The organism is Maribacter forsetii DSM 18668, assembly GCF_000744105.1.
In the GTDB taxonomy this organism is placed as follows: Bacteria; Bacteroidota; Bacteroidia; order Flavobacteriales; family Flavobacteriaceae; genus Maribacter; species Maribacter forsetii.
In genome coordinates this window covers 57,672-519,044 of sequence record NZ_JQLH01000001.1, presented here as the reverse complement: position 1 = coordinate 519,044, position 461,373 = coordinate 57,672, and the positions used below count along the sequence as shown (strand labels likewise).

The window sequence follows — 461,373 nt, the reverse complement described above, 5'->3', positions numbered from 1 at the left end:
TCCTTGCCGCCGCCTTCTTTACCAAAAGTGACTCTAATAATATCATAATCCTCACCTTTAATAACCGTTTCGCCAATAAGCTCTTTATGAACCGCCTTGTCGTTTAACTTATGTGGCAGTGTTGCAAAATATATAACCGAGTTCAAAGCATTGCTATGTATTGCAATATCCTTTTCAGAGAGGTCTACCACTTTATCATTAATAGTTCTACTAAAAGATCCATTGTTTAAATTGTCTTCAATTCTATTACCAATACTATCCTTGAAATTTACACGATAAGCAGCACCATCCGTATTATTGAACATGTATATTTTATCTCTAAATACAAACTCATAGTTTGCCTTGTCATATTTGGCACCACCGTGAGCTACAATAGCATTTTGAACAATAGCCTCTGCACTTAATTCTTGGGTTTCTACTTCAGAATTTTGTTTTGAACTGGCTTCATCTTTTTTTGGTGTTTCTTTACAACTTACAATGTTTAAAATCACTAAAGCGATTACTATCTTAAAATACTTAATCATTTGTTCAGTATATAAATTAGGGTTGGACTTATCAGTAATTACCTCAACCATTTATTAAAATTAAATAGTCGATTGAAAAAGTAGTTACTAACGTATCAAATTTATTACTTAAATGAATGAATTTATAGTCTCTCTTCACAATAAGTGTTAACAACTAGCTGAAATATAGGAAAAGCAAAAAAAGCGTTACAATTATATTATATCAAGAAAAAACCGAACAACTATCATAAATTAAATAGCAATTCGGTTTCTAATGTCATTGCCAAAACAAAGTAGGCAAGACAAAATATATTTTATGACCTATTGATTAACAATAAATGCATGGATAACTCCAGGTAACCAGGCAAGCAAAGTCAATAGAATACTTATTAAAAGTGTAGTACCAATACCGTGTTTCATAAAAACAGCTAATGGTGGTAATAATATATTTAAAATTATTGTTAGTAAAGACATAGTTTAATTTTTAGGTTCAATCAAAATTACTGGTATTTAGCATTTTAGCTTAACCCTATTAAATTGAATGATGACCTAAAAAATTTAAGAATCTAAAACAACGTTTAATTTTCTCTTTCCTCTAACAACTCCTCAATAATATGCTTTAACCTACCTAAACCAATAGGCTTTACAATATAATCTGAAATAGCGCTAATTTTCTTAGCTCTTTCTATATCAACTGGATCTAAGGAAGATGACACCATGTAAATGGTTATTTTTTTACCAACTCTAGGTTTAATTTTTACGTACTCTTCCATAAATTGAAAGCCGTCCATTACTGGCATGTCAATATCAAGAAAAATTACATCTGGAAATACGGAATCTTGATCTAGGTTGTCTAGCATAAAATCGATTGCTTCTTCTCCATCTGAAAAAACCATAATCTCCATGGGTAATTTAGTAGATTCTAGGGTTTTTACCATGGTAAATTGGTATATGGAGTCATCATCTACGATGCAAGTCTTTAGAATATCGTTCATTATAAGCTTAATTAAAAATTATAGTAAAGGTAGTACCTACATTTACTTCACTATCGGCGGTTATGGTACCTCCCATTGCTTCAATTTGTGTTTTGGTTAGGTACAATCCTACCCCTTTGGCATCTGGATGTCTATGAAAAACCTTATTCAAACCAAAAAGTTTATGTCCGTGTTTATCGAGATCAATACCTAAGCCATTGTCTTTAAAGGTAATGATATTTTTTTCGTTTTTTACTTCGGTTTTAATTTGAATATTAGGTGTTCTACCTTCAGCACTATATTTAATGGCATTCCCTATTAAATTTAAGAAAATGCTTTCCATGTAAATTTTGTTGTAGGAGATACTTGAAAGCTTAGAGAAATCACTACTAATAACAGCATTGGATTTCAAAATAGCTCCGCTTAACATTTGAACTGTATTTTCTAGCACCACATTAAATTCTATATTTTCTTTATGCTCATTGGCATCACCCACTTTTGCTTTTAACGCCTCGATCAAGGTATTGAGGGTAGAAGAAAGATGATCAATAACACTGCTGAATTTATTGAAGATATCTGTTCGTTCTTCTTCATTTTCAGCATAGGAATAGATTTCCAATAAAGAATTAAGGTTGGCTACAGGTGCTCTAAGGTTGTGCGATGTAATATGGGTGAAATCTGCCAATTGTTGATTTTGTAATGACAATTTTCGAGTAAAAATTTCTAATTCATTTTTAGCTTCTAATATTTTTTGTTCAGCTTCTTTTGATTCGGTTATATCTTGGCAAGTACCGATCATTTCTATAATTTCATTCTTTTCATTAGTAAAAACCTTCCCTAAAATGAGAATTATTTTAACCTTGCCAGAAGTTGTAATAATACGATGTGTTAAACTATCCCATCTTTTATTCTTATTTACTTGTTCAAAATGCTTGTCAACAATTCCTATATCTTCCGGATGAACAAACCTATAATAGCTATTGAAATTAAGGTCAGTTATAGCTTCGTCAAGTTCTAGAATTGTATAAAAATTTTCTGACCATTGAACCTTATCGGCAACCGTATCCCATTTCCAATTAGACATCATTGAAATCTGTTCGGCAAAATTCAATAGATCATTCTTCTTTCTCAATTCTTCTTGAGCTTTTATAGACTCTGTAATATCTTGGCAAGCGCCAATAACTTCTGTTACTTCATCCTTACTATTGGTAATGATTTCACCTATTAATTTTATTGTCTTTACAGTTCCGTCATCTAACTGAATTCGATGAATTAAGTTATCAAACCTTTTAATTATTAAAGCATTTTCTACATGTTTGGCAACAAAATCTTTATCTTTTGGATGGACGAAATTAAAATAAGAATCATATTTTAACGACATATCCTCTGCCTTAACACCAAAAATATCATATAAATTAGTAGAACATAATACCTTATCTAAAACAATATCCCACTGCCAATTACCCATCATGGTAATTTGTTCCGCGTAATTTAAAAGTTCATTTTTTCGTCTTAATTCATTCTTTACCTCCTTAATTCTAGAGATATCAGTAGCCACAGCTATAAAACCTTCCTTTTTACTGTAACCATTATTAACTGCTGTTACAGTTGACAATACAGGAAATGTTGAACCATCCTTTCTTTTATAAGTCCATTGTCTTGTATCATTAACATTTTCGTTTCTATAGTTAAAATTTTCATCATTTACACCACCGTTAAACTCGGCAATCATATCATTTCTAAATTGCTCAAGTTCTCCTTTATGAAGATATACTTCTGGTCTTTGTAAACCAATCATTTCAGCAGAATCATATCCTAACAATTTTTCGGCACCTTTATTAAAGCGATTAATTATACCTTCTGAATTTGTGGTTATTACCACTATCGAATCTGAGTTAAAAATAGCTTCTAACTCAGCATGAGCTACATTTAAAAGTTTCTCGGATTTTTTTGATGATGTAATATCTTGCGTTATACCTAATATCTTTGAAGTAACACCATTATTTCGCTCTATTTTCCCAATAACTTTCACCCATCTTTTATTACCTTTTAATGTTGTAAGATACAAGGTTAAATTAATCGGTGTTCCTCTTTTTTGGGCTTCATTAAGTGCTAGTAAAATACTGTTTCGGCTTTCTTCATCCTCAAAAAATGTTAATCCAGAGGCAATAGTTGGCTCATAATCTAAAGGGGCTTCATGAATTTCATATACCATACTACTCCATGACACTTTTTCTTTTAAAAGATCAATTTCCCAAGTACCTATTCTAGCGATGTCACTAGTATCTTTTAATATGGTATTATACTTCTTTTCTTTTAATGCTTTCTCTTTCCTCTCGGTAATATCTTCAGTATGCATTAGGAGTCCGCCAATTTCACCTTCAGCATTATACCATGGTTTAACATTCCATAAAATCCACTGAATAGAATCACCTTTACCATGATAAGTGGTTTCATCGCAAATATCTACAATACCATTTAAACACTTTTCAGTCTTTTTTTTCCAATCATCTCCAATCATAGGAAAAACATCAAAATGACAACGACCGATTACATCTTGCTGATCTAACTTATAATCTTTTAACCAACATTTAGACACTGCCAAATACACCATATTCTTATCTAACATGGCAATGGCAGTTGGGGCCTGTTCTATAAAAATTTGGTAATGCCTTTCTTGAAGTTCTATTTTATTAGGATAATGGCTCAATGTCTTAATTTTAACAAGTATTTATGATAAAAATAGTAATAAAATACTGATTAATAATAAAACAACAATGTAAGTAAAAGATTATACTATTAAATTTAACTCTTTCTCTTTAAACCTGTTAACTATAAATGCCAAATTGTTAGTAATGCAAAGGTTATTTCATTTTTTTTCAATAATTCAATGTAATTATTTTAAATATCACATTTTGTTATAATATAGTTTTTCTTACCTTGTAATGATCCAACCAACCAACATGACCAACAAAAAAACGAATAAAAGTTTGCTCAAAACTTTTATTGAAATTAGCGGGGCAACACCTATAAAAAAAACCGTAGTCTATTTCACCATACTTTTTGCTTTAAGTATAGGTTATGCTCAAGAAACTATTACTGTTAATGGTCAATACTCTGCAACTCCCTTATCATCTGTAATTACCGATATTGAAGAACAAATAGGTTATCAATTTTTCTTTCTAGAAAGTTGGGCACAAGGCATCAACGTAACTGCCAACTTTGACAATGAAAATTTAACCACTGCCTTGCAATCTCTTTTAGAGGACACCTCTTTAAACTATTATATTCTAGAATCACAGAAACGCATCATTCTTTTAGAGAATACCATAGTATATGACGACCTACCCAATGGCTTTTTTGGTCAAGAAGAAGTAGTTGAAGAAAATAACGGCAAACAAACAAAAGCTAACGCACCACCCCCAACATTTTATACCACTAATACTCAGGTTAAACGAAATTACGATGTTGTAAAAGTGGGCAAAAGCGACCCTAATAACTTACAAGAATCCTATAAATTAACCGGTAGAGCCATAAATTCTAAAACAGGTGAGCCTATTCCAGATTTAACCATTCGCGTTAAAGGCTCCAACCAAATTACTGTATCCGACTCGAATGGTAATTACTCTTTAACATTACCTTCGGGCTATAACGTACTAAGTATACGTGCCATGGGTATTGCATCTACAGAACGTGAAGTCATTATGTACAATAATGGTAGTTTAGATTTGTTGATGGAAGAAGGGCTACAACAATTAGATGAAGTAGTAGTAGAGGCAGATGCTTATAAAAATGTAGAGGAAGCTATTACTGGTAGTGAGCAAATAGATTCTGAAGAGTCTAAGAACATTCCCCTAGTTTTAGGGGAACGAGATATTTTGTCAGTCGCCAAGGCATTGCCTGGTATTTCATCTGCGGGCGAAGGTGCAATGGGCTTAAACGTTCGTGGCGGTAAAACAGACCAAAACTTAGTACTGTTAGACGATGCGGTTATATACAACCCACAGCATTTTTTCGGAATCTTTCAAGCCTTGAATCCGTTTACGACCAAGGGCGTAGATATCTATAAAGGTGCTATTCCTGTAGAGTTTGGCGGCCGTCTTTCATCGGTCTTCGATATTAGAACAAAAAATGGTAATGTAGAAAAGTTCTCAGGTGAAGGTTCTATTGGTCCAGTGACCGGAAATTTGGCATTGGAAATTCCGTTGGAAAAAGAAAAATCATCCCTTGTCGTTGGTGGTAGAGGTGCTTATGCGGACTGGATTTTACGGTCTTTAGATGACGAATCGTTAAGCAATAGCAACGCTTCGTTTTTTGACGGCATCGTTAAATATCACAATAAAATAAATGACAAAAATGAAGTGAAAGCGACTGCCTATTATAGCAGAGATGCTTTTAGTATCACCTCAGATTCATTATACAATTATGACAATCGTCTTTTTTCTGTGCGTTGGGACCATAGAATGAGTGATAAAACCCATAGCGCACTTATTGTCGATAATAGTAATTACGGATTCGGAATTGATTTTGACGGTGAATCGAACAGTGATTTTAAGCTTGATTACAGCATTAACGAAACCGAATTAAAATATAAGCTTCGTACAGCTCTAAACGATAAAAACACTTTAGACTATGGTGGTTCAGCCAAATACTATTCCGTTAACCCTGGAAGCATAGAACCAGACGGAAGCGAGTCGGACATCAGTGAATTTGCTATTGATAAAGAACAAGCTGTTGAGGGCGCACTATTTATAGGGGATGAAATTACGGTTAATGAAAAACTATCTGTCAATTTAGGGGTGAGATATGCATTTTTTGCCGCATTGGGCGAGGCTACCCAAAGAACCTATGAAGAAGGGATGCCAAAGAATGAATCTACCGTTCAAGACACCATAGCCTATTCAAGTAATCAAAATATAAAAACCTATGGCGGACCAGAAGCCAGAGTCTCCGCTAGATATTTATTTACACCAGATTTTTCGGTAAAAGCCAGTCTAAACAATTCGTATCAATTTTTACATACCCTTTCAAATAACACCACAGTTTCACCTATTGATACATGGAAACTTTCTGATCTGAATATTGAAGCACAAAAGGGCTACCAAGCCTCTCTTGGCTTCTATAAAAACTTTAAGGAAAACGAATATGAATTAAGTATCGAAGGGTATTACAAGATAATGGAAAATGTGCTTGATTTTAAAACCGGTGCCAACCTCTTCTTAAACGAAAATGTAGAAACACAGATATTACAAGGTGATGGAAAGGCATACGGAGTAGAATTTTTATTAAAAAAGAAAAGCGGTGATTTAAACGGATGGTTGAGTTACACCTACTCTAGATCTTTATACCGTTTTGATAGTGAATTTAGCGAGGAGCGAATTAACAACGGTGAATTTTTTCCCTCTAACTTTGATAAGCCCCATGATGTAAGTGTTATTACCAACTATCGTTTTACAAAGCGATATAGCATATCTGCAAATTTTGTGTACCAAACCGGTAGACCTATTACCTACCCTGTAGGTACATTTAGATTCAATAATGCAGATTTTGTTGCTTTTAGTGATAGGAATGAATTTAGGATTCCAGATTTCTACCGTTTAGACCTAGGTCTTAATATTGAAGGAAACCACAAGAAGAATAAGTTAGCACATAGTTTTGTTACCATATCGGTTTATAATGTATTAGGTAGAAACAATCCGTACTCGGTGTTTTTCGTAACAGATGATGGTGAAGTAAAGGCGTTACAAAGTTCTATTTTCTCCATTCCTATTCCGTCAATCACCTATAATTTTAAGTTTTAAATATTGCCAAAAAAAGAAAAGATGAGAAAGAACTTAAAATGGCTCACTCTACCTTGTTTGTCACTGGCAATATTGAGTTGCGTTGAGGAATTTGAACCTGAAAATATAACCGATGTATTAGATGGGTCATTAGTAGTAGATGCACGTATTACAGATCAAAACATACAACAAACTATTTTTTTAACAAGAACCTTTTCATTTGATGAAATTGATCCACCGCCAGAAATTGGTGCGCAAGTAAGTATCATTGATAATTTAGGCAAAAAAATAGATTTTTTTGAGACACAAGCAGGAAATTATAACACTAACGGTGCTGTAAGTTTATTACAGGAAAGAGAATACACTTTGGAAATATTTACTAAAGATGGTGTACAGTATCGTTCAAATAAAACGACATTGCCTAAACAAGTTGAAGTTTCTGAATTAAAAGCGGAGCGTAGTATCAGTAATTCGAATACAGACGGTATTTCAATACTGGTAGACAATACGGATAATACCTCTTCTGCAAATTACTTCCGTTATGAATATGAAGAGACCTATAAGGTAATTCCTCCAGATTTTAATCCTTTTGATTGGGATGAAGTTGACTATGATTTCTTTTGTGAAGATGATGATGGTTGGGAAGTTACTGTATCACCAAGAGATGAACCAGCTAATATTTGTTTTGCAACAAATAAATCAAATAGTATAATATTGGCTTCAACCGCTAATTTAGCCTCAAATAATTTAGATGATTTTGAGGTAAGATTTATAGGCAGTGATAATTATGCGATATCGCATCGCTATAGTATATTGGTAAAACAATATCACCATGATAACCATGCCGCTTCTTTCTTTGGTTCATTAGAAGATTTCTCAAACTCAGAAAGTCTATTTAGTAACGTTCAGACCGGGCAATTAGAAGGCAATATAACCGTTGAGAACTCAGATATTGCCAATGTAATTGGGTACTTTGAATTGAGTTCATATAGTGAAAAGAGAATGTTCTTTAATTATGAAGATTTTTACCCTAATGAATCATTACCACCTTATATTATTTCATGTAATGTTATTCGAGAACCGGCACTCTATCCTGATGGTTTTCACTCAACCGTAATAGATGGAAAAGTTATTGTTGACCGCGGTTCAAATTCACCTCTGATAGAAGGAATAATTGCAGGTCAAATAGGGTACATTGGCGATAATGAAAACTTTTTTGAACCTGATGCCAATGGAGAACTATCCCGTGCTCCTTTTTTAGTAAAACCATTAGGCTGTATAGATTGTAGAACATTTGGCAGTAATAAAACACCTAATTTTTGGATAGAATAAGATGAGAAAAATTACTTTAATAATATTACCGCTTCTGTTATTCATCAATTGTATTGAAGAAGTTGATTTAGGAATAGAAGCAGATGACGAAGTGCTTAAAATATTGATCGTAGAGGCCACTCTTACCAATGAACTAAAAAACCACACCGTAGCATTGAGCAGAATGGATACGTTGATAGACCTAGGTATTGATTCCGTTTACAACCCTTACACACCCATTAGAGATATTAATAGAGACTTGGTACGTTATGAAACCAATGCTACAGTTTCCATTGAAAACAGTAATGGCATTACATATTCCTTTAATGAATCTAGCCCGGGAATTTATGAATCGGATATTCAGTTTGCCGCAGAAATGGGTAGCTCTTATCTGCTGAACATTGTTACATCAGATGGCAAAAAGTATACCTCTACCGATATGGAAATAGAGGGCTTGGCTAGCATTTCAAATATATATGCCGAAAAAACAACTAGTGAGTCCGGTGCCGAGGGCATTGGCATTTTTGTAGATAATACAATTGAAACAGGTAGTGTACAAAACTTACGCTATACTTATGATGAAACATATAAGATCATAGCCCCAAATTGGTCTCCCAACGAATTTAAATTAACCAATTATGACCCTTGTGCGTTGCCCGAAGTAACCTATGACCTAGAAATTGTTGAACGGGAAGAAGAACAACAGGTTTGCTATGGCAATAACCTTTCTAATTCTATCATACAAGCTCAACAAGGTAACTTAGGTGATAATATTACAAAGTTTATGGTACGTTTTATTGACCAAGAGAACTTTATTATAAGCCATAGATATAGTATTGAAGTAGAACAATTAGTTTCAAGTGCAGCATCTTTTAGTTTCTACGATCAATTGAATAACTTCAGCCAAACCGGTAGCATTTTTTCTCAAATACAACCCGGATTTTTAGAAGGTAACCTTTCTGCAGACGATGGCTCTCAGGGTAATGTAATCGGTTTTTTTGATGTAGTATCCGTTTCTAAAGATCGGCTCTTTTTCAATTATACCGATTTTTATCCGAATGAAGAATTACCCCCATATCCTTTTAATTGCAGTGAATTGACAGCACCAGAATCTCATGTTTCTTTTTGTTTTAGTGGAATGAGAGGTCCAAACCCATGTCCACAATCAGTAATTCAACAAGTAGATCTTGATTTAATAAGTTATGTGAAGCCAAATGTTAATGAGGAAGACTGTGGCGGACCACACATATTTGTACCAAGAGTATGCGGAGATTGTACAGCTTTGGGTAGTAATATTGAACCAGATTTTTGGGTAGAATAATTAGAACTTATGAAGACAACACAAATACTTACTGTAATAATCATTTTAATTACCAATCTCGGTAGCGCCCAATATGTGATCAAAGATGGTAGCGACCTTTTGAGTCTAAAAAAAGTACCTCAGGAAAAAGCATACGTAGACCATAACGGTCCGTTAGTGCTCTCTGGAGAGTATTTATATTATTCTATACACTGTTTTAACGCACAAACCAATAACCCTACTAAAATAAGTACCATTGGATACGTAGCCCTAGTAAATGAAGCAAAGGACTTTGTTTTTGAACATAAAGTAAAATTGAGCAAAGGACATGGCAATGGTGATTTCTTTGTATCTACAGATATACCCTCTGGCAGGTACAAGTTATTAGGCTATACCCAATGGATGAAAAATTCAGGTCTATCTCAAGTTTTTAAAGATGATATTGTAATCATCAATCCTTATTTAGTAGACCAATCTACCCTTCTAGAAAATAAACCCGATGCACTAACATCAGCTTCAACTGATGTCATTTCGGTTTCAGACTCATCAACAATTACAATTAGAACCAATCAATCTACGTATCAACCTCGACAGAAAGTAAGCCTGAATATTAAAAATTACAAAGGAGCTTTAGGTCATGGTTTTTATAGTATTAAAGTGAAAAGGAAAGAAGAAATAGATATGCCATCTACACTAAATTCAGTTATGTATGGAAATGCCTATTTTAATGCCGACAAGGAAATCAAACAAACTATTGGTGATAGCATCTTCTTGCCTGAACAACGAGGAGAACTAGTTTACGGCACCGTAACAAACGCTAACTCAGGATTACCTGCTGAGAACCTTCCCGTTGTTATTTCTATACCCGGTAAGGAATCGTTGTTGAAGTTTTCAAAAACCGACCAAAATGGAAATTTCTATTCTTACATACGCAAAGACCGTAAAAACCCAATGGCAGTTATACAGGTTGAAAACCAAAGCGAAATGTATACCATTGAAAAAGCAACACCCAGTCCTATTGACCTAGCCGATCTATCATTCGCAAATTTCAGATTATCAAAAGAGCAAGCCGATTACATTACCGCCAGGAGTGTATTGAACCAAATAGAAAATCAGTTCTTTAGTGCCAAACCAGATTCTATTTTACAAAGCAATCCTATTGATATATTTAACGGTGGCATACCAGAAGTTATCATTCTTGATGAATACACTCGTTTTCCTACGCTTGAAGAAACTTTGGTAGAAGTAGTGAAATTCGCAGGCTTTAGAAAAGTGAATACCAGTGACGCCTATATAAGAATTGGTCAAGATTTTAAATCTTATGATGAAGATTACAACGATTTTCCTGCCATTGTTTTAATAGACGGGGTATTCATACCTCATCAAGAAAAAATCAGAACCTTTGATGCCCGAAACATTGAAAAGATAAGCTTGACAAGAGATCAATTTCGTTTGGGTCAAAAAGAGTATCAAGGTATTATTTCTATTGAAACTTTCGATGCAGATTTTCTAGACACCTATACTGCTAAAAATAGCCTAGTTGTACCGTTTACCCAACCTGTAACCAAAAAGAACTATTTTGTACAATCTTATCAACCAGAGGATGTTTCTTTTGATAGAATTCCAGATTACAGGAGAATGCTATACTGGAACCCCCTTTTAAATATTACCGATAGTGATTATCAGTTTGAATTTTTCACTTCAGATGTAGAAGGAACCTATGAAGTAATTTTAAACGGATTTACTTCTTATGGTAAACCAATTCATGTCTTTAAAGAAATAGAGGTAGTAGCGAAGCATATGAACTAAAGCTTACTCTATCAAAATAAATTCTGAACGTCTATTCAATTGATGATCTCGATCAGAACAAATGACTCCGTTTGCGCATTTGTTGATTAATACCGTTTCTCCATAACCTTTACCTGAAATACGACTTTCATCTATTCCTGCAGAAATGATATAGGCAACCGTTCTCTTTGCCCTACGATCAGAGAGCCACAGGTTGTAATTATCCTCTTCCCTACTATCTGTATGCGACCCAATTTCTACTTTTACTTCAGGTCTTTTTAACATATAATCGACCACTTTATCCAAATTCTCAAAAGCATCTTCTCTTAAGTAAGAACTGTTTAGATCAAAATAGATGGGTGCCAGTTTCAACACCTTTACCAAATCTGCCCCAATTACCGCGACTTTACTACTCTCTTCCAATACCACACGGGCATTTGTTATATTTTTTTCATCTGGTGTAGTGAACATAAACAAAGAACCCTCTTCGTAACCGTCAAGATTGGCAGTAATTGAATATTGACTCTCTTGACATGGAATTTCTATACTATAATTGCCCTGGGCATCAGTTGTAGCTTCACCTATATTACCTCTTGAAGTGTTCTTACCGTTCACGGTAACAAAAGGCAAAGGTTGTTCCGTATCCTTATCTACTGCGGTACCGGTTATGGTGACCATACAGTCTATAGTTTTCAATGCATAAATATCATCACCACCAACTCCGCCAGAACGATTAGAGGCAAAAAATCCAGAATTGGTTTCTTCATCGAAAATCATTGAAAAATCATCGTTAGGACTATTGATTGGGTTACCCAAATTTTTAACCGCTCCTTGACTCTTTAGATTGATGGAAAAAATATCCAATCCGCCTAAACCAGGGTGACCGTCAGATGCAAAATACAACACACCAGACTCTGATATGAACGGAAAAGTCTCTTTACTTTCGGTATTGATTTTTGACCCTAAATTCTCTGGTGTTCCAAAACTACCATCAGCATTAATAGCTACCTTAAAAATATCTGAAGCCCCTAAAGTTCCTGGCATATCAGATGAAAAATACAAGATCGTACCATCTTCGTTCAAGGCAGGGTGTGCAACGGAATATAGGTCGCTATTAAATGGCAGATCCTCTATATTTCCCCATACACCATCTTTAAAAGTACTTCTATAAATTTTTAATCTGCTAATGCCTTTTTTATCCCTGTTGAACGAACCTTTTTTATAATTATTCCGAGTAAAATACATGGTATTCCCATCTTTTGAAAAAGTGGTAGAAGATTCATTTGCCACAGATTTCAACTCTTCAGGAAATGCAGTTGCCGTACTATATTGTTCTTTCTCTGGACGCGTTGTTTTATAAAGATTTAAATAAGGAGTAGCACTACGATCAGTAGTTTCTAAATCCCTACCGGTTGAAAACACCAAAAACTCGTTATAAAATGATGGTGCAAAATCTGATTCTTTAGAATTTACAGAAACTAAATTTTCAATAGTATATTCGTTAGATGCAGTCATTAACTCATCAAAATAACCTTCATCCTTGTTATAGTTCTGAGCACGTACATCGTTCTTTTTCGCTTTTTTGAACTTCTTCATCCAAACCTCTGAATCCTTATAATTCTTAATCGATTTTAAAGATTGTGCATATCTATACATATAGTCAGGTTCTATCGTTGAACTATGCAACTCTAACAGCTTTGCGTACCAATAACTAGCTTCGTCATACTTTGCCCTTAAATAAGCTTCATTGCCAAGATTTTTACAAATATCCTCATCAGACATTCCCTTTTTACTCAACTCTTCATAAGTTGATGCATTACCCATATATGCATAATGTTCAAAATTATCGGCTACAGATTTTTTGTTCCCTTTCTGCGCAGAGCACAGAGAAGAAACTAAAAGCAGCAATAAAAGAACAATTGATGAGCTAAACTTCATTATTAATTATTTTAAAAGAATCTAGGGGTTAAATCAATTTTATCTTTCTTCAGAAACTCGTACCTAAGAAAAACCTCAAAAGAACCATTATTATATTTTGTTCCGCCCAATTCAGAAATATCACTATCATAGGCTAGACCAAGCATAAACTCATCGGTCATTTGAAATCCGAATAAAGCACTTATAGCGGCATCCCATCTGTAAGCTGCACCCATTGAAAATTTATCGTTCAATAAAAAGTTTGCCGATACATCTGCCTGTAACGGTGCACCAGACGTAGCTTTTAAAAGAAAAGCAGGTTTAAATTTCCATGATTCAGACATCTCAAACACATATCCTGATATTAAATACCATGTTATTCTATCAACAGAAACCAAACTATTGTTACCATCAGCGCTATCAAAATGCTCTGTTTGCAAAAAATTAGGTATGGACAAACCTGCATAAAATTGATCGTTATGGTAGTACAGACCTGCTCCAAAATTTGGAGTAAACTTTTTATAAAGATCACTATCGGTAATGGCAATACCACCTGCACTAAAATTTCTAAGATTGTTAAAATCTAAATTTAATAAGTGCCCGCCAGCCTTTAATCCAAATGACAATTTGTTATTGTCAGAGGTCTTCAATGTATACGAAAAAGCAGCGTCAATATATGTATTTTGATTGGTGTTGTTCCCTATTTCATCATGAACAATAGAAAGACCAAGCCCCACTTTGTCAGAAGAAGGTCCGTGTACACTGAGTGTTTGTGTATTAGGAGCACCATCTCTACCTACCCATTGTGACCTGTGCAATGCAGATATACTTAATACCTCTCTAGATCCTGCATACGCCGGATTCACCGAAAAAGTATTGTACATATATTGGGTGTACTGGGCATCTTGCTGACCGAACATAAGATATTGACCACCTAAAACCATGGTAAATATCAAAAAGATTATTTGATAGATTTTCTTCATCTTTTACCTAATTACGTACAGATAACCGGTTAATATTTTTTGTTCTCCCCTTGCTGTATAGTATACATCATAATAATAGGTACCAGAAGGTAGTTTCTCATTTCTGTTAATGGTGATTCTACCGTCAGACAGACCACTAAAAGCATTGGGACCATTTTCATAACCTTCTACTTCCCATACCAAAACACCATATCTATTATAGATTTTAACCGAATTTTCTGGAAATCTCTCAATATTGATAATCTCAAAGCTACCATTCATAGTATCTCCCGGTTTTACAAGATCTAGTTCTATATAGATGTCACAATTACTTCCAGATGGTGGTGTACCACCTAAAGAATCACAAGGATCTAAAGGATCGGTACCATCCAAGACTTCTTGTCCGTCCATAACTCCGTCGCCATCCGTATCTGGGTTATTTGGGTCTGTACCTAAAGTCAGTTCTTCATCATTTGATAAACCATCGTTATCAGTATCATTATTAAGTGGTTCATTATCAAAAATGATCAAGACCTCACCTTTACCTATATTTCCTGCTATATCTTCTGCAGTAATCAACAAAGTCAATTCGGGATTGACTATTGGGAAAGTTCCATTTTCTGCTTGATCCGTTTCTGTATGAATTTCCCAAATACCATTTATATCAGTATTGATTAAATACTGTAATAACAAGCCTGTATCACCAACCTCAACCGTAATATTCAATATCTCATTCGGACTCCCTAAACCAAGTAAAATGGGGTATGTGTCCATTGTTTCAAAACTATCGACCAAAGGTGGATCTATATCAATGGTATACGGATGTTGTACTGACGATGAACCTGTATTGCCATCTAAAGTTATCGTGGTGACCGTACCTAGAATACTTAAATCATTGTCCTCCACTAAATCCGAACCCGCAACCGAGATATTAAAAAACCCGTTTGCATCTACAGGACCAGTATAATTGGTATTATGAATGGTCAAGGTTACTAGATCACCTTCAGAAAAATCACCTGTAACCCTTCCCGTTACATTAATCTGACCTTGAGATTCATTTTCGTTGACAATGTTATCTGAGGTTATGTCATCTATTGTAATTACCGGAAGCACTATATTTGTTTCTTGACAATCTACTACACCATTACCATTGCTATCGGTTTGATCAAATACCACAGTAACCATACTTGTATCGTTAATAGAGCAAGGCAGTATGGAGGCTACGGTATATGTGTATGTGTTGTTACCATTATCGGTCCACGAACCACCAGTATCAGGAGATCCGCTTAATTGAGCAAATAGTGCTGTATTGGTAATCGTATCGCCTTCACAAATATTCAATGTTCCGTCGATTCCCGCATTTGGTTGTGCCTGCTCGGTTACGGTTACGATGCTTTCATCATCGGTTGTACAAGGAGCAATCGCTGCTACTGTATACGTATGTGTTCCATTGCCATTGTCGACCCATGTTCCGCCTGTGTCTGGAGAACCAGTCAACTGTGCGAATAAATCATCATTATCAAAACTATCTCCGACACAGATATTCAATGTTCCATCACCTCCAGCATTTGGTTGTGCTTGCTCTGTTACCGTTACGATACTTTCATCGTCAACTGAACAAGGCGCGATTGCTGCCACAGTATACGTATGAGTACCATCGCCATTGTCAATCCATGTTCCACCGGTATCGGGTGAACCAGTTAATTGTGCGAACAAGTCTGTATTCGTGAATGTTGCGCCTTCACAAATATTCAATATCCCGTCAACGCCTGCATTTGGTTGTGCTTGCTCCGTTACGGTTACGATACTTTCATCGTCTGTTGTACATGGTGCTGTTGCAGCCACGGTATACGTATGCGTGCCATCGTTATTGTCGACCCATGTTCCGCCCGTATCCGGTGAACCGGTCAGTTGTGCGAACAAGTCTGTATTTGTGAATGTATCTCCTCGACAGATATTTAATGTTCCATCAACGCCTGCATTTGGTTGTACCTGCTCGGTTACGGTTACCATACTTTCATCGTCTGTTGTACATGGTGCTGTTGCAGCCACGGTATACGTATGCGTGCCATCGTTATTGTCGACCCATGTTCCGCCCGTATCCGGTGAACCGGTCAGTTGCGCGAACAAGTCCGCATTCGTGAATGTTTCGCCTTCGCAAATATTCAATGTTCCATCGATTCCTGCATTTGGTTGCGCTTGTTCGGTTACGGTTACGATGCTTTCATCGTCTACCGTACATGGCGATGTTGCTACTACTGTATAGGTGTGAGTGCCGTCGCCATTATCCGACCATGTTCCGCCTGTATCGGGAGAACCGATCAACTGTACGAATAAATCATCATTATCAAAACTATCTCCGATACAGATATTCAATGTTCCATCACCTCCGGCATTTGGTTGTTCCTGCTCGGTTACGGTTACAATACTTTCATCATCTATTGTACAGGGTGATGTTGCTGCCACAGTATAAGTATGGGTACCATCTCCATTATCAACCCAAGTTCCACCTGTATCTGGATTGCCTGTAAGCTGACCAAATAGATCATCATTGTCAAAAGTTGCTCCTTGACAGATATTCAATGTTCCATCGCCTCCTGCATTTGGTTGCGCTTGTTCGGATACGGTTACGATGCTTTCATCATCGGTTGTACAAGGTGATGTTGCTGTCACAGTATACGTATGAGTACCATCGCCATTATCGATCCACGTTCCGCCCGTATCCGGGAAACCGGCCAGTTGCGCGAACAGATCAGCATTCGTGATTGTTTCGCCTTCGCAAATGCTCAATGTTCCATCAATTCCTGCATTTGGTTGTGCTTGTTCTGTTACCGTTACAATACTTTCATCTTCTACCGTACATGGTGAAGTTGCTGCCACCGTGTACGTGTGAGTACCATTTCCATTGTCAGACCATGTTCCACCTGTATCTGGATTACCGGTCAACTGTGCGAATAAATCATCAGTATCAAAACTATCTCCGACACAGATATTCAATGTTCCATCACCTCCGGCATTTGGTTGCGCTTGTTCTGTTACCGTTACGATACTTTCATCATCTACTGTACATGGTGATATTGCAGCTACTGTATACGTATGTGTTCCATTTCCGTTGTCTAACCATGTTCCGCCGGTATCGGGTGAACCGGTCAGTTGCGCGAACAAATCAGCATTGGTGAATGTTTCTCCTTCGCAAATATTCAATGTCCCGTCGATACCTGCATTTGGTTGTGCCTGCTCGGTTACCGTTACGATACTTTCATCATCTACTGTACATGGTGAAGTTGCCGCTACAGTATAAGTATGCGTGCCATCATTATTGTCAGCCCACGTTCCACCTGTGTCCGGTGAACCAGTTAACTGGGTGAACAGATCATCATTATCGAAACTATCTCCTTCGCAAATATTCAATGTTCCATCACCCCCGGCATTTGGTTGTGCTTGCTCTGTTACCGTTACGATGCTTTCATCATCGGTTGTACAAGGAGCAATCGCTGCTACTGTATAGGTATGTGTTCCATTGCCATTGTCTACCCATGTTCCGCCTGTGTCTGGAGAACCAGTCAACTGTCCGAATAAATCATCATTATCAAAACTATCTCCGACACAGATATTCAATGTTCCATCACCCCCGGCATTTGGTTGTGCCTGCTCGGTTACCGTTACGATGCTTTCATCATCTACTGTACAGGGTGATGTTGCTGCTACAGTATAGGTGTGAGTGCCGTCGCCATTGTCCGACCAGTTTCCGCCTGTATCTGGATTACCTGTCAACTGTGCAAAAAGGTCTGCGTTTGTGAACGTATCGCCAACACAAATATTTAAAGTTCCATCAACTCCTGCATTCGGCTGTGCTTGCTCGGTTACGGTTACAATACTTTCATCAACTACTGTACAGGGTGATGTTGCTGCTACTGTGTACGTATGCGTGCCATCGTTATTGTCTACCCATGTTCCACCTGTATCTGGTGAACCTGTTAACTGGGCAAAAAGATCTGCGTTATCAAAACTAGCTCCAGCGCAAATATTCAATGTACCATCACCTCCGGCATTTGGTTGTGCCTGCTCGGTTACCGTTACGATACTTACATCATCTGCTGTACATGGAGCAGTTGCAGCTACTGTGTAAGTGTGCGTTCCGTCGCCATTGTCCGTCCACGTTCCGCCCGTATCCGGTGAACCGGTCAGTTGTGCGAACAAGTCTGTATTTGTGAATGTTTCTCCTTCGCAAATATTCAATGTTCCATCAACGCCTGCATTTGGTTGTTCCTGCTCGGTTACGGTTACAATACTTTCATCATCTATTGTACAGGGTGATGTTGCTGCCACAGTATAAGTATGGGTACCATCGTTATTGTCGACCCATGTTCCACCTGTGTCTGGATTGCCTGTAAGCTGACCAAATAGATCATCATTGTCAAAAGTTGCTCCTCGACAGATATTCAATGTCCCGTCGATACCCGCATTTGGTTGCGCTTGCTCTGTTACGGTTACGATACTTTCATCGTCTGTTGTACATGGTGCTGTTGCAGCTACAGTATAGGTGTGAGTTCCGTCGCCATTGTCCGACCAGTTTCCGCCTGTATCTGGATTACCTGTCAACTGTGCAAAAAGGTCTGCGTTTGTGAACGTATCGCCAACACAAATATTTAAAGTTCCATCAACTCCTGCATTCGGCTGTGCTTGCTCGGTTACGGTTACAGTACTTTCATCATCTACTGTACATGGAGCTGTTGCTGCTACTGTGTACGTATGCGTGCCATCGTTATTGTCTACCCATGTTCCACCTGTATCTGGTGAACCTGTTAACTGGGCAAAAAGATCTGCGTTATCAAAACTAGCTCCAGCGCAAATATTCAATGTACCATCACCTCCGGCATTTGGTTGTGCCTGCTCGGTTACCGTTACGATACTTACATCATCTGCTGTACATGGAGCAGTTGCAGCTACTGTGTAAGTGTGCGTTCCGTCGCCATTGTCCGTCCACGTTCCGCCCGTATCCGGTGAACCGGTCAGTTGTGCGAACAAGTCTGTATTGGTGAATGTTTCGCCTTCGCAAATGCTCAATGTCCCGTCGATACCTGCATTTGGTTGTGCCTGCTCGGTTACGGTTACGATACTTTCATCATCTACTGTACATGGTGAAGTTGCAGCCACGGTATACGTATGCGTGCCATCGTTATTGTCGACCCATGTTCCGCCTGTGTCTGGAGAACCAGTCAACTGTGCGAATAAATCATCATTATCAAAACTATCTCCGACACAGATATTCAATGTTCCATCACCTCCGGCATTTGGTTGTGCTTGTTCGGTTACGGTTACGATGCTTTCGTCATCAACTAAACAAGGCGCGATTGCTGCCACAGTATACGTATGAGTACCATCGCCATTATCGACCCATGTTCCACCTATATCCGGGGAACCGGTCAATTGTGCGAACAGATCTGCGTTGGTGAATGTTTCGCCTTCGCAAATGCTCAATGTTCCGTCGATACCCGCATTTGGTGGAGTTTGTTCTGTTACCGTTACAGTACTTTCATCGTCTACCGTACATGGTGATATTGCAGCTACTGTATAAGTGTGAGTTCCATTTCCGTTGTCTAACCATGTTCCGCCGGTATCGGGTGAACCGGTCAGTTGCGCGAACAAGTCCGCATTGGTGAATGTTTCTCCTTCGCAAATATTCAATGTTCCGTCGATACCTGCATTCGGTTGTGCCTGTTCGGTAACCGTTACGATACTTTCATCATCTATTGTACATGGTGAAGTTGCTGCCACTGTATACGTATGTGTTCCATTGCCATTGTCGGTCCACGTTCCGCCTGTATCCGGGGAACCAGTTAATTGTGCGAACAAGTCTACATTCGTGAATGTTTCGCCTTCGCAAATGCTCAATGTTCCATCAATTCCTGCATTTGGTTGTGCTTGTTCTGTTACCGTTACAATACTTTCATCTTCTACCGTACATGGTGAAGTTACTGCCACCGTGTACGTGTGAGTACCATTTCCATTGTCAGACCATGTTCCACCTGTATCTGGATTACCGGTCAACTGTGCGAATAAATCATCATTATCAAAACTATCTCCGACACAGATATTCAATGTTCCATCACCTCCAGCATTTGGTTGTGCTTGCTCTGTTACCGTTACGATGCTTTCATCATCTACTGTACATGGTGATATTGCTGCCACTGTATACGTATGTGTACCATTGCCTTTGTCGGTCCACGTTCCACCGGTATCAGGTGAACCGGTCAACTGTGCGAACAGATCTGCGTTGGTGAATGTATCGCCTTGGCAAATGTTCAATGTTCCATCGCCTCCGGCATTTGGTGGGTCATGCTCAATTACTGTTACAATACTAGTAGCATTAACCGTACAAGGTGCAACAGCAGTTAAAGTATAGGTAAATGTATCATCAAAATTATTAGTCCAGGTTCCACCTGTATCCGGAGCACCTGTTAAAGACGCAAAAAGATCTGCATTCTCAAAAGAATCCCCTAAACATATATTCAGAATCCCGTCGACACCAGCATTTGGACAAGAATACACTGTAATATTAACTGTTGCGTATTGTGTATAACCCTTTGCATCTGTTATTCCGTAAATAAATGAGTCGGTACCTATAAAGTCCGTACTTGGTGTATAAGAGAAGTAATCATCTTGAGGGTCGGTAGCTGAACCGTTTTCGTTTAAGGAAACACTACCATTGGTGGGGGTACTGACAATAAATATAGCTCCTGAATTAGGACCATTACCTCCAAAATCATCATTATTAGTTACTAAAATATCAACTGAATTATTCTTTTCTACCGTAGCGGTATCATTTAAAGGAACAGGAAAAAAACTATCTGTAGTATCATTAAGTAAATTACCATCTGTATCATCACCATCATCTGAAATGTCATCTGTATCATCTGGACCGTATGGACTATCGGCAAAAACACTTACCTGATTGATTACTCCTCCTTCATTAATTTCATTTGCAGTCAATACATGGGCAGCAGTATATGTCGCAATTTCATTTGGCAAAAGAGTTCCTTCTAAAGAACCCATTGTAGAAGATAAGAAATTTGGCGGGGTACTTAATGCTATACTATCTCCACTAGCATCTTTAAAAGTATCGGTTACATCAACATTCGTAACTTTTACGTTACCTGTGTTTTCTACTTCAATAGTATAATCTACAGCATCACCTGTTTCAACGGGAGAGCTAAAATTATTTACAACGGTCTTTGTTACTTCTATTTCTGGTTCAGCTATAATTAAGTTAGAAAGTACAAACTCCACTTCCTCGTTTAAACCTAAAAGACTACCAGCGAGGTTAACATCCATATTAATGGATTGAACAGCTTCATCCATTTTCATCGTTCCTCCTCCTGTTCCTGTAGTGTTCCCATTACCACATTCACCACCATTACCACTAATTAGCGAACCTGTATCTACATTAAATTGGGTGTTGGTAAATTCAAAAATAGGACCATTGCGACTAACATTTGACCATGTTCCATTAGTTGATGTAAAAACACCCGTACTAGAACCAGAAAGCAAAGGAAAAGGCAAAATACCATAGGTACCCACTCTATCCACATGAAGTAATGGACTTACAATATATACCGGATCACCGGTAGCCGCATCAAAAAAACGGAACTGCAAAGTACCAAAACGTAAAATAGAGTTTAATGAAATTTCTATTGAAGGACTTCCAAATACATCAGGAGTAGGGTCTCCATAAGTAGCATCTGACGTACAACCCATAGTATCTTCACCTAAGATAGATACCCCTAATGAAGGTACTACCTCCACCCTTACCGCACCATCTGAACTAAAAGATTCCCAAGTGACGGATAAGGGTTGCTGGGTCCAAGTAGTTGTCTGCTGCGAGTATAATGGTTGTATCCCCAGTATCAAAAGAAAAAGAACGGCTAATCTTTTCCAAAAAGAATTTAAGTTAGAATATGAAGTAATAGGTTTGGTCATTGGCTAAAATAATCCATCAATATTTTTCAAGTTTGAATAGATATTAGTTCGTACGTAAACTAAAGGTAGCAGTAGCCTAGTGCCCTATAAATAAATTGTTGTCAATAGACCGAAAGTAAAGGTATACCAAGAGATATCTGTGGCTTGCAAATCGCATTCTTTGCTGTTTTTATACTTTATAGGACTTGTAGTAAAAAGATTACAGTTGTTTTAATTTTTAATTTAGCATAAGAAAATTGATCGGTTTAATAGAAAGCCTAAAACCCAATTCCGGTTAAATCCATATGCACATTAAAGTAATACTTAGTTGAAGCAAACCAATTTAATAATCAACTTTTCACTTCAATAGACTTGCAAAATTAAAGGCGGCATTTACAAGGTTGACCTTACTCTGCTCCATGGCTTCATTCAACGTAGAAACCCCTCTTACAATTGAGGCTACATAATCAAGTCCGAATTTTTGTTGTTGTGCCACGGTTATACTTACCGATCCGCAGAGTGCGGCAACTGGTATGTTTTTAAGCTTTGCAGATTTCACGACCCCGTCTATTGTTTTACCGGAAAGTGTTTGTTCGTCTAACTGACCTTCACCGGTAATAATCCAATCTGCACCATTAATGGCACTATCAAAATCTGCCAGTTCTTTTACCAAATTATTTCCTGAAATTAATTCCCCATTTAGAAAAACAAGGGCGCCACCTCCTACTCCACCAGCTGCACCGGCGCCACTTACTTTTTGTAAATCGATTTCATAGCGATTCTTAATAATTTCGGCAAAATTGCACAAACCCTGATTTAAAAATATAATCTCATTTTCAGAAGCACCTTTTTGCGCACCATAAATATAAGCGGCACCTTGTAACCCATAAAAAGGGTTGGTGACATCACATGCCACTTTAACGGTTATCTTGTCAAGTTGCGGGTGTTTATTGGAGTCATCAATTGTTTTAACTTCAGAAAGATTTTTACCGACCGGTGACAATTCTTGTCCTTCCCCATCTAAAAACCGATATCCCAAAGCATTTGCCATGCCCATTCCACCATCATTGGTTGCACTACCGCCAATACCTAGAATAATTTCAACTGCACCTTTTTCCAGTGCATCATAAATCAATTCTCCTGTGCCCGAAGTTGTGGTTTCCATGCAATTGCGCTCATCTTCAGAAAGCAATTTTAATCCTGATGCTTCTGCCATTTCTATGTAGGCGATTTTTGTTTCATCAGAATATAAGTAAGAAGCACTGATAGGTCTAAAAAGCGGGTCATTTACCGTAACTGCAACCTTTTCTCCTTTTATATAATGTTTAGCGACTTCCATTGTACCATCACCACCATCTGCCAACGGTCTTTTCAAAATTTCGGCATCGTTGAACACCATTCGGAGTCCTTCTTCCACGGCATCGCAAAATTCGAAACCGGTTAAAGAGCCTTTAAACTTATCTGGTGCTATTACAAATTTCATCGTTGTAAGATTAATTTAAAATATTAGGTAGTGCAACACTGAACGCAATAATGGCTACAAAATAGGCAATCAATATCATTACCTCTTTTTTACCTGAATAGTATTCTACTTTTAACCCTTCGTTTACCGTTCTTGTAACAGTATAGCTAACCGCAAGTGCCACCAAAACAGTTACCAAACAACCAAGAGCATTCCACCAGAACCAAAAGATCTGTGGTACATACAACCAAAGATAAACATTGAACAAAACACCAGCCACTATACCAATATTTGCTCCAAGCGCATGTGTTTTCTTGGTCAGGATAGCCAAAATAAAAGCTGCCAAAATTGGCCCGTAGAAAACCGAACTTATCTTATTGATAACCTCTATAACCGTACCCTCTATATTACCTGCAAAAAAGGCGAAGAGCAAGCATACAAGCCCCCAAAATATGGACAAGAGCTTAGAATAAGTCATGTATTTTTTATCGGGCATATTTGGATTGAACCTTTTTACAAAGTCTTCCATAGTTACTGCAGAAAGTGAATTTACCGTTGAGCTTAATGTAGACATCGCTGCTGACATAATAGCCACAATCAAAATTCCTATTACCCCGTTAGGTAAATATTTTATTATAAAAACCGGCACCATTAAATCTGCCTTCTTACCCGCTAGAGAGCCAATATTTGCCTGATAAACAGTTTCCATCTGTTCTTGAAAAGTTACATCTTGCAATAACAAAGTACCCAACACAAGCCCCATTATACAATAGGTCAATGTAAACGGAAAACGAAGTAATCCGTTTGCCATCATCAGCTTTTTAAGGTTAGACATGCTACTTGATGATAACAATCGTTGCGATTGGGTTTGATCTGTACCGTAGTAGGAGGCATATAGAAAAAATCCGCCTATGACCATGGGCCAAAAACCAAATTCATCATTTCCGTCCGCATTATTAAAACCCCATTTACTAAAGTCTACCGCTGTAATTCTATCGGTATCCACATGGGTAAGAAAATTATCTACTCCACCAAGTTCACTAAATCCAAAATACAGACAAATGATAATACCTATAAATAGAATACTCATCTGAATTACATCACCCCAAATAACCGCTTTCATTCCGCCTTGAAATGAATATACCATGGTGATAAGACCGATGATTAATATAGAAATCCAAAAATCCAGTCCAATGGTTGCCTGTAGAATTAGAGCCATAGTATACACCATAACCCCTGTTGCTACCGATCTGCTAATTTGAAATACAAAGCTTATTAAAAGACGGGAAGAGGAGTCAAATCTTTTCTCCAGATATTCATATACGCTAACAATACCAGATTTATATAGCGTAGGCAATACTGCAATAAGTAAAAAAGCCATTGCCAGGGGCACGCCAAACTCGTACGTTAGCCACTGCATGCCTCCACCATCTTTAAGACCTACAAATGCAGGTGCGGAAATAAAGCTTATAGCCGATAATTGCGTTGCCATTGCCGAAAGGCTTAGCGGCAGCCATGATGTTTTACGACCACCCAAAAAATAATCGCCACCAGAGTTGTTCTCTTTGAACATAAAGCCCAACCCTAAAAAGCCTGCTAAATAAACAACAATAATGATATAGTCAACGTAGTTCATACCTTAGTTTCTATTTTTTTTGATTAAAAAGCCAACCATAACAATACCGAATAGGTAGAATACAATTAAAAAGTAATCAATATAATTCATAACACATCAGTTTTAATCGGTATTCACCATATCAATATATAAAGCGGCGCTCCAAGAGAAATTATTACCGCCGTATCCGGTAGGGTTCTCACTGCCCGTGTCTTTTCTACAGTCAAAATATTCGTAAAAACCATATCTCTCGATCAGCTCAATACTATCGTTTTTAACTTGCTCTGCCACTTTTGAAAAACCATAGTTTTTAAGTCCAAGAAAAAGTAACCAATTCATGTTGATCCAAACAGGACCTCTCCAATATTTCCTTGGGTTAAATCGATTGTTCGTTGGGTCGAATGACGCACATAGATATCTCTCATCACCTCCAAATTTACCCATCATGGTATTCACAAGCACCTTGGCTCTTTCAGGCGAAGGAATATTTGCGAACAAAGGTGAAAAGGATGAAGACGTAATATGGCGAATAGCTTTTTCATTTCTTAGATCATAATGCACGTAGGCACCCAGTTCAACATCAAATAATTTCTCGTTAAAACTTGCGATACTCTTAGATTGCCATTGTAATAGGGTTTTAATCTTATCTTTATTGCCCCCAATCAATTCATATAATTCTATAAGCGCTTGATTCGATTTAATTAGCATGGCATTGAACAATGGATCTTGTACCAAAAAAGGAGACAATTCCGCTATTTTACCATCGTCATAATTATTCTGTTTAGCAATGTCTATGATATACAGGTAGTGATCATACTCCCTTTTAGAAGGACGTTGAGAAGCATCTACATGGGTGGTATCTTTTCTAACGAAATTATATTCTGGAGGATTCATGGTATCCCAGATATCATCCCAAACAGGTGAGTTGTCAGTACCAGATTCCCAGTTGTGATAGATGTATACCAAACCTTCATCTTTGGGGTCTCTATTCTCATAGAAATACACATGATTGTCAAAAACCTTATCGATTTCTTCTTTGATAAAGCTCAACATATCATCTTTATCTTCTGCAATACGATGCATTTCTTGCAGCACAAAACCAGAAACAGGTGGTTGCGTCATACCCGTAGACCTATATTTTTTAGAGGACAATGGGTGCAATTCAGATTGATGAAAATCTGCTCCGGGGAAATATGAATCGTTATTCGTATGAAAAACGATATGCGGTATAAATCCATTACCCCATTGAGAATCTAACAATGTTCTCATTTCGGTTTTTGCCTTTTCTACATCATAATGGGCAAAACCGATAGCGATAAACCCAGAATCCCACTTCCATTGAAAAGGATACAGCCCTGCGCTTGGTATGGTAAAACCTCCATCTTGAAAATTTGCATCTAATACTGCAATTGCCTTTTTATATAATTCTTGCTTCATATTATCTCATAAATAACCTTGGGACTACCCCACTAGGTTTTGAATTGAAAAATAATTATCACTTCGACTCAAGCGTCGGAGCAATTAAATCTTGATTATCGAGTAAAAAAACACATTGGTAATTCTCCAACCACCAATGTGCTCATCATTTAAACTTAAACTAACAACACAAATTTTTAGAAATTGAAAGTAGCCGTTACGAATAATCTTCTAGGTAAAATTGGTCTACCTACAAAGAATTGAGATTCCGTTTGACCTGCTGAACCTGCTCTTGGGTTCCCTTCTGTAATTCCGTCACTATCAAATAAATTAAAGACCGATACCCCTAAACGAACCGAATTGTTGTTATCCTCTTTAGAGAATGTGTAACCGGCACCTAATCTACCTATGGTAATAGCATCTAATTCTATATTATTGGTATCATCTGTAAACTTTGCACCAGTATAGTTGAATCCGAAGTTTGCATCAAAAGCGGCATTGTCATAATACAATCCTAAGCCGCCCAACAAGTTTGGCTGTCTAGCCAATTCGTTACCTACGTTGGCTTCTGTAGATGTACCGTTCACCAAATCAAAATCGGTATTTTTTGTAATCTCATGATCTTGGTAGGTAACATTACCACGAAGGTTTAAATACTGTGCAAGACTATAATCCCAAGTTGCCTCAATACCTATTGTTCTTGTATTTTGCTCTGCTCTTGTTTCATCTATTAACTGACCACCAACAATGGCTTGTCTAATAGAGATACGATCTTTAAGACCTACATAATACCCAGCAACAGAACCAGAGAATTTTTGATTTCCGAACTTGGCACCGGCTTCAAATTGTATAATATTTTCAGCATCGTACGGACTCTCAGAAATACCAGCTACAGGAGCAAAACCTCTTAATTGTGGAAAGAAATATCCCTTAGAAAAATTTGCATAAAGATTGGTCGTTTCCGTTAATTCATAAAGACCTGCTAAAGAAAGTGCCCAAGCACTTGCATTAACTTCTGTTCTTAAAAATGTACCATCTGCAGTTTGCACATCACTAAGTTCAGTGGTAATATCTGGAGTAGAATAAACTGTTTCGCTCATAATACCACCGCGACTGTTGATACCATCTGTATGTTCCCATCTGAAACCAACATCAAAACGCCATTTATCCAAGATCATCTCATCGGTAACGTATAATGCCAATCTGTTTTGAGAAAGAAAGTTATTAGCAGTTTGTCCTATACGGTTGTATAATCCACCTTGAGAATACACTACATTATCGCCACCAGCATCGGTATAATTTAAGTTTACCAATTGCGGATTGTTATTGAACTCTGTCAACACTCTATATTGATAGTTAACATCTTCTGCCTCTGTACGAGCTATATAAGAACCAACAGTAATGTTATGATTACCACCATTTGCTGTTTCAATAGATTTTGTCAAATTGATTTCGCCAGAGTAATCTGTCATGGGGCGTAAACGATCTACATGAAGGTTATCAATAACCAAATCGTTACCGTTAATTTGTGCACCTGATCCACTTTGGTAAGCAGCAGTATACCCTAAATTACCAGGAGCAATACTTTCTACATAATTATCTAATGTGATAGGATTTCCGTTAGTACCATTACCACCAACATAAAGTGCAAAATTGTGCTTGTAGTTGGCATATTTAATCTTAGAAGTCAATTTAAGATCATCTTCAAATCTATAATTGAAATCACCCATAATGTAACCACCAGAAGTAGCTACACCATCAGCAATAGGACTGTTATATGTTCCGCCAGGAGTATTAAATGAAGTATTAGCTAAATCACCAGATAGCAATTGTTCAACTGGGTTACCGTCATTACCGTTTATACGCTCTCTGCTACCTCCACTTAAAGGAATAGGAAGATAAAACTGAGCCTTATCGTCAATAAACTGTCCGCTTAAAGTAAATGATCCGTTATCGAATTTCTTTTTGATGTTACCTCTAAATTGAACACCTTTTGTTGGCAGCCCTACATCTATAGGACCTCTATCATGACGCACAAAACCGGTAAAAGCATAATAAGTATTAGAATCTTCACCACCTAGTTGACCACCAGAATAGAAATCGGTTTTAATTCTACCTTGGTTGGCTACTTCTATATTAATAATGTTACCCGGGTTGGTATCTCCAGTTTTACTTGTGTAGTTAATAATACCGGCAACAGAACCTGCACCGTATAATACAGCTGCACCACCACGAACAAATTCAACTCCTTTAAATCCTATATCTGGTCTAGCATAAACATCATGCGCAGAAGAATTTAGTCCGAAAGAACTGATCAATGGCATACCATCATATTGTAGCGGATTGAAAACATATTGACCACCAGAAGGAAGCCCCCTAACAAATATATTACTTGCCGTTTCACCACCACCACCTTCTGCAGTAATACCTGGGACACTTCTAAGAATATCTGCCTGACTATTTGCAGAAAGCTTAGTAATTTCTTTCATCTTCACAGAGCTAATAGATAAAGGAGCCTGCTTTTGAGAACGAAAGGTACTAGAAGCTGTTAATACAACTTCATCAAGTTGCTGACCACCTTCTTGCAGCACAACATTAACAGTTTGTGCTGTACCGTTTAAGTCTAATGATTTGTCAACTGATGTAAACCCTATATATGATACACGTAAAACCTGAGTACCTGTTAGGTCTGTTGAAAAAGAAAAATTACCATCAAAATCTGATGTTGTACCCGATGTACTACCTGTAATTAAAATGTTAGCACCGGGAATTGGTTCTCCTAAATTGTCTGTTACGGTTCCTGAAATATCGGTCTGTGCAAAGGAGCCTTCACTGAATAGAAGTACGATTACCGCAAAAATAATTTTCTTCATAATGTTTGAGTTTTTTTAAGTTGAGTCGATTTAAATTATCAAATCGTTGATTATGAAGCCAAATTATATGAATATAGCATTCTATTAACCAAAAATTAACGAAATATCAATGCAAACGTTTGCGAAAACGTTTGCAATTTATTTTGTATTATTGTTATTCCTTCAATAAACATATAATTTACTCATTTTCAACCATGAGCAAAAAAAGAAACACCACTTTAAAAGAGCTTTCTAAAGAACTTAGTTTATCCATTTCAACAGTTTCAAGAGCCCTAAACGACCACCCAGATATCAGTCCTGCAACTAAGGAGAAGGTTAAAAAATTGGCCAAGCAAATGAATTATGTACCCAATTTATTTGCCAGAGGATTTCGCTCTCGTGAAACTCATATTCTTGGGGTAATCGTACCCAACATATCGCACTTATTCACTTCTACCATTATAAAAGGAATTATTGAGGAGGCCGAGTTAAGAGGCTACCGTGTTATTATATCAGAATCTAATAATGACGACACCAAGCAAGTAGAAATGTTGAATACCATGACACAGTTTGGGGTTGATGGCGTATTAATTTCATTGGCAAGAAAAACAAAAGATGTAAAAGAGGTTTTAAAGGTTTTAAATCGTATCCCTATTATTTTGTTCGACAAGGTTTCCAGTAAAATACCTTGTACACAAGTAGTTATCAATGAAGAAGAGGCTGCATTTAATGCTGTAGAACATTTAATAGAACTTGGTAAGAAACGAATAGCTATTATTAAGGAAACCGAAAACTCATACAATTCAGAAAAAAGATTCGCTGGTTATTTAAAAGCGTTAAACAAATATGGCATACCTGTACGTAACAAACTTATTTTAAGTACAGAAGATATTTCATTAGGAAACGGAAGACGATTAACTAATATCCTATTAAGTATGAAGAAACGACCTGATGCCATTTTCGCAATTACGGACAATGCCGCCATAGGAGCTATAAAAGCGCTACATAAATTTAAGGTGAAAATACCTGAAGAAATAGCTGTTGTGGGTTTTAGCAACTCCATTAACTCCACCATTGTTAGCCCTGGATTAACCACTGTAGACCAGCCAGGCGACAAAATAGGACGCACTGCAGTTCGTTTTTTAATTCAAGAACTTGAAAACCCCACAAATGAAGTGATTACCAAAACCGTGGAAATCAAAACCAGTTTAATTGTTAGGGATTCTTCACTAATGGTTTAAAAAGGCAAGAATAGATTATAAAGGAATATTACCATGCTTCTTCTTTGGCAAGGTTACTACTTTATTCTCTAGCATGGTATACGCTTTTATTAATTTCCGCCTTGTATCCTTAGGTCGAATTACCTCATCTATAAATCCTCTTTGCGCGGCACTGTAAGGGTTTGCAAATAGTTTTGCGTATTCCGCCTCTTTTTCTGCCAGTTTCGCTTCTGGATCATCGGCAGCACTTATTTCTTTTCTAAAAATGATCTCACTTGCACCTTTGGCTCCCATTACCGCAATTTCTGCACCTGGCCAAGCATAATTTAAATCGGCACCAATATGTTTAGAATTCATAACATCATACGCACCACCGTATGCTTTTCTGGTAATTACGGTTACCTTAGGCACTGTTGCCTCACTTAAAGCATAGAGTAATTTTGCACCATTAGTAATAATACCGTTCCATTCTTGATCGGTACCAGGCAGGAATCCAGGAACATCTACCAATACCAAGAGTGGAATATTAAAACAATCGCAAAAGCGTGTAAAACGCGCTGCCTTTTTAGAGCTATCAACATCAAGTACACCTGCGAGACTAATTGGCTGATTGGCAACAATACCAATACTTTTTCCTCCTAATCTTGCAAAACCGACAACAATATTATCGGCATAGGCTTCATGTATTTCAAAGAATGAATCTTGATCTATGATTCCGTTGATAACATTGCGCATATCATAAGGCTGATTTGCATTTTCAGGAACAATATCCTCTAGTACATCACGAACTTCATTACCTGGAACAAATGGCATATCGGTTGGTTTATCCTCGCAATTTTGGGGCATATAACTAATCATCTGCTTAATCTGATTGATACATTGAATATCGTTAGCTGCCGTAAGATGCGTTACACCAGATTTAGTTGCATGCGTTAATGCACCGCCAAGTTCTTCTGATGTTACTTCTTCGTTCGTTACCGTCTTCACCACATTTGGACCGGTAACGAACATATAACTAGAATTCTCTACCATTAAGGTAAAATCTGTCATGGCAGGTGAATATACCGCCCCACCGGCACAAGGACCCATTATAGCAGAAATCTGAGGAATCACTCCCGATGCCATTACATTTTTATGGAAAATATCGGCATATCCGCCTAATGAACGTACTCCTTCTTGAATTCGGGCTCCCCCACTATCGTTTAGACCAATCATGGGGACACCAATCTTCATGGCCATATCCATGATTTTACAAATCTTTTCGGCATGGGTTTCAGATAAAGCCCCTCCAAAAACAGTAAAATCCTGTGCAAAAACACAAACTTGCCTACCGTTGATTGTACCATAACCAGTAACTACCCCATCACCGTAAAAGACTTGTTTTTCCATACCAAAATCTTTGGTACGGTGGGTAACTAAAGCACCCATTTCTTCAAATGAGCCTTCATCAAGCAAAAAATGAATACGTTCATAAGCAGTTAACTTTCCTTTAGCGTGCTGTTTGTCAATACGTTCTTGACCACCACCCAATTTTCCCAATGCCAGTTTCTCTGCTAATATCTCTTTATTATCTTTCATTCTAATCGTTCAAAAAATCTTAATTACCTTCTATATTCTACTCTTCTGCCAGTTAGAAGAAACTTCAGACGGAATTTTTAATATTTTATCGTTATCCAAATATAATTTTAGAGCTGTTAAAGCTGCTATTCGTCTTTCTTCTGCATATTGCTTTTCTAAATGCTCTGGAGAATAGTAGTTTTTGACAAAATGTGTATCAAAATTCCCTGATGTAAAAGCTTCGTGCTCACACACAAATTTTCCAAATGACAAGGTTGTGGCAACGCCTTCTACTTTATAATTATCAATAGCTTTAATCATTAATTGTATAGCCTCTTCCCTATTCTTTCCGTAGGTAATCAACTTAGAAATCATGGGATCATAGTAAATGGGCACTTCCATACCTTCTTCAAACCCATCATCCACACGTATACCTTCACCAACAGGTGTTTTGTAGGTTGACAGCTTTCCTATACTCGGCATAAAATTAGATAACGGATCTTCTGCATATACACGAACTTCAAGCGCATGACCTGTTATTGTTAAATCGTCTTGGGTAAATGTTAGTGCTTCGCCACGAGCTACCTTTATTTGCTGCTCTACCAAATCAATACCAGATATCAACTCAGACACCGGATGTTCTACCTGCAACCTCGTATTCATTTCCAAGAAGTAGAAATTCTTGTTTTCATCAAGTAAAAACTCCACCGTACCTGCACCAACGTAGTCACATGCTTTTGCTACTTTGATGGCAGCTTCGCCCATACTCTTTCTAATTTCCGGAGTTAGAACTGCTGAAGGAGCTTCTTCTACTACTTTTTGATGTCTTCTTTGCACACTACATTCCCGTTCAAATAAATGAACGGTATTACCATGCGTATCCGCTAAAATTTGAATTTCTATATGCCTAGGTGAGCCTACGTACTTTTCTATAAAAACAGAACCATCACCAAAAGCAGCTAGTGCTTCGCCGATAGCCCTATCCATTTGTTCTGGAAGATCCTTTAAGTTCTCTACAACGCGCATTCCCTTACCTCCACCACCTGCAGAAGCTTTTATTAAAATAGGAAATCCAATTTGCTTAGCTACTTTTTCAGCTAAAGCAACGTCAGTTATTGCTTCTTCAATACCTGGCACCATGGGGATGTCATAATCGCGAACTGCTTCTTTTGCCGCTAGTTTATTCCCCATCACTTTAATCGCATGAGGCTTAGGACCGATAAATGTGATACCGTTATCTTCAACCATTTGTGCGAAAATGGCATTCTCGCTTAAAAATCCGTAACCAGGGTGAATACCTTCTGCACCTGTCACCTTTGCGGCATCTATAACTTTCTCCATGACCAGATAAGATTCCGATGATGGCGCTGGACCTAATAAAACCGCTTCATCAGCGAATTTTACGTGTGGTGAATGGCGGTCAACTTCTGAATAAACGGCAACTGTTTTGATACCCATTTTCTGGGCAGTCTTCATTATTCTTAAAGCTATTTCACCTCTATTGGCTATTAGTATTTTCTTCATTAAAACTTAATTTACTCGATAATCGAGATTTAACTACGTAACGATTTAGCATCTAAATTTTAAGAGTTACCTCTTATCACAATCGTATTTTTCTACTCCATTTCAATAATCAACTGTCCTTTTTCTACGGTATCGTCTTTTTTAATTTCAATAGATTTTACGATACCCTCACCTTGTGCTAGAATAATATTTTCCATTTTCATTGCCGACAAAACCAATAACGGAGTACCCTCTACAATCTCTTGCCCTACCTCAACCATTACATCTACAATTAAACCTGGCATTGGTGCTTTTACTTCGTTTAATTTCTGAGTGGTAACCGCGAGCAATCCCATTTTCTTGACCTGCTGATCGTATTCATCTTCAATCTTTACGTCGTATCTATTTCCGTTGACCGACAATGACATCGTCTTATTCAAAAAATCTGTATCTAGAATCTCTACCTCAAAAGCAGTATTATCATCTAAAACATGAAGTTTCTGAGTGCTAACAGAAATGCTATCTAAAGAATCAGCATCACTGGTTTTGAATTTTAATTCTTCTTCGTTTACGGTAATTAAATAGTTTGACATATAAGATCGAATAAAACAATATGAGTGTTTCCCAAAGATATTGAAAAAGATTGGCGATGGAATTTAAATAGTTTTGATGAATGACTTATAGCTTTAACAACTTAGTATTCATTTGTATAAAATGCAAAAACCATTCAATTTCTTGAATGGTTTTTAACCCCCTTGTTTCTACTTCTTAATTTTGCCATCCACCACCAAGGGCACGATACAGTTGTATTACTGCCTACAGCTCCTGCTGCTTATAACTTACGCCATCTAATTGAGCAGCCAATAGACTATTCTTTGTAGTAAGTACATCTGTATAGTTTGTTGTTGAAGAATATTCTAAAAGTGCTTCGGTGAACTCTACCGATTTTTCCAATGCTGAAATCTGAGATGCTCTGGAAAGCTGTTTTTCTTTAGCTTTCTTATAGGTAAATAAAGCATCTGAAATTTCATCACCGGCATTTAACCAAGCAACTTTGTAATCGTAAAAAGCTTGTTGCTGAACCGATTTATTAATTTTCAATCGGGCTTTATTCTCTCCATTAGCAAAAATGGGTCTTCGCTAAATTCACATCTTCATAAGCACTTCTAAAAGCCATTTCCGCTTCTTGAATTACTAATTGCAGCTAGTGTATTATGTTCATCTTGCTCATATTGAGAGCATTTAATTTAAATCTCTAACCAACCTTACATAATTATTAATTCTTAAAGAATCTGCAGCGTTAACCGACTCCATTAAATAATCTTCGATATTTCCAGATTTTGGGTCGGAACGTTGTGCACCTGCACCGTGCCAATCATAAAATTCAGTTGCACTACTATTATCTTTACTATAGGCTTTACCGAATGCTATATAACAAGCCGTGTATTTAAAATCGCCTTGTGTAGTACTAGACCAGAACCAACTATCTTCATTGGTACATTCAAAAAAGCTTTCATCTATGGCAGGAAATGTTTCTTTGTCATAATCTACAATACTCTGTAATTCTTTGGTATTAGGCAATCTCCAATCTTCATAACCCGCTATTTTGCTGTTTTTTGCCATTTGTAATGCTTCCACCCAATTATAAGTATTGCCATCGTCTGTTTTTTGCCACATTAAGCCTGTTGCTTTATCGGTAACTGTTCCGTTGTTATTATCCAAAAAATCGTTCACCCCGTAAAGGTTTTCCTTACCACGAACTGCCCGTACGTAATTACCAGGATTTCTTACCCCATCACTACCATCATAGTAAAGTCCCGTTTCATAGGCTTTAATATGTCCGTCGGCAAAATTGAATCCAAAAGCGCCTTCCATTTGTATATTCTGTAATGGCCCTTTTACATATTTTGTACTAGACCAATACTGTCCTGCATACGGCATTCTTTTATCGTATTCAAAATCGAAATAATCCGTATTTAAATAAGGCTGTGATTTTTCCAAATCTTGCGGGTATAATTCGCCATTAGAATTCAGAAGTGAATACAATTCTTTAATGGTTGGAAGTCTCCAATCTGTATACCCACCAATCTCCAAACTAGCTACATAATCAAATGCATCGTAAAAATTATGTTTTTGATAATCTGGTGTTTTTTGCCACATTAAACCAGTATTATTGTCCGTTATAGTGCCATCTCCATTATCTGTATACGAAGATTGAATAGCTGAAAATTGTGCATCCTGACCGTAGAATTCATTTTCTTTGTTTGGCTTATCGATTTGATTTCCTTCATTATCATAAAATTTGTCTTGACCCGTATCTGTCAGCACAAAATGTATGTCATTTTCAGGTAGACTTTCCTTTTTTTTCTCACCATCTTTACAAGACACTATTGTAACTATTGCGAAAAAACTAAACAGATTGATTTTGGAAATTTTCATTTTTCTATTTTTATATATTCCTGTATAATACGCTATTACAGTTACGCAAATTAATGTATATAAATTAACTATTAATCCCATTGGTTTTTATTCGATACAGCATACTTACCTCCTCCGGTAAAAAATAATGTTAGTGCCCCAAAAGTATAAAGCAGAATTAATCCTATTTTCAAGCCACCCATTTTACTAATTGTAAAAATGTTATCTGAATGAGCCAATAGCATTGAGCCTATCATTCCGAAGAAAAATATAACGGAGACTATTCGTGGCAATGTAGGTATTACGGCAAGTCAGTTTCGGAATAGCAGGAAATAAAGGTGAAGACGATAATTATAAGATAGGTTCCCGAATAGTGTACCTTATATTGGATAAAATCTTGGTATTATTAATATTTATAAGACTAGAACGTTTCAGCCTAAAACAGCGAAAAGCACCGTATATATTGACCAAAAACAAAAAATCCAACCTAAATAAATAGATTGGATTTCGCTTTTTGCTCCCCCTCTTGGGCTCGAACCAAGGACCCTCTGATTAACAGTCAGATGCTCTAACCAACTGAGCTAAGGAGGAAAATAACCCGTTTTAGTTTCCTAAAGCGGGTGCAAATATAGTAGTTTTTTGAAACTCGCCAAACAAAGAATTAAGTTTTTTTATTTAAATATCAATTTATAGACATCATTACCGTTTGCGAACAGTAAAAGTGCTATTAAAATAAAGAATCCGGTGATTTGCGCATACTCTAAAAATTTATCACTTGGCTTTCTACCTGTAATTATTTCATAAAGCAAAAACATAACGTGCCCGCCGTCTAATGCTGGAATAGGTAGTATATTCATAAACGCTAAAATAATGGATATAAACGCAGTTGTGCCCCAAAATTGAGGCCAGTTCCAAGTATCTGGGAACATACCACCAATGGCAGCAAAACCACCAACCTCTTTATAAGCGCCAGTATCAGGATTAAAGATTTTCTTCATCCCTTTTATATAGTCTGTAAGAGTCTTAACACCTTTGTTCCATCCCGCTGGGATTGATTCTATGAAAGTGTAATCAGTAGTGTTATATTTCAAAAATCCTTGTTTCTCTGCATCAGCACCAGTCATACCTATCATTAGTCCAAGCTTAGCTTCTTCTGAAATCTTAGCATTTAAGGGCACATCTGTTCCATTACGTTTTACTATCAGATCAACTGTCTTTCCTTTGTTAGATTCTAAAATAGGAAAAACTTGATCCTGATATTTAACTGAAGTACCTGCAATAGTCGTCAAAACATCACCGGCTTGAAAACCTACACTAGCATTTTGGGAATCTTCAGGTACTTGACTAATTACCCATGGTAATCTTGGTTTAATAAATCGAACTTGTTCCTTATTTTCTGAAATTGTTTCTATAAAATTGACAGGAATTTCCTTTTCAATTTTCTTTCCGTCACGTTCAATAGTTATATTCTCTCCATAAACCACTTCTGGCACTATGGTATTCAAAGATTCAATTTCTTTACCATCAACGGCAAGAACCTTATCCCCTGTTTTTATTCCAAGAGCATCGCCCAATGTAGTATCGGTAACCCAAACTCCGTCTTTTAAACTATCATTTGCAATATAGGTTTCACCATATGCATACGCCAAGCCAATAAAAATAACAACGGCCAAAATGAAATTCACCGTTACACCGCCCAACATTATAATTAAACGTTGCCAAGCTGGTTTGCTTCTAAACTCCCACTCCTTTGGTTCTTCCGCCATGGCTTCTTTGTCCATGCTCTCATCTATCATACCGGATATTTTTACATATCCGCCCAAAGGCAACCAACCGATACCGTATTCGGTTTCGCCTATCTTCTTTTTAAAAAGTGAAAACTTTACATCAAAGAATAAATAGAATTTCTCTACTCTTGTTTTAAAATATTTTGCTGGTATAAAATGCCCTAACTCGTGCAGAACGATAAGTATAGAAAGGCTTAAAAAAAATTGTATTGTCTTTATTATAATAGGGCTCATTCTTTTTTCCTGAAAATTAAAATCGCACAAAAGTACATTTTTACAACCGCTAAAAAAAAGAAACCCATTGAGGTAGTGCCATTTTATGAATAATTTATCAAGCGAAGCAGTAAAATTCCTTGAAAACTCGCCACCCCTAGACTATCTTTGTATAAAAAAGTATGCGTACTTTCTTCGCTCGTTACAAACTCTTTGGAATAGTACTTTTATGCCTATCCATAGTTATTATTTATCTTTTTTATAATGCCTTACAACCCGTAAAATTATTACCGGTCTATTCGCCTGCCATGGTAAATGCCGAATTGGTAGCCGAAGAAATTCAACACGTTAGAAAGTACCATACCATTGCCGATTTTTCTTTGACTAACCAAAATGGGGAAACCATAACTCAAGATAATTACAAGGACAAAATCTATGTTGCCGATTTCTTTTTCACCACCTGCCCCACTATTTGCCCTATTATGACCAAGAATATGGTTGACCTACAAAAAGCCCTTGGAAAAGATTCTGATGTTATGCTATTATCACATTCGGTAACTCCCGAAATTGACTCCGTAGCGCAATTAAAGAAATATGCCTTAGAAAAAGGGGTTGATGATAGCAATTGGAATTTAGTTACCGGTGACAAGAAACAGATTTATGAGCTTGCCCGTAAATCATATTTAGCAGTAAAGACCGATGGTGATGGCGGACCGTTCGATATGATCCATACAGAGAACTTCATATTAGTGGATAAGGATAAACGCATACGAGGATTTTACGACGGCACTAAAAAAGAGGATGTGGATAAAATTTTGGCGGATATAGAAATTTTAAAAAATTCTTACGACGAAACAAATGATTAACACAAATGAGGCTTGCCCAAAAAGTGATATTAGTTTTAGATGTATTAATTTACTAATTGGATAATTTCCATTACTTTTGCCTTACTTATAATGAATCTAAATAAAGATTGGAAACTACCGTTGCACATTTAAAGAAAGGCCAAAGGGGAATTATCAAAGAATTCACCGAAGACTTATTGCCGATTAAGCTTCTTGAAATGGGTTGTTTACCAGGTAATGAAGTTGAATTGGTTCAGGTAGCTCCTTTAAAAGACCCTATTTATATTAACGTAAATGGTTCTCATATTGCCATTAGAAGAGAAATGGCGTTTCATATAGCACTTGAAATTATAGAAGACAATGCGGTTATATGAGCAAACAAATCAATGTCGCCCTTATAGGCAATCCTAATACCGGTAAAACATCGGTTTTTAATCAACTTACCGGATTAAATCAAAAAGTAGGAAACTACCCAGGCATCACCGTTGAAAAAAAAGAAGGTATTTGCAAATTACCTAGAGGGGTAAAAGCCCATATTTTAGATTTACCGGGCACCTATAGCTTAAATACCACCTCATTAGATGAAAGTGTAGCGGTTGAGCTATTGCTTAACAAAAATGACAAGGATCACCCAGATGTTGCCATTGTAGTTTCAGATGTAGAGAACCTTAAAAGAAATCTTCTTCTTTTCACTCAAATTAAAGATTTAAAGATTCCAGCCATTTTGGTCATTAACATGGCCGATCGCATGTCAAGAAAAGGCATTACCATTGATATTGAACTGTTAGAACAGAAACTAAATACAAAAATAGCACTGGTTAGTACCAGAAAAGGTACGGGCATTGATAGATTGAGGGAACTAATTGCAGATTACAAAAATCTCAGAACCACTCAAAATGTAGATATTTCGGTAATTTCTCCAGAATATTTTGACCGACTTAAAGAGGCTTTTCCAAAGGAAGATCTTTACAAGTTATGGTTGGTAATTACACAGGATGTCAATTTCATGCCTTTAGAAAAGACATTAAAAAAAGAGACCGCCTCTTTTGCCACCAAGTCAAAATCTGAACTAAAGCGATTACAACAAAAAGAGACCATTCTACGCTATCAGTTTATAAATGGCATTTTAAAAGAAACATACAAAGTAGATACTGCTGCGGCGAAAGGTTTTAGAGCTACACTGGATAAAATATTGACCCACAAGGTCTTTGGTTACGTCATTTTCTTTTTGATCCTTTTGGTTATATTTCAAGCCATTTATGGCTGGAGCGAGTACCCAATGGACCTCATTGATGGTTTTTTTGCCTCTGCGACGGAATGGGTGAAAGACACTTTACCTCCTGGCGTTTTCACTAACTTAATTGCAGAAGGTATTTTAGCCGGTATTGGTGGTATTGTAATATTCATACCTCAAATTGCATTTTTATTCTTGTTTATAGCGCTGTTAGAAGAAACAGGCTACATGAGTAGAGTAGTCTTCTTGATGGACAGGATTATGCGTCCGTTTGGTTTAAGCGGCAAAAGTGTGGTTCCGTTAATTTCCGGTACCGCATGTGCCATTCCTGCAGTAATGGCCACCAGAACTATTGAAAATTGGAAAGAAAGGCTAATTACAATACTTGTTACTCCGTTTACCACATGCTCCGCAAGGCTACCGGTGTACCTAATTATCATTGCCTTGGTAATACCCGAAGGTAGTTTTCTAGGTCTAAGCTACAAGGCCTTAACTTTAATGCTGTTGTATTTAATGGGATTTGGTGCGGCAATATTTTCTGCCATGGTTCTCAATAAAATATTACAAATTAAGAGTAGGTCATTTTTTGTGGTAGAGATGCCCAATTACAAATTACCGCTTATAAAAAATGTAGCTTATACAGTACTTGAAAAAACAAAAAGCTTCGTGTTCGGTGCAGGTAAAATTATTCTTGCCATATCTATTGTGCTTTGGTTTTTAGGTTCTAACGGTTTTTCAGATGAATTTAAAAATGCAGAAACTATTGTTGCACAGCGAATAAAAGAACAAGGTTTCAATGCTAATAGCGAAATTTATTTTGAAAACAAGCAAGATGAACAAGCAAATACGCTAGATAATGTAGTTGAAGACTTGCAACAAAAAGAGCTTGAAGAAAGAGCTTTAAGCCAAGAAATTGCCAGTTATAAATTAGAGCACTCCTATATGGGCTATATGGGAAAAGCTATAGAACCCATTGTAAGACCATTGGGTTATGATTGGAAAATTGGTATTGCGGTACTTACTTCGTTTGCCGCAAGAGAAGTATTTGTAGGTACACTTGCTACTATTTACAGTGTTGGTAACGATGAAGAAGAGACCATAAAAAATAGAATGGCGGCAGAGGTGGATCCAAAAACCAAAAAACCCCTTTTTAATTTAGCTTCCGGTATTTCTTTATTATTATTTTATGCATTCGCCATGCAATGTATGAGTACCTTGGCAGTAGTAAAAAGAGAGACCAATTCTTGGAAATGGCCAGCAGGTCAACTAGTATTTATGAGCCTTTTTGCCTATATTGTAGCTCTAATAGCTTATCAATTATTAAAATAAACATGGACATACTACAACACATATTAGTTTACATTACAGTAGCTATTTCTGCGCTATATTTGATCAATAAATTTTTACTTCCAAAATCTATTTGGGCAGGCAAAAAAGCTAATTCAAAAGCCTGTGGCCAAGATGGTTGTGGTTGCCACTAACCTGAAATTTTCGTTAAAATAAATTTAAAAGACTCCTAACAGTTTCTAAAACTGTAACGTTTCTTGCTTTCATTCGTTTAGATTGCGTAGGAATAATCTAACACTATGAACACTAAACCATTTCTCCTTCTATTTTTTGCCTTTCTCTTTTTCAACTTCTTAAGTCTTAATGCCCAGAATTTAAGTGCCTTTGTCATTGATAGTGTTAGTAAGCAACCCATTCCTTTCGCATCGGTTCAATTAAAAGAAAAATGGGCCATAACAAATGAAGAAGGTAATTTCAATCTCATATTTGATGAAACTGTTACCGCATCTGACTCGCTTACTATCTCTTCAATGGGCTATGAGACTTTAATTAAGCCCATCTCAGAGTTCACAACCACAAAAATTGCCTTGGTGCCCAAAGCCATAGAATTGAGAGAGGTTATCGTTTCTAACAAAAATTATACAGCAGACGAGATTATGGACTTGGTAGAGGATAATCTTGAAAAGAATTATTCTAATGACTTGTCTAAAAAGAGACTTTTTCATCGCACTTCTAATTTTGACCGCTGGACAAAAAGTGATTTTAAGGTCAAAAAATCGTCCATAGACATATTGAATCAGACCTTTTTAGATAGTGTGATAAGAACCGTTCCAAAAGACAACAGTTATTATTCTGAAATTGTTGGCGACCTCTATGGCAATTCTACACAAGAACAGCTAAAATTAGATCTTTTAAAAGCATCTAAATTATTTGATAAAAGCAAAGAACTAGATGCGGAGAAACTAGAAGAGAAGTTTAATGAAATTTTAAAGGAGAACGTAAAAGAAGGTTCTTATTTTAAAATCAAATCTGGCTTATTCGGCACAAAAATAGACGCCGAAGAGGTTAGTGATCTTCTTGAAGAAGAGGCAGATTCTACAGAAATAGCAGCAGCTAATGAAGAGCTAGAAAAAAAGAAAAAAGACAAAGAAGAACAGCAGAAGAACTATGCAAGTTGGAAAAAGAATCAATTAAACGACATTTTTCTTAACATACCCACCAATGAAGATTCTGATTTAAATTTTATACACAAGGCTAGAAAATATGACTTCACCCTTGAAGAATTCACTTATTTAGGTGATGCCGCAGTTTACGTAATTTCATTTAAACCAAGTGGTTCTGCAGATTATGAAGGCACTTTGTATATTAATGCAGATGATTTTGCCCTAATACAAGTAGACTATGTAAACGTAAAACCAACGAGTAAATTTAACCTACTTGGTATTTCCAGCAACAACTACCTATCTAAAGGAAAAATTATCTACAGTAAGGGTGAAAACGGTTACTATGGCGTACGATACTATGAATCTGAAAATGGAATGCGTGTAGGTATTAGAAGACCATTAAAGATTATTGAAAAGAACAGAATCGTTAAAGGAAGAAATAAGCAGAACGAACTATCTGGCGATGTTGACTTTGTGATTATAAGTACAGAAAAAAATGAACTGATTGTATTCGAGTCTGAAAATATCAATCAGGTTACATTCGATGCTTTTACCGAAAACAACACCGTATCGCCTACATACATGCCTAAATACGACCCAACTTTCTGGGAAGGGCATGCCATTATGGAACCAAATACGGCAATTAAAGAATTTACTGCAACTTCAGAAGAACTAGACTAAATCAAATTCTTAATGAAGCTGTAGAACAATAGTGCCCATCCTACTACTAAAAAGAGTCCGCCAAGCGGAGTTAAAGGCCCTAGCAATTTTATCTTATTTCCTTTGGATGCAGATATACACAATCCGTAGATACTAAATGAGAAAAGAAATGTACCTATAATTAGACAGTAAATAATAGTTTTTTCCAAACCCGTTTCTAGGTTGAGGTTAAAACTTAGCATTAAAATCAAAAGTGCATGGTACATTTGATATTTCACACCCGTTTCAAAGCTATTCAGTTGATCGGCAGTAAATGTTTTCTTTAATAAATGAGCTCCAAAAGCGCCAAATATCACTGCTAACAAACCTAATAATGCTCCAACCAATTGCGCTACTAATACCATGAAATAATTTTATTTCAAAGATACATCAACGAATGAAATTCAAGACTTACTGCAAACGAATATTCATCTCCATATTGGTATTAAGCGTAAACACACATTCCTTATATTTTGGCGGACCGAACATCTTCATCTTGCCTTTAGAAAAAGCAATTTGTTCCTTTGGAATACCAAGAATATTTGTATCTAAATTTTCATTACCGTTAGCATCATGAAAAATTGCGATAGCATATTCCCCATCAGGAAGATCGGTAATATCAAAAGCCGTTTGTCCTTTTACCGCTTTCTCTGAACCAGATTTAAAAACTTTATCGAATTTCAAAAAAGAACCCTCATCATTATAAACTGCAAAGCAAATATTACCTTCTTCAGATATAACCCCGTCTATACTTATACTAAGATTGTGTTGTGCAAAAAGTCCTGTAGAGAGTAAACCTAGTACAAATAGAGCTAAAAGATGTTTTTTAATCATGGGTACTGTTCATTTAAACAACCAATGGGCAAACCAAAAGGCATTGAATTAAATATCTTATTTAAATCTCGATTATAGATTCAAAAATAGTTTCAATAGTTATGCCAAAGCAAATTTACACTTTAACCTTAGTTTAAATTCTCTATTGTAGCCTTTAGTTTGGTTCACTTAAAGCTCCTGTTCTTGCACTAAGTTTTTGAAACAATTGAACAGTTTCAACGGAATCTTTTAGGTTAAAGTATACATACGTAGAATCTTTATAGACCAATTTAACCTTGTTCTGATTAATGTTATCTACAAATACATGAACTTTCTTATCGGTTAAAGAATCTTTAAACTTTCTAAACACACCTTTTTCCTTATCCAAGGCAGAAAACCCGTGTAAACGTTCCATTGGAGGTATTCTCTCAACAAAAGCCACACTATCCAATTCATTTAAAGGGATTTCTACATTATAGAACCCTGAGCGTAGACCAAGACTATCATCATCATTAGATACCCAGTTCTTAACATGAAGTATTAAAACGGCTGCACAACAAATAACAGTTATGATCAGTGTTAATGTCCAAATCCAATTTTTCTTAGAAGAATGCATAAAATATTAAAGCATCAAGTTAACAATACTATTGCCTTAAACGCTAAAACCGGTATTAAATTATTTCATCTATAAAACACTTTAATCTTAACCTAGACCAACGTCTAAAGTCATCATAATAATGAAACCACCAATGAAGCCCATAGTGGCAATATCCGTGTATTTATCTTGCTGTGTTTCTGGTATTACCTCCTCTACCACCACAAAGATCATAGCGCCTGCGGCAAAAGAAAGTGCATAAGGTAAAATTGGCTGAAAAGTTAGAACTGCCCATGCACCAAGTACAGCAGCAACAGGCTCCACCAAAGCAGAAGCCTGACCATACATAAAACTTTTTGTTCTACTAAGACCATGTCTTCTTAAAGGCATGGCAACGGCAAAACCTTCTGGAAAATTTTGTAAGCCAATACCAAGCGCCAATGCTACTGCACCACCAATAGATGCCCCGTCAAAACCAGCAGCTACGCCGCCAAAAAGAACACCTACCGCCAAACCTTCCGGTATATTGTGTAATGTAATTGCCAAGGTCAATAATGTAGTTCTACGCCAAGGTGTTTTCACCCCTTCCGCCTCGCTTTCCTTAAAATTGATATGTAAGTGCGGTAATACTTTGTCCAAGCCAAAAATGAACATGGCACCAAGAAAAAATCCCACAGCCGCAGGTATCACCTTTACAAATCCTTCACCAGGACTCATTTCAATACCAGGCGCCAGCAAACTCCAAAAACTTGCCGCGACCATTACACCTCCAGTAAAACCTAACATACCATCAAGAACGGCACGGTTCATAGTTTTAAAAAGAAAAACCAGTGCAGCCCCGGCAGCTGTCAGCCCCCATGTAAACAATGTTGCGTAAAACGCAGCTAAAACTGGGTCTATCGATTCAAAATACGCTATTATTTCATCCATAATTTTAATTCATCGGTTTAAAACCTATTCTTCATCTACAATCTCTAAAAATAAATTTGTTGCAATTTGTTTTGATATACTAATGGATCCAGACCTTGTAGAAATAGTCACGGAACCATCAAACTCTTCAATTTCCAATATTCTAAAAGTATCGCCCAGTGCGATTTTATTCTTGTCTAAAAATTTTAAAAATGCAGCCGATGAATCGTTAACACCAACACATACCCCTTGACTACCAACTGGTAACTCGCTAATTAATTTCTTGACAGATTTAGTGAACACGCCATCCTTATTTGGTATAGGATCACCATGCGGATCCACTTTAGGGTAACCTAAATGGGCATCTAATTTATCTATTAAGGCATCACTCTTTATATGCTCTAATTGCTCTGCCACTACGTGAACCTCATCCCAAGAGAAATTAAGCTTGTCTACCAAAAACACTTCCCATAAGCGATGTTTTCTAATAATAGAAAGCGCAACTAACCTACCTTTCTCTGAAAGCAAAACCCCCTGATACTTTTTATAATTCACTAAAGATTTTTCAGACAGCTTCTTAACCATATCCGTTACAGATGACGGCTTCGTTTTCATCTGCTCAGCAATAGCATTCGTAGCAACAGATTTACTGTTGTACTCACTTAGATGATAAATAGTTTTAATGTAATCTTCTTCTGATAGTGTCATTTAAAAAACAATATTAATACAAAAATACATTTTTATACGTAAAAACAATTTTTTAGTTTTGTCTAAAATTAAATTTAGATGATTAAAATAATATTTTTTGCCTGCTCTATTTTGTCTTTCGGGATTATTAACGCGCAAAATTCGACCATATCTGGAACAATCTCTTCGAATGGGGTTCCAGAAGCTTATGTAAATATTTACCTAAAAGGCACACAAATCGGTGTTGCTTCAGATGAAAACGGCAATTATTCTTTAAAGAATGTCCCGTTGGGAAAACATACCCTTATTGCTTCTAACATCGGTTTTGAAAAATTTTACAAAACATTGACGATTTCTGAAGGTGAGGATAAAAATTTGAACATCAACTTATCACCCTCTACAGAATCTTTAGATGAAATGGTCGTTACCGGAACTTTGAAGCCTGTTAGTAGGTTAGAGAGTCCGGTGCCGGTAGAAGTCTATAAACCTACGTTTTTCAAAAAAAATCCAACGGCGAGTATTTTTGAAGCCTTACAAAACGTAAACGGAGTAAGACCGCAGATCAACTGTAATGTGTGTAATACGGGAGATATTCATATTAACGGATTAGAAGGTCCATATACATTGGTGCTTATTGACGGCATGCCCATTGTAAGTGGTTTGGGAACCGTGTACGGATTATCTGGTATACCCAATTCCCTTATTGAACAGATTGAGGTAGTAAAAGGGCCTGCTTCTACACTCTATGGTAGTGAAGCCGTTGGTGGTCTTATAAATATAATCACTAAAAATAACTTGACAGCTCCTAATTTTTTCGCTGATAGTTTTGTGACCGATTGGGGTGAATTTAATCTTGATGTAGGCACAAAATTCAACGTAGGCAAAAAAGCAAATGTGCTATTAGGAGCTAACTATTTTAGGTATGATAACCCTATTGATAATAATGGTGATAATTTTACAGACCTAACACTACAAGACCGTATTTCTGTTTTTCAGAAATGGAATTTCACCAGAAAAAACTCCCGAATATTTTCCTTGGCAGGACGTTTTTTCTATGAAGACAGATGGGGAGGAGAAATGCAATGGACTCCAGAATTTAGAGGAGGAGATGAAATTTATGGAGAAAGTATATACACTCGTAGATGGGAACTTTTAGGTAAATACCAATTACCGGTAGAAGAAAATATGATGCTTTCTTTTTCATATAACGACCACAAACAAAATTCCGTTTACGGTGATGTTCCCTACCTAGCTGATCAGCGTATAGGTTTTACCCAACTAACCTGGGATAAAACCGTTGGTAAACATAGCCTTTTAGCCGGAACTGCTTTACGCTACAACTATTATGATGATAGCACACCTGCTACGTTAAGCGCTGAAGGTAACGAACCAGATGAAGTTGTAATACCCAGTTTATTCATACAAGATGAAATAGCGTTCAACAAAAAACATTCATTACTTCTAGGAGGTAGATATGATTATGACAGTCGCCATGGAAACATATTTACCCCTAGGGCAGCGTACAGGTTTAAGTTTACCGATAATGATATTATTCGCCTAAATGCCGGCACAGGTTTTAGGGTAGTAAATCTTTTTACCGAAGATCATGCAGCTTTAACGGGATCAAGAGATGTTATTATTGCGGAAGAACTAAAACCGGAGCGTTCGTTTAACGTTAACCTGAATTATTTGAAGAAAATATACGGTGATAACGGCACATTCGTTGGCTTGGATGCCTCTATTTTCTACACCAATTTCCAGAATGTAATTATCCCGGATTATGACACCAATCCTAATCAGATTATATATGATAATTTAAATGGCACTTCAATTTCAAAAGGAATAAGTGCCAATCTAGATGTAGCTTTCTACAACGGATTAAAACTAATGATAGGCGGTACTTTACAAGATGTGAGCAATACTGAAGACGGAGTAAAAGAAAGACAGATACTTACAGAAAGTTATTCTGCAAACTGGAGCATTAGCTATGATATTCGCACTTGGGATCTAACAGTTGATTACACCGGTAATTTATACGGTCCCATGCGATTACCTACCCTAGGCGATAGTGACCCAAGAAGCGATTTTTCACCGGCATGGAGTATTCAAAACATACAATTATCTTATGATGGAATAGAAAATCTTGAATTCTACGGCGGGGTTAAAAACCTATTAGACTGGACTCCTAATAGAGGAAATCCGTTCATAATCGCCCGTGCAAACGATCCATTTGATAAAGAAGTTACATTTGATGATAACGGTAATGCCGTTGCTACACCAAATAATCCAAATGCGCTGACTTTTGACCCTTCCTATGTATATGGGCCAAACCAAGGCATACGATCATTTTTTGGAGTGCGTTATACCTTGAATTAAGCGCAAAAGACAATTGCTATTTCGTATTTTTGAACACCTCAGCAATACAGCAGTCTGGGTATTGTTTAAAAAATATGAACGAATACGATTATATCATTATTGGCGCGGGTGCATCTGGTTTGCTTCTTGCAGATGCTATGCTGAACGATTCGTTTTTTGATCAAAAAAAAATACTTTTACTTGACAAAGATGCAAAAGACGTCAATGATAGAACATGGTGCTTTTGGGAAGAAGGTGACGGTCAGTTTGAAGCTATAGTCCACAAAAAATGGAATTCAATTCACTTTCAAGGAGAAGATATTATTAGAAGAACAGATATAAATCCGTACTCCTACAAAATGATAAGGAGTATTGATTTTTACGATCACTATTTAGGTAGAATAAAAGAATCATCGAACATTACCTTTATTCAAGAGGCTTTAGTAGATTTAAAAGAAACGCATTCTAAAGTTACCGTACAGACGACCAGCAATACTTATTCTGGTAAGTACATCTTTAATAGTCTTTTTGATTATAAAATGGCAACTGAGCAAAATAAATACCCCGTATTACAACAGCATTTTGTGGGTTGGGTCATTAAAATCGATAAACCGGTTTTTAATAGTAATGAAGTCACATACATGGATTTTTCCATCCCCCAAAAAGGGAATACGCGTTTTATGTATGTACTCCCCTATTCTGAAAACACTGCGTTGATAGAATACACCTTGTTTTCAGAGCAGTTATTACCAAAAAAAGAATACGACGAAGCATTAAAGAAATATATAGCAGAGCGATTTAAATGTGATGCCTATGAGATAATAGAAACAGAAGTCGGTAGCATACCCATGACTGCCTATGACTTCAAGGAACACCACACCAATAGGGTTAGCTACATAGGTACCGCAGGCGGATGGGCAAAACCTAGTACAGGGTATACTTTAATGAGTACGGCTAAGAAAATACCTAAACTGGTAGCGCTCATAAAGCAAGATAAATCACTTCAAAAGCTAAAACTAAAAGGGAAATTTTGGTTTTATGATTTGCTTTTTTTAGATGTTCTACACAATGACAATGCAAATGGACATACGATTTTTGAGTCCATTTTCAAATCTTTAAAGCCACAGATGGTATTTAAATTTCTAGATGAAAAAACCAGTTTAAAAGAAGATATCGTTTACATCAATTCCTGCCCCAAAGCTCCATTTATAAAAGCTTTATTTAGAAGGATTTTCTAAACAGTTCTGTTCATAAGGTTTTCACCGAATTCTCTAAGTAAAGTTTTCTTTTCTTCCGCTACATCCATTTCATCAAGTACTTCAAAAGCTTTTGCAGTATAATCAGAAATGGCAACTTTAGTAGCTTTATCCGCCTCGGTTTTTTCAAAAATTGAACGTACGGCTTTTACTTTAGCATCTGCTTCCTTTGGTTGAATAGAATATAAATGCTCTAGTTCTTTTGTCATCATTTCAGAACCAGAGTTAAGCGCTTTTAAGTAAAGATATGTCTTCTTATTCTCAATAATATCACCACCAACCTGTTTACCAAACGTTTCAGGATCACCAAAAACATCTAAATAATCATCTTGCAATTGAAAGGCAATACCAAGGTTTAATCCAAAATTATACATTTGTTCTTGTGCAGTTTCAGAAGCACCTGCAACAATAGCCCCCATTTTTAACGCAGCAGCCACAAGAACCGCTGTTTTATATTCGATCATTTTAAGATACTCAGGCAACATCACATCATCACGAGTTTCAAAATCCACGTCATACTGCTGACCCTCGCAAACCTCTAATGCCGTTTTACTAAAAAGCTTAGCCAAGTCACGAAACACATTGGGCTCATAATTTTCAAAAAGTTGATATGCCATAATCAGCATGGCATCACCAGACAGAATACCCGTATTTACATCCCATTTTTCATGAACGGTAGTTTGCCCTCTTCGAACAGGGGCATCATCCATAATATCATCATGAACCAAAGAAAAATTATGAAACACTTCAATTGCTACCGCAGCATCTAAAGCATTTTTAAAATCTCCCTTAAAAATTTCAGCGGTCATTAATACCAAAACAGGTCTTAAGCGCTTACCACCTAAACCAAGAATATAGGTAATGGGCTCATAAAGGTTTCTAGGTTCCTTTGTAATTTTCTTTGAGTCTAAATACGCAATAAACTCATCTCTATATTCTTCAATAGTGTGCATTACTAGCAATTTTTTTCAAAAATAGAACAAATAAGATTGAAATAAGATGCTTTTGCCACTAGATGAAACAATTCTCTTACCAATTAATCGTCTGTATTATTAGAAGCAATCACCTATACATTTAAAAGACATGAAAAATACTATAAAGAAGCTCTTTTAATTAATTTCGATGGCATGATAATCTGAGTTGTACTTTCATTTTTTATATGCCGTGCCGCCAACTTTGCCATTTCATTAAAATCAGTAGAGATGGTCGTAATACCACCAAAAACGATTTCTTTAGATACATTGTCATTTTGAGATAGAATACCGATGTCTTCTCCTATGGTTAACTTTTTACGCACCGCATCCCGTAAAATATGCCATAATATAGTATCCCCTAAAGCAAAATAAAGATTTCCCTTAGCTGCAGATCCTATAGCGTAATGATTTTTTACCTCACCGTTTACCGAGTAATCTTTTAAAAATCTTTCAAATGCATTTTTAATGGAAATAGGTGAAAAATCGTTCTCTTCATTAAAGTAAAGAACAAGTTTAGTATATTTTTTTATTTCAGGAAGCAATTGTACCAGTGACCTATAGATTACATTTTCAAATTCTTGGGAGATGTAAGAAAATGCCTTCCCTAAATTCAAGTAGCGATCTACCAGTAACAATTTTTTAGGCTCAATATGTTGCAATAACCGAGTAATCTTTTGATTTTGAATCGGGGCAATTACATACATGCCATATTTACCATTGATATTGGTCATAATGGTTTCGAAAACAGTAGAATTATTATGATGAAAAAAAACATCTATCTGAAATCGTTTACCCATTTCTTTTCTGAATGTCTTGTAAAATTCTTCTTGATAACTCTGAAAAGCGAACAGTAACAAGGCCATTCTTTTGGTAATATTCGTAGCCTGACTTATTACAAAATATCCCTTTAATTGTCGGGACTCAATTAAGCCTCTATTTTTGAGTTCTTCGTAAGCTTTAAATATGGTTTTTCTAGCGTAACCAATCTCTTCAACCATAACGTTTATAGAGGGTAATTGATCACCTACAGCTAAATTACCATCTTCAATGGTTTCAATAACCCCTTGAACCAATTGCTCATGTTTTGTAAGGTTATTATTGTGGGTTAAGTTTAAAATATTACTAATAACCGGCATAAATTATAGATAAAATTTGCAACGGTCAATATACAATTTAAAAGAAGATTTTAAAATCTAAGATTTTTAAATGCAAATAACAGCGGCATAAAAATGAAAAGGAAATTTTGAAATTAACAGTAATCAAAACAATTATTATCCTCAAAAAACAAATTAAAATAATAACGACATAATGTATTCAAAATTTGAAAATCAGTTGAAATTATCAGGAAATACAGGCATTTACGAGTTTTGAGCTTTATTCTTAATTATTCGATTTAGTTAGTAATTCGATAATATTTTAAGATCTAAATAACAAATTCAAAAAATAACATAACAAAATTTATTAAATTAACATTTATTTATATATTTGTTTGCAGTAGCATAGTGTATCATAGTCTTTTTATCTCAAAAGCTTCCTAAAGAGATTTTGATACGTGTGTCAACTTAATAACTAACAACTGTAAGAACTAACTTTATGAATTATCAAAAAAACTTTCCTAAGTTTTCCATGATTCGAAATCATGCGAGCTTAACGATGATTTTATTTTTCAGTGGGTTTCTCTTTATGAGTCTCCACGCACAGACAACCGTTTCTGGAACTGTTACATCAGCTTCAGATAACATGCCGTTACCGGGTGTATCAGTCATTGATGCAAACAACCCTACAACGGGAGTACAAGCAGATTTTGACGGTAATTTTACAATTACCGTAGATGATGGCAGTACCAGTTTAAGATTTAGCTATATTGGCTTTAAAGCAGTAGTTATTCCTGTTAACAATCAGAGTACCGTTAATGTTTCTTTAGAAGAAGACGTTGCCAACCTAGACGAAGTTGTTGTCGTTGGTTACGGAACTCAGAAAAAAGCAACCGTTACCGGTGCGGTAACCGCAGTACAAGGTCCTGTTCTTGAAAGTTCACCAGCTATAAGTGTTTCTAACTCACTGGCCGGTAGATTACCTGGGGTTGTCATTGTACAGACCAGTGGAGAGCCTGGTAACGATGAATCTAACATTAGTATTCGTGGTACTAACACCTTGGGTAACAATCAACCCTTAATTGTAATTGACGGTATTCCAGATAGAGATGGTGGTATAGGTCGTATTAATGCGGATGACATTGCCAATATTTCCGTTTTAAAAGATGCCTCTGCGGCAATTTATGGAGCTAGAGCAGCAAATGGTGCTATAATCGTTACCACAAAATCTGGTAAAGCCGGTAAAATGCAAATCAATTACAAAGCAGATTTCGGTATTACAAGACCAACAAGAACTCCAGAAATGGCAAGTGCCGTAGAGTACCAAACTATAATGAACGAATTGGCTATTTACAATAGTAATATTCCATCTTCTCAATGGGGAGCAGCAAATTCGGCTTTTCAAACATCTGGTAGCTATACTATACCAGGCAGCAGTCCTGCAGAAACTGTAAATGCAGCATTCAGTCCTGAAACTATAAATAACCATAGAACAAATGCAGATCCTTGGTTATACCCAAATACAGATTGGTTCGGTGCTACTTTTCAAGATTGGGCAGAACAGCAAAGACACAATCTTTCCATCAGTGGTGGTAGCGAAGATTTAAAATACTATGCATCTGTTGGTTATGCAGATCAAGGAGCTATCTATAAGAATTCGGCTAACAGATACCAACAGTATAATTTTAGAATCAATACCGATGCTAGAATCAACGATTATCTTTCATCCAAGTTAAGTATGGGCTACAGAAAAGAAGATAGAACCTTCCCAACAGAAGGTGCCGGTGCTATTTTTAGAATGTTAATGAGAGGTAGACCTAACGAACCAGCAATATGGCCAAATGGTTTACCAGGACCTGATATTGAAAACGGACAACAACCAGTAGTAGTTACTACCAATGCTACAGGTTATGACAAACAACCAACCGACTACTTGCAGTTTACTGGTTCTGTAGACATTACAAATCCATGGATAGAAGGTTTAAAAATGACCTTATTGGCCGGTGTAGATCAAAGTCAACTACGTAGAAAATTATGGCAAACACCTTGGACACTTTATTCTTTAGACCGTGCAAATTATATTGCTACAGGTGTTCCAGAGCTAAGCGGATCTATCCGTTCTAATTTTACGGATGCAAGATTATTACAATCATCTAACAATGTTTTAAATACGAACCTTACCGGCTTACTGAATTATGATAAAAAAATAGGTGATGATCACACTATAAATTTATTAGCCGGTGTAACCCGTGAAAATTTTCAAGGTGAATTTTTCTCAGCTTTTAGAAGAAACTATCTTTCTACAGCAGTTGACCAACTAGGAGTTGGTGGCGAAATTGCACAAGAAACCGATGGTTTTGGTTACAACAGAACACGTTTAGGTTATTATGGTCGTGCCCAGTACAACTATAAAGAAAAGTATTTAGCTGAATTTATTTGGAGGTATGATGGTTCTTATATCTTCCCAGGAAACGACCGTTTCGGATTCTTCCCAGGTTTATTACTAGGTTGGAATATTAATAATGAAGACTGGTTTAATGTAGATTCTATTAGCTACTTAAAACTTAGAGGTTCTTACGGAGAAATGGGTAATGACCAAGTTTCTTTTGACACAAATGGTGATGGCGAAATCACCGATGATGAATTACAGGAATATGCATACCAATCTATTTATGAATTTGGTCAGTATCCTATTAACGGACAAGTACAGACTACATTATTCGAAAATCTTTTGGCTAACCCTAGTTTTACTTGGGAGCGTGCTAAGAACTATAACATTGGTTTAGATGGTATTGTGCTTAATGGAAAACTAAGTTTTACTTTAGAATACTTCTTGAACAAACGTGATCAAATCCTTATTCAAAAAACAGGTTCTACACCAGGTTCTTCTGGTATTTCTACGCTTCTACCTCCTGTTAACGCAGGTAAAGTAAATAATGAAGGTTTTGAATTTGCATTAAACTATTTTGGTGGAAATGTAGATGGCTTTAAATGGGATGTTGGTGTTAACGGTGGCTATGCGCAAAACAGCGTGGAATTTCTAGATGAAATTCCCGGTGCTCCAGAATACCAATTACAAGAAGGAAAACCAATTGGATCATACTTAGTATATGAGTCTGATGGTGTTTTTATTGACCAAGCTGCTATAGACGCTGATCCATTAGATTATAGTGCAGTTAAACCAACATTAGAACCTGGTGACATGAAGTTTAAAGATGTCAATGGTGATGGTATAATTAACGATTTAGATCAAGTAAGATTAAAAAACAGCATTAACCCTAATTTCAACTTTGGTGTTACATTCAATGCATCTTACAAGAACTTTGATCTTTCTGTATTATTACAAGGTGCAACAGGCGCTAAATTGTTCATCCAAACAGAATCTGGGGATATTGGTAACTTCTTAAAATATAGTTACGATAACAGGTGGAGTCCAGATAACCCAAGTAGTGTACACCCAAGACTTGCAAGTCGTGGGGACACTTATTACACTGGTGGTGATTATGGAAACAATACCTACAATCTTTTTAGCAAAGATTACTTAAGGCTTAAAAATGTTCAATTGGCATATAACTTCCCTTCAGAAATGATTGAGCAATTTGGCTTATCTAAATTTAAAGTATATATGAGTGGTCTAAACTTGGCTACATGGGCGGCTCAAGATATATATGATCCTGAATCTACTAGTAATGATGGACAGTTTTATCCACAGCAGTCTATTATTAACACAGGCTTTAGTTTAACATTTTAAAAAAAAATCATGAAAAAAGGAAAATTAGTACTCTTAGGTATGCTAGCGCTAGCGCTAGTACCTATTTCGTGTAATGAAGATTTCTTAGAAACGCAACCATTGGATTCCATTTCAGCAGATGCTACTTGGGCAGATGGAGCGTTAGCACAAGCTTTTGTATTTAATGTCTACGGATCTCTTGGCTATGGAGGGTTTGAAGAAGAAGGCTTGGCTTCATTAACGGACGAAGCAATGTTTACACACTCCGGTAGAGGAGTAAATGTAATTACAGAAGGTTCACTTTCACCGTCAGGTACGGGAAATGTAAATATCATTCCACAATGGAACGAGTTATATTCAGCTATTCGTAAAGCGAATATAGCCATACAAGAATTACCTAACTCAACATTCGATGATCAATCATTAAAGGATAGGTTGCTTGGTGAATCTCTTTTTTTAAGAGCCTATTACTACCATCAACTTATGCGTTACTATGGTGGCGCTCCATTAATTGACACACCTTATGGTTTAGACGATGATTATACCATTGCTAGAGGCACTTATGCCGAAAACGTAACATTCGTAACCAATGATTTAGATACGGCCATCTCATTGCTAGACGGCAAAGAAGTTACTCCTGGTAGAGCTTCTATGTTAAGTGCAATGGGATTAAAATCTAGAATACTTACCTATGCGGCAAGTGATTTACGCGACGGACCTACTGCCAGCGCTAATTCATCTGTATTAGGTGGTTATTCAAATCTAGAATTAGTTGCCTATACCTCTGGGGACAGAGACGCAAGATGGAGCGCTGCCAAGACCGCTGCCAAAGCTGTATTAGATGCAACATCTGGTTACAAGTTAGATTTAACAGAGCCTGCTTCTGCAGAAGATGCTAAACAAAACTATATCTCCATTGCTATGGGAGGTGGTAGTGCTGTTGGCGATGCCGCTGCTAGATCAGAACTTATATTTGAAAGAACACACTCTCCATTATTTACTCAAGAAAGCAACTGGCCTTTAGGCGGTATTCACCAAGGGATCAACAACGGTCCAAATGGATACCACAACTGGGCAGGAAACACACCTATTCAACAATTGGTAGATGACTATCAAATGATGGACGGCTCTGATTTTGATTGGAGCAATCCTGAACATGCTGCTGCCCCTTATGAAAATAGAGACCCAAGGCTGGCTGCCACCATTCTTTATGATGGGGCCGATTGGAAACCAAGACCAGACGATGTGGCTGCTATTGACCCTTACGATGAAATACAAACGGGAACATATGCAAATGGTAGCGGTGGTATTATTGCAGGTGTGGATATGAGAGACTCGCCAATTGAAAACTGGAACGGAAGTAGAACAGGTTATTATGTTCGTAAATTTATAGATTCAGACCCATCATTGGTAGATAATCAATCTAGTGCACAAGTAGTACCATGGCCATTTATTAGATATACCGAAATCGTATTAAACTACGTAGAAGCTTCTATCGCCTTAGGTGATGAAGGTGAAGCTAGAAACTGGTTGAACAAAATTCGATTTAGAGCAGGTATGCCAGCACTAGAATCTTCTGGCACTGAACTTTTAGAAGATTACATCAATGAAAGAAGAGTTGAATTAGCTTATGAAGAGCATAGATACCATGATGCAAGAAGATGGATGATTGCAGATCAAACACTTGGCAGAGGTATTAAAGTAATGAAAGTTAGTGCAACGCTAAAGGCGGGCGCTACTCCAAGATCTCCATATCAATATGACCCAACAGTGTATGATTACACCTATACAGTTGTTGATAATAATGATAATGAAACCAGAACGTGGGATGACAAAATGTATTTCATGCCTATTAGTAGAGATGAAATCAACAGAAATAACCTATTGATTCAAAATCCAGGTTATTAGTTTAGTTTAAATTGAGTTAAATTAAAGATCTATTCCTTTTTGGAATAGATCTTTTACTTTTAAACAAATGACAAAAAATCCAATCTTCTTTATTCTCATTGTATTCCTACTACAACAAAGCTGTACTGAGAAACCAAAAAAGGACAAAGCACCTACTACAATTAACACGATTGAGGAGCCTTCTCTTTTTACTCTTTTATCTGAAAATAAAACAAACATAGCTTTTCAAAATACTTTAAAAGAGGGATTAAATGCCAACGTATTGGTTTACGAATACTTATATAATGGTGGCGGAGTAGCAACAGGAGATTTCAATAATGACGGATTACAAGATTTATACTTCACTTCTAATATGGGTGAAAATAAATTCTATTTAAATGAAGGTGATTTTACTTTTAAAGATATAACAGCAATTTCTAAAGTCGCCGGTAGACCAGGACCATGGAAAACTGGTATTACTTCCGCAGATGTAAACGGCGATGGCAAACTAGATTTATATCTATGCTATTCAGGAGCATTACCAGATGTAAAACGTAAAAATCAACTATTTATAAATCAGGGTAATGACACCAACAACATTCCTATTTTTAAAGAACAAGCCGAAGAATATGGCTTAGCAAGTGCCGCATTTAGTAACCAAGGGTATTTTTTTGATTATGATAAAGATGGCGATTTAGACATGCTTCTACTAAATCATAATCCAAAATCATTACCTGTTTTAAATGAAGTAAGCACAAAAGAATTTTTAAAAAAAGACGACCCTTTGCAAGGTACTCGTCTCTTTGAGCAAAAGAATAACACCTTTATTGATGTAACTGAAAAAGCAGGTATCAGTGGTTCTGCACTCACCTATGGTTTAGGTATTGGCATTAGTGATATTAATAATGATGGGTGGCAAGATTTCTATATTTCTAATGACTATACGGTCCCAGATTATTTATATATCAATAATAAAAATGGCACATTCACAGACCAACTTGGCAGCCAAATGGGGCATACAAGCCACTTCTCTATGGGCAACAATGTAGCCGATATTAATAATGATGGGCTACAAGATATCTTCACCTTAGACATGTTACCAAAAGATAACAAACGCCAAAAACTATTATTATCTCCTGATAATTATGAAAAGTTCGATTTAAATATAAGAAGCGGTTTTCACCATCAGTACATGCGCAACATGCTACAATTAAATAATGGTGATAATACTTTCAGTGAAATTGGTCAATTATCAGGTATATCAAATACAGATTGGAGCTGGGCTCCCCTATTTGCGGATTTTGATAATGACGGATTTAAAGATCTATTTATTTCTAACGGATATTTCAGGGATTACACCAATTTAGACTTCATAAACTATATGGATAGTTACGTACAGTCTAAAGGAAGGTTGCAACGCCAAGATGTTTTGGAATTGATAAAAGAAATGCCCGCCTCAAACCTTACCAACTTCTACTACAGTAATAAAGACGGCATAAATTTCACTGATAATACAACCCAAGCAGGTATTGACCATCCAGCAAATAGTAATGGATCCATTTATGTTGATCTAGATAATGATGGTGATTTGGACTTAGTGGTCAACAATATCAATAAACCAGCATTTATTTACAGAAATGATACTGGAAAAGATACAAGCAACCAAATCAATATTCAGCTAAAAGGAGCTAACAAAAACACACAAGGCATAGGATCAAAAGTAAGTGTTTTTAGTAATGGAAAAATGCAAGTAGTGGAGCAAATGCCAACGCAAGGTTATCTCTCTACGGTTTCATCTATTTTACATTTTGGACTTGATGACATCAACACCATAGATTCATTGGTAGTACTTTGGAATTCTGGTAAAACTGAAACTTTAAGAGATGTACCCTCCAATCAGTTAATAGTGTTAGAGGAAAGCAATGCTAAAAAAACAGCCCTGTTGAAAGACAAACCAGAGGTACTGTTCTCTAAAGATGAAAGTGTTATTGATTTTCTACATCGATCATCTCAAGTAAATGACTTTAAAAGGCAATCCCTTTTACTTAAACAATTATCGCATGACGGTCCGCCAATAGCTAAGGGCGATATTAATAATGACGGACTAGAAGATATAATCATTGGTGGTGGAATTGGTCAAGCTACATCGGTCTTTATTCAAAATGCATCTAAAGGATTCCATCAAAAATCAAACACAGACTTCGAACTGGACCAACAATATTTTGATACTGACATTGCACTGCTTGATGCCAACAATGACGGTAATTTGGATATTTATATTGCTAGTGGCGGCTATCATAACCTTGCCGCTAACGACCCCTTGTTACAAGACCGATTATATCTAGGTAATGGAAAAGGAGATTTCAAAAAATATGATACTGCTCTACCAAAAATGCTGATGAGCACAGGTTCGATAACTTTTTCTGATATAAATAACGATACGTTTTTAGATGTTTTTGTAGGCGGATATACTAACCCAGGGCGTTTTCCAGAAATTCCACAAAGCTATATTCTTATGAATGATGGTAAAGGTAATTTCGTGGATTATACCGATAAGGTGCAAACCTCCTTAAAATATCCTGGGATGGTTACAGATGCAGTTTGGGTAGATATAGACGGTGATCAACAAGAGGATCTTATTGTGGTTGGCGAATGGATGCCTATGAGTATCTACCTGAATAAAAATGGAAAATTAACCAATGCCACAGATCAATTTTTAAATGAACCATTATCAGGATTATGGACCAGTCTTCAGGTAGCTGATCTGAATAATGACAATAAGCCGGATATTATAGCAGGTAACATAGGTACAAATACTCAGTTTAAATTAGGTAACGACACCCCTGCAGAATTGTACTATTCAGATTTTGACCATAACGGTTCTATAGACCCAATTTTAAATTTTTATATGGATGGCGTTAGCTACCCGTACGTCACCAGAGATGAACTTTTAGGTCAACTTTCAGGTAAGCGGCAACAGTTTAATAGTTATGAAAAGTATGCTAGTGCAACGATAAATGACATATTCAGTAAAGATGATTTAGAAAAGGCTGAAAAATTAACCGCAAACCGCCAAGAAACCACTATACTGTTGAGTACAACAAGTAAAAAGTATAAAAATGTTCCGTTACCGATACAAGCTCAATATGCACCGGTTTCCGAGATTATAACATCAGACTTTAATAATGATGGAAAGGAAGATATATTACTATTGGGCAACAATGACTTTTATAAATTAAGAATTGGAAAGTTTGATGCCAATTATGGAACGGTATTACTAGGAGTCGGAGATGGAAACTTCAATTATTTACCGCAAACCAAATCCGGCTTATCCATTAAAGGAAGTAACACCCATGCCTTATTAATAAATGACAAACTTATTCTTACTAGTTACGGTACAACAACCGAAACCTATAAACTTTTAAAATAGCTTTTAATTAAACCATGACCATTATTAAAAAACCAATATATTTCACAATCATTTTATCGCTTTTCTACTTGCTATTTAACGCATGTTCTCAAAAAGAACAACCAAAGATGAGCGATAAAGACGTAGCACTAGAATGGGCTAATATGACCTTGTTCATTACTAGATACACACCGTCAAACTCCCCCACTTTCGCATCTAGGGCTTTTGGGTATACCGGTCTTACCATGTATGAATCTGTAGTACCAGGCTTCACAGAATACAAAACCATGAACGGTCAGTTACCAGAATTAGAAAATCTTCCTACCGTTGACGGTACAAAAAAGTATAATTGGGTACTGGCATTAAATGCTGGGCAGTCAGAAATTCTAAAGAATATCTACGTTCAAACATCCGAAGAAAATATTCAAAAAATTGATTCCCTTGAACAAGTGATTTTCATTCAATTTCAAGATGGTTTAGATGAAGAAACCGTATCTCGTTCCGTAGAATTTGGCAAATCTGTTGCACATGCTATTTTCGAGTGGTCTAAAACAGATGGTGGGCATAGAGGTTATTTGAATAATTTTGACAAAGAAATGGTACACCCAGATAGACCGGGTGCATGGAAACCTCCCTTGTTCGCACAATCTTTCAGTCACCACCCTTTGCACCCTCATTGGGGTGAAAACAGAACTTTTGCTTCTACAAATAAAGAGTTAGAAGACCCGAAAATGATACCGTATGATACCACTCCCGGTTCTCCATATTACAAACAATTTGAAGACGTTTATCTCAAAGATTTAGAATTGACCCAATTAGAAAAGGAAGCTGCTATTTGGTGGGGAGATGACCCAGATGTAAGTTTTACACCACCAGGTCACTCCTACTATTTTGCTACCCTAGCTGTAGAAGGCCATGACATCTCCCTTATTGAAACTGCACAGGTCTATGCGCAAGTAGGTATGGCCGTTTCAGATGCCTTTGTTAACTGCTGGAAATGGAAATATCAATTCTTTACCGAGCGTCCAAATACGTTTGTACCTAAATATATAGATGAGGAATGGGAATCTTTTTGGCCTGATCCTCCATTTCCCTCTTTTCCATCTGGGCACGCTATACAAGCAGCTGCTGCTGCAACGGTCTTAGAACATAACTTTGGAAAAGAATTTACGTTTACTGACAGAGCCCACGAAGGCAGGGAACGCGATGAATTAAAGGAAACAGACTTTGTAGTAAGGTCATTCGACACTTTTTGGGATGCTGCACAAGAAACGGCAGATTCTAGGTTTTATGGCGGAATTCACACGCAATTAGATAATGAAGTAGGATTGGAAAAAGGGGTAGAAATAGCCAAAAATGTTTACGCTCTAGAATGGAAGAATACAAATGAATAATAATATAGCATCATTTATAAAAATCATAAGCCAACTGCTTTTTTTCTGCGGATGGTTTAGCAATGCTCAACAAACATTTGTTGATGTTACCGAAGATGCCGGCTTAGAACACCAATATGAAGTCTACGAAGGTACTTTTGGTGGCGGAGTTACCGTATTTGATTTTAATAATGACGGATTTGAAGACCTTTATATAACAAGTGGTATAAAATCTGACCGATTATACCTTAACAATGGAAACGGAACATTTAAGGATGTTTTTAAAGGTTCTGGTCTGGAAGTCACCAATGACTATGTTACCCAAGGTGTGGTTAGTGCAGATATCAATAAAGATGGATACAGGGACCTGTTCATCACCACCATTACTACCACCGATGGTAAAAGTGTTATACCAAGAGCAAAAAATCTATTGTTCTTAAATAATGGAGACTCCACATTTAAAGATGTTACCAATGAATACGGATTAGAAGATTTAAATTCCTTCAGCACAGGTCCAAGCTTTGGCGATATTGATGCAGATGGCTACCCTGATTTGTTTGTTGGTAATTATTTTCAAGAATTTACAGGTAAACTAGGTATTATAAAAGATGCTACGATAGTAAGTGCCAACCAAACCGCAAGAAGTTATTTACTAAAAAACGAAGGTGGTAAAAGTTTTGAAAATGTATATGATGAATATGGTTTAGGTCATAAAGGTTTTGGTTTTGGTGGTGTATTCACTGATTATGATAATGACCAAGACCAAGATTTATTGGTAAATCAAGATTTTGGCTATAAAGCAGTACCAAATTTTCTATACCAAAATGAATATCCTGATGACCATTTTGAAGACGTCAGCGAACAAACCGAAATGGATTTAAAAATCAACGCCATGGGCGCTGCGGTGGGTGACTATAACGGTGATGGGTGGATGGATTATTATATTACCAACATCAAGTTCAATATGCTAATGGAAAACCAAGGTACTGGTAACCCATTTGTAGACAAAGCCAAAGAGTTAGGTACTTACAACTTAGCAATTAGTTGGGGGGCAAATTTTGCTGATTTTGACCATGATGAAGATTTAGATTTGTTTGTTGCCAATGGAGATTTAAACCCCAATTGCACGCCTATGGGTAATTTCTTTTTTGAGAACAATGACAACACGTACACTGAAAAAGGCAGGGAACTAGCTATTAACGATTACGGTATTGGTAGAGGTTCTGTCATTTTTGACATGGATAATGATGGCGATATGGACTTGTTGGTCGTAAACCAACAACCAATTTTAAATTACCCAATAGCATCAACTACCCGTCTATTTAGAAATGACATTGCCAACGGCAATTGGTTAAAAGTAGCATTGAATGGTGTTGCTTCAGAAGCTAATGGTATTGGCTCTCGCGTTACCATAGTTACTAATGGTAAAAGAACGATTAGAGAAATAGATGGTGGTGGATCCAGCCATTTATCACAAAATTCTGTCATTGCACACTTTGGCTTAGGAGCCAATAAAAAGGTAGATTCTGTCATTGTGAATTGGACGGGTGGAAATACTCAGGTATTAACCAGTATTGACGCAAATCAGCAATTGGAAATCGTTGAAATTATACAACCTAAAAATGGATTATCCTACGTTTGGTATGCCGTAGGTGCTCTATTTATCATCATTAGTATCTTCTTGCTGATTCGAAAAAATAAATAAACCACTGATTTCTATCCTTTTAATATCCAAAAAGTACTTAGTTTTAAAAAAACTTTCCTAAAAATGCAATAGGTTTCAACTTCTTCGTCTTTATATATGAAGACCAATTGAAAATACTCTTGGATGTCATCCAACAAAAAAGATAACAAGAACCTGAATAGTTTTTTTGAAGAAGAATATAGTTCGATCAAACACTATATTCAATCTAAAATCAAACAAACATCAGAAAGTGATGCAGAAGACATTATACAAGATGTTGCATTACGTATTTTCTCTAGACCTATTGACGCTTTACCTATACATAACGTTGGCGGTTATGTATATAATGCAGTCAAAAATAGGATTACTGATATACTTCGCACTAAAAAATCTCGCTTAGATGACCAAGATCAACTAGAACTACTTTGGACGGATTTCACCAACCTATTCTACGATGAAACTTCCAACGAATATCCCCATCACGTTCGAGAAAAGCTAAAGATTGCAATTAGTGAGCTAAAACCTGTTTATAGGGACATTATCATCGCGGTAGATTTTGAAAATTACAGTTACAGAGAAATTGCCTCTGAAACCGGTATACCACAAGGTACACTTATGTCTAGAAGACATAGGGCATTATCAATATTACTTAAAAATATAGAAAATTAAAAAATAGCATTATGAAATCTAATTTGGAAAAAAACATGGAAAAATCAGTGCAACATTACGTGTACAAGGCGTTTAAAATTCTCTTTTTTGTTTTACTAGGCCTCGCTATAGCCTTTTTAGTGGGCTACATTGTTATGCGCCTATGGAATTGGCTTATGCCAGATATTTTTGGATTACCTCAAATAGATTATTGGAAAGCATTGGGAATACTTCTTTTCTCCAAAATAATCTTTGGCTTTGGAGGTGGAGATGGGTCAGGTAACAAGAAAAAGAACAAGCGCAAAAAGTTTACAAAATTTGACCCGTGTAAACCTGTAAGAAATGATTTTTCTAAATGGAAACATTATGATGAATTCTGGAAAAATGAAGGAGAACAAGCTTACAAAGACTATGTTGCTAGAAATGAATCCATAAACAACGGGTGAACTTTTAAAAATGACATTAATAAATTGTAAAACTTTGGAAACTTTTATAGTTTTTAAAGTTTCCTGCAGTATATTTGCAACCGTTATGAAGGAAAAAATACGGGATACGGCATCACAGCTTTTCTTGGAACGTGGTTTTAAAAGTATTACAATGGACGATATTGCCAATGAAATAGGCATGTCTAAAAAAACCATTTACAGCGAATACAGCAATAAAACTTCATTGGTCGAAGATTGTGTGATGAACAAGTTTTGCCACTTAAGTGATGGTATAGACTTAATTATAGCGATGGAGAAAAACGCTATAGAAGAATTATATGAGATAAAAAGGTATGTAATGTCTCATTTAAATGATGAAAAAAGTTCACCCCAGTATCAACTAATGAAATACTATCCAAAAATTCATAAAAATCTTAAGCTCATGCAGTTTGATAAAATGCATAGCTGCGTATTATTAAATGTAGAACGAGGTTTGGAGCAAGGGTTATTTAGGGACAATATAGATCCTGAATTTGTTGCCAGAATATATTTTACCGGTATGAACAGTATAAAAGATCAGAATGTATTTCCCCTAGATCGTTTTCCAATTTCTAAACTAATGGATTCATTTTTAGAATATCACCTTAGAGGAATAGTCACCCCAAAAGGAAAAGCAATTTTAAACAACATCATCAATTCAAATCAAGAATAAATGCGAAATCAATTAGTAATCTTAATCACAATTCTAAGTATAAGCTTAGGATATTCACAAGAGCAAAACTATTCCTTCACTTTAGACGAGGCGATAGAGTTTGCTTTGGAAAACAACTATACTGCCATTAATGCAAATAGAGATATTATAGATGCCCAAAAGCAAAAATGGGAAACTATAGCAGGTGGATTACCACAAATAAATGGATCTGTCGGGTACTCCAATCAATTAAAACAACCTGTTTCGCTGTTACCAGCAGAATTCGTAGGCGGGGAAGCAGGAGACTTTATACCTATAGTTTTCTCTCAACCACAGTCTATGACTGCAACAGCTACCCTAACTCAACAAATTTTTGACGGCTCGTATATTGTTGGCGTACAGGCTACCAAGGCTTTTTTAAGTTATAGCGACAACAACAAAGAGAAAACCGATTTAGATGTTAGAAAGCAGGTAGTTGAAGCATACGGCAATGTACTTCTAGCTGAAGAGAGCGTAAAAATATTAGAGAAGAATAAAGAAACGCTTGAAAAGACACTTTTTGAAACCTCAAAATTATTTGAAAACGGATTAGGAGATGAAGAAAGTGTTGATCAGTTACAGATCACCTTATCATCTATAGAAAATCAGTTGCAAAATACGCTTAGACTTAAGGAAATTACTTTACAAATGCTAAATGTAAGTATGGGGCTAGATCTTAACGCACCAACTCAACTGCAAGAGAAACTAGAAGATTTAACGATGTCAAAAATGGATTTAGGTATTCTAACTACCGATTTTAATATTGAAGACAACGTAGATTACAAACTAGCGGAGAATTTAAATGAACAACGCTTTTTTGAATGGAAATTAGCCAGAAGTCGTGCACTACCAACGTTAAATGCATACATCAACTACGGTAGTTCTGCCTACTCAGAAAGCTTTGATTTTTTTAGTGGAGATCAAGAGTGGTTTGATTCTTCCATTTTAGGTTTAGACCTCAATATTCCAATTTTTAGTTCTTTAAAAAGAAGCGCCAGTACGCAACGTGCTAAAATTGCTTTAGAAAAAGCAAAAACACAGTTAACAGAGGCAGAACAACAGATTAGATTACAATTAGAAAATGCAAAGAATAACTACACATTAGCTATTGATAATTATGAAACTGCCAAACAAAACCTAATGCTATCTGAACGTATTGAAAATAAAAACCAAATAAAATATAAAGAAGGTTTAGCCACCAGTTTTGAGTTAAGACAGGCTCAAACCCAATTATATACCACCCAACAAGAATTCTTACAATCTATGGTTGAGGTTATAAATAAAAAGACCGAGTTGGAAATCATCATAAATACAAAAGACTAAATAATCAATCATTAAAAATACAATCATGAAGAAAATACTAATTTTATTAACTGCAACCATAGGCATTTACTCGTGCGGTGACGGCGAACAATCGGTAGCGGATATTATATCCCAACAAGATTTAGAGGCCATACGAGTAAAGAAGAATGAAATTACAGCTCAGCAAAAAATTATCGATGCCCAACTTAAATCATTGGATTCCGCTATCGGTATTTTAGGTAATGTGGAAAAATTACCTTTGGTAAATACCTTAACCGCTAAAAAAGAAGTATTTAATCACTTTCTAGAATTACAGGGCGATGTTTCTACCAAACAAAATGTATTGATCTATCCAGAAATGGCAGGTACACTACAAAGGGTTTATGTTAAAGAAGGTGCTAAAGTTTCTAGAGGTCAGGTATTGGCTACTATTGATGATGGTGGTATGTCAAGCCAATTAAGTCAACTGAAATCTCAGGCCGCACTGGCTAAAACTACTTTTGAACGCCAAGAACGTTTATGGAATCAGAATATTGGTTCAGAAATTCAATTCTTACAGGCTAAAACCAATTATGAAGCTGCTGAAAATATGGTATCTCAGGCACAGAGTCAATTAGGAAAATCTACTATTAGAGCTCCATTCTCCGGTATCATTGATAATGTAATAAAAGATCAAGGTACAGTGGTTGCTCCAGGTCCAGGTTCTGAAGTTTTTCGTATTGTAAATCTTTCAGACATGTATATTGAAGTAGAGGTCCCAGAATCTTACATTGGCAATGTAACCAAAGGAAAAGAAGCATTGGTATACTTTCCTGTTTTAGGCGACAGCATTGTTACCAAAATTAGAGAGACAGGTAATTTCATCAATCCTTCTAACCGTTCTTTTGAAGCTGAAATTCCCGTACCTAACAAAGAAGGTAGAATAAAACCTAATTTAACTGCAAAGGTTGCTATAAACGATTATACAAGTGAAGAAGCTATTTTGATACCAACCAGTATAATTTCAGAAAATGCAGACGGTGAGCAGTATGTATTCGTAGCGGAAGAGCCTAATACTGATGGAGAAGCTCTAGTAAAAAGAAGCGTTATCACAACTGGTAAAACCCAAGGTGGCAATATTGAAGTATTATCTGGTTTAGCTGATGGTAACCAAATTATAAAAGAAGGTGCCAGAAGCGTTAAGGATGGTCAAAAAGTAAAAATCAAAAAATAAATATCGATGAGCAAAGTACAAAAGAACGCCGATAAGGAATTCGGTATATCGTCTTGGGCCATTGATAACCCTTCGGTTATTTATGTCATGATAGCCATTTTTCTTTGGTTGGGATTTAGTGCCTATATGGCCATGCCTAGAGAAGATTTTCCAGAAATTATAGAAACCAAGATCTACATTAGTACACCATACCCTGGTAACACCGCTGAAGATATTGAAAAACTGATTACGGATCCTTTAGAAGACAGGTTAAAGAACATTAGTAATGTGGTTGAGATTACCTCAACTTCTCAAGAAGATTATGCCATTTTAACCATAGAATTTGACGAGGACATTACCGTTGAACAAGCTAAGCAAAAGGTAAAAGATGAGGTAGACAGTGAAAAAGCGAGTGAAGACTGGCCAACTTTTAACGGTGCCAAAGTAGAACCAAATGTATTTGACCTTAACTTCTCTGAAGAAGTGCCTATTATGAACATCAACTTTACAGGTGATTATCCTGTAGAGAAATTAAAGGAATTTGCAGAATACCTACAAGATGAAGTAGAAGATCTACAAGAAATTAAACAAGCGGACATTCGTGGAGCACAAGATTTAGAGGTGGAAGTTGGTGTTGACATCTACAAAATGATGGCTGCTAAAATTAGCTTTCAAGATGTTATCAGCGCTATAAGCAATGGGAACATGACAATGTCTGCCGGTAATTTGAAAACTGTTGGACAAAGACGTACCATTCGTATTTTAGGTGAAGTAGAGGATCCTAAAGAACTGAACAACTTTGTGGTTAAATCTGAGAACGGTGCCGTATACTTAAAAGATATTGCGACGATTAACTTTCAGGCAAAAGACAAAACTACTTATGCTCGTGAATTTGGGAATAACGTAGTAATGCTCGATGTTAAGAAGAGAGCGGGTAGAAACTCCATTTCTGCGGCCGATAAAATAAAAGCATTGGTAAAGAAAGAGAAAGCCGATTACTTTCCTCCAGATTTAAATATCTCTATTGCCAATGATTCTTCTACGCGTACATTGAACCAAGTTGATGATTTGGTAAACAATATCATCTTTGGTATTATACTCGTTGTAACCGTTTTAATGTTTTTCTTAGGTTTTAGGAATGCATTATTCGTTGGTTTTGCAATACCGATGTCCATGTTCATGTCATTTGTAATTCTTTCATGGCTAGGTTACACGCTTAATACCATGATTCTCTTCGGAATGATTATGGGGCTTGGTATGTTGGTTGACAATGGTATTGTAGTTGTTGAAAATGTATACCGATTAATGGACGAAGGCATGTCTAGAATAGAGGCCGCTAAAAAAGGTATCGGTGAAATTGCCTACCCAATTATTATATCGACAGCTACAACTGTGGCAGCATTTGTTCCTTTAGGTCTTTGGCCCGGTATATTTGGGCAGTTTATGATCTACTTCCCTATTACATTATCCGTTGTATTGGGATCCTCATTATTTGTGGCCATATTCATGAACTCTATGTTGGTTTCCAAATTCATGAGTACCGATGAAAAAGAACTGACCCTAAAGCAATTGATTAGAATGAGTGCAATTCTAGTTGGTCTAGGAGCGTTAATTTTAATTTTTGGTGGTGCAATGCGCGGCTTAGGTTCTGTATTGATCCTTACTGCGATCATGTTCTGGGCATACAAATATATCATCAAGGGATCTGCTATTAAATTCCAGAAGAATACAATGGCACGTTTTGAAAATTGGTATGAACGTCGATTAAAGCACGCCTTAAGAGGAAGTAATGTATACTGGTATTTTGGTATAACATTCTTAATGCTAATCGGTGTATTCATGTTATTTGGTATGTCTGTTGGTAGCGGTAGAACTAAAATTGAATTCTTCCCAGATAACAAACCAAATGAAATCTATGTGTATGTAGAATATCCTGAGGGAACATCTATTGAGAAGACCAATGAGATTACCAAAGAGGTTGAGAACCAGGTGTACGCAATCATGGATGATGATATGTACAAGAATAAAAAGGGTGAAAACTTTATGATGGCATCTGCTGTATCTGTAGTAGGTGAAGGTGCCGGTAATCCGCTTACCGATGGTGGTTCTTCTGCCGAAATGCCACATAAGGGTAAGGTAACCGTAAACTTTAGCGAGTATAAATTTCGTAATGGTTTAAATACCGAAGATATTCGTGGTCGTGTACAAGCCGCATTACAGGGCATTTATCCTGGTGTTGCCATATCGGTAGAGAAAGATGCTAATGGACCGCCAGCAGGTTTCCCAATTAACATTGAACTTGAGGGTAACGATTATGACGAACTGATCAATACTGCTGAAGACATTAAAAACTTCATCAATACTAAAAATATCGCTGGTATTGAAGAATTGAAAATAGATGTAAACAAGGGCAAACCAGCCATGCAAGTAATTGTAGATCGCCAAAAAGCGGGAGAATTAGGTGTTGCCGTTGGTCAAGTAGGTAATCAACTAAGACGTTCTATTTTTGGTGAAAAAGCAGGTGTTTACAAAGAGGATGGTGAAGATTATGATATCAACATTAGATTTAATGAAGATTTAAGGTACAACAAGAGCGCGCTTTTCAATCAGAATATCATTTTTAGAGACCCTGCTAACGGACAGATAAAGGAGATTCCGATTTCTGCGGTAGCAAAAGAAAAAAATACATCTGGTTATAGTGCTATTAAACACCGTGATGGTAAACGAGTTGTAACTATTTACTCCGGATTAAAACCTGGTTTCACGGATGCCGGAGCTATTGTTGCCGAAATCCAAAATGAAATGGGAAGTTTTGATGGAACTCCCGCTACCGTTAAAATTGATTATACAGGTCAATTAGAAGAGCAAGCGAAGCAACAAGCGTTCTTAGTAGGTGCATTTTTCTCAGGATTAGGATTGATCATGCTTATTCTAATTTTCCAATTTGGTGGTATATCTAAACCATTGATTATTATGATTGCCATTTTCCTAAGCTTTATAGGAGTGTTTGGAGGATTGATGATTACCGGATGGTCATTCGTAATTATGATGACCATGATGGGTATTATATCATTAGCCGGTATTGTAGTAAATAACGGTGTGGTGCTCCTCGATTATACCCAAATTCTAATAGATCGTAAAAAGGTACGTCTGGGTATAGAAGACGGTGATTTGTTAACCATGGATGATGCAACAGATTCCATGATCGTAGGTGGTAAGGCAAGATTACGACCCGTAATATTGACAGCCATAACAACAGTATTAGGATTGATTCCGTTGGCTATTGGTCTAAACATTGATTTCTTTGCCCTGTTCTCAGAGTTTAACCCACATATTTATATAGGTGGTGACAACGTAATTTTCTGGGGGCCATTGGCATGGACCGTAATCTTCGGTTTATTGGTTGCTACCTTCTTAACTCTAATCATTGTGCCTGTACTATTCAATATAGTATATCGCATAAAAGTCAAGATCAGCAGTTTTGGAAACAAGAGCAACGACCAAAACGAACAATTTGAAAGTGTAGCATAATACACTTAAAGTTAATAGCATAAAAAAGCCCGTATCATAATTGATACGGGCTTTTTATTTGAGTTAGTTAGTTTATTTATTACTAACAACAGGATCTTTTGTGTTTGCTTTAGATACACTTGCAATTCTGTTATTATCAAAACTTACTTCGCTTTGTACATCACCCTCCCAGAATAACCACTTACCGGTTCTAATACCGTTCTCATAGTTACCCATAGCAATTTTATCTCCTTTTTCATTGAACATTTTCCATTCACCTTCTAACTTCTCATTTAAAAAGTATCCTTCTTGAGACTTTTCTCCATTTGCGTGAAAGTAAGTAGCTTTTACTTTATCTCCTTCTTTTTCAAAAGTAGGATCAACTTGAGCATATGCTCCTAAAGACAATGCCATTACGGCTATAATTAAGATTTTTTTCATGATATATTTTTTTTTGGGATTATTATTTTACAATACACTAACGAGATAAAGATACAATTATTTTGCAATTAATCAATGTTTTGGTAACTTTTACATAACATTAACTTTACATTAGAGCTATATTAACCTGTTTATTAAGTGTTTAGATTAAAATAGTATCGATTATAACATAAACCGGTCATCCTATAAAACGTGCCTTTCATATAGACCTATAATGAAATAGACTTCTTAAATTTGCCCTTTCATTAAAGCACATGTTATGTATAGAAGCCATTCCTGCGGGGAATTAAGAGAATCACATATTGGCGAAACAGTTACCCTTTCTGGGTGGGTTTCCAAAACAAGAGACAAAGGTTTTGTTGTTTGGGTAGATATACGTGATCGTTATGGTATTACACAACTAGTTCTTGATGAAGACCGTACCAATGCAGAACTTTTAGAGCAAGCTAGAAATCTAGGAAGAGAGTTTGTTATTCAAATTAAAGGTGAGGTTATTGAAAGAGCTTCCAAAAACGCAAACATCCCAACGGGTAATATTGAAGTTTTGGTATCCGAATTAACCATTTTAAACGAATCTAAGACTCCGCCGTTCACTATAGAGAACGAAACTGATGGTGGAGAAGACCTACGTATGAAATATAGGTATTTAGACATCCGTAGAAATCCTGTAAAAAACAACCTTATTTTTAGAAGTAAGGTAACCATGGAAGTTCGTAAATTTTTATCGGGCGAAGGCTTTATAGAAGTAGAGACTCCGTATTTAATAAAATCTACACCAGAAGGTGCTAGAGATTTCGTGGTACCTAGCCGTATGAACGAAGGGCAGTTTTACGCCCTACCACAATCGCCACAAACCTTTAAGCAGTTGCTAATGGTGGGTGGTATGGATAAATACTTTCAGATTGTAAAGTGTTTTAGAGATGAAGATTTACGTGCCGATAGACAGCCAGAGTTTACACAGATAGATTGTGAAATGGCCTTTGTTGAGCAAGAAGATATACTTAACGTATTCGAGAACTTGACCAAGTACCTTTTAAAAGAAGTGAATGGTGTTGAAATCGATTCTTTCCCGAGAATGACGTATGATGATGCTATGGCTAAATACGGTAACGATAAGCCAGATATTCGTTTTGGAATGGAGTTCGCTGAATTAAACGCTATTGCACAGCATAAAGAATTTGGAGTTTTCAATTCATCTGAACTAGTAGTTGGTATTGCCGTACCAGGTGCTGCTTCTTATACTAGAAAAGAGTTAGATGCCTTGGTAAACTGGGTTAAGCGCCCACAAATTGGTGCTAACGGAATGGTTTACGTAAAATGCAATGAAGATGGAAGCTTTAAATCTACCGTAGATAAATTCTACGACCAGGACGATTTAGCAAAATGGGCAGAAGCAACAGGCGCCAAACCAGGTGATCTTATATGTGTACTTTCTGGTGATGCCAATAAAACAAGAACACAGTTAAGTGCCTTACGTATGGAAATGGCAACTAGACTAGGATTAAGAAAACCAAACGAATTTGCACCATTATGGGTAGTAGATTTCCCATTGTTGGAGCTTGATGAAGAAACTGGTCATTACCATGCCATGCACCACCCATTTACATCACCAAAACCAGGTCAGTTAGAATTACTGGATACTGACCCAGGTGCTGTACGTGCAAATGCATACGATTTGGTATTGAACGGAAACGAAATAGGCGGTGGTTCTATTCGTATACATGATAAGGATATGCAAGCAACCATGTTCAAGCACTTAGGCTTTACTCCTGAAGAAGCAAAAGCACAATTCGGTTTCTTAATGGATGCATTCCAATACGGTGCACCACCACATGGCGGACTAGCATTTGGTTTGGATAGACTTGTATCTATTTTAGGCGGACAAGAAACGATTAGGGATTTCATTGCCTTCCCTAAAAATAATAGCGGTAGAGATGTCATGATCGATGCCCCTGCCCCAATTGATAATGAGCAATTGAAAGAATTGAACTTGAAGTTGGATATTCAAGAATAAACCATCTTGACAAAGTGATAATAAAAAATCCCGCCTAGTCCGGGATTTTTTTGTTTGCTCTTCTCTTCAATTGGATACCTTACAAATCAACTACCACACTACGTAAGGTATTTTTTGTTAAATTCACTTTGTGAAAAAATGGGTAAAAGTTGTATTGTATAGTTTATTGGGCATAGTTCTAATCATTGGTGCTGCGGCTGGGTACTTTTACCTTAAGTTTAAAAAGGATTTCGACACTACTGACCAACCATATAAAAACTACATAGGTTACATAGACCCAGAAAAGGCGCTATTGAATAATACATATAGCTTATGCAATAATGGTAAAATTTACCGCACGTACAATGGCGCTGGCTTAGACGCTTATAAAAATACCAAAAGGCAATTTAGAATAAACCTAGCAAACAAGTATTCAGGTGATTCGTTTACCGAATCTGGTTACATAAACTTTCGCTTTTTAGTGAATTGTGATGGAAATCCCGGCTGGTTTGAAATTGTTCAAATGAATTTAGACTTAGAGGAAAAAGAATTGAATTCAGAAATGGTAGATTCCCTTTTAACTTTTACCGCAATGCCAGAAAATTGGAATACTCTAGAATTTAGGGAAGATCCTGGCAATTATTACATGTATATATCTTATCGAATAGAAAATGGAAAAGTGGTCGAAATTATTCCTTAGTGGCTTTACATTCTTGTTATTTATTTCCTGTGGAAAGAGTGACAACGTAAAAGACCCAAGAACCCTAGCCGAAGAAAGGTTTGAAGATGCTGCATTTTATATGCAAGGCTCAGTTGCTTTTCAAAATGGTATAGCTGAAGCTGTAGCTATAGACCCAACATATGAACCTGGGGTTTATGAACTATCAGTAGCCGACCTAAAACGTGGATTACCACACAAATGGCTACCTCAATATAATAAAGCAGCAGCATTAAATCCTGAACAACGAATTCCATGGCGAGGTTATCTCTACTTGTGGTTCTACAGAGATTACGAAAAAGCCATTGCAGATTTTAACGCATCAGATACGCTAACTCCGTATTTAGACTATCCACAAGGACATAGTGTCGATTTTTGGCGTGGCATTGCGTATTTAGGAGCAAAAGATTATGAGAATTCAATTGCATTTTGGGACAAGCACATTACCAAGGAAACTGAAGATTCTGGTGAAGATTGGGTAGAACTTGAAGCATTTCTCTATAGGGGTATAGCCTATTATGAAGCTGATAATAGTAAAAAAGCAAATAAGAATTTTGACAAAGTTATTCAGTACTTTACCAGCTCTGCAGATGCTAAATATTACAAAGCACAGCTACTATTAAATGAAGGAGATAAAAAGACAGCTTTAAACATGATTGATGATGCCATTGTAGATTTCAACAACGGCTATTATAATAACAGAGGTTATGTAGAAACCCTACGCCAAATTTATCTTGAAGATTTAGAAGAGCTTAAATCAAAAATCATAGCCAGTAATTAAATACCTTTGACCCTTACTAATGTTATGGCCAAAACATGCCCATTCAAGCGAACAACCTTTTAAAGCGTATTTATAAGTGGAGATATAAGAACATCTCCCAAAAGACCTTTATATATATTTTAAGTGTAGTTGTAGGGCTTTTAGCCGGCTTGGCATCCGTTACCCTTAAAAACATAACCTACTTCATTGAGGCATCGCTTGAAAAAGGAATTATATTCTCTAGCAATCAACTGTATTTCATCCTCCCTATTATCGGTCTTACATTGGTATATCTTTATGTAAAATACATTCATAAAGAGAAACTTAATCATGCCGTATCCTCTATTCTGTTTTCTTTATCTAAAAACAAAGGCCACATAGATGTAAAGCAAGTATACACCCAACTTATTATTGCTCCGTTAACTGTAGGTTTTGGTGGATCTGTAGGGTTGTTAGGACCTGCTGTTGCAACGGGCGCAGCTATAAGTTCAAATCTAGGACGCCTGTTTCATATCAATTCAAAAACTCGTTCCCTGTTAATTGCTTGCGCTTCGGCAGGCGCTATATCCTCCATATTTCAATCGCCCATTGCGGCCATAATTTTCGCCGTAGAAGTATTTAGTATGGATCTTACCATGATATCCATGTTACCCTTATTACTAGCTTCCATAAGCGGTGTGCTTACTTCCTACTTTTTCATGGGAAATGAGGTTTTATTAAATTTTTCCAATACAGAACCCTTTGAAATTAAAGACACCTTATTCTATATTCTTTTAGGGGTTGGCACTGCGATAGCATCTATCTATTTTACCAAAATGTACTTTAGAATCGTAAACCTCTTTAAACCATTAAAAAGTCCGAAATACCGCCTTTTAGTTGGTGGTTTAGCTATAGGCATTATGCTATATATGATCCCGCCTTTATATGGTGAAGGGTTTTCCTTTATAAACTACTTGCTTATAGGTGACCACATTACTGCTTTAGGCAAAACTCCTTTTGATACCTACACAAACAACATCTGGATTGTAATTGCCCTATTAATAGGTATTACCATTTTTAAGGCTGTTGCCATGACCACTACACTGGCTGCAGGTGGTGCTGGTGGTATTTTTATCCCAACCATGGTAATGGGTAGTGCTTTAGGTAATGTAGTTGCCAAGATTATCAATAATTCTGGACTAGGGTTTTCAGTATCAGAGAGTAACTTTACGTTAATTGGTATGGCCGGTCTTATTGCTGGAGTACAACATGCCCCATTAACCGCTATTTTCTTAATTGCGGAAATCACTGGTGGTTATGCTTTATTTGTTCCTCTGATGATTACGGCATCTATATCATACCTTATCACTAAAAACACGGTAGATTACACTATTTACACGAGAGAGCTAGCTGAAAGTGGCGATTTATTGACCCATGATAAAGACCAAGCTGTTCTTACGCTAATGGACCTAGAATCTGTAATTGAAACTAATTTTAAAATTGTGCATCCAGAGATGACTTTAGGTGAAATGTTACATGATTCCGTTGCAAAATCTACCAGGAACATTTTTCCCGTAGTTGATGAAAATCAGCGGTTTTTGGGCATTATTCTTTTAGATGATATTAGAGAATTTATGTTCGATACCAAATTGTACAACACCACAAAGGTGGAAACCTTTACGCATAAAGCCCCAGATCATATTTATTACGGGTTGGATAGTATGCAGATTGTCATGCAAAAATTTCAAGATAGTGGCGCGTGGAATTTACCCGTTGTTAAAAATGGAAAATACATGGGTTTTGTATCTAAATCAAAATTATTGACCGCTTACAGAAGAGAATTGATACGTTTTACCAAATAAAAAGTAAATTCCTCAAATCTTTTAGAAAAAGAAACAACATGAAATACATCATCACCATTATAGTTTTAATCTCCATAGGACTAATCATTTATGGATTTAGCCTAGATGTTGGCCAAGAAGCATTATCACATAGATTTATTGGTTCAGGTACTTTAGGACTGTTTTTATTGGCAATGCCACTTTTTTTGATAAAAGAAAGCAAGGGTAAAAAATTCAACGATTATATGCTTACAGATGAAAATGTGAGAAAAATGCAAGGAAAAAAGCCTAGAAACACTGATAATCAAGACACTCCTGAAAAATAAACCCTCAATTTCCTACCAATCAACAGGAAAAAATATTAAATTAGAATGTTAATATTAAAATTTCAATACAATGATTGGTACCGTCAAATTTTACAATGAATCTAAAGGTTATGGATTTATAACCAATGAAGAAACTGGAAAAGATATTTTTGTTCATGCCACCGCTTTACACGGCACGGAAATTAGAGAAGGTGATAAAGTGAGCTACGAAGAGGAAGAAGGAAGAAAAGGCACAGTTGCCGGACAAGTACAAGTACTATAAATTCCTTTCATGAAAAACTAGATAACCGCGCTATTGCGTGGTTTTTCATTTATACTAAATCCTATTTTCTTTTTTTTGCAAAAAACTGAAGCAATAAACTTGCAGCTTCATCTTCTAAAACACCACCTAATATTTTGGTTTTAGGATGTAATGTAGTTCCCATAACTCCGCACCCACGCTGTTCATCTGTAGCGCCATAAACGATTTTACCGATCTGGCTCCAATATAACGCTCCTGCACACATTTGGCATGGCTCTAAGGTTACGTAAAGCGTACAGTCCTTTAAATATTTTCCACCTAAAAAATTTGCGGCCGAAGTAATTGCCTGCATTTCTGCATGTGCGGTTACATCGTTCAGTTTTTCGGTAAGGTTATGGGCTCTTGCAATGATTCTATCCTGTACTACGATTACCGCACCTACAGGTACTTCGCCAGCTTCGAGGGCGTACTCTGCCTCTTGTAGCGCCTTTTTCATAAAATAAGTATCATCGTAAGGTAAAACCATAGGTTCAAAAATACGACAGTTTCATTTTTAAAAAAGTATTTTTGTCTTCATTATACCCACAGTTTGAAATCGATACTAGAACATATCAATTCACCCAACGACCTTAAATCTTTAAAAGGAAAAGATTTGGAACAATTGGCTGTTGAACTACGTGAGTTTATAATTGACATTGTTTCGGTTAAAGAGGGTCATTTAGGTGCCAGTTTAGGTGTTGTAGAATTGACCATTGCACTACACTATGTTTTTAACACACCTACAGACAAGCTAATTTGGGATGTTGGACACCAAGCCTACGGTCATAAAATACTGACCGGTAGAAAAAATATTTTTAATACCAATAGACAGTTAGGCGGCATAAGTGGCTTTCCAAAAATGCAAGAAAGCGAATATGATGCTTTTGGCACGGGGCATAGCTCCACTTCTATTTCTGCTCTGTTAGGTATGGCTTTAGCTGCCCAATTACAAGGTAAATTTCAAAGACAACATATTGCCGTTATTGGAGATGCTTCTATAGCCAGCGGTATGGCTTTTGAAGGATTAAACCATGCCGGTGTTACCAATGCGAATATTCTAGTGGTTCTCAATGACAATGCCATGGGAATCGACCCAAGTGTTGGTGCATTAAAAAAATACTTGACCAACGTAAAAATTGGCACTGCAAAAGAAGAGAATATTTTTGAGTGCCTTAATTTCAATTACTCAGGTCCTATAGACGGTCATGACTTGTACGGTTTGGCAAAAGAATTAGAACGTTTAAAGCATATTGAAGGTCCTAAATTGCTACACGTAATCACCACGAAAGGAAAAGGGTTGCAAAAGGCAGAGGAAAATCAGGTTACCTATCATGCGCCCGGTAAATTTAATAAGCAAACGGGTGAACTACAAAAGAAAACAAACGTTGCCCAACCACCCAAGTTTCAAGATGTATTTGGTAAGACATTAGTTGAACTTGCCCTAAAGAATGAAAAAATAGTAGGTATAACTCCCGCAATGCCAACAGGCAGTTCTTTAAAATTTATGATGGAAGCTATACCCGATAGGGCTTTTGACGTTGGCATCGCAGAACAGCACGCGGTAACGTTGGCTGCAGGTATGGCTACTGACGGTTTGGTCGTATTCTGTAATATCTACTCTACATTTTTACAACGTGCCTATGATCAGGTTATACATGATGTAGCTATACAAAATTTACCAGTAATTTTCTGCTTAGATCGTGCAGGATTGGTGGGTGAAGACGGACCAACGCATCACGGTGTTTTTGATATTTCTTATTTAAGATGCATACCAAATCTAATTATATTTTCACCGCTAAATGAAATTGAGCTACGCAATATAATGTATACCGCACAATTAGGTTTAGACCATCCTATAGCCATCAGGTATCCACGTGGCAGAGGTAATTTAATAGATTGGCAAGCACCAATGAAAAAACTAGCTATTGGAAAAGCGAGAGTTTTAAAAGAAGGAACCAAAATTGCCATTTTAAGTACAGGCCCAATAGGAAATATGGCATCAAATTTGCAGTCAGAATTAGATCAACATACAGCAATTGCTCATTATGATTTTCCATTTATTAAACCGCTGGATGCCATTTTATTAAAAGAAATCTTACAGAAATACGAGCATATTATTACGCTTGAAGATGGCTCAGCTGTTGGTGGATTTGGTAGTGCCGTGTTAGAATTTGCAAATAATGTTGGAATCCACAAAATAATTAAGATATTTGGTATTCCTGATGTCTTTATAACACACGGTGCTACCGAAAAACTGTATATAAACGCAGGGATAGATAAGATGTCCGTAAAACAATATGTACAACAATTTCTATGAAAATAATGGTTTCAAAATCGCATAAACTAATACTTCCGTTACTTCTCTTGGTAACCACATTATTTTTTGGTCAAGACACCATACCGGCGCCAATAATTGTAGATAGTGTAACTGTAGACAGCATAGCTATTGACACTATTGTAATTCGTAGAACGGTAGATAAAATCTATACGCCAAAAAAAGATGTCAACCTTCAAATACCGAATATAGATTTTAATAAAACCAAGACCTTACAAAAAGGTTTTAAACGTTTTAGAGTGCCTTCATTCTGGGAAACAGAAAATAGCTTTGGTATTAATATAAGTGAAGTAGCATTTGTAAACTGGAATGCCGGTGGTGACAATGCCATTAGCGGATTAGGATTTCTAAAATTTGCCAGAAAATATAAGTTCAGTAATTTTCAGTGGGAAAATAATTTAGAATTACGCTACGGATTAAATGCGCAAGAAGGGCAAAAACTTAGAAAAACAGAAGATGTCATTCGTTTAACCTCTAACCTTGGCTTTAAAAAAGAAAATACCAGTAGGTGGTTTTATTCTGTGCAGCTAAATTTCAACACACAGTTTTCTAACGGTTACACCTACCCCGACAGAGACACGCCCATTTCAAGATTTATGGCGCCCGGTTATTTATTATTTGGTGCGGGTACCTCTTTTATCACAAAAGATGAAAAATTCAACCTTTACCTATCCCCTTTAACCCAAAAATCTACCTTCGTTTTAGATCAAGATTTAGCAGACAATGGGGCTTTCGGTGTAGAAGAAGCCATTTTAGATGCAGATGGTAATGTAATCACCCCGGGTAAGAATCATTTATTGGAACTTGGTATTCTAATCACCAATAATCTCAATTATAATATTGCAGACAATGTTGAGCTAAAAAGCAGATTGAACCTATATACCGATTATACTAAAAGCTTTGGTAATGTAGATGTTGATTGGGAGCTTACCCTTAATATGAAGGTGAATAAATTCATAAGCACCAATTTAGGAACCCAAATGATCTACGATGACGATATTCTATTTGACGTTGTCAAAAACGATAACGGCACTATTGTGAATGCCGGTGTACCCAAAATTCAGTTCAAACAAGTATTAGGAGTAGGTATTCTATACGGCTTCTAAAGTGTTTTACCTTTAATTTTATTGTGCATATGTACTGCAGCACTATCAGATAGGCTTGCAACATAACAGCATGTATTCAAAACAATTTGATACAATGATACATTCGTATCTTGATAAAATCCGGGCAAGGTTCTTAAAATAAGTTTATGGTAGTTAGAGGCATTGTTGTTTTTCTTACCAATCAAAGCATCTATATATACATCTAGAATATCAGAAATAATGGTATAACCAGCTATCTCTTTTTCAACTACTTCTTGAGATTGATATATTTTCTGAACACTCAAGCTTATGATATCTTCAATTTGAGCTTTAAATTTGCTTTTCTCCAATAGTGAGACTTCAAAAGTACCGTTCAAAATACTTTCTTCGTTCTCGATAAATATAGAAACAGCATCTTGGATCAGTGTGTTTATGGCTAGGGCACGTAAATAACTAAGCCTATCTTCCATGTATTCCAAAGAATTATACTTATTGGTATTTATAGTATCTTTAACCAATTTTATTAAGTATTCAAGAGCATAATCTTCTGATATTAACCCAAGGTTTATACCATCTTCAAAGTCTATAATGGTATAACAGATATCATCTGCTGCCTCAACTAAAAATGTTAGCGGATGCCTACCGTAAGAAATAGTTCCATCGGTACTTCTACTTTGCAGACCTAAATCTTCTGCAACACCTTCAAAAATGTGTTTCTCACTTTGAAAAAACCCAAACTTTTTATCGCAAATATGGTTCGTTGGTTTTTTTGGTAATGACTCCTTAGGGTATTTCATAAAAGCACCTAGTGTAGCGTAGCTTAAACGCAGACCGCCAGAAACTCCTGCCCTATCCTGGGTCAATAATCGAAATCCGTTAGCATTCCCCTCAAAATCTATAATATCTTGGTATTCCTCTTTGGAAAGTAGTTCCTTAAACCTTAATCCGTTCCCGGTTTTAAAATATTCGCCAATTGCTTTTTCACCACTATGACCAAAAGGAGGGTTTCCTATATCATGTGCTAAAGCTGCCGCGGCTACAATACCTCCAAAATCATTGAATTTATACCCGTGAATTTCTTTTAGATAAGGGTGTTTTTCAATTATTTTTTTCCCTGCCAACCTGCCTAAACTTCTTCCTACCACAGAAACTTCAAGACTATGGGTCAGTCTAGTATGTACAAAATCGGTTTTTGAAAGTGGTATTACTTGGGTCTTATCCTGAAGACTTCTAAATGCGGAAGAAAATATAATCCGGTCATAATCAACATCGAACCCTAAACGGGTTTCATCTTGTTCATTTCGTAACCTTTTATTCTTATCTCCCTGTCTTCTTAAAGAAAGTAATTGCTCCCAATTCATGTTTATTATTTTAAAGCCTGCAAGATACGGCATTTACCAATTTTGATTTAATAAGCACCAATTACAGTAAATAATCTGAGAATAAGCCAGCAGCGCTTTAAAATGAAAACTTAAACATATTTCAATAATCCCGTAAAATATTATGCACTAGAATCTTAACCTTTAAAATATATATTAATAATCCTTAGATAACCTTTTCTTAACCTTTAGTTGTTTTCTTTGCGCCAGTTATTTTTAAAATGAAGAAATTATATATTCTATTCGCTTTAATGATTTGTTCTTTGTCTTTTGCACAAGAGACTAGCTCTATTAAAGGTAAAATTTTAGACGGTGAGTTTTTCAATGAGCCATTACTAATGGCTTCAGTAACGTTAGACAACGCTGCTCATTCTACACAAACGAATTTTAGAGGCAATTTTGAATTTAACGACCTAACAGCTGGAACGCATAATATGTTAGTACAATTCGTAGGATATGAACCAATACATTTAGAAATTACGCTTAAAGAAGGTGAGCAAGCTGAAATTTTAGAAACATTAAATGCTAAACGTCCGGTATTACCTTCTACCACTAATGTTAGTTCCACTTCAGAATCTACATTAAGTTCGCTAAAATTAGCTGTTAACAAAACGAGACAATAATGAAACAGCTTTAATTTCTGTCTACCCAATATTCCGTTTAGCTAAGTGATTTTTATATCAAAAGAAAATGGTATTTTCATCAACTTAACTTAGTTTCGTTGCAAGTAAAGCGAATCATTGAAAATTTACGATATTAACTTCATAACCTTATTTTAACCTTAATGATAATTTATAATGTCATTTTTGTTCCTTATTTAATTTTTTGATGGGCGAGAACATATATTTATTCATGATTATTGCATTGGCTGTTTTAGCCATAACAGATTTAATTGTTGGTGTTAGTAATGACGCCGTCAATTTTTTGAATTCAGCAATAGGGTCAAAAGCAATCTCCTTTAAAACCATTATGCTTGTTGCCAGTGTTGGTATAGCCTTTGGTGCTGTATCATCAAGTGGAATGATGGAGGTAGCAAGAAAAGGAATCTTTAATCCATCAGAGTTTGTCTTTGCGGAAATAATGATTGTCTTCATGGCAGTAATGATTACTGATATTCTCTTGTTAGATTTTTTCAATACCCTAGGTATGCCTACATCTACAACGGTTTCTATCGTTTTTGAATTATTAGGTGCAGCGGTCGCCATATCACTAGTGAAAATTTATTCAGGAGACGGTAATTTCACACATCTTTCAAACTACATAAATACAGATAAAGCAACCGAGATTATATTAGGGATTTTATTATCTGTCGTCGTCGCGTTTACCATAGGCGCTATCGTTCAATTTTTTACTAGGGTATTAATATCCTTTAAATTCAACGAGAAACCCAAATGGGTAGGTGCTATTTTTGGCGGTATGGCTATTACGGCAATTATATACTTTATACTTATTAAGGGTCTTAAAGGAACGTCTATCATTAGCCCAGAAGCATCTATGTTCATTGGTGAAAATCCTGAATTATTTTTATTAGGGAATTTCATAATATGGTTTGCACTATCTTGGTTGGCAACGACTTTCATGAAATGGAACATTTATACCGTCATTATTATTTTAGGTACGTTCGCTTTGGCAATGGCTTTTGCAGGTAATGATTTAGTAAACTTTATTGGAGTGCCATTAGCTGCATATGAGTCGTTTTTAAGTTGGTCAGAATCTGGTCAATTAGCTTCTGAATACAACATGAAGGGATTAGCAGTTGCAGTACAGACTCCAACCTATTTACTATTAGCATCAGGGGTTATCATGGTAGTAACATTATGGTTTTCTTCAAAAGCTAAAAATGTTGTAAAAACGAGTGTAGACCTTTCTAGACAAGATGAAGGTGACGAACGCTTTGAGCCAAATTACCTATCTAGACAGATCGTGAAATTTTCCATAAAAGCATCCGAAAATTTAAACAGTATCATACCGGTATCATTACAAAAGAGAATTGATACTCAGTTCATAAAACCAACTTCATATGCTCAAAAAGCAAAGGCAAAAGACCAACCTGCATTTGACCTAATTAGAGCTTCTGTAAACTTAATGGTAGCAAGTGTACTAATTTCATTAGCGACGTCATTAAAACTACCATTATCCACAACATACGTAACTTTTATGGTGGCTATGGGTACATCTTTGGCAGATAGAGCCTGGGGCTCTGAAAGTGCCGTATATAGAGTTGCAGGTGTATTGAATGTAATTGGCGGATGGTTCTTTACTGCAATCGTAGCTTTCGTTGCTGCTGCCATAATAGCTTACATCATTCACCTAGGTGGTATTTATGCAATTAGCGCATTATTGATTTTTGCATTTGTTTTAATTGGCAAGAATTACCTTTCACATACCAAGAAATTAAAAGAGACTAAAGAAGAAGAAATTTTAGAACGTGCAGAAAGCAGTTCTATTCAAGGGGTTATAGAAGAAAGTGCTAAGAACATTGCCAATGTTGTAAAAAGAGCGAATAAGATATACTCTAATTCTATTAACGGATTAGCAAAACAAGACCTCAACTCACTACATAAAAACAAGAAGCAAGGCGCTAAATTGGCAAATGAAATTGAAGATTTAAGAAATCATACCTTCTATTTTATCAAAAATTTAGAAGAAGCTCATATTGGCGCAAGTAATTTCTATATTAATGCCATGGGGCATTTAACCGATATTTCTCAATCATTGGAATATATAGGTAAGGTTAGCCACAAGCATGTTAATAACAATCACAAGAAATTAAAATACAATCAAATTAAAGAGCTTAAGCAAATTGATATAAAACTAGCTGAGATCTTAGACAATACTTACCATGCATTTGAAGAAAGATCATTTGAAAAAATTGGTACTATTTTGAACAATAAGCAAGAGCTATATGATTTGGTCTCTCAAAAAATTAGCCTTCAAGTAGAGCGCACAAGGTCAGAAGAATCTAGTCCTAAAAACACAACATTGTATTTCACCATCTTGCTTGAGACAAAAGATTTAATGACCGCAACAATGGACCTACTAGAATTGTATTATAAGGAACACGATGCCGATGTTGCCCCGGCTACCTTGGATTAAATCAATTTTTCTAATGAACTAAAAAACACATTTATGAAATATTTAGTTTTGATTGCTTTTCTATTTACTGGGATTTTTAATCATGCCCAAGAAATAAGCGGTAACGAATTATTAGAAAAAGCAATAGCATTTCATGACCCAGAAGACAATTGGTCTACCTTCAAAGGTAAAATGCTTATTGAGATGGAAAACCCAAAAAGTAGTATGCGCAGTACTCTAGTTGAGTTAAAATTACCTACGAATTATTTTAAAACAACCGTAACAAAAGACAATTACGTTATTGAATCTGAACTGAATAATGACGAGTGTACGCTAAAATTAAATGGTAGCACCTCTATATTCCCTAAAATAAAAGATAGTTTGAATATTAGCTGTGATCGCGCTAAAATGATGAAAAACTATTACACCTATCTATACGGATTGCCAATGAAATTAAAGGACCCAGGCACCATTATAGATAACAAGGTTATTAAGAAAACCTTTAAAGGCAAAGAATACCTAGTTTTAAAAGCTACATATGAAAAAGAAGTAGGTAAAGATACTTGGTACTTCTACTTTGACCCAAAGACTTACGCTATGGAAGTATATCAATTCTTTCATGATGAAAGTAAAAACGATGGGGAGTACATTCTACTTTCAGAGCTAATTACCGTAAACGGAATCAAGATTCCTAAAGTACGCAAATGGTATTATAACAAAGGTGATGTGTTTCTTGCAACGGATGATCTTCGTAAAGCTAGTAGTTTAGATTAGCGATAAAAATTCATTTCATCTATATATTTCCAAACTTCTGGCGGTAATAACGGTTTTATGTTTTTACCATTTTTATGCTCTTTACGTATAAATGTAGAGGAGATTTCCATGATTGGAGCGTTTACCCTATGAATCTTATCGTGCTCTTTAAATTGATGCTCAATTACCCCTTCAGATATTCTTGGGTAGACATACAAATGATGAAGATCTAAGATAGCCTCATAGTTCTTCCATTTATGAAGCCCTTTTAGATTGTCTTCACCCATAATCAACGAAAAATCATATCCTTCAGGATATTTTTCCTCCAAATGAACCAGTGTATTTATCGTGTAGTTTGGCTGCGGCAGGTTAAATTCTATATTACTAGGTTTTAGCTTATCATACTCCTTCGTTGCTTCATAGACCATTTCAAACCTTTGATGGTTATCCAAAAGCGTTTTCTTGACCTTAAACGGACTTTGAGGTGTTACTACGAACCAAACCTCATCTAAGTCTGAAAACTCAACCATATGGTTCGCTATAACCAAATGACCAATATGAATAGGGTTAAAGGTGCCAAAGTATAATCCTACCTTTTTCATACTCACTTATTCTTTATCATCCGAAACGAAAGATGCCACTAAATCTACTGCTTCCTTCAAGGCTACATCAAGATCATAATTCTTTATTACCTTATCAAATTGTGGTGCGGTTGCCAGTTCTACCGATGCCTTTGCGATACGCATATTTATTTTGTCTTCACTTTCAGTACTTCTCTTTTTAAGTCTGATTTTAAGCTCGTCTACACTTGGCGGCTTCACAAAAACAGCTAACGTCTGATCAGGAAACTTCTTTTTAATTCTTAAGCCACCAACAACGTCAATATCAAATATTACGTTCTTGCCTTCTGCCCAAAGTCGTTCTACCTCACTTTTTAACGTACCGTAAAAATTATCTCGGTATACTTCTTCCCATTCCAAAAAATCATCATTCTTTATGTGATTTTTAAATTCGGAAACCGACATGAAATAATAGTGTTCCTTATTCTTTTCTTTACCTCTTCTAGGGCGTGAAGTTGCAGATACAGAAAAAGCCAAATTCAATTCTGGCTGTGCCAATAAATGGCGTACAATCGTAGTTTTTCCACTTCCTGAGGGCGCAGAAAATATGATTAGTTTTCCACCTTTCATCTATAGTACGTTTAACATTTGTTCTTTAATCTTCTCTAGTTCATCTTTCATTTGCACAACTATTTGCTGCATAGGGGCAAAGTTTGCTTTAGAACCGATCGTATTAATTTCACGACCAATTTCTTGAGAAATAAATCCTAATTTTTTACCGTTACTATCGTCTGACTGTAATGTTTTGCTGAAGTAGTCTAAATGATTTGCCAAACGAACTTTTTCTTCCGTAATATCATACTTCTCTAAATAGTAAATAAGTTCTTGTTCAAATCTATTTGCATCTACATCTGCTTTTATATCTTGAACGGCTTTTTCTAAACGCTCACGAATAGTAGCCTGCCTATCTGGATCAATACTTATAACCTCTTCCAACAATTTCTTTAAGGAAGTTATTCTGTCCAGAAAATCTTTTTCCAAAACACTACCTTCTTCTGACCTGAACTCATTGATCTCTACCAAAGCTCCTTTCAACGCTTCTTTTATAGCCTCATATTCAGATTCGTCGATATCTTCTTTATCCGTCTTCATAGCATCAGGAAAACGCAATGCCATTTCTAACAATCTAAGATCATCACCGTCGGCAATACTTTTCAACTGCCCCATGTATTGTTTCACTGCAATTTCATTGACCTGGGTAGAAGTTTCGTTACCAGTTAGTTCAACGTAAAGATTAAAATCTACCTTACCGCGCAACAAAGAATTAGCCACCAATTTTCTTAGTTCCAATTCTTTTTCACGATAACTAGAAGGCATACGCGCATTTAAATCAATACTCTTGCTGTTAAGTGATTTTATTTCTACCGTAATTTTTTTATTAGGTAGTTGAACTACATGCTTTCCAAAGCCGGTCATGGATTGAATCATAAATATATTTTAAGATTAAGACAAAGGTAAGGTAAATGAAAAATTTATTATGAATCTTCTCACCCTACTTAAATAGTTAAGGAGCAAACAAAAAATGCTCTTGTTTGCTCCTTAAATTATAATTGATAAAATATTAAAGTTCTCTAACCCAAATATTTCTAAAACTAACACGACTATCGTCACCATGATCCTGTAACATTAGAGGACCTTTACCATGTGCCGGGTTCTTGGGCCAACCAACATAAGGCGTAGTTCCTTTAAGCTCCACATGATCTTGAACCAAGATTCCGTTATGGATTACGGTGATATCTCCAGATTTTATCTTGCCACCATCAACATTAAATTCTGGAGCATGATAAATAATATCATACGTATTCCATTCGCCTGTTGGTACAGAAGCCATTGCCAATGGTACATGTTGCTTATAAATAGAACCCACTTGCCCGTTTACATAAGTGGGATTATCATTTTGATCTAGTATCTGCACTTCATATATGCCGTTTAAAAATACACCGCTATTTGCTCTATTCTGATTATCTCTCTGCACCGGCAAAGGAGATTTCCACTCTATATGCAATTGTACATCGCCAAAATTCTGTTTGGTCTGTATGTTTCCGGTTTTGTCATTAACCGTCATACTACCATCTTTATTCAAATGCCATTTAGCTGTAGTACTATCATTGGTACTGATCCAATTATCTAAGTTGGCACCATTAAAAAGAACAATGGCATCACTTGGTGCGTCACTAGCAGTTGCTGGTTTAACCACGGCAACCTTAGGCTCGTAAAATTCTGTTTCTTCGGGTGTTGTTGGTTCTTCACCCATGTATTCTTCATAAACGATTACACTATCCTTAACAGCTTCTAGTCCTCCATCAGTAGCTACCGTTACTTTTTCTTGACAAGATATTACTCCCAAAGAAGCAACTAATAATAGTAATGAATATTTATTTTTCATACGTAAATGCTATTAAAGTTGTTTGATTTTTATATTCCTGAACGCTACAACATTGTGGTGATCTTGTAAACCGATTTTTCCGGTGGTATATTTTCCGAATCCGTCCCAATCCGCAAATTTTGATTTTGCTACCATAGCGTCCCATTCTTCATTTGCTACAGGAAATGTTACCATTTCTGTACCGTTTAAGGTAACACTACCTTTATGCTCTTCGTGATTTACAGTAATCACCATAGTGTTCCATTCCCCTATTGGCTTAGTAACATCTTTTGCTGGAGAAACCATGTCATACAAAGCTCCTGCTTGGTGTGTTGTACCCGCTTTAGCATCTGGGTGCTTATCATTATCCAATATTTGAATTTCTGGTCCTGTTTGATATCCAGTTCCAAATTTTTCGTCCTCACTAACGCCCCAAAACACACCGCTATTACCTGCTTCAGAAATTTTCCAATCTAATGTCATTACAAAATCGGTATACTCTTCTCTAGTAACTAAATCATGGTTTTTATTCGCCTCCCCCTCAGCCGGTGGGGTGTATATCAAAGCATCACCTTCAATTTTCCAGGCATCACTTACTCCGTCGGTTTTAAACTCTTTCCATTGATCTAAAGAACTACCGTCAAACAATACTTCCCAATCATTTTCTACTATGGCAACTTCTTCGACAACGGCTGTTTCAGTTTTCTCCTTTTTTTCTTGCTTACATGCAACGAATGCTAATACACATACTGCACTTACTATATATTTCTTCATCATCTACTTTTAAAGTCCTAACATTTTCTTCAACATTTCTTTATCGATTTCAGCACCTGCAAAATCATCGAAGGTTTTCTCTGTAGCTTCAATAATATGGTCAGAGATAAATTTGGCACCTTCGCGCGCACCTTGTTCTGGGCTTTTAATGCAACATTCCCATTCCATTACCGCCCAAACATCGCAACCGTATTGTGTTAATTTAGAAAATATGGTTTTGAAATCTATTTGACCGTCACCTAATGAACGGTATCTTCCAGCTCTATCTCCCCAGTCATTATAACCGCCAAAAGCACCTTTTTTACCTGTAGGATTAAATTCAGAATCCTTTACATGAAAAGACTTTATAAACTCATGATAGTGATCAATATATGTAATATAATCTAACTGTTGCAATACAAAATGGCTTGGATCATAAAGAATATTTACTCTTTTATGGTTACCCGTAGCTTCTAAAAAACGTTCAAAAGTATCACCATCATGTAAATCTTCACCCGGGTGAATTTCATAACAAACATCAACACCCTCTTTATCAAAATGATTTAAGATTGGTGTCCATCTTTTTGCCAATTCCTCAAAACCCATTTCCACCAAACCCGCTGGTCTTTGCGGCCAAGGGTGCATGGTATGCCATAAAAGCGAACCCGAGAATGTTGCATGAGCATTTAACCCTAATCTTCTACTTGCCGTTGCCGCTTTCTTTACGGTTTCAATTGCCCATTCTGTTCTAGCTTTTGGATTGCCATGAACATTACTAGGTGCAAAAGAATCGAACATTAAGTCATATGCAGGGTTAACAGCAACCAATTGCCCTTGTAAGTGAGTTGAAAGTTCTGTAATTTCTAATCCGTAAGAGTTTACTTTGGCTTTAAGCTCATCGCAGTACGTCTGACTTTCAGCTGCTTTATCCAAATCGATTAAAAAACTTTCCCAAGTAGGAATTTGAATTCCTTTATAACCAAGGTCAGCTGCCCATTTACACATTCCGTCTAAAGAATTAAATGGAGCTTTACTATCTACAAACTGCGCCAAAAAAACGGCAGGTCCTTTAATTGTTTTCATAAAAATATACTATCAGTTGTTGTTTGAATTTGTTGTTGATTTTGAGATATAAAATCTCTCAAAAAATCTTATATTTAAGAATTGTATCAAGTTCTTCTCGATACATTGGAGATTTGCTATAAATATAGGGAATACCATCAGAAAAAGATAAAATTTCAAGCATGAATCAAGATGAAATATTCGACGCAATCGTTGTCGGAACAGGAATAAGTGGCGGCTGGGCTGCTAAGGAATTAACAGAGAAGGGCTTAAAAACACTTGTTTTGGAACGCGGCCCAATGGTAAAGCATATTGAAGATTATCCTACAATGAACGATGATCCTTGGGATTATCCGTTAAAGGGTAAATTATCAAAAGAGGACCAAGAAAAATATCATATACAAAAAAGAGTGATATGGGCACCTACCGAAGATTCTAAACACTTTTTTGTTAACGATCTGGACCACCCTTATGTAGAAACAAAACGTTTTGACTGGATACGTGGTTATCAAGTAGGCGGAAGATCCTTGACCTGGGGAAGACAAAGCTACCGATGGAGCGATATTGATTTTGAAGCGAATAAAAAAGATGGTGTTGGTGTAGACTGGCCTGTAAGATATAAAGATATTGCACCTTGGTATGATAAGGTTGAGGAATATATAGGAGTTAGTGGTGAAGCCTTAGGATTAGAGGTTTTACCAGATGGAAAATTTCAGCCCGCCATGAAATTAAACTGTGTTGAAGAAGATTTTAAGAAAACTACGGCAGACAAGTTTGATGACGGTCGTTTAGTTACCATAGGTAGAACGGCACATATTACAGACCCCAATGCCACTTTTGAAGGTCGTGGCACGTGCCAAAATAGAGACCGTTGCTGGCGCGGATGCCCATTTGGTGGATATTTTAGTAGCAACTCCTCTACATTACCAGCTGCTGAGCGTACCGGAAATATGACCTTGAGACCGAATTCTATAGTGCATGAAATCATATATGACGATACTACTAAAAAAGCAACGGGAGTAAGAGTAATAGATGCAGAGACCAATGAAAAAATAGAATTTAAAGCAAAGGTGATTTTTCTATGCGCATCTGCAATGGCATCGGTGGGTATTTTGTTGCAATCTAAATCTGAACGTTTCCCTAACGGATTAGGAAATGATTCTGATGCTTTAGGAAGAGGTATTATGGACCACCATTATAAATTAGGTGCAACGGCAAAGGTAGATGGGTATTTAGATAAATACTACAAAGGAAGACGTGCAAACGGTTTTTACATACCTCGTTTTGTAAACTTAAATGAAGAAACTAAACGCGAAGGATATTTACGTGGGTTTGGTTATCAAGGTACAGCAAGTAGAGGGGATTGGTCTGCAGAAATAGGTGAATTAGGATATGGAAAAGATTTAAAGGAATCTGTACTAAAACCAGGTAGATGGACTATTGGTGTAACCGGATTTGGAGAGTTTTTACCATACGACGACAACAGGGTAACACTTAGCCCAACTGAAAAAGATAAATGGGGACTGCCTCAATTAGCCTTTGATGTAGAATTCAAAGAGAACGAATACAAAATGCGTGAAGACATTAAAAAAGAAATTGTGAACATGTTTGAAGCTGCAGGCTTTAAAGATGTGGCATCTTACGAAGAGCCTAGCGGACCTGGTTTGGGTATTCATGAAATGGGTGGTGCCAGAATGGGCCACAACGCAAAGACTTCTATAATTAACAAGAATAACCAAGTACATTTAGTACCCAACGTATATGTAACCGATGGTGCTTTTATGTCTTCTTCTAGCTGTGTAAACCCATCATTGACCTATATGGCATTTACCGCGCGGGCAGCAAATCATGCAGCTGAACAATTAAAAGCAGGTAAATTTTCTTAATATTAAAATTAATTACAAAGTATTACGTTTATTACATCCTATAGATTAAAGAAAATATCAGCTTATGGAAAATGCTTCGGCCAGAAATATGTGGGGTAATTATTTGAAAAATCATCTCGAAGATGTCTTTCATGAGACACCAAAAACAATGTTTTTTGGCAATAATGAACACGATGCTAATGAAAGCGTTAGGTTAATACAAAGTGGCGATAAAAAAGCAATCTCACATTCTCTATTAGGTTTACAAAACCGTAATGAACCGTTACCTAAAATAGGAGACTATATTGTGGTAACAGATTGGAATGGCGAGGCACAATGTATTGTTGCAACCACTGCGGTTACACTTAAGCCATATTTTAGTATTGACACTACTTATGCCCAATTAGAAGCTAATGGGGATAAATCATTAGACAGCTGGAAAAAATATCATTGGGATTTTTTCACTAAGGAATTACAAGAATTTAAAAGAGAACCAAGAGAAAGTATGATTGTTGTCTGCCAAAACTTTAAAAAGGTAAATTAATGATCATTATATAAAGTTTTATAAAACAAAAAGAGCCGCAAATTGCGGCTCTTTTTTATAGTTTAAAATGGCAATTTAGTTCTCTAAAGCTACCCAAGTATTTCCGCTTTTATGCGAATCTACGGTTGCTTCAATAAAGTTCATACCACGAACACCGTCTGCCATAGTTGGGAATTCGCCGTCATTATATTTTTCACCTCTAATTGCTCTTGCAACACCTTTATAAATGTTAGCCATAGAATCAAAAATACCTTCTGGGTGACCAGCTGGTAGTTTAGTACCATCTAAAGACAATTCAGAATTATATGCATGACCAGGCTTGTAGATTTGTGTAGGCTCAGTATCACTTAATTTATATAAGAAATTAGGCTTTTCCTGCTCCCATCTAAAAGCACCCTTTTCACCATAGATTGAAATTGCTAATCCGTTTTCTTCTCCCGTAGCTACTTGACTACCTCTAATAACACCTTTTACATGGTCACCCATACGAATTAGCACGGTACCGTCAACATCCATCTGGTTATCTTCATAAAGGTAGTTGAAGTCGCAAAGTAGTTCGTTCACTTTAAGTCCCGTAGTATATTCAACCATATTAAAGGCATGAACACCGATATCGCCCATACAAGAACTAATACCTGCTTTTTTAGGATCTAATCTCCAAACAGAAGATCTTTTCTCTTTGTCATGAATAATGGTATTGATCCACCCTTGATAATAGACTGCATCTACCTTATGAATTTTACCTAAAGCACCAGCTTTAATCATTTCACGCATTTGGCGTACCATTGGGTAACCTGTATATGTGTGGGTTAAAGCGAAAACAGTACCTGCTTTCTCATGAGATTTCTGTAAATCTTTAGCCTCTTCTAAAGTAGTGGTCATCGGCTTTTCACAGATAACGTTAAAACCATTTTCTAACAACTTCTTTGCCATTGGGTAATGCAAGAAGTTAGGCGTAAGAATAGAACAAACTTGAATACGTTCATCTTCTGGTAGTTTTAATTCCTCTTCAATTAAGGTATCAAAATCTTTATATATTCTATTTAACGGCACATCTATTTCTTTGGCGAAAGCTATGCTGGCATCATAATCAGGATTAAAAACAGCTCCTGTAATTTCGTAATTATCATTAATAAACGATGCTACTCTGTGCAACACTCCTATTAATGAATCTCCTCCTCCACCTAATATTCCTAATCGTATTTTCTTTGGCATTTTGTTATTGTTTTTGTTGTTTGTTATTGAAAATAGTATTGTTTAAAATCCCTTCGGATTTATATTTGTTCTGATTTTTGAAAAAATTCACCCCATTTATCTACTAAAGAACAGCTATAGTATTTAACGAGTCACAATTTTCAGGCGTTTAAATTAAAGAATTTATCTAAGACTGATATTCTATTTTCTCTGTTTTAAAGAAAATGGCGAACAATATAAATACGGCCAAGGCAAAACCAGCCGGATACATCCAGATAGTTTCCCAAACATGTTTACCGTCATCTAAAAGGTAAGCCGTTGAAATCTTTCCTGCAACCCAAAACCCTATTAACATACCCACACCATAAGTCGCTAAAGTTATAAGACCTTGTGCCGAGCTTTTAAACTTTTCACCCGCTTTACTATCGGTATATATTTGCCCTGAGACAAAGAAAAAATCATAACATATACCATGCAGTGCTATACCGATGATGAGCATAAACCCAAGTTCGTTAACATCACCAAATGCAAATAATAAGTAACGTACCACCCAAGCAGCCATAGCCACCAGAATAGTCTTTTTAAATCCGAATTTGGTAAAGAAATAAGGAAGTAATAACATAAAGGCAATCTCAGAAATTTGACCTAATGTCATTTTCCCTGTTGGGTTATCCATACCTATTTCTACCAGAAAAGGATTTGCATTCTGATAATAGAACGCTAATGGTATACATATTAAAACCGATGATATAAAGAAGATTAAAAAGTTCCTATCCTTAAATAAGCTTAAAGAATCTAATCCTAAAATCTCTTTAAGACCAAGTTTTTCCGAACTAACCGCTTTAGGCGGAGTTTTAGGCAATGTAAAGCTGAACAATCCTAAAATTAAAGAGGCTATAGCCGTCATTAAAAACGTATTTCTGAGTAAGCCTTGACCAATATTCTCACCTTGATCCCAGTGGAATATATAACTAATGGAAAGACCGGCGATAATCCACCCTAAAGTCCCAAAAACACGAACCATAGAAAATTCTTTAGCCGGATTTTTCATTTGGTTAAAAGAAACTGAATTGACCAAAGCCAAGGTAGGCATGTACAAGATCATGTAGGCTAAAACCATTATATAAAAACTATCGAATGCGGTACTTTGGTACATGAAATACATAAGAGCGGCACCCAAAAGATGCAAAACACCCAAAATTCTCTCTGCATTAAAATACCTATCTGCTATGATTCCAATAACAAAGGGAGCAATAATAGCCCCCCATGATTGTGTAGAAAATGCCAAGGCTATTTCACTATCGGTTGCCTTTAAATTGTTTCCTAAAAAAGTACCTAAGGTTACAAACCAAGCACCCCAAATAAAAAATTCTAAAAACATCATAAAGCACAACTGCGCTCTAACTTTATTTTTCATCTATCTTCAGTAATAAACATAATCTGAGCTTATAGGAGTTTCATCATTATTTCTAAAATCTACGGCAATTTGCCCTCTATGACTTGTAGAATGATTTATGATATGAAAAAGAATATCTTGTAAGGTATTGGTGAACAATCGCCCTTCAGAATTTTCATAATCTATACGCTTGTCAAAATTATCGGCATTAGTTACTATCTCAAACGAACTACGTTGATTTTCATAATGAATATCTGCCCATTTTTTCACGTCATGCTCTTGCCAAACCTTGTATTCACTAGGTTTATTTAAGATTCTTGCATTCCAAATATGGTGCGCATTTAAAATATGACTAAATAAACGAATGGTTTCTGGTGGCACCGTATCAAGGGCCAAACACTGCTCTATTAGCTTCTTGTTACAATGAAAATTATAATCGAATATTTCATTAAAAAAAGTCTCCATAAATTTCGCTGTTGATTATTCTATTTCTTTTGCAGCTTTTAGCAAAAGATCTCTAGTAGCGATGATACCGTCTGCTTCACTTATTTCAGACCCTTCATATTCAACACCAATAAAGCCGGTATAGCCTGCATTGTTTACAATCTTCAGCATTTCTACATAATCAATACCGGTATCATAACCATCTGCATCAAAATTATTAGACTTTGCACTTACCGCTTTTGCATAAGGCATTAATTCTTTTACACCTTTGTATTTATCGTACTCTTTTAAACAGTCCCAGCTATCTGGTTTGCGTTCAATACAAAAATTACCAAAATCAGGCAAACTTCCACAGTTATCCAAGTTCACGGTTTTCATAACCTGGGCATGTAATTCTCCGTTAGAGGACAAGCCACCGTGGTTCTCAACCAATACATTAATACCTTTTGTTTTTGCATAAGTAGCTAATTTTGTAAGACCGTCTACGGAATTCTTGATCCATTGCTCTGGCACATCACTTCCATTAAGGTTTACTCTAATGGCGTGGCACCCCATTGCTGCGGCTGCATCTACCCATTTTTTGTGCTTCTCAACAGTTTCATTTCTTTCGGCTTCATCGTCAACAGCCAAATTACCTTGACCATCGATCATGATCAAAACGTTTTTCATTCCGTGCTTCTCTGCTTCTGCATTAGATTTTGCAACGAAATTTGCCATTGCCTCTTCAGAATAACCAGCATCTTCCAATTCAGGATTATACAGTTGACTTACATACTCTAATCCCGTAAACCCCCAATCCTTTGCTTTTTCGGCAAAAGAATATGGATCTACACCATCTTCCCTGATCATTTTGTGCATGGACCATTGTGCCAAAGACAATTTAAAAAATGGAGCTTTAGTACTTTCTTCCATTACAATTTCTGCATTTTCTACTTTCTCTTTTTTTGTTTCCTTACATGAGTAAGTTCCTAATAACGAGATTCCAATACATACTGCCGTAGCAATTCTAATAAATTTGTTTGTTTTCATTTTTGGTTGTTTGTTGTTGTTTGAATAATAATCTCAATCGTTTGCGTTAAAATCATGACTAAATCTATCACATATGCAAGATGCATATTTTAGCGAATTTCGCAAGAAGAATGGACAATAAATGTATAGAATTAATTTAATATTTAATAAATTTAGAGATTAAACAACTTTTATGAGCAAATTTTATTATAATGAAGAGCAGGAGTCCTATGACGCTATAGTTGTAGGAACCGGAATTAGTGGCGGTTGGGCCGCGAAAGAATTATGCGAGGCTGGTCTTAAAACACTGGTTTTAGAACGTGGTCGTATGGTAAAACATATTGAAGACTACGAGACAGCAAATATGGACCCGTGGGATTTTCCGAATGCAGGGCAACCTACTAAGGAAATTATTGAACAACAACCAAAGCAAAACAGAACTGGTTATACTACCAACCAAGCTAGTAACATGTGGTTTGTAAATGACCTAAAACATCCATACAATGAAACAAAGCGATTTGACTGGATGCGAGGATATCATCTAGGTGGTCGTTCACTACAATGGGGCCGTCAAAGTTACCGTTTAAGCGATATTGATTTTGAAGCAAACAAAAAAGAAGGTATTGCCGTAGATTGGCCTGTTCGTTATAAAGATATTGCACCTTGGTACGATAAGGTTGAAGAGTATATTGGCGTAAGTGGTGAAAACTTAGGTTTAGAGCAATTACCAGATGGTAATTTTTTACCAATGATGGACCTGAACTGTGTAGAGCAGGAATTTAGGGAAAAAGTTGCTGAGAATTTTGATGGTCGTGTAGTAACTGCCGGAAGAACTGCACACATTACAGGAACAAAGCAATTTGACGGAAGAAGCAAATGTCAATTTAGAAATAGATGTATTAGAGGGTGTCCTTTTGGAGCTTACTTTAGTAGCTTATCTTCTACTCTACCTGCAGCAGAAGCTACCGGTAATATGACACTTAGACCAGATTCTATTGTACATGAGGTTATTTACGACCCAAAAACAAAGAAAGCAACAGGTGTAAAGGTTATTGATTCAAATACGAAAGAAACTTTTGAATTTAAGGCAAAGGTTATATTCTTATGTGCATCTGCAATAGCATCTACTTCTATATTAATGCAATCTAAATCTGAAAGTTTCCCTAATGGTATGGGTAACGAGTCTGATCAATTAGGCCGTAACATCATGGACCACCAACTTCAAGTAGGAGCTTCTGGAAAATTTGATGGCTTTGAGGATAAATATTATAAAGGAAGAAAACCTAGTGGTATCTATATTCCAAGGTTTAGAAACTTAGGCGGAGATTCTGACAGGGATTACAAAAGAGGGTTTGGCTATCAAGGTGGAGCCTCTAGAGGTAACTGGGAAGAATCTATTGCAGAACTATCTCACGGTAAAGACTTAAAAGATGCCGTTTTAAAACCAGGTGGATGGACGTTTGGTATGATGGGCTTTGGAGAAGTACTACCTTACGAAAACAATAGATTTACCTTAGATTACGATAAATTAGATGATTGGGGCCTACCAACGGTAACTTTTGATGCCGAGCTTCAAGAAAACGAACTTAAAATGCGTAAAGACATTTTAGAGTCGGCCGTTGATATGTTAGAAAAAGCCGGACTTAGAGATGTTAAAGGGTATGATAACGAAAGTGCTTTAGGTTTAGGTATTCACGAAATGGGAACTGCCCGTATGGGAAGAGATAGAAAAACGTCTGTTTTAAATGGAAACAACCAATTACATGATGTACCAAACGTATATGTAACTGACGGGTCCTTTATGACTTCTGCCAGTTGTGTAAACCCATCATTAACTTATATGGCCTTTACGGCCAGAGCTGCAGATCATGCTGTTAAAGAACTTAAAAAAGGAAACATATAATGGATAGAAGACGCGTTTTAAAAAATATGGGAATGTCACTTGGATATATGGTGGCCACCCCAACCTTGTTATCAATTGTTCAAAGCTGTAAAAGTGAACCGGCCCTAACTTGGACTCCAGAATTCTTGGCTCAAAATGAAGGTGAAGTACTTTCTAAACTAGTAGATATTATTTTACCTAAAACTGACACACCATCTGCTACAGAAGTACAAGTTGATATCTTTATTGACAGGTTTGCAAAAGATGTTATGGAAAAGGAGCAACAAGACTTCTTTAAAATGTCTATGACAAAATTCACTAATAAAGCCTTGGCTGATTCTGGAAAAGAAAAAGCCGAAGATTTAACCACTGAAGATTTAGAGCCTGTTTTGGCAACATCTTTGAAATACACAAAAGATCAGCAAGCAGAAATGTTCAAGACCATTAATAGCTACACAAAAGCTATTGCAGATGGAGGTACTGCCGAGTTAGATGATGAAGTTTCAAGATTTGCATTTGCCAATAACTTAAGAGGTATGACTATTTGGGGCTATAAAGCTTCTGAATATGTAGGCGAAGAAGTATTGGCATATTTACCTGTCCCAGGTGAATATGTTCCTTGCGGAGATATGCAAGAGCTTACAGGTGGTAAGGCATGGTCCTTATAACACAATAACATTTCAATATTCAAAGCCAAGAGCATGATAATTTCATCGTTCTTGGCTTTTTACTTTAAATCAACCACTCATGAAAAGAAGAAGTTTTATTCAAAAATCTGCATTAACATCAGGAACAATTGCTTTAGGCAGTACTCTAACCTATGCAAACACGCTAAACAATAAACCTAAAGCCCATAAATACAATTTAAAATATGCACCACACTTGGGCATGTTTAAACATTTGGCAGGCGAAGACCCTATTGATCAATTGAACTTCATGGCTGATCAAGGCTATACAGCATTTGAAGATAATGAAATGCGTAAACGTCCTATTGAACAACAGGAAAAGATGGCTAAGACCATGAAAGAACGAGGTTTGGAAATGGGCGTGTTCGTAGCACATAAAATACACTGGAAAACCCCTAATTTAGCATCGGGTGACCAAACCAAAAGAGAAGAATTTTTGAATGATATAAAAAGTTCTATTGAAGTTGCCAAACGTGTCAATGCCAAATGGATGACAGTAGTGCCCGGTCATGTGGACCTTAAGCAAAGAATGGGCTACCAGACCGCTAATGTCGTAGAAAGCCTTAAACAAGCATCCGCATTACTAGAACCACACAATATAACCATGGTATTGGAACCTTTGAATTTCAGAAATCACCCAGGATTATTTTTAACAGATTCTCCACAAGCATTTGAAATTTGCAAAGCAGTTAATTCGCCTTCTTGTAAAATTTTGTTCGATATCTATCACCAGCAGATACAAGAAGGAAATCTAATACCTAATATGGAAGCTTCTTGGTCTGAAATTGCATACATTCAAATAGGAGATAACCCTGGAAGAAACGAACCTACTACTGGTGAAATCAATTATCACAATGTATTTAAATGGATTCACGAACAAGGCTTTGATGGAATACTTGGTATGGAGCATGGCAACTCTAGAGATGGTAAAGAAGGAGAACTAGCGGTTATTGATGCATATAAAAAAGTAGATGATTTTTTATAAATCTATGCTACACCCTTTGGTCATTTAAGACCTAAACGAAAGAGCAAAAATTGCATTTCATCGAAAAAGAATCAACTATTCGATGAAATGCATATTCTGATTGTAAGAATTTACCTACTTATTCGTTCTTTTGTATATGTCCCAATACCTACAAGCAGTACTCGTCTATGCCAGTTTACTTCTGGCTTCCAAATTATCTTTTTATATCTATAAAAAGGTAAAGTCCCATTCTTTTGAATTGTTTCAAATGAGATTAAGTTACAAATGGTTTAACCTTAAAAGTGCGATAAGATTAACATATCATAGCCTTTTTAACGACACTATTAAGTTTCCGTAATCCAAAATGGTCTTTGCTGCGTATATAACTTATACTCTAATACTTAAGTTATGGAAAACTACATCACAATATTGATGATATATGCGGCTGCGTTACTTTTCTCAACAGTATTGAAGCCTTATATCAAAAACGATAAATAAAAATCCCCTTACTTAACCTCGGCTTAGCCGTATATAAAAAAGACCCCATAAAGCGGGGTCTTTTTTATTCTTATTTTTTTGGAATTCTTCTTAAATCATAAGTATTTTCTAAATCTACTTTTACTGTCAATATAAACTATAATGTCTATTTAGGTATATTCTAATTTCTAACCAAGGGTCAGTAAAATATATGCATGAAATATCATACTATACAACCCATTTAAGCTATCAAAAAAATTGATGATTTGATGGTAGTAATAAAAATGTACGGTCCCACTAATGCTTCTTTTATGAAAAATGCCCACCAAGTCTAATAAAGGTAGTTCCCCCGAAACCTTTTCTTAGAACGTAATCATACGACGAATCGTAGTTATACTTATTTTGGCGCTCAAACATTAGATATAAGATAACATACACTACCCTATAAAGAACCGTACTAACTTTTAATTTTAAACTTTTATATCTGCATTAAAAGAACCATTGATCAGCAATACTTCTCCTTCTGCATTTTCCAATTGTACCTCTAACTTGCCATCGACTATGTTAGAAAAACTTTCGGTTATTGTAATATCACCAGATTTTATAAAAAAGGGCAATTCACTTACACTACCTAAATCTGCAAAACCATAAACTCCGCTGAAACTATTCATCAGTCGGTTAATACTTTTAATTTTATGTTTTCCAGCCTGTATACCACGTTTACCTTTTGCTTTAGATGCAATAATAAATTCTAACGTTTGCTCCCGTTCATCATTGCAAGTAGTAAAACTTAATAATAATTTATCTGTCCTATGACCTAACTTATCTACCTCAGTTCTACTTTGAAAGGCTGCCGCTCCATCTAAATGAAAGTTTAATTTTCCTTCTACATTAAAACTATAGGAACCATTATCCAATCTAGACTTTTCATAATTTTCTTTTGATCCGCCTGCAAGCAACATAAACGGTATTATACCGAAAAGAAATGTTTTAAATGATTTACCTACAAAGCATAAAAATCTCGGCATGATTTAAAGTTATGGTCTGGTTAAATTCTGTTCTTGAACTTCTAGGACTACAGTTAAATTCTCACTTAAACCTTCTTCTTCCTGCATAAATTGAGATGCAATCAATAAGACCACAATAAATAATGCCAACATAATGCTGCATTTCCTCATATCAATTTCACTTATAACATACTGAAGTTCTGTGATAAAGGTAAATTTATGCTTAAAACCGGTAGACCTATATTGTATAACTTGCTTCTTTTTATGTATAATCGGAAGCCTAAAATCAGAAAAGTTTAAGATAGACTCCGTTTGTAATCTTTTTCCTTCCTTTTACAAGTTTTATCTCAAACTTTTGTCCTTTCATTAAAAATATACCGATTACACTAATATTTCTTCCATTGATACAAATTAGCATAGGAAAACCACACAAGCGCTTAATTTTTCATAACTTTCTAACTTGATATTCGATCTTTTATGTTACAAGCTGTTATCGTTGATGATGAAATTAAAGCCCTTCAAAGCTTAACTTGGGAGCTCACTAACTTCAGTGATGAAATCAATATAGTAGCCTCATTTACAAACCCAACCGAAGCGCTCGCCTATTTAGAAAAACACACGCCAGATTGTTTATTTTTAGACATAGAAATGCCAACTATGGACGGTTTTCAATTTATAAGAAAGCTTACCAATAAAAATTTTCCTGTTGTTATTACAACGGCATATAACCAATATGCCTTAAAAGCAATTAAAAGCCAGGCGTTGGACTACCTTTTAAAACCCATTGATACAGATGATTTAGAAGAGACGATTGTTAAGATTAAAAAATATAACAGTAAAAATTTCTCTGTCGAAAATTTAGAGATGGCACTTATAAATTACAACTCTAGAGCTATACATAAACGTATTACCCTTAACACAGATGGTAAACTTTTATTTTTAGAAAGCGATGAAATATTATATGCCGAGTCCGATGGAAATTACAGCACTATATTTTTAACCGATGGGCAAAAAATTGTCCTTACCAAAAAACTGAAAGAAGTAAATGAATTGTTACCCTCTGATTCCTTTTTTAGAATTCATAATTCATACATTATCAACTTAAATAAAATAAAAGAATTTTTAAAGACAGATGGTTATGTTGTCTTAAAATCCAATCATAAAATACCTGTATCTAGGCAAAAAAAATCAGATTTTTTAGACATGTTATAAATCATTAATTTGATTTATAACATATTACTTAAGCTTTTTCCATAAACGTATAGTGTATAAATTCAAATACAAAATTCTATTTCTTATCTACACTTTAGTGTTAACGCACCTTAGTTACTCTCAAGACATACCTCTTAATTTACAAGACAATATGGACAGTTTGCTAATTGCAACACCCCAAACAAGTCAAGAGATAGATAATTTACTAGGTACTTTTATTAATGACAGTACAGCATTACGTTACATTGAACAACAATCTCTTTCCAAAAAATATAATTCAGGACAGGCTTATGCTTTAATTAACCTAGGTACCATTTACCGTGAACAATCTTTATATAGTAAAGCACTTGACCTTTTTCAAGAGGCTCTAAGAGTTTCTGTAGAAGCCGGTAATATTGAGTTTAGAGTAAATAGCCTTAACATGATCAGTACTGTATATAGGCGTACTGATGCCTTCAAATCCGCATTAGATTATAGTCAAGAAGCATTAGAACTTGCAGAAACCCTAGCAAAACCAAGCATTGGTTTAAAAAGAAGCATTATCGTGTCTTTGAACAGTATTGGTAACATTTATCAAATACTTGAGCAGTATGAACTAGCTATAGAGAAGTATGAAAAGGCGATGACCTTGGAAAAAGAATTGGACGATAAACTAGGTTTGGCCATAAATCACCTCAACTTAGGAGAATGTTACGAATCTCAAGGAGACCTAGAACCTGGTTTAAAAAATTTTAGAAAATCTCTGGTATACTACGAAATCATAAACTCTAGTAGGGGTAAAATAAAATGTAATTACAACATAGCCCATATTTATGTTCACCAAGGCAAGGTAAAAGAAGCTATTCATATTTTAAGATCTAATTTATTAAAAGCCATTTCTCTTAACGATCAAAAAATTATCACCACTATATATATTAATCTTGGTTGGGCACTAATTAGATTAGAAGATTATGATGCTGCAGAAACCAATTTAGAATCTGGTTTAGCACTTGCAGAGAAATATGAGTTCAATATTGAAATAGCAGATGCCAACAAATTTTTGTCTGAACTTTGGATCAAGAAGGATGACTATGAAAAGGGAATGAAATATTTTAAAGAATCTAAGAAGTATGAAGAACGCATAACAAATACACTCAACCTTAGATACGTAAATGACATGATCTTAAGGTATGAATCTCAAATAAGAGCCAACCAATTAGAGCGACTTGCCCAAGAAAACGAATCTGTGCGATTAAGGCTAAAAAAGAATAAGACCATGCTTATCATCATTGGTATTTCTTTGATTTTATTGATTGGTATTCTGTATATCCTGTATCGTCAGAGCCAACTAAACGCAGATAAAAAACTATTGACTTTAGAACAAAGCATGTTGCGGAGTCAGATGAATCCTCATTTTTTATTCAACTCACTAAATTCTATTAAACTATATATTATAAATAATGAAAAGAAGAATGCAGTTCATTATTTAAACAAGTTTTCAAAGTTGGTGAGAAAGATTTTAGAAGCCTCCTCTCAAAGAGAGATATCACTGGCAGAAGAACTTGAAACGGTAGAATTATATATGAACATCGAAAATATTAGATTTTCCAATGAAATCAACTTTGATATTCAAATCAAAGATGAAATTGATCCGCATCATATTAAAATTCCCTCGTTAATATTACAACCTTTTTTAGAAAATGCATTATGGCATGGCCTATCATCAAAAGATGGCATTAAGAATATAGATTTAGAGGTTAAAAAAGGTAAAAATGGATTTATTGAAATAGTTATTACCGACAATGGTGTAGGTAGAGACGCTGCACAAAAGATTAAAGACGGTAAATTGCTAAAAAGAAAATCTGTTGGTATTGATATCACCAAGGAACGTTTAGCTAATTTCTCACGTGATTATGAAAACTATTTTCATGTAGATATCATTGATAAGTTTGATGATGACACCAACCCGATCGGCACACAGATTGTAATTTACATACCTACTATTTAAGATGGTCCTTAGCGACTTCCTCTAATTCTTTATACCACGTTTCACCAAACTTTCTAATTAAAGCTTCTTTTACGAATTTATAAATAGGCACTTTTAACTCATCGCCTAAAGCGCAAGCTGGATCACAAATTTCCCATTTATGGTAGTTAACCGCAGTTAACTCTGTATATTCTCGTACTCTTATAGGGTATAAATGACAAGAGACGGGTTTTTTCCAATCAATTACACCTTGGTTATATGCTTCTTCAATACCACATTTAGCTACCTTTTTATCATCAAAAATAACATAGGCGCATTCACTGCCGTTAACTAGCGGAGTTTCCCATTCACCATCTTCACCTTTAACGAAAGCACCTTGCTCTTCAATTACGGCAATACCTTCTGGCCGTAAAAATGGTTTAACTTTTGCGTAGATATCAACCATGATTTCAGTTTCGGCATCTTCAACAGGTGCACCTGCCTCACCATCAACGCAACAGCCACCTTTACAAGCACTAAGGTTGCATACAAAATCGTTTTCGATTATTTCTTCGGATACTATGGTTTTCCCTAATTGAAACATAACCTAATTTAAAGGGCGCAAGATACATTTTTTATAAAGTATAGGTCTTAGAAAATTTTAACAATAAACATCCAAGTGGATACTTATAAACGTAAATTTGCAAAAAAATTGAAGGATGGAATTTCATTTTAATTTAAGAGAGATTGCTACTGCTAGTATGGTTTTATTTGCCGTAATCGATATTTTAGGTAGTATTCCCATTATTATTGGACTAAGAAAAAAAGTAGGACACATACAGTCTGAAAAAGCTTCTGTTGTAGCTGCCGTAATTATGGTCGCTTTTTTGTTTCTTGGAGATGAAATATTAGGTTTAATAGGTATCGACGTAAATTCCTTTGCGGTAGCAGGTGCTTTCATTATCTTCTTTTTGGCTATTGAAATGATTTTAGGTATTACCCTATACAAAGATGACGAACCCGAAAGTGCTTCAGTAGTACCCATTGCTTTTCCTTTAATTGCTGGTGCAGGTACACTAACGTCATTATTATCTTTACGCGCAGAGTATTACGTAGAGAACATTATCGTAGCTATTGTCATCAACATAATTTTCGTTTTTATAGTTCTTAAATCATCTGTTAAGATTGAAAAGATGTTAGGTAAAAACGGAGTAAACGTTATCAGAAAAGTATTTGGAGTAATTCTTATGGCCATAGCTGTTAAATTATTCGCCGCTAACATTAATGAACTTTTCTAGACCGTTTATAGGTTGTATTTTTATAAAAACTATTTTATGAGCAAGACATTATCCATAATATTCATAGTAATTGCAGTTGCACTTATAGCCTATAATGTAACGCTAGTGAATTTTGCCGACCCTTTTGAGAAAAATAGTACAATAGCATTAATTGGAATAATGGCATCGTTATGTGCCATTGTACTTCTTTTGGTATTCATTACCAGTAGAAAGATTCAAGATAAAATTAATGAAGATTAATTATTGGCTTTGATTTCGCCAGATTCTTCTTGCTGGATTACGCCACCATCTAGCTCCAATACCTTTTGAAGCATAAGGTCTTCGTCTGACTTAATTTTAGCATGTATGTTAGTATTAAATAACTGCTCTGCTATGTTGGCTTTTAAAAATCGTTTGATGCTCTGCTCATAATCGTAGAAATTCATTCTCAGGTTTCTATCTACTGAATACGATACAAATTTCTCAAAAAGTATGTCGTCAACCCTAAAGTCATTCACAAATTCTTCTTGGGAATACTGAGCATATCTTTCGCGACCTTCATCTAAATGTTCAAATACAAAAAAGGACAAAAAACCTAAATTGTCCATACTTTCAACAGCTTCTTTTTCATTGTTGCCTATGGGCACAAATACGTCTGGTATAATACCCCCACCACCGTAAACTACTTTCCCCTTTGGGGTTGTAAATTTTAAGGAATCAGCTACTTTAATACTATCAACAGAAATCATTTCTCCACTATGGAATCTATCTGTAAAACGTTGATAGTAATCTTTGGTACCGTTAGCATACGTTTTTTGAATACTTCTACCTGTAGGAGTATAATATCTAGAAACAGTTAATCTTACCGCTGAGCCATCGCCTAAAGCCATTTCACGTTGTACCAAACCTTTGCCAAAAGAACGGCGACCAACAATAGTACCTATATCATTATCCTGTAAAGCACCTGCTACAATTTCACTAGCAGAGGCAGACCTTTCATTGATCAATACATAAATTGGCTTGTCTTCAAAACTACCGTGATCTGTGGCAAAGCTCTTATTGATTTTCCCTTTTTTGTTCTTGGTAAATAAGATTAGCTTACCGTCTTCAAGAAACTCATCTGCCATTTCTTCTGCCATGCCTAAATAACCACCAGGATTATCACGTAAGTCCAACACTAGTTTATCTGCACCACGCTTCTGTAATTTTATCAAGGCATCCTTAAATTCCTTATAAGTAGATTCTGCAAAACGATTCACCTTAATATACCCAATATCCTTGGTTAGCATGTAAAAGGCGTCAACACTTTTTAAAGGTACTATCCCACGCCTAACCTTGACATTAAATGTTCTATCTTCAGATTTTCTATAAACGGTAAGTTCAATAGATGTACCTTCTTTACCTTTCAGTTTTTCAACAATAACCTCACTAGGAAAATCTTTTCCGTAAAGGGTATCATTATCTGCCATTAGAATACGATCACCTGGCAAAATACCCTTAGAATAACTTGGACCATCTTTTACCGTTTTTATAACGGCAATAGAATCTTTATAAGTATAAAAATTAATGCCGATACCTACAAAATCACCCTTCATGTTTTCGGATACTCCAGACATTTCCTTCTCAGAAATATAAACTGAGTGTGGATCTAATTTTTCTAGAATACTATTCACGGTAACATCGACTATACTATCAGTATTGACATCATCTACATATTCATAATCGATGTAGTCAATTAACCTGTTTAATTTATCTTTTTTAGAATTGGTTGAGAAAAGTCGTTCTGGAGAGTCATTAAAATTCAGTTTTCCTCCAATAAAAAACCCTAATGCAAGAGCAGAAGCGATAATTAAAGGAAATAGAGCACTGTATTTTTTATTCATCATTAGTGTTAACGTTAGTTTGTCACATTTATTTCTGGCATGTGTTGTATTTCAACCCCGGCTTTCTCCAAAAATTTTAAACCAGAATCATCCTTATACCCAACTTGATAGACTACACGTTTAATACCAGACTGGTGTATTAGCTTACTACATTCTCTACAAGGCGATAAAGTAATGTACAATGTAGCCCCTTGACAAGACTGTGTTGAACTTGCCACTTTTAGAATAGCATTGGCTTCGGCATGCAAAACATACCACTTGGTATACCCATCTTCATCTTCACAATAATTTTCAAAACCAGTTGGGGTGCCGTTATACCCGTCAGAAATAATCATTCTATCTTTTACGATTATGGCTCCTACCTGCTTTCTTTTACATGAAGACAATTTCCCCCATTCTTTAGCCATTCTTAAATAAGCCCTATCATATTTTAATTGTTTCTCTTTCTTCATTTCTAATATGCTTTGCTAAAGCACTTTGTCCTAAGGTACCTGCTTTAAATAGTACGGACAATAGCTTAGGCTAAAATTTAACAATCTTAAAACGGAAATGTTTCATAAAGTAAGGGAATAGTGATTATAATGATCAAAATACTGCCCACCTTTACAAATAAACTTTGTTTTACCTTTAATATCGTCTGAACCACGTAAGCCAATAACAACACTAAAAGCACAATAACTACCTGAGATATTTCAATACCGCCAGCAAAACCCAATAAGGGAGCTAATTTATCTTCTTCCCCCATAATCATCATTTTAAAATAATTTGAGAACCCAAAACCATGAACTAGTCCAAAAATACCGGTGACGAGAACATGAAACCAAATAGATTTATCATCATTTTTATCGGTGCTTCCTACTAAATTAAAAAGAGCCGTGCTAACTATGGTAACAGGTATTAAAAATTCGATCCAACTAGCATCTATCACCATTACTTCGTAAACAGAGAATACTAATGCCAAACAGTGTGTAAATGTAAAAACGGTAGCCAAAAGCAATACATTTTTCCAACTCTTAAATGTAAACGGAAGCGCAAGAGCTGCTAAAAACAATATATGGTCATATGCATTTATATCCAATACATGTTGCAAACCTAACTCTATATAAAACCAAAATTCTTGCATTCCACTATATCTAAATAATTAGTATTCTAATTTAATCCACGTTCTTTTTGAATGGTCTCATAAGCCTCTTGTACTTGCTTAAACTTTTCTTCCGCACCTTTCTTTATAGCCTCGTCTTTAGTATTCACTCTATCCGGGTGGTATTTTTTAGCCATCGCTCTATATGCCTTTTTTACTTCGGCATCAGTCGCTGATTTTTGAATGTCTAAAATTTTGTAAGAGTTGTTCGCAGATTTAACGAACATGGCTTTTATACTTTCAAATTCATTTAAAGAAACCCTAAGATATCCTGCTATTTCCCGAATTTTCTGAATTTCAGGATTACTAATATTCCCGTCTGACTGGGCTATCCCGAATAAAAAATGCAGTAATTGCAAACGTACTTCATACCGGGTACGTTGTGCCAAAAAAGTACAAACTTTCTGTGCAGATATCTGTCCTTTCTTATTAATTTCATTAAAACTTCTAAAAATAGCGTTCGCTTTGTCCTTGCCATAGGTGCTCACAAAATACTGACGTACATAATCCATTTCTGACTGACTCACCTGCCCATCTGCCTTAATAACAATAGAGCATAAGGATAGTAAATTCAGTTCAAAATCTGCCGCTGTTACGTTCGGTCTTGTATAATCCTCAAAAACGCTACGTGCGCTGCCTTTATTAGACCCAAAAAAGCTATCTATAATACTCCCGGCAAAAAAGCCCAAAATTGCCCCAGATAAACCTCTAAAAGAAAAACCAATTACGGCTCCTAACCATTTAATCATTTCGTATGCTCAATTTTGCCAAAGATAAAATATTACGAATAGAAAGTTAGGCCAATGAAAAGTTAAGGTCTTAAGCAGTGCTGCGACTAATTGATTATCTTTGTAATAGTTTAATTAAAACATTAAGAATATGTACCCTGCGGAATTAGTAAAACCAATGAGAGATGATCTGGCTTCTGCCGGATTTGAAGAATTATATACAGCAGATGCAGTTGCAAATGCCATCAATAAAGAAGGAACAACTTTAGTTGTTGTAAATTCTGTTTGTGGTTGTGCAGCGGCAAACGCAAGACCTGCTGCCAAAATGAGCTTGCAGAACGATAAAAAACCTGACCATGCAGTTACTGTATTTGCAGGTGTAGATAAAGAAGCTGTTGATGCGGCAAGAAACCTTATGGTTCCTTTTCCTCCTTCTTCTCCTTCTATGGCATTGTTCAAAGATGGTGAATTGGTTCATATGATAGAACGTCACCATATTGAAGGGAGACCAGCTGAAATGATTGCTCAGAATTTAGCACAGGCTTACGACGAGTTCTGCTAAATTTATTGTTTCGATTATTTTCAAACAAAAATAATAGGATTAAAAAACCGCTCTAATTGAGCGGTTTTTTATTTTTGTAGAATGCAGAAATCGCTTTCCTATATATTGTCACCCATTTTTTTCTTAGCATTTGGTCTATGCCTTGGGATATTTCATCCCATTCAATGGCTAGGTTTTAAAATATTTGGTTACAACGGTTTAAAGCCCGCTGTTAGTAAATTAAACTTTTGTCTAATGCGAAGTACCAATATTTTGGGTACTACGTACAACTTCACCAATAATTTTGATTTACCTACAGATAGACCTTTAATTATTGTCACCAATCACCAGAGTATGTATGATATTCCTCCGTTAATCTGGTATATGCGCAAACACCACCCAAAGTTTGTTAGCAAAAAAGAACTGGGCAAAGGCATACCCAGCGTATCTTTTAACCTCGTTCACGGTGGTTCCGTTCTTATAGACAGAAAAGATGGCAAGTCAGCAATTATGCAAATTGGTAAATTGGGCACCTATATTGAGAAGCATAAAAGAAGCGCAGTTATTTTTCCGGAAGGGACCAGAAGTAGAGATGGACACCCAAAACCATTTAAGCCAATGGGACTTAAAATGCTGCTTAAAAAAGCTCCTTCTGCCCTGATTGTTCCTATAAGTATCAATAATTCGTGGAAATTGGTTCGCTTTGGGCAATTTCCAATGGGCTTAGGTGCTAATGTACGTTTAGATATACAACAGCCTATTGAAAACAACGGAAATTTAGACGACCTTATCAAACAAATTGAAGCATCCGTGGTAAGCGGTATAAATTCCTTTAAATGACCAACTCAGAAATAATAGAAGAAACCATAACCTTTGTAAAAGAAACTTTAAAAAATGCAGAGGGAGGTCATGACTGGTTTCACATTCAACGCGTTTTCAACAATACTATGCTCATTGCAAAGGAAGAAGATGTAAATATTCTGGTAGTAAGTTTGGGCGCCCTACTACATGATATTGCTGATGCTAAGTTTAATGATGGCGATGAATCTTTAGGACCGAAAATGGCAGAAGATTTTTTACTGAGTCTTGGTGTACCTAAAAGAACCATCAACCATGTCACTAATATTATCAAATACAGTTCTTTTAAAGCCGGTTTAACAGACGGCAAAATGAAAAAGAAGCTATTTTCTTCTAAAGAATTAAAAGTTGTACAAGATGCCGACCGTTTAGATGCTATTGGCGCTATAGGTATTGCAAGAGCATTCAACTATGGCGGGTTTAAAAATAGAGCACTCTATGACCCAAGTATACCGCCTAACCTAGAGATGACCAAAGAAGAGTACAAAAAATCATCTGCACCAACACTAAATCATTTTTACGAAAAGCTTTTGCTTCTCAAGGATAAAATGAATACCGAAACCGGAAAACGATTGGCAGAAGAGCGACACCAATACATGATTGATTTTCTAGAACAATTTTATCAAGAGTGGAGTCCTTTAAAGAATTTAAGTTAGATTCAACAACTTCAAACCATTAAAAAAGGGTCTCAACATGCATTGAGACCCTTTTTTATTTTATTTCCTTTACAATTATTTCTGCGGCAACTCTCTAGTCAACCAACCGCTTCTACTTGCCGTAGCAATAGCATATGGTGTAATCCAGAATAGACCGAATGTGAACAATACACTGTATGAATATGCCCAAATAGATTCTGATAGCGAGTATCTTTTAGCATAGAACAATACCGGAAAAGTTGACAAGACCAATATACTAACGAAAGTAGAACTTAAGAATAGTAATGGATGCGTGAAAACAAATATTAACATAAATAACACAAATGGGTAACATAATACAATTCTTGAGAATTGGCTAAAGAACAATAATCTAGTACCCGACTTAGGTCCTTTTCTAAAGTTCGTAAATACATACTTAGACATTTGAATGTTCTCACGTACATTACTTCTACCCCATCTAATAAACATCTTGTAAAGACCTTTATATTTTTCAGGGACGTTAGTGTACGCAAATGCATTTCTTTGAAACAATACGTGGAAGCCTTGCTTTAAAATCATGTTCGTCATTGCTCTATCTTCACCTATATCTGAAGCTTGACCCATAAAAGTTTGATTGATCCACTCATCTAAACAACCAAATACCGCAGTAGCTCGGTAAGCCGCTAAAGCACCTGGTGTACATAATACTGAATTCAACGTACTTTCAGAAGAACGAACGAACTCAAAACTAAGTGCAAAACTCACGTCTAACATTTTAGGCAAAATCTCTTTCTTATTATTAAGAACACGAATATTACCTGCTACCGCACCACAGTTCTCATCAACAATAAACGGACTTACTAAATTTCTTAAAGTATCTTTATCAACGATAGAATCACTATCAACCGTTACAAATATCTCACCTGTACCTTCATTAAAACCTCTGTACAATGCGTGACGCTTACCCATGTTTTTAGGTTGTTGACAAATAGAAACTCTGTTACCCAATTCCTTTTTAGCTTCTTGCATCCAAGTCCAAGTATCATCTTTACTACCATCGTCAATAGCCAATAATTGAATTTTATCTTCTGGATAATCACTTTCCGCTAAACTCTTTAAGGTTGCCCACACTTGTTTTCCCTCGTTGTAAGCAGGAACGATAACCGTAACCGTTGGCAACTCTTCATCAGATACAGACGGTATTGCTTTATATTTTAAAAATCTTATGAAGGTGTAAATAAAGAAACTCAATTTAAAGAGAAAAAAAGCAGCAGCAACGACCATGAATATAAATCCGATCATTGAACTTCTTCTCTCTAAATGTAGTTGTGTAAAATCGTTTTGTAAAATATATGCTAGGTAAGCAGATCCAAACATCATTACAAATGTGCTACCCATTACAAAAACACCCCATGCATTGGCATTTTCAATTAAATGTTTCATTCTAGAGAAGAATCCTTTCTTCTCTGTTTTCTCGGTATTATTTTTTAAAGTTTTCATATTTTCTTTGGTAGTGTTCTTGGTTTATATAAATAGTTCTAAATATTTATTTCTTGTGCTATCTACGCTTAGAATTACCTTTTGGATTTTATTTTAACAAAACTTTCTAAAGAAAATTTTTACCCCTTACTATTACACACTTTTTTAATTTGATTAACTAATTCAAAACCACAATTTTTTGACTTATATGCAATATTTAACTAGCTTTCATACAGTTATATTAATAATCGAGGAAATAGAGATACTAAGTCTATTTCAAATAATCTAAATAAAATATCATATGAAAAATCTTTTTCTATTACTTCTTCTTACTATTAACTTAGGTTACTCACAAACTCAGGAAGAAGCTATTATTTCACTTTTAGAGAAAGAATCTTCTAATTGGCGATCAGGAGATATAGAAGCACATGCCTCTTGTTGGTCTATAAAGCCTTACAGTAGAATATTTGTTTCCATGGCAGATGGAAATAGTATTGATGTACCACCAATCATGATGATCAATCCTCCAAAAAACATGGTAGGTAAAGGCGGCACTTCTAAAAATTCTAATTACAAAATGAATATTGCTGAAAACCATGCGTGGGTAAGTCATGACGAAGAATCTACCACTGCAGACGGTATTACCAGCTACACCTATGAAATACGTATTCTAGAAAAAATAGATGGCGATTGGAAATTGGTTGGACAATCTATACACCCACGTAAAACAGATTAACCTTAGAATAGTTTTAGCTGTCCGTCTTTATATGATTCGTGTAGACTGGTATTTAATTTGGGAAAAGATTTATCTTTAAAATATGTTCTCTTCGCCAAACGAACCATATCATGGATTTGAGTAGCAATTTTACCGTCGCCCTTGCTTCTTACACCAAATCTACTGTCGTTTAGATTACCACCATGGCAATTTTTAATTTGGTTCAGAACTTTATCTGCCTTGTCAGGTAATGTTCTATGAATCCAATCAGTAAAAATCTCGCCAATTGCTCCGTTTAATCTAACTACCGTGAATGCCATAGACAAGGCACCATTTTCTGAAACCGCTTTAGCCAATTTCAAAATCTCATGACTATTTATTCCTGGTATAATTGGTGCCAACATAGCATTGACCGGTATACCGTTTTCAGATAAAATACGTATAGCTTCAAGCCGTTTTTTAATTGTAGTAGTTCTAGGTTCTAAAATTCTTCTTGTTTCTTCGGATAAGGAGGTAACAGAAATGTTTACACCTATTAATCCGTATTCATTAAGTTCTTTTAAAATATCCAAATCGCGCAAAATCAATGCGTTTTTTGTTATGATGCCCACCGGATGCCTATATTTTAAGAATACCTCTAAACACTTTCTAGTTAGTTCAAACTGCTTTTCTACAGGTTGATAACAATCTGTATTACCGGACATGACTATGGTACACGCCTTCCAACTTTTACTTCTTAATTTAGCTTCTAACAGCTTAGGCGCATCGTGTTTTATCAGAATTTTTCGTTCAAAATCCAATCCTGCACTATATCCCCAAAATTCATGTGCATTTCTGGCATAACAGTATATACAACCATGCTCACAACCTTGGTACATGTTCATGGAATAACTCATACCAACGTCTGGACTGGTTACTTTATTCACTATCGTTTTTGGAAATATAGGTATGTATTGGGTTTTATTTCTATCAGCAACTTCGCCTTCTACTCGGCAGAATTCGAGAAAATCATCTCTAGTTTCATAACTATATGCAGAAAATTTATTGCTAGTATTTTTCTGGGCACCTCTTCCTTTAACCGAAGAATTGTATTTCATTAAATAGGATTTATTCCAAAATTATGGAATAAATCCTAATATTTTATTTATTTAACACCCACTTGAACCAATTGTTTTTTGGTTCCTCTTTTTGCGTAGAACATTAATTCATCGTTCTGTCTATCAATATAAGGTACAGATACCATCAAAGGCAAACGAGCTTCTGTATCGTCAATAACCTTGTTGTATTTCATATGTCCGTTTTCATCCAATCTAATTAAGAATACATTTCTATTTCTACTTAGTCCTTGCTTGAACATGATACGGTCTTCACTCAACTGCTGCGGATTTTCTGAAGACGTACTAATAAAAAAGTAAGTTGTATTATTTTTTGTGTAAGCACTATAAGAAGCATAAGCACCATCGCCCTGTGTTACCTCTGTCTTGTTGATATTTCTTGCCCAAATTAAATCTCCAGTGGAGCTCAATTTTGCACTGATAATATCATTATGGTGATATCTAGTTACCGCAACGCGTCCGCCACTAGAGTTAGATTGTACACTTTTACTTGTAAAGTACTCTTCAGCATTAAATAGAATATTGCCTTCATTAGTGATATCCATTCCTTTAAACACTAAATCTTTTATAGCCTTGTCATCTTCACGCCCAAACTTATCCATCATAAACTGCTCAGAAAACTGGTTAAATTTTTGAGTCTTCATTTCTAGGGTTTTCGGGTCTAAGTTGAAATAAGATATTCCATTATAACGATTATCTTTTCTATCCGCATAAAAACCGATACAAAGCAATTCATCACCTCTAAAAATAGGTTTTAAAGATTCAGGAAACTTACCCGGAGTATAAAATGACTGAGTGCTTCTATCGCTGTTAGAAATTCGAATCATTTCGTATTGAAACTTACGCTCCGTAGCATTAAAACGTTTCTTTTTAAAATATGCCTTACCTACCAAATACACATTCTGCAAATCATTTGAAAAAGCAATATTTTCAAATGCATAATTCTTTTCTTCTACCTCATCAGAAAAATCATGCTCCATTAACTTGTTTAAGTTGGCATTGAATACATGAATTGTGTGTTGATCAATCTTTCTTTTCTTATAATGTGTAGTTATGGCAAATGCCGATTTATCATCATTGAATAAAATAGAAGTGGTAAAGCCAGATGAGAAGTTTCTATTATAGAAATTTCTATCTAAAGGCTGTTCTACTGGCTCAGAGGCAATAGATAGCAGGGTTTCTTTTGTAAACTGAAATTGAGAGAACGGGCTTCTATGCACTTCATACTGATAACTTCTAGTATTATAGTTGTACTCTAAAAACAACAAATAAACCTGCCCGTTACGAACATAGGCGTCTATGAAATTGGCATTTTTAAGTTTATAATTATATTCAGAGACTAGCTCTAAATCCTTATTATAATGTTCAATAAAATACCCTTTTGGTCTTAATACAATACCTGTATAATATGCACGGACTATAACAGTACCTTCGCTACCATCATCTGCGATGGCAAGCATGTTAGAGTATCTATATTTATCATGAAATTTTTCACCAATAGTATAGGATACAAGTTCTTCTTGAGCAAAGGAGCTTATAACATTAATAAGAAATAAAAATAAAAAAGCGCTACGTTTTAACATAACCAGTTTGGTTTATGTCATGAACCTGGAAACTCTGCTTTTCTTTTCTCTAAAAACGCAGTGGTACCTTCGGTAAAATCATCTGTTCCAAAACAGGCACCAAAAGCTTCAATTTCCTGCTCATAACCATTTACAGTATTCTTAAAACCAGCATTTACTGCTTTTATTGCATGTGAAATGGCTACAGATGAGTTATTGGTTATTCTAGAGATAATTTTATGGCACAATGGCAATAATTCTTCTTGCGTAGTAACATGGTTTACCAAGCCATAAGCGTTTGCCTGTTCTGCAGAAATCATACCTGCGGTCATGATCATTTCCATAGCTCTTCCTTTCCCCACTAATTGCGGTAAACGTTGGGTACCACCGTAACCAGGTATAACACCTAAAGACACCTCTGGCAGTCCCATTTTGGCATTATCACTTGCCACTCTAAAATGACAGGCCATTGCCAGTTCTAATCCGCCACCTAAGGCAAAACCGTTAACTGCTGCAATTACAGGTTTAGATAAGTCTTCTACAAAATCGAATAATTGTTTCTGACCCTTAGCCGCTAATTTTTTTCCTTCTTTTTCACTGAAATCAGAAAATTCTGAAATATCTGCACCGGCAACAAATGCTTTTTCACCACTACCGGTCAAAATAATAGCCTTTACGGTCTCATCTTTTTTCAAATCTTTAAAAGCTTCATGTAGTTCGCCTATGGTTTGCTTATTCAAAGCATTTAATTTAGTAGGGCGATTGATAGTTACAATTGCTGTAGTATCCTCTTTTTTAATTAATAACGTTTCGTATAACATTGTTGTTGATTTGTTGAATTATACATTTTCTCTGGGAAACTTTACACAGAAAACCGTACCCTTCCCTAAATGAGACGTAAAGTTGATAGATCCCTTATAAGTTTCCACAATATTTTTTACCATTCCTAATCCTAGCCCCATACCACTAGTTTTAGTGGTAAACTTAGGTTCAAATATTTTTTCTTCATTATCCTTTTCAATACCATAACCATTATCTGCCACAGATATTTTAACCATATCACCTTCAGATGCCACACTGACCAAAACTCTTGGAGATACCACATCTGGCACTGCTTGAATAGCATTCTTTACCAAATTGGTTACTACACGTATTAACTGTGTGCGATCTAATTTCGCAATTATTTCCTCTTCCTCAGCAATGAAATGAATATAATCTTCATTAAAGATATCTAAAGCCAGTTTTACAATTTTAACCACGTTCAGCGTCTCATTCTGTTGCGCAGGCATCTCGGCAAAATTAGAAAACGCAGATGCTATGCTGCTCATAGTATCTATTTGCTGAATTAAAGTATCTGAGTATTCTCTAAGTTTTTCATGGATCAACGGGTCTTCCGGATCAAATTTACGTTCAAAGCTTTGTACAGTAAGTCGCATTGGTGTTAGCGGATTCTTGATCTCATGTGCCACTTGCTTTGCCATTTCCCGCCAAGCCTGCTCGCGCTCACTACGCGCCAATTTTACGGCACTTTGCCCCAATTCATCTATCATACCATTATAAGCGGCAATCAACTTCTCTATCTCCTCACCAGGGTTATCAATGTAAATCTTTTTATTTTGCTTGCTTAAGTTCGTTCTACCCATCATAGTAGATATGGTCTCTAAAGAACGGGTAATGTATTTAGATATGAAAAATGCGAATGATATCGCCATAAGTAACATCAACAAGTATACACCTAGTAATCGCCATAAAAATTCTTTTAATTCATGGTCGTTGAATGAGTTATCTTCAAAATAAGGTAGGTTTAATATACCTATTGGTTTAAACTTTTGATCAGCGATATATGTGAAAGATGCTTGATATTTATCGCCCGCCAAAGCATTCTCCCGCACATAGCGTTTAATAGGACTCACCTCTAATTTATTCAGCACCTCAGCATCTAAACACATGGAAATAGAGTCGTTAGCAAATTTTGGACGAGAACTCTTTATTAATTCACCTTCTAAGCTATAAATATTAAAATTCATGTTTTGCACTACGGCAATCTCATAAATCTCATTTTTGAATATTAAATCAAGGTTCTCTGTAGTAACAGGGTAAGTTGTTTTTTGAATGGCAAGATCAATACTTTGACGTATCTGCTCCTCTTTACGCTCCATTCTATTTTCATGGTAATCTATATTTATTTCTCTAAACTGATAAACAGTTATTCCAAATATTAAAACAGATGCAATTAAGACCAATAAAATCATTGATACAAATATGCGTGTCCTAAGAGAAAACCTTGTTAACAAAAGTTATGCGTTTCTTCAAAGTTAGCAAATATCGCACCAAAATCAGCTAAACCTAAAGTTCAGACTAAAAAACACTAAATTGAATCATGTTCTAATGCAAAGTTTTATTAAACAAAATAAATCTGAAAGTAATTTCTTACTTTTAATTGCGTTAATACAAAATACTTATGTAAAGGTTAACATGTTATTAAAATACCTCTTCACGTTTATTACCTTTTTAGTAGTCGTCCTCTGTCCGTATTCTGCACAATCTCAGCAGCAAGAATCTCTTAATTTTCAGCACATACAAGATGGCATGTCTCAAAGTAGTGCTACCGTACTTTTGGAAGATAATTTTGGTTTTATTTGGATAGGAACCAGAAATGGGCTGAACAGATATGATGGAAAAGATTTTGAAATTTACACCAAAAGTTTAGATGGCATAACTGGTCTAAAACACGAATATATTGTAGCCTTACATGAAGATGGACAAAATATTATCATCGGTACAAATGAGGGTCTTAGCCTTTATGATCGTAGTTTAAATATTATAACTCCATATCCGTTCATCAACGAAGGTGAAACCATCAAGGACGAAGTTTTTGAGATAATAGTTAAAAAAGACGGTATACTTTGGCTGGGGTCAGAATCTAGCGGTTTTTATAGTTACGAGCTAGAAACTGGTAAAGTAAAACATTTTCCTCCCCCTAATAAACATATAAATATTGGCAATCCTAGACTTAATAAAGTTATTAAAATTGATGTTTTAGATGCTAACCGCGTTCTAGTTGTTTTTACCTATAATACCGTTATCCTTAATTATGAGATGGAGATTATTAGTAAAATATTGCAAACAGAGGCAATGATCACCGGCATAAAATCATCAGATAATAGTTTATTGATAGGTTCCGGAACTGGCTCTCTATTTAAGCTGGACATAACAGACAATTCAATTAATTTCACCAAAGAAAAAGAGGTTAGTCCTGGTTTTGGTATACGATCTTTAGAAAAAAATCTTGATGATGAATTGTGGATAGGCACAGAAAATAACGGTTTATATATTTACAATGACAATCTAGATTTTATAAGACATATTGAGTACAGTGTTACAAGACCCAATTCCATTTCCGGTAATTCTATATGGGCTTTATTATGTACACGAGACGGTACAATGTGGATTGCCCCTTATAAAAGTGGGCTGAACATTTATGATAAAGAATACTATAAATTTAGACATGTAAATTCTGACCCATTCAACCCAAAGAGACTAAGTAATAAATTAGTGAACTGCTTTGCAGAAGACGATAAAGGCAACCTTTGGATTGGCACAGATGGTGGAGGTATTGATTATTGGGACCGTGCATCAGATACATTTGAAAATTATTCGCTAAGAAATAAAACATTTCCCAGTAATGTAGTTCTTTCCATAATACAGACCAAAGATGACGAATTATGGGCGGGAACATGGACAAATGGTATAGCTATACTTAATACAAAAACCAAAAAAACCAGTGTACTAACTTCAGAAAATTCATTTTTAAAATCAAATATAATTATTGATCTTTTAAAAGATAAAAAAGAAAGAATTTGGATAGTAAACTACTTTTCAGGTGTACAAGTGTATGACCCCAAAACAAAAACACATGAAAATATAACGCTTAAATCAGAAATTGACGGCAGTATAATTAACTCCATATACCAGATTTTTGAAGACAACCAAGGTAATATATGGATTGGAACATTGAACACAGGTTTGTTTAAGCTAACAAAAAATGGCAACGAATGGTCAACTGTTCATTATCATACCAAAAATTCTTTAAGCAATAGTTTTATCAATGTTATTATTCAAGATATCGAAGATACCATTTGGGTAGGTACACAAGGTGGACTTAACAAATATAACCCAGAAACAGATTCATTTTTAGTGATTGCCAAGGCTGACGGCTTAAAAAACGACGCTATTAAAGGTATTATAGACGATCAAAACAACCACTTATGGCTTAGCACCGAAGAAGGAATCATTAGATATAACAACAAAACCGGAGAAACAATTAATTACGATGTAGGCGATGGTCTTCAATCTAAAGAATTTATTGCAAGTTCATCTATAACTACTAAAAAAGGGGAATATATATTTGGTGGCATTAATGGCTTTAATATTTTTACTGCAAGTGATGTTGAAAAACGAAAAGACACACTTACGTTATTTGTCTCTGGATTGAAACTTTTTAATCAACCCGTTTTACCAAATGATGACTTTGGAATATTAGAAAAAGATATCAGTCAAGTAGACTCCCTAACCTTTAACTACGATCAATCTGTTATAAATATAGATTTTAAAGCCCTTACTTTTAGACACCCAGAAAGTGTTAATTATGCATTTTACCTTGAAGGTTTTGAAAAAGATTGGAATTATGTTGGCAACCATCCTACAGCAACATATACAAATTTAAATCCCGGAGAATATACATTAAGAATAAAATCTACTAATTCTGATGGTGTTTGGGTTGATAACGAAATAGATCTCCATATTACAGTTACCCCACCTTATTGGCAAACTTGGTGGTTTAAGGCATTAATGATCGCTCTCGTATTATTGATATTCTATATAGCACAACATATTAAACTACAAAATATCAGAAAAAATCAACGAAGTCTAGAATTGAAAGTTGACGAACGTACTAAAGAACTACAATTTCAAAAAAATAAACTTGTAGAAGCCGCAGACAATTTAAAATCAAAAAACGAAGAAATTCAACGTTTTACATACGCAGTATCCCATGATTTAAAGAGTCCGTTAAGCAACATTAAAGGATTGGCCAGTCTAATACCATTAGAAATGGAACTAGAAGACCACCCAGATGTAGCCGAGTACTTGAGTTTAATTGACGTTTCTTGTAATAATATGAACGAATTAATATCTGACATAACTGAAATAGCTAGGTTAGGTAAAATTGAAAATAAAAATGAGCTTTTAAAAACAAATGAAATATTAGCGCTGTCAAGAAATCTTATTAAAAGCCAGCTCAAGAACAAAAATATAGAGCTTACCATAGCTGAAAACCTTCCCAGTATTTTTGGTGACCTTAATAGAATAATACAAGTTTTTGGAAATTTCTTGGACAATGCCATAAAATATATGGGCGATCAACCTAACCCTAAAATAATTGTGGATTTTGAGGAGGATGGTGACAATAATATCTTTTTGGTAAAAGATAATGGTTTAGGTATGGACGAGCAGGCATTAGAAAAATTGTTCACCCCATTTGAAAGATTTCATGATAACGTAAAGGGAACAGGTTTAGGTTTGTATATGGTTAAACAAATTGCCATTTCTCATGGTGGTACCATCATAGCAGAATCGGAAGGTAAGAACAAGGGAGCAACCTTTAAGCTTGTACTACCAAAAGCTAAAATTGCGGCAAAAAAAGCAAAAAACTCCTTGAAGTCTTAATTGAATAAATTAGGCATATCTACATATTAAAAAATATACCCCAACAAGCTTTGTATAACCAATACTTATTCTTTTAAAAACTTAATTAATGGGGTAATAAAGCTTTCAAATTTTTCAATATGTGGTAAATGACCAATATCATCTATTTCCACTAATTGAGCGTTCTGTATGCGCTGCTGTGTTGTTTTACCTAATTGATTATAAAGTCCCATTGTTTTTCTCACCTCATCAGAAACTAATGGCTTACCAAGTGCCGTTCTATCTCTTGTACCAATAATTAATAACGTAGGTGTAGTAATATTTTTAAACTCATACACTACAGGTTGTGTAAAAATCATGTCATAGGTTAGCGCAGCATTCCAGGCAATTCTATCATAATCTGAATTCAATGTCCAACCGGCCAATAAATTTACCCATTGATCATAGTCGCTTTTCCACTTATTATCATAATAATTTTTCAATTGGTAATTTTTAATGCCTTCATAACTTTTCTTAAGTTCATTGGCATACCACCATTCAACAGGTTTGTAAGGCACTTTTAATTTCCAATCTTCAAGTCCGATGGGGTTTTCCAAAACCAACTTCTCTGTTGTTTTAGGGTACATTAGCGCAAATCGAGTAGCCAGCATGCCTCCCATAGAATGCCCTAAAATAGTCGTTTTAGTTATCTTCAAGGTATCAAGCAACTCTTTTGTATTGCGTGCCAATTGTTGAAATGTATAATGAAAATATGCTGGTTTAGAAGATTTACCAAAGCCTATTTGATCCGGTACAATTACGCGATAGCCTTCTTCAGTCAGTGCTTCGATTGTAGTTTTCCAATAGGCTCCATTGAAGTTTTTACCGTGAAAAAGCACAATGCTCTTGCCGTTAAAGTTAGAAGGCTTTACATCCATGTAAGACATTTGCAGATCTTGACCTTGAACTTTTAAATTCAACTCAGAAACATCAAAAGGATATTCATAGTTCGCCAATTCAATATCAAGCCATTTCAGGTTGTTTGACTGTGCAAATGAAAATTGGATAAACACACTAATTAACCCTAACATCATTATATTTCTCATCTTCATACTTTTACGATTATCTAAAATTAACAAAGCTGTAGCAGCCTTTTTAACTGTAAAACACAAAAAAAACAGAAAAGAACAACATTTTTAAGGTTGTTCTTTTCTGTTTAACAATATTAGACCCTATTAATTAACTTTTATCCTTCGTGAGATTGTGTTTGGCCACTAAGATTATGACTTATAGAGTTATCACTAGAAGTAAGCTTATAATCAAATTTTAATTTACTTGCTTTATGATGATCTGCGAGTACGTAATGTTCCAAAAGCGTTTTTGGTCCGTCTTGATTTATCAGGTAAGCAAAAATTCCATAATCCCCACCATTATCCGTAGTTGGGTTATTCGGTATTCTTGTAATGGTATGCACATGGTTATAATCTGCAATAGTGCTGGAGTTGGCACCTGTGGAACCTTCGGTATTAAATTCTGCCCATAAATACGGATTGTAAATTCTATAATAAAATTGCGAAGTTGCAGTGGGTGTAGAATCAGAATCATTTATCCAAACAAAATAGGTATCATCAATGTTTTCCATAATATCCGTCCACCAAACGTCAGCAAAACTATCGGTTAAATTATATACATATTCTTGCATGACCAAAATAAGATTTGCTTGAGCAGTTTCCGACATATCGGAATACTTTAAGCCAGTGGCAAATTCAGAATAGTCATACGTACCAATATAAGGATCTGGGTCACCGTTCATATCTGCAGGACCAACTTCTAATGAATGTGACGTAGATGTTGAAGATGCAGAAGCAAGTTCAGTCGACTCTAAACTATTGTAAAGATTCAAAGCCAAATCTCTTTCGTCAGAAAAAATATCAAAATCTTCTCCGTTCCATGTATCGGCAGCAGGTTCACCCCCTAAAAATGCAGGAACTATGGAAACATTATCGCCATCGACCAAAAAATTTACCGCACAATGGTGACCATCTAATTGAAAACCCCATGAGCCACTTGTTTCCGGGTCACCGAACATATCTATTGAGTAAAAATCTGGATCCCAAACAGTACTTTGAACGTTATTTAACCAGCCTTCTGACAACTCAGTAATCTCATACACTTTTTGATACCCTCCTGAACTTAAAAACAACTGTAAAATATCTTTAAAAGCTATTAATTGGTCATCAGTAAGATCACCATAAGTAATACCATCCCTATTTTCATCATTCGCAGGAGTATTATGCCAAAGGTAAAAACGTTCATCATCTAAACATACAGATGCTTCTTCCAAAAGAGTGGTGGAAAGAGAGTTTCTAAAATCTACAACGGTCTGTCGCATGGTCTCTATTTCAGTATTTACAGACTGTTCGGCATCGTCAGTTGTACATTCTAAGGAAAAGGTGTCTTCTGAGCTGTCCTCATCTGTAGTATCATCTTCGGTAATGTCATCATCTGTTGTTTCATACGTGGTGTCACTCGTTGTAGAATCATCATCTGAACAACTTAATAGCAATAGCGTTACAAGAAATAACAAGGGTAGTCCTGGCAAAATTAAAAATGTTTTTTTCATAATATATATTTCAAATTTTGGATTCAATACTATTTAGGTGCAAGTCAACATTAGAATCAATAAAAGAAACCCTAGCGTTCCATCTCATTAATACCTCTTTTTACTTCCTTTCATGTAACCACAAATATGAATAATGATTTAACGTAAAATGCGCAATTTCAGTGAATGGCATGAGGTTTTCAGTGAATAGAGGACTCTATTAAAAAAACGATTGTATTGAGAAGGACACCCTAAAATTTCGAAGAAAATGAATGGTACAAAATAGCTTTGTTCCTTTACCAAATAAGGAGAAAGTAAACCTGAAAACTGATTAAAACAAAAGCCATCAAAACTGTATAACCTGCATTTTAGTTTTCAATAAGAACTACTTATACTTGTTGCTATTACGTCTTTTAATAGTACACTAAGCTTCGGGATTCTTGTTCCTTATTCTTTTGTATAGTCTTATTCCCAGCATTAAAAGTATTCCTAAAACTATAATACCCACTACCCCAAAAATCCAATTAAAAGAACTCTTCAAAATCACCAAGAAGACAACTGCGAATAAAATTAGCGTGGCACCTTCATTCCATATACGCATGAATTTAGAGGTGTATTGAATATCATCTTGTTGAAACTTCTTGAAAATTTGATGGTTTTTTAGGTGATATAATATCAATAACACTACAAAACCAAGTTTTATGTGCATCCAAGGTTGCGATAACCATCCTGGGTAAATAATAAGCAACCAAATGGCAAAAAATACCGCCAATACAGCCGATGGCCAAGTAATAATATACCACAAGCGTTTGGCCATCAACTTCAATTGTTTGGAAAGAATTTCCTTTTCAGGTGATGCTTTTAGGTGAGCTTCTATATGATAAATGAATAATCTAGGAATATAAAAAAGCCCTGCAAACCACGTTATTACGAAAATGAGATGCAGGGATTTTATATAATTGTAATATTCTGTCATAAGGCTTATAAAAACAAACTCAAGTTCAAGAGGCAAGCTAAAAAGCAAGAAACAAATTCAAATTCAAATTCAAAACTCAAACTCAAACACAAGTGCAAAATTAATTTCTCCCTTCTCTTTTCTATATTCTATTTTCTCTTTTCTCTTTTCTCTTTTCTCAACTTAAACAAGTTCAAAGTTAGTAAAAGCGAATAGAACTTATCTTATAATCTTATAGCACCCACTCCTACATCCCATAACGTTTTATTGTAAGCAGGTATAGCTGTATTGATGAATTGCTTTCCTTTAGCTTTTAAACCAGTCCATTGCGTATCTAATTCAGCCTTACGGTCTTTACTTGCCTTGTTTAATCTTGGAATACTACTATTTGTTTGATTGATCATGAATATATATTCCGCAGAAAACTTATTTGGGAAATTCTCTACATCATCATATGCTTGAGATTTACGCTGTACCATATCGGCATCCCAAGCTTTCATATCCGCAAGTAATTTTTCGCCCGCTGTTTTAACGCTAGGGTCCATAACTTTTTTCAATACTTCGGTCAAGTCTTTTTGAGCCGCATACAACTGATTGATCATATTATGCATTTCTGTCAACTCTGCTTCTGCGGTAGTCATAAACGCATCAAATTCTTCATACTGACCAGGTTTTGTCTCATAGGTAGGCACCTCTTTTATTGTTCCGGTCGTAGCAACTGTTTGCCCGTCTACTATTAATTTAAAAGTATACGTACCAGGGGAAACTTTATGTCCGCTAAATCCTGCTTCAATATATACATCAGGTACTCCTGGCATAATTGGGTGTTTCATATCCCAAACAAAACGATTCAATCCTTTTTTCTTACTTAAAGTTGGTGCAGGTGGCGAACCACCACCATTATGTGGTTTGTATGTAGGATCTTTTTCTGAACTAATGGTTCTAATTACTTTTCCTTTAGCATCTGAAACTTCTAATGCAATTGCCGTACTATCTGCTAATTTTGGGAGCTCATAATACAATACCACCCCGTTAGCTGGATTAATGCCGTTAAATGCATCACTACCCGTAAATTTATCTGAATTACCACTCAACGGACTTCTCCAAGAACCATTATAAGCATCTTTGGGCTTTAAAATTTGAAGTCCCGTTTTAGAAGGTTGGTATTGCCCAAGTGCAATTACATCATCTAGAATCCAGAAAGAGCGACCAGAAGTAGCCACTACCATATCACCTTTATGCATTTTTAAATCGGTAATAGGTGTTTTTGGTAAATTCAATTGAAAAGGTTCCCAAGATTTGCCTCCGTTCCATGATGCATAGATACCTTTCTCCGTACCGGCGTAAAGTAAATCCTTTTTAAACTCATCTTCACGAACTACACGCGTAAAAGCACCATAAGGAATACCGGAGTTTATAGCCGTCCAAGTTTTACCATAGTCTGTTGTTTTATAGAAACCTGGCGTATAGTCATTGAATTTATATCGTGTTGTAGCAATGTAAGCCGTGGCAGGATCATGCGGAGAAACCTCTATCGCATTAATCAAGCATTCTTTTAATCCTTTAGGGGTTACATTTTCCCAAGTTTCACCACCGTTTTTAGTCAAGTGCACCAATCCATCATCACTACCTGTCCAGATAAATCCTTTTTCATGCGGAGATTCTAATATGTAAGCCAGCGTACCATAATTCTCGGCACCTACTGCTTCATTAGTATATGGTCCACCACCATTACCTTGTTTGGCATCTATATTGCGTGTAAGGTCATCAGAAATTTTATCCCAAGTTAGACCCATATCACGGGTTCTAAATACATATTGCGCTCCGTGATAAAAGGTGCCCAATTCATGCGTAGAAGCTATTATCGGAGCATTCCAATTAAACAAATACCTCATATCCCTAGCCTCGCGACCTAAATATTGAATAGGCGCTTGCATGATTTGAGTTGCCGCTTTAGACTCCATATCCATCACCTCTACCGTACCTAAATACTGACCTCCCATAACATATCTTGGGTTGTCTGGATCAAAGGCTAGAAAGGCACTCTCACCACCCGCAGAATCTGTCCAATCTCTAGTTGTAATACTACTGCTACCTGCAGATAAGCTAGATATCTTCACAGACCTATTATCTTGTTGACCTCCATAAATATTATACGGAAACAGATTGTCCACACTAATACGATAAAATTGAGCTGTAGGCATGTTATCTTGAGTGGACCAAGTTTTTGCATAATCAAAAGAAACGGCAGCCCCACCATCATTGGCAATCACCATATTCTTAGAATTATCAGGATTAATCCATAGGTTATGATAATCTCCATGAGTTCCTGAAAGCGTTTCCCATGTTTTTCCACCATCTTCAGAACGAAGCGCAGGTGCACTTAAAACATACACTGTATCTTCATCGTTTGGGTCTATAAAAACCTCAATATAATACCAAGCGCGTTGTACCAATCTATTGTCTCCACTAACCATACTCCAAGAGGCACCGGCATCATTTGAAACAAAAAGTCCGCCTTTATCTGCATCTGAATCACTTTCAATGAGCGCATAAACTTTATTAGAATTTGACGGACTAACCGCTATTGCCATTTTTCCTTTTTCCTCCGGAAGCCCATTATGTATTTTCTGCCAAGTTTCTCCAGCATCCGTAGACTTATAAAGACCACTACCTGCACCACCACTAACAACCATATTCGGTTTACGTTGATGTTCCCACATAGCGGCATACATAATTTCAGGATAATTAGCATCCATAGAAAGCTCAGAAGCACCAGTTAAATTATTAACGAAAAGCGTGTTTTTCCAAGTCTTACCACCATCAACAGATTTATAAACACCACGTTCAGCATTACCCTCAAAAAGAGCACCCTGTGCAGCCACATAAACAATATCAGGATTTGTTGGATGAATAATGATTCTTGAAATATGCTGGGTTTTTTCAAGTCCCATTTTCTTCCAAGTTTTACCCGCATCAGTAGACTTATATACTCCGTCACCATAAGATGTCATTACCCCACGTGGCGCATGTTCGCCCATACCTACATAAACAATGTTTGGGTTTGATGCCGATACAGAAACCGCACCAACAGAGCCCAGTTCAAAATAACCATCAGAAATATTTTCCCAACGTTGCCCGGCAGATTCTGTTTTCCATACTCCGCCACCAGTTGTACCCATATAGTAAGTCATGGGGTCACCAATAACCCCAGTTGCAGTTACCGAACGCCCACCTCTAAACGGACCAATATTTCTGAATTTTAAAGGTTGAAAATAATCGTTGGCATTTTGGGCAAAAGTTATGGTGGTTGCCAGTACCGCTATAAAAAAGAGTAGTTGTTTTTTCATTTTAGGTTGTTTGGTTGTTGTTTTAGGCATTCTAAATTGTCGGTTTGAGCAGTTTTCTTGGAGTTATGCTTAAAGAAAAATTGTATCGAGAAACATTTTGAACACAAAAGTTTCTCGATACTAATTTTTTCATACTTCAAAAACTCACTCGAAATGACCGTTTTCGACTTTACTTACTTTCATCAATAAACAAGTAATTCAAATTAAGCTCGTTAAATCCTTTATTGAATTCTTGAAGTTCAGATGATATTACACTATCAAATATTTGAAGCTCTTTATTAATCTTAGCTGTCAATTCGTTCTTAACAGCAATATCTTGTTCCGTTGGCGGAAAATCATCTATAGAAACCAAACTATTTAAATGACCTAACTTATTGGTCAATTTAATTGGAAAATTTAAGGGGTCTTGACCACTTCTATTTTGAGTTTGGTACAATGCCTTCTCTACCTCACCCAGTTTTTCTTTCATGGCTTTGGCTTTCTCTACCAAATCTTTGGTATGATCATCATCCTTATATTGTTCTGTAAACGAATTCAGTTGCTTCGTAACATTTCTAATTTTCTTAATAGATTGATGTGCATTTTCAATGGTAGTATTAATATCTGTAATAAAATCATATTGTTGCTGCATTTCCGCTACTGAACTTTCTGCTCTTGGGTCTGGCAAAATGGTAAACGTTTCGCTGTTATTAGTCCCGTTCACATTCAAGTGTACTTTGTAATCCCCAGGTACGGCTTTCGCACCATCAAAATTGGCCCACCAGAAAATCATTCCTTCTAATTTGGTAGCACCTTTACCGCGCGTATCCCAAACAAAAGTGTTGCCTCCTTTTTTAAGGTCTAGTTTCTTGTCTTTTTTCTTTGCCGAAGAACTATAATTTGCCAATGTATCACCAGCCATATTAGTATACGTTAATTGCACGGTGTCTTTTTCAGAATAGTTCTTCAAAAGAAAATGGGTAATAACACCGTTCTCCAAATTTTCACCTGAAGTTTTTGATGGCTTCTTACCTGCCCTACCTTTTGTACGATAGGAATCTTTTGGCTTGAACAAAATAGTATTCGCATTCTTCTTGCTTTCATCTAATTGATGCAACACCGTTAAATCATCAATTATCCAAAGGCTACGACCTTGCGTTGCCACAATTAAATTATCGTCTTTAATAGTCAAATCTGTAATTGGCACAATAGGTAAATTCATTTGAAAAGGAGACCAACTAGCTCCGTCATTAAAAGAAACGTACATGCCTGTTTCGGTACCTGCATATAACAATCCCTTCTTTTTTGGGTCTTCACGAACTACTCTTGTAAAATGTTCAGAAGGGATACCGTTCGTTATTTTTGTCCATGTTTTACCGTAATCCGTGGTTTTATAAAGATAAGGCTGAAAATCACCTAATTTATATCTTGTTGCGGCAACGTAACATGTTCCCTCATCAAAGTTTGATGGCTCTATACTGTTTATCATATTCCACTCTGGCATGTTTGAAGGCGTAACATTTTCCCAAGTTGTACCAGAATCTTTAGAAACATGAATTAATCCGTCATCACTACCTACCCAAAGAATACCTTCTTTTAACGGACTTTCATTTGCCGTAAAAATGGTACAGTAGTATTCTACACTGGTATTATCTTGAGTTATTGGCCCTCCACTAGAACCCAATTTCGTTGGGTCGTTTCGTGTTAAGTCACCACTTAAAACTTCCCAGCTCTGACCTTCATTTTCCGATACATGTACGTAATTGGAAAATGTATATAATTTCTTCGGGTTATGTCTACTGAATAAAATAGGGAAATTCCACTGAAAACGATACTTCATAGCTTCCGCACCGGCACCCATTGGGTTGTCTGGCCATACATTAATACCCCTTACTGTTTTGTTTTTGTGATTGACCCTGGTTAAAAATCCGTCATAACTACCACCATAAACAATATCGTTATCTTTTGGGTCCACAGCAATCCAAGCAGATTCGCCACCTGCCGTAGTCTCCCAATTACTATCATCAATAGTTCGCCCATCACTTCTATGATCCATACGTAAGGTTGAATTATCTTGCTGTGCTACATAAATTCTATATGGAAAAGAGTTATCTGTTGTTACACGATAAAATTGTGCCGTAGGCTGATTGTAATATGTACTCCATGTTTCACCTCCATCATAAGAAATTTGTGCACCACCATCGTCGCCAATGATCATACGTTGTGAGTCTTCAGGGGAAATCCATAAATCATGATGATCACCATGGGGCGCATTGAACGTATTAAAAGATTTACCTCCGTCGGTCGACTTGTGGTAATTTACATTCAACACATACACAACATCTTCATCTTGCGTATCGGCATATACTCTTGTGTAATACCAAGCACGTTGTCTTAGCTTTCTTTCGGAATTAACTATTGACCACGTTTTACCTCCATTTTCTGAACGGTACAAACCACCTTTTTCCTTATTCTCTACTATAGCCCAAACCTTTTCTGAATTCTTAGGAGATACGGCTACACCAATAATACCCAAAGTATCCGTAGGGAAACCTTCATTTTTTGAAATCTCTGCCCAAGTTTCTCCACTATCCATACTCTTCCAAAGTGCAGAGCCGTCACCACCACTTATTAAACTGTAAGGGGTACGTTGTGCATGCCATGTAGAAGCATATAAAATTCTTGGGTTGTTGGGGTCAAAGGTCAAGTCTACCGCACCCGCTTGCTCGTTTACAAATAGCACTTGTTTCCAATTTTTACCGCCATCTGTACTTTTATAAATGCCACGGTCTTTAGTCGGCTTATAAATATCTCCTAGAACCGCCGCATATACCGTATTATAATCAGTAGGATGCACGCGTAGTCGTGGTACATGTCTACTTTTTTCCAACCCAGCCGTAGCCCAGGTTTTACCTCCATCCTCGGTTTTCCAAACTCCGTAACCAGATGATACGTTACCTCTTAAGGTTTTTTCTCCACCACCAACATATATAACATTCGGGTCACTTTTTGCAACCTCAACGGCACCGATACTACCGCCGAAATATCCATCGGAAATATTGTCCCAAGTACGACCCCCGTCTAATGTTTTCCATACTCCGCCACCTGCTGCGCCAAAGTAAAACAAATTAGGCTCGCCAGGTACGCCGGTAACAGCAGCCGATCTTCCACCACGAAACGGACCGATCAATCTATAGTCCAAGCTAGAGTATAGCTCTTCAGGATACGTTGGTGCTGTACTTTGAGATTTATTTCTTCTCTGAGATAATAATGATAATGGTAATAGAAAACATGCCAGCATGAATATGCCAGCATTGGTAAGGTGCTTTTTCATTTTGATAGTTTGATGTTAGTCTCCTCTAAAATTAAACATTTTGTTACGCAAATGTTGATTTTAAGATTTTATTAGCATCTCTTAAGAAGCTTAATTATCACATTATGAATTCCGCTGCCCATTACATAAACAATCTTCAATCAAGATTTAAATTTCTAAATATCATTAAATGGACCAATAACTAATCCTAAGAAAAAAAAACAGTAATTCAAGGTTATACAACTAAATCGATAAATAATTAAACTATTCTTATATTTAAGCCAACAAACTAACAATTATGAAATTTAGAACACTTTTGTTTTCGGCATTGTTAATTGCTATTCTATTCAATGGATTGACAATTAATAACGTAAATGCCCAAACCAATGATTTTTTATACGGAGACCAATTGCCCGATGCTCCTGAACTTAGTGCAAGAGGCGAATATAAAGTTGGCGTACAGACCGTAAATCTGGTTAATCCTAATCAAGTAGATATTTTAAATTCGAAAGAAGGTAAAGACCCAACCTATGACAGACCAATTACCATTGAAGTTTGGTATCCTGCCAGCGTAAAAAATGATGCTAAAACCGTTGTTTATGATGAAGTCATGGGAACAAGAGGCGATACGCTTAGACCATTAACACCATTTACCTTTAAAGGAAGAGCTTACAGAGATGCCGATGCATTAAAAGGGAATAAATTTCCTTTGGTGGTAGTATCTCACGGTTATGTTGGCTCTAGATATCTAATGACGTACTTAACAGAAAACCTGGCTTCTAAAGGGTACATCGTTGCTGCTATTGACCATACGGATTCAACTTTTAAAGATGCGAACGCATTTCAAAGTACTTTACTTAATAGACCTAAAGACATACGATTTGTAATTAATGAGATGGAAAAATTAGGCGCTAAAGGTTCTAAGAATAAAATCGAAGGATTAGTAGACGCCAATAACACCGCAATCATAGGATATTCTATGGGCGGATATGGAGTACTAAACGTTGGCGGAGCTGGATATAGTGCCGGTTTAGGACAATTCTTTACTGGAATGACAGGTGGTAGTTCTGCAATCTCCGTAAATCTTGCTGGAAATGCGGAATACGAAAAATTGGCTGATTCTAGAATAAAGGCAATCATAGCATTTGCTCCATGGGGAATGGAACGAGGAGTTTGGGATGCGGAAGGATTAAAAGGATTAAAAACTCCCACATTCTTTATTGCTGGAAGCCAAGATGATATTTCCGGTTACGAAAAAGGGATCAAAGCAATTCATGAAGGTGCGGTAAATGCAGACCGGTACTTATTAACTTACGAAAATGCAAGACATAATGTAGCACCTAACCCACCACCAGCAGAAGCATTAGCCCCAGGCTTACATATAGACGAGTACTATAGATACGCAGAACCATCATGGGATCAACGCAAATTGAATAATGTAAATCAACATTTTGTTACCGCGTTCATAGGCAAGCATCTTAAAAACCAAGACAACACCAAATTTTTAGATGTTCAGGAAAATTCAAATGAAAAAGATTGGACAGGTTTTAAACCAAGATCTTCTACCGGGATGGAGTTGTTACATGCACAACCCGCTAACTAACTTAATTTTTAAATTTAGCTGCTTTAGGAGTCTCTTCCTTTAGCAGCTTCATATATCTATTTTGATTGTTTATCAATTCTTTAAGTTTCCATGCTAATAGAAATATAGCAATGGCAATTAATTGTGATAAAATAAAATTCATATTCGTGTTTTTTAGCGTTTCTAACGCTACTTACGAATGATTTGGACTAGGGTTTGGTTTTACATCAGAAATTAGCCCACCAAAGTTTTATTAATTTCTTTCCTTAAAAAATATCCAGTAACAATAGTTGCAAGCACATCTGCTATGGGGAAGGAAATCCAAACGCCTAATTCCCCTAAAAAGTTAGGTAAGATTAAAATCAAAGGAATAAAGAAAAAACCTTGCCGGCAAAGGGTTAATAATAAAGCAGGCACAGCCTTACCTATAGCCTGAAAATATGCTGCACCTATAAGCTGAAGTGCAATAATGGGAGTAGCAGCAAACACCCATCGCATTGCCGAGGGTGTATTCTCCAAAACAAAGGCATTAGTTGCCAATTCCAACGCGCTCATGTCTGGTTTATGGCTTAAAAAGAGTCCGGCAATTTCTGCGGGAAAAATCATGAGTCCTACGAAAACTATGGTTGCCAAAATTGCGGCATACTTTATTGCGGTATAAATGGACTCCTTTACTCTATCATATTTTTGAGCACCGTAATTAAATCCTGCAATTGGCAAGAAACCTTGTGTAACACCAAATACCGGGAAAAGCGCAAACATCAACATTCTACCGATAATGGCATATACGGCAACCATAGCTTCTCCTCCCAAATCAAAAAGAATGTTATTCATCAACAGGTAAATAACACTCACTACAGCTTGTCTAGAAAGAGTAACTACGCCAAGCGAGCTAATTTCTTTAATTATAGAAAATTTGATACGTAAATACCTAGGACTTAATTTTAATTCTGAATTATCGGACAAGAAAAAATATACGATGTACAAAAAACAGAGAAAGTAACTAATTGTGGTTGCCCATGCAGCACCTTCCATTCCGTAATCCATCACATTAATGAGCAAATAATCTAAGACTAAATTACCAATGGAAGGAATGATCATTGCGATCATGGCAAATTTCGGCTTGCCCTCAGATCGTATGACGTTATTGCCCATCATATTGAGACCTAAAAAAGGTACACCATACAAAACAATGACATAGTAGATTTTAGCCAACCCAAAAATAGAGCCTTTGCCACCGAATGCAGGAATAAGCGTATCAACAAATGTGAGCCCCACGGCAACCATAAAAGTGGTAATTAAAATGGTAAATGAGATCTGATTACCGAATGTCCGTATTGCCTTCTCCTTATTATTAGCTCCTAAAGCACGAGAAATAATACTGGCACCACCGATACCAATAGCCATACCCAAGGCTCCTATAAAAAAGGAAATAGGCAACACCACATTGATTGCAGCAATGGCAATAGAACCGATCCAATTACCAACAAAAATTGAATCTACCAGCACATTGAGCGACATCACCAATATGCCGATACTAGCTGGTAATGCCTGTTTAATAAGCAAACTTGATATTGATTCCGTTCCTAGTTGTTCTGCGGAAACGTTTGCCATGCGCGGTCGTTTATTTGTTGAAAGTGATATTCATTTAAATGTATTTGTTAACCAGAAACATTCGAAGTTTCTTTTATGGACGCTTCTATATGGCTCCATAAATTAATACGTTCTTTCAAAGCTTTTTCTGAACATTCCAATACTTCATACCACTTAGCTTCACTATCACCACATAGTTCTTGTATCATTTTTAAGGAAAGCGGACCGTGTTCATCACCATCCAATTCGATATGCCTTCTTAAATAGTATTCCAATTTAGGGTAAGCATCTTCCCCTGCCTGTTCTACAATTTTCAAGAACATATCCGGTATCAAATCTTCTCTACCAAAAGTAAATGCAGCAGCAATTTTATGAGGCTCTTGTGTTTGTATCGTTTCAAAAGTGAATGTTAGAAATGACTTAACGGCTTCGTTCAAATCAGAATTCCCAATAGTTTGCAACACACTATCCAAATTCCCAATTTCATTCAAGAACTCCGTTATTTTATTAGTATCCGCACCTACTTCAACCATAGCATCCAAATACATTTCGTAATGACTTTTTAAAACGCCTAGTTCATTGACATCAGTTTCTTCTTCCAAAACGATTTCATTAATAAACCGAGCGGTATTTGTATTCTTTACCGGTTTCCACGGTAAGGTGGTACACGTAAGGTTTATTTGCAATGCCTTTAAAAGCGACATAAAATCCCATACGGCATACACATGGTTTTCCATGAATATCTGTATATCAGATACCGATTTCAGCTCCTTATAAAGTGCATGATTTCTTAATTCCTCTCTTAACGGTTGTAATATAATTTCTATTTCTTCGATTTTCATTGCAGTGATTTCTAAGATTTAATAGTGTGTTATGTACTTGGCACTACATCTAATGCATCTGTAGTTTGCCAATCGTTGACCCATTTTGCCATTACTTTGACCCATGCGTCACTGTCGTTCATACAAGGAATATGCTTGTAATCTTCTCCGCCAGCTTCTAAAAATTGTTCTTTGCCTTCCATTGCAATTTCCTCTAGAGTTTCAAGACAATCACTAACAAATGCAGGAGTAATTACAGCCAATTTTTTCTTGCCTTCTTTCGCTAAACGTTCAAACTCATAATCGGTATAAGGTTTTAGCCATGGATCACCCGCCAAACGCGATTGAAATGAAGTGCTCACCTGTTCCTCTTGCAGTCCTAAATACTCCTTCACCATTTTAGTCGTGTCATACACTTGATGTCTATAGCAAGTATTATGTGCCACAGAATTCACATTACAGCACGTACCATCAATTTTACAATGGAAACTGGTTGGATCGTTCTTACGAATATGACGTTCTGGAATACCGTGGTAAGAAAATAAAACATGGTCATAATCAAAGCCTTCTAGCCCGTCCTTAATACTTTCAGAAAGTACTTTTATAAACTCTGGATGTTTATAAAAAGCCGGCAATGTCGTTATTTTCATTCCAGGAAAAGAAGCTTCTTGTTCTTCTAAAACCTTAACCACTACCGTTTCAAAACTAGACATTGCGTAATGTGGGTATAAAGGCACTAAAAGCACATCATCAACACCTTTATCCTTTAACTCTTGCATGGCAGCTTTAATAGTCATGGTACCATAGCGCATACCTAAGGCAACCGGCATTTCGGTTTGCGTTTTTAGTTTATTAGAGAATCGTTCTGATATTACGATTAAAGGAGAACCCTCTTCCCACCATATTTTGGCATATGCCTCCGCAGATTTTTTTGGTCTGGTCTGTAAAATTATTCCTCTTACCAATATTGTTCTTAACCATTTTGGAGCATCTATTACGCGCTCATCCATTAAGAATTCATCTAAATATGGTTTAACATCTTTTGGTGTAGGGCTATCGGGTGAACCTAAATTAACCAATAATACTCCTTTCATAGCGTATGTGTTTGTTATTCAATTGCAAAAATAACACTTGCAAATCGATGATATTTTAATTTTGGGCAATAGTTTTTCTATACTCTCATAAAGCAATCTAATAACTGGTCAATAAATTTTTAGTGCTGTTTAATTTTAGTAAGTTGTAATTCATCAAAAACTATAATACATTTTACATGAATACTTTTTTTGATACCGTACCTAAAAGTGCACTTTACTTCTTTATAGCTTCTACCCTTGGTGTTTTGGTCGCCTATTGGATTATATCATATTTCATAAAAAAATACGGCAAAGACCCCAAGTACCTACTGCCGCACGGAGCATTTAAAAAAATTAGTAGACCTATCTTTTTAATTATTTTCTCCATTTGGCTGAGATCGGAGTCTATACGAACATTACTACAATTAGAAGAACATGACTACTGGTTTAAAAAAGCAAGTACCATTCTTTTCATTGTATCTGTCACCTGGCTATTACTCAATTTATTGAAAATAATAAAAACTGTAATTGTAAGCAATTACGATGTACATGTAGAAAATAATTTGAAAGCACGTAAAATCTACACGCAGTTCAATATTCTAGAACGCATCTTTATTTTCACTATAGTAATCTTGGCTGTTGGTGCCGTACTCATGAGTTTTGAAAGTATTAGAGAATTGGGGGTTAGCATTTTTGCATCTGCCGGTGTAGCAGGAATTATTATTGGTTTCTCCGCTCAGAAGATGATCGGAACCGTTTTAGCGGGTATTCAGATTGCCATTGCGCAACCTATAAAAATTGATGATGTCGTTATTGTTGAAGGAGAATGGGGTCGTATTGAAGAAATAACCCTGACCTATGTGGTGGTTAAAATTTGGGACAAACGAAGATTGATTGTTCCTACGCCTTACTTTATTGACAAGCCTTTTCAAAACTGGACAAAGTCTTCTTCCGATATTCTTGGCACCGTTTTCTTGTATACTGATTACAATGTTTCTTTTGATGCTTTACGCGAAGAATTGACCAAAATTTTAGAAAGTACCGACCTTTGGGATAAAGAAGTTAATGTACTTCAAGTAACGGAAAGCAAACAAAACAGTGTTGAAATTAGGGCGTTAATGAGTGCCAAAGACTCGCCAACTGCTTGGGATCTTCGTGTTCATGTTCGTGAAAAATTAATAACGTTCTTGCAACAAAATTATCCTGAGAGTATTGCTAGAAATAGGGTTTTGTTGGAAAAATCAGCCGATGAGAATAACAATTCATAATTTAGCTTTATGAAACATACACTTCTATTTCTTTTTCTCCTTGGCTGCATTACAATTCATGCCCAACAAATTACCTGCTCGCCAAAAGATAGCACTGCTGTAGAAAGCAAACTAGTTGAAATAGACGGAATGTATCGGGGTGAGTTTGGCACAACTATGGTAAACATTGGTAAGTCGTTTATACAAACTCCGTATGTTGCCAAAACCTTAGAAATTGGCGATACAGAAACTTTAGTAGTAAATCTACAAGGGTTGGACTGTACCACGTTTGTTGAGAACGTGCTTGCTTTTTCCCTCCTGCTCCGTCAGCAAGAAATGTCCTTTGACGCTTATTTAAAAAATCTTGAAATTATACGATATAAAGATGGTGCTTTAAATGGCTACGCATCGCGCTTACATTACTTTTCTGAATGGATTGCAAATAATTCCGAGAAAGGACTTTTAAAAGATATCACAGGTGAAATTGGTGGTGCTGAAATCACCAAAGACATAGATTTTATGAGCACCCATAGAGACCTATATCCGTTTCTGGCGGATGATACTAATTACTCAAAAGTTAAGGCTTCAGAAAACTATCTGAACAATCAGGCTATTTGTGTACTGGCACAAGATAAAATTGCCGAGAACGAACATCTTATTCAATCTGGGGACATCATTGCACTTGCAACTTCTATTAATGGGTTAGACGTTACCCATACAGGAATTGCCACCAGAGAAAAAGATGGTAGAATTCATTTACTACATGCATCGACCGGATCAATGGAAGTTGAAGTTTCAAAAAAACCTTTGGCGGAGTATTTAAAAGGTATAAAAAGTAACACAGGTATTATGGTGGCAAGACCACTGTAAAGTTAGCTGCCTGCCAAAGCCAACAAATATTTCTTAGGTGTGGTATTGTATTTTTTCTTGAATGCCGAAATAAAGTGACTAGAGGTGCTATACCCCACTTTGAGTCCGATTTCATTGACATTATACTGACCGGTTTCTAAAAGTCGCTTCGCATAATCCATCTTATGATCAAATAAAAAACTGTACACAGAATCACCATAAATTTGCTTGAAACCTTCCTTTAAGCGCTTTAAACTTAATCCCACTTCACTAGAAAGTTCAGCTAAAGTTGGTGGCTCAGCCATATTCGCCAAAATAATTTCTTTGGCTTTCTTTATCTTTTTTACATTCTCTTCATCTGCCAAATATGGGCATTGTTCAATATCTGCATTAGGACTTCTATTAAAGTACAAGGCTATCAATTCATAAATCTTACCTTTTACATACAGCGATTTTATAGATGGATGCAGATTATAGTTTACGATCTGACTCAAAATAACAGCAATAGATGGTGAAAAAGGCTCTTGTGCATAATACTTTTTCTCCTTGTTATCTGAACTTAAAAACGGAATGTAATCTGCCTCTGCGGTAAACAAAGAATGAAATTTTCGCAAGGTCATTACCACAGAAACCAATGATGATTTCGGGTTTAAATTTAAATTCAACGGAAGGTCTAACTGCGTGTTATACAACAATAATGAGTTCTCTTCCTTGACATCTAGACTATAATTTCCTTGGTTAAAATTATAAGTACCACTACCTCTTAAGCAGAAGTGAAATTGTATAAATCTTTTGTTGATTTCACGGTGATATTGCATTACCGTATCTTCTTCGTTCTGAAACTTTAGCACGTAAAATCCGTCTTCAATCAGAACTTCTTCGTATGACCCTTGAGCGTTACTTTTTATGTCCATTTTCTTAAATCGATTTTTTATTTATTTAGAAAGCATCTAAATAATATAGTGTCCATTCGCTGAAAGCGCTATAAAATTATGGTTAATAAACTGATATTTGTCATATTTTGTCCAAAAATTCGGCAGACGACATTAATTGTACCGCAAGCGTTGTTTTTATTGAATGGATGCTCATATTTTTGTATCCGCTTTATGAAAGACTATCACATTTCTAAACACGATTCTTTTTATACCATTGGTCTTAACTACAAAAAGGCCGATGCTGAAGCTCGTGGTAAATTTAGTTTAGACGAAGTAGCGGTAAACAAATTACTTATAGAGGCTAAAAACCTAGGCATTGATGGTTTGCTAGCTACCTCTACCTGTAACCGCACAGAGTTACACGGTTTTGCTAAACATCCTTTTCAACTTATAAAATTATTATGTGACCACTCTAACGGAACCGTTGAAGCGTTTCAAGAAGTGGCCTATGTATATAAAAACAAAGAAGCTATCAATCACTTGTTCCGTGTAGGCACAGGCTTGGATAGCCAGATACTGGGTGATTTTGAAATCATCAGTCAACTAAAACAAAGTTTCAAGCGTTCTAAAGAATTGGGTATTGCCAATCCGTTTATAGAACGTCTTTGCAATAGCATTATACAAGCTAGTAAGCGTATTAAGAACGAAACCGAAATTTCATCTGGCGCAACATCTGTAGCATTTGCTTCGGTACAGTACATTATGCGTAATGTAGAAAATGTTTCAGAAAAGAACATTCTCTTATTCGGGACAGGAAAAATTGGTCGTAATACATGCGAAAATTTAATTAAGCATACCAAGAATCCACATATCACTTTAATCAACAGAACAAAAGGCAAAGCCGAGCAAATTGCAGGTAAGTTCAATCTTAAGGTAAAGGATTACGGAGATCTGCAGTCAGAAATAAGAACTTCAGATATTTTGGTAGTTGCTACAGGTGCTCAAAAACCAACGATTACCAAAGAATTAATATACACCAATAAACCGTTATTGATTCTAGATTTATCGGTGCCAAAAAATGTTGATGCCAGCGTTTCGGAAATGGATAATGTTACTGTAATCCATTTAGATCATTTATCGCAAATGACAGATGAAACCCTAGAGCGTAGAAAGCAATTTATTCCAGAGGCGGAAGCAATAAACGAAGAGGTAAAACACGATTTCAACCAATGGTTAGAAACTAGAAAATTTGCCCCGGTAATTAAAGCTTTAAAACAGAAATTGAAGACAATTAAGGATGAAGAGCTAGACTACCAATCTAAAAAAACGGTCGATTTTAATTCGCATCAGGCAGATGTAGTAACCAATCGCATCATTCAGAAAATAACAAAACAATTTGCAAATCATCTTAAGGATGACACGGTAGATTCCAATTCAAGTTTAGAATTTATCCAAAAAGTATTTCAATTAGAATTGGACGAAAAATGAGTAAAGTAATACGATTAGGCACACGCGATAGCGAATTAGCGCTATGGCAGGCAAATACCGTAAAAGATCAACTTCAAGCATTAGGTCATAAAGTAAAATTAGTCCCTGTAAAATCTACGGGAGACCTTATACTAGATAAGCCTTTATATGAATTAGGAATTACGGGAGTGTTTACCAAAACACTAGACGTTGCCATGATCAATGGCGATATTGATATTGCCGTACATTCTATGAAAGATGTACCTACGGCACTGCCAAAAGGCATTGTAAAAGCCGCTGTTTTAAAACGTGGTAATTACATGGACATCATGGCATTCAAGGACAATGAAGAATTTTTAGGCTCTAGAGATGCCGTTATTGCAACCGGAAGTCTTCGTAGACAAGCGCAATGGCTAAATAGATACCCAACACATTCCATTGTAGATTTAAGAGGAAATGTAAATAGCCGATTAGACAAGTTGTACAACAACGAATGGAACGGTGCTATTTTCGCAGCTGCAGGTTTGGAACGTATTGGTTTGGAACCAGAAAATACGATCGGACTAACGTGGATGCTACCAGCCCCTGCACAAGGAGCTATCATGGTAGTTGCCATGGAAGATGATGAAGAAATTCGTGAAGCTTGCGCCCAACTAAATCATGAAGAAACCGACACTTGCGTAAGCTTGGAAAGAGAGTTTCTTAGAGAGTTGGAAGGTGGTTGTAGCGCACCGATCGGAGCATTATCATATATCAACAAAGAAAACATTGTTACCCTAAAAGGGGTTTTACTAAATGTTGATGGAAGCAAGAAGCTAGAAGCTGAATTAACCGCACCACTAGGTAAACACCAAAATTTAGGTATTGACTGTGCGAAGAGCATTTTAGCTAGAGGAGGCAAAAGATTGATGACCGAACTGGCAAATGCCGGTTTAGAAATTAATGTTTTCTCTACTAAGAAACTAACTCCGCAACAACAGTTGTTATTGAATATATCCGTGAATGCAGATTCAGACGATTTTATAAAAATTAATCCGAATCGTATTTCACCCATCATATTGAAAAAGACCCATAAAAATGTTGTCTTTACCAGTAGAAATGCAGTTGAAGCTGTTTTAGCCAGTAGAAGTGCCGCAGAATTAGAATTTGAAAATATTTACTGTGTAGGCAGAAAAACGCGAAGGTTATTAAAAAATGCCTTTGGTAAGATCACGCATTATGAAAATAATGCAAAAGATTTAGCCAACCACTTAGTGGAGTTTATTGATGGCACAGAGGTCACCTATTTTCATGGTAATCTAAGTTTAGAAGAGTTGCCAAGCATCTTAGAGGAAAACAATATTGAAGTAAACGCCATAGAAGCCTACCGAACTAAACTATCTGGGAAAGCCATACCAGAAAGCGCAAAAGGCATCATGTTCTTTAGTCCGTCTAACGTAGAAAGCTATTTAAAAGAGAATTCTACTGACAGAGTTGCCTACTGTATTGGTGAAACTACTGCAAAAGCTGCTAGGGAACATTTCAAGGAAGTAAAAGTTGCCAAAATACCAACGGTAGAAAGTGTTATTGAATTGGTGAATGCGGATTATGAAGATTAGCTAATGGCTGTTGGCTATTGGCTGCTAGCCTTTGGCTGTACAATAAATTATGAGGGACTTTAAAAAGCTTGAAATATGGAAAAATGGAATCACCATAGTTAAGCATGTTTATAGTTTAGTTCAAAAATTACCAAGCGAAGAAAAATTTGGACTTAAAAGTCAACTTTCTAGAGCCGCAGTATCAGTTCCTTCAAATATTGCAGAAGGATGCAGTAGAAATAGTGAAGTTGAATTTAAACGATTTTTAGAAATTGCACTAGGTTCTCTTTTTGAAGTAGAAACTCAATTAATAATATCAGAAGAATTGAAATTTTTAGATAGCGGAGACTTGAAGTCAACTTTTGAATTGATTTCAATAGAATCTAAAATGATCAATAGTCTAATTAGTAAAATAAAAAATAGCTAAAAGCCAAGGGCTAGCAGCTAAAAGCTATTACAAGAATATGAGCTTAAAAAACGACTTATTTCTAAAAGCCTTAAAAGGTGAAACAGTAGAAAGACCACCAGTGTGGATGATGCGTCAGGCAGGTAGATATTTACCTGAATTCATGGCAATCAAAGAAAAATATGACTTCTTTACCAGATGTCAGACTCCAGAATTGGCATCAGAAATTACGGTTCAACCTATTCGCAGATACGGAATGGATGCCGCTATATTATTCAGTGATATTTTGGTAATCCCACAGGCAATGAACATTCATGTGGAGATGAAGCCGAATTTTGGTCCGTATTTACCGAACCCTATTCGCAATCAAAAAGATTTAGATAGCGTTATTGTACCAGATGTTCACGAAACATTAGGTTATGTAATGGAGGCCATTAAAGCGACAAAAGAGAAACTGAACGATGAAGTTCCGTTGATAGGTTTTGCTGGTTCACCTTGGACGATTTTATGCTACTGTGTACAAGGTCAAGGAAGCAAAACGTTTGATAAGGCTAAAGAATTATGCTTTACACAACCGGTTATTGCACATGAATTACTTCAGAAAATTACAGATACCACTATTGCATACTTAAAAGCAAAAGTTGCTGCAGGTGTAAATGCGGTTCAAGTATTTGATTCTTGGGGTGGCATGTTATCGCCTACCGATTATCAAGAGTTCTCTTGGAAATACATTCAGCAAATAATCGATGCATTGAAGGACGAAGCTCCGGTAATTGTTTTCGGAAAAGGATGTTGGTTCGCACTAGGTGATATGGCAAAATCAGGCGCTTCTGCATTAGGGGTTGACTGGACCTGTTCCGCTAGAAATGCCCGTTATTTAAGTGGTGGCAAAATTACCCTTCAAGGTAACTTTGACCCATCTCGTTTGTTGTCTCCTCCTTCTGAAATCAAGAAAATGGTACACCAAATGATCAATGAGTTTGGTAAAGACAGTTACGTGGTAAATTTAGGCCATGGTATTCTACCGAATGTTCCTGTTGAAAATGCCAAGGCGTTTATTGATGCCGTAAAAGAATATAAGCAAGACTAACCTATTGAGGTTCAAAAAGTTTTAAGAAGCCGATATAATAATCGCATAATGAATTCATTTCAATTTCAAGATTTCGAAATAAATCCGATTTCAGAGAGAGATGGATGGCGTTTATGCGATTTTATATCTACCAATGCAGACCATATAAAAAGATACTTTCCTAAAACGGTGGCTGCAAATCTTAATCCCACATTATCCAATATTTTTGTACTTGAGAAAGTTGCCGAATTTCTTTCAGGTAAGGAGTATCTGTTTACCTTAAAAGAACCAGAACACAGAAAAATTATCGGTTTGGTATATCTCAAAGAACTAAAACGAGCCGAAAAAGAAGCAGAAATTGCCTATTGTATTGACTACACACACCAAAATAGAGGTATTACTTCAACCGCTGTTAAAACCATTTCAGATTGGGGCTTTAATCAACAACACTTACTACGACTTAGAATCATTGCTCATAAAACGAACCTTGGCAGTATTAAGGTAGCAGAAAATTGTGGTTATCTTTGGAAAGAGACGCTATTAAAAGAACACACTCCGCCTAACGAAGAACCGTTAGATATGGAACTTTATGTTTTACAGAATGAAAGATAAATTTTACGCTTACATAGAACAACTTCAAGATACCATTACTTCAAAATTAGAAGAAGTAGACGGTTCAGCTACTTTTAAAGAAGATATTTGGGTACGCCCAGAAGGTGGTGGTGGTCGTACAAGAGTTATTGAAAACGGAGCAGTTTTTGAAAAAGGTGGCGTAAACATATCTGGAGTACATGGCGAGCTTCCGGATAGTATGAAAGCATATTTTGGGGTAGAAGATGCTAATTTTTTTGCCTGCGGATTAAGTTTAGTACTGCACCCAAAAAATCCTATGGTACCTACAGTTCATGCCAACTGGCGTTATTTTGAAATGTATGGTAAAGACGGCGAAATTGTAGATCAATGGTTCGGTGGCGGTCAAGACTTGACTCCCTATTACCTGTTTGACGAAGATGCCGTTCATTTCCATGAAGTTTGTAAAACAGCTTGCGACAAACATAATCCTACATTCTACGACACCTATAAAAAACGATGCGATGAATATTTCTGGAATACCCATAGAAACGAAGCTCGCGGACTAGGCGGTCTATTTTTTGACTATTGTAAGGCAACACCAGAAATGGATATGCAAGACTGGTACAACTTCGTAACCGAAGTAGGCAATAGCTTTTTAGATTGTTATGTACCGATTGTTATAAAAAGAAAAGATTTAGAATACACCAAGGAACAAAGGGACTGGCAAGAGATTAGAAGAGGTAGATACGTAGAGTTCAATCTAGTTCATGACAAGGGAACTTTGTTCGGTTTAAAGACAAACGGACGTATTGAAAGTATATTAATGAGCTTGCCGCCACATGTGCAATGGCGCTATGACCATCAACCGGAAAAGGGTAGCGAAGAAGAACGTTTAATTGGTGTGTTGATGAAACCAAAAGAATGGGTGTAAGATTCATTCTATTTTGGAGTATGCTAAGCTTTACTCAACTGAGTATTGCGCAAAATTCACCTTACAAAGAAGCTTTTCCTGATAAGGTAACCGTGAGGTTGTCTTTACAGACCACTTCTAATAGTTTTACGGTTAGGGACAAGATAACACGCAACAAAACAGAGTTCATACCCAACGACAAAAGTTATTTAGGGTTATCTGTTCTATTTCGTTTTCTAGAAGTTGATTTTGGGTATGCTCCTAATTTTTTAGCGGAGAATAAAGACAATGGCGATTCTAAATTGATTACTTTCAATATTCGTACATTTTTTGGTCAGTACATGCAGACCTTGGATATTTATAAGCAAAAAGGATTCTTTGTTCGAACTGCCGATTTAACCTTGCCTATTGATGATTTAAGAACCTTTAAAATCGGTGGTACATCTAGTTATATATTTAATCCTGATTTCTCGTTTCGCGCTATTGGGTTTCAGAATGAATGGCAAAAACAAAGTGTAGGCAGCTTTATTCCAAGCATATCTTACTACTACACTAAGTTTAGGTTAGAAGACCCCATATTGGATAATCAATTGGAGAAATCTTTGAAGGTTGCTATTGGTCCGGGTTACTATTACAATTGGGTTTTTGAAGAAAATTACCTCGTTTCTGCAGGTGCTACCGGCGGTTTAGGTTTCAATTATTCAAGTACCGACGGAAAAAAATCTTTTAATGGTTTGGCGCAACTAATTTTTAGAATGACCGGCGGGTATAATTCAGAGAATTTCTTTAGTGGGGTAAATATCAATACACAACTATTAAGTCACACATCTGATGAGAATTTCATTTTAGACGACTCCATAAGCTTTCTTGAGTTTTATGTAGGCTATCGATTTGATGCACCCAAGAAATGGATTCAAAAAGCTGATGAGATAAGTCGTAAATTCGGACTAGAATAATCAAAGTCAGAGCAATCAATTGATGCAATCGTTTGAGAATAACTGTAACTTTATAGTCAAGACTCGAAGCATTATCATCTAGATTATCGAATAAATCTCAATTACATGAAGCAAAAAATATATCAAATAGACGCCTTCACCTCTAAGTTATTTGGCGGCAATCCGGCTGCAGTTTGTATTCTTGAAAAATGGTTAGAAACCGATTTAATGCAAAAGATAGCTGCTGAAAATAATTTAGCAGAAACGGCATATGCTGTAAAGAAAGATGATCACTACGAGCTACGCTGGTTTACTCCAGAAATAGAAGTGGACTTATGTGGGCATGCAACCCTTGCTACTGCCTTTACACTCTATAATTACTACGGTTACAATGAAAATACCCTACGATTTATTTCACCAAGAAGTGGAGAGTTGTTAGTCCAAAAAAGTGAATCGGGACTGTTAACTATGGATTTCCCTACGGATGATTTAACTCCTGTTTCAGAACAAACTAACATATCAAAAGCAGTTGGCAAGCAACCTGTAGAAACCTATAAAGGCAAAACTGACTACATGCTTATTTATCAATCTCAGGCTGAAATAGAAGCTATTGTTCCTAATTTTCATTTATTAAATGAATTGGATTGTAGAGGGGTGATTATCACGGCGAAAGGTAACGAAGTAGATTTTGTATCTCGTTTTTTTGCTCCACAATGTGGCATTCCAGAAGATCCAGTAACCGGTTCTGCACATACAACACTTACACCATATTGGTCAGAGAAACTGAATAAGAAAACATTATCTGCAAAACAACTATCTGAACGTGGTGGCGATATACAATGCGAATATCTTGGAGACCGCGTAAAAATATCCGGTAATGGAGTTTGTTATTTAGTGGGTGAGATAGAAATTTAGATGCTGTATAACTCTAATTGACCAATACAACCTATTATTTAAGTTCTAGAAAAGTAAAAACCTGTTCGTTTTATGGCAATTACCAATAACGAACAGGTTTATACCTGAACTCTTCTTAACTTTTTCTTTTACCTACGAATTATACATTTTGCACCCTAATTTTGTCATTTTTGAGTTCCGTAGCTATGGCTATGCAAGTAAAAAATGACTTCCTTACGGCACAAAAGCCATAATTCTCGGTTCCAAACAAAAAGTCAAGATGAGTTCACTAACTAAATTGAAAAAATTACTCTTCTACCGTTTCTAGATTATCATCAGAATTACGATCAATCAACTTATTATACGGATCAATACCTGCTTTTAAAGGCTTTTCATCAGTAACAATAGTAAATGTATTATCACCTGCAGAAAGCCACTTTAATTCAAAGTAAAAAGGGTTCTTGATAGTTACCCCATCATCACCGGTGATATCTTCTCCAAAGAGACCTACATCTACCAAGTTCTTCTTATCGTCAATCAGTTTTTCTTTACCCGTATCATCATAATAAATCTTCTTAGAATTTACTGTGAAAGTGGTTTCCCATTTACCATTATCTAGCTTTTTGGTTTTAGCATCCATCACACGATTTTCATAAAGAACTATCTCTTTAAAACCATCATCAACCTTATATTTCAAAGAATCTGGAGTAACATTATAAATTGCTTTATAGAAATCTTCAGAATTGGCATAAACCCCTTTTTCAAAATACTTGTATTCATTCAAGAATTTTTTAAGTCCTGCATTTATAACATCTTCACCAATGACATCTTGCAAATCATACATAATCATAGAACCTTTTTGGTACCAAATGTGCTGACCGGTTTCAACATCCATTAACGAACGTTCTGGTTTAAAACTGAATGACCTTCTAGAGAGGTAGGTATCTAAAGAAGGCTTTAAGAATCCTTTTATACCATTTTCACCATATTCATGCTTTAAAGCCATTAACGAAACATACTCCGCTAAAGTTTCTGAATTAATGTTTGCACCTCTTGTTTTACTTGGCGTAACGATATGACCCCACCATTGGTGTGCAATTTCATGCGCTGTTACCCTGAAAGCATAATTAAAATCACCTTCGTTAGAAAAATCTGCTACAAAGCCAAAATCTTCTGAGTAAGGTATTGTTGTCGCAAAAGATTGTGCAAATGTTGTGTGCGCCGGAAACTCAATTATCCTAATTACAGAATATGGATATTCATAAAAGTTTTTAGAATTATAATCTAACGAAACTTTAACCCCTTTTATAAATGAAGCCAAGTTCTTCTTGTGCTTTGGAGAGTGATACACTTCAATAGTCACTTTCTTTCCACTAGGTGCAATCCAAACATCTTTTTCAATATCATAAGTTGCTGAAACAAAATTGAAGAAGTAATCAGATTTATCTTCCAATTTGTAATTAAAATAGCTTCTATCATCCTTATCCCATGTTTCAACCAATACACCTGGCGCAACAGCAGTTTGCCCTTTTGAAGTACTAATTGTAGCTTCAAAATCCATATAATTGCTATCCTCATTAAATAAGTTCTTTTTCAAAGCAATGCTATCTGTTCTTGGCGGATAAAGAAAGTCTAATTTCTCTAAACCGTATTTTTCACGAGCACCGTTCTCTGTCAAAGCAATATCATAATGAAAACTTGGAAAAATAGCATCATTAAAGAAAGAACCATTATTCAATACAGCAGTTTCCCTATCCATTGAAAACCCATGTGTTCTTACCTTGGTTTCAATAACCAAATTAGCAGTATCTTTTGGCTGTAAAGATTCTGGTAGCTTGTAAATGAACAAACGATACAATGAATCGCTCAAAAACGGTTTTAACTCTTGGTCGTTATAAACCACCTTTGTAATCTTAGTATCATAAGTAGGAAACTTAATTTCCATTAAAACCGTATCTATTGGTTCTTCTGAAGGATTAACAACTGTAAACACCCCCTTTGCATCTACACCACGTGTATCCGTATAGATATCTATATTAGCTTTTAAATCGATTACTTGAATATGGGACTTATCTATATACTTACCATATGCCTTTTCAGCATCTGCAGAAAGCTGCTCACTAGAATCGCTATCAACCATATGGTTCAGAACTTTTATATTGTAAAAGCTATAAGCACCTACAGAAATAAAAGCAAATAAGAAAAATAAGGTATATGCAACCGTTTTACCCTTAAATCTACTTTTAGCCAATTTAAAACGCTCTTTTGCTGAAGAATAAAAACCTCTACTCCAGAATACACTACCAATAGCAGCCAATGTACCTGTTAAAAGAACCCAATATAAGTTCAACCAAAATTGACCGGTTAGGTAATGCCCAAATCCATTTAAATCACTTATAAAACCGGGTGTAGTCTCTCCAAAAGCTAAAAGTGGGTTATCTGTTTTCAACACTAAACTCACCAAAATTGGTATTCCCACATAAATGATAATGACAATAAAATGCCCTAAAAATTTATTGTTTACCAGCACATGAACAAAAAATGCCAACAACAATGTAGCAACATATAAAGGAAAAAGAGACGTGAAATTATAGGTAAGGTACATACCCAATTCATAATCAAAATAGCCATTACCTGTTTGATACATAATACCAACCAATATGTTGATTAAGGTTAGCAATACGGCAACACCAATTAGCGAAATAATCTTTGAAAGATATAGTGTAGTATTACTTACTGGTAGCGCATCATAAAATTCAAAAGTCTTATTACTTCTTGTACGATGAACAGCTTCACCAGAATAAATTATAAGAATAATTGTAGAAAATAAAGCTATACCAGCAGAAACATATGCAACCATAAACCTAGTAAGCGGTAATGACGGGGTACCATTATATTGATTACTTTGATAGGTAATAAATCCAGCCACAATAATTCCTATAATTATCAACACCAGAAATACAGGTTCTTTAACGATAGATAAAAATTCTATTTTACTTAAAGACCATAAATTTTGACGCTGAGCCTTTTTACTAAACTCTTGATCAACATTAATCGTTTCTAAACTACCTATTAAATCATTATCTTCTTTTACATTCTTCTTTTTCTTAGACGATAGAAATCCTTTATATGAAAATTTAAAAAGTGTAAAGACAAATATTAATATTCCTAAAGTCAGCCATAATAGACGATTTAGCATAAACTTACCTGTTAAAGCCAATTGATTGGTATTTAATTCGTCTACAGACCAGTATTTGGTCAAATACCCATAAGCAGATTCCCCAAAAGGATCAACATAGATACTTAGCCATTCGGTATCTAAATTAGATAACAACTGTCCGGATAATATGGAAGCTATTAATATTACAATACCTCCTAAATATAAAATTGGCATTCTCTTAAAAAATGTCATTAAACAAAAGAAAAGACTACCAATAAAAAAAGAATTAAAAACCAATAAGTATAAAAACGGAAAGAAGTACGACCAAAAATTAAAATCGGTATACGTACCATAGTCTGGTCTATCTAACAAGGCACCAAGTACAAAACCGAACATAGCGCCAAACATAGCTGCAATGTTCATTATGGTAACAATTGTAAAACTACCCCAAAAACGACCCATTATGTAATTCTTTTCGGAAACAGGAAAAGTAAAATAGGTCTGTGCAGTTTTATGTTCTTCATCTCTATACACGGGCACACCCATAATAGCGGCATAAAAGAATAACGCTATAGTACTTAAACCACCAAGAACCCCAACAATGGCACTAGGGCTATTGGTGAATTCCGCAGTAGCAGATTCTGAAAACACCCCAAGAAGCAAGGGTATTAAAAACATGATAAAAATGTATATATAAGTGACCGGTCTTCTAAGCCTATACTTTAGCTCAAATAAGAATATTTCTTTCATGACTATACGGTTTGTGGTTGGTTAATACTATAGAAATAAAAGTCTTCTAAGTTATTGGCAACTTTCTCAAATCCTTCACCAGGCATACCTTCTGCATAGACATTTACATATAAATTACCCCCGCGCAAATAGTTGGACAGTACATTATATTCTGATTGGTATAGTTCAATTTCCTCTTTAGATATGTTTTTTCTATATACTTTACCGTTCAAGGTATTTGTAAGCTCCATGGGGTGCCCTTGCACCATTACTCTACCCTCATTAAACACTGCCATGTTTTCACAAAGATTGATAACATCATCTACAATATGGGTAGATAAGATAACCACGGCATCTTCCCCAAGCTCGCTCAATAAATTATGAAAACGGTTGCGTTCTAAAGGATCAAGACCAGCTGTTGGCTCATCTACAATAATCAATTTAGGATTACCGATTAATGCTTGTGCTATACCAAAACGCTGTCTCATACCACCGGAGTAATCGCCTAGATTACGCTTACGGAATTTATAGAGATTTACCTTGTTCAATAAATCGGCAACGTATGCTTTACGATCCGTTTTACTTTGAATACCTTTTATTTTTGCAATATGATTTAGCATCATTTCTGCAGATACCTTTGGGTAAACTCCAAAATCTTGAGGTAAATACCCCAAAACTTTTCTAAGTTCATCTGGTTCACCGAAAACGTCAATATCATTAAATTCAATATGACCACTATCTGCCTGTTGTAATGTGGCAATAGTTCTCATTAAAGAGGACTTGCCTGCACCATTAGGACCAAGTAAGCCGAACATACCGGTACCAATTTCTAGATTAACATTGTTTAAGGCTTTTGTACCGTTTGGGTACGTTTTATTCAAATTTGTAATCGAAAGCATATTCTTTAGAGTTTGATGGTTAGCATTTAGTTTATTTATAAGTATTCAAAATTTTAGAAATGTTACAATTTTTGTAGTTTCTTCCGTAGAGAAAGTGTAATTAACACCTTACAAGTAAGTAAAAGTATTCCATATTTATAAAAACCAGGAAGCCAAAATAAATACAACAACTTAGCTATTAGATAATTAAAAAATATAAACATAGAGCTAGCTTAAAAAGTGAGGTTTAATAATAATTTCTTCTTATTAGTTAAAGCTATTCAGATAATTTATACATCTGAATAGCTTTATTTGATGACTTGTTTAGGAGTTTACAAGCTGTTTAAATACCCAACTACTTCTGTTGCTCCAGAGACTTTGGCATAGTCTAAGGCCGTTGCTCCAATCTTAGATTCTTTTGAGGTACTTGCACCCTCTGCAACTAGTATTTTTACAATATCTAATTGGTTGTAGCGAGCAGCGTACATTAAAGCTGTCATTTCAGCTCCGGTATTAGATACTTGCTCTATATCGGCTCCATAAGCGATAAAACTTTTCACAACCGCTACATCATCTTTAACAATCGCTAATACCATTGGCGATATATGCGAAATTTTTGTTTCGTTGATTTTAGAGATTCTATTTCCTGAGTTCGTATTGGCACTTACGGTGCTAAATACTGTACTAACTAAAATACCGAATGCGATAATTGATTTTTTCATGATTTAAATTTTTAAGGATGAACTATTAATTTTTTTTGATTTAAAAAATGACATCGAACTTCAATTAAAAATGTTAGCTAACAACGATCGTTTAATTTTTAAAGATGAGCGATAATCTTTTCGTAAAGAAAGGGCTGTTTATCTCTTTAAAACAAGTCATACCACCCTAAATTTATAAAAATAGGGTGCTCGAACTAATTTTAATTATCTGATTATCAGATATTTGTTTTAAACGAAGTGATAAAACATGAATTACTATCTACGCTGCATGAAAAATGGCATTTACCCCTCTTTATTGATATTTCTTATAAAAGTAGAAGGTGACAAACCGGTGCTTTGCTTAAAGTATTTGGAAAATGAATCGGCACTTTTATACCCAATTTCTTCTGCAATGGCTTTTACCGAATACGAACGCAATTGCTTATTTGTTTTTAGTTCGTTTATGATATAATCGATTCTAATATCATTCACAAAAGCAGAAAATGTAGTACCTAAATGGGTATTAATAATGGTAGACAGGTAAGACGTATTTGTTTTTAATTTCTTTGCTGTGTTATATAAGGTTGTCTTTTGTTTTAGAAAAAAGCCTTGTACTTGTAATTCTCTTATTTGATTGATTAGTGCTTCAACCTTCTCGTCTTTTATTTCAGTAGTATTGGTGCTAGGTTCAAGTGGTGCACTTAGTGGTGTTTTGTTCTCCGTTCTTTGCATTAATGCATCAAACTTTTTCTTTTCTCTTTTTTGTTTCCATAGCACAAAACCTATGAAGCACATAACTATTGACCCCAAGGCAATCCATAAATAACTTAATGTACTCTTATAATCATTGGCTGCATTGGCGTTCTCTATTTGAATACGCTGCTTGTCTATGTCATAGAGATTATCTAGCGTATTAAATTTAAACGAATTATAAGTTTCTAGTGTTTTATAATATTTTTGTTCATATTCTTTTCTTAAATCTTCCTCACCTCTTTCTTGGTAAATATCTATATACAATTTATAGAAATCTGGAGAAATATATTTTTGCTCCTTTAAAAACATTGGTCCGCTTTTAATCAGATTTAAGTTATTCAATGCGCTATCCACTTCGCCCAAGGCTAAGTGGGCTTTACTTTTATTGATAAGCAAAGGAGAATCATATTCATTAAACCTTTCAACAACCCAATGACTATAAATTCTATAATTATCAATAGCCTCTCTAAACTTGCCATCTTTAAAATCAATATTAGCCTTGTTTTTTAATAATAAAAAATGTTCTCGCCCATCCGCTGTAGATTCATCAATATTGTTTTCATATAGCTCTCTATAAAACAAGGTTGAATCTTTTATTCCCAGTTCATTATATAAATTGGACATATCTAAAAACTGACGATGGTATACAGGATTCCATCTATTTTTTAAAAAATCTCCCTTTGTTTTAACGATCTTGAGTTTTATGTCTAATGCATCCCGGTATTTACCAATTCTCTCATAAAACAATGCCATTTCTATTTCAGATAGAATAGCCAAATACTCATAATTACTATCATTAATTAATTCTGCCAGCGACTTAAATAGTTCAAAAGATTTATCATACTCATAATTCTGTTGAAATGCCAAGGCTAAATGAAAATCAGAAAGTACCGCTTCGTACGCAAAACCATTTTCTTTAGCCATATTATGTGAAATATGGGAGTTTTGGATAGCTTCATCATACAAGCCTTCTGATATTTGAAAATCAACTAAAACAAGATAAATAGCTACTTGCTCTTTAATATTATAAGTATCAATATTCTTATGTATTTTATATAAGCCAGATAATGTTTGCTCACTTGTCTCATAAGGTTCACTATAAAATTTTTGAAGATTAGTTATTAAACTATCTGATATACCCTCTAAATCTTGTTCAGTTTGTGCTTTGCCTAAAAAACAACAAATCAGTAAAAAAATAGAGATGGACTTAAGCTTAATTCTTAGCATAAAATGATTACAACATTGAAATTTCATTTAATTTCTCCTTATTCAATTTTTTAATATACGATGATGGCGATAACCCTGTATTCTGCTTAAAATATTTACTGAAAGAATCTGCACTTTTATACCCAATTTCTTCAGCAATGGCTTTAACCGAATAAGAACGCAACTGCTTATTCGTTTTTAGTTCATTTACGATATAATCGATTCTTATATCATTTACAAAAGCAGAAAAAGTAGTACCTAAATGAGTATTAATAATGGTAGATAAGTAAGAAGTATTCGTTTTTAATTTCTTTGCCGTATTATGCAAGGTTGTCTTTTGTTTCAGAAAAAAACCTTGTTCTTTGAGTACTTTTATTTGACCAATCAATGCCTCTACCTTTTCATCTTTTATTTCAATAGTATTGGTGCTAAGTTCAAGTGAATTGCTTAAAGGTGCCTTGTTCTCTGTTTTTTGCATTAATGCATCAAACTTTTTCTTTTCCCTTTTCTGTTTCCATAGCGTAAAACCTACGAAACACATGACTGATCCACCCAAGGCAATCCATAGATAATTATTGTAATACTTTAAATCTGATTTTACAATCTCTTGCTCAACCTTAGTTTCATTTTCCTTTAATTCATATAAACTTCCTAGAGTGTTCATTTTAAATTGACCGAATCTTTCCTGTGCCGCTATATATTTCATCAAATATTCATCCGCCAATTTTTCATCTTTTTTATCGGAATAAATATCATGTTGAATTTTGAAAAACTCTGGATTTAAATATGCCTGCTTTTTTAAATAATTAGAATCTTTGACCATTTCAAGATTCACTAAAGCACTATCTAATTGACCGATGCTGTAAAATGCCCTAGCCTTTCTAATCTGTATTTCGTCATCTGTTTTATTAAACTTATCAGTCAATGACTTTTCATACTGATTATACTTTTTTATGGCCGTTTCATAATCAGCGTCATAATAAGCCTTATTTCCTTCATACCAATGAACGTATGGTATTGCAAGTGTCTCACCCTGTTCCTTTTCTAAATTTTTATACCGATTGTAATAATAATTTGCGGAATCTTTTTTATTAAAAAAATAAAAAGAATTTGCAATATATAGTTGTGCCTTTTGCTCCCAATAAGCAGATACCATTTTAGAATCTATTTGGTATTTTTCTGCTTCCAGATATAACGCAAGTGCTTCCTTCTTCCTTCCAATTAAAGAATTTAATACCCCAAAATCGAATTTAGACGTTTTTCTAAAAAAAGCTCTATTTTCATTAGACCCAAACTTATCATCAACAATCATGTTAGAATACAACTTAAATGCGTCACCATATCTGTACATTGCTATATATGCATAAGCAAGTATTTGTTGTGCTTGAGAATACAACATATCATGTTCTTTGCCTTCTATTAAATCTATTGCCTTTTGTATTAATGCTATACCCTGGTCATACTTACCATTCCACATCGTAATATTGGCTACAACAGTGTAAATTACCGCTTTATCGTAATAACTCTCATAATCATCAATTTCCGCCAATAAGCTATTAGCCTCCTGAAGTCCTTGCTGTACATTTTGTAAAGCTAACGTGTACACTTTTTCAATTTTTACCCCTAATTCAGGATTCGTATTTTGACCCCAATTAGTAGATACGGTGAGAAAAGTTAAACAGAAAACTAAAATGTATTTACTCATGAAGTATTTTATAAAATCAATTTGAAGCTAAATAAGAATTCGCCTACAAATTATAGCTTTAATTTGAAAACAGAGCCCTTTATTCGCCCTCTCTTATTCACTTACTAGAAGTTGAATAAAAATCACTTATTGATTTTCCTTTAGGTATTAATATTTCAAGAATCAGTAATCGGTAACTAATAAAATTAAGCAAAAACCCCCGTCCCCATTATTCAAATTCCCCTATTTTTGTAGAAACTTTGAGAGATATATGCTTTAGTGAATTATCCACTTCATAATTAAAGCGATAAAGCGTTCGAATTTAAATATTCAGGTATGGCAAAAAAAGGCAAAGCTAAAAACACATTGAACAAAGCAAAGCACGCCAAGCTTATGGATAGAAAGAAGAACAAATTAAAGAAAGAAGCCGCGTTAAGAAAAGAACGGCTAAAAGCAATCATTAAAAAGAGTAAAGAATCTGAATAAGCAATAAAATATAAAATTATGTACCCACTTATACGCCCAAGAAGATTACGTAGCAATGAAGCCATTAGAAGTTTGGTTAGGGAAACCATTATTTCGCCAAGCGATTTTTTAGTACCGTTGTTCGTTGTTGAGGGCAAAGGCATTAAAGAAGAAATACCTTCTATGCCAAATTACTACCGCCTTAGTCTAGACAATTTAACCAAAGAGGTCAAAGAACTTTGGAACATGGGCTTGCGTTCGGTGCTTCTTTTTGTGAAGGTGCCCGATAATTTAAAGGACAACAAAGGTTCTGAAGCATTGAACGAAAACGGATTAATGCAACTTGCCATAAAAACGGTTAAAAATGCATGTCCGGATATGTTGGTCATGACAGATGTTGCCCTTGACCCCTACTCTTCTTACGGTCATGATGGTATTGTAGCTGACGGCGAAATTCTTAACGATGAAAGTGTAGAGGTTCTAGCGGAAATGAGTGTTTCTCATGCCAATGCAGGTGCAGATTTTGTTGCGCCTAGCGACATGATGGATGGTCGTATTCTTAGCATTCGCGAGGCTTTGGAAGATGAGGGCTATTTAAACACCGGTATTATGGCTTATAGTGCCAAATATGCCAGTGCTTTTTACGGTCCGTTTAGAGATGCGCTGGATTCTGCTCCGGTAGATATTAAAAATGTACCTAAGGATAAAAATACTTATCAAATGGATTTCGCCAACCGATTTGAAGCTATTCGTGAGACTCAAATGGATATTGACGAAGGTGCGGATATCGTTATGGTAAAACCAGGATTGTGCTATTTGGATATAGTTCGTGAGATCAAGAACGAGGTAGATGTTCCAGTTGCCGTTTATCAAGTTTCTGGGGAATATGCCATGGTAAAAGCTGCCGCTGAAAAAGGATGGTTAGATCATGATGCGGTAATGATGGAACAGCTGACTGCAATCAAACGCGCCGGTGCAAATATCATCGCCAGCTATTTCGCTAAAGATGCCGTAAAATTCTTAGGATAGTCAATCAACAGAATTACTATTCATGAATAAAATATTTTTTATACTATTTGGTTTAATTAGTTGTTTGGCTGTTTCACAAGAGACAACTAACAAACCACTTTTGCTTCCGGCGGGATCTAGTTTGCAAGGATCTTCATTGGCTGCTTACGAGTTGGATTCCGCTTATGTATATCGTAAAGTAGATAGTATTATAACAACTGGTATAAAAAATAACGCTTTCCCAGGTGCTCAGATGTTAATCGCTAAAGAAGGTAATATTATTTTTCATGAGGCATACGGATTTCACACCTACGATAGCATTCAACCAGTTGCTTTAAATGACATTTATGATCTGGCTTCGGTTACCAAAATTTTAGGTCCGCTACCAGCAATTATGAAATTGGTTGATGAGGGTAAGTTAGATTTAGATGTTCCCTTTAGCACTTATTGGAAACCTTGGAAAAGACAGAAAGATAAAGCAAATATTACGCTTCGGGAGATATTAGCGCATCAAGCGGGACTAGAACCTTATGTCGTATTTTTAAATGAGACTTTAAAAAATAACGGTCGGTTTAAAAAAAGGTTCATCCGCAGAAAACCAAATAACAGATTTAGCAACCAAGCTTTTGAAGGTATCTATGTAAAAAATAGATTCCACCGAAAAATGTACAAAATCATAAATCGTTCTGAAGTATCGGCTGAAAAAAAATACAAATATTCCGGACTCACATTCCTGATTTTTCCGGAACTCATTACTCAAATTACTGGTGTTCCGTATGCAGATTATATGGAACAAGAATTTTATAAACCACTTGGTATGAAAACCTTCGGTTTTCTGCCTAGCACCAAAAATTTCAATAACAAAATTGTACCTACAGAAGTAGATACTATGTACAGACATACGCTGACCCAAGGTTGGGTACATGATGAAAATGCCTCTTTATTAGGTGGCATTTCTGGTAATGCAGGTTTGTTTGGTACTGCAGATGATTTGGCGATTATTATGCAGATGTTCATGCAAAACGGACTTTATGCCGGTAAGCAATACATCTCTGAAAAGACGATTAAAGAATTTATTAAAGTTCAATATCCCGAGAACGATAATAGAAGAGGTTTAGGATTTGACAAACCTTATTTGGATAACAATACCTTTAAAATTGCCAATGCCTACCCTGTACCAGAAGTTGGTGCATCAAGCTTTGGGCATAGTGGCTTTACGGGTACTTTTGTATGGGCAGATCCTGAAAATGAATTAGTGTATATATTTCTATCAAATAGAGTGTATCCTACAAGAGAAAATCGCAATATTTACAACTTAAATATCCGTCCATCCATTCAACAAATATTCTATAAGGCACTTGATAACGCAAAACAGCACCAACCTTAGCATTTTTATTAATATCTTCGATTTATAAAACAACCCTATGGGCTTACTACTTTTTTACGCATTCATTTCTATTTTCTTCTCCTTTCTGTGTTCTATATTAGAAGCGGTATTGTTGAGTATTACCCCAACTTTCATCAATGTAAAACTGAAAGAAGGTCATTCTTATGCCAAAACTTTAGAGGCGCTTAAAAAAGATGTAGATCAACCTTTAATTGCCATATTGACCATAAATACCATAGCCCACACCGTTGGTGCAATTTTGGTAGGTGTACAGGCAAAGGTGGCTTATGCCGAACTTTACGGTAGCGAAACAAAAACGATATTTGGTATATCTTTTACAGAAGATTTAATGGTAGGTGTCGTATCTACTATTATGACCATTCTTATTCTGGTTGCCTCTGAAATTATACCAAAAACCATTGGTGCTACGTATTGGAAACAACTAGCCAATTTCTCTACAAAAGCTTTGAATATTATGGTTTTGGGCTTAAAATATACCGGTTTGCTTTGGTTGTTACGTTTGTTTACCAAAATGGTAGGCGGTGGCAATCACCATGGTAGTGTGTTAAGTCGCGAGGATTTTCATGCAATGACGGATATGGCACATGAAGAAGGTGTTTTTGAAACGTCTGAATCTACCATCATTAAAAACTTATTGAAGTTCGATGAAGTTCTGGTGAAAGATATTATGACACCAAGAGCGGTAATGAAAATAGCGTCTGACGAGAAAACAATTGCCGAATTTTTTACTGATAATCCTAAATTACGTTTTTCTAGAATTCCTGTGTACACCAATAACATTGATAATATTACCGGTTTTGTTTTAAAGGATAATGTTTTGGAAGAAATGATCAATCAGAACGGAGACATTCCACTAAAAGACATTAAACGCGAAATTCTAGTAACCCGTAGAAGTACACCGATCCCAACATTGTTTGAAATATTCATTCAAAAACGACAGGCTATTGCTCTTGTGGTTGATGAATATGGTTCTGTAAGCGGTATTGTAACTATGGAAGATGTTATTGAGACCCTTCTAGGGCTTGAAATAATGGACGAGAGCGATAATATTGCCGATTTACAGAGTCTTGCTCGCAAAAACTGGGAAAAACGCGCTCAGGCAACGGGAGTGATAGAAAAGCCAACGTCACCAGACGAATAAATAGCAAATACCCCTATGGCCGATGTTGCTTACATACAAACACCCCTTGGCGTTGCCAAAATTATGGGCGACACTGACGGTCTTACGGCTATTACCGTTTTAAATTCCGATGAACCCCTTACCGATGTGATACCGGAATCTTTAGAAGATGCCGTGTATCAACTGAACGAATATTTTGAAGGCGCAAGAACACAGTTTGATCTAAAACTGAACCCGTACGGAACCGAGTTTCAAAAGAAGGTTTGGTTGGAGTTGCAGCATATACCTTACGGAAAATCGAAGTCTTATTTAGAGCTTGCAAAATTATTAGGTGACCCCAATGCCACCAGAGCCGCCGCATCTGCAAATGCCCGAAATCCGTTATGGATCGTGGTGCCTTGCCATAGGGTTATTGGTACCGATGGTTCACTTACCGGTTACGCTGGCGGATTACACAGAAAACAATGGTTATTGAACCATGAAAGCCCCGTAAAACAGCAAAGTTTGTTCTAACACAGCTTATTTATTTCACCAAAAAAACAAACTACTTGGTTTGTTTCCTTTCAAAATTCCCCTTTATACATCTTACACCTTGCATTTTATCGATACAATTGCGATTGCTATCGTTACTTTCAACAATTCTAAACACATTTTACACGTAAAAAACCGACTACTTGGTCGGTTCGTTGTTTTTTAGGTTGATTCTCTTCTTGGTTCTACTTCTGGGTACTTATTTCTATAAAATTTATGATGATTATGGTTTTCCGTAATGGAATGTAATATGCTAATTGTAGGTTTATTCTTAAATAGTATATTAGTGTGCAGAGAAAATAAACTATTACGTATATTCCTAGATATTGGTATAAATATTACAGCGAATTTAAAAAATGACAAAATCACAAGTAAATAAATTAGGAAAGGAGATAAAAAAGTTCATTAAAGAGGATAGTTTACCTACTAACGATTTACTTGACAAGCTTCAAGATTACCGTACTTCTTTCAAAGCAGATTTATCATCCGTTTTTAAGGATATTTCCGAAGTCGCTAAAGAAACCAGAAACGATAGTATTACTGCCTTTCGAATAAAGAGAATTGAATCCATACTTTCAAAATTAAAACGACAACCTACGATGTCTTTAGGTAATATGGGAGATATCGCAGGTTGTAGAATTCTAGTCTACAATAAAAATTCCGTTTCAAAATTAATTAATGAGCTTAAAAGTCGATTTAGGGTAAAAAAATATAATGATTATTTAAAAGAAACGAAAGAAGATGGTTATAGAGGCTATCACCTATATATCGAAAGTCCAATAAACCCAAATAAACTTATCGAAATCCAAATTAGAACTGTTAAGAGTCATAAATGGGCTTCAATGGTAGAAATAATCGATATACTTTACAACTTAAAAATAAAAGAAGGACAAAAACATCCACATTTCGAAAGGTTTTTATTCCTTCAATCCAGAATTGATAATTTATCTTTTATAGAAAAAAAGGAAGTTATTAACATAGATAAAAAATACAAAGTACATTCAAAATTTAATGAAGTTTTTATCAAAAACAATAAAAAAATTAGAATGGATTGGTTTTGCCATATTGGTAAAGAAAACAACTTTTTCATTATCGAAGTAGACAAAAACAAGACATCCAACATTTCTTCTTTTGAATCTTATAAAGTTGCAGAAGCAACTTACTTTGAGAAATTTAAATTAAAAAAACAATCTAATTTTGTATTAACCCATATAGAAAAACCCAACTTCAAAAGAGTCTGTATAGCTTACGCTAGTTATGTATTAATAAATCATGAATATCTTAACGACTGGTATAAAATTGCGGTAGAAGTACTAAACCAATTAATCGAATCGAGAGATAACCAACAAGCTCAAGTTTATAAAAATTATATAAAAGATAATTTGAAAGAGCAATTAGACCTTTTAAAGAATGAGATTAAAGAGATTAATGAATACAAAAAAGATGAAACTTATAGCCTCGACGGATATGAAGAATGGTTAGAAGAAATAAATGAAAAAATGGTAGACATTACAAAAGTAGCAGTAGAACAGACAACCAATGCAAAGGATAGAAATCGTTGGTTAAGTTGGCTGAAAGGATAAAAAACAATATAACAACTAACTGAGCTTAAAAACAGATAAATTCATCTTTTCTCCGATACAAAAGGCATGAAAAACCTCCTACTCCTACTAACCATTCTACCCATTCTAGCCTTTTCGCAAGAAACTAACGACTGCGACGAACGTACAATGCCTTATTGGGCAAATAATATCAATAGCAGAATAGAAGGCGAGAACCCTAAACTGAGAAACGCTTTTAGGGACATTCAACTAGCCGAAACCAACATAGTACCAAGCAGCGGTTTTATAACCTTGCGATTGTATATTACTAAAACAGGAGAATTTTGCGAAATGGAAACATTTCAAATAGACGAAAATTACAAGCCTACGGTATTCAACAACGGGGCATTAATAAATGAATTGGAGACCATTGCACTAAGTTTAACCAATTGGAAAAGAGACAAAGATTTTAAGACCTACAACCTTATTAGATTAAAAATTAAAAACGGAAAAATTGAAGAAATTTTTTAAATACCTATTCATTTTTTTGGGGTCCATAATTCTATTTGTGGTTATTGGATCCACCATTTGGTGGCAAATAAAACCAGATACCGAGAAATCTAACTTTCTTTTAGAATCTCATCAATATGAAAAGGCACTGGAATACGACCCAGAAAATAGCGATGCTTGGATGGCGCGTTCCGTCTCCTATAACAAAGCAGGAGATTTCAATAAAGGATTTGAATATTTGGACAAAGCCGTAGCACTTGACCCAGAAAAACATTTGGGGTATCGCGGGTGGATCAGATTGCGTAAAATGCGTGATTACGATAAAGCCTTACTAGACTTTGACAGACTAGATAATCTTACCCCAAACGTAACTGATGCACCTTGGGGAGAGGGTATTGACTTTTTGCGTGGAGAATGCTATTATGGAAAAAAAGACTACCCAAAAGCAATTGAATTGTTTAATAGGAATATCAAGAACCAAAAAGAAGACTGGGCAGACATTCACAGTTTTGTTTACCTGGGACTTTGCGAATACGAACTTGGGAACTACGAAAAAGCAATTACAGAATTTCAACGTGCATTACAGCAATCTAAAAACGTTCCAGAAGCCTATTTTGGTTTAGCAAAGACTAATGAAAAATTGGGGCAAACTGAAAAAGCAAGCGAATATATTGTTAGTACAGAAGAACATATAGCCTCTAAACGAGACGATTATTATAATGAATATTTAAACGAAATCTACCTCTCAGAAATTGAGGAATTCAAACAAGCTCTAGAGAACAAATAAGCCAACATAAGAGCAACAACAAGAAAACTGCGCTAAAATAGCTTATCTAATCCGCCAAAAACAAACCACTTGGTTTGTTAAATACTCCAAATACCCATTAAACTTTGTTCACTTTGCATTTTGTCGATACAAAGGTGAAAATTGCCGTTTATTTCCAAAACTTTGAACTCATTTTACCAGTAAAAAACAGACTGGTTAGTTGGTTTGTTGTTTTCAGCCATTTCTATTGAATATAGTTTATGATTGTGGTTTTCGGTTGCGGAAGATGATACTTAATTGTAGGTTTATTCTTTAGTGGTATATTAGCTAGGTACACTTTAGTAACCAAAACAAGTGATAAACCTATCTTGGTACGTTATCTGTAAACTACAAAAATGAAAAAATACATTTTAATATTCACTATCACTTTTTTCCAAACTATATCTTTTTTTGGTCAAAATTTGAATGGAATTTATAGTTGGACTGCTAGAATGAAAACTCCTACATCTGATTTAGCTATTATTGAAATTGAAATAACAAGTGATTCAACGTATGTTCAAACTGCATATAGAGGATTCAAAGTAGATATAGACAATAAAGAGACTAAATGGGAAAAATTTATAAAAAAAGGGAAAATAAGAAAGGAAGGAGTCTATCATATTATAGCCGAAACTGGAAAACCGAAAAGTTCACATAAAGTAGAAATCAAAAAAAATAAATTGCTTTTTGACATAATTGAAATGGATGATGGTAAAGCTAGAGTAATAAAAGGGGGAATTGAATATAAAAAAGTCAACAGGTAACAATGGCTAAAATTAATACGGGTTTTGGTGCTTAATCCAAAGTTTAGAGCTTTTAACTAAGTACGCCAAATACTTTGATTTGGCTTTAAAATAAAAAAGAAAAAACAAAATAAAAAGTTTTGGCTAAGTGCTTAATCGAAAGTTCACTACTTTTAATTCCCGTACTAACCATAGGTACTGTGTTGAAAAACAAGTTTTTTCTTTAATAATTTAGGAAACAGGTTGATTTATCAAACTGTTATCCCGCGCAGCAAGAGCTTCATGCTTTTGCTGCTTTTTTATTTCATATCCCGCATCATAGTTTTCTTCGTTCTTCCATAAGGTATACATCAATATCAATAGTTTTCTCTGCACCGCTACAAGTGCCACCAACGGCTTTGCCTTGTTCGGCTTTAGTCTATTATAGAACTGTTTCAATGTCGGGTTACAGCGTACACAGGTCATCGAGGGCATGTGCAGTACCGCCCTTATATGGCTGTTCCCTTTTTTACTGATCCGGGTCTTTCCCTTGAAGTTTCCCGATTCCCGTAATACTACATCATAACCGGCATAGCTCGCCAACTGCTTGGCATTGACTATAGATTCGAAGCCTAACGTTTCTCCGATTACCGTAGCCGCAGATATAAAGGATATACCTGGGATGCTTGTCAAATAATCGAGCTTCCTTTTCAATACTTCATTTTTAGAGATCAGAAGTTGCATATCTTCTTCGACCGCCGCTATCTGGGTATTCAGAAGCTTTAATCTGATCTTGTGCCTTTTCAATGCCCTTGCATTGTTATGTACGCTCGATGCGATAGCTCCTTGTCGATTGGTCTCCATCGTTCTATCGTTCAACAATGAACTACGTTCCCTGCTCAGTCCTTTTAGCTCCTGCAATTCCTCACTGGGCGGGTGCCATAGTCGAATGTTCCTTTCCAGACCTAACATACTTAGCATTCTACTGTCGAGTGCATCCGTTTTGGAACGTTGGTCCAAACTCTGCGCATAGCGCTTTACACGACCCGATTGCATTACACAAACGCTATAGCCCTGCTCGTACAGAAAATGCGCAATACCTTGATGGTAAACGCCCGTGGCTTCCATCACCACCAACAATTCCACATCGAGATCGACAGATTCCTTCAGCCATTTCAAGAGTACCTTATAACCCATTATATCATTGGATACATCGGGATGGGACTCAAATTCTTTAACTAAATTTTCATTTAGGGAACCTAGTGATAATGATAAGTTCAATTTTGAAACATCGATGCCCAGACTCTGTTTTAAACGCTTTTCCATTTCTTCGGTTTTTAAGCTGTAATTCTCTTTATCATCTTTGCTCGCACTTGATTCGATCTCTATACAAAGGACCTAGGTACTGTCCGGATTCCAAGAAAATTATAGAAGGGCGGGATTTCTAAGAAACGATATCACCCGAAAGTGTATCTAGCCGAGACCTCTCTGTCCCTTCTACTTTTAGCTGTTGTTAGTATATAAGCTACTACTTTTATAAAAGTAGTAGCTTGTGAAGATTTGTTAATCTATGAAACGACATCATTGAAAAATGTATCTAGCTCAAACGCTTAATCAATCTCCTTATTTATATAATTAATAGTATATTCAAACTGAAAATCAAACATACGAGCCGAACCGTTAGGGTTCATTCAAAATTAAACTGCAAACTAATTCCATATATCAAATGGTGCAGAATTAAAATATTATCAAAAGAAAACCCATAGACAGATTAAATAATAAGTCTTAAATATCTAATTTGCCTTTCAATCAAAAACGCAAACAGGTAATTCAGGCAAAGCAGGTAAAATGATTAAACAAAGATTAGTCTTAAACTTCGAAAATATTTTAAGAGCAAAAATATATTTCTTCTTAAAAAAGTCAATTTGGAAATATTTGATAATGACTTTAGTATTAGGATTTTTAAAACCAATTAGCGGATTGAATCCTATTGTTTCTGCTGTAATTTATTTTATAGGAATCAATGTTATATTATGGCCACTCCAATATTTGAGTGCTAAAACCTTTGCCAAAACAACATCTTTTGATGCAGATGTTGAATTTAATGATAGAGAAATCTTAATTCATCATAACAACAAAGAATTAATAGAAAACAAAGATTGGAACTGGATAAAGAAGATAGATATCAACAAAAACAGAATTTGGCTAACGATAAACCAAAAACGACCTTTTGGAATTTCAATCCCAACAAACAAACTAAGTGAACAGGATATTGATCTGTTTAAACAAAAGTCAAATAAATAACGACCACTAACACTAAATATTAGATCATAGCTGCTTTCTTCGTTGCAGCGCCGTACGATATCATTTTACGTTGCCACACATTATGAAGAAACATTATGCAGCTAATTGAATATTGGGGAAATCATTTGAAAATTCATAATATCCAGACCGCAACATTCTTGGTTGAAAAGAATGTCAAGGCGAATGGCACAATGTAGCATCAGCTGGCGGTTGCTAATACTGTTCTCAAAGTAACCGACCAAGCAGAGCTTGAAGAACACAACCGGATCTATACGCTGTTGACCGCTAAGTTGAAAACTGGAGAACAGTTTTTCTTGTTAATCCTTCTTGCCTTGCATAACTAAAGTTAAGCATATTCACTATTTTTGCAGTAATGAAAATACTCTGTTCTATATTATCATTATATGTTTTTTTACTCTCTACAGTACCTTGCTGTTGGGATGATAACTGTAATGATGAAGAAAAAACAGAATTAACAGAAAATCATTCAAAAGACCAACAAGATGATGGTTGCAATACCTGCTCGCCATTTTTTTCTTGTGGTACTTGCTCGGGTTTTGTTTTTATAAATTACTCGATCAACTTTAAGAAAGTTCATATTACCAAAACAAAATTGGTATCGGTTTACAAGTCCAAATTCGCAAGTAACTTTTTTGCGAAAATTTGGCAACCTCCTAAGTTAATTTAATGATAAAAGTGGCTTCCCCACTTTTTAAAAGCGGTATCAAATACCGTTAATACTTTTTTACATCATTAAATTAAATCATTAGACAAATGAAACAAATCATTTTGCCTCTTTTGGCAATACTATATACTTCTTTGGCTTTTAGTCAAAATACATTCAAGGCCATAATCAAAGACACTGAAAGCAAAGAAACCCTTTTTGGTGCATCAGCCGTTTTACAAGGAACAACAAATGGCTCTAGTACAGACGAAAACGGTTATTTAGAAATTACAAATATTCCCAACGGACCACAGACCATTGTTATCAATTATCTTGGTTATGAAGAGCAGAAACTACAATTAAGTTTTCCTTTATCAGAAACGCAGTCTATCAACATAACATTGACAGAAAGCGAAGGAGAGAAATTAGATGATGTAGTGATTACATCTACACGTTCAAAAAGAACCATTTATAATATTCCTACACGAATAGAAGCCATTTCTGGAGAAGAACTTGAGGAAAAAGGAAATATGAAACCGGGCGACATTAGAATGATGCTTAATGAAAGTACCGGTATACAAACCCAACAAACATCAGCGACTTCTTATAATTCAAGTATAAGAATTCAAGGTTTGGACGGAAAATACACTCAAATACTTAGAGATGGTTTTCCTCTATACTCAGGCTTTTCTGGTGGTTTAAGTTTAATGCAAATAGCACCGTTAGACTTGCAACAAGTAGAAGTAATTAAAGGAGCTTCTTCAACACTTTTTGGTGGAGGTGCAATTGCCGGTCTAGTAAATCTTGTTTCAAAAAAACCAAAAGAAGAAAGAGAATTAAGCTTTATGCTTAATGGCACGTCTGCATTGGGTTTAGACGCAAGTGGTTTTTACTCTCAACAATTCAATAAAATAGGTACAACCATATTCGCTTCTTATAATTTGGGTACACCTTATGACCCAGCTGATATAGGCCTTACGGCTATTCCTAAATTTACACGCTATACTTTAAACCCAAGAATATTTATTGATTTAAGTGATAAAACTTCAGTGAACGTAGGTTTTAACAGCGTAAAAGAAGATAGAGTTGGGGGAGACATTGAATATATTAAAGGCAACCGTGATGAAGAGGATGTTTTTTTTGAAAAAAATACTACTGACAGATTTAGCACGCAATTAGGTATAGAACACCAACTGAACGAAAATTCTAATCTGGCATTTAAAAACAGTATTAGCCTATATGACCGAAGCATTGAAATACCTGATTTTATATTTTCTGGAGTTCAGACATCATCTTTTAGTGAAGCAAACTACACGACCAGAAATACCACATCTGAGTGGATAGTGGGGCTAAATCTTTGGACAGACAAATTCACCCAAGATCAATTGAACAATACAGAAGCCATAGATTATAATCATATTACAACAGGCGCCTTTATACAAAATACTTGGAACGCAACAGAAAAATTTGTGCTAGAGACCGGTATACGAGGTGATTATCAAAATGAATATGGTTTTTTTGCTTTACCAAGAATTTCTGCATTGTTAAAAATTAATCCGAAATTATCAATGCGACTTGGTGGTGGTTTGGGTTACAAAACACCTACCGTTTTTACCGAAGATGCAGAACGCATACAATTTAGAAATGTATTGCCTATAGATGTACCAAATACAAAAGCTGAACAGAGCATAGGTAGTAACTTTGATATTGATTACAAAACTCCGCTATCAGACAATTTATTTTTCAGTATAAACACCCTATTCTTCTATACTCAAATAAAAGACCCGCTAATTCTTACGCCTTTAAGCAATGGATCCTATGAATTTCAACAACCCGATGGTTTCATTGATACAAAGGGTGTAGAGACCAACGTAAAACTAGCTTATAAAGATCTGGCTCTCTTTGTAGGGTATACATTAGCAGACGTAAACGAGCATTACAATGACACCAAGAGTACATTCCCTTTAGTTTCAAAACACCGCTTAAACAACGTATTGATGTATGAGGTAGAAGAAAAATGGAAAATAGGGCTCGAAGCCTATTACTTTGGTCCACAACAATTAAATGATGGTGCCACTGGTGAACAATATTGGCTTTTTGGGTTTATGGCAGAAAAACTGTGGAAAAACTTCTCAATTTTCATCAATTTCGAAAACTTTGGAGATACAAGACAAACCAGGTTTGATACCATTTTTACGGGTTCCATCTCTAATCCTGAATTTAGAGATATTTATGCCCCAGTTGATGGGTTTGTGGTAAACGGAGGGTTTAAAATCAAATTATAGTTTAATCTAACTTAGGTTTAAGTTATACGTAAAAAACAACAGGTAATAGTGTATCAGAGCAATAGCGAACAATGCAAAAAATTGAAAAGTCTATTTAGCTTATAAACTCTAGTAAAACGCACTAGCGGTAGCTTTTAAAATTCGTTACTGCTCTTATACTATACCGCTGTATTTAACATTTTAACTATCTAGAATTAATTTATAAAACCTTACCAAAGAAACGGTATTAAAACACGTAAAAGAATGTAGTAATTGTTATTACCTAATACCCAAATAATACATTTTTTACAATCATCTTTTTGATTTGGTCATGTAGCTTCGTAAGACAAGACTTTAGTAACTGAAAACAAAAACCAAATTGATGATTTATTGGTAAGAATGTCGCAGTTTTTTAAATCGAAAAGTACCGAAATAAAAATCTAAAAATTTTCTTTTTTGACAGTTCTGTCTTACATAACTAAGCTATTGAAGAATTACCACTATAATTGAAAAACAAAAAGTTATTATACCCTTGGTAACAAAATAAGATAAGAACAGTACGAATCAAATTGTGTTAATTTCCTACTTATTAGTATCTTACCTTTCTATGCCTGATAAAATACATCTCGAAAATATCTTGTTTTTAGATATAGAAACCGTACCAGAAAAAAGCTCGTTTGACCAGCTAGATGAAACCACACAAGAACTTTGGGCACATAAATCTCAATACCAAAGAAAAGATAATGTAACCGCAGAAGAATTCTACGAGCGTGCCGGCATATGGGCAGAGTTCGGTAAAATCATTTGTATATCCGTTGGTTATTTTACGTTTCAAAAAGAAGTACGCAGTTTTAGAATTACCACGTTTCACGGTGAAGAACATAAATTGCTTCAGGAGTTTAAAAATTTATTGGACGAGCATTTTAACCACGTAAAGCATGTACTTTGTGCACATAATGGTAAGGAGTTCGATTTTCCGTATATAGCTCGCAGAATGATTATTCATGGTATATCACTACCTCAAAAACTAGATCTTTTCGGCAAGAAACCATGGGAAGTTCCGCATATAGATACTATGGAGCTTTGGAAATTTGGAGATTACAAGCATTATACATCTTTAAAGCTAATGGCCCATGTACTGGGCATACCCTCGCCCAAGGAAGATATTGATGGTAGTATGGTTCGTGTGGTCTATTATGAACAAAACAATTTAGACCGTATTGTTACCTATTGCGAATTAGATGTACTCACTACGGCACAAGTGTATTTAAGACTGCAAAATCAATCTCTTTTAACCGATAACGAGGTAAAGAAGGTAGCTCATGAATAGCATCTTGTTAAAATTAACATTGGCAGATATAAAAACAGGACTAATGGTGTAATTTTGTTAGTACCATCATTTGTTCTAAACGAACCATACCTATGAAAAAAGTCATTTTATTATTCGCTGTAGTTGTCTTGTTAGCCAGTTGTGTACAAGAGAAGGAAATAAGCTCTATACATCCTGAAAACTGGACGAAGAGAAAGGCGACGATCAATGCTAAAGATTCTTTAGAGTATGGTAAATCTTATTTATCTATCTATTCTCAAATTTATAGTAGTTCTGAGCATAAGACCCATAATCTAACAGCAATGGTAAGCTTACGAAATACCAGCGATGTTGATACTATTTACCTAACTAAGGCAGAGTATTTTGATACTCATGGCCTATCATTACGTAATTACTTTAGCCACCCTATTTATTTGGCTCCTTTAGAAACTGCTGAAATCATCATAGATGAGATGGATGTTGAAGGTGGTACCGGCTCTAACTTTATTTTTGAATGGCATGCACCAAAAGATTGTCCAGAGCCATTGTTTGAAGGCGTTATGAATTCTACCGTGGGTCAACAAGGTCTTTCGTTTACAACACAATCCAGAAGAATAAAATAGCTTACTAGTACTTATAGAATTTCGTGCTTTTGTTTACATTGGCATCTTGAATCTGTAATACATACAAACCAGAAGGCAAATCGGCTACATTGATTCTTGAGTCCAACGCTTTATCCATCTTTAATGCTACACCGCTTGTGCTCATAATTCTATAGATTGCTGTTTCAGATGTTTTTACATTCAATTGTATTTCATCTACCGCAGGATTTGGATACACACTAAACGGAATCTCAGAATCTGCACTTAAAGTATGTAAAGTCTCTAACTTTGTCTCTTCTCCTTCAAAAGTAAATGTAGCTACATCACTATACTCAGAAGCGATGTTCTGAGAACAAAATGTTCTTAATCTGAAAGAATAGGTAGCATCTGTCAATAAACCTTTCCAGTTAAAGTTATTTACAGAAATGTATTCTGTAGTCCATTCTTCTTGGTAAACTTCTTTATACTGAATTTCATAAAGTGCATCTTCTGAAGCGTTCCAAGCTAAGGTTACATTAGACATTTCAGTTTCATTAAGACTAACTTCTGGAGCGTTTATAGAACAAGAGGTCATAGAAACACCGGAAACGATCAAAGAAAAATCTTGCATATCGTTTGCAAGTTCACCTTTATGTGTCACCGTAATAGTGTACGTACCGTTAGCATTAGGTATTTCAACTCTTTCAAAAGGATCCACTTTATTATCCCCTTTAGTAGCATCGTTTTCCGCCTGTGCAGGGTTCAATTTCCAAGGTAAAAATGTTTGTCCGTTTTTAGTAACTCTAATATCAAGATCGTTTACCAAAGCCGCAGTAGTATTGTTCAACTCTCCAGAATTAATAAAACTAGATTGTACATCTGTCCAAGAAATAGAAGCGATCAATGTTTCATTACCTTCTGCAGTTACATCAAATGAAAATGAGTTTCCGTTTTCTAATGTTTCTTCAGCAATGTGGCTAGAAAAATCTTTGTTGTTCAATAGCTCTGCAGCTGTTTTTGAATTCATGATTCCCCATCCCATTTTATAATCTGGACCAACGGCATCAACATCATCGGCAGTATGTAAAGCCAAACCTTTTAATGTGGCTGCTTTCATATACTCTCCATATAATTCTTTATTGTACTGTTGTAATAACAATAATGACCCAGTTACACCTGGCGTAGCCATTGAAGTACCGGAAGAAGTCTCGTAGCTAGTATTGCTAGCAGCATCTGTAGAAAGTATAGAACCACCGTTACCTGCAATGTCTGGTTTTATTCTACCATCATCCACAGGACCAAAACTACTATACGTACAAACATCAGCATTCTTTAAGTTTCCGTTTCCGTCGATTTTAGAATTTGCACCAGCAACGGTAATATTATTTTTTGAAATTGTAAATCCTAACAACACATCAAAACCATCTGCAGATTGCCCGTAAGTTGGTTCTAAGTTATCTCTACTTTTTTGTGCATTACCTGCAGCGGTAACCATTAAGTAATAAGGGGCATTATACATGATTTTGTCCCAATCTTGGGCTACTTTCGTGTAAGCACCAAAATACCAGTCTGGTACACGACTTGCTTTAATACCGTAAGAATGGTTAGAAAGTAGAAGTCCGTCAGCAGCAGCTTCGGTAACTTCAATTTTATCTCTAGTCCAATCATGAGAAACCACTTTCGCCTTATTTGCTACGCCTTTCGCATCTTTTTTAAGTCCCGTAGAAATAATACTACCCGTTACATGAGTTGCATGTGTATCTACTTCAGAACTTTCATCACCAATGGAAACTCTAGAGGTATACTCAATATGATTTTCAAGGGCAACACCGGCATCCCAAACCCCAACATTCATTCCATCACCATCTAAATGAAGTCCCATTAAACCATCTGTATTCAATGTACTTGCTCTAGAAACCAATCCGGCTTGATCAGCATATGTTTCGTAGTACAAAGGACTACCATCTGCACCAATACCCTGTAATTCAATTTTTTTACCGTTCGCTAAGGTTTCCTTGATTTTCCAATTGTTCAATTTCGCTACTTCTTGAAGATGTGTTCTTTCAAGCGCATATTCAGAAACCAAGTTAGCTTTGAAATTTGCCAATTCGGTCTTTTTGTTATTTGCAGCTATTTTTAAACGTTGTTGAGAAGTTTGGGCAGTAGCAATATTTGCTGCTGAACAAACAAAAAACAGTATCAAAAGGATACTACTTTTACAGTAGGTTTGGTTGTAGGTAAACATTATAGGTTGTATTTGTAAGATTTGGACTACAAATATATAAACCATGTGGTGCATTCGGTGAATGACCACTTTTATTCGATGAATTACCTAAACATTATGATGAACCTGTTGTGAAAACATCAATTTCCGATGTGTAAGATTTTTCTTTCGTTAAACTGCACGTTAAGAATTAAACGTAAACATAGCGTAGACCGGAAAATGATCGCTATAACCACCCATGTACCGATCTGAAACAAAAGTTCTGTAGGGAGAGCCCTTATACTTTCCTTTTTTCTCCTTCAGAGATTTGTGATCAAAAATGGCAGCACTGTCAAAACTATGGGTATTCTTTTGATAATTAAAAAATGAGTTAGACACTAAAATTTGGTCGAACATATTCCATTTATTACCATATATGGAAGAGCCTTTACTATTAGGTATATGCAATGTTTCAAAAGGATTAAACAACGAAGCTTCCCCTTTGAGTATCTGCATACTTTTTGAAGAGGGATCATCGTTAAAATCGCCCATGACTATAATATTAGGATCTACTTCAGTTTGCTTTATAACCCCAATTTTCTGAACAATCTCTTCTGCTGCAATAATCCGTTTGTATTCCGTTTCTACACCACCATCTCGCCTAGACGGCCAATGATTTACAAACACGTGCACCAATTCTTTATTCAACTCACCCTTTACATATAGTATATCTCTTGTAGTATCTCTGACTCCGCCTGGATTATCTACCATTAAAGTAAATGGCTCTGAATGCAATACCTTAAAAAATCGTTTTCGGTAAATGAGACCTGTATCTATACCTCGTTCATCGGGCGAATCATAGTGCACAAATCCATAATCCAAATTATCCATTGCATCGGTAGCTAGCAATGCTTTAAAAACACTATTATTTTCAGCTTCTGCAACACCAATTAATGCAGGAGGGTAAGGATGGTCTTCATCACCTACTTTAACTATGGTCTTCGCCAACTTATCCAATTTACGCTGATATCGTTCAACCGTCCATTTTTTTACTCCATTTGGTGTATAATCTTTATCCAAAATCTTGGTATTACGTTCTGGATCAAATAGATTTTCTAAATTGTAGAACGCAACCGTATAGCGCTGTTTTTTAGTCTTTTTCTTAAAAAATGGAAATCGCATGTATCTTTTTAATGAGTAAACCACCTCAGGGCTAGCCTTAGAGCGTGTAATCTTAATTATCAAGTCAATAAAAATACGAAATAGCTTATGGGTAATTGCTTAATTTTGCACTTTACGGTATTATGATAGAAAAGAAGAGTATAGATTATGAAAAAGCGGTACTTATTGGTGTTATCAATAAGGATCAAAATGAGGAAAAAGTAAACGAGTATTTAGATGAACTGGAGTTCCTTACTTATACGGCAGGCGGTGAAGTGATCAAGCGCTTTGTTCAACGCATGGATGTTCCCAACCCTAAGACACTGATTGGAAGTGGTAAAATGGAAGAAGTGGAACGTTATGTACAAACCCATAAAGTAGGATCAGTAATTTTTGATGATGAGCTTACCCCTGGTCAACAACGTAACATTGAAAAACAATTACGATGTAAGATTATTGATCGTACCAGTTTAATATTGGACATCTTCGCACAACGTGCACAAACAAGTTATGCCAGAACCCAGGTTGAACTAGCACAATATGAATACTTATTACCGAGACTAACCGGATTATGGACACACCTTGAGCGCCAAAAAGGGGGTATTGGTATGCGTGGACCTGGGGAAACCGAAATAGAGACAGATAGACGTATTGTACGTGACCGCATAACCCTACTTAAAAAGAAACTTAAGAAGATCGATCGCCAAATGGAAACCCAAAGGGGAAACCGTGGTGCTTTGGTCCGTGTTGCTTTAGTTGGGTATACCAATGTTGGTAAATCTACCTTAATGAATGTCATTAGTAAAAGTGATGTATTCGCAGAGAACAAGCTATTTGCTACATTAGATACTACCGTAAGAAAGGTAGTTATAGGAAATTTACCTTTCTTATTAAGTGATACGGTAGGGTTTATTAGAAAACTACCTACACAGCTGGTAGAAAGCTTTAAAAGTACTTTAGATGAAGTAAGAGAGGCAGATTTGTTGTTGCATGTAGTAGATATCTCCCACCCTCAGTTTGAAGAGCATATAGCATCTGTAAATCAGATTTTATCTGAAATTAAAAGCTCAGAAAAGAAAAGCATCATGATCTTCAATAAAATAGATCAATACGAACACGAAACTATTGATGATGATGATTTAGTTACCGAACGTACCGGAAGACATTTTACCATTAATGATTGGAAACAAACATGGATGGAAAAAGTGGGCGATCGTGCTATATTCATATCCGCCTTGAACAAAGAAAATTTAGATGAATTTAGAAAACGTGTTTATGATGAGGTAAGAGACATTCATGTAACTCGTTTTCCTTACAATAATTTTCTTTACCCAGAACACTTAGACGAATATTAGAAACCAAATATAATTGAATTCATGTAGTTCATCGATGAAATTAAACCGATGATAAATCTCACCACACAATGCGTTCAGTTCACAACATAAATTGTTCTGAGCACGAACATATGCATTAATTTTACAGTGTACTTAAGCAAAGGTATTGACCCCAAATCGATATTTTACTTATGAAAACTAAAAAGTAAAACCCCAAATTTTACGATAATTACTTAACCGAAAAAAGCCCTCTAAATAGAGGGCTTTTTTATGCGCAAAAGTTATGTATGTTGTTCTACTGCTTAGAATGCATAGTTAAGACCAACTAAGAAGTACGTTTGTAACTTGTTATCTACAGTATCAAAGGTTTCAGTAGGTGTATCGATCAAAGCAAAGTTTAAAGCTTCTTGCTTGTTGTCACGTAAACCAAATTCAAAACCTAAACCAATACCGTTCCATAAAGTGTAACCAAAAGAGTTGATCCAAGTTAAGTTAGAAAGATCTCCGCTTTTATAGCTTTGAAACATAGACAGGTTGGACTTAAAATTGATCGCTCCGAATTTTTTAGTATAATCTGCAACAATTTTAGCACCTAAAGAAGATTCAAAAACTGCATCGTTATCACTAAATACAAAGTTGTAGTTTAAAGGGTGAATTACAACCACTAAATCAGCATTTGGGTTCCAAGTAGCACCAACACCTAAGTCTAGGTATCCTGGGTCGTTGAAATTATCCAAAATAGTAGTTCTGTATTCAGCTAAACCTGAAACCGCCCAAGTTTTGCTTATATTTCTACCGTAAAGAGAAGTGATGTTAAATACATCTGTTCCTTTTTGAAAGCTATCATCATCGGTATCATCGTTCTTATCGTCAAACTTTACCCAACCAAGGTTAACGTTTGCAGAGTTTCTCCAAAAGAACTTCTCTTCTTTTAAGTTAGCAAAAGCATTTACGGTAACACCAATGTTACCTGACGCTAAATCTGGAGTACCTTGACCGTACCAGTTATTAAAGCTACTTAAGTTAGCACCAATAGTACCAAAAGCACCTTTTTTCCATCCTGGTAAAGCATCTATTTTACCTTGGATAGCATCGGCTCTTCCTTGAATGGCTGCAATAGAATCTTTCGCTGTACCTAATTGTCCTTTAAGCTCCTCTTCTGTTTGAGAAAAACCAATAGTTGCAACAAATGCAAGAGCTAGAGTTAATACAATTTTTTTCATAATAATTAATGTTTATAATTTATAGTGGCGCAAATGTAAGAATACTTGATACAAATTATCAAATTGATAATGTTATTTTCTTTTAAATAAAGGCACTGAAGAACATGCCTCACCATACATAATGGACTTTGCAACAGGTTTTAAACGCTCTGCAAGAAATAGATAGGCGTTAGAAGGAACAGGTTTATTACTGCATCCTTTAATGATCAATAATTTATCTTGATACTCGGAAACATCTATGTTTTCAATTATAGATTGATATATACTTGTTTCTAGGTCAACCAATGAACCTTGAACTGCCTTTTTAGCAATACCGCTTAATTTCATACTTAACAAAAGGTAAGCCCAACCTGGCACTATAGCATCTGTAGAACATTGCATGGCAACATAAGCGCCTTCATACTGAGACCAATCATGTGCCTCTACAAAAGCCCTGAATTCCTTTTCCTTTAATATAAAACCTTCAAAAAGCCAATCTTTAATATCAAGTACTACTCTATTACCCTTTGGGTAGTAGTCTTCTAGGTTAAAAGTAATGAGCTTACTCTGCGCAACTTTATTTACAATTTCATCTGCCATAAAAGCATTTTTATAATTGCTATATCTATTTAAAGAAGGCCTAGTTCTAATTTTGCTTCTTCGCTCATTAAATCTTGTGTCCAAGGTGGATCAAAAGTTATTTCTACCTCAGCATCTTTTATAGCGTCTAATGATTTTACTTTTTCCTCAACTTCTGCAGGTAAACTTTCTGCTACCGGACAATTAGGTGAGGTAAGTGTCATTAAGATTTTTACTTCATTATCTTCATTGACCAAAACATCATATATCAACCCAAGTTCATAGATATCTACAGGAATTTCTGGGTCATATATGGTCTTTAAAATCTTAACGATTTTCTCCCCTAACTCTGCGCTGTCTTCAGCTATATTTTCATCACTCATAATCTTATTCTTCAATTTGTGTTTGATACGCTACTGCATATAACTTTAATTGTTTGATCATACTTACCAAACCGTTTGCCCGCGTAGGCGATAAATGCTCTTTTAACCCAATTTCATCGATAAACTGAGTATCAGCATTTAATATATCCTGTGGTTTTTGCTCACTAAATGCACGTATTAGAATGGCAATAATTCCTTTAGTAATAATAGCATCGCTATCTGCCGTGAAAACCAATTTGTTTTCTTCCAATTCAGCATGAACCCACACTTTACTTTGACAACCTTTTATAATATTATCATCGGTTTTAAATTCTTCTTTGATCAATGGCAGTGATTTTCCCAATTCTATCATATATTCATACCGCTGCATCCAATCATCGAACATGGAAAATTCATCTATAATCTCTTCTTGTATCTCTTTAATTTCCATTGCTTTATTTTATGCAAAAATACGATAACAATTGAAGGATTTCAAACCTTAACATTACCTGCGAAAGTTTGTATTATAACAACATACTTTTAGCTTTCAACACACCAGCGATTAGTACATCAACTTCTTCTCTTGTATTGTAAAAGGCAAAACTAGCACGTACGGTACCTGGTATTTTAAAGAAATCCATAATAGGTTGTGCGCAATGGTGCCCTGTACGCACCGCAATACCCAGCTTGTCTAAAATACTGCCCATATCATAAGGGTGAACGCCTTCTATATTAAATGAAATAACCGAAGTCTTATTTTTTGCTGTACCGTAAATTTTGAGTCCGTCTATCTTTAATAATTCTTGTGTGGCATACTCTAACAACTCGTGCTCATACTTTGCGATCTCTTCAAAACCTACAGCATTCATATAATCTAAGGCAGCACCAAAAGCAATACCACCACAAATATTAGGTGTGCCCGCTTCAAATTTATGAGGTAGATCTGCGTATGTAGTTTTCTCAAAAGTAACTTCGGCAATCATTTCACCACCACCTTGATACGGAGGTAATTTATTTAGCCACTCTTCTTTGCCATACAACATACCTTCACCTGTAGGTCCGCAGATTTTATGTGCAGAACAAGTATAAAAATCAACATCTAAAGCTTGAACATCTGCTACTAAGTGTGGAGCAGCCTGCGCGCCATCAATTAATACGGCAGCACCAACCTTGTGAGCTTTTTCAATAATCTCCTCTATAGGATTTATAGTTCCTAACGCATTTGAAATATGGTTACAGAAAACCAGTTTTGTATTATCGGATAATAGGTCTTCATAAACATCCATCAGTAATTCCCCGTCTAGATTCATAGGAATTACTTTTAAGACAGCCCCTGTACGTTCACATAACATTTGCCATGGCACAATATTAGAATGATGCTCCATTGCTGAAACGATAACTTCATCTCCTTTTTTTATAAGTGATGAGAATCCGTTTGCAACAAGATTAATACTGTGTGTTGTACCCGAAGTAAAAATTATCTCGTAAGATTTTGCAGCATTAAAATGCTTCTGAATTTTTATTCTCGACTGCTCATATTTATCGGTAGCTTCTTGAGAAAGTGTATGCACCCCACGGTGAATATTTGCGTTGTAGTTCTGGTAATAATCTACAATAGCATCTATTACTTGCTGCGGAGTTTGCGATGTGGCGGCATTGTCTAAATAGACCAAAGGCTTACCATTTACTTCTCGCTTAAGAATTGGAAAATCTTCCCTTATTTTTTTAATATCTAACATAGTCAATCTTCTTATATACAAAGATACCCGATAATGAAAACATATCGGGTATGAAGGGTATTGTAATATGTTATTTTAGAATCTAAATCCTACTCCTATTTTTAGGCGATCTATATTTTCTCTAAAATCAATGTTTATTCTTTCATTATCAAATACAACCTCATCTTTAACTTGAAGTAATATCATATCATACTTTAATTGTAAAAAGAATCTTTTTGATATATCATAGGAGATTCCGACATCAAAATTGAATCCTCCATCAGCCCCACTTCGATCTGAAAAATCTGTACCTGAAATTGATCCACTAAAATTATTACTCACAACAGAATAACCAACACCGACCATAGGATGCCATTTTGGTGCAAATGGCACACTAAACTCCGCAAACACCTTTGGTTGAAAAAGATATGTTTTAGACTTGAACGTATCTTCATTATTATTACCTGCTTTGTCATATACAAAACCACCATTAAGGTCTAAACCCAAACGAACTAAGTCTGTTCTAAAAAAGCGGTATTTTATACCTAAATCAATTGCTCCATCATTATTAGAGAATGTACCATCATCTAATGTGAATGGGTAATTAGCCTCAACACTCCATTTCTGGTCCTGAGCATGTAAAATAATAGAAGTGAATAATAAAAATGAAATAAGTAAAAGTCGTTTCATAAATTTCAAGTTAATTATTTGTACGACGAAAATAGCTTATTAGCAATGTAAGAAAATACAACGGTTCGTTAAGAATACCCTAACGAACCGTTAATTTTATTTGAAATTAATTTAAAAAACAGAATATGATGCCGATAATTGAAATACAGAATGATAAGCTTTACGATCGATAATACCAAAATCAGAATCTCCAAATAAATTTTTCAACCCTCTATAATATTGTAGACCGAAATTTAAATCGTCATTTATAGTATAGCCAACACCAAGAACAGCCCCATAATCTAATTTAAAATCTCCCGAAGACCTGTAGACTTCAGAAAGAGATTCAGGCAAATCATCTCCTTTAGCTTTACTTACTGTATTTAAAAGAAAACTTACTTGTGGACCTGCATTTATATAAAAACGTTCTCCTACGTACCACTTGAATGTTAAAGGAACTGCTAAAAAATTATTTTTAGTCACCTGTTTAAAAGAGTCTGTAGTTAAAGGTTCTAAATCAAAACTTCTAAAGTTAAGATCGTATTCATATACAGCACCAACAGAAGAATATAGTATTTCGGGCTGAAAATAAAATTTAGAACTCAACGGTATCTCTGCAAAAAGCCCTGCATGAAATGAAGATTTATACTGACTATTATCACCATAAAATGAATCATTGGTATCTATATTAGATATATTTAATCCAGCTTTTACACCAAATCTAGATTCTTGAGCCCAAATAGAGGCATTAAAAATGAGAAAAGAAAGCACAAAGAAATAGTGTTTTTTCATAAGTAAATTGGTTGTTGGTTTTTTATTAGGATGTTAATTTATAGGTAAAATAAATCATAAAAAAAGCGACACTGATGAAGTGTCGCTTTTTTAAGTTTTATAACAATATACTATAAGTAAATCGTTCTTTTCTACAAATCAAACCCAAGGTTCACCCCTAGCTTCTTAGCAATCAATTTATTTATTCTAGTCTTTAGTTCTGGAATACGAACAGAAGACAATACGTTATTTGCAAAGGCATACATTAATAATGCTCTAGCTTCTTTCTGAGGAATTCCTCTAGATTGTAGATAAAACAAAGCATCTTCATCTAACTGCCCAATAGTACAACCATGAGAGCATTTTACATCATCGGCAAAAATTTCTAATTGCGGTTTCGTGTTGATGCTAGCCTTATCACTGATCAATATATTATTGTTCTGCTGAAAAGCGTTTGTCTTTTGAGCAATTTTATCAACGATAATCTTACCATTAAAAACACCTGTAGAAGCATCGCCATAGATTCCTTTATAATCTTGATGACTTTCACAATTAGGCTCAATATGATGCACTAGAGTATGATGATCCACGTGCTGCTTTTCTCCTAATATAGTAACCCCTTTCATAGTAGAGTCTATATACTCTCCATTTTGATAGAAGTTCAAGTTATTACGTGTCAACTTTCCACCGAAAGAGAACGTATGAATTTTTACTAAACTCTTATCCTTTTGGTCAATGTAGGTATTGTCGATCAATGAAGCCGTTTCAGCATCATTCTGTATTTTATAAAAATCTACAATAGCACTTTTTGCAGCGAATATTTCGGTTACCGCATTAGTAAGCACTTCATTGGTAGTTAAACTTTGGTGACGTTCAATAATCTGAACCTCAGCATTTTCTTCTACAACAATTAAGTTTCTTGGCTGCAATAACAAAGAAGCCTCGTTACCTGTAGAAAAATGTAAAATTTCAATTGGTTTTTTAGGCATCTTATTCTTTGGAATATAGATATAAGCGCCCTCGCGACTAAAAGCTGTATTCAAAGAAGTCAAAGACTCTTCTTTAGCTGCAATTTTATTAAAATACACATCTATTACCGGTTTGTACATTGGCTTAGTCAATGCAGCACTCATTAGGCAAATATCTACGCCGTCATGTGTAGTTTCAGAAAGGTAAGAGCTATAAATACCATCAACGAAAACAATCTTATAAGAATCTATTTCGTGAAGAAAATAGCGTTTTACATCTTTATATTCCAATGCATTGTCTTCCTTTGGAAAAATGCTGAAATCAACTTTCTGTAAACTATTAAGTGACGTGTATTTCCAAGCTTCTTCCTTTTTAGAAGGAAATCCTTTTTCCTCAAAGTTTTTTATAGCTGCCATACGAACATCGTGTACTGGATGCTCTACATCCACGTTGTTCTCAAATGCCATAAAAGAGGAAATCAATTTATCTTTTAAATCCATATTTTTTCAGTTGCCAGTTTGCAGTAGCAGTTGGCAGTTCGTAATATCAAATTACTGCCACTGAATACTGTATACTTAATTACACCGCTGTTTCTTGCTTTAACCAGTCGTATCCTTTTTCTTCTAACTCTAGCGCAAGTTCTTTACCGCCAGATTTAACGATTTTACCATTATGTAAAACGTGTACATAATCTGGTACGATATATTCTAACAAACGTTGGTAGTGCGTAATTAAGATTACCGCATTATCCTTACTCTTCAATTTGTTAACACCACTAGCAACAATACGTAGAGCATCAATATCCAAACCAGAATCGGTTTCATCCAATATGGCAACTTTAGGCTCTAACATTGCCATTTGAAAAATCTCGTTACGTTTTTTCTCACCACCGGAAAAACCTTCGTTCAATGATCTAGATAAGAACTTACGATCAATCTCCAATAACTCGGATTTCTCACGAATAAGCTTCAACATATCTTTAGCTGGCATATCCTCAAGACCCTTTGCCTTACGAGATTCGTTGATTGCCGTTTTCATAAAGTTGGTAACGGAAACACCAGGAATTTCAACTGGGTACTGAAAAGATAGAAAAACACCTTTATGTGCTCTTTCTTCTGGAGAAACATCTTCTAAATCTTCACCACTTAATTCAATTGAACCCTGAGTAACCTCAAAATTTTCATTTCCGGCAATTACAGAAGCCAAAGTACTTTTACCAGAACCGTTAGGTCCCATAATAGCATGTACTTCACCTGCTTTTACCTCTAAGTTAATTCCTTTTAATATTTCCTTATCGTCTACGTTAGCATGTAGATCTTTAATTTTCAACATAATATGTTACTTTAAATATTGTGGCGCCTACGGCGTTTTACTAAAATCTTAATTACTTTTTTTATCCTACAGAACCTTCTAAACTAATTTCCAATAATTTTTGTGCTTCAACAGCAAACTCCATTGGTAATTTATTCAATACCTCTTTACTGAAACCGTTTACAATCAATGCAATTGCTTTTTCGGTATCAATACCTCTTTGGTTACAGTAGAAAATTTGATCTTCACCAATTTTACTTGTTGTAGCCTCGTGCTCTATCATGGCGCTTTTGTTCTTTGCCTCAATGTACGGGAAGGTATGTGCACCACACTCGTTACCCATTAATAAAGAATCGCACTGAGAGAAGTTACGAGCACCTTCGGCACGGCTATTCACCTGCACCAAACCACGGTAACTATTTTGAGATTTACCAGCAGAAATACCTTTTGAAATAATCGTACTCTTCGTATTCTTACCTATATGCACCATTTTGGTACCGGTATCTGCTTGTTGGTAATTATTGGTTACGGCAATAGAATAAAACTCACCGATAGAATTATCCCCTTTTAATATACAAGAAGGATATTTCCATGTTACTGCTGATCCTGTTTCAACCTGTGTCCAAGATACTTTAGCGTTCTTTTCGCAAATAGCTCTTTTAGTAACGAAGTTGAATACACCACCTTTACCCTCTTTATTACCAGGGAACCAGTTTTGTACCGTTGAGTATTTTATCTCTGCACCATCTAGAGCTACTAACTCTACGACTGCTGCGTGTAATTGGTTCTCATCACGTGATGGTGCCGTACAACCTTCAAGGTAACTTACATAACTATCTTCGTCTGCAATAACCAAGGTACGCTCAAACTGACCTGTACCTGCTTGGTTAATTCTAAAGTATGTCGATAATTCCATTGGGCAACGAACACCTTTAGGAATGTAGCAGAAACTACCATCTGAAAAAACAGCGGAGTTTAATGCGGCATAAAAGTTATCTCTTTTCGGTACTACAGATCCAATATACTTCTTCACTAATTCAGGATGGTCTTTTATAGCCTCTGAAATAGAACAGAAAATAATACCTTTTTCTGCCAAGGTCTTTTTAAATGTAGTTGCTACGGATACGGAATCCATCACAATATCAACAGCTACATTCTGAAGCTTCTTTTGCTCATCTACAGAAATACCCAGTTTCTTGTACATCTCTAACAACTCTGGATCAACATCATCCAATGTTTTGTTCGGGTCTGCCTTTTTGGGTGCTGAATAGTAAGATATTGCCTGAAAATCTGGCTTTTGGTAATGTACATTTGCCCATTCTGGCTCTTCCATTTCCTTCCAATATTTGAAAGCTTCCAACCTCCAAAGTGTCATCCACTCCGGCTCTCCCTTTTTCTTAGAAATGGCAATTACGATTTCTTCGTTTAAACCATTGGGAAACGTTTCGGACTCAATATCTGTATAGAAACCATACTCGTACTCTTTGGTTTCCAGTTCTTTCTTTAATTCTTCTTCTGTATATGCCATATATTCTATGTAATAAGTAAAATGTAATGAGTTAAAAGCTACTCACATATGATTTTACATATTCTAAACTTAACTTTTATAATGAAAAACTCTCACCACAACCACACGTTCTTTGTGCATTTGGGTTATTAAAAACAAACCCTTTTCCGTTGAGTCCGCCTGAGTATTCCAATATGGTTCCTACTAAATATAAAAAGCTCTTTTTATCTACAATAATTCGTACGTTATTGTCTTCGAATACTTTATCAGCATCATCCTTTTTATTATCGAAGTTTAACTCGTAAGATAATCCACTGCATCCGCCACTCTTAACACCAACACGTACATAATCTGTAGCAGCATCAAAACCCTCTTCTGTCATAAGGTTGATGACTTTCTGCTTAGCCGTTTCTGATACTTGAATCATAATATCTGGATTTAATCTAAAATAGTTTACAAATATACGTTATAAGTAGGTTTTTACCATAGAACCTTACATTATTATAAAGTATAAGTTCATAGAGAATTACTATGATAAAGTAGAATAACATCAATTCATTTTACAAGAATCAACTGTACAAATTCAACAAATTAAAATAGCTAAAAGATAATTGCAAACCGTCATCATGCTTCCACCTGAATATACATGAAGAATACGTAAAAAAAACATCTATCAAATATTCAAAACGCATTGCATTATGACTTCTAAAAAAGCAAAGAAAAATGTTAAAAACCAAACACCTGATTTACCACAATCAATTTACAATCAACACTTAAAGATACCAAATGAGATAGACCAGATTTCATAATATAGTACAACCTCCCATAAAATTGAAAGAATTCAAGTATATTCATTACCAAATCAAACAACAACAACTTATGTCACACAACAAATCAAACATCAAAAACAACACCCGCCGAAAATTTATGAAAAATACCGGTATGGCGGCAGCCGGTTTTATGATTGTACCCAGACACGTTTTGGGGGGCACCGGATATATTCCACCAAGCGATAAATTAAATATTGCCGGTATTGGGGTAGGTGGTAAAGGCCAGAGCGATATCGCTTCTTTTGCCGAGAGCCCCAATGTTAATATCGTATCTCTTGCCGATGTAGATAATAGGCAGGCAATTGCCTCTAGAGAAGCATTCCCAAAAGCCAGTTATTTCAACGATTTTAGGGAAATGCTAGACAAGGAAGGCAAAAATATTGATGCCGTTTCAGTATCTACACCCGATCACAACCATGCCGTTGCAGCTTACCAGGCAATGTCAATGGGTAAACACGTCTATGTACAAAAACCTTTGACCCACGATATTTGGGAAGCAAGAATGTTGACCGAAGCTGCCAAAAAATTCAAAGTGGTTACACAAATGGGCAATCAAGGTGGTTCCGGTGATGGCGTACGTACCATGAAAGAAATTTATGATACTGGCATTATTGGGGAAGTACACACCGTAAAATGTTGGACAAACAGAGCTATTTGGCCACAGGCATTGCAAACACCCACTAAAAAAGATCGCGTACCAAAAGGTTTGAATTGGGATCTTTGGTTAGGTACCGCACAAATGCGAGATTACAATAATGCCTACCTGCCATTTGATTGGAGAGGTTGGTCAGATTTTGGAACAGGTGCTTTAGGCGATATGGCCTGTCATATTATGGATCCGGTATATAGAATTCTTCCCATTTTATATCCTGATACTGTAGAATGTAGTGTCTCCGACTCTTTCAGCGGAAATTTCCAATATAAAGATTACCCGAAGAGTTTCCCGAATTCCAGTAAAATACACCTTAGCTACCCAAGAACGGATGGTAAAGGGAAAATAAAAGTTACTTGGATGGATGGCGGACTACTACCTGAAAGACCAGAAGAGTTAGGCGATGACGAAGCCTTAGGAAACTGGGATGGTGGCGTACTGTTCATTGGAACAAAAGGAAAATTAATGGCAGATTGCTACGGAGCAAATCCGCGTTTACTTCCATTGTCATTAAACGAACAGTTTGAAGTTGAACAAACCATTGCTCGTGTACCAGAAGGGCACTACTTACAATGGGTAAACGCTTGTATGGCCGGTTACGGAAATGCGGAAACAAGTTCATCTTTTGATTATGCTGGACCATTTACAGAAAGTATTTTAATAGGTAACTTGGCGTTGAAATCATATTTTGAAGTAGATCCAACGGTAGAAAACCAAAGCTTCTGGGGTGGTGGAAAACAATACCACGGCAGAAAACGTTTACAGTGGGATGCAGCCAATATGAAGATTACTAATTTTGAGCCTGCAAACAAATACGTGAAACGTACCTATAGAGACGGTTATTCGGTAGGGTAAACCACAAATAAATTCATATTTTCAACAGTAATCCCGAAGCTTTTCAGCTTCGGGATTTTTTATACCATTCATCTTGTTTTACTTCTTATTTTTGCAACATGCTAGAAGATAAAGAACAAGAAAGAACATCGTTAGAGAAATTAGGTGAATTCGGACTCATAGAACACCTTACCAAGAATTTTGAACATACTCAGAAATCAACCCTAAAGGGTATTGGCGATGACGCTGCCGTTCTCGATTATGAAAATAAAAAAACAGTCATTAGTACCGATCTTTTAATAGAAGGCGTACATTTCGACCTTGCCTATATGCCTTTAAAACATTTGGGCTATAAATCGATCATGGTAAATTTATCTGATATTTATGCCATGAATGCAACTGCTACCCAAGTAACCATTTCGATCGCGGTTTCAAATAGATTTCCACTTGAAGCCCTTGAAGAATTATATGCAGGTGTAGCAACAGCTTGTAAAACGTATAATGTTGATTTAGTAGGTGGTGACACGACCTCATCTAAAACAGGATTAATGATCAGCGTTACCGCAATTGGTATCGCAAATGAAGAAGATATTACTTACCGTTCAGGAGCCAAACCAAACGATCTTTTGGTAGTCACCGGAGATTTAGGTGCCGCTTATATGGGATTACAAGTATTGGAGCGTGAAAAAGAAGTTTTTAAAGTGAATCCTAATAGCCAGCCAGACTTAGAACCGTATTCGTACATCGTAGAACGCCAATTGAAGCCAGAAGCGAGAAAGGATATACCTGAATTATTAAAACAATTGGAAGTTCACCCAACATCAATGATCGATATTAGTGACGGACTTTCATCTGAGATTCTGCATTTAAGCAAGAGTAGCGGATTGGGAATAGACCTTTACGAAGACAAAATTCCTTTGGATCCAACAGTAATCTCTGCTTGTGAAGAGTTCAAAATGGACAGTACCCTTGTAGCATTAAGTGGTGGTGAAGATTATGAACTGTTATTCACCATAGACCAAAAAGAATTCCCGAAAATTAAGGGCAATCCAAACTTGACCGTCATAGGTCATACTACAGGAAAAGACGAAGGTGCATTCTTAATTTCAAGGAGTAATACAAAAATTCCTTTGACCGCACAGGGTTGGAATTCATTTAACTAACGGCAATACAAATTATGCTACTTGTTGCGTTTGCGCGTGTTCGTGCGAAGCAGTGTGCCTTCTTTGATAAATATGCTCTAAAGTTCTATTGATATCTTGTAATTCTGGTGTTAAAGCAGAAAGATTACCGCTTACGTCAGTAGTTACTTCTTTTTGACAATGAATACACTTGTACTCTTTAATATGAGAAGTTACTTTTTTTGAAATTGCGTAGTGATGTCCGAAAATGCTGCAGAATAATTTTTTCATGCTGTAGGATGTTTTTTGCAAAAAATTCGATTTGGGTGATCGAGAAAATGCGATTAATATATTAGGTTGAAACTCAAGGAAATTTGCATACGCTTATTTTCCTTTTGTTAAAGTACCGCATATTAACCGACTGAACCACTAATTGTTGTGAGTTTTACCTAACCTGTTGTCAATGCGCTTTTTTTTGCTGTTTTAGAAAATGAAAAACCTTGGCTTGTCTGTTTTTTAATAATCTTTCACTTAATTTGTATCCATGTTTAAAAAGAAGGAAACCCTAATTACTGCCTTTGCCCTATTCTCTCTTTTTTTTGGAGCGGGCAACCTTATTTTACCACCATTATTAGGTTTTAATTCAGGTGACCAATGGCTTATAGTCACAATTGGTTTTGGACTATCTGCAGTAGCTATTCCCGTACTTGGTATTTTGGCGCATGCAAAACTACAAGGCACGCTAATTGATTTTGGAAACAAAGTATCGCCAATGTTCAGTTTAATCTATGCCTTCTTCATTTATGCCATTGCTATTGCACTCCCTAGCCCTAGAACAGCTTCGGTGACACATGAAATAGCCATTCAACCTTATTGGGACATCTCCTCATGGTATACAAGTAGTTTCTATTTTGGCTTGGTTTTACTGTTTGCTTTGAATCGTTCTAAAATATTGAACATACTCGGTAAAATATTAACTCCTGCAATAATTCTAATTCTTCTTTTTATAATAGGAATTACTATTTTCTCGTTTCCATTTGATTTTGGAAGTACCACAATTGTTAGTCCGTTTACGAACGGCATACTGGAAGGTTACCAAACGTTCGATGCCATTGGTGCTGTCGTTGTTGGTGGCGTTATTATTATATCGATCAACCTTAAATATGTAAATGCGTCTTATGAGGATAAGAAAACATTGATCAGAAAAGCTGCTTGGTTTGCCGGTTTGGCATTGTTCTTAATTTATATGGGACTCATACTTTCCGGATCTTTAGTACATTCTATATTCGATGCCGATACCACTAGAACTGAGTTATTGTCTGGTTTGGCTATACAAAGCCTAGGAAACATTGGTAATTTATTTTTGAGCGTACTAGTCGGCTTGGCATGTTTTACCACCGCAGTAGGAATTGTGACCGGTACGGCAGATTTTGTAGCCTCTAGATTTAAGGAGTCAAAACTGGCTTATACTATTATGGCAATATTTGGTAGTGTATTAGGTGTTTTAGTAGGACAATTCAATGTCGCCTATATTATTGCCGTAGCAATACCTTCTTTAATGTTTATCTACCCTATAACTATTATCCTGATTCTATTAAATGTAGTGCCAGATAAATATGCATCATCTTTGGTATTTAGAGCTGTTACCATAGCCACCATACTATTTAGTATTCCTGATTTCTTGGGAAGTATCGGAGCATTAACACCTGAATCAAATACGTTTTCGTGGATTCCGCTTCAGCAGTATAGTTTAGGCTGGGTCTTGCCAGCTTTGATTGTGTTCGTAATTTTCAATATTTATATAAACGTCAACAAAAAATAAATTACTGAAAACGTATTTCATCTAATTCATACCCAAAAACCAAACCTTCGCCATTTGGTTTCCGTAAGTGAGGTATACTAAAAAATTAGATTATGAAAATTTCAAATACGATTAAACTTGCCACTCTTGCCTTAACTTTAGGTCTTACTACTTCATCTTTCGCACAAGACGCTACTATGGAAATGAAGAAGGGTAAGAAAATGATGAAAAAAGAAAAAATGATGATGGAGACCAAGATGGTCGGTGGCGCTGAAATGTACCCTAATAAAAACATCATTGAAAATGCAGTGAACTCAAAAAACCACACAACTCTAGTTGCAGCAGTAAAAGCAGCAGAATTAGTAGAAACTTTAAAAGGTGAAGGTCCATTTACAGTTTTTGCCCCTACAAATGAAGCATTTGAGAAATTACCAAAAGGGACTGTTGAGACCTTGTTAATGGCTGAAAACAAAGCGAAATTACAATCGGTTTTAACATACCATGTAGTTACTGGAAAAGTCAGCGCTATGGATTTAATGAAGATGATTAAAGAAGGTAACGGAAAAGCTGAATTAACTACAGTAAACGGTGGCACTTTAACCGCTATGCTAAAAGGAAAGAAGGTTCAATTAAAAGATGCAGCGGGTAATATATCTACTGTGACAATTGCAGATGTAAACCAATCTAACGGTGTTATACATGTAGTTGATACTGTTGTATTACCTGGAATGTAAAAAGCACACAATATAAAAAAGGCCCATTTGTAATGGGCCTTTTTTGTTTTAAAACTCTATTTCTAAACTAATAGGGCAATGATCACTACCCATAACCTGATCATGAATTTCGGCAGATTTTACCTTATCCCAAATAGATTCACTTACCAAAAAGTAATCTAAACGCCAGCCTACATTTCGTCCTCGTGCACCACCTCGTGCACTCCAAAAGGTATATTTATCTAACGTATTGGGGTGTAACTTTCTAAAGCTATCTACCAAGTTCACTTCCTTTAGCATGTTTTCAAATCCGTCAATTTCAACCTGTGTAAATCCTGATGTTTTGTTGTAATTACTCTTCGGGTTCGCCAAATCGTTTGCGGTATGTGCTACATTAAAATCGCCAGTAATAATTAAAGGCTTTGACTCTGAAAGCTCTTTTAGGTAATTGGTAAAATCTTTATCCCATCCGGCGCGGTAGTCTAAACGTTTTAATCCGCTACCACTATTAGGTATATACACATTAATCAAATGAAAATGTTCAAATTCAGAATGTGTGATCCTACCTTCCAAATCATGGATTTCAACACCCATATTCTTATGGAATGCTACAGGTTTGTTTTTAGAAAGAATTCCGGTTCCAGAATAACCTTTTCGCTCGGCACTATTACTAAAAAGCTCGTAATCGGTAATATCTTTCAATGCTTCGGCAACCTGATCATCTTGTGCCTTTGTTTCTTGAACACAAAACACATCTGCATCAAAATCTTTAACGATATCTTCAAAACCTTTTTTTACGGAAGCCCGTATGCCATTAACGTTCCACGATACTAATTTCATTCTATGCTCTTATTTGTTCATTAATTCTTCGATCTCATCTGCCTTAATAGGAATGTTCGCCATTAAATTAAAAGGCTCTCCTTTTTCTTGAATGACTACATCGTCTTCTAAACGAATACCCATATTTTCTGCCGGAATGTAAATACCCGGTTCTACGGTAAAGACCATATTCGCTTTCATAGGTGTTTTCAATGCTCCGTAATCATGCGTGTTTAACCCAATGTGATGACTAGTACCATGCATAAAGTATTTTTTATACGCAGGCCAATCAGGATTTTCATTCTGCACATCTGCCTTATCCAGTAGCCCTAGTCCCAGTAATTCTGAAGTCATCAGTTTACCACATTCCTTATGATACTCTGCCCAAAGCGTGCCCGGCACCAACATTTTAGTAGCATCGTCTTTAACACGTAAAACGGCATTATATACTTCTTTTTGGCGTTTAGTGAATTTTCCACTAACGGGTATAGTTCTAGTTAAATCGCTAGAATAATTCGCATACTCTGCTGCGGTATCCATTAAAATTAAATCGCCATCTTTACAAGGTTTATTATTCTCTAAGTAGTGAAGTACATTGGCATTATTTCCAGAAGCAATAATCGGTTGGTATGCAAAACCTTTCGATTTATTTCTAACAAACTCGTGCAATAGTTCTGCTTCAATCTCATATTCCATTACTCCCGGTTTCACAAAACCAAGCAGCCTACGAAATCCTTTTTCAGTAATATTACATGCCGTTTGCATGATATCTATTTCCTCTGGTTCTTTAATTCCTCTAATCTCTTGAAGAATTGGGTTGCTCTTGGCAACTTTATGAGCTGGATATTCTCGCTTGCATTTTTTTATAAATCGGTCTTCACGCGTTTGCGTTTCTACTGCTTGTCTATAATGCTCATTGGTATTGAAATATATAGTATCAGCTTCAGTCATTAGATCGAAAAATATTTTCTCGAAATCTTGTAACCAACAAACTGTTTCTATACCTGAAACTTCCGTAGCCTTCTCTTTTGTCAATTTTTCACCTTCCCAAATGGCAATATGTTCATTAGTTTCACGAACAAAAAGTATTTCGCGGTGTTTTTTATTAATGGCATCTGGAAATAATACTAAAATCGTTTCTTCTTGATCAGCACCAGAAAGGTAAAAGATATCTCTATGCTGCTCAAAAGGCAAAACGCTATCAGCACCAATAGGGTAGATATCGTTAGAGTTAAAAACAGCTATGCTTTTAGGCTGCATACGGTCCATAAACTTCTTACGGTTCTTTATAAACAGGGAGTTAGGTATTTGATCGTATTTCATGAATTCTTATTTTGATATAAAATTAAGCATTATGTGTTGTTTCCTTAAAAAATAGGGCATAGAATTGTAAGATTTACAAGAACACCTACTCATATTCTTAACTACAAATTGGCTAACTTGTATACCTAAACCAAACACAAACAACTCATGAAAAAAATAGCTTACCTATTTATAGGCGCTTTATGTCTACAGGCATGCTCAGAAACCAAAAAAGAAGAATCACAAGCTGAATTATTTGCACGTATTGATACCGAAATCAAAGCAAATTCTAAAGGCTACAGTGCATTAAAAGAAGCCACTGAAACTATTGGTCAACGACTTACGGGTTCTACCAACGGTGCTAAGGCAGAAGAGTATACCTATAATAAATTTAAAGAATACGGTTTTGAAGATGTAGCCTACCAAACTTTTGAGGTAGAGGCTTGGGCAAGAGGCGAGGTTTCTTTAGCAATTAATGATGAAGATATTAAAGTAGTTACTTTAGGTCACGCACCTGTAGAAGCACACGTTACCGGCGAAATTGTAGATATGGGTAATGGTCTAGATGCAGATTACGCAGCTAACCCAGATGCCGTTAAAGGAAAGATTTCTTTAGTCTACATAAATATTTTACCAGATAGCGAAGAGGGACTTACCAATTTACACAGAAGTGAAAAAACAGCTTTAGCCATTAAGTATGGTGCTATTGGTATCATCATCATCAACCAAGTGGACAATGGTGTTCTACTAACAGGTACTGCATCGGTTACTGGAGAATTGATTCCGATTCCCGCAGTATGTATTGGTAAGGAAGATGGTATGGCGTTGAAAGAAACTTTAAAAACTAAGAAAGCAACTGCTAAAATTGACATGACCAATACAAGTGATGTCATCAAAGCTAGAAACGTGGTAGCAACATTACCAGGCTCAGAGATTCCGGAAGAAGAAATTGTTATTGGTGGTCACTTAGATTCTTGGGATTTAGCCACTGGCGCTATTGATAATGGTATTGGTTCTTTTGCAGTACTAGACATTGCACGAGCATTTAAAGCAAATAACCTACACCCAAAGCGTACGGTAAAATTTGTGATGTTCATGGGAGAAGAACAAGGATTACTAGGTTCTAAATATTTGGTAGAACAAGCAATTGAAAACAATACGATAGACAATATCAAATACATGATGAATTTAGATATGTCCGGCAACCCTATTGGCATGAACGCTGGTGGACAGTTAGATAATGAGCAATTCTTTACAGATTTAGGAGCTGCAATTCAAAAGCAAGATACCATCTATCAAAATAAGTTTTCAAATAAGTCAGGGCTACATAGCGATCACCAACCGTTTATGTTAGAAGGTGTGCCAATTTTATCTGTACACAGCAATTTAGACCGTTCTATTTACGGGTGCTACCATTCTGACTGTGATGATTTCAATTTGGTAAATGAAGACCACATGAAAAACACGGCTCGTTTTGGGACTATGATGTTATATGCCGTAGCAAATGCAGAAACATTACCTGCAACTAAAATGGATAGCGAAACCACTAAAGAATTTATGATTAAAAATGATTTAAAAGAAAAATTGATCATTGGTAATGAGTGGAAATGGGAAGAATAACCGTAGTCAAAAAAATTATCATGAGGCAGGGAATTGTACCCGCACTACTCTGCCTTTCATTTTTAACAGGATGCTCACAGCATGTTGAAGAAAAACAAGTTGATTATTTTAAACTTGTACGTCCAGAATTTACAGGTCAGCTAGCGTACGAGACCACAGATTTTGTAGAAGATTATTGGCGCGTAGTTGGCAATACCGGTTTTAATAAAACCATATACCTTATTGCAGATAGTTTAAAAACGGCAGGTTACGTTTTAGAAGAAAAAGCTAAGAAAGGTAACCGATTTACCTACCGTATTGAAAAACGGGCAATGACCCACCAAACTTGGGAACCCTTATTTGCATCATTGCAGATTGTTGGTAATGAAAAACCTTTGCTATTATCGGAAACCAACCGAAACATGACTTATTTAAATTCGGTTTCAACTCCTAAAGATGGTTTAAAAGCAGCAGTAGCTTGGATTAAAACTGTTGATGAACTAGAGTCAGTTTCTGTTAAAGGCAAAGTGGTATTTGCAGAAATGAATGTTCGAAAGCTTTACAAATCAGCCATAGAAAATGGTGCTTTGGGGATTCTTACTTATGATAATCCCGCATATTTACAACCAGAAAAGAACACTACTTCCATACAATTTAGAAGTCTTCCTTCTCAGGATGATGGCAATTTTTGGGGCATTGCACTATCCTATGCGGCAAAAGAGAAATTAATAGCACAGCTTAAAAAAGGAAGAACAGACGTTCTGGTGAATATCCAGACCAAAAGATATCCATCAGAAGAATTAACTATTGTTGCGGATATTAAGGGAAATGAATTTCCGGATGAGCGTTTGGTGTACAGCGCACATATTCAAGAACCGGGCGCAAATGATAATGCAACTGGCGTTGGCACACAATTAGAAATGGCTAAAACAGCCGCTAAATTATTTACGGAAAACAAAATAGATTTTAAGCGTAGCATGACCTTTTTATGGGGAGATGAAATTATTTCTACCAACCGGTATATTCAAGAAGACCCAGAACGAGCTAAAGGCATTAAGTGGGGAATTAGTTTAGATATGGTCGGTGAAAACACCGCGGTAACTGGGGGCACTTTCTTAATTGAAAAAATGCCAGACCCAAGTGCCATTTGGACCCGTGGTAAAGACAAACACAGCGAATGGGGTGGTGAGGTCTTAAAATTAGCGGATATGAAACCCCACTATCTCAATGATTTTATTATCTCAAACTTTAAAAAGCAAGGGGAATATGCTAATTGGGTAGTAGAAACAAACCCTTTTGAAGGTGGTAGTGATCATACTCCGTTTTTACAGGCTAACATTCCCGGACTTTTACTTTGGCACTTTACAGATAAATTTTACCATACCGATAATGACCGCATTGACAAGGTATCTCAAGAAACTCTAAAAAATGTGGGCACAGCGGCTTTGGTTAGTGGACTAGAATTGGCAAATGCATCTGATGTTTTTGCCCAAGCACAAATTGAAAATCTTAAGAAGCGAGCAAATCTACGATTAGAGGACGAAGCAGAACTCAGCCAATCTGCACTTAAAAATGGAAGCTCCTTTAAAGAAGAAGAACAAATTATTACGGCTTGGGAAGAGTGGTATTTATCATCGCTCAATTCTATTAATGACATTAACACCAATAATAATGCTGACATTAAAGCGGCTATTTCTAAAGCCCAAAAAGAAATACAAGCGAAATCGAAAGAATTAAAAGCATCACTAAAATAGAAGTCCAGTCAAATGACATTACAGTTTGCCAAGAGCATAAGTAATCAGTAACTTACCATCAGCACTATCAACAACATGAAAATGAAACAATTTTACCTATTAGTATTCGCCAGCATTTCTATAGCAACGGCACAAATTCAACCCACCTCATCGCAAAAAATAGATGCGTCTTTACAAGCAAAAAAAGCTATGGACGCAAGTTCTTTGGTTAAAAACATTCCGCTAAAAAATATAGGTCCCTCTGTCATGAGCGGTCGTGTTGTAGATTTAGCGGTCAATAAGAACAACCCTACTGAATATTACGTTGCCTATGCCTCTGGCGGATTGTGGTATACCAACAACAACGGTAATTCTTTTACTCCCGTAATGGATGAAACTCAAACCCAAAATCTTGGTGATATTGCCGTTCACTGGCAGAGTGGTACTATTTGGGCAGGCACAGGGGAAAACAATTCTTCTCGTTCATCATACGCAGGTATCGGTATTTTAAAATCTAGCGACAAAGGTAAAACGTGGCAACATATGGGTTTATCAGATTCACACCATATAGGACGCATTGTGGTGAATCCGGATAATGCCAATGAGGTAACGGTTGGCGTAACGGGTCATTTATATTCTACAAATAAAGAGCGCGGTATTTACAAAACAACAGATGGTGGAAAAACTTGGAAAAACACCTTGTTCATTGATGACAAAACTGGAATAATAGATGTTGCCGTTTCGCCAAAAAACTACAACATTCAATATGCCGCGGCTTGGCAAAAAGATAGAAAAGCGTGGGATTTTATTGGAAACGGTGAAGGCTCTGGCATTTACAAAAGTATTGATGCTGGTAATTCTTGGACTAAAATTTCTACTCCAACCAGCGGTTTTCCTACGGGTGAAGGTGTAGGTAGAATTGGTCTAGCTGTTTTTGACGACAATACCGTTTATGCCGTACACGACAGTCAATTTAGAAGAAACGCAACCAAAGAAAAGAAAGAGAAGCAAGCTGGGTTGACCAAAGATGATTTTAAGACCCTATCAAAAGAACAATTTTTAGACCTAAACGATAAAGACCTAAACGAGTTTTTAAAGACCAATAATTTTCACGAAAAATACAGAGCTGCCAATGTAAAACAGATGGTACGTAGCAATGCCGTAAAACCAACAGATCTTGCCTTGTACTTAGAAGATGCCAACTCTATGCTTTTTGACACACCTGTAATTGGTGCAGAAGTGTATCGTAGTAATGATGGCGGTAGCACATGGTCAAAGCAAAATGAAGATTATATAGACGATTTGTTCTATAGTTACGGGTATTATTTTGCGCAAATAACCGTAGACCCTAATAATGTTGATGCCATTTACTTATCTGGGGTACCAATTATAGCTTCTAAAGATGGTGGTAAAACATACAGTTCTATAAGTGGTGACAATGTACATTCTGATCACCATGCAGTATGGGTAAATCCCAATTTAGTAGGTCACCTAATCAATGGAAATGATGGTGGTGTAAATACATCATATGACGATGGTAAACATTGGTTTAAAAACAACTCATCAACAGTTGGTCAATTTTATGCAATAGCGGTTGACAATGAAAAACCATATAATGTTTATGGCGGCCTTCAAGATAATGGAGTTTGGATGGGACCGAACAATGCTGAAGAAAACAGCAAATGGCAACAAACAGGTCAATACCCATGGAAATCAATTATGGGTGGTGATGGTATGCAGGTAGAAGTAGATAATCGCAACGCTAATATCGTTTATACGGGATACCAATTTGGTAATTATTTCAGAATAGATTTAGAAAATGAAACACGCAACTATATTCAGCCAAAGCATGAGTTAGGTGAAACACCGTATCGTTTTAACTGGCAGTCCCCTATTCTACTTTCCCCACATAATCAAGATATTTTATACATGGGTAGCAACAAGCTACATCGTTCCTTAAACCAAGGAGATACTTGGGAAACCATTTCTGGCGATTTAACCCAAGGCGGAAAAAAGGGTAATGTAGCATTTGGAACCTTAGCAACCATTTCAGAATCTCCTTTCAAATTTGGATTACTATATACCGGTAGTGATGATGGTTTAATTCAACGCACAGAAAATGGTGGTGGTACTTGGAATGTTATTTCTAAAAACCTACCACAGAATTTATGGGTTAGCAGGGTTATCGCTTCCAAACATCAAAAAAACAGGGTGTATGCCACTTTAAATGGTTATCGCTCAGATGATTTTACACCGTACGTATATGTAAGTGAAGACAAAGGCGCTACTTGGAAAAGTATTTCGGCAAACATTCCTACCTCTGCCGTAAATGTAATTATTGAAGACGCTGAAAATGAAAACCTATTATTTGTAGGTACGGATAATGGACTATATGTTACTCTGGATAGAGGTACAACATGGCAATCTTTTCAAAACGGAATGCCTTATGTAGCCGTGCATGATTTGGTTATACAGAAAGAAGCTAAACACCTAATTGTGGGCACACACGGTAGAAGTATTTACAAAGCCGATATTTCCGCATTACAAAGCATGACATCAGAAATATTAAATAAAGACTTACATGTTTACCCATTGGAAAATATAAAACATTCTTCACGATGGGGTAACTCTTGGAGTTCATGGTCTAAAGCTAGAACACCAGGTTTAGACATTACATTTTACTCAGACAGAGATGATGTATACCAAGCCAAAATAAAATCATCTGATAATATTGTGGTTAGCGAAACGGAAATTATAGCCAGTAAGGGATTAAACATCTTATCTTATGATGTTGCATTTTCAAAAACTGGCAAGTTAAACTACCTTAAAAAACATAAAACTGTTTTAAAACAAGCCAAAAATGGTAGCACATATTTACCAACTGGCAGCTACAGTGTTGAAATTATTGGTAACGGAACCACTGAAAAGGTAACTTTTGATATAGAATAGCCATATGAAAATAGTAGATTGGAACGAATTACCTGATTTAGGGGTAAGTCATGATCCAAAAATAAAGAAACGAACATTTATCGAGAGCGGTGAAATTCCGCAATTGATGATGTACGGCTCCGCTGTTTTTAAACCGGGTCAAAAAGTAGAATTACACAAGCATGACACCATGTATGAAGTGTTTCATATACAAACCGGAAAAGCCATTTTTACAATATCAGGAGAAGCATATGAAGTAGGACCCGGAAAATGCATTACTATAGCACCTGGCGAAATTCATGGACAATCCAATCCGTTTAATATTGATGTCACCTGGACTTATTTTGGCATAGCTACAGATTAAGAAATAATATTTATGGAACTCACTTTAGGTATACCTGCATTACTTTTTCCTGCCATTTCATTGACCATGCTAGCCTATAACGCTCGTTATTTGGCTATTGCGGCATTAATACGCCAACTACATCAAAAGTATCAAGAAACAGCATCGCAATCCGTTGGTCTGCAAGTTCAAAAACTACGCAAACGACTTACAATAATCAAGAATATGCAGGCAACTGCAATCTTTAGTTTTTTATTAGCGGTAATTACGATGACCTTGATTTATGTAGAACTTACTTTTTGGGCAAATTTGGTGTTCAGTATCAGTCTATTTGCGTTAATGGTCTCCTTAGTCCTATCATTGATCGAAGTTCAGTTATCGACAAAAGCATTAGAAATTCAGTTGAAAGATATGGAGAAATAGTTGCTATTTTACGTATGACTACCTCCATCTAATTACCTTACCGTTCGTCGATGTTTTTATAAGCTATCTAAGTAATAACCAGTATCTTTGCCGTCCGATAATAAGTAGGCATGAAAAGAGTTCGAGAACTCGAATTAATTAATCAGATAAGGGAGATAAGAGAATTTGAATTTGGCGTATTCTATTTCTTTAAAGGAGGTATCGTCATATCTGAAATGCACGAAGGAGCACATTTCAATTGGAAGAATGCAAAAAAAGCAGTCTACGCAGCGCAAGAAATCTATGATAAAGATATCCCGTTCATATATATTGCCAATAGAGTAAATAGATATCGAGTAGCTCCTTTGGAATGGTTCAAATATCATAAAAATAGATTTGACATGCAGCACATTGCTTCGGTGGGACCATTGAGAAATAATTTTTTTAGTACCCTATTGAAAAAATTAATTTTCCCAAAAAGAATTCAAACATTTACAGATTTAGAAAAAGCTGTGGATTGGGCGCTAGATATTTCCAAAAAAGCAAACAAATAATCTAATTTTTAATTGTCGTTTTGTTTAATGATTTAAGAATTTAATAGCTTAAACTGAAGAAAATTCTTAAACATGGCAAAAATTCATTTTAAAATCAATCTAAATAGACATACTAAAACCGCCAAATCCTTGTTAATAACTGACGTGTGATGTAAATTCGCATATAAAATTAACGACTAATGAGCGGATTTTTTAAATCTTCGATTGGTAGAAAGTACGCAATGGCACTTTCTGCTTTCTTTTTAATGTTTTTTCTACTTCAGCATTTTGCAATTAACATCTTATCGGTTTTCAGTCCAGATGCGTTCAATGAAGCTTCGCATTTTATGGGTACTTTCTGGGCCGTACAATATGTATTGCAACCAGTTCTAATTTTCGGTGTAATCTATCATTTTGTGATGGGTTTCATTTTAGAAGCTAAGAACAGAAGTGCTAGAGTAAAAAAATATGCTAAAAATAATGGCGCTGCCAATTCATCTTGGATGAGCCGTAATATGATTTACAGCGGATTAGCTATTTTAGCTTTCCTTGTACTTCACTTTATTGATTTCTGGCTTCCTGAAATCAATACCAAGTTTATTGATGGAGACATGACCGGTTTGCTACCAAACGGTGAAGGCTTTAGGTATTATGAGGAATTAGCTCATAAATTTGAAAATCCGTTACGTGTTGGTGCTTATGTAATCGCCTTCATATTCTTATCGCTGCATCTTATGCACGGCTTTAGTTCTGCATTTCAGTCCGCAGGTGCCACTAGCATGAGAAAAGAAAAACTACAATTGTTTGCAAAAGTGTATTCGATTTTACTTCCGCTAGGATTTATTTTCATTGCCCTTTTTCATCATTTTAATCATCATTAATACCTATTACTTATGTCTGTATTAGACTCAAAAGTACCTAAAGGTCCGTTGAAAACGAAGTGGACCGATTATAAGAACCATATTGATTTGGTAAACCCTGCCAACAAACGTAATATTGATGTTATTGTAGTTGGAACAGGGTTAGCAGGAGGTTCTGCTGCTGCTACTTTAGCAGAATTGGGCTACAATGTAAAAACATTTTGTTATCAAGATTCTCCAAGAAGAGCTCACTCTATTGCTGCACAAGGTGGTATTAACGCAGCAAAAAACTACCAAGGTGATGGTGATTCTACTTACCGTTTATTTTACGATACCGTAAAAGGTGGTGATTACCGTTCAAGAGAAGCAAACGTATATAGATTAGCAGAAGTTTCTGCAAATATTATTGACCAATGTGTTGCACAAGGGGTTCCTTTTGCACGTGATTATGGCGGATTATTAGATAACCGTTCTTTTGGTGGTGTATTGGTTTCAAGAACTTTTTACGCAAAAGGACAAACAGGACAACAATTATTGTTAGGTGCCTATTCTGCAATGAACAGACAGATTGCTCGAGGTAAAATTACCCCGTTCAACCGTCATGAAATGTTAGATGTAGTAAAGGTAAATGGTAAAGCTCGTGGTATTATTGCCCGCAACTTAGTTACTGGTGAAATAGAACGCCACTCTGCACATGCCGTAGTAATTGCTTCTGGTGGATACGGAAATGTATATTTCCTTTCAACAAACGCAATGGGATCTAATGCAACCGCTGCTTGGAAAATACACAAAAAGGGAGCATTCTTTGCCAACCCTTGTTATACTCAAATTCACCCAACGTGTATTCCACGTTCTGGAGACTATCAATCTAAACTGACATTGATGTCAGAGTCTTTACGTAATGATGGTCGTATTTGGGTTCCTAAAAATATGGAGGATGTAATGGCAATTCGCGAAGGCAAGAAAAAGCCTACCGATTTGTCTGAAGACGAAAGAGATTACTACCTAGAAAGAAGATACCCTGCATTTGGTAACTTGGTACCACGTGATGTTGCGTCTAGAGCAGCAAAAGAACGTTGCGATGCCGGTTATGGTGTGAATGCAACTGGGGAAGCCGTTTACTTAGATTTTGCTTCAGCTATTGAAAGATATGGTAAGGAGCAAGCTAAGATTCATAATATAAACAATGCTTCTGCTGACAAAATATATGAACTTGGTGCTGCTATAGTAAAAGCTAAATACGGAAACCTTTTTCAGATGTACGAAAAAATCGTAGATCAAGATCCGTATAAAACACCAATGATGATTTACCCAGCGGTACACTATACCATGGGTGGTGTTTGGGTTGATTACAACTTAATGACCACTGTAGATGGTCTTTATTGTATTGGTGAAGCAAACTTCTCTGATCACGGTGCAAATAGATTAGGAGCTTCGGCATTAATGCAAGGTCTGGCTGATGGTTATTTTGTTTTACCATATACTATTGGTGATTATCTTTCTCACGAAATAAGAACAGGTAAAATAGCTACTGATACTCCAGAATTTGATGCTGCAGAAAAAGAAGTAACAGATAAAATTAATTTCTTTATCAACAACAAAGGATCTCACTCTGTAGATTATTACCATAAGAAATTAGGTAATATCATGTGGGAGAAATGTGGTATGTCTCGTAACGCTGAAGGCTTAAAAGAAGCTATGGTAGAAATTAAGGCGCTACGTGAAGACTTCTATAAAAATGTTAGCGTACCTGGCACAGCAACGGAGCTAAATGCAGAATTGGAGAAGGCAGGTCGTGTAGCGGATTTCCTGGAACTTGGTGAATTGTTTGCAAAAGATGCTTTAGAAAGAGCTGAATCTTGTGGAGGTCACTTTAGAGAAGAGTCTGTTGAAATAGGTGGAGAACAAGCAGGTGAAGCAAAACGTAACGATGTTGATTTCGCATTCGTTTCTGCATGGGAATATAAAGGAGAACCTGGTGATGCCGTTTTACACAAGGAAGAATTAGAGTTCAACGAAATCGAATTAAAACAAAGAAGTTATAAGTAGTTGATGGTTGCTAGTTGCTGGTTTTTCCAAACCAACAACGAACAACGAACAACCAAAAACGAAATAATTATGAATCTGACATTAAAAATCTGGAGACAAAAAGGACCAAAAGACAAAGGTTCCATGGTCGATTATAAAGTAACGGAAATATCTGAGCACATGTCCTTTTTGGAAATGATGGATGTTTTGAACGAGCAGTTGATCAACCAAGGAGAAGAGCCTGTAGCTTTTGATCATGATTGTCGCGAAGGTATTTGCGGTATGTGTTCTATGTACATAAACGGTGAAGCTCATGGTCCTGATAGGGGTGTAACTACATGTCAATTGCACATGCGTATGTTTAAAGATGGAGATACCATTACTATTGAGCCATTTAGAGCAAAGGCTTTTCCTGTAATTAAGGATTTAGTGGTGGACAGAAGTTCATTTGACCGTATTCAACATGCCGGTGGTTATATTTCAGTAAATACTTCTGGTAATACACAAGATGCAAACTCACTTCCTATTTCTAAGCACGCTGCAGATGAGGCTATGGATGCCGCTACATGTATTGGTTGCGGTGCGTGTGTTGCGAGCTGTAAAAATGCTTCGGCAATGTTATTTGTGGGTGCTAAAGTATCTCAATATGCATTATTACCACAAGGACAAGTAGAAGCTGTAGATCGTGTTAAAAATATGGTTGCACAAATGGATCTTGAAGGTTTTGGTAACTGTACCAATACCGGGGCTTGTGAAATTGAATGTCCAAAAGGAATATCCTTGGAAAATATCGCAAGAATGAATCGTGAATATTTAAGTGCCAACGTTAAAGGTTAGGCTTTTAATCATAAAATTTTAAAAAATCCCGACCATAAAGGTTCGGGATTTTTTATTTTTAGATATGTCCAAAGACTATTCTAAAGAACGAATTATAGTACCAAGGTTCAACGAAGCATCAGGATTTTACACTACACCTCAGCGATCTAAGATCATGAGCAAAATCAAGGGTAAGAATACCAAACCAGAACTTGCTTTTAGAAAAGCATTATACGCTGCCGGATATAGATATCGTATAGATTTCAAGAAACTTATTGGAAGACCAGATATTGCGTTACCAAAATATAAAACGGTCATATTCATAGATGGAGAATATTGGCATGGTAAAAATTGGGAAGAGCGTAAACCAAAAGTAAAAACCAACCGAGAATTCTGGATTGCAAAAATTGAACGAAATATGCAACGAGACGTTGAAGTAAACCAAGAACTTACCGCTATGGGTTATACCGTATTTAGATTTTGGGAGACAGAAGTAAAAAAGAATCTTCAAGAATGTTTAGCTAAAACCATACATCATTTAAATACAGTTCAAATGAGCCAAAAATGAATTTTATAAAGTTCATTTAATAAATGTTTAACCCTTGTGAACCCTTTATTAATAAGGAATTAACGGCTTTTTACTAACATGATATGTAACTTAGTATCAAACAAATTATTAATCGTTAAAAACTATATATAATATGAAGAGGATAGCAATATTAGCTACAAATGGATTTGAAGAAAGTGAATTAAAATCTCCTAAAGAAGCAATGGAAAAAGAAGGCTTTAATGTAGAGATCGTAAGTTTAGAAAACGGAGAAATAAAAGGTTGGGCAGATGGTAATTGGTCTAACAGCTATAAAGTAGACAAAACACTAAACGAAGTTAAAGTTGAAGATTACAATGCCTTGGTTTTGCCAGGTGGAGTTATCAATCCAGATTTATTAAGAAGAGAAGAAACAGCGTTGGACTTTGTACGCGACTTTTTCAAATTAAAGAAACCAGTAGCCGCAATTTGCCACGCACCTTGGACACTGATTAGTGCGGGAGTGGTAAAAGGAAGAAAAATGACATCTTTTAATTCCATAAAAGATGATGTAATTAATGCAGGAGCCAATTGGGTAGACCAAGAGGTCGTAGTTGATGAAGGATTTGTAACCAGTAGAAATCCGGATGATTTACCAGCTTTTAATTCCAAATTAATTGAGGAAATAAAAGAAGGGAAACATGAAATGCAGCATGCATAATTCATTTTAGTGGAATTAAGAAGCCCAACCAATTGGTTGGGCTTTTTTTATGTCCGTTATTAAAATTCTTACATTTACCACTATGGACTATGAACAGCACTTAAAAGCATCAAAACTACCAGATGTAAAGACAACGATATTCACTACAGTTGGTAATCTTGCAAGAAAGCACCATGCTCTTGACCTTTCTCAAGGGTTCCCAAATTTTGAGGCTGATGAAAAATTGAAGTCTTTGGTCAATGATGCATTAACAGCCGGTCATAATCAATATGCACCTATGCAAGGGTATTATGGTCTCAGGGAAATTATATCAGAGAAAATAGCGTCGCTACATTATAATACATATTCTCCCGATAATGAAATAACGATAACCGTTGGAGCCACCCAAGCCATTTTTACGGCTATTACAGCCTTTGTTAACAAAGGTGACGAGGTAATTATCATAAAACCTGCTTATGACTGTTATGAGCCAGCAATTACGTTAAATGGTGGCATACCTGTTTATGTTCAATTAGATGCACCAAATTATAAAATTGACTGGACCGTATTTCAAGAAAAGATTACCGATAAGACGAAAATGGTAATTATAAATACACCCCATAACCCCAGCGGAACCGTTTTATCCAAATGGGATATGGAGCAATTAGAGAACATATTAAAACCTACCAATATCATTCTTTTAAGCGACGAGGTGTATGAGCATATTATTTTTGATGGACAAGTGCATGAAAGTGCTTCAAGGTTTCCAGATTTAGCCAATAGAAGTTTTGTCTGCGCATCATTCGGAAAAACATTTCATGTAACCGGTTGGAAAATGGGCTATTGTGCTGCTCCAGCTGAATTAATGGCCGAATTTAGAAAAGTGCATCAATTCGCTGTATTCTGTGTAGACCATCCGGTGCAACGTGCATTGGCTACATATCTGCAAAATCCATCACATTATTTAGATTTGAACAATTTTTACCAAGAAAAAAGAGATTTCTTTCTTAATGGAATAAAATCGTCCAAATTTAAATGTAAACCATCCCAAGGTACATATTTTCAATTATTGGATTATACCCAGATTTCAAATGACGAAGATGAAACTATAGGAAAACGGTTAATAACCGAAAACGGAATAGCATCTATACCAATTTCACCTTTCAATGTCGGTCACAGAAATGATTATATGTTAAGACTCTGCTTTGCCAAAAAACAGGAAACTTTAGAAAAAGCAGTTGAAATTCTATGCAAGATTTAATACGTACTGTTTAAAAAGCCGCGTTTACCTTAGTCATAAATTCACCAATTTTACTAGGCTCTAGCCAACGTGTAACAACCACTACATCATTCTCCTTGTCTATAACAATAAAGTTACCACCAAAACCGGCAGCATAATAGATGTTTTCAGATAATCCTTCCCAATGTCTGGCGCCTTTTTCATTCAACCACCACATGTAACCGTAATTCGCATTTGGTATTGAAGGAGTTGTTGCTTTCTTTATCCAATTTTCTGAAATCAATTGTTCATTCTTCCACTTACCATTGTTTAAAAACAACATTCCAAAACGCGCCATATCTTCGGCACTAATAAAAATACCTGCTCCAGAATGCCCACCACCGGTTACCGATTTCATTTGTAGACCGTCAATTTCTGTCCAAGCATCATCATAACCAAACCAGCGCCACGTAGAAGAAGCACTGATCTTGTCCATAATTCTCTCTTTTAAGACCAAAGGCATTGGTTTACGCCATACATGAGTAAGTGAATATGCCAACACATTAACACGCACATCATTATATTCCATAACCGAACCTGGCTCTTTAGGTTGCGCTAATTTCCAATCATCAATACCACCTTCACTTGGCGGCCTGTCAGCCCAATCTTTTCCGCCCCAAAGTTCGCCAGACCAAGCCGAGTTTTGTTGTAAAAGATGTTCCCATGTTATTTTAGAATTATGTGCTCCATCAAAAGTGCCGTCCCAGATATAATCACCCACCAGGTTTTTTGTATCCGATATAATTCCTTCATCTTCGGCAAGACCTGCCATTGTACTTAAAAAGCTTTTAGTAACACTAAAGGTCATATCTACCCTTTTAGTATCTCCCCATTGTGCGACTATATACCCATTCTTAAGTATCATGCCTGCAGGACCACCTCTTTTCTTTGTAGGACCTAATATATTATGAAATGGTTCTTTTTCAAATCCTTTTGCAATGGCAATACGCAAGTCTCTAGAACCAGAATATTCATTGGCTTCTGCAAAATCTACCGCTTCCTTTAAAGCTGCATCTTTAATTTTAAAATCTTTTGGGGTTTTTACTTCCCAATCTGCATTTCTTTCCGGGAAATAATATTCTTGAGCATTTAAGTTTACAAAACCAATAAATGCAAAAAAAGTAAAATAGTATAATTTCATAAGTGTTAGTTTAATGCTACAAGTTACTTAAATCATAACCCATTAACCAATCTGTTTGTTCATCTTCTCCAATATAATAAGGGTGAGTATCAAATTTTACAAAGCCTTGGCGTTGGTAAAATCGAATAGCTGCAGTATTATGTTCCCAAACCCCTAACCAAAGTTTCTTTTTGCTCATGTTCAAAGCCAAACCCTTAATATAATCTAAGATGTGTTTTCCCAAACCTTTACCTTGATAATGAGCTAAAACATATATACGCTCAAGTTCAATACTTTCATCGGTTTTAAGGTCTGTTTGTGCATCACCAACATTAAGTTTAAAGTAACCAACAAATTTGCTGTTTTGATATGCAAAATAGAAATTGCTATTCTTATTTAACAGCTCCCCTTTAATTTTTTCAATAGCAAAAGCTTTATCTATATAATTCTTGAAATCAACAGCATCATTATCCTTTTCAAAAGCGGTTACAAAAGTTTGTTCAGAAATAAGCCTTAATTGTTTAAGGTCGTCAAGAGAACACAATTTATATTTAAGTTCCATACCCCTAAAATAAAAAAAGGAGCAAATTACTTTGCTCCTAATCGGGGGAAATGTTATAAAAAGGTTGATTTGATAACTTATCTGTTCATTGCACTACCTATTAAGGCAATACTTTTGTTCGTGGGCATTTTTCAATTGCGAACTTATTCTTGTTTTTCTGCAAAGACCTTACCCTCTGTTCTTACCAGAATGGTGCCTTCATCAGTTTCTTGCATTTTTACTAAATCGTCGGGGAAATCAGTGCCTGGATAGCTTACAATATATACGTCACCATTTATGCTCCAGTTAAAATCTGTCAAGTAAACAACTTGCCCATCTTTATAGCCATGAAATCTACCTAAATAGACATCATTAAAAATCCATTCTTCATTATCAATAACCATCTTATTTGTATTGGTAGCCGTTTTCACGGTGTGATTCCAAATACCGATTATAGGATCGTTATTTTCTTCAATTTTAGAACAAGAGGCAACAAGTACCAACAGAACGAGGCAACTAAATACATACTTCATTTTAGGTTAAGTTTCAAAAGTGACTTGGGATCTACTTTTAATTACAATTCAAATATATGTAGTATTTTTCTTACAATAAAGTATTTGTGGTAAAACCTATAAAAAATGTGGTGAACCAAGAGAATTTAGTTCATAAAAACATCATAAACAATGTACAAAGCGGGTATATAAAAAATGAGCAAAAAAAAAAGAGCGACTTATATAAGTCGCTCTTTTTTAAAATCTTTAAAGTAATTTATAACATAAATAACTTTTTAGTAAGTCTTAGAAATCCACTAAAAAAATCATTTCTATAAACTTGTACTTTATGTTCGTTTGCTGTGTGGTTAATTTGAGAATTCATGACGGTTAAGTAATTAATAGGTTATGGGTTTAATTGAGTAATAAAGATACATCTGTTCTTAAGAATTTTGACAATAATTGTTGTGTACTCAATATAACCTGTTGTGAAAAATATGAAAAGCTTATTTCACCGATGATTCACCCTTACCTATTAAACATTCATCTCTTTAACTTCTCCTTTTATTATTAAGTTACCCTCAGTTGCAGTTTTAATATCATCTACCGTAACACCAGGTGCTCTCTCTAATAATAAGAATCCATCTGCCGTTACTTCCAATACGGCTAAATTGGTAACAATCTTCTTAACACAACCCACTCCTGTCAACGGAAGACTACAACGCTTTAAAATCTTAGATTCTCCAGCTCTATTGGTATGCATCATAGCAACGATTATATTTTCTGCGGATGCAACTAAATCCATAGCACCACCCATACCTTTTACCATTTTGCCAGGAATCTTCCAATTGGCAATATCACCATTCTCTGCCACTTCCATAGCACCCAGAATGGTCAAGTCTACGTGTTTACCCCTAATCATGGCAAAACTCGTTGCAGAGTCAAAATAAGATGCGCCTGGTAGCGCCGTAATGGTTTGTTTACCCGCATTAATTAAATCTGCATCTTCTTCCCCTTCTATAGGAAAAGGGCCCATACCCAAAATTCCGTTTTCACTTTGAAATTCAACACTTATATCATCACGTACATAATTGGCAACCAATGTAGGTATACCAATACCAAGGTTAACATAATAGCCGTCTTCCACTTCTTGTGCAATTCTTTTTGCAATTCCGTTTTTATCTAACATGAGCTTATTTTTGACGTACTGTTCTTTGTTCTATTCTTTTCTCATAATCTTTTCCTTGAAAAATGCGTTGAACGAATATTCCCGGAATATGGATTTGATTTGGGTCTAATTCACCCTCTGGCACCAATTCTTCAACCTCGGCTACAGTAATTGTTGCAGCCCCGCACATACAAGGATTAAAATTTCTTGCTGTTCCTTTAAATATCAAGTTACCGGCAGCATCACCTTTCCATGCCTTTACAAAAGCAAAATCTGCCTTAAAGGCTTCTTCTAGAATATGCATTTTACCATTAAACTCCCGTACTTCTTTTCCTTCTGCTACTTCGGTACCATAACCGGCCGGAGTGAAAAATGCAGGAAAACCTGCTTGTGCAGCTCTACACTTTTCTGCAAGAGTACCTTGCGGCGTAAGTTCCACTTCCAGCTCACCACTTAACATTTGTCGTTCAAATTCATCATTCTCCCCCACATAAGAAGACACCATTTTTTTAATTTGATGTTGATGCAACAATAATCCCAAGCCAAAATCGTCTACTCCCGCATTATTAGAAATACAAGTAATATCCTTTACTCCTAATCTTACTAATTCACTAATTGCATTTTCAGGAATACCACAAAGTCCAAAACCACCCAACATAAAGGTCATTCCGTCTTGTACACCTGCCAAAGCCTCAGTTACATTTGCTACTGTTTTACGTATCATTTTGTCGTTAATTATCTTGTCACTAAAATACCGAATTAAAATGGGATAAAATAAAAAAAGGCCTTAGCGTATGCTAAGACCTTTTATACATCATTCTATATGCCATCTAGAAATCTAAATCTTCTAGGTCGTCTTCAATATCATTATCTTCTTTAACACCTTCAGCAAATTTTTCACAGTCAATTTCAATAGACATATTGCTTGGTCGTTCAAAATCTTCTTTGGAAATACCCAGTTCTTCATCTGCATAATTTTTGGTCATATACAAACCCCAAATAGGTAGTGCCATAGAGGCCCCTTGACCATAGGTAATACTTTTAAAATGTACAGCTCTCTCTTCGCCACCTACCCAAACACCAGTAACTAGATTAGGAACCATACCCATAAACCAACCATCACTATTGTTTTGTGTTGTACCTGTTTTACCTGCGATAGGGTTTGTCAATTTATAAGGGTAGCCAGTAATTATTTTATCATACTCTGGTCTCCACTTATTATAGCCAGTAGTACGTAATCGTGTACCTGACCCACCTTGTGTAACACCTTTCATTAAATCTAAAATAGCGTATGAAACATCTTTACTTAACACATCTTTAGTCTCTGGTACATATTCATATAATACGGTACCATCTTTATTTTCTATACGAGTTACCATTACCGGTTTCACGTACACCCCTTGGTTGGCAAAAGCACCATAGGCACCTACCATTTCATACACATTAACATCTACAGTACCCAATGCAATTGAAGGTACTTCTAAAATATCTCCGCTCAAACCTAAGTTACGCACCATACTAACTACAGATTTTGGACCAACCTCATCTATTAATTGTGCAGTAACTGTATTGACCGAGTTTGCTAGTGCCTTTTTCAACGTATAACTATTACCGGAATATTTAAGGTTAGAATTTCTTGGACACCAAGGTTCCATATTTCCATGTTTACCAGCTTCAATACAGTATTGCGTATCTGGGCGAGTTTCACAAGGTGATAGTCGTAATTGATCTATAGCCGCAGCATATACAAAAGGTTTAAAAGTAGAACCCGCCTGCCTTGCTCCTTGTATAACATTGTCATACTGAAAATGCTTGTAATTGATACCACCAACCCATGCTTTTACATGACCCGTTTGTGGCTCCATAGACATCATTGCCGTTCTTAAGAACGCTTTGTAATAACGAATGGAATCTCTTGGGGTAAGAATAGTATCTTTTTCTTTGGTAGGGCTTTTCCAATCGAAAACAGTCATTTCGGTTTTCTTATCAAAAGACTCGCGAATTTCTTTTTCAGATTTTCCGGCAGCTTTCATAATTTTCCATCGATCAGAATTCTTCATGGCACGTTCCATAATACCTTTAGTTTCCTCTGGAGTAATATCTAAGAAAGGAGCTGTTTTATTTCTATCTGGTGTATTCTGATGAAAGAATTCCGCTTGCAATTTAGTCATATGCTCATTGACCGCTTCTTCTGCATTAGCTTGCATTTTAGAGTCGATAGTAGTGTAGATTTTTAATCCGTCTAAATACAGATTATACTTATCTGGCTCGTCACCTATGGCCGGCTTAGGATTTTTGTTTATCCAATCTTTCATGAATCGCTGTAGGTACATTCTAAAGTAAGTAGCCAAACCTACACTATGCGTTTCCGGATTATAATTAATATCCATCTTCATAGCCTGTAGCGAGTCTTTTTCTACCTCGGTGATGTAATCGTATTTTGCCATTTGGGCAAGAACTACGTCTCTACGATCCTTTACCATTTCTTCCCTACGCATAGGGTTGAATAACGATGAGTTTTTGAACATACCCACCAACATAGCAGACTCTTCAACTTTAAGGTCTTTTGGCTCTTTACCGAAATAAATACGTGCAGCAGAACGAATACCATCTGCATTATTACCAAAATCATAGATATTAAAATACATACTAATGATTTCTTCTTTGGTATAACTACGCTCAAGTCTTATGGCTAGCACCCACTCTTTAATCTTTTGTTTTACAGCATCGAACTTACTTCTAGAACGAACACCAACAAAAAGCTGACGTGCTAATTGCTGAGAAATGGTACTTGCACCACCTTTACTACCTAAATATGCAAAAGCCCTAACTGTACCTCTAGCGTCTATACCAGAATGATCTTTAAAACGAGCATCTTCTGTTGCAATCAAAGCATTTACCAAATTATCAGGTAACTCATCAAACTTTACATCGGTACGGTTATCATCTAAGTAGAATTTACCCAACAAATTACCGTCTGAAGAGATAATCTGTGATGCCAAGTTTGTCTGCGGATTTTCTAAATATTCATAAGGTGGCAATTCACCGAACAATCCCCATGAAGCAGATAAAAATATCAAAGCCACAATAGCAATACCCGATGCAAACAAAATCCAAAACCATAAAATGAATTTAGAAAAACTATTCGTTGTTTTTTTCTTTACCTGTTTTGCCATTGTTTACGGGGTGCTTTTTGTTACTTCTATACCAACATCTGTAATACCTTCTAGACCAATAATTCCAGAAACATTACCATTTTTTCGCATCGCTTGTGATACCTCAATAGTATATACGCCAGAAGATGAAAAAACGATGTTTTCTTTATACCATAATTTATTTTCCTTGATACTACCACTACCCTTACCAAGCCATGTACCATCTGGCAATGACATTGCATATTCTAAGGTATCTTTAGTTACCTCACCCTCAGGCGTAGTCAATGAAGCAATAATAAATAAGTTGCTGTAAGGAAAAGTATTATCGTTACGAACATTGATAAAGATATCATGTGCTGCAACAGTATCCATTTTAGACAGGGAGAATTCAAGAACATTGTCTTTATTCCACACCCCATCTTCTAAGGTTTGGTATTCAGTTTTTATAATATTGCTGTCACAAGAAGCAAATAGCACAAGTGCTAAAAAACAACAAAATATACTACGCATCCTTCTTTTGATTTCTGTTACGATTTCTATTCTTGTTCTTATTCTTGTTGCGGTTGCGGTTTTTATTCTTGTTCCTGTTTTTGTTTCTATTTCCTCCGCCTTTAGGCTTATCAAAACGGGTAAGGCTATCCTGACCAACAACATTCTCAAAAACGACTTTTTCTTCTACGACAACTTCCATTGCGTACATCTCCAAACTAGAAACCTTCTCTTTTTTCTTGTTCTTTGCTAAAATTTCGTTTACCTGATCTTTAGAAAGTACATGCCAGTTACCTGGATCCTCTTTATAAGAGAACCATAGCATTTCTTTGAAAATATCGGTTTTCTGACAAAAAGCAAGTCCTTTTTCAGTAAACAGTTTGGTGTCTTGTGAAGGAAAATCTTTTAATGCGTCTAAATACACATCTAACTCATAATTTAAACAACACTTTAATTTACCACATTGACCTGCAAGTTTTTGCGGGTTCAATGACAACTGTTGGTAACGTGCTGCAGAAGTACTCACCGATCTAAAATCCGTTAGCCAGGTTGAGCAACATAACTCTCTACCACAAGAACCTATACCACCAAGTCGCTGTGCTTCTTGGCGATACCCTATTTGGCGCATTTCAATACGAATACCGAAAGCTTTTGCCATATCTTTTATCAACTGACGAAAATCTACACGTTCATCGGCTGTATAGTAAAAAGTTGCTTTTGATCCATCACCTTGAAACTCAACATCGGAAATCTTCATTTGAAGCTTTAAGATGATAGCAATTTCACGTGCTCTTTTCTTAATTTCTTCTTCTCTATCTCTACATTTCTGCCAAATATCAATGTCTTTCTGGCTCGCTTTTCTATACACTTTTGGCGCCTCTTCATCAGTGAAAGACACTTTTTTCCGTTTCATTTGCACGCGTACAAGTTCACCCGTTAAGGTAACCATACCAATGTCATGACCAGATTGTGCTTGTGTGGCAACGATATCACCTATGGAAAGTGAGAGATTCTCTGTATTTCTAAAAAACTCTTTTCTACTATTTTTAAATCTTACTTCAACAAAATCGAATGGTCGTTCCCCATTAGGGAGCGACATATTTGAAAGCCAGTCAAAGACTGTCAGTTTATTGCAACCATCTGTACCGCAAGTACCGTTATTCTTGCATCCCTTTGGTTGTCCATCCTTACCGGTAGAACAACTACTACAACTCATATTATATATATTGGTTTGGTCGAATTATATAAAATTCACCAAAAAAGGTTCATAAAAAACTTATAGGTAAAGATACAGTTTTTTTAATGTGAAATAAAAGTGAAATTAGCGGTGATGGTTTTAAATAGTGACTTTACCAATAACTGAAGACCATTTCTAAAACCTAAAAAGACAGCGAAAAACACTGCCTTTTTATAATATATCATATAGTTTAATGACATAAACCATATGGAATGATAAAGCCTACTTTTTAAACTTCAGCACTTCTGATCGTCCTTTTTTAAATATCTTATTACTGACCACTTTTCCTTTTCTTAAAGCTTTTTGCTCTTCATATGGTAGCTCATGTACTTCTTTACAGGCATCTGAACAGCAATCGTTCATTTTTTCTACACAAGATTTACATTGAATAAATAATAGATGACAAGCTTCGTTGGCACAATTTACATGCTCATCACAAGGCTCTCCACATTGATGACAATTGGCAATAACATCATCACTTATACGCTCACCCCTTCTATGGTCAAATACAAAGTTTTTACCCTTGAATTTATTTTCAAGATTATTCTTTTCTACTTGTCTTGTGTACTCAATAATTCCACCTTCTAACTGGTATACTTGCTCAAAACCTTTGTGTTTGTAATAAGCACTTGCTTTTTCACATCGAATACCACCGGTACAATACATTACCAGTTTCTTATCTTTTTTATGATCGGCTAAATCGCGTTCAATTATATCTAGGGAATCTCTAAACGTATCTACATCTGGTGTAACGGCATTTTTAAAATGACCTATTTCACTTTCATAATGGTTTCGCATATCTACCAGAACGGTATCTGGGTCTTCAATAAGTTCATTGAACTTTTCTGCACCTACATGAATACCTTTATTGGTTACATCAAAAGAATTATCCTCTAATCCGTCCGCTACAATCTTCTTACGCACTTTCACTTTTAACTTTAAAAATGAAAGATTGTCTTGCTCAATAGCAATATTAAGTCGCACATTCTCCAGAAATGAAATACTATCTAGATGCGCTTTAAAAACATTGAAATTTTCAGCTGGTACAGAAAGTTGGGCATTAATACCCTCGTGGGCAACATAAATTCGCCCAAGAACATCCATATCGTTCCAGTTGATAAAAAGGTGGTTTCTAAAAATGTTGGTATTACCAATGTGTGCATAGGTATAGAAAGAGATGGTAAGGCGTTCCTTACCCGCTTCTTCAATTAAAGCTGCTCTTTCTATTGCACTTAACGTATTGTACAGTTGCATGCTATACTAATAATTTAAGTCTGCCTTTAGGCAGAAGGTTTATAGAAAAATTTTGAATAGCAAAAATAGTTATAATATTGAAAATGCACCTATCTTATTATGCTTAACCACCTTAAAGCATAAAAAAAGAGCCTTGATTTTAGCAAGACTCTTTATCGGTTATTCCATTCTTCTCTTTTTCATAGCATTATTGAAAAACATACATGAAGGAGATAACCACCTATAATCGCCGAAAATCAAAAGCGATTGATAACCAATTAGGTAACTTATATTTATTAAAAGATGGCGATTAATTAAAATGGTTGCGTAATCATTTCAATATTGTTCAATTCAAAAAAGATTTGGTAATTTAGCTTTCCAAAAAAATAGAGAATGAGTTCTGAAAAAGAAGCAAAATTAAAAGCATTAAAGTTGACCCTTGACAAGATGGATAAAACCTACGGTAAGGGCGCTGTAATGAAACTGGGGGATAGCGTTGTTGCAGATGTTGAAGTGATACCTTCTGGCTCTTTAGGTTTAGATATAGCATTAGGCGTAGGCGGTTACCCAAGAGGTCGTGTAATTGAAATTTACGGACCGGAATCTTCAGGTAAAACCACCCTTACCTTACACGCAATTGCAGAAGCACAAAAAAACGGAGGTATAGCAGCGTTTATTGACGCAGAGCATGCATTTGATCGTTTTTACGCTCAAAAATTAGGTGTAGATATAGACAATTTAATTATCTCTCAACCAGATAATGGTGAACAAGCATTGGAAATTGCCGATAACCTAATTAGATCAGGAGCTATAGATATTGTAGTTGTCGATTCTGTTGCTGCCTTAACTCCAAAAAGTGAGATCGAGGGCGAAATGGGAGATTCTAAAATGGGTCTTCATGCACGTTTAATGTCACAAGCATTAAGAAAGCTTACCGGTTCTATCAGTAAAACAAATTGTACTGTAATATTCATTAACCAATTACGTGAAAAAATTGGTGTAATGTTCGGTAATCCAGAAACGACTACCGGTGGTAATGCACTTAAATTCTACGCATCTGTTCGTTTAGATATTAGAAGGTCTACACAAATAAAAGATACAGATGGTAATGTTCAAGGTAACAAGACCAGAGTTAAGGTTGTTAAGAATAAAGTAGCGCCACCTTTCCGTACCACTGAATTTGACATTATGTATGGTGAAGGTATTTCTAAGGTTGGTGAAGTGATCGACTTAGGTGTGGAATACGAAATAGTAAAAAAGAGTGGATCATGGTTCAGCTATGGTGACACAAAATTAGGTCAAGGCCGTGATGCGGTTAAAAACCTACTTTTAGATAATCCTGAATTGTTTGAGGAATTAGATGGTAAGATTAGAGAAGCCATTGCTGCCTTAAATGCTTAAAATCAGTTTTATTTAAGCAAACATAAATGAGTTAACGCAACCATTGCAGCTACTTTTCATCTTATTACAAAATAGTTGTACGATGAAAATTAAGTTGATGTTATTGACTTTGGTCTTAGCATTTATATGCAATGGTTGTTCTATTGATGATGATGACGCCAATTTCCATTTCACAGCATTGGAAATTGTTGATGCAGAAGTACCAGAATCTTTTGATCTCAATGAGGTCTATACGATTTCTGTAAATTATTTAAAACCGGATAGTTGCACCAACTATGAAGGTTTTGACGTTGTTAAAGATTCCCTGACCGTTAGAAGTGTTGTTGCCATAGGGGCGGTAAGAACTGATTTTGAAGATTGTATGGAAGAATTAATAGAAGAAACAGCGTCTTTCAATTTCCAGGTAATTTATACCGAACCCTATACATTTAAATTTTATAAAGGAGATAATAGCGACGGAGAAGCAGAATATATGGAAATTGTCGTTCCAGTAAACAACCCTTAAAACAACCAACCATTTGTGAGTCTAGAAGAACTCATACATAATTGTAAAAAAGGAGACCGTAAAGCACAGGAACTGTTGTATAGAGCCTATGCCACTACGCTATTTGGTATATGCCTTAAATACTCCAAATCAAAATCACAGGCAGAAGACACCTTACATGATAGTTTTATGACTATTTATGACAAAATAGGTCAGTTTAAAAACAAAGGTTCCTTTGAAGGTTGGATGAAAAGAATTACCGTTAATACGGCGCTACAAAAATATAGAAAGCAAGAATACTTAAACGTAGTTACAGAAAATACAGAAGAGGAAGTAACCGTAGATAATGCCTTTGACGATATTAGCTTACAAACCTTATTAAGTTATATACAAGAATTACCGAATAAATACCGTGCTACATTCAACCTATATGTTATGGATGGATATACGCATAAAGAAATTAGCGAAATGCTTGGAACAACAGTGGGCACCTCTAAATCTAATCTTGCTAGGGCACGCGCATTGTTAAAAGAAAAAATAGAAACTAAGATCACGCAATCTATTGTTAGTGTCTTAATTATAATATCAACACACTTTTTATAATCTCATTTTGATTATAAACAGAAATAGTACTAGATGCAGAAGAAAAATATAGACGAACTTTTCCGAGATAAGTTATCGGACTTCAAGCAAACACCAGACAATAAGGTCTGGCGTGCGATTGATGCGTCATTGGACAAAAGAAAAAAGAAAAGAATCATTCCTTTATGGTGGTCATTTGGGGGCATTGCAGCTGCTATAATGATTGGTTTATTAGTATTCAATCCTTTTACCGAAGAACACACTACCAATGAAATTTTGGTAGATACTGATAACGAATCAGAAGTAATAAATGATATTCAACCAACTTCCAAAACTGAGGTTTTTATTGATTCTATAGATAACAACACCAACCCAATTGTTGAGCAATCTACTACGGTTAAAGAAGAACAATCTTCAGATGCCAAAAGCAACTCATTAAACAACAAAGATGATTATAACAGGGGTGCAGTAGTTAATAACAATTCAAACCAGAACTCTGAACCAGTAAGCATTATTGCGAAAAAAAATACAACTGCTTCGGATAATAATGCTACAGCGCATGAAGCATTGATGGCTGAAAATACCGCTAGCCCACGAACTGCTAAAAATGATATTGAAAATTCATCTAACCATATCCAAAAAACAAAAGTGATGATTGCCGACAATAATACGGATGCTATTATTCAGTCAGACTCCAATAATATGGTTAAAGAAAACGCTATAGCTGAGAATACTAACGTCAAAGAAATAACGGAAGTGGAAGAGCCTAACAAGAAATCCATTTTTGAAGAAATAGAAGGTCAAGAAGAATTAAAAAAGCAGAAAGTTACGAGTAACAGATGGTCTGCAGGTCCAAATATTGCACCGGTATATTTTAATGCACTTGGTGAAGGTTCACCGGTGAACTCTATTTTTACCCCTAACACTAAAAGTGGTAATGTAAATATGAGTTACGGTGTAACCGTCGCTTATGCCGTGACCAAAAAACTTACTATTCGTTCTGGGATCAATAAAGTTGATTATGGTTATGACACGGAAGATGTAGCATTTTCCTCTTCTTCTAGTTTAGCTTCTAAAGGTGGTCAATTATCCACAATTAATTATGCCGAAACCTCAAATACATTGACAATTGCAAGTAACATTGTTACTTCTGAAAAGTACACCACTACCAATTTAGCCCAAGACGTTACAGCAAAAAGCCCTACAAGAGATGGGTTTATGTCTCAACAGTTTGGTTACTTGGAGCTTCCTTTAGAGTTGAATTATACCCTATTGGATAAAAAATTCGGAGTAAACATAATTGGCGGTGTTAGTTCACTTTTCCTAATAGATAATTCGGTTTCACTAACCTCTGGAGATTTAACTACAGAAATTGGAGAAGCAAATAACATAAATGACCTGAATTTCAGTGCCAATATGGGTCTTGGTCTCAACTATAATTTTTCCCAAAAAGTAAGATTTAATGTTGAACCTATATTTAAATATCAATTAAATACGTTTTCTGACATTAATGGTACTTTTAGACCTTATTCAGTTGGGGTTTACAGCGGACTCACCTTTCAATTTTAGAAATCAAATATGAAGAAGCACATATTAAGTTGTTTTTGTCTTTTTAGCAGTATTGTATATTCTCAAAACCAGAGTGACGCGAATATTACTTCTGAAGAACATCATGAATTAAAAATAAACGGTCTTTTTTAGTCTTGGGTGCTATTGAAGTAGATTATCAGTATTTACTTAACGAAGAGTCTGCCATAGGTGTTGATTTATTGTTTGCTTTCGATGATGAGACTCTTGACGTCAACTATTATGTAGCGCCCTACTATCGTCAATATTTCGGAAAAAAATATGCCTCAGGTTTTTTTGTAGAAGCTTTTGGTATGTTAAATTCTGTTGATGATTATACTTACAGATCTTACTATGACGAACCAACCGACACCTATTTTTCAAATTCTAGATATGATGATAATCTTGTCGATTTTGCTTTAGGTATTGGCACGGGTGTAAAACTAATCACCAAAGGAGGCTTTATCGTCGAAATAGATTTGGGTATAGGTCGCAATCTATTTAAAAACGATAGAGGTTTTACAATTATTGGTAAAGGAGGTATTAACCTTGGTTACAGGTTCTAGCTATTTTTAGTTAAATCATTAAGTATTGTCTCCCTAACATTCTTCCTAAGCTCTGCCGTATCTTCTGGCCGTATAGAATGTGTTTCTACGAATGAATGCACCCTAGCCCTACATTTACCTGGACCTCCACTAAAAAATGTAAAAGAGAATCGCTCCTTATTGTCATAAAAGGTCATAGGTACTACTGGTATTTTATGAGCAATGGCCATTTTAAAAGCTCCATCTTTAAACTTATCCAATAATATATGCTCTTCGGGCACACCACCTTCAGGAAAAATACAGATACTTAAACCCTGTTGCAATCTTCTTTGTGCCCTTCTGTAGACAGCCGTTCTACTTTGGGTATTATCTCTATCTACCATGATACATACGCGCTTATAAAAGAATCCAAATAAAGGTATTTTAACCAATTCTTTCTTACCTACGAATACAAACGGATTTCTACTAACGATTAACATTAGCATAATATCAAGCATACTGGTATGATTAGCTACCAACATATAACTCTTCTTTTTAACTAACCGTTGATCATATTTCACTCTAGGGAAACAAAACATACCATACAGTATAAATCTTGCCCATAGGTTCCTGGCCATCCAAAAAAACTGTGGGTACCAAGCTTCTCTTGAAGCAAAAATGACAAGAAATGGAAAAAAGAGTAGAATAGGAATGGCTACTAGAATATAAAACCAAATTCGATATATCGTTTGTAAGGCCCGTTTAAGCAATTTAAGCATAAATCAAAAGTAGTTATTTACGATAGTTTTTTTGTATTTGTTTTACCTTTGCTTTCATAGAATAAAGAAAATGGCAAGAATTTTAACAGGCATTCAAAGTACAGGAACCCCGCATTTAGGAAATATTCTAGGAGCGATTAAGCCAGCAATTGAAATGGCAAATGATCCGGCTAACGAATCTTTTCTATTTATTGCAGATATGCATTCGTTGACACAGATTAAAAATGGCGCAGAACTACGTCATAACACTTATGCTGTTGCCGCAACCTGGCTTGCTTTTGGTTTGGATATAGAGAATACGGTTTTTTACAGACAAAGCGACGTACCACAAACCACCGAGTTGTCTTGGTACCTAAGTTGCTTTTTTCCATACCAACGTCTTACACTAGCTCATTCTTTTAAGGACAAGGCAGATAGATTAGACGATGTAAATGCCGGACTCTTTACTTACCCCATGCTAATGGCTGCAGACATTCTATTATATGATGCAGATATTGTTCCTGTTGGCAAAGATCAAATGCAACATATAGAAATGACAAGAGATGTTGCCTCTCGTTTTCACGCGCAATTAGGTGAAACTTTTGTTATACCTGATGGAAAGGTGCAAGAAGAAACCATGTACATACCGGGTACAGACGGTGCCAAAATGAGTAAGAGCAAGGGTAATTTAATAAGTCTTTTTCAGACCGATAAAAAATTACGTAAGCAGATTATGGGGATACAAACAGACAGCACACCAATGGAGGATCCTAAAGACCCTTCTACTGACAATGTATTTGCACTATATAAAATATTGGCAAGTGAGCCACAAATTGAAGAAATGAGTGCTAATTATTTAGCCGGAAACTATGGATATGGTCATGCAAAACAAGCACTTTACGAAGTGATTGTAAATAAGTTTGAAGAACCCCGCGAGAAGTTTGAATACTACATGAACAATTTAAACGAGATTGATGATGCGCTAGCTTTAGGTGCTGAAAAAGCAAGAAAAGTAGCGGACGGAGTATTAGAAAGAGTTCGTGAAAAGTTAGGTTATTAACTGCCAGCACAAAATGATTACAAATATCAAAAACCGACCTAGTGGTCGGTTTTTTGTTTTTAATAATCCACCCTTTGCAATTTGTATATCGATATTAAAATCAGAAATATCGATTAAGTGTGTATTTAATGAGGTATTTTATACAAACTACATGAAAACAAACTGAGTAGTTTGTAAAATTCTCAGATAGCCTCGAACAATTTTCCTGGTAAAGGTCTAATTACCCCCTTCATTTCCATCGTTAACAAGGTAGATGATGTTCTGTAAATAGGCAGTTTACACTCTAAGGCGATACTGTCTAAAATTTGCTTCCCGTTATTCTGTAAATAGGTATAAATACTTTGTTCTACCTCATCCAATTCAATGAACAATTGTTTTTGAATGCTCTTGTTCTGTTTTTCTTCAATATCCCAATCCAATAAATAAATTAAATCTGCCGCCGATGTCATTACGTGAGCCTTTTGCTGCTTGATCAAGTTATTACAACCTAAACTATATTTATCCGTAGTTCTGCCAGGTACGGCAAAAACATCCCTATTATAACTATTGGCTATATCCGCAGTTACAAGACTCCCCCCTTTTTCCGCAGATTCAACGACAACCGTAGCTTCACTTGCACCAGCAATTATTCTATTTCGTTTCAAGAAATTCTCACGTTCTGGGTTACTTGTACTCCAGAATTCTGTATAAAAGCCACCATTCTTTAGAACATCGGCTTGGTACTTGGCATGTACTTTTGGGTATATTTGATTTAATCCGTGCGCCAAACAACCTATGGTTTGCAATCCGTGCTTGATCGCTTCTCTTTGAATGCAAATATCTACTCCGTATGCAAAACCACTAATGATGACCGGGTCTAAAGGCGCTACTTCTTCAATAAACTGCTCACAAAAAGACATTCCATAGCTCGTAATATTACGAGTGCCTACCACACTTATTAACTTACGGTTCTGTAAATCAATATTCCCTTTCTTAAACATGAGAATAGGTCCGTCTATACAATGTTTTAAATATTTAGGATAGTCATCATCTAAAAAATAGGTACAACTAATATCATTCTTAATAATATAATTGTATTCTGACTCCGCAGCTTCTAAATGCTCCAAGTCAAATAAATGTCTGATGGTATGTGTGCCTATACCATCAATTTTAAGCAGATTTTGCTTTTTATCTTCAAAAATTGCGGATGGACTACCACAATGTGAAATTAATTTCTTTGCAAGTACATCCCCAATATTTGGTACATGTTGCAAACGAAGAATTGCAATGAGTTCATCAGCAGTATGTTGTGTAGTTTTCATTTCTTGTTCACAAATAAGCGAAAAAAATATGTTAATAAAAAGTTACGAAAGGGGTTTTTATACCTCTATATTTTTTCCATATTTGTAATCCTATGGTTTTAGAACACTATATAAGCGATTTACTTTATAGGTACAACTGTGTTGTTGTTCCCGGTTTTGGAGCATTCCTTACCCAAAAAAATTCAGCCAAAATAAATGTGGTTACTAACACGTTTAGCGCGCCAAATAAATCTATTGTTTTCAATAGACAGCTCATCTCAAATGATGGTCTTTTGGTTTCTTATGTATCAAATGCAGAAAAAGTTTCTTATGAAACGGCATTGGTTGAAATTGAAAATCAAGTAAAATCTTGGCAAGAGGTTTTAGTTAAAGAAACTTCTTTGCACTTAAATAATATTGGTTCTTTAACTAAAAATCAAGAAGATAAAATATTGTTTCAACCTGCTAATGAAACAAACTATTTAACTTCATCATTCGGTCTATCTAATTTTAATTCAATACCTGTTACTAGAGAAGTATTAAAGGTTGAAGTAGAAGAAATCGAAGAAAAAATACCGTTCGTTATTAGTCCTGAACGTAGAGAAACCAGCCGTTTTAGACCTTATTTAAAATATGCCGCTATTCTAATGTTGGCATTCTCTACAGGAATAACCGGCTATCGTGCATACCAACAAAAAAATACAAACGAGCAAGTTGCTAGACAAGATGCGGAAGAGTTTGTAAACAAGCAAATACAAGAAGCTACCTTCTTCGACCTATCGCCATTAGAATTACCAACTGTTACGGTTGATGCTACTACAACTTCAGCTGCAAAACCAGTAATGAGAAAGGGTGAAGCAACACATTTTATTGTTGCAGGAGCTTTTAGGGTTAGAGGTAATGCGGATAGAAAGATAGAACAGCTTAAAGCTAGTGGATTTAATGCCGGATATTATGGCACTAACGCTTACGGACTGCACATGGTAACTTTTGATAGTTATACCAATGCAAACGATGCATTAAAAGCATTGCGTGAAATTAAACGTACGCAGTCTAAAGATGCTTGGTTATTAACCGAAAAATAAACCCGTACACATTTTATAAGTACTATTGATGCCCGTATCTTTGCGGAAAATTTCAAATTAATGGAAGCAAAGACTCCTGCAGCATCACGTACTACAATGACCGATTTGGTTTTACCGAGTGAGACCAATGCACTTCAAAATTTATTTGGTGGCGAATTATTGGCCCGTATGGATCGTGCAGCTAGTATTGCTGCCGGTAGACATAGCCGTAGAATTACCGTAACCGCATCTGTAAACCACGTCGCATTTAATTTAGCCATTCCGCTTGGCAGTGTAGTTACTGTAGAAGCTGCCGTTTCTAGAGCATATAACACTTCTATGGAGGTTTATATTGATGTTTGGATAGAAGACCGCTACAGTGGCAAGAGCACTAAGGCAAATGAAGCTATCTATACCTTTGTTGCCGTTGACGAAACAGGTACGCCAACCGAAGTTCCTGAACTAACGCCTGAGACTCCATTGGAAATTACGCGTTTTGAAGGTGCTTTACGTAGAAAGCAATTAAGTTTAGTTCTTGCAGGTAAAATGAAACCTGATAATGCTACAGAACTTAAGGCATTGTTTACGAAGTAGTAGGCTTAATAAAATATAAGTAGCTTACCGAATTATTTTCGAGATAAATAGTAGGAGCTGAAGATGTAACTATAGTATACCTAATTATAAAGAAAATTCTACTAAGCTACCTCTCTGTATAAATCTTTTTCTAATTCTGATTGTTTTAAATCAATCTTAAAAGAAAGATCCATTTCAATTTTGTTTGCATTGTTCCAGATATAAAGTGCAGCCAGACCAATGCTTCCAATTACGAAAAAGGAAATGGAATAGGCAATTAGTCCTCCGTAGGCTAAAGTCAAACATGCTACTAAGAAAGCAACATATACCAAAATTGGCTTAAGAGACCAGTTTAAATTTAAACTTGATGATTTAGTATTCTTCTCTAATTGATTTTGAGTAGATTCTGGATTCAAAGTGATCGTGTTGCTCATAATAGTTCCCTTTTACTGATTAATACCGTAAAATTCGGAAAAAATAACCAACCTAGCCTCACATAATATCATGAAAATCAATATGATAACTCAGAATTAAAGAAATCATATTATTTAAATAACAGAAAAATAGTATTAATAAAATTAGCTACTAAAAATTGAAGTTATCGGGATCAGGACCTGAACGTTCTCCAGTTTCCAATCTATCTAAAAAGGTAATATCAGCATCAGACAGTTCAAAATCAAAAATATCGGCATTAGATGCAATACGTTTTGCATGAACAGACTTTGGGATAGCAACAACACCTTTTTGAAGGTTGTAGCGTAAAATAATTTGTGCAACACTCTTATGATACTTACTGGCTAAATCTGCACAAATATCCAACTCAAAAACCTTACCCTGCATAAAAGGAGACCAAGACTCGTATTGAATTCCGTTATCGGCACAAAAATCGATCAGGTCTTGCTGAACTAAATGCGGATGAAACTCCATTTGGTTCACCATAGGCACCACGGTACAATCGCTCATCAAATCTTCTAAATGATGTTTTAGAAAATTACTTACACCAATAGCTCTAATCTTCTTTTGCGCGTACAAATACTCTAAAGCTCTCCAAGTATCTTTGTATTTGCCTTCAACCGGCCAATGAATAAGATATAAATCAAGGTAGTCTACACCTAAACGTTCTAAACTCGCATCAAAAGCTTTCAATGTTTCTTCATATCCTTGATCGGAATTCCAAACTTTGGTCACCAAGAAAATTTCACTTCTATTTAATCCACTTTCTCGTATACCCTTACCTACGCCCTCTTCATTTTTATAAGCAGCAGCAGTATCTATATGACGATACCCCAATTGAAGTGCACTCTTTATTGCATCTACAACCTCTTGATCATTATCTGATTGATAAGTACCTAAGCCTAAATAAGGCATTTGAACCCCATTGCGCAGTTCAAAGCTTCCTTTAATATCCGTAATTCTTTGTTGCTGTTTCATTTGTGTAAAGTTTTAAAGACGATACACCCATTCTTCTGGATTAAGACGAGATGTATCTTGATATAGATAGAATTTTAATCGTGTCTGACCATTGTTCTTATTCGTGTAAACTACGCCAAGTTCTTCTTTACTGGCTACTTTATCGCCCTTTTTCACATAAAGCTCAGAAAGGTTATAATAGGTACTAATAAAATTACCATGTTTGATCTGCACCCCTTTATTACCGCCTGGTACCGCTAAAATAGCAATTACCTCGCCTTCAAAAATGGCACGGGCTTTAGAACCCTCATCAGTTGCAATGATAACGCCGTTACTTTGATGTTTTATTCCTGGATAAACCGGATCGGCATATACTCCAAAACCTTGACTTTTAATTCCTTTTTCAACCGGCCAGATAAGCTTGCCTTTATTTGCGGAAAAGTTATTTGCAATTACGGTTGCTTCAGGAGTTAAAACGAACTTACTAGTATTTTTAGTCTTGCTACCAGATTTTTTATTAGAAGCTGCAATAGCACTTCTGATCAGCTTTTCTATCTGCTGATCGATCTTTCTAGCTTCCTTCTTTTTCTTATCAATGGCACTGGTATACTTACTCTCATTCTTACGGATAATTCCCAACAATGCTTTCTGAGTCTGTATTTCAGCGAATAATTGATTTTTTGCCTTTTTATTTTGAGCCAATAAAACCTCTTTCACTTTTCGCTCTTCGTTCAAATCTGCATTTAAGCGCGAAAGTTCTTCGGTTTTAGCCAATATTTGAGCTCCCTGTTCTTTTCTATAGTCTGTATACTGTTTCATATACTGAAGCCTTTTAAACGCCTGAAAAAAGCTTTCCGAAGATAACAGGAACATTAATCTATTTTGTTTGGATTTGTTCTGATATGACTTCTGAATCATTTTGGCGTACTCATCCTTTACTTCTTGCAGCTCTGTCTTTAGCTTACCTATATTTCTAATATTGGTATTGATCTGCCTATTCAACAAATTTGATTGTTGATTGGTAACACGAATTAACTGTTGACGAACGGTAATTTTTTTATCCAACGCCTCCATTTGATCTAAGACATTCCCTTTTTCCTTTTTCTCGGCAAAAAGCAATCTGTTGATATCACGTATTTCAGATTGAAGCTGCTCACGTTTTTCCTCTAAGGCTTTTTGCTCACTAGTCTGCGCAATAGCAGAGACTGCAGTGAACAGTACTAATAGAAAAAAAACATTTTTTAATTTGAACAACATCTGCTTACAACTCTATTTCATTAAAACCTTTTGGTATTGAATATGGAAAGTTGACTTTTCCGTTCAATTCTAAATTTTTAAACTCAAGGTCGATCGTATTCATCTTATCCTTACTTATAGCCTTTACCATAATTTCATTGGGTAAAACTTCTTTATCTATAATTTGATAATTTTTATAAGCAATTTCTAATAAGCGTTTGTCTGCAGGTTGAGAAAGCTGCTGCAATGCCATTTTAAAATTTTTAGGCTCTATCTGAAATAAGGTTTTGTATAAAGCACCTTGCTGCTTAGGCGTAAGCTTATACGTATCTTCAGAAATATCAACATCATATTTCTCCTCTCTCAAATCTACTATTGCCTGACCGGTCAATAAGTTTTGTAGAATAGAAAAATCTACCTCGGTCCCCAGTAAATCGCTTAAATATGAAAAATCACCATCAAAATATTCGTTTTCCAACTTATTATAAAACGATACTCTATCTGGGGTAATATAAGCTTTAACAATACCAAGTGGTGCGCTCATCCATATGGCTTTATCCTTCTCCATTCTCAAGCTTACGGAAACACCTTGAGAAGATTCGCCATCAGAATAATCGATTTTAACCCTACCTGTCAATGTATTAAAACCTGCTTCATTTTGGTAATGCGCTTTTATAACCGATTTAGACGTTAATTTAGCATCAACAGTACCACCAGAAATCACCTTTGTACTTTTACAGGATGCAGTAAAAGCTATTATTACTATTAGTAAAACATACTTTATCTTCATCATACTCAAAAACTTCGTCATCTGTAATTCCTATTTAATTTTACTAAGGTACATATTTGCTTTAGAGGTATTGTTGGTAGCCGTATATGCATTTGCCAATTCTTTATAAACGGCATGTTCTAAGGCAGTGTCATCAATAATATAATCTAAAGCAGTTTCTAGAATATCTATAGCATCTTTATATTTCTGGGCTTTATTCAAAGCGGTTCCGTTGGCATAATAAAAATACGGTTGAGAAGGGAAACGCTCCATTGCCTCCTCAGTTGTTTCAAGTAAATTATCATTGTCAGAACCAGTAGTAAGCAAGGTTTCAATTTTTGACTTATACCCTTCTACACTATTTAAATCTTCAGAAGGCACAACATCTTCTTTTTTTGCTACAGGTACCAGTTTCCTTTTTTGTTGAGCAATAGAGTCATTTATTTTACTTTCTAGATACTCTTGCTTTTTAGAAGTTTTAATCCCTTTCAACATGGTCTTAGCGGTAAGGTAATCTTCATTTAGATAATAGATTTCCGCCAAATTACCTCTAAGCTCAACATTGCTCCATGGTAATTCTCCCTTTACTTCTTCTATTACAGATTTTTTGGCATCTATAACATCAACCAATGTTTCTGCATACCAATAATTCTCAGGCTCACCGTTTAGCGCTTCTAATGCATATTCTTGTGCACGTATAAATTGCTTATCATACAAATGAAACTTGGCAAGCTCAAAAGAGACGACCGTATTTTGCGGCTGAAGACGTTTGCATTCCAGAAAATAGGTGATAGCACGATCATAATTTCGTATCCCCATTTGTTTTAGCCCTTCAAAAAAGTTCTCTTGAAAAGTATCTGAATATTCTTCCAGAAAAACTTCTGAACTTTGCTCCACCTCCAGTTCTTGATTTTCTTGCGCATGCACTAACCTAGGTGTAACAAAAACACCAAAGAGTACGCCCAAAAAAATCAACTTCTCCATTTCAATTTTATAAAATTACTTTACACCGGTACTACCGAATCCGCCTTCACCTCTTGCTGTATCAGACAAGTTATCGACAAGATTCCAATCAGCACGTTCATGCTTAGCGATTACCATTTGTGCAATACGTTCTCCGTTTTCAACTACAAAATCTTCACTACCAAGATTTATCAATATTACTCCCACTTCACCTCTATAATCCGCATCAATTGTGCCAGGCGCGTTAAGTACTGTTACTCCTTTTTTAGCGGCAAGACCACTTCTAGGTCTTACCTGAGCTTCAATACCTACCGGCAATTCAATGAAAAGACCAGTTGGTATAATAGCCCTTCCTAAAGGTTGTAAGGTAATAGCTTCGGTAAGGTTAGCTCTTAAGTCCATACCTGCAGAAGCATTGGTTTCGTAATGCGGTAAATCGTGATTCGACTTATTAATGATTTTTATGTTCATCTGTTTACATATAGTTTTTTAAGGTTCTCAAACTCTAATTTATACACTAGACCCAAGAACAGAATTAATAGCGGTATACCAACAAAAAGGTTTCTATCAAAAATGTAAAATGAAAGAATAGAAAACAAGATGGATATTCCTAAATAAAAGATAATTTTTCTAAAGTTATACGGAATAGGATAGTACATGCGCCCAAAATAGAATGAAAGCAACATCATAGTCCCATAGGCTAATAAGGTTGCAACGGCTGATGCCATATATCCGAAATACGGAATGAATATTAGATTGATGATAATAGTTAACACAGCACCTATCATCGAAATATATGCACCGAATTTTGTACGATCGGTAACTTTATACCAAACCGATAAATTGTGGTAAATACCTAAAAAGAAACTTGCCAATACAATTAAAGGAACAATTGGCATGGCGTCCCAATAAGCCTCGTTCAATACTAAGAACTGTTTTAAAATGTCAGCGAATACCACTACACTTAACAATATTACACTTCCCATAACCACAAAATAATTTGTTATTTGTGCGTAAGCCTTTTCTGGATTTTTAGTGTCAGAGTGACTAAAGAAAAATGGTTCAATACCCATACGGAAGGCAGTAGCAAATAATGTCATAAAAAGCGCCAATTTATAACATGCAGAATATTTACCCATTTCACTTTTTGCAATATCCACAGGCAACAATTCAGAAAGTAAGTACCTGTCAAATACCTCATTGATTGTAAATGCAACACCGGCAACCATCACTGGCATTGCATAACGAACCATTCTTTTCCAAAGATCTTTATCGAATACGTAAGGTCTACGAATGTAAACCCTAATCATTAACAATAAAGTAACTCCACTGGCAAACAGATTTGCAATTAAGATATATGGAATTTCGTAATCAGGTTTATAAAGAGATTGCAGAAACCCTTCAGAAGTTCCTTCTGCTATCTTAGGTAACAGAATCAAGAAAAATAAGGTAAGACCTAAGTTAAGCGATACATTAAGTATTTTGACTATTGCATAACGCATTGGTTTTTCATTTGCTCTCAACCATGCAAAAGGTATAATTGCCAAGGCATCAAGTGCTAAAATTCCTAACACATAGTTCATGAAAGGCAAATCGATATTTAAAGCTAAGGATAATTTTTCCTTAAATAGAAGACCTATTAGTACCAATAAGGCTGTAGAGCCCATGATGGATAATAATGATGTACTAACAACTTTTTTTCTATTTTCTGACTCCTTATAAAAACGGAAAAACGCAGTTTCCATTCCGTAGGCCAAAAAAACATTGAAAATTGCAAACCAAGAAAATATAAGTGTTACTTCTCCATACTTACCAGGAGCCATTACATCAGTGTAAATAGGCACAAGTAAAAACGAAATCATCCTAGGCAAGACAGTTGCCAAGCCATAGATTGCAGTTTGTTTAAAAAGTTTTTTGAGTGGATTCAAGCACTATACATTCAGGCGATAAAAGTACCTATTAAAAGCCTAGTTACAAAGTTAGTTTTTGGTTGCGCCCTTATAAATTAATGGTTGCTTTTGTTTTATGCCATCTACTTTAGCATATTTCATTTCTCCATTTTCATTATAACTTATAACAGCTTCATCTGTATTTAATTTTAAATCTAATGTTTCAGATGATTCAGGATTGTTGTTAGGTATTCTAACCATAATCATCTTTTGATTATCAACCATATTCACTAATGCCTTTACCTGCTTACCGCGAAAATAAACTTCATTTAATTCGATATCAGAATTTTCAAGTAATAAAACCGGAATACGTAATTCGGTACCAGAGCCACTTTCTTCTCTACCGCCAACATATTGCTGACAAGTAGCGCTACCTATCTCAAAAGGAGCTTCTGCTTGTATTTTTTTTTGTGAGGTACAGCTGGTTAAACAAAGACAGAAAATTAAAAAGCAACTAAGTACATATTTCATTAGACCCATATTATTCTTATAAAGATAATAAGTAATATGGGTTTAATAGGTCATTTAACATCGTGATCACAAATATTATACTCCGTTTTGCATTTTCAATTGCTTCAATTTAAAAAGTTCATTCTTTACTTGTTTGTATAAAAACACAGAGAACAGGACTAAAAACACTACTGATGAGCATAGAATATAGACATAAAATCCGTTTGATAAGCTAGCTTTAAATAATGGCAATAATATTATAAACCCAACGGTATAAACTACAAGAGCTAAAGGTGTAATAATGTAATGCGTATATTTTCTAAAAGAATAATAGGTAGTTAAATCTTCAGTAAAAGTACTTGCATCTTTACTAAAGTTTATGGTGCGCAGCCTCTTTAAACTAAACAATTCAATAGCAATTCTAATCATTAAACTACCGATCATTAAACCAATACCAAGCATAAATGTCGCGCTCTTATAACCTGAAACATAAATTAGAAAAGAAACTAGAATAATGATAGTAAGGGTCAAAACTATGTTTCCTGTTCTTTGTTTCTGTTCTATGGATTTTACACTTTTTAAAAGCGATTGAAATCCGTCTTCTGTTGCAGAAACTTCAGATTGGTTCTGCCATTTATTTTGTAAATCTTCAAAATTATTCATTGTTTACACATTTTGTAAGTTGTTGTTTTATTCTATGAATTCTAGTTCGGACAGCTTCATGTTTTATCCCAATTATTTCTGAAATCTCTAGTTGGGGCAAGCCTTCCAATTCCAATAATATAATTGCTTTATTAGTGCTGCTTAGTTTATTTATGCACTTGTATAATAGCACTAGCATATCTTCTTTTTCAACAGGGTTGTCACTACTGTCACTTACTTGCAGACTATCAATCTGAAGTTCTCTCTCCTTTTTACGCTCCCGCCGTATTTCAGCTAAACAGGTATTTACACAAATACGGTAAATCCAAGTCCCTATTCCGCTTTCATTTCTAAAACCGTCTAAATTCTGCCAAATTTTTATAAATGTTTCCTGTACCAGATCTTTAGCAAGAGAATCGTTACCTGCAGTATACCCCATGCATAATCGCATTACCTTTGGGTAGTTTTCTTCGTATATTTTCTGGTATGCGATTTCTTTAGAGCTCATTAATTCTTCAACGCATTTTTAAGATTCTCTATAAACCACTGTGGTTGATCATACATGATAAAATGTGATGACCCATTTGCAAATTCAATGGTGTATGCTGCAAGCGCTTTATACTGTAGGCCATAAGTAGATTTCGCCATTTCTAAACCATAAGGTTCTGTAGCCGCCAAAATAGTCACCGGAGAATTTATCTTAGACAAATCTTCACGTAAATCTAACTTTAATAAATCCGTATACCCATAGACATAGGTCCCTTTATCTGCCTGAATCATCCAATTTTTAATTATTTCTTGATTTGATTTTTCTTTGGTCATACCACTAGCCATTTGAATAACCTTAGTTTCAAAATCGGTATCGTTCATAACTAATAACTGTTTATTATATGGCGAATCATAAACCATGTACTCACTTTTAAAATCGGGCATCATTAAAGCACCGGTTGATGGTAAAGCATCTACAATGATCAGTTCTTTATATGAATTAGCCTCTGCTGCCATCCAAAGCGCCAATGCACCACCTAAACTATGACCTAGTAAAACAGGATTTTCTAATTTATTTTCTGATATATAAGATACAACACCTTCCTTTATTTTTGGTAACCAAGGTTTTTCAATGGCAGCAACGTTACCGAATCCGGCAAAAGTAAAAACATGACATTCATATTCTTTTGATAGCTCTACCACCGTAGCGTCCCAAACTTCACCTGTGCACGCAAATCCAGGAAAAAGAAGAATTGGGTTTCCTTCGCCAGTAACTTTTACTTCAAAAGGATTGCCTTGTGCCGTTGTTGAAAGTGCAGATAAAATTAGTAATCCAAATAGTGATTTTTTAATTGTTTTCATCATAAGAGTTTTTGTTTGTTTGCCCTTTAGATTCAAAAACTAAAAAATGTTACATCCTAAATTGAAAAAAGATTTTATTCTGGTTCTACATCCATTCTTTTTATAGCGGTAGATGCTAAAATAAAAGCCGCTAAGAGAAATACTGCCGCCAAAGCATATGGTGCTCCAGGAAAGTAAATTGACCCCTCAGGGCGTATAAAATAATAAAACACGGGCGCGAAGATGAATTGCCCAAGTATGGCAGTAATACTAACCAGACCAGTAATGGATCCCTGTAAAATTCCCTGCTCTTTTTCAGATACTTGATTAGAAATTACACCTTGGACCGTAGGCCCTGCAATACCACCCAATGCATACGGAATTAAGAACGCATATAGCATCCACGGTTCTTTGGCGAAAGAAAATAAGAACATACCAACCGTCCATAACAAAAAACCGAATGTAATTACTTTACGTTTTCCAAATTTCTTTACAATCTTACCTACTAAAAACCCTTGTACGATTGCAACCAATAAACCTACGACCATTAGCGACAATCCTATTTGTTTTGGAGTCCAATCATATCGCTCAATACCGTAGTAAGACCATGTAGAAGGCAATGCCTGCCCTGCAAGGTTTGCCAAGAAAAAAGCGGATATCAATAATAGGATACCTTTATAGTTTCTTAATGCGAACAAAGAAACACCTGGAATCATTTTAGAAAAATTAATCTGTCTTCTATTCTCTGGTGCTAAAGATTCTGGCACAAAGAAATACCCAAAAAGGAAATTGGCAAATGTTAAGCCTGCAGCTATGCAAAATGGAAGTCGAATATTAATCTCACCGAAAAACCCACCAATACCGGGACCTATGATAAAACCGATTCCGAATGCAGCACCTATTAATCCGAAATTCTTAGCCTTATTTTCTTTGGTACTTACATCTGCAATGTATGCAGAAGCAACAGTAAAACTGGCACCTGTAAATCCCGCTAAGAAACGACCTAAAAACAACCAAGTGATTGTTGGAGCCCAAGCATGAATCAAATAATCTATACTTAAACCTAAAAGTGCGAGAAGTAATATAGGGCGTCTACCAAATCGATCTGATATTTCACCTAACACTGGTGAAAACAAGAACTGCATACCAGCAAATGCCGTAGTCAGCCACATGCCATAGATAATAGCCATGTGATTACCCTCACCCGTTAATTCCATAATCAATTCGGGAATAATAGGTAGTATAATACCGATGCCAATGACATCAACGAGAATGGTTATGAAAATAAATAGTAAAGCGGTTTTTTTAGATTTCATGGTCAAAGCAAAAGTCGGATAAAAAAAGTAATCTTAAAGCTATAAAACCAAAAACCCCACTTTTAGGTGGGGTTTTCAATTCAATATATTTTCAAGCTTTACATGACTTCACTCAAGTAAGTCATTAAGTACAATAGAAGTATTAATTATTTAATGCTTCTGCACCACCAACAATTTCTAAGATTTCGTTAGTAATAGCTGCTTGTCTTGCTTTGTTGTATGTTAATTTCAATTGATCACGCATCTCTGTTGCGTTATCGGTAGCTTTATGCATTGCGGTCATACGCGCACCATGCTCACTAGCAAATGAATCTCTAATACCTTTGTATAATTGTGTTTTTAAGGATTTAGGAATCAATTGCTCAATGATTTCCACTTTAGAAGGTTCAAAAGTATAATCTGCACTAGCTGTTACTTCAACCTCTTCTAATGGAACAATCGGCAAAAATTGCTCTGTCATTACAATTTGAGTGGCTGCATTTTTAAACTTATTGTAAACAATCTCAATACGATCATATTCACCTTCCGTAAAAAGCGCCATTAGACTCTCAGCAATATCAGCGACATTATCAAAAGTCAAGTCGTCATAAACACCACTGTGATTAGCGATTACTTTATAACGTTTCTCTAAATAATCATTAGCTTTTTTACCAACTGCTATGAAATCTACTTGTTTACCTGCGTAAACATTTTCGACCAAATTAGTAGATTGCTTTAAAATGTTGGTATTAAAAGCACCACAAAGACCTCTATTAGAAGTAACTGAAACCACTAAAACCTTGTTCACAGCACGATTATCGGCATAAACACTTCCGGAATCACCTTCTAAACTAGCGCTTAAATTTTGCAATAGTTCAGTAAGTTTATCGGCGTAAGGTCTCATAGCCGTAATAGCATCTTGCGCTTTTTTCAATTTTGCAGCCGATACCATTTTCATGGCACTGGTAATCTGCATCGTTGATGAAACCGATGAAATCCTATTACGTATTTCCTTTAAATTTGCCATTTTTTTCGGTATTTAGTAAGTAGTACAAAGTATTAAGTAACTCTAACACTTTGTACTATTTACTCAGTACTCAGTACTTTTTTAACTTATTTATATTTTGCAGAAAGCTCTTTACAAACAGAAGTCAATGTATCAGTAACCTCATCGGTTAATTTACCAGACTTCAATGTATCAAGAACACCTCTGTGCTTAGCGTTCAAAAACTCTAAATAATCACGTTCGAACTCTTTTACTTTTTCAACAGGTACATCTCTTAACAAGTTCTTAGAACCAGCGTAAATAATGGCAACCTGATCTTCTACAGTATAAGGATCGTTTTGTGCTTGTTTTAATATTTCTACGTTTCTACGTCCTTTTTCAATAACGTTCAAGGTAGCGGTATCTAGATCTGAACCAAACTTAGCAAAAGCTTCCAATTCACGGAATTGTGCCTGATCCAGTTTCAATGTACCAGAAACCTTCTTCATTGATTTAATCTGAGCGTTACCACCAACACGAGATACAGAAATACCTACGTTAATTGCCGGTCTTACACCTTGGTTGAATAAATCTTGCTCCAAGAATATTTGTCCGTCAGTAATAGAAATAACGTTTGTTGGAATATAGGCGGAAACGTCACCCGCTTGTGTTTCAATAATTGGCAATGCCGTTAAAGAACCACCACCTTTTACCATAGGTTTTAATACCTCAGGCAAATCGTTCATTTCTTTTGCAATATCATCATCATTGATCACTTTTGCAGCACGCTCCAATAATCTAGAGTGTAGGTAGAAAACATCACCTGGGTAAGCCTCACGTCCCGGTGGTCTTCTTAATAAAAGAGACACCTCACGGTAAGCTACCGCTTGTTTAGATAAATCATCATATATAATTAATGCAGGACGACCCGTATCACGGAAATACTCTCCAATAGATGCTCCAGTAAATGGTGCATATACTTGCATTGGTGCAGGATCAGATGCGTTGGCAGCTACAATAGTAGTATATGCCATTGCTCCTTTATCTTCCAATACTTGTGCGATACCGGCAACAGTAGATGCTTTCTGACCTATGGCAACATAGATACAGTAAACAGGCTCACCAGCATCATAAAATTCTTTTTGGTTTAGAATGGTATCGATACAAACTGTAGTCTTACCAGTTTGACGGTCACCAATAACAAGCTCTCTTTGTCCTCTACCAACTGGAATCATAGCATCAATTGCTTTAATACCAGATTGCATTGGCTCAGTTACAGGCTCTCTATAGATTACCCCTGGAGCTTTACGCTCTAATGGCATCTCATAAGTATCACCAGAAATAGGTCCTTTACCATCAATAGGGTTACCTAGGGTATCCACTACACGACCAACAATACCTTCACCAACTTTTACAGAAGCAATACGTTGTGTACGTTTTACGGTATCACCTTCACCAACTGATTTAGATGGTCCTAAAAGAACCACACCAACGTTGTCTTCTTCAAGGTTAAGAACGATACCTTCAAGTCCGCCTTCGAACTCAACCAATTCTCCGTATTGCGCGTTCGCTAATCCGTAGATTCTTGCAATACCATCACCAACTTGTAACACAGTACCTACTTCGTCTAAAGTAGCGGTAGCATCAAATCCAGATAATTGTTTCTTTAAAATTGCTGATACTTCAGCGGCTTTTACTCCTGCCATTTTTAATTAGATATAAGATATTAGGCATTGAATGTAACCATTCTTAGCCTTATATAGTTATTATAGACTATTTGAAAATTCTCTTTTTAAATTATTAAGCTTGTTGCTAACACTAGCATCATACTGCAAATCTCCTACTCTTAAGATGAAACCTCCAATAATACTTTCGTCAACCTTACTTTCAATGGTAACTTCATTACCGGTAAGTTCAGCAACCTTCTTTAATATTTTCTTTTCCATTACGGCATCTAAAGATACTGCTGTTGTAACGTAAGCTACATCTTTACCTTTTTGTTGCTCATTAAGGATAATGTACTTCAAGGCAACCTCGTTTAACATTCCTAAACGCTTGTTGTCTACCAACATGTTAATGGTTCCTTCTGTAATAGAATGACTGCCCTTGAAAATTTCAAGTAAAGCATTCTTTTTCACAGTACCGGAAACCACCGGACTAGCCAATACATCTTTAAGTTCTTTACTATCTGAAATAGTAGAGGCGATGGAACGCATATCTTTCTCAACAGCATCCAAGGCTTTGTTTTCCTTGGCCATATCCAATATTGCCTTTGCGTAACGTAATGCAGCTCTAGATTCGCTCATTATTTCTTTTAGTTAAGTTTTATATCGCTCAACATTGTATCTACCAATTTCAATTGCTTGTCATTGCTAGATAAATCTTCTTTCAATACTTTTTCTGCTATAGCTACAGACAATTCTGCAACCTGGCTCTTAATGTCAGCAACAGCAGCTTTCTTTTCACTTTCGATCGCGGTCTGTGCTTGCTTCAACATTTTATCGCCTTCTAATTTTGCTTGCTCTTTAGAGTCAGCAATCATCTTTTCTTTGATTTCACGAGCTTCTTTCAACATCGCCTCACGTTCAGCACGAGCCTCTTGAAGCATCTTCTCATTATCAGCCTGTAAGTTTTGCATATCTGTACGTGCTTTGTCAGCAGCAGCCAATGCATCTTCAATACCAGCTTCTCTTTCGTTCAAAGAGTTTAAAATTGGTTTCCAAGCAAATTTTACCATTAAGAAAATCAATCCTAATAATAATATTGTTTGAACTATAAACAAACCTGGTGAAAAATCGTTCAATAAAACTTCCATATCCTAATCTTTAAAATCTAAATCAAATAATTAAAAAACATTTCCTGTAACCAACCGTTACAGGAAAATGTCTTTGGGTTTTCGTGTTCTTATTTTCCTAAGAACAAAGCACCGAATGCTAAACCTTCTAAAAGTGCAGCTACGATAATCATCGCAGTTTGAATTTTTCCTGCCGCTTCTGGTTGACGAGCAATACCTTCCATTGCTTTACCACCGATTTGACCAAGACCTAGACCTGCTCCGATAACGATTAAACCTGCTCCAATTAAATTGTAAGTTACCATACTAATTGATTTATATAATTAAATTAAAAAAACTCTTATTAAATGAAGTCCGCTCTTACATCTTCTGTATCGGCTACTTCGTGACCCGCCTCATCATGCTCATGATCGTGGTCGTGTTCTGCAACTGCCATACCTATAAACAAGGCTGAAAGCGCGGTAAAAATATATGCTTGCAAGAAGGCTACTAAAACCTCAATAAGCGTAATAAAAAATGATAATACCAATGATAGGCCCGTAGCTCCTGCCACACCTAAACTCTCTTTCAATGTAAACATAATTGCAATTAAGCTCATTACTACAATGTGACCTGCAGATATGTTTGCGAATAAACGCACTAACAATGAAAATGGTTTAATGATAAATGCACCAGCTAATTCTATTATAGCCAAAATAGGTTTTACGAATACAGGTACACCTGGCATCCATAAAATGTGCATCCAATAATCTTTATTTCCACTAACCGTATAAATGATCAATGTAAAAATAGCCAAACAAGCAGTTACTGCTATTTGTCCTGTTACGTTAAAACCGAATGGGGTAAGTCCTAATAAGTTCAACACCCAGATAAAGAAGAAAACCGTTAATAGGTATCCTGTAAATCTTCTGTAATGCTTTTCCCCAATATTAGGTCTAGCAATCTCATCTCTTACATAAAGTACCAATGGTTCTAACACTCTACCAAAACCAGTAGGTATTTTTTTCTTTCCGTATTGCTTTGCCAATGAAGAAAAGGCCAATAACATAAGTAAGCCTACCAACAACACCCCAACAACACTCTTAGTAATAGAAAAATCTAAAACTTTATGTGCATTAGTAGCATGGTGCTCTTCATCAAAATTCACTGAAGATGCTCCAGCATCCAATTCATATATTTTACTATGAAGTTTTACGAATTTAGAACCGTTTCTCTCAACAATTACATGTCCGTTATCATCATGGTGAAATTCTGATGACATAAAAGTTGCCAAACCATTGCTTGACCAAAGAATTACAGGAAGTGGAAAACCAACATGCTTTCTTTCTCCTGAATCACTAGTATAAGAGAACAAATGAAAATCATGAGAATCTTTAAGGTGATGTAAAATATAGGCATCTACCTGTTCCTTACCACTTACCGCTCCTTCTGGCTCAGTATCAGATATAGCGAAACTTTGCAATGAAAAACAAAGTATTAGAAGTTGTAATAAGGTTTTAATCGTATTTGAAACTTGCATCATTAGTTCTTTATCAAAAAATTTAGCTCCTAGAAATTTTGCGCAAAAGTAGTTAATTATTGCATAATCTACCCAATTTTAAAGCTTTAAAATTTAGAGTCTTTTTTTGCGCATAATTTTGGAAATAAAAAACACTTCTAGAAACAAAAAAATAATCACCGGTATAAGCAGCGCACCCCTATATATTTGAGGCATAATCAGTTCACCTAAAAGGTAAGGATAGAACATTGCCGCAAAAATTGTAATCTTAATAACCAGTACACCCATATACATAAAACCCAACTGATCAAAAAAAGAATTGTTTTTTGAGGCAATTAAGAAAATGATGACCAACACAAGAGAGAACACGAAGTGAAAAGTGTATGCCTTGACCAATAACGAACCAAAATAAGTTGGCGGATCCAACAAAGCAAGATCTTGCAGAAAATAAGAAGTCGCGCCCACAACAGTGAACACGACTATATATAAAATGATATTTTTTAGCAACGTTTATTTATTTAGCGCCATAACTTTCTTTATGACTAAATAGATGGACAAAAATACAGCAAGTAATGTAAATGTGTCCTCTAAAAACGTTTTTTCAAATTTTTGATCTAACCACTCCCCTAAAAGATTGCCCAAGAATATAGTAACACCCATTTGTATGGCAACACCAGACAAGCTTGCGGCATTTCTTAAAAGTTCAGAATTATCGTTACGAGGCTTTTGCGGCTCCATTATTAGATGATTTAAAACCTGCACCGGCAGCTTTACCACCACCCATTGTACAAGAGGCGTTAAATGTAGCACCCGGCTCAACAGCCAATTTACTTACAGATACGGTCCCTTCTATAACTGCAGATGATTTTAAGGATAACAGATCAGACACCAAAAGTTCACCGTTAAAGCTACCTTCTATATCTGCATTTACACATTCTACTTTTCCATGAATGTAGCCATCTTTACCGATTACCACTTTACCAGAAGTTTTTACATTACCATCTAGCTTACCGTCTATACGAAAATCTGCTTCAGATATGATATCTCCTTTTATTTTGGTGTTCTTTTCTATTCTGTTAGGTTGGCCTCCTACTTCATTCATAGCTCTAGGTTTTTGTTTGTCTGAAAACATTGTTCACGGTTTTGGGGTTAAAAGCGTATTTCTATATTCGATTATATTCTTGTGTACTTGTACAATCTTATAGTTCTCCGATAAAACTACAAAATTCTCATCAGCAACAAGGTAATCCTTATTGTTTTTTAGTAGCTCGGCATACCCTAAAGCAAAATCTTTAGATTTAAATCCGTGCACTACAACAAATTGGTCTTCTAGGTTATAAATATCTCTAGAGACAATATTTTTATATCTAAGGTCAATTATAGATTGCTCTAACAATTCCATCAACTTTAACGCTTGTTCCGTATTACTTCTTTTAAACGGAAAAACTACTTTCCAATTCGATGTTCCTTTAGAATCTGTTTCTGGTGAAAACTCCTTTTGTTCTAACTTAGGAAGCTGCTCTGCAATCATTTGTTCCGCCTTTTCACCCTCTGGATTGTTAGGATATGTCAACGCCACATAATTCAATGCTTCTTTAAAAGGTTCAAAGCCCTGAAGTCTACCAATGGCATTTGCCTTCAACATTTCAAATTTAGGAACAATAGGATCACCGGTAAATCTATTAATATTCTCTTCTGACCCTGTAATTACCTGTAAATATTGCTGCTCTTTATATTGTTTGAATAAACCCTCATAGCGCTTCTCTGGACTATCAGAACTATCTGCTAATACCGCTTGCGGATTCAATAGAATCTCAGCATATCTAGAGTCGGCATGGTTGGCAATAATATCTGCCTTCATGGTTTCTTTCAACGGACTATCAACTTCTTCGTAAATCTTATAAAGATTATATTTTGAAGGAAGAATCAATCGTTCTTCAGCATTAGACGCCAATACATCTTCTAATTTGGCAGCTGCTAACAGATTCTCGTTAAACTTCTCCTTATATATTAATCCTAATTGATAGTTTGCAAAATTACGTTCTGTTTTTAAGCTGTCAATAACCGCAACATCTGTTGGCAAACGATCCATATAATAGTCTAAAGAGAATTTCTCATCTTCACTGACTACACTTAAACTATCATTTACACCCGGTGCATTTTGCAAGGCAACATTTTCAGTATTGATAACCGATTTGTCTGACCAACGCCAATCATCTGTCAATTCTCTATTGCCCCAACGATTCTTAAAATCATTCTGACCATAACCTAAACTTGTAATATTATAGAAATAGAATTTACCTTTGTTTTCTTTGCCACCTTTACTGTTGCTAAATGCAGCAAAACCATCGGTAATTCTTGCTTTTTCTTTTTTCTGCGCAGCTTCTTTCGCCTTCTGTAATTCTTCAATATGCTTTCCAAAATAAGCCAATTGCTCATCTTTAGGCATTTGATAAATTGTAATTACACTGTCAGAATACTGTACAATGTCTTCGTATTTAATAACATCTTCCAAATTATCGCGCTTCTTCTTAATAGCACGAAATTTTTTGGTGTTTTCATTAAGGTTGGTCAATACACTATCGTAATATGCACCAGCGGGCTTATAAACACTTTCATCAAAATTGTATTCCGCTAAATTCTCGTAATTCAGTGCATTCAATTTTGGCTTGTTTTGAGAGGCTCGCAAAGATTTATTGAAATAAACCAAAGCCAAACTATCAGATTCCTGCTCTAAATGAAACTCAGCCAACTGTCTGTAAATACCATCTAAATAAGGTCTGTTCTCCCTATTCAGTTCCATTTTTGTCAAATACTCCAAAACCTCTTCCTTATTTTCAGAAGTGACTTGGGTATTCTTTAATTTTTCGATTTTGGCATTTATCATGTAAACACGAGGCGACTTTCTATTTAATTCGATCACCTTATCAAATGCGTAATTAGCGCTGTCTTTAAAACCTAATTGATTGTACAACTGACCAATAATATAATAGTATCTTCCTCTTTCAGGATTTTTTGTAGTGTAGTGCGATGCTATTTTAAGATTTTGCACAGCGGTATCTGGGGCATTTAGATTAATAAACGCTTGCGCCATCATTGCCCTTGCATCAGCATATTCTTGATCTTTTAAACGCTCATATTTCATTAAGCGCTTTAAATTCTTAATGGCCAGATCATCGTTTTCTAAGCGGATGTTTACTTTCTCTCTCCAAATACTTGCCTCGTTCAGCTTATCGCTTTCAGAATATTTATTAAGCACATAGTTAAAAGATTCTAATGCCGGTATGTAGCGTTCATCAAAATACCTAGCTTTTCCTAAAAGAAGAAAAGCTTCATCTATTTGTGGGTTTCGCTCTTCATCCTTAATATCCATACTATGGCGTTGAATAGCCTTGGTAGCTTTTTCTTCTGCTATAAGGAAATTAGGATTGTTGTCTTCTGAATCTAATTTGATTTCGCCGCTAACCTCTAAACGCTCTATAGGCAAGACTTCAAAATAATCATCTTGATAGGTATCGTTTAAAGTTTCTCGACCTAACTCAAAAGCAATATTACCATTATACAAGGTATTGTATTTGGTATTGAGCGCATGCCAATTTCGGTTTACGAACTTGTCTTTCTTGACAGAACATGCATTAAAAAGCATACTCGCCAAAACACCGGATAAAATAAGTTTGTTTCTAAGATTCAAAATAGTTGATCTACGTATGTATGTTTAACTTAAAAACAACCAGATTATTATACCGTTCATCGGTAAACTACATATTTATTTTTGAGCATTCTCAACATTTTTAGACTACTACAACCAAATTTTACCGACCGTTTAGTTTGTTTTGAATTAAAATAGCCAAGCGAATATAAGTTTACAGCAGATAATCTGATCAAAGAGGTCTTTATCGGATTTTTATCCATCTTGCTACAAAACTCAGAAATGAAAAACCGACCTAATGGTCGGTTTTTGGATTTTATGTGGCTTTTAGCCAAAAGTGTAGTTCGTCTGATCACAAGCTGCCGTAATCTCATGGTTTTTTTAACGAATTGTAATTATCTACAGCCTAGAACCAGTAGACATCCGTATTATTCCGCAACCGGCAGAGCACTCTCTGAGCCAAAGAACACTTCTAATTCTTTCAAGGTTTCGGCAGAAGTTTTTATGTCTTTAACTACTTCACCTTTATTTAATACTACAATACGTTCGCATACTTCAGTTACATGAATTAAATCATGACTAGAAACTAAAACGGTGACGTCTTCTTTTGCAGCAAGTTCTTTAATAATTTGCTTAAGACGAATCTGTGTAGTTGGATCCAAATTTGCAAAAGGTTCATCTAAAATGACCACTTTGGGGTTACCAATAAAAGAAGCTACAATACCAGCCTTTTTTTGATTCCCTTTAGACAAATCTCTCAAGTACTTTTTCTGACCCAAAATTTCACCGTGAAAGAAATCTTGATATTGTGCCAATAATGCATCGACATCGGCTTTATTTTGACCGCGAAGGTCGCCTATAAAGTAAAAATACTCTTCAGGAGTCAAGTACCCAATCAGAAAAGTTTCATCTATAAAAGATGATGTAAATGGTTTCCAATCTTCACTGATGTTTACCTGAACATCATTATTAATGATATGACCTGTACTCGGCTGTATTAAATCTAGCAACAAACTAAATAGCGTTGTTTTACCTGCACCATTATTACCAACTAACCCGAAGCTTTGTCCCGTTGGAATGTTTAAAGATTCAATATTAAGAACTTGTTGTGAACCGTATTTCTTTGATAAATTTTCTATTGTAATCATAATCTTGTTATTTACTTTGGCTACGCTCAGCAACCGTTTTGTTCGTTATTGGTTAAAAGAAATAAATCCAATTTATCTGTCTGAGTAGCTTATTATCAATTAGCCGACATTTAATTTACTTATCCCTGCAACTATATATTCCTTACTGAATTCTTTAAGCTTTCCTAAATACTCTCCATAAATTTTAATAAAAAAATGAAAGTGATTTTCTATAACTCATCATTAAAAAAGCTTTTTTCTTTGTACTTATTACTTAATACTTGGTACTTATCAATCAACTCGCCTTCTCTTTAAAACCTGCAATCATTCCGTATTTCTTTTTCTTGTATTGTTCTGTTATCAACCCTAGTAAATAATTCTTCATAGCAAAACCTATGATGCCTAGAACGGATAATACTACCACTGCTACCTCTAAACTGAAGATGTAATAAAAGATGGAAAATATGATAATAGGAACGATTAAAACCGGAACCATTACCAAAAATTGAGTAGCACTAGCACCCTGCATATTACCAAACGGACTCTGATCTAATTCGATTCTCTTTTTATTAAATGAACCAAAATATAAAATGACCGGTATATTAATTCCTAAGTTATATAATGCACAGCCAAAATTGATGGCTAAAGCGTCCCAACCGAAGTAAACATAGGGTAAGGTCAATAAAAACATGAATACAATACTAACAGTAATTAAGGATACTTTAGACTCTAAATATTTGCGCATTGGAATATTTTGCGACATCATCATACTATAGTAACTACTATCCCAAGCAGGAATAAATTGTCCGAAATTACTCAAGAAAATTCCCGTCATAAAAATACCCACAAAGGCTTTCATTGGCATCATACTACTGTACACCTCTTGGGTATAAAACACCAAACCGTAGAACACGAAAAGAAGTGAAATGTACACTTGCGACTTCGTTCTTTTATTACGCCAAATCATTTTAAGGTCAAGTTGTAAGAAAGAACCCATTTCTCCAAAACGCTTTGTCCAAGACATATCTGAGGTATTTGCCTCAACTGACTTTGTTTTAAGCTTGGCATCAAGATAAATCTTATCTCGCAAAAACTTATAGTTCACATAATATATAAGAGCGGCCAAAGCAATAGGAATCAATACCGTAATTGGGTATGCATAAAGCGCATGAAAAACAGGAGCAAAAAACTCTTTTATAGAGAACAATCCGAAATAATCCAATCCGTACCCTAAGACAAGAATACTACCAATTCCAATAAGAACTTTATCATTCTTATTTACAAGCAAGTTGACATAATTAATACTCAGAACCATACCTATAATACCAACTACCCAAAGTAAAACATTTAGTACGGGATAGCCATTAAATAGTAACACTATTGCAAACGGAACTATAAAGAATATCGTCAATAAATTATAGATAGATGCTGCTGATCTACCTAATATATAATGTGCAATAGTGCTTTTCTTAACAGGAGTGGTCAAAAATGGTTTTATATCCATTACAGGAAGTTTCTGCATGAAATACCTTAAGAATAATTCCATTAAAATCCAGTAAATGAAATATTGGCTAATAGTCCACATGGGGCTTTGATCAGGGAATATTTCTTTTAAGATAAAGTACATTCCACCACCGGCAACAGCGAGTGAGAGTAGCATGTAAACTCCAAAAAAGCCCATTACTATTTTTATCCCTAGACTTTTACCAAGGTTAGAGGACCTAAAAAAGGATTTCCATTGTAATGAAGAAAAACGTTTAAACATTCGGTTGGTTTTAGTATTTGAAATATAAGTAAGAAAAATCTTGAGTTTGTTACAAGATAATTCAAGAATATATTTCTAAACTACTTAAAATAGACCGAAATCATTTTATCGCTTTAAAGCAAAATGACCTGAAATTATTTGATTTTCAGAATATATATATTTAAACCAATAATCTGATTCTGGTAATGAGGTTCCGTTAAAAGTTCCATCCCACCCTTTTGAATTAGGATTAATCTGTTTCAAAAGTTTACCGTACCTATCGTAAATAAACAATTGGGATTCAGGATACAGTTCTCCACCAATAATGTTCCAAAATTCATTATTTCCATCTCCATTGGGAGTAAAAAATCGCTGATAACCAATGGCAATGATATCTTCTGATAAAATTCTACATTCTAACAAATCTCTCACAAACACCGTATGCTCACCAGGGAAGACCACAAATTCATTACTAGATTGATAGTTTTCACCATCTACCGAATATTCAAAAGGTCCCGTTCCTGTTGCGTTAATGGTAATATCTATTTGGTCTGAAAATCCGTTAACCTCAACTTCCATAGTTTCTGGTGCCCCAGACGATAAAACTTCAAACGATCGGGGATTTTCACAACGTATCCCGTTTGTAGTTTGTCTTACCGTTAATTGGTATTCTCCTAATTGTAATACGTTGAAGTTTCTAGTAGTACTTAGTTCTTCCCCTGCAGTATTCTGCCAAGACCACGATTCAAAATCTCCTCCATCAATAACTAAAGCAGGACTATCTGGACATATAACATAACGTTCTTCTATATTAGGTTGTGGTAGAAAGTTGATAGTAATTTCAAAGGATGTCGTGGCGTAGCAATTATCTAGATTAGTAGGTTGAACCCTAGCGTAAATAGTTTCTTGATTCAATACATTAGTATATGCCGATGAATCTAAAGTATTTGTGTTGTTTTCAGCATCAACTTGAGAGGCGAAATACGTTACCTTGAAATCGTTAACAGATTGATTACCTAAAATCTCCTCATCTTTTTGGGTCAAATCTATAGTTTGTACACCTGTTTCATTGACATCACATAGAATTATTGGTGATGGAGCCTGCGCAAACGGAGTATTATTAACCGAAATATCAAAACTATCGGTAACAATACAATTTGCATTACTAGAACTTTCAATGCTGTAGTATATAGCCTGAGGATTAGCAGTGTTTTGAAATGTCCCTATTATTTCATTTTGAGCCAAGTTAGCATCTGCTATACTCTCATAATAACGAACCGTGTAATCGGTTGTATTTTGGTTTTCTAGTATTTCTGTATTCTTTTGGGTAAGGTCAAAAACAGCTACACCATCATTATTGTCGTCACAAATACTCCAATCGGTGACTGTCTGAATTTCTGGTGAATCAAAAACTTGCAATTCAAAACTTGATGTTGCATAACAACTCGCATCAGTAGCATTTTGCACTCTAACGAATATTGTTTGATTGTTATTTATGGTATTTGTAAAGCTATCGGAAAGTGTATCAGTGCCATTTTCAGCGTCTACCATAGTGGTATGGTATGTTACTAGTAAACTAGTTGAGCTTTGTGTTCCAATGATTTCCGCTTCTGTATCGCTTAACAAAAATGCTGCAAAACCATCATTATTATCATCACAGACCTCTAAATTATTTGGGGTATTTGCGACAACTCCGGGACTGACCTCTATTGTAAAACTATCCGTTTTATAACAATCGGTATGAGTACTATTTTCCAGTCTCACAAAAATTTCTTCACTGGACAAGGTGTTGGTATAGTTGATAGGTAACGGATTAGAACCAGTATCGGCATCAGCTTGAGAAGCAAAATAACTTACATCAAAAATAGTTTCATCTTGACCATTAAAAACCTCAATGTCTTTTTCAGATAGGTCAAAGGTGTAAAATCCGTCAAGGTCATCGTCACAAATGGTCCAATCGGATATAGTTCCCAATGTTGGTTCTTGCTGGGCAATGACAATAAACTGGGTTGTATCATAACAAGCTATATTGCTATTATTAGATACTCGTGCATAAACTGCCGTACTCCCTAGTGGAAAGTCATAACTCAATGCTAACGGATTACTATTTGCATCTGCATCAGCTTGTGATGAAAAATAGGTGACGGTAAAATCTGATGGATTTTGAGTCCCTAAAATTGCATTATTTAGCATGGTCAAATCTAAAGTATAGCTATCCTTCGTAACACATACCTCAATATTTGGTTGGGTAACAGCAATAGGAGTTTCTTCAATTGTAATTTCTTTTGTACTAACTTGAGTATCCACGCCTGTAGTAACTTCTACAATTACCGTATAAACCCCTGGTGTTGTATAATCATGGGTTGGTTCTTCTATAATTGAAGTGTTGCCATCTCCAAAATCCCAATTTATAGCATCTATTGTCTTCGTACTATTTGCTTTGAATTCCGTCGTATCTCCAAAGCAAAGATTTTCTACTTCTAAGTTCACAAGGAAAAAAGATTGTATAAACTGTGGTAACCCAACAGATCCACGCTGTCCGCCAAGCCAAACACTTTCACCTATAAAATTACATGCAACACCCTTTTCTTCAGGGTTTTCTATAGAACTTATGTACAGGTTGTTGAAGTTACAGGCATATATCTTACCGTCGATACCCAATTGCAGGCTTGTCAGTGCTACAAGCAAATTGCCTCCATTATCATGGACCAGCACTTGTGAACCGGGTATATCGGGTGCTTCTATATCGTATTGGTACAATCTGCTGTATCTCGTAAGACCGAGCCTACTATCCACTACGTACAAAAATCTTCCACTGGGAGAAAATTCAACACCATAATACTTTTTGGAAAGATCTTCATCTAATTTTAAAGGGTTACTAACAACACCAGTTGTTGTATTAAAATCAAAAAGTTCGACAAGTCCCATTTTTGGAATACAACCTGCCAATTTACTTCCGTCCGGCGAAGCTTTTAAATAGCCAGCATAATTCCAATCTCCATCTGGAAAAGTCCTTCTGTGGGGTTCACCTACATTAGATTCTACAGGAATAGGATTCAAACCTGCCGGAGTAACTAAATATGCCAAATATGCATCACTGTCCCAGCGGTGCGCAAGAACCCAAATATCTCTACCGTTTTCATGCAATACTGCGGTTAATTTTTCAGAAACAATCGATTCTAATGGTAAGTTCTTTTGCGATGTAATATCACCTAACCCACCATTTAAATTCATGTCTAAAATAGAAAAGTTTAAACCTGGTAAAATAGCGCTAGAAAAAACAGTGAAAATGTAAAATAAATTAGGTGATTCGGGTAAGGGTACAACGATTGAAGATTGTGTACTACTTACATCACCAAATAAACCTGTACCATTTGGCATTACATTATGGTTTCTATCCCATACCGTAGATCCGTCCGTATAGAATAGTAAATTACCATTGGAATCTGATACCGTAGAACACCCTTCTTCAGTATTCATAGCACTATCTGTTAAAGCTACGGGAGTTCCAGAATTAAAATCCAAACCTGCATTTTTACCAAAATACCAAATAGCAGCCTCCTTTTGAGCTTGTAATGTATATGTAGAAATAACTATGAGGGCAATCGAAATGAACTTTTTCAAGTTTAAGTAGGTTTGTTGATTTAGAACTAAAGTACCAATTTCAGCACATAACGTAAGTAAAATACTGCATAGTGTTGAAAACCTCGATAAGTTGCGTTTATTAATATTAAGAGAAAGACACTGCTATAGCAGCTTTTCCCGCTTCTTCATCAAAAACTCCCGCTCCAACCTATTCGATGTTTCCAGCAATGCTTTGTCTAAAAAAGAGATTGCCAAATCTTTCTCACCTTTTTTCAGATAATATTCCGCATAACAACCATAATATAGATATGCTCTTTGACCAAGTTCGGCTACCTCAATGCAATTCAGTAATTGATATGTTTTCGCTAAATCGTTTAGTTGAAGACAAACTGTTGCATGATTTAACAATATAAACATGTTAGGTTCAAACGTATACAACTGTTCATACCAATAAGAAATCTTTCTCCAGTTGGTATCTTTAAATGTTTTTGCATTTAAATGTTCAGAGGCTATAGCAGCTTCGTAATGATACACCGAACTATCATCGTAATCCATGGCTTTGTGCATTGCGCTATTTCCCATTTTTATCAGTGGAAAATACCATTTGGTACGGTCTTGATTTTTCAAATTAACCAATTGATTATCAGACGAAATTTTACTCTCCAGTCGCGATATATGAAAACATAGTAACGCAAAAAGTGCATACAAACTTCCGCTTCTAAACTGCTCTTTTTTCAAAAGAAGTTGGCAAAGTCGAATGGCTTCGCCACACAAATCTTCTTTAATTAATTTTTCTTTATTAGTGGAATGAAACCCTTCATTAAACGTCAAATAAATAACTTTCATGACCCGCTCCATGCGATTATGAATTGCTTCTGGATCTGGGTATTGAAACTGAATATCCCTTTCTATTATTGTTTTCTTTGCCCGGGTCAGTCGTTTAGAAATAGTTTCTTCTTTGGTCAACAATGCCGCAGCTATTTCTTTAATGCTAAAACCTGAAATTGTTTTAAGCGCAAATGCAATTTGTTCATTAGGATGCAAAGTAGGGTGGCAGGCAACGAAAATCATTCGTAATTGACTATCGGCTACTTCATGGTCTAAAAAAAGTTCATCAATCTGTAACGTAGAAGCTCCTGTGGTAATGGCAAGATTTCTATTCTTTTCAGCTTGTATGCTTCTTAGAATATCAATTGTTCTGTTCTTCGCAACTCGGTTCAGCCAAGCTTCTGGATTATCGGGAATTTGGGTTCGCCATTGAGAAGTTGCTTTTATAAAGGTATCCTGTACCGCATCTTCAATAGTTTCTATATGAGATAAGCCGAAAAAACGGGTTAAAATAGCGACCATCTTCCCGTAATGATGTCTAAAAAGATGGTCTACTACTTTATGTTCCATATATTATTGTTGGTCAAATACCATTACTTCCCTAATTTCTACGGTGCCATCTAAATCGTAATCTGGGTAATCTTCTGCAATTTTTACAACGGCATCGGCATTCTCTGCTTGTACAATATAATATCCTCCAATTAATTCTTTACCTTCAATCAACGGGGCATCGGTTACGGTACGGTTGGGTCCAGATACTCTTTTTACATGTGGCACCAATGCATCACCAGCTTTTACGATACCTTGTTTTTGCATTTTTTCGTTCCAAGCGAACCATTTTCCCATACGTTCTTGCAACTGCTCTGGCGATAAACCTAATTCTTGGTAATCTGCACCAATGAAAATCATCATAAAATCTTTCATAATTTAATCGTTTTAATTTTTACATAGAACTCGCTCTAAGTTCTTTTTGTTTACCTCATGACGTAACCGAAATCAAATTAGGGACAATTTTCATATGTTTTTTTTCAAAAAAGATAAATTAAGGATTATTTAATGTGAGAAAAACGCTGTAAAAGCCATTGACCGTTAGACTTTTTTGACAAATGTCATATGATATCGCAAAAGCATGCTTAATTTTGTAAATCGATTTAAAGAAACGAATATATGTCGCATTTTCACCCATTAACGATAAAACATATCAAGCAATTGACGCCAACCTCTGTTGCCGTTACGTTTTCAATTCCGAAAGAATTGGCACAGACTTTCACCTTTACGGCGGGTCAGTATATCACCATTAAAAAAGAGATTAAGGGTAAAGAACTTAGAAGAGCATACTCTATTAGTTCATCTACCGAAAAAGATGGCATCACCATCGGCATTAAAAAAGTAGATAATGGAGGGTTCTCCAATTACGCCAACTCAGAATTAAAAGTTGGTGATACATTAGAAGTAATGGAACCAGAAGGTCGTTTCGTATTCAATACAACCAAAGAAGTACAGAATATTGCCGCTTTTGCCGCGGGTAGTGGTATTACACCAATCATGAGTATTGTAAAGTCTGTTTTAGATAGTAACCCTAAAAACAAATTCGTTTTGGTTTACGGTAACAAATCTTACGAAGAGACTATGTTCTATACAGATTTGGTAAAACTTGAACTAGAATATGCCAATCGGTTTTTTGTATACTTCACTAATAGTCAAACACGTGAAGACAAGGCTTTATTTGGTAGAATAGATACCTCAACTGTAAACTATGCATTATTAAATAAGCATAAGGATGTTGATTTTGATGGATACTATTTATGTGGACCAGAGGAGATGATTCGTTTGGTACAAGATACTTTAATTGAGAATGAAGTAGATAAGGATAAAATCCATTTTGAGCTATTTACACCAACGGAAATAAAAGAAGAATTGCCTGTACAAGCAGATGGCCAAACCGCGGTTACTGTACTTGTTGATGATGAAGAATTTGAGTTTACTATGGATAAGAAAACCATAATTCTAGATGCTGTTTTAAAAGAAAATATTGATGCTCCATATTCATGCCAAGGCGGAGTATGTAGTAGCTGTATTGCCAAGGTAACGGAAGGAAAAGCTGAAATGGTTATGAACCAGATTCTGACCGATAAAGAAATTGCAGATGGATTTATCTTAACCTGTCAAGCGCATGCAACCACACCTACTATAAAAGTAGATTTTGATGATGTGTAAGCCCATTTAGGGATTAAAATTCATTAAACGTCATTACGAGATACGAAACAACCTGACCAATAGGTACAACTATTCAACAGATTAGTACACTACTTTTGTAATGACGTTCTTTTTTTTAATCATTATCCACTCCAAGTCAAAACTAAATTCGATTGAGTCATCCTTAATGGAGCGTTGAAATATCTTTGATAGTATTTTCAATTCTCATTAGGTATGTCTATAGAAATCATTGGTGTTTTTATCATCATCGCAGCAGTCATTATATTGTTTGCTTTTGAGGTTTTCCCCATGGATAAAATTGCCTTTTGCATTATTGCCGCGTTACTATTGACAGGCTTGGTTTCCCCCGAAGAAGCCGTCAGCGGATTTTCTAACAAAGCCGTGATCACCATTCTATGTCTAATGATCTTAGCGATCGGACTTGAAGAAAATGGAGCCATTTCTTATCTCGCAAAAGGTTTAAAGGTTTTAAAGAACTGGCCGGTTGTCTTGGCCATGGTCGCTATTATGCTGATTGCAGGTAGTATTTCTACATTTGTAAGTTCTACTGCTGTAGTAATAGTGTTTATAAAGATAGTTGCCGAGCTACGAGAAAAGTATCAACTACCACCAGGAAAATTATTATTACCTATATCATTCGCAAGTATTCTAGGAGGGAGCTGTACCCTTATGGGAACTTCAACCAACTTATTGGTCAGTAATATAGCTACTAGGTACACAGGCGAAAAACTCGGTTTTTTTGAATTTTCGTTCCTAGGAGGCACTTTTTTAATCATTTCTATAGGAATTATAGCCATTTTCTATCGTTTTTTACCAAAAGACAATGGCGAACTTTCAGACAATTATGATCTTGACCGCTATCTTTTGACCTTGACTATTGAACAAGATTCTCCATTAGTTGAGAAACCAATTGGGGAAAGCTTTATGTATAAAGAAGCTGACATAACGGTGTTACGCTTGTCTAGATATGGCTACGATCAAAATCTTGATAATCATGATTTACTGATTAAACCAAACGATGTCATTCTTTTACACTGTAGTTTAGAAAATCTTCAAAAAATGCGTGGTGAAGGTTATTTTGACGTCGATTTAGCAGAAAAAGACCATTTTACTTCTACTAAAACAACTCAAATAAAGAAAGTAGCAAGTTCTAAAAAGGCTGATGAAGAATCAAAAGATGACAAAGATGAAAACTTATTATTAGAACTTCTACTGTTACCCGGTTCTCGTTTTTTAGGTAGAAATTTGCCCGAGTTGAAAACTATATTGATACCAAGAGCTATTCCGCTTGGTATCAATAAAAGAAAGAAACTACGTATTCTACAAAATAGATTACACCAAAGTAATCATGAGTTTACAAAACTTCATGTTGGGGATCGATTATTAATACAGACTAAACCAGAATACGTTTCTAACTTTGAAAACAGCAATAATCTAGCGGTATTAAACCAATATGAAGGTCGCACGCCTTCTACTCCATTTAAAAGAAACTTATCCATCCTGATTTTAATTGCCACCATTGCCATGGCAGCTACGGGAATTTTTGAAGTAATGACGAGCGTAATTACAGGAACCTTAGCTATGCTTCTTTTTAAGTGCGTAGAGTTAAATCGTATTTATGAAAAGATAAACTGGCAAATTATATTCTTATTAGCAGGTATGATACCGTTAGGTATTGCGATGAGTAATGCCAAGGCAGACACTTGGATCACGGAAGAACTTTTAGCCTTAATGGCCGGTCAGCAACCAATATTTATAATCGGATTGTTATTTTTAACCACCATGATTCTAAGTAGTGTTGTATCAAACAATGCTACGGCAATTATAATGGCACCTATTGGAATTTCATTGGCCAGCGGGTTAAGTCTTGATCCCAAGCCATTTATTCTATGTGTAATGTTTGCGGCAAATTTCAGTTTCTTTACTCCCTTAGGATATCAAACAAATGCACTTATCTACAGTATGGGAATATATAAATTCAAACACTTTTTAGTAATCGGCGGGGTTATATCCGTAGTACTTTGGATTGTGGGTACCTTGCTTTTAAGTGCGATGCTGTAATCAGCTATTTGGTAAATACCTCCTCAAACTTTTTAACAGCAGCTTCATAGCCAATGGCGTAGGCTTTTTCAATGCCTCTTCTATCTAGCAAGCCAATATGTTCCAGTTCTTTAGATTCTAGTACAAGGTGACAATTATTGATTTTTTGGCGGTTAATCGCGTAAATCATCAACCCCGTTACTCTGCCTGTCAATTGAAATGAATTGTTCAAATGTTTTTTCTCTAATTGAGAAACCACAGATACATTACTACCAATTACATAATCAACTTTTGGCAGAACAGCTTCAGACGGAAAATTGTTCATGATTCCGCCATCGGCATATAATTCTCCCTTATACTCTACAGGACTAAAAACAGGTGGTAATGCAGCCGATGCCAATAAAGGCTTTATCAATTCACCCTTATCGATAAAAAGCTCTTCACCTTTTTGCAAATTTGTAGCGACTACGTGGAGTTCTCTATTCAAGGCCTCAAAACTATCATCTGGAAAATACTGTTTAAAAGAAGCTATATAACTCTCGCTATTCAATAAACCTGGTTTAGCAACAGCAAAGTAATTGTATTTGAAAAGCGGTGTTTCCTTAAAAAACTTAAGCATATCTACTACAGGTTTGTCTGCCGCATACAATGCACCCACTAATGCACCAATACTACTACCGGATACCACTTTAGCCTCAATGCCAAACTCTTGCATTGCCTTAATAACACCTATATGTGCCATGCCTCTAATGCCTCCACCGGAAAGCACCAAACCAATGGACTTAGAACCTATTTGCATCTATCTAGAATTAATTTCAAAAAAAATGCCAAACGGATACTATTATCCGCTTGGCATAAAATTAATCATTATAGCGGACTATGAATCCAATCCGAAGGCATAATAATTTTTAGTGCCATCTTCATAAACACCTTCTAACATTACTCCGCCTTTTTTGTTCTCCAAAATAGCAGCAACATCATCAATGTCATCTACACGTTTACCATCAATATGCGTAATGATGAAACCAGCTCTCATTTGCGTCTCACTCTTAATCTTACCAGGGTATAGTTTAGAAACCTGTACCCCACCATCAATATCTAATTTTTTGGCTAATTGCTTGTCTACATTTTCAAAATCCGCACCTAAAAGATTAAATACTTCTTTCTTCTCTTTCTTGATAAAATCTGTTCCACCTTGAGAATTATGTAGCTCTACTTCCAATTCTTTTTCCTTTCCATTTCTATTTACAATAATAGCAACCTTATCACCAGGTCTTTTACCTGCTATAATTTCTTGAAGTCTTGGTGACGTAGCTGTTTCTTTACCGTTTACACTAACTATAATATCGCCAGATTCCATACCTGCCAAATCAGCACCACTATCTTCACCTACTTGCTCTACCCAAACACCTTTGGTAAAGTCAACATCTTTTTCTTTTGCCAAGTTACTGTCCATAGTTCTAATAGAAACCCCCAACATGCCACGTTGTACGTTACCGAATTTCAGTAAATCTTCAACCACTTTGGTAACGATGTTACTAGGCACCGCAAATCCGTATCCGGTATAAGTACCGGTTGTGCTAGCAATGGCTGTGTTAATTCCTACCAAATTACCATCAAGATTTACCAAAGCACCACCACTGTTACCAGGGTTGATAGCGGCATCTGTCTGTATAAAGCTTTCTACCGCAAACTTATCTGTATTAATATGAATGCTTCTTGCCTTTGCACTAACAATACCGGCGGTAACCGTAGAATTCAACCCTAACGGATTACCAACTGCCAATACCCACTCGCCAACTTCAACATCATCTGAATTGACCAAAGACATCGTTTTTAAATTATCTGCTTTAATCTGTAATAACGCCAAATCTGTAGTCGGGTCTGTACCGATTACAGTGGCTTTATACGATTGATTGTTATATAAAGTTACCTCAACCTCATCTGCATTATCGATAACATGATTATTGGTAACGATATATCCTTTATCATTAATAATCACTCCAGAACCTGTACCTACTCTAGGTCTTGATTGCCCTCCATTTGGAGATTGCCCTTTAAACATATCGCCAAAAAATTCTTTAAAAGGGTCTGGTAATTCTCTCGCTCCTTGTCTCTGGCTTGTTGATCCCGTTTGGGTAGATTTAATATGCACCACGGCATCTAAAACTTTTTCAGAAGTTTCCGTAAAATCTAAAGGCTTAATATTTCCTTCATTATCCTTTGTGTATAAAGCCTGTGCTCCTGGTACAGATTCAACCACGGTTACTCCGCTAGTTTCCTTATCCGATTCATTTTGTTTGTTAAATTGAATTACTCCGTAACTTACGACTAGAGCAATAACTGCCGAGAAGAAGTAAACCTTCCAAGCGCTTCTGGTATTTGTATTTGATTTCATATGTATTTAAATTTTTATGATTCTTCTGATGTCTTATTGGCAAAGGCTATGCCACGCATAGGACTGCCAATGCTAAAAAAAAATTAAAACTGATTGAAATTTTAAGGCTTTTTTTAGACTAACCAGTCTGTAACCTTAAAATTTTGTCAGATCCCATGTCAAAAAAAGGAAGATAAACGGACTTTACAGTGAGTTTATGGGTTTAATATTAAGGTAGCACAATTTAAATTTGTTTAAAACCAACCAACTAGTCTAAAACTGACATATTGACCTAAGGTAAGAGATTTCGTATGTTTTAAATTTATAATTATGCATTCTTAGAAAACCTTTGCTATATTTTTACGTAAGTTTAACAACGAGAAAGAAAATTGAATTGAATTCACTAGGTGCTACAGCTATATTGGTATTTGCTAATTCCGCTAAGGAAGATTTAGCCAATAAGGGTATTGCCCAAGGTGAACAGTTGTTTAACATTCTTACCACAGCCACACTTCGTAAAGCAAAAAATACAGGTTTGCCTGTTTTTCATTTTTCTGATGAAAACCAAATTGGCAACAATTTTGGCGAACGTTTCACGAATGCCATAGCTTCAGTATTTGAAAAGGGTTTTACAAGTGTTATTACCATAGGGAACGATACTCCGCACTTAAAAACACAACAACTTAAACATACCGCCAAGCAATTGGCAAAGGGCAAGTCTGTTATTGGACCATCTATTGATGGCGGTTTTTATCTTTTAGGTTTACAAAAATCAAATTTTGAGATAAGCGAATTTCAAAACCTACCTTGGCAACGCTTTGGCTTGTACCACAAAATTACCATGTGGCTACAAGAAGAATCAACAGCATTGGTGAAATTGCCCGTTTTACAGGATCTGGATACTGAAAAAGATCTAAAAGCTATTTTATCATTCTCAAAAGACCTGCCAACTACCTTGCTATTGGTGATAATAGCATTATTACGAATAAACAGAAGTCTATACTACACTAACCAGCACTTCTTTAGTCTATTTCTAAATAGTTTTCTATATAACAAGGGCTCGCCTTTAGTTTCATTTATCTAGACCCCCCTTTATCCAATAGTTGGATAAATGAAAAACCAGTCGAAAAACTATATATGAAACACTTATTACTAGTGTTGACCTTGTTTATATGTACTATGGTCAATGCTCAAGAAACAATTACCGGTACTGTAAAAGATACCGATGGAAACACCATACCTTATGTCAACATTGTTTTGTCTGGCACGCTAAACGGCACTACCACTAACGAAAACGGCATATATATCATTGATGTACCCAATCTTTCCGGTGCTCTTGAATTTTCCGTTTTAGGGTATGAAACCAAAATAATAACCATAAATAATAGACGAACAATTGATATAGTTCTAGGAGATTCTTCCCAAATCTTAGATGAAGTGGTATTAACGGCTTTAGGTCTAAAACGAGAAACAAAAGAATTAGGTTATGTAGTTCAAAGCTTAGACGCAAAAGGAGTTACAGAGGTAAAATCGGTCAATTTTCTAGACAACCTTTCGGGTAAGCTTGCTGGTGTTACTATAAACCAAGGTGCTACCGGAGTAGGGTCTTCCTCTAAAATTACCATTCGTGGTGAAGCTTCTTTCTCTAACAATAATCCGTTGTTTATAGTTGACGGCGTTCCAATCAATAACAATTCGGTCTTCAATTTTACGAATGAGGCAGCAGCCGGATTTCAAGAAATAGATTTTGGAAACGGTGCTATGGATGTGAATCCTGATGATATTGCAGAAGTTTCGGTTTTAAAAGGACCTAGTGCGGCGGCTCTTTATGGAACAAGAGCATCTAATGGCGTTATTATCATAGAAACCAAAAGCGGAAAAAATTCAAAAGGATTAGGCGTTAGCTACAATACTAGTTTCTTTGTGGATTCTGCATTTCAACTACCAGATTTTCAGAATGAATACGGACAAGGAAATTCTGGTGAGTTTGCTTTTGTGGACGGATTAGGTGGTGGAACAAATGATTTGATTACCTATAGTTGGGGACCACGTTTAGATGTTGGTAACTTAATTCCTCAGTATGATAGTCCGGTTACCTTGCCAGATGGTACGGTAGTACGTGGTGGTGACACTGCTCTTTATAACGGTATAGCCATTACCCCCACAGAATTTAAATCGAATCCTAATAACCTTAAGAATTTCTACGAAACGGGTACTACATTGATTAATAACATTGCAATATCTAACGGATTTGATACAGGTAATTACCGTCTCTCCTTTACAGATTTACGAAGCGAATCTATTATTCCAGGAGTAAATCTTGACCGCCAAACTATAGGTACAAGACTAAATTTTGAACCTATTGATAAACTGCGTATAAATTCCTCTATCAGTTATATTAATTCTAGTAGCGACAACAGACCTTCTAATGGTTATGGATCTGAAAATGCCAATTACTCTTTGGTAGCTTGGGGACCAAGGTCATTAAATATTGAAAACTTAAAAAACTATTGGCAACCAGGTTTAGAGGGCTTACAACAGTATTCTTATAATTATACGTTTTTTGATAATCCGTATTTCATTCTTAATGAAAATAGAAACTCCTTTAATAGGGACAGGGTATTCGGAAATATTTCAGCTAGCTATGACATTACAGATCATTTAACGGCAACAGTTAGATCGGGGATGGATTATTCAAGTGAATTACGCCAACTGCGCAGAGCCTATAGTTCTAATCGATTTGTAAATGGTGGTTATGCCGAGCATGATGTATTTTTTAGGGAAATAAACACTGATTTCTTATTAAATTATACCAATCAATTCAATGATTTAAGTGTAGATGTTTCTTTAGGCGGAAACAGATTAGACCAAAAAGCATTTACCTCACAAGCGCAAACCACGAGTTTGGCGCAACCGGGTATTTTTAGGTTATCTAATGCAGCTTCACCAATTGAAGTTTTCGAATTTGAATCTAATAAGCGAATCAACAGTTTTTACGGCTTGGCAAAATTTGGATACAAAGACTTCCTTTTCTTGGATGTTACAGGAAGAAACGATTGGTCTAGTGCATTGGCTACTCCGTTTTCCGTAGATAATACGTCATTCTTTTATCCATCTGCATCCAGTAGTTTTATATTATCGCAAGTGGTTGATTTACCTAAGGCCGTTTCATTTGCAAAACTAAGGGCAAGTTGGGCACAAGTAGGTAATGACACTGATCCCTACCAAACTACAAGTGCTTTTGTAGCACAAACTCCTTTTAATGGGCAACCAACTTTCAGTAACTCAAACACTATAGCAAACGCAAATCTTCAACCAGAATTAACCTCTTCATTTGAAGTAGGTGCAGATGTACGTTTGTTTGGAGACCAATTAAGATTAGATGTTTCTTACTATAACGCATTGACCAAAGATCAAATTATTTCATTACCTATAGGTATATCTTCCGGGTATACACAACAAGTAGTTAATGGTGGTGAAGTTCGTTCTAAAGGTGTAGAGATTATTTTGGGTATATCACCGGTTATAAGTCAAGATTTTAAATGGAACAGCACCTTAAATTTTAGTACAAATAGGTCTACTGTAGAAAGCTTACCACAAGATGAAGGTCGATTGACATTGGCATACTCCAGAATTTACAACAGTCAAAACCAAACGGTATTTTTACAGGCAGAAGAAGGTGGTCGCGTAGGTGATCTATATGGAACCGGATACTTAAAAAATGAAAATGGAGATTTCATTTTAACCGATGAGGGTAGATATATACCGGACAATGAACTGCAAAAATTAGGGAATTACAATCCTGATTTTATGCTCGGCTTCAATAACCAATTCAATTATAAAAACTGGAATATGGGATTCCTTTTCGATTGGCGACAAGGCGGAATCATTGTATCTAGAACAAGGGCATTGGGTAACGTTGGTGGTCAGCTAGCAGAAACAGCAGACAGACCTGAGGCAGGTATTGTACCCGAAGGAGTTGTAAATACTGGTACTGCAGATAATCCGGTGTATACACAAAATACCGTTGCAGTAACGGCAGAAAGTTATTACAGGCAATTTTATGATCGAAACCATGAAGAGAACAATACGTATGATGCATCCTTTTTAAAGCTACGCCAACTATCTATTGGTTATACGTTTAACAATCTTAGCCTGTTCAACCAAGATGCTACGTTGAGTTTATCATTAATAGGAAAGAACCTATTTGCTATAACAGAGAATCCGCATTTTGACCCAGAACAATTAGCTGTACAAGGGCAGGGATTTATCAGCGGTGTTGAAGATATGTCATACGCCACCACAAGAAGCATAGGTTTTAAAGCCGGATTTAATTTTTAAGAAAAAGAAAATGAAACATATATATAGCATTCTAGTCTTATTGTTGGTCATTGGCTGCACAAAAGACTTTGAAGAAATTAATACAAACACCAACGATCCCGTTACCGTACAACCTAGTCTTTTGTTAAGACAGGTAATTTATGACTATGGGGAGCAAATGTCATATGAAGGTTTTACTGCAGGTAATCTGTTGGGCCAATATAGTACCGCTCTAGACTTTAACTTATTTGACCGTCATGATTTAAAATCTCCGCAATTAGGTGGAAACCCATGGCCTATATTCTATCAGAATTTACGAGACAATGAAATTATATTGAATTTGTCTCAAGAGAATGCGGCGTATGCTGTGTATGAAGGGCCAGCAAGAATTATGAAAGCGTATATGGCAGCTGGTTTAACAGATTTATTCGGTGATGTCCCGTATTCAGAAGCATTTCAAGGAGATACAGAAACTGTTACTCCGTCCTATGACACTCAGGAGTCAATTTATATGGATGAAGGAGGAATATTTGATAATCTTGATAAGGGAATTTTAGCCATTCAGAATTATTCAGGTACCATAGCTTTAGAGGGAGACATTCTCTTTAATGGTGATTTAGACGGATGGATACGTTTTGCAAATTCCTTGAAAATTAAATATCTAATGCGAGTTTCAAGCAAAATAGATGTGGCCTCACAACTACAAGCAATTGTCGCAGAAGGCAATTTTATAGATGATAATAGCGCAAATGCCATTTTCAACTTTACCGATGGCGAACCAAATAGTTTTAGGTTGGCACAACTTAGGGTCGGCGATTTTAATAATTATGTGCTTTCTGAAACGATGGATGAAATTCTAACCAACTTAAACGATCCACGAATTGCACGCTTATACCAACCTTTTGCCAATAGTACAGATGGCGGTTATAACGGACTATTAAATGGAATCGATGCCTCTGCCGGAGTATCGTTAGCTGATTACTCTTTATTGGGTACTATTTTCAGAGAGAATACAGGGCTTTTAGATGCTAATTTTATGTCCAGCATGGAAACTCACTTTCTATTAGCTGAAGCTGCACAACAAGGGCTTATTTCCGCCGACACGGAACCCCTTTACAATACGGGGGTAACTCAAGCTTTTGAATACTGGCAAGTGGAGCTTCCTGAAGATTATTTATCTGTTGACGCAGCGTTAAATAATGGCGACCCTTTAGAGAATATCATTACTCAAAAATGGATTGCAAATAGCATAAACGGTTATGAAGGTTGGGTAGAATATAGAAGGACAGGTTTTCCGCAATTGAAAACAATTTCTGCTAGTTTGAACAATGATTTGATTCCCATACGCATGCCTTACCCTGCTGAGGAAGAAGCTTTAAATAATGCCAATTATACCGCAGCTTCAAATAACACGGAAGGCAATAGTATTAATGTTGCAGTTTGGTGGGATGAGCAATAGTTAGGAGTTAGGAGTTAGGAGTTAGGAAAAAAATAAATTTATGACTGAGGTACAAATTTGGCAATGGGGATTGGTGATCACATCTAGTTTGATGCTGTTCTTTCTTTCTCCATGGGCAAAAGATACCAATCAGTTTTTTAAAGCCGTTCAAAAGAAGAAAGCACCCAACACATTTATGCTAATGGGTAGTTTGATCATTTCTTGGATATTCGCCAAGAGTATAACCAATGCCGCAAATTTAGGATTGGATTTCGGTATTGTTGGTGGTGTAGCCTATGCAGGCTATTATTTATCATTTGCCGTGGCAGGTATCGTCATTTATAAAATGAGGCTGCATGGTAAGTATACTAGCATACATGATTTTTTATCCTCTAAATTTGGCAAAACTGCGGTAACTGTTTTTTCCATTCTTATTGCATTTCGTTTGTTCAATGAAGTATGGAGCAACACTATGGTTATTGGTTCTTACTTTGGTGATATGGGTACGAGCTCATACTATTGGTCCATTTTAATATTTACGGCACTAACTTTGTCCTATGTATTGAAAGGTGGTATGAGCAGCTCTATTTTTACCGATGTTGTCCAAATGGGACTTTTTTCAGTGTTATTAGCGGTAATATTGTTCACTATTTTTGGAAATGACAATGCAATAGATACTACAGAAGTACTTAATTCTGGGGTTTGGTCTTTTGAAACTGGACTAAATTTATTGTTTGCTGCCTTGCTACAATCTTTCAGTTATCCCTTTCATGATCCTGTATTAACAGATAGAGGTTTTATTAGTAGTCCGAAAGTAACATTGAAAAGCTTTTTATGGGCAAGTGTACTTGGAGCTATTTGCATTGTTCTATTCAGCATTATAGGTGTTTATGCCCAATCTCAAGGTATGCAAGGTCAAGCGGCTGTTCAAGTTGGTAAGGCTTTTGGAACAATGATTTTACTGGTCATCAACTTCATCATGATCACATCCGCAGCATCCACATTAGATTCTACATTTTCATCATTTTCCAAATTATTGGCTCTTGACCTAAACCTTGGAAACACGGTTAAATTCGGTCGGTGGTCTATGGTAGCTGTTGCGGTTTTGGGTACGGTTCCGGTCTTTTTAGATGCTGAAATATTATCTGCCACCACCATTAGCGGAACTATGGTCATCGGTTTAACCCCCGTTTTTTTATTTTGGAAAGGTAGTGCTCCTAAAATCAGTTTTCATTTAAGTGTTTTCTGTGGATTGTTATTCGGTTTTTTATTGATTTTCAATTGGTTTCCAGATAGCTTAATATTTACCACTGGCAAGTATGCCAATTTATTATGGATTAATTTTTGGGGCATTTTATGTTGCCTATTCGTTTATATGATACCTACATGGATAAAGAAATAAAACATATGGGCACAAAATCTGGAAAGCTATTGCTTTTTGGAGGAGTGTATAGTAACCTTCAGGCTTTGGAGAAATTGATTTCCATTTCTGAAGAAGCAGGAATTAGACCAGAGAATTGTATAAGTACAGGAGATCTTACCGGTTACTGCGCACAACCTGAAGAAACGGTACAGCTATTTCAAAAATGGGGTGCACTTACTATTGCTGGTAATGTAGAATTACAACTTGCCAATGATAGCGAAGATTGTGGGTGCGATTTTAAAAGTGGTAGCCGTTGTGACGATTTCTCAAAAATGTGGTTTCCCTATACTAAAGGGCATTTATCACAACAATCTTTAGATTGGATGAAGCAAATTCCAGAATACTTAAGTTTTGATTATGGGAACAAAAAAGTAACGGTAGTTCATGGCAACTATGGTAATACATCAGAATTTGTATTTAAATCAAACGCTACAGAAAGTAAAGAAGGTTGTTTTCAAGAGACTAAAAGTGATATCATTGTTGCGGGGCATTGTGGCTTGCCATTTCATCAAACCATAAAAGAGAAGGTATGGCTGAACCCTGGTGTAATAGGTATGCCGGCAAATGATGGCACTACTCGCGTATGGTATATGATCTTGAATATTGAGGGTGGTGAAGTTACTTACGCCCATCACTCTTTTGAATATGAGGCTGAAACCGCGCAGAAATTAATGTATAAAAACCATTTACCAGAAGCCTACGGCGATACACTTACCTCTGGCATTTGGGACAATATGGAAATACTTCCCGAACTGGAAAAAATGGGACAGGGAATTCCGATTCATTTTAACCAAGAACAAAAAGATTCAATAAAACCTAAAAAACAAAAAAAGATGGCAAATACGTACTACGATCCAGCAGATTTAAGAAAATTCGGAAAAATTACAGAGTGGAGTGAAGAGCTTGGAACTAAATTTTTTGATTATTATGGTAAAGTTTTCGAAGAAGGCGCACTAAGCGCTAGAGAAAAATCTCTAATTGCGTTAGCAGTGTCTCATGTAGTAAAGTGTCCGTATTGCATAGATGCGTATACCAAAGACGGTTTGCAAAAAGGAATTACGAAAGAAGAAATGATGGAAGCCGTTCATGTAGGTGCTGCCATAGAAAGCGGTGCAACATTGGTTCATGGTGTACAAATGATGAATAAGTACAATAAATTGTCAATGTAATGCCCCCTAACCCCCAAAGGGGGAATAAATAGAATTGCTATCTACTAAAAAAGAAATTTAAATAGGTTGAATTGTTTAACGCTCGTGATAAAAATTAACGAACAACTGACAACCATCAACCATCAACAAAAAAAGAATGGCTACAAAATCATTAAAAGCGAAAGGGAACGATTTAGCGGTTTCCAACAAGCAGTTAGAAATATTGAACGGAGGCATATTTGCTGATGGCGAGCTTCCTTATTTTAAAGATAAAATTGCAGACATAGGGCATTTTCCTTTACGCCCAAAAAAGCTGGAAATCTTACAAATTAACGTAGGTTACATGTGTAATCAGGTTTGTGAGCATTGCCACGTAGATGCTGGTCCTGATCGTAAAGAGATTATGACCCGTGAAACTATGCAGCAATGTTTAGAGGTGATTAAAAATACAGGTGCGCATACCTTAGATTTAACCGGTGGTGCACCAGAAATGAATCCTGATTTTGAATGGTTTGTAGAAGAAGCTGCCAAAGCCGGAATCAAAGATTTTATAGTTCGTTCTAACTTGACGATAATAAGAGCAAATAAGAAATACTATCACCTACCGGATTTCTTTAAAAAACACAACGTCCATGTTATTTCTTCAATGCCACACTATACCCGTGGAAAAACGGATAAGCAAAGAGGAGACGGAGTTTTTGACAAATCGATAAAGGCATTACAAGAATTGAACGAAAGAGGGTATGGCATGCCAGGTAGCGATTTACGATTGGATTTAGTATATAATCCATCTGGAGCGTATTTGCCGGGAGATCAGGCTGCGATGGAGAAGGATTTCAAAAAAGCCTTAAAAGAAGATTTTGATATTCAGTTCCATAACCTTTTTGCCATTACCAATTTACCTATTGCACGTTTCTTGGACTACTTGATAGCATCGGAGAATTACGAAGATTACATGTATGCATTAGTGGAAGCTTATAATCCGTCTGCAGTAGCAAACGTAATGTGTACCAATACCATTTCCATAAGTTGGGATGGTTGGTTGTACGATTGTGACTTTAACCAAATGTTAGATTTAAAAGTAGCCAGTAAGGTAAAACATATTAAAGATTATAATGAGGACTTATTGAACGATAGAAACATCATTATATCCCAACACTGTTATGGCTGTACAGCAGGCGCCGGTAGTAGCTGCCAAGGTACCGTTGCATAATACAATTAGAAATGAAATTTCAGAACCGTTTGATAATTTATATTGAACGGTTTTTTTGTTTTTGGCTACCTACTAATAGTATTATCCAACCAGATACACCAACTACAGAACTGACCACTTGGTTTGTTTAATAGTATAAAAAAGATGTTATACACCGACAAAATAGACGTTTATCGAAAAAATAAGCATCTAATCCATAAATTCTGAGGTTCTTTAACTCTCCCACGTTCTATAAAAAGACCATATGGTCAGTTTTACCCAAATCTCCATATTATGAACAAGAGTTTAAAGCGCATGGCTACCATGCAACGTTTACAGAACACAGGGTTAGAATTGTTTTATGCCCAAGGGTATTATGACACTAGCGTAGATGATATTCTTAAAAAACTAAACCTTTCTAAAGGGGCTTTTTATTATCATTTTGATTCTAAAGAAGACTTCTTTGTTCAAATTATACAGAACTTATTGGCTCGTAAAGTATACAGCATGTTAATTGAACCTATTGAAGGCCACGATAATCCTTTAACTTTAATTACCAAATGTTTTGACGATGCTATGGAAACCGCTGTTCATAACGAAATGGACTATGGTTTTATTCTTAGCAACTTCTTATCTGAATTTAACGGAAAGAACGATGTAATCATGAAGCATTTAAATGAAATTGTAACGGTATGGGAAGTAAACTTGGTAACCACTTTACAGAAAGGAAAATTTAATGGATACCTAGATAGACATGTCGATTGTGAAGCTGCCGCCACTTTTTTAATGAGTTCATATTTCGGAGTACGTACATTAATGACCAGTTCAGCACCAGCTGCCAAAAAATACAGATTCATGTCTCAGCTACGTCAATACTTTAAAAGTATAGAAGCCAAGCCTGTTAATTCTTAAACTTAAATACTTAAAACTTCCCTTATTTTCTGGACGATAGTTTCCGGTCGGATAGTTTCCATAGACTTATCATATCCATCCGGGTATTTATTTCCATAAATTGAGGTGGGAATGGCAGGATATTTTTTCCTGTCCGATAAAAGTGCGAAATGCTCTGGCTGATTAAAAGGCGAAAAACCTGCATACGGATGTGTAACGCCCCATATTGTTACGGTTGGCACACCAAACATTGCAGCTAAATGGGCATTCCCACTATCCATCGCTAACATTAACTGAAGATTAGATATTAAGCTCAATTCGTCTGAAAATGACAATTTGCCTGCTGCATTATGGCAATTGTTGAACTGAGCATCCCATTTGCTCAAAACTTCTATTTCCTTCTCTCCTCCGCCAAACAATACGATTTGATAGTTATTGGAAGAATTTAATGAGAATAGCACTTCTTCCATCAGCTCATGTGGATACATTTTTCCGCTAAAAGCGGCAAAAGGGGCAATACCAATTAGAGGTCTTGCCTTGTTATCTTTTAAATACGACACATTTTCAGGGATAGCTCTTTTTTGCAAGGTTTCCATCTCTGATTTAGCAATTGGGTAGCCCAACTTACCGAACACCTCAGCATAGCGCTCAAAAGTGGTTTTTAAAGGGATAAAAGATGATCTCTGAGGATTAACCAATTCCTTTTTTGCAACCCTACCCTTATCAATTTGGATAAATGGAATCGAAGAAAGTTTAAAGTACTGTTTTAAAATTGTACTTCGCAGTACATTGTGAATATCTGCAACTGCATCAATATGCAAGGGTTTTAATTCTTTGTATAATTTCCAAAGTCCTAAAACACCTTTATGTTTTCCTTTTACATCGGCATTATATACCCTTACATTAGGTATGCCAGCAAAAAATGGCGCAGTAAAAGGTTTGGTTAAAACGGTAATTTTTACTCCAGGATATTTATTAATGATACCCAAAATAACAGGAACGGTCATAGCCACATCACCCATAGCGGATAATCTTATAACCAGAATATGTTTAGGGTTATTTGTTACCACGAAGGATGGGGTTTAGTTCCTCATCATTATACATCTTCATCTGCTTGTACACCTTCATATATTTAGCACCACTTTCAATATCGGCAAGTAATTGGTCTATGGCAGAAGAAAGATCGTTTTTCTGTTCAAGCAAAACTTCCAATTTAGCTTGACATTTTTCGCGGTGTTCTAAAGAAGCATCTGCTCTAGTAGCTTCTTCCGCCATATGATAAATTTTCAATGCTAAAATAGAAAGTCGGTCAATTGCCCAAGCAGGACTTTCTGTATTAATAGTAGCGTCTGAATCAACATTTACCGATTGGTATTTTTTAAGAAAATAACTATCAATAAATTCTACCAAGTCTGTTCTATCTTGATTACTTGCATCAATCTTACGCTTTAGTCCCAAAGCGTCATCAGGATTAATATCAGGATTTCTTATTATATCTTCATAATGCCATTGCACTGTATCTATCCAGTTCTTTCTATATAATAAGTGTTCAATATCCTCTTTTGAATATGGATTAACAAAACTCTGATATACATCATCTTTGATGTGGTACTTTTCAATACTCTTATTAAATATATTAAATGCGAACTCGCTAAACATAAGTGCCTTTTTTACAAAGATAAAGCTTAAAGATGTAACCTATAGTTTTGTTACAAAAACTATGATAGGCACCATAATACTTGCTATTAGTATCAGCTCTAAAAATTTTGGTTTTTTAATGGATTGTAAATAATTAACTATAAAAACCACAGAAGGAAAAAAGGTAATCATAACCGCGTTGTTATTATCCGAAGTAACAAGAATGTTAACGACTAAACCAATGACAAAAGAAAATGCAATTAAACGCAGCGTTATAACTTTACCAACACCAGATTTACTTAGGTTAACAAATGCCGAAAATGCTAATGCCATATTCAAGAGTGCATATAGGGTCATTTTTAAACTAGTCCACAATTTTATTGGAAATATAGCGTCATAATCAATAGCAAAATCGTAATGATCTAGAATAAAATTTGGTTTATCCAGCAACACTAAAATACCGTAGAGTATCATAAAAAAACAGAATCCTACAGATAATAAAACCAGCCAGTTTCTTATATTTTTTGGGTCATAAATATAAATAGCTGCAAAAACTAACAATAAGTATAACAGAGCCCATTCATAAAATACACTTGAAATACAAATCCAAAGTCCGGCATCGAAAATTTTAAGTTTTATATTTTTCAGAGACTTGATACTTAAAAGACGTCTCATGGCCAAAAGCAGAAAAAAGCTAGTAAAAATTGCATTATTGTCACCCAAGGTCTCTGGAAATACAACAAATAATAGCGTAAAAAACAAAATAGCAAATGAATTGGTACCCGTGAGTTTATTACGTTTAACCACAAAGTCAACAACGAAAACACTAAAAAGAAGAATCGTTAAAATACCGATTGACGGGGCAATTTCTACATTGCTCATCGATAAATTGAATAAGTAAAATTGAACCGACCAATAGAAAAGAAACAAAAAAACCAGAAGAATAATGAAATTCACCGGTTTTGTTTTCTCAAAAATGCTTGAAATCATCTAAGCTTTTTATATTTTTGCTTGTAAATATAGTAATAAGATGAAATCATTTTTTGAAGGTATCGCAGATTTGTTCGTAAATGTACTATTTGCACCGTTAGATTTTTTACGTTTTACAGATAGCTGGGCATTGTCAAATATCTTAAACTGGATATTTATGTTAATAGGTTCAGTAGCATTTGTGTATTGGATGCTTGAGTTAAAGAAATACAATGATGAAGGAGAAGAAGATACATCAAGTACTTCTCACTCTTACTTATAATATTAAATCAATTATCGGTTTTTAATAAATAAAACCGATAATTGACTATTCCTTAAAGATCGAAACCTAGATCTTTTCTATAGTTCATTCCTTCAAAGGAAAGCTTCTCTACATTTTTATACGATTTTGACAGTGCCGATTTAAAATCAGTACCGAAGGAAGTAATTGCCATTACTCTACCACCGTTAGTAACTACTTTACCCTCTTTAAGCGTAGTACCAGCGTGAAATACTAAAGATTCGCTAATAGCATCTATACCTGTAATTTCTTTTCCTTTCTCGTAAGAACCAGGATATCCACCGGATACTGTCATAACGGTTGTTGCTGTTCTTTCATCTAGCTTTAAATCAACCTCTGATAGTTTTTGATCAGCAACCGCTTTTAACAATTCTACCATATCGTTTTGTATACGTGGTAAAACCACTTCAGTTTCCGGATCGCCCATTCTAACGTTATATTCAATAACCTTAGGATCTTCACCAACTTTTATAAGTCCGATAAAAATAAAACCTTTATAAGGCATATTATCCTTTTTAAGCCCTTCTACGGTAGGTTTTACAATTCGCTGCTCAATCTTATCCATAAAGTCCTTATTCGCGAAAGGAACCGGAGAAATAGCCCCCATACCACCAGTATTGAGTCCGGTATCACCCTCACCTATTCTTTTATAGTCTTTAGCAGTGGGTAGAACCTTATAGCTATCACCATCCGTTAGTACAAAAACGCTTAATTCAATACCATCAAGAAACTCTTCAATGACAACTGTTGTACTAGCAGCACCAAATTTTTTATCAACCAACATTGATTTTAGTTCAACCTTGGCTTCGTTTAAGTCATTGAGAATAACTACACCTTTACCAGCAGCCAACCCGTCAGCTTTTAAAACGAATGGTGGATTCAGTTCTTCTAAAAACTTAAATCCATCTTCAACAGTTTCTGCAGTAAAACTTTTATACTGAGCGGTAGGAATTTGATGACGCATCATAAACTCCTTCGCAAACTCTTTACTACCTTCAAGAGTAGCAGCTAATTTTTCAGGACCGATAACTGCAACATTTTTTAATTCTTTATCGTTAAGAAAAATATCATGAATTCCGTTTACCAAAGGATCTTCAGGACCTACCATAACAAGTTGAATATTCTCCTTTAAAACCAATTCTTTAATAGCTTCAAAATCATTTACACCAATTGGTACATTAGTGGCAATTTTCTCAGTACCGGCATTTCCCGGTGCAACAAATAGTTTAGAAAGTTTTTTACTTTGTGCCAATTTCCAAGCAAAAGTATGCTCACGACCACCTGATCCTAAAATTAAAATATTCATTTTGTCAATTTTTGCAAAACCAATGTTTGCTCTTTAATAATATTATTTTGTAGAGAAATCTCTATGCTCTTTCTTTTGTAAGTCCTCTGGAGACAATGATTTGAAATAATCGTATACGATTTTTAAACCTTCTGTTCTATGTACTTTTGGCTCCCAACCTAAAATTTCTTTTGCTTTGGTAATATCTGGCTGACGTTGGGTAGGGTCATCTTGTGGTAGCGGTTTATAAATCACCTTTTGTTTGGTTCCTGTTAAAGTGATAATTTCTTCTGCAAATTCCTTAATCGAGGTTTCATGGGGATTTCCAATATTAATAGGGTCTGTATAATCGCTAAATAATAAACGGTATATTCCCTCTACCTGATCATCGATATAACAAAATGATCTACTCTGAGAGCCATCACCAAAAACAGTTAAATCTTCTCCTCTTAGAGCCTGACCCATAAACGCAGGAACAACCCTACCATCATTTAAACGCATTCTAGACCCATAGGTATTAAAAATACGAACGATACGAGTATCAAGTCCGTGATGTCTATGATAAGCCATTGTAATGGACTCCATGAAGCGTTTAGCTTCATCATAAACCCCACGAGGACCTATAGGATTTACATTACCAAAATATTCCTCATTTTGAGGGTGAACTAATGGATCACCATAAACTTCAGAAGTTGAAGCTACCAAAATTCTAGCGCCCTTTTCTTTTGCTAAACCTAACAAGTTTAATGTACCTAAAGATCCAACTTTCAAAGTTTTAATAGGAATTTTTAAATAATCTATGGGACTTGCAGGTGAAGCAAAGTGAAGTATATAGTCTAATTTTCCGGATACGTGAACAAACTTAGTAACATCATGATGATAAAACTCGAAATTCTGTAAAGGAAAAAGATGAGCGATGTTATTAAGGTCACCTGTTATTAGATTATCCATCCCTATTACATGAAATCCTTCAGCAATAAAACGATCACAAAGATGAGATCCTAGAAAACCAGCAGCACCTGTAATTAATATTTTTTTCATATTTTCTATTATACCCCTCTTGAAAATAAAACAGTCGTTACAGTTTTAAATACAATACGTAAATCTAGAGTAATTGATCTGTTTTTAATATAATATAAATCATACTCTAACTTCTTTATTGAATCTTCTAAATTTTCCCCATATTTATACTTCACCTGAGCCCAACCAGTAATACCTGGTTTTATCAAATGGCGTGTACCATAAAAAGGAACTAATGAATTTAATTGGTTTACAAATACTTTACGTTCAGGTCGCGGTCCGATAAACTGCATATCTCCTTTTATTACCGACAATATCTGAGGTAATTCATCAATTCTAAATATTCTTAATATCCGACCAAAAGGGGTTATTCTAGCATCATTTTTTACAGCCATTTTAGCTCCTTCCTTTTCTGCATTAACCACCATCGATCTAAACTTGTAAATTTTAAACTCATTACCGTGAAGCCCTACTCTTTTCTGTGTATAAAACAAAGGCCCTCTATTGAAGAAAATATTTAAAATAAAAACGAATGGTATACATAACACCAAGACAAGGCCAACAATTAATGAAAGAATAAAATTAACTAAGAAACTAAAAATAGTATGCAAGTATCTAATTTTTCTATTTCTAAATTGTAATATTTCATAAAAACTATCATTATGAGATTGTATTGGCAAGGCTTCATAAGTGTTTTCGTAAAATGATGTATACGATATTACTTCTTTACCTTTAAGAATGGATCTCAAAAGAATTTTTTCTAAATCATCTGGAAATTCGCTATAATTCTTAATATTAACAATCCACGAATCTACTTTTTCAGATGCCACTAGAAACTTCTTTTTTACTTCGCTATGCTGGTTTAAGTTATAAGTTAACTTTACTTTATAAAAAGTTTCAACATCTTCTCCATCAATAGATGAAGTGACTTCTCTAAAATGTTTTTCAGTTTCTTTATCATATATTAACAACACATTACGTGTTGTAGGTATCACCCTAAAAACATTAACAAAAAATAATCTCCATAGAGCTATTTCAATTGGTGTTAGTATAAGAAAAACCAACAATGGTATTCTCCAAAAGCTAGTATCAAAAAATAAAACCGAAAAAAGAAAAACTATAAAAACAAACAATGCAGTAATATACAAAGCCTGAGATACTACATACTTTCTTTTTAAGGTTCTTTGTAGGTTGTATAAATCTAAGATATAGGAAAGGGTTAAAAATGACACAACGCCAAATAATGTAACAATAATCTTTAGTTTTAAAGATACGTACTTAACATCTATAGCATTATTAACAAATAAGTTGAGGCTTGCCAATATAACTATTAAATCTCCTACTAATAGAATGAATTTACGTTCTATTGAATTTAGTATAGTAGGTTTAGCCATTGAAATAAATTTATCTTTTGTAAAGTTACAAGAGTAAAAGTAATACTATATTACAATTAAGCATTTACTTTATTATTCCGGGCTAATAAATAAAATAATATTATAAAAAAACAAAAATAAGTTAACCCATAAGCACGGCTTAAAAAGTTTTCCGTAAACAAAATCAATGCAATTAACACAAAAATATTTAAAAACAAAGGATTCTTACTTCCCCATGCTTTTTTAAAAAGCATCCCAAAAGAATATAAAAAGCTTATTAAACCAATTATCCCAGTAGTTCCTAAAATAAATAAATAAAAATTATGAGTGTTAAGATTTTTTTTAGTAAAATCTGGAGAGTTTAATCCTTGATAACATAAATGTAATTCATCTTGTAAATCCCCAACCCCTAAACCTAAAAGAGGATGACTTGTAATTAACTCAAAACTACAAGAGTAGACAGCCAAACGCATTGCTGTTGAAGATAATCTTCTATTATTCTCGGTTGATTGAAAACCATATTGAAAAATTTCAGAAATTCTATATTTCAAAAAAGGTACTTGATAAACTACTATTGTACTAATACAAGCAACTACTAAAAGTACTAGAATCTTTTGCCATAGTTTTTTTTTATTAAAAATAAAAAAAACAACAATGGACATAATCAAAATGGAAAATACTACTCCTCTAGAAAAGATTAAAAGAAGACCAACTATAAAAAGTATGATTAGAATGATACTCCAATAATTTTTAGTCATTCTATAAAAAGAAAATAAAATAAAAATAGCAGCAGAAAAATACATTGAAATATAGGTGCTATGTAAATCTAAGAAAGAGGTTGCTAACAATTTATCTCTAACGGAATGACTATGAAAATCATCAATAGTGAAAAATGCTAAATATAAAACGTATACTAACAGCAAAAATGTTGAAAAGACAAATACTTTTAGTATCGCCCTACCCTTTTCTATATTCAAACTATAATTTCCAGAAAGAATAAAGACAATCAAAGGAAACACCAGCAACGGTAGCATTCGACCTAATGTTTTTATTCCCACTTCTATGTTAGAACTATAAAATATAGAAAAGCAAAGAATTAAATAGAATCCAGACAAGATTAATAATCCTTTGACATTTATGTGTCTATTTTTTTGTGAACTAACACAAAAATAAAATAAGAACGTAACTAATAAAAATATAGTTATAATACTTATAAAAACATAAGGTAAAACAGGAAAAAACGCCAATAATATAAGATTCCAATATCTTAAATCAATATCTTTTGATAATACTTTGTACATACTAAAATTAAGTAGATTTCCTAAAATCTCGCTCTTTAAGAAGTTTATAAAGTCTTGAAGGTAATATTCCCAAAATTACCGGTACAATAAGGTATATTCTTTTATAAAAAGGTAAATGAAGATTTTTATAACCATAATATCTAATTTTTAAATCAGTCATTCTATATTTCCAGGATTTTCTACTGTGGTAGCTATCATTAACCCTATACTTTAAAAGAAATTCAGGCAAATTATACATCTTAATATTTTTAGCAGCACATCTTAACCACAAATCATAATCCTGTACTACTTTATATTCTTCATTATAAAAACCTAACTCTTGAAGTTTATTTTTTCTAAATACAACAGTAGGGTGACAAATAGGATTAATTATATGAATTAACTTATTAATTTCTGAATTAGCTATCGGCACAGTCCTATCTGAAATAATATTGCCCTCTTCATCAATATCTTTACAAAAAGACCCTAATACATCTATATCAGGATTGTTTTCTAAAAAGATAATTTGCTTTTCAAAACGATCTTTTAAAGAAATATCATCAGCATCCATTCTTGCTATAAATTCATATTTAGCTAAATTAATAGCTTTATTAAGATTTATAGTCAACCCCAAATTAGTTGAATTATTTATAATTACTATTCTATTGTCGATTAGACCGTATTTATTAATAATTTCAAGGGAAGAATCACTAGAACAATCATTGATTATTATAAATTCAAAATGTCGATAAGTTTGTTGTAGAATACTTTCAATTGATTCAGACAAATACTTTTCCGCATTGTAAACGGACATTATAACTGATATCATTGATTAATAATTTTTGTAACATCTAACTCATAAAGACCTCTAACTCCCTCATGTACAGAATCAACAGTTATCTTATTGCCACACTCGTTAAACCTAGGATGTAAATCACACCTAAATTCACCAATAAATTTCATAGGAGAAAAAAAACGACCAATATTATATACTTTATTAGAACTTATGTTATACAGTAATATAGAACTCATTCTTGATTTATCAGGATATGTATCAGTTAACATCCAATCCGAATCAGAGGAAAAACTTGGATGACCATCTTCATTCAAGAGACCATCTGCAAATGGAAAAAATTCTGTGCTTTTATCTTTTAGCAAAAAGTATTTATCTCCAAAATTATTTTTTGTCATCCATCCCACAATTTCATCATTATTTTTCCATGTACAATGAGACACCATTCCATCATTTGAAAGAAGGTAGAGATCAGTTCCATCCACATTAGCTGTAATTAATCGAGATTTTTTTACACCCTCATCTGAAAACCATCTATGGTGGAACATAAATCGTTCACCAGATGGTGAAATATCTATATGATTAACTTTATGCCAAGCATTCTCCATACTTTCGTCTTTATGGAATTCTAGCAAACTCTTAAAACTTACGATAAGCTTTGTTTCATGACTATCCAAGTCAATTAATGAAATCCCATCGTTAAAATTTAGCTTAGCGACTTCTTCAAAGTTCTCACAAAAGTAACCGTAATCAGGTCTTAACTTTGCAAGCCTATTAAAATTTAAGGTTAAAGCTATATTCTTTCCTTTATGAACAGAATAAATAGGATGATTAATAATCACTTCTTTTTTGTTCAGAATATTAATAATTTTGGCTTTATAACCTGTATTGTCATGAAAATTATGAGCAATTTCAGATTCTGAAAGCCATGTCAACATCGCCCCTTGCTGCCAATTCCACGATGTGGTCGATGATATTTTATTGTCATTAACATAAATATCTAACTCTGTACAATTATTTCTTTTTTTTTCTTTTCCTTTTATTAATGCGTGATAACTATAATTATCTCCAGAATTTGGTGACTTATCATAATAACCCCAAAAACCTGACATTCCGTCTTTGGAAATTTTTTTTAAAAAAACCTTATCATGAATTTTGAAACTATATTGTTGCTTATATAGTATAAATGTAAAATGTTGATATAAGTATTTAAGCTTTTCTTTTAATTTAGGAAATCTATTTAAAATTTTAGCAATATATCTTTCTTTTGAGTTGAATTTGGACATTAATTTAAGTTTAAATAAACATTCTGATAATTATCTGTCATATTTTGAGCATTTAATGAATTTAAAATAATATTATAAGAAGATTCCGAAAATAATCCATAGTCACCTGCAACTAATTCTTGAAATTTAATATCAAAATTATCTTGATTTACACTTACACCTGCATGTTTATTGATATCCAATATCTCTAAATGAGAAGGAATATCACTTAACATTACAGGCAATTTAGCAGCCATTGCTTCCATTACTGTATTTGGAAGCCCTTCCGATTTTGAAAGTGATATAAAATAATCAGATGCAAATAAATAAGATATTACATTACTTACATTACCCTTAATTAAGATGTTACTTTCTTTTAAAGCTTGACAAGCATTCATTAAAAAACCATCACCTAATACCAAAAGACAAAATTCATCTCGAATTTTAACTTCTGTAAATTTTCGTATAGTTTCCAAAGGATTTTTTCTAGGAATTAAGCTACCGATAAAAATAAAAATTTTTTTATCCAATGGTAATTGTAATTTCTTACGTAATTCCAATTTGTCACATTTTGTAGAAAACTCAGAAAAATCAACACCATTTTGAACATAGTCAACTTTAAAATCGATTCGTTCTTTAAAAATAATGGAAAGCGACTTAGAACAAGTTACAACGTTAACTATTTTTTTAATTATCATAACATGATAATATGCCATAAGCTTCCCTTTAAATATTCCATATTTCATGGGATAATCATCGAAAGGAAAATTATGTAGCGTAGCTATATGTTTTGCTTTAATACCTAAACGACAAACTAAAGCATCTGGCCTAAGACCATGGCTATGAATTATGTCAATGTTATTTTCCTTAAAGAAAAGTTTTATTTCCTTCTTATTTTTTATTAAACCTGCAAGTCTACCATTACTTAATTCATGTGTAGTAACACCTAATAAATTAAAGTCGTTAATAGAATTACTATCATTTCCAGTAGTTTTTGATAAGGAGATAACGTAAACATTAAATTTTCCCTTATCCAAAAACTTAGCAATATTATAAACAATATTTATAGGACCTGATTTTTTAAATGAAGAAATCACAAAACAAATATTTTTCATACGATATAATTAAAAATACAACATATACTCTTCTCCAAGTCTCTTATATACATTTATATAAAACAATAAAATGAAAAAAATGAAATATAAAATTTTCATCATCAATTTATTTTTAAATAATAAAACAAAGCTTGGTAAAATAATTATCTCGACTGTGGCAAAAAGAGTGGATAGCCTCGATGATAAGATAGCAAAATCATTAAAAATGAATAACAACAACAAGCTAACCAATAACATATTTCTAATGGTGTAATAATGTGGTTGTCTATTTTTTAATTGGTTTTCAAACAACATAAAAGTAAGAAAAACTATTACCTGATAAAGTACAATAAGGCTAAATAAATTACCACTTTCTGACAAGTAACCACTGACATAGGAAGCCGAAGAAGGCACATATTTAATTATAAGTTCACCAATAATTTGTTTAATTTTTATAAATGAAATACAAAAAGATAATATAAGTGCAAGAATTAATTTCTTATTAGAAATAGAATTTTTTATTATATAATTATTTATGTAATAAAAAGGGATGATCAATAAGGCTGTTTTATGAAAAGAGGCGGCCATTAATATTAAAAGATAAAAAGGTAAAACATCTCTTTTACTAATAAATTTTATGCTGTAAAGAACAATTGCCAGTGCTACACCTGCCCTAATTTGATTTAAGTCTCTAAGAAAAAAGAAACGCAAAAAGTATAAAGACAGTCCCAAATAGAAGTAAGTAGTATAATTTTTAAGCGATTTGAATATAAAAATCAATGACATACAACCAATAACAAAAAAATGAAATACATGGTTGTTAATTATCTTTTTATTTAAAAATTCCACGGTCAAATATCCTGGCTCATGTCTACTATAAACGAAGTTTTTTAATAGTGAATTAATAGAATCCGCAGAATCATAAAAATATGCGATGTATACCTCGGTATCATTTTTAATATCTCCTCTAAATGTAATTAGGCTTAATAAAAAAAGAAAAGAGAAGATTATGAAAATTAAATTGAAATATTTTCTGATAGTCCTATCCTCGGTAAGAATACTAAAACAAAAAAGACTAAAAAGAAAAAGTAAATAAAGAATCAATATATTATTTTTTGGTTAGTAAGCCCATTATTCTATAATTAAAACTTTTAAATCCAGGGACACAAAATCTATAAATACAAAAACAAACAATAAAATTTATTGTACTTAAACTAATCATTAAAAAAATCAATTCTTTAAAATCATGAACTTTAAAGTCAATTAAATTCATTGAAATATAATTCAGATAAAATACGACCAATAATATTAAAAAATGTAGGATAGTTGATTTAAAATAACTTATAAGGTTATCATTAAAATAAGAATAAGCAATCCTAGGTATCCACCAAAAGTTGGATGAAAAGTGACCAATAGTTGTTCCTATTAGAACACCAAAAATCCCAAAATCTTCAACTAACAATAATGAAATTATAATATTCACGCTACTTTCCATAACGGAACCAACTATTCTTTTTTTAAAATCTCCTTTAGCATTTACAAAAGATGTAGAAACTTGAATTGAAGTTATGTATATAAAATTCAATAGTAATAAGGCGAGTATTTCACCTTTAAGTACAAAAGACTCTCCTAACCATAAAATAATTATATAATCAAAAGTAAAAAATAAAACTATAGTAATTATAGTTGCTAAAAACCAATTAATACTTCGAAGCTCTCCATATAAATTCTTTATTTTCTCTAAATTATTTTCATTAATAAGTGCTCCCAAACTAGGTGTCAATTGCTTAAAAACACTTGAAAAAAATAAAGAGGCGAATGTAAAAAGTAAAATATAATTACTATAAAGAGTTACTGTTTCTAAATCTTTAAATATTCCAAGAATGATTAGATCAGTCTGAAAAACAATTAGAATTAACACTTTATCAATTAAAACGAATTTATTTTCCTTAAATAATTCAGGTTTATAATAATCTTTTTTAGTAACTCTAAATCCTTTGTACCTAGACTTATAAAGTTTAAATAAAATTAAATAATAAATAAGTTCAAATACAAAAGATATAACTAATAATAATATATAATTTGGATAGTAAAAGAGGATTGCGATTCTAACTAAACAATCAATAGTTTTAAAAACGTTCTTAATGATATTGACAATATATCCTTTTTGATCTGCGTGGAAAACTAGTAAGGGTATGGAAAAAAAGTAAGACAACGAAGTTGCACTTGTCATAATCCAAAAGCTAACATAGATAAAATAGTTATCAAAAATATTTACACTCGTGAATATTAATGGTAATAAAAAGGAAAAAACTAAAGTAAATAAGAGAAATATAATACCATATTTCCTAAATTTAATACTAGCAGTGTATATTAATGCTTTTGTTGTTTCTATATCTTCGTTAGCAAAGGTTTTATAAAGATTAAATAAGAGTACCCCTCCTATACCTGCTTCTATTAGATTAAAATAATTTAGTATTTGAATATACAAACTATTTAGTCCATTTATTTCTATACCTAAGACTTCTATATAATATTTGGTAACTATAAATTGAACTAGTGCTAATATTATCTGAAAAAAAATTCCAGAGAAAACATTTTTAAATGCTCTTTGTGTTTTCATCATTTTCTCTAGTTAGAGATACCTATATTCAAACTAGATGCATTTAATTCATTTATTAAATGAACTTTACATTTTAAAACATTATCAACTTGAATTAAATATTTTTCTTTATTTAAGTTAAACTTATTTAAAAATAAAATTAAACTTTCCAAACTATCAAACATATATCCTATATCTCCATATATCTCAAACATATTTTCAAAGAAAGTATTACGTATGCAAAATATAGGTAAACCATAATTGATAGCATCATAAAAAGTACCACTAACTATCTCTTCAATAAATTCCTTTTTGTGCAAAATGATGGAAAAAGTCTTATTTAAAATAGAATTCTCGAACTGATACTGTCTTTGGTTACTACTCTTACAATAAACGGTTAAATCTGAACCTATGTAATTCAACGGCGTCATTGGACCAATACCGTACCATTTTATATGAGAATTATTAGTAGCTATAATCACTTTTTTCAAGGTCTCAATTCCCTTATTACTATTTATTACTCCCAATTTGATTAAAGATATTTCCTGTTCTTCTAATCTCCTTTGAACAAGGTTGTCAAAATCGAATTCTTTAAAATTATAGTAAAAAGGCCAAACTGTAATGGATTTTTCAATATGAGGAAATGTATTTACAATTTTACTTTTCTTAGAATCAGAAAAAACAATAATATTTTCATTATGTTTTAGGGTTTCAAGAAAATCAAAATATTTTAGATAGTTCTTTTCAAGAAAATATTTCACCCTATTATATCCATGTTTAAAGGTTTTATTTAAAATAGAACTATGGTCCTTTTTAGATGAACCTAATGGGTTTAAATACTCTTTAGATGATCTATCATTAAAAGCTCGATGAAAAACATATAAAACTCTGTATTCAACCTCTAAATTTCGTATAAAATAAATAATTTTAGGTGTTGTCTGTAGAAATATGATGGTAATATTATTCTCCTCTTTCGATAATAACAACTTTTTTAAATTCCTATGAAATAAATCTATGTAACTATAATTTGCTATAAACTCTCCAAGCTTTGATTTACTTTCATCATTAGAAAGTTCAACAAAATTGACTTTCCTATTGTATACTTTATCCTTTATTTTTTTTACATTACTTTGATATGACATATAAGTAATGTTTTCAGCAACAAAATTATTAAGGATCGATGCATTAAAATTTAAGTGATTAAGATTGACTCTTGGTTGAATAAATATATAATTCACTTTTATTTTAAATTTATTTTTTCAATCCAATCATACATTTCTACAATACCTGTATCCTTATCTATCTTGGGCTTCCAATTAAAATCTTTTTCAGCCTTCAAAATATCCGCAACAAAAACTTTTTGATCAGATTCTCTCCAAGGTTTTTGAATGTATTCCATTTCTATTCCTAATTTTTCCTCTAAAACACCAAATAATTCCAACAGTGAAAAACTGTTATCCATTCCACCACCAATATTATAAGCTTTTCCTTTAGTTGTCCCAATATTTTCAATTGCTAAATTATAACAATTAATTAGGTCATCTCCATATAAAACATCCCTGACTTGCTTACCAGTTCCTGAGATTGTAAATTTCTCCTTTTGTAGATTGTTCTTAATTTCAAACGCCTTTTGACAAAACCAACCAACCCAACCTTGATCATATGTAGAAAATTGTCGTCCGCCAAATATAGAAGAATGTCTAAAGACTATTGTTTTTAAATTAAATATTCTTGAATAGTCCAACATATATTGATCAGCCGCTCCTTTTGAACAACCATAGGGTGAACGAAAATCCAATGGAATCAGTTCTGAGAAGCCTGTCGGATAATCTTTAGCTATATATCGCGTTTCCAATTCCGTATATTCAATATGCTCTAAATCACCATACACTTTATTTGTAGAAGAAAAGCATACTATTGAATCAGGTGAGTACTTTCTCACACTCTCTAATACGTTAAGAGTTCCTTTCACATTGATTTCAAAATCTAGATAAGGATTCTCTATGGATGTAGTCATAGCAACTTGACCTGCAAAATGAAATATGACATCCGGCTTATAAAATTGGATTACTTTCTCAATTTCATAAATATTACGCACATCACCCTTGATAAAATTTAAATTTTTATTTAAACTAGACAGCCATTTTAAATTTTCTTCAGTACCAAAACGAAAAAAATTATCAAATACTATAACTTCATGACCATCTCTAAGTTTTGCAGCAGCCATATTACTTCCAAGAAAACCACAACCACCATTTATTAAATATATCATACTATTTTAGCTTAAAATTTTTTGTACTCCTTCTTCTAAATTAATTTCTGGTTTCCATCCAAGTCTCAACAATTCTGTAATATCCAAAATTGGTTCCATAATTTCTCCTTCTCTGTAAGAGATAATCCCAAATTTTAAACGAGGAACAACTTTTAACTCCGTTCGGTTTTCAATTTGTTTGGCAATAGATAAAATAACTTCCTTAACAGATATAAACTTATTTGTCCCTAAATCAAACTCGCTAAATCCCTTTAAGTTATCAACATTTTTTAAAATAATATCAAAAGCATTTACCACGTCATCTATGTATATAAAATCTCTTTTTTGGATGCCAGAAGTAAGATTTATCTCATCATCATCATTTAACATTCTATCAATTAACCAAGGTATAAATTTCATGTCGTCATCTAAAGGGCCATACATATGCTCAGGTTTTATATTAATTACCTTAATATCCTTTGAATATTTTATTAACCACTCTCTAAATTGAGCTTTAGAAAGACTATAATTATTTATATTTTTTGGCAGTAAAGTATCTGTATTAATAAAAGCACTTACATTATTGATTATGGCTTCCTGCAATAATTGAATACCAAATAAAATATTTGTTTCTATTAAGGTACTCATTTTAATATTCTTCCTATCATAAGCACAAGCTGTATGTACAATAATATTAGGTTTAAAATCTTCAAATACTTTTTTCAAAGAGACTTTATCAATATCATATAATTTAACTTTTGGTGTTAAATGTTCAATTCTATAAGTATTGGATGTAGATCTTTTTAAAACTCCAACTTTATGTCCTTTAGCCACAAAACTTTTAAGTAGGTGACTTCCTAAAAAACCAGTACCTCCAGTGAGTAGAATTGTCTCCATTTATTAAAAATTTAATCCGAAAAATTCTTCCAATTTTTCCGCTATAAATTCAAAATGTTCTTCATTTAATCCTGGATAAATACCGACCCAAAAGGTTTGATTCATAGTTATATCAGTATTCGTTAATTCACCTACTATGCGATATTCAATATCCTTGAAATAAGGTTGTTTAGTTAAATTACCTGCAAATAACAATCTTGATCCTATTTTATTATCGTCTAAATAACGTAGTAAGTCTACTCTGCTAACGCCACTTTCTTCTTTTAGAGTAATCGGAAATCCAAACCAAGATGGATTACTGTTAGTAGTGGCTACAGGAAGGTGTAAAAAATCAGTCAATGATTGTAATCGATTGTGTAAATATTTAAAATTTTCTCGTCTAGAATCTATGAATCCTTGAGCTTTATCAACTTGTGCCAAACCACAAGCAGCTTGCATATCTGTAATTTTTAAATTATATCCTGAATGTGAATACACATATTTATGATCATAACCATATGGCAAATCTCCATGTTGTTGTTCAAACCTACAACCACAGGTATTATCACAACCTGGAGCACAATAACAATCTCTTCCCCAATCTCTAAATGATTCTGCAATCATTTTCAATTCAGAGTTATTAGTGAATACTGCACCACCTTCACCCATAGTAATATGGTGCGCTGGATAAAAACTTAATGTTGCTATATCACCAAATGTCCCACATAGTTTTCCGTCATAAGTAGCTCCTAAAGCATCGCAAGTATCTTCGACCAACCATAATTTATACTTATCACATATTTCTTTTACTTTTTTAAGGTTAAAAGGGTTTCCCAAGGTATGTGCTAACATGATGGCTTTTGTTTTAGGAGTAATTGCAGCCTCAATCAAATCTGCATTAATATTATGGGTATCTAGGTCTACATCAACAAAAACTGGAATAGCACCAAATTGAACTATAGGATTAACTGTAGTTGGAAAACCAGCAGCAACACCAATAACTTCATCACCTTTTTTTATAGCTCTTTCACCTAATTTGGAGGAAGTTAAGGTAGAGAAAGCCACTAAATTGGCTGATGACCCCGAGTTTACAGATAAGCAGTGCTTAACCCCCAAAAACTCCGCAAGTTTTTTTTCAAATTTTTCATTAAATCGACCCGTAGTCAACCAACCGTCTAATGACGCTTCAACCATATTTAAAAGCTCTTCCTTTCCAAGAACCTTACCGGAAGGTGGAATTACAGAGGTACCTGGTTCAAATGCTATAGGTTTATATTTTTCAATAGCAAATTTTTCTACAAGCGTTGCTATTTCTTGTCTTAAAAGTTCTGATTTGGATATTGTTTTTTCCATTTTACTATTTTAAATATTCTTTTATTTCCATTAAACAATGTTCTTGCATGTTTTCTGAAGACAACCATTTCTGATGCCAATCTATAATTAAACCTGTAGTATACTCAAGACCCCATTTAGGTTGCCATTTAAGTTTCTTTTTTGCCTTTGAACAATCAAGTTTTAAAAAATTGGCCTCATGAGGGTTGTTGTTACTATCTAGCTTCCAATTCGCGCCTTTTCCCCAACTACTAACCATTTTATCTAAAATCCAGCTAACAGGCTTACAATCCTCATCCGAAGGACCAAAGTTCCATCCTTCTGCAAACTCATTGCCTTTCTCAAAAAGAGCTTGGGCAAGAACTAAATAACCTGCTAGTGGCTCTAAAACATGTTGCCAAGGTCTAGTGGATAAAGGGTTTCTAATTACAACAGGTTCATTTTTTTCGAATGCTCTTAAAATATCTGGTATTAATCGATCTTCTGCCCAATCACCACCACCTATAACATTTCCTGCTCTAGCAGAAGCTACAAATGCACTGTCACTCGTATTAAAAAAAGAGTTTCTATATGCAGCGGTTACCAATTCGGCACATCCTTTACTACTACTATAAGGGTCGTGACCTCCCATTGGTTCATTTTCTCTATAGCCCCATTCCCACTCTTTGTTTTCGTAACACTTATCTGTAGTTACTGAAACTATAGCTTTTAAGTTAGTACAACTTCTTGCCGACTCTAATACGTTAACCGTACCCATAACGTTAGTAGCATAGGTATCAACTGGCTGAGCATAAGATAGTCTTACCAACGGTTGCGCCGCCATATGAATTAGAATATCTGGGTTGAATTCTACCATACTTTTTTTTAAATCACTCAAATTTCTAATATCTCCAAAATTTGAATCAATTAAAGCATCAATTTTTACTTCATTAAAAAGTGAAGGAATAGTGTTTGGAGCAAGTGCATATCCTTTAACTTCTGCTCCCATAGAATTCAACCATATGGATAGCCAACCTCCTTTAAATCCAGTATGACCAGTTAAAAAAACCTTTTTATTCTTCCAAAATAATGAATCGACTTTTCCTTCTACTCTTCCGTCCATAATTTCCATGGTGCTTTATTTGAATCCCACAAGTTTTCTAGATGGTTCTTATCTCTTAAAGTATCCATCGGTTGCCAAAAACCAGTATGCTTATAAGCCATTAGTTGACTATCAACAGCCAAGTTTTTCAAAGGCTCTTGCTCCCAAACAGACTCATCTCCATCAATTCTGTCAATAACCTTTGGTGAGAGAACAAAGAATCCGCCATTTATTAATGCTCCATCACCTCTTGGTTTTTCCTGAAATTTATTTACCTGACCATCAACTATTTCTAAAGCACCAAATCTACCTGGAGGGAAAGTCGCTGTCAGGGTAGCATCTTTGCCATGAGATTTATGGAACTCAATTAAAGAGTGTATGTCTATATCGGCTACACCATCTCCATAAGTAAAACAAAATGTTTCTTCATTTTCAAGGTATTTCTTAACGCGTTTTAATCGCCCTCCAGTCATCGATTTATCACCTGTGTCAACTAAAGTTATCGTCCAAGGTTCTGCTCTTTTTTCATGAACCATCATTTTGTTGTCTTTCATATTAAAGGTAACATCTGATTGATGCAAAAAATAGTTTGCAAAATATTCCTTTATTACATAACCTTTGTATCCACAACAAATTATAAAATCATTAATACCATAATAGGAATATATTTTCATTATATGCCATAAAATAGGCTTACCTCCAATTTCAACCATAGGTTTTGGTTTGGACACTGTTTCCTCACTTAATCTTGTACCTAAACCTCCGGCAAGAATTACTGCTTTCATTTTTTATTTTATTTAATTAGAACTTACAAAGGCATCAGAAAAAAAATCAGCTTCTTTAAGTCCTTTATTTATTAATAGCTCTCTCGAAGAGGCTATCATTTCATTTGACCCACAAGCAAAAACTACACAATCAGATAAATCTTTTTTAACAGTAAGGAGGGTGTCTTGAATATAACCAATGTGACCCTTCCAATTTTCATTTGGTCTTGAAACTACCTTATAAAAATTATTGCCAATTAATGGCAAGCTATCAATAAAAAGAGATTTGGCGTTTCTTCCTCCCCAGAATAACAGCACCTCATTATTATTTGTTCCTTCTGAAGCCATTTTCTCTAAAATTGACTTTATAGGTGCAATTCCTGTTCCTGTAGCTAAAAATATAATCGTTTTACACGGCTTGTTACGTAAAAAGAAAGTTCCTTGTGGACCGTGCAATCTTAATACGTCATTCTTTTTTGCTTCATTAAACCAATAATTACTCATTACCCCATTAGGATAATTTTTTATCAAAAACTCTAAATATTCGCCAGACTTTGGATTGTTTGCTATAGAATAACTTCTGCGCATGCTTCCTTTTACAATATTTACATATTGCCCTGGCAAAAAATTAAAATCAGTATTAGGTGGTAATCGAAGTTTAATATCAATTAAGTCCTCTGTAATATGATTTATCTCTTGAATTTTAGCAGGAAAAGTTTTTGCCCTACTAAGTAGTACATTTCCTAAATCCTCTATATCCAGCATTAAATCGCTTAATGGCTTAACATTACACGAAAGAACATAACCTTGTCTTTTTTCCTCGTTAGAAAGTATGTTATCTTGAAAGATATCTTCTGTTTCACCTTGATTTACTCTTACTAAGCAGCTTCTACATCTAGCAGTCTTACAGCTATGCTCCAATACAATTTTTGATTCTATAGCAGATTCTAATATCGATTTATCAGCATCACTAAGAAAGCTTTTACCATTTTTAAGACTAACCTTAAACATTTAATAAATATTAATAATTTTGATAAAAATCTAAAAAGTTAACGAACTTAAATAATTTTAAGACTCTATTATCTGAAAATTTTTAACACACTATATTTTGGTCTCCTAGCAAAAGTACGATAATTCTTATCCTTAATGAATGCCACTTTGTTGAGTAATTCATTTTTATTTAAAATACTTTCGGCAAAATCATACCATGTCATAGCTTCACCATCTGTAAAATGGTAAATACCATATTCATTTTTTTGCAAGCGAATCAATTTTAATATATATTCCGCCAAATTATTTGCATTCGTAGGACAGCCTGTCTGACTATCTGTTACCGAAAGATTCTCTCCTACCTTAGCTTTTTTCAAGATAGAAGTATAAAAATTTTTTCCAAATTCAGAATACAACCAAGATGTTCTGATAATACAATAATTGTCTATTATCTCTTGAATATGCTTTTCACCTAGTAATTTAGATTTACCATATTCATTAATTGGGTTAGGCACATCCTTTACGGTATACGGTTCATCCTTTTCACCATCAAATACATAATCCGTAGAAATATGTATTAAAAATGTATCATATTCCCTACATATTAAAGCCAGATTTTTAACCCCTTCCGCATTTACCTTAAAAGCTATTTCAGGTGTTTTTTCTGCCTGTTCAACGTTTGTATAGGCAGCACAGTTTATACAGTAATTAAAATCTTCTATTGCAAATAAAGAATTCATTTGCTCTTTATGTGTAATATCTAACTCCTTGGAACTCTTAAACACAAAAGCTAAGTCCTTATTGTTTGGAGCAATTTTCTGTAAACACTGTCCTAGCTGACCATTGGCCCCTGTAACTAATACCTTCTTCATTGCATAATTTTTTTGAAAGTCGGTAATAACAAGTCTTTTTCTGACACAATTAATTCTGATAAAGGAAAACCCCAATCTATTGCTAAGTCAGAATCATTATATAATATGCCCGACTCTTTACCAGGGTTATAATAGTTATCACATAAATAATTGAACACCACTTGATCGGTAAGAGTTAAAAAACCATGAGCCATACCTTTTGGAATAAAAATACTTTTTCTATTTTCCTCCGATAAATTAACCTTAATGTGTTGACCAAATGATGCGCTATCTGACCTAACATCAACGATAACATCGACTACGCTGCCATTTTGAACCGAAACTAACTTTGCTTGCGCGCTATCTCCTGTTTGAAAATGTAAGCCTCTTAAAACTCCTTTCTTAGAGATAGATGTGTTCTCTTGTACAAAATCTACTTCATACCCTAAAACACTTTCAAGTTTCTTTTTTTTAAAGACTTCAAAAAAGATACCTCTATTATCTTCAAAAATTTGAGGCTCTAGAATTAAGCAGCCTTTCAATTTTGTTTCGGTTATTTTCATTTAATCAAATTCATTAAATATTCGCCATAACCGCTCTTTAACAAAGGTTTTGCTAGTTTTTCAAGTTGCTTTGCATCAATAAAGCCCTGAGTAAAAGCTACTTCTTCTATACAACCTATTTTTAATCCTTGTCGTTCTTCAATAACCTGCACAAATTGAGAAGCTTGCATTAGAGAACTGAATGTACCGGTATCAAGCCATGCAATTCCCTTATCAAGAACACTTACTTGTAACTTTCCCTTTTCTAAATAAGCAACATTAACATCTGTAATTTCTAATTCTCCTCTACTGCTAGGTTCTATATTTTCAGCAATTTCTATTACTTCGTTATCGTAAAAGTAAATTCCAGGAATGGCGTAATTAGATTTAGGTGTTTTAGGTTTTTCAACTATTGAAATAGCTTTCCCCTTAGCATCAAACTCTACCACACCGTATCTTTTGGGGTTATTAACGTGATATCCATAAATTACACCCCCGTCTGGTTTATAATTTTCCTTTAATAATTTCTCAAGACCATTTCCATAGAAAATATTATCACCAAGTATCAATGCCACTTTGCTTGAGCCAATAAATTTTTTCCCAATAATAAATGCTTCTGCTAATCCCTTGGGTTCTGATTGAACGGCATATTCAAATCTACAACCTAACTGACTACCGTCTGAAAGTAACTTTTTAAATAAAGGTAAATCTTCGGGAGTAGTAATAATTAAAATTTCGCGAATACCTGTTGTCATTAACGTAGACAAGGGGTAGTATATCATTGGTTTATCATATATAGGCATGAGTTGCTTACTCAAAGCCTTTGTCAACGGCCATAAACGTGATCCAGTACCACCTGCAAGTATGATTCCTTTCATAAATTTAAAGTTGATATTTGTTTAAATACCATTGAACAGTTTTCTCTAGACCAGTATCAAAGCTTTCATTGGCTTTCCAACTTAGTTCTTTTAAAACCTTTGACGCATCAATTGCATACCTAAAATCGTGTCCTAGACGATCTTCAACAAATTCAATTTGTTTTTTAAAACTTCCCTTTTTCTTAGGGATTTTTAAATCTAAAATTTCACAAATCTTCGTCGCTATTGTCAAATTATCGTATTCATTATTCCCTCCTAACAAATAAGTTTCTCCCGCTTTTCCTTTGTGAAAAATAGAGTCTATACCTGTACAATGATCATTAACAAATAACCAGTCTCTTACATTTTTTCCATTCCCATAAATGGGAATCTTTAAACCATTGATGGCAGACCTAATTATTGTAGGAATCAATTTTTCATCATGTTGTTTAGGACCATAATTATTGGAACAATTACTAGTTACCACATTCATGCCATATGTATGATGATAACTTCTGACCAAAAAATCAGAAGATGCCTTAGATGCACTGTAGGGGCTATTTGGCTGGTAGTTCGATTCCTCTGTGAAGAATCCATTTTCACCTAAAGACCCATACACTTCATCCGTTGATATATGATGGAACTTATTGTTTTTACCCTTCCAAAAAATCCTGGCATTTTCTAAAAGATTAAAAGTACCTTCTATATTTGTTTTTATGAATTGTCTCGGTGAATCTATTGAATTATCTACATGAGATTCTGCTGCAAAATTTATTACGCCACTAATGTTATAATCCTCAAATAAATGCTTAACCATAAGTTTATCGCATATATCTCCTTTTATGAATGTATAATTTGGGTGTTTCTCAACTTCCTTAAGGTTTCCCAAATCTCCAGCATATGTCAATACATCTAAATTTACGACATTGATACTTGGATTTTTATCTAAAAAAAAAGGAATAAAATTACTCCCAATAAAACCAGCTCCACCAGTAATTAAAATTGTCTTGTTAGATTGGTGGTGAACCATAAATTACAGTATAGATTTTGATTTTCGATTTAAATAAACCAAGGCTGACAATATAAAAAACACCGAAACAAATATAATAGGTATCAATACAAGGCTTTCACCGAAAAACGACTTTTGCTCTACTTGAGGTTGACCTAAGTTAATAATACTCACCGGTACTGTTCGCTCTTCTAATTCTAACTTCTTAGTTTCAATATCTCTAATTAAACCTGTTTTATACTCAAAAACATCAGCAATATTGACTTGATCTTGATTGTCTAAAACAATTCTATCATTTGAAGAGGAACTCTCTTTGCTTGCTAAACCTGTCGTATAGTTAGTTATAATTTGATCAACTTGAGCCAACAGCTTTTGATCTTCTAAAATGCGAGCTTTTGCATTACCTTTATGCACTTCTAAAAGTCTATTGAAATACGTATTAGTATTAATATAGTTTAATATTTTTTGAGCAAATTCCCTTCCAAAATCAGCGTTTTTATAGTAGAATGTAATTCTATGGTTAAATGAACTCTTATTCTGTAACTCTGCCCTAACAATATCTGCTATGGCATCTGTATTTTCAAAACTTTGAAGTAACTCTAAATATTTAAGATCACTCTCTGAATTACCAACCTCAGCTACTCTAGATATTTCAATATCCAAACCGTTAAAATCTACATCTTCTATACCTATAGATATAAAAAACAAGGTGTCTTTTGACTTAATATTAGATTGAATCTCGGCTACAACATCATATAAGTAATTTTTACTTTCAATTTGAGGTTTTACAATCACCTCGGTTTTATACTTTTTTGATATAATTTGGTTTAAACCATAACCAATTGCAAGGCCAACGACGACAAGACCGATAAGTAAAAGCATATTCTTTTTAAGGTATAGAAATACTCTTAAAACCCAGCGAAAAATGGCATTAAAGCCTCTTACTATTAATTGAAATAATTGTCCCAAATCAATTTCATCAGAATTGTTTTGAGTAGATGGTTGTTGATTGCTTGCCATTCTATGTGTTAAATATTTGCTTTAAAATTTTATCAGTAATTAAGTACGTTGGTTTTACCCCTGTTGTACCTAATCCACCAGATGCTAGTGTACTTCCGGTTTCTAAAGGGTTATCTGATGCATAATAGGCATAACGTACCTTTACATCTTCTCCAATACTCTTTCTTATCTTAGAAGCTGATTGTATTGCTTTTTGGTAATGCACACCTTCCATCTCTAAACCAATTACATTCCAAGTTGATTTATGAAAGAACTTCAAAATGTCTTTGTTTTGAAGTGATGTTCCTAAAACAGTCACCATCGTACCTTCAAAAACCTCTAAGCCGTAACCTTCAAAGTCTTTAGCACACAATTCATTTTTAAATGGGTAATTATCTGCTGTTCCTTCAAATATATGTGCAGAAGGTATCATTAAGTCTCCTTTTCCACCTTCTAGAATACCTGCTTTTCCCATTATTGAAACAGAATCAACATTTATCAAAGACACATTGTTCTTTTTGGTATTGTATGGTTTCAATAATTCATCAATTGTTTCATACGCCTGCTCGCCAAATGCGTAATCCATTACAAATATAACAGGTTTTTTATCAACTTCTTCTTCAGAAAACTCGTACGAGCAATTGTTAATTTTTATTTTTGCCGTATCAAATATTTGTACATCTATATTAGTTCCTGAGGTATCATCCATAATGATCATACCGTTCTTCTCAGCCAGGTCGGTTACTTTTTTTCTTAACGCTGCATTACCAGAGCTACTAAGTGCTTCAAAAATTTCTAATGAATCTGTATTTGGAAACTCCTTTTTAAGAGCTGCTTTGGCAAATAAAGAATTCATGACACTATGCATATTCGCAGAGATAATATGAATTGGTCTATGCATAAGGTTATTTTTAGTTAAAACCTCCTTAATGTTATTTGCCCATCTTTCTCCATGAATATGATGTCCTAATCGCTCTCTTAGCAAAGCACTAAATGTAACCGCTCTTTTTTCACCTGAGATTTCTTCATCTAAGGCTAGTTTACCTAACCAATAAATCACTTTTAAAAATCTATCAGGGTTGGTTTTAGTGCTAAACTTTTTATAGACTTCTAAGATTTCTTCAAAAGACCTACCTAAAATGTTTGCTGTGTGTATAAGAGCAATTTCTCGCTCAGCTTGAGACAAATCTTCATTTTTAACCGCTGCCTCAAGCTTCGTCCAATCTCTTATAGTTCTTTCTGTATCTGTTATTAAAACACGTTTACATATTTTTTCAGATTCAATGAATAAGAAAGTTAGGTGAGTAAGAATATCATAGATGTCTGAACGACCTCTAGTGATTTCAATATTCATTTGCTCATCATCAATACGATAACAGTTTCTTCTTCTTTTGGGTGGAATGATTGGGTTAATATGAGAAATACCATAACCTTCATCTGAAGTTAAATTTATGAATGAACATTGTTCAATACCTTCAGGTAACCTTTCGAGCACATAAATTAAGCCACTTAACTCTGCCTTATCTTCTCCTAAAGAACCATATATTTCAGGTCTTAATTGTAGTAAGGCATTTTTTAGAGCTTCACCAGACACTCCGTTTGGCTTATAAAAACCTCTATTAAAAAGATGACGCATAGTAATATACATGCGTTCTATGGCATTTGTAGACTCTTGCGCTCTTGTTGTTGTTATTGCTTTTCCCATTTATGATTTCAAACGAAATTACGATTTATAATTTGTTATTTAAAAGCTAGTTGTTATCAACCTTATATTTTGACAGTCCCTTAACCACTTTTCGGTCGTTAGATAGCCGCTGAACTTTGTTTTGTCCACCGAGCTTACCTATTGATTTCATGTACTCTAAAAAACCTCCACTTTCCACAGCGGTTACTTTTAAAGTTTGCAGCACCTTACCTACAATAAGGTCATAATAATAACTGTTTTGTTTTTGAAGTGCCGAATCTAATTCTTGTATAAATAGCGCCATATCAGACGGTAATTTCTCAAATTCTATAAACCACTCATGATAAGGCAATTCATTTTCTTTCGGAGTAATTTGTGGTGCCACCGTAAATTCACTTACACTGGCATCGGTTGCCTTTGTAGCTACCAACATAGCCTCTTCCACTTCTTTGGCAATAACGTGTTCCCCAAAAGCAGAAATAAAATGCTTAATACGCCCAGATACTAGAATTTTGAAAGGATACGTTGAAATAAACCGAATGGTATCACCTAAGTTGTATGCCCATAATCCAGCATTTGTGGTAATGATCATAACGTAATCAATGCCAATCTCCACATCTTTTAAAGTGATTCTTTTTGGATGCTCGTCAAAAAATTCTTCTGATCTTACGAACTCATAAAATATTCCTGCATCTAAAAGCAGCAACATACCTTTTTCTGTCTGAGAATTCTGATAGGCAAAGAAACCTTCACTTGCCGGAAACAGTTCTATGCTTGCTACCTTTCTACCAATTAATGTCTCAAATTTCTTTCGATATGGTTCATAGTTTACTCCGCCATAAATGAAAAGTTCAAAATTCTTGAACAAATCACCTACATACTCATTGGTATTTTCCTTTAGTTTTTCAAAGTACATTTGAACCCATGATGGTATACCGGCAATTACCGTCATATCTTCATTCTTGGTTTCTTCAACAATGGCATTCACTTTCGTTTCCCAATCCTCAATGCAATTAGTTTCCCAACTTGGCATTCTATTTTTCTGCAAATAATTAGGAACATAATGTGCCGAAATACCAGAAAGCCTACCTAATTTTACTCCGTTTTTCTCTGTTAAAACAGGGCTGCCCTGTAAAAATATCATTTTACCGGTTACAAAATCTGCATTACCACTTTCATGTATGTAATTAAGAATGGCATTTCTAGATGCTTTTACTTGTTCTTTAATACTACCTTCTGTAATGGGTATATATTTTGCTCCAGAAGTAGTTCCAGAGGTTTTTGCAAAGTATAATGGTTTTCCCGGCCATAGAATATCTTCTTCCCCTGCGACTGATAAATTCACATAATCCTTAAGTTCTTCGTAATCCCTAATAGGAACCTGAGCTATAAAATCGCTATGCTTTTTAATGGTTTTAAAACCATGATCCTTACCAAACCTAGTATCGCTTGCCTTTGAAATTAAGCTTCTAAAAACCTTTTCTTGTGTTTCAATAGGGTTATCTACCCATTTAGCCGTTCTCTTGGCAATGCGATGTGCAAATATTTTGGCAGCAATGGTCTTTAAAGACATTTCGTTCTAATTAAAATCTATATAATTTAAAGGATCAATAGGTGTTCCGTTGTCCCAAATTTCAAAATGTAGATGAGGTCCTGTGGTAAGCTCGCCCGTATTACCTACAGCAGCAATTACTTCACCGCCTCTTACAATATTACCTTGATATTTAGACAAAGAACCGTTGTGCTTATACACACTTAATAATCCGCCTTCGTGCTCAATTATAATTACATATCCTGTATCTGCCGTCCATTCAGAAAAAATGACCGTACCGTTTGCAACTGCCTTTACAGGGCTATCGGTTTTAGCAGTGATATCTACTGCATAATGTTTTTCATTCGGATTAAAACCCATTGTAACTGATCCTGAAACGGGAGTGAACAAGACCAAATTTTTCTTGTCAATTGTTCTTTCGAATAAGTTGTATTTATCTTCAAGTGCAACTTCTGCCCGCAATAATGAATCTTCTTTAATGGGGTTTAAATCTACGGAAGCGGGATCCAATTTAAACTGTTGAAAAAGAGAATCTCTATTGACAACGTTATTTTCAATATCACCCTTTAATACCATACGAATATTATCTAAATACTTATTGGTATAATTTAAAGTTCTAATTAAAGAATCTGTTTTATAGGTAAGTTCTGTAGCTTCTTTTTTTAGTCTAGTAGATGAATAACCCGGTATATATTCTCGTAATGGCGTAAAGGCAATAAGTAGTGTTGTAAGCCCTATTAAGGTAATCATAAATAGTGATCCCGTCACAAATACATTAAGTCTACTTAACTTAAAAGAAATTTTCTCTTCAAAAGTACTTTCGTTTAGTATTACCAAACGATACTTGTGAAGAAGTTTCCTTTTTATTTCCTTTCTTTTTTTGACTTTCTTTTTGGCCATCTTAACAAAGATAAACTTAGAATTTTAGTTTTTACCGTTTCTTAAGTGAAATATAATAGCATTAGTTACTACTGTTATCACCTATCTACTTAATTTATAGTTAAATTGTCGATTAAGTAAAACCTATTTACATTTACTGCTCTTTTCTTTAGTACTTTTTAGTATCTTTGAAATCCATTTTAAATCATAGTCTTATGACAATATTATCTACTTTTTTAGCCATAGGCGCTCCACAAATCATATTAGTGGTAGTCGTAATTCTACTATTATTCGGAGGAAAAAAAATTCCGGAACTAATGAGAGGATTAGGTAGTGGAATCAAAGAATTTAAGGATGCTTCCAAAGAAGATGAACAACTAGAAGAGAAGAAGAACGACCAATAACTAAAATAGTCGCTCACATAATTTATAAAGCCCTGATAATCAGGGCTTTTTTTGTTTTCAATATTGTGGTTGCCAGAATAGACAATCAATCTATATTATTAAATCATCTACAAAACGTACAATTAAACCGTTTAACTGGAGTTTTCGCAGTCTAAGGCTACCTAATACTACACATACACGACATAAAAACCCTCTTTCACAACATTTAATATTTAGAATATCACTTTACTGCTAATTTCGTTAGATATATAGTACTAAAAATCTCTAACTAACCGTTGGTACTATACTTAAAACCCCAGTTGATTGTAACGTTCAACTAAGAATTATGTCTATGAGAAGTGTTTTGAATTTATTTTTTCTGGTCTTTATCGTTTTTGCCCAAGCACAAGGTTTCCAAGATGAACTTGAATCTGAAGTGTCAAATAATATCAATAACCCCGTTGTTTCAGAAGACGAGGAAAATGACAAAAAGAATTTTCAAAGAGCTGCCGATGCGCTTTCAATTCCTTACAGGGCCTTTTATGATATTGAAGAAGCTGAAAATGGTTACTACGTTATTTCGGGTACTTTTTCTAAAAGTAAAAATTTAAAGTCTCAAGTAAAGAAACTTTCTAAAAAAGGGTTTAATGCTGGGTATTTTCAAAACCCACAAAACCAACTCTACTATCTTTATTTAAATCATTATACTTCTTGGGAAGAAGCCCTTAACGACTGTTCAACAGAATTTAATAATCGTTATGATAATGAGGTTTGGGTTCTTAAAATGATCAACAACGATATTTATTCTAATAACGAAGCTACTACAGTTTCGAAAATTGACACAACTCTAGAATTACAAACTACACCAGAAACTAATACAGTAACAGACCCAATACCTGTAGAAGATATTTCTTATGAAATGCTTAGCACATCTAAAGAAAACGACCCATCCGCTAAAACTAAACAAATAAAAAGGGCAGATGAATATTTTGATAAAATGTGGTACGCAGAGGCTGCTAAAATTTATGAGCAAGCATTGTCCAAAGGAGAAAAAGCGTATTCATATGATGTTTTAAAGAAAGCAGGCGATGCCCATTACTTCAATACCGATATGGAGAATGCCTATAAGTGGTATAACATACTGTATACTAAATATGAGTCTGACATGAGTTCTGACTACCTATTTAAATATGCACACTCTCTTAAAGGTATTGGAAATTATAAAAGATCTAAACGTCTATTAAAGCTATACAATAGAAAATTGGCAGGGGAAGAGATAGTACAAAATACCGAACGGAATGAAATTGTTTTAGACGGCTTATTGAGAATGGAAGAAAAATTCGATATAAACAATCTTTCTATTAACTCTAAATACTCAGAATTCTCACCTATGTACTATGGCGGTAAAGAAGTGGTTTATGCATCGGCAAAAGATTCTTCAATATTTACCTCTAGAAAGTACAAATGGAACAACCAGCCCTATTTAGATTTATTTGTTGCAAAGGTAAATGAAGAATCACAAGATTTTAAAGACGCCATAAAGTTCTCTAAAAAAATTAACACAAAATATCATGAAGCTTCAGTGGCTTTCTCTCCTGACAATGAGACCATGTATTTTACTAGAAACAATTATGGTAAAAAACTAAGAAGGGATAAAAACGGAATTAATCACCTTAAAATTTATCGTTCCAAGAAGGTTAACGATGAATGGTTGGAGGCAGAAGAGGTTTCTTTTAACAGTGACAATTACTCTACCGGTCACCCTGCTTTGAGCCCTGACGGAAAGCAATTATATTTTGTTTCTGATATGCCAGGTAGTATTGGTGAGACAGATATTTTCGTAGTAGATGTATTAGAAGACGGTTCTTTCTCTTCTCCACGAAATCTTGGACCTGAAATTAATACGGAGCATAAAGAAATGTTTCCTTTTATAAATGACAAGAAGTTATATTTCTCTTCGGATGGCCATGTAGGTTTAGGTGGCTTAGATGTATTTGAAGTTGCCTTTGATGATGAAGCTGGCTTTTTAGAAGTACGTAATGTAGGTAAGCCTGTAAATAGTAGTAAAGATGATTTTTCATTTATAGTTAATGAAGAAACTCAAAAAGGATATTTTGCATCTAATCGTGATGGTGGTAAGGGAGATGACGATATCTATTCTTTTAAAACTTTACAACTTGAAGAAATACCAACCAGTATAAATGCCATTTCCGGTATTGTAACAGAATTGATTACCGGTGATTTAATGCCAAATGCATTAGTAGAATTACTTGACGAGAACAACATCAAACTTAAGGAAATGCAAACCGATGAAAACGGTAGCTTCATTTTCGAAGATTTAGATGCAGATACAAGATATGTTCTTAAGACTACAAAAGGTACGTACTTTGATGATACCAGAGAAGCGGCAACTAAGGACAATGAAATCGTCAATGTTGACGTATCCATGAGAAAACTTAACGATATGATTGCCGTTGAGAACGGTATTAAGAAACTTAAGACAGAAATGATCCACTTTGATTTTGACAAGTCATATATACGCACAGACGCAGCTGTTGAACTTGACAAGTTAATTGAAGTAATGAACGACTCGCCCAATATGGTCATAAAAATAGAATCCCATACAGATTCAAGAGGTGCTGCGGCATATAACAAATACCTATCAGACAAACGTGCCAAATCTACCAGAGATTATATTATTTCTCAAGGTATAGACGCAAGCCGAATTGAAAGTGCTATTGGTTACGGTGAAGAACGCTTAATAAATGAATGTGACGGTACCGTTCGCTGTACAGAAGAACAACACTACCTCAACCGTAGATCAGAGTTTATTATTGTAGATATGTAAATTTAATTAACAACTATAAAAAGACCCGCTAAATTGCGGGTCTTTTGTTTTATAATACATTCACTATGAGTTGAACCAGCTTCTTTTTACCGACTAACCACAAAAATTTAATCATGCGGTTAATCTATCATTTTTTACACTTAAAAGGTGTGTATTTAAACCTTTTACAGTTTATAGAGTAATTGGGTTTTTTACCTAAACTTTTCAATAAAGGCATTAAGATTGAACACCTTTACCCAAAGTTTCACCCTAAATTATAGAATATGGAAAAAATTACTCTAGTAAAAGAAATATACATTGAAGCCTTTAGAAACTGGAAAAGTTTCATTTTGGAGCATTACTTTAAAATATTCTCATGGTTGTGTTTTATATTGATTGCATACGCCGCTTATGCATTAATATTTAGAGTATCTACTGGGTTTTCTTTCAGTAATCTATAGATATATGCTAATTAACGAATTAGTTCTAAAAGCGTGACGAATACTTATAAAAAAGGCTCAGGAAATTCCTGAGCCTTTTACTTTCTAAAATTATAGGTATCCGTTTATTTACTTGATTCTTTTATATCGAATTGCACAGATTTCATGATTGCTTCCAATTCAAACATGTAATCTCTCTTTTTGGTTGCCGGAGCAAAAACAAAACCTTCAAGAACCAACTTACGATTATTCTCTTTATCGCTAATAATATAGGTCAAAAACGGACCTGCCATAGGGTAAGCCGACATTTCCCAGATTCCCCTTACCTCAGCTGCTTTTTTACTTGAAACCTCAGCAGGGAAGACATATGGAGAAAATGCTTTTTCTGTAATCATATGATTTTGCTTGCCAGGTATATCTTCACCACCAATATAAAGTCCGCCAATAGAATCACGCATCTTTATAATATCCTGTACAAAAGTAGAATCGTTCTGAAAACTATCCCATGGCATTGTGTATGCGATAATATTCATGTTTCCCTTCTGAATTTGACGATCGATCCATACAAAGTTATCTTCTTCTCTACCCACTCTATAAATAGAAGGTATTTTCATTGAAATATCAAACTTGTCCTCTAGCGCCTTTTCTTTATTCAAAGACTTCTCAAAACGCTTTTGTGCCTTACTAATTTCCAATGCTTTAAAATCGGCAATAAACTCTGGTGCGGTTTTATGGATATTTGCTATTAACTCTTCTTTATTCAATCCTTTGATGACACCTACTTTCTGTGGCTTGGCATACATGTTAGATTTCATGTGCGCTACATTTAGGGTATCTTCCATAACATACAATATAGAACTGGTATTGCGTATGGCACCGGAAAAAATCTGTTGTGGTATTTGTGTTACGCTAAAAAGAGCTTCATCCCAGGTAAGACCTTGAGCAGCAGCTGTATAATTTTCACGAATAGCATCACCTACACTACTATTCCAAAGGTCGTTATCAATAACCACTGTTAAGGTATTCATAGCGCCTACAGATTCTGGTAAGTAATCTGCTTTGCCCTCTTCTTTACAGGCAATTGACAATCCCAAAATTGCCATAAAACAAAGTAAAATTCTTTTTTTCATTGGTGTTTTAATTTACGATGAACAGTCGCACAATTTAAGTTTTGTGCCTAGCTTTAAATTATTACCACTAATACCGTTCCACTTTCGTAAATTTTCAATAGTTACACCAGGATATTTTCTAGAAATGGTCCATAAAGAGTCTCCACTTCTTACCTCATGAGTTTTAGAATTACTGGCAACCGTAGTTCTAGAAGGGGTTTCCTTAGGTTTTACAGAGGAACTAGCATTCTTTCTTGGGTAAATAGTTAAACGTTGTCCTATACGCAAATTATTACTTCGTAATCCGTTCCATTGCTTTAGCTGGCTTACACGTACTCCGTAACGTTCCGCAATTTTACCAAGAAAATCACCATCCCTTACTCTATAACGAATACTATTAGCCTCTGCTTGCTTTTCTATTTCAGCTACAAGACCTTCTTTTTCTTTTAATTCTTTTTCAACGTGGGCATAAATAGCCTTTTCATTAGCTACAAATTTTCCCATTTTATGAACTGGTAATCTTAGTGCATTAGGTTTTCCTTCTATAAAAGGAATAACGTCTAATTTATAATGAGGGTTAAGCACCTTTAATTCTTCTTTGTCAATAGCTGCCAATTCAGAAATTTGGTCAAATGTAATTAGGCTTTTTACATGAATGGTATCTGTTTCAAAATAAGCGCGATCTGCTATTTTAGTTTTTAGACCATGTTCTTCTGCATATTCAAAAATATACATGGTTGCTTGAAAAGCCGGAACGTAACCCGCAGTTTCCCTTGGTAGGTTTCTTCTAATATTCCAGTAATTACGCTGCCCGCCACTTCTGCGTATAGCCTTGTTTACATTACCTGGACCAGAATTATACGCGGCTAAAGCCAAATCCCAATCATCATATATTCTATGTAATCTGTTTAGATAGTTAGCAGCTGCAGCTGTAGATTTTATAGGGTCGCTACGCTCATCTACATAACTATTGATATTCAATTTCATTTCTTTACCCGTACCGTACATAAACTGCCAAAGACCTGTTGCCCCCACTCTTGAACGTGCTTTAGGATTTAATGCAGATTCAACAATAGACAAATATTTCATTTCTAACGGAATATTCTTATTGTCAAATTCTTGTTCAAATAAAGGAAAGTAAAATTGGCTAATGGTAAGCATGCGCTCCATTAACCCCCTTTTTCTGGTCAAAAATGATTTGATAACACTTTCTAAAGACTTATTGTATTCAACGTTAAAAGGTGTTTTTGCGTTTAATCTTGCCAAACGCATCTTCAATGTATCTGTAGGCAAATCTAAAACGAAAGTAGAGGCTGTATCGGGCTCAACTAAGATTTCCTCGTACATTTCATTGTAAAGAGGTGCCGCCTCAACCAATTCTTTCATCCAAAGACTATCAAACTTGGCTGCCAGCGCGTTATCCTGAAGATCATAAGAAGAGGATTCTGTTGGTTTAAATAGCGTTAAATCTTCTGTTTGAGAGCTTTGTACGATATTCAATTGACCTAACGGAGCTGCATTTTTTAATGAATCACTTACGACTATTGTAGTAGTGGTCAAAGAGTCTGAAACAGTTGTGACTGTTTCCTGTTGTTGTGCCAATCCTACAATGGGAACTAAGCTTAATCCTAAAATATAAAAACAGTTATAGGCTAATTTTTTCATAATGGGGTGAAAATATGTTAACGGAACAAACGAAAATCGTACATTTTTTAATGAGAATAAAATAATTTCTCTTAAAATGCACAAATTTTCGTTATATGCCGTTTATCGATAACCCCTTTACTAGTCTAATATAGCAGCGATCCCAGGTAATGTTTTACCTTCTAAACTTTCTAACATTGCACCTCCGCCTGTTGATACATAACTAACTTTGTTTTCAAAGCCAAATTGTTTCACTGCGGCAACTGAATCTCCACCACCAACTAAAGAAAATGCACCTTCTTTGGTAGCTTCGGCAATATAATCACCAACAGCTATGGTCCCGGCAGCAAATTTCTCCATTTCAAAAACACCAATTGGTCCGTTCCAAAGAATTGTTTTAGAGGCTAGAATCACTTTTTTGAAGTTTTGTAACGTATCAGGTCCGGCATCTAATCCTTGCCAACCATCTGGTATTTTATCTACATCTACCACTTGGGTTTTTGCATTTGCATCAAAAGCATCCGCAGCAATTACGTCTACAGGTATATGAACGTTTACATTCTTCTGTTTAGCCTGTTCAAGAATCTCCATAGCAAGTTCCATTTTATCGTCTTCACAAATAGAATCTCCTATTTTACCTCCCTGAGCCTTAATAAAGGTATAAGTCATACCTCCACCAATGATAAGATCATCTATCTTATCAAGTATGTTTTCAATAATCGTAATCTTAGAAGAAACCTTTGCCCCGCCAAGAATTGCCAAAACAGGTTTTTCACCAGTAGCCATCACTTTATCGATTGCTTCTATTTCTTTCGCCAATAAATATCCAAAACATTTAGCTTCCGGAAAAAATTTAGCTATTACTGTAGTTGATGCATGTGCACGGTGAGCCGTACCAAAAGCATCATTAACATATATATCCCCTAATTTAGAAAGTTGCTCAGCAAAAGCTTCGTATCCTTTTTCTTCTTCGCTATGAAATCTAAGGTTCTCCAATAAAAGTACCTCTCCACTTTTTAATTCCGCAACAGCTTTTTCGGCTTCTTCACCAACACAATCTGCAACAAACTTTACAGCTACACCAATAACATCAGAAACAGCATCTACGATATGACTTAAAGACAAATCTGGATTGCGTTCCCCTTTTGGTCTTCCCAAATGACTCATTAACACAGCACTACCGCCGTCTTCCAACACTTTTATAATTGTTGGCTTAGCTGCCTGAATTCTAGTGTTATCAGTTACTTCAAATTGGTCATTTAATGGAACATTGAAGTCCACTCTAATTAACGCCTTTTTATCTTCAAAATTAAAGTCATTCAATACTTTCATGTGATATTACCTTTTGTTAGGTAACAAATGTAAAGATTAAATGGCTTGTGATAAAGTGCTATTTAGGATAATTTACACCCAATACCATTAAATTTGTTGTGCTTTAAACAACTATATTTGAATCTATGTTATTCAATGAAATTTTAGGACTTTCACATATTAAAAAGCATTTGTCCTCTAGTGCAGATGCAGGTAGAATACCACATGCCCAGTTATTTGTTGGTCCAGAAGGCTGTGGGCTTCTGCCTATGGCATTGGCTTATGCTCAATATATTATCTGTCAAAACACTAACGGAGATAACAGTGGTGGCAATGAAGCTTGTAATTTAAAGTTCAAGTCGTATGCCCACCCAGATGTTCATTTTGCATTTCCTGTTTCTAATTCTGATAAGGTGAAATCTCACGCCGTTAGCAACCATTACATGAAAGAGTGGCGAGAGTTTATTACGGAACAGCCCTATGGAAATCTGTTCGATTGGTATCGCCATATTGAAATTGAAAAGAAACAAGGTCAAATTGGTGTTGATGAAGCACAGGATATCGTAAAAAAATTATCCTTAAAATCTTATGAAGGCGGATATAAGGTGATGCTTATTTGGATGGCTGAAAAGATGAACACTGCAGCTTCTAACAAATTATTAAAACTGATTGAAGAACCACCAAACAAAACCATCTTCTTACTATTGTGTGAAGACGAAGAGCAAATTATACAGACTATAAAATCTAGATGCCAAATAGTTCATTTTCCTCCTTTGGCGGAAGACGCCATAGCCACGGCTTTAAGTGAGAAAGGGGCAAGTAAGGCAGAAGCAATGCTATTAGCTCATGAAGCCAACGGTAATTATAACAAAGCTCTAGACCTTTTAAACAAAGATTCTGAAGACCTTGTGTTTGAAAATTGGTTTGTACAATGGGTAAGAACCGCATTCAAGGCAAAAGGTAACAAAGCCGCAATCCATGAATTGTTATTGTGGAGTGAAGAGGTTGCAAAAACCGGTAGAGAAACACAGAAGAACTTTCTAAGTTATTGCATTACCGTGATGAGGCAAGCTTTAATGATCAATTATGGCGCTGAAGAACTTGCTTATCTAAAAATACATGCCGAAGGATTTCAACTAAAGAAATTTGCACCTTTTGTACATGAAAACAATATTTTGGACATTACCAAAGAGCTAGAAGATGCTATTTACCATGTGGAAAGAAATGGAAATTCTAAAATCATATTTACCGACCTTTCTATTAAACTAACTAGACTACTTCACAGAAAGAAGTCTGAACTTAAATAAATCATTATGAATACAATATTGATCAATGCCACAGAAATTTTGTTGCTCCTATTTTTGATCATCACATTTTTACAAAGCGGATTTGATAAAATAACCGATTGGAACGGTAATATCTCTTGGCTAAAAGAACACTTCTCTAAAACTCCTTTCAAAAATATAGTCCCTTTACTGGTGGGTATTATTTTAGTTACCGAAGTTGTTGCAGGTTTGCTATGTGTAGTAGGTATATATGAGATTTTTAGTTCAGGGAAATCAAGTTTCGCACTGTATGGGGCAATTTTATCTGCTATCACATTGCTTATGCTATTATTTGGGCAAAGACTTGCGAAAGACTATGAAGGCGCCAAAACCATTGCTGTTTATTTTATACCTACTATTCTTCTTGTATTTCTACTACAGGCCTAAGCAATAAAAAATATAGAAAACAAAAAACCCTCCTTGTTAGGAGGGTCTTGGAGGCATCGAGCGGATTCGAACCGCTGTACAAGCTTTTGCAGAGCTGTGCCTAGCCACTCGGCCACGATGCCATTTTTAGCGAGAGCAAAAATAAACATTATTCCCAATTTAAGCTGCATTAACAGCTAAGAAATTATATTTATTTAAGGTCGTATGTATTACTGAACAGATTGGCCCCTTTGTAAATTCAATGATACCGTTACCTTTTCAACGTCACCGTTTATAGGCGGATTGATTTTAGAAACGGATACCAAAGCTGTATCTACAGTTGGAAGTTCAACAAAAATTCTGTCGATTATTCTTTTGGCTACATGCTCTAATAACTTTGAAGGCGTAGCCATCTCTTGCTTTACAATTCTGTTGATATGAACATAATCAACAGTATCTTTCAACTCATCTGAAACTGAGGCTATCAATAAGTTTGTGTCAACGGATACGTTGACCAAATAATCACTACCAATATTAGTTTCTTGAGGCAAACACCCGTGGTGGGCATATGCTTTTATATTCTCTAATTGTACTTTACCCATTATTTATGTTCTGGAGATCAAATTTAATGATTCTCCATGAAGGATTAATATGTACAACGACAATTACTGATACCTTGAAATAAATCTACCCCTAAGGTGATAACATGCGTACCAGAACTATAACCAAGAAGTTCGTTAAGAATCACTTGATAAGAATATCCGAAGTAAAAATTACTTTTCTTTAAGCCTGCGATAGGAGCTATATACAGAGGATTACCAATTTGATCATTTAAGAAACGATAGTTGACACCTGCATAGAAATAATCTTCAAAATCGTAAAATCTGAATTTCAAGTTTAAATCCGTAACGGAACGCCCATCACTCTCAAACAATTGAAACAACACAGATGGCTCAATTTCCATCTTGCTGGTTCTTTTTTTCATATACCTATAACCAGTATACACATAATAGTTTCTTAGTCTATTAGGTTCGAATAAGGCATTGAAGTTACTTAAATTTTTATCTAAGATATTTGAAGCATTAACACTGAAATAAAACTTGTCATACCTATAAAGTGCACCAATATCAAAGTTATGATTAGTAGTTGCTCTATCATCAGTAACAGCCTGATCTGCAGAATCAAATTCCTGAATATCAATTCTAAACTGGTTAAAGTTATACGAGATACCGAATGATAAAAACTCATCATCATAACGATCTAACGTAAGGTGATGTGCAAAAGAAAACCTAGCTCCTTGTTGCTTTGTTTGTCCATTACTATCGTTATATAGTACCATACCAACACCAGATTTTTCACCAACACGCATATCTGCAGCTAGAGATTGGGTATCGGGTGCATCTTTAATACCTACCCACTGTGTAAGACCGTTAAGTCTTATTTTAACATGGTCACCAATACCTGCGTAAGTTGGGGACATTACAAAGGGGTTGTCAGCAAGGTATTGAGATAGTTGAGGTATAGTAAGCTCCTGCCCTCTTAGGGAGAATACGCTTATAAATAATACCAGTGTCAATAGACTGTTCCGCATCATCATTTTAGGTTAAGTTTTTAACGATATAAAGTAAAGTGTCCAACAAATTCTCTTTCATCTCGATCGCCGTTCAGTTTCACTACATACCAGTAGTCTCCAGTTGGCAATTCGTTGTCTAAGTATGTTCCGTCCCAACCTTCAGAATCAACTTCTTGTTCGGAAACCACTCTACCATAACGATCAAATATTTTTATTAGTATTTGAGGGTATTGTTCAATGTTTCTAGGTATCCATAAATCGTTCTGCCCATCTCCGTCAGGAGTAAAGAAATTAGGCAATTCAATGTCTATGAACTCCATAAATATGTTAGCAATAGTAGAACATCCGTTCTCATCAACAACACGAACTTCATAGGTATCTGTTCTAGTGATATAGAACGTATTATTGTCACCATTATCATAGCCATCGAAATAGTATGTATAACCTTCACGACCACCTTCAACAACAGCAGTTATTTCGTTCATGTTATTCTGCTCCAATACAAGTGTTAACGGTTCAAAGGCTTCAATTACGAAGTCAACTGTTTGTATACACCCATTAGCATGAGCAATTGTAATGTAATGGTTGCCTGGTGCCGAGTTTCTAAAATCAGGATTTAATTGAAGATCTGCAGGGTCCACAGAATCTATTGCGTATAACACATCTCCAATTACACTATCATCCTCTAGGGTGATATTCACAAAATTATCTGGTGTATCACTTGAACATTCATATACCGGTACTACGGTAGCATTTAAGTTTACACCGGTTTCTATATCAACAACAACGTTAGTATCACAGCCATTAGCATCTTTAATTACGATTAGGTAATTACCAGCAGCCATGTCATAGAACTCTGTTCTGTTCAATACAAAATCTGCATCGCTATTAGAATTCAACGCTGTGCTATATGGTGCCGTACCTCCTGTGATATCAAGAATTATAGTACCATCTTGACTATCAACGCAAATTTCCGGTGTAGTCTCTACTTCAACAACCAAACTTGCTGGTTCAGAAATGGTATAGGTCAAGTATTCAAAACAACCGTTTTGATCTTGTGCGATTATCGTATACTCGCCAGGAGCCAATTCTGTAAACGTGTTTTCATCGTAGAACTGATTCAAGTTCGGTGAAATCGCATATTGATAACCACCAGCTCCGCCTGAAAGTGTAACAGTTATTTCACCGTCATTTTCACCAGAACATGTAATATCTACTACGTTATCTGTGTAAGACAACGGTGTTGGCTCAACAATAACAACAGTTTCAGGTGTTGTTGTACAATCATCACTAACTACAGTCACGTAATAAGTACCTGCACTTAAATCTCTAAACACACCTTGAGATTGTGGACCGGCAATTCTAGAAGCTACGCTTAAAGAACTATCTGTAAACAATTCATATTGGTAGTTACCTAATCCGCCATCGGCAGTTGCATAAATGATAGCCGTGCTTTCACCTGTACAGTTCAGTACCGCAGCAGTATCATCAACAAATAGCAATAACGGCGGTATTTCGTTTTCTGTAATTGCATTGGAGATTGCAGATTCACAACCGTTAATAGCATCACGAACATAGAATTGATATCTACCTGCTTGATACGTACCTGTTTCTGGCAAGTAAACAACATTACCTGACATTGGCAAGAAGTTGATATTATCTACACTGTATTCATATGTACCACTACCACCTGATGCAGTAAGTTCAAACTCAGCACCTTCAGCACATGTTAATGCATCTGTTCTAATTAAACTTGCCTGTACTTCTGTTGGCTCTCTTACCTCAACAGTATTTGTTGTGGTGTCACAGTTCCAACCATCAACTACGGTAATACTATAGAAACCTGCTCCTAAATCCGTAAAATTAGGATTCGTCTGTGGTCCAGTAGTCGTTGTAATCGTAGTACCGGTTTCATCATAATAGTTCAACTGATAACTATAATTTCCACTACCGCCACCTGTTACATTTGCAGTTACAACCGCTCCTGTATCACCGTAACAAGCTAGGTCTGTTACAAGCGGAGTTGCATTAGCCACTATAGGTGTTGCTGGCGTTAATGTTTCAGTATAATTTACAATACATCCGGCATCATCGGTAATACTTATTGTGAAAGCACCCGCAGCTAAATCTGTAAAGACTCCTTCATTTACATCGTCCATGGTATAAATATCACCGGTTGTAGTGTTAGTCAATACGATATCATAAGGACTATAGCCGCCCTCTATTTCAACTCCAATAACCCCTTGATCATCTGTACAAGTAGCTTCTGCCAAAGGCGTTATCACACCGCTCAGTGGTCTATCCGGAGAAATTATAGTCACCATATTTGTATCTTCAGAACAAAAGGGAACATCTGTTTCTGTAATGGTAACATAGTAGCTACCACCGGATAACCCTGTTATTGTTCTTGGATTAACACTGGTATCCGAAGCAGTTGCTGCTATAACAGATGTACCTGCACTATTAATGACTTCATAAGTATAATTACCAGTATAGCCATCAATGTCAATTTCTAAACTACCATTGGTGTCACCAAAACATGTAACTTCTGTTATGGCCGTTGCCGTAGCAGTTATAAAATCGAACGGAGCAACCGTATAACTTTCCGTATTAACATAACAACCCGTATCTAAATCTGTAACTCTAAATACATAGGAACCAACAGTATTTAAATCGTAAGTTGCAGATGTTGCTGTTGTACTAACCAAAGTACCTGTGGCATTACCAATTGGTAACAACTCATAACCGTAGTTATGTACCAAACCATTATCAACTACTGAAATTGTTATTCTCTCATCGTTTGTACATGTAATTTCGACATCTTGAGCTACTGTAGCCGTAAATGTATTTATAGGTTGAATTGTAACGGTATCGAAACGGGTACAACCATTGGCATCTTTTACGTAAACATCTATGGTTTGTACGCTTCCATCGTCCGTAACATTGAATGTATTTGACGCTTGGAAAATAACATTATCAATACTGTATAGGTATGGTGCGGTTCCTGTACCTGTACCAGCCGTAGCTGTTATAGTCGCAGTATTTACACTATTATCTGCCGCACAACTAAATTCTGTTGCTGTTGCAGAAACGGTTAATTGCGTTGGTTGAGTAATGGTTTCATTCTTAACAGCATCACAGCCTCTACTAGAAATTACTCTTACTTGGTATTCTCCTGCAGCTAAACCTGTAAACAACGGATCGTTTTGAGCAGGCACAATTGGCGTTACCAAATCTGCAATATCATATAATTCATATTGATAAATAGGATTATCATCTGTTGCCGGATCAATATTGGCTCTTATACTACCATTACTATCCCCAAAACAACTTACGTTAACAATAGTTGCATTCAATAGTACTGGTGCTACTGGCGCATCTAGAACTTGAGTTGCCGTTCTTTCACAAACTGGGTTTGTCGTATCTAAATCCCTAACCACAAAAGTATATGTTCCAGCCTCTGTTAAGTTTGTAAACACACCTGTTGTTTGAGTTACCACAGAACCTAAAGGAGTAGTCATTTCAAACTCAAGGTTTGTTGAACCACCGGTTACATTAACAGTTATTTCTCCACCCGGAGTCACCGTACAATCAATAGACTTATCTACTGTCGTAGAAACATCCATTTGCTCATAAAGCACCACCGCATTAGTTGTAAAAGGACAACCCCATTGGTCTATAATAGTAACATCATAACTACCAGCACCAAGACCTGAGAATACTCTCGTGTTCTGTGGAGCACGGAAATCAGCACCGTTTAATCTTAATTGGTATGTATAATTACTTCCTTGACCGCCAGTAGGCACACTCACTTCAATTTCTCCTTGTAAGTTGGTGCAGTTCTCTATGTTTACATCTAATGTTGCTGCTATTGGGTCTGGAACATCAAGTACAATATTGTCTTGAATTAATCGCTCACAACCTTCAGCGTCACGAGCCCATGCTTGGTAAGTACCAGCAGGTAACAAATCAAAAGTAGCGTTAGCTACGAAATCTGTAGTTGCAGGAGCACTTGTACCAACAAAATACGTATAACCACCCCAACCACCTTCAACATCGGTAATGGTAATTGAACCATCATTTCCTGGTACACATGTAATATCAGTTACTACAGTATTTCCTGTAATATCAGCTAAAGGACCGTTGATAGTAAATGCTTCTGTATTTGTACAGAACGGGTTGTTGTCTTGTGTGATAGAAACATAATAACTACCTGCAAATAAGTCAATATCTGCTGTAGGTCCATTTGTTGTTACTTCTGAACCAGAAATAACAACCGTATCATCACTAGTATCTGCTAATGTTCCCTCAGTGTCATAAATAGTCCAATTAAATCCGCCAGGATAGGTTGCATCAACTAATTCAAAGTTCACAGCACCCGTATCAGTTCCAAAACAAATTACATCACTTGTTTTAACAACATCAATGGTAAATGTGTTTGGCTCTTCTATAGTTTCTGCAACAGAAACCACACAACCCGTATCAATATGTCTTGCCAAAATCGTATACGATCCCGCAGACAAACTACCGAACACGTTGGAAATTTGGTAGCTGATGCCATTATCAATACTATATTGGAACCTAGTTGGGTCGCTTAAGGTAGATGTCACCACTACCGTAATTTCGCCATCGCTACCAGGAGCACATGTAACCGTATTTGAAACCGAAGCGTCTATATCGGTAATTTCATCAAAAGGAAGAACAGTAGCTGTTGTGCTACCAGCACAACCCTTGTCATCATAAACATTAATGGTATAAGTATCACCTGCTCTATTTGTAACCACTAATACATTTGATGCACCAGATTGTACCACAGCCAAACTGCTATCCACAAATTCATAGATTACATAGTTACCGCTACCACCGGTAATGGCAGTCTCGTCAACTGTAATTCTAGCGTTGTTAGGATTATTACCAGCAGTACAACCGAATTCTACAACTGTAGTATCTATGTTCGATATTAATGCAGGTTCGTCTATTATAATGTTACCTGATGCCGTAGTACAACCGTTAGTTCCTGTTGCAGTCACAACATAGGTGTTTGGAGGTAAACCCTCAAACGTATTGTTGCTTGGGTTAAATGTTCCTGCTACAGGAGATATGGTAAACGTTAACGGGTTTACTCCGTTTTCCACTTGTGTCAATGTAATTGAACCATCATTAGCTCCAAAACAAGTTATATCTATATGAGAATCTGTAAATACTGGCGGAATGGCAGGAGCTAACTCTTGCGTTACAGGGTACTCACAAACAGGATTTGTAGTATCTAAATCTCTTACTAAGAAACTATATGTACCAGCATCAACCAAACCTGTAAATGTTGGGTCATTCAACTGAGTTACTGCAGCACCTGTTGGAGGTGTCATTATAAACTCTAAGTTTGATGAACCACCGGTTACATTGATAGTTATAGTACCACCTGGTGTACCCGTACAATCAATAGCTTTGTCTACTGTAGTAGTTGCACTTAACTGTTCGTATAATTCTACTGGAGGAGTTGTAAATGTACATCCCCATTGATCTGTAATGATCACTTCATATACTCCGGCACCTAAACCTGAGAAAACTCTAGTGTTCTGCGGAGCACGGAAATTAGACGTATTCATTACCAATTGGTAGGTATAGTTACTTCCTTGACCGCCAGTTGGCACACTAACTTCTATTTCTCCCTGTAAGTTTGTACAATTCTCTATGTTTACTGCTAATGTTGCCGCAATTGGGTCTGGAACATCAAGTACAATATTATCTTGTATTAATTGCTCACAACCTTCAGCATCACGAACCCAAGCTTGGTATGTACCAGCAGGTAACGAATCAAAAGTAGCGTTAGCTACGAAATCTGTAGTTACAGGAGCACTTGTGCCAACAAAATAGGTATAGCCACCCCATCCACCAACAACATCGGTAATGGTTATGGTACCATCATTCCCTGGTACACAAGTAATATCAGTTACTACCGTATTACCGGTAATAGCTGCATCTGGACCTGCAATATTGAAAAATTCAACATTGGTACAGAATGGATTGTTGGTTTGTGAAATAGAAACATAGTATTCACCAACACCTAAATTAATTATTGGTGTAGGACCGTTCGCAGCTTCAGAACCACTAAGAACAGAAGTATTATCGGTACGGAAAATTTCCCAATCGAATCCTGTATTATATGTAGCATCGATCAGTTCAAAAGTTACCTCACCTGTATTGGTTCCAAAACATATAACTTCACTAGTTTTAACAACATCTACAGTAAACGTGTTTGGCTCTTCAATTATAGCCGAAGCAGTTACAATACAACCCGTATCTGTATGTCTTATCAAGAAGTTATGGTTTCCAGCGGACAATCCGCCAAAAACATTGGTAGAAAGGTAAGTTGTACCGTTATCGATACTATATTCATATTTCGTATCATCACTAGCTGTTGATGTAGCTGTTAGGGTAATTTCGCCATCAAAACCAGGCGTACATGTAACCGTATTGGTCACAGCGGCCGTTGCTCCTGTTAATTCGTCATACGGAAGCACAGTAGCCGTAGTGTTACCGGAACATCCATTATCATCATAAACATTGATGGTATACGTTTCACCCGTTCTATCGGTAACCGTTAAAACATTAGATGATCCATACTGAACAACAGCAGAGCTGCTATCAATAAATTCGTAAGTTAAATAGGTATTGCTACCTCCTGTAATTGCTGCCGTATCTACGGTTATAGTTGCATTGTTTAAATTGTTACCGGCTGTACAACCAAATTCAACAACATCTGCATTTACATTTGCAATTTGTAACGGAGTACCTACAGGACTATCTACCTCTAATTCACAACCACGACCAGAAGTTACCCTAACAACGTAATCATCATTTGCGGCTAAATTTGTAAATGTACCCGTTGTTTGAGGGGCACTTGCAGGAGTTAACACCGAAGGCGCGGTTTCAATAAATAATTGATAAACGTACGGTGGATTATCCATAGATGCATCTAAAATGGCCACTATAGACCCATCTGTTGCTCCAAAACAGGTTACATCGGTAATATCCGTTGTAAATAATACTGGAGTAGCCAACTCTAATTCTACGTCTGTTTGTGCAGTACAACCACCCAAAACCGTATCATAAACATGAGCAGTATAAATGCCTGAATCCAATCCTGTAAAAATAGGTGAAGGTTGAGGGCTTCCAGTTACACTAACTCCGCCATTATCGAATAATTCATATTCATAGAATGTAGATCCACCATATGCCGTAATTATTATTTCCCCATCTCCTTCCGTACATGAAGGTTGGGTAGTAACTTCTGCCGAAATAGAAGTAGGCGCAAAAATTTCGATCGTCTCTACATTTCCACAACCGTTAAAATCACGAACTTGAACGGTGTAGTTTCCAGAACTTAAATCTGTAAACTGATGTGTTGAGCCTGCAGTAGTCAACGTAGATGATTGGTAAGAACCGCTATTTATACTCAAAGTATAAGGTTGAATACCTTCTCCGTCCAAAGTAATTTCTATAATAAAGTCACCTTCATCTGCCGTACATTGGTTGATTACGACACCAGAAATAGCCGGTGTTGGGTCATCTGCAATAGTAACATCCAATGGTAGTGCCGTAGAACAACCGTTACCGTCCATCACATAAATATCCCACTCTGTATTAACCGAAGGGTCTAATTCCGCATAGTTACTAGTAACATAATCACCAGCAACAGGAGAAACACCATTTTCAACGTAGGCATACGTATAAGAGCCATTTCCACCGCCTGCAATTACGGTTACATTAGCATCTTCCGAGCAATACCCATTATTTTGGTCTGCCAAGGTCAATGTAACCGGATTAGGCTCTAATATTCTAAATTCATATGTATTTGTACATTCTGGTGTAGTTGCTTCTTGGAAAAATAAGACATAATCTCCAGGAGGAATATTTGATACTGTTTCCAAAGGAGTTGGTCCAGGACTTGGTGGACCTGTAACACTACCTGAATATGCACCTCCTAATGGCGTATTACTAATACTTTCTCTAATTTCATAATTAATTACCGTAACACTTGGGTCATACTCTTCAAACTGGAAAGCAATAGAACCGTTGGTGTCTCCAAAACAAGAAACATCTGTTACCGTTGGGTCAGCCACAACATCTATGTTAGAAACCGGGTCTATGTCAACTTCAACGAAACTAGAACAGTTAGTATCCGTATCTATTACTTGAAAAACATAAGACTGCCCAGGGGTAAGCCCGGTATACGTTGCTATCTCTTCGTCAGAATTTGCTCCTGCTGCTTCAGAATCTGGTGCAATACCTGTTGTGTAAATTGTAAAATCGTAATTACCAGAACCGCCACTAGCTAATAAATCAACAGTTCCTCCAGTTGTACAACTCACCGCTTGTGTTAAGGTTTCAATTGCAACGTATGGGTTAGAAAGAACCCTTACTGGATTTTCGTAATATTCACAACCATTGGCATCTAATACTCGTACATAATAGTCTCCGAAAGCTAATCCGTCAAAAGTTACCGTAGTTGCTGTCGTATTTACAACGGGGTTTGGTCCTGTCGTAGGAACAACATTATTAAGATTGTCATATAAAGTGTAGGTAAAATTAGGTGCGCCACCACTAGTTATTGTAATATCAATACTACCAGGAATATCACCAGTAGCGCCACAACTAACATCTGTAGCAACAACATTTGCATCAAATAATACTGGGTCAACAACAGTTACACTGCCATTATAAGTACATTCTTTAGAATCTCTAACTATATAATTATAAGTACCAGCAGCTAAACCTGTGTATACACGTTGGCTTGTAAAGGCACTACTGTCAAAACTAATTTCATAAGGCGATGAACCAAAGTTAGGATCCACATTGATTTCAACGATACCATTGGTGTCTCCAAAACACGTAGGGTTGGTAACGGTTTCCGTTGCAACAGGGTTTACTGTTGGTGTAACCGTAACTATATTAGAAACAGCTGTACAACCTTGATTATCTGTTACTCTAAACCTATATGTACCTGCTGTAGAAGTGGCATATGGAAATGTTCCGGTAAAAGCGGTATAACCACCGCTATTTACATCTAACTCATACGTATAAGGTGCATAACCACCAGCAACCTGTAAATCCATAGTTGCATCTGGTGATACTGTACAATCTAAGTCCTTATTTAACGTAAGTGTTGCGGTTAGTTGAGGTTCAATATCAAATGCTACGGTATCTGTACAACCGTTAGCATCTCTAATTTCAAAAGTGTAACTACCAGGAGTTAGATTTGTAAAGGTGCTTGATGTTGTAAATGTACCCGTACCCATTCTATAAGAATATGGTCCCACTCCGCCAGTTGCACCTACCTCTATAGTCGCCGATCCTGATACAGAAGAATCAAAACATACATCTGAACTAGGTAAAATACTTGCAACCGGAATAGCAGGAGCTACCAATGTAAAGGTATCTGTTTCAGTACAACCATTAGCATCGGTAACCGTAATTGTATGTAAACCTAATTGATCAAGACCTGTAAATATTCCTGAATTCTGTGCAGGCGTTGATGAAGCATCAGGCAATTCAATTACATAAGAATATGCAGAAGTACCGCCAGTTACATTAATTGTTACTGAACCATCATCATCACATGTAGGTTGAACAGGTGTATTTGAAACTACAAGTACTGAGGGTTCTGTTATTGTTTGTGTTAAAGGAACCGTACACCCAGCAATAGGGTTATCTACATCTCTAACATAAATAGTATAAGTACCAGCAGCCAAACCTGTTATTTGATGCGTTGCAAGCGTATCGCTACCTGCTATAGTTGAAAAAGAACTATCATAGCTATATTCATAACCGCCAGCTCCAAAATTATCGACTTCAAAAGTAATTGTACCACTATTATCTGCATTACAGTCCAAATCTTCAAAAGACTGAATTGCAGCTTCAAAAGCATTACCGTCTTGAACATCTACAATAATATCTGTTGTACAATCACTACCATAATCTACGGTTACGGTATGTTGACCAACTGCAACGCTATTAAATACATTACTCGTTTGAGGAGTATTACCATTAATGCTGTAGGTATATGAAGCATCATTTGGAAGAATGGTAATTATCCCTGTTCCATCACAGCTATAATCAACACTACTCGTTAAAGATGGTGCTGTTGGTAAAGGAGCAATAATAATACTAGGAAGGTCTATTACACAAGCGATATTGTTTGCATCTCTAACTTGAACGGTAAATGTCCCATCGGTCAATCCTGTGAAAACCGTACCACCCGTGGTAGCAGTCGTCCAAGTACCACCATTTAAGCTATATTGATATGAACCAGAACCGCCAGCTGTAGGGGTAACACCACCAACGGTGATCTCTGCTAATTGATTACAAGTATAATCTTCTGTTTGTGCACTTTCCGCTACTATTTCAGGTAATTCATCAACAGGAACAGATAAGATAAGCTCACAATCGTTTACGTCTCTTACTCTTACATCATAAGTTCCCGCAGTAAGATTAGTAAATGTGCTTACCGTACCAAAAGTACCACCATCAATACTATACGTATAAGGAGCCTCACCACCACTAGCGGCTAAAGAAATACTACCGTTATTACCACCAAAACAAGTAACATCAACAACTGTTGGTGTTGCTGCTACAGGAGCATCTTGATCAATATTGATGTCATACATGGCAGAACATGCATCTGCTGCTCCATTGTTATCCAAAACATAAACATCATAATCCCCAGCACCTGTAACCGTTACCGTATTCGTAGCCGAATAATCGCCCGCATTTGGTGTTGTTCCATCTGTAACCACTGCATAAACGTAGTTTCCATCGCCACCTGCAGCGGTAATATTAATTTCGCTATCGGTTCCACATGCCGTTATCGTACTTGCGCTAGCGCTTACCGTAACCTCTTGTTCAATGGTTACTGTTTGCGCAGGAGCATCACAACCATAAGCATCGGTAACTTCAACAGTGTATGTACCATTTGAAAGTCCCGTGAACGTATATGTGGTCCCATCTATTGGAGATGGAGTTACATAAGACCCTCCATTAATTCTAAATTGGTAATCTCCATTACCAGCAGTAACATCTACAGTAATTGTAGCATCATTACTACCACTATAACAATTTGTTTCTAGTAAAGTAAAATTTGGTGTTTCTGGATCTGTTACAACAATAGGCGTATCTGTTAAATCAGTACATCCATTGGCATCCCTAACACGAACATTGTATGTACCTGCCGGCAATCCGTTAAAAACAGCACTTGTTTGATATAGGGTTACCACTCCAAGAGCATCTTCTTCTAATTGATACTCATACCCTGGTGTGCCACCTGTTGCACTTGCTGTAATTTCTGCACCACCATTATTACATGTAAAATCTTGGGTAAGATCGGCACTGGCAACTACTAATGTTGGTTCATCAATAGTATGGTCAAAAAATGTAGTACAACCTGGCAAAGAACTTCCTACCTCTCTAACATAGACTCTATAACTTCCCGCAGCAAGTCCAGGTATTGTTTGGGGCGATACCGTAGTGCTACCTAAAATATTCACAAAATTATCTAAACTATATTCAAATCCGCTTGCGCCATAATTATCCACTTCAAAAGTAATAGAACCAGAATTATCACCAGTACAATCTAAATCTTTAGAAGAAAGAAGACTAGCTTCAAATGCATTACCATCTTCTACCGTAACATCTATAGTAACTGTCTGCGAACACTGTTCTGGAGTTTGTGTTGCTGAAATATCATCAATGGCAATGTCATTTCCATTAACTACTGCAGAATTTGTTCTAATAACAATATCTAAATTAGAATTAGACCCTGGATCTAGAGTTACATTATAATTTTGCCAATCATTTATTCCATTATTTTTAGGAATATTTCCGGTTGCTGTACTAGCAATTACATTACCCCCAGCATCTACCAGTTCTATTTCTATCGTAGGGTCACCTCCCGAAGTTCCATTACGCAACAAGTTAAATGCATAAAGTGAAATGGTAATATCTCTATTTGGAATAATTTCCACTCCTCTTTTAGCATAGATAATACCTCCAACACCAGCGGCGCCTCCAACATTTATTGCTAAAAATCTACCATTAGCTATTCCTGTGTGATCATTAGGGCTTAACCAGCTTCCGTATGGGTTTGAAATAACACTGGTAACAGAGTATTCTCCATCTTGAATATGTGTATCCGTCCCAAATCCGCAAAGACTTTCGCTACCATCTTGTGGCTCATAACAATATAAAGGGTCTATTTGAGAAATACTCGTATTTACACCAGACCCAAAGTTTTCTTGTAATAAAGTACTAACAGATGGTGGTGTACTACTTATATAATCTACAGAAACTGTATGCGTACCAACAGTTACAGCATCAAAAACATTAGAATTAGCTGGTGTGTTTTCTACTCCATCAATACTATAAGTATATTCTAAATTAGAGTTATCTGCAGATATGGTAACAATACCCGTACCATCACATAAATAATCTACGCTAGGCGTTAATTCAACGTTTGGTGGTGTAGGTGCTTGCTCAATAGTAATATCCATTGGAAAGGTACAATTGTTCGCATCTTGAATATACACGGTGTGCGATCCCGCTAAAAGGTAGCCAATAGCACTAGTATCATATGTACTACCGCCATCAAAACTATACATATAGGGTTGTGTACCACCTTGAGCATTTGTTATACGTACCTCAGCACCATCAGATGGATTACATTCTACTAATGCCGCAACTGCAGCCGAAGCAGATAAATTTAATGGTTCTGATATGCTATAAATCTGATTTACCTCACAAAGGTTAGCATCTCTTACCCTAATGTTGTATGAACCTGCACCAAGGTTATTAAAAGTATTCGGAGTTTGATAATTTGCCCCATTATTAATACTATACGTATAAGGTGCCTCACCGCCAGAAGCAACTATCGTTAAAGTAGATTGATTTTCTCCACTACAAAGTATATCTGTATTAGAAATAGATAATGTTAATGCATCATCTTGGTCTATTGTAATCTCATATGAAGATTCACAGAAATCAGCATTACCGTTATTATCTCTTACATATACATCATATACACCTGTACCAGTAACTGTCACAATAGAACTCGGATCAAAGTCACCCGCATTTGGGGTTGCCCCATCATTTACTACTGCATACACATAATTACCATCTCCGCCGGCTGCAGAAATATTTATATCGGTATCGGTACCGCAGGCAGTAATGTTACTTGCGCTTGCCGTTAACGTTAATGCCGGGTTTACAGTAATACTCTCCGCATCTGTACAATTATTACCATCTCTTACTTCAACTGTATATGTTCCTGCTGAAAGATCTGAAAACACATTATTTGAACTAAAAGGACCGCCATTTAAACTATATTCAAAAGTACCGTCACCACCAGAAGAAACACTTGCGGTCAAGGTCAATAACACGGCATCATCAAAACAATCTTGATTAGGTGTTATTACTAGAACGGGAGCTTCCGCAGCGTCCAAATCGAATGTGAAAGGAATACTACAATTGTTCGCATCTGTTACCGTACCGTTATATGTACCAGACTGAGTTAAACCTGTAAAAGAACCTGTGGAATTAGAGCCAAATACAGAATTATCTGGATTGTTCAATGCATAAACATAACTACCCCATCCGCCAGATGCGGTTACACTAACACTACCATCTGTTATACAACTAGGTTGTGTTTCAGTTAGGTTAGAAATGGTCAACGCCGAAGCAGGACCTTCCAATTCATGTGTAGAAGAATAAGTACAGTTGGTATCTGTATCTACAATGTCTATGGTATAAATACCAGCAGCTAAGTTGTTGATATTATCGATAACAGCTTCTGTACCACCTGTTCTTTCAACACCTGTAGGACCGGTGATTGTATACGTAAAGTTTTGACCCGCTTGGAAGTTTACATTAAAACGAATAATACCATCTTCAGCACCAAAACAACTGATCGGTTGTGTTGTTTCCCCACTAGCGGATATTGGGTTAATCGCATTTATCGTATAATTCTCTTCATAGAAACAGCCATCCGCATCAGTAATCCTAACCGTATAAGTATCTGGAGACAAATCTTCAAAGACAGCCTCATTTCCTGAGGTACTTGTTGGAACAATGGCAGAAGGTGCAGTAATGGAATATATGTAAGGTGCTGTACCATTAATTGCGTTTACTGTTAAATTAGATGTTCCTGTAGGACACGTGATTTGGGATTCTACAATAGTTAAATCCGTTGGTGGATTTGGTCTATCAATAACAATTTGATTGGTTACAAAAGTACAGTTATTAGCATCTCTAATAGTAATGGTATAAGAACCATCGGTAAGGTTTTCAAAGCGGTTTGCGTTTGCTGTTGTATCAGGAACAAAGTTAATACCGTCAATACTGTATGAATATGGTGCGGTACCTCCTATTACATTTTGTGCCTCAATAATACCCTCTTGTAAACAGGTATAATCTTGAACCAAAATAGCATCACCACTAATTGCAGCCGTTGGTGCGTCAATACTAAAGCTTTCTTCTGAAATACAAGTTGCCGTACCTCTTGTTTGGGTAATTTCAACTCTATAGTCTCCTGTTGCCAAGTTTGGAAAACTGCCTGTACTGTTATCAGCTAATGGTTGATCAGTATCATCAAATAATGCGAAATCTAAAGTATAGCCATTAGGGTTGGTTACATTAAACTGAATTCTACCGGTAGTTTCACCAAAACAAAGTACATCTGTAACAGTAGTTGGGTCAAAATCTGCAGTTGGGTGATATTCTATAGAGACCGTATTTGATTCTACATAACAGCCTGTTCTATCCAATACCAAGAAAACATAATCTCCAGCTCCAGAAACATTGAATGTAGTCTCTGTTTGGAAATTGGTTGCAGGAATATCCGCAAAATCAGAATAAGAAGTAACCGTAGTTCCTCCCTCGTCAACATAGCTCCAAATTACATAAGAGTAATCTGGGTTACCACCACTAGCGTTCATTGAAATAATACCATCTTCACAAGTAATATGTTGGTCTACACTAGCGGTAAGTTCTAAATCGTTCTCATCTAAAACAGTAACCGCTTCACTATAAGAACATCCATCATCTGTAGAAATATATGCGATATAATTACCGGCACTTACATCTGTAAAAGGATAGTTATTATCTGCATGACCATTTTGGCTATCTACTAATGTACCCAATCCACCGTTAGTGCCATCATCTAGTCTTATTTCAAAATCATATGGAGAATCAGCATCTGTAATCTGTAGCGTAACGGTACCTAAGTTGAAACACGTCTCTGGAGTTACACTTACGTCATATGTTACCGCTCTTTCTCTAATACCTATAACCGGAGTAGAAAAAATACATGCATCTTGAATTGGATCACCGTTTGTATCTAATTGAGTAACCTCAACTCTATAAGAACCGTTCTCACCAGAAGCAAAATCAAAACTTGGACCGTTGTTAGCACTAAAAGGAACAATTGTATTATTAGTGTCATTATCTACCAATTGATAACCATAACCCGCTCCAATATTTGTAATGGTAATATTACCATCAGTATCACAGACAATATCCCTATTATTAAAATCTATATCTAAATTGTTCTGAAAACTTTTGAAATAGAAACTACTAGTACACCCATTTTGATACACTACGGATAGCCTATATTCACCCGGTGCATTTAATAAATAATTACTACCGGTACCTACTTCTGTCCAAGAACAAGTAAGGGCTCTGTTGGCACAATCCTCACCAACAGTTACACCGCAACTACCTTCATCCAAAATCTCCCAAGCAACACTTTGTGCATCAACAATATTAACAGCCAATGGTTGAGTGTCGTTAATACCGCACAAGAAAATTTTAGGTAAAAAAGAGTTGTCATCTGAACAGAAAACTATTTCGCCAGGTATATCATTACTAGGGTCGGCATCACCATTTACTTCATTAAAGTATTCCGTAACAGGGTTTGGTAAATTACCCGAACCAAAGGGCTCTACATTTATAATTTCTTTAAACCCTTTACATGGATCGGCAACAATTTTATCTACTATATATTGACCAACAAGTGTTACTACTTGTGTACTTGGGTCATTATCTGGATCACCGTCATTGATTTCAATATCGCTAGCATCAATTTCACCGTTACTATTTGTATCTCTATACCATACATAGGAATCAAAACCATCACCTGCATTTAAAATGGTACTTGTACCACAAAGTTCTATGGTTCTTTGAAAATTACAATCGGACAAATCATCCAATAAGAAATTGGTAGCTCCCGGAACAACAAATCCACAAGAGTTAAAATCGGTAACACTAGGGTCATCGGTAACTTGTGCAGAATTATTTTCACCTCGGTATGAACTATAGGCCAAATTTTCAATTAAGTCAGAACATGCGTCAATAAAATCAAAACAGTTTTCAGCTACCTGTACTCTAAAAATAATGGAATATTCTCCATCCTCATCTTCAACATAAACATCTGGAACATTAAAAACTATTTCTCTACTTGAAGGGTCATAGGTATACGTTATCTCATAACAAGTTCTTGGAGTTCCCGTACATATTTGTGCAGGAAAAGAAAAATCTGCATCATTAAAAAAGCTACGACCATCTGGTGGAGAAACATTTACTGGTAATACATCTCTAATAGTATAGTTAACACCGTCATCGTTACCAATATTTTCAAAAGTTAAAACATAATCCAATGTTTGACCTAAGTTTACCCCTTGACCTGTAATGTCAACACCACCTGGGGTTTGTACTCTTTTTTCCAAAACAATGTTTGGCGCAATAATATCGACATCAAAAGAAGTAAAGAAAATATCATATTTGTCTTGTGAAGAACTGGCTCTTAAAATGGCACTAGTAGATCCATTAGGTATTACGGTATTACTGGCACCACCATTGGGTATTTCAAAAAGATCAACATCCCAACCTAGTGTATTTATACTGTTAGGGTTTCTATTGGTATACTGAGCATCAAACTGAGTAATACTGGAATTAAAAAAATTATTGGCTGGGTTTTGTCCGTTTGATAATGTTGTAAAAGATCCGTTCGCATTAATTTGTAAAGCATCACCACCAATTCTATTATCACCTTCTAAAGCCCCAACACCCATATTTGCATATACTGGAAAAGGAGCTGGTAGAGTTGTAAATCCATTTACAGGAATATCAATACTTTCTCCAGATTTAACACCTGCATAACCGTCAAAAGTGGTAATAAACTTATCGCCTGGCAAGTTTGGGTTTTCATATACAATTACCATTTTCCATCCACCAGAAATACCTCCTGAGATATTATTACCTGTACTTGCCCTAACGTTTGCAACAAAGTAATCTCCATTAGGATTTGCCAGTCCTGATACAATAGAAGTTACATCTTTGTATGCGGCATAGGGACTATAATAACCAAAATCTACATCACCATTACCATCAAAAATTATTTCATCTGCAGTAATATCTTGGTAAGTTCCTCCTGGAGTTCTAAATTTAATATCGTCAATATTACTTCTATCTGGATTTACATAAACGGCTGACCAATAAAGTCCTGCATAACGCACCAATGAACAATCAACATCCGGTATTTCTAAGTTAGCACTACTAGAACTGAATGTGCTGTTATCATTATCGACATCAATATACTGCATGTCGTAATTATCATTATAATCTGAAGAACTTCCGGTAGCGTTAAGTGGCTCATTAGGTGAAACTGCTGGTATAGTAACGTTTTCTCTTCTCCATCTACCATTTCTAAAAACCCATTGTCGCTCGGTACGTTCAGCAACCTGTCTATTAACAATATTGTTGGCAATAAAAGTAAGTTCTCCTCGAATATCTGCTTCGTAACGAACATCAAAATCATTTTTAACCTGAGCAACCGCAGTTTGTAAACCAAGTGCCAAGAATAAAATGAAAAATAAACATTTTGAGTACTGTTTTCCCATGGGAGAAATGTGTTTGGTAAAATCTGAAAATTGAGTCAGTCTGGTCATGTTGTAAAATTGTCGGAGGCTTCCATTCATTTGATATCAATTTCGCATTGTTCCACGCGGAATTCTCCAATAACAAATATTAACCATACTAGTTGGCTAAAGAATTTATTGTTGTAGCAACGATGTTTTCTGTTGTGAAACAGCAAATAGAATGGGTTTGTGATTTTGAAAAAAGAGTGTATTTCAGCGATTAACTACATACTAGCATTACTTCAATATTTCTGCTTTTGTGTTAATTTGATAAAGAATTGGTTCTAAAAACCTTACGAATAAACCCTTAGTTTTAGACTTATAAACTAGTAAGTTGCATTAAAAATATAGTACTATTCTACCTATAAATGTTCCTTTCTTTTAGAAACGATTCTAATATTTTATCAGTTACAAAGTGATGGTTTTGAGGTCCAAAACAGTATAAAATCAACCCTCTTTCAATAGGTTTTTAGTATTAGGTTTTTGACAAAAAACCTCGTAAAAGTTCGTTTATTATAAACTTAAAATTCATTTGATCATAGAATAAATTCTTTCAAAAAATGTGTTATTAGAGCTTCCTTATTGGGTTTTAATCCGGTAGAATTAGCCATATCAAACACTAAGTATATTTTAAACTATATAGGCAACTCTAAAGAATAACAGACGAATTATTGCCAAGTGTCTAGGAGCAATGTTAGTGGCTCATAAACGTCCTAAAAATTTATTACAAAGACTATCATCAACACAAAACAAAACTCTACCACCATGTTGCAATAGAATATTTTCTATCTTTAAAATCTGTTAAACTAATTACACATAATATCTGAGTCTTACCTAAAAGGCTATCTCCATGATCGAGATCACATTGCACAGAATTCATGTTGTACACAGATAATCACATTCCATTATTAAATCAAATTTTAAACAAAGGCAATTGATAGAAAAATCGATTGAACTGTCACATTTTAAATTGTTTTTCGCAATTAGATACGTGATGTTATTATGATGAATTATATGAAAAGTAAACAGTTAATCAGTGGAAATATAAAAGTGTTTTATAACAAAGCTTCTAAAGAAACCAGACTGGAAAAAGGCATGGGTGTATTTGAGTTTGAAAGAATAAAATCGCTTATTGAAAAATACCTTTCTACCACATCGTCAAAAATTATAGATGTTGGTGGCGGTACAGGAAAATATGCGGAGTGGCTTGCCAAAAAAGGACATGACGTTCATTTAGTAGAACCCATTGCTAAACATTTGCAACTAGCAGAAAACAGAGCTAAGAAATTAAAGAACAAGTTCTGGGTTCATTTAGGTGAGTCTAGAAAATTAGACTTCCCAACTAACTATGCAGACCTCATCATACTTCATGGGCCTCTTTATCATCTTCAGAGAAAAGAAGATCGAGAATCAACCATTATATAAGCTAGGCGCGTTTTAAAAAATGGCGAAATCATTTTAGGGTTTGCTATCAATTATACAGCATCAACTTTAGTTGGGCTCTTAAAAGGTCTCATACATAAAAGGTCCTTCTTTGAAATGTGCAAGTTGAAATTGACGACAGGAATACACAATCCACCAGATGATTTTCCTTGGCTTTTGGCCGAGGCCTATTATCACAAACCCGAACAACTAAAAGAGGAATTTTTACAGCAAGATTTAACGTACTTAAACAAATATGCGGTTGAAGGTATGGCTTGGCTTGATAAAGACTTCTTTGCAAACATAGGAAATGATAAAAAAAGAAAGACATTAATTGAACTTCTACAAGTTACAGAAAACGATAGCTACATTTTGCCATTTAGTCCGCATATGATGATAACCGTAAAAAAACAAATTCATGAAAAATAAGGAAAGATATTTTAAAGCACTCATTAAAAACCAAGGTCAATTAAATGCACTTGACTTGGGAGAAAAAATTCACTTTTAAAAAATGCATTTTGAATTTACATCTTAGTAATATTATCCTGCTTAGTTTAAAGAAAAGCACCTAAAATTAATGGTCTTAAAAACAATCTTTATCTCATATTTAGGACTTAATAATTATACAGAGTGATGGCATTGAAACATAAAATATCTTCTCTCTTTGAAATTAGAATAAAAAATAAGAGTTCATAAATACATGTCGGTATTTTTAATAAACCGACCGTCAAAACATTTCCAGTTTGTCTGATTTCAAAGTTTCATGAAATGAAATTAAAACTTCTAGTTAAAATATAATGATTGGTTTTTAAATATTTCATTTTGGAAATGAATCTCAATCTATTAAAACAAAAAGCCCTTATCATCTAAGATGATAAGGGCTTTGTATAATCGTTATGTTAACCTATAGTCGTTCTAAACCAGCAGTTCTTGATTGACCCGCATAATCCACATCTTCTCATCATAGGCGTCGTTTAGCTTAGAGTAATAAGATATTAAAGCATTGGTCCAAGAGTCGTGCTTTTTAAGGTATACGTATCTGTAATTGTTCTTGGGATTGATAAAGTAACTCGCGTTCAATCCAAATGAATTTAAAAGCGAAACAAACTTCTTAGCATTGCTAGGGTTGGCAAATACATTGGCAATTAAGTAATACCCAGAACCGGCACCCTCAATAACATAAGATTTAGAATCGGCTTCTCTAGACTCTACGTTATCTCTTACAACCTCATTAGAGGTAAGCACATTAGAGTCGTACTTAGAAGACTTCTCTTTGATCTTATTTACATTGCTAGCGTAGGCCTCATTAGTATATCTATTATCAACGTTCATAATCCACATAGCACCATCATATGCACCGTTCAATTTAGAATCGTGTGCAGCAACAGCATCTTCAAATGTATCATAACGTTGAAGGTAAACATACTTTAAACCTGTATTTGGGTTATCAATATAATCAGCATTTATACCTTTAGCATTTAAGTCGTCAATAAAATTGTTCATATACTGACCGCCCTTGTATACATTGGCAACTACATAATAACCATCTGTAACATCTGGTAAGTCTTTAAACCTTCTACTTTTCACTCCGTCTTGTGCAACTTCTCTAGCAGCATTGGCTACAGGAGTAGAAGTATTTCTTGGTTTGTTGGCAACCACTGCGTCTTTAGGCTGTACTTGCTCTTTAAAATTATCATTATCAGTATAATTTGTATTGGTCTCAGCAACTTCTTGTCTTTCCGTAACCGGGTTTTGTCTTTCGTTGGTAATCACCGCTACCCTATTCTGTGGGGTTACACCAGCCGTTTCATTACTATTTACCAACTCACCTGTGTTGTTAGGATTATAACTATTGGTATTTGAATTTCCAGAATTACTTGGGTTATAGTTAGAAGCAACCGCAGTATTACTGTCTCCATCTAAGAACAGTTCTTTTGCCTTATTTTCAAGGTCTGGTCTTTCTCCGTTGGTTTCATTACGAACCATTCGCATTACCATAGCAAAACGTCTTTCTAAATCTGATTGACGAATAGCTTCTAATGAATCTTGACGAAACATCAGTTCTTCAATGATGGCATCATTTTCTGCCAGCTTCATCTTCAATTCCTCTACCTCCTCATTGGTTGCAATGTTCTCTGACTCTTCATCATTTTGCACCAAATCATCTTCATAATCATCTTCTAACATTACCCTATCTTCAGTAAGGTTTGGAGTGAATGAATAAGCAAATGATATCTCATGCGTAACTCCAAAATTATCGAAGTTGTTAGACAACCCTTTTTCCATGGTATAGCCTAAAGAAATTCTTTGGTTAAGGTTAAAACCTACACCAGCGGCTGCGCCATAAAAACTATCATATCCACCCTGGATCCATCCTAGTTTTGGAAGATCTAGAATTAAACTTCCTCCAAGGGTAACATCTTCTTCTCCTACTTTTCTAACTCTTGCCAAAGGCATTAAACGCCCTTGTTCAAAAATACCATCTTGCTTTTCAAACTGATGGGTATATTGTAGGTGACCAGAATATGTTTTGTCCTTAAATTCCGTTACAGATTCGCTTGTCTTTAAGTTGTAATCAAAAAGGTTTTCTGCAAATACACCAACATCGAATTTACCGTAAGAAAGGTTAAAACCAGGTTGAAATGATAAAAGGTTCTGATCTTGTAAACCTGCTAAAAAAGGATCCTCTTCTACAGTAGATGCTCTACCGTTATCAAACCCACTTTGGTAGTAAGAAACGTTAGCACCAAAAGTAAAGTTACTTTTGTCGTTCAGTTTAATACCGTAAGCATAATTTGCCAACACACCAAAGTTGCTTAAGATACCTTCTCTTTGAGAATATAGACTAAGACCTAATCCGGTTTTATCATTAATACGTCCACTATAGCTTAAGAAATAATTTTGATTGTTATCATCAAATTGTACCGATTGGTTTCGGTGTAACAAATTAACATAGGATTTATCTTCCCTAACCGTTGAAAACGTTGGGTTGATTAAGAATCGGTTATACTTCAAAAGGTTCTGGGAAGGAACATCGTATGATACAAACGGATTATCCTCTTGCCCGCTAACCTTCATGATAGCTAACACAAATAACAATAGATATAAAACACTTTTCTTTAGCATGGTGAGCTTAACGTATTACTGTGATCGTACCCTGTTTAAGTACTTCACTGGCATTCCTGATTTTATAGTAGAATACCATGTTTTGTTTGGTGAACGCAGTAGTTGACTGCGGCCAGTTATTTTTATAATCAAATTCGTTTACAATTTCTTGCCCTTGTTCATTGTAAATAATTACATTGACATCAGCCTTATTGGAATAAGAGTTAGGTATGATCCATTGATCATTAATACCATCTCCATTCACGGTAATTACATTAGGCACTTTAAAGGTGTCTAAATAGGTAACTTCAATCTGTCTAATAATCTCACAGTTGTCAATAGAAGCTACCAGGGTATAACTACCGGCTTCGGTAAACGTGATACTATCAGAGTTACTCAATTCTACCGCATTGGCATCTAACCATCTGTAAGCAGTTCCTCCACTTGCCGTAACTACTCTAGAAGTACCTTCTGGCATTACTATTTCTGTACCTGGATCAAGGGTAATTAAGTTTTCATCTAACGGTGTTACAACAATCTCATTAGATATAAGGGAACAACCATCTATATCTATTGCTAAAGTATATGTACCTGCGGTAGAAACTGTTAATACAGCATCTGTAGTATTAATGGATGCACCGTCTAATTGCCACTGGTATGTAGCAGAACTTAAGTCGGTTGTTGTGCTTAACGTAATAGTTTCGCCACCACTACAGAAAACAATTCCTGAACTTGTAATCGCCACCGTTTCATTCGTTAATAACTGAACAGGTAAGACATTGCTATCTACATCAAAACTGCCAATGGTTGCATTTAAATCGTAATCACCATTTTCAGAATTTGAAGCCAGACTAATACTGTTGCTAGTTGCACCACTTATGGCAGCACCATCTTTACTCCATTCATAGGTAAATCCATCAAGTAAAGCACTGGTAACATCCGTTTTTGTACCATCTGAAGCAACTGCGTTTATAAGTTCAACACCTAATGTAGTACTTGTGGTCTCACAAGATGTATATGCATCAGTATAATTTATGGTCATTTCAAAAGAAGCAGGAGACACAACAGTAGTCACATCAGAGTTTTTAGAAGACACAGAACATGAACCGCCTGTTTGTGTAACTTCTGCATAGTACTCACCATCTTCAGTAATTGTTATTGAACTGCCAGTCTCACCAGAAATCTCAACCGTATTTCTAAACCACTTATAACTTGGTGTAACTGCTGTTGTACTAACAGATAAAACTTCATTTTGTGTAGGTAACAAAACCATATTGATTTCATTCTCTACAGTAACGGTATATAGTTCTGCATTGGTTATGGTTACTACGGCCGATCTTTCATTACAGATACCTGTACCAGAAATCTCTACTGCATAGTCTCCTTCAAAACCTGCAATGGCAGCATTCACATTATAAGAAGTTGAAGTAGCACCAACAATCTCAACACCATCTTTAAACCATTGGTAGCTCCAAGAAGCATCTGTTTGATCTATAGTTAATGTTTCTGTATCTGTACTACATAAAGAAGTTTTAGTTGGAGCCGTAACTGCAATACCGGTTCCAGAACCGCCAATAGTTACATCTACAATATTAGAATCTGTATTACCAGAACCAGTACATCTTGGTCCATAATCAATATATACGTTGTACATACCAGATTGCGTAACATTTAATGTATGCCCAGTTTCACCTGTTAACTCCGTACCACTACGAAACCAAATATACTGATAGGTTTCTGGGTTAGCTATATTATCAACCTGTAAGGTAATAGCTCCTGTACTACATACCGTACCTGGAGGAACTCCGTCACCTAATTCACTAATATTTAAATTAGAGGTAACATCCATATAATACATATTGAATGCCTCAGATTCGCTACCTATTTTTTCAGGATCAGTACTTCTCACTCTCATCTTATAACCTTCGCCACGAGTGTCTGTAGGTATAGCGAAACTAGTATCAAAATCTTTCACCGTATTTTGATCGGTAATCGTTTGCAAAGTTTGAGCATTGCTAAAGCTTCCGCTGGCATCAGACAATTCAAGAATAAATTCGTTGCCTGCATTGGCGGTACCTATCCAAGTAATATTGACAAAATATTCATTGAATCCGCCGTTTCCTGCACAGACGGCAGACCACGGAGTACTTCCTGACAGGTTTGGATTGTCTGCAGGTTCAGGTGCATTAATAACTATTGCTTGCGCAGATAATTGAAAAGCGCAAAATAGCATGGATAGTGCTGTAAATACGGTAAGTTTGTTCAAAGTTTTCATAAGTATTTGTAGTTATGGGGGCCACTACGGTTGAAAAGTTCGTTAATAAGTTTTTTATATTCCGAACATTTCATAGACAAATATGTTATTTAATACGACGAATGGGAATTTTATGTTGTCGGAAGGAAGATTTCTGTTGTGAAACTCATTTTATGTAAGGTGTATCTTTTTTAAACCTGCCAATTAAGGCAATTTTGCTACTTTTGTAGCCTGAAAAATAATGACATGAGCGAGACAACGAAGTCTTTGAATTTTATTGAACAAATTGTTGAAGAGGACTTGGTAAATGGTTATACCAAAGACGAATTACGTTTTCGTTTTCCTCCAGAACCTAATGGTTACCTTCATATTGGGCATGCAAGCTCTATTTGCTTAAACTTTGGTTTAGGTTTAAGATATAATGCACCTGTAAATCTGAGGTTTGACGACACCAACCCAGCAAAGGAGGAGCAAGAATTTGTAGATGCCATAAAAAAGGATGTGGAATGGTTAGGTTTTAAATGGGATACCGAACGGTATGCATCAGATTATTTCCAACAGTTATATGATTGGGCCGTTGAATTGGTTAAACAGGGCAAAGCTTATATTGATAATCAATCTTCTGAAGATATGGCCGTTCAAAAAGGCACACCTACAGAACCAGGTACAAATAGTCCAAATAGAAATAGATCTATAGAAGATAATTTACAACTCTTCGAAAAGATGAAAAATGGTGATTTTGAGGAAGGGTCTCATGTGCTAAGGGCTAAAATAGATATGACATCATCAAATATGTTGATGCGAGATCCTATTATGTACCGTATACTACATAAAGCACACCATAGAACAAATACCGACTGGTGTATTTACCCAATGTATGATTGGACACACGGCGAAAGCGATTATATAGAGCAGGTGTCTCATTCATTCTGTACATTAGAGTTTGCCATGCACCGAGAGCTATATAACTGGTTTTTGGATCAAGTCTATGATGAAACTAAAGTAAGACCTAAACAACGTGAGTTTGCTCGTAGAAATTTAAGTCACACTGTAGTTAGTAAAAGAAAACTGGCAAAATTAGTAGAAAATGGTGTTGTTGATTCTTGGGACGATCCTAGAATGCCAACAATTTCCGGTTTAAGAAGAAGAGGGTATACTCCAGAATCTATCCGCAATTTTACAGATACTATAGGTATAGCAAAAAGAGATAATTTAATTGACGTTTCTTTATTAGAGTTTCAAGTACGAGATCATTTAAATAAAGTTGCTCCTAGGGTTATGGGTGTTTTAGATCCTCTAAAAGTGGTCATCACAAATTATCCAGAAGGGGAAGAAGAGTGGTTAGATGCAGAAAATAGTCCCGAAGATGAAAGTGCCGGTTCTAGAAAAGTTCCTTTTTCAAGAGAATTCTATATTGAAAGAGAAGATTTTAGGGAAGAAGCCAATAAGAAGTTCTTTAGATTAAAACTTGGAAAAGAAGTTCGTTTAAAGAACGCATATATCATAAAAGCTGAGTCTTGCACAAAAGATACTGATGGGAATATTATAGAGGTACAATGTACGTACGACCCAAAAAGTAAAAGTGGTAGCGGTACCGAAGAAAGTTTACGTAAGGTAAAAGGAACATTACATTGGGTATCTATCAAACATGCAGTTAAAGCCGAAGTTCGTTTATACGATCGTTTATTTACAGACGAGAGTCCAGATACACATAAGGACAAAGATTTCATGGAATTTGTAAACCCAGATTCTTTACAGCTAATAACAGGTTTTGTAGAACCTCATTTAAAAGAGGCACAAGTTGGAGACCGGGTTCAATTTCAAAGAATAGGATATTTCTGTGTTGATCCTGATACTACTGAAGATAAATTAGTTTTCAACAGAACCGTAGGTTTACGCGATTCTTGGGCAAAAGTAGCGCAAAAATAACAGTATAATTTTTTTCAATGGCATTAAAAATACCAATTGATATTTTTAATGCTATTACAAGTCTTATAAGCCCTTTTTAGGGCTTTTTTAATTTAAAACGACAACTACTCACAATAAGGTAAAATCATAAGTGAAATAGTATTTAAAACGATTTATTCTAAACACCACCATAGATATTACGTTTTTGTACTTACCAATGTTCTATTTGTCTCCAAACCTATAAAACCAAAGTGGTTGTAAATAATTAACACTCTTCCTAAAAAATAGTAAATCCGCAGCTTATCAATTAAAGAGGTAAAATCATATTATTTCGTATGGAATCGCAATTTTAATCGTCTTACATGATGAAATAATAATAGTCATGAAAAATTTAACCATCCTATTACTGCTTTCAATAAGTACTTCCCTTTTTGCACAAAAAGATAAGAACATTGAAGAAATAACGTTTATCGGTTTAAAACGAACAAAAGAATCATTCTTACAAAGATTAATTAAAACAAAAGAGCATACAGTTTACGATTCTATTATGGTCCATGCCGATTTAGAACGTTTAAAAAGACTACCGGGTATTGCAAGTGCATCATATAGAATAGAGGAAAGAGACAACAAAAAAATTCTTATATATGATGTTGTAGAAAACTTTACCATTATACCCGGCTTACGAATTGCTACCGCAAACGATGGTAGCTTTTCATACAGAATTTCTGCTTTCGAATTTAATTTATTCGGTAACAATCAACTTATAGGAGGATTCTATGAAAAGAATATTTTTAACTCTTATGGGGCATTCTGGGAACACCCGTTCTTATTTAGTGATAAGTTAGGGGTTGGTGTTAATTACCAAGACCTTACTACAGAAGAACCTGTTTTTTACCCTCAAGGCGAAAAAAATTATCGTTTTAATTCTAGAAATGCAGAAGCAAAACTGTTGTTTTCGTTCAATTTTAAAAACGAAGCAGAACTAGGTGCCTCTTTTGTAAAGGAATCTTATGAATTTGAAGGAGAAGAGCCCATACCCAATACACCACTTTCATTAGCGGCTGATAAAATAATTTATAAAGGTGTTTATCGTTTTGTTGATTTAGACATTGACTACCAGTATTTTAATGGCGTTATAAGTGAATTTACCGGTCAATATATTCAGTTTTTAGATGGTGATGGAGATGCAGAGAACTTTCTTGGTTCATTCACCTCCTTAAAAAATGATTTTATATATTACAAAAAGGTACAAAATAGAGGTAATTGGGCAAGTAGACTTCGTTTAGCTGCGGCCTTTGGAAATAACGATTCTCCTTTTGCTCCGTTCACTTTAGATAATCAGCTAAATATTAGAGGTGTGGGCACTACGGTTGATCGTGGTACGGCAGCCATTGTTTTGAATACGGAATACCGACATACCTTTTACGAAAAAGGTTGGTTTGTACTTCAAGGAAATGCGTTTGTTGATGCAGGATCTTGGCGTAACCCGGGTGAAGAATTTTCACAACTCTTCGATGGTTCTTCAACACGTTTATATCCTGGAGTAGGTTTTCGATTTATACATAAAAGAATATTTAATGCCGTATTTAGATTGGATTACGGGTTAGGTATTGGTAATAATAGCACAAACGGCATTGTATTTGGGATAGGACAGTACTTCTAAGATAAGTTTATCACATTAAAAAGCCGCTGCATCATAATGCAGCGGCTTTTTTATTTATCAAAAACCATTCTTAATCGTTGTTTGTAGAACCTCTTTTCTTATTGACAATTCCCTTTTTTGCATTTTGTTCTTTCATAGCCTCACCAATTTGGTTAGACGCTGTAAAAGATGCAATCATATTATTCAACATATCACTACCCGCCTGTGGTGAATTTGGTAATAATATTAAGTTAGAATTCGTTTCTTCACCAATAGATTGTAAAGTGTCATAATGTTGCGTAACCACAATAAGTGCAGACGCTTCCTGTGAATTTATACCCACATTATTTAAAACGTCTACAGACTCCTCTAAACCACGAGCAATCTCCCTACGTTGATCCGCAATACCTTGACCTTGCAGTCTTTTACTTTCCGCTTCAGCTTTTGCCTTTTCTACAATTAAGATTCTTGCTGCATCACCTTCAAACTGCGCGGCAGTTTTTTGACGTTCAGAAGCATTAATACGGTTCATTGCCTCCTTTACTTGTGCATCTGGATCAATATCCGTAACTAAAGTCTTTATGATATCAAAACCATAATCAAGCATTGCTTCCTGTAACTCCGATTTTACCGCAATTGCAATATCATCTTTTTTTACAAAGACATCATCTAATTTCATTTTAGGAACTTCAGCTCTTACCACATCAAAGACATAAGAAGTAATCTGCTCATGTGGATATTCTAATTTATAATATGCATCATATACTTTTTCTTTTATTACAACATATTGTACAGATACTTTTAGTTTTACGAATACGTCATCTAAGGTTTTGGTTTCAATGATAACATCTAACTGCTGAATTTTTAAACCTATTCTTGCAGCTATTCGCTGAACAAAAGGTATTTTAAACTGAATACCAGATTGTCTTACACTGGTAAATTTTCCAAAAGTTTCTATTAAAACAGCTGTTTGCTGTTTTACGATAAATACACCCGACAGAATAGTAAAAATCACTAAAAACGCAATCGGAATCCAAATAAATGAGCCCATCCTTTTTTCTTTTAAAGTTAATATTGGAAGATACTAAAAGCCTTCATACTATTAGTAGCATTTCTTACACATTTGTTACAAAATAGTACCAATTAAAATAGATATAGCAATGTATTAAGTCTTAACCGTTTAACTTTATACCATTCTAATGAAGCACAACATCCACAATTTTAAATTGGTATAAGTAATTTGACATCACCTAAAATATAGCATATGCTTACATCCCTAATCCCCAAGTTACCAATGCGAAACAAGGACAATACTATATTCTATTATATAGATTCGCTAGAATTTAAAAAAGTAGGTGCAATAGATTATCCTGACTATTTAATGGTTGAAAAGGATGGAATTGAAATACATTTCTTTTTGTTTGAAGCTCTTGAGCCTAAAGATAATTATGGTCAAGTATATATTCGCACCAATGAAATTGACTCATTATACCAATCGTTATTAAATACAAAAGTGCCCATACATCCAAATGGTGCCTTAGATATTAAGCCTTGGGGACAAAAGGAGTTTTCCGTTTTGGATCCAGATCATAATCTATTAACCTTCGGAGAATCAATCAAGAAATAGATTGGTAAGTAAAAGAAAAAGGGAGCTCAAAAGAGCTCCCTTTTATATAAAAATTCAATGCATCTATTAGATATCAAAACGATCTAAATTCATCACTTTAGTCCATGTTTTACTAAAATCGCGTACAAATTTTTGTTTCGAATCTTCCGTACCATAAACCTCGGCCAATGCACGTAATTCTGAATTAGAACCGAATATTAAATCCGCTCTTGTTCCTGTCCACTTAACAGTACCTGTTTTACGGTCACTACCTTCAAAAATAGTATCATCAGCAGTAGATGCTTTCCAAGTAGTTCCCATATCTAATAAGTTAATGAAGAAATCATTTGTTAACATTCCTGGTTTATCTGTGAATACCCCATTAGAAGAACCATCATAATTTCCTCCTAACACCCGTAGACCACCTATCAATACAGTCATTTCTGGCGCCGTTAATGTTAGTAAATTAGCTCTGTCTACCAATAATTCCTCAGCTCTTACAGACACCTTCTTTTTTGTGTAGTTTCTAAAACCATCTGCTAAAGGTTCTAAAGCTTCGAAAGACTCAACATCAGTGTTCTCAATTGTAGCATCTGTACGACCAGCATTAAATTCAACTATCGTTTCAAAACCTGCAGCCTTAGCAGCGTTTTCTACAGCAGCTGTACCTCCTAATACAACTAAATCTGCAAAAGATATTCTTTTATTACCAGACTGACTATCATTAAAATCCTTCTGTATTTTCTCTAATGTTGAAGTTACTTTAGCCAACTGACCAGGGTTATTAACTTCCCAATCTTTTTGAGGGGCTAAACGAACTCTACCGCCATTTGCACCACCACGTTTATCTGAACCTCTATACGTTGAAGCTGAAGCCCAAGCTGTAGAAACTAATTCTGCAGTAGAAAGACCAGATGACAATATTGTTTTCTTCAACGCTTCTATATCAGCATCATTAATCAATTCAAAATCTACCGCAGGAACTGGATCTTGCCAAAGTAATACTTCACTTGGCACTTCTGGACCTAAGTAACGGTCTCTTGGTCCCATATCACGGTGAGTTAATTTATACCAAGCACGAGCATAGGCATCTTTAAATTCATCTGGGTTCTCTAAAAATCTTCTAGAAATTTTTTCAAAACCTGGATCAACTCTTAAAGACATATCCGTAACCAACATAAAAGGTTGGTGTGTTTTTCCAGGAATATGGGCATCCGGCATTTCACCTGCACCTGCATCACCCACTGGCTTATACTGCCAAGCACCAGCCGGACTTTTTGTCAATTCCCATTCAAAACCAAAAAGATTTTCAAAGAAATAGTGACTCCATTTTGTAGGTGTTTGTGTCCATGCACCTTCAAGGCCACTGGTAATAGTATCTGCACCAGAACCAGAACCGTAATTACTTTTCCATCCTAAACCTTGTTCAGTAATATCTGCAGCAGCTGGTTCTGCTGAAACATGCTCTTCTGGATCTGCAGCACCGTGTGTTTTACCAAACGTATGTCCACCAGCAATTAAAGCAACAGTTTCATAATCATCCATAGCCATTCTCTGGAATGTCTGTCTAATATAATGTGCAGCCTCTAAAGGATCAGGATTACCATTATGTCCTTCTGGATTCACATAAATCAACCCCATATGAGCAGCACCTAATGGATTTTCTAACTCATTGCCATCTTCATCATAACGCTCTTTATTACCAAGCCATTCCGTTTCAGAACCCCAATAAACATCTTCTTCTGGTTGCCAAATATCTTCACGACCACCAGCAAAGCCGAACATTGGTAATCCCATACTTTCATGGGCAACATTACCTGTAAGTATTAATAAATCTGCCCAAGAAATCTTTTTACCGTATTTCTGTTTAATAGGCCATAATAATAATCTAGCTTTATCTAAGTTAGCATTATCAGGCCAGCTGTTTAAAGGAGCAAAACGTTGGTTACCTGCACTTGCGCCGCCACGCCCATCAGATATACGATAAGTACCCGCACTATGCCAGGCCATACGAATAAAGAAAGGTCCATAATGACCGTAATCAGCCGGCCACCAATCTTGACTCGTAGTCATTAAATCGGTTAAATCTTTCTTAATGGCAGCTAAATCTAAAGATTTAAACTCTTCGGTATAATTAAAATCGTCGTCCATTGGATCAGCCATCTTAGAATGCAATCTTAAAATGTTAAGATTCAACATATTTGGCCACCAATCTTTGTTTGAAGTTCCACCACCTGCTGCTTGATGCATTTCACCATTTAAAAATGGACAGTTTGCTGCTGAGGAATCATTTACATCCCAAGCTTCACCTTTTCCGTTAGTACTACTCATGATTATATTTAGTTTTTATTTGTTATTCTTTCTCTATGTAAAACTATAAACATTAAATCTATGATAAATTAAAATACAATAGATAAAATTTATAGTGTAATATTGCTCTACTTCATTCTCTACCATTTTCTTATCATAAATACATTTTTAATCTCCTTAAAATCAGAATATCTGAAAGATAACCACATATATGTAGAATTTAAAACAGGATACCTATGATTTAATATTTTAGTAAGATAACTAACGACTCAAATCCATGAATTTACTTTTACCAAATCTCTATTACATTAGAAAATCATTACATCAGTTTAATAAAAGTAACTACTTAACGAACATGTTTATATTTTTAGTATGTTTTTTCCTACAAAATATACTGGCTCAAGAAATACCCAATCCCAAAAATGTAATAGGTTTTGAGATTGGGTCGGACTTTCACCTAGCTACTTACGAACAATCAATTACTTATTTTGAAAAATTAGCTTTGGCAAGTGATATGGTAGAGATGAAATCTGCAGGAAAAACCTCTGAAGGAAGAGAATGGCAATATGTAATGATATCAACTCCTGAAAATCTAGAGAAAATAGAGCACTACAAATCTATTTCACAACAATTAGCGCATCCAGAAAATCTAACTAGAGAAATGGCAAAAGCACTAGCAAAAGAAGGAAAAGCCATTGTAGATATTAGTGGAGGTTTACATGCTTCTGAAGTAGCAGGAGCACAACACATAATCACCTTGGCATATGACCTTGTTAACAATGCCAAATCAGAAAAGTATAGCGCAATTTTTGAAGATGTTATCTTAATTCTTTGGCCATCATTAAATCCTGACGGGCAAGATATTATTGCAAACTGGTATTTAGGTAATGTTGGAACACCTTATGAAGTAGCATCTACACCATGGTTATACCAAAAATATGTTGGTCATGATAACAATCGCGATGCATATATGTTAAATCAACTTGAATCTCGCGTAGTTGGTAGTATCTGGCGAGAGTGGGAACCAAGTATTATACATGTTCACCATCAATCTTCACCATTTCCTACTAGAATATGGCTTCCACCTTTTGCCGAACCAGTTGCTCCCCAAACTCCGCCATTAATGGCAAGAGAAGTAAATATGATAGGCATGGCCATGGCACAAGAATTAGAAACCGAGGGTTTGCCAGGTGCAGTACATATGGGTAAGGGTTTTGATGCTTGGTACCCAGGTTATATTGACTACATGCCAATGATGCAGAACATACCTTCATTTTGGACGGAGACTTCTCTGTACAAATTTGCTACACCTCATTTTTATACCATAAAGGATTTTCCTAAAGAAAGAGCTGATTTACGAGTAGAATCCTTGTATTCTAGCCCATGGAAAGGTGGATGGTGGCGTTTAGGTGATGCTGTAAAATATATGGAAACAGCCTCGGTCGCAGTTTTGGATTATGCATCAAAATATAAAGAAACCTTACTTTTAAATAAGTATCAAGCAGGTATAAATACTATCAACAAGTATAAGCAAGAACCACCATATGCTTATTTTATAAAACAAAAACAACGTGACCCTGTTAGACCTGTAGAATTTCTTAAAAGATTAGCATTTAACGGTATTAAAATAGCACAACTAGATGCCGACATTTCTTTTGAAGGAAATGAATACCCCAAAGGCACATGGGTTATACCCATAGCACAAGAATTTGGAGAATTAGCTAGGCAACTTATAGATATTCAAGAATATCCAGATATAAGAGAGTCACCAGATGGACCGTTGGAACAGCCATATGATGCAGCAGGGTGGACATTGCCATACCAAATGGAAGTAGAAGTTATTGCAGCGATGACTCCTTTATCACAATTGGTATATTCTAGCTTAAAACCTATTAAGGGCACAGCTTTAGTCGAAAATTACAATAACGATATTGATTTAAGTAAGGTAGACTTTATTGGTGGGGCAGGTTTTGATACCAATGAAATTGCAGCTGGTATTATTCCTTTACCAGGAACTTTGAAAGGTAGTGGATCTACCATGGTTCTCGATCCCAAAGAAAATAATTCATTCAGGGTTATTGGCGAAGCTATGAGCAAAAATATTCCAGTTAGTTACAACTCAAACCAACAAACTTATGCGATTACCAACACATCAAGATCACAAATGCAAAAATGGGTGAAAGAATATGCTTTAAATGCGAAAGTAACTTCAAGTAAATCAAAAATAAAAGTAACATCTAGAATAGCGGTTTATGATCCATGGAAAGCTAGTATGGATATGGGCTGGACAAGATGGTTGTTGGATAACTTTAAAATACCATATACCGTCATTAGAAATGCGGACGTTAACAACGGAAATTTAAATGAAAAATTCGATGTTATCTTACTAGCATCTGAAAAACCGGGTACTATAGAAAATGGTTTTCAAAAAGGCATGGCTCCACCACAATATGTTGGCGGCTTAAAAGGATTGGGTGTTAGAAATATCGAATCTTTTGTTAGTGCTGGTGGTACATTGGTTTGTTTAAATAAAAGTACTGATTTCGCCATAAAAGAACTTCATTTACCCGTAGAGAACAATGTAGAAAAATTAAAGAAAAACGAGTTTTTTACAGGCGGCTCTATTTTAGAAGTGACAAATAATAATCTACATCCAGTTATGGCTGGTATGCCAGAAAAATCAGGTGTCTTTGTTTTTGGAAGCCCCGTGTTTAAAACTCTTGAAGGTTTTGAGGGCGAAATTCTATCGAAATATCAAGAAAAAGGATCCCCATTATTATCGGGCTATTTAGTTGGTGAAAAATACATGAACAATAAAGCGGTAGCGCTTGATGTTCATTATAAAAACGGGCATGTTGTTCTTTTTGGTTTTCAACCCCAATGGCGAGGACAATCCATGGGTACTTATAGAGCCTTGTTCAATGCCCTGTTATATACAAATGACGTCGCAAAAAGACATGAAATTATAGAAGAATGGTCTTCTACAGATGAGGAAAAAGAAGTAGAAGAATTTGAAACAAGTCCTGAAAAAGAAAATCAAGATTTAAATTAACCAAACCAGCGATTATTAATGTTATAGCGCCTTTAACTGTTAAACCTTTTATTTTAACAATTCCTTCTAATAACGGTTTTGTAAATCTGTCTATATTGCCTGTTAACCGACCCAAAATAATGCCTAAAATCACCAAAAGACAAAGACAAGCAAAATGGCTACGTATTTTTAGAAAAGTACATAGAGCCACTGGTGCAGCTTTGTTCATTTTCTTCTTTATTATCTCTATCACCGGACTTCTTTTAGGATGGAAAAAACACAGTGGGGGAATAATTCTATCTAAATCGTATGAAGGCACTTCTACAGAATTAAAACATTGGTTACCTATTGATAGTTTACACACGCTCGCTAATACCTATCTTTTAGAAAACGTCTCTAAAGATTTATCCACTAAAATTGATAGAATTGACATCAGAAAAGAAAAGGGAATGGTGAAATTCATTTATGAAAATCATCTCTGGGGACTGCAATTAGATGGGGCAACAGGCAAATTACTTCATATAGAACGTAGATATTCTGACCTCTTAGAACAAATACATGATGGTTCAATTTTAGATAATTATGTAGGCACTAGTGATAATCAAATAAAAGTCTTCTACACTACAATTATGGGGCTTGCACTTCTTCTTTTTACGATAACCGGTTTTTGGTTGTGGTATGGACCAAAACGTATGCGAAAAAAATAAAACAACAGCTTAAAAATTAAGGTTAGCTTTGGGGTCTTAATAAGGCTCAATAATTATGGCAGACCACAAGAAAAAAGAGGGTTTAGAAAAACCAACTTTACACCCAAGAAACAAACATACCGGTCGTTACGATCTGAAAGCGCTTAAATTGGTAAACACTGATTTAAAGCCGTTTGTAACTAAAAATAAGTACGGAAACTTTACAATAGACTTCTTTAACCCGGTTGCTGTAAAAGCCCTAAATAAAGCAATTTTAATTTCACAATACGGATTAGACTTCTGGCATATACCAGATGGTTTCTTGTGCCCGCCAATACCAGGAAGAGCAGATTATATTCACCACATTGCTGATATCCTGGCAGCCAGTAACGATGGAAATTTGGTTAAAGGCGATAAGATTAAATGCCTAGATATTGGAGTAGGAGCAAATTGTGTATACCCAATAATTGGAAATAATGCTTACGGTTGGTCTTTCATAGGATCTGATATAGACCCAAAGGCGATAGAAGCTGCACAAAAAATTGTGACGTCAAACCCTTCTCTTCATGGTAAAGTCGAATTTCGAATTCAACCCAAACCTGAACATATATTTTCTGGAATTTTAAATACCGATGAAAAAGTAGATTTAACTATCTGTAACCCACCATTTCATGCTACACAAGCGGAAGCGGAAGCCGGAACACTTAGAAAATTAAGTAATCTAAAGAAAAAAAGGGTCAAGAAACCCGAGCTGAATTTTAGCGGTCAAGGTGGAGAACTTTGGACAGATGGCGGAGAAAAACGATTTGTACTGAATATGATTAATGAAAGTGCGCAATATTCTAAAAATTGTGCCTGGTTTTCAACTTTGGTTTCAAAGCAATCTAATCTACGTGCGTTTTATGATAGATTAGAAAAAGTAGGAATTGTGGAGCACAAAACTACACCAATGGGGCAGGGAAATAAACTAAGTAGAATAATTGCTTGGACATTTTTATCGGCCGCAGAAATGAAAACTTGGGCAGAAGATAGATGGGTAAGCGAATAAAATTTTGCCGCGGACCTTTTTTAATCGTCAAAGGAGGTTTTTTAAGCGGTTCTCTTTGGTAAATTGACCCGAAGGGTCGAAATTTTTTTGAAAATTCAGCAAAAACGCTAAAATGGCAGGAGAAACCGATTTAAATATACTTTTAAGGACTTTAGAACCTAGTTTGAACAAAGGGAATTATGTTTTTATATCTGTAAAAGACATTCAGCATATTTCTAGGGACAATATTTTATTCGAGTTCAAAGAAAAAGAAGGTATAACTATCATCTTAGAACAAGCCAAAGCCGATGAATTAAATTTTAAATACGAATTTGTTGCATCTTGGATTACACTTACCGTTCATTCTGCATTAGATGCTGTTGGTTTAACAGCTGCAGTTTCTACAGCACTAACAAAACATAATATCAGTTGCAATGTTGTTGCGGCATATTATCACGACCATATTTTTGTATCAACCAAAGACACAAAAAAAGCAATGGAAGTTTTAAGTGAATTTTCAGGAAAATAAAGACTGCTTCATTTTCCTGAAAATTTTATTTTATCCCAATTTATTTAAAGCTGTTTTTATTCTAGAGATACTTTCCTCTTTACCAATCATGGCCATGATATCGAAAATATGTGGTCCTTTCATATCACCAACTAAGAATAGCCGTAAAGGTGGCATCACTTTTCCAAAAGACAATTCTTTCTCGCCAATCCATGCTTTTACTATGGTTTCGCTGTTTTCAGAAGAAAAATCTTCTATGGATTTTAATACAGAAATAAGATCGTTCATGATTAAAGCGGTATCTTCTTTCCATTGTTTTTTTGCAGCTTTCGCATTATACTCATTAGGCGCTACGAAGAAATAATCGCTCAAGTCCCAAAAATCTGAAACAAAAATTGCGCGCTCTTTTATTAGCGTAACCACTTTGGTAACATACTCTAAATCTAGTTTGTCACTATCAGAAATATGCTCCTTTACTGTTGGTAAGAATAACTTAGCCAACTCATTATCAGCAGTTTCTTGAAGATAATGCTGGTTGTACCATTTGGTTTTTTCTGGATCAAATCGAGCTCCAGATTTATTTACACGGTCTAGACTGAAGGTTTTTACCAATTCATCTAAAGAAAATAATTCTTGTTCCGTACCAGGGTTCCATCCTAATAATGCCAAGAAATTTATAACCGCCTCAGGAAAATAACCTGATTCTTTATACCCAATAGATTCATTCCAAGAAAGGGGAAAAACCGGAAAGCCCATTTTTTCGCCATCACGTTTACTCAACTTTCCTTTTCCTACAGGTTTCATAATCAAAGGTAAATGTGCAAATTCTGGAGCATCCCATCCAAAGGCGTCATACAGTTGTTTGTGTAATGCCATAGAAGGCAACCATTCTTCACCACGAATTACATGGCTTATTTCCATTAAATGATCATCAACAATATTTGCTAAATGGTATGTAGGCATACCGTCACTTTTAAACAATACCTTATCGTCTAAAACATTAGTGTCTATTTTTATGGACCCACGTATTAAATCTTGTAGAAGTAACGTTTCATCTGGCGGAGTCAAAAACCGAATTACATAATCATCACCATTATCTAACTTGGCTTTTACCTCCTCTGGCATTAATGAAAGTGAATTATCGAGTTTTAATCTATTGTGCCAATTATAAATAAACGTTTTGCCTTGTTTTTCATGCTCTTTTCTATGAACATCTAAGCTTTCAGAAGTATCAAAAGCATAATATGCCTTACCTTTTTCAACTAACTCATCGGCATATTTTTTGTACAATAATTTTCGCTCGCTCTGTCTATACGGACCAAAACCACCGTCTTTACCAATTCCTTCATCAAAAGGAATACCGCACCAATTCAAAGAGTCAATAATATATTGCTCAGCACCTTCAACATATCTATTCTGGTCGGTATCTTCTATTCTTAGAATAAAATCACCGCCATGTTTTTTGGCAAATAAATAATTAAATAGGGCAGTACGAACACCACCAATATGCAATGGTCCAGTAGGACTAGGGGCAAAACGAACACGAACTTTTTTAGACATAGTATTTTTATAAGGCTACAAAGATACACATCCCTAACTTTTTACTTAATAATGCCAAATAGGAATTTCACAAAAAACAGCTACTTAGTTTCATGTAGTTGTGTAGTTATCAACAGGTCAGTGTTTTGATTTAACAAATATTTCCCAACAAACATAGGTGATAACCCTTATCTTGGTATAAAAAAGAACAATTGCAAGACTATCAGCACATATTACAGCGTTTAAATCAGTTTATTCAAAAACATTATTCTCAAGTTCTACTGAAAGGTATATTATTGTTTTTTGCCTTAGGATTATTGTTTTTCTTATTGATTTTAGGAGTAGAATATTTTCTATGGATGAACACCACCGGAAGAATGATACTTTTCGGAATTTTTATAGCGGTTGAGCTATTTCTACTTTTTAAATACATATTAACCCCAATTTTTTACTTATTTAAATTGAAACAGGGTATTGGTCCAAAAGATGCTGCTCAAATGATAGGAAAGCATTTTCCTGAAGTGGGAGATAAGCTTACCAACTTATTAGATCTAGCAAATGACCCACAACAATCTGAATTATTACTTGCCAGTATAAACCAAAGATCAAAACAATTAGATCCCATTCCATTTTCAAACGCAATAGATTTTAGAGATTCTTTAAAATATTTGAAATATGCTATAATTCCAATAGCCATAATAGCACTTTTATTCATTTCCGGAAACTGGAATACTTTCTTTGGCAGTTACGAACGTGTTGTCAACTATGAAATGGCTTATGAAAAACCAGCACCGTTCCATTTTGAAGTATTATCAAATAATTTAAAAACCTTACAGGATGAAACTTTTACAATACAGGTTGCTACTAGAGGGGAAGTAAAACCAGAGAACGTATACATTGAAATAGATGGCAAACAGATGCTTCTACAAAAAAACAATGGTTTGTATGAATATGTTTTCACCCCACCAATATCCACAACGAACTTCAAATTCAAAGCAAATGAAGTAAATTCTAGAGATTATACCTTAACAGCTTTAGCGACACCTTCTATTTTAGATTTTACCATGAATCTTACATATCCATCGTACCTAAACAAACCAAATGAAACTATTAAAAGTACGGGAAACTCTGTAATACCTGAAGGCACCAAAATACAGTGGAAGATAAATGGAGAAAATACCGATAAGATTAATCTTTCTGCAAAAGATACGGTAATACCATTAAATAAAGAAAAAAACACCTTTCAATTAGAAAAACGAATTTATACCGATCTAAATTATGAACTAACAACTACCAACAAAAACGTTCAAGATTACGAACGTCTAACCTATAATTTTAAAGTAATAAAAGATGCATACCCTTCAATGAAGGTTAATCAGGTTCTAGATAGTTTAAATCCTAATACTTCTTATTACACTGGTAATGCAAGTGATGATTATGGTTTACGAAAAATAGATATAGTCTATTTTGAAGTAGGAGAAGAGGAAAATAAGAATACGGTTAACCTATTAAAAACTACTTCTAATTACGAACAATTCTATTACACTTTCCCATCTGGTTTAGAGCTAGAAACTGGCAAAAATTATGGCTTTTATTTTGAGGTTACGGATAACGATGCCATACATAATGGCAAGACGATAAAAAGCCAAATATACCAGCAGGTATTACTAGATGAAAATCAATTAAAAAACAAAGATTTAGAGTCCCAACAATCTCTCATAAAAGACCTTGATAAATCATTACAAAAATCTAAAGAACAGAAGGAATCATTAGAAGAGATTAATCAAAATCAGAAAGAAAAAAACAGTCTAAATTTTAATGATAAAAATCAAATAAAAGACTATCTAAAAAAACAAGAACAGCAAGAACAGCTGATGCAAAAATTCAGCAAAGAATTAAAAGAAAATTTGGGTAAAGAAAACAAAGATGACAAATTAAACCAATTGTTACAAGAGCGCTTAGAACGCCAAGAAGAACAAGCTAAGAAAAACCAGCAACTCCTTGAAGAACTTAATAAAGTAGCTGATAAAATAAAGAAAGAAGACCTAACCAAAAAACTTGAAGAACTAGGTAAAAAACAACAAAACAGTCAACGTAGCCTTGAACAGTTATTAGAATTAACCAAACGGTATTATGTAACTGAAAAGGCATCTCAGATTGCACGCGATTTAGAAGAATTAGCTAAAAAACAAGAAAAGCTTTCTGAACAAAATGAAGAAAATAATACCGCTGAAAAACAGAAAGAATTAAATAAAAAATTCGATGAGATTTCAGCTGAAATGGATGACCTTAAAAAAGATAATGAAAAACTCAAAAAACCGATTGATATAAATATTGAAAAAAGTAAAAAAGAAGGCATAAAAGAAGACCAAAAAAATGCATTGGAACAACTAGAAAAAGATGCACCGAACGACAAGAATAAACCAAACAGTACTGATGCGAATAAGAAGCAAAAATCTGCTGCAGAAAAGATGAAAGAAATGAGTGAACAACTTAGCGAATCATCTTCAAGCGGAGGCGGTGGTTCATCTGTAACTGAAGATGCGGAAATGCTGAGACAAATTCTTGATAACCTAATCATATTTTCATTCAAACAAGAAATCTTATATGATCGATTATCAGCAAGAGAAGACCAAGATGCAAGCCAGTATTCTGAAACCGTGCGTGATCAAAATGAATTAAAGGGTTTATTTGAACATGTAGATGATAGTCTTTTTGCATTATCACTTAGACAGGCTGAGCTTTCAGAATTTGTAAATGAACAAATTACCGAGGTGTATTACAATATTGATAAATCTTTAGAGACCATGGCAGATGGTCAAATGTTTCAAGGTATTTCTCATCAGAAATATGTCTTAACAGCAGCAAATAGTCTTGCAGATTTTCTCGCCGAAGTAATGGATAATATGAATTCGAGTATGCAAATGGGAAAAGGTTCTGGAGAAAGTGAAGGTGGTTTTCAATTGCCGGATATCATCAAAGGTCAACAAGAATTAGGTGAAAAAATGGGACAACAAGGTCAGTCTGGGAGTGAAGGAAAAGAAGGTAAAAGTGGAGAAGGAAAACAGGGTGAAAATGGAGAAAACGGTGAAGGTGGAAAACAAGGCGAACGTGGTAAACAGGGGGCTAACGGAAAACAAGGAGAGGGCGGTAGTGACGGTGAAAATGGGAAAAATGGAGGAGGAAAAAACGGAAAGAATGGTGAAAATGGACAGGGTGGAGAAAACGGTCAAGGAAATAATGGATCTAACGGTACAAACGGGCAAGGGCAAGGGTCAATGAGTGAAAGTGAGCTAAAAGAAATTTATGAAATCTATCAAAGTCAGCAAAAATTAAGACAGGAATTAGAAAAACAACTTGAAAACATGATTAATTCCGGTGACCAAAAACTAGGTCAAAAATTAATTAAACAGATGGAAGATTTTGAGAACGATCTTTTAGAAAATGGAATTACACAACGTACCATCAACAAAGCCAATACTATACAGTATGAATTGTTGAAATTGGAAAACGCAGCACTTAAGCAAGGAGAGAAATCTGAGCGAGAAAGTAATAGAAATACCAAAGACTTCACAAATCCTATTACTACTAAACCCTCATTATTAGATAATTATCGTAATGAAGTTGAAATTTTAAATAGGCAAAGCTTACCTTTGCGGCAAAATTTTCAATCTAAGGTTAAAGAGTACTTCAAAGCAAATGATTAATTACAATTACCTAACTGATTTTAAACTTGTAGCAGAAAACAATTTCGATTCGTGGATTACTGAATCTTGTAATACCGAAGGGTTTTCTATAATTGAACTCAACTACATTTTCTGTAGTGATAACTACTTGCTTAAAATAAATCAAGATTATTTACAACACGATTATCTAACAGACATTATCACTTTTGATTATGTGTCAGGAAAAAATGTATCGGGTGACCTTTATATTTCAATTGACCGCGTAAAAGAAAACGCAGAAGAGTTTAATGTTTCATTTGATAATGAGTTAAAACGCGTAATGATTCATGGGGTTTTACATCTTATGGGTTATTCGGATAAATCGGATACAGCTACTGCCGAAATGCGCGCTAAAGAAGAAGAAAAAATAAAGCTGTTCCACGTGGAACAATAGAAAATATGTTTGGAGAAGAATATGATGTAATTGTAGTTGGCGGAGGACACGCCGGTGCAGAAGCGGCAGCAGCAGCTGCAAACTTGGGTTCAAAAACCTTATTAGTAACCATGAATTTGCAAAATATAGGGCAGATGTCTTGTAACCCTGCAATGGGTGGAATTGCAAAAGGACAAATTGTTAGGGAGATAGATGCTCTTGGTGGATATAGTGGAATTGTATCTGACAAAACTGCTATTCAATTTAAAATGTTGAATAAATCTAAAGGACCTGCAATGTGGAGCCCAAGAACGCAAAACGACAGAATGCGTTTTGCAGAGGAGTGGCGTTTAATGTTAGAACGTACACCTAATGTAGATTTTTATCAAGAAATGGTCTCAGGATTGTTAGTAGAAAATCATAAAATAGTTGGAGTGAAAACCTCTTTAGGGATTAATATAAAGTCCAAAGCAGTAGTATTGACCAACGGAACATTCTTAAATGGATTGATACATATTGGTGAAAAACAATTTGGTGGAGGTAGAGCAGGAGAAAAAGCAGCAACTGGAATTACAGAACAATTAGTAGAATTAGGTTTTGAAAGTGGGAGAATGAAAACCGGAACTCCTCCAAGAGTTGATGGAAGATCTTTAAATTATTCTAAAATGATCGTACAACCTGGTGATGCAAATCCTGAAAAGTTTTCTTATACAAATACAAAACCATTAGCACATCAACGCGATTGTTACATGACACATACTAGTGCTCTAGTACATGATTTGTTGCGTGAAGGTTTTGATAGATCACCAATGTTCAACGGTAGAATAAAAAGCTTAGGACCTAGATACTGTCCATCTATTGAAGATAAAATAAACCGGTTTGCAGATAAAGACAGTCACCAAATGTTTATTGAACCAGAAGGATGGGAAACTGTAGAAGTATATGTAAACGGTTTTTCAACTTCATTACCAGAAGATGTTCAATTCAAAGCATTACGTTCTGTTGTAGGATTTGAAAAAGTAAAATTCTTTAGACCAGGTTATGCGATAGAGTACGACTACTTTCCGCCAACACAATTAAAGCATACACTAGAAACTAAGCTAGTTGAAAATCTATATTTCGCAGGACAAATAAATGGAACTACCGGATATGAAGAAGCAGCATCGCAAGGATTAATGGCTGGTATAAATGCACACCTAAAAATAAAAGAAGAAAATCCGTTAATTCTAAAAAGAGACGAAGCATACATTGGTGTTTTAATTGATGACCTAATTACAAAAGGTACAGAAGAACCATACCGTATGTTTACTTCTCGTGCAGAATATAGAACCTTACTTAGACAAGATAATGCTGATTTGAGATTAACACCATTGAGCCATGCTATAGGTTTTGCAACTGATTCAAGAATGAAAAGAATGGAACAAAAATTAAAACAGTCTGAAGCTCTTGTTAACTTCTTTAGAGAAACAAGTGTATTACCAAAAGACATTAATCCAATATTTGAAAGTGTTGACTCTTCTTTAGTAAAGCAATCAGACAAAATGTATAAAGCATTTTCAAGACCTAATGTTACCATGGATCACATGTTACAATTAGAATCAGTTTCAAACTTTGTAAAAGAAAACAATTTTGATAGTGAAATTCTTGAACAAGCAGAAGTACAAATTAAATACTCTGGGTACATAGCCAAAGAAAAATTAAACGCTGATAAACTTCATAGATTAGAAGCAGTAAAGATTCCAGAAAATTTTGATTACTCTAAATTGAAATCACTTTCTTTTGAAGCAAGAGAAAAAATGACAAAAATTCAACCAGTTACTATTTCTCAAGCATCAAGAATTAGTGGAGTTACACCGAGTGACATCAGTGTACTTTTAGTTTATCTTGGAAGGTAGGGCAAATTGTTCCACGTGGAACAATGAAAAATTACTATACAATAAAACACCTACTAACAACATGCAAGAAAAAATTTCAAACCTACAAACCAGGGATTTTCTAGTGACGCAGGAAAATTTTGAATTAGTCTATGACTCCAAAACAGACATGCTAGTTACAAAACCTGTCCCTAAAGATTTATCCAAATACTATGACCCTAATAACTACATTTCACATTCAGATGATAGTAATAGTTTATTAGAAAAAATTTACCAGCTAGTAAAAAAATACACCTTAAATAAAAAAGTTAAACTCATAAACAACTATACTAATCAAGAAAAAAAACTTCTAGATATTGGTTGTGGCACGGGTGAATTTCTAATACATGCCAAAAATAAAGAATGGAAAACAGTAGGAGTAGAGGTAAATGATCAAGCAAGACAAAAGGCATCAAATAAAAAAATAGACACTTTCAAAAGCTTAGATAATTTAGATAATCAAAAATTTGATGTTATAACCCTATGGCATGTTCTAGAACATCTGCCAAATTTAGAAGATCAAATTATAAAAATAAAATCTCTACTAGAAAAAAATGGAACTTTAATAATTGCTGTACCAAACTATAAATCTTACGATGCAAAATATTATAAGCAATATTGGGCAGCGTATGATACTCCAAGACATCTTTGGCACTTCTCCCAAAATTCAATTAAAACAATTTTTGCTAAAAAGAATTTTATAGTTAACGATACACTACCAATGTACTTTGATTCATATTATGTTTCTCTATTATCCGAAAAATATAAAAATGGTTCGTCCAATTATATAAAAGCATTTTATTGTGGTTTCGTATCAAATTTAAAGGCAAAATCTACAACTGAGTATTCTTCGCTTATATATGTGCTTAAAAAAGAGTAAAAACCTATTTAAAGCTGTTTTACGAGAATATTTACTTTAAGTTATATATTATACTATAAAATTAAAATAAACGTCTTAAATACCCTTTAAAATACTTAATAATAATAATTAAAATCAATGAAATATTATTTTAATATAATTAAATCTTATTTTAAACCAAATCTAAGTATTTATCTTAACTATTAAATATTTTCATTCTAAAAGCTTTATTACTTTTGCACCACATAAAAATGAAAAAATGAAAAACCTAATTTTAATTTTCGCTATCGCATTATTAGCATCATGCCAACAAGAAAAAATTGGATACGTAGATAACGTAAAATTGATGGATGAATATCAACAAAAAATTGATGTTGAATCTAAATTCAAAGTAAAGGCAGATGCCTTAGCTAAAACTAGAGATAGTATATCTCAAGCTTTTCAAATTGAAGCACAAGCTTTTCAAACAAAAGCTCAAAAAATGTCTCAATCAAAAGCTCAAGAAGAATATGCAGCAATGCAACAAAGAGGTCAAATGATTGGACAACAACTTCAACAACAAGACCAACAATTACAAATGGAAGGTCAAACAGAAATGGATAGTATTGTTTCTAAAGTAAAGGAAGAAATAAAAGCTTATGGTGAAGCCAAAGGTTACTCTTACATTTTAGGTGGAGGTGATGGTGGTAGTGTTCTTTACGGTAAAGAAGCTAATGATCTTACTGATGAAATAGTAAAACTACTAAACGATAAGTACAAGAAATAAATTCAAAATTACTTAATTAAAAAGCCGGTCATTGACCGGCTTTTTTTTATTCTGTATCATGCGTATCAAATCTTTCTAATTCTTGTTCTATGTTAAACTGATCCTTAGGTAAAAAACCTTTTGTAATAAGAACAATTCCACATATAACTAATATTACTCCTATTATCTTTTTTATATAAATTATGCGTTTAGCTGTGAGCTTACGCTTTAATTGTTTTGCCAAGAGTATTTTAAAAATATCTGTTACAAAATAGGAGAGAAGCACAGTTGCAAAAAAGGTAAAAAAACGATTAGGCTGATTATCTAAAGTAGGACCTACAATTATGATTATTCCTAACCAGAAAACCAATACACCGATATTAATAAAGTTTAGTAGAAAACCTTTTACGAAAAGCCCGAAATAATCTGATTTTCTAATTTTCTTGGAATCTACAGGTATCTCCTTTTTGTCTACTTTAAAGAAAGTTACCAAGCCATAAACAAGAAGTATTACACCACCAAAAACATAAAGACCAGGTTGATTACTTAAATTTTCCAATAACTGGAAACTACTAAAATAAGCAACCAGAATAAAAAGTATATCGGCTAATAATACACCAATATCAAAAGTTAGAGCAGCCCTAAATCCTTTTACCGCACTAGTTTGTAACAAGACAAAGAAAACGGGTCCAACCATAAAACTTAGGAAAAAGCCTAGTGGAATTGCTGCCTGTATATCTTCTAACATGAACTATTGCATTCTTTTAATAGTACCGCCAAATACCGTTTTCTCTTCCAATTTCTCAGGGTTACCAAATACCAAAACTTCACCACCGGCTTTTACCGTTGCTTTGACATAATCTTTAGCATTTATCTCTGCCCTAGAACCGGCGTTTACATTTATAGTTGAAAAATTGGTAATAAAACCTTTGCCTTCATAAACACCACCAGTATTTATTTGAACGTCTTGTAAATTTGAAGAACCTGCAGTTCTAATAACTCCACCAGAAACCGATTTTATCAGCATTTGTTCAACCTCTGCATTTACCACAAGTTCACCACCTTCCTGAGCTTTTAATTCTAGAACATCTTGTTGTATGATATCTTCCGTAACTATTCTAGCATCTTCATTTACATCGATTACCACAATATCACCAGCATAATATAAATCTACAAAGGTTTTATAACCACTGAAAATTTTACCTATTTGCATTCTAATTTTTAAAATACCTTCGTTATTAACAATAGCAACTTTACCCGTATTTTCTCCAGTAATAATGACCTTGTTTTCTGAAGATTTAATTAGGTTAATACTCAAACCATCAAAAACCTTTAACTCTTTAAAAGGTTCTAAGTTTTGGGTAACCTTATTATCTTGGGCAACCACCGAAAGACATCCTAAGAGAAACATTAAAACTAAAACTTGTTTCATTTTGTTATATGTAATTTATGTAAGTAAACAACTTATAAACAAAGGGTTTACTTAATTCAGCCATGATATACCAAAATCTATTCCAAATTATTTTAAGTTATCCGGAATCAAAGCAAAATCTAAATGCCTTTTTATTAAATCGGTACTTTTAACCATAACGGTTATTTCATCACCTAAAGTGTATTTTTTCTTGGTACGTTCACCAATAATAGCGTATTGCTTCTCATCAAAGATATAATAATCTCCTTTGATGTCTCTAATACGAATCATGCCTTCACATTTATTATCAATGATTTCAACATAGATTCCCCATTCTGTAACACCACTGATAACTCCACGGAATTCTTCATCTTTATGGTCTTGCATAAATTTAATCTGCATGTACTTAATAGAATCTCTTTCAGCACTTGATGCTAGATATTCCATATCAGAAGAATGCTTACATTTTTTCTCAAATTCTTCAGCATTTGCAGAACTACCACCATCCAAATAATGTTGTAATAATCTATGTACCATTACATCTGGGTATCTTCTAATTGGAGAAGTAAAATGTGTATAATAATCAAAAGCCAACCCATAATGACCAATATTATCAATAGTATAAATCGCTTTACTCATACTACGTATCGTAAGCGTATCTACCATATTCTGTTCTTTTTTACCTTTTACATCTTGTAGTAATTGGTTTAAAGAAGAACTTATGGATTTCTTATCCTTGAAATCTAATTTATGTCCGAATTTAGAAACAATACCATTTAAAGCCATTAACTTATCTGGATCTGGATCATCATGAATTCTATAAACAAATGTCTTTTTAGGTTTTTGCTTACCAATAAATTCAGCCACTTTTCTATTTGCTAAAAGCATAAACTCTTCAATCAGCTTATTAGCATCTTTAGATTCTTTAAAATAAACACCAATAGGTTCACTATTCTCATCTAGATTAAAACGAACTTCAACTTTATCAAAAGAAAGTGCACCCTGATCCATACGCTTAGAGCGCATAATTTTTGCAAGTCTATCCATTTCTAACGTAGCCTCTACAACATCCTTAGAAACCGTATAAGCAGCTTCTCTAATGGATATATCCTCTGGTATGTTACCATTACCGTTCTCAATGATATACTGAGCCTCTTCATATGCAAAACGTTCGTTAGAATCGATTACAGTTCTTCCAAACCATTGATCTCTTATAATAGCGTTGCTATCTAATTCAAAAATGGCAGAAAAAGTATATTTTTCTTCATTAGGTCTTAAGGAACAAGCATTGTTAGAAAGCACTTCTGGTAACATAGGTACCACACGATCTACTAAATACACAGATGTAGCTCTTTCATAAGCTTCATCATCTAAAATGGTATTTTTTTGTAAGTAGTGAGAAACATCGGCAATATGAATACCTATTTCGTAATTACCATTTTCTAATTTTTGAAAAGAAAGGGCATCATCAAAATCTTTAGCATCTTTTGGATCTATTGTAAACGTGAGAACATTACGTAAATCTCTACGCTTTTTAATTTCCTCTTCTTTAATACTGGTATCTAGACCATCTGCAAATTTCTGAACATCCGCAGGAAAAGAATATGGTAATCCATACTCTGCTAAAATGGAATGAATCTCTGTATCATGCTCTCCAGGAATACCCAATACTTCAGTAACTCTACCAAAAGGAGAATCTACATCATCTGGCCAATCAGTAATTTCGACTAAAACTTTTTCACCATCTTGAGCACCATTTAACTTATCCTTCGAGACAAAAATATCAGTATACATTCTAAAATCTGAAGGTCTAACAAATGCAAAAGTCTTTTGCATATCAACAATACCAACGAAAGTGGTCTTATATCTTTCAAGTACTTTAACTATTTCACCTTCAAGCTTTTTACTCTTTTTTCGAGGATAGACATATACTTCAACCTTATCTTTATGAAAGGCTTTATTTAGTTTATTGGCAGGTATAAAGATATCGTCGTCCATACCATCGACAACAATATAGGCATTACCCTTACCAGTAACATCTACAGTACCTTCATGATAGCTTTTTGTATCTTCTAAAACTTTATACTGACCACGATCTATTTCTTGAATTCTTTTTTTCTCTTTAAGCTCATTTAACCTTTTAATAAGGGTGTTTCTATCTTGAGCATCTGTAATATTAATTTTAGCAGCAATCTGCTTATAGTTGAAACTCTTATTAGGTTCCTTTTCAAGAACAGTAAAAATTCCTCTTGTAATTTCGTTCTTTCTATGATTCTTCGCCTTCTTATTCTTCTTCGACATTAAACTTTTAATTTATTGGAAAATTACGAATTATAATCCACTAGCTGTTATTCAACTTCTTATTGAAAAGTTAAGTAAACGAGTTGTTATTAACATATATATCATATTAGACATTTTTTCTTTTAAATTAAATTAAATATTAATGGTTATTATAGCTTGTTAATATCTAGAATAACTTATTTCAATATTACTTGTCTTTATGAGATACTAATACTTGTTGACAATATGTTTTATAAATCTACAATTGAAAATCAGTATTTTGAGAAGTTATTAAACATGGTTTATAAGTGCTATTAACATGAATTTATTAATAACTAAATGTAATTTTAATGTTAACTAGGGGTGTTAATTTGATGAAAATCCTCTAATAGTTTCTAATATTTAAATTCGTCTTCAGAGGATTAAAAGTGTAAGCAGATGTCAACTTTAATAACCAAATTTTTTAGCAACTTTTTCTAAACAATTTATGCATTACGTAATCTTGCTTATAACATACTAATTAACAATTTTTATTAATGACATGATAACTATTGTTGTGAACTCCTCGTTTTTTGTTGTGAATGTCTGATTATTGTACCTTTAGCTCGGTTTTGTTCCACCCCCACTGGATATAAACATGAACTATTAACCTTTAAATACTACACATATGAAAATAGCTATTGGTAACGACCACGCTGGTACAGAATACAAGTTAGCTATTATAGGTTTATTGAAATCTAAACAAATTGAAGTTATCAATTATGGTACAGATGGTACTGATAGCGTAGATTATCCAGATTTTGCACACCCTGTAGCGCTAGACGTTGAAAATGGTACGGCAGATTTCGGTATTTTAATCTGTGGCAGTGGTAATGGGGCTAATATGACCGCTAATAAACAACAAAATGTAAGAGCTGCTCTTTGTTGGACAAAAGAAATCACCAAATTGGCAAGAGAACATAATGATGCAAATATATTATGTCTACCCGCAAGATATATTGCACTACCACAAGCACTTGAAATGGTATCCACCTTTTTAAACACTTCTTTTGATGGCGGTAGGCATGAACGTAGAATTGAAAAGATTCCATTATAAAGTTAGTTATTACAACTATGTTGATAACCTAAAATAGTTATTATAAGTACTTATTAATCAATTGGTTATTTTATAATAGATATGAACATAACTAGTTAATTAAACAATTTCATGTTAGATATTAAGGTAAAAAGTTTTAAAGAATTTGATATTGAAGAACTATATAATGTGCTACAGTTACGTAGTGATATTTTTGTGGTAGAACAAGATTGTGTTTATTTAGATATAGATGGTAAAGATGATAAAGCCATTCACGTACTAGGATATAAAGATGATAAGGTAGTAGCATATACCCGTATTTTTAAGCCAGGTGATTATTTTGACCAAGCTAGTATAGGTAGAGTGGCGGTGCACAAAGAATATAGAAAATTTGGTTATGGAAAAATTATAATGCAAGCCTCTATTAAAGTTGTTGAAGAACAGTTTAATATAAATGAAATAAAAATTTCAGCTCAAAAATACCTTACCAAGTTTTATACTGACTTAGGTTTTAAATCAACGGGAGAGGAGTATTTAGAAGATGGTATACCACATATAGCAATGATCAAAAGATAAAAAAGACCGCTTTTAGCGGTCTTTTTTAATATGTTGCATTCAAAGATTTAAATTTTGATAGGTGTTTTATTACTTAGGTTAATATCCTCAAGCATATTATCTGTAAACTTATAGTGCCCTTTGGTAGTAATAATTCTAAATCTGTTGGAATTCATTCTACTCAAAGTATCTAAAAACAACCACTTAGATTTCAGTAATCTGGTTTTTGGAGATTTTAAGCTAATATCAAAATAATATTTTCTACCGTTTTTAATAGCTACAATATCTGGAGTAACATTGTCTTCCAAACCTTTTCTTGAGTATGATTTAGGAGTTTCATAGCCTTCCATATCAGCTTTGATATTCTCGAAACCGGTAGCTTCTAAATGTTGAATTGACTTTTCTAAAAATTCTACGTTTTCTGACTTTTCTACTTTTACCATACCTAATAAAATAACAAAAAAAAGGACAATTCCTAATTTTAAACGTTGATTAACAATATGTTGAGTTTAAAAACAGATTTTAATGAAGTATGATTTTTAGTTAGACTAGTTCCCTTTTGCTTAAAGAAGGAAGAAATATTATGTTGATTTAATTTTATCTGAAAGCACTTCACCTATTCTTTTGACTACACCTACTACAAGTGCATTACCCATGAAAAAGGCTCTTTTGGTATTAGAAATTCCTTCAAGTAAAGTATGATCATCGGGGAACATATTTAAACGTTCCAGTTCTACGGGAGTTAATCTACGAAGTCCTTTTTTGGTGTTGATAACATGTTTAAAGCGCGATGCACTTTTACCGCCTTCACCTGTAATAACTGTTCTAGAGGCATTATCTAGAGCATCAGGAAAAATCATGTTACCTTCATTATAATGATAGGCAAAACCAGATTTAGAAGTTCTAGTTTCTTTTTTAGCACCTTTTAGATAGTACCACTTATCATGCTCCTCTTCAGGAATATAAAATTCTTCAGGTATGATTCCTTTTTCAAGAACATCGGCTAAAACCGTTCTTTTTCCAATATAACTAGCCGTAGTTTTGGTAGTATATGCTTTTCCTTTAATGAATACTCCGGTATTTTGAAATGGAGATAATTTTTCGCCTAGATTAAAATTCTCAGATAGTGTAACAAGGTCATCAGTAATATTAAAAGAAATCATTTTTGAAGAAGTGCTTGTTATTGGAAAAGCCGTTGCTATAGTTCCTTTTTCAAAAATCCAATCTTCGGCTTTGGCCTTTTTAAATTGTTTGTATAAGGGTGTAGATTTATGGTATCCTAAGAAAAAAATACGTCTACGTCTTTGTGGCATTCCATAATCTGCAGCGTTAATAACTCTCCATTCTACGGCATAGCCTAAATCATCTAAACTTTTAAGCATGATAGCAAAATCCCTACCTCTTTGGTTTGATGGAGATTTTAATAACCGATCTACATTTTCAAGAAATAAGTATTTAGGCGGATTTTTCTTTTCCGATAGTATTCTGTGGATACTCCACCATAAAACTCCCTTTTTACCAATAAGTCCTTTAGAGTTATTAGAAGTTGCGGCAACTGAATAATCTTGACAAGGAAAACCACCAACTAAGATATCGCCATCTGGTATGTCTTTGGTAGGTACTTCAGAAATGTCTTCATTTCTATGGTTTTCATGACCAAATCTAGCTACATAGACTTTAGAGGCGTGTTGTGCTTTCGTACTAGGCTCAAATTGATTACTCCAAACTACTTCGTAGTTCTCGGTATCCTCTAATCCTAAGCGAAATCCGCCAACGCCAGCAAAAAGTTCTATGACCTTTAGTTTCTTCATTTGCGATAAAATTACATAATTTCACAAGGCTAATACTATTAGAAATTATTTTACGGATGAAGAGAATTATCTTAAAGAGGTCTTTTGTATTGATTTTGATTGCTTTAAATACGGCATGTGGTGTACATATAGACGAAAAGAAATTATTGGTCAAAGAAATTGAAATCATAAAAAACACATTTGCACCAGATAAACGTACCGCACTTTTTAATTTAGAAGTATTAGATGGTCCATCAGGTTTTACCTTAGTTGGTGAAACTAACTTACCATTGGCTGTAGATTCTTTGTATAATCTTTTAAAAGAAAAGGGAATAAAAACCACTAACGATATTAAAATTTTACCTGGCGCCGAGTTAGAAGGTATGACCAATGCAGTTATTAATATCTCTGCCGCCAATCTTAGAAGTAACCCTAAACATTCGGCAGAATTGGCAACACAGGCAACTTTAGGTACCATTGTTAATGTTCTAAAAAAAGAAGGAGATTGGTATTTGATACAAACGCCAGATAAGTATTTAGCATGGGTAGATCCAGGCGGAATTCAATTAATGAACGCACAGGAAATTGAAAATTGGATTGCAGCAGATAAAATCATTTACACTGATACTTATGGGCATGCATTTAATTCAGAAGAAGCTAAAGAAAGAACATCTGATATTGTTGCCGGTAGCTTATTAAAACTGTTAAGTAGTAACGATGATTTTTATAAAATTGAATTTCCAGATGGTAGACAAGGGTATATTTCTAAAGACGAATCTGTAGCATATAACACGTGGCTTTTGAACTTGAATTTTAATGCAGATTCACTTATTGCAACCTCAAAAACATTAATGGGCGTACCGTATTTGTGGGGAGGAACTTCTACAAAAGGTGTTGATTGCAGTGGCTACACAAAGACTATCTATTATTTAAATGGTATGGTAATTCCACGTGATGCCTCTCAACAAGTGCACGCTGGTAAACCAATAGATTCAATTGCAGATTTCAGCAAATTGCAGAAAGGAGATTTATTGTTCTTTGGAAGAAAAGCAACAGAAACCACTTCAGAAAAAGTAGTGCATGTAGGTATGTGGATCGGTGATAATCAATTTATACATTCATCTGAAATGGTACGTATAAGTAGTGTAGATAAAGATGCACCAAATTATGATGCGTTTAATGTAGGTAGATATTTAAGAACAAAGCGCTTATTAAATGAAGAAGATCCTTTACTTCAAAACTTAAATATTACTATGCCTATTAAAGATTAAGTAGTTCATTTATTAAAATGGCGTTTCATCGATTTTAAGATAAAAATTATAACATAGTAAAATTGTACCCGTTTTATCATAGTTATCTCTCATTTACCTGCTATGAAAAAAACAACTCTTTTGGTTTTAATCTGCTGTTTTGTTGGATCATCTATTGCTATTGCCCAAAAAGATGCTGCAACTTTATATTTTAAAGATGGTAAACAATTAAAGGGAATGGCTAAGCTTGTAAATGGCAACCAGGTGAAATTCAAAAAAGATAAAGGAGACAAACCGGAAAAATATCATTTTGAAAATCTAGAGCAAGCAGTTATAAATGATAGGGAAGAGCCATCTACCTATATTTATCTAGAGACAAAAAAAGGCTATTTCAATGTCGTAAGAGAATTAGAAATAGGCACTGTTAACTTATATATTTTAGAGCAAACAGGTTATTCTGCCCCTATGTTTGTTGGTAGTGCAAATGGTCAAATGAACATGATGCACGGAAATTACTATGATATCAAAAATCTCTATGTCAGTAAAGGAGTAAACGGAGAAGTAACCCATTTAGGATCGAATCAACTTTTTAGTAAAAATTTTAAAAATGCTGCTTCAGATTATTTTGCCGATTGCCCTGAACTAGTAACTAAGATTCAGAACAAAGAGTTCAAGAAAAAGCATGTTAGAGATATTGTCAAATTTTACAATCTACAATGTAATAATCAGCATGTGGTTGTTTTAAAGAAATAGGGTAATTATTTTAATTAATTAGCTGAAATAAACTCACGTATATCTTTACTTAATTTAATAAAATCTGGTTCATGTGTATACATCATATGACCAGCTTCATAATACTTCATTTGTACACGATCTTTTACGATTCCGTTTCTATCAAAAGTAAATTCAGCATCAAAAAACGGAGTAATTAAATCATAATATCCACTCGCTACCATAACTTTCATAGCCGTATTTCTACGCATGGTTTCACCAAGATCCGGGGCGGTATTAACAGGCATAGGTTCCCAATATTTACCATCTGGCACTGTTCTCCATCTCCAATTAGATCCACCACCAGAAGTAATATAGGGTCTATCCATTTTCACCTTTAATTCAGATGCAAAATAATGATTTAAACTAGCCGTGTAGGCAGCACTTATTTGATAACTAGCGGCATCTCCCAAATGTGGTTTTTCAGATACCTTATCTTCTTCATTACCCATAAATCTTCCGTCAAGTCTGCCAATTGCTAAACCTTTATCTTCTAGTAATTTTTTCTGAAAACGGCCCATTAGAATTCTTAAATTAGATTGTAGAATATATGTTTTATCCAATCCTGTAAAATAAGAAAGCTTTTCAGCCAAAGTATTCTTTTCTGTATCACTTAAAGAATTGCCTTTGTATAATGATGGTATGTAGGTATTGTATGTAAAATCTCTACATTCTTGAGTAAAGCTTTCTAAAGATTTACCCTGCCCTGCTTTTTTATGATACCATGCGGTAGCTGCCATACTAGGTAAGTAGGTAATGAAAGAAGTAATATTATTTGATATAGATGTAGAACCTGCATAATCTAAAGCTTGCGATATAAGTATCATTCCGTTAAGTGCCATGTTCTGGCCAGATCCTTCTAAAGCCTTTCCTAATGCCGCAGCACGTGTGGTACCATAACTTTCACCAGCTAAATATTTCGGTGAAAACCAACGTTCATTTTCAGTTACCCATTTTCTGATAAATTGGGCAAAAGAATTCACATCCTCTTTTAATCCGTAGAAATCTTTCCCTTCTCCTTTACCAACCAAACGACTATAACCGGTACCTACGGGATCAATAAAAACTAAATCGGTGACATCAAGCAAACCATGGTCGTTGTTGACTAAGTTGTATGGTGCGGCACCATCATCAGATTTGGCATCAGAATCTACCTTTACAATTTTAGGTCCAAAGAATCCCATGTGTAACCACATTGAAGCAGATCCTGGTCCGCCATTGAAAACAAAGGTTACCGGTCTTTTAGTAACATCTCCCATATTAGTTTTAGTGTAGGCAACAGACCAAAAAGTAGCAATAGAATCTCCTTCTTTATTGGTTAAAAAAGTTTCTTTTGCCGTAGTGATATAATCAATTGTTGTACCGCCAAAAGTTCCTTTATGTTTAGTTATAAAAGATTTAGCTTCTGGTATAGGTTTAGGTTCATCATTTTTTTTTGAGTATTGGGCTTTTGTTGATTGAAGTATTAAAATACAACTAGCTAATAAAAGTAGATTTCTCATATGGAATTAAGGTATTGCTGTTGGCGTTAGTTTGTACTTTTAAAAGTAACAATAATAAATGAACAGATGTACTGGTATTAATTGGAATATCTCTCAATAATCCCATCACCTAAGATATCAGAATATTGAGTATATTTAGAAGTATTAGTTCCCTCTTCTTTAAATTAGATTCAACCTAAGATCATCAACATGAAAAAACAACTTAAATCTCAACTACTCGGAACTTCACTTTTAATTTTATTAGGATGCGGACTAATTACCTCGCAAGAAACAAAGGATGGTTGGGAAACTATGTTCAATGGTAATGATTTAAATGGGTGGACCACCAAAGTACACCATTATGAAGTGGGCGATAACTATGCAGATACCTTTAGGGCGGAAGATAATATGGTAAAAGTGAGGTATGATAAATATGAAGGAGAATTCAACAATAGGTATGCTCATTTATATTATGACAAGCCTTTTTCAGATTTCCATTTAACGATGCAATATCGTTTTGTAGGTGAATTATATAGGGGCGCACCAGATTATACAATATTAAACAGCGGAGTAATGTTTCATTCTCAAGACCCCAAAACAATGCTAAAAGAACAAGATTGGCCTATTAGTGTTGAAATACAATTTTTAGCGGGAGTAGAAGAAGGTATAGAACGCCCAACAGGTAATATGTGCTCACCAGGTACAGATGTAGTTTATGAGGGTAAAATAGACCCAAGACACTGTATTAAGTCAACATCAGATACCTATTATGGTGATCAATGGGTAACGGCGGAATTGGTTGTATATCACGATTCATTGGTTAAGCACATCATTAACGGAAAAACAGTTTTAGAATACACAAAACCACAAATTGGGGGTGGGGTAGCCAAAGGATATGACCCTAAAATGAAAAAAGATGGTAAGCTGTTGACAGAGGGCTTTATTGCTTTACAAAGTGAAGGTCAGCCAATTGATTTCAGAACTATTAAAATTCGTAATCTAAAAGGATGCACAGACCCTATGGCAAGTAATTTTAAGGCATACTACCAAGTATCGGATAAAGAAGCTTGTACTTATTAATTACCCGTTATTTTAAAATAGCGCTGTATTTAGAATTATTACTTAATAATTCGGTAGCGGCTAAAATAGCGTCGTCATTATTTAAGTAATATTGGTATAAACCATCTCTGTAGAAATAACGTTTAACGATTTCATCTTCAAGATTCTTTTGAATCTCACTTTGGTATTTGTCTAAAGCATTGATTTTACCTTTTTCAATGTTGGCTAACAATGTTTTATAGCTATCCTTAACGTCAGCCCCTAAAAAGTCGTTTTCATCGCCTGAGAGCGCTTTTTTAATAGCTTCTTCTGCCTTGGTCTCGAATGAGAAACTACTTTGCTTTACATAGTTTTTAAAAGCATTAAAATCAGCATCTGTGAATTTAAAATCGGAAACATCGTTATACTCGTGTGTATAGTGGTAATTGGTAGCATAATCGAAAATAACATTGTTCTGTAGCAATGCCAAAGTTAGGTCATTGGTTTTGGAAGTAGCTACTTCAATATCTGGTAAAATACCACCACCGTCTTGTACTTTTCTACCATTACGAGTAGTAAAATCGTTGAAGGTAGTATTACGAACCGCTTTACCACTTTCATCACGGTTCCAATAATCCAATGATTGTATACAACGACCAGAAGAAGTGTAATATCTAGAAATGGTAACCTTTAACTGTGTACCATAAGTTAGTTTAAGAGGGCGTTGCACCAAGCCCTTACCAAAGCTTCTGGCACCCATGATAACCGCTCTATCTAAATCTTGTAAGCTACCGGAAACAATTTCACTGGCAGAGGCACTACTACCATTTACCAATACCACTAACGGAATTTCCTCATCTACAGGTTGGTTATTGGTATGGTACTCTCTGTTGAATTTTTTAACCTTAGATTTTGTAGTAACCACTAATTCCCCTTTTGGAACAAATAAGTTGGTAACATTGATAGCTTCAGATAACAAACCACCAGGATTTCCTCTTAAGTCCAAAATGATTTTTTCTGCCCCTTTTCCTTTCAAATCTAATAAGGCGGATTTTGTTTGTTCCGTTGCTTTGGCATTGAATTTTGCAAGAACAATATACCCTGTTTTGTTATTGATCATTTTAAAGAAAGGAACAGCATCTACTTCTATCCCTTCTCTTGTGATACTTGTAGTGTTTAATTTACCTTGTCTCTTGTAAGTAACGTTTATAGTTGACCCATTAGCCCCTTTTAAAAGCTCACTGGCATTATCTTCAAAATCCGCAACTTTGATATCTCCTATCTGTATTATCTCATCACCGGCCTTTAATCCTGCTTTATCTGCCGGATATCCTTGGTGCGGCTCTATAATCAGTAATTTATCATCAAAAGAGCGTACCATGGCGCCAATACCAGAATATTCACCAGCATTGTTTATACGATACGTTTCAACATCTTGTTCGTTTAAGAATTTGGTATAGGGATCCAACTCGTTCAGCATATTTTTAATGGCGGTATCCATTAATTCTGCCGGATTGGTTTCATCCACGTAATTCATGTTCAGTTCTTTGAACAAGGTGGTAAAGATTTCTATCTGTTTGGCTATTTCAAAAAAGTCGCTTTTATAACTACTTCCTACAAAAAGGAAAGCGATGGCAATTATGGGTACTAGTACTTTTTTACTAATTATTTTTTTCATCAATCTGTAGCTTAAACTTGTTTAAAACGAGCTTCATTTTATGATCTAACTGCTCAAAGGTGGGCATATCTTTACCAAGGTATAAAAATAGAAACGCAAAGTTTGTATCTGTATTGTTAAAAACCAAGCCTTTGTTGAGTCTATAAGATTCTCTTAGTAAACGTTTAATGTGGTTTCTATCTACGGCACTTTTAAAATTGCGCTTAGATACCGTAACGGCGGTTTTGATCGGAACTTCTTTTTTCTCTACGGATTGATAAATTAATTTCAACGGATAAACAGAAATACCCCTACCCTCTTCAAACAACTGGGTAATGAGTATTTTACTTTTTAGTTTTTCCTTTTTTCCGAAGGATGCATCCATTTATAAAAGAAGTTTTAAAAAAGAATTAGCCCCCAATTTGGGGGCATAAATATCTTAAAGTTTAGAAGAAGAAATTACTCTGCTTGCCAAACATTGTTCTCTAAATTAACATCTGCCATTAATTGAGAAGGATCAATAACGATTGCTTGTATTGAGGACATTGGTTTATTGATTTCAAAATCATAGGTAGGGTAAGCCCATGGCCAATCTTCAATAACAGTTCTTTCAATACCAGCATAAGCATTCTCTTTTTCTCCTCGCATCATACGTAAAGGAGCATAAAAAGTTTCTTTGCTACCATCATTGTAAACCACCAAAATATCTAAAGGCATTGGCATAAGACCAATTCGTTCTAAGGTAACTTTAGTGTTGTTTTCTGATGCCGTAACTTTTTTAATACCGTAATCAATTGTATTTGTAGTTTGTGTCCAATCTGTTAAATACCAGTCTAGTTCAAAACCAGATACTTTTTCTGCAACACGTTTAAAATCGTTAGGAACAGGGTGCTTAAACTTAAACTCCTCATAATATTTACGAATGGTTTCCATCAATTTATCTTGACCGATAACATAGCCTAACTGAGATAAAAATATAGAACCTTTGCTGTACGCAGAAATACCATAGGCAAAGTTAAGAGCGTAACGATCGGCATATGTACCTTGTGGTTGTTCTTTACCTGAAAGCGCTAAGTTTCTATACCCTTTGTAAGTCCCCTCAAAAGGATTTTCTTTTTCATAATCCATAATTTCAGTCATACAAAGTTTAGAAATAAAAGAAGTAAATCCTTCATCCATCCACTCATGTTTAGCTTCGTTTGTAGCTAATATATGTTGAAACCAGGAATGCGCCATTTCATGAGCCATAACACCCACTAGACTACCAAACTTTCTATTACCGGTAATAAGTGTTGACATGGCATACTCCATACCGCCGTCACCTCCTTGAATAACCGAATATTGATCATATGGGTATTTACCAATGTTTTTACTAAAAAACTGCATAGCCTCTATCGTTTTAGGCTGAAGCTTTTTCCAGTTCTCTAAAATTTTAGCATCGTCTTTGTAAAGAAAATGAAGCACTGGTCCGTCAGGTACTTGTTGAATATCATGAATGTATTCTGGATCTGCGGCCCACATAAAATCATGTACCATTGGAGCTTTGAAGTGCCATGTTAAGGTCTTTCCCTTTTGTTTTTTGATTTTGGTACCAGGGGTTTCATAACCATGACCTATTTCGTTAGGGTTTTGCAGGTAACCACTTCCACCAACGGTATAGTCTTTGTCAAGAGTTAATTTTACATCAAAATCTCCCCAAACACCTTGAAACTCGCGAGCAATATATGGATCTGCGTGCCAACCTTCAAAATCGTATTCTGCTAATTTTGGATACCATTGGCTCATGGACAATGCAACACCTTCTTCACTGTTTCTACCAGAACGTCTAATTTGTAAAGGCACTTGACCTTTAAATTCCATATTAAAAGTAGACTTTGCACCAGCTGCTATTGGCTTAGCTAAATCAACAACTAACACGGTTCCTTCTTCTGAAAAAGTAACCTTGTTACCATCTTGTATTAAAGAGGTAGCATGCAGATATCCTATTTCACTATCGGTAAGAGAAGCAATTCTACTTTTCTTGTCTGGAGTAGTCATTCTATCATCTGGATCGGCAATTGTCTGTAGTCGAATATCCATTTCACTACCTGGCTGAAAAGCGTTGAAATACAAATGGAAATAAACACGTTTTAACTCATCTGGTGAGTTGTTCGTGTATACTAAAGTTTGGGTACCGGTATATTGAAAAGTTTCAACATCCATATCAACGGCCATGGTATAATCAACATGTTGTTGCCAATAATCTGTCTTGTTTTGTGCCAGCAACCCTATGGAGAAAATTGCTGTTAGAAACGTAAAAAATGATTTAGTCATATGAGTTATGTAAGTATTATAATTTAATCTGTCCTGCAGCTACTTTACTGGCTAAAACCAATGCATTGTAAGCATTGGCAATTTTGCCAGAAGTAGATATTTCATCTAAAGAACCGCTTTTGCCCGTGTTTTTACCCAATACTACTTTGGTTTTAATAGGTAAACCAGATTGTAATATTATCTTTTTTACTTGAGCAGCCGTTAAACTTGGATATTGAGACATTACCAAAGCAGCAACACCAGCAACACCAGGTGCGGCCATGGAAGTACCTGGAGAATATTCATATTCATTATTAGGGTATGAAGAATAGATATCTGTACCTGGAGCAAAAATATCAACATTTATTTTACCGTAATTAGAATAGCTTGCTACCAATTCTGACCCGTATTTTGGGTTTAAGGCACCTACAGTAATAACATTATCGGCAATTTCTGGTCCGTTGTTTATTTGATCATTAGGGAAGTTAGCGTTAACCGGGTTATCTAGATCAGCACCATCATTACCTGCAGCGTGTACAAAAAGAACATTATTATCTGCAGCATATTTAATAGCGTCGTACACCCAATCAGCATTAGGAGAAAAAGACTTTCCAAAACTACCATTGATTACACGTGCTCCGTTATCAACTGCGTAACGAATACCTCTGGCAATATCCTTATCATACTCATCACCGTTAGGTACGGCTCTAATACTCATAATAGCTACATTATTGGCAACACCGTTAACACCTTTACCGTTGTTACGTTCAGCAGCGATTATACCCGCTACGTGTGTTCCGTGACTTTCATCATCTACCCTATTGTTAGGATTTCCGTTACCATAGTCTACATCGGTAATATCATAGGCATTATCACCAACAGATTCCCTACCATTGAAATCTTTGTTTAGATTATAGTTAAGTTGTTCTGTATAATATTTAAGTCCATTAGTTAAATCTTCCAGAACACCTGGTATGGTTTCATTAATGCCGAACATTTGATTAAGAATGGCAACATTACGTTGCATAGTCTCATCCGTAGCATTAATACCAGCTAGATCTTCTTGGGTATAGGTATCTTTTTTTAGATACTTTTTTACATCTGCATCTGCATTCTTTACAGCTTGGTAAATAGATTCATATTGTTCTTTACCTTGTAAAGCCTCATTATATTTGGTGTCTAGTTTGGTTTTTGCTTTTGCTAAAGTAGCAGCATCACCTATGCCCAAACGAAGCATACGAACATACTCTAACTGCTCGTTATAAGATTCGCCTAAGAAATTATAACCGTGTATATCATCTATGAATCCGTTTCTATCATCGTCAATACCGTTACCGGCTTTTTCTTTTGTGTTGGTCCATAATACGTTTACAAGATCTTCATGACTTAAATCAATGCCAGAATCAAGAACGGCAACAATTGTTTTAGTTCCTTTTTTGTTCTTAATGATTTCACTGTACGCTTTATCTACACTCATGCCAGGTATAGTATCGGCAACTAAATCTAAATGTCCCCAGTTATTCTTTTCACTTGTAGTAAGGTCAGAAATTTTTAAGGGAGTAGCATCTATGTTCTCTACTGGGGTAAGAACTAATCCGCTTCCTCCTACAGTTTTAGTGCTTCCGCATCCTGTTAATATTGCGGCTATAGAAAGGGCAAAAATTGATTTAAAATATGAATTTGTCATATATGGGCAACTATTAGTTAATGTTTATTGTTAGTATATTATGAATTGAAGAGCTCGTTAAAAGAATAAATTTTATCTAAACGAACACCCCTATCCGTGTGTTTTAGAGTACAAAGTTGGTTATCGGCATCGTGTTCAAAAAAGAGAAAGTAATTATTATCTGCAGCTTCGTTCAAGAATATCTTTTTTTCTGACATTGTCATTAGTGGTCTGGTGTCATAACCCATAACATAAGGCAATGAGATATGGCCAACTGTAGGTATGAGATCAGCCATATAGGCTATTGTTTTACCTTGATATGAGAATTGGGGAAGCATTTGTTTTTCTGTATGACCATCTACAAAACGGATGTCAAAACCTAAAGGACTATTCTTTAGAAAACTTTCTTCTGCATCATCAACAAAGAATAATTGTCCACTTTCTTGCATAGGCATAAGATTCTCTGTTAAGAAAGATGCTTTTTCTCTTGGATTGGGTTCCGTTGCCCATTTCCAATGTTTTTCATTGGTCCAAAATTTGGCATTTTTAAAAGCAGGTTCGTATCCGGTTTTATTCTTGTTCCATTGTATGGCACCACCAACATGATCAAAGTGAAGGTGTGTTAAAAAGACATCGGTAATATCATCTCTATGAAAACCATGTTTTTTTAAAGAAGAATCTATTGTAAAATTTCCCCAACGGTAGTAATAGCCAAAAAATTGATCAGACTGTTTATTGCCCATACCGGTATCTACCAATATTAATCTATCACCATCTTCAATTAAAAGACTTCTAGCGGCAATATCTATTAAATTATTATCGTCTGCCGGGTTTGTTCTTTGCCAAATTGTTTTGGGCACTACGCCGAACATAGCACCACCATCCAATTTAAAATTACCGGTTTCAACAGGATAAATTTTCATAAGGAGCAAAATAATAAAAGTGTCTGTATTCTTAGTATTATTAAGAAAGTATTATCATTTAACCTGTAGATTATAAGACTTTTTAATGGTGTAGTGATGTAGATATGAAATAGTTAATAATTACTTTAAATGAAAAACTAGTCTTCACTTAGTAAATCACCAATAGCATGATGCGCCAAGGGCTTGGTCAAATGTTTTTTAACAACTGAATATTCTTTTCCTTTTTCAGAATCTAAATTATCTAAGGATGAACTTAGTATATAAATTTTACAGTGATCCGTTAATGAATCTGATAAAGTGACATATTCATTTAAAAATTCAAATCCGCTCATGCCTGGCATTTTAATATCCAAGAAAATAACATCAGGGTATGCTTCGGTATTGTCAATAATACTACTTAAATGATTTAGCGCTTCACGCCCAGAGGTCATGGTTGTAATTTGAGAAATATTATCTTCTTTCGAAATAATGGCTTTGTTTATAAAGTTGTCCACATCCGAATCGTCAATTAATAAAATATTTATATTCTTAGCCATATTGTTATTTACCTGTTTTATTTGGTATTTTAATAGTAAACGTCGTGCCATTACCAATTTTTGACCGTACATCTATTGTTCCATTCAGTTTAGATACCACTTCTTGTACTATAAAGAGTCCAATACCAGAGCCCATTACTTTTGAAGATACCCTATAGAACATTTCAAATATCTTTTCTAGTTGTTCTTCTGCTATACCAACCCCGTTATCTTTAATAATTAAAACGGCTTCTTTTTTGGTAGTTTTAACATCGACCCAAATAGTGGCATTATTTTTATTGATATTATGATACTTGATGGCATTAGATATAAAATTATTCAATAAAACGGATATTCTCTTACTATCTGATACAAAATCTACCTTATCTATAACATTAATTTTGATATTTATTTTTTGAGTATTTTCTAAATACCATAAACTTTCAATAGAATGTTCTATTAAGTTAGTAAAATTTATAGAATCTAAGCTAAGAGCTAGGTGCTTATTTCTAGAATATTCTATAATATCTTTGATAAAATCATCTAATCTTTCGATTGATTTTTCCATCATATTCAAATGCTGAAATAATTTTGGGTCCACATCTTCCATTTGAATTAGCTGAATAAGCCCTAAAACAGAAGATAAAGGCGCTCTTAATTCATGAGATGCGCTATAAACAAAACTATCTAATTCTGAATTGGTTTTTTGTAGTTCATAATATTGTGTCTCTAGCCTATTCTCTGCTTCTTTTCTTTTTGAATCATCGTATATATTGACCAAATAATTGATTTTCTGTTTTAATTGCAATGGTGCAATAGACATTATGAGTGCTTTTTTTACGCCACTTTTAAGTTCAATTTTATATTCTTCGTTCAATATCTCACCTTCTTTTTCAAGTTTTTTCCAAAGTCTATTTCTTTCATTTTCATCTATTAAAATTTCTTTAGACTCAATGACCTTCTTACCTATCAATTTTTCCTTAGAGGTCTCTAAAATGTTATACACCATTTCATTAGCTTCGATTACGTGTCTTTGCTCATCTAAAATGAGCATACCCATAAGATTGGTTTGAAAAGCTTTAGAGAATTTCTCTTGACTTTCTTTAAGTGCTAATTCTGATAGTATGTTTTTGGTAATATCCATAGCCGTACCATGGTAAATAATAGGTTTGCCTCTTTCATCATAAATTATTTCGGAAAAGGCCAAAAAATATTTAAATGAATTGTCTTTAAGTTGTATTCTGTAATTACTGGGTTTAGATCCGCTTTCTCCATTTTTTTCTGCAAGTTTTTTATCTAAAACAGCTATATCTTTGTGATAAATGATTTCTCTAACCAAGTCTGGAGTCATTTGTGTGCTAGGCTCTATATTATGAATTGCATACATTTCTTTAGACCATTCTACATTATTGCCGGTCATGTCCCAATGCCAATACCCTATATTGCCTATTCTTATAGCTGCATTCATTTTAGACTGTAAATCTAGAATTTCAATATTAGCTTCTTTTTGTTTTGTAATATCAATAGTCGTTCCTCTATATTTAATTGGCACATTATCAATATCTCGTTCTACCTCCATTTGAACGTATAAATATTTTATGGAATTATCTTTATGGATAACTCTATATGAAAATGATACTATATCGGTTTCGTATTGAGCTTCTTTTACAACTTCACGGTGAGGTTCAATATCGTCTGAGTGTAATATACTTTCGATTAGATCTAAGGTAATCTCGGTGCCTAAAGCGATATCGTATATTTCATACATTTTAGAAGACCAATTAATTTTTTGAGTTGCAAAATCAAAGTCCCAGTACCCTATATTCCCTATTCTTATGGCCGCATTCATTTTAGACTGTAAATCTAGAATTTCAAAATCAGCCTCTTTTTGTTTTGTAATATCAATAGTCGTTCCTTTAATATCAATTGCTCTATTGTCAGAATTTCTGACAATCTCAATTTCTACCATTAAATGTTTTATAGAACCATCTTTAACAATGATTCTGTAGGTAAAGGCATGAGTGTTTTTTTCTTTAATTATCTCTCTTATGTTTTGACGATGTAATTCTAAATCATCTGGATGAATAAGAGTTTCAAGAAAAGATGTTGTCAAAATGGTATCTGGGCTTATATCATAAATAGTATAGATCAAAGGGGAACAGATATACGTATTCGTGTTCATATCAAAATCCCAATAACCAATTTTACCAATTCTTATTGCAGCGTCCATTTTGCTTTGTAAGGCAAGAATTTCTTTTTGGGTTTTTTTACGTTCGGTTAAATCGAACCCAATAGCACCTATTGCAATTGGTTTGTTGGTTTTCTCATCTTTAATTAAGAAACCGGAAAATTCTAAAGGAGTAGGTATATTGGTTTTAAAGTTTTTGAGAGGAACTTCACCTGTCCATAGTCCTTTCTCCATAATAGCGGGCAGGTGCTCATTTACTATAACATCTCTGTACTCATCTACAAAAAAGTCAAATATCGTGATACTTTTTGGGTCAATATCTTTAGGTAAATTCACCAATTTTTTACCGGCATCATTTAAGAAAAGCGGCTTACCTTCTAGTGTTGCCAACCCAATAAAACCGGGACTATTTTCTATTATGGAAACAAGTCGCTGTTTTTCTTCATCTGTTTTTTTTCTATAAGTGATGTCTTTGAAAAAGATTGATATTCCATTAGAAGATGGATAGATGTGATTTTCAATCCATCGACCTACCTCTTCGTGGTATTGTTCAAAATGGGTGTATACCTGTTTTGCAACAGCTCCTTTGTAAATCGCGTAAGCTTCTGAATTTTTAAATGATGGAAACGCTTCCCAAACATTTTTTCCTAGCATTTCTTTAGGATCCATTCCAACAATTTTGGCTGCTTTAGCATTGATATCTGTAAAGCACCAATTTTGATCAAAACTTACAAAGGCATCTGAAATTCGTTCTGTAAACTGCTTATACCTTTTTTTACTTCTCTCAATAGCTATGCTGGTATTTTTTGATTCGGTTTGATCAACGTATGTACTTAAACTAAGTTTTTCCCCTAAATACTCGTAAGGTTCATTTGATGTAATTAAATGCAGTTTTTGCCCGTTCTTGGTCTTTAGTTCTATTTCAATTTTATCAACGCGATCAGAGTTAATAAAGGCACTTAGATTGGGGTTCGTCTTTACAGCTTCCTCCATATCTACTAGCCCTAGTTCATGCATAGTTTTTCCTTTTATCTCTTCTAACGAAAAACCTATTAAATTTAGAAAATAACAATTGGCATCAAGAAAGCGCTTATTTTCATCTTTGATGACCATACCAACAAAACCGTTATTGTAAGCTTTACTGAACTTTACCAAATTTTCTTTGACAGATAATTCAAGCTCTTTCCTTTTGGTTACATCTCTTACAATACCCAATACGGTAGAATCACTTAATTTTTTACCGCTCACCTCTCCATAAAATATAGAGCCATCTTTTCCTATCATTTTATGTTCGGCACGCATTAATTCGCCTTCGCTAATTCTAGCGAAATTTTCAGGAAGCTTATCTTGGTCTTCTGACAATATCAATTCCGCAATATTTTTATTTAAAAGTTCTTGTTTGCTATACTTGAACATTTGAATGGCAAATGGGTTGGCATCTAGTACATTACCCTTAAAATCTGATAGAAAAATACCATCGGAAGCTTCGTCTATAAGCATTTTATAGCGCTCTTGACTTTCTTTAAGTAGAGCTGTTTTTTCATCAACTAATCTGTTAAGCTTTGAAGGCTGCCGCATTAAAAACCATAACAGTAAACCGCAAACGATTGCGAGTAGAAAACCTAAAATAGAGAATATTATAGCAGTGGAATTATATTTGTCTCTGTTTGAATACACATATAGCTTCCATTCTCCTTGACTTGTAGTTAACGGTAATGTAGTGGCGCCTTCTTTAGGAATATTTTTAGATGCATAAAAAGTTTCTTCAGTTTGGTCTAGATTAATTTTTACTAACTCATATGAGAAATTAGATTCGTTTAATGTATCAAGTTGAATAGCATTTAACACAGTTGACAGACGTACAACAGCTGATGCAAACCCATTAAATTCGCCATTTTTGAACATAGGTTTTCGTCCAATAATACCTGAACCACCTTGTCTTAAATAGATAGGTCCGGCGGTGTAATAATCACCTTTTTTAAGAGTAGTCCTAGCCCCCATTTTATTATCGGGATCATTTAGAATATTCAATCCAATAACCTCATTTCCTTTTAATGGATACACATGGGTAATTATTCCTTTTTCATTTACTAATTCTATGGCATCAATACTTTTGTTACTGTTTAAAAGTAATTGAGCTACACTATCAAAATTTTCTGGTATGCCGTATTGGTCAACAATAAAAGCCAAAGTATGTGTAGTATTGAAACTTTGACCAAGTACGTTCTGTAAATCAACTTTTAATTTTGATACTCTATTTTCAATTTCTCGCTGTTCCGTTTTTTGATCTAACTGGTATTTTTGATAAGCAATAAATTGAGTAATAATCAGAACTAGAAAAAATGACAAAAGCCCATAAAGCAAAGGGCTTTTTAAGATTGAACGCTTTTCTGGAACAAACATTTTTAATAGATATAAGTTAATTGAGCTAAACTATTATTTTAATAATAAGAACTAATTATTTTTTGTGATAGTCACGAAGTTATAAAAGTCTTTCCTATTATAGTGTTTTTTCCTGTTCTTTTGTAGGATTAAACTTAGTGTAATAAATACATTTATAACTGACGTTGAAATAATTAAAAATGAATTGAAAAAGTCAAAAGTATTATGCAAACCAAAACTTTCAATAGCTGTCTTACATCAACTTCTTTAGTAATTTTATATTGTTACATTTTATAATATAGTTTTGAAAGAGAATATAGATTCATACATATAAAATTAGCTGTCAATTCTATTATTAAAGATATTTTATAAATTCTAATCTAAAAGAGATTGATTTTCAAAGTCTAAAATAACAATATACGCTTTTGATGTTAGATTAGGTTTTACCTTATACAATTATCTTATTGCGTAATAAAACACCCAGAATTAAAATAGGGGTTATGGTAAGTTATTTATGTCGTTTACTGGTCTATAATTGTTATTTTTATCCAAAATCAAATAAATGCTAGAGCTTGCTGGAATTATCATTTTAGGAATACTTGCTCAATGGGTGGCATGGCGCTTAAAACTACCTGCAATTTTACCCTTAATTCTTATAGGTTTAATCGTTGGTCCATTGTCAACATTGTATACTGAAGACGGGTCAAAAATTATTGAACCCATATGGAACGGAGACAAAGGTCTTTTTCCTGGAGAAGGGTTGTACTATTTTGTGTCGCTGGCAATAAGCATTATATTATTTGAAGGCGGACTAACGCTTAAGCGTTCAGAGATTAAAAATATTGGTCCGGTAATTACCAAATTAATCACTCTTGGTAGTTTAACCACCTTTTTTGGGGCGGCATTTGCAGCCTACTTTTTATTTGGACTTTCATGGCAGCTATGTTTCCTGTTTTCAGCTTTGATAATTGTAACGGGCCCTACGGTAATTACTCCTATTTTAAGGAATATTCCGCTTAAAAAAGATGTTTCCGCAATATTAAAATGGGAAGGTATTTTAATTGATCCCATTGGCGCATTGGCCGCGGTTTTAGTTTATGAATTTATTAGTGTAGGCGAAGGTCAGGCGTATACTATGACTGCATTGATCGAGTTTGCTAAAATATTATTATTTGGTTTTACTTTCGGATTCACTTTTGCTCACGCACTTACGTTTTTGATAAAGAAGAACTTTATTCCACATTATTTATTGAACGTAGTGTCATTATCCGTGGTTTTGGGAGTTTTTGTAATGTCAGATGTTTTTGCACATGAATCTGGCTTACTAGCTGTGGTTGTAATGGGTATGGTAATGGGAAATACCAATTTACCGAATATTAAAGAGCTATTATATTTCAAAGAATCTTTAAGTATTCTTTTGATATCCATACTGTTCATTTTACTGGCGGCTAATATTGATATTTCAGATTTAGAATTAATATTTACATGGAAAACGATAGCACTGTTCTTATCCATTGTATTGATTATTAGACCACTAGGGGTTTTCTTGAGCTCCATTGGTTCTAATTTAAAGTTCAATGAAAAGCTGTTTATTAGTTGGGTAGGTCCCAGGGGTATTGTAGCGGCAGGTATAGCATCTTTATTTGGATCTAAATTATTGACTAAAGGAGAGGCTGGAGCAGAATATATTACACCATTGGTATTCATGATTGTTCTTGGTACCGTTTTGTTAAATGCCACAACGGCTAGAGTGTTTGCTAAACTAATAGGGGTTTTTCTAAATAAGTCTGAAGGAATTTTGATTTTAGGGGCATCAAAAGTATCACGTTTAATAGGTGAATATCTCCATAAAAACGACAGGCACGTTGTATTAATTGACAATAACCAGTCTAATATTGATAAAGCCGAAAAATTAGGTTTAGAAGCTATTTCGGCGAATATATATTCAGACAATTTAACTGATAATATAGAACTGAATGATATTGGGTATTTAATGGCATTAACCGCAAACTCTGATATAAACAAATATGCCATAGATAAGTTTCAAGATGCATTTGGTGAGAACGGATCATTTAGATTGGTAGATGCAGATGAAATGTCTGACCCAGAAAACAACCCTAAAGAAGGTTTGTTTTCACATACGGATGATTTTATAAAATTGACCGAAGCAGCAAGAAAATTTCCGGCTATTCATGAAATAGAACTTCACGACACTGAGCATTATGAAGGTTTGATCGAGATTACAAAGGCAGACGCTGATATTGTTCCTTTGTTCCTTTTAGACCCAGAGGGTGATATTCACATTATTACGGCATTCAGTAAAGAATTTACAGATATTCAGAAAGGCTATAAACTGGCATATTTGGGTAAAATGTTTCCAAACGAAGACCCAGATAAAGAAGAAGCGAAAGAAAGCTAAAACATCAAAAGCTTAAGTCATTTTCTTAATATTGTTCAAACCTGTATTCATCTAAAGGAAAACCAGTAGATATAAATACAGTAATTAGGGTATTGTCTTCCGTAAATTTCAACATTAGTTTTATCAAATAAATAGAGCTAACCTTTAAAATGTTGAAAATGAAAAACTTAAAACTAGTAATCTCAGTAACTTTTCTTATGATTTTTACCGTTTCGTGTAATAAAAGCGATGCTAATAATTGTGTAGCTTGTAATGTTGAAGGAGTTGAAATTTGTGAGGAAGAACCAGGAAAAATTAGATTACGTAGCGATGGGGAGGCTATAGGTGAATTGCTAAATCTACCCAGTAATCTTGAATTTAATGATGCCGCTGAGCAATAATGTGCAGAATTTGAAAAAGAGTTTGGTTTATCTGGCGATTGTTATGAATGTTCAGGACCTAATGTAGCAGATTATAATGTATGTAAGGATGGAGACGACATAGTTGTTAACGGAACTATTATAGAGGATTTTGAAGGACAATCTTTAGAAACTGTAATAACTGTATTAGAAAATAACCCAACAGATGAAGAAGTTTTTAGAGAATTGGCTTGCCAAAGAAATTAAATTTTATTTCGTGTGTTACAGTTGTTAATTTTTGACCTAAATATATTAGACTTTAATTAATACGATAGCCCCCAACTGTAACACCAGTTTTTGTTTTCTAAAATCTATATCCAAAAGAATACCCAACTCATCCCTTTTTTATCCCAATTGAGCAGAATTTACTTTATTTAAGCGAGTGCTGACTATAGTTTTATGGTATCAATAATAAAACGATCAGTCATGAAATTTAAATTAACAACTTTAATAGCAGCACTATTCATCACAGCTGTTTCTATTGCACAGAACACCATCAACGGTACTATTACAGACACATTAGAAACACCGCTTTCTTTTGCCAACATCATTCTATACGAAGTGGGAAAAGAAGAAGCGGTTACGGGAGTAATTAGCAATGACAATGGAACTTATGTGTTTGAAAACCTTGCAAATGGCACTTATGTAATAGAAGTATCGGTATTAGGGTTCGAAACCAAAAAATCTGATGAACTACAATTATCAGGATCCAATGTAGTCCTTGATTTTACCTTACAAGAAGAAGCTCAAAACCTAGATGAGGTTGTTGTAAAAAGTAAGAGACCACAAATTAAACAGACCGCGGAAAAACTTATAGTAAATCTTGAAAATTCAGATATGGTGAATACCAATCTTCAGGATGTTGTAAAAAAAGTGCCGGGTATTATATTGACTAATGGTAATGTAAGTTATGCGGGCCAAGGTAATATTAGAATACTTATAAACGGCAAGACTACAGATTATATGGATACGGCTAGCTTGCTCAGAGATTTGCCTGCAGACAATATTTCTAAAGTAGAATTAATACAACAGCCAGGCTCGGAATATGATGCTGAAGGCGCGGGTCCTATATTAAACATCATTTTAAAGAATAATGTAAAACTAGGTACTCATGGTAACGTAAAGCAAATGGTAGGTTATGAGAATAGGTTTGAGTATGCTACAAGTGCATCGGTTGCTAGTTATAAAAACAAACTTAATTGGCAATTGAGCGCAGGGTATAGAAAATCAACTTCTAGAGATGATCTAATACTGTCTCGTAGTGTTTTGGATGACACTTATGAACAGACTTCAAAATCTGCCTTTGATCCAATTATTATTAATGTTGGGGCGGGTCTTGATTATTATATAACAGACAAACATTCAATTGGTGTAAGTGGTAGAATAGTAAACAGTGATTCTGATCGTGTTTCTAATAATAACACGACCATTTCAAACGGTACATCTAACATTATCTTATTAACCGATAATAGTTTCGATAGAAACAGAAATATTAAATCCTTGAACCCGTATTACGAGTTTAAAGACGATAAGAATAAACTTGTACTGGATTATAATTTTGTGGACTACGGTTATGACAATGAAAACAATTTATTTCAAATAGGCACTTCTGAACTACCTTATGATAATAGACGTTACTTTCAAGATGCAGCATACAAGATCAATACGTATAAAGCCGACTATAAAAGAACGGTCAATGAGAGCTTTTCCTGGAATGCAGGCGCTAAATTTTCAGATGTAGAATCAGATAGCGATTTACAGTCTTTTACAGAAGATGATGAAGGTGTATTTCAGTTTCAACCGGCAGAGAGCAACAGGTTCTTGGTAGATGAAACAATACTGGCATTGTATTCTAAATTAAACGTAAAGGTCGATAAATGGAGCTTTTCCGGTGGATTACGTTGGGAAGAAAGTGATACCCGGGGCACTGCAACGACTACGGGAGAAACAAGAACAAGAAAAATATCTAAACTATTTCCAAGTGCAAGCCTAAGCCGAGAAATTACAGAAGAGATCAGTGCTAACCTTGCATACAGTTATAGAATTCGCAGACCGTCTTACAGCTCGCTAAATTCTTTCGTGTATTTCTATGATCCGTTTACTTTTGAAGAAGGAAACCCCAATCTAAAACCTGCTTTTACCAACAGCTATCAGTTTAATTTGACGTATGAGAACCAACCGTTCTTCAACATAAGTTATAGAGAAACCTCAGATCAATTATTTGAAATCATAACCCAGAACGATGCATCTGCCGAGACTTCTAGAACCATGATCAATTTGGCAAAGAACGAAAATTGGAATTTTAGCCTCTTTGCACCCTTAAGTTTTATTAACGGATTAGATGGGTATACCGGTGTAATCGCCAATCATAATCGTTACGCATCAGAAAATCTAGATCCTGAGCTAGATTTGTCTAAATGGAGTATTACTTGGTTTACGAGCGCAGAATATGAATTGCCTTGGGAAATCAATTCGGAAATATCAGGCTATTATACATCTGGCGGATTAGAAGGTATTATTGAATATGAATGGATGGCAGGTATTGATTTAGCCATCAGTAAAAGTTTTCTTGATGATAAATTAAAGGTTAGTTTAGAGTATGAAGAGTTGATTCAAAGACCTTTTACCGGCAGTGTAAGCTATGATAATGTAGATGCAACTATCGTTTCTAATTGGGCCAGAAACAATGTATTTTTACAATTGAACTATAGCTTTGGTTCTAAATTTGGAAAAAGCAATAAGCGAGAGAACGCTTCAAAAGAGGAACAAAACCGTATTAAACAAGACAATTAATACAGCAACGTAAATGAATACGAAACTAAATAAGTCAGACTTCATATTACTGGGTGTTATTATAGGAGTAACATCACTTCTTAATGTTTGGCAGTATTATGTTTATGGCAATGACCCGTTAGAATTTATAGTTGATATTCCAACATATATAGTCATGGCATGCATTGCTATTGGGTTGTTTATGTATTGGTTGTTACCAAATTTCTTATTGAAGAATACAAACTACTTCCTGTTCATTAGCTTAGCTATTGTAATATTGACCGTAACGGGTTTTATAGAAAACCTTGCCGGGTATTGGTCATGTGAAAATGATTACAGAACATACCCGGTTTGGCACAGAGCATTATTAGACGGTCTTTTTGCTGGTGCTGATAATGTTGGTATTCCCTTGGGTATTTTGTTGACCAAGAAGTTTTATGAAAGCCAAACACAGGTTGTAAAAATTCAAAAACAGCAGAAAGAGAATGAGCTTAAGCTTTTACGTTCGCAATTAGATCCTCATTTTCTTTTTAACAATCTAAACACTTTAGATGCTTTAATAGATAGTAATGCTGATAAGGCAAAGGAATATATAAATCGTCTTTCATTAATCTATAGATACTTGATTCAAACAAAAGATGCTGAGGTCATGGAGTTTTCAGAAGAAATGAATTTAGCGGATAATTATATGTTTCTTATTCAAACACGATTTGGGGATGATTATAGTTTTCACATCAATAAGAACAGCGACTTTTCCAATAAATTTTTACCCACCGGTGCTATACAAGCGTTATTGGAAAATGTAATAAAACACAACAAGGCAAGTGGAGAAAATAAAGTACATACCAGTATTGATATTGATGAGAATTGGTTGACAGTGACAAACAACAAATCAAAATTTACAGTCTTAAACGATAGTTTAGGTACAGGTCTTAACAACCTAAAAGCAAGATATAAATTACTCTCAGAAGAGATTCCTAAAATAGAGGATAGTGAAACCGAGTTTAAAATTTCAATTCCTATAATTAAACTAAGTAACTAATGAGAAGCCTATGACACTTTTAATTTTAGAAGATGAAATTCCCGCTTATCAGAAATTATTGAGCCACCTTAAAACGTTTTTTGATAATGATATAACAAATCATTGGGCAAGATCTATTACTGAAGGTAAAACGCTTTTAGAAGCTAATTCGTACGACCTTATCTTGTCAGATATTAAATTGTTAGACGGTATTTCTTTTGATTTATTTAATGCCGTAGAGGTAAGTTGCCCAATCATATTTTGTTCGGCTTATGACGATTATTTATTTCAGGCATTTAATACCAACGGCATTGCATATATCTTAAAACCATACACGAATGCTGATTTCATAAAAGCATTGGAAAAGTATCAATCTCTTTTTAAACAGGGCGACTATGATAGCAAACTAAGCAATGAAACATTAAGTGCATTAAAATCAGCATTGCAAGAAGAGCAGAGCAATTATAAGAAGCGTTTTGTTATCAAGAGACTTAATGGCATACAACTATTGAATACATCTGAAATTGCTATGATAGAAGCCTCTGGAGATTTCTGTATTGCCGTTGACCAAGAAGGCAAACGACACCCCATATCACAAACTATTGGGGGCATAATACAACAACTGCCACCTAAAAAGTTCTTTAGAATAAACCGTAGCGAAATTGTGCATATAGATTTTATAGAACAGATAGAGAGTCACTTTAAAAACCGATTGCTTATTACGGTGAAAGGGTGTAAAGAAAAAGCAATGACCAGTACCTCTACCACTTCCGACTTTAGAAAGTGGTTAGAGTAATCTGATGTTTAGTCGTTCAACTTCAATACCGCCATAAATGCCTCTTGTGGCACCTCTACGTTACCTACTTGACGCATACGTTTTTTACCTTTCTTCTGCTTTTCTAGAAGCTTACGCTTACGCGAAATATCACCACCATAACATTTAGCGGTTACATCTTTACGTAGTGCTTTGGTAGTTTCTCTAGAGATAATTTTTGCACCGATAGCTGCCTGAATAGGAATATCAAACTGTTGTCTTGGTATCAATTCCTTCAGCTTTTCACACATTTTTTTACCAATATGAACAGCATTATCTGCATGAATAAGAGCAGAAAGGGCATCTACCGGTTGTGCGTTTAAAAGAATATCTACACGTACTAATTTAGAGGTACGCATACCTATTGGTGCATAATCAAAAGAAGCATAGCCTTTTGAAACAGTTTTAAGTCGGTCATAGAAATCAAAAACGATTTCTGCCAATGGCATGTCAAAATTAAGTTCAACACGTTCGGTAGTCAAATACGTTTGGTTCGTAATTTGACCTCTTTTCTCAATACACAAAGACATTACATTACCAACAAAGTCAGATTTTGTAATGATAGTGGCTTTAATATAAGGTTCTTCTACACGGTCTATACCAGAAGGGTCTGGTAAATCTGTAGGGTTGTTTACAATAATAGGTGTTTCAGGATCTTTACGAGTATATGCATGATAACTAACGTTGGGTACCGTGGTTATTACCGTCATATTGAACTCTCGCTCTAAACGCTCCTGAATGATTTCCATGTGAAGCATACCTAAGAAACCACATCTAAACCCAAAACCTAGGGCAGCACTACTTTCTGGTGCAAATACAAGAGAGGCATCGTTCAATTGTAATTTTTCCATTGAAGCACGTAATTCTTCAAACTCATCTGTATCAACGGGATAAATCCCTGCAAATACCATTGGTTTTACATCTTCAAATCCTGCAATCGCATTTTTGGTTGGGTTAGCGGCATCAGTAATGGTGTCACCCACTTTTACTTCACGAGCATCTTTAATACCCGTTATTAAATAACCAACATCACCAGCTTTTACGCTCTTTTTAACTTCTTGGTTCAACTTTAAAGTTCCTACCTCATCCGCAAAGTAATCTTTGTCAGTAGCTACGAATTTTATCTTTTGTCCTTTTTTTATTTCACCGTTTATAACTCTAAAGTAAGTTTCAACACCTCTAAAAGGGTTGTAGACAGAATCAAACACCAAAGCTTGCAGCGCTTCATCTGGATTACCGGTAGGAGCAGGAATACGCTCAATAATAGCTGCTAATATTTCTTCAATACCAATACCTGTCTTTGCAGATGCAGGTATAACTTCATCTGCATCGCACCCTAAAAGGTCAACGATATCGTCAGTAACCTCTTCTGGGTTGGCACTAGGTAAATCTACCTTATTTAAAACAGGTATAATTTCTAAATCGTTTTCTAATGCTAAATATAGGTTAGAGATGGTCTGCGCTTGTATGCTCTGAGCCGCATCTACAACTAGCAGGGCACCCTCACAGGCTGCAATGGATCTAGAAACCTCGTAAGAGAAATCTACGTGGCCAGGGGTGTCAATTAAGTTTAAAATATATTGCTCACCTTTATAGGTGTAGTCCATTTGTATGGCATGACTTTTTATAGTGATACCACGCTCCCTTTCAAGATCCATACTGTCCAGTAGCTGTTCTTTTTTCTCTCGATCCGTAACAGATCCGGTAAACTCTAACAGTCTGTCTGCCAAGGTGCTTTTACCATGGTCAATATGTGCAATAATGCAGAAATTTCTAATGTTTTTCATAGCGGTAACAGTAATAATAAAGCTGTTTTGTACCCTGATTCTTGCCAAGGCATTAAAGAGCAATTGCAAATATAATCTAATTTATAGCGCTAAGCTTGAGTGTAGTTACCTATTTATTGTTGTAAAGATTGGTTTGGATTACATATATTGTAAAGGATTACAACGTTTTTTTTACTAGATTTGATTACCAACCCCGAGTCGCCATTGAAACTACTAACAGCTATTTTATTCTTCTGCATAGGTATGTCCCATTTTGGATATAGTCAATCCTTTGAATTAAAAGGAGAGGTTAAAGATCAATACCAAGAACCTATCGCATTTGCTTCCGTGTTTTTGCTGACCGTTACAGATTCAACTTTGGTAAAAGGTACTTCTGCAGATGAAAATGGGGCTTTTTTCTTTTCTGAGGTTGATGAAGGGCTTTATTTCTTAAAGGCATCATATGTTGGTCAAGTCTCTAATAATTTGCCTCTTGAAATTTTAATGGACACTAAAATTGGAGCCTTGATTATAGAACAGGAAGCAGAACAATTAAACGAGGTAACTGTAACCAGTAACAAACCTGTAGTTAAAAGAGAAGTGGATCGTATTGTTTTCAATGTAGAAAACACGGTTATTTCTCAGAACAATTCTTGGGACATTCTTCGTCAAACACCAGGAGTGATTATGATGAATGATGAACTGAAAGTCAGAAATCAAGCCACTACAGTTTATATCAACAATCGTAAAGTGCAATTGTCTTCAGAAGAGGTTAGAAGCCTGTTAGAAAACTACCAAGGAGAGAATATAAAGTCAGTTGAGGTAATACATAATCCGCCAGCAAGTTATGATGCTGAGGGCGGATCAATTTTGAATATCGTTACCAGTAAAAATGTATCCGTTGGTTATAAAGGCAATGTAAATGCGGGGTATACACAAGGGGTCTTTCCAAAGTACAATTTTGGAACATCGCATTTTTATAAAACCAAAAAGTTAAACGTTCATGCCAGTTATAATTTTACACCTAAGAAGGAATTTAAAAATACACTGAACAATACTAATTTTATGGATGATACCGGTATTGTTTCTGTTTGGGATACTGATTTTGATCAAGTAATCCGAAGCAATACACATAGTGCGGGTTTGGCTATAGATTATGATTTTAATGATAACAATACCCTAAGTTTTACAAGTAATGCCCTATTTCAACCAAAAAGGGATGCCGATTTTTTCCAGGAAACTACAATTAAAAATGCATCGGGTGTTTTAGATTCTTTATTTACAACACAGAGTTTGCTGAATGAAAGAAAGAATAATATTTCCGGTGATCTTACATTCAAACATCAATTTAAGGACCAAGGGAACTTAACAGTAAATGCACATTATACAAATTTTGATTTAGATCGAAATCAAGAAGTAAACTCAGATTATTTTCAACCTAGCGGCTCATTTCTTCGCGATTTTAATTTCTCTACTATTGCCAATCAACATATAGAAATAAAGACTGCTCAAATAGATTACACTGATTATTTAGGTAGTGTATTTTTTGAAACAGGGGCAAAAGGTTCTTTTATAGACTCTGAAAGTAAATTAGATTATTTTTTAGAGAATAACGGAACGGAGTTTATATCCAATTTGTCTGATGACTACACCTATGATGAAAGCGTATATGCGGGATACTTTAGTTTATCCAAAGACTGGGAAAAATGGAGCGTAAAAACAGGATTACGTGCAGAACAAACAGAAAGTTCTGGGGTGTCGGTCAATGTATCTAGTATAAATGATCTTAACTATTTTGAACTTTTTCCGTCCTTGTACATACTACATAGTATTAATGAAAATCACAGTTTATCGTTTGATTATGCAAGAAAGGTACAGCGCCCTAGGTATGAAGATTTAAATCCGTTTAGAACATATATTAATGAGCGCACCTTTGAGGAAGGGAACCCTAATTTAACACCAAGCTTTAGTCATAATTTTAATTTGAATTATACGCTGAATCAAGAATACTATTTTGATTTCTATTATAGAGATAATGGCAAGTATATTTCAACTCTTACTTTTCAAGACAATAATGATTTTGTTTTGAGGGATATTACGCAAAATGTACTGGAAAGTACTTCCTATGGGTTCGATTTTACCTATGGAAAATCTATTACCAACAGGTGGTATTTGTATAGCTATATTTCGTTATTTCATGAAGATGAAACATTTATAGCCCTACAGAGCGATGATTATACATTTAAGAATGATTACAACGGGGCATATGTTGACCTTACCAATTACGTGACGCTTTCCAACGATGGTAGTTTTAAGGGAGAATTAGGATTTGTATATTTATCAGGTTGGCTACAAGGTTCTTTCATTCAAGAGGAATCTACCAATCTATCAGTGGGCCTAAGAAAATCTTTTTTAGATAACAGAGCGGTTTTGAGTGTAAGTGCCAATGATTTATTAGGAAACTACAATTCTTATTTATCTTCTAAATATTTAAATCAGGATAACAGTTTTTTTATTAAACCCGAAACTCAATATGTAAAGTTTGGCTTCACGTATAACTTTGGTAATTTCCGCTTAGAAGACAATCAGCGTGATATAGATAAAATAGAGAGAGAACGCCTTGATTAAGGCTAACTGTTTAACTATCAGAACCTTTGTTTTTTATTAAGAAAAATTTAAGAATACTGTAAGATAATTCAATATTACTTTCCTACATTTAGGTGTTTTACGCACACTAAATGACTAGGAATTTTTACTTAACACTACTACTCTGTCTTACGTTTACCCTAGCGTTTGCCCAAGATTTTATTATTAAAGGTGTAGTAGTAGATGAAAATCATAACCCTGTCGTTTTAGCAAATGTAATTTTGTTGACCGGCGAAGGTGAATTCATTAAAGGCACAGTAACAAATGATCAAGGTTTTTATGAATTTAAAGCAGTTTCTTCAGGTACGTATAATATTGTTGCCAGTTATATAGCAAATACTGTTGAGAGCGCTAATATTTCAGTTACAGAAAATATAGAACTGAAACCTCTAATTCTTCAAAGCGCCCAAGAGTTAGACGAAGTGGTTGTAACTCAAAACAAACCGAAATTAGAACAACTGGCGGATCGGCATATTTTTACTGTGGAAAACACTGCAATTTCTGATGGAGATATCTGGAGTGTTCTAAAACGTACTCCTGGTGTAATGGTAATGAATAATCGACTGTACATTAATGGCAGCCCTAATGTTAATGTGATGATCAATGGTAAGCTAGTGAACTTACCAGAAAGTGATATTATTAATTTACTTAGCGGCAGTTCAGCAGGTAATGTACAATCTATAGAAGTAATAACGAGTCCCCCTGCAAAATATAGTGCTGAAGGCGGATTGTTGATTGACATTAAAATGAAGAAAAACCTGGTTGCAGGTTATAATGGTGCTGTTTTTAATAGATATACACAAGGGGTTTTACCAAAACATACTGTAGGTACAGATCACTTTTTTAAAGGTAAAAAAATAGATTTTTCAACAAACTATAGCTTTAGTCATGATAGGGATTGGACCAGGTACTCTGATGTTACCACATTTTTTGAAGACGGACAGGAAAGTGATATTTGGACAGCAGAGCAAAAATCTATTTCTAAGAAAAAAAGTCATAATCTAAACCTTTTTTTAGATGTTGAATTAAATGATAAAAATGCGATTAGTCTTTCTTCCACCTCAAGTTTTTCGCCCAATGGCAACAGCTTATATACTTCTACGACCAATATAGGAAATACAGATGCAGATTTAATAGCGCGTTTAAAAGGGCTCAATATAGTAAACGATGATACCTATAACTCCTCTAACTATTTAGATTGGGTACATAAATTGAGTGATAAAGGAGCAGAAATAGCAACAAATGCACATTATACATATTATGATTTTAAAGAGAGTCAGGAATTAAACAATGCCATTGTAGAGGGTTTTATAGAGAATACTTCTGAGAATACTTTAAATGTAGAATCAGACCAAATCATAAATCTTTTCAGTGCCCAAACAGATCTTACCTTACCATTATCAGAGCATTCTACTATGGAAACTGGTTTAAGGTTTGCCAATATAAACTCAGAAGCAAGTATATTACAGTCAGGCTTCGATGATACCTTTGAAGGTGTCGACCCTACGGAATCTGGTATTTTCAATTACGACGAACAAATTTATGCAGGGTATGTCAGTCTTAGCAACAATTGGGAAAAATGGAAGTTGAATGTAGGTCTTAGAGCAGAATATACAGATACAAAGGGAGATTTAGATGTTTTATCGTTGACGAACACGACTTCTTATTTTGATTTGTTCCCAAACCTGTCAATGTCTTATACAAAAGACAAAAATGCTTTCATGGTAAAATACTACAGGCGAATTACGCGGGCAAGATATAGCAGTATTAACCCTTTTCAATATTACCTATCCGCAAATTCTATCCTTGAGGGAAACCCTAATTTAAAACCAGCTTACCGCACATACGCAGAAGTTGATTATGTGTACGACAAAGACTTTAAGTTTGCCTTATTTACCAGTATAAAATCAGACGAACAAGTACTACAATTTATTCAAGATAATACGACGAATATCCTCAAAGCCCAATATCTAAATTTAGAAACCAATTACAGTTTTGGCGCAGATATAAGTGTGTCTAAATATCTTACGTCATACTGGTACTTTTATTTTTTGGTGAGCCAATCTTATAATCAAAATAAGTTTAATGATATAACAACAGATGCTATTATTGAGAATTCTATTTGGACAACATATGTAAGAGCGAATAACTATTTTACCCTTTTAAAAGACGAATCGCTCTATGCAGATTTAGCTTTTAACTATATTTCTCCGTACGTTAGAGGTAATGCTAGATATAGAGCCTATAGTAAATTAGGTATAAATTTTAGAAAGACTTTTTGGAATAAAGATGCTAGTGTTTCAATAGGAGTAGAAGATATATTTAATAACGGAAATACTTTTTCTACAAGAAACTACCTTGACCAAAATAACGCTACAAGTACTAGGCCTGAAAGTCGATTATTTGTATTCGGTTTTAGATATAAATTCGGGAACACAAAAATCCGTGATAATTCTAAAAGTAAGAATACAGACGAAAATAAGCGATTATAACAATTTCTAAGATAGCATAGCACCGCATATACCAAGGCTTATTAGGCAATACACGCCTGCTAATATCATAAAGACCTTACCCGCTTTTTTCTTTTTATAATAAAACAAAATCGCTCCGATTATGATGAACAATATTGCGGGACCAAACATAATTAGAAACAAAAATGTAGCAAGACCATCAAGATTACCAACTTCTAAAATCATATCATTTCGTTTTGTAGTTCCTTTAATCGTTCAATTTTATCATCTCGGTAAAAGAGGTTCATAGTCTCGAACGGAATAATTTTATAGTCTTTATTTACAATGTGTACACATGATTTTTTAATGGCACGTACATCAAAATTATGGGCATCTATAAATTGCATGATAATGATACGAAATAGGTTGTCATATCCAAGCTCAGGCGCATCAATTTCTGGCAGGCAACACATAATACTCTTTAAGTTTTCAGAAGCTTTTTCAACGGAGTTTCCAGTACTGAACAACTCGATCATTTTACCATGTAGCTGTTCATCTTGCTCATAGATAATGGTGTTTTTTCCTTCGTTTAACAAATCATCAGGATTTATAAAACGCGTTAACGGATTCACTTCATCTCCTAATTTTAAAGCATAAGCCATCACCAAAGCATCAGGGTTACAAGGCACAGGTATTAGGTCATCAGATTCAAAAATGGGAGATTGCTCTAATATTTTTCGTCGCACCTCGGTTAATGTAATACGATTTTCATCTACTTCGAAGTTCTCTAATCGGCCAGCAATCTGTGTGGGTTGAAAAGTAACTCCGCGCACACATTTTTGTTTTAAGGCAAAGTCGATGGTGCTTCCCATTTCATGATCGTTGAGTTCTTTTTGTAAAACAACAACAAGAGTGGTAGAAAGATTTAATTTGTTAAGATGTTCAAGGGCTTGTAAACGAACTTCCGCAAGGTCTGCGCCTCTTAAAGTTTGCAATACTTTGTTGTCCAAAGAATCAAACTGTAAATACACTTCAAAATCTGGAGCATAGGTGGCTAATCGTTTTGCAAATTCAAAATCTTTGGCAATTTTAATTCCGTTGGTGTTCAACATTAAATGCCGAATAGGAAGTGATTTTGCATAATCTAGAATTTCAAAGAACTGCGGGTGTATAGTGGGTTCACCACCGCTCAGCTGCACCACATCTGGTTCTCCTTCATTTTTTACGATGACATCGAGCATTTTTTTTATTTCCTCAAGCGTTCTATGTCTACCATAAGTAGGAGAAGATCCTGCATAACAAGTTGGGCAGGTAAGGTTGCAACGATCGGTAAGTTCAATTACCGTAAGACAAGAATGTTGTTCATGGTCAGGGCAAAGTCCGCAATCATATGGGCAACCATAATGCGTTTCTGTATTGAATGTTTTAGGGTATTCAGAAGCCTTATTATAGTTTCTAATATTCTTGTAATACTCAATATCATCGGCTATAAGCACTTTAGATTTACCATGCTCTTTACAATTTTTGAGCATGTATACCTTATCGTTTTCAAAAACGATTTTGGCATCTACCCGTCGTAAACATTCTGGGCAAAGGCTTAAAGTAAAGTCATAATATGTATAGTTTCTTTCGGACATATGTAATTCCCTGTAGGACGAATTTATAGTAGTAAACCAAACAAATTAAACATAATATTTGAATGCTACTCAGTCCTAATAAATAAAAACTGTTGGGTTTTAAAAACTCGATACAGAAACGAAGGGAAAAGTAACAGACCATAAAGAGCTTAAATAAGTCACCGTTTTTAAAAGTATGATTCGATTTTAGAAGTCTACGGATGATCATAAAAACCACCGTCAAAAATACCACTTCATACAACGCAATAGGATGCCTTTTAATACCGTCTCCTAAGTCCATTCCTGTAAACATTGTTGTTTCCTTCCCATAGGTAAACTCTTTAATACCTGCTAAAAAACAGCCGATTCTACCAATAATAATCCCTAAGATAATAGGTAGGGTAAATAGGTCTCCAGACGAATGCTTCTCCCCTATGATTTTTTTGGCAAGCTCCACACCCAGTAGACCACCAAAGAGTCCGCCCATTATAGTTTTGTTGTTCAGATTGTATAGCCAATCTTCATAAATATGAGCCACAGGATTTTCAAAAAAGGCAACTACGCGTGAGAGAAACAAAGCCCCAAAGACGGCACCTATTATAATAGAAAGCCGGTTGTTAGATGAAATGACATCAGCACTCTTTTTTCTTAGAAAAACATAGTATCGAAATCCAATAAAGAAAGCCAGGTACTCTAGAATAAGATGCATGTTTAACTTTACACCAAACAAAACAGGCTCAAAAGGAAGCGAGACGATAAGAAGTGTATTGTTCATAAAGCAATTGGCAAGAAAATTAAGTAATAAAATGTCAGTCTAAGCGTAGTCGAAGACCTAATTTTGTAACTAATTTACACCCTTTCTACAAACATGTATTTCAGACCTCAGCAATCCACTTCAAAAGGCCACAATTTATACAAAAATGGTAGTAATGCCCTTCCCGTATTTTTATATAACTTTGCAACCCAAAATTAAAATACGCCAGTGCCCAAAATAGGAGACATACAACTGCCTGATTTCCCGTTGCTTTTAGCACCGATGGAAGATGTGAGCGACCCACCATTTAGAGCCCTTTGTAAAGAGCAGGGTGCCGATGTGGTATACACAGAATTTATTTCTTCGGAAGGATTGATTCGTGATGCCGCAAAGAGTGTCATGAAGTTAGATATTTACGAAAAAGAACGCCCTGTAGGTATTCAAATATTTGGTGCCAATCTAGATAGTATGCTGCAATCTGTAGAGATTGTAGAAAAGTCTAAGCCAGATATTATAGATATTAATTTTGGTTGCCCTGTAAAGAAAGTAGTTTCTAGAGGAGCAGGAGCTGGTATTTTGAAAGATATCGATTTAATGGTCTCTTTGACCAAGGCAATGGTAGAACATAGCAATTTGCCCATTACGGTAAAAACTAGACTGGGTTGGGATGATAGCTCTATAAAAATTGTTGAGGTTGCAGAGCGCTTACAAGATGTAGGCTGTGCCGCAATTGCTATTCATGGTAGAACCCGTGCACAAATGTACAAGGGTAGTGCAGATTGGAACCCAATTAGGGATGTCAAGAACAACCCAAGAATGCATATACCCGTATTTGGTAACGGTGATGTAAATTCCCCGGAAACAGCTATGAAAATGCGTGATGAATACGGATTGGATGGCGCTATGATCGGTCGTGCAAGTATTGGTTATCCTTGGATATTTAGGGAAATAAAGCACTTTTTTGAAACAGGAACACACTTAGCGCCACCTACTATGGCAGAGCGTGTAGAAGCTGCTCGACGTCACTTGCAGATGTCAATAGACTGGAAGGGCGAAATATTAGGGGTATTTGAAACCAGAAGGCACTATACCAACTATTTCAAGGGTATCCCCAACTTTAAGGAGTATCGTATGAAAATGGTTACTAGTGATGACTCTGCATCTGTATTTGCTGCTTTTGATGAGGTGTTGCAAAAGTTTGGTGACCACCAATTTACCAACGCTTAAAGGTCTACCAGCTTTTTATTGATACGGCTACTTGCAATTTTAGAAGCAATTACGCCCAATACTAAAATGGTTGCCAGCACTATGACAATGTTGATGAATTCAAACTTTACAGGGTAAGCCAGCGACGGGGTAATTTTCAACCAACTAAACGCAAGTTGAGACCATACAATCAGGACACCTAGTAGCACACCAATTAATCCGCCAAAACCAGTAACTAGAACTCCTTGTACAAAGTAAATTCGGCGCAATTCTTTAATGGTAGTACCAAGGCTGTAAAGTGTTTTAGAATTTTGTTGTTTATCTAAAATCATCATTATAATAGCGCCTACTACATTAAACAGTGCAATGATAAGTACTAAGGTGAAAATGAGATAGGTAGCCACATTTTCAGTATTTAGCATTTTATAAAGCGTACTATTTAATTGCTGTCTATTTTTCAATTGCACGTTAGCACCTAGGATAGACTGAATTTCATCTCGAACCGTAATTGGTTCAACACCTTCATCCATCTTAAAATTAATACCTGAAATGGAAAGCGAATCTTTTTCTAATAAAGCCTGAGTCAATCTTAAATCGGCAAACACATATTTATTATCCAAATCAGCCTCTACGGCATAAACACCGCCAATGACCATAGGTAGTTGATTATAAAGCGATGAAATACTTTGTTGTGAAATAGAGCCTTTACCCGGTTTAAAGGCATAAATCTGCATTGGGCTACGAAACTGATTGATAGTTACCCCTAATATATTGGCAATACCTAAACCTGCCACTACTTGGGTATCATTAATTGTCCAATCGCCAATGTAGAGTGTACTGTCAACACCGGTTACTTTGGTGTAATTACTATCGATACCTTTTATGTATGCAATATGATTTTTACCCCGGTGTTCAAGAGATACCTTTTCTTCTATTTCTTTAGCGTAAAATGCGAGACCGTCAACAGAAAGTAAACGTTGTTCCTGTTCGGGCGTTATGGTAAATATCTTTCCGGTTACTGGAGAAGCCTTTAAGTCCGGATCAAAAGATTCGGTAAATGAAAGGCTAAAAGTTTTTAATCCGGCGAAAGCCGAAAGCACAATAAAAAGTGCTGCAGAACCAATAACTATAACTAAAAAGGTGATAAAATTAATGATGTTGACCGCGTTCTGGGTACTTTTAGAACGCACATACCTTTTAGCGATATAGAGAGGAAAATTCAACCGATCAGCTCTTTTTACGTTTAGGTAACAAATCTCTGTTTTCTATTGGGTTCTCTTCGCGTTTTAACGACTTTTCTATATTCTCTATGTAATCTAAAGAATCATCTAGGTAAAATAACAACTCGGGCACTCTACGCAATTGGTTGCGGGTACGTTGAGAAAGCTCATGTTTAATAAGCGGTTGGTTAGATTTTATACCCTCCATCAATTCGCCCGATTTCTCATTAGGGAAAATGCTTAAGTATATCTTGGCGATAGATAGATCTGTAGTTACTGAAACCTTGGAAACAGAGATAAGCGTATTACGAAGTCCGCCATCAATGGCGGCCTTTTGTAGAATGTCTACAATGTCTTTCTGAATGACCCCAGCTATTTTACGTTGTCTTTGCGTTTCCATACTGCAAAAATACATAGAAATTGTATCTTAACCCCTATATAAGGCACACTGAAGTAAATAAGGAATGAAAAAGATAGAACATTTAGGTATAGCTGTGAAGAACATGGAAGATTCTAATGCGCTTTTTAAGAAATTATTGGGTGTCGCTCCCTATAAACAAGAAGAAGTAGCTTCTGAGGGCGTAATGACTTCTTTCTTTCAAAACGGACCTAATAAGATAGAGCTTTTGGCTGCCACAGAACCAAACGGACCTATAGCCAAATTTTTAGAGAAAAAAGGTGAGGGCATACATCACATAGCTTTTGAGGTAGAAGATATCGTTGCGGAAATGGAACGTTTAAAAAAAGAAGGCTTCACATTATTGAATGAAAAACCCAAGAAAGGAGCTGATAACAAGCTAGTAGCCTTTGTTCATCCAAAGACTGCGAACGGAGTGTTGGTAGAGTTGTGTCAAGAAATTAGAGAGTAAGCATTATTTTGTTTGTGTCAGTTAAAAATAAGTAGTAATATTGCATCCGCAATTTGCGGGTTTTGTAATGCAACTGGTATGAGCACCGGTCTTACTGATTTTAATCAGAATACGTATTTCAAAATTATAACCGGTCCTATAGCTCAGCTGGTTAGAGCACCTGACTCATAATCAGGTGGTCCCTGGTTCGAGTCCAGGTGGGACCACATATAAAACTCCATTAAATCATATGATTTAATGGAGTTTTTTTATTTTTAGGCATGTCCTCATTTACTTACATCTTATACAGCACATCACTCAATAAATTCTATATCGGTGCATGTCATGAAGATTTACAAAAACGTATTGAAAACCATAATTTGGGTACTTTTGGAACAAAAAGCTTCACTTCAATTATAAATGATTGGGTTTTGTTCTTAAAGTTCGATTGCGATGATTATGCACATGCTATTCGCCTAGAACGAAAAATAAAATCTATGAAAAGCAGTAGTTATATTCGGAACTTGGCTAAATATGCCGAATTACGAGATAAAATATTCAATGAAACAAAGAATTCCTGACTCTCCCCATAGCTATAGGGACAGGTGGTCTTCATTTAAGTAAGGTGGGACCACATTTAAAACTCTATTAAATCATATGATTTAATGGAGTTTTTTTATTTTTAGTCATGCCATTGAATATTTGCCTACTATATAATACTGAACTTGGTTAAGAGATATTTAAGCCAATAATTACCCACATTTCAACAATCAGAAAATCATTTCCTCAACAATACACCCATCAGATCACGCAATCAGAAATTAACATTTCTTTTAACACAATCTTTCTTGGTTAGATGTACCTAGCTCTGTTCTATTTCTTAATTTACTAGCTCAAACAAACTAATTCTAAAAATGACTACAAAAAACTCTTGGTACAAGGCGGCGTTGCTGACCTTTGTACTAGCCATTTCGTGCATATCTGTGACGATGGCGCAAACCGTACCTTCACCAGAAGATGTTTATGGTTTTAAGGTAGGTACCGACTACAAACTGGCAGACTATAGCCAAATTGAAGACTACCTTTCTCAATTAGATGCATCTTCAGAGCGTGTAAAAAAAGTAGAAATAGGGACTACTGTACTTGGTAGAAAAATGTACATTCTATTTATTTCTAGTGAAGAGAACCTTAAAGATTTAGACAAGTGGAAAGACATTAGCACCAAACTTGCCAGAGTACAAGTTTCTAATGAAGAAGCCATGAAATTGTCTGAAGAAGGTAAAGCTATCGTATGGATTGATGGAGGAATGCACTCAACTGAATTGGCGCATGGGCAAATGACTTCTGAATTTGCATATACTTTGGCTACTTCTGAAACTACGGAAATTAAGAAAATTAGGGATAATGTTATTACGATATTGATGCCTGTAATGAATCCTGATGGGTTGGATATTGTTGTAGACTGGTACAAGAAGAACTTAGGTACTGCCTATGAGACATCTCGCCCACCGATTTTATATCACTACTACATGGGTCATGATAATAACAGGGATTGGTTCATGAATACCATGCCAGAGACGTATAATGTTACTAAGATATTGTACAATGAGTGGTATCCACAGATTGTGTATAACCACCATCAATCTTCTCCATCTTGGACAAAAATATCGTTACCACCATATGCAGATCCTGTAAACCCAAAAATTCACCCAGCAATTACTGCAGGTGTAAGTGAGGTAGGTTCGGCAATGACCAAAAGATTTTCACTTGAGAACATGCCAGGTGCCATTGCAGATAATTTTTATACCATGTTCTGGAACGGTGGCGGGCGTACCGTGCCTTACTACCATAACATGATCGGTATTTTAACTGAAGTTGGTCACACAAGTCCGACACCAAGGTTTTACGATCCAAAAAAACTACCTAAAACCGTTGCCGGTGGTACCCCAACCGATGGAACAGATATTATGTACCCTGATCCATGGAAAGGTGGCGAATCTCACTTTCGAGATGCAGTAGATTATATGTTGACCGCTACTTGGGCAACATTAGATTTGGCTGCCGATCGTAAGAGCAACTACCTATATAATATTTACAAAATGGGAGCTTCGGCAATCGAGAAGTCGAAAGAAGAAGGTCCGTTTGCATATGTAATCGGTAAAGATCAATGGGATGCTTTCGAGTCTGTAAACTTGGTAAACGTTTTGTTGAAGGGCGGAATTGAAATAGAGAAAACGACTAAAAGTTTTGAGGTCAACGGAAAGAAATATGAGAAAGGGGCATATGTTATTTATACGGCACAAGCTTTTAGACCTTATTTGATGGATTTATTGGAGAAACAAAATTACCCAACGCGTTTTCAATACCCAGGTGGACCTCCAGATACTCCTTATGATTTAGCAGGATGGACATTGCCAATGCAAATGGGAATAACGGTAGATAAAATAGCAGAACCTTTTGAGGTGGCTACAGAAAAGGTATTAGTTGAAGCGGATTATTATGAAGGTGATGTAAAAGGGAATGCTTCTTACGGGTATTTGTTAAGTGCCAACAGTAATGCATCTGTTGCGGTAACCAACAAAATATTAAAAGCAGGCGGTACGGCATACAAGACAAAAGCATCGTTCAAGTCAGGTAAAACAACATATCCGGCAGGTTCGTATATCGTTTCTGGCGGTAGTGCTTCAATTGAAAATTTATCAGCAGAATATGGTATGGAGGTAACAGGATTATCCGCAGAACCAAAAGTTGAAATGACCAAAGTACATGCGCCTAAAGTTGGCTTGTACAAATCTTGGGTTGCTAATATGGACGAAGGTTGGACACGTTTTATCATGGATGAATATTCATTTGAGACCGATACACTTCACGATTCAGACATTCAAACAAAAGACCTTTCTCAGTATGATGTATTGATTATACCATCGCAACGTGCAAAATCAATTTTACATGGTCATACACCTTTAAAAATGCCAGAGAAATTTACAGGCGGTATTGGCTTAGAAGGTACGGTTGCATTAAGTAACTATGTAAAGAATGGTGGTACATTATTGGCTTTTGATGAAGCTAGTAACTATGTAATAGAACAATTTGGTTTACCGTTGAAAGATGCAACTGAGGGAGCAGATAGCAAAGAGTTCTTTATACCAGGTTCACTGATAAAAACAGGTATAGACACTACACACCCATTAGCATTTGGTATGCAAGACACGGTTGCGGTTTCTTTTAATAAGAGTCGTGCATTTATAATTGATAAGCAAAGTAAAAAAGGCGAAGGCGGTACTGAGGAGATCAAAGATGCACCAGCTGCCGAAGTTGAGGTTATTGCCACCTATGCAGAGAAAGATTTATTGATGAGTGGTTGGGCAATGGGCGAGAAGAAATATATTGCTAAAAAGCCAGCGATGGTAAAAGCAACATACGGTAAAGGTTCTGTAGTATTGTTCGCTTTTAGACCCCAGTTTAGAGCACAACCAAGAGGAACGTACAAACTTATTTTCAACTCCATTTTTGAAGGAGCGTCAGAATAGTCTATAGATGAGAAAACGGATCATATATAGGCACAATCGAAATTAGTTTAGAGCAAGTCGTGCAAAATTTTATAATAAAATGCCCATCAAATTTTGATGGGCATTTTTCTTTTTCAGAAAACTTAAAATAAAAATAATCCTACAAATACCGTGGCTATTGACTTGAGGTGAATATTACGGAAAACCGTAATATAACAGGTGCAATAATTTTAAAATCTGTTGGTTAAATAAAGACTTAACAAATGAATTAAAACCAAAACAACCAATGAAAACATTTAATCAATTATTATTGCTTTCTTCTATTGCAGTGCTCAATTTTAGCTGTGAAAAATCAACATCAGAAGAGTTTGAAGAAGTAAACGGAAATGTAGAAACCAGGCTTATTAGTTCTATTGATGTATCATCTGCAGAAAATTCAGACGATAGTAACAGTATTTTATTTTCGTACAACAATGAGCTTCAATTAACTTCTATTTTCGACGGAACAGAATCCACCAATTTTGTTTATGACGGTGATGATTTAACCAATGTAAGCGGTAATGTAGATAACGGAAATGTAGAAGAATTATATGAATCTCCGTATGATGCTTTTGAGACTGGGCAAATAGAGGAGTATGATGACAATGGTAACCCATCTGTAATCAAATTTATTGAGTACGATTATGATTATATGACCGGTGAAGAAGAAGTAGTGTATTACACAGCAGAAATCTCTTATGACAACAAGCCAAATCCTTTTTACAAAACGGCAGAAGCAGCGGGTATGATAGCTGTTTTGGATCAAATTAAATTGAATTTTGCAGATGCACCACAAGCAGAGGAAATTATAAGAGCAAAAGCATTGTTCCCAAATAACAATCCGTCTCAAGTAGTGTATAAGAATGAGGAAGGTGAAATAGAATACACCATTAATATGTCATACACCTATGATGGTGATTACCCAACAGCAGCAACCGTATCTTCGGCATCAGCAGATGGTGGCGATAGTGAAACATATTTAACTACATTCACTTATGTAGGTGACTAAGTAAATTGAAAATTTTTTTTGATATAGAAAGCAGCCCTAAAAGGCTGCTTTCTTGGTTTTTAAGTTATTTCAGTACAAAAAGATGTTATTAGTTTTCAAAAACTGATTTTTGTTTTTCCCAATAAAATGTTAAATTGATGCTGCCCTTAATATTGGTATACTAAAGTTCCCCCAGAATCTATTAGTGTTGCTCTTTATTATTGGGCTTTTTTTGTTGGTGTATATTTAAGACAAGACTTCCCCTATACGTTAATAAAATACCCAATTATAGGGATTATATCCCCTTGTTTTTAATTTCATATTTAACCAAACCAAAAAATACATATTATGGAAACATTTGCAGGCTATATTGATTTAAAAGATAATTCAGAATGGCAAGAAATTTATTCAAGTCAATTATATGATACTTTTTTTGGGATATTTGCCATTTTTACCTGTGACGGTTCAAGTAAAAACGACAGCTACATTCTTAGTAAAATGAAATTGACTATTATAAACTATAAAGGCGTATGTGATTTAGGTATTACTGATGTTGAAATTAATGCGACAAGTGACTCTTCTAAGTTTATATTAAAAATTGAAGTACAAGCATTAAATGGTTCTACTACATGCGATTTAGATTGTAATGATCTTAAAATACCACGAAATAAAGCTGAGATTTTAGTAGATAGAAGAGTAAAAAAGATGCATTCTAACGGAAGCGCTCTGTCAAATGGATTGTTTGATAACGAATTCTATTACCGAGAAGGTATTGCGGATGATAATGGAAATCTACCTTTTCCTAAGAGAACTCCAATTCCTCTGGTTTGGTCAGATGATTTGCCTAAAGAAATTTTAGAAGAATTTATTAATCCCAGTTTGGGAGTTGGAGGTTCAAAATGTCCAAGGAGAAGAATAAAAGTTTTATAAATGAAAAAGCTAGGCTTCAGTATATTTCTATTGAGTATTAGCATAACTGCTCAATCGGATATGAATTCTAGGCAGTCTGAGTTATCTAACTTTCTAATTCAGTTAAAGAATTTTAATTATCATGATTCAAATATAATAGCTGAAAACTTTGATTATGAACTTCAAAAAGAAGCTGTTTTATTAGTTGATGTATTGTCTGAGGTAGAAGAATACCGCTTTAAATTAAACATAAATAATAATCTTAAAAACCCTCTTGCACTTTGTCTAAATAAATTGGCAGTTGGCTATAACAACCTATTTATTAAACCCTATGATTCTCAATCGTATAAATTTTTTAATGAAGTATATGTGTTTGCTAAAGAAAATAATTTTTTAGAACTAGAGAAATTCGCTTTGATTTCAATATTAGAGGTATATAGTTTTGAACTATTACAAACTAATGAAGAAATGCTGCTTTATCTGGAACGTTTAAATAATATAAAAAATGACAATGCAGATGAGTATCATTATAAAATGAACCTTTTACATTTTAGCTTAAGAGATATTTTTTTGGATATCAAAGTTGATAATATTTTTTTTGAAAAATTCGATAGACTAATGAGTAATTTTTCGATATCGCATAAATTTTGGCCTAATTATCTTTCTTCAAAAGCCGTTTACTTAGAAACAAAGAAGCAATATGTCAAGGCCGAGGAAAATTATTTGAAAGCCATAGAGCTTATAAATCATGAAAAATTTTTAAGGTATATAAAGTTTCGTTCATTTATTAGACTGGCTGAGATTAAAAAGAAGTTGATTAAACCTAGGTTGGCAATTCAATACATTGATAGTGCCTCAATTTATAAAAATCAAACGGATTCTGTTAGAAGCAATTACTATTTAAATTATTATTATTCAAGTGCTTATGCTATGTTAGGGAATTACAAACTAGGTTATAATAAATTTAGAAAAGCCGATAGTTTAAAAACGTTTATTGATTATGAACGTAATGCAAAAGAAATTTCAGCATTAAATGTTAAATACCAAACTGCAGAAAAAGAAAAACAAATACTTGAAGAAAAGCAAAAAGCACAAATAACTAGAAATTGGCTTATCGCTGCCACAATAGCCCTAATATTTGGCGCTGGTATTGCCATTCTGTTTCAAAAGAATACGACCAAAAAACGTAAACTGGCAGAGCAAGAAACACTACTGAAACAAGAGCGTGTAGATAATTTACTCAAAGAACAAGAATTGGTGAGTATTGATGCCATGATTGAAGGTCAGGAGAAAGAACGGCAGCGTGTAGCTAATGAATTACACGATGACTTGGGAAGCCTTATGGCGACCATAAAATTACACTTCAGCAATGTAAAGGGAAAAGATAAAGATCCAGCTTTAAAACAAGCTCAATCTTTATTGGAAGAAGCCTACCAAAAAGTTAGGGGAATAGCACATAGTAAAAACTCTGGAGTAATGAGTAGCCAAGGCTTGCTGCCGGCAGTTAAGAAAATGGCACAGGTTATATCAGAAACCAACGCTCTAGAAGTAAGTGTAGAAGATTTTGGTATGGGCGAGCGTATGGAAAACTCCCTAGAACTCAGTCTTTTTAGAACCATACAAGAATTGGTGGCAAATACCATTAAACATGCAGAGGCCACAAAACTAAATATTCAGATTTCGCAGTATGATGATAACCTGAATATTATCATAGAGGATAATGGCAAGGGCTTTGATCGTACTAAATTAGATAAAAGCAAAACCGGAATGGGGCTCACCAATATTGAAAAACGAATAGAACATTTAGAGGGTAACTTTACCATAGATAGTGTACTGGGTAAAGGAACCTCAATTATAATAGATATTCCAGTATGATAAGCATAGCCATAGCCGAAGACCACCAAGCTTTAATAGATGGTATTATTTCCTATCTAAAGTATGAGAACGATATTGAAATAATCGGTCAAGCAAATAATGGCGAAGAACTATTGAGGTTGGTACGGTTAAAACAGCCCAAAGTGGTATTATGTGATATTCGAATGCCAAAATTGGACGGTATTGAAGCCACCAAATGTATTTTAAAAGAATTTCCAAATACTAAAATAGTTGCTTTTACCATGTTTGATCAAGATGATGCCGTACAGCAAATGCTAGCCGCCGGTGCCCATGGTTATATTTTAAAAAATAGCAGCTTAGATGTGGTTTTGGAAGCTATACGTACCGTCTACGATAACAAAACATACTACGATAAAAAAATTCATATTCCCGATGGAGAAAAGAATAGCACTAAAAGTGTTCTCTCTGCCCGCGAACGAGAAATTTTACAATTAATTGGCAATGGCCATACCAGTCATCAAATTGCCGATGATCTCTTTATTGGAAAAAGCACCGTAGATACTCACCGTAAGAATATGATCAGAAAACTAGGTCTAAGTGGTGCGGGCGAGCTCTTGCGATATGCGGTAGAGAAAAAGTATGAGTTTTAGTTTTTGATTTTTCAATCAATAAGAAAACACTCTTCTTTTTAACCCTTTCATTACCCCATTCGAGGATAAACTAAACTTCGCATTTTAAGAAATTGTATAGAATAGATGGGACTATCACAAGAAACCCAAAAAATCAGTTAACTTTAAAAGGTATATTCCTTGGTAAGGTATTTTACAGTACAGAATTCAAAGAATAGTATTAAATTAGGCAAGCACTATATAAAATGCATTTGTAAATAATGGCAAAAATTGAAATTAAAGGTTCCCCCGAAGAGCTAGAAAGAGTAGCTACGTTTTTAGCAAACAATAACGTAAAGTTTGATGTGGTCAATGACTACGGCAATCATTCTCTAGAAGATTTAGATAAGTATGAGCATTTAAAAACTAGGTTCTCTGACCCAGTGCCAGAAAAATAACCCTGATATATGAAAGGCTTACAACAAATAAAATCTGAAATTGAACTGTTGACTAGTACTAGCAACAAAACCGAACTAGAGGTAGTAGCGGCACTACACAAATATTATTTCAATAAAGCGGTAACGGCAGAGATCAAACTTTATAAGAAGAAAAAGAAAAAGGTGGCACAAATAACCAAAGACCTTAAAATAAGTCACCGCAGATTCTATAAAATCTTGGAAGATAAAAAGGTAGAATTTACCAAATACAACAAGTCTAAAGGAGAAGAGACAGAGTAACACTCTTTGGCAGATTTAAATAGATAAAGCAAGAGGAATGAGATTATTAAAGTACATAGTAGTATTTCTTATTTCTGTTTGGATGTCTCAAGCTGCTTATTCTCAAAAAGTAGTAGTAAAAACTCAGGTACAAACTACAGTTGATATTGAATGCAATGATGATGGTTGTTTTGGCAGTTATTATGGCAAAGAATTTATAGATGGTTCAGATGTAGCTCATCAGTTCTCTAACACCATGTCTGCCAAAGTAGGGGATAAATTAAAGGAACTCTATTCTAAAGATACATACGTAAAAGTAGATTTTAAGAATATATTTATGACTACCAAGGGTATGGGTTCTGGTATGGTGAGGTATGAGCTGAAAATTCCGTTTGTTTCGGTGGATACAAAATGTGATGCCTATACGTCTTTTGATCATGTTGGTGGGTGGAATCATACACCATCATTACCCAGAAGAAAGAAGGAATTAAGTTCTCTTTTAATGCCTGGAGAGTCTTTAGATATCAGTAAGCTAAAAACAACCACTGAAGGGTTACAGGAATATTGGATCCAATGGAAGAACAAGAACACACAGAAAAGTTGTAGTCCAAATAAAGATTAACTTGATAGTCTTATTTTAATTATTTGAAAATGAACAAAGAAGCACTCTCTAAATTAAGTAACAAAGAACTACTTAAAAAGCATACGGCAGCAAAAACTATGGTATGGCTTTTGGCAATTGTTTTAACCGGAGTTTTACTTTTCTTTATTTACGTTTCTATACAAGATGGACTTACTCCGTTATTGGCAGTTCCGCTAGCGTTATCAGCTATTATTCCTTTGAATGTAAAGAACATGAATGCGTTTAAAAAGGAATTGGACTCTAGAGAATAGGAACAAAATTATAGCCAAGTAATTAGAAAAATAACATTAAATATTATGAGAAAAACACTGTCAGTTATTGGAATGATATTAGCTTTAATAACCATCGCATACAGCTTTTGGGGTATGGGAGATACAGGACGATTCTTCGGTTATGAAATGGATATTTGGATGTATCGCTTAATTTGGCTTGCTTTATTTGGAGTGATTTTGAATGGATATTTACAGGAGCGAAAGAATTCATAATCACACTATAAGTTGAACAATATTACTTTTTATAGGCTGTATGATACATTAAAGCGGTAAAATAGTGTTGTTTTGTTTGTGAAATTAAAATTTCCATAAACAATCACCAAATACTTCGACTCACACATTACATGAAAAAGCGAAAATTTAAAATCAGTGATATTCTATTTGTGGTGTTCATTTTGTTGTTGATAATTCCACAGACAAGAACCCCAATTCAGGTAGCCGTCAATAAGCTGAAAGTAGCTGTTTGGTCACCCAGTGTAGAAAATGAAGAAGATCAAGATCAAGTAACTCCGTTTCAATATGCAGTAACCAATTTACAAGGCAATACCAAGAGTATCTCTGTAGGTAAAGGCAAGGTTACTTTTATCAGTTATTGGGCAACTTGGTGTCCGCCTTGTATTGCAGAATTACCAGGAATACAAGAGTTGTATAAGGACTATGGAGAAAAAGTCAATTTTATCTTGCTGACACAAGAAGAGCCAGAAAAAGTTCAGCGGTTTATTGAAAAGAAAGGTTATGAACTACCTATCTATTTTCCACAAATCCAAGCTCCGGAAGTGTTGCAAGAAAATAGCACCCCTACCAATTATGTAATAGATGCTGCGGGGAAAATCATCATCAAAGAAACCGGCGCCGCAGATTGGAACAGTACAAAGGTGCGTAAGTTGCTAGATGGGTTGGTAGCTAATTAGCATAAAAAAAGCCGAAAAATGAATTCCGGCCTTTCCCACATCTCCCAATCAAAGAAACATTAATCAATCATCTCGCTAAGTACTTTTCCACTTTCGTTGAAAACCACATCTTTTTCGTCATTCCAACCTTTTTCAAGTTCTACATCATAAGTAGTAGACCCGTTAACAGTAGTTTTTTCAATAGAATCTACCTTATATCCGGCATAGTTACGGGCAATTACAGATGTAATAGCTTGTGGTAAATCTGCTGAGGTAATTTCGTGTTCCGCTCTAGTTGCTTTTCCATCTGTAGCATACCAAATTTCATGTTCCAGTCTATTATTGTCAAATTCAACCTTGTAAGATTGTCCGTCCAATTCCCATTCCACATCACTTGCCTGTGGGTAATGCTGCTTAAAACTCTGTCTTAAATTTACGGGTACAGAATTAGGGTTAATATCCTGTGCAAAAATTGTAAATGCACCAAGCACTGTAAATGCCACTGTTATTAAATTTCTATTTTTCATTATCAGTTAATTTTTAAATTCTCTTCAAAGAAAAGGTCCAAAACTAGAAGAAATTGGGAATTACTTTTTCCACATTAATTTTAACAGGTAATTAGTACAGCACCATTATTCCCATATCTTTCTAGAATTCTTTTATATTGTTGTAGCAAACAACAATACCATAATACCATGAAGATTCTAATTATAGAAGACGAACCGCAAATGATGGAGAACATGAGACATACATTGGAGCGCGAGCAGTATATGGTAGAAACAGCTGCAGATTTTGCAACCGCCAGTACTAAAATTGGCGTGTATGAATATGATTGTATTCTGTTAGACATTACACTGCCAGATGGTAACGGTCTAGCACTTTTAAAACAATTGAAAGAACAGGGTAAAGATGATGGAGTCATAATAGTTTCTGCAAAAGACTCTTTAGATGACCGTATAAAAGGTCTTAACCTAGGGGCAGATGACTACTTGCCCAAACCTTTTCATATGGCAGAATTGCATGCACGGGTAAAGGCAATTGTACGCCGTAGAACTTTTGATGGTAATAAACTCATAGAAATAGGCAACGTTACCATTGACCCAGAAAGTAGAAATGTTTATATCGATAAAAAGGAAATTGCACTCAACCGAAAAGAGTACGATGTGCTTTTATATATGATTTCTAACAAAACACGTTTGGTGACCAAAACCGCCTTGGCAGAACATGTTTGGGGAGACCATATTGATCAAGCAGATAGCTTTGACTTTATCTATTCTCAAATTAAAAACTTGCGTAAAAAACTTTCAGATGCCATGGCTAGTATAGAGATAGAAGCCGTTTATGGTGTAGGTTATAAACTTCAGGTCAAATAAATTGTAGCATTTATGAAATTGTTAAACCATACTACAAAATATTTTGCATTGTTGCTCATAGTACTTATTTCTGTATGGGCGGTAATCTTCTACTTTGCTATGATAGATGAGGTGTATGATAGTTTAGATGATGGTTTGGAAAACCAAAAGCAATTAATTATTAGAGCGGTAAACGACAATCCCAGGTTATTGCAGGACGCGGAATTTGGAGTCAATAATTATACGATTAAAAAGACCCGTGTTACCACAAATGCCAAGTTTATAGATAGTTATAGAGACACGTTAATGTACATGCAGAACGAAGATGAGTACGAACCTATTCGTATGCTTGAAAGTACTTTTTTGCAAGACGGTAATTACTACAAGATAAAGCTCATTACCTCTATGGTAGAAGAAGATGATCAAATAGAAAATTTATTTACCTACTTGGTAGGTCTTTACTTGGTATTGATTTTGAGTATTGTAGTGCTTAATAACCTGGTCATGAAAAAAGTATGGAAACCTTTCTATACCCTAATTGATAGGTTAAAGGGCTTTCGGATAGAGAAAGACGACCCTATTAAATCTGAACAGACCGCTATAGACGAGTTTAATTTGTTGAACCAAAGTGTAGAACGATTAACAGAGAAATCTAGAGATAGTTATGTAGCACAAAAAGAATTCATTGAGAACGCTGCTCATGAATTACAGACCCCGCTTGCTATAGCTATTAACAAATTGGAGTTGTTATTAGAAAAAAATGAATTATCTGGTTTACAGTCTCAAGAAGTGGGTGGTGTATTAGATAACCTTACCCGATTAACCCGACTTAATAAATCTTTATTGTTGCTTTCAAAAATTGATAATCGCCAGTATTTAGAGGAAGAGCAGGTAGATTTTAACCGACTTATTGAAAATGTTACGGGAGATTTTTTAGACTTTGCTACGCATAGAGAAATTCATTTAAATGTAATTTCAAATGCTACAGTAAACTATACAATGAATACTGATCTGGCGGTAATCATGATAACCAACTTGATTAAAAATGCCATAGTACATGGTAATGAAGGAAAAAAAGTAACGATTACGATAGATACAGATCAAATAAGCATCAACAATTTTGGTCAAGAAAAAGCCATAGACGGCAACAGTCTTTTTACACGGTTCAAGAAAGTTTCTACAGATAGCCGCTCAACAGGTTTAGGACTTGCTATAAGCAAGGCAATAGCAGATAAATACCAGCTACAACTAAAATATGCTTTTACCCAACAGCATAATTTTATGATAATTTTTCCTTCAAGTCGTTAAGGTTTTTATAAAAATAGATGTCATACTATTTCTTCCCATTTCTTTACAGATTTGAAGGCTACCTTTATCTAAATTGTTTTAAATAATGGAAATATGACAACTACAAATAAGACATTTAGTATGGCAAAAATCAAATTTTGGACCATAGCGGTTATCGTTTTAGGGATGAGTTTTCTGTTTATGAACTTTAGAGATTGGTTACCGTATGATAGTGCAGATAAGGTAGCTTATGAAATATCTGGCCGATGGGAGCTACCGGCAGAATTGCGCGAAGTTTCCGGTATTTCTTGGATGGATGAAAATCAAATAGCCGCAATACAAGATGAAGACGGGATCATTTTTATTTATGATCTAGAGAAGAAAAAAGTAGTAGAGGAAATTGAATTTGGTGGTGCCGGTGATTATGAAGGTCTGGCAATTGAAGGTGATAACGCTTATGTACTTGAAAGTGATGGAACCATTACAGTAATTACTAATTTTCTAAATAATGACAGAAAGGTAACTGCATACGAGACTAAGTTCAGTGAAAAGAACAATATGGAAAGCCTGTGGTTAGACCTACCAGGCAATCAGTTATTGGTAATACCAAAGGATCGCGATATTGATTCTGATCATATGAAAGGTGTGTATTCCTTTTCTTTAGACGATTATAAAGTAGCGTACGAGCCAGTTATACAGTTAGATATGGATGATGAGGTTTTAAAACACTTTAGGGAGAAAAAGGTATATAAGAATTTTCGCCCTTCAGATATAGCAATACACCCACAGACAAAAGAAATGTATATGTTAGAAGGCTCCAAGCCTAAACTTTTAATTTTAGATAAAAATGGTAAAGCTAAAAAGGGATATAGTCTGGACAAGAAAATTTTTCCACAGCCAGAAGGAATTACGTTTAGTCCCAGTGGTGATTTGTACATTTCAAGTGAGGGAAAAAATGACGGAGTTGGTACAATTACCAAATTGAAATTATTGCTTTAATATATGGTAGATAAGGAAAATAGTACATCTAAAAGCCATCTGCCATTATATATTTCAATTGGTCTTTTGGTGGTTTTGGTGGCATGTTATTTTTTGGTGCCCAGCGTAAAAGAATTTTTAGATGAGGCATGGTCCGTGTTGACCAGTGATGATGAGGAACGCATACAAAAATGGGTGGCAGACTTTGGGTGGTTTGGGCCCTTTGCACTCGTTTTGACTATGGTAGCGCAATTATTTTTACTGGTGGTGCCCAGTCTTTTGTTAATGGTTGTTTCGGTATTGGCATATGGTCCAATTTGGGGTAGCGTCATTATTATTGCTTCGGTATTTGCCGCTTCTACAGTAGGTTATTTTATAGGAAGCTATTTTGGTGATGCCATGGTAAAAAGAATTATAGGTAATAAAGCAGAGGAGAAAGTAGCGTCCTTTTTAGATGATTATGGGTTTTGGGCGGTAATTGTTACACGTTTAAATCCGTTTTTATCCAATGATGCCATTAGTTTTGTAGGTGGCGTGTTGAGTATGGGCTATTGGCGTTTTATGGGTGCCACCATAGTAGGTATTTTACCACTAACAGTTTTCATTGCTGTCTTCGGTAAAAATATAGAAGACCTAAAAATGGGTTTATTATGGGGTTCTATAGTAAGTGTACTAATTTTTGGAATTTATGTTTGGTGGGATAAGCATAGAAAACAAAAGAAAAAATCTAATTCCTAACCTAGGTTACTTTTAATATATGTTGCCATAAAATCTTTGTGATCAAGCGCTTTTTCAGCAAAATTGAAAAGACTTAAGCACCTGTCTAAATTCTGATTTTCGTAAGTGACTTTGTAGTACTTGTTATTGTTCAGATAATCGGTTAATGCACGAAGCCCGTGAATAAATGGCATAAAGACTGTGCCAAGCGGAAGACTTTCTTTTTCAGCGGAAGTTAATATTGGTCCGTTAGAAGCTAGTCCATCTACAAATGCTTTAAACAATGATTCATCAAAGTTTATCAAGTCGTGGTTCTGTTCATCTTCAGGGGCATTATTAACTACAGTTCTAATAGCATCACCAAAATCATAAAAGAAATATCCTTTCATAATGGTATCTAGATCGATTAGGCATAATGCTTTTTCAGAAGTTTTTGAAAAGAGAATATTATTGAGTTTAGTATCATTATGACAAACTCTAATTGGTAGGTTATCTGTATTTAAGTTATTGAGCTCGTTAATAAGATGCTGTGCTTTTAAAATAGCCAATTCTGCAGTTTTAAGTTTTTCTACATCGGCATTTTCCAAGGTTAGTTGAAATTCTTTGGTTCTATAATCTAGATTATGAAACTTGGGCAAGGTGTCTTTAAAAAGACTAGTGTTTACGTCTTGCAATAACTGATGAAACTTACCAATAATGCGCCCTGCTTCAAAGGCGGTATTTGAATTCGTGGTAGTGTCGAACGTGGTGCTGTTGGGGATAAAGGTCATCATCCGCCAGAATTCATTATTTTGAATAAGGTAGTTGGCACCAGTTGTAGTTGTCAAAAAAGTTATTTGGGCATAATTGTCTGCGTGTAGTATGGGCAATGCAAACTGAATATTATCCATCAAGATACCGGCATTCTTGAACACTTGGGTATTTATTTTTTGAAGTATGTATTGTTGCCCATCACTTTCCGTCACCAAATAAGTGTCATTAATGAGTCCGCTTGTTAAGGGAGACCATATTAATGAATTTCCGTTGAGGTTGAATTCAGCAAGTATTTTCTGGATTGATTCTTTATTCATGATATAGCACTATCAGTTCAATTTTTAAAGGTATCGAAATCTATATTAATTTAGAGTATTATAAGTATGAGTCTAAAATTGCAACAAGAGTATTTTGGGTTAGTTTGGTTTTGAATTCAAACTTTTTCACCTCTACTCTAATTTTTTGTAATTCACCCCTATAACGCGGGTTGTCGCGTAGATTACTGCCTTTTTCTTGAGCTTTATAAGCCAAAATTTCAATTTTATTTGTGAAATACATTATGGCGTAGTCGTCATGATTAGAACACAAAGGCTTAATATTTGTTTGGAATTCATTGAGTGATCTAAATATTTGAGGATAGCGCTTATTAAAACTTAGTGTCAGGTTTTCTGCATAGATTATTGTACTGAACACAGCAACATCTTCTAGATTTTCATAGCTTCCTTCCCTTAAGAATTTTTGTTTTAAAGGTTTCAACATCTCTAAAGCTTTTCTTGGTTCATTTACTGAAAATTCAGCACTCTTTATAACTATAGACATAGCGTTATCTGGCATTATGTTTTGCCCTTGGAGTATTTTCACTGAAAGAAAAAGAGCTACAAATGTCAAAAACAATGAATTTGATGTTCTTTTGAGGTCAAAAAGGAAACTCATCTTTAAAATTTTGATTGGTCTATAAAAAGGGGATAAACTAAATTAGACATTTATTAAATAAAAAAGTTTATTCATTTTATGCAGTTGGCCTAATATTAATACGATTTTGAGAATAAAGCAGTTAGTATCTTAACCAATCAAATTTCCCCCGAATATGATTACGATTAAAACCTACCTGAAGGTAGCTGTATTGTTTATTTCTACGACATATGTACAAGCCCAGTGCGAAGTTTTTAAAAGTGAGATTAGTGATGTACAGCAATACATGTCGCAATTTAGCACCTTGTCAGATTCGTTAAGCACTTCTGCAGAAATCGCTGCTTTTGATGCCTCTATGAGTAAAGCTAGAAAAAATGCAAAAATAGCCATGTTGTTAATGGGACAGGCAGTAAACGCTGCCGATGAAGCTGTTATTTTAGCATCAGAAGCACAATACGATTCTCAAACTTGTGGTCTAGAAGAAGCAATGAGTTATACCATTGATGCGGAAAAATATGCCATAGATTCTCGTGATTTTGCTACCGAAGCCTTTGAAAATGTAAAAAATGCGGCAAAGGCGAATAATCTAGGAAATTTACAGTTCTATATGCGAAAGGCACAGCGCTTAATGCGAGACGCCCAAGATGCCGCAGATTCATCTGTATATGCTGCGGACAATGCACATTACAGCTGTAGCCATAATGTGGACCATGCAAGTATAGATAAGTAAAACTACTTTTCTTTCTTGTTTACCAGTCCTTTTGTAAATTCATTTAAGGTCTCTACTTTTTCCTCAAAATCACCTTTGATAGATTTTCTGAATTCGTTGAGGTTTTGAACCAGATCATCAATATTTTCTGGAATGACATCCTCAAAAAATTGACGTAACCTTTTGGCTGTTGTGGGTGATTTTCCATTGGTAGAAATAGCAACCTTTACATTGCCCTTAGTAACAATGCCACCCATGTAGAAGTCACAAAAAGGCGGGTTGTCGGCTACGTTTACTAATATTTGTCGCTCTCTGCAATCATGATAGACCTGTTCGTTTACCGGTACATTATCTGTGGTTGCTATGGCAATATTTTTCCCTTTCAAATAAGAAACATCATAGTTTGCCACATTCATTTTTATATTGAACTTGTTGGCCAATGCAATAGTTTCTTCCCTAAACATTGGGGAAACCATTTCAACTTGTGCGGTAGGACTTGACTTTAACAAAAAAGTCAATTTTTCTAAGGCAACATTGCCTCCGCCAATAATTAAAATCTGAAGGTTAGATACTTTTAAAAATACAGGGTAAAGCTCATTCCGTTCCATTTGCAATTTTATTTTCTTCTGTTTTATAGTTGATGGTAACACGTGTACCTTTTCCAAGTTCAGAGTTTATAAATAAACGACCATTAATATAGTCGATACGTTCTTTCATAAAAAACAGCCCCATACCGCCTTCACTACTATTTTTTGGTAATTTTCCTAAAATAGAATCATCAAAACCTTTGCCATCATCATCTATGACTACACTTAAAATAGGATAGGAGTAATTTAAGGTAACCAAAATATAATTTGCTTCGGCATATTTAATGGCATTATTGACCGCCTCTTGAGTAACGCGATAAATATTGGTTTCAGCTAGTGAATCAAACCTAATATTGGCGTCGGTCTTATTTTTAAACAGAACGGTTTTACCCGTAAGCTTAGACAGTTCTGTAGTCATTTTATGTATTGCAGGGAAAATTCCGTGATCACTTAATTCTGGTGGAGTTAAGTTAAATGTAGCTGTTCTGACCCCTTTTATAAGATCGGATGTTAGCCCTTTTAGATAGGCTATTTTTTCTCCGGTTTTAGCCTGGTCTTCAATATCTATAGATTCAATATTAAATTTTAAAGCGGTTAACATTTGACCTATACCATCATGAATATCTTTGGCAATACGCTTTCTTTCCTCTTCCTGGCCTTCTACGATCTGGCTTGCTTGCAACTTTTTTTGCTGCATGCGCTCCTCAAAATTCTGCTTGGTCAATTGCTGTACCTTAAGCTGGTTTTCTTTACGCTCGGTAATATCTGAACATAAAATTAAAATGTCTTGCTCTAAAGAAGACTGGTGCATGGGAACAATAGACATATCTAACCAAAGATTGGTGTCTTTGGCGTTCACTACTTGTAACTCTTCTGTACGAATAACGTTTTTTCTGTTGATTTTCAACACCTCTTTTAAGTAGGATTGCTGACCTTCTTCTGTGGTCAATATTTCAGAAATAGGCTTGTTTACAGGTGTGGTCTCAAGACCTAAAAGGTCAAGAAATTTTTTACTTATAAATACGATACTACCGTCTTTACGAATACTGGCAAATAACGCGGCATTATCTATTACGAAATTTAGTTCTTGCAATTCTTTTAATGAGCGCTCTTTTTCATCATATAAGTTTTGAATCTTTTCTAATTGCCCTTTAGACTCTTCGTCTTTGCCAATAAGGTGTCCAATAGTATTTTTAATTTGGATGGATAAGGGTCTGAAGATTACAAAAATCTCTAGGAGAAGAATTAATAAAGAAAAAGCAAGGAGCCAGTATTCTTTTTGTTTTAGTTTTTGAAGCTGTTCATTGCTACGGGCATCATATTCGTTTACGATCTGATCCATAAGATTCAAAAAAGAACGTTCATTGTTGAGCAAAGCATCTATGTCGTTTTGTTGTACAGATGCGCTAATATCTTGTTTATGGGTTGCAAGTACATGCTCTACTGCACTTACCATTGCCGAGTGGTGAGGGTCAAGTTTTTTAAATAAAGCTTGAACTTTGGGATCATCTTCATAAGGCAGATTAAAAGAGGCATCGCCCAGATGAAGACCTACATGAGATACTTTCCAAACTGCAAGGGTTTTCTCTATTTCAGAGAGCACCATCTTTTTGTCTTCTGGATTATTTAGTTCTTTTAAAAGTAAGGTCTCTTTAGTCAATTTTTGGCTAAAGGCACGTTGTCTACCTGCTATATTTATAAGTTCAGAATCACCAGATTGTGCCTTTAGGTGTAATTGAATAAGTACTTGGGCTATAATAACGGTCAGGGCAATGGCTGCCAATGCCAACAAATACCATTTTCGAATACGTATAAACGTAGCCGTGTCCAATGGTATATTTTGCTCGTTATTGGCCATAAAAAATGAATAGTAACTAGTAATTAGGCGTGAAGTGCCTTGGTAATCAAATCTAGAGAATATTTTGAAAGCGGTAATTTTAATGCGGCCTCTTGGCCCTTAATAGACATTTTTCTCCATGTTTTTTGAAGGATATCTATGGTTTTGTCTTCTTCATGTTTATGTGCAAAAGGCTCAAAGTAAAACTCTAAGAATACCAAACAGATGACATCTTCCAATGCTTGTGTTTCTTCGTTTTTCTTCAGCTGTTTTTTCTCTAAAAGAAACTTGACATTATCAATGGTTTCATCATCATAGCCCACATCTTCTAAAATAGAGGCAGCTTTCTTTGCATGAAATTTCTTTAATTCTTGGCGCCATCTTAAGTAGCCCTCACGGTTCATTTCATAAGACTCTCGTGGTATTTCCCATCTACAGATATGTTGGCATCTTGCAGTAAGGCGTAAAGCTTCAGAAGCTTTAGGGTCAAACTCGTTCAAGCGCTCGGTCATGCGAATACCGTAAAGCACTTCTTTAGGGTATGTAGTACCTTCAAAAACTTCGGTGTTGGGATCTTGCTTATTGGCTTCGTCAAATTGTTGAAATGCTCGTAGTAATCTATCTGTGTTGGCCATAAGTCATATGTTTACTCAAAGCTATTCAGAAAAGCCAACATACACAAAATCATCTTCTATTTTAATAGGATATACTGCTATTGGGTCCAAATCACTATTTAAATTTTCACCATTTTCCAATGAAAATGTCTTTTTGTGTAACGGACAGGCTACCATTGGTATACCCTTATGGTCACCAATCATACCTCTGCTTAAAACCATTTCTTGTTTTTCAGGAGAAAGGTTTTGGCAAGCGTACCATGTATTTAGTCGTTCAAAATTAAATACAGCAATTTGTAAATCTTTATATTTTACACAAGCACCTCCATCTTTTGGAAACGCAGTAACTGGTGCTGCTTTAAACCAAACGGTTACTTCCTCTGGTTTTACTGTTTTATATTTATCGGAAATTATATTCATTATTTAAAATTTAGAAATTGGTTGTTTAAAACTAAATTAGACCCATTTTTCTGGCATTTTTTGTTCTCTTAATGGAACAAAAACTAAGTTGTCATCTTCTTCTTCACTATTTACAAAGTGATTAAAACGCTTCATCATTTCTGGGTCGTTAATAGCTTGTGTCCATTCGCACTCAAACTTATTAACTAGTGTTTGCATTTCATTTTCTAAGTCCTCTGCAATCCCTAATTTATCATCTATAATTACTTCTTTTAAATAATTAAGTCCACCTTCTAAACGTTCTTGCCATGCTGCTGTTCTTTGCAATGGTTTTGCAGTACGCATGTATAACATTAGGTAACGGTCAATATATTTAATTACGGTTTCATTATCTATTTGCTCTGCAAATAACTCAGCATGTCTTGGTGTAGCGCCACCATTACCTCCAAGGTATAAGTTCCAACCACCTTCAACAGCAATTAAACCAAAATCTTTTCCACGAGCTTCGGCACATTCACGAATACAACCAGAAACACCACCTTTAATTTTGTGTGGAGCACGTATTCCTCGGTATCTATTTTCCAATTCAATACCAAAACTTACACTTTCATCCATACCGTAACGACACCAAGTAGAACCCACACAAGTTTTTACTGTACGTAAAGATTTCCCGTAAGCGTGTCCGCTTTCAAAACCATGGTCTATTAAATCTTTCCAGATTAACGGTAATTGGTTTAAGGTAGCTCCAAATAAATCGATACGAACACCACCAGTTACTTTGGTATATAAATCATATTTCTTAGCAATTTCTCCAAGAGCAATTAGCTTATCTGGTGTAATTTCTCCACCAGGAACCCGCGGTACAACAGAGTAGGTACCGTTACGCTGAATGTTAGCTAAGAATCGATCATTAGAATCTTGTATAGCATATTCTTTATTTGCCGTATCAGCATTTATACTCGCCATTAATGATGCTACAACTGGTTTACATAATTCGCAACCATGACCACCGTTTCCGTGGTTATCTAATACTTCATTAAAAGTTTTATATCCTTTTACTTGTATTATTTTGTATAAATCTTGTCTGTTTAAATCAAAATGTTCACAAACTGTATCTTTAACTTCTATACCTAAAGATTTTAGAGTAGCCTCGGTAAGGTCTTTGACCATGGGCTTACATCCACCACAACCCGTACCTGCTTTAGTACAACTAACCACATCGGCAAGGTCTTTAGATTCACCACTCTCAATAGTACCGCAAATTTGTCCTTTGGTAACATTTTCACAAGAGCATATTTGTGCTTCATCTGGTAAATCCATAACATCACCAAAAGAACCTCCACCTTCACCAGCAGGTAAAATTAATTGAGCAGGATCCTCAGGAATAACCATTCCATTTAAAAATATTTGGTGCAGCATGCTATAATCTGATGCATCACCAACTAGAATACCACCTAATAATGTTTTACCGTCAAGGCTTACATTTATTCTTTTATAAAGGTGTTGTGTTTTGTTTTCAAAAATAATAGAATGTCCTTTAGATGCTGGCATAAATGGCTCACCGAAACTTGCAACATCAACTCCAATAAGCTTTAATTTGGTAGACATGTCGATATTGGCTGGCATTAGCGTTTCTTCCCCTAGAATTTGGTCTACAGCAACTCCTGCCATATCATAACCAGGAGCTACTAATCCATATATCATTTGATTGTAAAGAGCAATTTCGCCTATAGCATATATATTGCTATCAGATGTTTGCATTTTGTTGTCCACAATGATACCACCACGAACACCAACCTCTAATCCCGAATTTTTTCCTAGTTCATCCCTTGGGCGAATTCCTGCAGAAACCACTAACATGTCAACATCTAGAACATCATCTTCTCCAAACTCCATTCCTGTAATGTATCCGTCATCCCCAAGAATTTGATTGGTTGCTTTGCTTAAATGAATGTTTAAACCAATAGATTCCAGTTTCAATTGTAATACCTGACTACTTCTAGAATCTAACTGTCTTGGCATTAATTTAGGTGCGAACTCTACAATATGTGGTTCCAGACCCATATCCATAACCGCCTTACCTGCCTCTAGACCCAGAAGTCCACCACCTAGAACTGCAGCTTTTGCATTTGGGTTCTTTGCTTTTATTTTAGCTGCGTACGCCAACATGCCTTCTAAATCTTCAATAGTTCTGTATACAAAAACACCTTCTTTTTCAACACCTTTAATAGGAGGTACAAAAGCAGATGACCCTGTTGCTAAAACCAGATAGTCATAAGAAAACGCTCTGTCTTTGGCTGTAGTTATGGTTTTATTAGTTCTATCGATGTCCGATACGCGTTCATCTACGATAAGATCTATACCATTTTCTGTGTACCATTCTGCCGGAGCCATTTCTAAAGCTTTAGCATCTTGATTTTCGAAAAATTCGCTTAGGTGAACTCTGTCATACGCAGGCCTTGGCTCTTCACCAAAAACAATAAGTTTAAATTGTTTGCTTTCTTCTTTCGCTACAAACTTCTCACAAAATTTGTACCCTACCATTCCATTACCGACAACAATTATAGTTTTCATACCGTATTATTTAGCTACTTAGCAATATTACGTATAAATACGTATATAATTAATGATTTTATGAAAATAATTACGTATTCTTGTTGAAGAATCGATAATTAATAATGCTAAATACTATGAAGATGGAATTGGAGAAAACGGCAAAAGTAAGTTTGGTGGGGGCAGGTCCTGGAGCCAAAGACCTAATAACAGTAAGGGGTTTAAGAGTTTTGATTGAAGCGGATGTTATATTGTACGATGCATTAATTAGTGATGAGCTGTTGTCTGAACTACGTACTGATATTCCAAAGATATATACGGGTAAAAGATGTGGAAAACACTCTCATACTCAAGATGAGATCAATGAATTGATAGTCAAATATGCGTTTGAATACGGACATGTAGTTAGATTAAAAGGCGGAGATCCATTTGTTTTTGGTAGGGCAAACGAAGAGATAGAATATGTAGAGGCCTTTGGTATTCCTGTAAGTATAATACCGGGAATCTCAAGTTCAATTGCCGTACCATCTAGTCAAGGAATACCTATGACTAAAAGAGGGGTAAGCAGTAGTTTTTGGGTAATGACCGCCACTAAAAAAGATGGTACATTCTCTCAAGATTTGCAATATGCCGCTAAATCATCTACAACAATGGTCATATTGATGGGTATACGAAAACTAAGTGAAATAGTGGATGAGGTTAGTAAATACAGGGGTATAATGACTCCCGTTGCCGTAATACAAAATGGAACAACCAAAAATGAGCGGTGTGTGGTGGCAACCTTAGAGACTATTCATCAACACCAATTATCTATAGATCCTAATATGCACGGTATTATCGTAATTGGAGATGTAGTTGCTGATCATCCATCTTTTTTTGAAGAAGAAGTACAGCGTATTTTGCATGACGCTATTTGATTCGAAATCCGATTTTAAATGTCGAATTGCTTTGTAATATATAACCAATTCGAATAGTTGTAAAACTATAAAACTGAATATTATGGATTATTCGGCGGCTAAAAATCCGAATAGAACAATTAATGCAAGATTAATTCTGATTATCGGCAATAATACGTAGTAATCTGTAATATTTTATAAAACTACGTATAATTACGTATTATTTATAGTAGGTTTGTATAGATTTACTAACGAAACGAAGATATCATGGAAAATCAATCTCAAAAATCCACAACTTTAAAGTTAACTGATTTAAAAAGTATGCCCATACGTACTTTCTGGATTACATCAATAGCATTCTTTATATGCTTTTTTGCATGGTTTGGTATCGTTCCTTTTATGCCAGATGTGGTTAGAGATTTAGGATTAACTCCGGATCAAAAATGGAACTCCATTATTTTGGCGGTTACGGGAACCGTTTTTGCTAGACTATTAATTGGTAAGCTTTGTGATAAATATGGCCCTAGATTATGTTATACCTATTTGTTGATTTTAGGGGCCATTCCCGTAATTCTGATCGGATTTGTTCAAACACCTACGCAATTTTTAATATGTAGATTGTTTATAGGATTTATTGGTGCGTCGTTTGTAATTACACAGTTTCATACTTCTATTATGTTCGCCCCTAATATAGTGGGTACTGCCAATGCTACTTCTGCTGGATGGGGAAATTTAGGTGGTGGTGCCAATCGTCTGGGTATGCCATTAATTGCTGCTGCGGTGGTAAGTTTTGGGGTTGCCGATGAAATTGCCTGGAGATATTCTATGATTATCGCTGGTGTTATTGCCATGATAATGGGTGTTGTGTATTACTTTTTTACGCAAGATACTCCTGAGGGAAACTTTAAAGAATTGAAGGAAGCAGGCAAAATGCCGAAGCTTAAAAAAGATGAAGAATCATTTGTAAGTGTATTGAAAGATTATAGAGTGTGGATCCTTTTCATTGTGTACGCAGCATCTTTTGGAATGGAGCTTACTGTTTATGGTACAATGGATGATTATTTGCAAAACACATTCGGATTAACAAGATCCACTGCAGGTAATCTGGTACTGTCATTTGCACTCATGAACATTTTTGCAAGAACCTTGGGTGGTTTTTTTGGGGATCGTTTTGGTAGATTAAAAGGATTGCGCGGAAGAGTGCTTTTCTTGACCGTAATTTTGGCGCTTGAAGGTATTATGCTTTCAACATTTTCTATGGCTACTAGTTTTGCAATGGGTATTGTGTTTTTGATAGCCTTTAGTTTAACGGTACAAATGGCAGAAGGGGCAACTTTCTCAGTAGTGCCATTTATAAACAAAAAAGCAATTGGTTCCATATCAGGTATTGTTGGTGCCGGCGGTAATGTAGGTGCTTTTTTAGCGGCACTTTTATTAAAGTCTAAATCGGCATTGGCAGAAACCAACGCTTTGGCAGCGAATGCAAATTTAGGAGAAGAAGCTATGAAGGCGGCACAATCCGCAGCCGCATCAGGAGCAGTTTCTAGCGGTTACTTTATTATTGGCGGATTTGTAATTGTTACCGCATTGACAACATTGGCTATTAAATTCTCTGCAGAAGATGAGAAACAGGTAAAGGAAGAATTGAAAAAATCTGAAACTCCAGTAGTTAAATTATCTACAAGTACTATATAAATAAATATATCTATGCGCACAGGCACAACAAACATATCAAAGTTTTCTTCTGAAAATTCAGAACTACTTGATAGTGCCTGTGGTATTTGTACCAATAAAAAATGCCTGATTCAAAAGAATATTCATTCTTCTAATATTGAAAAATTAGTTCAAGCAAGAAAAGAAATTAAATGTAAAAAAGGGCAACAGTTCATCATGGAAGGTGCTTCCGTTACCGGGCTGTTTTTTTTATTAAGCGGCAAAGTAAAAGTATTAAGAACCGGACTTCACGGTAAAGAACAGATTGTACGTTTTGCAGTACCAGGTGAAATTATTGGACATAGAGGTTTTGGTACAGAAGAGACCTACCCCATAAGTGCCATTGCATTAGTAGATTGTACACTGTGTTATTTCTCAAAAGAATTACTTCAAGAAACATTAAGGGAGACACCTAGTCTAACCTATGATTTTATGCTGTTTTATGCGAATGAGCTTAATCGCAGTGAAATCCGAGTAAAATCTTTATCCCAAATGACAGTAAGGGAACGTGTCATAGATACCTTATTATATATCAATCGTAAGTTTGGGCAAACCAACGGATTTTCTTCCCTATTATTAAGTAGACGAGAGTACGCAGACTATGCGGGTACTACAGAAGAACAAGTCATTAGAATGTTCTCTATCCTTAAAAAAGAAGGGTTATTACTTACCAAAGGCAAAAGAGTTGGTATTTCTAATATTGAATTGCTTAAAAAAGAAATATCAGAGCATAATTTCTATCTAGACAGCTAATAGTACGTACTTATTTCATACTTCTATTTACGTAGTTAACACCATGCCTTTTATTAATTGTAATTAATTGTTTTTCAGGGTATTATTTGTAATAGACTGTCTTTTGGCAGTTTTTAATATGGTTGATTAATATGTTTTAATGTGTTATAAAAAGAGGTTTAAACATCGTTTATATCATTAACGAGAAATGCTGTTACGTATATATTTGTAGAAATAAGTATTAATACGTAGAACACTAAATAATAAGATTATGAAAAACATTTTCACTTCATCTATTTTAACCCTTTCCCTCGCCTTGGTATTTACGGCGTGTGGAGATACAAAATCTAAGAAAACCGAAGCGGTTTCTGAAGAAGCTGTAGCTTCCAAAACTAAAGTGCTAGATATTGAAAAGCCACAGTTAACATTTGGCTTTATCAAACTGACGGATATGGCCCCTTTGGCTATTGCTAAAGAAAAAGGATTTTTTGAAGAGGAAGGACTTTTTGTTTCTGTAGAAGCACAATCTAACTGGAAAAATGTTTTAGACCGTGTAATTGACGGTCAATTAGACGGATCACATATGTTGGCAGGTCAGCCAATTGCTGCAGGAGCAGGATTTGGTAGACAGGCAGAATTGGTTACTCCGTTTTCAATGGATTTAAATGGTAACGGAATTACCGTATCTAATGATGTTTGGTCAAAAATGAAACCAAATGTACCTGCAGATTCTGATGGTAAGCCAATTCACCCAATTAAAGCAGATGCTTTAAAACCGGTAATTACATCTTATAAAAATGAAGGGAAACCTTTTAAAATGGGAATGGTTTTCCCGGTATCTACCCATAATTACGAATTGCGTTATTGGTTAGCTGCAGCAGGTATTCACCCAGGTATGTATACAGCTGATAATGTACAAGGGCAAATAGATGCCGAGGTTTTACTTTCTGTAACGCCACCGCCACAAATGCCAGCTACATTGGAGTCTGGTACTATTTACGGATACTGTGTAGGTGAACCTTGGAACCAACAAGCGGTTTTTAAAGGTATTGGTGTACCGGTTACTACAAACTATGATATCTGGAAAAATAATCCTGAAAAAGTATTTGTAATGACAAAGCAATTTGTAGAGCAAAACCCTAATACTGCCATAGCGGTAACAAAAGCATTGATCAGAGCTGGTAAGTGGTTAGATGAACCAACAAACAGAGACGAAGCGGTAGAAATATTATCCATGTCTCAATACGTAGGTGCGCCAAAAGAAGTATTGGCTAATTCTATGACAGGAACATTTGAATTTGAAAAAGGAGACAAGCGAGAAATGCCAGATTTCAATGTATTCTATAAGTACAATGCAACATATCCATTCTATTCTGACGGTATTTGGTTCTTAACTCAAATGCGTAGATGGGGACAGATTCCTGAGGCTAAATCTTCAGATTGGTATGCATCTACAATTAAGGATATTTACCGTCCAGATATCTGGAAAAAAGCAGCTGATTTATTAGTAGCTGAAGGACAGATTCCTGCAGCAGATGTTCCTGATACGGATGGTTACAAAGCTGCCACTTCAGATTTTATAGATGGAACCAGTTATGATGCCAAAGACCCAATTGGGTATATCAACAGTTTCTCAATTGGTAACAAAGACAAGAAATAATTAAAGCAATTCATTGACCCTAAACTAGATATTATGGAACAGGAAATGGTCTTAAAAAAGGAAAAGAGTATGTCTACAAATTTCAAGCAGATACTTGCAAAACTTACACCAAGCATAAAAAAGGATGGTATTATGAAATCCTTAAAAAATACTGGTATAACACTACTATCCATATTATTGTTTTTAGGGTTATGGCACATGGGTTCTAAAGCCTTATACAATAAAGAAGCGGACTATAAAATTGAAAAAGCCTTAACGGAAAGAGGAGAAGAAGCGGCAGCGGCAGAACGCGCATGTATAGAATCTGGTGACAGCAGTTGTCAACCAAATACATTGCCTTCTCCTACTCAAGTATGGGCTTCTTTAAAATCTTTAGTAGCGGATCACCATGTAATTAGTGCTGACAAAGCTGCTTTTGCAGAGAAAATGGCCGCTACCAATGAAAAGATGATCGCAGCGGGTAAAGACCCAATTGTTTATACGGGTAGAGCGTCATTTATAGATATCGTTCTTACTAGTATAAAAACAGTATTTGCTGGTTTTCTATTAGCATTACTTATTGCAGTGCCTATTGGTATAGTTATAGGGTTAAGTCCGTCATTACGTAGTGCCTTCAATTGGTTCATTCAAATTTTTAAACCTGTATCTCCTGTAGTATGGTATTTGTTGGTTTTCATGATTGTAAAAACCTTGTATATAGGTGACAGTTCTGATAATGCTTTTGTTATCTCCTTTATAAGTGTTGGTTTTTGTGCCATGTGGGCAACATTGGTTAATACGGCAATGGGCGTGGCATCGGTAGATAAAGATTATATCAATGTTGCCAAAGTATTGAAACTGGGTACTTTTCAAAAAGTGTTCAAGGTAATTTTACCTTCTTCATTACCATTGATTTTTACAGGGCTACGTATTACACTTTCTGTGGCGTGGATGGTATTAATTGCTATTGAGCTTTTAGCACAAAGTCAAGGTTTAGGTCTTTTCGTATGGGAAGAATTTCAAAACGGAGCCAATGACTCAAACGCAAAAATTATTGTAGCAATGTTCGTCATCGGTATCATTGGTTTCTTGTTAGATAGACTAATGCTTGCCGTACAGAATATGGTTTCCTTCAATAAAAACGAAATGGCATAACGCTTTCAAAAGATAGAACATGGCATACTTAGAACTAAATAATATATACAAAACCTATGGTGAGGGTGAGAACAGTACAGAGGTACTTTCTAACATAAACCTTACTATGGATGAAGGTGAGTTTGTAGCTATTGTCGGCTTTACCGGAAGTGGAAAAACCACTTTGGTAAATCTTATAAATGGTCTTCTACAACCCACAAGCGGTGAGGTTCTTTTTAAAGGAGTTCCAGTTACTGATACCAGCCATGAGCGTGGTGTAATTTTTCAAAACTATTCGCTTTTACCTTGGCTTACCGTTGGGCAAAATATTTACATGGCCGTAAAAGAGGCTTTTCCAAAAGAAAGTAAAAAAGTGTTGATGGAAAGGGTAAGAGCGTATGTGGCTATGGTAAGTTTAAGTCCTGCAATCAATAAAAGACCTAAAGAATTATCTGGTGGTATGCGTCAAAGAGTTGCGGTAGCCCGCGCGCTGGCCATGAATCCGGAAATGATCATAATGGATGAACCTCTAGGTGCTTTGGATGCTTTGACCCGTGGAAATTTACAAGATGAAATTTTGAATATCTGGAGTCAAGATAAGCGTACTGCTTTATTGATTACCAATGATGTCGATGAAGGTATTTATATGGCAGATCGGATTATTCCTCTAAAGCCAGGACCAAATGCAACGTTGGGACCAGAGTTTAAAATCGACATTGAAAGACCAAGGGATAAAACGGCAATGAACGATAATCCTGTATACAAGAAAACCAGAAATGCCATCATAGAATATCTAATGGATATTGGCGATGAGAGAAAAACAGTATCAGAGGTAGAATATAAATTACCGGAGCTTACTCCTAAAAGCTTTGTAGCCTAAAGAAAAAGAATATGAACATGACACAACAATCTAACGAAGTGTATTCAGAGAATGGTATTGTCTACCCTGATAATGTAATGCTGGATCTTGCGAATTTGAAAAAGGTCTATCCTACCCCAAAGGGCGATTATGTGGTACTTGAAGATTTGAACCTGAAAATCTTAAAAGAAGAGTTTGTAACCATTATTGGGCATTCAGGTTGTGGAAAAACAACGATGCTTTCTATGATTGCTGGTCTTAATGAAATCTCTGGAGGTAATATATCGGTTTTGGGCAACCCGGTAAAAGGTCCCGGTCCAGATAGGGGTGTCATTTTTCAATCTCCAAGTCTAATGCCTTGGATGACCGCTTTGGATAATGTATTGCTAGGAGTAAATCAAGTTTTTCCAAGTGCAACCAAAACACAACGTCAAGATGTTGCAAAATATTACTTGCACAAAGTAGGCTTGGAAGACGCATTTTATAAAAAAGCATCTGAACTTTCGCAAGGTATGCAACAACGTGTAGGTATAGCACGTGCTTTTGCCATTAAGCCAAAAGTATTGTTGTTAGACGAGCCGTTTGGGATGCTAGATTCTTTGACCCGTGGAGAACTGCAAGATATTTTAATAGAAATCTGGAACAAAGAAAAAATTACCGCAGTCATGATTACGCATGATGTGGATGAAGCCATCTTTTTGGCAGATCGTGTGGTAATGATGACCAGTGGACCTAAAGCTAAAATAGGGGATATTCTTTCCATAGATTTTGAAAGACCAAGGACTAGAAAATCCGTTTTGGAAAACGATGATTATTACACCTACAGAAAACATTTAATAGACTTCTTAGAACACTAACAAATAACTCAATCAAACATTAAAAATTACGATTATGAAAAAGCAATATCTAATCATTACACTATTGTTTCTAACCGCAAATGGCATTTATGCACAATTTACGTTAGACGGGCAGTTTAGACCAAGAACAGAATACAGACATGGTTTTGGTAATTTAATACCAGATGCCGCAGATGCTGGTTTCGCCATTTCTACACGAGCTCGATTAAATGCAAAGTATGAATCTGAGGCGTATCAATTTTACCTAAGCTTACAAGATGTAATGGTTTGGGGAGAGAACAGACAAATTTTACCAGATGATCAGAATGATTCTTTTGCTGTATTTGAAGCATGGGCTAATATTAATTTAGGCAAAGGCTGGTCTACCAAATTAGGGCGTCAAGTAATATCTTATGACGATCAAAGAATATTTGGTGGCTTAGACTGGGCGCAACAAGGTAGAAACCATGATGCGGGGCTTTTAAAGTATAAGAAAAATAAATTCATGATGGATATAGGTTTGGCTTTCAGTCAAGATTTTGATAACCCAACAGGGTTTCAATCTGTAGGTACGGCTTACAATACATCTGGGTTCTTTACATATAAAACCATGCAATACTTATATGCCAAGCAGCAAGGAGAAAAATTTTCAGGTAGCTTATTGATCTTGAACAATGGATTTCAGAATTTTGATGTTAATGGCGATGCAGATGGTATAAGTAGCTTACAGACTATTGGAACTCACTTAGGCTATAAGTCTGGTAAGTTTAATGCAATGGCTAATTTATTTATACAAACCGGCGAAAGACAAGGTGAGTTAGATGTTAAAGGGGCGTATTTATTAGGCCTGGAGCTAGGTTATAAAGCTAGCCCTAAAGTAGCCTTAGGTTTGGGTACGGAAGTAATCAGCGGTAATGATGGTGATGCAGGTGAAACTGGGGCTTTCTTTCCTTTATACGGAACCAACCATAAGTTTAACGGATTCATGGATTATTTCTACGTAGGTAACCATGCTAATTCAGTGGGTCTTTTTGATATTCATGCAAGTGCGAAATTCGATTTAGGCAAGCAATCAAGCTTACTGGTTAAAGTATTGAACTTTAGTGGAGAACAAGAATTAGCAAGTGGTGAAAAATCATTGGGTACGGAAATAGATTTGGTATTTGCAAAGAAATTCAAGGGTTACGGTCTGGCAATTGGGTATTCTCAAATGTTCGCTGCAGATGGTATGTATGAGCTTAAGGGAATTACAGATGACTTAGCGGCAAGCAGTCAAAATTGGGCTTGGGTTCAATTAACGATCAAACCTCAGTTTTTGAACACAAAGAAAGAGTAGTTTTATAAAGTAAGTAGTTAGTTATGCGGTCTATACAGCTATGGTTGTATGGACCGTATTTTTATTTTTAAAATATTGCGTAATTTAGCATGTTACGTATAATTACCTATATTTTGAGTGAAACAACGAGGATAGTATTAGCAGATGATCACGCTTTGGTTAGGGACGGAATTCGTTCTTTATTGGAATCGGAATCTGATTTAGAAGTAATCGGTGAGGCAGCCAACGGAAAAGAAGCTATTGAGCTGGTAGGCAAAGTATCTCCAGATATTTTAATCATAGATATTAGAATGCCTGTAATGAATGGTATAGATGCCGTGGCAGAATTGACCAAGAGCAAATCAGAGGTAAAGACCATTATACTCTCTATGCATGATTCTGAGGAATATATCTTAAAATCCATCAGTTCGGGTGCCAATGGGTATTTGTTAAAAGACACTGATAAATCAGAGTTTATAAAGGCAATCCATACCGTAAGAGAAGGCGGTAAATACTTTAGTGGAGATATAAGTAATGTTTTGGTAAATAACTTATTGGGAGCCAAAAAAGAAGAAGTAAAAGAAGAAGCGCCGCGCAAAACAGGTGATAATGTCTTTGATTTGACCAATAAAGAATTAAAGGTATTGGAATTGGTGTTGTCAGGATTAACCAATCAACAAATATCAGAGAAACTTCAAAACAGCAAGCGTACTATAGAAACGCACCGTTTTAATTTAATGCGTAAGATGGATGTAAAAAACCTTATTGATCTTTCTAAAAAGTCGCAGAAGCATAATCTTATCTAAGAAGGTTTTACTTCAAATAACTCATATCGAAAGTGTAAAGCCTAAGAACATCTGCAGGAAAAATCTTTAGCTAATGTTATCTTTTACGCGTATTTCACTTTAACATTTCAACACCTCACTTTCCCATTTATTGATCAATTCTCAGTGTCTGCTTGTCAAAATTGCGGATCACTCGATTTAATCCAAAACATTTACGATAAAAAAGTACGTATTTATACGTACTTTTTATAATTTGCAGTATACTTCTGAACCATTCTTTATCATTGATAAAATGAACAGTAATAAAACTCATAAAACAATATGTTCCTATTGCGGTGTAGGCTGCGGTATACTTGTAGATGTTGATGCAAAAGGAACTATTTCGGTAGATGGTAATCCAGATTATCCGTCTAATAAAGGCATGCTCTGTACAAAAGGGCGTAACCTAAACTACGTAGCTCAAGATACTACAGATAGAATTCTGTATCCAGAAATGAAATGGAGCAGAAATCATCCATTGCAACGTGTTTCTTGGGATGCCGCTTTTGAGCGTGCCGCTGCAGTATTTAAAAGCATTATTGCCAAACATGGTCCAGATAGTGTAGGGTTTTATGTGTCTGGTCAGTGCTTAACGGAAGAGTACTACCTTATCAATAAATTGACAAAAGGATTTATTGGTACCAATAATATAGATACCAATTCTAGGCTATGCATGAGTTCTGCCGTGGTAGGGTATAAGAAAACCCTGGGTGAAGACTCCGTTCCCATTTCATATGAAGATATAGAACTGGCAGATTGTTTTTTAATTGCAGGAGCAAACCCGGCATGGTGCCATCCTATCTTATATAGAAGATTGGAAAAACATAAAGAAGAAAATCCGAATGTAAAGATAATTGTAGTAGATCCACGTAAGACACAGACTTGTGCCGGCGCAGATTTACATTTGCAGATATTACCGGGTACAGATGTAATTCTATTCAATGCCATTGCACGTAGATTAATTGAAAAAAGAAAAATAGATAGTACTTTCATTAAAAAGCACACTGCCAATTTTGAAGCTTGTAAAGAAATGGCTTATAGTTTATCTCTTAAAGAAGCTGCTAAAAAATGCGATATTCCTGTTGGTGATATTCGTAAGGCGGCAGAATATATAGGTAACGCCAAAAAGTTCATAAGTATGTGGACCATGGGGCTGAACCAAAGTGTTATAGGTGTTGCTAAAAATGTATCGCTATTAAACCTATCCTTATTAACAGGTCAAATAGGTAAGCCAGGATCAGGACCATTTTCATTAACAGGTCAGCCAAATGCTATGGGCGGCAGAGAAGTTGGTGGTATGGCAAGTTTATTGGCTGCACATAAAAACTTAGGTAATCCAGCACATAGAAAAGAAGTCTCGGATTTTTGGGGAGGCGGAGAAATACAAGCCGAACCAGGGTACACGGCAACAGAAATGTTCGATGCATTAGATGAAGGAAAGCTAAAAGCAGTTTGGATCGTTTGTACTAACCCAGCGGTAAGTATGCCCAATTCTAACAAAGTAGAAAGAGCATTGAAAAAGTCAAAATTCGTAGTAGTACAAGATATATCACATAACTCAGAGACCACAAAATTTGCCGATTTATTATTACCTGCAGCAGGTTGGTTAGAGAAAGAAGGTACCATGACCAATTCAGAAAGGCGTATAAGTCACTTGCCTAAAGTGATAGATGCTCCCGGTGAAGCACTGCCAGATGCCGAAATTATTTGGCGTTTTGCACAAGCCATGGGTTATAGCGGCTTTGACTACAATAATAGCAGTGAGGTTTATGACGAACATTGTTTATTGACCAAAGGCACAGATATAGATATTTCTGGGCTGTCCTATGAAAGGTTAATTAACGAAGGTAGTTTTCAATGGCCGGTACCGCATAAAACACATAAAGGAACACCAAGGTTATTTACAGATCGTAAATTTTTGACCGACGATAAAAAGGCACATTTTAATGCTCCTACTACCCTATACAATAAATCTGAAGAAACAAGTAGTGATTATCCGCTGATATTGAATTCTGGGCGAGTTCGTGATCAATGGCATACCAGAACCAAAACCGGTAAGGTGAAGAGGTTATTGACCCATATACCCCAACCATATTTAGAAATGAACGCGGTAGATGCCTATTTACGTAAAATTAGGGAAGGTGATATTGCGGTAGTAAAAAGTAGAAGAGGGCAAGTACAGGTAAAAGTGCAGCTTAATTATGATATTAGAGAATCGGTTGTTTTTTTACCAATGCATTGGGGTAAAGTATTAAATAATGATTTTGGTAGGGCAAATAACTTGACCAATGATTTGGTTGATCCGGTTTCTAAAGAGCCAGATTTTAAGTACTGTGCCGTTGAGGTCACAAAGTTTGTAAAAGAAAAACAGAAGATTGTTGTTATTGGTGCTGGAGCTGCGGCTTACCGTTTTATACAATCGTATAGAGAAAAGAATAGCATAGATGAACTTCATGTATTTTCCAAGGAGAAAGATCCTTTTTATAACCGTGTATTGTTACCGGAGTATGTAAGTGATGAACTCTCATGGGAAGCTTTAGAGAAGCTAAAAGATGGTGAGCTACAAAAGTTAGATGTGCATTTACATTCGGGTATTGGTATCGATAATATTAATGCGGAGAATAAAACGGTTTTAGGTTCGGACGGAAAAGAGCATACCTACGATTTGCTGATTATGGCAACAGGTAGTAGAGCCTTTATACCAAGTGATGTACAAATAAAATTACCGGGTCGTTTTACCATGCGTGAAAGAGGCGATGCAGATAAACTTAGAAAATATCTGTTAGAGACCGGATTGCAGGCAAAAGACCAGAATGTGGTTATTGTTGGTGGCGGGCTTCTAGGATTGGAGCTTGCGGCAGCTTTAAAGAAAATCAACATAAACATCAGTATTATTCAACGTGCACCACGATTAATGGAGCGTCAACTAGATAGTGTGGCTAGTCGTTTGTTGGCAGAAGATGTTATGGAACGCGGTATTAATCTATATTTTGATAATGAAGTAAGTACCGTTTTTGAAGATAAAGAACAAAAACATAGCTTATTGGTAAACCTTAAAACAGGGCGTACCATTCAGTGTAATGCAATTGTATATGCCATAGGTACAAGACCAAATATTGAATTGGCAAAGCCTACGGGGATTAAAACAAGAAGAGGTGTTGTGGTCAATTCATACTTGCAAAGCAGTGATCCTTCTATATTTGCTTTGGGAGAAATAGCCGAGTTTAAAAATGCACTTTTTGGCATTACCTCAGCTGCAGAACAACAGGCAGATATTGCAGCCAATTTTATACTGGGAGACTTTAGTAGTATTTACAATGGTTCGGTTTTAATGAACATATTAAAATTTGAAAATCTTGATCTCTGCAGTATAGGTATGGTGAATTCACCAATTGGCGATTCATCTTACGAAGAAATTATTTTAATGGATGTAAGTAAGCGCTTTTACAAGAAATGCATTGTAAAGGACGATACTCTTAAAGGAGCCATTTTAATGGGTGATAAAAATGAGTTTGCAGAGTTTAAAAGGCTAATAGAAGAAGAAATTGAACTCTCTGAAAAACGAGACGAATTGTTGCGTGGTGCTTCCACCTCGGTGCCTTTAAAAGGCAAGTTGGTTTGTTCTTGTAGTCAGGTGGGAGAAGGAAATGTAATTGATGCCATAAACGGCGGATGTTCAGACTTCAATAAATTATGTTCAGAAACCGGGGCAGGTCTGGGTTGTGGTAGTTGTAAGCCCGAAATAAAAGATTTATTAAAGAAACAGCTGGTATTGGCAAACTAAAAGAGCACATTATGAACGATGATCTGCATAGAATATTAATAAAAGGAGGTGTTACCTCTCCGGGTGAATTGAAGGATATTATTACCATGTTAGAAGCTGCGGGACTAACAAGTGTAAATTTTGGATCACGGCAAGATATTTTGTTCCCGCTGAAGGATGCTAAAGAAGAGCAGCTAGAAAGTATCTCAAAATTTAATACCGATATTATTGGCAATCGCTCGTATCAGAATATCGTAAGTTCTTATGTTTCGGCAGATATTTTTGATATGACCCATTGGTTAAAGGGGTCTACTTATCTCTATATTTTAGAGGGATTTGATTTTCTTCCCAAGCTTAAAATCAATATTACTGATCCCAAACAACGATTGGTGCCAATTTTTAGTGGTAACCTTAATTTTATAGCCTCTGAACAAGAAGATTATTGGTATCTGAATATAAAATTACCACATTGGAATTCATCGGCATTTTATCCTGTTCTAATTTATAGTTGGGATATCAATTCTATCTCCAAACAGATTGAAGAAATATATGAAGATATCTCAGATATAGACGAGCTTTTTTTCATCATGAACAAAAACTTGGAGACCAATAATAAGACTATGGAGAAGGAATTAAAGGTTCCTTTTCAAACCTTTCCGTATTATGAAGGTATGAACCGTTTAGGGTCAGATTTGTACTGGTTGGGTCTCTATTGGAGAAACAACAAATATGACCTTTCTTTCTTAAAAGAATTTTGTGGCTTTTGCTTGGATAACAGTATAGGTAAAATATGTATTACCCCATGGAAATCATTTGTGGTAAAGGGAATAAAAAAATCTAGCAGACCAGAGCTTGAACGGTTTCTAGGTAAAAAAGGTATTAATGTAAGGCACTCTCAACTAGAGATGAATTGGCATGTGCCTATTGATGATGGTGAGGCGCTGGAATTAAAAAAATATTTGGTACGTAGCTTTGATCAAAATGATATTAGTACCTACGGTCTTACCTTTGGTATAAGCAATGAAGTGGGTAAACGTTCGCACTTTGCCTCGGTGATTATTGAAAAGAACAGTTTGCCCACCATTGTTAAAGAATTTGAAGTACGCCCAACGTACAACGTATTACATTTCGAGCATTTTGACCCTAATAGTCAAAAGTACATTACCTATGCTCAAGACATAGATAAAATTGAATTACCTGGTCTTTTAATGGAGTTAAGTAAAATGTACTTTGATCAATTAGGTCGCGTAGATGATAATGAAGAAAAGACTAGTGTTGAAATTGTGGATGCTACCCAGTCTTTGTATCAGTGTCAAGATTGCTTAACGGTTTACGATGCCACTTTCGGCGATGATGCCTTTAATATCCCTGCAGGAACCAAATTTGAAGATATTGATGATGCGTATGAGTGCCAAATGTGTGCGGCCCCCAAGTCAAGGTTTAAAGAAGCTATGATTCAAATGAGCTAAATGCAAATTAAAGAAATATGGTATCTAACTATGTGTCAATATGTTAATGAAGTTGTAATGGAGGTAATAAATTCAGCTATGAAGTCAAAACCATACTCTGTTTAGGCATAATTTTGTGGTGTAATCTTAAATAGACCACCCCTCATGACCAGGGTAAATATAAATAATCAAAATAAAGAGCCAGTTTTGGCAAAGGCATTAAAATTCACCATAGTAATTGCCGCAATAGGTATATTATTGTGTGTAGGACTAATGACATTTGGAGTGTAAACCAGCTATCAAGTTTTAAAATTTCGATTACGGCTGCATTACAGGGAGTTCCAAGACTCTTTCTGGCCCGTAGAATTTCAGTGCTATACCAAATACAATTACTGAAATAATCATACCTACCATAAAAACGGTGTAGGTCCAACGTAGAATTCTGTACTTTCTTTCCAATACAACACCCAAAAAATAAAGATCTTTTGTCAATGAACTGTAGATATAATCTTTGTCTTTTATAAGCTCGTTCATTGCCCAATTATACTGCTCCAACTTCATTTTATGAAAATTTCCAAAGAACAATAGGTTAACCTTTTTAGTCGTCACTTCTTCTTCTGTAAACTGCCCAGTGGTAATATTGGGTTTTGTTGCAATAATAGACATGACCATAGAAACCACACTAAAAACAATGAACAGGAACGTAGGATAAAATAGGTAATCGTTTGATGGATTATCTAATTTGGGAACCAGATTTGCCAATGCCATAGATATAATTATAGCATTTACCGAAAGTAAAATATTCGCTTTGGTATCGGCAATATCACTGAGTTTTAAGTGATTTTGTAAGGTAACCCTATATAAAGTTTGTATTCCCCTATCTGGTAACTCTCCTTTATATTTTGCTTTTAAGCTCTCTTTTTTAATAAGCTCATTGTTCTTCTTTCTTGCCTTAATGAGCCTCTTTACATTCTTATCTTTTCCTTTTTGCCAATTTTCAATGGCATAATCAGTATAAAATCGATGTCTTGTACGTAAAAGTGTAATGTTTTCTTCTCGCCATTCTGTCGAAGAACTGTTTTGCCTGCCCATAAGAGAAAGCTCTTCTCGTAACAGCTCTGTAGTTGCGGTAAAATTCTTTACGTGAAAATGAGAGGAGTCGGCATCTCTTATTATTTTTTCTAATTCGCTATCAGGCTCATAATTTTTCTTCGTAGCCATAATAAGGCTTTGCACCCTCTCAACAAATGACTTTGGCATTTGGTGCTTGGTCAAGAAATCTTTTGCCAATTGAGAACTATATTCTTCGTGATTCGTGTATGAAATGGTATAACCAAGATCGTGAAACCATGCGGCCACTAAAAGCAACTCACTTTCCTCATTACCAATTTTTTCACCTTCGATCAGCTCTTTGGCACTATCTACAACACGCTGCGTATGCCTAAGGTTATGATATAGAAATCTCGGGTTGATATCGCCGGTCAATTGATCAGTGGCAAATACCTCGGCTTTAGAAACTATTGTTGACATATTGGTTTTATAATACTTTAGAAAAGTACAAAATTAATTCTCTTACGCTAAAAGGATAATCCAAAACCTACTTGAATAAGATTACTTTCTTTAGAATTGAAATATCCAACATTAAATGTAAGTGCTTTTAAGCTACTGATCCAGAATCCACCACCTTGTGAGGTGTGCCATACGTTTGAACCTTCATTGGGCATCCATACTCTACCATAATCAAAGCCGCCATACATACCAATGGTTACTGGCGATACAGCTGTAACGTAACGTTTAAGCTTCAATTTTAGGTCAGAAGACTGGTAGAAATAAGACTTACCTGTAAAACGCTCATCCCTAAATCCTCGTAATCCGTTATTACCGCCAATTGATGGGGTATGGTAAAAATAGACGTCGTTATAATCAAAAAGACCTTTATACTCCGCGGTTGTACTTAACACCAGATCCCCCTTGGGTTCCAATTTATGATCAATTCCCACTTTCAATGAGGCATAACCAAACTTATTGGAGTTGTTGTTAATATTGATTTTATATCCTGCTGAAAAACCGAAATAAATAGCTTTTGAAGGAAAATCTCCAGCGTCGTCACGATCATAATTACCAGTCAATTCTACGCCACCATAATTCTGGTTTTCGAAAATATCATCCTCTAAGTTTGCGGGTGTAAAAAGACGGTCAGGATTATCTGCTACTTTAAATGATTCAAACAAACCTTTTATACGTAAGCTATAGTATGCCAACCCGGCACTTGCTTTAAAAGTTCTGATTCTTCCTCTGTAATAATCTCGATCTAAGGCATCTTCATTGTTTACGGTTTCGTTACCATACCCAAAGAAGTTGCTTACGTAACGATCATTCGCAAAATAGGCATCCATTTCAAAATTCCATCCAGGGAAAACACTTCCATAAATTCCAGAATATGAAAGTTCTGCAGCTTTAAATTTAAAATAATAGTTTGCACTTACCGTATGTTGCTGTCTAAAAGAATTACCGTCAATACCATGTTGTGTATATGTATTTGTTGCACCTAAGAACATACCATCATCGGTTCTAAAACCTAGGCTTGGCACTAACACATTGGTATTCGGTTTAAAATATCTGAAATGGAAGGTGTTTGTTTTGTAATTGTCCGTTAATAAAGTCTTGGGTTGTAAATCTTCAATATTGATTTTCTCATGTTCCCAATCATATAACTTCACCTTTTTCTTATTGGCAACTGTATACGTGTCTTTACCGTAACCACCAATAATCCTCAATTTTGTTTTAGGCTTTGCATTGCCTTCAACTACAAATTTGTCGTCATCTCCTAAACCATAGATCCAAACCTCTTTGGTTAGACTGTCATTGAAAGTTCTTGAATATATAAGCTCATTCTTTTTATCGGTGAAAATTCGTTTTACTTCTACTTTTGTATTTCCGTTTTTCATACGGGTCATAGTGAAAATATCATCTTTTTCTGTACCAATGACAGCAACAATCTTATTGAGGTAAGTTGCATAATTTTCGGCAGTTTCTGGCAATGTTAAAAGGCGCTGTTTTAGACTCTTTTTGATATACTCAGAAGTTTCGTCTTGTACTGATTTTGGTAAACGGTTAAAAGCATTTTCTATAACCTCAGGTGTCATACCTTTTTGTATCGCCTTGGCTTCTTCGATCCAAACTTCTGGTCCGTGAGCAGTAGTTAAGGTTCTGTCTAAACCGCTACCGGATAGATTAAACCATTTCACATTATCTACATCCTCATCATAAGATTCCCAATTTCTGGTGCCGGGAACAAACCATTGTAGAAACGGAATTACCTTGCCATCAAATCTAGGGAAGGCATTATCCCTATCTCTTGGTACGGGCATAAATTCTTTTTCACCATCTGGACTCTCGTATTCTATCCATCTCCATTGATCTTGGTGACGGTCCCAATCTCCGATCAACATATCAAAAATACGGGCTCTTATAAAACTTCTTTCATCTACCCAGTAAGATTCATCGCTTTTTATCTTCTCGAGCATATCAGTAGTACTTTCGTAATCTGTAACCTCGCCCGATGTTTCGTTAATAGTTCTTCTGTATCCCTTATAATGTGCCTGCTCTTCAGATGGTCTTCTTTCTATATAATATAGTTGGTCACCAAAATTCTCATTATGTTCCTTAAGATTATCCTGTTTTGGTACAAAAAACAAATCGGTATCAGAATTATTGATATCTACAGATGCCGTTAACGGATCAATTACCAATTGCATATAAGGGTGTGCTGTAGTAAAGAAATCGGAAATCGCCTTTTCTGCCCATGTATCTTGGTAATCCTGAGTATTGTATGAAATACCGGGCAGCTTAAATTTTAAAAATTTCAATGCACTTTTTTGAAGCGAGCGCATAGCATATTGTTTACCTTTTTCATCTTCTAAACGAAGAGAGAAAGACTGGTGCCCTCCACCTTCTTTAACAACCGATAAGCCATTATATAGCGTATCTAATTGAACAATGGGAGCTTCAACGGGCAGACCGTAATATGTACGGTAGCGTTCACCCCATAGAAATTTATAGAATCCACTTTTGTTGTAATCTTTTGGGTTGTCTAATATTTTAGCCTCTTTAGTGGCTTCGGCACTTACGGCAAATTGGTCGTACGTTCTTTTTTCTTCTTTTTTAGGCAAAACATCAAAAGTTTTGCTTGAGTTGAGTTCATTTTCTAAAATGAAAGTAACTTTTGAGCTGCCATCTTTAAAATAGTCTAAACGTGCAAAACCTCTTTCACCATACACATATTCTCCATGATATTCTATAGAACCACCTATAGCGGTGATCCTACCTGGGCTCATTTTTGCAGCACTTTTTTCGCCAAGGGAACCACTTACGATTTGGTGAATACCGCCACCTTCTAATAATTGTAAACTTTCTTCATGACCAGAAATTAGTGTAATTCGGTCATTGGCTTGTGCCAAAGCGCTTACAGCAATGCGCAGGTAATTGTAACGCCTTGAGTTTACATGTTCAGGGTCAAAGGCACCAAGATCCATTACGGCATTCTTAACAGTGCCCAATAAAGGTAATGGGGTAGCATGGTCTTTTACCGTTGTTTTACCGGCATAAGTACCATTGGTAAATACGGGGTGGTGCATGGCAATAACAATATTTTTACCCTGGCCATCACCAATATACCCTTCCAACTCTTCCATAAACCGTCTGCGGGTAATAATATCTGTACACTTGCTATTAATGCCTTCTATTCTAGACCAATTTGCCACAAACCACTTAGAATCAACAAGAATTAAATCTAAATCATCGTTGATAACCTGGTGGTCAATAGGACAGCCATTATTGGGTACGACCGCTGTATTTTTTCTATTGACATCTTTAAGGTAATTCTCTACCCTTTCAATTTTATCTAGCTCGTAGCTTTTCCATTCATTATTACCAGGCAAGAAAACAGTTTCTCCTTTAAAGCCCGATGAAAAGTCTAGCTGTTGCTTTATAAGTAAACTATCAACTTTCCAATTACTGCTTTCGGGCGAAATGTTATCACCGGTCAATACTAATGTGCTATTTTCAGAAGCATTGTCAAGCTCTTCTTTAAATCGTTTTAAAAGAGCATTGTTCGGTGCAGACGAAGCATTGCCCAAGCCACCAGCTATGTAGAATGAATACGTAATTTCTTTATCTACAGGCAAGTTGTTCTCTTGTACATTGCTCTGTTCTATATACGTAGCGCATGAAGAAAGCAACAGCAATGCGAATGTAAAACTGATGAATTTTATCGTTTTATAGTTTGCTTCAATAATTTGAAGTGGTTGGTCGATCATAAATATAGTTAAGTTAATACTGGCAATATCTTGCCCTCTCTAATTGGTAAAAAACACGTTTGATATGATGATACCACCAATAAGAAGTACTAAAAAAGCAACTAGAATAGTTACCCCTAATTTTGTTTTTTTATTCTTCTGAAGGATGAATTCTCTTGTGTTTTCTTCAGGTTCTTTTACAAATTTTGTCTCTTGATTATTTTTTTTCATGATATTTATTTTTTAATGTATACTGTTTTTTTGTTTACGAATTCTAATATTCCTTCTCTAGATAATTCTCGTCCATAACCCGATGCCTTAGTACCTCCAAAAGGTAGTCTTGGGTCAGATTTTACCATATCATTTATAAAAAATGCGCCATCAGGTATATTAGATATCACGTTCATTGCAGCATCAATATCTTCTGTAAAGAGCATGCTGCCAAGTCCTAGTCTAGAGTTTGTGGCCAAGGCAATCGCCTCATCCCTATCTTTTGCTTTAAGAATAGCTGCAACCGGTCCAAAAGTTTCTTCTTTGAAAACGGGCATTTCTGCGGTTACCTCAGTTAATATGGTAGGGGCAAAATAAGCGCCATCCCTTTCATTGCCAAGAACAACCTTTGCGCCTAACGCTATCGACTTATCTACTTGTTCTTGTAATTCCTCTGCCAGGTCTTCACGAGCCATAACACCAATAAAAGTATCTTCTTGCATGGGGTCGCCAATTTTAAAAGACTTTACTTGCTCGGTAAAATGTGCTAAAAAATCATCATAGATATCGGCACATACAATAAAACGTTTTGCTGCAATACAACTTTGCCCGGTATTTTGCATACGAGCCGTTGCCATGGTTTTAATATACTTTTCTAAATCAGCATCTTCCCAAACGATGCAAGCGTTATTACCGCCAAGTTCTAGAACCGATTTTTTAAGGTTGGATCCTGCGGTAGCTGCAATTGATTTTCCAGCTTTTTCGCTTCCGGTAAGAGTTACCGCTTTAATACCATCATTGCCAATAAGATTTTCAATTTCTTCGTGACCGGCCTTTATACTTTGAAAACATCCTTCGGGATATCCGGCATCTAAAAATAGCTGTTCAATAGCCAAAGAACATCCAGTTACATTTTGCGCGTGTTTCAGCATTGCCGTATTACCTGCGGTCAATGTAGGCGCGGCAAAACGTAATACTTGCCAAAACGGATAATTCCACGGCATAACAGCAAGAACACATCCTAAGGGATCATGACTTATAAAACTTTCATCCGCATCTGTTTCAATAATTTCATCAGCTAATAAATCTTCAGCATTTAAAGCATAAAAATCACACACCCATGCACATTTTTCTATTTCTGAAATACCTTGAGAATACGGTTTGCCCATTTCCTGTGTCATCAATGCTGCATAATCCTCTTTACGGTCTATAAGCAGCTCAGCAACATTGGTTAAAAGGTCACACCTATCTGCAATGTCCATGCTTGCCCATGATGCTTCTATGGAAAGCGCTTTTTTTAATTTTAAACTGATTTCAGTAGACGAATCTTGAGTATAAGAATTGACTACAGTACCATTATATGGATTCTTTAATTGATATTCTTTCATAGTACAAATTTAGAGGTAAGAAGGTTTTTCGGTTAATTCGTTTCATTTTATTCTTGACCCTTTTAAACGATTGTTATAGTTAATATTAAACGGTTTAGAGTTAAGCATTTGTGTGATTTAATATAAACTTTGTAGAAGACAATAAAACAATTATTGTTATTTACTAAAAGAAACGTTTAATCCAAAAAAATTATAACATGAACAATAGTGGAAATACATTATTAGCAATTATTGCGGGTTCTGCAATTGGTGCGGCCTTAGGAATTCTTTATGCACCTGATAAGGGTGAGAATACTAGAAAATTAATTGCTGATCAGGCAGCGGCAACAAAAGATAACTTTACAGAAAGTGCTTTAGACCTTAAAAATAGAGTCGCTTCAAAAATGTCTGACGAAAGAGAAACTTTAGATACCAGAGTTGAGTCTTTGGTTTCTGATATAAGTTATAAAACTGAAGATGTAATTTCAACTTTAGAGAAGAAATTGTCAGAGTTAAAGACTAAAAATAAGAAACTGCAGAAAACAGTATAAATGGGAATAATTGATTCACTTAACGAAACGTCTGACAAGGCAATTGATGTAGGAGAGGTTTATTATAAAAAAACCCAAGAATACTACAGGCTTAAAGTGTTTCAACAATTAACGATGACCACTGGTATGCTGCTGAAAACAGCAGTATTTGGTGGTCTTGGTTTTATGGCATTGGTATTTATAACCGTTGCCGGTGTTGTTTACTTGGCAAAAGTGATTGACAGTATGGTAGGCGCTTGCCTTATTGCTGGAGCTTTCTTTGGAGTATTGTTGATTTTGGCCTATGTTTTTAGACGCAAAATAGATAACCTGTTAGTTAAAAAACTATCGGTTAAATTCTTTAACTAAATAGATATGTATAAAAATTTTGAGGAAGTAGAGTTTCATTTAAAACGCTTAAAATTAGAGCGTGAAATTGCTTTAGAGGAGCTAAAGGGCATAAAAAATGACGTGAAGCAAGATTTAAGTCCGTACAATTGGGTATCGACTGCAATCTCTGCTGCCAAAAAATTCGGTATGCTATATTTAGTGCGCAAAGTGGTCAAATAGAATTACTATTCAGCACTGTAATAACAGTTGTATAAATAAGAAAAGCACCTCATTTAATGAGGTGCTTTTTTATATGTTCTTGTTAGATAAGATCTATTCCTTTGTCCAGGCATCAAGCATCCAACTTACTTTTTCAATTTCGCCAATGTAGCCACCGATCATATCAATTGTTCCTTCATCTCCACCAGCTTCGGCAATTTTTACCACCTTGCTCATTTGCTTCAATAATGTTTCGTGCTGATCTAAAATATGTTTTACCATTTCGGTATCAGAAATAAGAGAAGGTGTTTCTTTTATTGAAGACACTTCAAAATATTTTGAAAACTCGCTTGTTGGGTTATGTCTTAACGTTAAGATACGTTCAGCGATTTCGTCAATTTTGATTCTTGCATCAGTATATAACTCTTCAAATTTAATATGAAGGTCGAAAAAGTTTTTTCCAGACACGTTCCAGTGATACCCTCTTAAATTTTGATAGTATAAATTATAATCTGCCAATAGCGTGTTTAATTCATCAACAATTGGCTCAATATCTTTTGACTTAATATCTAAATAGCTCATAAAATTTTGTTTAATTGTTTATAGCACAAATTTAACAAAAATAGCCGTATTAGGTTGACTCAGAAAAGCTATAGATGAACACTTTAACGATATTTAACGTTGAAGGCAAGCTATTCTTTTACCAATGGTTTTAGATTAATATAAGAGTAGTTTATTTCTCCAACATGGTCATATTCGGTAGAGTTCTGCTTAAGAGATCCCCAATCAAATTGTTCGTCTAAATTATTCTCTTTATAATAGTTGGTTAAACCTTCGGTAAAGAGCAAGTATTCGCTCATTCTAATTTTGTTCTTTAAAAGTTTATGGGCAATAATAAGGTCTTCTCCAAAAAGTTTTATGCTGTTGCCTACTTTAGTTAAGGCTATTTCCTTACCATAATGAAGTATAATTTTTAAGCCAAGTATTTTAGGTATGGCTGCAGCGTCTTTATTTTTTTTGTGTTTCTCCCGTAAGGCATCTAACTCTTTATAGAATTCAGTATAGAAAATTCTGCATTGCTCAATAAGTGCCTCTAGACTGGGCATTTCACCGGTCTTAAAGAATAAAACGGCATCGCCCTCTATTTCAGAAACTTTAAGCCCTATTTTATTGGTGTAGATAATTTGGTTCAATAGTGCCGGAATTATTTTTGAACTCAGTTCAAAATCCGTTTCACTCATAAACTCCGTAAATCCACTTATGTCTGGTATGCAAATTAACATTGGTGATCCTTTCATAAGCAGTAGTAATGTGTAAGGTAGCAAGGTATTGAAGTTTTAAAAGTAAAAAGACTCCGTATCCTAAAAATACTACCGCAATCAAATTGAAATTAATTCTATTAAGGTGTACAAATAGATATGTTTTGGGTTATAAAATGGTGTAATAACATACGGGTTTAGCGGTATTATGCATTATTTTTGTTTCACGTTTAATAAAATAGGGTAAACAAAATTTGAATTTATATCATTTTTATATCAACATGTAATGAATTATTCAGAACTATTGGCAGGTGAACCACATGATGTAGCAGCACACATGCAATTAAAATATGTAGGCAGAGAAGCACTTTCAATACTTCGGATAAAGGAAAAGAATGAATTTCAGTACTTATTAAAGAATAAGCCACTTAGTAAAAAGTCTGAACTATCTAGAATTAAAAAGTTGGTGATTCCACCAGCTTGGCAAGAAGTTAAGATTGCATCTATTGCAAATGCACATTTACAAGCAGTGGGTTATGATGATAAGCATAGGTTGCAATACCGGTATCATGACCTATGGTTACGGGTTAGAAACCGTACCAAATTTTTAAGAATGCATCAATTTGGTGAAGCGTTACCTTTAATTCGGCAAAAAGTTGATGAAGATTTACTGTTACAAGGGTGGCCAAAAGAAAAAGTACTTGCGTTAATTGTTAGATTGATGGAAGAAACACACATTCGTATAGGTAATCAGCAATATGCCAAAAGAAATAAAACATACGGATTGTCTACCTTAAGAACACGGCATTTAAAGACGAGCAAGAATAAGTTGAAATTTGAATTCACAGGTAAAAAAGGAAAGAAACATAGTATTACCCTTAATAATAGAAAATTACGCAGATTGGTTTTGCAATGTGAAGAAATACCAGGGTGGGACCTTTTTCAGTTTTTTGATGAAGACGGTACTAAAACAAGTGTAGATAGTGGTATGGTAAATGAATATTTGCAAGATATTAGCGGAGATTTATTTACCGCTAAAGATTTTAGAACTTGGTCTGGCACCATTATATTTTTTGAATCGTTGATGGAAAATGAACCTACCATAGAAGAAAATCAAATAAAGAAGAACACTGTTAAAGCTTTTGACGCTACAGCGAAAGCCTTGGGAAATACCAGAAATGTATGTAAGAAATATTACGTACACCCTTATGTAGTCAACAAATATGAGAGAAACGAATTGGATACTATTTTTGAAGAGGTAGAAGCGGCAAGTTCAACTGAATATCAAACTGCGGCAGAAAAAGCATTGATTAAATTAATATCAGATTTTAATCCGCTTTTGAATTTATCTAAAAAGAAGTAATGCAATTTGTTCAGTCGGCTCTTTCGACTTCACTTTCGCTCTTTAGCACATAATCTCCATCATCTTGTTTGATGTAAAGTGCTTTGTCATCATCATTACCATTTCTGGTGATTTCATTCCCTTTAATGGTTTTGGTAGTTTTTGAAGTATAAGTTTCCTCAACAGTACCTTCTGCGGTACCATTACCCCAAGACCATTTTACAACTGTACCTTTTCTAATCATGCTGACTCTAATATTTGTTTGTGCTTTCCATCACTTCTAGTTTTTTGGAGAACCAGTGATGGAAATTACCATACAACGGGGCACAAACATGAGAACTAAATTTATACTGCAAGTTCTATGATTTTATGATTTATTGTGTAAAAAGGGCACTTTATTTTTAATTCTAATACGCTGAATATTAACCCAATTGAAAGGAGTTAATGCTAAAGGGGATTAAGGCAAAAAGTACCTGTTCTCAAAATTATATTTGTCTTCAAAACAATGCAGATGATAAATTTAATAGCAAATATTTCAATAATAATCGGTCTAGGTTTTATCGGCTTATTACTAAGGGATTATTCTATTAAAAACAACATGAATGATTTGGAACTGGAAGATGAAGATGCGTTTTGTGATATAGACGTTGACCATGTTCTAATGTATTCAGACCAGTCTAAACCAAAAGATATAGGTGAGTTAAAAAGAAAACTGCAAGACTTTAAACATAGAAATAAATTTTATAAGATGTAATTGTGATTGACATCTTTAAATAAAAATCACATCATTTAAATAGAAAACAATGAGTACATATACAGAAGAAGTAGGAGAAAAATTAAATGAACTTTTAGAAAAAACGTATGATGCAGAAAAAGGCTTTAAAAAAGCGGCAGAAAATACGGAAAATGTTCAGTTGAAATCATTTTTTGAAGCAAAGGCAAAGCAACGTTATGATTTTGGTCACGAGCTAAAAGCAGAGATAATGTCTTTTGGTCAAGAAATCGATAAAGGAGATAGTATTACCGGAAAAGCGCATAGAGCTTGGATGGATGTAAAAGCACTATTCTCTTTAGATAATGCAGAGTCAATGCTAGAAGAGGCAATTAGAGGAGAGAAAGCGGCTATTGAGGAGTATGAAGAGGTTCTAGGCGACACATCTTTACCATCAACAACTGCTACTATTTTAAAAAGTCAAAAAGAAGCCATAAAAAGCGGGCTTTCAAACATTAAAATGTTAGAGGATATTAGATAGGTAAACGCTATACCAGAAAATGAAGAGGCTGTAAAAAGCCTCTTTTTTTATTTCTAAGCTTAAGTGATTTCCACAACTATAATAGGGAAATAAACGGCTTGTTTTTAATGCGTTATCTTTTTTTGTTTATGCAATAACAGTGCTTCATCTAATTGGCGAACTTTATGATTAAAGCAAAAGATTGATATGTATTTTAAAATTTCGAATACAGCAAAAATGAAGGAGATAGAGCGAGATGTAAATGCTTTGTTCAAGTATCCAAACCTATATACACCACAGGTCGTTATCAGCGGTTTAACAGAAGTTTCAATCCCTATTATAACGATGGATGAACCCGAAGCCGTCTCTTTGGCAATTTGGGGGCTATTACCAAGTAGTTTTAATGATGATTGGGAGTTATTTCAAAAACTGACCAATACCTTGACGATACCTGCCCAAAAAATCAAGGCAGATACCTGGTATCATGATTCGTTTAAAAATAGAAGGTGTATTATACCGGTAACAGGGTTCTTTACTTCGGTTTTAAAGAATGGAGAAATCTATCCGTATCACGTAAGTAGTAAAAATGGGGGAATTTTATATTTAGCGGGCATTTACACCATTCTAGATGATGGGTTTATAACGTGTTCATTACTTACTGGTCCTTTAGAAAAAGAGGTTATAAACTATCAAAACCTCGTAGATTATATGCCAAGCATCATAGATCATGATGATAAATATGAATGGCTGTCTGGCAGTACAAATGTTGAAAGGGCGGTAGAACTGTTACAACCGCCACACAAAACAAGTTTAGACGTGAGGCCTATAGCCAAAAATTTATTTAATCAAGACATTTCATATGATAGCATGTTAAAGCCATATGAGTATCCGGAAAGTTAACGAAGCGATGAATTTTTGTTCTTTAAATGTTTCCTGTAATCCGTAGGGAGAATATCATACGCTTCAAAGAATATCTTAGAAAAATAACTTCTACTTTTTATACCGATTGCATAAACGATTTCTGACACCGATAAATCAGAATTTTTTAGGTAATCTTTTGATATTTCTAGCTTCAATTGCCTAACATACTCGTTTACAGTTTTAGAATACAGGATTTTGAATCCTAATTGTAGTTTTTTTGGACTTAAGCCAGATTCTGCACTCAAAGTGGAGATAGAAATATTGTCGGAAATATGCTCTAAAATATAAGTGGTCAACTTATGAATCTTAAGAATATCCTCTTTAGAAATAGCTTCAGGTAAATTCATATTTTCTTCAAAATTTTTATGTTCTAATAGCTGCAGCGATAGAATTAAGTAAAGTCTGCCTTCAAGGGACAGAGACCTTAACATACCGCTAGTAGCATCGACATTGTTAAGCAATTTAATTTCGTCTGCAATTCTTAAGCTAAAACTACCACCGTGTTTAAAAGCGGCTTCTCCTTTGCTATCATTGAATAATGAAACCAACAATTGATTTAATTGAGAGACATTGTTATTCTTCTTTTGTAAATACTCTTTACGGTTTATACGTATAAAATTGATTCTTAAGTGTTCGTTCTTCGGAAACAAAAAAGTTTTTTTGGCGTCACTCTTATGTGATATGATCGTATTCTGAAATTGTTCTAACCTTGTAAATGAATCGGTATTGTTTTCACTATACTCAAAATAGCCCTGTGTGATAAAAATAAATTCTATTGGTGCTAAGTCTTGGGTGTCAAAAACAATCCTTATTTCTTTATTAAGAAAAATATCGCAATCAATAAGAGATACCCCCCAGTTGAAACCTATGGTTCTCAAGGTGCCTTTACCGTAATTATTGTTGAATGTTAACACACTTTCGCCCCAATCCTCTCTTAGTTCTCCCTGTATGCATGTTTGCAATTGGGTGAATATATCGTCTGACTTTGAACTATGTATGGTTAACTCTTTCATTGTTTCTTTTTATGTACAATGGTAATTGTACATTACAAAAAAACTAGAAAATAGATAATTTCATTAACACTTTTGAAATGTTAATTGACACAAATGCGGACATTTGAATAGGTAAGAAATGTTAAATTATGTTATCAAAAGCTTGTAAACAGCCTGTTTCAGGGCAAATTTCAACTACTAGAAGTATCTCCTTTATTAGCAGTATCGAGTTTTTGCATGTACTGTTTTGGAGACATAGAATAGCGTTTTTTGAATAATTTTGAAAAGTAACTTCTAGAATTTATTCCAATTCTATAAGTAATCTCAGTAATGTTTAAGGTGGTATTCTCCATCAAATGCCTGGCTTTTTCCATGCGTTTGTTTTGAGTGTATTCTTTAACCGATAAGCCAAACAAACTTTGAAATCCGTTTTGAAGCGTATTTTGATTTAGACCAACTTTTTTAGCAAGTGTAAGAATATCTGGTGCCTGTTCTAAATTGTTATCTATAAAATTGGCGGCCTCTTCAATTCTAATCACTGTTGATTGCCTTAATATGGTTCTTTTTTCACTTGGCGAGGCATCATCTACATACTGGCGTAAATGGTGGGCCAATATTTCATAACATTTACCTTCTATAAAAACACTCTTGGTAAACCCCTGATCATCGGTCTGGTTAATTTCTTCAATGCATTTAGCGATATCCAAACTGTAATGGCCTTTATGAAAAAATAGGTTAATGCCGTTTACATCTCTAAAAAGCCCTTCAAGATCTTCATCCATTTCAGGTAGAAACGATTCTATTTTCTCCTCAAATAGCTTTCTGTTGATTTCAAGATTAAAAAAGCACATGGGTTCATTTGCTTTTAAGGTGAGAACATTACCATATTTACTGTTACATGAAAAAATAGCACTTTCTAAATGTTTAATTTCTGTTTGTTTTTCTTGACCATCAAACTCATGTAGCAATGTTTTTTCTCTATTAAAAACAATTTCTAATGGTTGAACCAAAGACTGGTTTAACACAAACCGGACATCTTTCTTAAGCGTAATATCAACATCCATAATGCCGACACCGTGAGAAAAACTAATTGCTTTTATATGTCCGGTACCCGCTTCTTCGGGTATATCCATACAAATTTCATTATTTTCTTCCTTATAGTTTACACCTAATCTTTGGGCGATATCTTTAACCACATCTACCACATTCAATTCCTTAAGTTCCTTTTTTGTGCTCATTAAAACAATAGAATATAGGTACAATATAAGGTAAATTTTAAAAGGTGATGCACCCTAAAAAATCACATTATTAATACATAAAACACAGTAAAGTGTTGATTTTCAAATTATTTGGGGTATTTGGGTAGATGAGTTAAGATTTTTTTTTTTACAACCAAACCATTCTGCATAATTGTAGCATTTTTGTCTTGAGAGGTAAGATAAACTATATGTTAACAAGTTAATCTCACTGCCTAACAATAAATATGTTAACCTAATTATTAAAACTATATTATGAAGAAGTCACTATTAATGATTGTTTTTGCATTTGCAACAATGAGCATTGCAACAAGCTGTAGAGAAGAAAAAACTACGGGAGAAAAAATTGAAGAGGGAATGGATGATGTTGGAGATGAAATTGAAGATGGAGCTGACGAAGTTGAAGACGCAGTAGAAGATGCTACTGATGACAACTAGAATATAAATTTGCTATGAAAATTAAAGCCAGATAGTTTAACTATCTGGCTTTTTTAGTTGTAAAGTGTTCTTATTCTTTTTTGCCATTACCGGTCAATACACTTAGAAGTCCGTCTTGAAGATTGATCCATAAATAATTGAAGAAAGATTTATGCTTGGTGCGCTCTACAGAAATGTCACCATATCTATATCCTTCCGCATCAGCTTTAGAACCATCGTTCACGAATAGATTTCCAATAAAAGAAAGTACTTTTTTAACGGCAATTCGTTCTTTGTTCAAGACTTGAAACTTAAAATCTTCATAACTCATTTTTATTTCCCCGGTAGAGGTGTATTCATCACCAGAAATGGTAAAGTAAAGTTGATCAATGGTACCTGTAGTTTGTGTTCTTAGGTTGGGTACCAAAAACTCATTTAGCCTTTCGGTTTTTAAGTTTGATAGTCGCCCAGATATTAAAAAGGAGTTACGGGGGTCGTGCACATTAAACTGCCAGTCTAAATGAAATTTGCCAGTGCCCATTAAATTAGCGTCTAGTTGAATTTTTACCGGGTCTTTTACAGCAATCATATTAGATAAATTACTGATAGAGACATCTAAATCGTTAAAATGAAGCGCACCGGCTTTGGTATTGTTGGGCATATCCTCTTCATAGATAATTGTTCCTTTTTCAATAAAAACGGAGTCAATTGCCACTTTAAAGGGCAGTTTTTGCAATAATTCGCCATAAAGTGGTTTTTTTCTGAAATCTTCTAATCTAGATTTATCTCTGTACATTTCTAAATTTGGCTCAGAAAGAATTAGATGTTTAAAATGCACTTGAAGAGAATCATTGCTTGCCAAATAGGTATGGTTTTTAACTGTAATTGTCGGTACTTTTAAATCTACATGATCTCGTTGATAGGTTATTTCTTTGCTTAGTTCAGATTTTGAATATATTGTGGAAAGTGAAATATTAGTAATATCAATGGTTGAATTATTCATTACCATAGATTCTAAATGTAATTTTTCATACTTGCCTAAAGGAGCAGTGAAATTTAGAAATTCGATGTTATATTTTGAGAACGTAAAGGGAACATATTTGGTAATAACTTCTGGGTCGGTAGCTACATTATTTAAGTGCAGCCCTATAGACTCTACAGCAATCAATTCCACTTCCTCTTCTGAATCCCAAATTTCAACAATACCATCTTCAAAAATGAGTTCTTCAACGAAAATCTCTTTTAACAGTTTTATAGGATTGCTTTTGTTTGCAATTACATTATCAGAATCTTTTGGGCAAGTCTTAAAATTGAGATGAGGTTTAGAAAGGGTAAGTGTTTTGATGAAAATAGACTTTTCAAAAAGTATCTTCCAATAGCTAAATCCTTTTATGGAGAGTTGATCGGCATTAACCTTAATTTCACAAGATGAAGTTTGCCTGCCCAGACTCACTACAGTAACATCATAAAATGCAATGTTACCTTTAATAAGGTTAATGGTAAGTTTATCATATGAAAAATCTATGTGATCAGGTACTTTCCTTTCCAAAAAGCTAATAACTTCCCTCTTCATTTTCCATTCCGCAAGCATATAACCGCCAACGCAGAAAATAAATACAACAATCAGCCATTTAAATAATTTGGACATAGGCATAAATTAATGGGATGTAAATTAAAATGCAGAAAACCCTATGTCAAGAAGTAGACACCATAGATTGGTATAGTAAATTATTTATAAGGTTTTTCAATACCCGCACTATCTGGATCCATATATTGTTTGTAGTCAGATGCGCTAGTAAGTTCTATATATGTATCTCCTTTTATAACAATGGCATTTTTAAGGAATCTTGGATTTTTGTCCAAAATCTTCAACCAACCGTCATCATCTAAATCAACATAATTTTCACCATAGGTTTCCTTAAAATCCGGTAAATCTGTGTTCACTAGATCTGAAATCTCTTTACCAATCCCCTCTGCTAATTCTGCCCATTGGGTACCTGTAACATTGGTTTTTGAAATATCTATTGTTAAATGTTCTTTGCCAGACGATTCCACATAAGCATTCAATTGTTTACCTATTGAGTTTTCTGAACTGTAGTATAATGTTATCTGTTTTTTATCCATAGCAATTACTCCCATCACTTTTTTTTAAAAGTACTTACATCTAGAACTAGTAATTAACTCGTTTAAAACTAAAAGTATCTTAAAAGGAATTTTGCAGTTAGGGCTAGGTCAATTTATACTATATTGTTGATAAACAATTAACAAGGTGGTAAATACTATTTTTTGGCTTGCTTACATAGCGGTAACGTTGTGGAGTATTGTCAATATTATTTTCAATGGATCTAAGGCTACTAAGATGATTAGTTGGTCCTTGTCCGTCATTATATTTCCTTTTTTAGGTCCGTTGTTGTACTATTTATTCGGTATCAACAGAAGAAAATTCAAGCTTTTCAAGTTAAAACAAAACGAAAAGAGAAAACTGTTCTCAGAAACATATAAAGAACTCGAGGGCGGAGAGCAAAGTGTTCATGAATTTGATGATTACAAGCAAGATAAGCTGGCATCCATAATTAGAAAGAACAGTTATTTCGCTCCATATAAAGGCAATGATGTTGCGTTGTTAAATAGTGGTGAAGAGACCTTCAATGCCATATTTAAGGCTATAGAAGAAGCCAAAGAATTTATACATCTTCAGTACTATATTCTTGAAGACGGTATGCTGCTTGATAGGTTTTATGAGTTGTTTCAAAAGAAGGTAAAAGAAGGTGTGGAAATTAGAATGTTGTATGATTCTTTTGGGAGCAATTCTATGCGTGGTAAGCGAGTAAAACGATTTAAGGATTTAGGGGTAAAGGCATTTTCAACCATGCCTATTCGTTTTGGAAATCTGTTGTTTACGCTCAATTATAGAAATCATAGAAAAATTATAGTTATTGATGGTAAAGTAGGATTTACTGGGGGATTCAATGTGTCTGATAAATACATGAAACCTGTTTCAGAATTAGGTGTTTGGCAAGATTTGCATTTGCGTATAGAAGGTCCTACGGTAAATAGTCTACAACGTGTATTCGTTAAAGATTATCACTTTGCCGGAAAGGAAGAATTACTGCTGCAGGATAAGTATTTTCCAAAGGTGGAACCTTCAGGAGATACGGTGGCACAAATAATTTCTAGTGGACCAGATTCTAGGTATCCGGCAATTATGCAACAGTATTTGGCAATGATCAATATTGCTACAACAAGTATCTGTATTGCCAACCCTTACTTTATACCTGGCGAACCGGTTTTAGAGGCTATTAGAATTGCAGCATTAAGCGGAGTTAAAGTTACTTTATTGACCCCTAAAATTTCAGATTCATTGCTTGCCCAATACAGCATGTTCTCCACTTTTGAAGCTTTGTTAGAAGTTGGGGCGAACATTTACTTAAGACCCGACTTTTCTCATAGTAAGGTCATTATCATTGATGGTGAAATAGTCTCTGTAGGTTCTGGTAATTTTGACTACCGAAGCTTTGAGCACAACTTTGAAACCAATGCTATACTGTATGACAAAGAAAAAGCATCGCATATAGAAAGACTTTTTACAAGACACTGTACAGATGATGCTAAAGTAGATTTAGAAAAGTTTAAAAAGAGATCACCCTTTAGTAAATTTTTAGAAGGTCTCGCCAAATTCTTTAGTCCGTTACTATGATATTGACCCCATTCAAAAAAACAATAAATTTCATAATCCTATTAATATTAAGTTACCCTATGGTTGCATCTGCACAACATACTATTCCCCCAATAATTAAAGAAGAAGCGCAAATTGCACTTTCACATTATCCTGAGCTTTCAGATGTGGCTATAGAATTTAAGTTCAAGAAGAATATCAAGAAATCTACCATGCAGGCGCAGCCTTCATTTTGGAGTGTCTTTAAATCCAAGAAAAACAGGTCTTATAAAATATTGATTAGTGAAAGAATAAAGATTGCAGATTCGGTTTACTATACTAAAGACATTCCTTCAGAAATAATGATCGGGTGGTTGGGTCATGAACTGGGCCATGTGATGGATTACCAACAACGTAGTGGTTTGAATTTAATAGGTTTTGGCTTTAAATATATTACCTCTAAAAAATACATTCGCGGGGCTGAACGCCGTGCAGATTCTTATGCGGTAAACCACGGCATGGAAACGTATATTCTAGCAACCAAAGAGTTCATTTTAAAGAAAGCTGGGTTAACCCAAAAGTATGTAGATAGAATTAAGAATTTCTATCTATCTCCTGAAGAAATAATGAATTTGGTGGAAGAAAGAGATGCTGCATTAAAAGAATAAAAGAGCTGAATTATTTCTGACTCTTGACAAAAGCTTCCCACTCGGCAAACTTATCCTCTTTCATTACGCGCTCCATTTTTACTTGTCCGCCTTTCTTTTTATTAAAGTCGTTCCAATCATGAAAAACAGTAGGGTCAATGGTAAAAACTTTCACTCCTTTTAAAGCTTTAGAACGGGCAACCTTGTAATTTTTATTGGCAGCTTTTAAAGATTCATCTAGTTTTTCAGCTATAGCTTCAGCGTCTTGTGTTGCTGTAGTACCCAAATACCAAGTGTGGTAAAATCCGTCCTCGAATTTTTTGGCACAAAGGGTATATTCAGGTATTTCAATATCAAAGGTTTCCATGATGTCTTGTAGTGCATCATCCAATTTATTGACAGATAATTGCGAGCCCACGGTGTTCAAGAAGAATTTGGTACGGCCTGTAATTTTAATTTCTGCACGTTCCACGTCGGCAAACTCAATGGTGTCTCCAATTAAATAACGCCATGCACCACTAACTGTGCTGATTATAAGTACATAGTTCTGACCGGTTTCAACCTCTGATAAAGTTAGTGAAGGAGCATCTTGAGAAAGAGAACCATCTTCTAAAATATAATCAGGATCAAAGGGAACAAACTCAAAATAGATTCCGTTATCCGTTACCAATTTCATGGCATCGGTTTCTGGTCTTGCTTGAAAGGCAATAAACCCTTCAGATGCTAAATAGGTGTCAATTACCGTTACCGGTTTGCCCATTAGGGCATTAAAACTCTTTTCGTACGGTCCAAATGCAACTCCGCCAGAAGTGTACACCTGCAGGTTAGGCCAAATCTCATGAATGTTGTTGAGGTTGTGCTTTTTAATGACTTCTTTCAGCATTAACTCGATCCATGATGGTATTCCGCTTAAGGCACCAATATCCCAATCTGCAGCTTTTTCGGCAATTTTTGCAAC

Annotated in this window: 377 protein-coding genes, 3 tRNA genes and 1 pseudogene (2 of these 381 running past the window's edge); 181 read left to right on the top strand and 200 right to left on the bottom strand. The window is 35.2% G+C overall.

Going from position 1 to position 461,373, the window contains the following annotated elements; all coding sequences use genetic code 11:
• The 4 genes from P177_RS02185 to P177_RS19275 all read right to left on the bottom strand — a co-directional run.
• Nucleotides 1-575, bottom strand: partial view of a DUF6503 family protein gene (locus P177_RS02185; protein ID WP_157486422.1) — the 5' portion only. Its footprint begins 283 nt before the window's first position; the window shows 575 of its 858 coding nt (coding positions 1-575); it begins with the start codon at nucleotides 573-575; the stop codon falls past the left edge of the window.
• Nucleotides 576-824: 249 nt separating this feature from the next.
• A complete protein-coding gene (locus P177_RS02180; protein WP_036151377.1) occupies nucleotides 825-977 on the bottom strand; it encodes a YqaE/Pmp3 family membrane protein in 153 nt (50 codons plus the stop codon).
• A 104-nt stretch (nucleotides 978-1,081) separates the two neighbouring features.
• Entirely contained in the window at nucleotides 1,082-1,498 is a 417-nt protein-coding gene (locus P177_RS02175; RefSeq protein WP_036151375.1) for a response regulator, read from the bottom strand.
• A gap of 7 nt (nucleotides 1,499-1,505) precedes the next feature.
• Complete coding sequence (locus P177_RS19275; protein WP_051941678.1) at nucleotides 1,506-4,187, bottom strand: PAS domain-containing sensor histidine kinase; 2,682 nt, start codon at nucleotides 4,185-4,187, stop codon at nucleotides 1,506-1,508.
• Nucleotides 4,188-4,440: 253 nt separating this feature from the next.
• Between P177_RS19275 and P177_RS02165 the strand changes: the two genes are divergently transcribed.
• From P177_RS02165 to P177_RS02150, 4 genes are read left to right on the top strand one after another with little or no spacing between them, the layout of a single operon-like run.
• The gene (locus P177_RS02165) at nucleotides 4,441-7,278 is read left to right on the top strand and encodes a TonB-dependent receptor (protein ID WP_084684602.1); all 2,838 of its coding nucleotides are present in this window, start codon (nucleotides 4,441-4,443) and stop codon (nucleotides 7,276-7,278) included.
• Between the two features lie 21 nt (nucleotides 7,279-7,299).
• Nucleotides 7,300-8,589, top strand: a complete 1,290-nt coding sequence (locus P177_RS02160; RefSeq protein WP_036151373.1) for a DUF4249 domain-containing protein — start codon at nucleotides 7,300-7,302, stop codon at nucleotides 8,587-8,589.
• 1 nt (nucleotide 8,590) lies between these two features.
• Nucleotides 8,591-9,889, top strand: a complete 1,299-nt coding sequence (locus P177_RS02155) for a DUF4249 domain-containing protein (RefSeq protein WP_036151371.1) — start codon at nucleotides 8,591-8,593, stop codon at nucleotides 9,887-9,889.
• A 9-nt stretch (nucleotides 9,890-9,898) separates the two neighbouring features.
• Complete coding sequence (locus P177_RS02150) at nucleotides 9,899-11,677, top strand: hypothetical protein (RefSeq protein ID WP_036151369.1); 1,779 nt, start codon at nucleotides 9,899-9,901, stop codon at nucleotides 11,675-11,677.
• 3 nt (nucleotides 11,678-11,680) lie between these two features.
• On the opposite strand, the gene P177_RS02145 is transcribed toward P177_RS02150, so the two are convergent.
• From P177_RS02145 to P177_RS02115, 7 genes are all read right to left on the bottom strand, one after another.
• Complete coding sequence (locus P177_RS02145) at nucleotides 11,681-13,594, bottom strand: OmpA family protein (RefSeq protein ID WP_036151367.1); 1,914 nt, start codon at nucleotides 13,592-13,594, stop codon at nucleotides 11,681-11,683.
• Between the two features lie 11 nt (nucleotides 13,595-13,605).
• Entirely contained in the window at nucleotides 13,606-14,556 is a 951-nt protein-coding gene (locus tag P177_RS02140; RefSeq protein WP_036151366.1) for a PorP/SprF family type IX secretion system membrane protein, read from the bottom strand.
• A 3-nt stretch (nucleotides 14,557-14,559) separates the two neighbouring features.
• The gene (locus tag P177_RS02135) at nucleotides 14,560-22,515 is read right to left on the bottom strand and encodes a T9SS type B sorting domain-containing protein (protein ID WP_036151365.1); all 7,956 of its coding nucleotides are present in this window, start codon (nucleotides 22,513-22,515) and stop codon (nucleotides 14,560-14,562) included.
• 337 nt (nucleotides 22,516-22,852) lie between these two features.
• A complete protein-coding gene (locus P177_RS02130; protein WP_036151364.1) occupies nucleotides 22,853-23,977 on the bottom strand; it encodes a glycerate kinase in 1,125 nt (374 codons plus the stop codon).
• A 10-nt stretch (nucleotides 23,978-23,987) separates the two neighbouring features.
• Nucleotides 23,988-25,592 (bottom strand): sodium:solute symporter, encoded by a 1,605-nt coding sequence (locus P177_RS02125; protein WP_036151362.1) that lies wholly within the window; start codon nucleotides 25,590-25,592, stop codon nucleotides 23,988-23,990.
• A gap of 102 nt (nucleotides 25,593-25,694) precedes the next feature.
• Nucleotides 25,695-27,008: an amylo-alpha-1,6-glucosidase gene (locus tag P177_RS02120; RefSeq protein ID WP_036151360.1), complete on the bottom strand. Its 1,314-nt coding sequence runs from the start codon at nucleotides 27,006-27,008 to the stop codon at nucleotides 25,695-25,697.
• A 176-nt stretch (nucleotides 27,009-27,184) separates the two neighbouring features.
• Nucleotides 27,185-29,860 carry a TonB-dependent receptor gene (locus P177_RS02115; RefSeq protein WP_036151358.1) on the bottom strand — a complete coding sequence of 892 codons (2,676 nt, stop codon included), beginning with the start codon at nucleotides 29,858-29,860 and terminating at the stop codon, nucleotides 27,185-27,187.
• 194 nt (nucleotides 29,861-30,054) lie between these two features.
• Here P177_RS02115 and P177_RS02110 point away from each other — a divergent pair, with 194 nt between their 5' ends.
• Nucleotides 30,055-31,080 (top strand): LacI family DNA-binding transcriptional regulator, encoded by a 1,026-nt coding sequence (locus P177_RS02110; RefSeq protein ID WP_036151355.1) that lies wholly within the window; start codon nucleotides 30,055-30,057, stop codon nucleotides 31,078-31,080.
• Between the two features lie 15 nt (nucleotides 31,081-31,095).
• Here the strand turns inward: P177_RS02110 and P177_RS02105 are convergent, their stop codons facing one another.
• From P177_RS02105 to rseP, 7 genes are all read right to left on the bottom strand, one after another.
• Nucleotides 31,096-32,637 (bottom strand): acyl-CoA carboxylase subunit beta, encoded by a 1,542-nt coding sequence (locus tag P177_RS02105; protein WP_036151353.1) that lies wholly within the window; start codon nucleotides 32,635-32,637, stop codon nucleotides 31,096-31,098.
• Between the two features lie 30 nt (nucleotides 32,638-32,667).
• Nucleotides 32,668-34,140 carry an acetyl-CoA carboxylase biotin carboxylase subunit gene (gene accC, locus P177_RS02100; RefSeq protein ID WP_036151350.1) on the bottom strand — a complete coding sequence of 491 codons (1,473 nt, stop codon included), beginning with the start codon at nucleotides 34,138-34,140 and terminating at the stop codon, nucleotides 32,668-32,670.
• A gap of 92 nt (nucleotides 34,141-34,232) precedes the next feature.
• On the bottom strand, nucleotides 34,233-34,712 hold the full coding sequence (locus P177_RS02095; protein WP_036151348.1) for a biotin/lipoyl-containing protein: 480 nt from the start codon (nucleotides 34,710-34,712) through the stop codon (nucleotides 34,233-34,235).
• Nucleotides 34,713-34,935: 223 nt separating this feature from the next.
• Nucleotides 34,936-35,220 carry a TolC family protein gene (locus P177_RS02090; RefSeq protein WP_036151347.1) on the bottom strand — a complete coding sequence of 95 codons (285 nt, stop codon included), beginning with the start codon at nucleotides 35,218-35,220 and terminating at the stop codon, nucleotides 34,936-34,938.
• A gap of 141 nt (nucleotides 35,221-35,361) precedes the next feature.
• Nucleotides 35,362-36,558 carry an Lcl C-terminal domain-containing protein gene (locus P177_RS02085; protein ID WP_051941677.1) on the bottom strand — a complete coding sequence of 399 codons (1,197 nt, stop codon included), beginning with the start codon at nucleotides 36,556-36,558 and terminating at the stop codon, nucleotides 35,362-35,364.
• Between the two features lie 496 nt (nucleotides 36,559-37,054).
• A tRNA-Asn gene (locus tag P177_RS02075) sits at nucleotides 37,055-37,128 on the bottom strand.
• Between the two features lie 80 nt (nucleotides 37,129-37,208).
• The gene (gene rseP, locus P177_RS02070; RefSeq protein ID WP_036151344.1) at nucleotides 37,209-38,558 is read right to left on the bottom strand and encodes an RIP metalloprotease RseP; all 1,350 of its coding nucleotides are present in this window, start codon (nucleotides 38,556-38,558) and stop codon (nucleotides 37,209-37,211) included.
• Nucleotides 38,559-38,719: 161 nt separating this feature from the next.
• On the opposite strand from rseP, the gene P177_RS02065 reads away from it, so the two are divergent.
• The 4 genes from P177_RS02065 (at nucleotide 38,720) to P177_RS02050 (ending at nucleotide 43,747) form a co-directional block, all read left to right on the top strand.
• Nucleotides 38,720-39,403: an SCO family protein gene (locus P177_RS02065; RefSeq protein WP_036151342.1), complete on the top strand. Its 684-nt coding sequence runs from the start codon at nucleotides 38,720-38,722 to the stop codon at nucleotides 39,401-39,403.
• 107 nt (nucleotides 39,404-39,510) lie between these two features.
• Nucleotides 39,511-39,756, top strand: coding sequence for a FeoA family protein (locus P177_RS02060; RefSeq protein ID WP_036151340.1), 246 nt, complete (start codon nucleotides 39,511-39,513; stop codon nucleotides 39,754-39,756).
• Nucleotides 39,753-41,945 carry a ferrous iron transport protein B gene (gene feoB / locus P177_RS02055; protein WP_036151338.1) on the top strand — a complete coding sequence of 731 codons (2,193 nt, stop codon included), beginning with the start codon at nucleotides 39,753-39,755 and terminating at the stop codon, nucleotides 41,943-41,945. The genes P177_RS02060 and feoB overlap by 4 nt, the downstream gene beginning before the upstream one ends.
• A 257-nt stretch (nucleotides 41,946-42,202) precedes the next feature.
• Nucleotides 42,203-43,747: a carboxypeptidase-like regulatory domain-containing protein gene (locus P177_RS02050; protein ID WP_036151336.1), complete on the top strand. Its 1,545-nt coding sequence runs from the start codon at nucleotides 42,203-42,205 to the stop codon at nucleotides 43,745-43,747.
• On the opposite strand, the gene P177_RS02045 is transcribed toward P177_RS02050, so the two are convergent.
• From P177_RS02045 to P177_RS02025, 5 genes are all read right to left on the bottom strand, one after another.
• Complete coding sequence (locus P177_RS02045) at nucleotides 43,744-44,130, bottom strand: DUF423 domain-containing protein (RefSeq protein WP_036151334.1); 387 nt, start codon at nucleotides 44,128-44,130, stop codon at nucleotides 43,744-43,746. The genes P177_RS02050 and P177_RS02045 overlap by 4 nt on opposite strands.
• 46 nt (nucleotides 44,131-44,176) lie before the next feature.
• Nucleotides 44,177-44,599 carry a DUF2141 domain-containing protein gene (locus P177_RS02040; protein WP_036151331.1) on the bottom strand — a complete coding sequence of 141 codons (423 nt, stop codon included), beginning with the start codon at nucleotides 44,597-44,599 and terminating at the stop codon, nucleotides 44,177-44,179.
• Nucleotides 44,600-44,753: 154 nt separating this feature from the next.
• On the bottom strand, nucleotides 44,754-45,194 hold the full coding sequence (locus tag P177_RS02035) for a PH domain-containing protein (protein WP_051941676.1): 441 nt from the start codon (nucleotides 45,192-45,194) through the stop codon (nucleotides 44,754-44,756).
• Nucleotides 45,195-45,281: 87 nt separating this feature from the next.
• A complete protein-coding gene (locus P177_RS02030; RefSeq protein WP_036151329.1) occupies nucleotides 45,282-46,103 on the bottom strand; it encodes a ZIP family metal transporter in 822 nt (273 codons plus the stop codon).
• 24 nt (nucleotides 46,104-46,127) lie between these two features.
• The gene (locus P177_RS02025; RefSeq protein ID WP_036151327.1) at nucleotides 46,128-46,790 is read right to left on the bottom strand and encodes a metal-dependent transcriptional regulator; all 663 of its coding nucleotides are present in this window, start codon (nucleotides 46,788-46,790) and stop codon (nucleotides 46,128-46,130) included.
• A gap of 78 nt (nucleotides 46,791-46,868) precedes the next feature.
• Here P177_RS02025 and P177_RS02020 point away from each other — a divergent pair, with 78 nt between their 5' ends.
• On the top strand, nucleotides 46,869-49,145 hold the full coding sequence (locus tag P177_RS02020; protein ID WP_036151326.1) for a TonB-dependent receptor: 2,277 nt from the start codon (nucleotides 46,869-46,871) through the stop codon (nucleotides 49,143-49,145).
• Between the two features lie 74 nt (nucleotides 49,146-49,219).
• Nucleotides 49,220-50,362, top strand: a complete 1,143-nt coding sequence (locus tag P177_RS02015; protein ID WP_036151325.1) for a lycopene cyclase family protein — start codon at nucleotides 49,220-49,222, stop codon at nucleotides 50,360-50,362.
• On the opposite strand, the gene P177_RS02010 is transcribed toward P177_RS02015, so the two are convergent.
• A complete protein-coding gene (locus P177_RS02010) occupies nucleotides 50,359-51,333 on the bottom strand; it encodes a polyprenyl synthetase family protein (RefSeq protein WP_036151323.1) in 975 nt (324 codons plus the stop codon). The two genes, P177_RS02015 and P177_RS02010, sit on opposite strands and share 4 nt — an antisense overlap.
• Nucleotides 51,334-51,473: 140 nt before the next feature.
• A complete protein-coding gene (locus P177_RS02005; RefSeq protein ID WP_036151321.1) occupies nucleotides 51,474-52,490 on the bottom strand; it encodes a GntR family transcriptional regulator in 1,017 nt (338 codons plus the stop codon).
• Nucleotides 52,491-53,037: 547 nt separating this feature from the next.
• Between P177_RS02005 and P177_RS02000 the strand changes: the two genes are divergently transcribed.
• The 11 genes from P177_RS02000 to P177_RS01950 all read left to right on the top strand — a co-directional run bounded on the left by P177_RS02000 (nucleotide 53,038) and on the right by P177_RS01950 (nucleotide 72,359).
• Nucleotides 53,038-56,199: a SusC/RagA family TonB-linked outer membrane protein gene (locus tag P177_RS02000; protein WP_245232991.1), complete on the top strand. Its 3,162-nt coding sequence runs from the start codon at nucleotides 53,038-53,040 to the stop codon at nucleotides 56,197-56,199.
• Between the two features lie 9 nt (nucleotides 56,200-56,208).
• Complete coding sequence (locus P177_RS01995; RefSeq protein WP_036151317.1) at nucleotides 56,209-58,086, top strand: RagB/SusD family nutrient uptake outer membrane protein; 1,878 nt, start codon at nucleotides 56,209-56,211, stop codon at nucleotides 58,084-58,086.
• 67 nt (nucleotides 58,087-58,153) lie between these two features.
• A complete protein-coding gene (locus P177_RS01990; protein ID WP_036151312.1) occupies nucleotides 58,154-61,495 on the top strand; it encodes a VCBS repeat-containing protein in 3,342 nt (1,113 codons plus the stop codon).
• A 107-nt stretch (nucleotides 61,496-61,602) separates the two neighbouring features.
• Complete coding sequence (locus P177_RS01985; protein ID WP_157486420.1) at nucleotides 61,603-62,868, top strand: phosphatase PAP2 family protein; 1,266 nt, start codon at nucleotides 61,603-61,605, stop codon at nucleotides 62,866-62,868.
• Entirely contained in the window at nucleotides 62,861-64,552 is a 1,692-nt protein-coding gene (locus P177_RS01980) for a CRTAC1 family protein (protein ID WP_084684596.1), read from the top strand. Before P177_RS01985 ends, P177_RS01980 begins: the two co-directional genes overlap by 8 nt.
• A 123-nt stretch (nucleotides 64,553-64,675) precedes the next feature.
• Entirely contained in the window at nucleotides 64,676-65,200 is a 525-nt protein-coding gene (locus P177_RS01975; RefSeq protein WP_036151309.1) for an RNA polymerase sigma factor, read from the top strand.
• A gap of 11 nt (nucleotides 65,201-65,211) precedes the next feature.
• The gene (locus tag P177_RS01970; protein WP_051941675.1) at nucleotides 65,212-65,625 is read left to right on the top strand and encodes a hypothetical protein; all 414 of its coding nucleotides are present in this window, start codon (nucleotides 65,212-65,214) and stop codon (nucleotides 65,623-65,625) included.
• 85 nt (nucleotides 65,626-65,710) lie between these two features.
• Nucleotides 65,711-66,316, top strand: a complete 606-nt coding sequence (locus tag P177_RS01965) for a TetR/AcrR family transcriptional regulator (RefSeq protein ID WP_036157597.1) — start codon at nucleotides 65,711-65,713, stop codon at nucleotides 66,314-66,316.
• The gene (locus P177_RS01960) at nucleotides 66,317-67,657 is read left to right on the top strand and encodes a TolC family protein (protein WP_036151308.1); all 1,341 of its coding nucleotides are present in this window, start codon (nucleotides 66,317-66,319) and stop codon (nucleotides 67,655-67,657) included. It begins immediately after the preceding gene.
• A 25-nt stretch (nucleotides 67,658-67,682) separates the two neighbouring features.
• A complete protein-coding gene (locus P177_RS01955; RefSeq protein ID WP_036151307.1) occupies nucleotides 67,683-68,849 on the top strand; it encodes an efflux RND transporter periplasmic adaptor subunit in 1,167 nt (388 codons plus the stop codon).
• A gap of 6 nt (nucleotides 68,850-68,855) precedes the next feature.
• The gene (locus tag P177_RS01950; RefSeq protein ID WP_036151305.1) at nucleotides 68,856-72,359 is read left to right on the top strand and encodes an efflux RND transporter permease subunit; all 3,504 of its coding nucleotides are present in this window, start codon (nucleotides 68,856-68,858) and stop codon (nucleotides 72,357-72,359) included.
• A gap of 72 nt (nucleotides 72,360-72,431) precedes the next feature.
• Here P177_RS01950 and P177_RS01945 read toward each other — a convergent pair whose 3' ends face one another.
• Entirely contained in the window at nucleotides 72,432-72,779 is a 348-nt protein-coding gene (locus P177_RS01945) for a toxin-antitoxin system YwqK family antitoxin (protein ID WP_036151303.1), read from the bottom strand.
• A gap of 259 nt (nucleotides 72,780-73,038) precedes the next feature.
• On the opposite strand from P177_RS01945, the gene aspS reads away from it, so the two are divergent.
• The 6 genes from aspS to P177_RS01915 all read left to right on the top strand — a co-directional run bounded on the left by aspS (nucleotide 73,039) and on the right by P177_RS01915 (nucleotide 78,658).
• On the top strand, nucleotides 73,039-74,793 hold the full coding sequence (gene aspS, locus P177_RS01940) for an aspartate--tRNA ligase (protein ID WP_036151301.1): 1,755 nt from the start codon (nucleotides 73,039-73,041) through the stop codon (nucleotides 74,791-74,793).
• Between the two features lie 130 nt (nucleotides 74,794-74,923).
• Nucleotides 74,924-75,472 carry a hypothetical protein gene (locus tag P177_RS01935; protein ID WP_036151298.1) on the top strand — a complete coding sequence of 183 codons (549 nt, stop codon included), beginning with the start codon at nucleotides 74,924-74,926 and terminating at the stop codon, nucleotides 75,470-75,472.
• On the top strand, nucleotides 75,444-76,271 hold the full coding sequence (locus P177_RS01930; RefSeq protein WP_036151296.1) for a tetratricopeptide repeat protein: 828 nt from the start codon (nucleotides 75,444-75,446) through the stop codon (nucleotides 76,269-76,271). Before P177_RS01935 ends, P177_RS01930 begins: the two co-directional genes overlap by 29 nt.
• A gap of 35 nt (nucleotides 76,272-76,306) precedes the next feature.
• Nucleotides 76,307-78,091, top strand: a complete 1,785-nt coding sequence (locus P177_RS01925; protein WP_036151292.1) for a chloride channel protein — start codon at nucleotides 76,307-76,309, stop codon at nucleotides 78,089-78,091.
• Between the two features lie 38 nt (nucleotides 78,092-78,129).
• The gene (locus P177_RS01920; RefSeq protein WP_036151291.1) at nucleotides 78,130-78,396 is read left to right on the top strand and encodes a hypothetical protein; all 267 of its coding nucleotides are present in this window, start codon (nucleotides 78,130-78,132) and stop codon (nucleotides 78,394-78,396) included.
• 70 nt (nucleotides 78,397-78,466) lie between these two features.
• Nucleotides 78,467-78,658 carry a cold-shock protein gene (locus P177_RS01915; RefSeq protein WP_027065298.1) on the top strand — a complete coding sequence of 64 codons (192 nt, stop codon included), beginning with the start codon at nucleotides 78,467-78,469 and terminating at the stop codon, nucleotides 78,656-78,658.
• Between the two features lie 61 nt (nucleotides 78,659-78,719).
• Here P177_RS01915 and P177_RS01910 read toward each other — a convergent pair whose 3' ends face one another.
• Nucleotides 78,720-79,163: a nucleoside deaminase gene (locus tag P177_RS01910; RefSeq protein ID WP_036151289.1), complete on the bottom strand. Its 444-nt coding sequence runs from the start codon at nucleotides 79,161-79,163 to the stop codon at nucleotides 78,720-78,722.
• A 63-nt stretch (nucleotides 79,164-79,226) separates the two neighbouring features.
• Here P177_RS01910 and P177_RS01905 point away from each other — a divergent pair, with 63 nt between their 5' ends.
• Both P177_RS01905 and P177_RS01900 read left to right on the top strand, forming a co-directional pair.
• Nucleotides 79,227-80,993 carry a 1-deoxy-D-xylulose-5-phosphate synthase gene (locus P177_RS01905; protein ID WP_036151286.1) on the top strand — a complete coding sequence of 589 codons (1,767 nt, stop codon included), beginning with the start codon at nucleotides 79,227-79,229 and terminating at the stop codon, nucleotides 80,991-80,993.
• Entirely contained in the window at nucleotides 80,990-82,117 is a 1,128-nt protein-coding gene (locus P177_RS01900; RefSeq protein WP_036151283.1) for a DUF3078 domain-containing protein, read from the top strand. Before P177_RS01905 ends, P177_RS01900 begins: the two co-directional genes overlap by 4 nt.
• Here the strand turns inward: P177_RS01900 and P177_RS01895 are convergent.
• Nucleotides 82,114-83,457: a deoxyguanosinetriphosphate triphosphohydrolase gene (locus P177_RS01895; protein ID WP_036151281.1), complete on the bottom strand. Its 1,344-nt coding sequence runs from the start codon at nucleotides 83,455-83,457 to the stop codon at nucleotides 82,114-82,116. The genes P177_RS01900 and P177_RS01895 overlap by 4 nt on opposite strands.
• A gap of 239 nt (nucleotides 83,458-83,696) precedes the next feature.
• On the opposite strand from P177_RS01895, the gene P177_RS01890 reads away from it, so the two are divergent.
• The 3 genes from P177_RS01890 to P177_RS01880 all read left to right on the top strand — a co-directional run bounded on the left by P177_RS01890 (nucleotide 83,697) and on the right by P177_RS01880 (nucleotide 87,324).
• On the top strand, nucleotides 83,697-84,098 hold the full coding sequence (locus P177_RS01890) for a carboxypeptidase-like regulatory domain-containing protein (RefSeq protein ID WP_084684594.1): 402 nt from the start codon (nucleotides 83,697-83,699) through the stop codon (nucleotides 84,096-84,098).
• Between the two features lie 205 nt (nucleotides 84,099-84,303).
• Complete coding sequence (locus P177_RS01885) at nucleotides 84,304-86,571, top strand: inorganic phosphate transporter (protein WP_036151277.1); 2,268 nt, start codon at nucleotides 84,304-84,306, stop codon at nucleotides 86,569-86,571.
• 33 nt (nucleotides 86,572-86,604) lie between these two features.
• Nucleotides 86,605-87,324, top strand: coding sequence for a DUF6503 family protein (locus P177_RS01880; protein WP_036151275.1), 720 nt, complete (start codon nucleotides 86,605-86,607; stop codon nucleotides 87,322-87,324).
• Here the strand turns inward: P177_RS01880 and nadD are convergent.
• The 6 genes from nadD to P177_RS01850 all read right to left on the bottom strand — a co-directional run bounded on the left by nadD (nucleotide 87,321) and on the right by P177_RS01850 (nucleotide 92,124).
• Complete coding sequence (gene nadD / locus P177_RS01875) at nucleotides 87,321-87,905, bottom strand: nicotinate (nicotinamide) nucleotide adenylyltransferase (RefSeq protein ID WP_036151273.1); 585 nt, start codon at nucleotides 87,903-87,905, stop codon at nucleotides 87,321-87,323. The genes P177_RS01880 and nadD overlap by 4 nt on opposite strands.
• Before the next feature lie 6 nt (nucleotides 87,906-87,911).
• Nucleotides 87,912-88,493, bottom strand: a complete 582-nt coding sequence (gene gmk, locus P177_RS01870) for a guanylate kinase (RefSeq protein ID WP_036151271.1) — start codon at nucleotides 88,491-88,493, stop codon at nucleotides 87,912-87,914.
• Complete coding sequence (locus P177_RS01865; protein ID WP_036151269.1) at nucleotides 88,494-89,351, bottom strand: YicC/YloC family endoribonuclease; 858 nt, start codon at nucleotides 89,349-89,351, stop codon at nucleotides 88,494-88,496.
• Nucleotides 89,352-89,484: 133 nt separating this feature from the next.
• Nucleotides 89,485-90,309, bottom strand: a complete 825-nt coding sequence (locus tag P177_RS01860; RefSeq protein ID WP_036151268.1) for a 3-keto-disaccharide hydrolase — start codon at nucleotides 90,307-90,309, stop codon at nucleotides 89,485-89,487.
• A 12-nt stretch (nucleotides 90,310-90,321) separates the two neighbouring features.
• Nucleotides 90,322-91,062, bottom strand: coding sequence for a 3-keto-disaccharide hydrolase (locus P177_RS01855; RefSeq protein ID WP_036157593.1), 741 nt, complete (start codon nucleotides 91,060-91,062; stop codon nucleotides 90,322-90,324).
• 9 nt (nucleotides 91,063-91,071) lie between these two features.
• A complete protein-coding gene (locus P177_RS01850; protein WP_036151267.1) occupies nucleotides 91,072-92,124 on the bottom strand; it encodes a sugar phosphate isomerase/epimerase family protein in 1,053 nt (350 codons plus the stop codon).
• 161 nt (nucleotides 92,125-92,285) lie between these two features.
• Here P177_RS01850 and P177_RS01845 point away from each other — a divergent pair, with 161 nt between their 5' ends.
• Together P177_RS01845 and P177_RS01840 are read left to right on the top strand one after the other, a co-directional pair.
• On the top strand, nucleotides 92,286-93,989 hold the full coding sequence (locus P177_RS01845) for a GMC oxidoreductase (RefSeq protein WP_157486418.1): 1,704 nt from the start codon (nucleotides 92,286-92,288) through the stop codon (nucleotides 93,987-93,989).
• A 64-nt stretch (nucleotides 93,990-94,053) separates the two neighbouring features.
• Nucleotides 94,054-94,512 carry an ASCH domain-containing protein gene (locus P177_RS01840; protein WP_036151265.1) on the top strand — a complete coding sequence of 153 codons (459 nt, stop codon included), beginning with the start codon at nucleotides 94,054-94,056 and terminating at the stop codon, nucleotides 94,510-94,512.
• Between the two features lie 75 nt (nucleotides 94,513-94,587).
• Here P177_RS01840 and P177_RS01835 read toward each other — a convergent pair whose 3' ends face one another.
• The 4 genes from P177_RS01835 to P177_RS01820 form a co-directional block, all read right to left on the bottom strand.
• Nucleotides 94,588-95,727, bottom strand: a complete 1,140-nt coding sequence (locus tag P177_RS01835) for a Gfo/Idh/MocA family protein (protein WP_036151264.1) — start codon at nucleotides 95,725-95,727, stop codon at nucleotides 94,588-94,590.
• Nucleotides 95,728-95,893: 166 nt separating this feature from the next.
• Complete coding sequence (locus P177_RS01830) at nucleotides 95,894-97,123, bottom strand: nucleoside permease (RefSeq protein WP_036151262.1); 1,230 nt, start codon at nucleotides 97,121-97,123, stop codon at nucleotides 95,894-95,896.
• Nucleotides 97,124-97,129: 6 nt separating this feature from the next.
• A complete protein-coding gene (locus P177_RS01825; protein ID WP_036151261.1) occupies nucleotides 97,130-97,567 on the bottom strand; it encodes a DinB family protein in 438 nt (145 codons plus the stop codon).
• A 15-nt stretch (nucleotides 97,568-97,582) separates the two neighbouring features.
• The gene (locus P177_RS01820) at nucleotides 97,583-98,575 is read right to left on the bottom strand and encodes a sugar phosphate isomerase/epimerase family protein (protein ID WP_036151258.1); all 993 of its coding nucleotides are present in this window, start codon (nucleotides 98,573-98,575) and stop codon (nucleotides 97,583-97,585) included.
• A gap of 172 nt (nucleotides 98,576-98,747) precedes the next feature.
• Here P177_RS01820 and P177_RS01815 point away from each other — a divergent pair, with 172 nt between their 5' ends.
• From P177_RS01815 to P177_RS01805, 3 genes are all read left to right on the top strand, one after another.
• Nucleotides 98,748-100,457, top strand: coding sequence for a GMC oxidoreductase (locus P177_RS01815; protein WP_036151256.1), 1,710 nt, complete (start codon nucleotides 98,748-98,750; stop codon nucleotides 100,455-100,457).
• Nucleotides 100,457-101,104 carry a gluconate 2-dehydrogenase subunit 3 family protein gene (locus P177_RS01810; RefSeq protein WP_036151254.1) on the top strand — a complete coding sequence of 216 codons (648 nt, stop codon included), beginning with the start codon at nucleotides 100,457-100,459 and terminating at the stop codon, nucleotides 101,102-101,104. Before P177_RS01815 ends, P177_RS01810 begins: the two co-directional genes overlap by 1 nt.
• A gap of 79 nt (nucleotides 101,105-101,183) precedes the next feature.
• Nucleotides 101,184-102,107, top strand: a complete 924-nt coding sequence (locus P177_RS01805; RefSeq protein ID WP_036151252.1) for a hydroxypyruvate isomerase family protein — start codon at nucleotides 101,184-101,186, stop codon at nucleotides 102,105-102,107.
• 926 nt (nucleotides 102,108-103,033) lie between these two features.
• On the opposite strand, the gene P177_RS01800 is transcribed toward P177_RS01805, so the two are convergent.
• Both P177_RS01800 and P177_RS20450 read right to left on the bottom strand, forming a co-directional pair.
• Nucleotides 103,034-103,591 carry a hypothetical protein gene (locus tag P177_RS01800; RefSeq protein WP_157486416.1) on the bottom strand — a complete coding sequence of 186 codons (558 nt, stop codon included), beginning with the start codon at nucleotides 103,589-103,591 and terminating at the stop codon, nucleotides 103,034-103,036.
• A 9-nt stretch (nucleotides 103,592-103,600) separates the two neighbouring features.
• On the bottom strand, nucleotides 103,601-103,723 hold the full coding sequence (locus P177_RS20450) for a hypothetical protein (RefSeq protein ID WP_262493297.1): 123 nt from the start codon (nucleotides 103,721-103,723) through the stop codon (nucleotides 103,601-103,603).
• A gap of 324 nt (nucleotides 103,724-104,047) precedes the next feature.
• Here P177_RS20450 and P177_RS01795 point away from each other — a divergent pair, with 324 nt between their 5' ends.
• Complete coding sequence (locus tag P177_RS01795) at nucleotides 104,048-104,782, top strand: LytR/AlgR family response regulator transcription factor (RefSeq protein WP_036151249.1); 735 nt, start codon at nucleotides 104,048-104,050, stop codon at nucleotides 104,780-104,782.
• 151 nt (nucleotides 104,783-104,933) lie between these two features.
• The gene (locus P177_RS01790) at nucleotides 104,934-106,769 is read left to right on the top strand and encodes a tetratricopeptide repeat-containing sensor histidine kinase (protein WP_084684592.1); all 1,836 of its coding nucleotides are present in this window, start codon (nucleotides 104,934-104,936) and stop codon (nucleotides 106,767-106,769) included.
• On the opposite strand, the gene P177_RS01785 is transcribed toward P177_RS01790, so the two are convergent.
• Entirely contained in the window at nucleotides 106,762-107,331 is a 570-nt protein-coding gene (locus tag P177_RS01785) for a DUF3109 family protein (RefSeq protein ID WP_036151245.1), read from the bottom strand. The genes P177_RS01790 and P177_RS01785 overlap by 8 nt on opposite strands.
• 115 nt (nucleotides 107,332-107,446) lie before the next feature.
• Here P177_RS01785 and P177_RS01780 point away from each other — a divergent pair, with 115 nt between their 5' ends.
• Together P177_RS01780 and P177_RS01775 are read left to right on the top strand one after the other, a co-directional pair.
• A complete protein-coding gene (locus tag P177_RS01780) occupies nucleotides 107,447-108,025 on the top strand; it encodes a MarC family protein (protein WP_036151242.1) in 579 nt (192 codons plus the stop codon).
• 36 nt (nucleotides 108,026-108,061) lie between these two features.
• On the top strand, nucleotides 108,062-108,265 hold the full coding sequence (locus P177_RS01775) for a hypothetical protein (protein ID WP_036151239.1): 204 nt from the start codon (nucleotides 108,062-108,064) through the stop codon (nucleotides 108,263-108,265).
• Here the strand turns inward: P177_RS01775 and P177_RS01770 are convergent.
• The 4 genes from P177_RS01770 to P177_RS01755 all read right to left on the bottom strand — a co-directional run bounded on the left by P177_RS01770 (nucleotide 108,262) and on the right by P177_RS01755 (nucleotide 111,777).
• Nucleotides 108,262-109,887, bottom strand: coding sequence for a S41 family peptidase (locus P177_RS01770; RefSeq protein ID WP_036151237.1), 1,626 nt, complete (start codon nucleotides 109,885-109,887; stop codon nucleotides 108,262-108,264). The genes P177_RS01775 and P177_RS01770 overlap by 4 nt on opposite strands.
• Nucleotides 109,888-109,901: 14 nt before the next feature.
• Complete coding sequence (locus tag P177_RS01765; protein WP_036151235.1) at nucleotides 109,902-110,339, bottom strand: deoxycytidylate deaminase; 438 nt, start codon at nucleotides 110,337-110,339, stop codon at nucleotides 109,902-109,904.
• 86 nt (nucleotides 110,340-110,425) lie between these two features.
• Nucleotides 110,426-111,010, bottom strand: a complete 585-nt coding sequence (locus tag P177_RS01760; RefSeq protein ID WP_036151232.1) for a HupE/UreJ family protein — start codon at nucleotides 111,008-111,010, stop codon at nucleotides 110,426-110,428.
• Nucleotides 111,011-111,036: 26 nt separating this feature from the next.
• Nucleotides 111,037-111,777, bottom strand: coding sequence for a TerB family tellurite resistance protein (locus tag P177_RS01755; protein ID WP_036151231.1), 741 nt, complete (start codon nucleotides 111,775-111,777; stop codon nucleotides 111,037-111,039).
• A 130-nt stretch (nucleotides 111,778-111,907) separates the two neighbouring features.
• Between P177_RS01755 and P177_RS01750 the strand changes: the two genes are divergently transcribed.
• The 3 genes from P177_RS01750 (at nucleotide 111,908) to P177_RS01740 (ending at nucleotide 113,811) form a co-directional block, all read left to right on the top strand.
• Nucleotides 111,908-112,318: a BrxA/BrxB family bacilliredoxin gene (locus P177_RS01750; protein WP_036151229.1), complete on the top strand. Its 411-nt coding sequence runs from the start codon at nucleotides 111,908-111,910 to the stop codon at nucleotides 112,316-112,318.
• Nucleotides 112,319-112,552: 234 nt separating this feature from the next.
• On the top strand, nucleotides 112,553-113,137 hold the full coding sequence (locus P177_RS01745; protein WP_316930769.1) for a lysophospholipid acyltransferase family protein: 585 nt from the start codon (nucleotides 112,553-112,555) through the stop codon (nucleotides 113,135-113,137).
• Nucleotides 113,134-113,811 carry an HD domain-containing protein gene (locus P177_RS01740; RefSeq protein WP_036151225.1) on the top strand — a complete coding sequence of 226 codons (678 nt, stop codon included), beginning with the start codon at nucleotides 113,134-113,136 and terminating at the stop codon, nucleotides 113,809-113,811. Before P177_RS01745 ends, P177_RS01740 begins: the two co-directional genes overlap by 4 nt.
• Before the next feature lie 75 nt (nucleotides 113,812-113,886).
• Here the strand turns inward: P177_RS01740 and P177_RS01735 are convergent, their stop codons facing one another.
• Nucleotides 113,887-115,290 carry a glycosyltransferase gene (locus tag P177_RS01735; protein WP_036151223.1) on the bottom strand — a complete coding sequence of 468 codons (1,404 nt, stop codon included), beginning with the start codon at nucleotides 115,288-115,290 and terminating at the stop codon, nucleotides 113,887-113,889.
• A gap of 280 nt (nucleotides 115,291-115,570) precedes the next feature.
• Here P177_RS01735 and P177_RS01730 point away from each other — a divergent pair, with 280 nt between their 5' ends.
• Nucleotides 115,571-116,005 (top strand): hypothetical protein, encoded by a 435-nt coding sequence (locus tag P177_RS01730; protein ID WP_036151221.1) that lies wholly within the window; start codon nucleotides 115,571-115,573, stop codon nucleotides 116,003-116,005.
• A gap of 2 nt (nucleotides 116,006-116,007) precedes the next feature.
• Here P177_RS01730 and P177_RS01725 read toward each other — a convergent pair whose 3' ends face one another.
• Genes P177_RS01725 through P177_RS01710 form a run of 4 tightly spaced genes read right to left on the bottom strand, consistent with a single transcriptional unit; the run spans nucleotide 116,008 to nucleotide 120,913 of the window.
• Nucleotides 116,008-117,081 (bottom strand): PA0069 family radical SAM protein, encoded by a 1,074-nt coding sequence (locus tag P177_RS01725; protein WP_036151219.1) that lies wholly within the window; start codon nucleotides 117,079-117,081, stop codon nucleotides 116,008-116,010.
• Nucleotides 117,082-117,128: 47 nt separating this feature from the next.
• Nucleotides 117,129-118,682, bottom strand: coding sequence for a hypothetical protein (locus P177_RS01720; RefSeq protein ID WP_036151217.1), 1,554 nt, complete (start codon nucleotides 118,680-118,682; stop codon nucleotides 117,129-117,131).
• Nucleotides 118,683-118,699: 17 nt separating this feature from the next.
• Nucleotides 118,700-119,482, bottom strand: coding sequence for an enoyl-CoA hydratase/isomerase family protein (locus tag P177_RS01715; RefSeq protein ID WP_036151215.1), 783 nt, complete (start codon nucleotides 119,480-119,482; stop codon nucleotides 118,700-118,702).
• An 18-nt stretch (nucleotides 119,483-119,500) separates the two neighbouring features.
• Nucleotides 119,501-120,913, bottom strand: coding sequence for an ATP-binding protein (locus tag P177_RS01710; RefSeq protein ID WP_036151213.1), 1,413 nt, complete (start codon nucleotides 120,911-120,913; stop codon nucleotides 119,501-119,503).
• A 136-nt stretch (nucleotides 120,914-121,049) separates the two neighbouring features.
• On the opposite strand from P177_RS01710, the gene P177_RS01705 reads away from it, so the two are divergent.
• Nucleotides 121,050-124,388, top strand: coding sequence for a sensor histidine kinase (locus P177_RS01705; RefSeq protein ID WP_245232990.1), 3,339 nt, complete (start codon nucleotides 121,050-121,052; stop codon nucleotides 124,386-124,388).
• A gap of 65 nt (nucleotides 124,389-124,453) precedes the next feature.
• On the opposite strand, the gene P177_RS01700 is transcribed toward P177_RS01705, so the two are convergent.
• From P177_RS01700 to P177_RS01680, 5 genes are all read right to left on the bottom strand, one after another.
• Nucleotides 124,454-125,458: an alpha/beta fold hydrolase gene (locus tag P177_RS01700; RefSeq protein ID WP_394330701.1), complete on the bottom strand. Its 1,005-nt coding sequence runs from the start codon at nucleotides 125,456-125,458 to the stop codon at nucleotides 124,454-124,456.
• Nucleotides 125,459-125,592: 134 nt separating this feature from the next.
• Nucleotides 125,593-126,969 carry a DUF3500 domain-containing protein gene (locus tag P177_RS01695; RefSeq protein ID WP_051941673.1) on the bottom strand — a complete coding sequence of 459 codons (1,377 nt, stop codon included), beginning with the start codon at nucleotides 126,967-126,969 and terminating at the stop codon, nucleotides 125,593-125,595.
• Nucleotides 126,970-127,372: 403 nt separating this feature from the next.
• Nucleotides 127,373-127,924: a CopD family protein gene (locus P177_RS01690; protein ID WP_036157585.1), complete on the bottom strand. Its 552-nt coding sequence runs from the start codon at nucleotides 127,922-127,924 to the stop codon at nucleotides 127,373-127,375.
• A 203-nt stretch (nucleotides 127,925-128,127) separates the two neighbouring features.
• Entirely contained in the window at nucleotides 128,128-131,253 is a 3,126-nt protein-coding gene (locus P177_RS01685) for a VPS10 domain-containing protein (RefSeq protein ID WP_036157582.1), read from the bottom strand.
• Between the two features lie 169 nt (nucleotides 131,254-131,422).
• The gene (locus P177_RS01680; protein ID WP_394330710.1) at nucleotides 131,423-134,533 is read right to left on the bottom strand and encodes a WD40/YVTN/BNR-like repeat-containing protein; all 3,111 of its coding nucleotides are present in this window, start codon (nucleotides 134,531-134,533) and stop codon (nucleotides 131,423-131,425) included.
• 310 nt (nucleotides 134,534-134,843) lie between these two features.
• Between P177_RS01680 and P177_RS01675 the strand changes: the two genes are divergently transcribed.
• Nucleotides 134,844-136,148 carry an alpha/beta hydrolase family protein gene (locus tag P177_RS01675; protein WP_036151207.1) on the top strand — a complete coding sequence of 435 codons (1,305 nt, stop codon included), beginning with the start codon at nucleotides 134,844-134,846 and terminating at the stop codon, nucleotides 136,146-136,148.
• A 1-nt stretch (nucleotide 136,149) separates the two neighbouring features.
• On the opposite strand, the gene P177_RS19990 is transcribed toward P177_RS01675, so the two are convergent.
• The 4 genes from P177_RS19990 to hemH form a co-directional block, all read right to left on the bottom strand.
• The gene (locus tag P177_RS19990; protein ID WP_157486415.1) at nucleotides 136,150-136,290 is read right to left on the bottom strand and encodes a hypothetical protein; all 141 of its coding nucleotides are present in this window, start codon (nucleotides 136,288-136,290) and stop codon (nucleotides 136,150-136,152) included.
• 71 nt (nucleotides 136,291-136,361) lie between these two features.
• On the bottom strand, nucleotides 136,362-137,741 hold the full coding sequence (locus tag P177_RS01670; RefSeq protein ID WP_036151205.1) for an MATE family efflux transporter: 1,380 nt from the start codon (nucleotides 137,739-137,741) through the stop codon (nucleotides 136,362-136,364).
• A gap of 47 nt (nucleotides 137,742-137,788) precedes the next feature.
• Entirely contained in the window at nucleotides 137,789-138,562 is a 774-nt protein-coding gene (locus tag P177_RS01665; RefSeq protein ID WP_036151204.1) for a DUF3050 domain-containing protein, read from the bottom strand.
• A gap of 29 nt (nucleotides 138,563-138,591) precedes the next feature.
• Nucleotides 138,592-139,635 carry a ferrochelatase gene (gene hemH / locus P177_RS01660; RefSeq protein WP_036151202.1) on the bottom strand — a complete coding sequence of 348 codons (1,044 nt, stop codon included), beginning with the start codon at nucleotides 139,633-139,635 and terminating at the stop codon, nucleotides 138,592-138,594.
• Nucleotides 139,636-139,811: 176 nt separating this feature from the next.
• On the opposite strand from hemH, the gene P177_RS01655 reads away from it, so the two are divergent.
• Both P177_RS01655 and P177_RS01650 read left to right on the top strand, forming a co-directional pair.
• The gene (locus P177_RS01655; protein WP_036151200.1) at nucleotides 139,812-140,882 is read left to right on the top strand and encodes a mechanosensitive ion channel family protein; all 1,071 of its coding nucleotides are present in this window, start codon (nucleotides 139,812-139,814) and stop codon (nucleotides 140,880-140,882) included.
• 9 nt (nucleotides 140,883-140,891) lie between these two features.
• Entirely contained in the window at nucleotides 140,892-141,731 is an 840-nt protein-coding gene (locus P177_RS01650) for an N-acetylmuramoyl-L-alanine amidase-like domain-containing protein (protein WP_036151198.1), read from the top strand.
• Nucleotides 141,732-141,733: 2 nt separating this feature from the next.
• Here the strand turns inward: P177_RS01650 and P177_RS01645 are convergent, their stop codons facing one another.
• Nucleotides 141,734-142,624 carry a helix-turn-helix transcriptional regulator gene (locus tag P177_RS01645; protein ID WP_036151197.1) on the bottom strand — a complete coding sequence of 297 codons (891 nt, stop codon included), beginning with the start codon at nucleotides 142,622-142,624 and terminating at the stop codon, nucleotides 141,734-141,736.
• Between the two features lie 192 nt (nucleotides 142,625-142,816).
• Here P177_RS01645 and hemA point away from each other — a divergent pair, with 192 nt between their 5' ends.
• The 8 genes from hemA to P177_RS01605 all read left to right on the top strand — a co-directional run bounded on the left by hemA (nucleotide 142,817) and on the right by P177_RS01605 (nucleotide 150,437).
• On the top strand, nucleotides 142,817-144,073 hold the full coding sequence (gene hemA, locus P177_RS01640; RefSeq protein ID WP_036151195.1) for a glutamyl-tRNA reductase: 1,257 nt from the start codon (nucleotides 142,817-142,819) through the stop codon (nucleotides 144,071-144,073).
• Nucleotides 144,070-145,650 (top strand): hydroxymethylbilane synthase, encoded by a 1,581-nt coding sequence (gene hemC / locus P177_RS01635; RefSeq protein WP_036151193.1) that lies wholly within the window; start codon nucleotides 144,070-144,072, stop codon nucleotides 145,648-145,650. Before hemA ends, hemC begins: the two co-directional genes overlap by 4 nt.
• 49 nt (nucleotides 145,651-145,699) lie before the next feature.
• Nucleotides 145,700-146,056, top strand: coding sequence for a four helix bundle protein (locus P177_RS01630; RefSeq protein ID WP_036151191.1), 357 nt, complete (start codon nucleotides 145,700-145,702; stop codon nucleotides 146,054-146,056).
• A gap of 37 nt (nucleotides 146,057-146,093) precedes the next feature.
• On the top strand, nucleotides 146,094-147,125 hold the full coding sequence (gene hemE / locus P177_RS01625; RefSeq protein ID WP_036151189.1) for a uroporphyrinogen decarboxylase: 1,032 nt from the start codon (nucleotides 146,094-146,096) through the stop codon (nucleotides 147,123-147,125).
• A gap of 48 nt (nucleotides 147,126-147,173) precedes the next feature.
• On the top strand, nucleotides 147,174-147,716 hold the full coding sequence (locus P177_RS01620; protein ID WP_036151187.1) for a GNAT family N-acetyltransferase: 543 nt from the start codon (nucleotides 147,174-147,176) through the stop codon (nucleotides 147,714-147,716).
• Complete coding sequence (hemF, locus tag P177_RS01615) at nucleotides 147,706-148,608, top strand: oxygen-dependent coproporphyrinogen oxidase (protein ID WP_036151185.1); 903 nt, start codon at nucleotides 147,706-147,708, stop codon at nucleotides 148,606-148,608. Before P177_RS01620 ends, hemF begins: the two co-directional genes overlap by 11 nt.
• Nucleotides 148,599-149,543, top strand: a complete 945-nt coding sequence (locus P177_RS01610; protein WP_036151183.1) for a DUF4421 family protein — start codon at nucleotides 148,599-148,601, stop codon at nucleotides 149,541-149,543. The genes hemF and P177_RS01610 overlap by 10 nt, the downstream gene beginning before the upstream one ends.
• Before the next feature lie 105 nt (nucleotides 149,544-149,648).
• Nucleotides 149,649-150,437: a PhzF family phenazine biosynthesis protein gene (locus tag P177_RS01605; RefSeq protein ID WP_036151181.1), complete on the top strand. Its 789-nt coding sequence runs from the start codon at nucleotides 149,649-149,651 to the stop codon at nucleotides 150,435-150,437.
• A 286-nt stretch (nucleotides 150,438-150,723) separates the two neighbouring features.
• On the opposite strand, the gene P177_RS01600 is transcribed toward P177_RS01605, so the two are convergent.
• The 5 genes from P177_RS01600 to P177_RS01580 form a co-directional block, all read right to left on the bottom strand.
• Complete coding sequence (locus P177_RS01600) at nucleotides 150,724-154,326, bottom strand: ABC transporter permease/M1 family aminopeptidase (protein ID WP_036151178.1); 3,603 nt, start codon at nucleotides 154,324-154,326, stop codon at nucleotides 150,724-150,726.
• 2 nt (nucleotides 154,327-154,328) lie between these two features.
• A complete protein-coding gene (locus P177_RS01595; protein WP_036151176.1) occupies nucleotides 154,329-155,204 on the bottom strand; it encodes an ABC transporter ATP-binding protein in 876 nt (291 codons plus the stop codon).
• Between the two features lie 311 nt (nucleotides 155,205-155,515).
• Entirely contained in the window at nucleotides 155,516-155,905 is a 390-nt protein-coding gene (locus P177_RS01590; protein ID WP_036151175.1) for an ankyrin repeat domain-containing protein, read from the bottom strand.
• A 282-nt stretch (nucleotides 155,906-156,187) separates the two neighbouring features.
• A complete protein-coding gene (locus P177_RS01585; RefSeq protein ID WP_167333089.1) occupies nucleotides 156,188-157,864 on the bottom strand; it encodes a helix-turn-helix domain-containing protein in 1,677 nt (558 codons plus the stop codon).
• A gap of 7 nt (nucleotides 157,865-157,871) precedes the next feature.
• Complete coding sequence (locus P177_RS01580; protein WP_036151171.1) at nucleotides 157,872-159,548, bottom strand: helix-turn-helix domain-containing protein; 1,677 nt, start codon at nucleotides 159,546-159,548, stop codon at nucleotides 157,872-157,874.
• Between the two features lie 315 nt (nucleotides 159,549-159,863).
• Here P177_RS01580 and P177_RS20175 point away from each other — a divergent pair, with 315 nt between their 5' ends.
• From P177_RS20175 to P177_RS01540, 9 genes are all read left to right on the top strand, one after another.
• On the top strand, nucleotides 159,864-160,013 hold the full coding sequence (locus tag P177_RS20175; protein ID WP_167333088.1) for a hypothetical protein: 150 nt from the start codon (nucleotides 159,864-159,866) through the stop codon (nucleotides 160,011-160,013).
• Nucleotides 160,014-160,031: 18 nt separating this feature from the next.
• A complete protein-coding gene (gene hemB, locus P177_RS01575; protein WP_036151169.1) occupies nucleotides 160,032-161,021 on the top strand; it encodes a porphobilinogen synthase in 990 nt (329 codons plus the stop codon).
• A 22-nt stretch (nucleotides 161,022-161,043) separates the two neighbouring features.
• On the top strand, nucleotides 161,044-162,387 hold the full coding sequence (locus P177_RS01570) for a serine hydrolase domain-containing protein (protein ID WP_036151167.1): 1,344 nt from the start codon (nucleotides 161,044-161,046) through the stop codon (nucleotides 162,385-162,387).
• A gap of 37 nt (nucleotides 162,388-162,424) precedes the next feature.
• Nucleotides 162,425-163,549: a CNNM domain-containing protein gene (locus tag P177_RS01565; protein ID WP_036151164.1), complete on the top strand. Its 1,125-nt coding sequence runs from the start codon at nucleotides 162,425-162,427 to the stop codon at nucleotides 163,547-163,549.
• Nucleotides 163,550-163,564: 15 nt separating this feature from the next.
• Entirely contained in the window at nucleotides 163,565-164,041 is a 477-nt protein-coding gene (locus P177_RS01560) for a methylated-DNA--[protein]-cysteine S-methyltransferase (RefSeq protein WP_036151162.1), read from the top strand.
• Between the two features lie 374 nt (nucleotides 164,042-164,415).
• Nucleotides 164,416-165,642 (top strand): nucleotidyltransferase family protein, encoded by a 1,227-nt coding sequence (locus P177_RS19270; RefSeq protein WP_051941672.1) that lies wholly within the window; start codon nucleotides 164,416-164,418, stop codon nucleotides 165,640-165,642.
• A 66-nt stretch (nucleotides 165,643-165,708) separates the two neighbouring features.
• Nucleotides 165,709-166,131, top strand: coding sequence for a hypothetical protein (locus P177_RS01550; protein WP_157486413.1), 423 nt, complete (start codon nucleotides 165,709-165,711; stop codon nucleotides 166,129-166,131).
• Nucleotides 166,115-166,897 carry a tetratricopeptide repeat protein gene (locus P177_RS01545; protein ID WP_036151158.1) on the top strand — a complete coding sequence of 261 codons (783 nt, stop codon included), beginning with the start codon at nucleotides 166,115-166,117 and terminating at the stop codon, nucleotides 166,895-166,897. Before P177_RS01550 ends, P177_RS01545 begins: the two co-directional genes overlap by 17 nt.
• Nucleotides 166,898-167,271: 374 nt before the next feature.
• Entirely contained in the window at nucleotides 167,272-167,679 is a 408-nt protein-coding gene (locus tag P177_RS01540; RefSeq protein WP_036151156.1) for a hypothetical protein, read from the top strand.
• 210 nt (nucleotides 167,680-167,889) lie between these two features.
• Here P177_RS01540 and P177_RS01535 read toward each other — a convergent pair whose 3' ends face one another.
• Nucleotides 167,890-168,963, bottom strand: a complete 1,074-nt coding sequence (locus P177_RS01535; protein ID WP_036151154.1) for an IS110 family RNA-guided transposase — start codon at nucleotides 168,961-168,963, stop codon at nucleotides 167,890-167,892.
• Between the two features lie 522 nt (nucleotides 168,964-169,485).
• On the opposite strand from P177_RS01535, the gene P177_RS01530 reads away from it, so the two are divergent.
• The 5 genes from P177_RS01530 (at nucleotide 169,486) to P177_RS01510 (ending at nucleotide 174,801) form a co-directional block, all read left to right on the top strand.
• On the top strand, nucleotides 169,486-169,941 hold the full coding sequence (locus P177_RS01530; protein WP_157486411.1) for a hypothetical protein: 456 nt from the start codon (nucleotides 169,486-169,488) through the stop codon (nucleotides 169,939-169,941).
• Between the two features lie 373 nt (nucleotides 169,942-170,314).
• Complete coding sequence (locus P177_RS20505; RefSeq protein ID WP_036151149.1) at nucleotides 170,315-170,629, top strand: DUF6660 family protein; 315 nt, start codon at nucleotides 170,315-170,317, stop codon at nucleotides 170,627-170,629.
• Nucleotides 170,630-170,715: 86 nt separating this feature from the next.
• A complete protein-coding gene (locus tag P177_RS01520) occupies nucleotides 170,716-172,890 on the top strand; it encodes a TonB-dependent receptor (protein WP_036151147.1) in 2,175 nt (724 codons plus the stop codon).
• Nucleotides 172,891-173,476: 586 nt separating this feature from the next.
• On the top strand, nucleotides 173,477-174,199 hold the full coding sequence (locus P177_RS01515; protein ID WP_036151145.1) for a 3'-5' exonuclease: 723 nt from the start codon (nucleotides 173,477-173,479) through the stop codon (nucleotides 174,197-174,199).
• A gap of 92 nt (nucleotides 174,200-174,291) precedes the next feature.
• Nucleotides 174,292-174,801 carry a DUF3124 domain-containing protein gene (locus P177_RS01510; protein ID WP_036151143.1) on the top strand — a complete coding sequence of 170 codons (510 nt, stop codon included), beginning with the start codon at nucleotides 174,292-174,294 and terminating at the stop codon, nucleotides 174,799-174,801.
• 4 nt (nucleotides 174,802-174,805) lie between these two features.
• On the opposite strand, the gene P177_RS01505 is transcribed toward P177_RS01510, so the two are convergent.
• Both P177_RS01505 and P177_RS01500 read right to left on the bottom strand, forming a co-directional pair.
• Nucleotides 174,806-176,962, bottom strand: a complete 2,157-nt coding sequence (locus P177_RS01505; RefSeq protein ID WP_167333087.1) for a S8 family serine peptidase — start codon at nucleotides 176,960-176,962, stop codon at nucleotides 174,806-174,808.
• A 204-nt stretch (nucleotides 176,963-177,166) separates the two neighbouring features.
• The gene (locus P177_RS01500; RefSeq protein ID WP_036151139.1) at nucleotides 177,167-178,144 is read right to left on the bottom strand and encodes an endonuclease/exonuclease/phosphatase family protein; all 978 of its coding nucleotides are present in this window, start codon (nucleotides 178,142-178,144) and stop codon (nucleotides 177,167-177,169) included.
• Nucleotides 178,145-178,266: 122 nt separating this feature from the next.
• Here P177_RS01500 and hflX point away from each other — a divergent pair, with 122 nt between their 5' ends.
• Entirely contained in the window at nucleotides 178,267-179,478 is a 1,212-nt protein-coding gene (gene hflX / locus P177_RS01495) for a GTPase HflX (RefSeq protein ID WP_036151136.1), read from the top strand.
• A 281-nt stretch (nucleotides 179,479-179,759) separates the two neighbouring features.
• Here the strand turns inward: hflX and P177_RS01490 are convergent, their stop codons facing one another.
• The 11 genes from P177_RS01490 to P177_RS01440 all read right to left on the bottom strand — a co-directional run bounded on the left by P177_RS01490 (nucleotide 179,760) and on the right by P177_RS01440 (nucleotide 188,972).
• Nucleotides 179,760-180,680: a DUF3078 domain-containing protein gene (locus P177_RS01490; protein WP_036151134.1), complete on the bottom strand. Its 921-nt coding sequence runs from the start codon at nucleotides 180,678-180,680 to the stop codon at nucleotides 179,760-179,762.
• 72 nt (nucleotides 180,681-180,752) lie between these two features.
• Nucleotides 180,753-181,259 carry a DUF2480 family protein gene (locus P177_RS01485; protein ID WP_036151132.1) on the bottom strand — a complete coding sequence of 169 codons (507 nt, stop codon included), beginning with the start codon at nucleotides 181,257-181,259 and terminating at the stop codon, nucleotides 180,753-180,755.
• Nucleotides 181,260-181,288: 29 nt separating this feature from the next.
• Complete coding sequence (locus tag P177_RS01480; protein WP_036151130.1) at nucleotides 181,289-181,621, bottom strand: SUF system Fe-S cluster assembly protein; 333 nt, start codon at nucleotides 181,619-181,621, stop codon at nucleotides 181,289-181,291.
• A 4-nt stretch (nucleotides 181,622-181,625) separates the two neighbouring features.
• Nucleotides 181,626-182,051: a SufE family protein gene (locus P177_RS01475; protein WP_036151127.1), complete on the bottom strand. Its 426-nt coding sequence runs from the start codon at nucleotides 182,049-182,051 to the stop codon at nucleotides 181,626-181,628.
• A 73-nt stretch (nucleotides 182,052-182,124) separates the two neighbouring features.
• Nucleotides 182,125-183,339 carry an aminotransferase class V-fold PLP-dependent enzyme gene (locus tag P177_RS01470; RefSeq protein ID WP_036151124.1) on the bottom strand — a complete coding sequence of 405 codons (1,215 nt, stop codon included), beginning with the start codon at nucleotides 183,337-183,339 and terminating at the stop codon, nucleotides 182,125-182,127.
• A gap of 75 nt (nucleotides 183,340-183,414) precedes the next feature.
• Nucleotides 183,415-184,008 (bottom strand): outer membrane protein, encoded by a 594-nt coding sequence (locus P177_RS01465; protein WP_036151122.1) that lies wholly within the window; start codon nucleotides 184,006-184,008, stop codon nucleotides 183,415-183,417.
• Nucleotides 184,009-184,119: 111 nt separating this feature from the next.
• Nucleotides 184,120-184,779 carry a porin family protein gene (locus P177_RS19265; RefSeq protein ID WP_051941671.1) on the bottom strand — a complete coding sequence of 220 codons (660 nt, stop codon included), beginning with the start codon at nucleotides 184,777-184,779 and terminating at the stop codon, nucleotides 184,120-184,122.
• 131 nt (nucleotides 184,780-184,910) lie between these two features.
• Entirely contained in the window at nucleotides 184,911-186,227 is a 1,317-nt protein-coding gene (gene sufD, locus P177_RS01455; RefSeq protein ID WP_036151121.1) for a Fe-S cluster assembly protein SufD, read from the bottom strand.
• A gap of 79 nt (nucleotides 186,228-186,306) precedes the next feature.
• Nucleotides 186,307-187,059 carry a Fe-S cluster assembly ATPase SufC gene (sufC, locus tag P177_RS01450; protein WP_036151120.1) on the bottom strand — a complete coding sequence of 251 codons (753 nt, stop codon included), beginning with the start codon at nucleotides 187,057-187,059 and terminating at the stop codon, nucleotides 186,307-186,309.
• Nucleotides 187,060-187,120: 61 nt separating this feature from the next.
• Nucleotides 187,121-188,566, bottom strand: coding sequence for a Fe-S cluster assembly protein SufB (gene sufB, locus P177_RS01445; RefSeq protein ID WP_036151119.1), 1,446 nt, complete (start codon nucleotides 188,564-188,566; stop codon nucleotides 187,121-187,123).
• A 76-nt stretch (nucleotides 188,567-188,642) separates the two neighbouring features.
• Nucleotides 188,643-188,972, bottom strand: a complete 330-nt coding sequence (locus P177_RS01440; protein ID WP_036151117.1) for a HesB/IscA family protein — start codon at nucleotides 188,970-188,972, stop codon at nucleotides 188,643-188,645.
• 500 nt (nucleotides 188,973-189,472) lie between these two features.
• Between P177_RS01440 and P177_RS01435 the strand changes: the two genes are divergently transcribed.
• Both P177_RS01435 and thiL read left to right on the top strand, forming a co-directional pair.
• Complete coding sequence (locus P177_RS01435) at nucleotides 189,473-190,882, top strand: Gfo/Idh/MocA family protein (protein WP_245232989.1); 1,410 nt, start codon at nucleotides 189,473-189,475, stop codon at nucleotides 190,880-190,882.
• A 98-nt stretch (nucleotides 190,883-190,980) separates the two neighbouring features.
• Nucleotides 190,981-192,024: a thiamine-phosphate kinase gene (thiL, locus tag P177_RS01430; RefSeq protein ID WP_036151115.1), complete on the top strand. Its 1,044-nt coding sequence runs from the start codon at nucleotides 190,981-190,983 to the stop codon at nucleotides 192,022-192,024.
• Nucleotides 192,025-192,036: 12 nt separating this feature from the next.
• Here thiL and P177_RS01425 read toward each other — a convergent pair whose 3' ends face one another.
• Nucleotides 192,037-192,273 (bottom strand): hypothetical protein, encoded by a 237-nt coding sequence (locus P177_RS01425; protein ID WP_036151114.1) that lies wholly within the window; start codon nucleotides 192,271-192,273, stop codon nucleotides 192,037-192,039.
• A 253-nt stretch (nucleotides 192,274-192,526) separates the two neighbouring features.
• Between P177_RS01425 and P177_RS01420 the strand changes: the two genes are divergently transcribed.
• A complete protein-coding gene (locus tag P177_RS01420; RefSeq protein ID WP_036151112.1) occupies nucleotides 192,527-193,804 on the top strand; it encodes a branched-chain amino acid transport system II carrier protein in 1,278 nt (425 codons plus the stop codon).
• Between the two features lie 92 nt (nucleotides 193,805-193,896).
• A complete protein-coding gene (locus tag P177_RS01415; protein ID WP_036151111.1) occupies nucleotides 193,897-194,517 on the top strand; it encodes a fasciclin domain-containing protein in 621 nt (206 codons plus the stop codon).
• Between the two features lie 48 nt (nucleotides 194,518-194,565).
• On the opposite strand, the gene P177_RS01410 is transcribed toward P177_RS01415, so the two are convergent.
• Together P177_RS01410 and P177_RS01405 are read right to left on the bottom strand one after the other, a co-directional pair.
• Nucleotides 194,566-195,336 (bottom strand): exodeoxyribonuclease III, encoded by a 771-nt coding sequence (locus P177_RS01410; protein WP_036151109.1) that lies wholly within the window; start codon nucleotides 195,334-195,336, stop codon nucleotides 194,566-194,568.
• Nucleotides 195,337-195,345: 9 nt separating this feature from the next.
• Nucleotides 195,346-196,638, bottom strand: coding sequence for an aminopeptidase P family protein (locus P177_RS01405; protein WP_036151107.1), 1,293 nt, complete (start codon nucleotides 196,636-196,638; stop codon nucleotides 195,346-195,348).
• 147 nt (nucleotides 196,639-196,785) lie between these two features.
• Between P177_RS01405 and P177_RS01400 the strand changes: the two genes are divergently transcribed.
• From P177_RS01400 to P177_RS01345, 12 genes are all read left to right on the top strand, one after another.
• The gene (locus P177_RS01400) at nucleotides 196,786-198,237 is read left to right on the top strand and encodes a M20/M25/M40 family metallo-hydrolase (protein WP_036151105.1); all 1,452 of its coding nucleotides are present in this window, start codon (nucleotides 196,786-196,788) and stop codon (nucleotides 198,235-198,237) included.
• 20 nt (nucleotides 198,238-198,257) lie between these two features.
• Nucleotides 198,258-199,970, top strand: a complete 1,713-nt coding sequence (locus P177_RS01395) for a M28 family peptidase (RefSeq protein ID WP_036157569.1) — start codon at nucleotides 198,258-198,260, stop codon at nucleotides 199,968-199,970.
• Nucleotides 199,971-200,051: 81 nt separating this feature from the next.
• A complete protein-coding gene (locus tag P177_RS01390) occupies nucleotides 200,052-202,898 on the top strand; it encodes a VPS10 domain-containing protein (RefSeq protein ID WP_084684735.1) in 2,847 nt (948 codons plus the stop codon).
• Nucleotides 202,899-202,902: 4 nt separating this feature from the next.
• Complete coding sequence (locus P177_RS01385) at nucleotides 202,903-203,241, top strand: cupin domain-containing protein (protein ID WP_036151101.1); 339 nt, start codon at nucleotides 202,903-202,905, stop codon at nucleotides 203,239-203,241.
• Nucleotides 203,242-203,253: 12 nt separating this feature from the next.
• The gene (locus tag P177_RS01380) at nucleotides 203,254-203,643 is read left to right on the top strand and encodes a DUF2721 domain-containing protein (protein WP_036151099.1); all 390 of its coding nucleotides are present in this window, start codon (nucleotides 203,254-203,256) and stop codon (nucleotides 203,641-203,643) included.
• A gap of 110 nt (nucleotides 203,644-203,753) precedes the next feature.
• On the top strand, nucleotides 203,754-204,176 hold the full coding sequence (locus P177_RS01375) for a hypothetical protein (RefSeq protein WP_036151097.1): 423 nt from the start codon (nucleotides 203,754-203,756) through the stop codon (nucleotides 204,174-204,176).
• 179 nt (nucleotides 204,177-204,355) lie between these two features.
• A complete protein-coding gene (locus P177_RS01370; protein WP_036151095.1) occupies nucleotides 204,356-205,036 on the top strand; it encodes a succinate dehydrogenase cytochrome b subunit in 681 nt (226 codons plus the stop codon).
• A gap of 12 nt (nucleotides 205,037-205,048) precedes the next feature.
• A complete protein-coding gene (locus tag P177_RS01365; protein WP_036151093.1) occupies nucleotides 205,049-207,064 on the top strand; it encodes a fumarate reductase/succinate dehydrogenase flavoprotein subunit in 2,016 nt (671 codons plus the stop codon).
• A gap of 69 nt (nucleotides 207,065-207,133) precedes the next feature.
• The gene (locus tag P177_RS01360; protein WP_036157566.1) at nucleotides 207,134-207,880 is read left to right on the top strand and encodes a succinate dehydrogenase/fumarate reductase iron-sulfur subunit; all 747 of its coding nucleotides are present in this window, start codon (nucleotides 207,134-207,136) and stop codon (nucleotides 207,878-207,880) included.
• Between the two features lie 64 nt (nucleotides 207,881-207,944).
• Nucleotides 207,945-208,427 carry a very short patch repair endonuclease gene (locus P177_RS01355; RefSeq protein WP_036151090.1) on the top strand — a complete coding sequence of 161 codons (483 nt, stop codon included), beginning with the start codon at nucleotides 207,945-207,947 and terminating at the stop codon, nucleotides 208,425-208,427.
• A 133-nt stretch (nucleotides 208,428-208,560) separates the two neighbouring features.
• Nucleotides 208,561-209,106: a type 1 glutamine amidotransferase domain-containing protein gene (locus P177_RS01350; protein ID WP_036151088.1), complete on the top strand. Its 546-nt coding sequence runs from the start codon at nucleotides 208,561-208,563 to the stop codon at nucleotides 209,104-209,106.
• An 82-nt stretch (nucleotides 209,107-209,188) separates the two neighbouring features.
• Nucleotides 209,189-210,346, top strand: a complete 1,158-nt coding sequence (locus P177_RS01345) for a methionine aminotransferase (protein WP_036151086.1) — start codon at nucleotides 209,189-209,191, stop codon at nucleotides 210,344-210,346.
• 10 nt (nucleotides 210,347-210,356) lie between these two features.
• Here P177_RS01345 and P177_RS01340 read toward each other — a convergent pair whose 3' ends face one another.
• From P177_RS01340 to trhO, 9 genes are all read right to left on the bottom strand, one after another.
• Nucleotides 210,357-211,505: a serine hydrolase domain-containing protein gene (locus tag P177_RS01340; RefSeq protein WP_036151079.1), complete on the bottom strand. Its 1,149-nt coding sequence runs from the start codon at nucleotides 211,503-211,505 to the stop codon at nucleotides 210,357-210,359.
• A gap of 16 nt (nucleotides 211,506-211,521) precedes the next feature.
• On the bottom strand, nucleotides 211,522-212,046 hold the full coding sequence (locus tag P177_RS01335) for a GNAT family N-acetyltransferase (RefSeq protein WP_036151077.1): 525 nt from the start codon (nucleotides 212,044-212,046) through the stop codon (nucleotides 211,522-211,524).
• A gap of 143 nt (nucleotides 212,047-212,189) precedes the next feature.
• Nucleotides 212,190-212,558, bottom strand: coding sequence for a hypothetical protein (locus P177_RS01330; RefSeq protein WP_036151075.1), 369 nt, complete (start codon nucleotides 212,556-212,558; stop codon nucleotides 212,190-212,192).
• Between the two features lie 493 nt (nucleotides 212,559-213,051).
• On the bottom strand, nucleotides 213,052-213,705 hold the full coding sequence (locus P177_RS01325; RefSeq protein ID WP_036151074.1) for a CoA transferase subunit B: 654 nt from the start codon (nucleotides 213,703-213,705) through the stop codon (nucleotides 213,052-213,054).
• Nucleotides 213,706-213,709: 4 nt separating this feature from the next.
• Nucleotides 213,710-214,408 carry a CoA transferase subunit A gene (locus P177_RS01320; RefSeq protein WP_036151072.1) on the bottom strand — a complete coding sequence of 233 codons (699 nt, stop codon included), beginning with the start codon at nucleotides 214,406-214,408 and terminating at the stop codon, nucleotides 213,710-213,712.
• Between the two features lie 106 nt (nucleotides 214,409-214,514).
• Nucleotides 214,515-216,860 (bottom strand): transglycosylase domain-containing protein, encoded by a 2,346-nt coding sequence (locus tag P177_RS01315; RefSeq protein ID WP_036151070.1) that lies wholly within the window; start codon nucleotides 216,858-216,860, stop codon nucleotides 214,515-214,517.
• Between the two features lie 3 nt (nucleotides 216,861-216,863).
• Complete coding sequence (locus P177_RS01310) at nucleotides 216,864-217,349, bottom strand: gliding motility lipoprotein GldH (RefSeq protein WP_036151069.1); 486 nt, start codon at nucleotides 217,347-217,349, stop codon at nucleotides 216,864-216,866.
• Entirely contained in the window at nucleotides 217,342-218,544 is a 1,203-nt protein-coding gene (locus P177_RS01305; protein ID WP_036151068.1) for a PSP1 domain-containing protein, read from the bottom strand. The genes P177_RS01310 and P177_RS01305 overlap by 8 nt, the downstream gene beginning before the upstream one ends.
• A gap of 243 nt (nucleotides 218,545-218,787) precedes the next feature.
• Nucleotides 218,788-219,819 (bottom strand): oxygen-dependent tRNA uridine(34) hydroxylase TrhO, encoded by a 1,032-nt coding sequence (gene trhO / locus P177_RS01300; protein ID WP_036151066.1) that lies wholly within the window; start codon nucleotides 219,817-219,819, stop codon nucleotides 218,788-218,790.
• Nucleotides 219,820-220,191: 372 nt separating this feature from the next.
• On the opposite strand from trhO, the gene recA reads away from it, so the two are divergent.
• From recA to P177_RS01275, 5 genes are all read left to right on the top strand, one after another.
• Entirely contained in the window at nucleotides 220,192-221,199 is a 1,008-nt protein-coding gene (gene recA / locus P177_RS01295; protein ID WP_036151063.1) for a recombinase RecA, read from the top strand.
• Nucleotides 221,200-221,281: 82 nt separating this feature from the next.
• Complete coding sequence (locus P177_RS01290; RefSeq protein WP_036151062.1) at nucleotides 221,282-221,704, top strand: hypothetical protein; 423 nt, start codon at nucleotides 221,282-221,284, stop codon at nucleotides 221,702-221,704.
• Between the two features lie 15 nt (nucleotides 221,705-221,719).
• Nucleotides 221,720-222,286 (top strand): RNA polymerase sigma factor, encoded by a 567-nt coding sequence (locus P177_RS01285; protein ID WP_036151057.1) that lies wholly within the window; start codon nucleotides 221,720-221,722, stop codon nucleotides 222,284-222,286.
• Between the two features lie 33 nt (nucleotides 222,287-222,319).
• The gene (locus P177_RS19260) at nucleotides 222,320-223,834 is read left to right on the top strand and encodes a porin family protein (RefSeq protein ID WP_051941670.1); all 1,515 of its coding nucleotides are present in this window, start codon (nucleotides 222,320-222,322) and stop codon (nucleotides 223,832-223,834) included.
• A 134-nt stretch (nucleotides 223,835-223,968) separates the two neighbouring features.
• On the top strand, nucleotides 223,969-224,397 hold the full coding sequence (locus P177_RS01275) for a hypothetical protein (protein ID WP_051941669.1): 429 nt from the start codon (nucleotides 223,969-223,971) through the stop codon (nucleotides 224,395-224,397).
• Here the strand turns inward: P177_RS01275 and P177_RS01270 are convergent.
• Complete coding sequence (locus tag P177_RS01270) at nucleotides 224,394-225,134, bottom strand: lysophospholipid acyltransferase family protein (protein WP_036151053.1); 741 nt, start codon at nucleotides 225,132-225,134, stop codon at nucleotides 224,394-224,396. The genes P177_RS01275 and P177_RS01270 overlap by 4 nt on opposite strands.
• A gap of 70 nt (nucleotides 225,135-225,204) precedes the next feature.
• Here P177_RS01270 and trpS point away from each other — a divergent pair, with 70 nt between their 5' ends.
• Nucleotides 225,205-226,173, top strand: a complete 969-nt coding sequence (gene trpS / locus P177_RS01265) for a tryptophan--tRNA ligase (protein WP_036151051.1) — start codon at nucleotides 225,205-225,207, stop codon at nucleotides 226,171-226,173.
• Between the two features lie 182 nt (nucleotides 226,174-226,355).
• On the opposite strand, the gene dprA is transcribed toward trpS, so the two are convergent.
• Nucleotides 226,356-227,474, bottom strand: a complete 1,119-nt coding sequence (dprA, locus tag P177_RS01260; protein WP_036151050.1) for a DNA-processing protein DprA — start codon at nucleotides 227,472-227,474, stop codon at nucleotides 226,356-226,358.
• 92 nt (nucleotides 227,475-227,566) lie between these two features.
• On the opposite strand from dprA, the gene P177_RS01255 reads away from it, so the two are divergent.
• Entirely contained in the window at nucleotides 227,567-228,538 is a 972-nt protein-coding gene (locus P177_RS01255) for an HU domain-containing protein (RefSeq protein WP_036151048.1), read from the top strand.
• A 60-nt stretch (nucleotides 228,539-228,598) separates the two neighbouring features.
• Entirely contained in the window at nucleotides 228,599-229,111 is a 513-nt protein-coding gene (locus P177_RS01250; RefSeq protein WP_036151042.1) for an acyl-CoA thioesterase, read from the top strand.
• Between the two features lie 101 nt (nucleotides 229,112-229,212).
• Here the strand turns inward: P177_RS01250 and P177_RS01245 are convergent, their stop codons facing one another.
• From P177_RS01245 to P177_RS01115, 27 genes are all read right to left on the bottom strand, one after another.
• Nucleotides 229,213-229,524 (bottom strand): hypothetical protein, encoded by a 312-nt coding sequence (locus P177_RS01245; RefSeq protein WP_036151040.1) that lies wholly within the window; start codon nucleotides 229,522-229,524, stop codon nucleotides 229,213-229,215.
• A gap of 151 nt (nucleotides 229,525-229,675) precedes the next feature.
• A complete protein-coding gene (locus P177_RS01240; protein WP_036151038.1) occupies nucleotides 229,676-230,521 on the bottom strand; it encodes an aldo/keto reductase in 846 nt (281 codons plus the stop codon).
• Between the two features lie 12 nt (nucleotides 230,522-230,533).
• On the bottom strand, nucleotides 230,534-231,757 hold the full coding sequence (locus tag P177_RS01235; protein WP_036151036.1) for a murein hydrolase activator EnvC family protein: 1,224 nt from the start codon (nucleotides 231,755-231,757) through the stop codon (nucleotides 230,534-230,536).
• Nucleotides 231,758-231,761: 4 nt separating this feature from the next.
• The gene (locus P177_RS01230; RefSeq protein ID WP_036151033.1) at nucleotides 231,762-232,547 is read right to left on the bottom strand and encodes a DUF4292 domain-containing protein; all 786 of its coding nucleotides are present in this window, start codon (nucleotides 232,545-232,547) and stop codon (nucleotides 231,762-231,764) included.
• 9 nt (nucleotides 232,548-232,556) lie between these two features.
• Complete coding sequence (locus tag P177_RS01225; protein ID WP_036151031.1) at nucleotides 232,557-233,489, bottom strand: tetratricopeptide repeat protein; 933 nt, start codon at nucleotides 233,487-233,489, stop codon at nucleotides 232,557-232,559.
• A gap of 15 nt (nucleotides 233,490-233,504) precedes the next feature.
• The gene (dut, locus tag P177_RS01220; RefSeq protein ID WP_036151028.1) at nucleotides 233,505-233,939 is read right to left on the bottom strand and encodes a dUTP diphosphatase; all 435 of its coding nucleotides are present in this window, start codon (nucleotides 233,937-233,939) and stop codon (nucleotides 233,505-233,507) included.
• A complete protein-coding gene (locus tag P177_RS01215) occupies nucleotides 233,936-235,396 on the bottom strand; it encodes a lipopolysaccharide biosynthesis protein (protein WP_036151025.1) in 1,461 nt (486 codons plus the stop codon). The genes dut and P177_RS01215 overlap by 4 nt, the downstream gene beginning before the upstream one ends.
• 51 nt (nucleotides 235,397-235,447) lie before the next feature.
• Nucleotides 235,448-235,888 (bottom strand): hypothetical protein, encoded by a 441-nt coding sequence (locus P177_RS01210; RefSeq protein ID WP_157486408.1) that lies wholly within the window; start codon nucleotides 235,886-235,888, stop codon nucleotides 235,448-235,450.
• 75 nt (nucleotides 235,889-235,963) lie between these two features.
• Nucleotides 235,964-236,530, bottom strand: coding sequence for a hypothetical protein (locus P177_RS01205; protein ID WP_036151020.1), 567 nt, complete (start codon nucleotides 236,528-236,530; stop codon nucleotides 235,964-235,966).
• On the bottom strand, nucleotides 236,523-237,017 hold the full coding sequence (locus P177_RS01200) for an RNA polymerase sigma factor (RefSeq protein WP_036151018.1): 495 nt from the start codon (nucleotides 237,015-237,017) through the stop codon (nucleotides 236,523-236,525). The genes P177_RS01205 and P177_RS01200 overlap by 8 nt, the downstream gene beginning before the upstream one ends.
• Entirely contained in the window at nucleotides 237,017-237,862 is an 846-nt protein-coding gene (locus tag P177_RS01195) for an alpha/beta fold hydrolase (protein WP_245232988.1), read from the bottom strand. The genes P177_RS01200 and P177_RS01195 overlap by 1 nt, the downstream gene beginning before the upstream one ends.
• 71 nt (nucleotides 237,863-237,933) lie before the next feature.
• Nucleotides 237,934-239,154, bottom strand: a complete 1,221-nt coding sequence (locus tag P177_RS01190; RefSeq protein ID WP_036151012.1) for a TCR/Tet family MFS transporter — start codon at nucleotides 239,152-239,154, stop codon at nucleotides 237,934-237,936.
• Nucleotides 239,155-239,296: 142 nt separating this feature from the next.
• Nucleotides 239,297-240,160 carry an ATP synthase F1 subunit gamma gene (gene atpG, locus P177_RS01185; protein WP_036151010.1) on the bottom strand — a complete coding sequence of 288 codons (864 nt, stop codon included), beginning with the start codon at nucleotides 240,158-240,160 and terminating at the stop codon, nucleotides 239,297-239,299.
• A gap of 86 nt (nucleotides 240,161-240,246) precedes the next feature.
• Nucleotides 240,247-241,824, bottom strand: coding sequence for a F0F1 ATP synthase subunit alpha (gene atpA, locus P177_RS01180; RefSeq protein ID WP_036151008.1), 1,578 nt, complete (start codon nucleotides 241,822-241,824; stop codon nucleotides 240,247-240,249).
• Nucleotides 241,825-241,884: 60 nt separating this feature from the next.
• Nucleotides 241,885-242,424, bottom strand: a complete 540-nt coding sequence (gene atpH, locus P177_RS01175; protein ID WP_036151005.1) for an ATP synthase F1 subunit delta — start codon at nucleotides 242,422-242,424, stop codon at nucleotides 241,885-241,887.
• A gap of 8 nt (nucleotides 242,425-242,432) precedes the next feature.
• Nucleotides 242,433-242,933 (bottom strand): F0F1 ATP synthase subunit B, encoded by a 501-nt coding sequence (locus tag P177_RS01170; RefSeq protein WP_036151002.1) that lies wholly within the window; start codon nucleotides 242,931-242,933, stop codon nucleotides 242,433-242,435.
• A gap of 89 nt (nucleotides 242,934-243,022) precedes the next feature.
• Nucleotides 243,023-243,217, bottom strand: coding sequence for an ATP synthase F0 subunit C (gene atpE, locus P177_RS01165; protein WP_027065438.1), 195 nt, complete (start codon nucleotides 243,215-243,217; stop codon nucleotides 243,023-243,025).
• Between the two features lie 38 nt (nucleotides 243,218-243,255).
• Entirely contained in the window at nucleotides 243,256-244,434 is a 1,179-nt protein-coding gene (gene atpB / locus P177_RS01160) for a F0F1 ATP synthase subunit A (RefSeq protein ID WP_084684590.1), read from the bottom strand.
• 90 nt (nucleotides 244,435-244,524) lie between these two features.
• Entirely contained in the window at nucleotides 244,525-244,917 is a 393-nt protein-coding gene (locus P177_RS20170) for a DUF6168 family protein (RefSeq protein WP_167333086.1), read from the bottom strand.
• Between the two features lie 3 nt (nucleotides 244,918-244,920).
• Complete coding sequence (locus P177_RS01150) at nucleotides 244,921-245,148, bottom strand: AtpZ/AtpI family protein (protein WP_036150997.1); 228 nt, start codon at nucleotides 245,146-245,148, stop codon at nucleotides 244,921-244,923.
• Nucleotides 245,126-245,542 (bottom strand): bactofilin family protein, encoded by a 417-nt coding sequence (locus P177_RS01145; protein WP_036150996.1) that lies wholly within the window; start codon nucleotides 245,540-245,542, stop codon nucleotides 245,126-245,128. The genes P177_RS01150 and P177_RS01145 overlap by 23 nt, the downstream gene beginning before the upstream one ends.
• A 3-nt stretch (nucleotides 245,543-245,545) precedes the next feature.
• Nucleotides 245,546-248,056, bottom strand: a complete 2,511-nt coding sequence (gene porW / locus P177_RS01140; protein WP_394330709.1) for a type IX secretion system periplasmic lipoprotein PorW/SprE — start codon at nucleotides 248,054-248,056, stop codon at nucleotides 245,546-245,548.
• A gap of 431 nt (nucleotides 248,057-248,487) precedes the next feature.
• Nucleotides 248,488-249,207 (bottom strand): ABC transporter ATP-binding protein, encoded by a 720-nt coding sequence (locus P177_RS01135; protein WP_036150993.1) that lies wholly within the window; start codon nucleotides 249,205-249,207, stop codon nucleotides 248,488-248,490.
• Between the two features lie 274 nt (nucleotides 249,208-249,481).
• Nucleotides 249,482-250,951 carry a DUF5687 family protein gene (locus P177_RS01130; protein WP_036150991.1) on the bottom strand — a complete coding sequence of 490 codons (1,470 nt, stop codon included), beginning with the start codon at nucleotides 250,949-250,951 and terminating at the stop codon, nucleotides 249,482-249,484.
• 105 nt (nucleotides 250,952-251,056) lie between these two features.
• Nucleotides 251,057-254,554, bottom strand: a complete 3,498-nt coding sequence (locus tag P177_RS01125) for a T9SS type B sorting domain-containing protein (protein ID WP_036150988.1) — start codon at nucleotides 254,552-254,554, stop codon at nucleotides 251,057-251,059.
• Between the two features lie 123 nt (nucleotides 254,555-254,677).
• Entirely contained in the window at nucleotides 254,678-255,913 is a 1,236-nt protein-coding gene (locus tag P177_RS01120; protein WP_036150985.1) for an RNA polymerase sigma factor, read from the bottom strand.
• A gap of 3 nt (nucleotides 255,914-255,916) precedes the next feature.
• A complete protein-coding gene (locus P177_RS01115) occupies nucleotides 255,917-256,267 on the bottom strand; it encodes a YciI family protein (protein ID WP_036150983.1) in 351 nt (116 codons plus the stop codon).
• A 243-nt stretch (nucleotides 256,268-256,510) separates the two neighbouring features.
• On the opposite strand from P177_RS01115, the gene P177_RS01110 reads away from it, so the two are divergent.
• Together P177_RS01110 and P177_RS01105 are read left to right on the top strand one after the other, a co-directional pair.
• The gene (locus tag P177_RS01110; protein WP_036150982.1) at nucleotides 256,511-257,560 is read left to right on the top strand and encodes a ferredoxin--NADP reductase; all 1,050 of its coding nucleotides are present in this window, start codon (nucleotides 256,511-256,513) and stop codon (nucleotides 257,558-257,560) included.
• A gap of 213 nt (nucleotides 257,561-257,773) precedes the next feature.
• A complete protein-coding gene (locus P177_RS01105) occupies nucleotides 257,774-259,621 on the top strand; it encodes an SLC13 family permease (RefSeq protein ID WP_036150980.1) in 1,848 nt (615 codons plus the stop codon).
• 4 nt (nucleotides 259,622-259,625) lie between these two features.
• Here the strand turns inward: P177_RS01105 and P177_RS01100 are convergent, their stop codons facing one another.
• Both P177_RS01100 and P177_RS01095 read right to left on the bottom strand, forming a co-directional pair.
• Nucleotides 259,626-260,399: a patatin-like phospholipase family protein gene (locus P177_RS01100; RefSeq protein WP_036150978.1), complete on the bottom strand. Its 774-nt coding sequence runs from the start codon at nucleotides 260,397-260,399 to the stop codon at nucleotides 259,626-259,628.
• A gap of 78 nt (nucleotides 260,400-260,477) precedes the next feature.
• Entirely contained in the window at nucleotides 260,478-261,998 is a 1,521-nt protein-coding gene (locus P177_RS01095) for a Do family serine endopeptidase (protein ID WP_051941667.1), read from the bottom strand.
• Between the two features lie 373 nt (nucleotides 261,999-262,371).
• Between P177_RS01095 and P177_RS01090 the strand changes: the two genes are divergently transcribed.
• The 8 genes and pseudogenes from P177_RS01090 (at nucleotide 262,372) to P177_RS01060 (ending at nucleotide 272,410) form a co-directional block, all read left to right on the top strand.
• Nucleotides 262,372-263,061, top strand: coding sequence for a TIGR04282 family arsenosugar biosynthesis glycosyltransferase (locus P177_RS01090; protein ID WP_036150976.1), 690 nt, complete (start codon nucleotides 262,372-262,374; stop codon nucleotides 263,059-263,061).
• Between the two features lie 53 nt (nucleotides 263,062-263,114).
• On the top strand, nucleotides 263,115-266,318 hold the full coding sequence (locus P177_RS01085; protein ID WP_036150973.1) for a SusC/RagA family TonB-linked outer membrane protein: 3,204 nt from the start codon (nucleotides 263,115-263,117) through the stop codon (nucleotides 266,316-266,318).
• A gap of 10 nt (nucleotides 266,319-266,328) precedes the next feature.
• Complete coding sequence (locus tag P177_RS01080; RefSeq protein WP_036150970.1) at nucleotides 266,329-267,756, top strand: SusD/RagB family nutrient-binding outer membrane lipoprotein; 1,428 nt, start codon at nucleotides 266,329-266,331, stop codon at nucleotides 267,754-267,756.
• 40 nt (nucleotides 267,757-267,796) lie between these two features.
• Nucleotides 267,797-269,137 (top strand): sodium:solute symporter family transporter, encoded by a 1,341-nt coding sequence (locus tag P177_RS01075; RefSeq protein ID WP_036150968.1) that lies wholly within the window; start codon nucleotides 267,797-267,799, stop codon nucleotides 269,135-269,137.
• Nucleotides 269,092-269,754, top strand: a pseudogene (locus P177_RS01070) (metallophosphoesterase family protein); the annotation flags it as partial. The gene P177_RS01075 and the pseudogene P177_RS01070, both read left to right, overlap by 46 nt.
• A 237-nt stretch (nucleotides 269,755-269,991) precedes the next feature.
• Nucleotides 269,992-270,327 carry an arsenosugar biosynthesis-associated peroxidase-like protein gene (locus P177_RS19580; RefSeq protein ID WP_081819435.1) on the top strand — a complete coding sequence of 112 codons (336 nt, stop codon included), beginning with the start codon at nucleotides 269,992-269,994 and terminating at the stop codon, nucleotides 270,325-270,327.
• 136 nt (nucleotides 270,328-270,463) lie between these two features.
• The gene (gene arsS / locus P177_RS01065; RefSeq protein WP_036150966.1) at nucleotides 270,464-271,519 is read left to right on the top strand and encodes an arsenosugar biosynthesis radical SAM (seleno)protein ArsS; all 1,056 of its coding nucleotides are present in this window, start codon (nucleotides 270,464-270,466) and stop codon (nucleotides 271,517-271,519) included.
• A 273-nt stretch (nucleotides 271,520-271,792) separates the two neighbouring features.
• Nucleotides 271,793-272,410 (top strand): TetR/AcrR family transcriptional regulator, encoded by a 618-nt coding sequence (locus P177_RS01060; protein ID WP_036150964.1) that lies wholly within the window; start codon nucleotides 271,793-271,795, stop codon nucleotides 272,408-272,410.
• 2 nt (nucleotides 272,411-272,412) lie between these two features.
• Here the strand turns inward: P177_RS01060 and P177_RS01055 are convergent, their stop codons facing one another.
• The 3 genes from P177_RS01055 to P177_RS01045 are packed head-to-tail and all read right to left on the bottom strand — an operon-like array spanning nucleotide 272,413 to nucleotide 274,909.
• A complete protein-coding gene (locus tag P177_RS01055) occupies nucleotides 272,413-273,459 on the bottom strand; it encodes a glycosyltransferase family 9 protein (protein WP_316930768.1) in 1,047 nt (348 codons plus the stop codon).
• Nucleotides 273,446-274,048, bottom strand: coding sequence for a DUF4254 domain-containing protein (locus tag P177_RS01050; protein WP_036150961.1), 603 nt, complete (start codon nucleotides 274,046-274,048; stop codon nucleotides 273,446-273,448). The genes P177_RS01055 and P177_RS01050 overlap by 14 nt, the downstream gene beginning before the upstream one ends.
• A gap of 39 nt (nucleotides 274,049-274,087) precedes the next feature.
• Entirely contained in the window at nucleotides 274,088-274,909 is an 822-nt protein-coding gene (locus tag P177_RS01045; protein WP_394330700.1) for a DUF6427 family protein, read from the bottom strand.
• A 148-nt stretch (nucleotides 274,910-275,057) separates the two neighbouring features.
• Here P177_RS01045 and P177_RS01040 point away from each other — a divergent pair, with 148 nt between their 5' ends.
• A complete protein-coding gene (locus tag P177_RS01040; protein ID WP_036150956.1) occupies nucleotides 275,058-275,279 on the top strand; it encodes a DUF6341 family protein in 222 nt (73 codons plus the stop codon).
• Between the two features lie 52 nt (nucleotides 275,280-275,331).
• On the opposite strand, the gene purD is transcribed toward P177_RS01040, so the two are convergent.
• From purD to P177_RS00920, 24 genes are all read right to left on the bottom strand, one after another.
• Nucleotides 275,332-276,603, bottom strand: a complete 1,272-nt coding sequence (purD, locus tag P177_RS01035; protein WP_036150953.1) for a phosphoribosylamine--glycine ligase — start codon at nucleotides 276,601-276,603, stop codon at nucleotides 275,332-275,334.
• 42 nt (nucleotides 276,604-276,645) lie between these two features.
• Complete coding sequence (locus tag P177_RS01030) at nucleotides 276,646-277,623, bottom strand: UDP-glucuronic acid decarboxylase family protein (protein WP_036150951.1); 978 nt, start codon at nucleotides 277,621-277,623, stop codon at nucleotides 276,646-276,648.
• An 8-nt stretch (nucleotides 277,624-277,631) separates the two neighbouring features.
• Entirely contained in the window at nucleotides 277,632-278,996 is a 1,365-nt protein-coding gene (locus tag P177_RS01025; RefSeq protein WP_036150948.1) for an exopolysaccharide biosynthesis polyprenyl glycosylphosphotransferase, read from the bottom strand.
• Nucleotides 278,997-279,052: 56 nt separating this feature from the next.
• The gene (locus P177_RS01020; RefSeq protein WP_036150946.1) at nucleotides 279,053-280,276 is read right to left on the bottom strand and encodes an O-antigen ligase family protein; all 1,224 of its coding nucleotides are present in this window, start codon (nucleotides 280,274-280,276) and stop codon (nucleotides 279,053-279,055) included.
• Between the two features lie 7 nt (nucleotides 280,277-280,283).
• Nucleotides 280,284-281,084 (bottom strand): glycosyltransferase, encoded by an 801-nt coding sequence (locus P177_RS01015; RefSeq protein WP_036150943.1) that lies wholly within the window; start codon nucleotides 281,082-281,084, stop codon nucleotides 280,284-280,286.
• Nucleotides 281,081-282,334, bottom strand: a complete 1,254-nt coding sequence (locus P177_RS01010; protein ID WP_036150941.1) for a hypothetical protein — start codon at nucleotides 282,332-282,334, stop codon at nucleotides 281,081-281,083. Before P177_RS01010 ends, P177_RS01015 begins: the two co-directional genes overlap by 4 nt.
• Nucleotides 282,334-283,428, bottom strand: coding sequence for a glycosyltransferase (locus P177_RS01005; RefSeq protein ID WP_051941666.1), 1,095 nt, complete (start codon nucleotides 283,426-283,428; stop codon nucleotides 282,334-282,336). The genes P177_RS01010 and P177_RS01005 overlap by 1 nt, the downstream gene beginning before the upstream one ends.
• A gap of 9 nt (nucleotides 283,429-283,437) precedes the next feature.
• A complete protein-coding gene (locus P177_RS19255) occupies nucleotides 283,438-284,511 on the bottom strand; it encodes an EpsG family protein (RefSeq protein ID WP_051941665.1) in 1,074 nt (357 codons plus the stop codon).
• Nucleotides 284,512-284,515: 4 nt separating this feature from the next.
• Nucleotides 284,516-286,033 (bottom strand): MATE family efflux transporter, encoded by a 1,518-nt coding sequence (locus tag P177_RS00995; RefSeq protein WP_036150939.1) that lies wholly within the window; start codon nucleotides 286,031-286,033, stop codon nucleotides 284,516-284,518.
• Nucleotides 286,034-286,038: 5 nt separating this feature from the next.
• Nucleotides 286,039-287,151, bottom strand: a complete 1,113-nt coding sequence (locus tag P177_RS00990; RefSeq protein ID WP_036150937.1) for a hypothetical protein — start codon at nucleotides 287,149-287,151, stop codon at nucleotides 286,039-286,041.
• A 98-nt stretch (nucleotides 287,152-287,249) separates the two neighbouring features.
• Nucleotides 287,250-288,281, bottom strand: a complete 1,032-nt coding sequence (locus tag P177_RS00985; RefSeq protein ID WP_036150935.1) for a GDP-mannose 4,6-dehydratase — start codon at nucleotides 288,279-288,281, stop codon at nucleotides 287,250-287,252.
• Between the two features lie 6 nt (nucleotides 288,282-288,287).
• Entirely contained in the window at nucleotides 288,288-289,157 is an 870-nt protein-coding gene (locus P177_RS00980) for an NAD-dependent epimerase/dehydratase family protein (protein WP_036150932.1), read from the bottom strand.
• Nucleotides 289,158-289,160: 3 nt separating this feature from the next.
• Nucleotides 289,161-290,489: a lipopolysaccharide biosynthesis protein RfbH gene (gene rfbH / locus P177_RS00975; RefSeq protein WP_036150931.1), complete on the bottom strand. Its 1,329-nt coding sequence runs from the start codon at nucleotides 290,487-290,489 to the stop codon at nucleotides 289,161-289,163.
• 4 nt (nucleotides 290,490-290,493) lie between these two features.
• On the bottom strand, nucleotides 290,494-291,579 hold the full coding sequence (gene rfbG, locus P177_RS00970) for a CDP-glucose 4,6-dehydratase (RefSeq protein WP_051941664.1): 1,086 nt from the start codon (nucleotides 291,577-291,579) through the stop codon (nucleotides 290,494-290,496).
• Nucleotides 291,555-292,334: a glucose-1-phosphate cytidylyltransferase gene (gene rfbF / locus P177_RS00965; protein ID WP_036150929.1), complete on the bottom strand. Its 780-nt coding sequence runs from the start codon at nucleotides 292,332-292,334 to the stop codon at nucleotides 291,555-291,557. The genes rfbG and rfbF overlap by 25 nt, the downstream gene beginning before the upstream one ends.
• A 12-nt stretch (nucleotides 292,335-292,346) precedes the next feature.
• Nucleotides 292,347-293,324 (bottom strand): FAD-binding oxidoreductase, encoded by a 978-nt coding sequence (locus tag P177_RS00960; protein ID WP_036150926.1) that lies wholly within the window; start codon nucleotides 293,322-293,324, stop codon nucleotides 292,347-292,349.
• 68 nt (nucleotides 293,325-293,392) lie between these two features.
• Nucleotides 293,393-294,175, bottom strand: a complete 783-nt coding sequence (rfbD, locus tag P177_RS00955; protein WP_036150923.1) for a dTDP-4-dehydrorhamnose reductase — start codon at nucleotides 294,173-294,175, stop codon at nucleotides 293,393-293,395.
• Nucleotides 294,172-294,717, bottom strand: coding sequence for a dTDP-4-dehydrorhamnose 3,5-epimerase (rfbC, locus tag P177_RS00950; RefSeq protein ID WP_036150920.1), 546 nt, complete (start codon nucleotides 294,715-294,717; stop codon nucleotides 294,172-294,174). The genes rfbD and rfbC overlap by 4 nt, the downstream gene beginning before the upstream one ends.
• The gene (gene rfbA / locus P177_RS00945; protein ID WP_036150917.1) at nucleotides 294,714-295,574 is read right to left on the bottom strand and encodes a glucose-1-phosphate thymidylyltransferase RfbA; all 861 of its coding nucleotides are present in this window, start codon (nucleotides 295,572-295,574) and stop codon (nucleotides 294,714-294,716) included. The genes rfbC and rfbA overlap by 4 nt, the downstream gene beginning before the upstream one ends.
• Before the next feature lie 4 nt (nucleotides 295,575-295,578).
• The gene (gene rfbB / locus P177_RS00940; protein ID WP_036150914.1) at nucleotides 295,579-296,583 is read right to left on the bottom strand and encodes a dTDP-glucose 4,6-dehydratase; all 1,005 of its coding nucleotides are present in this window, start codon (nucleotides 296,581-296,583) and stop codon (nucleotides 295,579-295,581) included.
• A gap of 3 nt (nucleotides 296,584-296,586) precedes the next feature.
• Nucleotides 296,587-297,582, bottom strand: a complete 996-nt coding sequence (locus tag P177_RS00935) for a hypothetical protein (protein WP_036150912.1) — start codon at nucleotides 297,580-297,582, stop codon at nucleotides 296,587-296,589.
• Between the two features lies 1 nt (nucleotide 297,583).
• Nucleotides 297,584-299,266, bottom strand: coding sequence for a DUF6909 family protein (locus P177_RS00930; protein WP_036150910.1), 1,683 nt, complete (start codon nucleotides 299,264-299,266; stop codon nucleotides 297,584-297,586).
• Nucleotides 299,267-299,312: 46 nt separating this feature from the next.
• Entirely contained in the window at nucleotides 299,313-300,818 is a 1,506-nt protein-coding gene (locus P177_RS00925; protein WP_036150907.1) for a GH3 family domain-containing protein, read from the bottom strand.
• Between the two features lie 6 nt (nucleotides 300,819-300,824).
• Nucleotides 300,825-301,697, bottom strand: a complete 873-nt coding sequence (locus tag P177_RS00920; protein ID WP_036150901.1) for a M23 family metallopeptidase — start codon at nucleotides 301,695-301,697, stop codon at nucleotides 300,825-300,827.
• A gap of 194 nt (nucleotides 301,698-301,891) precedes the next feature.
• Here P177_RS00920 and P177_RS00915 point away from each other — a divergent pair, with 194 nt between their 5' ends.
• The 3 genes from P177_RS00915 (at nucleotide 301,892) to P177_RS20165 (ending at nucleotide 305,347) form a co-directional block, all read left to right on the top strand.
• The gene (locus tag P177_RS00915) at nucleotides 301,892-302,080 is read left to right on the top strand and encodes a twin-arginine translocase TatA/TatE family subunit (protein WP_036150899.1); all 189 of its coding nucleotides are present in this window, start codon (nucleotides 301,892-301,894) and stop codon (nucleotides 302,078-302,080) included.
• Between the two features lie 331 nt (nucleotides 302,081-302,411).
• Nucleotides 302,412-304,907 (top strand): OmpA family protein, encoded by a 2,496-nt coding sequence (locus tag P177_RS00910; RefSeq protein WP_157486406.1) that lies wholly within the window; start codon nucleotides 302,412-302,414, stop codon nucleotides 304,905-304,907.
• Between the two features lie 263 nt (nucleotides 304,908-305,170).
• Nucleotides 305,171-305,347, top strand: coding sequence for a DUF6747 family protein (locus tag P177_RS20165; RefSeq protein WP_167333085.1), 177 nt, complete (start codon nucleotides 305,171-305,173; stop codon nucleotides 305,345-305,347).
• A gap of 104 nt (nucleotides 305,348-305,451) precedes the next feature.
• On the opposite strand, the gene P177_RS00905 is transcribed toward P177_RS20165, so the two are convergent.
• The 3 genes from P177_RS00905 to P177_RS00895 form a co-directional block, all read right to left on the bottom strand.
• The gene (locus tag P177_RS00905; protein WP_036150892.1) at nucleotides 305,452-306,456 is read right to left on the bottom strand and encodes a DUF4837 family protein; all 1,005 of its coding nucleotides are present in this window, start codon (nucleotides 306,454-306,456) and stop codon (nucleotides 305,452-305,454) included.
• A gap of 12 nt (nucleotides 306,457-306,468) precedes the next feature.
• Nucleotides 306,469-308,100 carry a LysM peptidoglycan-binding domain-containing protein gene (locus P177_RS00900; protein WP_084684584.1) on the bottom strand — a complete coding sequence of 544 codons (1,632 nt, stop codon included), beginning with the start codon at nucleotides 308,098-308,100 and terminating at the stop codon, nucleotides 306,469-306,471.
• Between the two features lie 120 nt (nucleotides 308,101-308,220).
• Nucleotides 308,221-309,411, bottom strand: coding sequence for a phosphoglycerate kinase (locus P177_RS00895; RefSeq protein ID WP_036150891.1), 1,191 nt, complete (start codon nucleotides 309,409-309,411; stop codon nucleotides 308,221-308,223).
• A gap of 125 nt (nucleotides 309,412-309,536) precedes the next feature.
• Here P177_RS00895 and P177_RS00890 point away from each other — a divergent pair, with 125 nt between their 5' ends.
• Together P177_RS00890 and P177_RS00885 are read left to right on the top strand one after the other, a co-directional pair.
• Entirely contained in the window at nucleotides 309,537-310,697 is a 1,161-nt protein-coding gene (locus P177_RS00890; protein WP_036150889.1) for a DNA polymerase III subunit, read from the top strand.
• 6 nt (nucleotides 310,698-310,703) lie between these two features.
• Nucleotides 310,704-311,102, top strand: coding sequence for a DoxX family membrane protein (locus P177_RS00885; protein WP_036150886.1), 399 nt, complete (start codon nucleotides 310,704-310,706; stop codon nucleotides 311,100-311,102).
• 48 nt (nucleotides 311,103-311,150) lie between these two features.
• On the opposite strand, the gene P177_RS00880 is transcribed toward P177_RS00885, so the two are convergent.
• The 4 genes from P177_RS00880 to P177_RS00865 form a co-directional block, all read right to left on the bottom strand.
• A tRNA-Cys gene (locus P177_RS00880) sits at nucleotides 311,151-311,224 on the bottom strand.
• A gap of 87 nt (nucleotides 311,225-311,311) precedes the next feature.
• The gene (folB, locus tag P177_RS00875; RefSeq protein ID WP_036150885.1) at nucleotides 311,312-311,683 is read right to left on the bottom strand and encodes a dihydroneopterin aldolase; all 372 of its coding nucleotides are present in this window, start codon (nucleotides 311,681-311,683) and stop codon (nucleotides 311,312-311,314) included.
• 44 nt (nucleotides 311,684-311,727) lie between these two features.
• Nucleotides 311,728-312,675: a PorP/SprF family type IX secretion system membrane protein gene (locus tag P177_RS00870; protein WP_449405299.1), complete on the bottom strand. Its 948-nt coding sequence runs from the start codon at nucleotides 312,673-312,675 to the stop codon at nucleotides 311,728-311,730.
• A 17-nt stretch (nucleotides 312,676-312,692) separates the two neighbouring features.
• Nucleotides 312,693-330,647, bottom strand: coding sequence for a T9SS type B sorting domain-containing protein (locus P177_RS00865; RefSeq protein ID WP_036150883.1), 17,955 nt, complete (start codon nucleotides 330,645-330,647; stop codon nucleotides 312,693-312,695).
• A gap of 984 nt (nucleotides 330,648-331,631) precedes the next feature.
• On the opposite strand from P177_RS00865, the gene P177_RS20300 reads away from it, so the two are divergent.
• Both P177_RS20300 and P177_RS20295 read left to right on the top strand, forming a co-directional pair.
• The gene (locus P177_RS20300; RefSeq protein WP_245232987.1) at nucleotides 331,632-332,042 is read left to right on the top strand and encodes a class I SAM-dependent methyltransferase; all 411 of its coding nucleotides are present in this window, start codon (nucleotides 331,632-331,634) and stop codon (nucleotides 332,040-332,042) included.
• A 114-nt stretch (nucleotides 332,043-332,156) separates the two neighbouring features.
• On the top strand, nucleotides 332,157-332,468 hold the full coding sequence (locus P177_RS20295; protein WP_245232986.1) for a hypothetical protein: 312 nt from the start codon (nucleotides 332,157-332,159) through the stop codon (nucleotides 332,466-332,468).
• Between the two features lie 486 nt (nucleotides 332,469-332,954).
• Here P177_RS20295 and P177_RS00855 read toward each other — a convergent pair whose 3' ends face one another.
• Both P177_RS00855 and P177_RS00850 read right to left on the bottom strand, forming a co-directional pair.
• Nucleotides 332,955-335,165, bottom strand: coding sequence for a PorP/SprF family type IX secretion system membrane protein (locus P177_RS00855; RefSeq protein ID WP_036150881.1), 2,211 nt, complete (start codon nucleotides 335,163-335,165; stop codon nucleotides 332,955-332,957).
• Between the two features lie 7 nt (nucleotides 335,166-335,172).
• Nucleotides 335,173-337,419 (bottom strand): T9SS type B sorting domain-containing protein, encoded by a 2,247-nt coding sequence (locus P177_RS00850; protein ID WP_036150879.1) that lies wholly within the window; start codon nucleotides 337,417-337,419, stop codon nucleotides 335,173-335,175.
• 225 nt (nucleotides 337,420-337,644) lie between these two features.
• Between P177_RS00850 and P177_RS00845 the strand changes: the two genes are divergently transcribed.
• Complete coding sequence (locus P177_RS00845; RefSeq protein ID WP_036150877.1) at nucleotides 337,645-339,327, top strand: glutamine--tRNA ligase/YqeY domain fusion protein; 1,683 nt, start codon at nucleotides 337,645-337,647, stop codon at nucleotides 339,325-339,327.
• Between the two features lie 361 nt (nucleotides 339,328-339,688).
• On the top strand, nucleotides 339,689-340,969 hold the full coding sequence (locus P177_RS00840; protein WP_036150875.1) for a POTRA domain-containing protein: 1,281 nt from the start codon (nucleotides 339,689-339,691) through the stop codon (nucleotides 340,967-340,969).
• 70 nt (nucleotides 340,970-341,039) lie between these two features.
• On the opposite strand, the gene P177_RS00835 is transcribed toward P177_RS00840, so the two are convergent.
• The gene (locus P177_RS00835) at nucleotides 341,040-341,999 is read right to left on the bottom strand and encodes an SPFH domain-containing protein (RefSeq protein WP_036150873.1); all 960 of its coding nucleotides are present in this window, start codon (nucleotides 341,997-341,999) and stop codon (nucleotides 341,040-341,042) included.
• A gap of 213 nt (nucleotides 342,000-342,212) precedes the next feature.
• Here P177_RS00835 and P177_RS00830 point away from each other — a divergent pair, with 213 nt between their 5' ends.
• Nucleotides 342,213-342,575 (top strand): bleomycin resistance protein, encoded by a 363-nt coding sequence (locus tag P177_RS00830; protein ID WP_036150871.1) that lies wholly within the window; start codon nucleotides 342,213-342,215, stop codon nucleotides 342,573-342,575.
• 66 nt (nucleotides 342,576-342,641) lie between these two features.
• Here P177_RS00830 and katG read toward each other — a convergent pair whose 3' ends face one another.
• A complete protein-coding gene (gene katG / locus P177_RS00825; protein ID WP_036150869.1) occupies nucleotides 342,642-344,885 on the bottom strand; it encodes a catalase/peroxidase HPI in 2,244 nt (747 codons plus the stop codon).
• Nucleotides 344,886-345,141: 256 nt separating this feature from the next.
• On the opposite strand from katG, the gene P177_RS00820 reads away from it, so the two are divergent.
• From P177_RS00820 to P177_RS00805, 4 genes are all read left to right on the top strand, one after another.
• Nucleotides 345,142-347,916 (top strand): M14 family metallopeptidase, encoded by a 2,775-nt coding sequence (locus P177_RS00820; protein WP_209435177.1) that lies wholly within the window; start codon nucleotides 345,142-345,144, stop codon nucleotides 347,914-347,916.
• A gap of 119 nt (nucleotides 347,917-348,035) precedes the next feature.
• Complete coding sequence (locus P177_RS00815) at nucleotides 348,036-348,602, top strand: PepSY domain-containing protein (protein WP_036150867.1); 567 nt, start codon at nucleotides 348,036-348,038, stop codon at nucleotides 348,600-348,602.
• A 55-nt stretch (nucleotides 348,603-348,657) separates the two neighbouring features.
• Nucleotides 348,658-349,629, top strand: a complete 972-nt coding sequence (gene rlmF / locus P177_RS00810) for a 23S rRNA (adenine(1618)-N(6))-methyltransferase RlmF (protein WP_036150862.1) — start codon at nucleotides 348,658-348,660, stop codon at nucleotides 349,627-349,629.
• Between the two features lie 112 nt (nucleotides 349,630-349,741).
• Entirely contained in the window at nucleotides 349,742-350,137 is a 396-nt protein-coding gene (locus P177_RS00805) for an ACT domain-containing protein (protein ID WP_036150859.1), read from the top strand.
• A 30-nt stretch (nucleotides 350,138-350,167) separates the two neighbouring features.
• Here the strand turns inward: P177_RS00805 and gltX are convergent, their stop codons facing one another.
• Complete coding sequence (gltX, locus tag P177_RS00800; RefSeq protein WP_036150856.1) at nucleotides 350,168-351,676, bottom strand: glutamate--tRNA ligase; 1,509 nt, start codon at nucleotides 351,674-351,676, stop codon at nucleotides 350,168-350,170.
• A gap of 191 nt (nucleotides 351,677-351,867) precedes the next feature.
• On the opposite strand from gltX, the gene P177_RS00795 reads away from it, so the two are divergent.
• From P177_RS00795 to P177_RS00775, 5 genes are all read left to right on the top strand, one after another.
• Nucleotides 351,868-355,362: a DUF4175 family protein gene (locus tag P177_RS00795; RefSeq protein ID WP_036150853.1), complete on the top strand. Its 3,495-nt coding sequence runs from the start codon at nucleotides 351,868-351,870 to the stop codon at nucleotides 355,360-355,362.
• Nucleotides 355,355-355,774 carry an rRNA maturation RNase YbeY gene (ybeY, locus tag P177_RS00790; RefSeq protein ID WP_036150850.1) on the top strand — a complete coding sequence of 140 codons (420 nt, stop codon included), beginning with the start codon at nucleotides 355,355-355,357 and terminating at the stop codon, nucleotides 355,772-355,774. Before P177_RS00795 ends, ybeY begins: the two co-directional genes overlap by 8 nt.
• Before the next feature lie 5 nt (nucleotides 355,775-355,779).
• A complete protein-coding gene (gene mnmG, locus P177_RS00785; protein ID WP_036150847.1) occupies nucleotides 355,780-357,648 on the top strand; it encodes a tRNA uridine-5-carboxymethylaminomethyl(34) synthesis enzyme MnmG in 1,869 nt (622 codons plus the stop codon).
• Nucleotides 357,649-357,709: 61 nt separating this feature from the next.
• Nucleotides 357,710-358,546: a class I SAM-dependent methyltransferase gene (locus P177_RS00780; RefSeq protein WP_036157543.1), complete on the top strand. Its 837-nt coding sequence runs from the start codon at nucleotides 357,710-357,712 to the stop codon at nucleotides 358,544-358,546.
• Between the two features lie 238 nt (nucleotides 358,547-358,784).
• Nucleotides 358,785-359,291, top strand: a complete 507-nt coding sequence (locus P177_RS00775; RefSeq protein ID WP_036150838.1) for an OmpH family outer membrane protein — start codon at nucleotides 358,785-358,787, stop codon at nucleotides 359,289-359,291.
• A 46-nt stretch (nucleotides 359,292-359,337) separates the two neighbouring features.
• Here the strand turns inward: P177_RS00775 and P177_RS00770 are convergent, their stop codons facing one another.
• The 3 genes from P177_RS00770 to rnr all read right to left on the bottom strand — a co-directional run bounded on the left by P177_RS00770 (nucleotide 359,338) and on the right by rnr (nucleotide 362,982).
• Nucleotides 359,338-360,018, bottom strand: coding sequence for a LysE family translocator (locus P177_RS00770; RefSeq protein WP_036150837.1), 681 nt, complete (start codon nucleotides 360,016-360,018; stop codon nucleotides 359,338-359,340).
• A 3-nt stretch (nucleotides 360,019-360,021) separates the two neighbouring features.
• Nucleotides 360,022-360,702: a head GIN domain-containing protein gene (locus P177_RS00765; protein WP_036150834.1), complete on the bottom strand. Its 681-nt coding sequence runs from the start codon at nucleotides 360,700-360,702 to the stop codon at nucleotides 360,022-360,024.
• 87 nt (nucleotides 360,703-360,789) lie between these two features.
• Nucleotides 360,790-362,982: a ribonuclease R gene (gene rnr, locus P177_RS00760; RefSeq protein ID WP_036150832.1), complete on the bottom strand. Its 2,193-nt coding sequence runs from the start codon at nucleotides 362,980-362,982 to the stop codon at nucleotides 360,790-360,792.
• Nucleotides 362,983-363,628: 646 nt separating this feature from the next.
• Between rnr and rpiB the strand changes: the two genes are divergently transcribed.
• The gene (gene rpiB, locus P177_RS00755) at nucleotides 363,629-364,057 is read left to right on the top strand and encodes a ribose 5-phosphate isomerase B (protein WP_036150831.1); all 429 of its coding nucleotides are present in this window, start codon (nucleotides 363,629-363,631) and stop codon (nucleotides 364,055-364,057) included.
• Nucleotides 364,058-364,168: 111 nt separating this feature from the next.
• Complete coding sequence (locus P177_RS00750) at nucleotides 364,169-364,612, top strand: GNAT family N-acetyltransferase (protein WP_036150830.1); 444 nt, start codon at nucleotides 364,169-364,171, stop codon at nucleotides 364,610-364,612.
• 47 nt (nucleotides 364,613-364,659) lie between these two features.
• Here P177_RS00750 and P177_RS00745 read toward each other — a convergent pair whose 3' ends face one another.
• Entirely contained in the window at nucleotides 364,660-365,034 is a 375-nt protein-coding gene (locus P177_RS00745) for a hypothetical protein (RefSeq protein WP_036150827.1), read from the bottom strand.
• 138 nt (nucleotides 365,035-365,172) lie between these two features.
• A complete protein-coding gene (dcm, locus tag P177_RS00740; RefSeq protein ID WP_036150824.1) occupies nucleotides 365,173-366,402 on the bottom strand; it encodes a DNA (cytosine-5-)-methyltransferase in 1,230 nt (409 codons plus the stop codon).
• A gap of 56 nt (nucleotides 366,403-366,458) precedes the next feature.
• Between dcm and P177_RS00735 the strand changes: the two genes are divergently transcribed.
• On the top strand, nucleotides 366,459-367,652 hold the full coding sequence (locus tag P177_RS00735; RefSeq protein ID WP_036150821.1) for an SH3 domain-containing C40 family peptidase: 1,194 nt from the start codon (nucleotides 366,459-366,461) through the stop codon (nucleotides 367,650-367,652).
• 102 nt (nucleotides 367,653-367,754) lie between these two features.
• Complete coding sequence (locus P177_RS00730) at nucleotides 367,755-368,384, top strand: hypothetical protein (protein ID WP_036150817.1); 630 nt, start codon at nucleotides 367,755-367,757, stop codon at nucleotides 368,382-368,384.
• Nucleotides 368,385-368,398: 14 nt separating this feature from the next.
• Here the strand turns inward: P177_RS00730 and P177_RS00725 are convergent, their stop codons facing one another.
• Nucleotides 368,399-369,904, bottom strand: coding sequence for a S10 family peptidase (locus tag P177_RS00725; RefSeq protein WP_036150814.1), 1,506 nt, complete (start codon nucleotides 369,902-369,904; stop codon nucleotides 368,399-368,401).
• Between the two features lie 189 nt (nucleotides 369,905-370,093).
• On the opposite strand from P177_RS00725, the gene P177_RS00720 reads away from it, so the two are divergent.
• On the top strand, nucleotides 370,094-370,963 hold the full coding sequence (locus tag P177_RS00720) for a 3-keto-disaccharide hydrolase (protein ID WP_036150812.1): 870 nt from the start codon (nucleotides 370,094-370,096) through the stop codon (nucleotides 370,961-370,963).
• A gap of 7 nt (nucleotides 370,964-370,970) precedes the next feature.
• On the opposite strand, the gene P177_RS00715 is transcribed toward P177_RS00720, so the two are convergent.
• The 7 genes from P177_RS00715 to P177_RS19250 all read right to left on the bottom strand — a co-directional run bounded on the left by P177_RS00715 (nucleotide 370,971) and on the right by P177_RS19250 (nucleotide 382,511).
• Nucleotides 370,971-372,599 carry a S41 family peptidase gene (locus P177_RS00715; RefSeq protein WP_036150811.1) on the bottom strand — a complete coding sequence of 543 codons (1,629 nt, stop codon included), beginning with the start codon at nucleotides 372,597-372,599 and terminating at the stop codon, nucleotides 370,971-370,973.
• Complete coding sequence (rnpA, locus tag P177_RS00710) at nucleotides 372,583-372,963, bottom strand: ribonuclease P protein component (RefSeq protein ID WP_036150808.1); 381 nt, start codon at nucleotides 372,961-372,963, stop codon at nucleotides 372,583-372,585. The genes P177_RS00715 and rnpA overlap by 17 nt, the downstream gene beginning before the upstream one ends.
• Nucleotides 372,964-373,037: 74 nt before the next feature.
• Complete coding sequence (locus tag P177_RS00705) at nucleotides 373,038-374,891, bottom strand: M1 family metallopeptidase (RefSeq protein ID WP_036150805.1); 1,854 nt, start codon at nucleotides 374,889-374,891, stop codon at nucleotides 373,038-373,040.
• Between the two features lie 16 nt (nucleotides 374,892-374,907).
• Nucleotides 374,908-376,557 carry a S8 family peptidase gene (locus P177_RS00700; RefSeq protein WP_036150803.1) on the bottom strand — a complete coding sequence of 550 codons (1,650 nt, stop codon included), beginning with the start codon at nucleotides 376,555-376,557 and terminating at the stop codon, nucleotides 374,908-374,910.
• Between the two features lie 38 nt (nucleotides 376,558-376,595).
• The gene (locus tag P177_RS00695; RefSeq protein WP_036150801.1) at nucleotides 376,596-377,459 is read right to left on the bottom strand and encodes an MBL fold metallo-hydrolase; all 864 of its coding nucleotides are present in this window, start codon (nucleotides 377,457-377,459) and stop codon (nucleotides 376,596-376,598) included.
• Between the two features lie 137 nt (nucleotides 377,460-377,596).
• Nucleotides 377,597-377,995 carry a response regulator gene (locus P177_RS00690; protein WP_036157541.1) on the bottom strand — a complete coding sequence of 133 codons (399 nt, stop codon included), beginning with the start codon at nucleotides 377,993-377,995 and terminating at the stop codon, nucleotides 377,597-377,599.
• 4 nt (nucleotides 377,996-377,999) lie between these two features.
• On the bottom strand, nucleotides 378,000-382,511 hold the full coding sequence (locus P177_RS19250; RefSeq protein ID WP_167333084.1) for a PAS domain S-box protein: 4,512 nt from the start codon (nucleotides 382,509-382,511) through the stop codon (nucleotides 378,000-378,002).
• Between the two features lie 595 nt (nucleotides 382,512-383,106).
• Between P177_RS19250 and P177_RS00680 the strand changes: the two genes are divergently transcribed.
• The 5 genes from P177_RS00680 (at nucleotide 383,107) to P177_RS00660 (ending at nucleotide 389,950) form a co-directional block, all read left to right on the top strand.
• Nucleotides 383,107-384,963 (top strand): cation:proton antiporter, encoded by a 1,857-nt coding sequence (locus P177_RS00680; RefSeq protein WP_036150799.1) that lies wholly within the window; start codon nucleotides 383,107-383,109, stop codon nucleotides 384,961-384,963.
• A gap of 158 nt (nucleotides 384,964-385,121) precedes the next feature.
• On the top strand, nucleotides 385,122-385,343 hold the full coding sequence (locus P177_RS00675; protein WP_157486404.1) for a hypothetical protein: 222 nt from the start codon (nucleotides 385,122-385,124) through the stop codon (nucleotides 385,341-385,343).
• A 444-nt stretch (nucleotides 385,344-385,787) separates the two neighbouring features.
• Nucleotides 385,788-388,154 carry an outer membrane beta-barrel protein gene (locus P177_RS00670; RefSeq protein WP_084684580.1) on the top strand — a complete coding sequence of 789 codons (2,367 nt, stop codon included), beginning with the start codon at nucleotides 385,788-385,790 and terminating at the stop codon, nucleotides 388,152-388,154.
• Between the two features lie 13 nt (nucleotides 388,155-388,167).
• Entirely contained in the window at nucleotides 388,168-389,175 is a 1,008-nt protein-coding gene (locus tag P177_RS00665; RefSeq protein ID WP_036150792.1) for a sensor histidine kinase, read from the top strand.
• A gap of 10 nt (nucleotides 389,176-389,185) precedes the next feature.
• Nucleotides 389,186-389,950 (top strand): LytR/AlgR family response regulator transcription factor, encoded by a 765-nt coding sequence (locus tag P177_RS00660; RefSeq protein ID WP_036150789.1) that lies wholly within the window; start codon nucleotides 389,186-389,188, stop codon nucleotides 389,948-389,950.
• An 8-nt stretch (nucleotides 389,951-389,958) separates the two neighbouring features.
• Here P177_RS00660 and lepA read toward each other — a convergent pair whose 3' ends face one another.
• A complete protein-coding gene (gene lepA, locus P177_RS00655) occupies nucleotides 389,959-391,755 on the bottom strand; it encodes a translation elongation factor 4 (RefSeq protein WP_036157537.1) in 1,797 nt (598 codons plus the stop codon).
• Between the two features lie 204 nt (nucleotides 391,756-391,959).
• Here lepA and P177_RS00650 point away from each other — a divergent pair, with 204 nt between their 5' ends.
• Nucleotides 391,960-394,362: an outer membrane beta-barrel family protein gene (locus P177_RS00650; RefSeq protein WP_051941926.1), complete on the top strand. Its 2,403-nt coding sequence runs from the start codon at nucleotides 391,960-391,962 to the stop codon at nucleotides 394,360-394,362.
• Nucleotides 394,363-394,472: 110 nt separating this feature from the next.
• A complete protein-coding gene (locus P177_RS00645) occupies nucleotides 394,473-396,872 on the top strand; it encodes an outer membrane beta-barrel family protein (RefSeq protein ID WP_036150784.1) in 2,400 nt (799 codons plus the stop codon).
• 6 nt (nucleotides 396,873-396,878) lie between these two features.
• On the opposite strand, the gene P177_RS00640 is transcribed toward P177_RS00645, so the two are convergent.
• The 3 genes from P177_RS00640 to P177_RS00630 are packed head-to-tail and all read right to left on the bottom strand — an operon-like array spanning nucleotide 396,879 to nucleotide 399,221.
• Nucleotides 396,879-397,076, bottom strand: coding sequence for a hypothetical protein (locus P177_RS00640; RefSeq protein WP_036150782.1), 198 nt, complete (start codon nucleotides 397,074-397,076; stop codon nucleotides 396,879-396,881).
• Nucleotides 397,073-398,467: a radical SAM protein gene (locus tag P177_RS00635; RefSeq protein WP_036150780.1), complete on the bottom strand. Its 1,395-nt coding sequence runs from the start codon at nucleotides 398,465-398,467 to the stop codon at nucleotides 397,073-397,075. The genes P177_RS00640 and P177_RS00635 overlap by 4 nt, the downstream gene beginning before the upstream one ends.
• Nucleotides 398,439-399,221, bottom strand: coding sequence for a prolipoprotein diacylglyceryl transferase family protein (locus P177_RS00630; protein ID WP_036150778.1), 783 nt, complete (start codon nucleotides 399,219-399,221; stop codon nucleotides 398,439-398,441). Before P177_RS00630 ends, P177_RS00635 begins: the two co-directional genes overlap by 29 nt.
• 207 nt (nucleotides 399,222-399,428) lie before the next feature.
• Between P177_RS00630 and dusB the strand changes: the two genes are divergently transcribed.
• Nucleotides 399,429-400,427: a tRNA dihydrouridine synthase DusB gene (gene dusB, locus P177_RS00625; RefSeq protein WP_036150776.1), complete on the top strand. Its 999-nt coding sequence runs from the start codon at nucleotides 399,429-399,431 to the stop codon at nucleotides 400,425-400,427.
• Here the strand turns inward: dusB and P177_RS00620 are convergent.
• Nucleotides 400,424-401,629 carry an ABC transporter permease gene (locus P177_RS00620; protein WP_036150774.1) on the bottom strand — a complete coding sequence of 402 codons (1,206 nt, stop codon included), beginning with the start codon at nucleotides 401,627-401,629 and terminating at the stop codon, nucleotides 400,424-400,426. The two genes, dusB and P177_RS00620, sit on opposite strands and share 4 nt — an antisense overlap.
• A gap of 4 nt (nucleotides 401,630-401,633) precedes the next feature.
• Nucleotides 401,634-402,026, bottom strand: coding sequence for a 30S ribosome-binding factor RbfA (gene rbfA / locus P177_RS00615; RefSeq protein ID WP_036150772.1), 393 nt, complete (start codon nucleotides 402,024-402,026; stop codon nucleotides 401,634-401,636).
• A 64-nt stretch (nucleotides 402,027-402,090) separates the two neighbouring features.
• On the opposite strand from rbfA, the gene mce reads away from it, so the two are divergent.
• The 14 genes from mce to P177_RS00550 all read left to right on the top strand — a co-directional run bounded on the left by mce (nucleotide 402,091) and on the right by P177_RS00550 (nucleotide 412,905).
• Nucleotides 402,091-402,495, top strand: coding sequence for a methylmalonyl-CoA epimerase (gene mce / locus P177_RS00610; protein WP_036150770.1), 405 nt, complete (start codon nucleotides 402,091-402,093; stop codon nucleotides 402,493-402,495).
• A gap of 132 nt (nucleotides 402,496-402,627) precedes the next feature.
• Nucleotides 402,628-402,701, top strand: a tRNA-Ile gene (locus P177_RS00605).
• A gap of 54 nt (nucleotides 402,702-402,755) precedes the next feature.
• Nucleotides 402,756-403,055, top strand: coding sequence for a GIY-YIG nuclease family protein (locus P177_RS00600; RefSeq protein WP_036150767.1), 300 nt, complete (start codon nucleotides 402,756-402,758; stop codon nucleotides 403,053-403,055).
• Nucleotides 403,056-403,388: 333 nt separating this feature from the next.
• Nucleotides 403,389-406,004: a M14 family metallopeptidase gene (locus P177_RS00595; protein ID WP_036150764.1), complete on the top strand. Its 2,616-nt coding sequence runs from the start codon at nucleotides 403,389-403,391 to the stop codon at nucleotides 406,002-406,004.
• Nucleotides 406,005-406,269: 265 nt separating this feature from the next.
• Entirely contained in the window at nucleotides 406,270-407,031 is a 762-nt protein-coding gene (locus tag P177_RS00590; RefSeq protein WP_036150761.1) for a hypothetical protein, read from the top strand.
• Nucleotides 407,032-407,358: 327 nt separating this feature from the next.
• Nucleotides 407,359-407,940: a hypothetical protein gene (locus P177_RS00585; protein WP_036150758.1), complete on the top strand. Its 582-nt coding sequence runs from the start codon at nucleotides 407,359-407,361 to the stop codon at nucleotides 407,938-407,940.
• Nucleotides 407,941-409,794: a sensor histidine kinase gene (locus tag P177_RS00580; RefSeq protein WP_036150751.1), complete on the top strand. Its 1,854-nt coding sequence runs from the start codon at nucleotides 407,941-407,943 to the stop codon at nucleotides 409,792-409,794.
• On the top strand, nucleotides 409,791-410,405 hold the full coding sequence (locus P177_RS00575; RefSeq protein WP_036150749.1) for a response regulator: 615 nt from the start codon (nucleotides 409,791-409,793) through the stop codon (nucleotides 410,403-410,405). Before P177_RS00580 ends, P177_RS00575 begins: the two co-directional genes overlap by 4 nt.
• A 239-nt stretch (nucleotides 410,406-410,644) precedes the next feature.
• Complete coding sequence (locus P177_RS19985) at nucleotides 410,645-410,821, top strand: hypothetical protein (RefSeq protein WP_157486402.1); 177 nt, start codon at nucleotides 410,645-410,647, stop codon at nucleotides 410,819-410,821.
• Nucleotides 410,822-410,830: 9 nt separating this feature from the next.
• Nucleotides 410,831-411,100 (top strand): hypothetical protein, encoded by a 270-nt coding sequence (locus tag P177_RS00570; RefSeq protein ID WP_036150745.1) that lies wholly within the window; start codon nucleotides 410,831-410,833, stop codon nucleotides 411,098-411,100.
• A gap of 37 nt (nucleotides 411,101-411,137) precedes the next feature.
• A complete protein-coding gene (locus P177_RS00565; protein WP_036150743.1) occupies nucleotides 411,138-411,701 on the top strand; it encodes a hypothetical protein in 564 nt (187 codons plus the stop codon).
• 29 nt (nucleotides 411,702-411,730) lie between these two features.
• The gene (locus P177_RS00560; RefSeq protein ID WP_036150741.1) at nucleotides 411,731-411,973 is read left to right on the top strand and encodes a hypothetical protein; all 243 of its coding nucleotides are present in this window, start codon (nucleotides 411,731-411,733) and stop codon (nucleotides 411,971-411,973) included.
• Nucleotides 411,974-412,018: 45 nt separating this feature from the next.
• Nucleotides 412,019-412,207 (top strand): hypothetical protein, encoded by a 189-nt coding sequence (locus tag P177_RS00555; RefSeq protein WP_036150740.1) that lies wholly within the window; start codon nucleotides 412,019-412,021, stop codon nucleotides 412,205-412,207.
• Between the two features lie 131 nt (nucleotides 412,208-412,338).
• Nucleotides 412,339-412,905, top strand: a complete 567-nt coding sequence (locus P177_RS00550; RefSeq protein ID WP_036150735.1) for a TlpA family protein disulfide reductase — start codon at nucleotides 412,339-412,341, stop codon at nucleotides 412,903-412,905.
• 59 nt (nucleotides 412,906-412,964) lie between these two features.
• Here P177_RS00550 and P177_RS00545 read toward each other — a convergent pair whose 3' ends face one another.
• Nucleotides 412,965-413,411 (bottom strand): PepSY-like domain-containing protein, encoded by a 447-nt coding sequence (locus tag P177_RS00545; protein WP_036150734.1) that lies wholly within the window; start codon nucleotides 413,409-413,411, stop codon nucleotides 412,965-412,967.
• 168 nt (nucleotides 413,412-413,579) lie between these two features.
• Here P177_RS00545 and P177_RS00540 point away from each other — a divergent pair, with 168 nt between their 5' ends.
• The 4 genes from P177_RS00540 to P177_RS00525 all read left to right on the top strand — a co-directional run bounded on the left by P177_RS00540 (nucleotide 413,580) and on the right by P177_RS00525 (nucleotide 417,239).
• Nucleotides 413,580-414,257 (top strand): response regulator transcription factor, encoded by a 678-nt coding sequence (locus P177_RS00540; protein ID WP_036150733.1) that lies wholly within the window; start codon nucleotides 413,580-413,582, stop codon nucleotides 414,255-414,257.
• A 12-nt stretch (nucleotides 414,258-414,269) separates the two neighbouring features.
• The gene (porY, locus tag P177_RS00535) at nucleotides 414,270-415,544 is read left to right on the top strand and encodes a PorY family sensor histidine kinase (protein WP_036150732.1); all 1,275 of its coding nucleotides are present in this window, start codon (nucleotides 414,270-414,272) and stop codon (nucleotides 415,542-415,544) included.
• A 93-nt stretch (nucleotides 415,545-415,637) separates the two neighbouring features.
• Nucleotides 415,638-416,522, top strand: a complete 885-nt coding sequence (locus tag P177_RS00530; RefSeq protein ID WP_051941659.1) for an SdiA-regulated domain-containing protein — start codon at nucleotides 415,638-415,640, stop codon at nucleotides 416,520-416,522.
• A 3-nt stretch (nucleotides 416,523-416,525) separates the two neighbouring features.
• Complete coding sequence (locus tag P177_RS00525) at nucleotides 416,526-417,239, top strand: TVP38/TMEM64 family protein (RefSeq protein ID WP_036150730.1); 714 nt, start codon at nucleotides 416,526-416,528, stop codon at nucleotides 417,237-417,239.
• Here P177_RS00525 and P177_RS00520 read toward each other — a convergent pair.
• Together P177_RS00520 and P177_RS00515 are read right to left on the bottom strand one after the other, a co-directional pair.
• Nucleotides 417,236-418,288 (bottom strand): phosphotransferase enzyme family protein, encoded by a 1,053-nt coding sequence (locus P177_RS00520; RefSeq protein WP_036150728.1) that lies wholly within the window; start codon nucleotides 418,286-418,288, stop codon nucleotides 417,236-417,238. The two genes, P177_RS00525 and P177_RS00520, sit on opposite strands and share 4 nt — an antisense overlap.
• Before the next feature lie 58 nt (nucleotides 418,289-418,346).
• Nucleotides 418,347-418,859, bottom strand: a complete 513-nt coding sequence (locus P177_RS00515; protein WP_157486400.1) for a hypothetical protein — start codon at nucleotides 418,857-418,859, stop codon at nucleotides 418,347-418,349.
• Nucleotides 418,860-419,058: 199 nt separating this feature from the next.
• Between P177_RS00515 and P177_RS00510 the strand changes: the two genes are divergently transcribed.
• Nucleotides 419,059-419,613 carry a hypothetical protein gene (locus tag P177_RS00510; RefSeq protein ID WP_036150723.1) on the top strand — a complete coding sequence of 185 codons (555 nt, stop codon included), beginning with the start codon at nucleotides 419,059-419,061 and terminating at the stop codon, nucleotides 419,611-419,613.
• A gap of 2 nt (nucleotides 419,614-419,615) precedes the next feature.
• Here P177_RS00510 and P177_RS00505 read toward each other — a convergent pair whose 3' ends face one another.
• The 5 genes from P177_RS00505 to nirB are packed head-to-tail and all read right to left on the bottom strand — an operon-like array spanning nucleotide 419,616 to nucleotide 425,603.
• Nucleotides 419,616-420,200 carry a precorrin-2 dehydrogenase/sirohydrochlorin ferrochelatase family protein gene (locus P177_RS00505; protein ID WP_036150721.1) on the bottom strand — a complete coding sequence of 195 codons (585 nt, stop codon included), beginning with the start codon at nucleotides 420,198-420,200 and terminating at the stop codon, nucleotides 419,616-419,618.
• Entirely contained in the window at nucleotides 420,187-422,037 is a 1,851-nt protein-coding gene (locus tag P177_RS00500) for an ATP-binding protein (RefSeq protein ID WP_036150720.1), read from the bottom strand. Before P177_RS00500 ends, P177_RS00505 begins: the two co-directional genes overlap by 14 nt.
• Nucleotides 422,038-422,060: 23 nt before the next feature.
• Nucleotides 422,061-422,651 carry a DUF4202 domain-containing protein gene (locus tag P177_RS00495; RefSeq protein ID WP_036150718.1) on the bottom strand — a complete coding sequence of 197 codons (591 nt, stop codon included), beginning with the start codon at nucleotides 422,649-422,651 and terminating at the stop codon, nucleotides 422,061-422,063.
• Between the two features lie 21 nt (nucleotides 422,652-422,672).
• Nucleotides 422,673-423,050, bottom strand: a complete 378-nt coding sequence (gene nirD / locus P177_RS00490) for a nitrite reductase small subunit NirD (protein WP_036150715.1) — start codon at nucleotides 423,048-423,050, stop codon at nucleotides 422,673-422,675.
• A gap of 36 nt (nucleotides 423,051-423,086) precedes the next feature.
• Complete coding sequence (nirB, locus tag P177_RS00485; RefSeq protein WP_036150713.1) at nucleotides 423,087-425,603, bottom strand: nitrite reductase large subunit NirB; 2,517 nt, start codon at nucleotides 425,601-425,603, stop codon at nucleotides 423,087-423,089.
• Nucleotides 425,604-425,725: 122 nt separating this feature from the next.
• Between nirB and cobA the strand changes: the two genes are divergently transcribed.
• From cobA to P177_RS20445, 12 genes are all read left to right on the top strand, one after another.
• Nucleotides 425,726-426,499, top strand: a complete 774-nt coding sequence (cobA, locus tag P177_RS00480) for a uroporphyrinogen-III C-methyltransferase (protein ID WP_245232985.1) — start codon at nucleotides 425,726-425,728, stop codon at nucleotides 426,497-426,499.
• 246 nt (nucleotides 426,500-426,745) lie between these two features.
• Nucleotides 426,746-428,173, top strand: a complete 1,428-nt coding sequence (locus P177_RS00475; protein WP_036150711.1) for a NarK family nitrate/nitrite MFS transporter — start codon at nucleotides 426,746-426,748, stop codon at nucleotides 428,171-428,173.
• Between the two features lie 12 nt (nucleotides 428,174-428,185).
• Nucleotides 428,186-428,944 carry a Crp/Fnr family transcriptional regulator gene (locus P177_RS00470; protein WP_051941658.1) on the top strand — a complete coding sequence of 253 codons (759 nt, stop codon included), beginning with the start codon at nucleotides 428,186-428,188 and terminating at the stop codon, nucleotides 428,942-428,944.
• Nucleotides 428,945-429,194: 250 nt separating this feature from the next.
• Nucleotides 429,195-430,583 (top strand): CmpA/NrtA family ABC transporter substrate-binding protein, encoded by a 1,389-nt coding sequence (locus tag P177_RS00465; RefSeq protein ID WP_036150709.1) that lies wholly within the window; start codon nucleotides 429,195-429,197, stop codon nucleotides 430,581-430,583.
• Nucleotides 430,584-430,616: 33 nt separating this feature from the next.
• On the top strand, nucleotides 430,617-431,717 hold the full coding sequence (locus P177_RS00460) for an ABC transporter permease (protein ID WP_036150706.1): 1,101 nt from the start codon (nucleotides 430,617-430,619) through the stop codon (nucleotides 431,715-431,717).
• Nucleotides 431,718-431,736: 19 nt separating this feature from the next.
• Complete coding sequence (locus P177_RS00455; RefSeq protein WP_036150703.1) at nucleotides 431,737-432,576, top strand: ABC transporter ATP-binding protein; 840 nt, start codon at nucleotides 431,737-431,739, stop codon at nucleotides 432,574-432,576.
• Nucleotides 432,577-432,593: 17 nt separating this feature from the next.
• Entirely contained in the window at nucleotides 432,594-433,412 is an 819-nt protein-coding gene (locus P177_RS00450; protein WP_157486618.1) for an ABC transporter ATP-binding protein, read from the top strand.
• 34 nt (nucleotides 433,413-433,446) lie between these two features.
• On the top strand, nucleotides 433,447-434,727 hold the full coding sequence (locus P177_RS00445) for an alginate export family protein (RefSeq protein WP_036150697.1): 1,281 nt from the start codon (nucleotides 433,447-433,449) through the stop codon (nucleotides 434,725-434,727).
• Between the two features lie 89 nt (nucleotides 434,728-434,816).
• Entirely contained in the window at nucleotides 434,817-435,512 is a 696-nt protein-coding gene (locus tag P177_RS00440) for a response regulator transcription factor (protein ID WP_051941657.1), read from the top strand.
• A 271-nt stretch (nucleotides 435,513-435,783) separates the two neighbouring features.
• A complete protein-coding gene (locus P177_RS00435) occupies nucleotides 435,784-439,314 on the top strand; it encodes a nitrate reductase (RefSeq protein ID WP_036150694.1) in 3,531 nt (1,176 codons plus the stop codon).
• Nucleotides 439,315-439,325: 11 nt separating this feature from the next.
• Nucleotides 439,326-440,762 (top strand): rubredoxin, encoded by a 1,437-nt coding sequence (locus P177_RS00430; RefSeq protein ID WP_036150691.1) that lies wholly within the window; start codon nucleotides 439,326-439,328, stop codon nucleotides 440,760-440,762.
• 144 nt (nucleotides 440,763-440,906) lie between these two features.
• Nucleotides 440,907-441,032: a hypothetical protein gene (locus P177_RS20445; RefSeq protein ID WP_262493296.1), complete on the top strand. Its 126-nt coding sequence runs from the start codon at nucleotides 440,907-440,909 to the stop codon at nucleotides 441,030-441,032.
• 27 nt (nucleotides 441,033-441,059) lie between these two features.
• Here P177_RS20445 and P177_RS00425 read toward each other — a convergent pair whose 3' ends face one another.
• The 4 genes from P177_RS00425 to P177_RS00415 are packed head-to-tail and all read right to left on the bottom strand — an operon-like array spanning nucleotide 441,060 to nucleotide 447,636.
• Nucleotides 441,060-442,271, bottom strand: coding sequence for a Pycsar system effector family protein (locus tag P177_RS00425; RefSeq protein WP_036150688.1), 1,212 nt, complete (start codon nucleotides 442,269-442,271; stop codon nucleotides 441,060-441,062).
• Nucleotides 442,272-442,318: 47 nt separating this feature from the next.
• Nucleotides 442,319-446,059, bottom strand: a complete 3,741-nt coding sequence (locus P177_RS00420) for a ShlB/FhaC/HecB family hemolysin secretion/activation protein (protein ID WP_051941656.1) — start codon at nucleotides 446,057-446,059, stop codon at nucleotides 442,319-442,321.
• 39 nt (nucleotides 446,060-446,098) lie between these two features.
• A complete protein-coding gene (locus P177_RS19980; protein WP_157486398.1) occupies nucleotides 446,099-446,269 on the bottom strand; it encodes a hypothetical protein in 171 nt (56 codons plus the stop codon).
• A 5-nt stretch (nucleotides 446,270-446,274) separates the two neighbouring features.
• Nucleotides 446,275-447,636, bottom strand: coding sequence for an NAD-dependent succinate-semialdehyde dehydrogenase (locus P177_RS00415; protein ID WP_036150685.1), 1,362 nt, complete (start codon nucleotides 447,634-447,636; stop codon nucleotides 446,275-446,277).
• Between the two features lie 197 nt (nucleotides 447,637-447,833).
• Here P177_RS00415 and P177_RS00410 point away from each other — a divergent pair, with 197 nt between their 5' ends.
• Genes P177_RS00410 through P177_RS00400 form a run of 3 tightly spaced genes read left to right on the top strand, consistent with a single transcriptional unit; the run spans nucleotide 447,834 to nucleotide 448,715 of the window.
• Nucleotides 447,834-448,166 (top strand): YtxH domain-containing protein, encoded by a 333-nt coding sequence (locus tag P177_RS00410; protein WP_036150682.1) that lies wholly within the window; start codon nucleotides 447,834-447,836, stop codon nucleotides 448,164-448,166.
• Nucleotides 448,167-448,514, top strand: a complete 348-nt coding sequence (locus P177_RS00405; RefSeq protein WP_036150679.1) for a phage holin family protein — start codon at nucleotides 448,167-448,169, stop codon at nucleotides 448,512-448,514.
• Between the two features lie 6 nt (nucleotides 448,515-448,520).
• Nucleotides 448,521-448,715, top strand: coding sequence for a hypothetical protein (locus tag P177_RS00400; protein ID WP_036150676.1), 195 nt, complete (start codon nucleotides 448,521-448,523; stop codon nucleotides 448,713-448,715).
• Between the two features lie 93 nt (nucleotides 448,716-448,808).
• Here P177_RS00400 and P177_RS00395 read toward each other — a convergent pair whose 3' ends face one another.
• Together P177_RS00395 and P177_RS00390 are read right to left on the bottom strand one after the other, a co-directional pair.
• Nucleotides 448,809-449,276: a Dps family protein gene (locus P177_RS00395; protein ID WP_036150673.1), complete on the bottom strand. Its 468-nt coding sequence runs from the start codon at nucleotides 449,274-449,276 to the stop codon at nucleotides 448,809-448,811.
• 110 nt (nucleotides 449,277-449,386) lie between these two features.
• Nucleotides 449,387-449,992, bottom strand: coding sequence for a DUF2652 domain-containing protein (locus P177_RS00390; RefSeq protein WP_036150670.1), 606 nt, complete (start codon nucleotides 449,990-449,992; stop codon nucleotides 449,387-449,389).
• Between the two features lie 247 nt (nucleotides 449,993-450,239).
• Here P177_RS00390 and P177_RS00385 point away from each other — a divergent pair, with 247 nt between their 5' ends.
• Nucleotides 450,240-451,316, top strand: a complete 1,077-nt coding sequence (locus tag P177_RS00385; protein WP_036150667.1) for a DNA topoisomerase IB — start codon at nucleotides 450,240-450,242, stop codon at nucleotides 451,314-451,316.
• A gap of 10 nt (nucleotides 451,317-451,326) precedes the next feature.
• Here P177_RS00385 and P177_RS00380 read toward each other — a convergent pair whose 3' ends face one another.
• Nucleotides 451,327-451,539, bottom strand: a complete 213-nt coding sequence (locus P177_RS00380) for a hypervirulence associated TUDOR domain-containing protein (RefSeq protein WP_036150664.1) — start codon at nucleotides 451,537-451,539, stop codon at nucleotides 451,327-451,329.
• Nucleotides 451,540-451,806: 267 nt separating this feature from the next.
• On the opposite strand from P177_RS00380, the gene P177_RS00375 reads away from it, so the two are divergent.
• The 3 genes from P177_RS00375 to P177_RS00365 all read left to right on the top strand — a co-directional run bounded on the left by P177_RS00375 (nucleotide 451,807) and on the right by P177_RS00365 (nucleotide 453,427).
• Nucleotides 451,807-452,049, top strand: a complete 243-nt coding sequence (locus P177_RS00375; RefSeq protein ID WP_157486396.1) for a hypothetical protein — start codon at nucleotides 451,807-451,809, stop codon at nucleotides 452,047-452,049.
• A gap of 49 nt (nucleotides 452,050-452,098) precedes the next feature.
• Nucleotides 452,099-452,548 carry a ferritin-like domain-containing protein gene (locus tag P177_RS00370; RefSeq protein ID WP_036150657.1) on the top strand — a complete coding sequence of 150 codons (450 nt, stop codon included), beginning with the start codon at nucleotides 452,099-452,101 and terminating at the stop codon, nucleotides 452,546-452,548.
• Nucleotides 452,549-452,764: 216 nt separating this feature from the next.
• A complete protein-coding gene (locus P177_RS00365) occupies nucleotides 452,765-453,427 on the top strand; it encodes an SOS response-associated peptidase family protein (protein ID WP_167333083.1) in 663 nt (220 codons plus the stop codon).
• Here the strand turns inward: P177_RS00365 and P177_RS00360 are convergent.
• Nucleotides 453,424-454,461: a helix-turn-helix domain-containing protein gene (locus tag P177_RS00360; protein ID WP_036150650.1), complete on the bottom strand. Its 1,038-nt coding sequence runs from the start codon at nucleotides 454,459-454,461 to the stop codon at nucleotides 453,424-453,426. The two genes, P177_RS00365 and P177_RS00360, sit on opposite strands and share 4 nt — an antisense overlap.
• Before the next feature lie 170 nt (nucleotides 454,462-454,631).
• Complete coding sequence (locus tag P177_RS00355) at nucleotides 454,632-455,678, bottom strand: helix-turn-helix domain-containing protein (protein ID WP_036150647.1); 1,047 nt, start codon at nucleotides 455,676-455,678, stop codon at nucleotides 454,632-454,634.
• A gap of 273 nt (nucleotides 455,679-455,951) precedes the next feature.
• Here P177_RS00355 and P177_RS00350 point away from each other — a divergent pair, with 273 nt between their 5' ends.
• Nucleotides 455,952-456,134, top strand: coding sequence for a membrane protein (locus tag P177_RS00350; RefSeq protein ID WP_036150642.1), 183 nt, complete (start codon nucleotides 455,952-455,954; stop codon nucleotides 456,132-456,134).
• A 70-nt stretch (nucleotides 456,135-456,204) separates the two neighbouring features.
• On the opposite strand, the gene P177_RS00345 is transcribed toward P177_RS00350, so the two are convergent.
• Both P177_RS00345 and P177_RS00340 read right to left on the bottom strand, forming a co-directional pair.
• On the bottom strand, nucleotides 456,205-457,761 hold the full coding sequence (locus P177_RS00345) for a hypothetical protein (RefSeq protein WP_157486394.1): 1,557 nt from the start codon (nucleotides 457,759-457,761) through the stop codon (nucleotides 456,205-456,207).
• Nucleotides 457,762-457,841: 80 nt separating this feature from the next.
• Nucleotides 457,842-458,252: an arsenate reductase family protein gene (locus P177_RS00340; RefSeq protein WP_036150637.1), complete on the bottom strand. Its 411-nt coding sequence runs from the start codon at nucleotides 458,250-458,252 to the stop codon at nucleotides 457,842-457,844.
• 130 nt (nucleotides 458,253-458,382) lie between these two features.
• Between P177_RS00340 and cls the strand changes: the two genes are divergently transcribed.
• Complete coding sequence (gene cls, locus P177_RS00335; RefSeq protein WP_036150634.1) at nucleotides 458,383-459,810, top strand: cardiolipin synthase; 1,428 nt, start codon at nucleotides 458,383-458,385, stop codon at nucleotides 459,808-459,810.
• Nucleotides 459,811-459,869: 59 nt separating this feature from the next.
• On the top strand, nucleotides 459,870-460,436 hold the full coding sequence (locus P177_RS00330; protein ID WP_036157520.1) for a hypothetical protein: 567 nt from the start codon (nucleotides 459,870-459,872) through the stop codon (nucleotides 460,434-460,436).
• Between the two features lie 10 nt (nucleotides 460,437-460,446).
• Here P177_RS00330 and P177_RS00325 read toward each other — a convergent pair whose 3' ends face one another.
• On the bottom strand, nucleotides 460,447-461,373 hold the 3' portion of the coding sequence (locus P177_RS00325) for a GH3 family domain-containing protein (RefSeq protein ID WP_036150630.1). Its footprint extends 597 nt past the window's final position; the window shows 927 of its 1,524 coding nt (coding positions 598-1,524); its start codon lies off the right edge, out of view; its stop codon occupies nucleotides 460,447-460,449.

Bases quoted from the DNA above. Each gene is read 5' to 3' on its own strand.
- P177_RS02180 (WP_036151377.1), bottom strand. From the start codon at position 977: ATGTCTTTACTAACAATAATTTTAAATATATTATTACCACCATTAGCT.
- P177_RS02175 (WP_036151375.1), bottom strand. From the start codon at position 1,498: ATGAACGATATTCTAAAGACTTGCATCGTAGATGATGACTCCATATAC.
- P177_RS02165 (WP_084684602.1), top strand. From the start codon at position 4,441: ATGACCAACAAAAAAACGAATAAAAGTTTGCTCAAAACTTTTATTGAA.
- P177_RS02160 (WP_036151373.1), top strand. From the start codon at position 7,300: ATGAGAAAGAACTTAAAATGGCTCACTCTACCTTGTTTGTCACTGGCA.
- P177_RS02155 (WP_036151371.1), top strand. From the start codon at position 8,591: ATGAGAAAAATTACTTTAATAATATTACCGCTTCTGTTATTCATCAAT.
- P177_RS02150 (WP_036151369.1), top strand. From the start codon at position 9,899: ATGAAGACAACACAAATACTTACTGTAATAATCATTTTAATTACCAAT.
- P177_RS02145 (WP_036151367.1), bottom strand. From the start codon at position 13,594: ATGAAGTTTAGCTCATCAATTGTTCTTTTATTGCTGCTTTTAGTTTCT.
- P177_RS02140 (WP_036151366.1), bottom strand. From the start codon at position 14,556: ATGAAGAAAATCTATCAAATAATCTTTTTGATATTTACCATGGTTTTA.
- P177_RS02135 (WP_036151365.1), bottom strand. From the start codon at position 22,515: ATGACCAAACCTATTACTTCATATTCTAACTTAAATTCTTTTTGGAAA.
- P177_RS02130 (WP_036151364.1), bottom strand. From the start codon at position 23,977: ATGAAATTTGTAATAGCACCAGATAAGTTTAAAGGCTCTTTAACCGGT.
- P177_RS02125 (WP_036151362.1), bottom strand. From the start codon at position 25,592: ATGAACTACGTTGACTATATCATTATTGTTGTTTATTTAGCAGGCTTT.
- P177_RS02120 (WP_036151360.1), bottom strand. From the start codon at position 27,008: ATGAAGCAAGAATTATATAAAAAGGCAATTGCAGTATTAGATGCAAAT.
- P177_RS02115 (WP_036151358.1), bottom strand. From the start codon at position 29,860: ATGAAGAAAATTATTTTTGCGGTAATCGTACTTCTATTCAGTGAAGGC.
- P177_RS02110 (WP_036151355.1), top strand. From the start codon at position 30,055: ATGAGCAAAAAAAGAAACACCACTTTAAAAGAGCTTTCTAAAGAACTT.
- P177_RS02105 (WP_036151353.1), bottom strand. From the start codon at position 32,637: ATGAAAGATAATAAAGAGATATTAGCAGAGAAACTGGCATTGGGAAAA.
- accC (WP_036151350.1), bottom strand. From the start codon at position 34,140: ATGAAGAAAATACTAATAGCCAATAGAGGTGAAATAGCTTTAAGAATA.
- P177_RS02095 (WP_036151348.1), bottom strand. From the start codon at position 34,712: ATGTCAAACTATTTAATTACCGTAAACGAAGAAGAATTAAAATTCAAA.
- P177_RS02085 (WP_051941677.1), bottom strand. From the start codon at position 36,558: ATGAAAATTTCCAAAATCAATCTGTTTAGTTTTTTCGCAATAGTTACA.
- rseP (WP_036151344.1), bottom strand. From the start codon at position 38,558: ATGAGCCCTATTATAATAAAGACAATACAATTTTTTTTAAGCCTTTCT.
- P177_RS02065 (WP_036151342.1), top strand. From the start codon at position 38,720: ATGCGTACTTTCTTCGCTCGTTACAAACTCTTTGGAATAGTACTTTTA.
- feoB (WP_036151338.1), top strand. From the start codon at position 39,753: ATGAGCAAACAAATCAATGTCGCCCTTATAGGCAATCCTAATACCGGT.
- P177_RS02050 (WP_036151336.1), top strand. From the start codon at position 42,203: ATGAACACTAAACCATTTCTCCTTCTATTTTTTGCCTTTCTCTTTTTC.
- P177_RS02045 (WP_036151334.1), bottom strand. From the start codon at position 44,130: ATGGTATTAGTAGCGCAATTGGTTGGAGCATTATTAGGTTTGTTAGCA.
- P177_RS02040 (WP_036151331.1), bottom strand. From the start codon at position 44,599: ATGATTAAAAAACATCTTTTAGCTCTATTTGTACTAGGTTTACTCTCT.
- P177_RS02035 (WP_051941676.1), bottom strand. From the start codon at position 45,194: ATGCATTCTTCTAAGAAAAATTGGATTTGGACATTAACACTGATCATA.
- P177_RS02030 (WP_036151329.1), bottom strand. From the start codon at position 46,103: ATGGATGAAATAATAGCGTATTTTGAATCGATAGACCCAGTTTTAGCT.
- P177_RS02025 (WP_036151327.1), bottom strand. From the start codon at position 46,790: ATGACACTATCAGAAGAAGATTACATTAAAACTATTTATCATCTAAGT.
- P177_RS02020 (WP_036151326.1), top strand. From the start codon at position 46,869: ATGATTAAAATAATATTTTTTGCCTGCTCTATTTTGTCTTTCGGGATT.
- P177_RS02015 (WP_036151325.1), top strand. From the start codon at position 49,220: ATGAACGAATACGATTATATCATTATTGGCGCGGGTGCATCTGGTTTG.
- P177_RS02010 (WP_036151323.1), bottom strand. From the start codon at position 51,333: ATGCACACTATTGAAGAATATAGAGATGAGTTTATTGCGTATTTAGAC.
- P177_RS02005 (WP_036151321.1), bottom strand. From the start codon at position 52,490: ATGCCGGTTATTAGTAATATTTTAAACTTAACCCACAATAATAACCTT.
- P177_RS02000 (WP_245232991.1), top strand. From the start codon at position 53,038: ATGAGTCTCCACGCACAGACAACCGTTTCTGGAACTGTTACATCAGCT.
- P177_RS01995 (WP_036151317.1), top strand. From the start codon at position 56,209: ATGAAAAAAGGAAAATTAGTACTCTTAGGTATGCTAGCGCTAGCGCTA.
- P177_RS01990 (WP_036151312.1), top strand. From the start codon at position 58,154: ATGACAAAAAATCCAATCTTCTTTATTCTCATTGTATTCCTACTACAA.
- P177_RS01985 (WP_157486420.1), top strand. From the start codon at position 61,603: ATGAGCGATAAAGACGTAGCACTAGAATGGGCTAATATGACCTTGTTC.
- P177_RS01980 (WP_084684596.1), top strand. From the start codon at position 62,861: ATGAATAATAATATAGCATCATTTATAAAAATCATAAGCCAACTGCTT.
- P177_RS01975 (WP_036151309.1), top strand. From the start codon at position 64,676: ATGTCATCCAACAAAAAAGATAACAAGAACCTGAATAGTTTTTTTGAA.
- P177_RS01970 (WP_051941675.1), top strand. From the start codon at position 65,212: ATGAAATCTAATTTGGAAAAAAACATGGAAAAATCAGTGCAACATTAC.
- P177_RS01965 (WP_036157597.1), top strand. From the start codon at position 65,711: ATGAAGGAAAAAATACGGGATACGGCATCACAGCTTTTCTTGGAACGT.
- P177_RS01960 (WP_036151308.1), top strand. From the start codon at position 66,317: ATGCGAAATCAATTAGTAATCTTAATCACAATTCTAAGTATAAGCTTA.
- P177_RS01955 (WP_036151307.1), top strand. From the start codon at position 67,683: ATGAAGAAAATACTAATTTTATTAACTGCAACCATAGGCATTTACTCG.
- P177_RS01950 (WP_036151305.1), top strand. From the start codon at position 68,856: ATGAGCAAAGTACAAAAGAACGCCGATAAGGAATTCGGTATATCGTCT.
- P177_RS01945 (WP_036151303.1), bottom strand. From the start codon at position 72,779: ATGAAAAAAATCTTAATTATAGCCGTAATGGCATTGTCTTTAGGAGCA.
- aspS (WP_036151301.1), top strand. From the start codon at position 73,039: ATGTATAGAAGCCATTCCTGCGGGGAATTAAGAGAATCACATATTGGC.
- P177_RS01930 (WP_036151296.1), top strand. From the start codon at position 75,444: ATGGAAAAGTGGTCGAAATTATTCCTTAGTGGCTTTACATTCTTGTTA.
- P177_RS01925 (WP_036151292.1), top strand. From the start codon at position 76,307: ATGCCCATTCAAGCGAACAACCTTTTAAAGCGTATTTATAAGTGGAGA.
- P177_RS01920 (WP_036151291.1), top strand. From the start codon at position 78,130: ATGAAATACATCATCACCATTATAGTTTTAATCTCCATAGGACTAATC.
- P177_RS01915 (WP_027065298.1), top strand. From the start codon at position 78,467: ATGATTGGTACCGTCAAATTTTACAATGAATCTAAAGGTTATGGATTT.
- P177_RS01910 (WP_036151289.1), bottom strand. From the start codon at position 79,163: ATGGTTTTACCTTACGATGATACTTATTTTATGAAAAAGGCGCTACAA.
- P177_RS01900 (WP_036151283.1), top strand. From the start codon at position 80,990: ATGAAAATAATGGTTTCAAAATCGCATAAACTAATACTTCCGTTACTT.
- P177_RS01895 (WP_036151281.1), bottom strand. From the start codon at position 83,457: ATGAATTGGGAGCAATTACTTTCTTTAAGAAGACAGGGAGATAAGAAT.
- P177_RS01890 (WP_084684594.1), top strand. From the start codon at position 83,697: ATGAAGAAATTATATATTCTATTCGCTTTAATGATTTGTTCTTTGTCT.
- P177_RS01885 (WP_036151277.1), top strand. From the start codon at position 84,304: ATGGGCGAGAACATATATTTATTCATGATTATTGCATTGGCTGTTTTA.
- P177_RS01880 (WP_036151275.1), top strand. From the start codon at position 86,605: ATGAAATATTTAGTTTTGATTGCTTTTCTATTTACTGGGATTTTTAAT.
- nadD (WP_036151273.1), bottom strand. From the start codon at position 87,905: ATGAAAAAGGTAGGATTATACTTTGGCACCTTTAACCCTATTCATATT.
- gmk (WP_036151271.1), bottom strand. From the start codon at position 88,493: ATGAAAGGTGGAAAACTAATCATATTTTCTGCGCCCTCAGGAAGTGGA.
- P177_RS01865 (WP_036151269.1), bottom strand. From the start codon at position 89,351: ATGATTCAATCCATGACCGGCTTTGGAAAGCATGTAGTTCAACTACCT.
- P177_RS01860 (WP_036151268.1), bottom strand. From the start codon at position 90,309: ATGAAAAATAAATATTCATTACTATTATTAGTTGCTTCTTTGGGAGTA.
- P177_RS01855 (WP_036157593.1), bottom strand. From the start codon at position 91,062: ATGAAGAAATATATAGTAAGTGCAGTATGTGTATTAGCATTCGTTGCA.
- P177_RS01850 (WP_036151267.1), bottom strand. From the start codon at position 92,124: ATGAAAACAATTAAAGGACCTGCCGTTTTTTTGGCGCAGTTTGTAGAT.
- P177_RS01845 (WP_157486418.1), top strand. From the start codon at position 92,286: ATGAATCAAGATGAAATATTCGACGCAATCGTTGTCGGAACAGGAATA.
- P177_RS01840 (WP_036151265.1), top strand. From the start codon at position 94,054: ATGGAAAATGCTTCGGCCAGAAATATGTGGGGTAATTATTTGAAAAAT.
- P177_RS01835 (WP_036151264.1), bottom strand. From the start codon at position 95,727: ATGCCAAAGAAAATACGATTAGGAATATTAGGTGGAGGAGGAGATTCA.
- P177_RS01830 (WP_036151262.1), bottom strand. From the start codon at position 97,123: ATGAAAAATAAAGTTAGAGCGCAGTTGTGCTTTATGATGTTTTTAGAA.
- P177_RS01825 (WP_036151261.1), bottom strand. From the start codon at position 97,567: ATGGAGACTTTTTTTAATGAAATATTCGATTATAATTTTCATTGTAAC.
- P177_RS01820 (WP_036151258.1), bottom strand. From the start codon at position 98,575: ATGAAAACAAACAAATTTATTAGAATTGCTACGGCAGTATGTATTGGA.
- P177_RS01815 (WP_036151256.1), top strand. From the start codon at position 98,748: ATGAGCAAATTTTATTATAATGAAGAGCAGGAGTCCTATGACGCTATA.
- P177_RS01810 (WP_036151254.1), top strand. From the start codon at position 100,457: ATGGATAGAAGACGCGTTTTAAAAAATATGGGAATGTCACTTGGATAT.
- P177_RS01805 (WP_036151252.1), top strand. From the start codon at position 101,184: ATGAAAAGAAGAAGTTTTATTCAAAAATCTGCATTAACATCAGGAACA.
- P177_RS01800 (WP_157486416.1), bottom strand. From the start codon at position 103,591: ATGCCGAGATTTTTATGCTTTGTAGGTAAATCATTTAAAACATTTCTT.
- P177_RS20450 (WP_262493297.1), bottom strand. From the start codon at position 103,723: ATGTTGGCATTATTTATTGTGGTCTTATTGATTGCATCTCAATTTATG.
- P177_RS01795 (WP_036151249.1), top strand. From the start codon at position 104,048: ATGTTACAAGCTGTTATCGTTGATGATGAAATTAAAGCCCTTCAAAGC.
- P177_RS01790 (WP_084684592.1), top strand. From the start codon at position 104,934: ATGGACAGTTTGCTAATTGCAACACCCCAAACAAGTCAAGAGATAGAT.
- P177_RS01785 (WP_036151245.1), bottom strand. From the start codon at position 107,331: ATGTTTCAATTAGGGAAAACCATAGTATCCGAAGAAATAATCGAAAAC.
- P177_RS01780 (WP_036151242.1), top strand. From the start codon at position 107,447: ATGGAATTTCATTTTAATTTAAGAGAGATTGCTACTGCTAGTATGGTT.
- P177_RS01775 (WP_036151239.1), top strand. From the start codon at position 108,062: ATGAGCAAGACATTATCCATAATATTCATAGTAATTGCAGTTGCACTT.
- P177_RS01770 (WP_036151237.1), bottom strand. From the start codon at position 109,887: ATGAATAAAAAATACAGTGCTCTATTTCCTTTAATTATCGCTTCTGCT.
- P177_RS01765 (WP_036151235.1), bottom strand. From the start codon at position 110,339: ATGAAGAAAGAGAAACAATTAAAATATGATAGGGCTTATTTAAGAATG.
- P177_RS01760 (WP_036151232.1), bottom strand. From the start codon at position 111,010: ATGCAAGAATTTTGGTTTTATATAGAGTTAGGTTTGCAACATGTATTG.
- P177_RS01755 (WP_036151231.1), bottom strand. From the start codon at position 111,777: ATGATTAAATGGTTAGGAGCCGTAATTGGTTTTTCTTTTAGAGGTTTA.
- P177_RS01750 (WP_036151229.1), top strand. From the start codon at position 111,908: ATGTACCCTGCGGAATTAGTAAAACCAATGAGAGATGATCTGGCTTCT.
- P177_RS01745 (WP_316930769.1), top strand. From the start codon at position 112,553: ATGCGAAGTACCAATATTTTGGGTACTACGTACAACTTCACCAATAAT.
- P177_RS01740 (WP_036151225.1), top strand. From the start codon at position 113,134: ATGACCAACTCAGAAATAATAGAAGAAACCATAACCTTTGTAAAAGAA.
- P177_RS01735 (WP_036151223.1), bottom strand. From the start codon at position 115,290: ATGAAAACTTTAAAAAATAATACCGAGAAAACAGAGAAGAAAGGATTC.
- P177_RS01730 (WP_036151221.1), top strand. From the start codon at position 115,571: ATGAAAAATCTTTTTCTATTACTTCTTCTTACTATTAACTTAGGTTAC.
- P177_RS01725 (WP_036151219.1), bottom strand. From the start codon at position 117,081: ATGAAATACAATTCTTCGGTTAAAGGAAGAGGTGCCCAGAAAAATACT.
- P177_RS01720 (WP_036151217.1), bottom strand. From the start codon at position 118,682: ATGTTAAAACGTAGCGCTTTTTTATTTTTATTTCTTATTAATGTTATA.
- P177_RS01715 (WP_036151215.1), bottom strand. From the start codon at position 119,482: ATGTTATACGAAACGTTATTAATTAAAAAAGAGGATACTACAGCAATT.
- P177_RS01710 (WP_036151213.1), bottom strand. From the start codon at position 120,913: ATGATTTTATTGGTCTTAATTGCATCTGTTTTAATATTTGGAATAACT.
- P177_RS01705 (WP_245232990.1), top strand. From the start codon at position 121,050: ATGCAAAGTTTTATTAAACAAAATAAATCTGAAAGTAATTTCTTACTT.
- P177_RS01700 (WP_394330701.1), bottom strand. From the start codon at position 125,458: ATGAAGATGAGAAATATAATGATGTTAGGGTTAATTAGTGTGTTTATC.
- P177_RS01695 (WP_051941673.1), bottom strand. From the start codon at position 126,969: ATGAAAAAAACATTTTTAATTTTGCCAGGACTACCCTTGTTATTTCTT.
- P177_RS01690 (WP_036157585.1), bottom strand. From the start codon at position 127,924: ATGACAGAATATTACAATTATATAAAATCCCTGCATCTCATTTTCGTA.
- P177_RS01685 (WP_036157582.1), bottom strand. From the start codon at position 131,253: ATGAAAAAACAACTACTCTTTTTTATAGCGGTACTGGCAACCACCATA.
- P177_RS01680 (WP_394330710.1), bottom strand. From the start codon at position 134,533: ATGCTGGCATGTTTTCTATTACCATTATCATTATTATCTCAGAGAAGA.
- P177_RS01675 (WP_036151207.1), top strand. From the start codon at position 134,844: ATGAAATTTAGAACACTTTTGTTTTCGGCATTGTTAATTGCTATTCTA.
- P177_RS19990 (WP_157486415.1), bottom strand. From the start codon at position 136,290: ATGAATTTTATTTTATCACAATTAATTGCCATTGCTATATTTCTATTA.
- P177_RS01670 (WP_036151205.1), bottom strand. From the start codon at position 137,741: ATGGCAAACGTTTCCGCAGAACAACTAGGAACGGAATCAATATCAAGT.
- P177_RS01665 (WP_036151204.1), bottom strand. From the start codon at position 138,562: ATGAAAATCGAAGAAATAGAAATTATATTACAACCGTTAAGAGAGGAA.
- hemH (WP_036151202.1), bottom strand. From the start codon at position 139,635: ATGAAAGGAGTATTATTGGTTAATTTAGGTTCACCCGATAGCCCTACA.
- P177_RS01655 (WP_036151200.1), top strand. From the start codon at position 139,812: ATGAATACTTTTTTTGATACCGTACCTAAAAGTGCACTTTACTTCTTT.
- P177_RS01650 (WP_036151198.1), top strand. From the start codon at position 140,892: ATGAAACATACACTTCTATTTCTTTTTCTCCTTGGCTGCATTACAATT.
- P177_RS01645 (WP_036151197.1), bottom strand. From the start codon at position 142,624: ATGGACATAAAAAGTAACGCTCAAGGGTCATACGAAGAAGTTCTGATT.
- hemA (WP_036151195.1), top strand. From the start codon at position 142,817: ATGAAAGACTATCACATTTCTAAACACGATTCTTTTTATACCATTGGT.
- hemC (WP_036151193.1), top strand. From the start codon at position 144,070: ATGAGTAAAGTAATACGATTAGGCACACGCGATAGCGAATTAGCGCTA.
- P177_RS01630 (WP_036151191.1), top strand. From the start codon at position 145,700: ATGAGGGACTTTAAAAAGCTTGAAATATGGAAAAATGGAATCACCATA.
- hemE (WP_036151189.1), top strand. From the start codon at position 146,094: ATGAGCTTAAAAAACGACTTATTTCTAAAAGCCTTAAAAGGTGAAACA.
- P177_RS01620 (WP_036151187.1), top strand. From the start codon at position 147,174: ATGAATTCATTTCAATTTCAAGATTTCGAAATAAATCCGATTTCAGAG.
- hemF (WP_036151185.1), top strand. From the start codon at position 147,706: ATGAAAGATAAATTTTACGCTTACATAGAACAACTTCAAGATACCATT.
- P177_RS01610 (WP_036151183.1), top strand. From the start codon at position 148,599: ATGGGTGTAAGATTCATTCTATTTTGGAGTATGCTAAGCTTTACTCAA.
- P177_RS01605 (WP_036151181.1), top strand. From the start codon at position 149,649: ATGAAGCAAAAAATATATCAAATAGACGCCTTCACCTCTAAGTTATTT.
- P177_RS01600 (WP_036151178.1), bottom strand. From the start codon at position 154,326: ATGAAAGAAATATTCTTATTTGAGCTAAAGTATAGGCTTAGAAGACCG.
- P177_RS01595 (WP_036151176.1), bottom strand. From the start codon at position 155,204: ATGCTTTCGATTACAAATTTGAATAAAACGTACCCAAACGGTACAAAA.
- P177_RS01590 (WP_036151175.1), bottom strand. From the start codon at position 155,905: ATGAAAAAATCAATTATCGCATTCGGTATTTTAGTTAGTACAGTATTT.
- P177_RS01585 (WP_167333089.1), bottom strand. From the start codon at position 157,864: ATGCTAAGAATTAAGCTTAAGTCCATCTCTATTTTTTTACTGATTTGT.
- P177_RS01580 (WP_036151171.1), bottom strand. From the start codon at position 159,548: ATGAGTAAATACATTTTAGTTTTCTGTTTAACTTTTCTCACCGTATCT.
- P177_RS20175 (WP_167333088.1), top strand. From the start codon at position 159,864: ATGGCAAAAAAAGGCAAAGCTAAAAACACATTGAACAAAGCAAAGCAC.
- hemB (WP_036151169.1), top strand. From the start codon at position 160,032: ATGTACCCACTTATACGCCCAAGAAGATTACGTAGCAATGAAGCCATT.
- P177_RS01570 (WP_036151167.1), top strand. From the start codon at position 161,044: ATGAATAAAATATTTTTTATACTATTTGGTTTAATTAGTTGTTTGGCT.
- P177_RS01565 (WP_036151164.1), top strand. From the start codon at position 162,425: ATGGGCTTACTACTTTTTTACGCATTCATTTCTATTTTCTTCTCCTTT.
- P177_RS01560 (WP_036151162.1), top strand. From the start codon at position 163,565: ATGGCCGATGTTGCTTACATACAAACACCCCTTGGCGTTGCCAAAATT.
- P177_RS19270 (WP_051941672.1), top strand. From the start codon at position 164,416: ATGACAAAATCACAAGTAAATAAATTAGGAAAGGAGATAAAAAAGTTC.
- P177_RS01550 (WP_157486413.1), top strand. From the start codon at position 165,709: ATGAAAAACCTCCTACTCCTACTAACCATTCTACCCATTCTAGCCTTT.
- P177_RS01540 (WP_036151156.1), top strand. From the start codon at position 167,272: ATGAAAAAATACATTTTAATATTCACTATCACTTTTTTCCAAACTATA.
- P177_RS01535 (WP_036151154.1), bottom strand. From the start codon at position 168,963: ATGGAAAAGCGTTTAAAACAGAGTCTGGGCATCGATGTTTCAAAATTG.
- P177_RS01530 (WP_157486411.1), top strand. From the start codon at position 169,486: ATGATTAAACAAAGATTAGTCTTAAACTTCGAAAATATTTTAAGAGCA.
- P177_RS20505 (WP_036151149.1), top strand. From the start codon at position 170,315: ATGAAAATACTCTGTTCTATATTATCATTATATGTTTTTTTACTCTCT.
- P177_RS01520 (WP_036151147.1), top strand. From the start codon at position 170,716: ATGAAACAAATCATTTTGCCTCTTTTGGCAATACTATATACTTCTTTG.
- P177_RS01515 (WP_036151145.1), top strand. From the start codon at position 173,477: ATGCCTGATAAAATACATCTCGAAAATATCTTGTTTTTAGATATAGAA.
- P177_RS01510 (WP_036151143.1), top strand. From the start codon at position 174,292: ATGAAAAAAGTCATTTTATTATTCGCTGTAGTTGTCTTGTTAGCCAGT.
- P177_RS01500 (WP_036151139.1), bottom strand. From the start codon at position 178,144: ATGCGATTTCCATTTTTTAAGAAAAAGACTAAAAAACAGCGCTATACG.
- hflX (WP_036151136.1), top strand. From the start codon at position 178,267: ATGATAGAAAAGAAGAGTATAGATTATGAAAAAGCGGTACTTATTGGT.
- P177_RS01490 (WP_036151134.1), bottom strand. From the start codon at position 180,680: ATGAAAAAAATTGTATTAACTCTAGCTCTTGCATTTGTTGCAACTATT.
- P177_RS01485 (WP_036151132.1), bottom strand. From the start codon at position 181,259: ATGGCAGATGAAATTGTAAATAAAGTTGCGCAGAGTAAGCTCATTACT.
- P177_RS01480 (WP_036151130.1), bottom strand. From the start codon at position 181,621: ATGAGTGATGAAAATATAGCTGAAGACAGCGCAGAGTTAGGGGAGAAA.
- P177_RS01475 (WP_036151127.1), bottom strand. From the start codon at position 182,051: ATGGAAATTAAAGAGATACAAGAAGAGATTATAGATGAATTTTCCATG.
- P177_RS01470 (WP_036151124.1), bottom strand. From the start codon at position 183,339: ATGTTAGATATTAAAAAAATAAGGGAAGATTTTCCAATTCTTAAGCGA.
- P177_RS01465 (WP_036151122.1), bottom strand. From the start codon at position 184,008: ATGAAACGACTTTTACTTATTTCATTTTTATTATTCACTTCTATTATT.
- P177_RS19265 (WP_051941671.1), bottom strand. From the start codon at position 184,779: ATGAAAAAACACTATTTCTTTGTGCTTTCTTTTCTCATTTTTAATGCC.
- sufD (WP_036151121.1), bottom strand. From the start codon at position 186,227: ATGGATTTAAAAGATAAATTGATTTCCTCTTTTATGGCATTTGAGAAC.
- sufC (WP_036151120.1), bottom strand. From the start codon at position 187,059: ATGTTGAAAATTAAAGATCTACATGCTAACGTAGACGATAAGGAAATA.
- sufB (WP_036151119.1), bottom strand. From the start codon at position 188,566: ATGGCATATACAGAAGAAGAATTAAAGAAAGAACTGGAAACCAAAGAG.
- P177_RS01440 (WP_036151117.1), bottom strand. From the start codon at position 188,972: ATGATTCAAGTATCAGAAACGGCTAAGCAGAAAGTCATCAACCTTATG.
- P177_RS01435 (WP_245232989.1), top strand. From the start codon at position 189,473: ATGAAAAATACCGGTATGGCGGCAGCCGGTTTTATGATTGTACCCAGA.
- thiL (WP_036151115.1), top strand. From the start codon at position 190,981: ATGCTAGAAGATAAAGAACAAGAAAGAACATCGTTAGAGAAATTAGGT.
- P177_RS01425 (WP_036151114.1), bottom strand. From the start codon at position 192,273: ATGAAAAAATTATTCTGCAGCATTTTCGGACATCACTACGCAATTTCA.
- P177_RS01420 (WP_036151112.1), top strand. From the start codon at position 192,527: ATGTTTAAAAAGAAGGAAACCCTAATTACTGCCTTTGCCCTATTCTCT.
- P177_RS01415 (WP_036151111.1), top strand. From the start codon at position 193,897: ATGAAAATTTCAAATACGATTAAACTTGCCACTCTTGCCTTAACTTTA.
- P177_RS01410 (WP_036151109.1), bottom strand. From the start codon at position 195,336: ATGAAATTAGTATCGTGGAACGTTAATGGCATACGGGCTTCCGTAAAA.
- P177_RS01405 (WP_036151107.1), bottom strand. From the start codon at position 196,638: ATGAAATACGATCAAATACCTAACTCCCTGTTTATAAAGAACCGTAAG.
- P177_RS01400 (WP_036151105.1), top strand. From the start codon at position 196,786: ATGAAAAAAATAGCTTACCTATTTATAGGCGCTTTATGTCTACAGGCA.
- P177_RS01395 (WP_036157569.1), top strand. From the start codon at position 198,258: ATGAGGCAGGGAATTGTACCCGCACTACTCTGCCTTTCATTTTTAACA.
- P177_RS01390 (WP_084684735.1), top strand. From the start codon at position 200,052: ATGAAACAATTTTACCTATTAGTATTCGCCAGCATTTCTATAGCAACG.
- P177_RS01385 (WP_036151101.1), top strand. From the start codon at position 202,903: ATGAAAATAGTAGATTGGAACGAATTACCTGATTTAGGGGTAAGTCAT.
- P177_RS01380 (WP_036151099.1), top strand. From the start codon at position 203,254: ATGGAACTCACTTTAGGTATACCTGCATTACTTTTTCCTGCCATTTCA.
- P177_RS01375 (WP_036151097.1), top strand. From the start codon at position 203,754: ATGAAAAGAGTTCGAGAACTCGAATTAATTAATCAGATAAGGGAGATA.
- P177_RS01370 (WP_036151095.1), top strand. From the start codon at position 204,356: ATGAGCGGATTTTTTAAATCTTCGATTGGTAGAAAGTACGCAATGGCA.
- P177_RS01365 (WP_036151093.1), top strand. From the start codon at position 205,049: ATGTCTGTATTAGACTCAAAAGTACCTAAAGGTCCGTTGAAAACGAAG.
- P177_RS01360 (WP_036157566.1), top strand. From the start codon at position 207,134: ATGAATCTGACATTAAAAATCTGGAGACAAAAAGGACCAAAAGACAAA.
- P177_RS01355 (WP_036151090.1), top strand. From the start codon at position 207,945: ATGTCCAAAGACTATTCTAAAGAACGAATTATAGTACCAAGGTTCAAC.
- P177_RS01350 (WP_036151088.1), top strand. From the start codon at position 208,561: ATGAAGAGGATAGCAATATTAGCTACAAATGGATTTGAAGAAAGTGAA.
- P177_RS01345 (WP_036151086.1), top strand. From the start codon at position 209,189: ATGGACTATGAACAGCACTTAAAAGCATCAAAACTACCAGATGTAAAG.
- P177_RS01340 (WP_036151079.1), bottom strand. From the start codon at position 211,505: ATGAAATTATACTATTTTACTTTTTTTGCATTTATTGGTTTTGTAAAC.
- P177_RS01335 (WP_036151077.1), bottom strand. From the start codon at position 212,046: ATGGAACTTAAATATAAATTGTGTTCTCTTGACGACCTTAAACAATTA.
- P177_RS01330 (WP_036151075.1), bottom strand. From the start codon at position 212,558: ATGAAGTATGTATTTAGTTGCCTCGTTCTGTTGGTACTTGTTGCCTCT.
- P177_RS01325 (WP_036151074.1), bottom strand. From the start codon at position 213,705: ATGTTAGATAAAAACGGAATTGCAAAAAGAATTGCACAAGAAGTGGAA.
- P177_RS01320 (WP_036151072.1), bottom strand. From the start codon at position 214,408: ATGATACGTAAAACAGTAGCAAATGTAACTGAGGCTTTGGCAGGTGTA.
- P177_RS01315 (WP_036151070.1), bottom strand. From the start codon at position 216,860: ATGGCAAAACAGGTAAAGAAAAAAACAACGAATAGTTTTTCTAAATTC.
- P177_RS01310 (WP_036151069.1), bottom strand. From the start codon at position 217,349: ATGCGTAGTATATTTTGTTGTTTTTTAGCACTTGTGCTATTTGCTTCT.
- P177_RS01305 (WP_036151068.1), bottom strand. From the start codon at position 218,544: ATGAGTTGTAGTAGTTGTTCTACCGGTAAGGATGGACAACCAAAGGGA.
- trhO (WP_036151066.1), bottom strand. From the start codon at position 219,819: ATGCAACTGTACAATACGTTAAGTGCAATAGAAAGAGCAGCTTTAATT.
- recA (WP_036151063.1), top strand. From the start codon at position 220,192: ATGAGTTCTGAAAAAGAAGCAAAATTAAAAGCATTAAAGTTGACCCTT.
- P177_RS01290 (WP_036151062.1), top strand. From the start codon at position 221,282: ATGAAAATTAAGTTGATGTTATTGACTTTGGTCTTAGCATTTATATGC.
- P177_RS19260 (WP_051941670.1), top strand. From the start codon at position 222,320: ATGCAGAAGAAAAATATAGACGAACTTTTCCGAGATAAGTTATCGGAC.
- P177_RS01270 (WP_036151053.1), bottom strand. From the start codon at position 225,134: ATGCTTAAATTGCTTAAACGGGCCTTACAAACGATATATCGAATTTGG.
- trpS (WP_036151051.1), top strand. From the start codon at position 225,205: ATGGCAAGAATTTTAACAGGCATTCAAAGTACAGGAACCCCGCATTTA.
- dprA (WP_036151050.1), bottom strand. From the start codon at position 227,474: ATGAAAACTACACAACATACTGCTGATGAACTCATTGCAATTCTTCGT.
- P177_RS01255 (WP_036151048.1), top strand. From the start codon at position 227,567: ATGGTTTTAGAACACTATATAAGCGATTTACTTTATAGGTACAACTGT.
- P177_RS01250 (WP_036151042.1), top strand. From the start codon at position 228,599: ATGGAAGCAAAGACTCCTGCAGCATCACGTACTACAATGACCGATTTG.
- P177_RS01245 (WP_036151040.1), bottom strand. From the start codon at position 229,524: ATGAGCAACACGATCACTTTGAATCCAGAATCTACTCAAAATCAATTA.
- P177_RS01240 (WP_036151038.1), bottom strand. From the start codon at position 230,521: ATGAAACAGCAACAAAGAATTACGGATATTAAAGGAAGCTTTGAACTG.
- P177_RS01235 (WP_036151036.1), bottom strand. From the start codon at position 231,757: ATGTTGTTCAAATTAAAAAATGTTTTTTTTCTATTAGTACTGTTCACT.
- P177_RS01230 (WP_036151033.1), bottom strand. From the start codon at position 232,547: ATGACGAAGTTTTTGAGTATGATGAAGATAAAGTATGTTTTACTAATA.
- P177_RS01225 (WP_036151031.1), bottom strand. From the start codon at position 233,489: ATGGAGAAGTTGATTTTTTTGGGCGTACTCTTTGGTGTTTTTGTTACA.
- dut (WP_036151028.1), bottom strand. From the start codon at position 233,939: ATGAACATAAAAATCATTAATAAGTCGAATCACGATTTACCGCATTAC.
- P177_RS01210 (WP_157486408.1), bottom strand. From the start codon at position 235,888: ATGAAATATGTACTTAGTTGCTTTTTAATTTTCTGTCTTTGTTTAACC.
- P177_RS01205 (WP_036151020.1), bottom strand. From the start codon at position 236,530: ATGAATAATTTTGAAGATTTACAAAATAAATGGCAGAACCAATCTGAA.
- P177_RS01200 (WP_036151018.1), bottom strand. From the start codon at position 237,017: ATGAGCTCTAAAGAAATCGCATACCAGAAAATATACGAAGAAAACTAC.
- P177_RS01195 (WP_245232988.1), bottom strand. From the start codon at position 237,862: ATGATGAAAACAATTAAAAAATCACTATTTGGATTACTAATTTTATCT.
- P177_RS01190 (WP_036151012.1), bottom strand. From the start codon at position 239,154: ATGAAATCTAAAAAAACCGCTTTACTATTTATTTTCATAACCATTCTC.
- atpG (WP_036151010.1), bottom strand. From the start codon at position 240,160: ATGGCAAATTTAAAGGAAATACGTAATAGGATTTCATCGGTTTCATCA.
- atpA (WP_036151008.1), bottom strand. From the start codon at position 241,824: ATGGCAGGAGTAAAAGCCGCTGAAGTATCAGCAATTTTAAAGAAACAA.
- atpH (WP_036151005.1), bottom strand. From the start codon at position 242,424: ATGAGCGAATCTAGAGCTGCATTACGTTACGCAAAGGCAATATTGGAT.
- P177_RS01170 (WP_036151002.1), bottom strand. From the start codon at position 242,933: ATGGAAGTTTTATTGAACGATTTTTCACCAGGTTTGTTTATAGTTCAA.
- atpE (WP_027065438.1), bottom strand. From the start codon at position 243,217: ATGGTAACTTACAATTTAATTGGAGCAGGTTTAATCGTTATCGGAGCA.
- atpB (WP_084684590.1), bottom strand. From the start codon at position 244,434: ATGATGCAAGTTTCAAATACGATTAAAACCTTATTACAACTTCTAATA.
- P177_RS01150 (WP_036150997.1), bottom strand. From the start codon at position 245,148: ATGGAGCCGCAAAAGCCTCGTAACGATAATTCTGAACTTTTAAGAAAT.
- P177_RS01145 (WP_036150996.1), bottom strand. From the start codon at position 245,542: ATGTTTTCAGACAAACAAAAACCTAGAGCTATGAATGAAGTAGGAGGC.
- porW (WP_394330709.1), bottom strand. From the start codon at position 248,056: ATGCTTTTTAATGCATGTTCTGTCAAGAAAGACAAGTTCGTAAACCGA.
- P177_RS01135 (WP_036150993.1), bottom strand. From the start codon at position 249,207: ATGATTACAATAGAAAATTTATCAAAGAAATACGGTTCACAACAAGTT.
- P177_RS01130 (WP_036150991.1), bottom strand. From the start codon at position 250,951: ATGTTTAAACGTTTTTCTTCATTACAATGGAAATCCTTTTTTAGGTCC.
- P177_RS01120 (WP_036150985.1), bottom strand. From the start codon at position 255,913: ATGGAACATAAAGTAGTAGACCATCTTTTTAGACATCATTACGGGAAG.
- P177_RS01115 (WP_036150983.1), bottom strand. From the start codon at position 256,267: ATGAAAGATTTTATGATGATTTTCATTGGTGCAGATTACCAAGAATTA.
- P177_RS01110 (WP_036150982.1), top strand. From the start codon at position 256,511: ATGTCGCATTTTCACCCATTAACGATAAAACATATCAAGCAATTGACG.
- P177_RS01105 (WP_036150980.1), top strand. From the start codon at position 257,774: ATGTCTATAGAAATCATTGGTGTTTTTATCATCATCGCAGCAGTCATT.
- P177_RS01100 (WP_036150978.1), bottom strand. From the start codon at position 260,399: ATGCAAATAGGTTCTAAGTCCATTGGTTTGGTGCTTTCCGGTGGAGGC.
- P177_RS01095 (WP_051941667.1), bottom strand. From the start codon at position 261,998: ATGAAATCAAATACAAATACCAGAAGCGCTTGGAAGGTTTACTTCTTC.
- P177_RS01085 (WP_036150973.1), top strand. From the start codon at position 263,115: ATGAAACACTTATTACTAGTGTTGACCTTGTTTATATGTACTATGGTC.
- P177_RS01080 (WP_036150970.1), top strand. From the start codon at position 266,329: ATGAAACATATATATAGCATTCTAGTCTTATTGTTGGTCATTGGCTGC.
- P177_RS01075 (WP_036150968.1), top strand. From the start codon at position 267,797: ATGACTGAGGTACAAATTTGGCAATGGGGATTGGTGATCACATCTAGT.
- P177_RS19580 (WP_081819435.1), top strand. From the start codon at position 269,992: ATGGCAAATACGTACTACGATCCAGCAGATTTAAGAAAATTCGGAAAA.
- arsS (WP_036150966.1), top strand. From the start codon at position 270,464: ATGGCTACAAAATCATTAAAAGCGAAAGGGAACGATTTAGCGGTTTCC.
- P177_RS01060 (WP_036150964.1), top strand. From the start codon at position 271,793: ATGAACAAGAGTTTAAAGCGCATGGCTACCATGCAACGTTTACAGAAC.
- P177_RS01050 (WP_036150961.1), bottom strand. From the start codon at position 274,048: ATGTTTAGCGAGTTCGCATTTAATATATTTAATAAGAGTATTGAAAAG.
- P177_RS01045 (WP_394330700.1), bottom strand. From the start codon at position 274,909: ATGAGCAATGTAGAAATTGCCCCGTCAATCGGTATTTTAACGATTCTT.
- P177_RS01040 (WP_036150956.1), top strand. From the start codon at position 275,058: ATGAAATCATTTTTTGAAGGTATCGCAGATTTGTTCGTAAATGTACTA.
- purD (WP_036150953.1), bottom strand. From the start codon at position 276,603: ATGAATATTTTAATTTTAGGATCAGGTGGTCGTGAGCATACTTTTGCT.
- P177_RS01030 (WP_036150951.1), bottom strand. From the start codon at position 277,623: ATGAAAAAAATATTAATTACAGGTGCTGCTGGTTTTCTAGGATCTCAT.
- P177_RS01025 (WP_036150948.1), bottom strand. From the start codon at position 278,996: ATGGCTAAACCTACTATACTAAATTCAATAGAACGTAAATTCATTCTA.
- P177_RS01020 (WP_036150946.1), bottom strand. From the start codon at position 280,276: ATGTACAAAGTATTATCAAAAGATATTGATTTAAGATATTGGAATCTT.
- P177_RS01015 (WP_036150943.1), bottom strand. From the start codon at position 281,084: ATGATATCAGTTATAATGTCCGTTTACAATGCGGAAAAGTATTTGTCT.
- P177_RS01010 (WP_036150941.1), bottom strand. From the start codon at position 282,334: ATGTCCAAATTCAACTCAAAAGAAAGATATATTGCTAAAATTTTAAAT.
- P177_RS01005 (WP_051941666.1), bottom strand. From the start codon at position 283,428: ATGAAAAATATTTGTTTTGTGATTTCTTCATTTAAAAAATCAGGTCCT.
- P177_RS00995 (WP_036150939.1), bottom strand. From the start codon at position 286,033: ATGATGAAAACACAAAGAGCATTTAAAAATGTTTTCTCTGGAATTTTT.
- P177_RS00990 (WP_036150937.1), bottom strand. From the start codon at position 287,151: ATGTCATATCAAAGTAATGTAAAAAAAATAAAGGATAAAGTATACAAT.
- P177_RS00985 (WP_036150935.1), bottom strand. From the start codon at position 288,281: ATGATATATTTAATAAATGGTGGTTGTGGTTTTCTTGGAAGTAATATG.
- P177_RS00980 (WP_036150932.1), bottom strand. From the start codon at position 289,157: ATGGAGACAATTCTACTCACTGGAGGTACTGGTTTTTTAGGAAGTCAC.
- rfbH (WP_036150931.1), bottom strand. From the start codon at position 290,489: ATGGAAAAAACAATATCCAAATCAGAACTTTTAAGACAAGAAATAGCA.
- rfbG (WP_051941664.1), bottom strand. From the start codon at position 291,579: ATGGAAATTATGGACGGAAGAGTAGAAGGAAAAGTCGATTCATTATTT.
- rfbF (WP_036150929.1), bottom strand. From the start codon at position 292,334: ATGAAAGCAGTAATTCTTGCCGGAGGTTTAGGTACAAGATTAAGTGAG.
- P177_RS00960 (WP_036150926.1), bottom strand. From the start codon at position 293,324: ATGTTTAAGGTTAGTCTTAAAAATGGTAAAAGCTTTCTTAGTGATGCT.
- rfbD (WP_036150923.1), bottom strand. From the start codon at position 294,175: ATGAAGAAGGTATTAGTTACAGGGGCCAATGGTCAGCTAGGACAGTGT.
- rfbC (WP_036150920.1), bottom strand. From the start codon at position 294,717: ATGAAAATAACCGAAACAAAATTGAAAGGCTGCTTAATTCTAGAGCCT.
- rfbA (WP_036150917.1), bottom strand. From the start codon at position 295,574: ATGAAAGGAATCATACTTGCAGGTGGTACTGGATCACGTTTATGGCCG.
- rfbB (WP_036150914.1), bottom strand. From the start codon at position 296,583: ATGGTTCACCACCAATCTAACAAGACAATTTTAATTACTGGTGGAGCT.
- P177_RS00935 (WP_036150912.1), bottom strand. From the start codon at position 297,582: ATGGCAAGCAATCAACAACCATCTACTCAAAACAATTCTGATGAAATT.
- P177_RS00930 (WP_036150910.1), bottom strand. From the start codon at position 299,266: ATGGGAAAAGCAATAACAACAACAAGAGCGCAAGAGTCTACAAATGCC.
- P177_RS00925 (WP_036150907.1), bottom strand. From the start codon at position 300,818: ATGTCTTTAAAGACCATTGCTGCCAAAATATTTGCACATCGCATTGCC.
- P177_RS00920 (WP_036150901.1), bottom strand. From the start codon at position 301,697: ATGGCCAAAAAGAAAGTCAAAAAAAGAAAGGAAATAAAAAGGAAACTT.
- P177_RS00915 (WP_036150899.1), top strand. From the start codon at position 301,892: ATGACAATATTATCTACTTTTTTAGCCATAGGCGCTCCACAAATCATA.
- P177_RS00910 (WP_157486406.1), top strand. From the start codon at position 302,412: ATGAGAAGTGTTTTGAATTTATTTTTTCTGGTCTTTATCGTTTTTGCC.
- P177_RS20165 (WP_167333085.1), top strand. From the start codon at position 305,171: ATGGAAAAAATTACTCTAGTAAAAGAAATATACATTGAAGCCTTTAGA.
- P177_RS00905 (WP_036150892.1), bottom strand. From the start codon at position 306,456: ATGAAAAAAAGAATTTTACTTTGTTTTATGGCAATTTTGGGATTGTCA.
- P177_RS00900 (WP_084684584.1), bottom strand. From the start codon at position 308,100: ATGAAAAAATTAGCCTATAACTGTTTTTATATTTTAGGATTAAGCTTA.
- P177_RS00895 (WP_036150891.1), bottom strand. From the start codon at position 309,411: ATGAAAGTATTGAATGACTTTAATTTTGAAGATAAAAAGGCGTTAATT.
- P177_RS00890 (WP_036150889.1), top strand. From the start codon at position 309,537: ATGTTATTCAATGAAATTTTAGGACTTTCACATATTAAAAAGCATTTG.
- P177_RS00885 (WP_036150886.1), top strand. From the start codon at position 310,704: ATGAATACAATATTGATCAATGCCACAGAAATTTTGTTGCTCCTATTT.
- folB (WP_036150885.1), bottom strand. From the start codon at position 311,683: ATGGGTAAAGTACAATTAGAGAATATAAAAGCATATGCCCACCACGGG.
- P177_RS00870 (WP_449405299.1), bottom strand. From the start codon at position 312,675: ATGATGCGGAACAGTCTATTGACACTGGTATTATTTATAAGCGTATTC.
- P177_RS00865 (WP_036150883.1), bottom strand. From the start codon at position 330,647: ATGACCAGACTGACTCAATTTTCAGATTTTACCAAACACATTTCTCCC.
- P177_RS20300 (WP_245232987.1), top strand. From the start codon at position 331,632: ATGAAAAGTAAACAGTTAATCAGTGGAAATATAAAAGTGTTTTATAAC.
- P177_RS20295 (WP_245232986.1), top strand. From the start codon at position 332,157: ATGTGCAAGTTGAAATTGACGACAGGAATACACAATCCACCAGATGAT.
- P177_RS00855 (WP_036150881.1), bottom strand. From the start codon at position 335,165: ATGCTAAAGAAAAGTGTTTTATATCTATTGTTATTTGTGTTAGCTATC.
- P177_RS00850 (WP_036150879.1), bottom strand. From the start codon at position 337,419: ATGAAAACTTTGAACAAACTTACCGTATTTACAGCACTATCCATGCTA.
- P177_RS00845 (WP_036150877.1), top strand. From the start codon at position 337,645: ATGAGCGAGACAACGAAGTCTTTGAATTTTATTGAACAAATTGTTGAA.
- P177_RS00840 (WP_036150875.1), top strand. From the start codon at position 339,689: ATGAAAAATTTAACCATCCTATTACTGCTTTCAATAAGTACTTCCCTT.
- P177_RS00835 (WP_036150873.1), bottom strand. From the start codon at position 341,999: ATGGGCTCATTTATTTGGATTCCGATTGCGTTTTTAGTGATTTTTACT.
- P177_RS00830 (WP_036150871.1), top strand. From the start codon at position 342,213: ATGCTTACATCCCTAATCCCCAAGTTACCAATGCGAAACAAGGACAAT.
- katG (WP_036150869.1), bottom strand. From the start codon at position 344,885: ATGAGTAGTACTAACGGAAAAGGTGAAGCTTGGGATGTAAATGATTCC.
- P177_RS00820 (WP_209435177.1), top strand. From the start codon at position 345,142: ATGAATTTACTTTTACCAAATCTCTATTACATTAGAAAATCATTACAT.
- P177_RS00815 (WP_036150867.1), top strand. From the start codon at position 348,036: ATGCCTAAAATCACCAAAAGACAAAGACAAGCAAAATGGCTACGTATT.
- rlmF (WP_036150862.1), top strand. From the start codon at position 348,658: ATGGCAGACCACAAGAAAAAAGAGGGTTTAGAAAAACCAACTTTACAC.
- P177_RS00805 (WP_036150859.1), top strand. From the start codon at position 349,742: ATGGCAGGAGAAACCGATTTAAATATACTTTTAAGGACTTTAGAACCT.
- gltX (WP_036150856.1), bottom strand. From the start codon at position 351,676: ATGTCTAAAAAAGTTCGTGTTCGTTTTGCCCCTAGTCCTACTGGACCA.
- ybeY (WP_036150850.1), top strand. From the start codon at position 355,355: ATGATTAATTACAATTACCTAACTGATTTTAAACTTGTAGCAGAAAAC.
- mnmG (WP_036150847.1), top strand. From the start codon at position 355,780: ATGTTTGGAGAAGAATATGATGTAATTGTAGTTGGCGGAGGACACGCC.
- P177_RS00780 (WP_036157543.1), top strand. From the start codon at position 357,710: ATGCAAGAAAAAATTTCAAACCTACAAACCAGGGATTTTCTAGTGACG.
- P177_RS00775 (WP_036150838.1), top strand. From the start codon at position 358,785: ATGAAAAACCTAATTTTAATTTTCGCTATCGCATTATTAGCATCATGC.
- P177_RS00770 (WP_036150837.1), bottom strand. From the start codon at position 360,018: ATGTTAGAAGATATACAGGCAGCAATTCCACTAGGCTTTTTCCTAAGT.
- P177_RS00765 (WP_036150834.1), bottom strand. From the start codon at position 360,702: ATGAAACAAGTTTTAGTTTTAATGTTTCTCTTAGGATGTCTTTCGGTG.
- rnr (WP_036150832.1), bottom strand. From the start codon at position 362,982: ATGTCGAAGAAGAATAAGAAGGCGAAGAATCATAGAAAGAACGAAATT.
- rpiB (WP_036150831.1), top strand. From the start codon at position 363,629: ATGAAAATAGCTATTGGTAACGACCACGCTGGTACAGAATACAAGTTA.
- P177_RS00750 (WP_036150830.1), top strand. From the start codon at position 364,169: ATGTTAGATATTAAGGTAAAAAGTTTTAAAGAATTTGATATTGAAGAA.
- P177_RS00745 (WP_036150827.1), bottom strand. From the start codon at position 365,034: ATGGTAAAAGTAGAAAAGTCAGAAAACGTAGAATTTTTAGAAAAGTCA.
- dcm (WP_036150824.1), bottom strand. From the start codon at position 366,402: ATGAAGAAACTAAAGGTCATAGAACTTTTTGCTGGCGTTGGCGGATTT.
- P177_RS00735 (WP_036150821.1), top strand. From the start codon at position 366,459: ATGAAGAGAATTATCTTAAAGAGGTCTTTTGTATTGATTTTGATTGCT.
- P177_RS00730 (WP_036150817.1), top strand. From the start codon at position 367,755: ATGAAAAAAACAACTCTTTTGGTTTTAATCTGCTGTTTTGTTGGATCA.
- P177_RS00725 (WP_036150814.1), bottom strand. From the start codon at position 369,904: ATGAGAAATCTACTTTTATTAGCTAGTTGTATTTTAATACTTCAATCA.
- P177_RS00720 (WP_036150812.1), top strand. From the start codon at position 370,094: ATGAAAAAACAACTTAAATCTCAACTACTCGGAACTTCACTTTTAATT.
- P177_RS00715 (WP_036150811.1), bottom strand. From the start codon at position 372,599: ATGAAAAAAATAATTAGTAAAAAAGTACTAGTACCCATAATTGCCATC.
- rnpA (WP_036150808.1), bottom strand. From the start codon at position 372,963: ATGGATGCATCCTTCGGAAAAAAGGAAAAACTAAAAAGTAAAATACTC.
- P177_RS00705 (WP_036150805.1), bottom strand. From the start codon at position 374,891: ATGACTAAATCATTTTTTACGTTTCTAACAGCAATTTTCTCCATAGGG.
- P177_RS00700 (WP_036150803.1), bottom strand. From the start codon at position 376,557: ATGACAAATTCATATTTTAAATCAATTTTTGCCCTTTCTATAGCCGCA.
- P177_RS00695 (WP_036150801.1), bottom strand. From the start codon at position 377,459: ATGAAAATTTATCCTGTTGAAACCGGTAATTTTAAATTGGATGGTGGT.
- P177_RS00690 (WP_036157541.1), bottom strand. From the start codon at position 377,995: ATGGCTAAGAATATAAATATTTTATTAATTGACGATTCGGATGTGGAC.
- P177_RS00680 (WP_036150799.1), top strand. From the start codon at position 383,107: ATGCTAGAGCTTGCTGGAATTATCATTTTAGGAATACTTGCTCAATGG.
- P177_RS00675 (WP_157486404.1), top strand. From the start codon at position 385,122: ATGAAAAACTTAAAACTAGTAATCTCAGTAACTTTTCTTATGATTTTT.
- P177_RS00670 (WP_084684580.1), top strand. From the start codon at position 385,788: ATGAAATTTAAATTAACAACTTTAATAGCAGCACTATTCATCACAGCT.
- P177_RS00665 (WP_036150792.1), top strand. From the start codon at position 388,168: ATGAATACGAAACTAAATAAGTCAGACTTCATATTACTGGGTGTTATT.
- P177_RS00660 (WP_036150789.1), top strand. From the start codon at position 389,186: ATGACACTTTTAATTTTAGAAGATGAAATTCCCGCTTATCAGAAATTA.
- lepA (WP_036157537.1), bottom strand. From the start codon at position 391,755: ATGAAAAACATTAGAAATTTCTGCATTATTGCACATATTGACCATGGT.
- P177_RS00645 (WP_036150784.1), top strand. From the start codon at position 394,473: ATGACTAGGAATTTTTACTTAACACTACTACTCTGTCTTACGTTTACC.
- P177_RS00640 (WP_036150782.1), bottom strand. From the start codon at position 397,076: ATGATTTTAGAAGTTGGTAATCTTGATGGTCTTGCTACATTTTTGTTT.
- P177_RS00635 (WP_036150780.1), bottom strand. From the start codon at position 398,467: ATGTCCGAAAGAAACTATACATATTATGACTTTACTTTAAGCCTTTGC.
- P177_RS00630 (WP_036150778.1), bottom strand. From the start codon at position 399,221: ATGAACAATACACTTCTTATCGTCTCGCTTCCTTTTGAGCCTGTTTTG.
- rbfA (WP_036150772.1), bottom strand. From the start codon at position 402,026: ATGGAAACGCAAAGACAACGTAAAATAGCTGGGGTCATTCAGAAAGAC.
- mce (WP_036150770.1), top strand. From the start codon at position 402,091: ATGAAAAAGATAGAACATTTAGGTATAGCTGTGAAGAACATGGAAGAT.
- P177_RS00600 (WP_036150767.1), top strand. From the start codon at position 402,756: ATGTCCTCATTTACTTACATCTTATACAGCACATCACTCAATAAATTC.
- P177_RS00595 (WP_036150764.1), top strand. From the start codon at position 403,389: ATGACTACAAAAAACTCTTGGTACAAGGCGGCGTTGCTGACCTTTGTA.
- P177_RS00590 (WP_036150761.1), top strand. From the start codon at position 406,270: ATGAAAACATTTAATCAATTATTATTGCTTTCTTCTATTGCAGTGCTC.
- P177_RS00585 (WP_036150758.1), top strand. From the start codon at position 407,359: ATGGAAACATTTGCAGGCTATATTGATTTAAAAGATAATTCAGAATGG.
- P177_RS00580 (WP_036150751.1), top strand. From the start codon at position 407,941: ATGAAAAAGCTAGGCTTCAGTATATTTCTATTGAGTATTAGCATAACT.
- P177_RS00575 (WP_036150749.1), top strand. From the start codon at position 409,791: ATGATAAGCATAGCCATAGCCGAAGACCACCAAGCTTTAATAGATGGT.
- P177_RS19985 (WP_157486402.1), top strand. From the start codon at position 410,645: ATGGCAAAAATTGAAATTAAAGGTTCCCCCGAAGAGCTAGAAAGAGTA.
- P177_RS00570 (WP_036150745.1), top strand. From the start codon at position 410,831: ATGAAAGGCTTACAACAAATAAAATCTGAAATTGAACTGTTGACTAGT.
- P177_RS00565 (WP_036150743.1), top strand. From the start codon at position 411,138: ATGAGATTATTAAAGTACATAGTAGTATTTCTTATTTCTGTTTGGATG.
- P177_RS00560 (WP_036150741.1), top strand. From the start codon at position 411,731: ATGAACAAAGAAGCACTCTCTAAATTAAGTAACAAAGAACTACTTAAA.
- P177_RS00555 (WP_036150740.1), top strand. From the start codon at position 412,019: ATGAGAAAAACACTGTCAGTTATTGGAATGATATTAGCTTTAATAACC.
- P177_RS00550 (WP_036150735.1), top strand. From the start codon at position 412,339: ATGAAAAAGCGAAAATTTAAAATCAGTGATATTCTATTTGTGGTGTTC.
- P177_RS00545 (WP_036150734.1), bottom strand. From the start codon at position 413,411: ATGAAAAATAGAAATTTAATAACAGTGGCATTTACAGTGCTTGGTGCA.
- P177_RS00540 (WP_036150733.1), top strand. From the start codon at position 413,580: ATGAAGATTCTAATTATAGAAGACGAACCGCAAATGATGGAGAACATG.
- porY (WP_036150732.1), top strand. From the start codon at position 414,270: ATGAAATTGTTAAACCATACTACAAAATATTTTGCATTGTTGCTCATA.
- P177_RS00530 (WP_051941659.1), top strand. From the start codon at position 415,638: ATGACAACTACAAATAAGACATTTAGTATGGCAAAAATCAAATTTTGG.
- P177_RS00525 (WP_036150730.1), top strand. From the start codon at position 416,526: ATGGTAGATAAGGAAAATAGTACATCTAAAAGCCATCTGCCATTATAT.
- P177_RS00520 (WP_036150728.1), bottom strand. From the start codon at position 418,288: ATGAATAAAGAATCAATCCAGAAAATACTTGCTGAATTCAACCTCAAC.
- P177_RS00510 (WP_036150723.1), top strand. From the start codon at position 419,059: ATGATTACGATTAAAACCTACCTGAAGGTAGCTGTATTGTTTATTTCT.
- P177_RS00505 (WP_036150721.1), bottom strand. From the start codon at position 420,200: ATGGAACGGAATGAGCTTTACCCTGTATTTTTAAAAGTATCTAACCTT.
- P177_RS00500 (WP_036150720.1), bottom strand. From the start codon at position 422,037: ATGGCCAATAACGAGCAAAATATACCATTGGACACGGCTACGTTTATA.
- P177_RS00495 (WP_036150718.1), bottom strand. From the start codon at position 422,651: ATGGCCAACACAGATAGATTACTACGAGCATTTCAACAATTTGACGAA.
- nirD (WP_036150715.1), bottom strand. From the start codon at position 423,050: ATGAATATAATTTCCGATAAATATAAAACAGTAAAACCAGAGGAAGTA.
- nirB (WP_036150713.1), bottom strand. From the start codon at position 425,603: ATGAAAACTATAATTGTTGTCGGTAATGGAATGGTAGGGTACAAATTT.
- cobA (WP_245232985.1), top strand. From the start codon at position 425,726: ATGGAATTGGAGAAAACGGCAAAAGTAAGTTTGGTGGGGGCAGGTCCT.
- P177_RS00475 (WP_036150711.1), top strand. From the start codon at position 426,746: ATGGAAAATCAATCTCAAAAATCCACAACTTTAAAGTTAACTGATTTA.
- P177_RS00470 (WP_051941658.1), top strand. From the start codon at position 428,186: ATGCGCACAGGCACAACAAACATATCAAAGTTTTCTTCTGAAAATTCA.
- P177_RS00465 (WP_036150709.1), top strand. From the start codon at position 429,195: ATGAAAAACATTTTCACTTCATCTATTTTAACCCTTTCCCTCGCCTTG.
- P177_RS00460 (WP_036150706.1), top strand. From the start codon at position 430,617: ATGGAACAGGAAATGGTCTTAAAAAAGGAAAAGAGTATGTCTACAAAT.
- P177_RS00455 (WP_036150703.1), top strand. From the start codon at position 431,737: ATGGCATACTTAGAACTAAATAATATATACAAAACCTATGGTGAGGGT.
- P177_RS00450 (WP_157486618.1), top strand. From the start codon at position 432,594: ATGACACAACAATCTAACGAAGTGTATTCAGAGAATGGTATTGTCTAC.
- P177_RS00445 (WP_036150697.1), top strand. From the start codon at position 433,447: ATGAAAAAGCAATATCTAATCATTACACTATTGTTTCTAACCGCAAAT.
- P177_RS00440 (WP_051941657.1), top strand. From the start codon at position 434,817: ATGTTACGTATAATTACCTATATTTTGAGTGAAACAACGAGGATAGTA.
- P177_RS00435 (WP_036150694.1), top strand. From the start codon at position 435,784: ATGAACAGTAATAAAACTCATAAAACAATATGTTCCTATTGCGGTGTA.
- P177_RS00430 (WP_036150691.1), top strand. From the start codon at position 439,326: ATGAACGATGATCTGCATAGAATATTAATAAAAGGAGGTGTTACCTCT.
- P177_RS20445 (WP_262493296.1), top strand. From the start codon at position 440,907: ATGACCAGGGTAAATATAAATAATCAAAATAAAGAGCCAGTTTTGGCA.
- P177_RS00425 (WP_036150688.1), bottom strand. From the start codon at position 442,271: ATGTCAACAATAGTTTCTAAAGCCGAGGTATTTGCCACTGATCAATTG.
- P177_RS00420 (WP_051941656.1), bottom strand. From the start codon at position 446,059: ATGATCGACCAACCACTTCAAATTATTGAAGCAAACTATAAAACGATA.
- P177_RS19980 (WP_157486398.1), bottom strand. From the start codon at position 446,269: ATGAAAAAAAATAATCAAGAGACAAAATTTGTAAAAGAACCTGAAGAA.
- P177_RS00415 (WP_036150685.1), bottom strand. From the start codon at position 447,636: ATGAAAGAATATCAATTAAAGAATCCATATAATGGTACTGTAGTCAAT.
- P177_RS00410 (WP_036150682.1), top strand. From the start codon at position 447,834: ATGAACAATAGTGGAAATACATTATTAGCAATTATTGCGGGTTCTGCA.
- P177_RS00405 (WP_036150679.1), top strand. From the start codon at position 448,167: ATGGGAATAATTGATTCACTTAACGAAACGTCTGACAAGGCAATTGAT.
- P177_RS00400 (WP_036150676.1), top strand. From the start codon at position 448,521: ATGTATAAAAATTTTGAGGAAGTAGAGTTTCATTTAAAACGCTTAAAA.
- P177_RS00395 (WP_036150673.1), bottom strand. From the start codon at position 449,276: ATGAGCTATTTAGATATTAAGTCAAAAGATATTGAGCCAATTGTTGAT.
- P177_RS00390 (WP_036150670.1), bottom strand. From the start codon at position 449,992: ATGAAAGGATCACCAATGTTAATTTGCATACCAGACATAAGTGGATTT.
- P177_RS00385 (WP_036150667.1), top strand. From the start codon at position 450,240: ATGAATTATTCAGAACTATTGGCAGGTGAACCACATGATGTAGCAGCA.
- P177_RS00380 (WP_036150664.1), bottom strand. From the start codon at position 451,539: ATGATTAGAAAAGGTACAGTTGTAAAATGGTCTTGGGGTAATGGTACC.
- P177_RS00375 (WP_157486396.1), top strand. From the start codon at position 451,807: ATGATAAATTTAATAGCAAATATTTCAATAATAATCGGTCTAGGTTTT.
- P177_RS00370 (WP_036150657.1), top strand. From the start codon at position 452,099: ATGAGTACATATACAGAAGAAGTAGGAGAAAAATTAAATGAACTTTTA.
- P177_RS00365 (WP_167333083.1), top strand. From the start codon at position 452,765: ATGAAGGAGATAGAGCGAGATGTAAATGCTTTGTTCAAGTATCCAAAC.
- P177_RS00360 (WP_036150650.1), bottom strand. From the start codon at position 454,461: ATGAAAGAGTTAACCATACATAGTTCAAAGTCAGACGATATATTCACC.
- P177_RS00355 (WP_036150647.1), bottom strand. From the start codon at position 455,678: ATGAGCACAAAAAAGGAACTTAAGGAATTGAATGTGGTAGATGTGGTT.
- P177_RS00350 (WP_036150642.1), top strand. From the start codon at position 455,952: ATGAAGAAGTCACTATTAATGATTGTTTTTGCATTTGCAACAATGAGC.
- P177_RS00345 (WP_157486394.1), bottom strand. From the start codon at position 457,761: ATGTCCAAATTATTTAAATGGCTGATTGTTGTATTTATTTTCTGCGTT.
- P177_RS00340 (WP_036150637.1), bottom strand. From the start codon at position 458,252: ATGGGAGTAATTGCTATGGATAAAAAACAGATAACATTATACTACAGT.
- P177_RS00330 (WP_036157520.1), top strand. From the start codon at position 459,870: ATGGTTGCATCTGCACAACATACTATTCCCCCAATAATTAAAGAAGAA.